General features: G+C 42.5%; 422 protein-coding genes and 6 tRNA genes (2 of these 428 cut by a window edge). 224 read left to right on the top strand and 204 right to left on the bottom strand.

Features of this window, described 5'->3' with window-relative positions:
- The 5 genes from ACNORC_RS03190 to ACNORC_RS03170 all read left to right on the top strand — a co-directional run.
- Positions 1-922 carry the 3' portion of a ribonucleotide-diphosphate reductase subunit beta gene (locus ACNORC_RS03190; protein ID WP_418334141.1) on the top strand. 56 nt of this gene lie to the left of the window's left edge, so the window shows 922 of its 978 coding nt (coding positions 57-978); the start codon falls outside the window, past its left edge; the stop codon is at positions 920-922.
- Positions 923-1,040: 118 nt separating this feature from the next.
- Positions 1,041-3,464 (top strand): ribonucleoside-diphosphate reductase subunit alpha, encoded by a 2,424-nt coding sequence (locus ACNORC_RS03185; RefSeq protein WP_418334140.1) that lies wholly within the window; start codon positions 1,041-1,043, stop codon positions 3,462-3,464.
- 30 nt (positions 3,465-3,494) lie between these two features.
- Positions 3,495-3,632, top strand: coding sequence for a hypothetical protein (locus tag ACNORC_RS03180; protein ID WP_418334139.1), 138 nt, complete (start codon positions 3,495-3,497; stop codon positions 3,630-3,632).
- 227 nt (positions 3,633-3,859) lie between these two features.
- Positions 3,860-5,200 carry a deoxyguanosinetriphosphate triphosphohydrolase gene (locus tag ACNORC_RS03175; protein WP_418334630.1) on the top strand — a complete coding sequence of 447 codons (1,341 nt, stop codon included), beginning with the start codon at positions 3,860-3,862 and terminating at the stop codon, positions 5,198-5,200.
- A gap of 57 nt (positions 5,201-5,257) precedes the next feature.
- Positions 5,258-8,059: a T9SS type A sorting domain-containing protein gene (locus ACNORC_RS03170; protein ID WP_418334138.1), complete on the top strand. Its 2,802-nt coding sequence runs from the start codon at positions 5,258-5,260 to the stop codon at positions 8,057-8,059.
- 62 nt (positions 8,060-8,121) lie between these two features.
- Here ACNORC_RS03170 and ACNORC_RS03165 read toward each other — a convergent pair whose 3' ends face one another.
- Entirely contained in the window at positions 8,122-9,087 is a 966-nt protein-coding gene (locus tag ACNORC_RS03165) for a DUF3078 domain-containing protein (RefSeq protein ID WP_418334137.1), read from the bottom strand.
- A 24-nt stretch (positions 9,088-9,111) separates the two neighbouring features.
- The gene (dxs, locus tag ACNORC_RS03160) at positions 9,112-10,890 is read right to left on the bottom strand and encodes a 1-deoxy-D-xylulose-5-phosphate synthase (RefSeq protein ID WP_418334136.1); all 1,779 of its coding nucleotides are present in this window, start codon (positions 10,888-10,890) and stop codon (positions 9,112-9,114) included.
- Between the two features lie 38 nt (positions 10,891-10,928).
- On the opposite strand from dxs, the gene ACNORC_RS03155 reads away from it, so the two are divergent.
- Complete coding sequence (locus ACNORC_RS03155; RefSeq protein WP_418334135.1) at positions 10,929-11,378, top strand: nucleoside deaminase; 450 nt, start codon at positions 10,929-10,931, stop codon at positions 11,376-11,378.
- A 601-nt stretch (positions 11,379-11,979) separates the two neighbouring features.
- On the opposite strand, the gene ACNORC_RS03150 is transcribed toward ACNORC_RS03155, so the two are convergent.
- The 22 genes from ACNORC_RS03150 to ACNORC_RS03045 all read right to left on the bottom strand — a co-directional run bounded on the left by ACNORC_RS03150 (position 11,980) and on the right by ACNORC_RS03045 (position 49,942).
- Positions 11,980-12,834 (bottom strand): glycoside hydrolase family 16 protein, encoded by an 855-nt coding sequence (locus ACNORC_RS03150; RefSeq protein ID WP_418334134.1) that lies wholly within the window; start codon positions 12,832-12,834, stop codon positions 11,980-11,982.
- A gap of 97 nt (positions 12,835-12,931) precedes the next feature.
- Entirely contained in the window at positions 12,932-14,344 is a 1,413-nt protein-coding gene (locus ACNORC_RS03145) for a sugar porter family MFS transporter (protein ID WP_418334133.1), read from the bottom strand.
- Between the two features lie 31 nt (positions 14,345-14,375).
- On the bottom strand, positions 14,376-15,149 hold the full coding sequence (locus ACNORC_RS03140; RefSeq protein WP_418334132.1) for a glycoside hydrolase family 16 protein: 774 nt from the start codon (positions 15,147-15,149) through the stop codon (positions 14,376-14,378).
- Positions 15,150-17,420 (bottom strand): beta-glucosidase BglX, encoded by a 2,271-nt coding sequence (gene bglX / locus ACNORC_RS03135; RefSeq protein ID WP_418334131.1) that lies wholly within the window; start codon positions 17,418-17,420, stop codon positions 15,150-15,152.
- A gap of 38 nt (positions 17,421-17,458) precedes the next feature.
- Positions 17,459-19,786, bottom strand: a complete 2,328-nt coding sequence (locus ACNORC_RS03130; protein ID WP_418334130.1) for a glycoside hydrolase family 3 N-terminal domain-containing protein — start codon at positions 19,784-19,786, stop codon at positions 17,459-17,461.
- A 4-nt stretch (positions 19,787-19,790) separates the two neighbouring features.
- The gene (locus ACNORC_RS03125) at positions 19,791-21,191 is read right to left on the bottom strand and encodes a glycoside hydrolase family 30 protein (RefSeq protein ID WP_418334129.1); all 1,401 of its coding nucleotides are present in this window, start codon (positions 21,189-21,191) and stop codon (positions 19,791-19,793) included.
- Between the two features lie 401 nt (positions 21,192-21,592).
- Entirely contained in the window at positions 21,593-22,534 is a 942-nt protein-coding gene (locus ACNORC_RS03120; RefSeq protein ID WP_418334128.1) for a glycosyl hydrolase family 17 protein, read from the bottom strand.
- Positions 22,535-22,573: 39 nt separating this feature from the next.
- On the bottom strand, positions 22,574-23,482 hold the full coding sequence (locus ACNORC_RS03115) for a glycoside hydrolase family 17 protein (protein ID WP_418334127.1): 909 nt from the start codon (positions 23,480-23,482) through the stop codon (positions 22,574-22,576).
- 24 nt (positions 23,483-23,506) lie between these two features.
- The gene (locus tag ACNORC_RS03110) at positions 23,507-25,069 is read right to left on the bottom strand and encodes an MFS transporter (protein WP_418334126.1); all 1,563 of its coding nucleotides are present in this window, start codon (positions 25,067-25,069) and stop codon (positions 23,507-23,509) included.
- A 37-nt stretch (positions 25,070-25,106) separates the two neighbouring features.
- Positions 25,107-26,603 carry a glycoside hydrolase family 30 protein gene (locus ACNORC_RS03105; protein WP_418334125.1) on the bottom strand — a complete coding sequence of 499 codons (1,497 nt, stop codon included), beginning with the start codon at positions 26,601-26,603 and terminating at the stop codon, positions 25,107-25,109.
- Between the two features lie 31 nt (positions 26,604-26,634).
- Complete coding sequence (locus tag ACNORC_RS03100; RefSeq protein ID WP_418334124.1) at positions 26,635-27,930, bottom strand: glycosyl hydrolase family 17 protein; 1,296 nt, start codon at positions 27,928-27,930, stop codon at positions 26,635-26,637.
- Position 27,931: 1 nt separating this feature from the next.
- On the bottom strand, positions 27,932-31,405 hold the full coding sequence (locus tag ACNORC_RS03095) for a 1,3-beta-D-glucan phosphorylase, GH149 family (RefSeq protein ID WP_418334123.1): 3,474 nt from the start codon (positions 31,403-31,405) through the stop codon (positions 27,932-27,934).
- Between the two features lie 80 nt (positions 31,406-31,485).
- Complete coding sequence (locus ACNORC_RS03090; protein ID WP_418334122.1) at positions 31,486-32,811, bottom strand: glycoside hydrolase family 2 TIM barrel-domain containing protein; 1,326 nt, start codon at positions 32,809-32,811, stop codon at positions 31,486-31,488.
- Positions 32,812-33,190: 379 nt separating this feature from the next.
- Positions 33,191-34,639 carry a glycoside hydrolase family 30 protein gene (locus ACNORC_RS03085; protein WP_418334121.1) on the bottom strand — a complete coding sequence of 483 codons (1,449 nt, stop codon included), beginning with the start codon at positions 34,637-34,639 and terminating at the stop codon, positions 33,191-33,193.
- Positions 34,640-34,662: 23 nt separating this feature from the next.
- Positions 34,663-36,402 (bottom strand): cellulase family glycosylhydrolase, encoded by a 1,740-nt coding sequence (locus tag ACNORC_RS03080; protein ID WP_418334120.1) that lies wholly within the window; start codon positions 36,400-36,402, stop codon positions 34,663-34,665.
- A 19-nt stretch (positions 36,403-36,421) separates the two neighbouring features.
- Positions 36,422-37,855, bottom strand: a complete 1,434-nt coding sequence (locus ACNORC_RS03075) for a glycoside hydrolase family 30 protein (RefSeq protein ID WP_418334119.1) — start codon at positions 37,853-37,855, stop codon at positions 36,422-36,424.
- Between the two features lie 37 nt (positions 37,856-37,892).
- Positions 37,893-38,930, bottom strand: coding sequence for a family 16 glycosylhydrolase (locus tag ACNORC_RS03070; protein WP_418334118.1), 1,038 nt, complete (start codon positions 38,928-38,930; stop codon positions 37,893-37,895).
- Positions 38,931-39,071: 141 nt separating this feature from the next.
- The gene (locus tag ACNORC_RS03065; RefSeq protein ID WP_418334117.1) at positions 39,072-40,028 is read right to left on the bottom strand and encodes a hypothetical protein; all 957 of its coding nucleotides are present in this window, start codon (positions 40,026-40,028) and stop codon (positions 39,072-39,074) included.
- Between the two features lie 12 nt (positions 40,029-40,040).
- A complete protein-coding gene (locus ACNORC_RS03060) occupies positions 40,041-42,119 on the bottom strand; it encodes a hypothetical protein (protein ID WP_418334116.1) in 2,079 nt (692 codons plus the stop codon).
- 16 nt (positions 42,120-42,135) lie between these two features.
- Complete coding sequence (locus ACNORC_RS03055; RefSeq protein ID WP_418334115.1) at positions 42,136-43,668, bottom strand: RagB/SusD family nutrient uptake outer membrane protein; 1,533 nt, start codon at positions 43,666-43,668, stop codon at positions 42,136-42,138.
- Between the two features lie 11 nt (positions 43,669-43,679).
- Positions 43,680-46,793, bottom strand: a complete 3,114-nt coding sequence (locus tag ACNORC_RS03050; RefSeq protein WP_418334114.1) for a SusC/RagA family TonB-linked outer membrane protein — start codon at positions 46,791-46,793, stop codon at positions 43,680-43,682.
- Between the two features lie 380 nt (positions 46,794-47,173).
- The gene (locus ACNORC_RS03045) at positions 47,174-49,942 is read right to left on the bottom strand and encodes a helix-turn-helix and ligand-binding sensor domain-containing protein (RefSeq protein ID WP_418334113.1); all 2,769 of its coding nucleotides are present in this window, start codon (positions 49,940-49,942) and stop codon (positions 47,174-47,176) included.
- A gap of 187 nt (positions 49,943-50,129) precedes the next feature.
- Between ACNORC_RS03045 and ACNORC_RS03040 the strand changes: the two genes are divergently transcribed.
- The gene (locus tag ACNORC_RS03040) at positions 50,130-53,705 is read left to right on the top strand and encodes a bifunctional metallophosphoesterase/BamA family protein (protein ID WP_418334112.1); all 3,576 of its coding nucleotides are present in this window, start codon (positions 50,130-50,132) and stop codon (positions 53,703-53,705) included.
- A gap of 253 nt (positions 53,706-53,958) precedes the next feature.
- On the opposite strand, the gene ACNORC_RS03035 is transcribed toward ACNORC_RS03040, so the two are convergent.
- The 5 genes from ACNORC_RS03035 to ACNORC_RS03015 all read right to left on the bottom strand — a co-directional run bounded on the left by ACNORC_RS03035 (position 53,959) and on the right by ACNORC_RS03015 (position 56,997).
- A complete protein-coding gene (locus ACNORC_RS03035; RefSeq protein ID WP_418334111.1) occupies positions 53,959-54,435 on the bottom strand; it encodes a DsrE/DsrF/DrsH-like family protein in 477 nt (158 codons plus the stop codon).
- A gap of 10 nt (positions 54,436-54,445) precedes the next feature.
- Positions 54,446-54,754, bottom strand: coding sequence for a TusE/DsrC/DsvC family sulfur relay protein (locus ACNORC_RS03030; RefSeq protein WP_418334110.1), 309 nt, complete (start codon positions 54,752-54,754; stop codon positions 54,446-54,448).
- The gene (sqr, locus tag ACNORC_RS03025) at positions 54,729-55,997 is read right to left on the bottom strand and encodes a type III sulfide quinone reductase, selenoprotein subtype (protein ID WP_418334109.1); all 1,269 of its coding nucleotides are present in this window, start codon (positions 55,995-55,997) and stop codon (positions 54,729-54,731) included. Before sqr ends, ACNORC_RS03030 begins: the two co-directional genes overlap by 26 nt.
- A 165-nt stretch (positions 55,998-56,162) precedes the next feature.
- A complete protein-coding gene (locus tag ACNORC_RS03020) occupies positions 56,163-56,753 on the bottom strand; it encodes a lipid-binding SYLF domain-containing protein (RefSeq protein ID WP_418334108.1) in 591 nt (196 codons plus the stop codon).
- A 172-nt stretch (positions 56,754-56,925) separates the two neighbouring features.
- A tRNA-Arg gene (locus ACNORC_RS03015) sits at positions 56,926-56,997 on the bottom strand.
- 163 nt (positions 56,998-57,160) lie between these two features.
- Between ACNORC_RS03015 and ACNORC_RS03010 the strand changes: the two genes are divergently transcribed.
- The 5 genes from ACNORC_RS03010 to ACNORC_RS02990 all read left to right on the top strand — a co-directional run bounded on the left by ACNORC_RS03010 (position 57,161) and on the right by ACNORC_RS02990 (position 62,238).
- On the top strand, positions 57,161-58,153 hold the full coding sequence (locus ACNORC_RS03010) for a DUF1028 domain-containing protein (RefSeq protein WP_418334107.1): 993 nt from the start codon (positions 57,161-57,163) through the stop codon (positions 58,151-58,153).
- Positions 58,154-58,159: 6 nt separating this feature from the next.
- Positions 58,160-58,513, top strand: a complete 354-nt coding sequence (locus tag ACNORC_RS03005) for a hypothetical protein (RefSeq protein ID WP_386779687.1) — start codon at positions 58,160-58,162, stop codon at positions 58,511-58,513.
- 93 nt (positions 58,514-58,606) lie between these two features.
- Positions 58,607-59,149, top strand: a complete 543-nt coding sequence (locus tag ACNORC_RS03000) for an HD domain-containing protein (protein ID WP_418334105.1) — start codon at positions 58,607-58,609, stop codon at positions 59,147-59,149.
- Positions 59,150-59,380: 231 nt separating this feature from the next.
- Positions 59,381-60,187: a pyrroline-5-carboxylate reductase gene (gene proC, locus ACNORC_RS02995; RefSeq protein ID WP_418334104.1), complete on the top strand. Its 807-nt coding sequence runs from the start codon at positions 59,381-59,383 to the stop codon at positions 60,185-60,187.
- Positions 60,188-60,423: 236 nt separating this feature from the next.
- Positions 60,424-62,238: an AMP-dependent synthetase/ligase gene (locus ACNORC_RS02990; RefSeq protein WP_418334102.1), complete on the top strand. Its 1,815-nt coding sequence runs from the start codon at positions 60,424-60,426 to the stop codon at positions 62,236-62,238.
- Between the two features lie 144 nt (positions 62,239-62,382).
- On the opposite strand, the gene ACNORC_RS02985 is transcribed toward ACNORC_RS02990, so the two are convergent.
- The 8 genes from ACNORC_RS02985 to rseP form a co-directional block, all read right to left on the bottom strand.
- Positions 62,383-63,615, bottom strand: a complete 1,233-nt coding sequence (locus tag ACNORC_RS02985; protein WP_418334101.1) for an alginate export family protein — start codon at positions 63,613-63,615, stop codon at positions 62,383-62,385.
- An 89-nt stretch (positions 63,616-63,704) separates the two neighbouring features.
- A complete protein-coding gene (locus ACNORC_RS02980; protein WP_418334100.1) occupies positions 63,705-66,851 on the bottom strand; it encodes a cytochrome c biogenesis protein in 3,147 nt (1,048 codons plus the stop codon).
- Positions 66,852-66,929: 78 nt separating this feature from the next.
- Positions 66,930-68,432, bottom strand: coding sequence for an ammonia-forming cytochrome c nitrite reductase (gene nrfA, locus ACNORC_RS02975; RefSeq protein ID WP_418334099.1), 1,503 nt, complete (start codon positions 68,430-68,432; stop codon positions 66,930-66,932).
- A complete protein-coding gene (gene nrfH / locus ACNORC_RS02970; RefSeq protein ID WP_418334098.1) occupies positions 68,422-69,036 on the bottom strand; it encodes a cytochrome c nitrite reductase small subunit in 615 nt (204 codons plus the stop codon). Before nrfH ends, nrfA begins: the two co-directional genes overlap by 11 nt.
- A 453-nt stretch (positions 69,037-69,489) precedes the next feature.
- Positions 69,490-69,563 (bottom strand) — tRNA-Asn (locus tag ACNORC_RS02965).
- A 144-nt stretch (positions 69,564-69,707) separates the two neighbouring features.
- Positions 69,708-69,781, bottom strand: a tRNA-Asn gene (locus tag ACNORC_RS02960).
- A gap of 115 nt (positions 69,782-69,896) precedes the next feature.
- Entirely contained in the window at positions 69,897-71,603 is a 1,707-nt protein-coding gene (locus ACNORC_RS02955; protein WP_418334097.1) for a 5'-nucleotidase C-terminal domain-containing protein, read from the bottom strand.
- A 63-nt stretch (positions 71,604-71,666) separates the two neighbouring features.
- The gene (gene rseP, locus ACNORC_RS02950; protein ID WP_418334096.1) at positions 71,667-73,034 is read right to left on the bottom strand and encodes an RIP metalloprotease RseP; all 1,368 of its coding nucleotides are present in this window, start codon (positions 73,032-73,034) and stop codon (positions 71,667-71,669) included.
- Positions 73,035-73,186: 152 nt separating this feature from the next.
- Here rseP and ACNORC_RS02945 point away from each other — a divergent pair, with 152 nt between their 5' ends.
- The 4 genes from ACNORC_RS02945 (at position 73,187) to ACNORC_RS02930 (ending at position 76,485) form a co-directional block, all read left to right on the top strand.
- Positions 73,187-73,852, top strand: a complete 666-nt coding sequence (locus ACNORC_RS02945; protein WP_418334095.1) for an SCO family protein — start codon at positions 73,187-73,189, stop codon at positions 73,850-73,852.
- A gap of 138 nt (positions 73,853-73,990) precedes the next feature.
- Positions 73,991-74,221, top strand: a complete 231-nt coding sequence (locus ACNORC_RS02940; RefSeq protein ID WP_418334094.1) for a FeoA family protein — start codon at positions 73,991-73,993, stop codon at positions 74,219-74,221.
- Positions 74,222-74,223: 2 nt separating this feature from the next.
- Positions 74,224-76,323 carry a ferrous iron transport protein B gene (gene feoB, locus ACNORC_RS02935; protein WP_418334093.1) on the top strand — a complete coding sequence of 700 codons (2,100 nt, stop codon included), beginning with the start codon at positions 74,224-74,226 and terminating at the stop codon, positions 76,321-76,323.
- A gap of 12 nt (positions 76,324-76,335) precedes the next feature.
- Entirely contained in the window at positions 76,336-76,485 is a 150-nt protein-coding gene (locus ACNORC_RS02930) for a FeoB-associated Cys-rich membrane protein (RefSeq protein ID WP_418334092.1), read from the top strand.
- 2 nt (positions 76,486-76,487) lie between these two features.
- On the opposite strand, the gene ACNORC_RS02925 is transcribed toward ACNORC_RS02930, so the two are convergent.
- Both ACNORC_RS02925 and ACNORC_RS02920 read right to left on the bottom strand, forming a co-directional pair.
- The gene (locus tag ACNORC_RS02925) at positions 76,488-77,309 is read right to left on the bottom strand and encodes a ZIP family metal transporter (protein WP_418334091.1); all 822 of its coding nucleotides are present in this window, start codon (positions 77,307-77,309) and stop codon (positions 76,488-76,490) included.
- A complete protein-coding gene (locus tag ACNORC_RS02920; RefSeq protein WP_418334090.1) occupies positions 77,306-77,968 on the bottom strand; it encodes a metal-dependent transcriptional regulator in 663 nt (220 codons plus the stop codon). The genes ACNORC_RS02925 and ACNORC_RS02920 overlap by 4 nt, the downstream gene beginning before the upstream one ends.
- Before the next feature lie 103 nt (positions 77,969-78,071).
- Between ACNORC_RS02920 and ACNORC_RS02915 the strand changes: the two genes are divergently transcribed.
- Positions 78,072-80,360: a TonB-dependent receptor gene (locus ACNORC_RS02915; protein WP_418334089.1), complete on the top strand. Its 2,289-nt coding sequence runs from the start codon at positions 78,072-78,074 to the stop codon at positions 80,358-80,360.
- A gap of 6 nt (positions 80,361-80,366) precedes the next feature.
- Here ACNORC_RS02915 and ACNORC_RS02910 read toward each other — a convergent pair whose 3' ends face one another.
- On the bottom strand, positions 80,367-81,095 hold the full coding sequence (locus ACNORC_RS02910; protein ID WP_418334088.1) for a tellurite resistance TerB family protein: 729 nt from the start codon (positions 81,093-81,095) through the stop codon (positions 80,367-80,369).
- A 168-nt stretch (positions 81,096-81,263) separates the two neighbouring features.
- Here ACNORC_RS02910 and ACNORC_RS02905 point away from each other — a divergent pair, with 168 nt between their 5' ends.
- The 3 genes from ACNORC_RS02905 to ACNORC_RS02895 all read left to right on the top strand — a co-directional run bounded on the left by ACNORC_RS02905 (position 81,264) and on the right by ACNORC_RS02895 (position 83,207).
- Complete coding sequence (locus ACNORC_RS02905) at positions 81,264-81,674, top strand: BrxA/BrxB family bacilliredoxin (protein WP_418334087.1); 411 nt, start codon at positions 81,264-81,266, stop codon at positions 81,672-81,674.
- A gap of 112 nt (positions 81,675-81,786) precedes the next feature.
- A complete protein-coding gene (locus ACNORC_RS02900; RefSeq protein ID WP_418334086.1) occupies positions 81,787-82,527 on the top strand; it encodes a lysophospholipid acyltransferase family protein in 741 nt (246 codons plus the stop codon).
- 11 nt (positions 82,528-82,538) lie between these two features.
- A complete protein-coding gene (locus ACNORC_RS02895) occupies positions 82,539-83,207 on the top strand; it encodes an HD domain-containing protein (protein WP_418334085.1) in 669 nt (222 codons plus the stop codon).
- Here ACNORC_RS02895 and ACNORC_RS02890 read toward each other — a convergent pair.
- The 6 genes from ACNORC_RS02890 to ACNORC_RS02865 all read right to left on the bottom strand — a co-directional run bounded on the left by ACNORC_RS02890 (position 83,204) and on the right by ACNORC_RS02865 (position 89,291).
- Positions 83,204-84,277, bottom strand: a complete 1,074-nt coding sequence (locus ACNORC_RS02890) for a PA0069 family radical SAM protein (protein WP_418334629.1) — start codon at positions 84,275-84,277, stop codon at positions 83,204-83,206. The genes ACNORC_RS02895 and ACNORC_RS02890 overlap by 4 nt on opposite strands.
- A gap of 50 nt (positions 84,278-84,327) precedes the next feature.
- Positions 84,328-85,110 carry an enoyl-CoA hydratase/isomerase family protein gene (locus ACNORC_RS02885; RefSeq protein ID WP_418334084.1) on the bottom strand — a complete coding sequence of 261 codons (783 nt, stop codon included), beginning with the start codon at positions 85,108-85,110 and terminating at the stop codon, positions 84,328-84,330.
- 6 nt (positions 85,111-85,116) lie between these two features.
- A complete protein-coding gene (locus ACNORC_RS02880; protein WP_418334083.1) occupies positions 85,117-86,571 on the bottom strand; it encodes a sensor histidine kinase in 1,455 nt (484 codons plus the stop codon).
- A 41-nt stretch (positions 86,572-86,612) separates the two neighbouring features.
- Entirely contained in the window at positions 86,613-87,161 is a 549-nt protein-coding gene (locus ACNORC_RS02875; protein ID WP_418334082.1) for a CopD family protein, read from the bottom strand.
- A gap of 111 nt (positions 87,162-87,272) precedes the next feature.
- A complete protein-coding gene (hemH, locus tag ACNORC_RS02870) occupies positions 87,273-88,304 on the bottom strand; it encodes a ferrochelatase (protein WP_418334081.1) in 1,032 nt (343 codons plus the stop codon).
- A 90-nt stretch (positions 88,305-88,394) separates the two neighbouring features.
- The gene (locus tag ACNORC_RS02865) at positions 88,395-89,291 is read right to left on the bottom strand and encodes an AraC family transcriptional regulator (protein WP_418334080.1); all 897 of its coding nucleotides are present in this window, start codon (positions 89,289-89,291) and stop codon (positions 88,395-88,397) included.
- A 210-nt stretch (positions 89,292-89,501) separates the two neighbouring features.
- Here ACNORC_RS02865 and hemA point away from each other — a divergent pair, with 210 nt between their 5' ends.
- From hemA to ACNORC_RS02770, 19 genes are all read left to right on the top strand, one after another.
- Positions 89,502-90,761 carry a glutamyl-tRNA reductase gene (hemA, locus tag ACNORC_RS02860; RefSeq protein WP_418334079.1) on the top strand — a complete coding sequence of 420 codons (1,260 nt, stop codon included), beginning with the start codon at positions 89,502-89,504 and terminating at the stop codon, positions 90,759-90,761.
- Positions 90,758-91,675, top strand: a complete 918-nt coding sequence (gene hemC, locus ACNORC_RS02855) for a hydroxymethylbilane synthase (protein ID WP_418334078.1) — start codon at positions 90,758-90,760, stop codon at positions 91,673-91,675. The genes hemA and hemC overlap by 4 nt, the downstream gene beginning before the upstream one ends.
- Positions 91,672-92,340: a uroporphyrinogen-III synthase gene (locus tag ACNORC_RS02850; RefSeq protein WP_418334077.1), complete on the top strand. Its 669-nt coding sequence runs from the start codon at positions 91,672-91,674 to the stop codon at positions 92,338-92,340. The genes hemC and ACNORC_RS02850 overlap by 4 nt, the downstream gene beginning before the upstream one ends.
- Before the next feature lie 51 nt (positions 92,341-92,391).
- Positions 92,392-93,420 (top strand): uroporphyrinogen decarboxylase, encoded by a 1,029-nt coding sequence (hemE, locus tag ACNORC_RS02845; RefSeq protein ID WP_418334076.1) that lies wholly within the window; start codon positions 92,392-92,394, stop codon positions 93,418-93,420.
- Positions 93,421-93,422: 2 nt separating this feature from the next.
- Positions 93,423-93,911: a DUF6973 domain-containing protein gene (locus ACNORC_RS02840; protein WP_418334075.1), complete on the top strand. Its 489-nt coding sequence runs from the start codon at positions 93,423-93,425 to the stop codon at positions 93,909-93,911.
- A gap of 8 nt (positions 93,912-93,919) precedes the next feature.
- Positions 93,920-94,822 carry an oxygen-dependent coproporphyrinogen oxidase gene (gene hemF / locus ACNORC_RS02835; RefSeq protein WP_418334627.1) on the top strand — a complete coding sequence of 301 codons (903 nt, stop codon included), beginning with the start codon at positions 93,920-93,922 and terminating at the stop codon, positions 94,820-94,822.
- A 31-nt stretch (positions 94,823-94,853) separates the two neighbouring features.
- Positions 94,854-95,819 (top strand): porphobilinogen synthase, encoded by a 966-nt coding sequence (hemB, locus tag ACNORC_RS02830; protein ID WP_418334074.1) that lies wholly within the window; start codon positions 94,854-94,856, stop codon positions 95,817-95,819.
- Between the two features lie 40 nt (positions 95,820-95,859).
- Complete coding sequence (locus ACNORC_RS02825) at positions 95,860-96,204, top strand: hypothetical protein (RefSeq protein WP_418334073.1); 345 nt, start codon at positions 95,860-95,862, stop codon at positions 96,202-96,204.
- Between the two features lie 72 nt (positions 96,205-96,276).
- On the top strand, positions 96,277-96,753 hold the full coding sequence (locus tag ACNORC_RS02820) for a hypothetical protein (RefSeq protein WP_418334072.1): 477 nt from the start codon (positions 96,277-96,279) through the stop codon (positions 96,751-96,753).
- 330 nt (positions 96,754-97,083) lie between these two features.
- Positions 97,084-97,788, top strand: coding sequence for an SDR family oxidoreductase (locus ACNORC_RS02815; RefSeq protein WP_418334071.1), 705 nt, complete (start codon positions 97,084-97,086; stop codon positions 97,786-97,788).
- Positions 97,789-97,810: 22 nt separating this feature from the next.
- Positions 97,811-98,929, top strand: coding sequence for an NAD-dependent epimerase/dehydratase family protein (locus ACNORC_RS02810; RefSeq protein ID WP_418334070.1), 1,119 nt, complete (start codon positions 97,811-97,813; stop codon positions 98,927-98,929).
- 11 nt (positions 98,930-98,940) lie between these two features.
- Positions 98,941-100,965 (top strand): GDP-mannose 4,6-dehydratase, encoded by a 2,025-nt coding sequence (locus ACNORC_RS02805; RefSeq protein WP_418334069.1) that lies wholly within the window; start codon positions 98,941-98,943, stop codon positions 100,963-100,965.
- Positions 100,962-101,975 carry an MDR/zinc-dependent alcohol dehydrogenase-like family protein gene (locus ACNORC_RS02800; RefSeq protein ID WP_418334068.1) on the top strand — a complete coding sequence of 338 codons (1,014 nt, stop codon included), beginning with the start codon at positions 100,962-100,964 and terminating at the stop codon, positions 101,973-101,975. The genes ACNORC_RS02805 and ACNORC_RS02800 overlap by 4 nt, the downstream gene beginning before the upstream one ends.
- Positions 101,976-101,982: 7 nt before the next feature.
- Positions 101,983-102,996: a Gfo/Idh/MocA family protein gene (locus tag ACNORC_RS02795; RefSeq protein ID WP_418334067.1), complete on the top strand. Its 1,014-nt coding sequence runs from the start codon at positions 101,983-101,985 to the stop codon at positions 102,994-102,996.
- Positions 102,986-104,092 carry a glycosyltransferase family 4 protein gene (locus ACNORC_RS02790; protein ID WP_418334066.1) on the top strand — a complete coding sequence of 369 codons (1,107 nt, stop codon included), beginning with the start codon at positions 102,986-102,988 and terminating at the stop codon, positions 104,090-104,092. The genes ACNORC_RS02795 and ACNORC_RS02790 overlap by 11 nt, the downstream gene beginning before the upstream one ends.
- Positions 104,089-105,225, top strand: a complete 1,137-nt coding sequence (locus ACNORC_RS02785) for a CgeB family protein (protein WP_418334065.1) — start codon at positions 104,089-104,091, stop codon at positions 105,223-105,225. The genes ACNORC_RS02790 and ACNORC_RS02785 overlap by 4 nt, the downstream gene beginning before the upstream one ends.
- Positions 105,222-106,334, top strand: coding sequence for a CgeB family protein (locus ACNORC_RS02780; RefSeq protein WP_418334064.1), 1,113 nt, complete (start codon positions 105,222-105,224; stop codon positions 106,332-106,334). Before ACNORC_RS02785 ends, ACNORC_RS02780 begins: the two co-directional genes overlap by 4 nt.
- A gap of 3 nt (positions 106,335-106,337) precedes the next feature.
- Positions 106,338-107,414 (top strand): CgeB family protein, encoded by a 1,077-nt coding sequence (locus ACNORC_RS02775; protein ID WP_418334063.1) that lies wholly within the window; start codon positions 106,338-106,340, stop codon positions 107,412-107,414.
- 10 nt (positions 107,415-107,424) lie between these two features.
- The gene (locus tag ACNORC_RS02770; protein WP_418334062.1) at positions 107,425-108,219 is read left to right on the top strand and encodes a TIGR04290 family methyltransferase; all 795 of its coding nucleotides are present in this window, start codon (positions 107,425-107,427) and stop codon (positions 108,217-108,219) included.
- A gap of 170 nt (positions 108,220-108,389) precedes the next feature.
- On the opposite strand, the gene ACNORC_RS02765 is transcribed toward ACNORC_RS02770, so the two are convergent.
- The gene (locus tag ACNORC_RS02765; protein WP_418334061.1) at positions 108,390-110,567 is read right to left on the bottom strand and encodes a S9 family peptidase; all 2,178 of its coding nucleotides are present in this window, start codon (positions 110,565-110,567) and stop codon (positions 108,390-108,392) included.
- 135 nt (positions 110,568-110,702) lie between these two features.
- Here ACNORC_RS02765 and ACNORC_RS02760 point away from each other — a divergent pair, with 135 nt between their 5' ends.
- From ACNORC_RS02760 to ACNORC_RS02740, 5 genes are all read left to right on the top strand, one after another.
- Positions 110,703-111,782: a CNNM domain-containing protein gene (locus ACNORC_RS02760; protein ID WP_418334060.1), complete on the top strand. Its 1,080-nt coding sequence runs from the start codon at positions 110,703-110,705 to the stop codon at positions 111,780-111,782.
- Positions 111,772-112,242 carry a methylated-DNA--[protein]-cysteine S-methyltransferase gene (locus tag ACNORC_RS02755; RefSeq protein ID WP_418334059.1) on the top strand — a complete coding sequence of 157 codons (471 nt, stop codon included), beginning with the start codon at positions 111,772-111,774 and terminating at the stop codon, positions 112,240-112,242. Before ACNORC_RS02760 ends, ACNORC_RS02755 begins: the two co-directional genes overlap by 11 nt.
- 1 nt (position 112,243) lies before the next feature.
- Positions 112,244-113,389 (top strand): serine hydrolase domain-containing protein, encoded by a 1,146-nt coding sequence (locus ACNORC_RS02750; protein ID WP_418334058.1) that lies wholly within the window; start codon positions 112,244-112,246, stop codon positions 113,387-113,389.
- The gene (locus tag ACNORC_RS02745) at positions 113,386-114,099 is read left to right on the top strand and encodes a 3'-5' exonuclease (protein ID WP_418334057.1); all 714 of its coding nucleotides are present in this window, start codon (positions 113,386-113,388) and stop codon (positions 114,097-114,099) included. The genes ACNORC_RS02750 and ACNORC_RS02745 overlap by 4 nt, the downstream gene beginning before the upstream one ends.
- Before the next feature lie 136 nt (positions 114,100-114,235).
- Positions 114,236-114,598, top strand: coding sequence for a DUF6616 family protein (locus tag ACNORC_RS02740; protein WP_418334056.1), 363 nt, complete (start codon positions 114,236-114,238; stop codon positions 114,596-114,598).
- A 63-nt stretch (positions 114,599-114,661) separates the two neighbouring features.
- Here ACNORC_RS02740 and ACNORC_RS02735 read toward each other — a convergent pair whose 3' ends face one another.
- The 7 genes from ACNORC_RS02735 to trhO all read right to left on the bottom strand — a co-directional run bounded on the left by ACNORC_RS02735 (position 114,662) and on the right by trhO (position 121,682).
- Positions 114,662-115,315 (bottom strand): CoA transferase subunit B, encoded by a 654-nt coding sequence (locus ACNORC_RS02735; RefSeq protein WP_418334055.1) that lies wholly within the window; start codon positions 115,313-115,315, stop codon positions 114,662-114,664.
- Positions 115,316-115,356: 41 nt separating this feature from the next.
- A complete protein-coding gene (locus tag ACNORC_RS02730; RefSeq protein ID WP_418334054.1) occupies positions 115,357-115,710 on the bottom strand; it encodes a four helix bundle protein in 354 nt (117 codons plus the stop codon).
- A 61-nt stretch (positions 115,711-115,771) separates the two neighbouring features.
- The gene (locus ACNORC_RS02725; RefSeq protein ID WP_418334053.1) at positions 115,772-116,470 is read right to left on the bottom strand and encodes a CoA transferase subunit A; all 699 of its coding nucleotides are present in this window, start codon (positions 116,468-116,470) and stop codon (positions 115,772-115,774) included.
- Positions 116,471-116,564: 94 nt separating this feature from the next.
- Positions 116,565-118,886 (bottom strand): penicillin-binding protein 1A, encoded by a 2,322-nt coding sequence (locus ACNORC_RS02720; protein ID WP_418334052.1) that lies wholly within the window; start codon positions 118,884-118,886, stop codon positions 116,565-116,567.
- A gap of 13 nt (positions 118,887-118,899) precedes the next feature.
- Positions 118,900-119,388 (bottom strand): gliding motility lipoprotein GldH, encoded by a 489-nt coding sequence (locus tag ACNORC_RS02715; protein ID WP_418334051.1) that lies wholly within the window; start codon positions 119,386-119,388, stop codon positions 118,900-118,902.
- Positions 119,381-120,535 (bottom strand): PSP1 domain-containing protein, encoded by a 1,155-nt coding sequence (locus tag ACNORC_RS02710; RefSeq protein ID WP_418334050.1) that lies wholly within the window; start codon positions 120,533-120,535, stop codon positions 119,381-119,383. Before ACNORC_RS02710 ends, ACNORC_RS02715 begins: the two co-directional genes overlap by 8 nt.
- A gap of 115 nt (positions 120,536-120,650) precedes the next feature.
- The gene (gene trhO, locus ACNORC_RS02705; protein WP_418334049.1) at positions 120,651-121,682 is read right to left on the bottom strand and encodes an oxygen-dependent tRNA uridine(34) hydroxylase TrhO; all 1,032 of its coding nucleotides are present in this window, start codon (positions 121,680-121,682) and stop codon (positions 120,651-120,653) included.
- A 370-nt stretch (positions 121,683-122,052) separates the two neighbouring features.
- Between trhO and recA the strand changes: the two genes are divergently transcribed.
- The 4 genes from recA (at position 122,053) to ACNORC_RS02685 (ending at position 125,432) form a co-directional block, all read left to right on the top strand.
- A complete protein-coding gene (gene recA, locus ACNORC_RS02700) occupies positions 122,053-123,066 on the top strand; it encodes a recombinase RecA (RefSeq protein ID WP_418334048.1) in 1,014 nt (337 codons plus the stop codon).
- Between the two features lie 111 nt (positions 123,067-123,177).
- A complete protein-coding gene (locus ACNORC_RS02695; RefSeq protein WP_418334047.1) occupies positions 123,178-123,591 on the top strand; it encodes a hypothetical protein in 414 nt (137 codons plus the stop codon).
- 11 nt (positions 123,592-123,602) lie between these two features.
- A complete protein-coding gene (locus tag ACNORC_RS02690; protein ID WP_418334046.1) occupies positions 123,603-124,145 on the top strand; it encodes an RNA polymerase sigma factor in 543 nt (180 codons plus the stop codon).
- Positions 124,146-125,432 carry an outer membrane beta-barrel protein gene (locus tag ACNORC_RS02685; RefSeq protein WP_418334045.1) on the top strand — a complete coding sequence of 429 codons (1,287 nt, stop codon included), beginning with the start codon at positions 124,146-124,148 and terminating at the stop codon, positions 125,430-125,432.
- Here the strand turns inward: ACNORC_RS02685 and ACNORC_RS02680 are convergent.
- Positions 125,429-126,166, bottom strand: coding sequence for a lysophospholipid acyltransferase family protein (locus ACNORC_RS02680; protein ID WP_418334044.1), 738 nt, complete (start codon positions 126,164-126,166; stop codon positions 125,429-125,431). The two genes, ACNORC_RS02685 and ACNORC_RS02680, sit on opposite strands and share 4 nt — an antisense overlap.
- Before the next feature lie 73 nt (positions 126,167-126,239).
- Here ACNORC_RS02680 and trpS point away from each other — a divergent pair, with 73 nt between their 5' ends.
- Complete coding sequence (gene trpS, locus ACNORC_RS02675) at positions 126,240-127,208, top strand: tryptophan--tRNA ligase (protein ID WP_418334043.1); 969 nt, start codon at positions 126,240-126,242, stop codon at positions 127,206-127,208.
- On the opposite strand, the gene dprA is transcribed toward trpS, so the two are convergent.
- On the bottom strand, positions 127,205-128,305 hold the full coding sequence (gene dprA / locus ACNORC_RS02670) for a DNA-processing protein DprA (RefSeq protein ID WP_418334042.1): 1,101 nt from the start codon (positions 128,303-128,305) through the stop codon (positions 127,205-127,207). The genes trpS and dprA overlap by 4 nt on opposite strands.
- 96 nt (positions 128,306-128,401) lie before the next feature.
- Here dprA and ACNORC_RS02665 point away from each other — a divergent pair, with 96 nt between their 5' ends.
- Both ACNORC_RS02665 and ACNORC_RS02660 read left to right on the top strand, forming a co-directional pair.
- Entirely contained in the window at positions 128,402-129,334 is a 933-nt protein-coding gene (locus tag ACNORC_RS02665) for an HU domain-containing protein (protein WP_418334041.1), read from the top strand.
- A 97-nt stretch (positions 129,335-129,431) separates the two neighbouring features.
- The gene (locus ACNORC_RS02660) at positions 129,432-129,947 is read left to right on the top strand and encodes an acyl-CoA thioesterase (RefSeq protein ID WP_418334040.1); all 516 of its coding nucleotides are present in this window, start codon (positions 129,432-129,434) and stop codon (positions 129,945-129,947) included.
- A gap of 9 nt (positions 129,948-129,956) precedes the next feature.
- Here ACNORC_RS02660 and ACNORC_RS02655 read toward each other — a convergent pair whose 3' ends face one another.
- The 20 genes from ACNORC_RS02655 to ACNORC_RS02560 all read right to left on the bottom strand — a co-directional run bounded on the left by ACNORC_RS02655 (position 129,957) and on the right by ACNORC_RS02560 (position 148,677).
- The gene (locus tag ACNORC_RS02655; protein WP_418334039.1) at positions 129,957-131,165 is read right to left on the bottom strand and encodes a murein hydrolase activator EnvC family protein; all 1,209 of its coding nucleotides are present in this window, start codon (positions 131,163-131,165) and stop codon (positions 129,957-129,959) included.
- A 5-nt stretch (positions 131,166-131,170) separates the two neighbouring features.
- Positions 131,171-131,950: a lipoprotein insertase outer membrane protein LolB1 gene (gene lolB1, locus ACNORC_RS02650; protein WP_418334038.1), complete on the bottom strand. Its 780-nt coding sequence runs from the start codon at positions 131,948-131,950 to the stop codon at positions 131,171-131,173.
- Between the two features lie 6 nt (positions 131,951-131,956).
- The gene (locus ACNORC_RS02645) at positions 131,957-133,324 is read right to left on the bottom strand and encodes a tetratricopeptide repeat protein (RefSeq protein WP_418334037.1); all 1,368 of its coding nucleotides are present in this window, start codon (positions 133,322-133,324) and stop codon (positions 131,957-131,959) included.
- A gap of 18 nt (positions 133,325-133,342) precedes the next feature.
- A complete protein-coding gene (locus ACNORC_RS02640; protein WP_418334036.1) occupies positions 133,343-134,353 on the bottom strand; it encodes a sugar phosphate nucleotidyltransferase in 1,011 nt (336 codons plus the stop codon).
- 99 nt (positions 134,354-134,452) lie between these two features.
- The gene (gene dut, locus ACNORC_RS02635) at positions 134,453-134,887 is read right to left on the bottom strand and encodes a dUTP diphosphatase (RefSeq protein ID WP_418334034.1); all 435 of its coding nucleotides are present in this window, start codon (positions 134,885-134,887) and stop codon (positions 134,453-134,455) included.
- 30 nt (positions 134,888-134,917) lie between these two features.
- Positions 134,918-136,372 carry an oligosaccharide flippase family protein gene (locus tag ACNORC_RS02630; protein WP_418334033.1) on the bottom strand — a complete coding sequence of 485 codons (1,455 nt, stop codon included), beginning with the start codon at positions 136,370-136,372 and terminating at the stop codon, positions 134,918-134,920.
- Positions 136,373-136,418: 46 nt separating this feature from the next.
- Positions 136,419-136,934 carry a hypothetical protein gene (locus ACNORC_RS02625; RefSeq protein ID WP_418334032.1) on the bottom strand — a complete coding sequence of 172 codons (516 nt, stop codon included), beginning with the start codon at positions 136,932-136,934 and terminating at the stop codon, positions 136,419-136,421.
- A gap of 128 nt (positions 136,935-137,062) precedes the next feature.
- Positions 137,063-137,923: an ATP synthase F1 subunit gamma gene (gene atpG / locus ACNORC_RS02620; RefSeq protein WP_418334031.1), complete on the bottom strand. Its 861-nt coding sequence runs from the start codon at positions 137,921-137,923 to the stop codon at positions 137,063-137,065.
- Between the two features lie 66 nt (positions 137,924-137,989).
- Entirely contained in the window at positions 137,990-139,570 is a 1,581-nt protein-coding gene (atpA, locus tag ACNORC_RS02615) for a F0F1 ATP synthase subunit alpha (protein ID WP_418334030.1), read from the bottom strand.
- 43 nt (positions 139,571-139,613) lie between these two features.
- Positions 139,614-140,168 carry an ATP synthase F1 subunit delta gene (gene atpH, locus ACNORC_RS02610; protein ID WP_418334029.1) on the bottom strand — a complete coding sequence of 185 codons (555 nt, stop codon included), beginning with the start codon at positions 140,166-140,168 and terminating at the stop codon, positions 139,614-139,616.
- 4 nt (positions 140,169-140,172) lie between these two features.
- Positions 140,173-140,673 (bottom strand): F0F1 ATP synthase subunit B, encoded by a 501-nt coding sequence (locus ACNORC_RS02605; RefSeq protein WP_418334028.1) that lies wholly within the window; start codon positions 140,671-140,673, stop codon positions 140,173-140,175.
- An 84-nt stretch (positions 140,674-140,757) separates the two neighbouring features.
- Positions 140,758-140,955, bottom strand: coding sequence for an ATP synthase F0 subunit C (gene atpE, locus ACNORC_RS02600; protein ID WP_418334027.1), 198 nt, complete (start codon positions 140,953-140,955; stop codon positions 140,758-140,760).
- 45 nt (positions 140,956-141,000) lie between these two features.
- Positions 141,001-142,182 (bottom strand): F0F1 ATP synthase subunit A, encoded by a 1,182-nt coding sequence (gene atpB / locus ACNORC_RS02595; RefSeq protein ID WP_418334026.1) that lies wholly within the window; start codon positions 142,180-142,182, stop codon positions 141,001-141,003.
- 106 nt (positions 142,183-142,288) lie between these two features.
- Positions 142,289-142,681 (bottom strand): DUF6168 family protein, encoded by a 393-nt coding sequence (locus tag ACNORC_RS02590; RefSeq protein ID WP_418334025.1) that lies wholly within the window; start codon positions 142,679-142,681, stop codon positions 142,289-142,291.
- A gap of 6 nt (positions 142,682-142,687) precedes the next feature.
- A complete protein-coding gene (locus ACNORC_RS02585) occupies positions 142,688-142,921 on the bottom strand; it encodes an AtpZ/AtpI family protein (RefSeq protein ID WP_418334024.1) in 234 nt (77 codons plus the stop codon).
- Complete coding sequence (locus ACNORC_RS02580) at positions 142,878-143,291, bottom strand: bactofilin family protein (RefSeq protein ID WP_386779904.1); 414 nt, start codon at positions 143,289-143,291, stop codon at positions 142,878-142,880. Before ACNORC_RS02580 ends, ACNORC_RS02585 begins: the two co-directional genes overlap by 44 nt.
- Positions 143,291-145,798, bottom strand: a complete 2,508-nt coding sequence (gene porW / locus ACNORC_RS02575) for a type IX secretion system periplasmic lipoprotein PorW/SprE (protein ID WP_418334023.1) — start codon at positions 145,796-145,798, stop codon at positions 143,291-143,293. The genes ACNORC_RS02580 and porW overlap by 1 nt, the downstream gene beginning before the upstream one ends.
- A 203-nt stretch (positions 145,799-146,001) precedes the next feature.
- Entirely contained in the window at positions 146,002-146,439 is a 438-nt protein-coding gene (locus tag ACNORC_RS02570; RefSeq protein ID WP_418334022.1) for an energy transducer TonB, read from the bottom strand.
- Between the two features lie 27 nt (positions 146,440-146,466).
- Complete coding sequence (locus ACNORC_RS02565; RefSeq protein WP_418334021.1) at positions 146,467-147,177, bottom strand: ABC transporter ATP-binding protein; 711 nt, start codon at positions 147,175-147,177, stop codon at positions 146,467-146,469.
- 15 nt (positions 147,178-147,192) lie between these two features.
- On the bottom strand, positions 147,193-148,677 hold the full coding sequence (locus tag ACNORC_RS02560) for a DUF5687 family protein (protein WP_418334020.1): 1,485 nt from the start codon (positions 148,675-148,677) through the stop codon (positions 147,193-147,195).
- A 92-nt stretch (positions 148,678-148,769) separates the two neighbouring features.
- Here ACNORC_RS02560 and ACNORC_RS02555 point away from each other — a divergent pair, with 92 nt between their 5' ends.
- Complete coding sequence (locus ACNORC_RS02555; protein ID WP_418334019.1) at positions 148,770-149,822, top strand: 2Fe-2S iron-sulfur cluster-binding protein; 1,053 nt, start codon at positions 148,770-148,772, stop codon at positions 149,820-149,822.
- 4 nt (positions 149,823-149,826) lie between these two features.
- Here the strand turns inward: ACNORC_RS02555 and ACNORC_RS02550 are convergent, their stop codons facing one another.
- The 3 genes from ACNORC_RS02550 to ACNORC_RS02540 form a co-directional block, all read right to left on the bottom strand.
- On the bottom strand, positions 149,827-150,870 hold the full coding sequence (locus ACNORC_RS02550) for a glycosyltransferase family 9 protein (RefSeq protein WP_418334018.1): 1,044 nt from the start codon (positions 150,868-150,870) through the stop codon (positions 149,827-149,829).
- A 12-nt stretch (positions 150,871-150,882) separates the two neighbouring features.
- Positions 150,883-151,494 (bottom strand): DUF4254 domain-containing protein, encoded by a 612-nt coding sequence (locus ACNORC_RS02545; protein ID WP_418334017.1) that lies wholly within the window; start codon positions 151,492-151,494, stop codon positions 150,883-150,885.
- 125 nt (positions 151,495-151,619) lie between these two features.
- The gene (locus tag ACNORC_RS02540; RefSeq protein ID WP_418334016.1) at positions 151,620-152,543 is read right to left on the bottom strand and encodes a DUF6427 family protein; all 924 of its coding nucleotides are present in this window, start codon (positions 152,541-152,543) and stop codon (positions 151,620-151,622) included.
- Between the two features lie 40 nt (positions 152,544-152,583).
- On the opposite strand from ACNORC_RS02540, the gene ACNORC_RS02535 reads away from it, so the two are divergent.
- Entirely contained in the window at positions 152,584-152,814 is a 231-nt protein-coding gene (locus tag ACNORC_RS02535; RefSeq protein ID WP_418334015.1) for a DUF6341 family protein, read from the top strand.
- On the opposite strand, the gene purD is transcribed toward ACNORC_RS02535, so the two are convergent.
- Positions 152,806-154,080, bottom strand: a complete 1,275-nt coding sequence (gene purD, locus ACNORC_RS02530) for a phosphoribosylamine--glycine ligase (RefSeq protein ID WP_418334014.1) — start codon at positions 154,078-154,080, stop codon at positions 152,806-152,808. The genes ACNORC_RS02535 and purD overlap by 9 nt on opposite strands.
- Before the next feature lie 94 nt (positions 154,081-154,174).
- On the opposite strand from purD, the gene ACNORC_RS02525 reads away from it, so the two are divergent.
- The gene (locus ACNORC_RS02525; RefSeq protein ID WP_418334013.1) at positions 154,175-155,482 is read left to right on the top strand and encodes a phenylacetate--CoA ligase family protein; all 1,308 of its coding nucleotides are present in this window, start codon (positions 154,175-154,177) and stop codon (positions 155,480-155,482) included.
- Here the strand turns inward: ACNORC_RS02525 and ACNORC_RS02520 are convergent.
- Positions 155,474-156,247: a glycosyltransferase family 2 protein gene (locus tag ACNORC_RS02520; RefSeq protein ID WP_418334012.1), complete on the bottom strand. Its 774-nt coding sequence runs from the start codon at positions 156,245-156,247 to the stop codon at positions 155,474-155,476. The genes ACNORC_RS02525 and ACNORC_RS02520 overlap by 9 nt on opposite strands.
- 40 nt (positions 156,248-156,287) lie before the next feature.
- Positions 156,288-157,277 carry a UDP-glucuronic acid decarboxylase family protein gene (locus ACNORC_RS02515; RefSeq protein ID WP_418334011.1) on the bottom strand — a complete coding sequence of 330 codons (990 nt, stop codon included), beginning with the start codon at positions 157,275-157,277 and terminating at the stop codon, positions 156,288-156,290.
- A gap of 176 nt (positions 157,278-157,453) precedes the next feature.
- Here ACNORC_RS02515 and ACNORC_RS02510 point away from each other — a divergent pair, with 176 nt between their 5' ends.
- On the top strand, positions 157,454-158,107 hold the full coding sequence (locus ACNORC_RS02510; protein WP_418334010.1) for an SRPBCC family protein: 654 nt from the start codon (positions 157,454-157,456) through the stop codon (positions 158,105-158,107).
- On the opposite strand, the gene rfbD is transcribed toward ACNORC_RS02510, so the two are convergent.
- From rfbD to ACNORC_RS02475, 7 genes are read right to left on the bottom strand one after another with little or no spacing between them, the layout of a single operon-like run.
- Positions 158,104-158,940, bottom strand: coding sequence for a dTDP-4-dehydrorhamnose reductase (gene rfbD / locus ACNORC_RS02505; RefSeq protein ID WP_418334009.1), 837 nt, complete (start codon positions 158,938-158,940; stop codon positions 158,104-158,106). The two genes, ACNORC_RS02510 and rfbD, sit on opposite strands and share 4 nt — an antisense overlap.
- On the bottom strand, positions 158,937-159,482 hold the full coding sequence (gene rfbC / locus ACNORC_RS02500) for a dTDP-4-dehydrorhamnose 3,5-epimerase (protein ID WP_418334626.1): 546 nt from the start codon (positions 159,480-159,482) through the stop codon (positions 158,937-158,939). Before rfbC ends, rfbD begins: the two co-directional genes overlap by 4 nt.
- Before the next feature lie 7 nt (positions 159,483-159,489).
- Positions 159,490-160,347 carry a glucose-1-phosphate thymidylyltransferase RfbA gene (rfbA, locus tag ACNORC_RS02495; RefSeq protein WP_418334008.1) on the bottom strand — a complete coding sequence of 286 codons (858 nt, stop codon included), beginning with the start codon at positions 160,345-160,347 and terminating at the stop codon, positions 159,490-159,492.
- Complete coding sequence (gene rfbB, locus ACNORC_RS02490; protein WP_418334007.1) at positions 160,344-161,369, bottom strand: dTDP-glucose 4,6-dehydratase; 1,026 nt, start codon at positions 161,367-161,369, stop codon at positions 160,344-160,346. The genes rfbA and rfbB overlap by 4 nt, the downstream gene beginning before the upstream one ends.
- A complete protein-coding gene (locus ACNORC_RS02485; protein WP_418334006.1) occupies positions 161,366-163,102 on the bottom strand; it encodes a DUF6909 family protein in 1,737 nt (578 codons plus the stop codon). Before ACNORC_RS02485 ends, rfbB begins: the two co-directional genes overlap by 4 nt.
- Positions 163,103-163,117: 15 nt before the next feature.
- Positions 163,118-164,608: a GH3 auxin-responsive promoter family protein gene (locus tag ACNORC_RS02480; protein WP_418334005.1), complete on the bottom strand. Its 1,491-nt coding sequence runs from the start codon at positions 164,606-164,608 to the stop codon at positions 163,118-163,120.
- A gap of 4 nt (positions 164,609-164,612) precedes the next feature.
- Entirely contained in the window at positions 164,613-165,482 is an 870-nt protein-coding gene (locus tag ACNORC_RS02475; protein WP_418334004.1) for a M23 family metallopeptidase, read from the bottom strand.
- 113 nt (positions 165,483-165,595) lie between these two features.
- On the opposite strand from ACNORC_RS02475, the gene ACNORC_RS02470 reads away from it, so the two are divergent.
- Positions 165,596-165,793 (top strand): Sec-independent protein translocase subunit TatA/TatB, encoded by a 198-nt coding sequence (locus ACNORC_RS02470; RefSeq protein ID WP_418334003.1) that lies wholly within the window; start codon positions 165,596-165,598, stop codon positions 165,791-165,793.
- Positions 165,794-165,849: 56 nt separating this feature from the next.
- On the opposite strand, the gene ACNORC_RS02465 is transcribed toward ACNORC_RS02470, so the two are convergent.
- From ACNORC_RS02465 to ACNORC_RS02455, 3 genes are read right to left on the bottom strand one after another with little or no spacing between them, the layout of a single operon-like run.
- Positions 165,850-166,824 (bottom strand): DUF4837 family protein, encoded by a 975-nt coding sequence (locus ACNORC_RS02465; RefSeq protein ID WP_418334002.1) that lies wholly within the window; start codon positions 166,822-166,824, stop codon positions 165,850-165,852.
- A gap of 20 nt (positions 166,825-166,844) precedes the next feature.
- Positions 166,845-168,428 (bottom strand): lytic transglycosylase domain-containing protein, encoded by a 1,584-nt coding sequence (locus ACNORC_RS02460; protein ID WP_418334001.1) that lies wholly within the window; start codon positions 168,426-168,428, stop codon positions 166,845-166,847.
- Between the two features lie 48 nt (positions 168,429-168,476).
- Positions 168,477-169,661 carry a phosphoglycerate kinase gene (locus tag ACNORC_RS02455; RefSeq protein ID WP_418334000.1) on the bottom strand — a complete coding sequence of 395 codons (1,185 nt, stop codon included), beginning with the start codon at positions 169,659-169,661 and terminating at the stop codon, positions 168,477-168,479.
- A gap of 69 nt (positions 169,662-169,730) precedes the next feature.
- Here ACNORC_RS02455 and ACNORC_RS02450 point away from each other — a divergent pair, with 69 nt between their 5' ends.
- Together ACNORC_RS02450 and ACNORC_RS02445 are read left to right on the top strand one after the other, a co-directional pair.
- On the top strand, positions 169,731-170,879 hold the full coding sequence (locus tag ACNORC_RS02450; RefSeq protein WP_418333999.1) for a DNA polymerase III subunit: 1,149 nt from the start codon (positions 169,731-169,733) through the stop codon (positions 170,877-170,879).
- A 6-nt stretch (positions 170,880-170,885) separates the two neighbouring features.
- Positions 170,886-171,284: a DoxX family protein gene (locus ACNORC_RS02445; protein ID WP_418333998.1), complete on the top strand. Its 399-nt coding sequence runs from the start codon at positions 170,886-170,888 to the stop codon at positions 171,282-171,284.
- A gap of 47 nt (positions 171,285-171,331) precedes the next feature.
- Here ACNORC_RS02445 and ACNORC_RS02440 read toward each other — a convergent pair whose 3' ends face one another.
- The 5 genes from ACNORC_RS02440 to ACNORC_RS02420 all read right to left on the bottom strand — a co-directional run bounded on the left by ACNORC_RS02440 (position 171,332) and on the right by ACNORC_RS02420 (position 178,535).
- A complete protein-coding gene (locus ACNORC_RS02440) occupies positions 171,332-171,856 on the bottom strand; it encodes an OmpH/Skp family outer membrane protein (protein ID WP_418333997.1) in 525 nt (174 codons plus the stop codon).
- A 229-nt stretch (positions 171,857-172,085) separates the two neighbouring features.
- Positions 172,086-172,940: a class I SAM-dependent methyltransferase gene (locus ACNORC_RS02435; RefSeq protein WP_418333996.1), complete on the bottom strand. Its 855-nt coding sequence runs from the start codon at positions 172,938-172,940 to the stop codon at positions 172,086-172,088.
- Between the two features lie 52 nt (positions 172,941-172,992).
- Complete coding sequence (mnmG, locus tag ACNORC_RS02430) at positions 172,993-174,864, bottom strand: tRNA uridine-5-carboxymethylaminomethyl(34) synthesis enzyme MnmG (protein ID WP_418333995.1); 1,872 nt, start codon at positions 174,862-174,864, stop codon at positions 172,993-172,995.
- A 10-nt stretch (positions 174,865-174,874) separates the two neighbouring features.
- Positions 174,875-175,294 (bottom strand): rRNA maturation RNase YbeY, encoded by a 420-nt coding sequence (ybeY, locus tag ACNORC_RS02425; RefSeq protein WP_418334625.1) that lies wholly within the window; start codon positions 175,292-175,294, stop codon positions 174,875-174,877.
- Entirely contained in the window at positions 175,287-178,535 is a 3,249-nt protein-coding gene (locus ACNORC_RS02420; protein ID WP_418333994.1) for a hypothetical protein, read from the bottom strand. Before ACNORC_RS02420 ends, ybeY begins: the two co-directional genes overlap by 8 nt.
- A gap of 119 nt (positions 178,536-178,654) precedes the next feature.
- On the opposite strand from ACNORC_RS02420, the gene gltX reads away from it, so the two are divergent.
- Entirely contained in the window at positions 178,655-180,178 is a 1,524-nt protein-coding gene (gene gltX / locus ACNORC_RS02415; protein ID WP_418333993.1) for a glutamate--tRNA ligase, read from the top strand.
- 73 nt (positions 180,179-180,251) lie between these two features.
- Here the strand turns inward: gltX and ACNORC_RS02410 are convergent, their stop codons facing one another.
- Complete coding sequence (locus ACNORC_RS02410) at positions 180,252-180,929, bottom strand: hypothetical protein (protein ID WP_418333992.1); 678 nt, start codon at positions 180,927-180,929, stop codon at positions 180,252-180,254.
- Positions 180,930-181,002: 73 nt separating this feature from the next.
- Between ACNORC_RS02410 and ACNORC_RS02405 the strand changes: the two genes are divergently transcribed.
- The gene (locus tag ACNORC_RS02405; protein ID WP_418333991.1) at positions 181,003-182,022 is read left to right on the top strand and encodes an SPFH domain-containing protein; all 1,020 of its coding nucleotides are present in this window, start codon (positions 181,003-181,005) and stop codon (positions 182,020-182,022) included.
- On the opposite strand, the gene ACNORC_RS02400 is transcribed toward ACNORC_RS02405, so the two are convergent.
- From ACNORC_RS02400 to ACNORC_RS02385, 4 genes are all read right to left on the bottom strand, one after another.
- Positions 182,023-182,247 (bottom strand): DUF6327 family protein, encoded by a 225-nt coding sequence (locus tag ACNORC_RS02400; RefSeq protein WP_418333990.1) that lies wholly within the window; start codon positions 182,245-182,247, stop codon positions 182,023-182,025.
- Entirely contained in the window at positions 182,234-182,674 is a 441-nt protein-coding gene (locus ACNORC_RS02395) for a phage holin family protein (RefSeq protein WP_418333989.1), read from the bottom strand. The genes ACNORC_RS02400 and ACNORC_RS02395 overlap by 14 nt, the downstream gene beginning before the upstream one ends.
- A 7-nt stretch (positions 182,675-182,681) precedes the next feature.
- Positions 182,682-183,056, bottom strand: a complete 375-nt coding sequence (locus ACNORC_RS02390) for a YtxH domain-containing protein (protein ID WP_418333988.1) — start codon at positions 183,054-183,056, stop codon at positions 182,682-182,684.
- Between the two features lie 138 nt (positions 183,057-183,194).
- Complete coding sequence (locus tag ACNORC_RS02385) at positions 183,195-184,871, bottom strand: glutamine--tRNA ligase/YqeY domain fusion protein (protein WP_418333987.1); 1,677 nt, start codon at positions 184,869-184,871, stop codon at positions 183,195-183,197.
- A 106-nt stretch (positions 184,872-184,977) separates the two neighbouring features.
- Between ACNORC_RS02385 and folB the strand changes: the two genes are divergently transcribed.
- Positions 184,978-185,334 carry a dihydroneopterin aldolase gene (folB, locus tag ACNORC_RS02380; protein WP_418333986.1) on the top strand — a complete coding sequence of 119 codons (357 nt, stop codon included), beginning with the start codon at positions 184,978-184,980 and terminating at the stop codon, positions 185,332-185,334.
- A gap of 64 nt (positions 185,335-185,398) precedes the next feature.
- Positions 185,399-185,469, top strand: a tRNA-Cys gene (locus ACNORC_RS02375).
- A gap of 677 nt (positions 185,470-186,146) precedes the next feature.
- Here ACNORC_RS02375 and ACNORC_RS02370 read toward each other — a convergent pair.
- Genes ACNORC_RS02370 through rnr form a run of 3 tightly spaced genes read right to left on the bottom strand, consistent with a single transcriptional unit; the run spans position 186,147 to position 189,766 of the window.
- A complete protein-coding gene (locus ACNORC_RS02370) occupies positions 186,147-186,863 on the bottom strand; it encodes a LysE family translocator (protein ID WP_418333985.1) in 717 nt (238 codons plus the stop codon).
- A gap of 40 nt (positions 186,864-186,903) precedes the next feature.
- Positions 186,904-187,581, bottom strand: coding sequence for a head GIN domain-containing protein (locus tag ACNORC_RS02365; RefSeq protein ID WP_418333984.1), 678 nt, complete (start codon positions 187,579-187,581; stop codon positions 186,904-186,906).
- Positions 187,565-189,766 (bottom strand): ribonuclease R, encoded by a 2,202-nt coding sequence (gene rnr, locus ACNORC_RS02360; RefSeq protein WP_418333983.1) that lies wholly within the window; start codon positions 189,764-189,766, stop codon positions 187,565-187,567. Before rnr ends, ACNORC_RS02365 begins: the two co-directional genes overlap by 17 nt.
- A 199-nt stretch (positions 189,767-189,965) precedes the next feature.
- On the opposite strand from rnr, the gene ACNORC_RS02355 reads away from it, so the two are divergent.
- From ACNORC_RS02355 to ACNORC_RS02340, 4 genes are all read left to right on the top strand, one after another.
- Positions 189,966-190,115, top strand: a complete 150-nt coding sequence (locus ACNORC_RS02355) for a hypothetical protein (RefSeq protein WP_418333982.1) — start codon at positions 189,966-189,968, stop codon at positions 190,113-190,115.
- Between the two features lie 35 nt (positions 190,116-190,150).
- Complete coding sequence (locus ACNORC_RS02350) at positions 190,151-190,393, top strand: putative signal transducing protein (protein WP_418333981.1); 243 nt, start codon at positions 190,151-190,153, stop codon at positions 190,391-190,393.
- Positions 190,394-190,914: 521 nt separating this feature from the next.
- A complete protein-coding gene (gene rpiB, locus ACNORC_RS02345) occupies positions 190,915-191,346 on the top strand; it encodes a ribose 5-phosphate isomerase B (RefSeq protein ID WP_418333980.1) in 432 nt (143 codons plus the stop codon).
- Between the two features lie 11 nt (positions 191,347-191,357).
- Positions 191,358-191,798, top strand: a complete 441-nt coding sequence (locus tag ACNORC_RS02340; protein WP_418333979.1) for a GNAT family N-acetyltransferase — start codon at positions 191,358-191,360, stop codon at positions 191,796-191,798.
- Here the strand turns inward: ACNORC_RS02340 and ACNORC_RS02335 are convergent, their stop codons facing one another.
- The 6 genes from ACNORC_RS02335 to ACNORC_RS02310 form a co-directional block, all read right to left on the bottom strand.
- Entirely contained in the window at positions 191,799-193,433 is a 1,635-nt protein-coding gene (locus ACNORC_RS02335; RefSeq protein WP_418333978.1) for a S41 family peptidase, read from the bottom strand.
- Positions 193,434-193,439: 6 nt separating this feature from the next.
- Positions 193,440-193,811 (bottom strand): ribonuclease P protein component, encoded by a 372-nt coding sequence (gene rnpA, locus ACNORC_RS02330; RefSeq protein WP_418333977.1) that lies wholly within the window; start codon positions 193,809-193,811, stop codon positions 193,440-193,442.
- Between the two features lie 110 nt (positions 193,812-193,921).
- Positions 193,922-195,754: a M1 family metallopeptidase gene (locus ACNORC_RS02325; protein WP_418333976.1), complete on the bottom strand. Its 1,833-nt coding sequence runs from the start codon at positions 195,752-195,754 to the stop codon at positions 193,922-193,924.
- 3 nt (positions 195,755-195,757) lie between these two features.
- Positions 195,758-197,440, bottom strand: a complete 1,683-nt coding sequence (locus ACNORC_RS02320; RefSeq protein ID WP_418333975.1) for a S8 family peptidase — start codon at positions 197,438-197,440, stop codon at positions 195,758-195,760.
- 8 nt (positions 197,441-197,448) lie between these two features.
- Entirely contained in the window at positions 197,449-198,309 is an 861-nt protein-coding gene (locus ACNORC_RS02315) for an MBL fold metallo-hydrolase (RefSeq protein ID WP_418333974.1), read from the bottom strand.
- Positions 198,310-198,331: 22 nt separating this feature from the next.
- Positions 198,332-200,116: a cation:proton antiporter gene (locus tag ACNORC_RS02310; RefSeq protein ID WP_418333973.1), complete on the bottom strand. Its 1,785-nt coding sequence runs from the start codon at positions 200,114-200,116 to the stop codon at positions 198,332-198,334.
- 148 nt (positions 200,117-200,264) lie between these two features.
- On the opposite strand from ACNORC_RS02310, the gene ACNORC_RS02305 reads away from it, so the two are divergent.
- Positions 200,265-202,292 (top strand): cation:proton antiporter, encoded by a 2,028-nt coding sequence (locus tag ACNORC_RS02305; RefSeq protein WP_418333972.1) that lies wholly within the window; start codon positions 200,265-200,267, stop codon positions 202,290-202,292.
- Between the two features lie 102 nt (positions 202,293-202,394).
- Positions 202,395-204,287: a cation:proton antiporter gene (locus tag ACNORC_RS02300; protein WP_418333971.1), complete on the top strand. Its 1,893-nt coding sequence runs from the start codon at positions 202,395-202,397 to the stop codon at positions 204,285-204,287.
- Here the strand turns inward: ACNORC_RS02300 and ACNORC_RS02295 are convergent.
- Both ACNORC_RS02295 and lepA read right to left on the bottom strand, forming a co-directional pair.
- Positions 204,284-205,045 carry a YebC/PmpR family DNA-binding transcriptional regulator gene (locus tag ACNORC_RS02295; protein ID WP_418333970.1) on the bottom strand — a complete coding sequence of 254 codons (762 nt, stop codon included), beginning with the start codon at positions 205,043-205,045 and terminating at the stop codon, positions 204,284-204,286. The two genes, ACNORC_RS02300 and ACNORC_RS02295, sit on opposite strands and share 4 nt — an antisense overlap.
- A gap of 607 nt (positions 205,046-205,652) precedes the next feature.
- On the bottom strand, positions 205,653-207,449 hold the full coding sequence (gene lepA, locus ACNORC_RS02290; RefSeq protein ID WP_418333969.1) for a translation elongation factor 4: 1,797 nt from the start codon (positions 207,447-207,449) through the stop codon (positions 205,653-205,655).
- A gap of 267 nt (positions 207,450-207,716) precedes the next feature.
- Here lepA and ACNORC_RS02285 point away from each other — a divergent pair, with 267 nt between their 5' ends.
- The 8 genes from ACNORC_RS02285 to dusB all read left to right on the top strand — a co-directional run bounded on the left by ACNORC_RS02285 (position 207,717) and on the right by dusB (position 220,615).
- Positions 207,717-208,988, top strand: a complete 1,272-nt coding sequence (locus tag ACNORC_RS02285) for a sugar MFS transporter (protein WP_418333968.1) — start codon at positions 207,717-207,719, stop codon at positions 208,986-208,988.
- Positions 208,989-209,014: 26 nt separating this feature from the next.
- Positions 209,015-209,839, top strand: a complete 825-nt coding sequence (gene murQ, locus ACNORC_RS02280) for an N-acetylmuramic acid 6-phosphate etherase (protein ID WP_418333967.1) — start codon at positions 209,015-209,017, stop codon at positions 209,837-209,839.
- Positions 209,840-209,905: 66 nt separating this feature from the next.
- The gene (locus tag ACNORC_RS02275) at positions 209,906-211,582 is read left to right on the top strand and encodes a glycoside hydrolase family 10-like protein (RefSeq protein WP_418333966.1); all 1,677 of its coding nucleotides are present in this window, start codon (positions 209,906-209,908) and stop codon (positions 211,580-211,582) included.
- A gap of 40 nt (positions 211,583-211,622) precedes the next feature.
- Positions 211,623-212,861, top strand: coding sequence for a C40 family peptidase (locus tag ACNORC_RS02270; protein ID WP_418333965.1), 1,239 nt, complete (start codon positions 211,623-211,625; stop codon positions 212,859-212,861).
- A 19-nt stretch (positions 212,862-212,880) separates the two neighbouring features.
- Positions 212,881-215,823 (top strand): serine hydrolase domain-containing protein, encoded by a 2,943-nt coding sequence (locus tag ACNORC_RS02265; RefSeq protein ID WP_418333964.1) that lies wholly within the window; start codon positions 212,881-212,883, stop codon positions 215,821-215,823.
- A gap of 141 nt (positions 215,824-215,964) precedes the next feature.
- Positions 215,965-218,373: an outer membrane beta-barrel protein gene (locus ACNORC_RS02260; RefSeq protein ID WP_418333963.1), complete on the top strand. Its 2,409-nt coding sequence runs from the start codon at positions 215,965-215,967 to the stop codon at positions 218,371-218,373.
- A 312-nt stretch (positions 218,374-218,685) separates the two neighbouring features.
- Positions 218,686-219,333 carry a hypothetical protein gene (locus ACNORC_RS02255; RefSeq protein ID WP_418333962.1) on the top strand — a complete coding sequence of 216 codons (648 nt, stop codon included), beginning with the start codon at positions 218,686-218,688 and terminating at the stop codon, positions 219,331-219,333.
- A 289-nt stretch (positions 219,334-219,622) separates the two neighbouring features.
- Complete coding sequence (gene dusB / locus ACNORC_RS02250; protein ID WP_418333961.1) at positions 219,623-220,615, top strand: tRNA dihydrouridine synthase DusB; 993 nt, start codon at positions 219,623-219,625, stop codon at positions 220,613-220,615.
- A gap of 190 nt (positions 220,616-220,805) precedes the next feature.
- Here the strand turns inward: dusB and ACNORC_RS02245 are convergent, their stop codons facing one another.
- Positions 220,806-222,005 (bottom strand): ABC transporter permease, encoded by a 1,200-nt coding sequence (locus ACNORC_RS02245; protein ID WP_418333960.1) that lies wholly within the window; start codon positions 222,003-222,005, stop codon positions 220,806-220,808.
- Between the two features lie 6 nt (positions 222,006-222,011).
- Complete coding sequence (gene rbfA / locus ACNORC_RS02240) at positions 222,012-222,407, bottom strand: 30S ribosome-binding factor RbfA (protein ID WP_418333959.1); 396 nt, start codon at positions 222,405-222,407, stop codon at positions 222,012-222,014.
- Positions 222,408-222,553: 146 nt separating this feature from the next.
- Between rbfA and mce (ACNORC_RS02235) the strand changes: the two genes are divergently transcribed.
- The 5 genes from mce (ACNORC_RS02235) (at position 222,554) to ACNORC_RS02215 (ending at position 225,081) form a co-directional block, all read left to right on the top strand.
- Positions 222,554-222,958, top strand: a complete 405-nt coding sequence (mce, locus tag ACNORC_RS02235) for a methylmalonyl-CoA epimerase (protein ID WP_418333958.1) — start codon at positions 222,554-222,556, stop codon at positions 222,956-222,958.
- A 133-nt stretch (positions 222,959-223,091) separates the two neighbouring features.
- Positions 223,092-223,165: transfer RNA gene (locus ACNORC_RS02230), tRNA-Ile, on the top strand.
- A 178-nt stretch (positions 223,166-223,343) separates the two neighbouring features.
- Complete coding sequence (locus tag ACNORC_RS02225) at positions 223,344-224,075, top strand: PepSY-like domain-containing protein (protein ID WP_418333957.1); 732 nt, start codon at positions 223,344-223,346, stop codon at positions 224,073-224,075.
- Between the two features lie 118 nt (positions 224,076-224,193).
- The gene (locus ACNORC_RS02220) at positions 224,194-224,583 is read left to right on the top strand and encodes a ribosomal maturation YjgA family protein (protein WP_418333956.1); all 390 of its coding nucleotides are present in this window, start codon (positions 224,194-224,196) and stop codon (positions 224,581-224,583) included.
- Positions 224,584-224,667: 84 nt separating this feature from the next.
- On the top strand, positions 224,668-225,081 hold the full coding sequence (locus ACNORC_RS02215) for a BLUF domain-containing protein (protein ID WP_418333955.1): 414 nt from the start codon (positions 224,668-224,670) through the stop codon (positions 225,079-225,081).
- A gap of 65 nt (positions 225,082-225,146) precedes the next feature.
- Here the strand turns inward: ACNORC_RS02215 and ACNORC_RS02210 are convergent, their stop codons facing one another.
- The 3 genes from ACNORC_RS02210 to ACNORC_RS02200 form a co-directional block, all read right to left on the bottom strand.
- Entirely contained in the window at positions 225,147-225,482 is a 336-nt protein-coding gene (locus tag ACNORC_RS02210; protein ID WP_418333954.1) for a hypothetical protein, read from the bottom strand.
- Positions 225,483-225,662: 180 nt separating this feature from the next.
- Entirely contained in the window at positions 225,663-226,415 is a 753-nt protein-coding gene (locus ACNORC_RS02205) for a hypothetical protein (RefSeq protein WP_418333953.1), read from the bottom strand.
- A 118-nt stretch (positions 226,416-226,533) separates the two neighbouring features.
- Positions 226,534-227,598, bottom strand: a complete 1,065-nt coding sequence (locus ACNORC_RS02200) for a transporter substrate-binding domain-containing protein (RefSeq protein ID WP_418333952.1) — start codon at positions 227,596-227,598, stop codon at positions 226,534-226,536.
- Between the two features lie 256 nt (positions 227,599-227,854).
- Between ACNORC_RS02200 and ACNORC_RS02195 the strand changes: the two genes are divergently transcribed.
- Positions 227,855-228,166 carry an Fjoh_0651 family PID-CTERM protein gene (locus tag ACNORC_RS02195; protein WP_418333951.1) on the top strand — a complete coding sequence of 104 codons (312 nt, stop codon included), beginning with the start codon at positions 227,855-227,857 and terminating at the stop codon, positions 228,164-228,166.
- 87 nt (positions 228,167-228,253) lie between these two features.
- Complete coding sequence (locus ACNORC_RS02190) at positions 228,254-228,532, top strand: hypothetical protein (protein ID WP_418333950.1); 279 nt, start codon at positions 228,254-228,256, stop codon at positions 228,530-228,532.
- Here ACNORC_RS02190 and ACNORC_RS02185 read toward each other — a convergent pair.
- Positions 228,529-229,122: a riboflavin synthase gene (locus tag ACNORC_RS02185; RefSeq protein WP_418333949.1), complete on the bottom strand. Its 594-nt coding sequence runs from the start codon at positions 229,120-229,122 to the stop codon at positions 228,529-228,531. The two genes, ACNORC_RS02190 and ACNORC_RS02185, sit on opposite strands and share 4 nt — an antisense overlap.
- A 60-nt stretch (positions 229,123-229,182) precedes the next feature.
- On the opposite strand from ACNORC_RS02185, the gene pdxA reads away from it, so the two are divergent.
- From pdxA to ACNORC_RS02135, 10 genes are all read left to right on the top strand, one after another.
- Positions 229,183-230,229: a 4-hydroxythreonine-4-phosphate dehydrogenase PdxA gene (gene pdxA, locus ACNORC_RS02180; RefSeq protein WP_418334624.1), complete on the top strand. Its 1,047-nt coding sequence runs from the start codon at positions 229,183-229,185 to the stop codon at positions 230,227-230,229.
- 96 nt (positions 230,230-230,325) lie between these two features.
- Positions 230,326-230,862 (top strand): YceD family protein, encoded by a 537-nt coding sequence (locus tag ACNORC_RS02175; protein ID WP_418333948.1) that lies wholly within the window; start codon positions 230,326-230,328, stop codon positions 230,860-230,862.
- 9 nt (positions 230,863-230,871) lie between these two features.
- Positions 230,872-231,069 (top strand): 50S ribosomal protein L32, encoded by a 198-nt coding sequence (gene rpmF / locus ACNORC_RS02170; protein WP_006988996.1) that lies wholly within the window; start codon positions 230,872-230,874, stop codon positions 231,067-231,069.
- A gap of 175 nt (positions 231,070-231,244) precedes the next feature.
- Positions 231,245-232,240, top strand: coding sequence for a beta-ketoacyl-ACP synthase III (locus ACNORC_RS02165; protein ID WP_418333947.1), 996 nt, complete (start codon positions 231,245-231,247; stop codon positions 232,238-232,240).
- Positions 232,241-232,262: 22 nt separating this feature from the next.
- On the top strand, positions 232,263-232,766 hold the full coding sequence (accB, locus tag ACNORC_RS02160; protein ID WP_418333946.1) for an acetyl-CoA carboxylase biotin carboxyl carrier protein: 504 nt from the start codon (positions 232,263-232,265) through the stop codon (positions 232,764-232,766).
- A 49-nt stretch (positions 232,767-232,815) separates the two neighbouring features.
- Positions 232,816-234,165, top strand: a complete 1,350-nt coding sequence (accC, locus tag ACNORC_RS02155; protein ID WP_418333945.1) for an acetyl-CoA carboxylase biotin carboxylase subunit — start codon at positions 232,816-232,818, stop codon at positions 234,163-234,165.
- Between the two features lie 111 nt (positions 234,166-234,276).
- A complete protein-coding gene (locus ACNORC_RS02150) occupies positions 234,277-235,392 on the top strand; it encodes an NAD(P)/FAD-dependent oxidoreductase (protein WP_418333944.1) in 1,116 nt (371 codons plus the stop codon).
- 3 nt (positions 235,393-235,395) lie between these two features.
- Complete coding sequence (gene mtgA / locus ACNORC_RS02145; protein WP_418333943.1) at positions 235,396-236,064, top strand: monofunctional biosynthetic peptidoglycan transglycosylase; 669 nt, start codon at positions 235,396-235,398, stop codon at positions 236,062-236,064.
- Complete coding sequence (locus ACNORC_RS02140) at positions 236,064-236,522, top strand: transcription elongation factor (protein ID WP_418333942.1); 459 nt, start codon at positions 236,064-236,066, stop codon at positions 236,520-236,522. The genes mtgA and ACNORC_RS02140 overlap by 1 nt, the downstream gene beginning before the upstream one ends.
- Before the next feature lie 19 nt (positions 236,523-236,541).
- Complete coding sequence (locus tag ACNORC_RS02135; protein WP_418333941.1) at positions 236,542-237,096, top strand: outer membrane beta-barrel protein; 555 nt, start codon at positions 236,542-236,544, stop codon at positions 237,094-237,096.
- A 4-nt stretch (positions 237,097-237,100) separates the two neighbouring features.
- On the opposite strand, the gene ACNORC_RS02130 is transcribed toward ACNORC_RS02135, so the two are convergent.
- From ACNORC_RS02130 to ACNORC_RS02100, 7 genes are all read right to left on the bottom strand, one after another.
- Complete coding sequence (locus tag ACNORC_RS02130; RefSeq protein ID WP_418333940.1) at positions 237,101-238,069, bottom strand: ABC transporter ATP-binding protein; 969 nt, start codon at positions 238,067-238,069, stop codon at positions 237,101-237,103.
- A gap of 95 nt (positions 238,070-238,164) precedes the next feature.
- Positions 238,165-240,303, bottom strand: coding sequence for a prolyl oligopeptidase family serine peptidase (locus ACNORC_RS02125; RefSeq protein WP_418333939.1), 2,139 nt, complete (start codon positions 240,301-240,303; stop codon positions 238,165-238,167).
- A 139-nt stretch (positions 240,304-240,442) separates the two neighbouring features.
- Positions 240,443-241,432: an aspartate-semialdehyde dehydrogenase gene (locus tag ACNORC_RS02120; protein WP_418333938.1), complete on the bottom strand. Its 990-nt coding sequence runs from the start codon at positions 241,430-241,432 to the stop codon at positions 240,443-240,445.
- A gap of 274 nt (positions 241,433-241,706) precedes the next feature.
- Positions 241,707-241,952, bottom strand: coding sequence for a hypothetical protein (locus ACNORC_RS02115; protein ID WP_418333937.1), 246 nt, complete (start codon positions 241,950-241,952; stop codon positions 241,707-241,709).
- Positions 241,952-242,389 carry a large-conductance mechanosensitive channel protein MscL gene (mscL, locus tag ACNORC_RS02110; protein ID WP_418333936.1) on the bottom strand — a complete coding sequence of 146 codons (438 nt, stop codon included), beginning with the start codon at positions 242,387-242,389 and terminating at the stop codon, positions 241,952-241,954. Before mscL ends, ACNORC_RS02115 begins: the two co-directional genes overlap by 1 nt.
- Positions 242,390-242,432: 43 nt before the next feature.
- Positions 242,433-243,539, bottom strand: coding sequence for an alanine racemase (alr, locus tag ACNORC_RS02105; RefSeq protein ID WP_418333935.1), 1,107 nt, complete (start codon positions 243,537-243,539; stop codon positions 242,433-242,435).
- Complete coding sequence (locus ACNORC_RS02100; protein ID WP_418333933.1) at positions 243,511-244,176, bottom strand: thymidine kinase; 666 nt, start codon at positions 244,174-244,176, stop codon at positions 243,511-243,513. The genes alr and ACNORC_RS02100 overlap by 29 nt, the downstream gene beginning before the upstream one ends.
- 90 nt (positions 244,177-244,266) lie before the next feature.
- Between ACNORC_RS02100 and ACNORC_RS02095 the strand changes: the two genes are divergently transcribed.
- The 3 genes from ACNORC_RS02095 to recJ all read left to right on the top strand — a co-directional run bounded on the left by ACNORC_RS02095 (position 244,267) and on the right by recJ (position 247,512).
- The gene (locus ACNORC_RS02095) at positions 244,267-245,025 is read left to right on the top strand and encodes a DUF8457 domain-containing protein (RefSeq protein ID WP_418333931.1); all 759 of its coding nucleotides are present in this window, start codon (positions 244,267-244,269) and stop codon (positions 245,023-245,025) included.
- 6 nt (positions 245,026-245,031) lie between these two features.
- Positions 245,032-245,706, top strand: coding sequence for a 16S rRNA (cytidine(1402)-2'-O)-methyltransferase (gene rsmI, locus ACNORC_RS02090; RefSeq protein WP_418333930.1), 675 nt, complete (start codon positions 245,032-245,034; stop codon positions 245,704-245,706).
- A gap of 108 nt (positions 245,707-245,814) precedes the next feature.
- A complete protein-coding gene (gene recJ, locus ACNORC_RS02085) occupies positions 245,815-247,512 on the top strand; it encodes a single-stranded-DNA-specific exonuclease RecJ (RefSeq protein ID WP_418333929.1) in 1,698 nt (565 codons plus the stop codon).
- Positions 247,513-247,774: 262 nt separating this feature from the next.
- On the opposite strand, the gene ACNORC_RS02080 is transcribed toward recJ, so the two are convergent.
- Positions 247,775-248,383, bottom strand: a complete 609-nt coding sequence (locus ACNORC_RS02080; protein WP_418333928.1) for a superoxide dismutase — start codon at positions 248,381-248,383, stop codon at positions 247,775-247,777.
- A gap of 245 nt (positions 248,384-248,628) precedes the next feature.
- On the opposite strand from ACNORC_RS02080, the gene ACNORC_RS02075 reads away from it, so the two are divergent.
- From ACNORC_RS02075 to ACNORC_RS02050, 6 genes are all read left to right on the top strand, one after another.
- Positions 248,629-251,772 carry a UvrD-helicase domain-containing protein gene (locus tag ACNORC_RS02075; RefSeq protein ID WP_418333927.1) on the top strand — a complete coding sequence of 1,048 codons (3,144 nt, stop codon included), beginning with the start codon at positions 248,629-248,631 and terminating at the stop codon, positions 251,770-251,772.
- A 31-nt stretch (positions 251,773-251,803) separates the two neighbouring features.
- A complete protein-coding gene (gene kbl, locus ACNORC_RS02070) occupies positions 251,804-252,997 on the top strand; it encodes a glycine C-acetyltransferase (RefSeq protein ID WP_418333926.1) in 1,194 nt (397 codons plus the stop codon).
- A 346-nt stretch (positions 252,998-253,343) separates the two neighbouring features.
- The gene (locus ACNORC_RS02065) at positions 253,344-254,750 is read left to right on the top strand and encodes an OmpA family protein (RefSeq protein ID WP_418333925.1); all 1,407 of its coding nucleotides are present in this window, start codon (positions 253,344-253,346) and stop codon (positions 254,748-254,750) included.
- Between the two features lie 64 nt (positions 254,751-254,814).
- Complete coding sequence (locus tag ACNORC_RS02060) at positions 254,815-257,571, top strand: PD-(D/E)XK nuclease family protein (protein ID WP_418333924.1); 2,757 nt, start codon at positions 254,815-254,817, stop codon at positions 257,569-257,571.
- Positions 257,568-258,419, top strand: a complete 852-nt coding sequence (locus ACNORC_RS02055; RefSeq protein ID WP_418333923.1) for an alpha/beta hydrolase family protein — start codon at positions 257,568-257,570, stop codon at positions 258,417-258,419. Before ACNORC_RS02060 ends, ACNORC_RS02055 begins: the two co-directional genes overlap by 4 nt.
- A complete protein-coding gene (locus tag ACNORC_RS02050; protein ID WP_418333922.1) occupies positions 258,416-258,787 on the top strand; it encodes a hypothetical protein in 372 nt (123 codons plus the stop codon). The genes ACNORC_RS02055 and ACNORC_RS02050 overlap by 4 nt, the downstream gene beginning before the upstream one ends.
- Before the next feature lie 738 nt (positions 258,788-259,525).
- On the opposite strand, the gene ACNORC_RS02045 is transcribed toward ACNORC_RS02050, so the two are convergent.
- Positions 259,526-259,602 (bottom strand) — tRNA-Ala (locus tag ACNORC_RS02045).
- 115 nt (positions 259,603-259,717) lie between these two features.
- On the opposite strand from ACNORC_RS02045, the gene ACNORC_RS02040 reads away from it, so the two are divergent.
- The 5 genes from ACNORC_RS02040 to ACNORC_RS02020 are packed head-to-tail and all read left to right on the top strand — an operon-like array spanning position 259,718 to position 262,774.
- Positions 259,718-260,221 (top strand): GNAT family N-acetyltransferase, encoded by a 504-nt coding sequence (locus ACNORC_RS02040; protein WP_418333921.1) that lies wholly within the window; start codon positions 259,718-259,720, stop codon positions 260,219-260,221.
- On the top strand, positions 260,218-261,546 hold the full coding sequence (locus ACNORC_RS02035; RefSeq protein ID WP_418333920.1) for an MATE family efflux transporter: 1,329 nt from the start codon (positions 260,218-260,220) through the stop codon (positions 261,544-261,546). Before ACNORC_RS02040 ends, ACNORC_RS02035 begins: the two co-directional genes overlap by 4 nt.
- A 59-nt stretch (positions 261,547-261,605) precedes the next feature.
- Positions 261,606-262,376, top strand: a complete 771-nt coding sequence (locus ACNORC_RS02030) for an enoyl-CoA hydratase/isomerase family protein (protein WP_418333919.1) — start codon at positions 261,606-261,608, stop codon at positions 262,374-262,376.
- Positions 262,377-262,379: 3 nt separating this feature from the next.
- On the top strand, positions 262,380-262,562 hold the full coding sequence (locus tag ACNORC_RS02025) for a hypothetical protein (protein WP_418333918.1): 183 nt from the start codon (positions 262,380-262,382) through the stop codon (positions 262,560-262,562).
- Between the two features lie 32 nt (positions 262,563-262,594).
- Positions 262,595-262,774, top strand: coding sequence for a hypothetical protein (locus tag ACNORC_RS02020; protein WP_386779821.1), 180 nt, complete (start codon positions 262,595-262,597; stop codon positions 262,772-262,774).
- Positions 262,775-262,792: 18 nt separating this feature from the next.
- On the opposite strand, the gene ACNORC_RS02015 is transcribed toward ACNORC_RS02020, so the two are convergent.
- The gene (locus ACNORC_RS02015) at positions 262,793-263,413 is read right to left on the bottom strand and encodes a 2OG-Fe(II) oxygenase (protein ID WP_418333917.1); all 621 of its coding nucleotides are present in this window, start codon (positions 263,411-263,413) and stop codon (positions 262,793-262,795) included.
- Between the two features lie 153 nt (positions 263,414-263,566).
- On the opposite strand from ACNORC_RS02015, the gene ACNORC_RS02010 reads away from it, so the two are divergent.
- Entirely contained in the window at positions 263,567-264,019 is a 453-nt protein-coding gene (locus ACNORC_RS02010) for a 6-pyruvoyl trahydropterin synthase family protein (RefSeq protein WP_418333916.1), read from the top strand.
- Here ACNORC_RS02010 and ACNORC_RS02005 read toward each other — a convergent pair.
- Together ACNORC_RS02005 and ACNORC_RS02000 are read right to left on the bottom strand one after the other, a co-directional pair.
- Positions 264,016-264,663, bottom strand: coding sequence for an alpha/beta hydrolase (locus ACNORC_RS02005; RefSeq protein WP_418333915.1), 648 nt, complete (start codon positions 264,661-264,663; stop codon positions 264,016-264,018). The two genes, ACNORC_RS02010 and ACNORC_RS02005, sit on opposite strands and share 4 nt — an antisense overlap.
- Positions 264,663-265,616, bottom strand: coding sequence for a ring-cleaving dioxygenase (locus ACNORC_RS02000; protein ID WP_418333914.1), 954 nt, complete (start codon positions 265,614-265,616; stop codon positions 264,663-264,665). Before ACNORC_RS02000 ends, ACNORC_RS02005 begins: the two co-directional genes overlap by 1 nt.
- Positions 265,617-265,751: 135 nt before the next feature.
- Between ACNORC_RS02000 and ACNORC_RS01995 the strand changes: the two genes are divergently transcribed.
- The 8 genes from ACNORC_RS01995 (at position 265,752) to ACNORC_RS01960 (ending at position 273,413) form a co-directional block, all read left to right on the top strand.
- On the top strand, positions 265,752-266,504 hold the full coding sequence (locus ACNORC_RS01995) for a UDP-2,3-diacylglucosamine diphosphatase (RefSeq protein ID WP_418333913.1): 753 nt from the start codon (positions 265,752-265,754) through the stop codon (positions 266,502-266,504).
- A gap of 291 nt (positions 266,505-266,795) precedes the next feature.
- Positions 266,796-267,575 carry a universal stress protein gene (locus tag ACNORC_RS01990; RefSeq protein WP_418333912.1) on the top strand — a complete coding sequence of 260 codons (780 nt, stop codon included), beginning with the start codon at positions 266,796-266,798 and terminating at the stop codon, positions 267,573-267,575.
- 85 nt (positions 267,576-267,660) lie between these two features.
- Positions 267,661-269,301 (top strand): phosphoenolpyruvate carboxykinase (ATP), encoded by a 1,641-nt coding sequence (gene pckA, locus ACNORC_RS01985; protein WP_418333911.1) that lies wholly within the window; start codon positions 267,661-267,663, stop codon positions 269,299-269,301.
- A 59-nt stretch (positions 269,302-269,360) separates the two neighbouring features.
- Complete coding sequence (gene mce / locus ACNORC_RS01980) at positions 269,361-269,774, top strand: methylmalonyl-CoA epimerase (protein WP_418333910.1); 414 nt, start codon at positions 269,361-269,363, stop codon at positions 269,772-269,774.
- A 4-nt stretch (positions 269,775-269,778) separates the two neighbouring features.
- Positions 269,779-271,338, top strand: coding sequence for an acyl-CoA carboxylase subunit beta (locus tag ACNORC_RS01975; RefSeq protein WP_418333909.1), 1,560 nt, complete (start codon positions 269,779-269,781; stop codon positions 271,336-271,338).
- A 1-nt stretch (position 271,339) separates the two neighbouring features.
- Entirely contained in the window at positions 271,340-271,711 is a 372-nt protein-coding gene (locus tag ACNORC_RS01970) for an OadG family transporter subunit (protein ID WP_418333908.1), read from the top strand.
- A gap of 1 nt (position 271,712) precedes the next feature.
- Positions 271,713-272,141 carry a biotin/lipoyl-containing protein gene (locus ACNORC_RS01965; RefSeq protein ID WP_386779777.1) on the top strand — a complete coding sequence of 143 codons (429 nt, stop codon included), beginning with the start codon at positions 271,713-271,715 and terminating at the stop codon, positions 272,139-272,141.
- 18 nt (positions 272,142-272,159) lie between these two features.
- A complete protein-coding gene (locus ACNORC_RS01960) occupies positions 272,160-273,413 on the top strand; it encodes a sodium ion-translocating decarboxylase subunit beta (RefSeq protein WP_418333907.1) in 1,254 nt (417 codons plus the stop codon).
- A gap of 503 nt (positions 273,414-273,916) precedes the next feature.
- On the opposite strand, the gene ACNORC_RS01955 is transcribed toward ACNORC_RS01960, so the two are convergent.
- The 4 genes from ACNORC_RS01955 to purN form a co-directional block, all read right to left on the bottom strand.
- Positions 273,917-275,815 (bottom strand): amidophosphoribosyltransferase, encoded by a 1,899-nt coding sequence (locus ACNORC_RS01955; protein ID WP_418333906.1) that lies wholly within the window; start codon positions 275,813-275,815, stop codon positions 273,917-273,919.
- Positions 275,816-275,895: 80 nt separating this feature from the next.
- Positions 275,896-276,819 (bottom strand): PfkB family carbohydrate kinase, encoded by a 924-nt coding sequence (locus ACNORC_RS01950; RefSeq protein WP_418333905.1) that lies wholly within the window; start codon positions 276,817-276,819, stop codon positions 275,896-275,898.
- A gap of 77 nt (positions 276,820-276,896) precedes the next feature.
- Positions 276,897-277,379, bottom strand: a complete 483-nt coding sequence (rnhA, locus tag ACNORC_RS01945; protein ID WP_418333904.1) for a ribonuclease HI — start codon at positions 277,377-277,379, stop codon at positions 276,897-276,899.
- The gene (gene purN, locus ACNORC_RS01940; RefSeq protein ID WP_418333903.1) at positions 277,372-277,974 is read right to left on the bottom strand and encodes a phosphoribosylglycinamide formyltransferase; all 603 of its coding nucleotides are present in this window, start codon (positions 277,972-277,974) and stop codon (positions 277,372-277,374) included. Before purN ends, rnhA begins: the two co-directional genes overlap by 8 nt.
- A gap of 148 nt (positions 277,975-278,122) precedes the next feature.
- Between purN and ACNORC_RS01935 the strand changes: the two genes are divergently transcribed.
- The 5 genes from ACNORC_RS01935 (at position 278,123) to pyk (ending at position 282,402) form a co-directional block, all read left to right on the top strand.
- Positions 278,123-278,359, top strand: coding sequence for an acyl carrier protein (locus ACNORC_RS01935; RefSeq protein WP_013069791.1), 237 nt, complete (start codon positions 278,123-278,125; stop codon positions 278,357-278,359).
- Positions 278,360-278,375: 16 nt separating this feature from the next.
- Entirely contained in the window at positions 278,376-279,629 is a 1,254-nt protein-coding gene (gene fabF / locus ACNORC_RS01930; protein ID WP_418333902.1) for a beta-ketoacyl-ACP synthase II, read from the top strand.
- A 6-nt stretch (positions 279,630-279,635) separates the two neighbouring features.
- Positions 279,636-280,373, top strand: coding sequence for a ribonuclease III (gene rnc / locus ACNORC_RS01925; RefSeq protein ID WP_418333901.1), 738 nt, complete (start codon positions 279,636-279,638; stop codon positions 280,371-280,373).
- A 109-nt stretch (positions 280,374-280,482) separates the two neighbouring features.
- Positions 280,483-280,971, top strand: coding sequence for an IPExxxVDY family protein (locus tag ACNORC_RS01920; RefSeq protein ID WP_418333900.1), 489 nt, complete (start codon positions 280,483-280,485; stop codon positions 280,969-280,971).
- Complete coding sequence (gene pyk / locus ACNORC_RS01915; RefSeq protein WP_418333899.1) at positions 280,972-282,402, top strand: pyruvate kinase; 1,431 nt, start codon at positions 280,972-280,974, stop codon at positions 282,400-282,402.
- 60 nt (positions 282,403-282,462) lie between these two features.
- On the opposite strand, the gene dinB is transcribed toward pyk, so the two are convergent.
- Positions 282,463-283,560 carry a DNA polymerase IV gene (gene dinB, locus ACNORC_RS01910; RefSeq protein ID WP_418333898.1) on the bottom strand — a complete coding sequence of 366 codons (1,098 nt, stop codon included), beginning with the start codon at positions 283,558-283,560 and terminating at the stop codon, positions 282,463-282,465.
- A gap of 105 nt (positions 283,561-283,665) precedes the next feature.
- On the opposite strand from dinB, the gene ACNORC_RS01905 reads away from it, so the two are divergent.
- From ACNORC_RS01905 to ACNORC_RS01890, 4 genes are read left to right on the top strand one after another with little or no spacing between them, the layout of a single operon-like run.
- Positions 283,666-284,328, top strand: a complete 663-nt coding sequence (locus ACNORC_RS01905) for an NAD-dependent epimerase/dehydratase family protein (RefSeq protein ID WP_418333897.1) — start codon at positions 283,666-283,668, stop codon at positions 284,326-284,328.
- Entirely contained in the window at positions 284,328-284,924 is a 597-nt protein-coding gene (locus ACNORC_RS01900; protein WP_418333896.1) for a short chain dehydrogenase, read from the top strand. Before ACNORC_RS01905 ends, ACNORC_RS01900 begins: the two co-directional genes overlap by 1 nt.
- A gap of 1 nt (position 284,925) precedes the next feature.
- The gene (locus ACNORC_RS01895) at positions 284,926-285,399 is read left to right on the top strand and encodes a CYTH domain-containing protein (RefSeq protein WP_418333895.1); all 474 of its coding nucleotides are present in this window, start codon (positions 284,926-284,928) and stop codon (positions 285,397-285,399) included.
- Positions 285,400-285,402: 3 nt separating this feature from the next.
- Positions 285,403-285,903 carry a YciI family protein gene (locus ACNORC_RS01890; protein WP_418333894.1) on the top strand — a complete coding sequence of 167 codons (501 nt, stop codon included), beginning with the start codon at positions 285,403-285,405 and terminating at the stop codon, positions 285,901-285,903.
- Positions 285,904-285,956: 53 nt separating this feature from the next.
- Here the strand turns inward: ACNORC_RS01890 and ACNORC_RS01885 are convergent, their stop codons facing one another.
- The 6 genes from ACNORC_RS01885 to ACNORC_RS01860 form a co-directional block, all read right to left on the bottom strand.
- Positions 285,957-287,360: an efflux transporter outer membrane subunit gene (locus tag ACNORC_RS01885; RefSeq protein WP_418333893.1), complete on the bottom strand. Its 1,404-nt coding sequence runs from the start codon at positions 287,358-287,360 to the stop codon at positions 285,957-285,959.
- A 10-nt stretch (positions 287,361-287,370) separates the two neighbouring features.
- The gene (locus ACNORC_RS01880) at positions 287,371-290,502 is read right to left on the bottom strand and encodes an efflux RND transporter permease subunit (protein WP_418333892.1); all 3,132 of its coding nucleotides are present in this window, start codon (positions 290,500-290,502) and stop codon (positions 287,371-287,373) included.
- A gap of 9 nt (positions 290,503-290,511) precedes the next feature.
- Positions 290,512-291,627 (bottom strand): efflux RND transporter periplasmic adaptor subunit, encoded by a 1,116-nt coding sequence (locus ACNORC_RS01875; RefSeq protein ID WP_418333891.1) that lies wholly within the window; start codon positions 291,625-291,627, stop codon positions 290,512-290,514.
- Between the two features lie 7 nt (positions 291,628-291,634).
- Positions 291,635-292,150, bottom strand: a complete 516-nt coding sequence (locus ACNORC_RS01870; RefSeq protein WP_418333890.1) for a GbsR/MarR family transcriptional regulator — start codon at positions 292,148-292,150, stop codon at positions 291,635-291,637.
- Positions 292,151-292,372: 222 nt separating this feature from the next.
- A complete protein-coding gene (locus ACNORC_RS01865; RefSeq protein WP_418333889.1) occupies positions 292,373-292,951 on the bottom strand; it encodes a transposase in 579 nt (192 codons plus the stop codon).
- Between the two features lie 45 nt (positions 292,952-292,996).
- Positions 292,997-294,067, bottom strand: a complete 1,071-nt coding sequence (locus ACNORC_RS01860) for an isoaspartyl peptidase/L-asparaginase family protein (protein WP_418333888.1) — start codon at positions 294,065-294,067, stop codon at positions 292,997-292,999.
- 131 nt (positions 294,068-294,198) lie between these two features.
- Between ACNORC_RS01860 and ACNORC_RS01855 the strand changes: the two genes are divergently transcribed.
- The 8 genes from ACNORC_RS01855 to ACNORC_RS01820 all read left to right on the top strand — a co-directional run bounded on the left by ACNORC_RS01855 (position 294,199) and on the right by ACNORC_RS01820 (position 303,503).
- Positions 294,199-294,723 (top strand): 3-hydroxyanthranilate 3,4-dioxygenase, encoded by a 525-nt coding sequence (locus ACNORC_RS01855; RefSeq protein ID WP_418333887.1) that lies wholly within the window; start codon positions 294,199-294,201, stop codon positions 294,721-294,723.
- Positions 294,724-294,807: 84 nt separating this feature from the next.
- Positions 294,808-296,361, top strand: a complete 1,554-nt coding sequence (amaB, locus tag ACNORC_RS01850; RefSeq protein ID WP_418333886.1) for an L-piperidine-6-carboxylate dehydrogenase — start codon at positions 294,808-294,810, stop codon at positions 296,359-296,361.
- 296 nt (positions 296,362-296,657) lie between these two features.
- Positions 296,658-299,000: a thrombospondin type 3 repeat-containing protein gene (locus ACNORC_RS01845; RefSeq protein WP_418333885.1), complete on the top strand. Its 2,343-nt coding sequence runs from the start codon at positions 296,658-296,660 to the stop codon at positions 298,998-299,000.
- 105 nt (positions 299,001-299,105) lie between these two features.
- Positions 299,106-299,642 (top strand): DUF1697 domain-containing protein, encoded by a 537-nt coding sequence (locus tag ACNORC_RS01840; protein WP_418333884.1) that lies wholly within the window; start codon positions 299,106-299,108, stop codon positions 299,640-299,642.
- A 171-nt stretch (positions 299,643-299,813) separates the two neighbouring features.
- Positions 299,814-300,395 carry a nuclear transport factor 2 family protein gene (locus ACNORC_RS01835; protein WP_418333883.1) on the top strand — a complete coding sequence of 194 codons (582 nt, stop codon included), beginning with the start codon at positions 299,814-299,816 and terminating at the stop codon, positions 300,393-300,395.
- Between the two features lie 127 nt (positions 300,396-300,522).
- Entirely contained in the window at positions 300,523-301,644 is a 1,122-nt protein-coding gene (locus ACNORC_RS01830; protein ID WP_418333882.1) for a CapA family protein, read from the top strand.
- A 19-nt stretch (positions 301,645-301,663) separates the two neighbouring features.
- Positions 301,664-302,578 (top strand): DUF5996 family protein, encoded by a 915-nt coding sequence (locus tag ACNORC_RS01825; RefSeq protein WP_418333881.1) that lies wholly within the window; start codon positions 301,664-301,666, stop codon positions 302,576-302,578.
- A gap of 433 nt (positions 302,579-303,011) precedes the next feature.
- On the top strand, positions 303,012-303,503 hold the full coding sequence (locus ACNORC_RS01820) for a hypothetical protein (protein WP_418333880.1): 492 nt from the start codon (positions 303,012-303,014) through the stop codon (positions 303,501-303,503).
- 31 nt (positions 303,504-303,534) lie between these two features.
- Here the strand turns inward: ACNORC_RS01820 and ACNORC_RS01815 are convergent, their stop codons facing one another.
- The 5 genes from ACNORC_RS01815 to ACNORC_RS01795 form a co-directional block, all read right to left on the bottom strand.
- The gene (locus ACNORC_RS01815; RefSeq protein ID WP_418333878.1) at positions 303,535-304,539 is read right to left on the bottom strand and encodes an acyl-ACP desaturase; all 1,005 of its coding nucleotides are present in this window, start codon (positions 304,537-304,539) and stop codon (positions 303,535-303,537) included.
- A gap of 111 nt (positions 304,540-304,650) precedes the next feature.
- Complete coding sequence (locus ACNORC_RS01810; protein ID WP_418333877.1) at positions 304,651-305,379, bottom strand: metallophosphoesterase family protein; 729 nt, start codon at positions 305,377-305,379, stop codon at positions 304,651-304,653.
- A gap of 1 nt (position 305,380) precedes the next feature.
- Positions 305,381-306,517, bottom strand: coding sequence for an ATP-binding protein (locus ACNORC_RS01805; RefSeq protein WP_418333876.1), 1,137 nt, complete (start codon positions 306,515-306,517; stop codon positions 305,381-305,383).
- 16 nt (positions 306,518-306,533) lie between these two features.
- A complete protein-coding gene (locus ACNORC_RS01800) occupies positions 306,534-307,286 on the bottom strand; it encodes an SDR family NAD(P)-dependent oxidoreductase (protein ID WP_418333875.1) in 753 nt (250 codons plus the stop codon).
- A gap of 22 nt (positions 307,287-307,308) precedes the next feature.
- Positions 307,309-308,076, bottom strand: a complete 768-nt coding sequence (locus tag ACNORC_RS01795) for an aldo/keto reductase (protein WP_418333874.1) — start codon at positions 308,074-308,076, stop codon at positions 307,309-307,311.
- Between the two features lie 151 nt (positions 308,077-308,227).
- On the opposite strand from ACNORC_RS01795, the gene ACNORC_RS01790 reads away from it, so the two are divergent.
- From ACNORC_RS01790 to ACNORC_RS01735, 12 genes are all read left to right on the top strand, one after another.
- On the top strand, positions 308,228-309,031 hold the full coding sequence (locus tag ACNORC_RS01790; RefSeq protein ID WP_418333873.1) for a DUF4382 domain-containing protein: 804 nt from the start codon (positions 308,228-308,230) through the stop codon (positions 309,029-309,031).
- Between the two features lie 154 nt (positions 309,032-309,185).
- A complete protein-coding gene (locus ACNORC_RS01785) occupies positions 309,186-310,190 on the top strand; it encodes an AAA family ATPase (RefSeq protein ID WP_418333872.1) in 1,005 nt (334 codons plus the stop codon).
- A gap of 93 nt (positions 310,191-310,283) precedes the next feature.
- Positions 310,284-311,150 carry a DUF58 domain-containing protein gene (locus tag ACNORC_RS01780; protein ID WP_418333871.1) on the top strand — a complete coding sequence of 289 codons (867 nt, stop codon included), beginning with the start codon at positions 310,284-310,286 and terminating at the stop codon, positions 311,148-311,150.
- A 15-nt stretch (positions 311,151-311,165) separates the two neighbouring features.
- Positions 311,166-312,797, top strand: coding sequence for a DUF4381 domain-containing protein (locus ACNORC_RS01775; RefSeq protein ID WP_418333870.1), 1,632 nt, complete (start codon positions 311,166-311,168; stop codon positions 312,795-312,797).
- Entirely contained in the window at positions 312,797-313,801 is a 1,005-nt protein-coding gene (locus ACNORC_RS01770; protein ID WP_418333869.1) for a vWA domain-containing protein, read from the top strand. Before ACNORC_RS01775 ends, ACNORC_RS01770 begins: the two co-directional genes overlap by 1 nt.
- A 15-nt stretch (positions 313,802-313,816) precedes the next feature.
- The gene (locus ACNORC_RS01765) at positions 313,817-314,854 is read left to right on the top strand and encodes a vWA domain-containing protein (protein WP_418333868.1); all 1,038 of its coding nucleotides are present in this window, start codon (positions 313,817-313,819) and stop codon (positions 314,852-314,854) included.
- Positions 314,855-314,872: 18 nt separating this feature from the next.
- Positions 314,873-315,769, top strand: a complete 897-nt coding sequence (locus ACNORC_RS01760) for a tetratricopeptide repeat protein (RefSeq protein ID WP_418333867.1) — start codon at positions 314,873-314,875, stop codon at positions 315,767-315,769.
- A 5-nt stretch (positions 315,770-315,774) separates the two neighbouring features.
- The gene (locus tag ACNORC_RS01755) at positions 315,775-317,538 is read left to right on the top strand and encodes a BatD family protein (protein WP_418333866.1); all 1,764 of its coding nucleotides are present in this window, start codon (positions 315,775-315,777) and stop codon (positions 317,536-317,538) included.
- Positions 317,535-318,284, top strand: a complete 750-nt coding sequence (locus ACNORC_RS01750) for a tetratricopeptide repeat protein (RefSeq protein WP_418333864.1) — start codon at positions 317,535-317,537, stop codon at positions 318,282-318,284. Before ACNORC_RS01755 ends, ACNORC_RS01750 begins: the two co-directional genes overlap by 4 nt.
- A 51-nt stretch (positions 318,285-318,335) precedes the next feature.
- A complete protein-coding gene (locus ACNORC_RS01745; RefSeq protein WP_418333863.1) occupies positions 318,336-318,626 on the top strand; it encodes a hypothetical protein in 291 nt (96 codons plus the stop codon).
- A gap of 162 nt (positions 318,627-318,788) precedes the next feature.
- Positions 318,789-320,366 (top strand): SulP family inorganic anion transporter, encoded by a 1,578-nt coding sequence (locus ACNORC_RS01740; protein ID WP_418333862.1) that lies wholly within the window; start codon positions 318,789-318,791, stop codon positions 320,364-320,366.
- Between the two features lie 49 nt (positions 320,367-320,415).
- A complete protein-coding gene (locus ACNORC_RS01735) occupies positions 320,416-321,039 on the top strand; it encodes a carbonic anhydrase family protein (RefSeq protein ID WP_418333861.1) in 624 nt (207 codons plus the stop codon).
- 60 nt (positions 321,040-321,099) lie between these two features.
- Here ACNORC_RS01735 and ACNORC_RS01730 read toward each other — a convergent pair whose 3' ends face one another.
- Entirely contained in the window at positions 321,100-321,627 is a 528-nt protein-coding gene (locus ACNORC_RS01730; RefSeq protein WP_418333860.1) for a CvpA family protein, read from the bottom strand.
- Between the two features lie 47 nt (positions 321,628-321,674).
- Here ACNORC_RS01730 and ACNORC_RS01725 point away from each other — a divergent pair, with 47 nt between their 5' ends.
- The 4 genes from ACNORC_RS01725 (at position 321,675) to ACNORC_RS01710 (ending at position 323,724) form a co-directional block, all read left to right on the top strand.
- Positions 321,675-322,031: a hypothetical protein gene (locus tag ACNORC_RS01725; RefSeq protein WP_418333859.1), complete on the top strand. Its 357-nt coding sequence runs from the start codon at positions 321,675-321,677 to the stop codon at positions 322,029-322,031.
- Positions 322,032-322,148: 117 nt separating this feature from the next.
- Entirely contained in the window at positions 322,149-323,168 is a 1,020-nt protein-coding gene (gene pheS / locus ACNORC_RS01720) for a phenylalanine--tRNA ligase subunit alpha (RefSeq protein WP_418333858.1), read from the top strand.
- Complete coding sequence (locus ACNORC_RS01715) at positions 323,165-323,332, top strand: hypothetical protein (RefSeq protein ID WP_418333857.1); 168 nt, start codon at positions 323,165-323,167, stop codon at positions 323,330-323,332. Before pheS ends, ACNORC_RS01715 begins: the two co-directional genes overlap by 4 nt.
- Complete coding sequence (locus tag ACNORC_RS01710; RefSeq protein WP_418333856.1) at positions 323,329-323,724, top strand: hypothetical protein; 396 nt, start codon at positions 323,329-323,331, stop codon at positions 323,722-323,724. The genes ACNORC_RS01715 and ACNORC_RS01710 overlap by 4 nt, the downstream gene beginning before the upstream one ends.
- On the opposite strand, the gene ACNORC_RS01705 is transcribed toward ACNORC_RS01710, so the two are convergent.
- The 7 genes from ACNORC_RS01705 to ACNORC_RS01675 form a co-directional block, all read right to left on the bottom strand.
- Positions 323,725-324,180 carry a DUF1801 domain-containing protein gene (locus ACNORC_RS01705; protein WP_418333855.1) on the bottom strand — a complete coding sequence of 152 codons (456 nt, stop codon included), beginning with the start codon at positions 324,178-324,180 and terminating at the stop codon, positions 323,725-323,727.
- A gap of 10 nt (positions 324,181-324,190) precedes the next feature.
- On the bottom strand, positions 324,191-325,186 hold the full coding sequence (locus ACNORC_RS01700; RefSeq protein WP_418333854.1) for an NAD(P)H-dependent glycerol-3-phosphate dehydrogenase: 996 nt from the start codon (positions 325,184-325,186) through the stop codon (positions 324,191-324,193).
- 252 nt (positions 325,187-325,438) lie between these two features.
- Positions 325,439-326,023, bottom strand: a complete 585-nt coding sequence (gene nadD / locus ACNORC_RS01695; protein WP_418333853.1) for a nicotinate (nicotinamide) nucleotide adenylyltransferase — start codon at positions 326,021-326,023, stop codon at positions 325,439-325,441.
- A 3-nt stretch (positions 326,024-326,026) separates the two neighbouring features.
- Positions 326,027-326,611 carry a guanylate kinase gene (gmk, locus tag ACNORC_RS01690; protein ID WP_418333852.1) on the bottom strand — a complete coding sequence of 195 codons (585 nt, stop codon included), beginning with the start codon at positions 326,609-326,611 and terminating at the stop codon, positions 326,027-326,029.
- The gene (locus tag ACNORC_RS01685) at positions 326,611-327,468 is read right to left on the bottom strand and encodes a YicC/YloC family endoribonuclease (protein ID WP_418333850.1); all 858 of its coding nucleotides are present in this window, start codon (positions 327,466-327,468) and stop codon (positions 326,611-326,613) included. The genes gmk and ACNORC_RS01685 overlap by 1 nt, the downstream gene beginning before the upstream one ends.
- Before the next feature lie 70 nt (positions 327,469-327,538).
- Complete coding sequence (locus tag ACNORC_RS01680; RefSeq protein ID WP_418333849.1) at positions 327,539-328,384, bottom strand: DUF1206 domain-containing protein; 846 nt, start codon at positions 328,382-328,384, stop codon at positions 327,539-327,541.
- A 65-nt stretch (positions 328,385-328,449) separates the two neighbouring features.
- On the bottom strand, positions 328,450-329,403 hold the full coding sequence (locus ACNORC_RS01675) for a YheT family hydrolase (protein WP_418333848.1): 954 nt from the start codon (positions 329,401-329,403) through the stop codon (positions 328,450-328,452).
- 94 nt (positions 329,404-329,497) lie between these two features.
- On the opposite strand from ACNORC_RS01675, the gene ACNORC_RS01670 reads away from it, so the two are divergent.
- The gene (locus ACNORC_RS01670; protein WP_418333847.1) at positions 329,498-329,971 is read left to right on the top strand and encodes an acyl-CoA thioesterase; all 474 of its coding nucleotides are present in this window, start codon (positions 329,498-329,500) and stop codon (positions 329,969-329,971) included.
- Here the strand turns inward: ACNORC_RS01670 and ACNORC_RS01665 are convergent.
- From ACNORC_RS01665 to ACNORC_RS01655, 3 genes are read right to left on the bottom strand one after another with little or no spacing between them, the layout of a single operon-like run.
- Entirely contained in the window at positions 329,968-330,861 is an 894-nt protein-coding gene (locus ACNORC_RS01665) for a DMT family transporter (RefSeq protein WP_418333846.1), read from the bottom strand. The genes ACNORC_RS01670 and ACNORC_RS01665 overlap by 4 nt on opposite strands.
- Positions 330,854-331,207 (bottom strand): arsenate reductase family protein, encoded by a 354-nt coding sequence (locus ACNORC_RS01660; RefSeq protein WP_418333845.1) that lies wholly within the window; start codon positions 331,205-331,207, stop codon positions 330,854-330,856. Before ACNORC_RS01660 ends, ACNORC_RS01665 begins: the two co-directional genes overlap by 8 nt.
- A gap of 21 nt (positions 331,208-331,228) precedes the next feature.
- On the bottom strand, positions 331,229-331,993 hold the full coding sequence (locus tag ACNORC_RS01655) for a DUF3298 and DUF4163 domain-containing protein (RefSeq protein WP_418333844.1): 765 nt from the start codon (positions 331,991-331,993) through the stop codon (positions 331,229-331,231).
- 97 nt (positions 331,994-332,090) lie between these two features.
- Between ACNORC_RS01655 and ACNORC_RS01650 the strand changes: the two genes are divergently transcribed.
- Entirely contained in the window at positions 332,091-333,233 is a 1,143-nt protein-coding gene (locus ACNORC_RS01650) for a cystathionine gamma-synthase (RefSeq protein ID WP_418333843.1), read from the top strand.
- A gap of 56 nt (positions 333,234-333,289) precedes the next feature.
- On the opposite strand, the gene ACNORC_RS01645 is transcribed toward ACNORC_RS01650, so the two are convergent.
- Positions 333,290-334,066: a THC0290_0291 family protein gene (locus ACNORC_RS01645; protein ID WP_418333842.1), complete on the bottom strand. Its 777-nt coding sequence runs from the start codon at positions 334,064-334,066 to the stop codon at positions 333,290-333,292.
- A 184-nt stretch (positions 334,067-334,250) separates the two neighbouring features.
- Here ACNORC_RS01645 and gdhA point away from each other — a divergent pair, with 184 nt between their 5' ends.
- The 7 genes from gdhA (at position 334,251) to ACNORC_RS01610 (ending at position 344,126) form a co-directional block, all read left to right on the top strand.
- A complete protein-coding gene (gene gdhA, locus ACNORC_RS01640) occupies positions 334,251-335,594 on the top strand; it encodes an NADP-specific glutamate dehydrogenase (protein ID WP_418333841.1) in 1,344 nt (447 codons plus the stop codon).
- A 120-nt stretch (positions 335,595-335,714) separates the two neighbouring features.
- The gene (gene recO / locus ACNORC_RS01635) at positions 335,715-336,434 is read left to right on the top strand and encodes a DNA repair protein RecO (protein WP_418333840.1); all 720 of its coding nucleotides are present in this window, start codon (positions 335,715-335,717) and stop codon (positions 336,432-336,434) included.
- Entirely contained in the window at positions 336,434-338,836 is a 2,403-nt protein-coding gene (locus tag ACNORC_RS01630; RefSeq protein ID WP_418333839.1) for a TonB-dependent receptor, read from the top strand. Before recO ends, ACNORC_RS01630 begins: the two co-directional genes overlap by 1 nt.
- A 130-nt stretch (positions 338,837-338,966) precedes the next feature.
- Positions 338,967-342,368: an isoleucine--tRNA ligase gene (gene ileS / locus ACNORC_RS01625; protein WP_418333838.1), complete on the top strand. Its 3,402-nt coding sequence runs from the start codon at positions 338,967-338,969 to the stop codon at positions 342,366-342,368.
- A 5-nt stretch (positions 342,369-342,373) separates the two neighbouring features.
- On the top strand, positions 342,374-342,757 hold the full coding sequence (locus tag ACNORC_RS01620) for a TraR/DksA family transcriptional regulator (RefSeq protein ID WP_418333837.1): 384 nt from the start codon (positions 342,374-342,376) through the stop codon (positions 342,755-342,757).
- Positions 342,758-342,827: 70 nt separating this feature from the next.
- Complete coding sequence (locus ACNORC_RS01615) at positions 342,828-343,448, top strand: DUF4097 family beta strand repeat-containing protein (RefSeq protein ID WP_418333836.1); 621 nt, start codon at positions 342,828-342,830, stop codon at positions 343,446-343,448.
- A gap of 33 nt (positions 343,449-343,481) precedes the next feature.
- Positions 343,482-344,126 carry a lipoprotein signal peptidase gene (locus ACNORC_RS01610; RefSeq protein WP_418333835.1) on the top strand — a complete coding sequence of 215 codons (645 nt, stop codon included), beginning with the start codon at positions 343,482-343,484 and terminating at the stop codon, positions 344,124-344,126.
- On the opposite strand, the gene ACNORC_RS01605 is transcribed toward ACNORC_RS01610, so the two are convergent.
- Genes ACNORC_RS01605 through ACNORC_RS01580 form a run of 6 tightly spaced genes read right to left on the bottom strand, consistent with a single transcriptional unit; the run spans position 344,123 to position 348,890 of the window.
- Positions 344,123-344,536 (bottom strand): response regulator, encoded by a 414-nt coding sequence (locus ACNORC_RS01605; protein ID WP_418333834.1) that lies wholly within the window; start codon positions 344,534-344,536, stop codon positions 344,123-344,125. The genes ACNORC_RS01610 and ACNORC_RS01605 overlap by 4 nt on opposite strands.
- Before the next feature lie 5 nt (positions 344,537-344,541).
- Complete coding sequence (locus ACNORC_RS01600; protein WP_418333833.1) at positions 344,542-345,993, bottom strand: sensor histidine kinase; 1,452 nt, start codon at positions 345,991-345,993, stop codon at positions 344,542-344,544.
- 47 nt (positions 345,994-346,040) lie between these two features.
- A complete protein-coding gene (locus tag ACNORC_RS01595; RefSeq protein WP_418333832.1) occupies positions 346,041-346,613 on the bottom strand; it encodes a 5-formyltetrahydrofolate cyclo-ligase in 573 nt (190 codons plus the stop codon).
- Positions 346,582-347,592 carry a succinylglutamate desuccinylase/aspartoacylase family protein gene (locus tag ACNORC_RS01590; RefSeq protein WP_418333831.1) on the bottom strand — a complete coding sequence of 337 codons (1,011 nt, stop codon included), beginning with the start codon at positions 347,590-347,592 and terminating at the stop codon, positions 346,582-346,584. Before ACNORC_RS01590 ends, ACNORC_RS01595 begins: the two co-directional genes overlap by 32 nt.
- Positions 347,593-347,595: 3 nt before the next feature.
- Positions 347,596-348,468: a 30S ribosomal protein S6--L-glutamate ligase gene (gene rimK / locus ACNORC_RS01585; protein ID WP_418333830.1), complete on the bottom strand. Its 873-nt coding sequence runs from the start codon at positions 348,466-348,468 to the stop codon at positions 347,596-347,598.
- Positions 348,465-348,890: an ATP-dependent zinc protease family protein gene (locus ACNORC_RS01580; RefSeq protein WP_418333829.1), complete on the bottom strand. Its 426-nt coding sequence runs from the start codon at positions 348,888-348,890 to the stop codon at positions 348,465-348,467. Before ACNORC_RS01580 ends, rimK begins: the two co-directional genes overlap by 4 nt.
- Before the next feature lie 252 nt (positions 348,891-349,142).
- On the opposite strand from ACNORC_RS01580, the gene uvrC reads away from it, so the two are divergent.
- The 12 genes from uvrC to ACNORC_RS01520 all read left to right on the top strand — a co-directional run bounded on the left by uvrC (position 349,143) and on the right by ACNORC_RS01520 (position 367,351).
- Positions 349,143-350,939, top strand: a complete 1,797-nt coding sequence (gene uvrC / locus ACNORC_RS01575) for an excinuclease ABC subunit UvrC (protein WP_418334623.1) — start codon at positions 349,143-349,145, stop codon at positions 350,937-350,939.
- A complete protein-coding gene (locus ACNORC_RS01570; protein ID WP_418333828.1) occupies positions 350,936-353,158 on the top strand; it encodes a patatin-like phospholipase family protein in 2,223 nt (740 codons plus the stop codon). The genes uvrC and ACNORC_RS01570 overlap by 4 nt, the downstream gene beginning before the upstream one ends.
- A 118-nt stretch (positions 353,159-353,276) precedes the next feature.
- Positions 353,277-354,437, top strand: a complete 1,161-nt coding sequence (locus tag ACNORC_RS01565) for a homogentisate 1,2-dioxygenase (RefSeq protein ID WP_418333827.1) — start codon at positions 353,277-353,279, stop codon at positions 354,435-354,437.
- 68 nt (positions 354,438-354,505) lie between these two features.
- Entirely contained in the window at positions 354,506-355,642 is a 1,137-nt protein-coding gene (hppD, locus tag ACNORC_RS01560) for a 4-hydroxyphenylpyruvate dioxygenase (RefSeq protein WP_418333826.1), read from the top strand.
- Between the two features lie 294 nt (positions 355,643-355,936).
- Positions 355,937-356,710: a DUF3108 domain-containing protein gene (locus ACNORC_RS01555; RefSeq protein ID WP_418333825.1), complete on the top strand. Its 774-nt coding sequence runs from the start codon at positions 355,937-355,939 to the stop codon at positions 356,708-356,710.
- Positions 356,711-356,713: 3 nt separating this feature from the next.
- Positions 356,714-357,676: a tryptophan 2,3-dioxygenase family protein gene (locus ACNORC_RS01550; RefSeq protein ID WP_418333824.1), complete on the top strand. Its 963-nt coding sequence runs from the start codon at positions 356,714-356,716 to the stop codon at positions 357,674-357,676.
- Positions 357,677-357,679: 3 nt separating this feature from the next.
- Positions 357,680-358,924 carry a M23 family metallopeptidase gene (locus tag ACNORC_RS01545; RefSeq protein ID WP_418333823.1) on the top strand — a complete coding sequence of 415 codons (1,245 nt, stop codon included), beginning with the start codon at positions 357,680-357,682 and terminating at the stop codon, positions 358,922-358,924.
- 4 nt (positions 358,925-358,928) lie between these two features.
- Entirely contained in the window at positions 358,929-360,560 is a 1,632-nt protein-coding gene (pgi, locus tag ACNORC_RS01540; RefSeq protein WP_418333822.1) for a glucose-6-phosphate isomerase, read from the top strand.
- A 189-nt stretch (positions 360,561-360,749) separates the two neighbouring features.
- Complete coding sequence (locus tag ACNORC_RS01535) at positions 360,750-363,323, top strand: TonB-dependent receptor (RefSeq protein WP_418333821.1); 2,574 nt, start codon at positions 360,750-360,752, stop codon at positions 363,321-363,323.
- Positions 363,324-363,334: 11 nt separating this feature from the next.
- On the top strand, positions 363,335-365,059 hold the full coding sequence (locus ACNORC_RS01530; protein WP_418333820.1) for a hypothetical protein: 1,725 nt from the start codon (positions 363,335-363,337) through the stop codon (positions 365,057-365,059).
- Positions 365,060-365,182: 123 nt separating this feature from the next.
- A complete protein-coding gene (locus ACNORC_RS01525; protein WP_418333819.1) occupies positions 365,183-366,814 on the top strand; it encodes an Ig-like domain-containing protein in 1,632 nt (543 codons plus the stop codon).
- 99 nt (positions 366,815-366,913) lie between these two features.
- Complete coding sequence (locus tag ACNORC_RS01520) at positions 366,914-367,351, top strand: hypothetical protein (protein ID WP_418333818.1); 438 nt, start codon at positions 366,914-366,916, stop codon at positions 367,349-367,351.
- Here the strand turns inward: ACNORC_RS01520 and ACNORC_RS01515 are convergent.
- Positions 367,348-368,418 carry an endonuclease/exonuclease/phosphatase family protein gene (locus tag ACNORC_RS01515; protein ID WP_418333817.1) on the bottom strand — a complete coding sequence of 357 codons (1,071 nt, stop codon included), beginning with the start codon at positions 368,416-368,418 and terminating at the stop codon, positions 367,348-367,350. The genes ACNORC_RS01520 and ACNORC_RS01515 overlap by 4 nt on opposite strands.
- Positions 368,419-368,513: 95 nt before the next feature.
- Between ACNORC_RS01515 and ACNORC_RS01510 the strand changes: the two genes are divergently transcribed.
- The 3 genes from ACNORC_RS01510 (at position 368,514) to ACNORC_RS01500 (ending at position 374,386) form a co-directional block, all read left to right on the top strand.
- Entirely contained in the window at positions 368,514-371,324 is a 2,811-nt protein-coding gene (locus tag ACNORC_RS01510) for a carboxypeptidase-like regulatory domain-containing protein (protein ID WP_418333816.1), read from the top strand.
- A 10-nt stretch (positions 371,325-371,334) separates the two neighbouring features.
- Positions 371,335-372,735, top strand: a complete 1,401-nt coding sequence (locus tag ACNORC_RS01505; protein ID WP_418333815.1) for a DUF5689 domain-containing protein — start codon at positions 371,335-371,337, stop codon at positions 372,733-372,735.
- Positions 372,736-372,832: 97 nt separating this feature from the next.
- Entirely contained in the window at positions 372,833-374,386 is a 1,554-nt protein-coding gene (locus ACNORC_RS01500; protein WP_418333814.1) for an NAD(P)/FAD-dependent oxidoreductase, read from the top strand.
- Here ACNORC_RS01500 and ACNORC_RS01495 read toward each other — a convergent pair.
- From ACNORC_RS01495 to ACNORC_RS01435, 13 genes are all read right to left on the bottom strand, one after another.
- Positions 374,383-375,006, bottom strand: a complete 624-nt coding sequence (locus ACNORC_RS01495) for a DUF6252 domain-containing protein (RefSeq protein WP_418333812.1) — start codon at positions 375,004-375,006, stop codon at positions 374,383-374,385. The genes ACNORC_RS01500 and ACNORC_RS01495 overlap by 4 nt on opposite strands.
- A 234-nt stretch (positions 375,007-375,240) precedes the next feature.
- Positions 375,241-375,969 (bottom strand): META domain-containing protein, encoded by a 729-nt coding sequence (locus tag ACNORC_RS01490; protein WP_418333811.1) that lies wholly within the window; start codon positions 375,967-375,969, stop codon positions 375,241-375,243.
- 121 nt (positions 375,970-376,090) lie between these two features.
- Positions 376,091-377,311 (bottom strand): GTPase HflX, encoded by a 1,221-nt coding sequence (gene hflX / locus ACNORC_RS01485; RefSeq protein WP_418333809.1) that lies wholly within the window; start codon positions 377,309-377,311, stop codon positions 376,091-376,093.
- Positions 377,312-377,397: 86 nt separating this feature from the next.
- Positions 377,398-378,294, bottom strand: coding sequence for a DUF3078 domain-containing protein (locus ACNORC_RS01480; protein ID WP_418333808.1), 897 nt, complete (start codon positions 378,292-378,294; stop codon positions 377,398-377,400).
- A 3-nt stretch (positions 378,295-378,297) separates the two neighbouring features.
- Positions 378,298-378,798 (bottom strand): DUF2480 family protein, encoded by a 501-nt coding sequence (locus ACNORC_RS01475; protein WP_418333807.1) that lies wholly within the window; start codon positions 378,796-378,798, stop codon positions 378,298-378,300.
- Positions 378,799-378,807: 9 nt separating this feature from the next.
- Positions 378,808-379,131, bottom strand: coding sequence for an SUF system Fe-S cluster assembly protein (locus ACNORC_RS01470; RefSeq protein ID WP_418333806.1), 324 nt, complete (start codon positions 379,129-379,131; stop codon positions 378,808-378,810).
- Position 379,132: 1 nt separating this feature from the next.
- Positions 379,133-379,558 (bottom strand): SufE family protein, encoded by a 426-nt coding sequence (locus ACNORC_RS01465; protein WP_503473623.1) that lies wholly within the window; start codon positions 379,556-379,558, stop codon positions 379,133-379,135.
- A 48-nt stretch (positions 379,559-379,606) separates the two neighbouring features.
- Positions 379,607-380,845 (bottom strand): aminotransferase class V-fold PLP-dependent enzyme, encoded by a 1,239-nt coding sequence (locus ACNORC_RS01460; RefSeq protein ID WP_418333805.1) that lies wholly within the window; start codon positions 380,843-380,845, stop codon positions 379,607-379,609.
- Positions 380,846-380,866: 21 nt separating this feature from the next.
- Positions 380,867-382,180, bottom strand: a complete 1,314-nt coding sequence (gene sufD, locus ACNORC_RS01455) for a Fe-S cluster assembly protein SufD (RefSeq protein ID WP_418333804.1) — start codon at positions 382,178-382,180, stop codon at positions 380,867-380,869.
- Positions 382,181-382,237: 57 nt separating this feature from the next.
- Positions 382,238-382,990, bottom strand: a complete 753-nt coding sequence (gene sufC / locus ACNORC_RS01450) for a Fe-S cluster assembly ATPase SufC (RefSeq protein ID WP_418333803.1) — start codon at positions 382,988-382,990, stop codon at positions 382,238-382,240.
- 24 nt (positions 382,991-383,014) lie between these two features.
- Complete coding sequence (locus ACNORC_RS01445; RefSeq protein WP_418333802.1) at positions 383,015-383,428, bottom strand: hypothetical protein; 414 nt, start codon at positions 383,426-383,428, stop codon at positions 383,015-383,017.
- Positions 383,429-383,435: 7 nt separating this feature from the next.
- Complete coding sequence (sufB, locus tag ACNORC_RS01440; RefSeq protein ID WP_418333801.1) at positions 383,436-384,881, bottom strand: Fe-S cluster assembly protein SufB; 1,446 nt, start codon at positions 384,879-384,881, stop codon at positions 383,436-383,438.
- 127 nt (positions 384,882-385,008) lie between these two features.
- Positions 385,009-385,338, bottom strand: coding sequence for a HesB/IscA family protein (locus ACNORC_RS01435; protein WP_418333800.1), 330 nt, complete (start codon positions 385,336-385,338; stop codon positions 385,009-385,011).
- A gap of 285 nt (positions 385,339-385,623) precedes the next feature.
- On the opposite strand from ACNORC_RS01435, the gene thiL reads away from it, so the two are divergent.
- Complete coding sequence (thiL, locus tag ACNORC_RS01430; RefSeq protein ID WP_418333798.1) at positions 385,624-386,676, top strand: thiamine-phosphate kinase; 1,053 nt, start codon at positions 385,624-385,626, stop codon at positions 386,674-386,676.
- Here thiL and ACNORC_RS01425 read toward each other — a convergent pair.
- From ACNORC_RS01425 to ACNORC_RS01415, 3 genes are all read right to left on the bottom strand, one after another.
- Positions 386,673-386,930: a DUF1660 family phage protein gene (locus ACNORC_RS01425; protein ID WP_418333797.1), complete on the bottom strand. Its 258-nt coding sequence runs from the start codon at positions 386,928-386,930 to the stop codon at positions 386,673-386,675. The genes thiL and ACNORC_RS01425 overlap by 4 nt on opposite strands.
- Before the next feature lie 68 nt (positions 386,931-386,998).
- Positions 386,999-387,772 (bottom strand): alpha/beta fold hydrolase, encoded by a 774-nt coding sequence (locus ACNORC_RS01420; protein WP_418333796.1) that lies wholly within the window; start codon positions 387,770-387,772, stop codon positions 386,999-387,001.
- An 89-nt stretch (positions 387,773-387,861) separates the two neighbouring features.
- A complete protein-coding gene (locus ACNORC_RS01415) occupies positions 387,862-389,154 on the bottom strand; it encodes an aminopeptidase P N-terminal domain-containing protein (protein WP_418333795.1) in 1,293 nt (430 codons plus the stop codon).
- 119 nt (positions 389,155-389,273) lie between these two features.
- On the opposite strand from ACNORC_RS01415, the gene ACNORC_RS01410 reads away from it, so the two are divergent.
- From ACNORC_RS01410 to ACNORC_RS01390, 5 genes are all read left to right on the top strand, one after another.
- Positions 389,274-392,120, top strand: coding sequence for a VPS10 domain-containing protein (locus ACNORC_RS01410; RefSeq protein WP_418333794.1), 2,847 nt, complete (start codon positions 389,274-389,276; stop codon positions 392,118-392,120).
- A 253-nt stretch (positions 392,121-392,373) separates the two neighbouring features.
- A complete protein-coding gene (locus ACNORC_RS01405; protein WP_418333793.1) occupies positions 392,374-393,036 on the top strand; it encodes a succinate dehydrogenase cytochrome b subunit in 663 nt (220 codons plus the stop codon).
- A 12-nt stretch (positions 393,037-393,048) separates the two neighbouring features.
- Positions 393,049-395,052 carry a fumarate reductase/succinate dehydrogenase flavoprotein subunit gene (locus tag ACNORC_RS01400; protein ID WP_418333791.1) on the top strand — a complete coding sequence of 668 codons (2,004 nt, stop codon included), beginning with the start codon at positions 393,049-393,051 and terminating at the stop codon, positions 395,050-395,052.
- Between the two features lie 71 nt (positions 395,053-395,123).
- On the top strand, positions 395,124-395,867 hold the full coding sequence (locus tag ACNORC_RS01395) for a succinate dehydrogenase/fumarate reductase iron-sulfur subunit (protein ID WP_418333790.1): 744 nt from the start codon (positions 395,124-395,126) through the stop codon (positions 395,865-395,867).
- A gap of 78 nt (positions 395,868-395,945) precedes the next feature.
- The gene (locus ACNORC_RS01390) at positions 395,946-397,100 is read left to right on the top strand and encodes a methionine aminotransferase (protein ID WP_418333789.1); all 1,155 of its coding nucleotides are present in this window, start codon (positions 395,946-395,948) and stop codon (positions 397,098-397,100) included.
- A gap of 2 nt (positions 397,101-397,102) precedes the next feature.
- Here the strand turns inward: ACNORC_RS01390 and ACNORC_RS01385 are convergent, their stop codons facing one another.
- Positions 397,103-397,618 (bottom strand): DUF1440 domain-containing protein, encoded by a 516-nt coding sequence (locus ACNORC_RS01385; RefSeq protein ID WP_418333788.1) that lies wholly within the window; start codon positions 397,616-397,618, stop codon positions 397,103-397,105.
- A gap of 101 nt (positions 397,619-397,719) precedes the next feature.
- Here ACNORC_RS01385 and ACNORC_RS01380 point away from each other — a divergent pair, with 101 nt between their 5' ends.
- On the top strand, positions 397,720-398,499 hold the full coding sequence (locus ACNORC_RS01380; RefSeq protein ID WP_418333787.1) for an amidohydrolase: 780 nt from the start codon (positions 397,720-397,722) through the stop codon (positions 398,497-398,499).
- Here ACNORC_RS01380 and ACNORC_RS01375 read toward each other — a convergent pair.
- The gene (locus ACNORC_RS01375) at positions 398,486-400,099 is read right to left on the bottom strand and encodes an Ig-like domain-containing protein (RefSeq protein ID WP_418333786.1); all 1,614 of its coding nucleotides are present in this window, start codon (positions 400,097-400,099) and stop codon (positions 398,486-398,488) included. The genes ACNORC_RS01380 and ACNORC_RS01375 overlap by 14 nt on opposite strands.
- Before the next feature lie 55 nt (positions 400,100-400,154).
- Positions 400,155-400,835: a ComF family protein gene (locus tag ACNORC_RS01370; protein ID WP_418333785.1), complete on the bottom strand. Its 681-nt coding sequence runs from the start codon at positions 400,833-400,835 to the stop codon at positions 400,155-400,157.
- Between the two features lie 71 nt (positions 400,836-400,906).
- Here ACNORC_RS01370 and ACNORC_RS01365 point away from each other — a divergent pair, with 71 nt between their 5' ends.
- The 5 genes from ACNORC_RS01365 (at position 400,907) to ACNORC_RS01345 (ending at position 408,308) form a co-directional block, all read left to right on the top strand.
- On the top strand, positions 400,907-401,788 hold the full coding sequence (locus ACNORC_RS01365) for a DUF8428 domain-containing protein (RefSeq protein WP_418333784.1): 882 nt from the start codon (positions 400,907-400,909) through the stop codon (positions 401,786-401,788).
- 63 nt (positions 401,789-401,851) lie between these two features.
- The gene (locus tag ACNORC_RS01360; protein WP_418333783.1) at positions 401,852-403,390 is read left to right on the top strand and encodes a glycine--tRNA ligase; all 1,539 of its coding nucleotides are present in this window, start codon (positions 401,852-401,854) and stop codon (positions 403,388-403,390) included.
- Between the two features lie 78 nt (positions 403,391-403,468).
- On the top strand, positions 403,469-406,465 hold the full coding sequence (locus ACNORC_RS01355) for a GEVED domain-containing protein (RefSeq protein WP_418333782.1): 2,997 nt from the start codon (positions 403,469-403,471) through the stop codon (positions 406,463-406,465).
- Between the two features lie 100 nt (positions 406,466-406,565).
- Entirely contained in the window at positions 406,566-407,327 is a 762-nt protein-coding gene (gene xth / locus ACNORC_RS01350) for an exodeoxyribonuclease III (protein ID WP_418333781.1), read from the top strand.
- Positions 407,328-407,342: 15 nt separating this feature from the next.
- Positions 407,343-408,308, top strand: a complete 966-nt coding sequence (locus ACNORC_RS01345) for an OmpA/MotB family protein (protein ID WP_418333780.1) — start codon at positions 407,343-407,345, stop codon at positions 408,306-408,308.
- Between the two features lie 49 nt (positions 408,309-408,357).
- Here ACNORC_RS01345 and ACNORC_RS01340 read toward each other — a convergent pair whose 3' ends face one another.
- Genes ACNORC_RS01340 through ACNORC_RS01330 form a run of 3 tightly spaced genes read right to left on the bottom strand, consistent with a single transcriptional unit; the run spans position 408,358 to position 410,678 of the window.
- A complete protein-coding gene (locus ACNORC_RS01340; RefSeq protein ID WP_418333779.1) occupies positions 408,358-408,885 on the bottom strand; it encodes a GNAT family N-acetyltransferase in 528 nt (175 codons plus the stop codon).
- 34 nt (positions 408,886-408,919) lie between these two features.
- Positions 408,920-409,690: a DUF6090 family protein gene (locus ACNORC_RS01335; protein ID WP_418333778.1), complete on the bottom strand. Its 771-nt coding sequence runs from the start codon at positions 409,688-409,690 to the stop codon at positions 408,920-408,922.
- 1 nt (position 409,691) lies between these two features.
- Positions 409,692-410,678 carry an NAD(P)-dependent alcohol dehydrogenase gene (locus tag ACNORC_RS01330; protein WP_418333777.1) on the bottom strand — a complete coding sequence of 329 codons (987 nt, stop codon included), beginning with the start codon at positions 410,676-410,678 and terminating at the stop codon, positions 409,692-409,694.
- 265 nt (positions 410,679-410,943) lie between these two features.
- Here ACNORC_RS01330 and ACNORC_RS01325 point away from each other — a divergent pair, with 265 nt between their 5' ends.
- On the top strand, positions 410,944-412,128 hold the full coding sequence (locus ACNORC_RS01325; protein ID WP_418333776.1) for a hypothetical protein: 1,185 nt from the start codon (positions 410,944-410,946) through the stop codon (positions 412,126-412,128).
- 75 nt (positions 412,129-412,203) lie between these two features.
- Here the strand turns inward: ACNORC_RS01325 and radA are convergent, their stop codons facing one another.
- The 5 genes from radA to panC are packed head-to-tail and all read right to left on the bottom strand — an operon-like array spanning position 412,204 to position 416,964.
- Positions 412,204-413,571, bottom strand: coding sequence for a DNA repair protein RadA (gene radA / locus ACNORC_RS01320; RefSeq protein ID WP_418333775.1), 1,368 nt, complete (start codon positions 413,569-413,571; stop codon positions 412,204-412,206).
- 29 nt (positions 413,572-413,600) lie between these two features.
- Positions 413,601-414,746: an alpha/beta hydrolase gene (locus tag ACNORC_RS01315; RefSeq protein WP_418333774.1), complete on the bottom strand. Its 1,146-nt coding sequence runs from the start codon at positions 414,744-414,746 to the stop codon at positions 413,601-413,603.
- 37 nt (positions 414,747-414,783) lie between these two features.
- Complete coding sequence (locus ACNORC_RS01310; protein ID WP_418333773.1) at positions 414,784-415,752, bottom strand: lysylphosphatidylglycerol synthase transmembrane domain-containing protein; 969 nt, start codon at positions 415,750-415,752, stop codon at positions 414,784-414,786.
- Positions 415,753-416,103, bottom strand: coding sequence for an aspartate 1-decarboxylase (gene panD, locus ACNORC_RS01305; RefSeq protein WP_418333772.1), 351 nt, complete (start codon positions 416,101-416,103; stop codon positions 415,753-415,755).
- 6 nt (positions 416,104-416,109) lie between these two features.
- Positions 416,110-416,964, bottom strand: a complete 855-nt coding sequence (gene panC / locus ACNORC_RS01300) for a pantoate--beta-alanine ligase (protein ID WP_418333771.1) — start codon at positions 416,962-416,964, stop codon at positions 416,110-416,112.
- A gap of 109 nt (positions 416,965-417,073) precedes the next feature.
- Between panC and ACNORC_RS01295 the strand changes: the two genes are divergently transcribed.
- The 5 genes from ACNORC_RS01295 (at position 417,074) to ACNORC_RS01275 (ending at position 423,453) form a co-directional block, all read left to right on the top strand.
- On the top strand, positions 417,074-417,883 hold the full coding sequence (locus tag ACNORC_RS01295) for a glycogen/starch synthase (RefSeq protein ID WP_418333770.1): 810 nt from the start codon (positions 417,074-417,076) through the stop codon (positions 417,881-417,883).
- 16 nt (positions 417,884-417,899) lie between these two features.
- On the top strand, positions 417,900-419,471 hold the full coding sequence (gene bamH, locus ACNORC_RS01290; RefSeq protein ID WP_418333769.1) for a BamH family beta-barrel-assembly machinery protein: 1,572 nt from the start codon (positions 417,900-417,902) through the stop codon (positions 419,469-419,471).
- 3 nt (positions 419,472-419,474) lie between these two features.
- The gene (gene glmS, locus ACNORC_RS01285) at positions 419,475-421,322 is read left to right on the top strand and encodes a glutamine--fructose-6-phosphate transaminase (isomerizing) (RefSeq protein WP_418333768.1); all 1,848 of its coding nucleotides are present in this window, start codon (positions 419,475-419,477) and stop codon (positions 421,320-421,322) included.
- Between the two features lie 253 nt (positions 421,323-421,575).
- The gene (gene atpD, locus ACNORC_RS01280; RefSeq protein ID WP_418333767.1) at positions 421,576-423,087 is read left to right on the top strand and encodes a F0F1 ATP synthase subunit beta; all 1,512 of its coding nucleotides are present in this window, start codon (positions 421,576-421,578) and stop codon (positions 423,085-423,087) included.
- Positions 423,088-423,162: 75 nt separating this feature from the next.
- The gene (locus ACNORC_RS01275) at positions 423,163-423,453 is read left to right on the top strand and encodes a FoF1 ATP synthase subunit delta/epsilon (RefSeq protein ID WP_418333766.1); all 291 of its coding nucleotides are present in this window, start codon (positions 423,163-423,165) and stop codon (positions 423,451-423,453) included.
- A 77-nt stretch (positions 423,454-423,530) separates the two neighbouring features.
- Here ACNORC_RS01275 and ACNORC_RS01270 read toward each other — a convergent pair whose 3' ends face one another.
- The 3 genes from ACNORC_RS01270 to ACNORC_RS01260 are packed head-to-tail and all read right to left on the bottom strand — an operon-like array spanning position 423,531 to position 426,074.
- Positions 423,531-425,303 (bottom strand): M61 family metallopeptidase, encoded by a 1,773-nt coding sequence (locus ACNORC_RS01270; protein WP_418333765.1) that lies wholly within the window; start codon positions 425,301-425,303, stop codon positions 423,531-423,533.
- 45 nt (positions 425,304-425,348) lie between these two features.
- Positions 425,349-425,558 carry a helix-turn-helix domain-containing protein gene (locus tag ACNORC_RS01265; RefSeq protein WP_418333764.1) on the bottom strand — a complete coding sequence of 70 codons (210 nt, stop codon included), beginning with the start codon at positions 425,556-425,558 and terminating at the stop codon, positions 425,349-425,351.
- Positions 425,559-425,561: 3 nt separating this feature from the next.
- Positions 425,562-426,074, bottom strand: a complete 513-nt coding sequence (locus ACNORC_RS01260; RefSeq protein WP_418333763.1) for a DUF2975 domain-containing protein — start codon at positions 426,072-426,074, stop codon at positions 425,562-425,564.
- A 260-nt stretch (positions 426,075-426,334) separates the two neighbouring features.
- Between ACNORC_RS01260 and ACNORC_RS01255 the strand changes: the two genes are divergently transcribed.
- The 7 genes from ACNORC_RS01255 to mnhG are packed head-to-tail and all read left to right on the top strand — an operon-like array spanning position 426,335 to position 432,077.
- Positions 426,335-428,650, top strand: a complete 2,316-nt coding sequence (locus ACNORC_RS01255; protein WP_418333762.1) for a putative monovalent cation/H+ antiporter subunit A — start codon at positions 426,335-426,337, stop codon at positions 428,648-428,650.
- Positions 428,651-428,660: 10 nt separating this feature from the next.
- Complete coding sequence (locus tag ACNORC_RS01250) at positions 428,661-429,074, top strand: Na+/H+ antiporter subunit B (RefSeq protein WP_418333761.1); 414 nt, start codon at positions 428,661-428,663, stop codon at positions 429,072-429,074.
- A 3-nt stretch (positions 429,075-429,077) separates the two neighbouring features.
- Positions 429,078-429,431, top strand: a complete 354-nt coding sequence (locus ACNORC_RS01245) for a Na+/H+ antiporter subunit C (RefSeq protein WP_418333760.1) — start codon at positions 429,078-429,080, stop codon at positions 429,429-429,431.
- Positions 429,428-430,936: a proton-conducting transporter transmembrane domain-containing protein gene (locus tag ACNORC_RS01240; protein WP_418333759.1), complete on the top strand. Its 1,509-nt coding sequence runs from the start codon at positions 429,428-429,430 to the stop codon at positions 430,934-430,936. Before ACNORC_RS01245 ends, ACNORC_RS01240 begins: the two co-directional genes overlap by 4 nt.
- A 9-nt stretch (positions 430,937-430,945) precedes the next feature.
- The gene (locus tag ACNORC_RS01235) at positions 430,946-431,422 is read left to right on the top strand and encodes a Na+/H+ antiporter subunit E (RefSeq protein ID WP_418333758.1); all 477 of its coding nucleotides are present in this window, start codon (positions 430,946-430,948) and stop codon (positions 431,420-431,422) included.
- Positions 431,419-431,691 carry a cation:proton antiporter gene (locus ACNORC_RS01230; RefSeq protein ID WP_418333757.1) on the top strand — a complete coding sequence of 91 codons (273 nt, stop codon included), beginning with the start codon at positions 431,419-431,421 and terminating at the stop codon, positions 431,689-431,691. Before ACNORC_RS01235 ends, ACNORC_RS01230 begins: the two co-directional genes overlap by 4 nt.
- Positions 431,688-432,077: a monovalent cation/H(+) antiporter subunit G gene (gene mnhG, locus ACNORC_RS01225; RefSeq protein WP_386779857.1), complete on the top strand. Its 390-nt coding sequence runs from the start codon at positions 431,688-431,690 to the stop codon at positions 432,075-432,077. Before ACNORC_RS01230 ends, mnhG begins: the two co-directional genes overlap by 4 nt.
- Here the strand turns inward: mnhG and ACNORC_RS01220 are convergent.
- Complete coding sequence (locus tag ACNORC_RS01220) at positions 432,074-432,523, bottom strand: MgtC/SapB family protein (protein ID WP_418333756.1); 450 nt, start codon at positions 432,521-432,523, stop codon at positions 432,074-432,076. The two genes, mnhG and ACNORC_RS01220, sit on opposite strands and share 4 nt — an antisense overlap.
- A gap of 32 nt (positions 432,524-432,555) precedes the next feature.
- Here ACNORC_RS01220 and ACNORC_RS01215 point away from each other — a divergent pair, with 32 nt between their 5' ends.
- The 7 genes from ACNORC_RS01215 (at position 432,556) to ACNORC_RS01185 (ending at position 439,596) form a co-directional block, all read left to right on the top strand.
- Complete coding sequence (locus tag ACNORC_RS01215) at positions 432,556-433,704, top strand: aminotransferase class I/II-fold pyridoxal phosphate-dependent enzyme (protein ID WP_418333755.1); 1,149 nt, start codon at positions 432,556-432,558, stop codon at positions 433,702-433,704.
- Between the two features lie 9 nt (positions 433,705-433,713).
- On the top strand, positions 433,714-434,337 hold the full coding sequence (gene bioD / locus ACNORC_RS01210) for a dethiobiotin synthase (protein ID WP_418333754.1): 624 nt from the start codon (positions 433,714-433,716) through the stop codon (positions 434,335-434,337).
- A gap of 23 nt (positions 434,338-434,360) precedes the next feature.
- Entirely contained in the window at positions 434,361-435,644 is a 1,284-nt protein-coding gene (bioA, locus tag ACNORC_RS01205) for an adenosylmethionine--8-amino-7-oxononanoate transaminase (RefSeq protein ID WP_418333753.1), read from the top strand.
- 59 nt (positions 435,645-435,703) lie between these two features.
- Positions 435,704-436,294, top strand: a complete 591-nt coding sequence (locus ACNORC_RS01200; RefSeq protein ID WP_418333752.1) for an SET domain-containing protein — start codon at positions 435,704-435,706, stop codon at positions 436,292-436,294.
- A 55-nt stretch (positions 436,295-436,349) separates the two neighbouring features.
- A complete protein-coding gene (locus ACNORC_RS01195; RefSeq protein ID WP_418333751.1) occupies positions 436,350-437,513 on the top strand; it encodes a beta-ketoacyl synthase N-terminal-like domain-containing protein in 1,164 nt (387 codons plus the stop codon).
- Positions 437,514-437,583: 70 nt separating this feature from the next.
- Positions 437,584-438,672 carry a biotin synthase BioB gene (gene bioB / locus ACNORC_RS01190; protein WP_418333750.1) on the top strand — a complete coding sequence of 363 codons (1,089 nt, stop codon included), beginning with the start codon at positions 437,584-437,586 and terminating at the stop codon, positions 438,670-438,672.
- Positions 438,673-438,717: 45 nt separating this feature from the next.
- The gene (locus ACNORC_RS01185) at positions 438,718-439,596 is read left to right on the top strand and encodes a cupin-like domain-containing protein (RefSeq protein WP_418333749.1); all 879 of its coding nucleotides are present in this window, start codon (positions 438,718-438,720) and stop codon (positions 439,594-439,596) included.
- On the opposite strand, the gene ACNORC_RS01180 is transcribed toward ACNORC_RS01185, so the two are convergent.
- The 4 genes from ACNORC_RS01180 to ACNORC_RS01165 all read right to left on the bottom strand — a co-directional run bounded on the left by ACNORC_RS01180 (position 439,586) and on the right by ACNORC_RS01165 (position 443,032).
- Entirely contained in the window at positions 439,586-440,065 is a 480-nt protein-coding gene (locus ACNORC_RS01180) for a regulatory protein RecX (RefSeq protein WP_418333748.1), read from the bottom strand. The two genes, ACNORC_RS01185 and ACNORC_RS01180, sit on opposite strands and share 11 nt — an antisense overlap.
- 169 nt (positions 440,066-440,234) lie before the next feature.
- Positions 440,235-440,717, bottom strand: coding sequence for a YciE/YciF ferroxidase family protein (locus ACNORC_RS01175; protein WP_418333747.1), 483 nt, complete (start codon positions 440,715-440,717; stop codon positions 440,235-440,237).
- A 164-nt stretch (positions 440,718-440,881) separates the two neighbouring features.
- Positions 440,882-442,423, bottom strand: coding sequence for an Rne/Rng family ribonuclease (locus ACNORC_RS01170; protein WP_418333746.1), 1,542 nt, complete (start codon positions 442,421-442,423; stop codon positions 440,882-440,884).
- A 303-nt stretch (positions 442,424-442,726) separates the two neighbouring features.
- Positions 442,727-443,032 (bottom strand): HU family DNA-binding protein, encoded by a 306-nt coding sequence (locus ACNORC_RS01165; RefSeq protein ID WP_256325185.1) that lies wholly within the window; start codon positions 443,030-443,032, stop codon positions 442,727-442,729.
- Between the two features lie 123 nt (positions 443,033-443,155).
- Here ACNORC_RS01165 and mutY point away from each other — a divergent pair, with 123 nt between their 5' ends.
- The 6 genes from mutY to ACNORC_RS01135 all read left to right on the top strand — a co-directional run bounded on the left by mutY (position 443,156) and on the right by ACNORC_RS01135 (position 447,851).
- A complete protein-coding gene (gene mutY, locus ACNORC_RS01160; RefSeq protein WP_418333745.1) occupies positions 443,156-444,196 on the top strand; it encodes an A/G-specific adenine glycosylase in 1,041 nt (346 codons plus the stop codon).
- A 107-nt stretch (positions 444,197-444,303) separates the two neighbouring features.
- Complete coding sequence (locus ACNORC_RS01155) at positions 444,304-444,780, top strand: single-stranded DNA-binding protein (RefSeq protein WP_418333744.1); 477 nt, start codon at positions 444,304-444,306, stop codon at positions 444,778-444,780.
- A gap of 21 nt (positions 444,781-444,801) precedes the next feature.
- The gene (locus ACNORC_RS01150; protein WP_418333743.1) at positions 444,802-446,124 is read left to right on the top strand and encodes a gliding motility-associated protein GldE; all 1,323 of its coding nucleotides are present in this window, start codon (positions 444,802-444,804) and stop codon (positions 446,122-446,124) included.
- Entirely contained in the window at positions 446,121-446,690 is a 570-nt protein-coding gene (gene gldD / locus ACNORC_RS01145) for a gliding motility lipoprotein GldD (protein WP_418333742.1), read from the top strand. The genes ACNORC_RS01150 and gldD overlap by 4 nt, the downstream gene beginning before the upstream one ends.
- Positions 446,691-446,749: 59 nt before the next feature.
- Positions 446,750-447,634 (top strand): DMT family transporter, encoded by an 885-nt coding sequence (locus ACNORC_RS01140; RefSeq protein WP_418333741.1) that lies wholly within the window; start codon positions 446,750-446,752, stop codon positions 447,632-447,634.
- A gap of 67 nt (positions 447,635-447,701) precedes the next feature.
- Complete coding sequence (locus ACNORC_RS01135) at positions 447,702-447,851, top strand: hypothetical protein (protein WP_418333740.1); 150 nt, start codon at positions 447,702-447,704, stop codon at positions 447,849-447,851.
- A gap of 115 nt (positions 447,852-447,966) precedes the next feature.
- Here the strand turns inward: ACNORC_RS01135 and ACNORC_RS01130 are convergent, their stop codons facing one another.
- Complete coding sequence (locus tag ACNORC_RS01130; RefSeq protein ID WP_418333739.1) at positions 447,967-450,030, bottom strand: M16 family metallopeptidase; 2,064 nt, start codon at positions 450,028-450,030, stop codon at positions 447,967-447,969.
- Between the two features lie 24 nt (positions 450,031-450,054).
- A complete protein-coding gene (locus ACNORC_RS01125; RefSeq protein WP_418333738.1) occupies positions 450,055-451,380 on the bottom strand; it encodes a M16 family metallopeptidase in 1,326 nt (441 codons plus the stop codon).
- Positions 451,381-451,560: 180 nt separating this feature from the next.
- Between ACNORC_RS01125 and ACNORC_RS01120 the strand changes: the two genes are divergently transcribed.
- From ACNORC_RS01120 to ACNORC_RS01105, 4 genes are all read left to right on the top strand, one after another.
- Positions 451,561-452,025 (top strand): DUF4199 domain-containing protein, encoded by a 465-nt coding sequence (locus ACNORC_RS01120; protein ID WP_418333737.1) that lies wholly within the window; start codon positions 451,561-451,563, stop codon positions 452,023-452,025.
- A 92-nt stretch (positions 452,026-452,117) separates the two neighbouring features.
- The gene (gene rplU / locus ACNORC_RS01115) at positions 452,118-452,591 is read left to right on the top strand and encodes a 50S ribosomal protein L21 (RefSeq protein WP_418333736.1); all 474 of its coding nucleotides are present in this window, start codon (positions 452,118-452,120) and stop codon (positions 452,589-452,591) included.
- Positions 452,592-452,615: 24 nt separating this feature from the next.
- Positions 452,616-452,876 (top strand): 50S ribosomal protein L27, encoded by a 261-nt coding sequence (gene rpmA, locus ACNORC_RS01110; RefSeq protein WP_418333735.1) that lies wholly within the window; start codon positions 452,616-452,618, stop codon positions 452,874-452,876.
- A gap of 94 nt (positions 452,877-452,970) precedes the next feature.
- Complete coding sequence (locus tag ACNORC_RS01105; protein WP_418333734.1) at positions 452,971-453,309, top strand: putative signal transducing protein; 339 nt, start codon at positions 452,971-452,973, stop codon at positions 453,307-453,309.
- A gap of 59 nt (positions 453,310-453,368) precedes the next feature.
- Here ACNORC_RS01105 and ahcY read toward each other — a convergent pair whose 3' ends face one another.
- Positions 453,369-454,685 (bottom strand): adenosylhomocysteinase, encoded by a 1,317-nt coding sequence (ahcY, locus tag ACNORC_RS01100; RefSeq protein WP_418333733.1) that lies wholly within the window; start codon positions 454,683-454,685, stop codon positions 453,369-453,371.
- A gap of 62 nt (positions 454,686-454,747) precedes the next feature.
- Between ahcY and ACNORC_RS01095 the strand changes: the two genes are divergently transcribed.
- The 9 genes from ACNORC_RS01095 to ACNORC_RS01055 form a co-directional block, all read left to right on the top strand.
- Positions 454,748-455,398, top strand: coding sequence for a 4'-phosphopantetheinyl transferase family protein (locus ACNORC_RS01095; protein WP_418333732.1), 651 nt, complete (start codon positions 454,748-454,750; stop codon positions 455,396-455,398).
- Positions 455,395-456,129, top strand: coding sequence for a phosphoglycerol geranylgeranyltransferase (locus tag ACNORC_RS01090; protein ID WP_418333731.1), 735 nt, complete (start codon positions 455,395-455,397; stop codon positions 456,127-456,129). The genes ACNORC_RS01095 and ACNORC_RS01090 overlap by 4 nt, the downstream gene beginning before the upstream one ends.
- A 66-nt stretch (positions 456,130-456,195) precedes the next feature.
- Positions 456,196-456,456, top strand: a complete 261-nt coding sequence (locus ACNORC_RS01085; RefSeq protein WP_418333730.1) for a YkoF family thiamine/hydroxymethylpyrimidine-binding protein — start codon at positions 456,196-456,198, stop codon at positions 456,454-456,456.
- Positions 456,440-457,072 (top strand): nicotinamide riboside transporter PnuC, encoded by a 633-nt coding sequence (gene pnuC / locus ACNORC_RS01080; protein ID WP_418333729.1) that lies wholly within the window; start codon positions 456,440-456,442, stop codon positions 457,070-457,072. Before ACNORC_RS01085 ends, pnuC begins: the two co-directional genes overlap by 17 nt.
- Positions 457,033-457,611 carry an AAA family ATPase gene (locus tag ACNORC_RS01075; protein WP_418333728.1) on the top strand — a complete coding sequence of 193 codons (579 nt, stop codon included), beginning with the start codon at positions 457,033-457,035 and terminating at the stop codon, positions 457,609-457,611. The genes pnuC and ACNORC_RS01075 overlap by 40 nt, the downstream gene beginning before the upstream one ends.
- Entirely contained in the window at positions 457,601-459,151 is a 1,551-nt protein-coding gene (locus ACNORC_RS01070) for a DUF4301 family protein (RefSeq protein WP_418333727.1), read from the top strand. The genes ACNORC_RS01075 and ACNORC_RS01070 overlap by 11 nt, the downstream gene beginning before the upstream one ends.
- Positions 459,152-459,154: 3 nt before the next feature.
- A complete protein-coding gene (gene arfB / locus ACNORC_RS01065; protein WP_418333726.1) occupies positions 459,155-459,556 on the top strand; it encodes an alternative ribosome rescue aminoacyl-tRNA hydrolase ArfB in 402 nt (133 codons plus the stop codon).
- Positions 459,557-459,754: 198 nt separating this feature from the next.
- Positions 459,755-460,087 (top strand): hypothetical protein, encoded by a 333-nt coding sequence (locus ACNORC_RS01060; RefSeq protein WP_418333725.1) that lies wholly within the window; start codon positions 459,755-459,757, stop codon positions 460,085-460,087.
- Positions 460,088-460,370: 283 nt separating this feature from the next.
- Positions 460,371-461,373 carry the 5' portion of a sigma-54-dependent transcriptional regulator gene (locus ACNORC_RS01055; protein WP_418333724.1) on the top strand. 353 nt of this gene lie beyond the right edge of the window, so 1,003 of the gene's 1,356 nt are visible here — the first part of the coding sequence; its start codon is at positions 460,371-460,373; its stop codon lies beyond the right edge, outside the window.

The raw sequence follows: 461,373 nt of genomic DNA, 5'->3' as shown, positions 1-461,373 counted from the left end.
TATTAAACACCACGACATTTGGGACTGGTACAAAAAAATGGAAGCTAGCTTCTGGACCGCGGAAGAAATTGACCTGCACCAGGATCTTACCGACTGGAACCAAAAACTTACTGCTGATGAGCGTTATTTCATCAAGCACATACTTGCCTTTTTTGCCGCCTCTGATGGGATCGTAAATGAAAACCTGGCCGAGAATTTCGTGAACGAAGTTCAGTATTCCGAAGCCAAGTTCTTCTATGGATTCCAGATCATGATGGAGAATATCCATTCAGAAACCTATTCCCTTCTTATCGATACCTACGTCAAGGATGAGAAGGAAAAAAATCAGCTTTTTAAAGCTATAGAAGTATTTCCCGCTATTCAGAAAAAAGCTCAGTGGGCTTTAAAATGGATAGAATCTGATTCTTTCGCCGAACGATTGATAGCTTTTGCTGCTGTTGAAGGTATCTTCTTCTCCGGAGCTTTCTGCTCTATTTTCTGGCTGAAGAAACGCGGATTGATGCCGGGGCTTACCTTTTCCAACGAACTCATCTCCCGTGATGAGGGAGTGCACTGCGACTTTGCAGTACACCTGCACAACAACCATCTTGTTAACAAAGTTTCCAAGGAAAGGATCCGTGAGATCATTGTCGATGCCTTGAATATAGAAAGAGAATTTATTACCGAATCACTTCCGGTAAGCCTCATAGGGATGAACTCTAACCTCATGACCCAGTACCTCGAATTTGTGGCTGACCGTCTATTAGTGGAGTTGGAATGTGAGAAAGAATACGGCACTGCAAATCCTTTTGATTTTATGGACATGATCAACCTGCAGGGAAAAACCAACTTCTTTGAAAAAAGAGTTGGGGAATACCAGAAAGCAGGAGTAATGAATAAAGACAAGGATTCTGACAAGATCAGCTTCGACGCAGATTTCTAGAATTTCCATTTAAATGATGCCGCGCGTCCCCCAGCGCGGTGTCGTTTTAACCATCATAAGCATTCGGAATTCCGAGGTTTTTAGAACCTCCGGAATTTCTTTACCAAAATTATAGACTATGTACGTAGAAAAGAGAGACGGCCGTAAGGAACCTATCATGTTTGACAAGATCACCGCCCGGGTGCGGAAATTGTGCTATGGATTGAACGAACTGGTAGATCCTGTAAAGGTTGCAATGCGCGTGATCGAAGGATTATACGACGGTGTGACCACCAGCGAACTTGACAATCTTGCTGCAGAGATCGCTGCAACCATGACCACAGCGCATCCCGATTATGCGAAGCTGGCCGCCCGTATCTCGGTTTCCAATCTACATAAGAACACCAAAAAAACATTTTCGGAGGTTATGACAGACTTGTATGAGTATGTCAACCCCCGCACCGGTCGAAAAGCCCCCCTTTTGGCCGATGATGTGTATAAAGTGATCCTGGAAAATAAGGAAAGGCTGGATTCCACTATTATCTACAACCGGGATTTCCAGTATGATTACTTCGGATTTAAAACCCTGGAGCGCTCTTACCTTCTTAAGCTTAACGGAAAGATCGCAGAAAGACCTCAACATATGCTCATGAGGGTTTCCGTAGGTATTCATCCCGATGATATCGAAGCAGCCATCGAGACCTATGAGCTGATGTCAAAAAAGTATTTTACGCACGCTACCCCTACACTTTTCAATTCGGGAACTCCAAAACCGCAAATGTCTTCCTGTTTCCTGCTCACCATGCAGGATGACAGCATTGATGGTATCTACGATACTTTGAAACAAACGGCAAAGATCTCCCAGTCTGCAGGTGGAATTGGTTTATCTATTCATAACGTGCGCGCCACGGGATCTTACATTTCAGGAACCAATGGTACCTCGAACGGAATTGTACCAATGCTTCGCGTTTTTAATGATACTGCACGTTATGTAGACCAGGGCGGTGGAAAACGGAAAGGCTCCTTTGCCATTTATGTGGAACCATGGCATGCGGATATTTTCGACTTTTTGGATCTTAAGAAGAACCACGGAAAAGAAGAAATGCGTGCCCGTGATCTGTTTTACGCCATGTGGGTGCCAGACCTTTTCATGAAACGTGTGGAAGAAGATGCTCATTGGACGCTTATGTGCCCTAATGAATGCCCGGACCTCTACAACAAACACGGGGAAGAATTTGAAGAACTCTACCTGAAATATGAGTCTGAAAAAAGAGGAAGAAAAACGATCAAAGCCCGTGAACTTTGGGAGAAGATCCTGGAATCACAGATCGAGACCGGTACCCCGTACATGCTGTACAAAGATTCTGCAAACCGGAAATCAAATCAGCAGAACCTGGGAACTATTCGCTCCTCAAACCTTTGCACAGAGATCCTCGAATACACCAGTGAAGACGAGGTAGCGGTTTGTAATCTTGCTTCCATTGCCCTCCCAATGTTCATCAAGGGCAATGAATTTGATCACAAGGAACTGTTCAAGATCACCAAACGTGTCACCCGAAACCTGAATAAAGTTATTGACCGTAATTTTTATCCCGTCAAGGAAGCAGAAAACTCCAACTTCAGGCACCGTCCTGTTGGACTTGGAGTACAGGGCTTAGCTGACACTTTTATTAAACTTCGCTTGCCATTCACCAGTGATGAGGCTAAAAAGCTGAACCAGGAGATCTTCGAAACATTATATTTTGCTGCAGTCACTGCTTCTATGGAAATGGCTCAGGAAGAAGGCCCTTACTCTACTTATGAAGGTTCGCCAATCAGCCAGGGTAAATTCCAGTTCAACCTTTGGGGTATTGATGACAAAGACCTCAGTGGTAGATGGGATTGGGCAAAATTGCGCAAGCAGGTGCTTAAACACGGAGTACGGAATTCCCTCTTAGTGGCCCCAATGCCAACCGCTTCCACTTCCCAGATCCTTGGAAACAACGAAGCTTTTGAGCCTTACACTTCAAATATTTACACACGCCGTGTGCTTTCAGGAGAATTCATTGTTGTGAACAAGCACCTGCTGGAAGACCTTGTAGAGCGCAATCTGTGGAATGATGAGGTGAAAAATGCCATTTTACGCTCCAATGGTTCTGTTCAGAGCATTGATGTGATTCCGCAGGACCTTAAGGAACTTTACAAAACGGTTTGGGAAATGAGCATGAAAGACATCATTGATATGTCGCGCCAGCGCGGTTATTTCATTGATCAGTCCCAATCTCTCAACCTGTTCATGGAAAACGCCAACTACAGCAAGCTCACCTCCATGCACTTTTATGCCTGGAAGAGCGGCCTTAAGACCGGAATGTACTATTTGCGAACCAAGAGTGCAGTAGACGCCATCAAATTTACCCTTGCAAAAGAGGAGAAAAAAGAGGAATTACCCGAGGTAGCGGCTAAAAAGGAGGAGACTGCGGTTGTTATGCCTGAAAGTACTTCCCTTTCTCCCGAAGAACTGAGAAACCTGATCGCGCGATCTAAAGAATCAGAAGGAGACGACTGCCTAATGTGCGGTTCATAAATTTAAAACCATCAAAACCCGTAAATACCAATGAAAATCCACTCTAACCACTCTGTTTGTGCCCCAACCGGCAAGGTGTACATCAACACCGAACCGGAAGACGAAGATCTCTATTACACCAGCCTTGCCGCCCTCGAATCATCGGTAGAATACATCGTGATCTCCTAAGGTCTTCGAAGGGGAAAAACAATAGGGAAGTTGTCGTGAGATACCTTCCCTTTTTTGTTATTTTTGAGACCTATTGTATTTTGGGCATGCCGACCGAATTTTTAGGTGAGGTGGGCGTTCCCCCGGCGCAGGCCGGGGTCAGGCTTTCGCTACTCGCTTCCAAAAATGCCATTTTTGGATAGCTCAAACAGGCCGCTCAATCCTTAACGCAATTTTTTCAGCACATGATGAACTGGGAACAACTCCTGTCCCTCCGCAAAGCCGGAGATATCAATAAACGTTTACGCAAAGAACAAAATGAGACCCGCCTTGGCTTCGAGGTAGATTACGACAGAATCATATTTTCTTCGGCTTTTAGAAGCCTGCAGGACAAGACGCAGGTGATCCCGCTTTCCAAAACCGACTTTGTGCACACGCGCCTCACGCACAGCCTTGAAGTTTCAGTAGTGGGTCGTTCGCTGGGAAGGTTGGCAGGACAAAAGATCCTCGAAAAGCATCCACACCTCGAGAAGGTACACGGGTATCAAATGAACGATTTTGGTGCGATAGTAGCCGCCGCCGCACTCGCGCATGACATTGGGAATCCACCCTTCGGACATTCCGGAGAAAAAGCCATTGGAGAATACTTCAGCAACGGCAGGGGAAAACGTTTTAAAGACCAACTTACTCCTGAAGAATATCAGGACCTGGTGAAGTTTGAAGGCAATGCAAACGGCTTTAAAATACTTACCGAAGACCGCCCGGGAATTCCCGGTGGCATCAGGCTTTCGTATGCTACTTTAGGAGCCTTTATTAAGTACCCCAAGGAATCCCTTCCGCATAAACCCACCAACAAAATAGGCGACAAAAAGTTCGGGATATTCCAGTCAGAAAAAGCCTTTTTTGAAGAGGTAGTAAATGAACTGGGACTTATCCCTACCCGCACAGGTAAAAATATCGGGTATAGCAGGCATCCGCTGGCCTTTCTTGTGGAAGCGGCAGATGATATCTGTTACACTATCATTGATTTTGAAGACGGGATCAATCTGGGTCTTATTCAGGAGGAATACGCTCTCGAATACCTCATCAACCTGGTCAAGAACTCCATCAACACTAAAAAATATCACAACCTTGAAACCAGGGCAGACCGGCTGAGTTATTTACGGGCTCTGGCAATAAATACTCTTATTACCGAAGCTGTGGAGATCTTCCTGAGGAACGAAGAAGCTATCCTAAAAGGGGAATTCCATGAGGCGTTGTTTGACAAGAGTAAGTACGAGGCCCAAATAACGGATATTATAAAAATAAGTATTGAAAAGATCTACCAGAGCGAGGAAGTAATTAGCAAGGAAATTGCCGGCTACCAAATGCTTTCTCACCTTTTGGACACCTACACCAGGGCACTTCTTCCCGAAGATGGAGAAGAGACCAATTACAACAGGCTGGTTAAAAAACTCATTCCTGAAGCCGAATATTTTGAAGACCTGTCGGTGTACGAAAAACTGATAAGGATCTGCAGCTACATATCGTCATTAACAGACAGTAATATTGTGGCGTCATTCAAAAAATTCAAAGGTCTGAAAATTTAATTTTTCGTATTTTGGTAAAGTAAAAACCTATTCCGGTTTTTCGCTAATTCCCTATGAATGAATAAAAGGTTTGTCTTTTTAATTCCCATCTTGCTATTTGCAGGACTTTTCCGTTTTTATATAAGTTCAGATGAACCTTCCGCTGCTGAGATCTCTCAGCTCAGGCAGATGCACCGGGAATTTCTGCAAACTCAGGTGCCCGAAAAGGGGGGGAAGCTCTCAAGGCTGGACAGGATCAGAAAAGGCTTGCCTCCAAACAGCTATTACGAAATGATGGAGTATCTCACGATGAATCCGGCGTTGGGATATCCTGAGCCGTATAAAGTGAGAGAGCTGTATCAAAAACTCAGCGATCGTCGTAATACTTATAAAGCTCCGGGTGGAGAAGATTCTCAACCATGGGTGTCCAGAGGTCCTTTCTTTGTGGGTGGAAGAACCCGGGTTCTGTTATTCGATCCTAACGATCCTACAGCGAAAAGAGTTTTTGCCGGTTCAGTAAGTGGCGGACTTTGGGTGAACAATGATATCACCAGGGCCTCATCTAAATGGCAACAGGTGAGCGGACTGTCATCAAATTTAAATATCACCTGTATCACTGTAGATCCAAGGGATCAAAACACCTGGTATGTAGGGACCGGAGAACAATATACCGGTGGGGATGTAATTGGAACAGGGGTTTTCAAAACCAGCGATGCCGGCCAGACTTGGTCACAGGTATTGGATGTCAAGAAATTTTCCACTCCAAGCCAGGGAACAAATTCACTCGTAGTGGGTGGAACTTATTTTATCAACGACATACAGGCCTGGGACAACGGCAATACAACGGAAGTTTTTATTGGAGTTTCTACTCACCTTTATGACAATGCCAGGAATCCAAATAACTTTCTTGGCTTCTTTGATCGCGGCCTTTACCGCAGCACCGATGGAGGCGGCTCCTGGGAACAACTTATCGAGGAAAAATCATTTAATGACTTTGAAGTAGATGCCGCCGGGAACATCTGGGTCTCCACCACCTATTCTCCTGGAGAAGGTGAGAGTTCCAGAGGGGGTGATATATATAAACGGGAAAAAGGAACAAACACCTCTTTTGATCTCATTACAACAATACCTGATGTCTATAGAACCGAAATAGAAGCTTCAGCAACAGATCCTGACAAATTTTACATTGCAGTTGACAATATTGAAGAGGAAGCCGACCTGTTCATTACAACCGATGCCTTTGCCAGCATTCAAAAAATAAATGAGCCAAACGATGCAGACCTTACTATACTCTCATCCGATTTTGCACGGGGACAGGCATTTTACGACCTCGTGATAGAATCTGATCCTAATGATGACCGAATAGTGTATGCAGGGGGAATCGACCTTTTTCGATCCACAGACAGCGGAAACTCCTGGCAGCAGATATCTAAATGGTCTGATTTTGATAACCTCGATAACCTCCCCGTATCCTATGTTCATGCAGATCAACATGTCATAGCCTTCCGGCCAGGTAATTCAAATCAAGCCGTCTTTGGACACGACGGGGGAGTATCTTTTGCAAGTGATCTTTCCAAAGCCTCCACTTCTGATGTCTTTATAAGTCCGCTGGAAAATTATGTCACTACCCAGTTCTATTCTATTGCAGTTGCCCCCAGTTCATTTGCAAACGGAGATTACTTCCTGGGAGGGACGCAGGATAATGGGACACACCTTATTCAGAATGGCAGCAGGGAATCCATTGGTATTCTTGGGGGTGATGGAGCCCATGCTTTTTACGACCAGGTAGATACAGATTACCTAATAGCCAATCTTATTTACAACAATCTGATCGTGGCTTATGATTACAGTCAGGAGGGATTAACCCTGATCGCCAACAACGAGGATAGAGACGGTTTTTTTATAAATCCACAGGCACTGGATTCCAACCTGGATAAGTTATACTCGAATGGGCCCAGAGGAATTCTTTACCGTTACGATAATCTGAAAGATCTGGAGCTTATAGGCAGCGACGGCATCACCAATGATGACGAAGTTGCTCCCCGGGTTTCCCTAACCAATGCCGAATTGTCTTCTTCCATCAGTGCTATTACGGTTTCTCCCTTTGATGTAAACACCAGTACCCTCTTAGTCGGACTCACAGATGGTTCCGTCATAAAAATTAAAAATGCTGATGGAAATCCTTCTCTGGCTACTTTCACCGAGATCACGGGGCCTCAGTTTGTAGGAAGTGTTTCGGACATTGAATTTGGACAGACTAGAGATCAGATCCTGGTGACGTTTTACAATTTTGGAGTTAAGAACATTTGGTATACAGAGAACGGAAGTAGTGACAACCCCACCTGGGTAAGCAAGGAAGGCAACCTTCCTGATCTGCCTGTACTGACCATCCTTCCAAACCCTTTGAATAAAGAAGAGGTTATCATAGGAACCGAACTTGGGGTTTGGGCCACCAAAAACTTCAGCAGTACGAGCCCAAACTGGACCCATTCCTACAACGGAATGAGTGACGTGAAAGTAACCGATCTGGACCTTAAGAAAGGAACAAACGAAGCCTATGCGGCCACGTATGGCCGTGGAATGTTCACGGGACAGTTTACCGCTTCCACAGATCCAGGCGGCGGGGAACCGGACCAGGCGCAATTAGTGGTTTATCCTGCTGTTTCTGATGGTAATTACCAGGTGCTTTCACGCGCCAGCCTCGGAACTGCAGAAATTCAAATTTTTGATCTTACAGGGCAACTGGTTTACAGCCTTAAGGAAGATCTGCAGGAAAATATTCCCGTGCCGGTGAACATCGAAAAAGAAGCGTCGGGAGTATATTTTATCAGGATCAAATCTTCTTCTAAAGAAGTAGTTCATAAGATCGTTAGGAAGTAAAAAAACAAAGACCTTCAAAAATGTCATTTTTGAAGGTCTTTGTTTTTATGTGCAACTTTCTTTTAGAACTGGTAGATCAATCCAACTCCCAACAGCTGCTTGAACTGTATACGTGCTCCCCGGGTCTCTAATTTTCCGTCTCCGTTGGTGTCCTGTTTGTACTTCACATCATCATCATACTTGAGATGGGAACCCACATTTGCTTTTACATACTCATTTACTTTAAGATCAACATTCAGTTCCCAATCCACGTCAATATTTCCAAACTTATTCAGATAATCAGAATACAACCTAAGCTGATTGTTGAGCCCAACATTTTCAAAGATCTCCTTGGAAAAGCCACTACTTATCAAAAACCCGAATTCGGTTCGTATTTTTTCGCCGGGTTGCAGAATATTTCCTTCTTCATCTTTAACTGCCGGGGTTACTCCGAACATGCCTTCATTTGCCAGGTCCTGGTCCAACACAAAAGTTGATTTTTCTGTTACAGGCGAAACATATATGGTAAGATCTTCACTAGGAGAAGAATATTCAGTTCCCACTCCCACAAAAGCGTAGCCGGGAGCCATGAACTTTGATATGGGATTGTCGGTATTCGGGTACCGGTAACCGTAGGTGAACTGGGTATTGAAATTGAATTTTGCCGAGTAATAAAAATTGGAGACCGAATCCCTTCTATAACCAAAGTTCGAGGATATTTCCAGGTTGTCTTCCGTCTTTCTCAGTTCCCGTCCTTCCTGCGCGTTCAGTCCGTATTTCACAGTAAGGGTATTGTTCCAGTTGAGCAACTCCTTCTTGTATTTACGGCCGAAAGCCGCGTGCATTAAGGCTGAAATGGAATTGTTCCCCCCGGAATTCCAATTAAAAAAAGCCACTTCACTCATGTTCAATCCCACTTTGTTCGTCTTTTTCCAGTAGGTAATATTTTCTTTAACAACAGTGGTAGTGTCCACTACGGTAGAATCGGACACCGCAGCCAAGGCAACAGAAGTAAATAAAAACAGAAGGGGGGCAAAAAATTTCAACATAGGGTAAAAATTGTACGTCTTATATTATTCCAGGATTTTGTTTAGGTGCTTCCGTATAGATTGAACGTCTATTCCGGCAATTTCTTGTAATTCAGTCACTTTTCCGTGTTCCATAAAGTGATCGGGGATTCCCAGCAGCTCAATTTTAGCGTCAAAAGAATTTTTTTGAGCAAATTCTAATACCGCTGAACCAAATCCGCCGGCTACACATCCATCCTCAATAGTCACAATTCGGGTGAATTTTTTAAAGATCTCGTGCAACAGGTCTTCGTCAAGTGGCTTTACGAATCGCATATCATAATGGGCAACTTTTTCAGCTTCGGCAAGATCTTCAAGTGCTCTTGTAACATTCTCTCCTATCGCCCCAATACTCAGTACAGCTACTTCTGAACCTTCTTTGAGACAGCGTCCTTTTCCGAAGATAATGGATTCAAATGGCAACTTCCACTCTTGCCGGAAACCTCTTCCGCGGGGATACCTAATAGCTAAAGGATGCTGCAGATCCCCTTTTTGAGAAGTATACAGGATATTGCGAAGCTCCACTTCATCAAGAGGAGCGAAAATAATAAGATTCGGGATGCATCTCAAATATGACAGGTCGAAAACACCGTGATGCGTGGCACCATCTTCTCCTACAAGACCGGCACGATCCAGGCAAAATATCACAGGAAGATCCTGCAGCGCCACATCGTGGATCACCTGGTCATAAGCGCGTTGCAAAAAGGTGCTGTAAATAGCACAATAGACGGTGAACCCCTGCGTAGCCATTCCCGCAGCCAAAGTCACTGCATGCTGTTCGGCGATCCCCACGTCAAAAGCCCTCTTTGGAAAGGCTTCCATCATGTACTTAAGAGAACTGCCTGTAGGCATGGCAGGTGTGATCCCAATGATCTTATCATTTTTTTCAGCCAGTTCAACCAGAGTCAGTCCAAAGACATCCTGAAATTTTAGTGAAAGGCCTTTGGTGTCATACGGAAGTAATTCCCCCGTAGCCGGTTCAAATTTTCCCGGAGCGTGATATTTTACCTGGTCTTCTTCGGCTTTTTTTAAACCCTTCCCCTTCCGGGTGATCACATGCAGGAATTTAGGGCCTTTTATCTCTTTCAGTTTTTCAAAAGTTTGCAGCAGACTCTCCAGATCATGTCCGTCTACCGGACCGAAGTATTGAAAATTAAGGGCCTCAATAATATTATCCTGCGCGGGTTTGTGTCCAACCTTTGCTTTGGTGAGGTAATTTTTTAAGGCACCAACACTGGGATCGATCCCAATGGCATTGTCGTTAAGAACGATCAATAGATTCGCATCAGTCACCCCGGCATGGTTCAGGCCTTCAAAGGCCATTCCGCTGGCAATAGAAGCATCACCCACCACAGCTATATGCTGCCTTTCAGTTTCTCCTTTTAGATTTGAGGCTAAAGCCATCCCCAGAGCGGCCGAAATGGCTGTAGATGAATGTCCGGTGCCAAAAGTGTCAAAAATGCTCTCAGATCTCTTCGGAAAGCCGCTCAGACCATTCAGCTGTCGGTTAGTATGGAAAATTCCCCTTCTGCCGGTGAGGATCTTGTGACCGTAAGCCTGGTGGCCTACATCCCATACCAAAAGATCTTCGGGAGTATTAAAAATGTAATGCAGGGCGATCGTTAATTCCACCACTCCAAGACTGGCTCCAAGATGGCCTTCTTTAGTAGCTATAATATCAATGATGAACCGACGCAGTTCTGCTGCCAGAGCGGGCAGTTCTTCTGCGCTAAGACGCCTCAGGTCGGCCGGGGAATCAATGTTGTTGAGAATACTTTGAGCCATAAAAGGCAAAGGTACATTTTGAAATCGTATTTTTGAATATGCAATTAGTATTTGACGACAGCTATTTCATGAAGAAAGCCCTCGCGGAAGCAGAGCTGGCTTTTGAGAAAGGGGAAATTCCCGTGGGCGTGGTGGTGGTAGCCAATCAGCAGATCATTGCCCGGGGGCATAATCTTACCGAAATGTTGAACGACGTGACAGCCCATGCCGAGATGCAGGCAATTACTGCTGCCGCAAATTCCCTTGGTGGAAAATACCTCATCGACTGTACCATGTACGTTACTCTGGAACCCTGCCAAATGTGCGCAGGGGCTCTTTATTGGAGTCAGCTCTCCAATCTGGTTTTCGCTGCTGAAGATCCTGAAAGAGGATACCGAAAAATGGGTGGAAAACTACATCCAAAAACAAAGGTCAAAATGGGTGTTTTAGGGGAGGAAGCAGGAGAACTCCTGAAGCGGTTCTTTATCCAAAAACGAAATCTGAATTGATAAAGATTCGACCCCTTCGGGGTCGTGGGATTTTGTCCTAATTATTCTAGGAATATTTGAACCCTTCGGGTTCAGAATAATTTCTGACCTAACCTGCAAGGTTTACAAAAACCTTGTAGGTGTAAAGAAGGAAGTGGTAGAATAAAAATAATAACAGACCTACAAGGTCAAAAAAGACCTTGCAGGTCTTAAAAAAGAAAGTCGGGAGTTCTGTTACCTTGTTTCATCCCGACGGGATGAAATCTTTTTAGAAAACCAATTCAGAAGATAATTCGACCCCGACGGGGTCGCACATGTTTTCAAATCACGGCTATTTATCCAATTATTCTAAGAATATTTCAACCCTTTGGATTCAGAAAGACTCAAGAGCTGCAAGGTTTACAGAACCTTGTAGGTCTAAAGAAGAAAATGTAGAATAAAAATAATAACACACCTACAAGGTCGAAAAAGACCTTGCAGGTCTTAAAAAGAAAGTCGGGAGTTCTGTTTCCTTGTTTCATCCCGACGGGATGAAATCTTTTTAGAAACATCAATTCAGAAGATAATTCGACCCCGACGGGGTCGCACATGTTTTCAAGGATTTCTAAATCTTCGTTTCTCTTTAATTGGTGATCAACACCCAATCGATCAAAACTTCTGCTTTACCATCTTTTATAAGCTGCACGGTAGATTCAGGAATTCCTAAATAAGGTTCTTTTACACCATTGGTCTTTAAAGGATACACTCCTCCCAACGCCAGGTTCAGGATGAGGAATTTAGGATTATCAAAGGCCCATTCCCCATAATGTTCTACCATAGGCCTGGTGACCCTGTAGATGAGCCTGTCGTCCACCCTGAAGTTCAATTCTTCCGGCGTCCATTCAACGGAATACACATGCCAGTCCGTTACATCTTCACCTTCGGGAAAGAAATACTTGTTCACCAGCGGAGTTTCCCCCGAGTATTTCGGTCCGTGAAGGGCAACTCCGATCCAGTCAGTTTCTCCCACGTATTCCATTATATCGATCTCCCCAATATCCGGCCATTTCCCGTCGCCAAGGGCCCAAAAGGCCGGCCAAAATCCGGAGCCGGCTGGTAATTTCATTCGAGCCGCGGCAGTGTTGTAGGTGAACATCACCTTCTTTTTAGTGTTGATCCTTCCGGAAATAAAATCAAATTTTTTGCCTTCAGGAGTGGTAAAGTCGGGGCTGTAGAGTCCCTTTAAAACCAAAGCTCCATTATTTGCTCCATTAGACTCTTCCCCCGAAATGGTGAAAATGGTGGCAGTTGAATCTACATACGCCTGTTGCTCCTTATTTACCGTATATCCTGTCACGACCACATTCCAGTTTTCCCGGTTAAGGTCAGCACTTGAAAAATCATCGAAAAACAGGGTGTCCCTGTGTTTTAATTCGGATAGATCCTGTGCCTGCATTGGCAGGGATAGTACAACGAGAAGGAAAAATAACTTTTTCATGAATTATGGGAAATTAAGGAAAACAAAAATAGGGGCCAAAAATATCATTTTTCGCCCCTAGTATTTCGTGTGCTTTAGAAAAGTCTACAAAAAGTTATCAGGTATTAGTCGCAATTTCTTTGGCCTCTTCCGGAATATCCCACATATCTTCCAATTCTTCCAGGGATTTTCCTTTAGTTTCAGGAATAAATTTAATGGTGAACAGGATTATGAGCAGGATAAAACCTGCAAAAATGAAATAGGGTAGAGACCCATTCCAGAATTCATTGTTGTTAATTTCACTTTCTGCGACCATTGGAAAAGTTTGGGTCACAAGGTAATTAGCGGCCCACTGCGCAGCCACCGCGATCGACATAGCTATACTTCGAATGGCATTCGGGAACATTTCAGAAAGTACTACCCACACCACAGGACCCATGGACATTGCAAAAGAAGCAATGAACATTAGTACTCCAATAAGAGAAAGTATTCCGACAGATTCGGTCATCAACGTAACACCAAGAAGAACAAAGCCCGTGATCATTCCCACAGAACCTATATAAATAAGCGGTTTTCTCCCGAATTTATCCACAGTAGCCATGGCGACAAAGGTGAAGATCAGGTTCACTGCAGCCAGCAATACCTGCTGTTGCAGAACATCTTCCTGCCCAAAGCCGAGAGCCTGCTCAAAAATGTCAGCCCCGTAATAAAGTACGGCATTGATTCCTGTGAACTGCTGAAGCATTGATAATACAGTTCCAATCACGATGATGGAGAAAACTCCTTTGGCGAAGACGCTGAGCTTCACTTTGGATTCTTCTTTTTTAATGGATTTTTCGATCTCTGCGATCTCAATCTGTGCTATCTCATCACCGTGAATGCGTTTAAGCACGGTGAGAGCCTGTGAATTTAACCCACGCAAGGCAAGCCAGCGCGGACTCTTAGGAACAAAGAACAACAAAATGAGGAATAAGGTACTCGGTATAAGCTCAGACCATAACATTAGTCTCCAGCCGTGTTCGATGTTTTCAGCCGGGGTAGCGGAATTTCCAATGAAATAAGTAGCAAGGAACACTACAAAGAAACCAATTACAATAGCTAGCTGGTAATAGGTTACGAGGGTCCCGCGGATTTTGGCCGGTGCAATTTCAGCAATATAGGTAGGAGCATTCATTGACGCTATCCCTATTCCCAGTCCTCCAATGATCCTGAAGATCACCAGTAAGAAAACCTCCTGAGGTAAAAACGAAGGAAGACCTGATCCCCAGGCTGAAACAGAAAAAAGAATAGCTGAAACGATCAATGAATTCTTTCTCCCAATGCCTTTACTCATGGGTCCGGCAATGATAGCTCCCAGGAAACATCCAATCAGGGCACTTCCAACTACCCAGCCTTTCATTCCGGCATCAAGGTCAAAATATTGACTAAAATAATACTGGGATCCGTTGATAACACCGGTATCGTATCCAAAAAGCAATCCGCCGAGGGCCGACACGGCAGTTATTAAATAGAGGTAAGATTTATTTTTCATGGAATTTCATTAGGGGCTTAAATAGCCAGGGTTATTTTAGTTCTGTTACTTTAATATAATCGACGTAGAATTTTTTAGGGAAAATGGATCCATCCACATCCGGGCCTCCAAAATTACCTCCTACAGCCATATTTACAAGGAAATAAAAAGGTTTTCTGAAAGGATAATGAGTATTATCATATTCTTCAGGCACAAACTTGTATACCGAGTTTCCATCGATAAAAAATTCAATATAATCTTTGGTCCATACTGTTTTGTAGATATGAAAACCTTCTTCTATATCTTTAATAAAAACCTTTTTGGTGTTAATGGTCTGACCGTGGCTGGCAGGAGTGTGAAGGGAAGTAAATACCCTCTGGGGTTCCTTTCCCACATACTCCAAAATGTCTATCTCTCCAGAAGCCGGCCATCCCACTTCATTTATGTCATGACCCAGCATCCAAACCGCCGGCCAAAGCCCTTTTCCTGTAGCCAGCTTCGCCCTTACCTCGATCTCACCGTACTTAACTTCAACTTTATCTTTGGAACTGATCTTTCCGGAGAAATATTTATCTGCTTTCCTGACTGCAGTGATCACCAGATTTCCATCTTTAACCTCAACATAGTCACGGTTGTAGATCTGCAGCTCGTTATTTCCCCAACCACAATTCCCGGGACAACCATCTCCTTCTTCATAATTCCAGTGATCCATATTTAACCGGTCCCCATTGAAATTATCTTCAAAGACTACCTGTGCGTTGACATTGAAACATAGCAACCCCAACAGTACAATTTTGAATATTCTCAACCTGCTTTGATCCAACATTTATTTATTTAAATTGAATTCAGCCTTTTTGAGATCTTTTGAGTTGCCTCCAACCATAATCCTGAACGTTCCCTCTTCAGAAGTCCATTGCTTATCTGCATTATAGAATTCGAGCATTTCATTTGTAATATTGAAAGATACTTTTTTCGTCTCTCCCGGTTGCACTTCAACCAGTTGAAAAGCTTTAAGTTCTTTAACCGGGCGGGTGGTACTGGCCACCGGATCTCTCAAATATAACTGAACGACTTCTTTTCCGGCAACTTTTCCTGTGTTAGTCAGGTTAATGCTTGCCACTATTTCCCCGTTTACATCCATTTCTTGAGAAGAGAGTTCCAGATCCCCGTATTCAAAGGTCGTATAGCTCAAACCGAATCCAAAAGGATACAATGCATCTTTCTTTACATCGTTATAACCAGAATAGGTAACCTCAACAGGATTTGTAGGCCTTCCAGTGTTTTTTTGATTGTAATAAAGCGGCTCCTGTCCCACTGCACGCGGAAAGGACACTGGTAATTTCCCGGAAGGATTATACTTTCCCAAAAGTACATCTGCAATTGCATTTCCACTTTCAGATCCCAATAACCAGGCTTCTACTACAGCGGGAACATTTTCTGAAGCCCAGGTGATTTCCAGCGGTCTCCCGTTGAACAGAACCAGAACAACGTTCTTATTTACTTTATAAATTGCTTCAAGCAAATCCTGCTGTACCCCCGGAAGGTCGATATTGGCCCGGCTTCTGCCTTCCCCGGTCTGGTAGGCGTCTTCTCCAAGCGCCATGATCACCAGGTCTGCATCTTTCGCCTTTTTAATTGCCTCGTCAAAACCGGATTTATCAGTATTATTTATTTTCAAGGGTTTCATAAAACTTCTTTCCCCTATTCCAAGTTCTGCACCTTTAGCATAAGTGACTTTAACATCTTTCCCCACCGCGTTCTTAACACCTTCCAAAAGTGATACTGCAGAATTGGATTCTCCCTGTGCTCGCCAGTTTCCGATCGGGCTGTCCTTATCATCACCCAATGGGCCGATCACAGCAATTTTCTTCACTGAAGGTTTAATAGGAAGTAATGCCTTTTCATTCTTCAAAAGAACAATAGATTTTTTAGCGATATCTCTTGCCTCTTTGAGGTGTTGCTCATAATCCAGTTGCTTCTTTGCAATGGGATCTGAGTATCTGTAAGGATCTTCAAAAAGGCCCATTTTGAACTTCACCCGCAGCACGCGTCGCACAGCATCATCTATAAGAGCCTCTTCAACTTTACCTTCCTTAACAAGTTCTTCAAGAGCTATCTCATAAGCCCTTCCCTCCATATCCATGTCACTTCCTGCTTTTATGGCAATTTCTGAGGCATGCTTTTTATCCCGGGCAAGTCCATGTGAAACTAACTCACTAATGGTTCCCCAATCTGTTATTACAAATCCCTGGAAGTCCCACTTCCCTTTTAGAATTTCCCTTTGAAGCATTTTACTTGCAGTCGCGGGAGTACCATCCAGGTCATTAAATGAATTCATGACGGTCGCCACTCCGGCAGCTGCTGCAGCTTTAAATGGTGGTAAAATGGTGTTGTGAAGTTCGTTTTCACCCACGTGGACGGTGTTGTATTCACGGCCGGCTTCCGCGAAACCATAACCTGCAAAATGCTTAGCTGTAGCTGCAATGGTTTTGGGGTCTGAAAGATCCTCACCCTGATATCCTTTTACTTTGGCTACAGCCACTTTCGAGGTAAGAAATGGATCTTCCCCAGAACCTTCCATGATCCTTCCCCAACGGGCATCCCGGGAAACATCAATCATAGGGGAAAAGGTCCAGTTTACACCTTCAGCTGCAGATTCCATCGCAGCAATTTCTGCAGATCTTTCCGCAGCTTCCATGTCCCAGCTTGCTGTTTCAGCCAGTGGCACCGGAAATATTGTTTTATATCCGTGAATCACGTCATATCCGAACATCAACGGGATCTTAAGCCGGGAATTTTCCATGACCAATTTTTGAGCTTCTGTGGTGGCTTCAACAGAAAGGACATTTAGCATGGAACCAACGAGGCCCTTTCTGAGCTTCTCTTCTTTTTCTTTATTTCCACCTTCTGAAGCCGGACCGGTAAGGTCCCAGCTCCCGTTATATTGCACCAGCTGTCCTACTTTCTCTTCAAGAGTCATTAAAGCAAGAACAGAATCTACTTTTGATTCCACATTCTCTACTGAACTTTTGATTTCTTGGGAAAAGCTCGTAAAAGCCGGAAAAAGGCATGCCAGAAGTAATAATCGTTTTTTCATATCTTATTGTTCCAATAATTGAATTTTTTAAATAACCTTTATTCGGTTATTGTGAACGTTTCTTTTAAGTTCTCTATCATCAGCGTGAATTCTCCCGGCTCTACCAGAGATTCTCCTTTTGGGGTAAAGTAGGCCAGATCCTTAGCGCCCAGTTGAAAAGTAACAGTTTTTGTCTCTCCGGGCTCGAGAGAGATCTTCTCAAATCTTCTCAATCTTTTTACATCAGGTGTCATCTGACTGGCGTAAAGATCTGAAGAATATAATTCCACAACTTCTTTTCCTGCTCTCTTCCCTGTATTGGTAACCTTGACCTTTACAGAAATATTACCATCTGTCCCGATCGTTTTCTTATCCAGTTCGAGATCTGAATACCCAAAAGTGGTATAACTTAACCCATCTCCAAATAGGAATTGTGGGTTATAATGGCTTTCATAATCATACACTCCTTCAGCCTTTTCCTGCTCTTCGGAAGGCTTATGAATGTATGGGACCAGATCATTGGGGTAACGAGGGTAGGTATAGGGAAGTTTTCCTGATGGATTCACATCTCCAAATATAATATCAGCCAAAGCATCTCCGCCGAAGTTTCCGGGAAGGTAAGCCTGTAGAATTCCTTTCATTTCATTTTCAAACTTACTGATAATTCGCGGGCGTCCTTCGTTCAGGACAAGGATTACCGGCGTTCCGGTTTTGGTAAGTTCTATAGCCAATTCTGTTTGATGGTCAGAAAGGTACAGGTCATTAAGATCTCCGGGCTTTTCGGTATATGAATTTTCTCCAAGAGCGAGAATCACGTAATCAACTTTTTTTGCTTCAGAAACAGCCTTCTCAAAATCTAATTTTTCCTCTTCGTAATATTTACCGCCATCCACATAGGCTACTCCGGGAACATAAGTTACATTTTCCTCCCCAATTTCGTTCTGTATTGCTTCCAGAATAGTGTTATATGACTCGGCAAACTCCGGGGTTTTCTCACCTTGCCATGAATAGGTCCAGGCTCCATTTAGAGTACGCATGGAATTAGCGTTAGGACCTGTCACCAGGACCTTTACATTTTTCTCCAGAGGAAGGATATTGTTCTCATTCTTCAAAAGCGTGATAGATTCCGCAGCCATATCATAGGAAGCCTGTTCAAATTCTTTACTTCCGAATTTTGGATAGTTGCTGTAATGGGTCACAGGCGTTTCAAATAAATTAAGGGCCAGTTTCACTTTCAGGATCCTTCTCACCGCATCATCTATCCTGGACTGCTTTACCTCACCGGCTTTTACAAGATCTACCAGGTTATCAAAGAATCTTTCATATTTGTAAGGAACCATGGACATATCGATTCCTGCATTAATAGCCATCTTTACAGCTTCCCTGTGACTTGAAGCCACACGGTCCCGGCGATGCAGGTTTTCAATATCGACCCAATCTGTGACTACCAGTCCTTCAAAACCCAACTCTTCTTTGAGCAAGGAGGTAAGCAGATCGTAATTGGCATGTACAGGAATGCCATTAATAATCCCCGAATTAATCATTATAGTGTGAGCCCCGGCATCTACTGCGGCTTTAAAAGGCGGTAGATGATACTCTCTAAGCGGAGCCTCAGGTATGTAGGACGGAGTTCTGTCTTTCCCCGAGGTTACCGCATGATATCCTAAAAAGTGCTTTAAAGTAGAAGCTATATGTTCAGGATCACCAATATCATTATTCTCTCCTTCATACCCGTTGATCATCTCAACTCCCAATACAGAAGTTAAGTAGGGGTCTTCCCCAAAAGATTCCCATTGCCGGGAAAAACGGGGATCCATACCAAGATCAAGAACAGGAGAGAAGTTCCAGGGAATTCCGCTGGCACGCGTCTCGTATGCGGTGATCTCTGCTGCCCGTCTTACCAACTCAGGATTTCTGCTTGCCGCCTGCCCTATTTGTTGAGGGAACATTGTAGCTCCTGCGGTATAGGTTGCGCCATGGATCATATCCAGACCGTAAATAATTGGAATACCCAGCCTGGTCTCCTCTTTGTTGATATCCTGGATCTCTTTGACCACCTCATACCACTTTTCTTTAGGAAGAGCACGATTATTAGCGGCGTTGAGAACGGACCCAATATGGTATTGAGAAACAGCCCGTTTTACCAGGTCCCTATCTAAAGACAAGGGTTCATAACTTGACATTCGATCTTTACCTTTTGCAATGACGTCCAAGGTGACCTGTGTCATTTGGCCTACTTTTTCCTCCAGGGTCATTTTTGCCAAAATCTCATCAACTCTGGTCGAAATCTCATCTTTTTTCATCGACACTATTTTTTCCTGCGCACTTATACCACAGCTTGTAGCTAATAAAACTCCCAGTCCCATTGCAATGCTGCTCTTTTTCATAGAATCAAAATATTAAGGTCCCAACTGCTCCTGCAGAGAGTTGAAAGACGATTTGTTGATCTTCAAATCTAACAGTAATATTTTGTTCCTCCCCTGCTTTGTTCTGCACAATTACAGCAGTTCTTCCATCGGGTGTTCTAAAGGCCACATTTGGAAGATCCTTCGGCACATTGGTTTTGACCCGGATCGATCCCGGCCTGACAAATTTCGAAGCCTGGGCAATAATATAGTATGCAGGTTCACGAGTGACCTCATCTCCTGTTATGGTGAGAGCGCCTAAGCACCTGTCACACCCTCCTCTATCTGTATGGGGTTCTTGATTTTCATCGGCTGCGAGATTCCATTCCAGTACAGTTCTGCTCCAGTTCCTGGTGGCTCCTATGATAAGATTTTCGGTGTGCCAACTCATTTCCTGCGCAAAATTTCCCGGGGCACCCACCCATTGTTCGGTAAAGTAAACGTGCTTATCGGGATGGGCTTCATGAACTTCAGAAAGGGCACCAATTTCTCCGCCATACAAGTGAAAGGCAGAGCCATCTATATACTGTGCTGCTTCAGGATCATCCAAAATGCTTATTGGGTAATCTGGCCGGTCAGCATTGTGATCATAAATGACAATTTTAGTGTCTATATTATTTTCCTTGAAAGCGGGACCAAGGTGATTCTTTATAAATTCGGCTTGATCTTTAGCAAGCATGAGTAGACTCGGGTTATTTCCTGGATGTAGAGGTTCATTCTGCACAGTGATCGCATCTATCTCTATCCCATGATCTGCCATGGCCTGAATATACTTTACCAGGTAACTGGCATAAACCGGATAATACTCCTCCATAAGACTCCCACCACGGGTATCCCGGTTATCTTTCATCCATGCCGGGGGAGACCAGGGAGAACCCATGAGCTTAATATTAGGCGCAATTGAAAGGATCTCTTTTAATACTGGTATTAGATGAAGGGTGTCATTTGCAAGGCTGAATTTCTCTAGCTCCATATCAGTTTCACCTTCAGGAAGATCATTATAGCTAAAGGGAGCCTCATCAAGATCTGAAGCCCCTACGCTGAGACGGAGGTAACTTACCCCCATATCTTTGTCTCCGGTACCAAATAATTCCTGTAAAAGGGAGGATCGGGCAGGATCACTCATTTTGTGAATATGTAAAGCACTACCCCCGGTAAGAGTATAGCCAAACCCGTCAATCTCCTGATAAGTTATGGAAGTGTCCACTTCTATAACGGCTCCTAAAGATCCTTCGGCATCTGTTATTTCCAAGGTGTCTTGCTTAAGAAGGGATTTTTGATCAAGGGTTGTTGTCCACAGGTAAGCCTGTGACCTGTTCTCATCATTTCCCGAACATCCTGCAAGAAGCAGAACCATGAAAAGAAGCATTACCTGAAAGAATTTCATAAGAATTTATTTTTGACGGTTAAATACTATTTTTTCCAGCTGAAAACTACCATGTTCTAAAAGGAATTTTATTGAGTTTTCGCCTTTTTGAAAAGATACATTTTTTATTGATATCTCTTCCCATTGACCAGAAGTAGATGGAATTTCAATGGCCGGATATTTATTAGCGTTGATCTCAATTATTGCTTCTCCAGATCGTACTTTAAAAGTCAGCTCGAAATTCCCCTTTTTGGCATTGCTTAAATTATACTGCGTCCTTTCTCCTTGCTCAGGATCTCCCGCGCCCTACCAATGCGGTTCATTCAAAATTATACAAGAATCCATAAACTTAGGAACATAAAAACCTCCTGATTTCTCAAAAGGTTTTAATTAATATCTAACACATAAGCTTAGTATTACAGCTATACAGCCTGATTTGTTTCAAGAATTTTTTGCATCACGAGTTTCGGCTTACGGTCCTCTTTAAATAACCCCCAATGTTTTTCAGGTTCCTTAGGATCTGGCGAACCTTTCCAGGGCTCGTCAAAAGCCTCAAATACGAAGGTGAGTATATTAGCCTCTTTACTCCAATTAACAAGTTCGTTGTAATAAATGTCCTGTAAGTCTTCATTCACATTTCCCGGATCAATCCCTCTGCCATTGGAATTGGTAGCCCAGCCCGCCTCAGTGATTATGACCGCTTTATCCGGATATTTATGTGCCACCGAATAATAGTTGCTCTTAGTATATTCCAGGGCATTTAGAATATTCTGGTATTCCCACACCGGATAGGTATGTATTGAAATAAAATCTATCTCGGCCACCAATGGTTCAAGCTTATGAAGCCAGGGCACATAGTTTTCACAAAAGGTAACAGGCTGCTTAGCCTCTGATTTTACTAACTTCACATATTCTATTACACTCTCTACAGGAACATAATGATCGGTCCAGTCTACACAAGCTTCATTGCCTACAGCTAGTGAAAAGATGATTTCCGGAAACTGCTTTGCAAATCCAATCAGTTTCTCGATCTTCTTCAGATTTTTGATCTTATTCTCTTGCAATACTTCTTCCGGATAGGTGCCACCCCAGGGACAACCAAAATTATTCATTTCAGCCTCGATGTAAGCTCCCAACATTACCCTAAGATCCAGTTTCTCCTTTTTTATAACCTTTAAAACGGTTTCTGAATGAGGTCCGCAATCATACAACCTGATATATTTCCAATGCCCTTTAAGAATAAGTAGATCTTCTCTAACCTGTTCATAGGAGGGATAGGCCACTCCCGGCCTCTGTCCTTTTCTGTAACCGGAATAGCAAATAGCAGATCCGGGCTCTATATTTAGTGCTTTTGTATAATCCATAAATTTTTCAAGTCTTTTTTGGCAGACCGGAGTTCTGTCTTAGAATTTCAGATTGCCATTCTTGTCCCATAATCCCCAGTAAGCTCCCACATCACCTTCTGTTCCGGTTTTCCAGCCTTCATCAAAGGATGAAAAATAGAAGATCTCAACATTTTGATCATCGGCCCATACCTGGGAGTTGATAAAATACTTCATGGCGTTTTCCGGAGAGGCGTGTGCCCCCCTAAGACTTCCACCCCCACTGGGCCATCCGGTTTCGGTAATTATAACTCTTTTGCCTTTTCCTGCATCCCTGGCATGATGATACATCTGCCTCATATGATTGAGAGAATTCTCTATATCACATCCTTCCCAATAAGGATAACAATTGGAAAGAATGACATCACAGGCATCAGCAATTTCTGGATGGTCTGTAAACTCATAATACGCATCAACATATCCCACTGGAATTCCCGGGATAGCTTCCTTTACACGATGTATGTATTCTAATAACTGCTCTTCAGTTAATTCTTTTCTATATAGCACCTCATTTCCTACTGCTGCAATATCTACCACTCCCTCTTTTGCCAGAGCAATAAGGTTCTCAATTTCCGTCTCATTTTTCTCCAGGTCATCCCCTAACCAGGCCCCAACAAGTGTTTTTAAGCCATTATTATGGGCGATCCTGGGGATATGCTCATTTCCTTCAATACATGAAAAAGAGCGTACCCATTTGATATAGGGCTTAATGATCTGGATCCTTTTTCGAACCTGCAGTTCTGAAATAGTTTCACCGGGCTTTTGATTGTCCTCATACATGCTGAAGCAGAGGCCATGAATGCCATTTTTAAGAGTATCTCTCCACAGGTCGCGCAGATCTTCAGTAGACATTTCAGTAAAATCTACACCAACATACTTTTTAAACTTTAAATCTTTTAGGGAAAAATGATGGCCCTTCCTATATGACATCTGTAAAAATTTTAAAGTTTAGTATTAAATTTCTCCTCTTCGTTCAACCAGTTCAACTTTGATCTGGCGGGCTCTTTTCTCGTTCAGACTGTATGTCCACATTATCCATACCGCCAGAGCAGCCGTGACAGCCGGGATAGCAATATCGGCTACCCTTAATTTGAACATTGTTTCGGCAGTCTGAGTAGGAGCGTCAGAAATAAAACCTACAGTTTTAAGTACAAGTCCTCCTAACACTAAGGCGATGGCCTGTCCTAATTTTACCATCCACCAGTAAATGGCTCCAAAAGTTCCTTCCTTTCGAGGCATTCCGTTCTCCAATTCATCCAGGTCACAAACATCTGCAGTCATACTCATCATAAGGGTAAATAAACCACCAAGTCCAAAAGCAATCAGAGGGATTGGAATGAACATTAACCAGGGAATACCCTGAGTGGAATCTATAGTGAACCAGGACATTCCCGCAGCCTCCAGGTATGGATTTAAGAAGTCGAAAATATAGGCGACCCCGCTGGTAAGAGTTTGTCCTAACTCTGTATTATTAAATCGTGCGTTTAAGGTTACATCAAAGCCCCACCATTTTAATATATATCCAATAATGGAAAGAAAGGTAGAGATTATAAACGCTTCCCGCTTACCCCATTTATTAGAAATGGCCGTTACAATTGGTATCACCACAAATGCCGTAATTACAGCTGTTATACTGGAGAACCAGGCGGGCCAGGTTCCTGCTGCCCCGTAGCTTCCATTAAACATATAAAATACTATTATGTAGACACTAAAAGCTGCAACGATTTGGAAACCGTTAAAAACAAGGAAGGTTGCACCACAAAGCTTCAAGAAGGGTTTGTTCTTTGAAACCTGTTTAATTCCTTTAAATAGATCTTTAAGGTTTGAAAACATGGTTTTAAAAGAAATTTTCTTTCTGTTCTCCATATGAGAAGAGTCAATTCCTTTACAAAATATGGCGGGTAAAATACCTAACACCATACAGATAACTCCTACTATTATAGATAATTGCCGCACCCCGACTGCCTGAGAAACAAAAACATTAGGGTCAGCTATGATCACCCAAAACCACGGCACAATCATCCATGCCACCTGCCCCATCGTTTGCCCAAATGCCATGATACGGGTACGCTCATTATAATCTGAGGACATTTCATATCCCAGACCCACCAAAGGAGTGGCAAACATGGTATTCCCAATCATGAATATCATTGAAAATATCAGGAAATACCAGAAGTTGAATAATTGACTATTCTCCGGATCTAATTGCCAAAGAACAATGAATAAAATTCCACTTAGTATAGCACCTACAAATATATAAGGTCTTCTACGTCCCCATCTGGACTTGGTGTTATCTGAAATAAATCCCATAATGGGATCAGTAAGCGCATCAAATATCCTGGGAAGGCCCCCTAGCAGTCCTGCCAGGAAAGGATCCATTCCAAAGGCAGTAAGCAAGAAGAACATGAAGAAGCCGAGGGCTCCGGGGAGGAGATTGAGAACTAAATGTCCCGCACCAAAGGCCATTTTTTGTCCGGTAGGTACAATATCCTTTGCGGGGGTTTTTATATGCGCCATTAGTTTTTAGATTTGGAGTTATTCAAAATTCTTTGTTTTAAGATTGGGTTGCCCCTATTAGGACCGTTTGTATAGCCTGTCCGTCAATTTTGATAGACACTTCCCGCCCTTCCAGAGCCAGGTTAATGAACTTTTCTTCGGGTCCTTCATTAAAAATTACAACAGCTATGGAACCATCAACATTCTTTGCAGCTGTTGCCATTAATTCTTTGTCGGACACTTCAATTCCAATTCGCTTGGCTTCAGGTCTAATATATTTACTAAAATGGGACAAGGTGTAATAAATAGGGGTAAAATAAACCTCATCCTTAGCCGGGTCAACAATTACAGGGGCTACGCACCAGTTTTCTGCCCAGTTAGGTCCTCCTTGGGTATCAAGCACCATATTCCAGTCTACCCATCCGTCTACCCAGTTGTTAAGACATCCAATAATATCACGAGCATATCTATTTACCGGAGCATATTTGGGATGTAAATGTTTCTGGTCGTCTGGTGCCCAGGTATATCCCCAATCGGTAGCTTCTTTGCTCCAGTACCATTTGTCATCATTCCATTTGGGCACCTCTGCATCTACACAAGCTTCAGATTGAATTATGTGTTTGTTGGGCGCCTTGTTATGAGCATATTGTAATGCCTCAGGGAAATAATCAAAAGTGCTGGCATACCAATGCACTGCCACACCTGAGAAATACTTAGAGGAAGCCTCATCACGATACATTACATCTACCCATTTATCTAATACCTCACGGTTCTGGTCATAACCCAGGATCTTTACATCATGGTTATCTGCCTCTAACTTGGGACCTAAGTGATTCTGAACAAAATTGGTCATCTCCTCAGGAGAAAAAAGCATGCTTTCCCAATTATTATCATTTCCTAAAGGTTCATTTTCCACCGTAAAACCCCAGATGTCGATTCCTTCTTCTTTATAAGCATCTATATATTTAGAAAAGAATAATGCCCAGGTATCATTATATTTCGACAGTAGCTTTCCGCCTTCCCATTCTTTGTTATCTTTCATCCAGATTGGAGCTGTCCAGGGTGAGGAGATTATTTTAAATCCGTCCTGAGATACCGCCATGGCATCTTTGATCATTGGAATAATATCATCTTTATCTTCTTGTATGGAGAAATGCTCCAGATCCATGTCATCTGCTACCGGAGCATATGAGTAATGGCCAAGCGAAAAATCGCAGGAGTTCATATGAGTACGTGTAAGCGAATATTTTGCACCGCTTTCTCCAAAATAAGCCTCAATGACCTTGTCTCTGTTTTCTTTACTTACCTGATTAAGCAGATATGCTGACGATTCCGTAAAAGAACCTCCAAAACCGGTAATTGTTTGAAATTCTTCTTCGGGTAAGATCTTGATGCTTGAGGCATTTTCTGCTTTTACAGCGGGTTCTATTTCTTTTAATTTATTCCCGTTTGCAGAAGTCTCAAAGATGGTTACTTCTAAGGCATTATTTTTATCATTACAGCTCATTATCGCCATTAAAAGTAGTACGTATAAAAGGGGGTTGTATGTTTTCATATTTGAAAGAGTTAGAACAAGTCATTCTTATTTAGTTGTTTTTACCAGATTTAGCTGGCGGCACCAGCACATTTTCCATTAGTAATTCTTTATTGCCATTGTATGTTTTTGAGATTGGGTCTCCATTTCTTGTGAGCCCATTAAATATGCCTTCATCAACAAGATCCCATAAAGCAAATTTTGCCTCACCGTCTATAGTGAACAGTCCGAAATGATTTTCTGATCCTTTTGGATTACTGGCATCTTTCCAGCGTTCATTAAAGGCCTCAAAATAAAAGCAAGAGATATTGTTTTCATTGGTCCAATCTCTTACCAACCAATAATATTTTGCCTGCTTATATTCATCCGCAGCTTTAGATCCCCGGGGTCCGTAGAAACTTGTAGAAGTAGTAGCCCATCCGGTTTCACCTATGTGAATGGGTTTATTTACTCCAATACTTTTCATGTAATTTGAAACGCTGTCGTACTGCTTTCTGGCAAAGTTTAAGGCTCGCTCCATAGCAGCATCTACCTTCTGCATATCATTCAAACTCGCATCCTCCTCCGGAACCTGCCAGAATTCTGGATTGTAATGGGAATTATGGAAAGGATAGGTGTGCATGGACACATAATCAACTGCATGATACAGTTTATTTAGATCTTCAGTATGATACATTGGGTCACCGCCTCCCCAGGAAGCAAAATCATCAGAACTTGTGATCCATAGCTTTTCAGGTAATTCGCCGGCAGCCTTTTTATCTTGTAAATATGTTACCCACTTCAAGATGACCTCCGGCTGCACATAATAGCTGGCTGCCCATTTCACCATAGCCTCATTTCCCACTGCTATAACTTTAACGATATCGGGATATTGCTTAGCTAATGCGATAGCTCTTTCAATTTCCCCCGCATTAGCCTCACTTTCCTTCTCATGATTTGGAGTTTTACCCGTCCAGGCATTCTCACAGTCTATCCAGGCCCCCAACATTACATACATCTCAAATGATGGATCCTCCTCCTTCAGTTGGCTGATTGCTTTCAATAAATTGGGTGCCTGTTGAAGCTGAACATTATAGGTGCGAAGTAGTTTAACCCCCAGAGCTTCAAGGATCTTCATATCGTTCTTCAGCTCTTTAATTGTGGGCTGAGAATCCCTGGTAATCTTGCGATATCCACCATATGAAATGGCTAAATACTCCGGATTTCCTAAAATGTCTTCTGCGTTCACTTCTTTCCTAACTTCTGTTTTCTTACTATTATCATTGCTTTCCTGGTTCTTACATCCGGCGATCAAAACAGAAACTAAAACCAGGGAAGCGAAAAGATTGAGGGGCTTACTAATTTTCATCTTATCTAAGTTTCTTTTCCATTAAAAAAACCGTGAGGTGGTCTACTTCACCGGTTCTTTTGAAGATCATGTTACTGGTATTAGAATCAAGTGTCAATGAATCCAATCGGTCAGATGAACCGTCAGTAAATTGAATCTCGATTCCCTCTTTATCGGATTTCTTGTATACTACCGGCACCTGGCAAATAGTGTAGCAAAGCGAACCTTTCTCCAGATTAATTTCTTTGCTCTCTGAAGTCACGGTTTCATAAACAAATGTTTCCGCTTCGGTTAAGAACTCATCTTTTTTCAATAAACCTGGGTGGAAGTACAATTGACCGTTCTTCACAAAAACTCCCAGTTCTCCAAATCTGCTCAGGATATCCTCCTTCACCTGTCCCGTCATTCCCGGTTGCTGCGCACCTTTTCCTGCAGGAGTGTGAGAGTAAGGATCTGTTGGAAATGCTCCGTAAAGCTTAGGATCTTTATGAACGCCAATACCTTCATTGATTTCATAGTAATGCTCTAACAGGCCACCTACGATCTCTGGGCTTGCGTCTTCATTTATAGCTCTAATACAGGTTTCCTGAACGGCCAGTAATAACTTTGAAACCATATGCCAGTAAATAGAACCTAAACCTTCATAACCATAGAAAGTTCCAGATCTACCAGTAAATGCTTTATGATTGAAGACCTGTTCAAAAGCTTTTAAAAGAAGAGACCTTTCTTTTTCTATCAGTTCGCTATACTGTTCTTCTGCCAGCTTATCTAATGCCTCCTCCAGGCTTCTTTTATTATTAAAACTACCATTGAAATGAGTTTCTCCATTCACATCTTTTTGGACGATCTGAGTATTGCCATCCTGAATTAATTTTTGCATTAATTCTGAATTTTCTACTGCAGATTCGGGAATGGTGTTTTTAACTGTAAAACGAGCTAATTGTTTGTTCGGATACAGAATATAACTGTACTGATCCTTACGGAAGAGTTTGCTGTTCTTTAAGCTATTTAAAACTTTCAGACCTTCTTCAGAATTTAAATAACCGGAACTTAGTACTGCAACCTGCCCTTCCAACATCTCGGCCAAGTAAGAAATGGAAATTTCTTCTTCGTTCTCAAGAGTCATCAAATTGTAAGCGTGGTAAAGCTCATCTTCTCTCTTGTTGGCTTTGATCGTGTGATCTACAAAAGCTAAAGTTGTAGTTACAAAGTCTTTTAGATCTGAAAGGGATACAGTTGATTTTTCACCTGAGAAAGATTCAGTATAAACTTTAGACCTATAGTCACTTGCAGCTTGTGCAAGCCCATCAAGTACTGTTTTTCTTTCCTTATCGGAAATATTTCCAGACAACAAGTTTTTATGGTCCTCTAAAGTTGATTTCACTTTATTAAAGAACACCAACAGGTCTTCTGAGATCATTGTATCCTCTACAGAAGATTTATTAAGAATCTCTTCCATGAAGCTTAGGAATCGTCTTATGTAGTAGAGAGTAACCATGGAGACCCCATTCCCAACAAGGGCATTGTTAGCATCATTCCATTCTGGTCTTTGAGTATTCAACCAAATTCCGGCTTCAGGAATAAAGTTAGAGATCTTAGCAAGAAGGGTAGCTAATATTTTTTCAATAAAGTTTACCCTGTAGATCTCATTGTTCCTGTCTGTCAATAAGGCTGCATCTGCTCCTAATTCCTTGCGCTTATCCCTAATTTTTAAGTCCAGATCTGTATCAAATTCGATAGTGTCCTTAGGATTTTTTAGAATTTCCTCATAGCTCTTGATCTTATATGGCACGTTGGCGTAGACAAAAATATTCTCATTGAAGGATTCCGATAATTTATTCGGAGTCACTTCTTCCATGAATTCCAGGAACTTTAAGAGATAGATGATTTGGTGATCTCCCCAGTATCCAATGTACGACCATGGGTTATCCGGTTCAATTGTTTCCCAGTCAAATCCGCCTTTTGTGACTCTGTAGGGATTGTAGCCATCAAAAGTGGTAGCATTCAGGAATTTATGGATCATGCTCTCAATGAATGCCGGATAAGAACGTGATAAGACCTCCCAGTTCTGGAAGATATCCCGCCAGTTTCCTTCATAATCCAGGATCTTGGAGCCATCATTTTCATTTCGGGTATTTATGGAAAATTTGTTCCAGGGCCTACTTGGATCTCCATGACGCCGACTAAACTTAAGCGGCATGTATTCAAAAGCCAGTCTTTTGAAATCTTTATCGTCAGACCTCTCTGCAAGCTCTTTTAATTCTGAATGAGTGAATTCTTCGGGAAGATCATTTAATTGATCCTGGATTGCATTAAAGACCTCGCGGTTTGCTTTTTTGAGGTAGTCTTTAAAATCCCATTTTTCGATCTGATAATTATTATCAAATATTCCACCCCGCATAATATTGAAGAGAGTATTTGCGAAATGCCTGGTATCCTTGAAGGTATCGGCTGTCGCCTGCACCCCATCCGATGCATTTACCAGTTCGATCAAATTTTGGGTACCGACTTCTATATCGGTATTTACAGATTCGTATAAACCGGAATCTTCTTTGATAGCTTTTTCAATGCTTGCGATAGCAGCGTGGTTCTTATTTACATCTGCAACAATTATCCACTCTTTTTCTGCATTTTCAGCTAAAGAAAGGGTGTCCTGAACGAAGTAAGCGCCTTTCTCTGCTCTTACATCTATTTCTTCCTGAATTTCTTTTCCTTCTCTAAAATTTTTAAGCTGAAGAGAGGACACTAAATGAACCGGGTTCTCCAAACCTAATGACCAGGCAATAGTAGCTTTGAGCGCTTCACTCGGTTCAGCTTTATCAACAATTATGGCGCTAAGGGCAAAAATACCCAGGCCGCTATCTGCTTCAAGCTCATTCTTTTTATAGGCATCAACCAGGTTACTAACACTGTTTTGAAGATCACTTCCTACCCCATAAGGCAAAATGTTCTGGATACCATCCACAAAAGATACTTCCACCTGCTTCGAAGAGGTATTGATAATCCTGGATCTCTTTACGAATCCGTATTTGTCACTGGAACTCCACTGGTATCTAAAAGTCAATCCCAGATCCTCATTTATCTCTTCAAAAATTACCTTATTCCCGTAGGCATTTTTATAAAGGTTTCTTTGGATGACGTAACTTGCTTTGAATCTGTCTGAAAAAGGTTCCCACAAGAAGGTTTTATCTTCCCTTTGTACCAAAAAAATACTTTTGCTTCCTGTAATTTCTGCTGATTCGGTGATCTTATCATCTGTATAATAGGGGAACAAGGCACTTTGGGCATTCTGCCGCCCTGCTGTTAATCCTCCGTTACTCGAAATAAACATCCAGTGATTGGAATCACTTACTATACTCATGAAGAATGGACGCATGGCGTCACTGTTCGAAATCTTATAGTATTTTTCGTTTTCAATTTGCACCAATTCTCCTGCTATATCTTTTTTACCAAAATTGGCCTTACAATCGCCAATAAAAATCTCTCTACTACTCATCAGTTCTTTAATTATATTCTCATTAATCGGGAGTAGTGTTGAGAACATGAAATTTCTCTAAACCTACTCTTCAACATCTATTAATTATTTTCTTTTTTAAGTCTCTCTAATTCCCGGGCATTGTTGTCTGATCTTGCTCTTAAAACCGCGCCCATTATATTTATGTCATCAAAATGATCTTCCAGATCCTTAAGAGTTGCAGAATCCTTAAATGGATCGTATTGGTGTACTTTTTCAAGTACGTAGTAAGCCGCCCTTGGATATAGCTGGTAATGCTCGTTTAGATGAGAGGATCCTTTTGCACAGATTCCAAACCATTCTTCATTCATGTTATTGAAGCCTTCCTTGTAATCTGACTCATAGCCTCCATTAGACCAGGAAGCGTGGTCATCCTGAACAGACAAATTGGTTGTTTGGCCATATTTCCACCATCCATCGCTAAATTGAAAAGTGAATCCTCCCAATGAATTTTCGGCTTTGCCCATTCCTGCTGCATTTTGATAGATCTCTTTCCAGTTTCCCAGGAGGTAGAAAGCCTGAGATTGCTGATCTACCTCTTTCTTCAAAGCATTGAATGCGTCTGCGCCAAATTCTGTTAGCAACATGGGCTTTTCGAGTTCTTCTGCAGCACGGCTAAAAGCATCATCAAAAGAAATCCCGCGATATACATTAGCTCCAAAAATGTCAATATCCGGGCACTCTTCTTTTATAAGATCCAGGAATTGGAGGTCTCCATTACAAATGGCAACAGGATGATGATCGTCAACCTTCTTCATAGCCAAAACACCCTGATTGAATAATTTATAAAGATCCCGGGCTGAATCTTCAATAGCAGGTGTATCAACAGGGATATCTTCGGTTTCAGCTCCTTCCCAGGAAAGGCCGTAGTTATTTTCGTTACCTAAGAGAAAAAGTAAAAGTCCGGGAGTGTCTTTATACGTATTCGCAAGATTAGAGACCTGAGAAAGCAATATTTCCTGGGTTTTAGGATCTCCATAATCGGTTTTGGCGATCCACTGGCCGTCGATCTCTAATCCGTAACGACCAAAAGAATGATTGAGCATGGTGAAGATCCCATAATTCTTATAGATGTACTCAATCCATTTTGGCTGGATACCGGTGTAAACCCGAATAGCATTGACCCCCATGTTTTGGAGCAATCCCATTTCATAATCAAGAACCGATTCAATAAATAGGTCAGATTGCTCCCAAAGGTTGTATGAGTAATTGGTGCCAATTGGAAAATAATCCCAATTCATCCCATTAACCATAATTGGGTCTCCGTCTACTACCATTTTCACCCCTGAATCGTCATATTCTATTTCCACCAAATTCGCTTGAGCCGTCATTGGGCTTATGACAAAAAGGAAAATGAAAAATATATAGAGGTTACGTATAGTAAGCATTTGTTATTCAGATTGAGGCATAAATTTATGTTCAGAAATCGTGAATTCAATAAAATACGCCCCAACAAAACCTATACACCGCAAATTAAATAGCTTCATTTTGCATCTAATTTCTTAAGCCTCTGGTTATGCGATTTTAGAAAACTTTAACAAATTTCGAATTACCCTTCAAACCTCATTTTAAAGGTTTCCTTTATAGCTCTGTAGAGGTAATGTTGTAGTGTAACCGGTATTTGTAAGGTTGCATATTTTTGATGCCATTAATAATAATTGAATTCACTATTAATAAGCTCTTAAAGCATCTTCTTACCTCTCTATTTTGAATCTAAAACAGATCATTTAATGTTCCAAAATAGAGCTCAATTTGAGGGTGGAAAACTTAATAGATTAAAGTTTGGATAGAACGCGCCGGAATCTCAATATGAGTTTCTGCATCCCTAACCTTAAACCTGTATTTGATATTTTCGTCTGTTTTATTCATTACTACAGTAGCCATTTTCCCATCTGTATTCCTGAAAGTTGTACTTAACAGAACACTGCGGCTTACTGCCGTACTCACCCGTTTCGCTTCGGGACGAATAAACTTGGAAAACTGTCCAATATAGTAGTAAGTTGGGGTGAAAATCAAGGTTCCCGTTGGGGTGTCAGCGTGAACAGGTGCAAAGCAAAAATTGCCTACATGATTCGGTCCTCCATTCTCATTCAATAAAATGTTCCAGTCTGTCCAGGCCACCGTTCCATTATTAAAATCATTAATCATCTGTTCTCCATAGCGTTCAGCATTTGGCCAATAGTAATATCTGGAAGCATCAAAATTTTCTACAGTACCTTCTGTGAACATCAGTTTCTTATCCGGGTATGCTTCGTTTACCCGTCTTACGTTTTCATAGAGCGGGTCAGCTCCTGTCCAGGTTTCATACCAGTGAAAACCGGTTCCCCAGGCATATTTAGAAGCTTCAGGATCATCAAAAATGACATTTGAACGGTTCACCATAAGATCGCGATTGTGATCCCAAACTACGATCTTCTTATCTCCCAGTCCTTCTCTTTCCAGTGTAGGCCCGAGGTAGTTCTTTAAAAAATCACGTTCCTCTTCAGCAGTATAAATACAGGATTCCCAGGTTTGGGTAGCCATAGGTTCGTTTTGTATGGTCAAACCCCAAATAGGCATGCCTTCCTTTTCGTAGGCTTTTATGAACTTCGCATAATAATTTGCCCAGGACTGGTAAAATTCAGGAAGCAATTTTCCGCCTTTCAACATAGAGTTATTGGACTTCATGAACGCCGGTGGACTCCAGGGAGAAACATATAATAATAATTCTCCTCCTGCAGCCCTGGTTGCTTTTTTGATCAATGGAATTCGAAACTGTTTATCGTGTGCTATTGAAAAAGTCTTAAGATCTTTGTCTCCCTCTTCAATATAAGTATAGCTTTCTACACTAAAATCTGTGCTGTGAATTGGCGTTCTGGCAAGGCTGTAACCAATTCCTTTTTCAGGGTCATAATAAGCTTCAAGTAATTTCTCCTGGTTTTCTTTGGGAAGACGGTCAAAAACCTCAGCACTGGCATCTGAAATTGCCCCTCCTATACCCATAAAGGTCTGGAAGGTCTTTTCCGGTTCTACAAAAATGGAAATTTCGGTTTCCAGAGGTTGTGTCGAAGGACTAAAGGTATCCATTGCTGATTTCGAGATACGAAGATCTGTATCTTTTGCAGTGGTGTAAACCTCAATAGACTTGCCCTTAAAAGTTTTTTCTGTGGATGTCTGTCCAAAAGAACAAACGGTCAACAAGAAAAGAAAAAAACTATATCTGAAGTGATTTTTCATGATTTCTTTATTTAGAATTAATTTTATTTTTCAGGCTCAACCCTGATAGTTCGGAAATTAAAGCCACCCTTTTTGACGATGAACTTCAATTGATTTTTTCCATTTTTAAAAGGAAGATTCTTGAGATCTACCCATCCCCATTCTCCGGAGGTATTGGGAATATCGAGTTCCTTTTGAGTATTAGCGTTTATATTAACCTGCGCTTTTCCTGGTACATTAGAGGCTACTTCAAATGAGAGGTCATAATTCCCTCCTCTTTCAAAATTCAAGGTATAAAGCAGCCATTCCCCCGCTTCTGTATCGCCCACAAAGACATTTTCATCCTCTTTATAAATGTCCACCCCATCATTCCGGTAGGTTCTGCCATTATTCCAGTTTTCTCTGCCTTCGCCGGTAGATACATGGTAATTTGCAGATACATTGTCATAATAGGCAATTCCAATTGGTCCCATATCGTAATTCACAGCCTTCAATTCTCCATTATCTTTGATAACCACATTTGAAAAAGGAATAGCGGTTTTAGAATGAGGCTGGCGCATCATTGCATCCACCACCCCTTTATGAAAGTAATTGTTCTCAAGTTTGGTATTTTCTGCCAGCTGCATAAAGGCGTGGTAAGCTTCTTCTTCTGAAGGTTTTTCAGCTTCGCCCCTCCAGTATTGTAATATCTTAGCATAGCCGGGATTGACCGGAACCTCTAGGGGATTATTAAACCCTAACTTCTTAAGGGGCCACCAGCACCAGCCAATATTGTTCTCTTCTGCTAAACGGATGGCATCAGTAAACCACACGTTGGAATTTTCACCTGTTTCTCCTAACCAAATTGGAGTATTATACTTTTCCCTAAAGTCGAGGAATTTTTGGATCAATTCCTCGTTATTATAGTTCCAGTATTTATGAAAACTAATGACCATATTGTCATCCCACGGAGGTAGAATCCCGTTATAATTATTTCCCCATCCATTTCCTTCAATGATCACAATATGGTTTTGATCAACTTCCCGAATGGCTTTGGTGATATTTACCATTAACTCCCTTAAAGGGATATTTTTACTGTCTTCGGTACCATTTTTGGCTTTCCCCTCTTCAAAGGTCCAGTTGGGTTCATTAATAATATCATAAGCTCCTATCCAGGGCTCATCACGATATCTTTCGCCCAGTTTCTTCCAAAGAGCAATTAATTTCAGTTTATTTTCTTCACTTTCCCAAAGAGAAGATTTAGATGGATCACGGTCTGAAATATTTACGTCGTGTCCCTGTCCTCCGGGAGCAGCGTGCATATCAAGAATGAGGTACATTTCATTTGCTTTGCACCAGCTCAATAAAGAATCGGTCATCTGGAAGCCTTTTTCCAGCCAGGTGTTTTCACCTTTTACCGGTTCATCTTCTACCGGCAGGGTGTAGAGATTATAGTGCATAGGAAGACGTACCGAATTGAATCCCCAGCTCTTCAAAGAATCAATATCTATTTTCCTGGTGTGGTTATTCAGCCAGGCCTCATAGAATTCAGCAGTTTTTTCATCTCCAATCAGTTCTTCTATATGTTCCTTTATCACATATTGCTGTCCTGAAAATGGCACCTGCAGCATATATCCTTCCTGAAGCATATGTCCTCCCAGGCCAATTCCCCTGAGGAGCACATTCTCACCATTCCTGTCAATGATCTTTTGATCTACTGTGTGCAGGAAGTTAGTTTTTCCGGTTTCCTGAGAGTATCCCTGGAAGAAATAAAGCAAAAAACTGAAAATTAGAAGATTTTTCATTGCTGTTGTTTTGTCCCGGTCATTTCCATACAAAAGTTCCTACTGCTCCCTGATTAAGTCCAGTCGTCACTTTCTTCCCGTCATATTCTATATTAAAACTTTCAAAGCTATTACCATCATTAAGTACTATCAGAACTTTCTCTCCGGAAGGTGTTCTGAATGCAACATTCTGTAGATTTCCAATTATATTACTGGAGATACGCACAGAACCTACAGGTACGAATTTTGAAACATGTGCGATTATGTAGTATCCCACATTCTGAAGGTAAGATGAGCTACTGGTAACTGTAATAGCTCCTTTACAGGTTGTACAACCTCCCTCTGTATGTGGTCCAAAACTGGTATTATTGGCCAGGTTCCACTCAAGAGCGGTTTTGCTCCAGTTTCGCATGGAACCAATAATGACATTTTTCAAATGCCACTTCAGGTCACCGCCAAAATCTCCGTTTGACGCAGTATATTGTTCTGTGAAGTAAATATCCTTATTGGGATAGGCATCATGAACAGTGGATAGTGCAGATATATCACCAGCATAAAGGTGGAAAGCCGAACCTGAAATATACTGTCTGGCTCCCGCGTCATTTAAGACGGCAATAGGATAACCCGGATTGTCGGCATTATGATCATAAATAATGATCTTAGTATCCAATTCAGCAGCCCGAAAAGCCGGACCAAGAGAATTTTTTATAAACTCTGCCTGTTCCGAAGCAGTCATGTGCATACTGGGATTATTCCCGGCATGTAATGGTTCATTTTGAGGAGTGAGGGCATCAATTTCGATTCCCAGTTTCTCCATTTCCTGAACATATTTAACGAGATAGTTGGCGTAAACATCGTAGTATTGAGGCAGCAGATTACCGCCAATAGTACTTTGGTTATCTTTCATCCAAACCGGGGGTGACCATGGAGTAGCCATGATCCCAATATTTGGATTGATCTCCAAAATTTCCCGTAAAAGGGAGATAACACCATCCATGTCTGGTTCGAGACTGAATTCTGAAAGGTCTTCGTCTGTTTCACCGGCAGGAAGATCATTGTATGAAAAAGTGGATGAATTAAGATCTGAAGCCCCTACGCTGATTCGCAAATAGCTTATGCCAATCGCGTTTTCACTGTTCCCAAAAAGTTGTTCAAGTAATTCTTGTTTTTTAGTGCTATTGAGGGTATTGATTACTTCAGCACTTCCACCGGTTAAGGTGAAACCGAAGCCCTCAACAGTCTGGAAAGTCTCAGACGTGGTTACCTTTATAGAAGGATATGAATTGGGAGTTTTTGTAAAGGCAAGAATTCCCGGTTGTTTCTGTAACTTGTGAGACTGATCTCCCCTAGTCAAGAAAAAATCTACCTCATTTTGGACTTGAGGCGGTTGAGGAGTTGGTGGCTCTGGTTCGCCATCACTACTACAACTGGCACACAGCAAGAGTGACAGCAAAAAAGAAATAAGCCCTTTCATAATAATTCATTTTACCTCTGTTCTACCAGAGGATCTATTATTTATAAACCCTTACATAATCTATTTCCATTGTTCCCGAATTGAAATTGGGATCAATATTTCCACCTAAGCTTCCACCCATCGCAATATTCAATATTATGAATTGATCAGAGTTAAAAGGCCAGGTACTGGCATTCTTAGTGGTTGGGTTATAGGTATAAAAAATATTTCCATCTACTGCAAACTGGATCTTTTCAGCAGTCCACTCTGCACTGTAAACATGGAATTGAGAAGAAACGTTCTGTATCGAAGTTTCACCATGGTTCACCGTACCTCCATAACTTGAAGGGGTGTGTATGGCACTGGAAACAATTCCGGGTCGGTTGCCCACGTGTTCCATAATGTCAATTTCACCACATGCGGGCCATCCTACACTACTAAAGTTGGAGCCGAGCATCCAAATAGCCGGCCAGGTGCCTCCTCCCACGGGGAGTTTAGCTCTCACTTCCACTTTACCATAAGTAAAACTAAATTTCCCTTTTGTCAATAAACGGGCTGAGGTATAGTCTGCACCTTCGTAGTTTTCTTTTCGTGCAGTTATCTTCAGCACTCCGTTTTCAACAACCACGTTTTCGGGTCGGCTGGTATAATATTGCACTTCATTGTTGCCCCATCCATCATTTCCCCTTCCAATATCATAGCCCCATCTACTACTGTTAGGTGCGCCATTAGAGTTAAACTCGTCAGCAAAAATTAGGGCCGAGGAAACAGAAATGTTTATGGACACATTCTTAGAGATGAACTGACTTCCTTTGTAAGCAGAAACAAAAATTTGATACGTATGGGTGCCTGCACCCACATACGTATAAGAGACATTATTGGAAGGGGTCTCTATCATATCCCCGTTGCCAAAATTTACCTTATAGGAAGTGGCATTCTTGGCTGAAAAGGAAACTTTCACTCTTCCACTACCATCCCCATAAGGGTTGGATGAAGAACTCCCTACAATTTCTACTTCCACGGTAAGATCTGAAAGCTTGTTGGTGTCATCTTCATTGGGATCGGAACTGCTACAGCTTATGGCAAGTAATCCCAAAATTAAAGCAAGAGGGAGCCTGAGCTGATAAATTAGCTTTAAAAAATACATAGTATGAAAGTAAAAAGGAGTGTTACTTTGAACCTGGGAAATTTCCGGAGGCTATCTTTCACCTCCGGAAATCTTCAGGTCATTAAAAATTTATTCTACAGGAATTAACCTAATATACCAGGCGTTTCCAGTTTCAGTACCCTGTACTCTCAGATACATGAATTCTGGTGTGATCTCCAGGATCTCGTATTCCTTTTGAACTGCCCCATACCCAATGAAGGTTTGATTTCCTACAAGATTGATACTTGTTTGAGTTGAAGGAGTAGATGCCGGTAGACCGGTAGTAGCAGGACCAAAGCTAAATTCTGAGGTTCCCCCTGTGTAACCGTCGTAACAGGCTTCAGCTCCTGAGGCCGGTATGCCCGGAAGTGTTGTAAGATCGCCGGTTTTTGTAAAGGCTCCATCTGGTGCATCTACCTCAAGAGTATATTGGTTATCACCAACCTGCTCAAAAGTAAAGGTCGCGGAATAAAAACAATCTGCAGATCCTACTTTTTCATTTACGCCGGCTGACCACCATTCTGGAGTAACCGAACCACCCCAAGGTCCAACTCCAAAGTGACCTACAGAAGACTTGTCGACCACCCAGGTTCTGGCACGGGGATCACTTGGATTCTCTGGTTCCTCACCCACAAGTGATGAAATGATTTCCGGAGCCGGTTCAAAAATACTTTCTATGGTCAGCTCACGAGTTACCATGGTTGGAGTTCCACCCGGACCATAAGCCACAATTGTGATAGTGTAGGTATTGACACCTGTTTTGGTGTATTTTACCATCTGTTGCCCAGGGAAAGAAACCAGGTTAAGATCTGCTGTTTTACCATAGTCTATCTTATAGGAAACCCCATTGTCTGCTGTCACAGTCAATTTCACGTCTCCTGAACCATCCCCATAAGGATGTGCCTCATCCTGGCCTACAATATCAGCATCAAGTACAATATTACTTGGCGCGGTCAAGTCTCCCATTTCATAATCGGGCTCAGAGCACCCTACTGCAATAAGTAGGAAGGCAAAGAATAGACCTTTAATTTTTATTATATTTTTCATTTTTGCTGCTTTTTAGTTTGTCAGATAAATATTGTCGAAGTAATAGGTTTCGCCTGTTCCTGAAGTATCCATATTAAAGAACAATACTACTTTATCGTAAACCTTGGAAGGGTCAACATTGCTCAGATCAAAGGTTAAAGTTTCCCATTGACCGCTAACCGTAGTATTTACCCTGGTTTCGACAAATATTGAATTATCAGCCGAATTTTCAATTTTTAATAGTACTTCCGCACCTGCAATTGGAGACCAGACATCTACCCTTACCTTTTGTTGTGAAGAGAAGTCTATAGCTTCGTCAAGCACCAGGAAGGTACCGGCCCATACCTGAGAACCACTAGGTTTAGTATATTCTGCCACCATATCACTGGTATTCACTCCACTTGGATCTGGGTTGGCAATAATTGGCACTCCATTCTCCACATCGGGTCCAAAATTAAAGAAAGAGTAATCCAGAACATCAGATTCGAAGGTAAGTGGTAGGGCTAAAAGATTAGGATCTACTGTTCTAATATTATCGAAATAATACGTTTCACCTGTTCCTGAAGTGTTCATATTAAAGAACATTACGATTTTGTTATAATCAACAGCAGTATCAACACCAGTTAGATCAAAGGTCAAGGTTTCCCATTCTCCACTTACTGTTGTATTTACTTCTTTCTCCGCAGAAAGGTTTCCGTTAACTTTATTTTCCACTTTCAAGAGCACAGGAGTTCCGGCCGTTGGTGACCAAACGTCTACCTGAATGTACTTTTTGGTAGAAAAATCAATTCGCTCATCCAGTTCAAGGAAGGTTCCCGCCCAGGTTTGAGATCCTGATGGTTTAGTATATTTCGCAACCTTATTACTCATGTTGATGTAATTAGGATCGGGGTTATCCACGATCGGCACACCGTTTGGCTGATCAGGTCCAAAATTGTAAAACGAATAGGTAAGAATATCTGATTCAAAAGTAATAGGCAAGGATAGCAGTTGTAGTTTAGCCAATCTTATGTCATCAAGGTAAACTGTAGTACCTTCCCCAGTGCTTCCGAAATCATAGAATACTATAAAATTGTCATAGTTCACTGAAGGGTCAAAACTTGAAGAACTCTTAAGATTAAAGGTCATTTCTTCCCATTGATTAGAAGTCGTTGTAAACTCGGTCACTTCCACAAATACTGAAGGATTACCAAACTGATCCGGTGCTGAATTTGAATCTTCGATCTTGACCATTATAGGTACTCCAGCTTCGGGTGACCACACATTCATCTTAATGGCTGTTCCTTGAGAGAAATCAAGTGGTTCATCTAATTCCAAAGTTGCTCCCGCCCAGGATTGTGCTCCGGCGTCTTTAGTAAGCTCAACCACTTTAGCACTGGTATTAAGACCACTCATGTCAGGATTATTAATAACCTGCGCATTTGAGCCTCCAAAACCAATCCAGGAATAATCCAATTTGCTGGATTCAAAATCAACCGGAAGGAATAATGGATCTGTTATAGTCACTACCTGAGTGGTTTCCAGGCTGGCTTCACCTCCACTTAGTGCAACAACTCTTAGGTCATAGGCACCAATAGTCTCATATGTGTGAGAAACGGTTCCTCCAATCATTAACGGGGTAGGTTCTTCTCCATCTTCTTCTCCGAAATACACTTCGAACATAGCAGCATAATCTGCTGATGCGCTCACGTTAATGGTGTAGTTATCCTGAGGATCTTTTTGAACATTAACAGTAAGGTTTTCAGGTTGTCTAAATGAAACTACAACCGGCTGAATACCCTGTGCGGTTTTCCCGGCAAGGTTAGTTCCTGTTACCACTATATCGTAATTTCCTTCTGCATAGGTGTGATTGACAGACTCTCCCACTCCTATCTCATCTGAAACAGGTTCACCGTCACCAAAATCTACCACAAAAGTCGTTGCTCCTTCTCCTGTTGGAGTAACTGTCACAACACCTGAATTGTCATTGGTGATCTTTAGTATTGCGCCAATATTATCAATATTGGCTGAATTAATAAAGGACGTATCTTGATCTATACCATCTTCCAGGCTACAACTTAATGTAACTGCCAGGAGAGAAAAGATACCCAGTATGATTTTAAATTTTCTCATGTGTTTCATTTTAATTTTAATAGCCGTCGTTTTGTTCTATTATGGTATTCTCTAGCTCTCTGTAAGGAATAGGAAGAACCGTATGAACTTGTGGGTTAAAACCTCCCTGTCCACCGTCAGCATATGACTCTTCTGGTCCCATTTCTTCACCAGCCCTGTTGGTTCTTACAAGATCAAAGAACCTGTGGCCTTCCCCTGCCAATTCAATTCTTCGCTCTCTGTAAATAGTGGCCAAAGAAACTGGAACGCTTCCAAGACCAACTCTGGCCCTAACAGCATCAAGAAGCGCCTGTGCACGTGCACCTGTTCCGCCAAGAGCTTCGGCTTCCATCAGGTAAGAATCAGCAAGTCTTATCACGTAGTGATTCTGACGGTAATTTAGGATAGGCTCCCCTGCTCCTGTAGTAACATCTGCACGGGTAGGAAGATATTTGTTCAGGAAGTAACCTGTATCTTCATAACCTGAAATATATGTTGCTGCACCCGCAGCTACCAGAGCATTCATATCCAAAATAGTAGCATCTAACCTTGGGTCATCTTTCATAAGTTCATAAAGCTCAGGCACCACTGTGTTAAAGCTCCATCCTGAAGGAAGATCAGGTGCTGCAGAAGTCAATTGAGCATATGATCTTGGACCAACCATAGTGTTGATAGTGTTTCCTTCATCGCTTCCGCTTCCCCAGATTTCCCAGTATGAGTTGGAAACATTTGTATGTGCTACTTCAATAAGAGACTCGGCATTGAATTTATTATCTGTTTCCCAAAGGGCATCAAAGCTATCTAACAATTTGTTCCCGTACTGGTTAACTTCTCCAGGAGTACCGTTAACTTCCCTTAGGATAGCAGCAGCTTCCGGGTTTTTTCCCTGGTACAGGTAAACCTTACCAAGAAGAGCCTGAGCTCCTCCTTTAGTCATTCTTCCTCCCTCAGATGCAGAAATAGTAGATGGTAGATTAGGAATGGCCTCCATAAGATCTGCCTCAATTTGCCCATAAACTTCTGAAGGATCTACCTGAGGAATACTATTGAATTCCGATTGAGTTAAAGGCTGAGTAATTAGCGGAATGTTTCCAAACATTCTTACCAGGTCAAAGTAATACAAAGCACGCAGTGTTTTAGTTTCTGCAGTAAACCTGGCTTTTACTCCTTCGTCCATTGGAACATCCGGAAGCTTAGTTAGAAGGAAATTGGCCCGGGAAATTCCCTGATAAAAATCACTCCAATAACTTTGCGGCATGGTAGTAGCCGAAATAGTAAAGTCATCGAAAGACTGTATACCAACACCGTCAGATGCGTTACCCCCACCTGCCAGGAAATCATCAGATCCGGCATTAAAGAAGGTAACCATATTTTCAAAACCACCGGAATATTTTCTCATGACATCATAGACTGCAACGAGACCGGCAAAGGCTTCTGTTTCATTTCTGTAGTAGTTTGATTCCAGATTGGAACCTTTTATCGGCACTTCAAGAAAATCCTCAGAGCAGGAATTCATTGTAAATATCACTGCCAAAGCAGCAAATACTAACTTTATAGTGTTTGTTTTCATTTTCATTTTTTTTAAAAAGTTATGTTCGCTCCAATTAAGAATGATCTGGCTTGTGGGTAATAACCACGGTCAATACCAAATACATCTCCTCCAATCTCAGGGTCAAAACCTGTATAGTCCGTCAACGTCAGGAGATTTTCTCCTGTCACATAAAATCTCATCTTCTGTACTCCAATTTCTCCTGTTATAGAATTAGGAACGGTATAGCCAAGTTGAGCCAACTTGATCCTTACATAATCTCCCTCCTCAAGGTAAAAATCAGACATTCTGCTGAAGTTCTCATTAGTATCATTGTCTGTTAAGCGAGGGTAGTCATTTGATGTGCCTTCACCTCTCCAACGACCAAGGGCTTTTGTGGAATAGTTAGCATTCTGGATATCCAGACGTCTAAGTCCCTGGAAGATCTCGTTACCTGTAGCTCCCTGAGCGAAAACCATGAAATCAAAATTCTTATAGTTCATGTTAAGGGTAAGACCAAAAGTGAACTCTGGTAAAGGACTTCCAAGGAATTGTTTGTCTTCATCAGTAATAGTACCATCATTGTTGGTATCTACCCATCTAAAGTCTCCTGGAACGGCATTGGGTTGAATAACATTACCGTTAGGTCCGGTATAAGAATTAACTTCTTCAAAGTTCTGGAAGATACCTGCCGTTTTGAATCCAAAGAAGGAGTTATATGGTTGCCCCACCTGGGTTCTGGTGATTGGCCCCATTGACTGGAACGATGCAAGTCCTGTAGTAATGAATTCTTTATTCTGCCCAAGATAGGTAACGTTGTTATCTATATAAGTAACGTTTCCATTAGCTGAGAAGTAAAAATCTCCGAAATTTTTATTGAAACCAAGTTCAAACTCAACCCCCTGGTTTTCCATGTCAGCAACGTTTCCTACAGGAAGGCCTGTTGAACCTACATATCCTGGAAGTTCAACATCCTGAAGGATACCAGTTGTTGTTTTCTTGTAGTATTCCAGGCTTGTAGTTAAATAACTGAAAAATCTTGCGTCAGCTCCAATGTTCAGCTGAGCAGTTTCTTCCCATTTTAGATCCGGGTTTGGTGGTGCATCAGGGCTATATCCAATAACAAGTGCACTTCCATCGCGTCCAAAGGTATAGTTACGTCCACCTCCAATAAGGGCAAGATAACCGAAAGGTTTAATCGCATCGTTACCGGTGATACCGTAACCTGCTCTAAGTTTTAGAGTATTTACAACATCGTTAGTACCCCAGAATTCTTCGTTAGAAACGTTCCAACCTGCAGAGAATGATGGGAAAACCCCAAATTTGTTGTTGGAACCGAAGTTGGTTGAACCATCTCTACGAATGATACCTGTAAAAAGGTATTTTTCATCATAGTTATAGTTTAGACGGGAGAATAAGGAAATAACCCTATGCTCAGTTCCGGTATAAGCGCTTGCAGTGATCCTCTCCTGTGGGATAGCGTAATTAAAAGAGGCATCCTTATAGCTTGTAACAGGAATATCCTGGTAAGAAGTATAGGTACCACTTACAATTCCATCAACATAAGTACCCTGACCTAACAGTAAGGTGAAATTATGTTTTCCAAAAGTGTCATCGTATGAAATAGTATTCTCAACATTCCAGGCAAAACCTTTATTTCGGTTTCGACTAAGATTGTTAAGAGAAGTATTTACTGTAGAACTAAGGAAGTACACCGGAGTAAAGGAATCCCCACCCCAATATGCTATTTTACCTCCAACAGATGATTTTAGAGTAAGTTGCTCAATAGGTTTAAACTCAAGATAAGCATTACCCACGAAGTCATCAGACCAGTTGTAATTCCCTAAACGGGTTTGAGTATAAGCAACCGGGTTGGTCATTTCCTGTCCAACAGGACCGGAAATACCGTAAGGATTACCATTTGCATCTCTTAACACCGGGTTGTTGACATATATAGGAGAATTTGCAACTGCCGGGTCAGTAACAACCACAGGAGTTATAGGATCCAGGTTAAGTGCAGAACTTAATGGCCCACCATACTCACTATTCGTGTTTCCTAATCCGGTAACCTTTTGATGCGCATAGCCAAAAGTTTGACCGAATGTGAACATCTCAGATAATTTGTGAGTAGAGTTCAAACGCAAACTTTTTTTCTGGTACTTTGAAATTTCTGAAGTTACGATCCCCTCCTGATCCAAAAGACCAAAAGAAGCATAGTAGGTAGAAACATCATTTCCACCACTAATACTAAATTCGTGAGATTCTCTTTCAGCGCTGTCATTAAAAATGGCTTCCTGCCAATCTGTACCTTTACCAAAAACAGTAAGATCGGGATAAATGATAGCTCCGCCTCCGGCCACTGATTTTTCATTCATCAAGGCAGCATATTGAGAAGCATTTAATAGGTCTACCGTTTTTTCAGGAGCTGAAACACCATAGTAGCCGGTGTAATTCACATTCAGTAATCCTTGCTTACCTTTCTTAGTAGTAACAAGAATTACCCCTGAAGCGGCACGCGCTCCATAGATGGCAAGAGAAGCGGCATCCTTAAGAACCTCAATAGACTCAATATCCTGTTGATTCAAATAGCCAATTCCACCTGAATCTACAATTACTCCGTCTACTACCCATAGCGGAGTGTTTCCTCCATAAGTATTAAAGGTGGTTATACCCCTAACGCGTACGGTAGCCGAAGATCCAGGTTGCCCGGAATTCTGAGCAATAGTAACCCCGGAAACCCTTCCCTGTAAAGCCTGCTCAATTCTTCCGTTAGGAACAGCCTCGAGTTCTTCAGCTTTTATAGAGGAAATTGCACCCGTAGTTACACTTTTCTTTTGAGTACCGTAACCTACAACCACAACTTCATCAAGAGATGCGGCATCAAGAGTTAAGGTGATCATAAGATCCTGTTTGTCTCCTACCAAAGTTTCGATCGTTTCGTAACCTACGTAAGAGAAGACGAGAATATCTTGGGGAGCTACTTCTATGGCGAACTTCCCGTCAAAATCTGTCTGAGTTCCTGTAGTTGTACCTTTTATTATGACGTTGGCGCCTGGCAAAGGCATTCCACTGTCATCTACTACGGTACCCGTTACCACTTTCGATTGAGCCATGGCAGAACTCACAACGAATAACAGTAACATCACTAAATAATTTTTAATTTTCATTGAATGTTAGATTTAGTTGTTGGTGCATTTAATTTTAAGATTACTTTTTTTACCAGAGATTCCATTCCTAATCGAAATCGATTTCGAATTACGACAAATGATTTTGGCGTAGACCTCGATTGCGGATATCGCAACCCCGGCGTTTTTATTTGTTAAAATTGTGTTACTAATATATTAACTAATAAAGCCGCCCTGCTAAAAACCACCTTTACAAAAAATCTACAAGGAGAAAGTCATATGTATAGATGTCATAAAACTCCCAAATCCAGTGCTGCAACCCCTAAAATACTGAAATATGGAGGTTTTTTAAAAAGAGATAAAATAGTATTTTTTACCTAAATGTAGAGGATATGTAAAGGTAAGGGAGGCTATTGTAAAGGCTAAAGTTCGATAATATAATCTGTTAAATTCACCTCGCGGGGTAAATTCATCTTCTTCCTTAATCGATATCGTTTGATTTCGACACTCTTTACGGAGATGTTAATTAAAGGTGCGATCTCTTTTGAAGAAAGGTTTAATCTTAAATACGCACAAAGACGAAGATCGTTTGAAGTTAGTTCGGGGTGACGCGCCTTAATTTTATCGAAGAATTCCTTGTCAGCATTTTTAAAAGCTTCTTTGAACATCTTCCAGTTGTCCTCTTCCCGTAGTTCGTTATCTATCGTTTTTATTACTCCTTTTACTTTGGGGCTTTCTGCTCCTTTCAATTCTTCTTTAAGATTTGACAGAAATTCATTTTTCTTGATCAGAGACATAGTTGAAGCCGCCAATTGGCCGTTCTTTTCTGCCATGTCTTTTTCAAGATTTTCCTTTTGAAGCCTTATGATCTGCTGTTCAGCTTCGAGATTTTTCATCCTTAAATTCTTCTCTCTTTCTAAAATGATCTTTCTGTGACGCCTCCTGTACGAATAGTGGATAACCACCAATCCCAAAATAAAAAGAAGAAAGTAACTTATGAGCGCCAAAGTACTGTAATACCATGGCTTAGCAATGGAGAACCTGTACCTTAAAACATTAGATTCCTTTCCGTTGATCCTTCCCTTTACTTCGAAGGTGTAACTTCCCGGCGGAAGGTTTTCGTATTTTGTGGTACCTGTTTGATCCCAATGGGACCAGGAAGAAGAATAATTAACGAGTCTGGTACTGTATTCTTTCCTGCTTAACCCCTGGTAATTGGGAATGCTGTAATTAAAGGTGATATTGTTGACCCCGCTGGCAAGGTTGAGGTCTGAAACTCCTAAGGAGCGATATTCAAGGTCTTCTCTCTTCGAAGACACCCCGATAGAATTAAGTAAAAGGTGGCCGGGTTCGACCTCTTTTTCCAAAGGAAGGGAAAACTCAATATAACCGTTATTGGTTCCTACTAGATAACGATTTTCCTCAATTAATGAAATATTTTCAAAACCCTTTCCAATATTTCTGTTCTCCAACGGCATTGGTATTTCACGGCGGATAAGTTTTTGCTCAAAAGGATCACGCGTCACATAGAAAAGATTGTCAAAGCCAAAAGTCCACCAACTCCCGTCATCAAGTACAGTTGAAGCGCTGCTCACCCTGTTGTTTTCGCGGGTCAACCTATTTAATTCATTATCCGGCAAAAATTCGTTTTTCCCCTTGTCATAACGGTAAACCGCCTCTTCTGTGGAATAATATATATCATCTTCAAAACGGAAGATCTGTGGAACCAGACCTGAATTCCCTTTCACCTCAAAATTCCTGATCTCCTCAATCTTAGAATAACTTGAATCTAATTCGATTTGGAAGACACCCCGGTGATAATGGCTAATCCAAACAATAGAATCATTTTCTACGACCATATGGTGAACAGAAAGGTCAAAATTTTCCAGGTAGTTCGAAGTAGTATTTGATGAATCTGTGTCCAGGTAGCTCATTCCGTTGTAGTGCCCCTGTAAAATTCCATCTCCAAACTCGCTAACCGTCCAGGTTCCCAGCGTGTCCCAAATAAGATCGGCGTCCTTTCCATTGATCAGGAAGGTTCCCCGGTCATGACCTGCATAGAGTTTTCCATCAATGTAATTCAGGCTCCACACCTGCCCCGTAGTACCCGGCACTAGTTGGTAGGGTTCTTCAGCATCATCATTTTTATGATAAAGTCCCTGGTTTGTTCCCAGGTACATTATGTCATCCACCACTATACTGCAATACACAGTTCCAATTTTTCCGAAGATGTCAACAAACACTCGAAATGGGCTTTCTTTATTAATAACGGAAATTCCGTTGTCCAGGGCTCCCCAAATATTTCCTTCTTCATCTTCCATGACAGAAAGAAGGGTGTTGTTCAATAGCGTGGGCTGCATTAAGTGGTACTTTAATTTGCCCTCCAGGGTCAATACATATAGGCCATTTCCAATACTCCCTAATGCAAGAGAGCCGTCTCTCAGGTACAGGGCGGAGAAAAAACTGACCTCCATCGGGTAATTACCAATTGGCAACGCTTCCCATTGATTGCCTGTGATAATAAAAAGACCATCATCTCTGGTCACAGCCAACATCTTATCTGAAGAGTAAGGAAAAAGACCAATTATATTCTTGTTATTAATCTTTTCATTAGAAACAAACGGCTTACCCACTCCATTTTCAATAACAAACAAGCCCTTTTCAGCCTCCTGATAATAGATCCTGTCACGTACACTAAAAAGATTGGAAATATTTCTCTCTGTCACGATACTCGTGACTTTACCCGACCTTTTGTTAAAACTATACAAGCGCTGGTGACTTTGGAAAATAACGTGATCATCTACTTCCTTAATATCCCAGAATTGCTCCCCATCCAGAAGCCCTGACGAAACTGAATCTTTTAAAGAAACATACTGAAGTCTCCCACTTCCCTGGGGCTTCCAGTAACCAAATTCCATATAGGCCCCTGTATAAATATTTTCACCTGAGGCTAGAACCGACCTAAGGGCAGTCTTCCCCGGGACCTCATATAACACCCAATGTTCGCCGTCAAACTGAAACAAACCGGCATTATTAGCCACATACATCTTTTTGTCGGGACCCTGGGAGATCATCCAATTCTGGTTTCCCCCTTCATATTCACCGGCGCCATAATTGACCACAGGCGGTAATTCCTGGGCATTACCGGGCAGAAACATCAACAGGAAGAATAGGAGGCAAAATCGTAGCATAATAAAATGTTCAAAAGCCTAAATAAGAGGCTTCCTGACAAATATAGTCCCAATTTTACTTTATGAAAACTTTTAATGTTCTCATTTATTACTGTTATTCTGAAGTTAAAGTTACTTACTGTTCCTACTTTTTTTGAAAACTTGAGAACTGCAGCTATTATTCATAGAATAAAAGAAAAAGATATTTATGTCCAGACTGAACAGTAAGGTCCTATTAATCATTTTTATATTATTTAACTTCCCCATTCTTTCCACCCTTGAGGCACAGGAAAACTTAGATACCAAAAAAGAAGTTTCCAGAACTATTTTTATTTCAGGCAACACAGGTTTAAGTCCCGATACGGCTGTTTTAGATGCAATCGTACGTGATTCCGGGGACGAAATGGAACCGGTCCTTCTCCTGCTTGGTAATATTATAAATGAGGAGGGATTCTTACCCGAAAACGAAGGAAGGGAAAGATCCAAAGAATTTCTACGGAAGGACCTGCTCTCCCCTCTTGAAGATTTCCACGGAAAGATCATTTTTACGCCGGGTAAAAACGAATGGACTGCTCAAGGCCCCCAGGCTCTGGATGATATGGAATCTTTTTTACAGGAAGAAAGTAACAGGGAATTCTGGCCAAATGATGGATGCCCGCTGGAGCGGGAATCACTTGGAGAGGATGTAACTATTATAAGTGTGGATTCTCAATGGTTCCTGGAGAACTGGGATAAATATCCTGAAATGAACAACAAATGTGATCTTGACAGCCGTGAAGAATTTTTCGCAGAATTTCAGGATGATCTAAAGGATAGCCAGGGAAAATTGATTATTGTCGCTCTTCACCACCCAGTAATGAGCAACACCCGTTTTTCACTTTTTGATAGAGTGATTGGGATAACCCCACAGTCCTTCGAGCATAACAAATACAAAGAACTTCGCGGCAGGCTGGAAACTCTCGCCAGTCAGTTTAATGACGTTATTTTCGTTTCTGGTCGGGATCAAAATCTGCAATACATCAAGAATGAGCGAAACCCACAGATCATCAGCGGATCTGCCTCTTCAACCCGGAAGGCGCGGCTGGGGAAGAATGGTAAATTTGCTGCCGCTGAAAAAGGATATGCAAAATTGCTCATTTTTGATGACAGGTCTTCAGAAGTGCAGTTTTATAAAGTGAAGAATGGTAACAGTATTTTGTTGCATTCAGAAAAAATTGAGCGCGAACATCCTATTTTTGAGGAAGAAGATTTCCGAAGTGTGGGAGAGGTGAAAGACAGCATAACCGCCTCTATCTATTCTTCGGAAGAAACCAAAAAAACAGATTTTTACGAGTGGTTATGGGGAAAAAGATACCGTAATCTCTACAGCCTTCCAATCAAAGCTCCCATACTGTACCTGGATTCCCTTTCCGGGAATATTCGGCCCATTTATGAAGGCGGCGGTCAACAATCACGTTCGCTGCGCCTCAAAAATGACAAAAAGAACGAGTACGTGCTTAGGGCGCTACGCAAAGATCCTTTGCAATACATACAGGCTGATCTCGTGAAGACCAGTTACATTCGGGATTTTGCAGATAATACGGTCGCCGAACGTTATGTGCTGGATTTCTTTACCACCGCACATCCCTATGCTCCCTTTGCAGTCAACGGCTTATCTGATGCAGCAGGTATCCTACACGCATCACCTGAAATTTATTACCTGCCTCCTCAAAAAGCCCTGGGGATCTTCAATGAAGAATATGCCGGTGCGCTCTACCTGTTGGAGGCTCATGTTGGAGACGAGAACAGGGATATGAAAATTTTCGGAGAACCGGACGACATTCTCAGTTCATCAGATCTTTTCAAGGAGCTAAAAGGATCAAAGGAAAATTTCGTTGACAGGGACTTATTCATTAGGGCACGGCTTTTTGACATGCTAATAGGGGATTGGGACCGGCACCAGGACCAATGGCGATGGGCGGAATTCCGTGAAAACGGCAAAAAAAGATACGAGCCTATCCCCAGAGATAGGGACCATGCTTTTTCAAGATATGACGGACCCATGCTGGATCTTTTGAAAGCAGCGGTTCCCAGTCTAAGGAAAATGCAAAGCTATGATAGTGAAATTGAAGACCTCAAATGGTTCAACTGGTCCGGTTATCCCTTAGATCTTCGGATTTTGACCGGTTCGGAATGGGAAAACTGGAAAGAACAGGCCAATTTCCTGCAGCAGGAAATTACAGATGCAAAAATTGAACAGGCATTTGAGAACCTTCCGAAGGAAGTCCGCGGGAAGGAAATAGAAAAGATCAAAAATGCTTTAAAAGGAAGACGGGAAAACCTGGAGAACATTGCACGCAGGTACTATGATTATCTTCAGGAATTCCAGGTGGTTACCGGAACTAATCAAAATGATGAATTCAAAATAGAACGAAAAGCTGAGGGTAAAACCGAGATCAGCATTTTGCAGGACGACCGGGAAACTTTCAGAAATACCTTTGATTCGGCAGAAACAGGTGAAGTATGGATATACGGTCTTGACGGCGAGGACACCTTCACAATTTCAGGTCAGGGCAATGATCTGCTTAAACTGAAGGTGCTGGGCGGAGAGGAAAAGGACACCTATAACTTTATTAATCCAAAAAGGGCAAAATTGTACGACTATAAGTCAGCCAAAAATGAGATTCTCAATCCAGAATCCCGTAAATGGCTGGTAGACTCGTACGATATTAATCACTATGATTATCTGAAGAGAAAATATTCGGTCAACACTATTTCTCCTTCTGCAGATTTTGTTCCGGACGCCGGCTTTACCATGGGAGTGAAAGACGTGTACACCACTTACGGACTGTCGAACAACCCCTTTTCATCCCAATACTCGTTGGCAGCAAATTACTTCTTTGCCAGCAATGGATTTGACCTGCATGCCTCTGCGGAATTCGCCAATGTCTTCTACAACTGGAATTTTCGTGTGCAGGGACTTTATACCAGTCCAAATTATTACATGAACTACTTTGGAACGGGAAACGAAACGAGCTATGAGAAGGCAGAGGTCACAAAAAAATTCAACCGGGTAAAGCTCCAAAAATGGCAAATTTCCCCTTCTTTAATTTGGCGCAATCAAGCCGGGGCGAGTTTTGAACTCAACGCCATTTTAGAATCACAGGAAGTTAGTTATGAGGAAGAGAGTTTTTTGGCAGAAAAATTCAGCCCCAAAAATGACATTTTTGACACCCAATTATACGCAGGGGGCGAAATGCATTTCAATTACCTCAACAAGAACAATCAGGCATTTCCCAGCCTGGGTTCAGGACTCGATCTGATTGCGGGCTACAAACAGAACATAGATTCTAACGGAAACCAGTTCGGCTATATTGAACCTTCCTTTTCTGTCAATTACCCACTAATTCCGAGCGGATTTGCAGCTATAGCCACTAAGGTTGGCGGAGAAGTGATCTTGGGTAACGATTACGAATTCTACCATGCCGCGACCATTGGAGGTAATAACAGCCTTCGCGGGTACAGGAATCACCGCTTCAACGGCCAGCGATCTTTTTACCATAGTACAGATCTGCGCACCGCCCTGGGGCTCATTCGCACCAAATTTATACCAATTGTAGTGGGAGTCTCTGCCGGATTTGACTACGGAAGGGTTTGGACAGACAATGAAACTTCTCACAAATGGCACAATGACTACGGAGGCTCTGTATGGATAAGTGCTGCACTCGCGATGACTGCAAATGTTGGTTTTTATCACGGCGAAGATGGCAACCGACTTGCCTTTACCCTGAATTTTAAATACTAGCTTTTCCCATTAAAAAAAGCCGGCAGAGAAACTCCGCCGGCTTTACCACCCTCTATCATGAAAAAACAGTAATCATTAAATAATTAAAATTTAAAAGGGTGGATAACCTGATCCAGATAGCCGAACCAATAAGATTCTGACGAGTAAATTCTGTACTCTTATATTCTTAACTCTTATAAAGCTGTTCACGAGACATAAAAGCCGGTTGATCGCTCATCCGGCCCTTATAACCAACTTACTAATTATGAAAACTCTAAATAAAAATCATTTGCACCCCATCCTGATCGGCCCTGTTATAAAAATCACCGATAGTAAGTATGCCGTTGAGATCATCAATAAAATCTTCTTCCTTAAGATGGAACATATCTATGGCGAGCTTACAGCCCCAAAGTTTCACACCAGATGCAGATAAAATCTCAAGAAATTCATCAACGGGCGGCATGTCCAGTTTATCCATCTCCTTTTTCATCATTTTGGTAGCAATGGCTTCCATACCTGGTAAACCTCCAACCATGGTTGGAATGTGCATCGCAGGATTTCCAACTGTTGCAACACGAAGCTTGTTCAGTTTTTTCTTCTGAATTGCTTCCAATCCAAAAAAGGTAAAAAACAGTTCTGCTTCAATGCCTTCCATGCGGGCTCCATTAGCCATGATGAATGCGGCATATACATTTTCGATGCTGGCCTTGGAAAGGATGAACAGCATCTTTTTGACTTTAGATTTGGTCATGATGTTAGGTTTAAATACAACTTTTTGGTTTTGGTACTCCGGCGATTTTCGTAGATACTTTTAATGGCCCGCCGGGGAATAGGGCATAGAATTCTTTAATATCAATAACCCCACTCTTTTTTATTCCGCGAATAGAAAGTTCCTTTCCTGCCTGTACCTGCTGTTGAAGCCATTCTATCACTTCCCAGTGCCGTGGTGTCATAACTATTCCTTCTGCTGCTGCAATTTGTTCCCCAACCTCTCGGTTCCATTGGGAAAAATCGGTTAAATAGCCTTCGTTGTTTACGTCTACTTTAAGACCTGCTAATTGAGTTTCCATAACTATAGTTTTTATTAATTTTTTTTCCTTTTAAACTCATATTTCTACCTACAAAAGGAATTGGAATTCCCTTAAGTAGCATATTCCAATAGATCCATCTGAAGGCTAATTTCCCCCAGTGGTTAAACGTACTTTCCTTTAGAAGTTTTAATGGCCCCACATTGGCAAAAGGGAAAGTTCCCTCCACTGGCTCCTGTTCATAATTGAAATCAATGAGTAGAGCCTTATTATGACCGGTCTCTATAAAACAATTGGCATGCCCGTCAAATTCCTCTTTCAGAGGTTCGCCGTCAATATATCTTAAAATGTTGTCTGTAAGAGTTTCAGCCTCAAAATGGGCTACAGAACCGGCTTTGGAAGCAGGAACGTTCGTGGCGTCTCCAATCACAAAAATATCGGGGTGAACTTTAGATTGCAGGGTGCGGGGATCTGTTGGAACAAAATTGAGATCATCACCAAATCCGGAGCGCTCAATACATTGATCTCCCATATTAGTAGGAACAGTTACCAGCAAATCAAAATCTATTTCCCTTTCAGCATAATCAATGATCTTTTTACACTCGTTATCTATTCGCTCAATAGCAAAATCTGTCTCCAGGTTCACATTCTTCTCCTCCAAAAGATAACCAAGCTTGCTGGAACATACTTCTTTGGTAAATGCGCCGGAAAGTGGTGTTACGTAAGTAATGTCCACTTTTTCCCGCATTCCTTTTTTCTGAAAATAAGAATCTGCCAAAAAGGTGAATTCTAAAGGGGCAACCGGACATTTAATAGGCATTTCGGTGATGTGCACCACCAGCTTTCCTCCTTCCCAATCCCGTAGCTTATCTCTTAGGGCAAGTGCTCCTTCAAAAGTGTAAAAATCAAAGACGCTTTTATACCAGTTATCATCAAGCATCCCCTCCACTTCTTCCGGCGAGATCCTTGAACCTGTGGCGATGATCAACAGATCATAAGTGATTTCATTTTTTTGCAGAACCACCTTCTTTTCTTCCGGAAGGATCTTATCAATGCTTTGTTGAACATATTTCACTCCTTTCGGAATAAAATCCCGGCCATCCTTTTTCACCTGTTCCTCGGTATAAAGATCGAACGGCAGAAATAAAAATCCGGGTTGATAATAATGCGTTTCCTCCTGGTCAACTATGGTGATTTCCCACTCAGTTTTTTTTAGTTTGGGCCTCAAATGATTGGCCATCATCGTACCAGCAGTACCGGCTCCAAGGATTACTAATCTTTTCATGATTTCTTCTTAAAAGTACACCGTAAATTTAAGACCTGAAACTCTTTTTTTGTGTAACTTTTGTTACACATTTACCATTTTTTCTGTTGAATCAGAAGAAAAATTCGGGATAAAAAAAGCCGGATCTTTGATCCGGCTGTTATAAAATCTGGGTTGATTTTTACATTACTGTGCATCACGATAATCGAATTCCTGACCTCCCACAGAGATTCCAATCATGGCTCCTGCTTTTGGCATCACAGCAACCCCAACTCCATCTTCAAATTTGACGCTTTTTGCTTTACCTTCTTCGATTATTACAGCTGAAGCTGTTCCCTCGAATCCGAATCTACCTTGCTTAAACTTGTTAAGAGCTTCTTTGGTTCTGAAAAATATTACCTCACGATAGGCTTGTCCTCCAAATTGGAAACCAATGTCTATTTGTCGCATTTCAGCATAACCCTGAAGTTTTCCATTTTCATAAAGGATTCCGTTACCTGCGGCACCACCCAGGATCCAGGCTCCTTTACCAACATTGGGGAAGATAACATATCCCTCAGTGTTATTGAATAGGTCCTTCATTTCGGGACTGTTGGCTAAAAAAGCGGCTTTAGCTTTTTTGACATCGTTTTCCAATTCCTGTTTATCATCTATTTCTACTTCCTGTTCATCATCATTTTGCATATCGTCATCATCCTGGGCTAACAGGGTACTGGTCGAAAACAGGAGCATCAGGCTAAAGATCCCTGTAATAACTCTGTTTTTTAGAATTTCCATTTTCATAACTTTTGAAATTTATGGTTATAATTTTAAATTAATCATTAATAATTCCAGCATATGTTAACTGGACGTTATTTCACTAAATATTAAGGTTTTACAATTGAAATAGGAATAAAAAAGACCTGCAAACAAGTGCCTACAGGTCTTAAATGGAAGGGTATTAAAAAAGTAGCCTCGCCAAGAATCGAACTTGGATCTAAAGTTTAGGAAACTTCTATTCTATCCATTGAACTACGAGGCCATTATATCCCAATTTGCAAAGGCGGGGCGCAAATTTATAAACTTCCTTGCTTTTTCACCATGATTAAACTTATTTTTTGATGATTTCTTCCCAAATTATGAAGTCCGTACATTCGGGTTCCCCATCTGCGAAATTTTCCTATTTTTATTAAAATATCGTAATGATGAAAAAATTATTTCTTCTTGCCGTATTCGTAATCTTTTTTGGAGTTGTACGTTCTCAAAACTATACCATCAAAAAAGATGATTTTGCACATACATTTTCTATTGTTGCAAGGGATACAGTTACAGGGGAAATGGCTGTTGGCGTACAAAGTCACTGGTTCTCGGTTGGAACTTCGGTTCCCTGGGGAAGATCGGGGGTTGGGGTGGTAGCCACCCAGAGTTTCGTTAATCCGGCCTACGGACCTGAGGGTCTGGACTTGATGGAAGGAGGTAAAAACGCTTCGGAAGCTCTCGGAATTTTAATTGCACAGGATCCCGGAAAAGAATTTCGTCAGGTGGCATTTTTGGATGCCAAAGGAAATTCAGCAGCTTTTACAGGAGCGAATTGCGTGGAGGCGGCAGGAGATATAAGCGGAAAGAATTTTTCAGTGCAGGCAAATATGATGCTCAACCAGGATGTAGTGCCTGCCATGGAACAGGCTTTTAGGAGCAATGCTCACCTGCCACTTGCTGAACGTGTGCTGGAGGTGCTGAAGGCTGCGCAGACGGCCGGAGGTGATATTAGAGGAAAACAGTCAGCAGCATTAATAGTAGTAGGTGCTATGAAAGTGGAAAATCCCTGGGAGGATAAAAAGATAGATCTTCGGGTTGATGATCATGAAGAACCCCTCGTTGAATTGGAGCGTCTTTTAAAAGTGGCAAGAGCTTATGAGTTCATGAACAAAGGTGACCTTGCCCTGGAAAGGGAAAATATAGAGGAAGCTCTCAAACAATATGGGAAGGCCATGGAAATGTACCCTGATAATCTTGAAATGAAATATTGGACGGCTGTAACTCTGGCCAACACCGGAAGGGTTGAGGAAGCTCTCCCTCTTTTTAAAGCGGTATTTTCAGAAGATCCTAATTGGAGGGAAATGACAAGAAGATTGCCTTCCAGCGGTCTTCTGAAAACTTCAGAAGAAGATCTCAAAACCATAATTAATTTAAAATAACAAGCTATGAAAATGAAACTATTTTTTTCCGTAATGCTTTTGGCAGCGTTTATTGGTTGTAAGGAAGAAGAACAAAAAACACCACCGGCCGAAGCTATTAACACTACCACTCAAAAAGTGGAAGCAAAAACTGACAGCTTAAAAGTAAATCCTGCACATGGTTTACCGGGTCATCGTTGTGATCTTCCCGTAGGAGCGCCTTTGAACTCGGCCACGGCGAATCAAACTCCTGTTTCCAAACTACCTTCTACTTCGGTCTCTCCTATTCGGCTTGATAAGACACCCGAACTGAATCCGCCGCATGGGGAACCTTATCACGATTGTTCAATTCCGGTAGGTGCTAAACTGAAAAAAGGGTAGATTAAAGTACGTTCCGCTCCCAAACCTACTGATTTGTTGCTGTTCAATTTTGAATCAGCTTTCAAAAATGTTATTTTATAGAAAAACCTTGTTATGGAAGAAGAGGCATTGGAATTTGCCCGTAATGCGCATGCTTCGCAGTTGCGGAAATATACGGGAGAAAGCTATATAGAACACCCTATCCGGGTGGCGACGATGGTGAAGACCGTTCCACATACTACTGAAATGGTCTGTGCTGCTTATCTTCATGATGTGGTAGAAGACACCCCCGTTTCTCTGGAAGACATTCAGCGGAAATTCGGGAGTACAGTGGCCACTCTTGTGGATGAGTTAACGGATGAGTTCATAAAGGAGAATTACCCTGACCTTAACCGCAAAAGTCGGAAGGAAAGGGAAGTTAAAAGGCAGGCCAATATGAGCCAGGCTGCTAAAACCATAAAGCTTGCCGATGTCGTAGACAACACCAGGGATATAATTGAGAATGATCCCGATTTTGCAAGGCGTTACATTCCGGAGATGGAAGCTCTTACTGAAGCGCTCCAGGGTGGAGAATTCAAACTTCTTATGAGAGCCTGTTACCAGGTTCAACGCGGAAAATTAAAGCTGGCCGAAATCCGGAAAAGACCTGTTCATTAATGAAAATCCTCAGCGACCTGACGTATTTGCAGACTTTTTGACGGAATGACGCCTTGTTACGGATGAGCCAAAAAGAATTAGTTCTTCTCTAAACCCTTTATTCATAGGGTTTCCGGTGAAAATATCACCTTTCTTCATTCAGAAACTTTAGTTTTAAGTGAAGGCTGTATAGTCTTTGCACAACACTCCATGAATCGTGAATTAAAAACCACAGATAAAACAAAGAAATAAATGAAAGTTTTAGTTATTGGAGCAGGAAACATGGGATTAACCTACGCAGAAGGAATGGCTTCTTCCACTTTTTTGAATAGGAGGAAACTCATGATATTTGATGTTTCTCCAGACAAAATAGTTTCACTGAAAGAAATGGGAATGTTTGATGTCTATGAAAAACTGGAGGACGCACTTCCAAAAGCCGATGTCGTATTTCTGGCAGTAAAACCCTATCACAGTGAAGAATTGTTCCAGCAAATGAAACCTATGATGAATCCGGAACAGATAGCGGTATCGCTTATGGCCGGGGTCACTATTGAAACAATCCAAAAAGGTTTGGGTATTAAAAAAGTGGTGCGAACCATGCCTAATTTACCTGCGCAAGTAGGAAAAGGGGTCACTTCTTATACCGAATCCGATTCAGTATCGAGGGTTGAACTGTTGATGATCAGAAATCTACTCGATACCACCGGTGAATCCATACATGTCAAAAATCAGAATTTTATTGATGCTTCCACAGGAATTTCAGGAAGTGGACCTGCATATGTTTTCTATTTTATGAACTCTATGCTGGAAGCCGCCTTAAAAATGGGCTTTTCTGAAAATGATTCCCGCGTGCTGGTGAGTCAAACCTTTGAAGGAGCAGTTGAGTTATTCAACCAGAACGACCTTTCTCCTACTCTCTGGATGGACAGGGTGGCCTCAAAAGGAGGTACTACCCGGGCAGCTCTGGATTCTATGGATGATAACAATGTAAAGGAATTGATCAAAGAAGCGGCTTATGCAGCCTTTAATCGCGCCGTTGAGCTTGGAGAAGATGATTAAGTCGACCTGAAGAAAGATTAAAAGGCCCAACAGGTTTAATTCTGTTGGGCCTTTTTTGTTTATGTCGTGTTCTGAATTATTCAAAAATACCATTATAACTCCCAAAAACTCCTTTGAAAAGAGATTTCTCGGAATTTTAATGACCTCTTAATTTAAATATATGATATTTTAGCGCCTTCATCCGTAGGTCTTATCACAGCGGAAATGATAAAAAGAATAAAGCTTGTTAGAATTCAATGATGAACAACAATACCACATCAAATAAACTTCCCAGTCGTCTCTTTGACTGCCTTACTTATCAGATAGAAAATTTCCCCCTTCCCGACATGCTTGCGGCCAAAGAAAACGGGGAATGGCGAAAGTACAGCAGTAAGGAAGTCAGTGAAATAGTTAACCAGGTTAGCGCTTCCCTTCTAAAAATGGGATTTTCGGGAGGTGATGGGAGCATTGAAGGAAAAGATAAGATCGGGATCATAAGTCAGAATTGCCCGGAATGGATGATGGCAGATATGGCCATACAACAAACCGGAGCAGTATCAGTACCTGTATATCCAAATATCACCAATAGCGAACTGCAATTCATTTTAAAGGACGCCGGGGTCAAAATGATCTTCGTGGGAGATGCTGCCCTCTACAAAAAACTCACTGAGATTAAGGATGATCTTCCCGCATTAGAAAAGATTTATTCTTTTAAAAAAGTAGATGGTATTCCTCAACTCAAAGACCTGATGGTCGATCTTTCAGAGGATTCAAAAATGCTGGTAAATCAGCACCGGGACGCTGTGAAGGAAACAGATCTTGCTACCATACTTTATACTTCGGGAACAACCGGCACTCCAAAAGGGGTCATGTTGTCACACCGCAATATTGTCAGCAACTCATTGGGTGCTGCAGATGTAATTCAGGAAGTAGGGGTAAAAGGTAAGAGAGTGATAAGTTTTCTTCCACTTAACCACGCCTTCGAACGCATGGCAACTTATTGCTTCTTTTACAGTGGCGCGGCCGTGTATTACGCTGAAAGCATGGACACCATAGCTGCGAACCTCAAGGAGGTCAAACCCACTCTTTTTACCACAGTTCCAAGGCTACTGGAGAAAATATACGACGGGATTTTGGCTAAAGGCAATGAATTAACCGGAATAAAAAGAAAACTGTTCTTTTGGTCCCTAGATTTAGCCGAACGATATGAGATCAATAAACCGAAGAGCATCAGTTACAAACTGCAACTGGCATTAGCGAATAAAATTGTCTTCAGCAAATGGAGGGAAGCTTTGGGAGGTGAGGTAAAGTCGATTATCACAGGGGCCGCCGCATGTCAGGTACGTTTGCTGAAAATTTTTACGGCAGCTGAAATTGTGATACAGGAAGGCTACGGTCTAACTGAAGCATCTCCTATCATTAGTGGAAACCGCTATAATGAAAAGAACAGGATGTTTGGAACCGTTGGGCCACTGCTTAGGGATGTAGAGGTAAAACTCGCCGAAGACGGAGAAATTCTTTGTAAAGGTCCAAATGTTATGTTAGGCTATTATAAACGCCCAGATCTTACCGAAGAGGTCATGCAAGGAGAATGGCTTCGCACAGGTGACATTGGGAAAATTATGGATGATAAATTCCTGAAAATAACGGATAGAAAGAAAGAATTGATCAAGACCAGTGGAGGGAAATACGTGGCACCTCAGCCAATTGAAAACAAAATGGTAGAAAGCCCATGGATTGAGCAGATCATGGTAGTGGGAGAGCTTCAAAAGTTTGTGGGCGCCCTGGTCGTACCGGCCTTTGAGGCGCTTAAAAAATGGTATCTGGAACAGGAGATCCCTTACCCGGGAAATGATAAAGTGCTACATGCCGCCGAAGTCCGCCAGTTAATAAGTGACTCGGTCAAAAAATACAATCTGCATTTCAATCCGGTAGAACAAATAAAAAAGTTCCATTTGATCCCCAACGAATGGACCATTGAAGGCGGGGAATTAACGCCAACCCTAAAATTAAAAAGACGAACTATCATGGAGAAATACCAGGAGTTTGTGCACAGTATTTATAATAATTAACTTTTTAAACCTCACAGGTTTTAAAAACCTGTGAGGTTATATAGAGCCAGATCTACAGTAACAAAAAGGCCACCTATTCGGTGGCTTTTTTTGTTGATTCTTACCTAAAGAAAGATTGAATCCCGCTGTTACCGAGCATCCAATCTACTCTCCCAGGTTTACAGTAAATAAATTAGGATTTACAATTACCTGAGCCCATGCCCAGTTATTGGTATTATCATTGGGTCTTCCTCCTTTTATTAAGCTCATACTGTCAGAAGCAAACATATGGGAATAACCAAGGCCCAGTTTTACGAACTTCATTAAGTTTTGAGTGTAAACCAGGTCGATCTCTGTACCCAAATATTTATCAGCATTATTGCTCAATTCGGCATTAGCTGTGAAATAATGTCCTTTTAGAAGAAAACTGGAGTTCTTTCCTGTACTAATTACAGCCTTAGCGTAAAAGTCATTTAATCCAACATTATTGGCATGATTACCCACGTAAAAATAATCCATAAACCCGTTAAACTTATGGTTGGTACCATACACAGGGAAGAATGAATTATTTTCAGAAGCACCATCCTGATCGGTTCCACTTAGTAATTCAAGACCTAAACCATATAGGGTGCTCCCCGGCTTATAGGTCGCTTCAAGCGAAGCCTGATACGCTGAAAGATCGGTATCACTATTGGCTTTTCCGAATTGATAATATACGCTACCCGAAAAGTTCAACTGCTGTACCGGAAACTGGAAATAACTTCCTGTTGTTTGCCGGTAATAAACACCTTCAGAGGCTTCTAAATCGAGTTCATTTAGATCTTGGAATCCTGTGTTAAGGAATAGAAAACTTGCAGAACTGCTTCCCCAGGTTTTTTTCAAATAAGCATATTGCATTGATTTATAGGTGAAAAATCCTGTGATTTTATAGACGTTCCCTTCATTTCCTGGATTTTCCTGGCTAAAAGCACCTCCAAGATCCAAAATAAAGTCTTCAGTTTCATATTTCAGAATTGCAGCATCGTGGAAACGCCCCTGCATGGCCCAGTCCAAACCTCCAAAAATTCGTTCGTTATCATAGGCGATCACCTGCCTACCCATTTTAGCAGACCAGTTCTCATTAAACTTCAGTTTCATGTAAGCCTGAAATAGAGAGAAGGAATCATTTCCGTCCACTGGAAGGATCTGCCTTGTATCTCCCCAGGTACTTACATCCTGAACAGCTATAAACAGCTTTAATCTTTCGGCTGTATAACCAAGGTTGAGACGAGTACGCTGCTGTACAAATGCTGCCGGATCGGCATTATCAGGAAAAAGATTATTAAAGCCATGCCTGTATTCGAAACGTGCTCTAACATCGGCATCCATTTCAAAAACCTGTGCATATGACTGGCTCATGAATAAAAAAACGAAGAAAAGAATCGGTAATTTGAATTGGTTTTGATTAAACATATCGGGGGGTATTAAGTTTTACGTAAAATTAGTTTCTAATTAGCGGTCTCATGGATTCGCCTTAAATTCCTGTCCCTAAAAAAAGCAATTATGGTAATGAGCGTAATAAGAAGGATTATAACATAGATAAAATTTGGAATAGGTACAGAATCTCCGCCTGCATAACTGTGCAGTCCTGATAAATAGTAATTCACACCAAACGAGGTCATGATAATAGACCCGAAGGCAAAAATGCTCACTGCATTTAATACAAACCTTCCTCGCAGAGCGGGGATGAACCGTAGATGCAGAACTACCGTATAGACTATTATGCTAATTAAAGCCCAGGTCTCTTTTGGATCCCATGCCCAGTAACGTCCCCATGACTCATTAGCCCAAATTCCTCCCAAAAAAGTTCCGGCAGCCAGGACATATAAACCTATAGTCATTGCGATCTCATTGATATAAGTAATTTCCCTGATCTTGACATTGATCTTTTTTCTGTTGCTTGATGTCCGGAAAATTATAAGCAACAGAGCCATAAGTCCTAATATCGCTGAAAGTGCAAGGGGCGCGTAGCTGCTTACAATAGTCGCTACATGAACCTTTAACCAGAAAGATGATTTAAGTACCGGCATTAGATTAGTGATCTCAGGGTTCAACCAGTCCAGGTAACTAACAAATAACAGAGCTCCTGAAAATAGTGTGGCCAAAGGCAGGGCAAAATCTGATTTCCTAAAGGTCAAAAGTCCACAAAGCATAAGGGTCCATGCCACAAAAACGATCATTTCATAACCATTACTCCAAGGGGCGTGTTGAGCCACGTACCAGCGTAAAATAATATTTCCTGTAAAGGCCAGAAAACTTATCAAGGTGATGAGGATCAAAGCATTCCATGCGATCTCAATACCCTTGTTTTTTGTAAAGATCCTTGATATTGCAAGGATTAGTAGGATTAATCCAACAGTGAAATACAACTGGAATAACCAAAAGTTAAGGTTAAGTTCATTGTACCAGATCTCCGCTTCTACCCTCTTTCGGTCCGGTATTATTTCCTCTCCCAGTATATCCTGGAACTTCTTGATATAAGTTAATTTTTCACTGGCGGCAACCCAATCTTTACTATTCACATCACTAAAATACCCGGGGATTATTCTCTTTGCAAAACGGGCATCCTCTTCTGGAAAATCATTAAAGTCATGAGTAGGACTGTACCATTTATTGGAACTATCATTACTGTTAGGGAATATTTGAAGGTAATGACCGGCAAAAACATTGTAGAGTATATTAAAGCGTTCATCAACTTTAATAACTTCCTTTTCCAATTCATTACGCTCTGCCGGTTTCTTTTGATTAGCATCTTCTATGGCTTTTACAAGCAAATAATTACCTTCATCATCCAGCAACTGGGAAAAGGAGATCATATCATCCTCATTATATGCTAAAGGCCCGAAAGCTTCACCCACCTTTTTTCGATCTACTTTGATTATCGGAACATATTGCCACACATTTGGAGAGGTGTGCATTGCAAGAAAAGCCTGGTTCGCATTAAAACTAAAGGTCTCGTCTCCTTTTTTAAATTTAAAGTATGGTTTTCTGGTAAGTTTCCGTAAAACTTCTGAAGCAAGGGTATTTATGGGTTTTATCCTCCCATCAAGATCCTGCACCATAAGCCTGCCAAACATCTCAGCATGCTGTTCATTTACGGCCTGTTGTTCGATAATATCGATTGTGATCTCAGGATCTGATTCCTGCGCCTGCATTGCGGCTGAAAAACTAAAAAGTAAAAGCATAATGCCAACAGCTTTCATTTTTTTCAGTTTCTTATTGATCTGTGTGAACCTGGAGGACTTTCCGAAGAGCGTAAAGAACATTCCTATCATCATGAGAAAATAACCTGAATAAGTAACATAAGTTCCGGGAGCATCATGGTTCACAGCCAGCACCGTTCCCTTTTCATCAGTATCATAGCTCGCCTGAAAGAAACGATAGCCTTCATAATCGAGTACATTGTTCATATAGATACGATGAGGCATGGTTTCCCCGTCGTCCATTACTTTAACCTCACTCGCGTAAGACGAAGGACTTGTAGAACCCGGGTAACGCTCCAGCTGGAAATCTTCCAGATGAATAGAGAAAGGTGTGGTCAATGCTTTGGAACCGTAAGAGAGTATAACCCTGGTACCGGCCAAATCCACCTCATGTTGTGACGGCAAAAAGCCCTGCCTGTATAATAAAGTCACTTTTTCCTCCTTATCGCCCACTTTGACATTCACAACCAGTGCATCATCTTTGATCTCGTCATTATCTTTAGGTTTTTCAGATTCGCTCACCAGTTTAATGGCCGCATTAGGATGGTAAGATAAAGGCACAAAGGAAGCGTCCCCATCCCGGTATAATGTGCGTAAGGCCATAGGATGTAAACTATCTTTAAGCAGTGTTCCGGCCTTTTCGGAAGCCATTACAAAAGATCCCAGGTTACGCGGGGATTTGATCTTAAAACTGCCGTTCTCTTCAATAATATTGATCACACCGTCTCCCTTAGCCTCAAAGCCTACCAAATGATTATGCTCTCCTATATTCTCGATCTCTCCTTTTTCGAGAAAAATCGTTTGACGACGGCTGCCTGCAGAAACTACCATTTGAAGCATGGGTTTTCCCCCTTCCACCTCATCAACAATTTCGGGCACGGCATCTGCTATGAATTCATTAAAACTCACGGTTACAGGCTGACCATTAAATTCGGTGTCTATCGAAAAATCATTATCCCCAATCGGAGAAAAATTCATTCTTTTTTCCAGAGTTTTTGAGCCATTTTTATCACTTAACGTGAATTTCAGGAAATTGGCATCTGAAATTATTGTGTTTGAAGCTGCCCCTTCCCGTATGCGCATAATTCCCCCATAAGAAGTGTACCTTGTGATTCCTGAACCAATTAAGATCACTATAAAAGCCAAATGGAACATAAGAATTGCCCATTTTTCTTTTCGCCATAGATTATACTTGATAATATTCGCGGCAAAGCTTATCCCTAATCCCAACATGATCAATTCAAACCAAAGGGAATCATAGATCACCTGCCAGGCTGTGGCAGTTCCAAAATCGTTTTCTACAAAAGTAGCTACCGCCATAGCTAAGGCGAATGCAAACAATAATATAATAGCCAATACAGGCGATGCGAAAAACTTATATAACTTCTTCATTTCAAATTCATTTTCACCATAAAAAATAGAGACACCTAAATATTAAAAAAGGTGCCTCTAAATAAATCCAATCCTATCTTATTTCTCTACGGAAGTCACCTTTCTTTTGGTGTCCATTTCTGCTTCTCGTTCCTTAGCTCGCTCCATCCATTTTGGAAGTAGATTTTCTTTAAAGCTTGCTTTTTCTGCTTCAAGTTTTTCCATGTCCAGACCAATATATTTTTGAGCTTTTTCCTTAGTATTTATATCGGGCATTTCTACAGGTTTATTATGACCAAGATCTGCTAACAAACGGCTTAACTTAAGTCTCGCATCCTGGGCTTTTACAAGGCCTCCCCCAATCACCCTGGCAATCTCTACCGGAGAGTGGAACGAAGCTCCATGAGCTGCAGCTGAAAAATCCCAACGCCATTGTGCGTGACGAATGTCTGTAAGTATATCTTTCATTTGCTCCTCGGTAGCTCCCAGATCCCAACACTTCTTGGCTTCTAAATGAGCCCTTACCAAAAGGTCCTCTAATTTCAACCTGTTTTCAGAGGCTTTTTTCTGTCTTTCATAAACATTAGAGATCAACTTGCTTGATTCCTCTCTATGACAAACCTGGCATGCATTTGAGGTATTATTCAGAGGAGACTGAATATGATGATCCGTGAACTTTTGTCCACCTTCACTCTTATATGGCATATGACAATCTGCACATGACACTCCCCTGTCAGCATGCACCCCGGTCACAAAAGTTTCATATCCCGGATGTTGCGCTTTCAACATTGGTGCTCTACTTAACTGATGAGTCCAGTCTGAAAATTGAATGTTATCATAATATCTCTCCATGTCTTCAACACTTGTTCCTTCTTCCCACGGAAATACCAGGTAAGGCACCCCTTCCTTCCCGGGAAGATTCTTGTTGAAGTAATATTCAACATGACATTGCGCACAAACCAGAGAGCGCATTTCATTATGAGTAGCATCATTAATGTCTTTACCCATGGCATCAAAAGCTTCCACTAGTGCCGGTCTGGTAATTCTAAGTTTCATACTTTTTGGGTCGTGACAATCTGCACAACCAATTGGGTTGACCACCTGGTCTCCTTTGTCTGCCCATTTCCCGCTGTAAAATTCAGCTACTCCAATTTCATTCATTAATCTTGGAACATCGGGACTCTTACACGTCCAACAGGTAGAGGGCATTGGCCCATCCCCTTCACCCGTTGGACCACCGGTCCTTAAGGTGTTATGAATATCTTCAATGGCATACGCGTGACCGCGTCCCTGATTATAATCTTTTGAGAAGCCGTAACCTGCAAACAGAATAACAAGGTTTGGATCTTCTTCAAGCACATCAATCATAGAAGAACCTCCCTGATAAGAAGAAAAAGAGGTATCCTTGGTCTGTAAAAAGGATTGATATTCTTTTGGATAATTCTCACCCCAAACTTCATTTCTAGGTTCATTTTCAGCGATCTCAACCTTAGGGGTGAACTGGTATTTCGCTTCCGATTTCCTGTTAATAATACTGGAAGCCAATAGTCCTAAAAGAAATACTACTACAATGGTTACTATAAATAATACTTTATTCTTCATTATTCTGGTTTTTATCTGTTTGTTCTGCCAACCACTCCGGAATAACCATCTCTTCCTTATCGGTTGGTATTGGCGCTAAATTATATTTGATTGTTGTCAAACCGTGTACATCCCCATGGGGTACCTGCTGGTGGCAACTCCAGCATTGTCTTGTAGTCCTTTTTTCTCTGTGATCTTCTATATAACCGTCATACTTTACCTGGGTCACCTGTTGCACGTGACAGCGTATACAATTCTGCTGCACAACTTCCTGCGAAGCCTCCTTCATCTTAATTACATCTGGTTCTGCTCTGGCGGTAAATACTGAAGCATGGTAAAGACCATCTTTAGCTTTGAAATAATATTTGTTCACCACATTATCGTGTGGCACATGGCAGTCATTACAATTTGCCCATTCCCTGTGCGAGCTGTTCATCCAGCTGTTATAAACAGGGGTCATCACATGACAATTCACGCAGGCCTGAGGATCATCGGAGAGATAGGAAGTCACCCTTGCCTCCTTCATCATGAATAAGCCTAACCCTATGATTACAGCGATAAAAAACAATGCAACCTGACGCCAATTAGAGCCTTTTTGGGGTAATAAATTAAACGGAAATTTCATACTGGAAGGGCTGCGGGTTAGTTGTCTCAAATATTCAAGTGTTGAAAATTGGACATTTTCTCTAAAGAAAACTGTTTTTTCTTAAATCGAAATTTGTTTGGTCGGTTCTTAAAATGGCTGAATTAATTCAATAACAAAAATATCCCGACAATTTTACCCGAATTATGACCACGCTCAGTAATTCGTAAAAAATTTAACAAATTTGAAAATCTCTACCCATTGGAAATTCAATAACTGAAGTGGAACCAATATAATATCGATCAAAGGTTTTTGAATAAGGAATGTAAACTTGATATCCCATAGAAAAACAAAAAGCCCCACATAAAAATGCGGGGCTTTAATTTGCTCCTCCTCTTGGGCTTCCCTCAGCTCCGTTTCACTTCACTCGGGACAGGCTTCTCGCCCAAAAATAATTCCAAAAAAAAATGCCATCATAAGATGGCATTTTAGAAGCTCCTCCTCTTGGGCTCGAACCAAGGACCCTCTGATTAACAGTCAGATGCTCTAACCAACTGAGCTAAGGAGGAAAATTCCAATATGTTTTTACCTTTTTTGAAGGGTGGTAATTCCCTTTTATTTGCTCCTCCTCTTGGGCTCCCCTCGATCCTGATAACCATCAGTACTCGGGACAGGCTTCTCGCCCAAAAGAAATCAACATTTTCAAAATTTTGCTCCTCCTCTTGGGCTCGAACCAAGGACCCTCTGATTAACAGTCAGATGCTCTAACCAACTGAGCTAAGGAGGAATGTCGCAATCAATTTTGCGGTTGCAAATATAACTTAATTTTTATTTTTCACTAAATATTCCGGCAAAAAAGAACAGAAATATTTGAAGAAAAATCCGGGCCAAAAAATGGCTTTTTAGATACCCCGGTTACAGCCGTCGTAGTCAATAACAGACTGGTATCCCTTCAGGTAATCAATAAGATATTCGGCAGTGGTTTTTTCATATGTTTTTTCAGGAGCTCCAAAAACACCCGGGTATACTGAAGAAATGTAGTCATTCAATCCAACCACAAGTATCCTGTCATCTGCAAGTTTATTTCCGGAGCCATCATAAAAATTAATACTTCCTCCAGACTGCTGGATCTGCACTCCGGCCCATGCCATCGAAGGCGCGTTGGGTGAGAGCAGAAAAGCACGTAACTCAGCCACGGTCATTGAAAAGGTATCCAGGCCATTTCCGAAGGGATCAATAGTATAAATATCAAAAGGAGTAATGGGCCCATAATCTAATCCGGCCCGTATTCCGCCATAATTCTGAAAAACAATATCTGCCCCAGTGATCGCCCTCAGGGCATCGGTATAAAAGCAACCGGTTTCTGAAGAACTGTGATTCTGGAGGGAAGTCCCTATTTCTTCGAAAAATTCGGGTTTGTTATTATATCCATTGATCTCCACCAGCAATTCTTCATCCTGTTGTGAGACTGCGTTAAGATCAATAAGCTCATGTTTATAATCCAGGATCTGTCCACCCATGACCTCAAGGCTGAGCTTGGTGAGGTAATTGAGATTGGAACCACTTTGGACCATATACCTCCCGGCCACCTTTTGGCTGTAAATAGCATGATTGTGACCTCCTATCACCAGGTCCACAAAATCCTCCTGCTCCAGGATCATTCTGTCTCCTGCCGAACCGTAATGAGTCAAAGCCACTACAAGATCTGCATTCTTTACAGCAGTGACATTCTCAAAATTTGAGACGGCCGAAACCCCTTCCGTGAAGTTGAGGCCTGCAATCTTCTTTGGGTGTGATAATGGTGTATTATCAGGGGAGCCTGTTTCCACCACTCCTATAAAAGCGATCTCAAAACCGTCTTTTTGGATGGTGACCATTCCCTCGGGAGTATTTAGATCTCCCGACCCTCTTGAAACATTGGCGCACAAAAATGGGAAGCTTGCTTGCTCCATACGCATGTTAAGGACCTCCTGACCGTAATCAAATTCATGGTTCCCCAGAGCACTAACATCCAGTCCTGATTTACCTAAAAGATCGATCATAGGAAATCCTTTTTCTGGATGGTAATCCACTATTGGATTTCCGGAGAAAATATCACCTCCACAGACGAAGAAAACCTGTGATTCAGTTTCCTTCTGCTTATCAATGATGGCCTTTATCTTCGCAAAATTATTGATCCTTCCATGAGGATCGTTAATAGTATAGATCACGATGGTTTCCAAAGCTCCCTGTTCGGTAGGATTTGTTGGGCCCGGATCTGTGGGACCGGTGATCTCTTCAAAACGAGCCACAACCTTGAGGTTCTTGCTCATTTTCACCTCAAGAGGATTTGTGTTTCCGGAGTAATCACCCAGCCATGCGGCAAAACGGTATCCTTCTGCAGGAACTGCGGTCAACTCCAGCGTTTCGGCTGCCTTAAATTCCCCTTGTCCGGGTGTAACGGTTCCTCCTTCTGCAGGAACAACAGATGTCTCAAGCACGAATTTTTGCTCCACAGGATCTTCCGAAGAACAGGCCTGAAAGAGAAACAAGAATGTGACAATGGGAATTAAAAATTTCAGAAAAAAACTGATAGGTCGGTTGACCGTAGAAATGGTAGAATTATTCATAAATCAAAAAAATAGAGCCGAAAATTGTCATTTTCGGCCCTGTAAATATATTAATTATGATGTTTATTCAAATAACCAGCGGTAGATATCATTTCCGTTAGCAAATAGCACCAGCGCAATTAGTATAACAAATCCCACAAGCTGAGCGTATTCCATTACTTTCTCGTTAGGCTTACGCCCGGAGACCATCTCATACAACAGGAAGACCACATGTCCACCATCCAGGGCAGGGATAGGAAGTATGTTCATAAAAGCCAGAATAATAGAAATGAAAGCAGTGGTCATCCAGAAAGCCTGCCAGTTCCAAACATCAGGAAAAAGTCCGCCAATCGCACCAAAACCGCCTACCTGGGTAGCGCCTTTTTTGGTAAACACATATTTAAACTGCGCCACATAATCGTGGAGCGTCCAATATGCGAGGTCAAATCCTTTGGTTACACTTTCAGCCAAAGAATATTTTTCATGACTTATCTTGATCTGGTTATCGGGAGCGATTCCGATAGTCCCTTCCTCATCCGGTGTCACATTAAGAGTGAGCTGTTTTTCGTTTATTTCATCAGCATTGTTATCATTCAGCTCTATTCCGCGGTATTCTCCTCCCCGTTTGATGATGAGGGTAAGAGGTTGTTCCGCATTTTTCTTGATCTCTCGGGTCAATTCATGCCAATAACCAATTTCAATATTGTTTATGGAGATGATCTTGTCACCAGGTTTCAATCCGGCCTGATCTGCAGGGCTTCCTGCCACTACAGTGTCCAGAACAGGATAAGCCAGCGGAATGAAAGGTTGAAGAACTCCTTCCTCAAACATCTTAGATCCAATTTCTTCGGGAACTGAGATAACTTCCTCTTCCCCTGAAGAATGTCTTACCTTAATGTTTTCAACATCCCTTAAAAAAAGGTACTTATTAATATCAATGCTGTTTTTAAGTTCCTCACCATTCACCTCCAGCACCTGATCTCCGTTTCTAAAACCAAATTCCTGGAAAGTGTCGTCTACTGCAAATCCGTTCGGCATATCGCCCGGTGCAATATAAGGACTGCCCCACACGAACATGACCATCATATAGATCACGAAACCAAGAATAATATTTACGGTTACTCCACCTACCATGATAATAAGACGCTGCCATGCCGGCTTGCTTCTGAATTCCCACGGCTGTGGCGGCTGTGCCATTTGTTCTTTATCCATGCTCTCGTCAATCATTCCGGCTATTTTCACATAACCTCCCAGAGGCAACCAGCCGAGACCATATACAGTTCCACCTATCTTCTTCTTAAAAAGGGCAAATTTCACATCGAAGAACAAAAAGAACTTTTCTACCCGGGTATTAAAGATCTTAGCCGGGATAAAATGACCCAGCTCATGAAGGATAATGAGGATAGATAAACTTAAAATTAATTGTAATGCTTTTATAAAAAAGGGATCCATAGATAAACTCGTAAATTAAAATCGCACAAAAGTAACCTTTTAAAGGTTCTCAAAAAAGCTTTAAAATGAGGTCCTAAAAAGTGTACCGAAATTTGGGAATTGAATATTACATATTGAGAATGAGAATTGTAATTTTGCGAAAAATAAATTGAATGCTTCGGTTCTTCGCCAAATACAAGTTCTTCGCAGTTTTCCTTTTTGTGCTTTCGGCTATAATCATTACCATTATTTATAATGTTCTGAAGCCTGAAGAGCGGCTTCCAGTATATCAGCCAAATATGGTAAGTACCGAATTGGTTGATTCCACCATGCAGGAAGTACGGAAGTATCACACGATTGCTGACTTTAAACTGGTCAACCAGAATGGCGATACTATCACCCAGGAATTTTACAGGGACAAGATCTATGTAGCCGATTTTTTCTTTACCACTTGCCAGACTATATGTCCTATTATGACAGATCATATGCTGAAGATCCAGGAAAAGTTAAAGGATGATCCCAATGTACTGTTGCTGTCCCATTCAGTGATCCCCGTAGCGGATAGTGTCCCGCAGCTAAAAAAGTACGCTCTTGAAAAAGGGGTGAATGATGAAAAATGGAATTTGGTGACGGGAGATAAAAAACAGATCTACGACCTGGCCCGAAAATCCTATCTTGCGGCCAAGAGCCAGGGAGATGCCGGTCCCTTTGACATGATCCACACTGAAAATTTCGTCCTGGTAGACAGGCAAAAACGCATTCGCGGTTTTTACGATGGAACTGATCCGGATGCCATAGAAGATCTTTTGCACGACATACAAATTCTGGAGAAAGAGTAAAATCAGAACAAGCTTTTTTTGCCCTTTTCTGATATTAATCACCTTTACCCTTTTTATCCTTTCTTTTATTCTCGCAAGTTTTTCTAATCCTGAATTTTACCTTATTTTTGCCTTGTTTAAAATCAATCTAAATAAACATTGAGGCATACCATTGCAGATCTTAAGCGCGGACAGCGCGGTATCATCAAGGAATTTTCAGCAGAACACATTCCGCTGAAGCTTCTGGAAATGGGATGTTTACCCGGTAATGAAGTGGAGTTGGTACAAACCGCACCCTTTAGGGATCCAATGTATTTGAACATCAACGGCAGCCACCTCGCGATTCGCAAGGAAACTGCTGAAAGCATAGAGATAGAAATCATTCCCTGATCATGGCCAAACAGATCAATGTTGCTTTAATTGGAAATCCTAACACAGGGAAAACCTCCGTTTTCAACCAACTTACCGGACTCAATCAACAGGTTGGGAATTACCCCGGTATCACGGTGGAAAAGAAGGAAGGTATTTGTAAACTTCCCCGCAATGTTAAAGCACATATTCTAGACCTTCCGGGAACCTATAGTCTTAACGCATCGTCCCTGGATGAGAACGTGGTCATTGAACTCTTGCTTAACAAGAATGACAAGGATTATCCGGATGTGGCTGTCGTGGTGAGCGATGTGGAGAATCTTAAAAGAAATTTGTTGCTCTTCACCCAGATCAAGGATCTTGAGATCCCTACCATCCTGGTCATTAATATGGCAGACAGGATGAGCAGGAAGGGAATCTCGCTTGACATACCTGAACTGGAAAAGGAACTAAAGACCCGCATAGCTCTTGTTAGTGCCCGGAAAAAGACCGGTATTGACGAGCTTAAGAATCTTATTCTTAACTATCGCCATATTTCAACAGAGCCCTGTCTCAATGCTTCCATCATGGATCCGACATATTTTGACAGACTTCGGAATGCTTTTCCTAATCAGTCGCTTTACAAGCTTTGGCTGGTAATCACCCAGGATGTGAATTTTGGGAACGTGAATCGCAAAAGCCTTGATAACACTAAGGACTTTCACACCAAAGATGAAAGTACGCTGAAGCGGATGCAGCAGAAGGAAACCATTCTGCGTTATCAATTCATTAACGGAGTGCTAAAAAAGGCAATGACAATTGATGTCAATGCTGCCAAAGGATTACGGGCTACTTTTGATAAGATCCTTACCCACAAGGTTTTTGGTTATATCATTTTCTTTTCAATTCTACTTTTGATCTTCCAGGCTATCTACGACTGGTCCAGTTATCCGATGGATTTTATCGATGACATGTTCGTAGTCTTCAGTGAGATCACCAAACAAACACTGCCTCCAGGAGCATTCACCGATTTAATTGCGGAAGGAATTATTCCGGGGTTGGGAGGCATCGTAATTTTTATTCCGCAGATCGCTTTTCTGTTCCTGTTCATTTCCATTCTGGAAGAAAGCGGGTATATGAGTAGGGTCGTTTTCCTTATGGATAGAAGTATGCGTCGCTTTGGCCTTAGCGGAAAAAGTGTTGTTCCATTGGTTTCGGGTACTGCCTGTGCAATACCGGCCGTAATGGCTTCACGAAATATCGAAGACTGGAAAGAACGTCTTATTACCATTTTAGTGGTTCCTTTCACCACCTGTTCAGCCAGGCTTCCTGTATACCTTATCATAATTGCACTGGTAATTCCTGAAAAATCTTATTTCGGATTCAACTTGCAGGGATTAACTCTTATGCTACTTTACCTGCTGGGATTTGGTATGGCGATATTCTCGGCCTGGGTGCTGCATAAGATTCTGAAGATCAAAAGCAAATCTTATTTCGTAATTGAAATGCCTAACTACAAGATGCCCATGATCAAGAATGTGGCAATTAATGTAGTGGAGAAGACTAAATCCTTTGTTGTGGGTGCCGGAAAGATAATCCTTGCTATTTCCATTATTCTTTGGGTGCTGGCAAGTTACGGCCCTGGCGAAAACTTTGATAATGCTGAGCAAATCGTAAAAAAAGAATATTCAGAAAATACAATTTCCCAATCTGAACTGGATAATAAAATCGCTTCCTATAAGCTTCAGCATTCGTATATTGGAAATATCGGGCAGGCAATAGAACCGGTGGTGGCTCCATTAGGTTATGACTGGAAAATTGGCATAGCCATTGTAAGTTCTTTTGCGGCACGTGAGGTCTTTGTAGGTACCCTGGCAACGATTTACAGCGTTGGTAGTGATGAAGAGGAGACGATAAAAGCAAGAATGTCCTCAGAAACTAATGTGATACTTGGTGGGCCACTATTTACTTTTGCCAGCGGAGTTAGTTTATTGTTGTTTTACGCCTTTGCCATGCAATGTATGAGTACCCTGGCAATCGTTAAACGTGAAACGAACACCTGGAAATGGCCACTGTACCAGCTATTTACAATGACTACAATTGCTTACATTGCGGCTCTTGTGGCATTTCAGGTACTAAAATAAAAGATGAGAACTATGGAACTAATTCAGGAAATACTGGTCTTTATCACCTTCTTTTTCGCAGTAGGGTACATGTTTACAAAATTCATCTATAAACCTGCTTTTTTGAAGCGACAAGGTTCAAAAGAAAATGGCTGTGATACCGGCTGCGGAAGTTGCCACTAATTTTATCCCAGACCAACATCCAGCGTCATCATTACAAGAAAACCCCCAATGAATCCCATCGTCGCGATGTCTGTATATCGATCTTGTTGAGATTCGGGAATCACCTCTTCCACCACCACGAAGATCATCGCTCCTGCCGCAAAACATAATGCATAAGGTAATATAGGTTCAAAGGTCATAACAGCCCAGGCTCCCAACACTGCTGCAATAGGCTCAACGATAGCCGACATCTGTCCGAAATTAAAACTTCTCCACCGGCTTAAACCCTGACCCCTCAAAGGCATGGCCACCGCAAAACCTTCAGGAAAGTTTTGAAGCCCGATCCCCATAGCCAGCGCAACCGCTCCCCCAATGCTGGCACCTTCCAGCCCCATTGCGGCACCTCCAAAAAGCACCCCTATCGCAAGACCTTCAGGAATATTATGCATGGTAATGGCCAACGTGAGTAATACAGATCTATGCCATGGTGTTTTCACCCCTTCTTTTTCACTCATTTTGAAGTTCACATGTAAGTGAGGTAATACCTTGTCCAAACCAAAAATAAAAAAGGCCCCCAGTGCAAAACCTACTACCGCAGGAATCACTTTTATGAAACCTTCCCCTTTGCTCATTTCAATACCGGGCGCCAGCAAGCTCCAAAAACTCGCGGCTACCATTACTCCACCGGTGAATCCAAGCATCCCATCAAAAAGCGCACGATTCATTTTCTTAAAGAAAAAAACCAGTGATGCCCCCAGGGCGGTCAGCCCCCAGGTAAAAAGTGTTGCCAGTAAGGCAGCCATTACAGGATCTAATTGCTCAAAATAGTCGATTATATTATTCATGCCTCTAGAGGTTTTACATACAAATTATGGGAAACACTTTTGGAAATTCTGAAATCTCTTTCATTTATCTCAATCAATAAGGATTGATCATATTCTTCGCGATTTATCACCCTAATAGATTTTCCAAGAGCAATGTCATTTTTATCAAGATAACGCAGGAATTCTGTGGAAGAATCTTTGACTCCTACACAAATACCCACATCACCTTCTTTAAGATCTGCCAATAATATTTTATTTGATATTCTAAAATTCCCCGCGGCATCGGGAATTGGATCTCCATGTGGATCTCTCTTAGGATGACCAAGGAAATTATCCAGTTCTTCGGTCAGTTTTTCAGACTTTATGTGCTCCAGTTGTTCCGCAATATCGTGCACCTCATCCCACGAGAAATTCAGTTTTTCCACTAAAAATACCTCCCAAAGACGATGCTTGCGGATAACCTCTATGGCGGTTTCTCTTCCCTGTTCACTTAAAGTCACTCCCTGGTATTTCCTGTACTTTACCAGTTTTTTATCGGAAAGTTTCTTGACCATATCGGTCACAGATGAGGCCTTGGTTTCCATTTCTTCCGCAAGGGCATTGGTACTCACCCCGCCAGAATATTTTTTTTCTAAATGAAAAATAGCTTTCAGGTAATTTTCTTCGGAAAGGCTAAACATATAAGTGTTTGTTTTTATATGCCAAAACTACATTTTTTATTTACCATAAACAATTTTTAGACAAGTCTAAAAATTGTTTATACCTTTGCTAAAAATATAAGCTTTGAAAACTTTTTGCACCATACTGTTTACCTTATCAAGTTTTATAATTCATTCCCAAACAGCACAAATAAGCGGAAAAGTGACTTCTAACGGAAATCCAGTTCCTTTCGTAAACATTTTTCTGGAAGGTACTCAAATTGGATCCACCACTAATGAATCCGGAGAGTATATATTCACCGCTCCTTTTGGTCACCATGAAATTGTCGTTCAAGCCATTGGCTTTAAAACAATAAAAAATCACCTGGACGTATTGAGCCCTGAGAAACAAACGGTGGACTTCTCCCTACAGGAGGACATCACAGGGCTCGACCAGGTGGTAATTTCTGCAAGCCGTACAGGTCAACTTAGACATACCGCACCTGTTATCGTCTCAGTGACTTCATCAAAAGACTTTAAAGCCACTCAGTCCATCAGCCTTAGTGAAGGCCTGAACTTTCAGCCGGGCTTGAGAATGGAAACTAATTGCCAGAACTGCGGATTTTCACAGGTGCGAATGAACGGCCTGGATGGAGCATATTCCCAGATCCTTATCGACAGCCGGCCAGTCTTTAGCGCATTAAATGGAGTTTATGGCCTTGACCAGGTCCCTGCAAATTCCATCGACAGGATCGAGGTGGTGCGAGGTGGAGGATCTGCGTTGTATGGATCCAATGCCATTGCCGGCACGATAAATATCATCACCAAAAAGCCAACTGAAGATTACTTTGAAATTGCCGGGAATGTTGCAGCCATTAATTCCGAAGCCAGTGATAAGGCTATTACCATGAACGGAACCATTCTTTCAAATGATTATAACGCAGGTTTAAATGTCTACGGAATGTTTCGTGACCGAAATCCTTATGACCATAATGAAGACGGTTTTACTGAAATAACCCAGGTAGAAAATAAAACCTTCGGTTTTAAATCATTTTATAAGCCTGACGAGCGCAGTGAGATCAGTCTGGATTTTCACACCATCCACGAGTTTCGACGAGGAGGAAATAAATTACATCTACAGCCTTTTGAAGCAGATATCACCGAACAAATTGATAGCGATGTAATAGGCGGCGGGCTTACTTACGAAGCATTTTCAAAGAACAAGAATATGCGGTATTCGGTCTACGGGACCGCTCAATTGTCCAGAAATGAAAATTTCTATGGAGGAAAAGGGGAAACCTTTGAGGAGAGCATAAAAGGATACGGAAATTCTCTGGATAACACCTATTTATTGGGAACACAGTTCTCTTTCGACCAGAAAAACTTTTTGGGTTCCACGGCTACTTTTACCGTCGGAAGTGAATTCAAGAACAATCTTATGAAAGACCGCAAACCGGGCTACAACGCCAGGATAGATCAAAACCTGAATATTCTGGGTCTCTATGCCCAGCAGGAATGGCAGGCTACTCCCAAATTAAAAGTTCTGGGAGGCTTGCGTGCAGACCTTCACAACGTAGCTGAAGAAGAGGTGGTCTTCAATCCTCGTTTGAATCTTTTATACGCTGCAAGTGAACAACTCCAGTTCAGAACCAGTTACGCGAAGGGGTTCAGGGCCCCACAGGTATTTACCGAAGACATTCATGCCAGGATCGCAGCCGGAGAAGTAAGTCTGGTACAATTTTCAGAGAACCTTGAGTCAGAGACTTCACACAGTTACCTGGCTTCCGCAGAATGGAGCAAAAGTACGTTAGATGAGAACTACCGGTTTACTTTGGAGACCTTTTACACCAGGCTGGAAAAACCTTTTGTACTGGAGAGGATTTCAGAAACAGTTTTTGAAAAACGAAACGGGGAAGGCGCCAATGTCTACGGAATGAACCTGGATGCTGTTTTCGCGCCCAACCAGGATTGGATCCTTCAACTCGGAGGAACTTTACAAAAAGCCAAATATGATTCCCCGGTACAGTTTAGTGATGATCCAACCGTATCATTGGATAATGCCAGGAACTTCTTTAAATCTCCGAATATCTACGGAAACTTCATCCTTACTTATGCGCCTGTAAAGGCCTGGCAGAACAATCTTTCTGGTGTTTATACGGGCAGCATGTATGTGCCTCACTTGGCGGGATATATTGAAACGGATCGTTTGGAAAAGACAGAAGATTTCATGGAAGTGAATTTTAAGACTGCTTATACCTTCGAACTGTCAAAAAGTTTCCAACTGGAACTAAACCTGGGTGTACAGAATATTTTTAATCAATACCAGCAAGATTTTGACATGGGAGTTGACAGGGACGCCAATTACGTCTATGGACCTTCCAGGCCAAGAACGTTCTTTGCAGGATTGAAATTTGGGAATAAACTATTGCAGTAAGCTGTTTTAAAACCCTCTTTCCTTCTGAATTTGCTCGTAGGCTTCCTGCACCCTTCTGAATTTTTCTTCAGCGCCTTTGATGTAAGCTTCATCCATATGCTGAATTCTGTCAGGATGATATTTCTTAGCCATGGTTCTGAAAGCTTTTTTCACTTCGGCATCAGTAGCTGACTTATCGATCTCCAGAATTTTATAAGCATTATCAGTAGTCTTGAAGAACATAGCTTTTATACTCCCGAAATCTTTCATACCCAATCGAAGGTATCGGGCGATCTCTTCAATTTTGCTGGCTTCAGCAGCACTAACGTGTCCATCGGCATTGGCAATTGAAAATAAGAAGTGAACGATCTGTAATCGGGCTGCGTATTGGGTTCTTTGAGCCAGGAATTGAGCGATTCGCGCCGCATTCATTTCGCGCTTGTTCACCACTTCATTGAAGGTCCTGAAAATGGCATTAGCGCGATCCTTTCCATAGGATTGCACAAAATAGGTTCTCACATAATCCATTTCACGTTGACTCACGTTACCATCGGCCCTTATTACTATGGCTGAAAGGGACAACAGGTGCAATTCAAAATCACCCGGAGTAACTCTTTCTTCTTCTTTAAAAAAACTGAAGTTATCTTTTGAGGAGGTAAAAAGGGAATCAAGAATACTTCCCAGAATAAAGCCGAGGATCGCGCCGCGAAAACCATAAAACATGAAGCCGAGGACAGCGGCTATCCATTTGATCATGAGAGAACTGTTTTGCCCGCAAAGATAACATTTTAAGTCAGCTTTTTCTGAAGGCGTTGTTTCAGAATAACTGGGTTGCGCACAAGGCTTTATAGGTCTATAATTTAGCCAGCTTAACTTTATTTGGTATCTTTGCGGACTATTAAGTCTTAAAAAAATATTTGATATATGTATCCACCGGAATTAGTTAAGCCAATGCGTGAAGATTTGACGAGCATTGGATTCAAAGAATTACATACAGAAGCTGAAGTTGACGAGGCAATTGCTCAAAAAGGAACCACTTTAGTGGTAGTGAACTCGGTATGTGGGTGTGCGGCAGCCAATGCCCGTCCTGCAGCACGTATTTCATTACAAAACAGTAAAACTCCAGATCATTTGGTGACCGTTTTTGCCGGAGTAGACAGAGAGGCAACAGAAAAGGCCCGCGATTATATGGTACCATTTCCTCCTTCTTCTCCTTCAATGGCTCTTTTCAGAGATGGAGAGTTGGTTCACATGCTGGAAAGACACCACATTGAAGGCCGTCCTGCTGAAATGATCGCAGAAAACCTGACAGAAGCATACAACGAATTCTGTTAATTTTCTACGGAAGAAATTTAAAGGCTGCAGGAAGATAATTTCTGCAGCTTTTTTTATGGTTGTCCGGCAGCAAATAAATTGAGAAATTGCAGCCTCTTTGCACCCGTTAAAAATGAAGACTCTAAAAAAATTACTTTCTTACCCGCTTTCTGTCCTCTTTTATATTTTCTTCGGAATTACGCTGCTGACTTTTCACCCTATACAATGGGTATGTCTGAAGCTGGGAGGCTATAGTGCCCATAAAAAGAGTGTTGACATTTTCAATTTCTTCTTACTGCGTTGCCTGAATATCCTGGGTACTCGATTTACGATCCAGAACGAATTTGACCTTCCCGTTGACAGGCCCTGTATCTTCGTGGCCAATCATCAGGGAATGTATGATATCCCTCCTATTATATGGCATTTCAGAAAACACCACCCAAAGTTTGTAAGCAAAATGGAACTCGGAAAAGGCATTCCAAGCATCTCCTATAATCTTAGGCATGGCGGAAATGTATTGATTGACCGCAAGAATGGCCGGGAAGCGCTGACTAAAATGTCAGCATTTGCAGATTACCTCAACACCAACAATCGTTCTGCAGTGATCTTTCCGGAAGGTACCCGTAGCCGCACGGGTGCTCCCAAAAAATTTGCCGTACAGGGATTGCAATTGCTTTTTAGAAAAATGCCGGAGGCGATGGTGGTTCCTATTACCATCAATAACAGCTGGAAGCTTTTCAGAAATGGCAGTTTCCCTATGGGTATAGGCGTGCACCTCAATATGAAGGTTCAAAAGCCAATTTCGGTAAAATCTGAAGACCCCGAAAGCCTTGTGGCAATTGTAGAGCGGTCCATTACTGCAGACATCAAATAATACCTATTCTAGTGAAGAAAGAAGAAGTAATTCAAAATACAACAGCCTTTGTTCAAAAGACCCTTCAAAATGCTGAAGGAGGACATGACTGGTTCCACATACAAAGGGTATTAAAGAACGCAAGAGAGATCGCTGCCGGTGAAAATGTGGACCTTTTCATAGTGGAACTGGGAGCTCTACTGCACGACATTGCTGATTCGAAATTTCATAAAGGAGACGAAAGCCTGGGACCCAAAAGAGCAAGAGCTTTTTTAGAAGGTCAGCAGGTAGACGAGGAAGTTATAATCCACGTAGAAAATATCATAAAATGGATCTCCTTTAAAGGAGGAAATGAAAACCAGCAATTCAGCTCTCCGGAACTCGATGTGGTACAGGATGCTGACAGGTTAGACGCATTGGGAGCCATTGGAATCGCCCGTACATTTAATTATGGAGGTCATAAAGGACGGGGCATTTTTGACCCCGAGATAAAACCTAACCTCAACATGAGCAAGGAGGAATATAAACGGTCTACTGCTCCCACGGTCAATCATTTCTATGAAAAGCTCTTCTTGCTTAAGGACCGGATGAACACAAAGACCGGTAGACGTATGGCGGAAGAAAGACATCAATTCATGGAGCTATACCTCAAAGAATTCTACAAAGAATGGGGTGCAGATCCTGAAAATCCGTTTAACTAGAATAATTTCATTTGCCCGTCTTTGTACTGCTCATGTAGATCGCAATCAAGTACCGGCCTCTCCCTCCCTGAAAGATATTTCTTTCGCGCGATAGCAAATTGCTGTGCTACCTGTTCTGCAAACTGGCCCTCCCCTTTCATTCTGGTTCCAAAGCGACTGTCATTGAGATTACCATTGTGGCATTCTGCTATTTGATGAAGTACCTTTTCAGCTCTATCTGGCATGGTTTTCCTGATCCAGTCTGAGAAAATGCCGCCTATGGCTCCATTCAGTCTCACCACTGTATAACCCACTCCACAAGCCCCACGTTCAGAGATCTCCTTTACCAATGGCAGAATTTCATGACTGTTAATAGAAGGAATGATCGGTGCCATCATCACATTGACCGGAATTCCCTTTTCACTTAACCGTTCAAGGGTTTGCAGACGCTTCTTAATACTGGCAGTACGCGGTTCCAGTAACTGCCGGATTCTTTCATCCAGAGAAGTAATAGAAAGATTAACCCTCACCAGATTATCCTTCGCCAGTTCCTCCAGAATATCAATATCCCTCTGAATAAGGGCATTTTTGGTAATGATCCCTACGGGATGCTTGTATTTCAGAAAAGTCTGCAGCAGTTGGCGGGTGATCTCCAGCTTGCGCTCCACAGGTTGATAGCAGTCCGTATTTCCCGAGAGGATAATAGGACTTGCCTTCCAGCTTTTGCTTCTCAGTTTGTTTTCAAGGAGTTCAACAGCATTGCGCTTCACCAGGATCTTCTGTTCAAAATCAAGTCCGGCGCCGTAACCCCAATATTCATGTGAATTGCGTGCATAGCAGTAGACACACCCATGCTCACAACCCTGGTAAGGATTCAGAGAAAATTCCAGCCCCACATCGGGACTGGAAACTTTATTTACAATGGTTTTAGGAAAAGTGTCAATAAACGAAGTTTTTGAATCTATTGCTTCGTCGCCCTCGGCGGCACAATAGTTCAGAAAATCATCCCGCATCTCATACGAATGCAGAGAGAATCTATTATTGACCTGTAGCTGTGCTCCCCTTCCTTTAATATGCCCGTTCCCCTTCATCAGGAACAAAAATAGGAATTTTTCCTATAAAATGGAAAATATCCAAATGGTTATTTTCCTGGAAATTCTGCTTTGCGTTTGCTCAGAAAGGCAGAAGTACCTTCTTTAAAATCTTCAGTACCAAATGACCTACCGAATTCTTCGATCTCAATTTCAAATCCATTTACACCATCCTCGTAGTTTGAATTCACTGCACGAATAGCAGCAGAAATGGCCACCGGCGAATTCTTCATTATCTTGCGGGCCATATCCTCGGCAAAGGAGATCAGTTTCTCCGGCTCTGTCACATGGTTTACCAGGTTATATTCCAAAGCCTGACGAGCATCGATCATTGAGGCCGTCATGATCATTTCCATAGCTCTTCCTTTGCCCACTAACTGTGGCAGGCGCTGTGTTCCTCCGTAACCGGGAATAACTCCCAAAGAAACCTCCGGAAGTCCCATTTTTGCATTGTCACTGGCGATCCTGAAATGTGCAGCCATGGCCAGCTCAAGTCCTCCTCCAAGGGCAAATCCGTTCACCGCAGCAATTACAGGTTTGGAAAGATTGGCTACGAAATCAAACAGTTTTTTCTGACCTTCAGCCGCCAATTGTTTTCCTTCATCTTTTGAGAAATCGGCAAACTCACTGATATCTGCCCCGGCAACGAAGGCTTTTTCTCCGCTTCCGGTTAGAATGATGACTTTAATATCTTCATCTTCCTGAGCTTCAGAAAATGCTTCATGCAGCTCCTGAATTGTAGCCCGGTTTAGGGCATTCAGTTTTTTGGGACGGTCAATCGTGATATACCCAATTCCGTCGTTCTCTTCAAATAATATATTCTCGAAATCCATAGTTGGTTATTTTGGAAAATGTACTTTAAATATAGTTCCTTTATTCAGTTTTGAGGTAAAGTCGATGTTCCCGTTACAACTCTCCACAATATTCTTAACCATCGCCAGTCCTAGCCCCATTCCGCTGCTTTTGGTGGTAAATTTAGGTTCGAAGACCTTCGGTTTGTTCTCTTCTGAAATTCCCGTTCCATTATCGGAAACGGTAAGGCAAGCCCGTCCTTCTTCTTCGGTCACGGCAACCAGTATTGCGGGATTCTCCACATCGTCAACCGCCTGAATGGCATTTTTGACAAGATTGGTTACCACCCTTATCAACTGGGTTCGATCAAATTTGGCAAGTATTTCCTCTTTTTCCGCGGAAAAAAGAATGTACTCCTCATTAAAAATATCAAGAGCCAGTTTTACAATTTTTGGAACATTCAGCGTCTCATTTTGCTGTGCCGGCATCTTGGCGAAATTCGAAAAAGCCGAAGCTATCGAGCTCATCGTGTCAATTTGATTGATAAGCGTATTGCTGAATTCATCCACCTTTTTCGGCATTTCAGGATCATCCGGATCGAATTTGCGTTGAAAATTCTGAACACTCAGCCTCATTGGCGTCAATGGATTCTTGATCTCATGTGCCACCTGCTTCGCCATTTCCCGCCAGGCCTGTTCCCGTTCACTGGTGGCCAGTTTCACGGCACTCTCTTCCAGCTCATCGATCATTGAATTATAAGCACTTACCAGTGTAAAGATCTCCTCACTAACATTGCCTATCTCGATCTTTTGATTTCGTTTATCCAACCTTGTCTGGTTGATCTTTTCAGAAATTGTCTTAAGGCTTCGGGTAATATATTTGGAAAGGAAATATGCCAGAACAATGGCCAAAAGCAACATAAAAAGATAGACCTCCGTCAATCTCACCAGGAAATTATGAAGGTCGCGGGTAATAAAATAATCATCTTCCAGGTACGGAATATTTAGAATTGCCAGCGGCTTGAATTTGTTGTCGGTTATATATGTATAAGAAGACTGGAACTTTTTATCCCCTTTTCGGGTGTGAAGCAAAACGCGTTTGGTCGAGGAAGAGGCAAGCTTCTCCATAATTCGCGGTGCCATTTGCAGGTCTGTAGTATCTCTGAAAAATGACTGATTCGACTTCAGAATAAGGTCTCCATCAAGGCTGTAAATATTGAGCGGCATGTTATGCACCTGGGAGATCTCGTTGATCTTGTTCCGCTCTTTCAGGATGAGGGTGATATTATCCTCGCTTACCTCATAGGTGGTACTTTCGATTACGAATTTGATATGTTCCCGAATAGCTTCCTCCTTGCGCTCCAGCCTTTCCCGATGGTACTCTTGCGCCTCTTCTTTGTATTGAAATACCGTGATCCCACCAATTAAGATGGATGCCAGCAGCACCAATAGGATCATGGAAAGAAAAATACGGGTACGTAAAGAGAATTGCAAAAGTCTCATTTATTTGATTTCGCTTAGATGCAACAATTATTAAACCATTTTTAGAGCTCCGGATTTTTGTTGCGCATCCGTTTATAAATTCTTATCCCAAGCATTAACAATCCGGCGAGTACAAATATTCCAATGACACCATAGATCCAGTTGAAGGCGTTCTTGAGGATGACCAGAAATACTACCGCAAATAGAATTAAAGTAGAAACTTCGTTCCACAAACGCATTTGGTTAGAAGTCCATTTAAAAATGTCATTTTGGAGCTCTTTAAAAATGAAGTGACACTTCATGTGATAGATGTACAGGAGTAGGACAAAGCCCAATTTTACCAGCATCCAGTCCTGTTGCAGCCAATACGGATTAATGAATAAAAGCCAGAAAGCGAATACACTAGCCAGAACAGCCGACGGCCAGGTAATAATGTACCAGAGCCTTTTGGTCATCAGCTTTAGTTGGGCCGACAGGATGGAACTTTCAGGTTCAGGTTTTTGCGCAGCCTCAATATGATAAATGAATAGCCTCGGAATGTAAAACAAGCCGGCGAACCAGGTAATGACAAAAATAAGATGTAAGGCTTTGATGTAATTATAATACTCCAACGGCAGTCAGGTTTTATGCTACCCACAGATCATTTTTGCGGGTTTCCACACAAATATAGCCAAAAAGCCTTTGCTAATCGCCCTTTTCAGTAAATAGGAAATTCCGGTGAGCTAGGCCTGTACAGGCAGCGTCGCCCATTCATCCACCCATCGTGCGAGTATTTTCACCCATTCATCCCGATCGTTCAGACAGGGAACAACAGTGAACTTCTCTCCTCCTACTTCTTCGAAGATCTCCTTGCCTTCCATCGCGATCTCCTCTAGGGTTTCAAGACAGTCGGACACAAAAGCAGGGGTAACAATTGCCATCTTTTTCGTGCCTTCAAGCCCCAGTCGCTCGATGGTCCTGTCTGTATACGGTTTAAGCCACGGATCAAATCCTAAACGGGATTGGAAGGACACAGAATAGGTTCCGTCTTCAAGCCCGAGATATTCAGCCACTAAACGGGTAGTCTCATAACACTGATGTCTGTAGCAGAACTGATGCGCTGCGGAAGGTGTCTGGCAGCAACTGCCATCGATCTTACAATGAGATTTTGTGATATCACTTTTTCGGATATGCCTTTCAGGCACTCCGTGGTAAGAAAATAAAAGATGCTCGTAATCCACATTTTCAAGACTTTCTGAAATGCTGTTGGCAAGCACCCTGATGTAGTCAGAATGATTGTAAAATGCGGGTACAGAGGTAAACTTCATGTTCGGAAAATGCTTTTTCCGAAGCTCTTCGGCTAGCACAAGAATAGTCTCTGTTGTTGCCATTGCAAACTGTGGATAAAGAGGAAACAGCAATACTTCATCTACACCTTTGTCATGCAATTCCTGCAACCCCTGAAGAATAGACGGCTTTCCATATCGCATCGCCAAAGCAACAGGCACAGAGGTAAGGTCGTCTACTTTATCCCGAAGCCTTTCGGAAAGCACAATGAGCGGACTCCCCTCTTCCCACCAGATCTTCTGATAGGCTTCAGCTGATTTCTTGGGGCGGGTATTTAGAATAATTCCCCGTACCAACAGGGTTCTGGCCCAGTACGGCACATCGATCACCCTTTCATCCATCAGGAATTCATCGAGGTATTTTTTTACGTCTTTAGGATCGGTACTTTCAGGAGAACCCAGGTTGACCAATAAAACTCCTTTGCTCATCTGCTTTTATTTGAGATCAAAAATACTATTAAAATTTCCCAGCCAAAAATGGCTTTTCTTCTAAATATAAAATACCCGAATTGTCAAAACCTATTGTCCCGGCTCTGTTGTGAGTGACATCAAGTACTTCTTTGGGGTGGTTCCAAACTTCTTTTTAAAGGCTGCAATAAAATGGCTGGAAGTACTGTATCCCACGCGCAGTCCCACTTCATTAACATTGTATTCGCCAGTGTCCAGCAATTTACGGGCGTATTCCATTTTGTAATCAAACAAAAAACTGAACACTGAATCTCCATAGATCTGCTTAAATCCTTCCTTCAGTTTTTTAAGGCTCAGGTTGATCTCCCGCGACAGCTCCTGTAATGACGGAGGTTCAGCCATATTTGCGATAATGATCTCTTTAGCTTTGCGGATCTTCAACACATTTTCCTCGTCATTGAGAAATGGACATTGTTCCACATCGGGTCCCGCGGCTTTGTTGAAATACAGGCTAAGTAGTTCGTAGGCTTTTGCCTTATAGTAAAGATTCCGGATGATGTTGGCCACGCTGTAATTTTCCAACTGGCTGAGTACGATCATCATTCCCGGCGAAAGCGGCGCGTCTTTATAATACTGTTTATCGCGGTTCTCAATACTCAAAAAACTGATATAACCGGCCTCTTCCGAAAAGAGGGCATGAAAGGTTTTTATGGAAACAACTACAGAGATCAACCAGCTGTTTGGTTGCAGTTCCAGATCAATGGGAAGATCTCTTTTCGGATTGTACAGCAAAAGAGAATTCTCTTCGGAAAGCGGAATTTTATAGCTGCCATTATTGAAAAAGAATTTACCCGAACCCTTTCCGAAAAAGTGGAACTGGATGAAATTTGAATTTATATTCCTAAGCAGCTTTACCGGCTGCTGCTGCTCATTCCGGAACTTCAACAGGTAAAATCCTTCTTCGAGCCTGATCTTTTCAAAAGTACCTTCAGCGATGTTTTTTTCCATGGCGGTCCTAACTTAAGTGTTGTGGCAAAAACAGGACAAATTTGGCCGAAAATCTCGGACTATCCCTGTTCACAGGCAAAATTACGGAAAAATATGATCTTCGTCAGTTTTTCCCTGAAAATCACGTGCAGCGTTAAAAATTGTACTTTGCGCGTTGTTTTTTAGCTAAGCCTTATATTAATTTTGCTAGTTGAATTCCGAATCAGGTACATGGAAGATTACAATATATCAAGAGGAAAGCATTTTTACACCATTGGTCTGAGCTATAAAAAGGCTGATGCAGAAATAAGAGGACACTTTAGTCTGGACGATCAAGCAAAGAAAAATCTGCTTGAGCAGGCCAGGGATGAAGGCATTGACGAATTGATCGTGACCTCTACCTGTAACAGAACCGAGATCTACGGTTTTGCACAACACCCTTTTCAGTTGATCAAACTTTTATGTGAACACACCCACGGTACGGTGGAAGAGTTTGAAAAAGTTGCTTACGTCTACAAGAACAAAGAGGCTATCTCTCATATGTTCAGAGTAGGTACAGGGCTTGACAGCCAGATCCTGGGAGATTTCGAGATCATTAGCCAGTTAAAAGCGGCTTTTTTGATGTCCCGCGAAGCAGGGGTTGCAAATCCCTTTTTTGAAAGGCTAATAAATTCTGTTATTCAGGCAAGCAAGCGCATCAAGAACGAAACAGATATTTCTTCGGGGGCAACTTCCGTAAGTTTTGCTTCTGTTCAATATATCCTTAACAATTTTGAAAATCCGGCAGAGAAGAACATTCTTCTCTTCGGAACAGGTAAAATAGGACGAAATACCTGTGAGAACCTGGTAAAACACACCGGAAATTCTCACATTACTCTTATCAACCGCACCAAAGGAAAAGCTGAAAAGATCGCCGGTAAATTCCAACTTACCGTTAAAGATTATGCCGATCTTCAGGCAGAGATAAGACAGGCTGATATTTTGATCGTGGCTACGGGTGCGCAGAATCCTACTATTACAAAAGACCTTATCTATAATAAAAAGGATCTTCTTATCCTCGACCTTTCCATTCCTAAGAACGTGGAATCTGAGGTAAACGAACTACCGGGAGTAGAAGTGATCCATTTGGATCACCTGTCACAGATGACCGATCAAACTCTGGAACGCAGAAAGGCTTCAGTACCACAGGCACAGGCAATCATTAAAGAAATGGAAGCCGATTTCAATTCCTGGCTGGAAACAAGAAAATTCGCCCCCACCATAAAAGCATTGAAGAAAAAACTTCGGGAAATGAAAGATGCCGAAGTAGATTTTCAACGCCGCAAGATCGACGGCTTTAATGACCGACAGGCAGAGATCCTGGGAGATCGCATCATTCAGAAGATAATGAACCAGTTTGCGAATCATCTTAAAGGAGATTCGAACAACACAGATGAGAGTCTGGAGTTGATCCAGAGAGTATTCCAACTGGAAGAACTGGCGAAAAAATGAGCAGAAAGATCCGAATAGGAACCCGCGACAGTGAATTGGCCCTATGGCAGGCGAATACCGTTAAAAATGCTCTTGAAGCTTTGGGTTATGAAACCCAATTGATACCCGTCAAATCTCAGGGGGATCTTGTGCTGGATAAACCACTATACGAATTTGGCATCACCGGGATCTTCACCAAAACTCTGGATGTCGCAATGTTGACCAACGAGATTGACATTGCTGTGCATTCCATGAAAGACGTTCCCACTGCCCTTCCCAAAGGAATTGTAGAGGCCGCAGTCATGAAACGCGCTCATACTCAAGATATACTGGTGCACAAAGGCACCGACTTTCTCAATGAAGAAGGAATTATTGCCACGGGAAGCCTGAGAAGAAAAGCCCAGTGGTTACATAAATATCCAAACCACGAAGTAGTTGACCTGCGCGGAAATGTGAATACCCGCCTTCAGAAATTGCAGGACAGCGACTGGAACGGAGCTATTTTTGCCGCAGCAGGGCTCGAAAGGATCAACCTGAAACCGGAGTCCTATGTGGACCTGAAATGGATGATCCCTGCTCCCGCTCAGGGTGCAATGCTAATAGTGGCAAAAGAGGAGGATGATTTTTGCAGAAAAGCTGCAGGAGCCTTAAATCATGAAAGATCCCAGATCTGTGTGCATATTGAAAGGGAATTTTTGCGCACTTTAGAAGGTGGTTGTACAGCCCCAATAGGAGCGTTGGCAGTAATTGAAGGTGATAAGATCAAGTTTCATGGAGCTCTTTTCAGCGTGGATGGCTCACAGAAGTTTGAAGTGAGAAAGTATGTCGAGTTGTCTCAAAAAGACGGTTTTGGAAAGGCCTGTGCCCGGGAGATCCTCGAGGCAGGTGGCGCAGAGTTGATGAAGGAGATAAAAGCTTCCATCAACAACTTATGAGTGCCACCGTTCTTTCTACCAAAAAACTAACTGCCGCCCAAAAGGAGCTTTTGATCAACGCCGGTATAGGCCTGGTTGAAAAGGATTTTATTTCCATTGCTCCCCTCGAATTCGAGGTTCACAAGCTCCCCAAAAATGTCATTTTCACCAGTAAAAATGCTGTAAAAGCGGTTCTAAAAAAGCCTTTTTTGAAAGAACTTCAGCAGAAGAATGTTTTCTGTGTGGGAGATAAAACGGCAGATTATCTGAGAGGGAAGAACTTTAAGGTGATTGAGAGTGCAAATTACGGATCGGAATTAGGTGCGTTAATTTCCGAGAATTACGAAGATGAGGATTTTCTGTTTTTCTGCGGAAAAAAGCGGAATCCAGAACTGGAAGAGATCTTAAAAGCCAATTCTGTTGATCTGGAAGTAATAGAAGTTTATGACACGCTTCCGGCGCCAAAAAAATATGATCGTATCTTTGACGGAGTGCTTTTTTTTAGTCCAAGTGCGGTAGAATATTTCACTGCAGAGAATGAGCTTTCAGAAAGCATCGCATTTTGTATTGGGAAAACAACTGCTTCCGAAGCATCCAAATATACGAGCCATGTAGTCATGGCCAACCGGCCGAGTATCGAGAACGTGATCGTGCAGGCTGTGAAAAAACTGAAAAATGAAAAGTAGCGCCTTAGTTCCAAAACAAAAGGCATTAAAAATCAGACTAAACATTCAAAAATGATAAAAAACGATCTATTTCTTAAAGCTTTAAAGGGCGAAACAGTAGAACGTCCTCCGGTATGGATGATGAGGCAGGCAGGACGTTATCTTCCTGATTTCATGAAGCTCAAAGAAAAATACGATTTTTTCACGCGTTGCCGCACTCCTGAGCTCGCTACCGAAATTACGGTTATGCCGATCAGGCAAGTGGGGACAGATGCCGCTATACTTTTCAGCGACATTTTAGTGGTACCGCAAGCGATGAATATTGAAGTGGAAATGAAACCCGGAGTGGGGCCGTGGTTGCCAAATCCTGTAAGAACTCTGGAGGATGTACACCAGGTGATCGTTCCTAATATTGAGGAGACATTGGGATATGTGCTTGATGCCGTAAAAATGACCAAACAGGAGCTCAATGATGAGGTGCCGCTTATAGGTTTTGCAGGCTCTCCATGGACCATACTTTGCTATGCAGTACAGGGCCAAGGCTCTAAGAATTTTGATATCGCCAAGAAATTTTGTTTTACCAATCCGCAGGCGGCGCATCTTTTGCTTCAGAAAATCACCGACACCACGATTTGTTATCTGAAAGAAAAAGTGAAAGCAGGGGTTGATGCCGTTCAGATCTTTGATTCGTGGGGAGGAATGTTGTCTCCGGAAGACTATCAGTTATTTTCGTGGAAATATATTCAGCAGATCATTGATGCTCTAAAGGGAGATACTCATGTTATAGCTTTTGGAAAGGGCTGTTGGTTCGCGCTTGATAAAATGGCTGACTCCGGAGCTTCTGCACTGGGTGTCGACTGGACCTGTTCTCCTGAAATGGCACGTCATTTAACCGGTGGGGAGATTACCTTGCAGGGGAATTTCGATCCAAGCAGATTGTATTCTCCTCCTGCAGAAATAAAGAATATGGTGCATGAAATGATCAATGCCTTCGGAAAAGACAGATATATTGTAAATCTTGGCCACGGAATTCTTCCGGACATTCCTGTGGAGAATGCAATCGCCTTTGTGGAAGCTGTAAAGGAATATAAAGTCTCTTAAAGGTGGTCATAGGTAAAAGAATTATCTCCCTTAAGCCAGGAGAACTCGTTGTTCTTTTTGGAATCTTTTTAAAGCATCCATTATACCTTCTCCCCACTTATAGAGCAACTAAAATAACGGTAAGCATAAGCAACAGGTTATTTGGAAAGTTACATCATGAAGACAACAGGACCAATGCATTTCGCCATGCCCTATGGAACTATCTGATCTGCAAATATTGTCTACCTATAGCGGGATCACGTGAAGAAGCGATGACCTGGAGCAAAAAAATTACCGATCTCCATGAGAGGTTATCTCCTAATGAAAGATTGGCAAAAGCTATGGATCTTCATAACAACAGGATAGGCAGAGAGCTATTTTTTAATAACTCTTACAAAAAGGAGGAAATCGAATCCCTTCTACAAAAAATGGCAAAGGAAGCAGTACAGGTCCGGAATTTAAAAGAAATTGAAGAATCAAGGGAGAAACTGGTTTTCATTGAAGAAATGTGATCAAAATGATGAAAGAGAAATTCTACTCGTACATACAAGACCTCCAAGATAGAATCACCTCAAATTTAGAGGATATTGACAGCGAGGCATTTTTCAAAGAAGATCTTTGGAATAGAGAAGAAGGCGGAGGTGGCCGCACCAGGGTCATAGAAAATGGAGCCGTTTTTGAAAAAGGAGGTGTCAATATCTCCAAGGTTCACGGTCCTTTAGCCCCGGCCATGCAGCAGTATTTCAATGTTGGTAATGTCAATTTTTTCGCCTGCGGACTCAGTCTCGTACTTCATCCAAAGAATCCCATGGTGCCCACGGTACACGCCAACTGGCGCTACTTTGAGATGTACGACAAAGCAGAAAATACAATAGACAGCTGGTTTGGCGGCGGACAAGACCTTACTCCATATTACCTCTTTGATGAGGATGCAATACATTTTCACAAGGTTTGCAAAGCAGCATGTGATCGTCATGATCCCGAATTCTATCCGGAATACAAGAAAAAATGTGATGAATATTTCTATAATTCCCACCGCGACGAAGCCAGGGGAATTGGCGGACTCTTCTTTGATTACTGTAAAACTTCCGAAGAAAAGACGATGGAAGACTGGTATGATTTTGTAACCGACGTTGGAAACAGCTTTTTAGAAGCCTATGTTCCTATCGTAGAAAAGCGGAAAGATCTGCCATTTTCAAGTGCGCAGCGGGACTGGCAGGAGATAAGACGCGGAAGATATGTGGAATTCAACCTGGTGCATGATAAAGGAACCTTGTTTGGCCTAAAGACCAACGGCCGGATAGAAAGTATATTGATGAGCCTGCCGCCACACGTGCAGTGGGTCTATGATCATCACCCTGAACCGGGAAGCGAAGAAGAGAAGTTGCTACAGGTACTGCAGCATCCGCAGGAATGGGTTTAAATGAAGATCAATTTTTTAAAAATCAACAGGTATGTTAATACGAAACCGAAGACTTAGAAGCAGCGAAGCCATTAGAAGCCTCGTGAGGGAAACTACTATTTCTCCAAACGATTTTATTGTTCCTCTATTTGTGGTGGAAGGTAAAAATGTGAAAGAGGAGATCAAATCTATGCCGAATTATTTCAGGTTCAGTCTTGATCTTCTGGAAAAAGAAGTGAAAGAGCTTTGGAATTCCGGACTTAAAGCAGTCCTTCTGTTCGTGAAAGTCCCTGATGATCTTAAAGACAATGCGGGAACGGAGGCTTTAAATGCTGACGGACTTATGCAGCGGGCAGTGAAAACGGTAAAGGACGCGGCACCTGAAATGCTGGTCATGACCGATGTGGCCTTAGATCCATACTCTTCTTACGGACACGATGGAATTGTTGAAAATGGGGAAATTCTAAATGATCCAACCAAAGAGGTCCTGGCAAAAATGGCACTTTCACATGCCCAGGCAGGAGCTGATTTTGTTGCGCCCAGTGACATGATGGACGGAAGGATCCGTGCTATTAGAGAACTTTTGGAGCAGGAAAAATTCTTCAACACAGGAATCATGAGCTACAGTGCTAAATATGCTTCGGCATTTTACGGGCCTTTTAGAGATGCTTTGGATTCCGCCCCTGGATTTGGTGATAAAAAAACGTACCAGATGGATCCTGCCAACCGAGAGGAAGCTGTAAAAGAGACCCTTCAGGATATTGAAGAAGGCGCTGATATTGTTATGATAAAACCGGGCCTTTGTTACCTCGATATTGTTAGAGATATCCGCAATGTGGTGAATGTCCCGGTAGCCGTTTACCAGGTGAGCGGCGAGTATGCAATGATCAAGGCTGCCGCCGAGAAAGGCTGGCTGGACCACGACGCGGTAATGCTCGAGCAACTTATGGCCATTAAAAGAGCGGGCGCGAAAATGATCGCAAGTTATTTTGCAAAAGACGCTGTTAAATTACTTTAGCAGCAGCAGAAGCAATGCTTTTTCTATGTAATTTTATCGGGTGAAACTGAATCATAATTCCATTAAATTTCTGCTCCTGCTGCTGGCCTTTTCCAGCCTGGGAGGAAATTTTTCTTTTGGTGCCACTGCCCAGATAAAGCAGGATCACCATCATTCTTCGGAAAGGATCCAGGGTATTTCCAACCTTTTTTTCGCGGTTCCTGAAAACCTGATCAGAAATTTTCCCGACCCTGCTGAAGACCTTTCCTTCGGAAGCCTTTTTTTGTGGCAGTCCTTTTCATTTTCAGCTGAAACAGTAAAAAAACAAGCTACCGCTTTTAGATACAGCAGAGATCTGAGGGCCGAAATTTCCACACAAACCTTTCCCACCCACTATTTTTTGTGACAGCCCGGCCCCTAGCGGCCTCTTAGCCTTCGCTTTGCGAATTAACTATTGTCACATTTAAATTTAAAACACATGGATATACCATCCACCATAATGGGATTGGGCTTACTCCTGGTATTCATAGGCCCCATTGGTTACCTTTTGGTAAACCAATCTGTCCAGGAAAAACACCGTAAAAAAGCAATTTTTGAAGTTGCTGCAAAAAAAGAACTTAACCTTAACAGGTTTGATTTTTTACCAGATCTTTCTCTTGGTCTTGACGAAGAGAAGGATCAATTCCTGGTCATTAGCTTCGGAAAGAAAAAAATAACCCGGGTCCTTGATCTAAAGGATATTTCCCGTTGTGAGATCGGCAAAAAATATGAAGGGAATAAAGTCTCTTCTGCAGTTGATGATATTCGGGAAGTAACCCTGGTATTAGATCAAAAAAATGCCCCTTCAGAAACTATTGTTTTTTATAAAGAAGAGTTGCACTCGGTCATTGAAAAAGAGATGCGACTGCAAATGGCCAATACCTGGCGCGGTATAATTTCTGACCGCTTACAATAATCTTAAAATATTAATTGCTTAAAGAGGAGTCTTCGGCTCCTCTTTTATTTTTCAGCAGCTTCATCAACCGCCGTCACTGTTGAAAATATACTGAATAATCTAACCTATTTACGGCATTTCTGAAAAAGTAAAATCCTCTGAAGGCACCTGTAAAATAAGGCTGATTAAGAATCATTTAGGTTAGCTTTAATACAATTTCACAACCTCCTCTTGTATCTTTGAAAGGCGCGGCTAAACAACTTTAAGGCCGTTTTTTTTCCTCTTGTTTTCGAGAGGGAACAAGAATTTACTAACCATCTCTGAAAAGAGAAAAATCAGCACAGGAATTCTATGATCAATAATGGTTCTTCCAGGTTAGCGATAGTTACGGGTGGAAGCAGCGGAATTGGCCGTGCAGTTGCTAATAAATTGCAGCAGAACGGGGTCACAGTTATCGTTGCTGACAAAACCGAACCCTCTGCCGAAGACAAATTGATCTTTAAAAAGTGTGATGTAAGTTCCGCTAAAGACATCGAAGCACTTTACTCCTGGGTTAGTAAAAATCATGGTATTCCCGATTACCTCATCCTGAATGCAGGCCAGGGAATACAGGAGAAATTATCTGAAGGAGATCCTGAAAAATGGCAACAGGTCATCCACACAAACCTGATGGGGCCACTGCGCTGCATCAGAGCTTTCACTCCTGGAATGTTGGAGCGAAAAAGCGGGAATGTGATCTTTATCTCCTCTGTCTCTGCCAACCAGCCTCACCCTTATGGAGGCATCTATTCAGCCTCGAAAACTGCGCTGGAAGTCATAGCCGAGACCCTTCGGCTTGAAACAATCCCCCACCTTAATGTCACGGTCGTAAGTCCGGGAATAGTTAAAACAGATTTTTTTGAGAATCAGATCTCAGGAAACAACAATGTAGAGGACATGGGTATGGGTGCTATATCTGCCGAAGAGATCGCAGAAGATGTACTCTATGCCCTGAAGAAGAAGCCGGGTACAAGTATTAATAAAATTGTGACGCGGCCAAATCTTCAAACTTTTTAACCAACCAAAAATTAGATTTTAGATGCAGAAGAAAGTGTTAATCACAGGAGGCGCAGGATTCATTGGCTCCCATCTCGCCGACGAACTAATCGAAAAAGGTCACCAGGTACGTGCCCTGGACAACCTGTCTGAACAGGTGCACGGGCCAAAGGTGAAGAGACCTGAGTACCTCAACAAGCAAGTAGAACTACAAATAGGTGACGTGAGAGATCGCAAGGCGGTTGATAAGGCATTGCAAGATATTGATGCGGTATTTCACCTGGCCGCCATGGTGGGAGTTGGCCAAAGTATGTACCAGATTAAAGATTACACCGAGGTCAATAACGTAGGTACTGCCGTTCTTATGGAGGCCCTTATGGAAAAACCGGTGGAAAAGCTGGTGGTGGCCTCAAGCATGAGCATTTATGGCGAAGGACTTTATCTCGACAGCCGGGGAAACCAACACGTGGAATGCGAACGAAAATTATCCGACCTTAAAAAGGGAAACTGGGAAATGTATGATGACAATGGAGAAATATTGGAACCCGCACCTACTTCAGAAACAAAAAAGCCGAATTTATCCTCCGTGTATGCTCTTTCAAAATACGACCAGGAAAGGTTGAGTTTGATCAGCGGGAAAGCATACAATATTCCAACCACCGCACTTAGGTTCTTCAATGTTTATGGAACCCGTCAGGCACTCTCCAATCCCTACACCGGGGTGCTTGCCATTTTTGCCAGCCGCCTGCTTAACAATAATCCGCCGCTAATTTTTGAAGACGGAAAACAAAAAAGGGATTTCATACACGTAAAAGATGTAGCCCGTGCCTGCCGGCTAGCTATGGAAACTCCTGATGCTGACGGCAAAGTATTCAACATTGGCAGTGGCAACAGGTATACTATTGAAGAGATCGCTCACAAACTTGCCGAGGTTATGGGCAAGGCGCATATCAAACCTGAGATCACAGGCAAATACCGCGTGGGAGACATTAGACATTGTTCCGCCGACAGGGCCAGAGCGAAAGAAATATTAGGATTCGAGCCGGAGGTAGACTTTAAAGAAGGATTACATGAACTGGCTGAATGGCTGAAAACGCAGATCGCTACAGATAGTGTAGACAAAGCAAGTGAGGAACTTTCGTCAAGAGGATTAACCGTCTAAACTAAAAAAGCATGGAATTATCAAAAAATATAACTTCAGCAACAATTGGAATACTGGAATGGTTCAGGCCCGGAGAATATGAAGAGGTGCGAAATACCATTGCCGACCTTAAAAAGATAGGTGTAAAGCACCTAAGGACTGGAATTTCGTGGGCTGATTGGTATGTTGACGGAACTGAAGAATGGTATGACTGGCTTTTTGAAGAACTAAGTCAACATGTGGAGATCCTGCCCTGCTTTTTATACACTCCGCCCTCCATAGGTGAAATGGAAAAAACCTCAGCTCCACCCAAAGACCTGAAGGCGTTTGCAGATTTCCTCGACATCATGATCAAAAAATACGGCCGGTACTTCGAATGGGTTGAGCTGTGGAACGAACCGAACAACAAGATCGAATACGATTATACCCTTGACTATTCCTGGAACAAATTCTCTACCATGATAGGAATGGCCGCACATTGGGCTAAACAGAACGGGAAAAAGACCCTTTTGGGAGGTATGAGCCCAATCGATCCAAATTGGTTACAAATGATGATCGAGCATGGTTTACTTGAAAAAATTGATGCTGTTGGTCTCCATGGTTTTCCCCATGTTTTCGATCAGCAATGGAAAGGATGGGATGTAAACATCAGTGCCGTAAGAGAAACTCTTGAAAAAGCAGGTTATGAAAAGGAGATCTGGATCTCTGAAGCCGGATTCTCTACCTGGCAGAATGACGAGGTAAAACAATATCAGGAGTTTGTGAATGTCTTAAAAGCCGATGCCGATCGTATCTACTGGTATTCCCTGAATGACCTCAATCCAAAGAATGCTACTGTAGGTGGTTTCCATCTTGATGAGCGGGAATATTTCTTCGGAATGAAGAAAGTAGATGGCACCAGAAAACTGCTATACAAATTACTTCAGAAGGAAGGAATTGAAAACATTGGAAGCCATTCTTATATTGAAAAACGCTACAGAATAGAAGAAAAAGAAAAATACATACTGATCACCGGCGGTGCCGGTTTTATTGGCACTAATCTGGCTTCCCGTTTCCTCAGCGAAGGGAAAAGAGTGATGATCTTCGACAGTCTTTTTCGTGATGGCGTGGAAGAGAACTTAAAATGGCTCCAAAGCGAATATGGGGAGAAATTGATCATCCAGATCTCCAATATCAATGAAACCCGAATCCTGCAACAATGCGTCAAACATGCTTCGGCAGTCTTCCACCTTTGCGCCCAGGTCGCCGTAACTTCTTCGGTTGAAAATCCGGTGCATGATTTCGATGTAAACCTGAGTGGCACTTTTCATCTTCTGGAGGCGATCCGGAAGTTAGATCACCAGCCGCCCCTGCTCTTTACCTCCACCAATAAGGTTTATGGAAACCTTCAGGAGGTAAAAATGCAGGAAAACGAAAACCGCTTTTATCCGGCAGACCGAAAAATGAAAAAATATGGCATCAATGAAAAAATACCGCTGGATTTCCACAGTCCCTATGGGTGTTCAAAAGGTGCTGCCGAACAATATATTCTCGATTATTCCAGAACGTATGGCCTCAAGACCTGTGTCTTTAGGATGAGTTGTATCTACGGCCCACACCAGTTTGGAAACGAAGATCAGGGTTGGGTAGCACATTTCCTCATTAGCGCCCTCCAAGATAAGCCCATCACGATCTACGGAAATGGAAAACAGGTACGCGACATACTCTACGTACAGGATCTAATAGACGCCTTTATGCTCGCCCATGAAAATATCGACAGGGTTGCTGGCGAGGTTTTCAACATAGGTGGTGGTCCGGACAACACGGTGAGTTTACTGGAGATCCTTAAGCTTATAAAAGAAAAAGCCGATAAAGAAGTTGAGGTAAGTTTTAAAGACTGGCGCACGGGAGATCAATTCTACTATGTTTCTAACACCTCAAAATTTAAAGAAGCAACAGGATGGGAACCGAAATTCTCAGTAGATGAAGGAGTAGAGAACCTTTTAAGATGGCTCTGCGAAAACCGCAACATTGAATTGCCGGCGAATATTAAATCTTCAAAAGCTATAGCAATATGAGTTCACCTAAGACCCTCGAGGAAGTACAATCGCCAAACAAAGCAGACGCGAATTATATGGCTGCTGTATTAGAAAGTCCCAAAAAGGTCATTTTAAAAGAACTTCAAATTCCGGAACCCGGTTTGGGTGAGGTCCGTATTAAGCTCGAAGGTTCGGGAGTGTGCGCTTCCAATATTCCTATGTGGGAAGGTAGAGACTGGTTCAACTATCCTGTCTCTCCGGGCGAACCCGGGCATGAAGGCTGGGGCGTGATAGACGCTGTCGGCGATGAAGTTGAGAATTTGAGAAAAGGCGACCGCGTTACGGCGCTTAGCTACCATGCGTATGCAAGTCATGATATTGCAAGTGCCGAAAGCGTAGTTAAGCTTCCGGAGTTCCTCAACAACAAACCTTTTCCCGGGGAGCCATTGGGATGCGCAATGAATATTTTCAAAAGGAGTGACATCCAAAAAGGGCAGAAAGTGGCTATCGTGGGCAGCGGATTTTTAGGAAGTCTGCTCGTGCAACTCGCAAAATCTGAAGGGGCCGAAGTTATCGCCGTCTCCCGAAGGGATTTTTCACTCGAAACCGCTAAAAAAGCTGGTGCAGATCACCTGGTAAAAATGGATGATCATTATAAGATCATTGAAAAGGTAAAGGAACTTACGAATGGCAACTTCTGTGAACGGGTGATAGAAGGTACCGGAAAGGAATGGCCACTGAACCTTTCAATTGAATTGACGGCTGAGCGGGGAAAATTGATCGTCGCCGGATTTCATCAGGATGGTATGCGCAGCCTGAATGTGCAGTTACTAAACTGGAGGGGAATTGATATGATAAGTGCACACGAAAGAGATCCTCAGAAATACATCGAAGGAATTGAGGCCGCCATTGAAGCAGTAAAAACGGGAAAAATGGATCCGTTCTGGTTATTCACTCATAGCTTCACTCTTGAAGAAATGGAACAAGCCTATGAACATTTGACCAATCGGCCGGACGGCTTTGTTAAAGCATTAATTACAATCAACTAACCAAAGAATGATCGAAACACCACCAACTAAAAAAGAATTGAACCTCGGTTTCCTGGGTGTAGGCTGGATTGGCCGTAACCGCATGGAAGCTATTTTAAACAATACTTCGGCAACCGCCGGTGCCATTGTAGAGCCCGACGCTGAAAATGCAGAAGAAGCTAAAAAAGCAGCCAAAAATGCCATTTTTAAAGACTCTTCAAAAGAGCTTATCTCTGATCCCAATCTTGACGGGATCGTTATTGCCACTCCCAGTGCCATGCATGCGCAGCAGAGTATCGAGGCCCTGAATTCCGGAAAAGCAGTTTTCTGCCAAAAACCTCTGGGCAGAAATTCTGAAGAGGTACGCAAGGTAGTGGCAGCTTCAAAAAAAGCTGATAAATTTCTGGCAGTCGATCTTTCCTACCGCTATACCAAAGCATTTAAAGCCATTTTTGATCTCATCAAAAACGGAGAGATAGGAGACATTTACGCTGTAGACCTGGTATTTCACAACGCCTACGGCCCAGATAAAGAATGGTTTTATGACATCAAAAGATCGGGTGGTGGTTGTGTGATGGACCTGGGAATTCACCTGGTAGATATGGCGCTTTGGACGCTAAACTTTCCGAAGATCAAAGAAGTGAGGAGCCACTTATTCCATAAAGGTCAGAAAATGGATTCTTTTGAGGAACACGTGGAAGATTTTGCGAGTGTGGCAATGACTTCAGAAAAAGACCAGGTAATCAACCTTGAATGCTCCTGGCATGTTTCCGCAGGAAAAGATGCGGTAATAGAGGCGAAATTCTACGGCACCAGGGGAGGCGCCTCTTTTAAAAATGTCAACGGCTCTTTCTATGATTTTACAGCCGAAAAATATCACGGCACACAGACTGAGACCCTGGTGACCCCGCCGGACGAATGGAGCGGCCGCGCAGGAGTGGTATGGGTAGAAAACCTTTTACAGAACAACAAATTTGATCCTGCAACCGCAGAAGAACTTATACAAACCGCTGAAGTAATTGACCGAATCTATGGAAGATAAAAAACTGAAAATATTAATGACTACCGATACGGTAGGAGGAGTGTGGGTTTATTCCCTGGAACTCTGCAGAGCTCTTGAAAAATACGGAGTTCAAATTCATTTGGCAGCAATGGGTGCCTGGCCTTCACCTGCACAGCAGGTTGAGGTGGAGAAAATGCCAAACGTGCTGCTCTACAAGAGTGATTACAAACTGGAATGGATGACAGATCCGTGGGAAGACGTGGAGCAATCCCGCAAATGGATCAATAGCATCTACCACACCATAGAACCTGATATTGTTCACTTCAACAATTACGCTCATGTGGAAGAGAGCTGGAAGGCTCCCGTGATCACCGTCTTCCATTCGTGCGTGCAAACCTGGTGGCAGGCTGTTAAAGGGAAAGAAGCCCCTCATGAGTGGGATCATTACACCAAAACCGTGCAGGAATCCTTGGAAGCTTCAGATGTCGTAGTGAGTCCAACCAAAGCTATTCTTGTAAAAGCCAGGGATACACATCATTTTTCTTCAGATTCAAAAGTGATCTATAATGGTCGTAATACTTTTTCTTCGGAAGAAGTACCAAAAGAAGATATTATCCTTTGCATGGGCAGAATGTGGGATGAGGCCAAGAATCTGAAGCTGCTTTCGGCTTTCGCCGAAAAATTGCCATGGCCGGTTTACGTCGCCGGAGATCCCATAAATCCTGACACCGGAAAAGAATGCAAGTTCGAGAACATCAAAATGCTGGGGAAATTATCCAATGAAAAAGCTCAGCGCTGGATGCAACGCGCCAGGATCTTTGTGAGCCCAACCCGTTATGAACCTTTTGGTTTGGCAATCCTGGAAGCAGCGGCCAATGGATGCGCACTGGTCTTGAGCGACATTGATACCTTAAAAGAACTATGGCATGATGCCGCTCTTTTCTTTGATCCTCAGGACAGGGCTGAAGCTGAAAAGACCATACTTCGTTTACTCGGCAATGAACAGTTCATCCGGGAACTTTCAGAAAAAGCAAGATCAAGAGCGCAGCAATTTTCCGCAGAAAAAATGGGGAAAGGCTATTATCAGCTGTATAGTCAAATAATCAAAAAGGAACCCAAAGCAGTGAGTGTATGAAGATCGTGATGTTTTATCATTCCCTCTATTCTGACTGGAACCATGGGAATGCACATTTTTTAAGGGGAATTATTAAGGAGCTTCAAAAACGTGGGCACAATGTGGACGTGTATGAACCCGAAGGCGGCTGGAGTTTGAAGAACCTGATAAAGGACTATGGTGCGGAGAAAATTGATGAATTTCGGCAGTATTATCCTACCCTGAATTCCCAGTTCTACAACCCCGAAAAAAAGCTGAATTACGAAAATATTTTGGGAAAGGCGGACCTGGTAATCGCGCATGAATGGAACGATTCTTTTTTGATCCAGCAACTGGGAGACCAAAAAGATAATTTTCATTACAAATTGCTCTTTCACGATACTCATCATCGTGCAGTTTCTGATGAACAGAGTATGGCTAAGTTCGATCTATCAAATTTTGATGGCGCCCTGGTCTTTGGAGATGTCATTAAGAAGATCTACCTCGAAAAAGGCTGGATAGAAAACGTGTGGACCTGGCATGAAGCAGCCGATGCCGACCTTTTCAAGCCACACCCCGATACTGAAAAAGAAGGTGATCTGGTTTGGATCGGTAACTGGGGAGATAATGAGCGAACCGAGGAATTAATGGAATTTCTCATTGAACCGGTGAAAGAACTGGGAATAAAAGCAAAGGTATACGGCGTGCGTTATCCTGACGAAGCCAAAAAAGCATTGGCCGAGGCCGGGATCGAATATGGCGGCTGGCTACCCAATTACAAAGTGCCCGAAGTTTTTGCAAAGTATAAAGTGACCATACACGTGCCGCGACGGCCGTATGTTCAAATGTTGCCGGGGATCCCTACTATCCGGCCTTTTGAAGCTATGTCCTGCGGAATTCCGTTGATCTGTTCCCCCTGGAATGATGCCGAACACCTGTTCTCTCCCGGTGAGGACTACCTGGTAGCTTCAAACGGAAATGACATGGGTTACAGAATAGCCGAAGTTCTTAAAAGTCCTCATCTGGCACAGAGTCTGTCCCAAAACGGAAGGAATACCATTCTAAAAAAACACACCTGTGCCCACCGGGTGAATGTCCTTGAGATGATCCTGCAGGAATTGGACATACCCGATGAAAAGATATTTCCTATTCAGAATAAAAGTCTGGAAGCATGAAAAATAAGCTCAAAATTGCCTTTTTTGGATCCAGTATCGTGTCAGCATATTGGAACGGTGCCGCCACTTATTACCGCGGAATTGTGAAGGCCCTGCATAAAATGGGACATGAAGTGACATTTTACGAACCTGATATTTATGAGCGGCAGAAGCACCGGGACATTGAAGATCCTGATTGGTGCAAGGTCATCGTGTATCCCGAAGATAAAGTGACGCTGGAGGCCCTTCTGCGGAAAGCTTCGGAAGCGGATGTCATCATTAAAGCAAGTGGGGTGGGTGCCTTTGATGAGTTTTTGGAGTATGAGGTGACCCAGCTGAAAAAGGATGATAACCTCATCATTTTTTGGGACGTGGATGCACCGGCAACCCTTGATCGCATTGAATCGGATCCTGCAGATCCTTTCAACGAGCTTATCCCAAAATACGATTTCGTGCTCACCTATGGGGGCGGGCAACCGGTAATAGATGCCTATGAAAGGAACGGCGCGAAAAGGTGCATTCCTATTTACAATGCCCTGGATACCGAAACTCATTATCCTGTAGAACCTGAGGAAAGGTTTGAAGCCTCCCTGGCATTTTTAGGGAACAGGTTGCCCGACAGGGAAACGAGAGTGGAAGAATTTTTCATTGAACCGGCTAAAAATCTTCCGAAGGAGAAATTCATCCTCGGCGGAAGCGGCTGGGGTGATAAAGACATTCCCAAAAACATCAGCTATGTTGGCCACGTCTATACTAAAGATCACAACGCCTTTAACTGCACCCCAAAAGCAGTACTGAACATAAGCCGCGACAGTATGGCGAAGTACGGATTTTCACCCGCAACCCGCGTTTTTGAAGCAGCCGGTGCAGGAGCCTGTATCATTACCGATTACTGGAAAGGCATAGAGAGCTTTTTCGAACCCGGAAAGGAGATCCTGGTGGCGAAATCCGGACAGGAAGTGACAGACATCTTAGCTGGGTTAACTTCTCAAAAAGCCAAAGCAATTGGCAAAGCAGCCTATAAAAAAGTGCTGGCTGAACATACCTACGAACATCGCGCTGAACTGCTGGAAAAGGTAATTTCCGCAAAACTGCAGGATGAAAATGCAACCGTCGAACAAAAACAATAGAATATGAAATTTGTAATCATCGGCCTCTCGATCACCTCTTCCTGGGGCAACGGCCACGCTACCACCTATCGAGCGCTTATCAAAGAATTAAAGGCATTAGGTCATGACATCCTTTTCCTGGAAAAAGATGTGCCGTGGTATTCGGGTCACCGGGATATGCCGGATCCCAATTGTTGCCGCCTCGGGTTGTACAAAACAAATGAAGAGCTAAAAACCGATTATAAAAAAGAGGTTTCAGAAGCTGATGTAGTGATCGTCGGTTCGTATGTACAGCAAGGCGTAGAAGTCGGGAACTGGGCGATCGAAACTGCCAATGGGGTAACGGCATTCTACGATATTGATACGCCGGTAACCCTCGCCAAACTTAAGCGGAAGGATTACGAATACCTCCACCCTGACCTGATCAAAAAATACGACCTGTATCTGTCATTTTCGGGAGGTCCAATTCTGAAATATCTCGAGGAGCATTACGGTTCTCCGCGAGCCAAAGCTCTCTATTGCTCTGTGGATCCCGATCTCTATTTTCCGGAAGATAAACCGGTGAAATGGCAAATGGGCTATTTGGGAACATACAGTACAGACCGCCAACCAACCGTGCAGGAGCTGCTGAACAAACCTGCAGCCGAGTTCCCGGAGGAAAAATTCGTGGTGGCCGGGCCGCAATATCCGGAAGATTTTCCCTGGGCGCCCAATGTTCAGAGGATTGAACACCTTCCTCCTGCTGAACATCGCAGCTTTTACAATTCCCAAAAATATACCCTCAACGTGACTCGGGAAGATATGATCAAGGCAGGATATTCTCCCAGCGTGCGGCTTTTTGAAGCTGCCGCTTGTGGTGTTCCTATCATTTCTGATTACTGGGAAGGGATCGACAGCATTTTTGAACTGCACACGGAGATCCTGATCGCCACTTCGTCCGGAGACGTACAGGATTATTTTATGAGCATTTCAGAAGAGCAGCGTAAAAGAATTGGGGAAAGGGCACGACAAAAAGTGTTGAAGTCCCATACTGCAAGGGCACGTGCAAAAGAACTTGAAAGCTATGTACAGGAAGCATTCCAGCTTTCTGAGAACGTTTAATATTTGATCTATGTCTACAGAAGCAGAAGTAAAAGAACTGGCTCCCTGGTTTCACAATATTCACCTGCCGGACGGTACTCATACTGCCCCGGACCACTTTTTAGGCGATTTCCCGGCATTTAAGTGGAAGAACATCAAAACCTCTATTCCAGAAGACTTAACCGGCTGGAAGGTGCTGGACATAGGTTGTAATGCCGGATTCTATTCCATTGAGCTGGCAAAAAGAGGTGCAGATGTGTTGGGAATAGACCTGGACGAGCATTACCTAAAACAGGCGCGATGGACGGCGGCCCAATTCGGGCTGGATGACAAGATACAGTTCAGGCAGATGCAGGTGTATGATCTAGCACATACCGAAGAACAATTTGATCTTGTCTGGTTCATGGGAGTGTTTTACCACCTGCGGTATCCCATGCTGGCAATGGACATACTCACTCAAAAAGTGAAAAAAATGATGGTCTTTCAAACGCTTTCTCTTCCGGGGAAGGAGGAGATGGAAATTCCGGAAGATGTGGAATTCCACCGCCGGGAGATCATGAAAAATGATAGCTGGCCAAAAATGGCATTTATCGAGAATAAACTTGCGGGCGATCCCACGAACTGGTGGGCTCCAAATCATCAAGGTATTATTTCCCTGCTTCGCAGCTGCGGATTTAAGGTTACCGCAATGCCCGAAGATGAAACCTATATTGCTGAAAAAGACAAAACTCTCTACTCCAGCCTTGACACCTGGAATTATTCAGAATATCTCTCGGCTGTTGGGAAAGATTGGAAAGAAGAGGCGAAAAAGAAGACGAAAAAATAAGAACCTGCAAGGTTTGTTTTAACCCTGTAGGTTTAAGTTATGTCCGACTTATTAAACCTGCGAGGTTTCTTTTTAACCTCGTAGGTATACTTTTCCCTCAGTTTTCGTTGTATTATCCTCCCTTAAAATAGAGACCTACGAGGTTTTGAAAACCTCGCAGGTCCAATTTTTTACCAGCCCGGTTCTATTTCAAAATTCTCCGGAGGAGTAGCTCCTTTTAAATGTTCCACGAAATAATCCCAGCGACGGCGCATCATATAATAGCTGTCTTTCCCATACCCATGTCGTGCATTTGGGAAAATGATCAGGTCAAAGTCTTTGTTGGCATCAATTAAAGCATCCACAACCAGGTAAGTGTTGTATGGAGGCACATTATCATCAAGTCCACCGTGGGCCAGGAGCAATTTTCCCTGCAGGTTTTCGGCATAGTTCTGATTAGCCTGTTGCACGTAATTATCACCGTCTGCTGTAGGTGTTAAAAGTCCGATGTACCGTTCTCCCCAATCATCTTCATAGTTCCGGTTGTCATGGTTTCCGGATTCTGCAATCCCAACTTTGTAGAATTCCGGATAACGGAACATGGCTGCGGCAGCCGCAAATCCACCTCCGGAATGACCCCAGATCCCAACTTTTTCGAGGTCCATATAAGGACGCTCTTTTGCCAGTTGTTTCATTCCAGCTATTTGATCTTCCAAAGTATTTCCGGAGATATTTCCGTAGCAGGCATCGTGAAAAGCTTTCGACCTTCCCGGATTACAGGTGCCGTCAATGACCACTACGATAAAACCAAGTTCAGCCAGAGCCTGGTGATCTGACCGGGCAGCGTAAAAAGAACGGGGACCCAATCCCCCGCCCTGCGGACCAGGATATACATAATTCACCACCGGATATTTTTTCGACTCATCAAGATCAGTAGGTGTGAACACCAGTCCGTAAAGATCCCAACGGCCATTAGCCGACTTTACAGTGACCGGCTCTGGAGCTTTCCAGCCCATTCCCTCAAGTTTAGAAATGTCCGCTTTTTCCAAAGTAGCAATTAATTTTCCTTTGTTGTTGCGCAGCACTGAAACCGGAGGTGTAGTGGGAGTTGAATAATTGTCAATAAAATAATCTCCCTTTGGCGGAAAATATACCTTGTGATTGGCATTTTCGGGAGTTAAAAGTTTAAGGTTTTTTCCGCTAAAATCAATTCTGTACAGGTTTGAGAAATAGGGATCCTGCCCTTCTTCCCGTCCCTGAGCCTCAAAGTAAAGAACCCGGTTGTTCTTTTCATCTACTCTTAGGAGTTGAGTAACTACAAAATCGCCTTTTGTGATCTGATTTTTTAGGTTTCCTGTCTTGAGGTCATACAAATAAAGATGCCCCCAATTATCCCTTTCTGAATACCAGATGATCTCATCGCTCTTGGGCAAATACTTCCAGTTAATGCTGCCCTGTCCTGATTCATATTGCGTTGGCACGATCTCTTCCAGAACTTCTCTCACCTCTCCGGTCTCTGCATCGGCAATTCTGAGCTTTGCCTCCTTGTGATCGCGGGACGTTGAAACAAAAGCCAATTTCGTAGCGTCTTCATTCCAGTAGTTATCATCAAAATCTCCCGAACACGAGATATCATCGCAAAGTGTGCCGCGACGGGGATCTGCCGGAACATCCAGTTTGACAATCTCTTGATCCTCCAGATCAATGATAACCCGCTCTATTTGTATCACTTTTTCATCTCCAGGAATGGGATACTTCCAGCTTTGCAAATTAGGTTCTCCCACCTTGGTCTCGACCAGGTACATATCGCTCACATGCCGCTGGTCCTGCTTAAAGGTGGCGATCTTTTTAGAATCTGGTGACCACAACAAAATTGGGCGGTCACTTTTACGCCAGCCGGCATTATCGGTAGCATAACCGTAGTTCTCTATCCCGTCTTTAGTAAGTTGCGTTTCCTCGCCTGTTTCCAGGTTTCGTATCCATAAATTCCAATTGCGAATGAATGCTACCTTCTTTTTGTCGGGAGAAAGCTTTTCATTTCTTGCGACTTCAGGAGTCTTATCAGCTGATATCTTTGCTTTTTTAAAGAGTTCTTCTTCGGAAGCAGCAATTACTTTTTTCCCGGTTTTTGGATCTACAACGACATATTCGGTTCCTTCGGGTGTTGAGATCCCATACCAGAAACGGCCGTCATTGAGCCAATTCGGTCTTACATTTTCCCGCTTCACGAGTGGATTTGCATTAAACCTGAGAAATTTCACGGCATGCTCATAATCTTCGGCCGTTATTTGTTCTTTAACCTCGTTTTGAGCGAGCATGGTTATTCCGCAGAGATTAATGAAAAGTAGGGTTAACAGGGTGTTATTCATTTTAGGAGTTTAGGTTTAAAGAATATATCAGGTCCAAGATAGCAAATCAACAGGGTTCTTTCCCAATTTTCGATCCCGCAGTATTTTTTCCGAAGTAGAATTAGTAAATTGAGTTTCTTAAAAGAACCTCACTGAATGGGATTACTGATCTTATATGCCTTCATTTCTATCTTTTTTTCATTTATGTGCTCCATCCTGGAAGCCGCATTTTTGAGCATTACCCCGTCCTACATTCGGATGAAATCCCGACAGGGAAAACATTATGCGCACACGCTGGCTCATTTCAAACAGGATGTCGACAGGCCTTTGATCGCCATTCTCACCATCAATACAGTTGCTCATACCGTAGGTGCAATTCTGGTGGGGGTGCAGGCAGAAAGGGTCTTTGGAGACGGAGGTAATATTGTGGGTATAGTTTCAACATTAATGACCCTGGCCATCCTTATCATTTCAGAAATAATCCCAAAGACCATTGGGGCCACCTATTGGAAATCCCTGGGAAGATTTACTGCCACTACTCTGAAGATCTTTGTGTTTCCGCTGAAGTATACCGGAATCTTATGGCTGATGATGCTCACCACCAAATTAATTGGCAAAAGTGCCCATGTTAGCACCATGAGCCGGGAAGAATTTATGGCGATCACGGATGTGGCTGAGGAAGAAGGAGTCTTTGAGGGAAAGGAGACAACAGTCATCAAAAATATGCTGGTGTTCAATAATGTGTTGGCCAAAGATGTGATGACCCCATTTTCGGTTGCCGTGACCGAAGATGAAAAGACCTCTATTGAAAGTTTCCACAAACAGCATAAGAACCTCAAGTTTTCACGAATTCCGGTTTACAATCAACGGCCCAGCAATATCACCGGGTTTATTCTGAAAGATGAGGTGCTGGAACAAATGATCGATGAGAAAGGAACTCAACCTCTGAGTGTTCTAAAAAGGGAAATTCCGCTAACCTCTGAAGACACTCCCATTCCCGAGCTTTTTGATAAGTTCATTCAGCAGCGCACCCACCTGGCAATGGTAGTCGACCAATACGGGAATACCGTTGGACTGGTGACCATGGAAGATATCATAGAAACTTTGTTGGGACTGGAGATCATGGACGAAAGTGACAGTATTGAAGACATGCAGGTGTTGGCCCGAAAAAATTGGGAAAGACGTGCCCAAAAATTGGGTATTTTTAAAGGCAGGAAAACAAAGAATGACGAGTAGAGCCGTAATAGATACTCCCCTGGGAACTGCTATTCTGGAAGGGGACGAAAAAGGCCTAATTAGCCTGTCCCTTTCCGAAGAAAATCCCGGAGAAATAAACCCGGAAATTCTTCGCCATGCTGTAGTCCAACTGCGCGAATATTTCGAGGGAACCCGAAAAGAATTTGATCTGCCACTGAACCCTCAGGGTACAGACTTTCAGAAGAGAGTATGGGAACTCCTACTGGAGATCCCCTTTGGCAGCACCTGCTCCTACATGGACCTGGCAAAACAATACGGCGACCCAAAGGCTATACGCGCCATAGCTTCGGCCAACGGGAAAAATCCTTTATGGATCCTGGTGCCCTGTCACCGGGTCATTGGCAGCGATGGTTCACTTACCGGATACGCCGGCGGACTGTGGCGAAAAAAATGGCTGCTGGACCACGAGAATCCTTCCACTCAACAAAGTTTGTTCTAAAATGAAAAGATTCAAAAACACCTTTTTTGGCATCCTCCTTTTTCTCGTCGCTGCAGTTTTACTGCTGTACGTATTCGATTATGAATACATTTTAAAAGGAATCAGCACCACGTATCTAAGTGGTCACACTACGGCCTACATTGAGGATTATACGGAATTCCCAAACCGGGAGATCGAAGCGGGCGAGCCACAGGAATGGCCGCTGCACCATGGTTACAATTCGGTCAGCGCCACTGAACGCTTGCAACAGACCAATAAAGAGCTGGGAACGGTGGCCTTTCTCATCATTAAGAATGACAGCATTTGGTATGAAAATTATGCAGAGGGTTATGATAAAGACTCCCGTACCAACTCCTTTTCAATGGCCAAAAGTATTGTGGCCGCCTTACTTGGCAAAGCCATCGCTGAAGGAAAGATATCAGGGCTGGACCAGCCGGTTTCAGATTTCTTTCCGCAGTTCGATTCCCGTCTAACGGTGGGCGACCTTGCTTCGATGTCTTCCGGCCTTAACTGGGAAGAGAATTACTACAACCCATTCTCCATGACTGCCAGAGCTTATTTTGGAGATAATATTGAGGAACAGATCCTCTCTTTAAAAGTGGTGGAAGAACCGGGACAGGAATTTAATTACCTGAGTGGAAATACCGAACTATTGGGAATGGTTATCGCAAAAGCCACCGGAAAGACCCTTTCTCAATACCTGAGCGAGAGCTTCTGGAAACCTCTCGGGATGCACAAAGACGCCTTGTGGCAAATAGACAATCCTGAAAATGGCATGGAGAAAGCGTATTGTTGCATCGCCTCCAATGCGCGGGATTTTGCGAAATTCGGGAAGCTCTATAAAGACTTCGGAAACTGGAAAGGACAGCAATTGCTTGATTCTTCGTTTGTAGCTACTTCCATTCATCCGCGCTTTGAAGATTATCCCGACTACGGCTACGGATTGTGGCTCGAGGATTATAAAGGCAAAGACATCTTCTACCTCCGCGGAATTCTGGGACAGTACGTGATCGTTATTCCCGAAGATGATCTTATCATTGTACGCCTTGGCAAAGACCGGGGAAAAAGGCCTGATGACCAACAGCATTCCAATGATTTCTACACTTATCTGGATGAAGTATACAACATGTTAGGAAACCCGTTATGATCAAAAAAATCGCTTTAAAGAACCTGCTTTTTCTCGACATTGAAACTGTTCCTGAAAATGCCACTTTTGAAGAACTTTCAGAAGAAAAGAAGAAACTCTGGGAGCTGAAGACGCAATACCAGCGAAAAGAAGAATTTTCTCCCGAAGAATTCTATGAAAGAGCCGGAATATGGGCAGAATTTGGGAAGATCATCTGTATCTCTGTCGGTTATTTTGCATTCCAGGGGGAAAAAAGAACCTTTAGAATTACCACTTTACATGGGGAAGAGAAAAAGTTATTGGGAGATTTCAAAAACCTGCTGGAGGATCATTTCAGCAGACCTCAACACCTGCTTTGCGCCCACAACGGGAAGGAATTTGATTTTCCGTACATCGCACGACGAATGCTGATCCACAACATGGAATTGCCCAACAAACTCGACCTCTTCGGAAAAAAACCCTGGGAAGTTCCTCACCTCGATACCCTGGAGTTGTGGAAATTTGGAGATTACAAGCATTACACCTCTTTAAAGTTGCTATGCAATGTGCTCAACATCCCATCGCCTAAAGATGATATTGACGGAAGTGAGGTGTGCAATGTCTTTTATAAGCACCAGGACCTTGACCGAATAGTGACCTACTGTGAAAAAGATGTTATTGCCATTGCCCAGGTAGTACTAAGACTACGCCAGGAGCCCCTGCTTTCAGAAGAAGAAATTCTTACGGTTTAACAGTTCTTAAGAATTCCTTATAATCAAATGTTATTGTAGGAAGCTGCCTCTCAACTATTTGGTATCTTTAATTAGATGAATCCGGCTCTGAAGATCCGGTTTTCATAACCAATTAATTAACCAAAACACCATAATTATGTACCTGTACGTGGAACAATGGAATGTTACCCAAAAATGGATGGACCTTTCCAAAGAGGATCGAAGAGCTTATATGAACAAAGTGGGAGAAGCGATCAATGACATGAAAAAAGATGGAATCGAAAACCTGGGATGGGCTATGAACGATGAACATACGCCTTACCGAAGTGATTACCGATATATGGCAGTATGGAAAGTGCCTTCTTTAGAGCATGCCAAACGCTTTGAACACGGTGTTGAGGAAGCTCACTGGCATAAGTATTTTAATCAGGTGAATTCGCGCGGTGAGATCATGCCTATCAATGAAGCACTTGATTTTCTGGTCAACCTGGAAAAACGCTCCACATCAATTACAGAATAGTTTACTGAAAGTTCTAATATAAAAAAGACCTGCAGGATTTGTTAAACCTTGCAGGTCTTCCTTTTATAATTGCATTTCGGGAATTTCTCCTTCTATAATCAGCCTTCCTTCCGTCGCCTTTTGGATCTCCTCTACACTTACACCGGGTGCCCTTTCCAGAAGTTTAAATCCATCTTTGGTCACCTCAAGCACCGCGAGGTTAGTCACGATCTTTGTAACACAACCTACTCCGGTAAGCGGCAGCGTACATCTTTTCAGAAGTTTTGACTCTCCGGCACGATTGGTATGCATCATTGCAACAATAATATTTTCTGCACTGGCCACAAGATCCATGGCGCCTCCCATTCCTTTTACCATTTTCCCCGGAATCTTCCAGTTGGCAATGTCACCATTCTCAGCCACTTCCATTGCTCCAAGAATAGTCAAATCAACATGCTGTCCCCGGATCATTCCGAAGCTCATTGCGGAGTCAAAGAAACTGGCGCCGGGTAAAGCAGTTATTGTTTGTTTTCCGGCGTTGATAAGGTCTGCGTCTTCCTCTCCCTCAAAAGGAAAAGGTCCCATGCCCAGAATCCCATTCTCGCTTTGGAATTCTACCTGTATATCGTCACGCACAAAATTGGCTACCAAAGTGGGAATTCCAATTCCGAGATTTACGTAATATCCGTCTTTAACCTCTTTTGCGATTCTTTTCGCTATTCCGTTCTTATCAAGCATTTTCTAAAATTTGAAGATTTGCAGATTTTAAAATTTGAAAATTACTTCTTCTTACTTGAAGAAATGATTTTGGTTATGATCCTTATGATTGAATTTATCTCTTTCGGAAGCTCCGGTCCTGGATCAGGATAATGAGGTGAAGCCTTACAAAGCCTGAGCCAGTAGTCCGTTTCATCTGATTCCTTTGCAGCTATTTTGAACTTATGAATGAAATCTGCATTACTTTCTGCATTTTGAGCTTCCCACACATTAGCACCAATTGAAGTTCCACTTCTAAAAAGCTGGGAGGCCATTTCGTACTTATGAAGAGATCTTAACTTTTCCGAATAATCGATGGCTTCTAACGCAAAATTGAAGGTTTTGCTAACAATCAGATTTTCTTTGTCATCTCTCATAAGTTGCAGTTTTAGGTTTCATTTTCAAATCATCTCATTCCCAAATTTTCAAATCAATAATTTATTTTTTTCTAACGGTTCGTTGTTCTATTCTCTTCTCGTAATTCTTCCCCTGGAAGATTCGCTGCACAAAAATCCCCGGAATATGGATCTGGTTGGGATCTAATTCCCCCGGTTTAACGAGCTCTTCCACTTCAGCTACTGTGATCTTGGCCGCACCACACATCAACGGATTAAAATTACGGGCTGTACCTTTAAAAATGAGGTTTCCGGCTTCGTCTCCTTTCCAGGCTTTTACAAAAGCGAAGTCTGCCTGGTAGGCTTCTTCGAGCACGTACATTTTACCGTTGAACTCTCGGGTCTCTTTTCCCTTGGCGACCTCGGTTCCAAATCCGGCAGGAGTATAAACAGCGGGAAAGCCCTGCTGGGCTGCCTGACATTTTGCAGCAAGTGTTCCCTGTGGAGTGAGTTCTACCTCGAGCTCTCCGCTGAGCATTTGCCGTTCGAATTCGGCATTTTCGCCCACATAGGAGGAGATCATTTTATCGATCTGTTTTTTCTTAAGAAGTAAGCCGAGTCCAAAATCATCGACACCGGCATTATTGGAGATACAGGTAAGGTTTTTTACATTGCGGCGAACCAGTTCAGAAATGGCATTTTCAGGGATGCCACACAATCCAAACCCGCCAAGCATGAAGGTCATTCCATCCTGAACACCTTCAAGTGCCTGGGTGACGCCTTCTACAGTTTTCTTGATCATTGTTGGTTATTTTAATCCGAAAATACAAAAATAAAGTGCCTGCTACAACGCTTGCGCGGTGCAAACCCTATTTTCAGATCAAAACTCCCGGAATTTAGAAATCCAACTCGTCCGGAAGAGCATCCTGTTCTCCAGATCCGTTCTTGCCATAGTTATCGCAATCGATCTGGATACTTAAATTTTCAGGTCTCGGAAATTCCTCTTTAGAAATATCAAGCTGCTTGTCTGCGTACACTTTCTTCATATAGATCCCCCAGATAGGTAGAGCCATGGTAGCCCCCTGTCCATAGGCGATACCCGGAAAGTGAACCGCACGATCCTCTGCTCCTACCCAAACTCCTGTTACCAGGTTGGGAACCATTCCCATGAACCACCCGTCACTCTGATTTTGAGTAGTTCCGGTCTTTCCTGCAATGGCATTTTCAAATTCATAAGGATATCCGGTTACTGCGCGCTCGTATAATTCAGATCCTTTAGCCCAGCTACCTCTTAAACGGGTTCCGGAACCAAAGCGTGTTACCCCTTCCATAAGGTTCACCGTCACGTATGCCGCTTCTTTGCTCAATACGTCCTTGGTTTCGGGTACGTGCTGATATAAGATTGTTCCGTTCTTATCCTCAATCCTAGTAACTATTACCGGTTTCACATAAACCCCTTCATTTACAAAGGCACTGTAGGCAGATACCATTTCAAATACACTAAGGTCTGCTGTTCCTAAAGCGATAGAAGGTACTTCCGGAATATTTTCACTGTCGATTTCGAGCTTTTCGATAAGATCAATGACCGGTTTAGGACCCACTCTATCTATTAACCGGGCTGTAACGGTGTTCACCGATTTAGCCAGTCCCTCCTGCAAGGTTACCATTCCTGCATATTCACCACCGCTGTTCTTCGGTGTCCAATCATTTTGATTACCATGCTTCCCTGCTTCAATTGTATACAGGCTCATAGGAACCGTATCACACGGAGATAAGTGTAATTGATCTATTGCCGTTGCGTAAACAAAAGGCTTGAAGGTAGATCCAACCTGCCTTTTACCCTGCTTCACGTGATCGTACTTGAAGTGTTTAAAATTGATCCCACCAACCCAGGCTTTGACTTCTCCTGTTTGTGGGGTCATTGACATCATCCCGGTTTGAAAGAAAGATTTATAGTATAGTATAGAATCTTTTGGTGTCATGATGGTATCCTTCACTCCATCCCAGGTGAATATCTTCATACTTGTCTTCTGGTCAAATGATTTGAGGATCTCCTCATTTGATTTCCCCATATCTTTCAATATGCGCCAGCGTTCACTTCTGTTCATAGCATCCCGAACAAGTTTGTTTCTTTCCTCCAGTGTAACATCTCTAAAAGGGGCGGTTTTGTTATTTTTATTCTGGCGATCAAATTCCTTCTGAAGGTTGGCAAGGTGCATTTTTACTGCCTCCTCTGCATACTCCTGCATTCTGGAATCTATACTGGTATATATTTTAAGGCCGTCGCGATATATATTGTATTTGCTGCCGTCGCGTTTCGGGTTCTTTTCGATCCAATCTTTCAGAAATCCCTGTAAATACGCACGAAAGTAGGTGGCAATTCCCTCATCATGGCCTTGGGGAGTAAAGTCTATCTTCATTGGAATCTGTTGTAGCGAATCCTTCTCTTCTTGAGTGATATATCCATTCTTCGCCATCTGGCCTAACACCACATTTCTTCTTTGTTCTACTAATTCTGGTCTTCTTACAGGGTTGTAATATGCGGAATTCACTAGCATTCCCACCAGAACGGCAGACTCTTCAGGACGTAATTCTTTTGGTTCCTTATCGAAATATATCTTTGCAGCTGACCGAATTCCAACCGCCTGATAAATAAAATCGTATTTATTGAGATACATGGTAATAATCTCTTCTTTAGTGTACTGACGTTCCAGACGGGTTGCAATGATCCATTCCTTGAATTTCTGTAGTACCCTTGCAGCCGGATTTTTGGAGGCATTTTCTGTGAACAGCAATTTAGCTAACTGCTGGGTAATAGTACTGGCCCCACCTTTTTTACCAAGGTAAACAGCAGCTCTTAAAGTACTTCGGGCATCAATCCCCGAATGTTCATAGTAGCGCTCATCTTCTGTAGCGACAAGAGCTTCAACCAGGTGCTGCGGAAGATCTTCATATTTAATCGGAGTTCTGTTCTCGTTATAATATTTCCCAAGAGTCTCTCCATCTGAAGAAATAATTTCTGTAGCCAGATTAGTCTCAGGATTCTCCAATTCCTCAAAGGTAGGCATGGAGCCAAAAACTCCCCATCCCGCCAGGAGGAATAAGAACAGAATTGCCATTATTCCAATTGCAAAAACGCTCCAGAACCATGCTTTATATCGGCTGTAGTCCCTTCTTTTCTCAGCCTTTTTCTTTGAATTTGTTGTTGTCTTGCCCATGGGCCAGTATAAATTATTGTTGTGTATCTTCTATTCTAAAGCCCACTTCGGTTATGCCTTTGAGGCCTTTAATGCCGCTGGTGCTGTCTCTTTTTCGCATAGCCTGCTGAATGGTGACTTCATATTCTCCTGCTTCCGGAAAACGAAAGTTTTCCTTATACCAAAGCTTGCTCTCCTTCACCTCACCAAAGCCTGTGCCAAGCCATTCTCCCGAAGGTTTCGCCATCTCATATTGCAGAGTATCACTTAAAACCTTTCCATTCGGAAAGTTAAGTTCGGTGATTACATAAAGGTTGCTGTACTTGTAATCTGAATTGTTCCGCAGGTTTATAAACAGATTATAATCACGAATAGTATCCGGAGCCTCCACTTTAAATCTTACCAGTGAGTCCCGGTGCCACTCATTAGGAAGTGTTTCATAACTGTCATACACCCTGTTCTTATCACAGGATACCAGGCTCAACAGACTTATAAAAATTAGCAGAAAGGCGGGTCTACCCATTCTTTTGAGGTTTTCTCTTTTTGCGTTTGTTCTTCCTCTTTTTCTTGCCAGAACCTTTGTTGTCAAAACGGGTAAGGCTGTCCTGCCCCACTACATTGTTGAAATCTGGTTTAGATTCCAGTTCCACCTGCACCGCGAATTCTTCGAGACTGTTCACAGGCTCCTTTTTCGAATTCGCCTTAATGATCTTATTGGCCTGTTCTACCGTAAGCGTGTGCCAGTTACTCCAGTCTCCTTCATAGGCATACCACAGAAGACCTTTGAAAATATCTATTTTTTGACAGACAGCCGTACCCTTTTTTGTGTACAGTTTTACTTCTGTCTTCGGAAAGTCTTTCAAAGCATCAAGGTACGTGTCCAATTCGTAATTGAGACAACATTTCAGCTTCCCGCACTGGCCTGCCAGTTTCTGAGGGTTTAGTGAAAGTTGTTGATATCTTGCTGCCGAAGTGTTTACCGACCTGAAATCTGTAAGCCAGGTAGAGCAGCATAATTCCCTTCCACAGGAACCAATTCCGCCTAAACGGGAAGCTTCCTGCCTGAAGCCTATCTGTCTCATTTCAATACGGGTATTGAATTCCCGCGCAAATTCTTTGATCAACTGCCTGAAATCTACTCTTTCTTCGGCAGTATAGTAAAAAGTGGCCTTGGAGGCATCACCCTGGAATTCAATGTCACTTATCTTCATTTGAAGATCAAGCCTTATGGCGATCTCCCTTGCACGCACCTTCATCTTATCTTCCCTGTCCCGCGCCTGTTGCCAAATGTCAATGTCGCGTTGGGAAGCTTTTCTATAGATCTTGAGCACTTCATTGCTGTCTGGGCGCACCTTTTTCTTCTTCATTTGTACGCGCACCAGTTCACCGGTTAAAGACACTACTCCCACGTCGTGACCGGGAGCAGCTTCAGTAGCCACTACATCTCCTATTGAAAGGCTAAGATTTTCGGTATTTTTAAAAAAGTGCTTCCGCCCATTTTTAAAACGGACCTCTACACAATTAAAAGGCTCCATTCCCTGAGGAAGGCTCATATTTGATAACCAGTCGAACACCGAAAGCTTGTTACAGCTGTCGGTTCCGCAGGTTCCGTTATTTTTACATCCTTTTGGCTGACCGTCCTTGCCGGTCGCACAACTACTACATCCCATAATCTATATGTTGGAATCCTGAAGCGCTTCAAGCACTTCGGATTTTATTTTAATACTAAAACTATTGAGGTAAATATACCATTATTTATGGAACGCATGGCCGGCAAACTAATTGTTAGCGTTTGTAGATAAGAACCTCAGAACGCCCTTTTTTGAAGATCTTGTTGCTGTTGCCTTTACCTTTTCTAAGCGCTTTTTGCTCCTCATAAGGTAATGCCGCTATTTCCTGACATTTATCTGAACAGCAGTTGCTCATTTTCTCTGCACATTCCTCGCACTGAATAAAAAGAAGGTGACAGGCCTCATTCGCACAGTTGACGTGGGTATCACAAGGTTTACCGCATTGGTGGCAGTTTGAGATCACCTCATCACTAATGCGTTCTCCCCGCCTGTGGTCAAACACGAAATTTTTTCCAAGGAATTTATTTTCCAGTTTGAGGTTTTCTACCTGCCGGGCGTATTCAATGATGCCGCCTTCCAGCTGGTAAACCCTTTTAAATCCTTTATGCTTGTAATAGGCACTGGCTTTTTCGCAACGAATTCCCCCGGTGCAATACATAACCAGATTCTTATCTTCTTTATGATCTTTCAGGTCCTCTTCTATTATAGAAAGACTGTCTCTAAAAGTATCTACATCGGGAGTTACCGCACCTTTAAAATGGCCAATTTCACTCTCGTAGTGGTTTCGCATATCCACCAGTACGGTGTTTGGATCTTCCAAAAGCTCATTGAAGGTCTTTGCGTCTACATGCACTCCTTTGTTGGTAACATCAAAAGTGGCATCATTGAGGCCATCGGCCAGGATCTTATCCCGCACTTTTACCTTCAGTTTCAGGAAAGATTTGATATCATGCTCGATGGCAATATTAAGGCGAACATTCTCGAGGAAGTAAATTCCGTCGAGGAATTCTTTAAATTTTCCGAAGTTTTTGGCGGGCACAGAAAGCTGGGCGTTGATCCCTTCGTGTGCCACGTAAATTCGTCCCAGGACTTCCATTTCGTCCCAGGCTATAAAAAGGTGATTCCGGAAAAGTTCAGGATTCCCGATCTTTGCGTATTGATAGAAAGAGAGCGTAAGCCGGTCTTCTCCGGCCTCTTCAAGCAGAGCTGCTCTTTCTTTAGCGCTTAATTTATTGTACAGTTGCATGCTATACTAACGTTTAAGGTTAAAGAAATTTTGCGCAAAGATAAGGCTTTAAATGAAAAAATGCCCGGATGTAATATCGGGGCATTTTTTTTCGAACGGCTAATTCGTTATTAATATATTTTAATCTTTTTCAAACTAAAAATAAAAATAACGTTAGCCACCGTCCACCCGGCAGCTGCAGCTGAGATTAACCACCGCAGGGCTACCGGAAATACTTAGAATAATATTCCTTTTTAAAAATTTCATGCAGTTATTGTGTTGCTTTACCTAATAGATGCGCAAAAGCAGAAAAGGTTGCGTATTAATTTTATGCACATATAAAAACTTATAGTATTTTAGCACCACTATCAAATTAACAGAAGCTGAAATAATGAGTAACGAGAAAGAAAAAGAAGCAAAATTAAAAGCCCTCAAACTCACCCTTGACAAAATGGATAAAACCTACGGAAAGGGAACCGTAATGAAAATGAGTGACCAGTCGGTTATGGATATTGAGGCAATTTCCAGCGGATCTTTAGGACTGGATCTGGCCCTGGGAGTGGGAGGATATCCTCGTGGAAGAGTGATCGAAATATATGGACCTGAATCTTCAGGGAAAACAACCCTTACGCTTCATGCAATTGCCGAAGCTCAAAAAGCCGGAGGTATTGCAGCTTTCATTGATGCAGAACATGCTTTTGACCGTTTTTACGCTGAGAAATTAGGAATTGATCTTGAAAACCTGATCATTTCACAACCCGACAACGGAGAGCAGGCGCTTGAAATTGCCGATAACCTGATAAGATCTGGAGCTATCGATATTATTGTTGTGGATTCTGTAGCAGCTTTGACTCCGAAGAGTGAGATCGAAGGAGAAATGGGAGACTCAAAAATGGGATTACACGCCCGTCTTATGTCTCAAGCACTTCGAAAGTTGACTGCTTCCATCAGCAAGACACACTGTACCGTGATCTTCATTAACCAGTTAAGGGAAAAGATCGGGGTTATGTTTGGGAATCCTGAGACTACCACCGGTGGTAATGCGTTGAAGTTCTATGCTTCCATTCGTCTTGACATTAGAAGATCTACCCAGATCAAAGACAGCAATAGCGAAGTACAGGGTAATAAGACCCGCGTTAAGGTCGTCAAGAACAAAGTGGCACCGCCGTTTAAAACTGCCGAATTCGACATCATGTACGGAGAGGGAGTTTCTAAGATCGGTGAGATCATTGATATAGGAGTTGACTACGAGATCATCAAGAAAAGTGGATCCTGGTTCAGCTATGAAGACACGAAACTTGGGCAGGGCCGTGATGCGGTGAAGATCCTGCTAAAAGATAATCCGGATCTTATGGAAGAACTGGAAACAAAAATCAAAGCTGCCATTAAAGTGGCAAAAGCTTAAAAAAGTAAGATCCCGGAAAGTTTTCCGGGATTTTTTGTTTTTAGGCGCAACCATTAAAACCTTTCTGCATCATATTAAGAGAGAAACTATTTAACTACCTCTCTTTTAACCATGAAGAAAGCCTTTTTTGCCCTCCCGCTACTCCTATTTTTACTCAGCTGCAGTACAGATGACTCTACAATCAACGGAGAATATGTCTTTGTTCCCATTGCCTCGGTAGAATTACCTGAAAGATTCATTAATGGGAATTCTTATGACATTGAATTCACCTACACCCGTCCCTCAAGCTGCCATACTTTTGCTGCCGTGCAGCAGGAGCTGGATGGAGAGATGGTAAAAATAGGGGTGGTGAATCTCTACCGGGAAGCTAAAAGTTGTGAAAATGAGGAGCTAAGTGTGGAAGGCAGCTTTAGATTCGTTGCCGGCAACCAGGAATTTTATATATTTAAATTCTGGCAAGGATTTGATGAAAATGGTGAGAGCACATATTTAACCATTGAAGTTCCCGTGACAAACAGTGCATAAAAAACCCCTATTTGAGCATAAAACAACTCATACAAAGATGTAAGAAGCAGGACATAAAGGCACAGGAGCACCTTTACAGGCTTTACGCCCATAAGTTGTTCCCCGTCTGTCTAAAGTACTCTGCAAGTTACCAGCAAGCAGAAGACAATCTGCAGGATGCATTTTTGATGATCTTTGAAAAAATTGCTCAATATAAGGACAAGGGCTCATTCGAAGGCTGGATGAAAAGGATCGTGATAAATACAGCCCTGCAGAAGTACAGAAAACAAACAGTATTTGAAATTATTAGAGAGGAACACCTAAAAGAACCAGAACTGGAAATAGACGAAGATGAAATCCCGGTAGATTTTCTGTTGAAAATCATTCAGCAGTTACCGGATCGTTACCGGCAGGTATTCAACCTTTATGCGCTTGATGGATTTTCGCATAAAGAGATCGCCGAGATCATGAATATCTCCACCGGTACCTCAAAATCGAATTTGGCCAGGGCAAGGGTGATCTTAAAGGAAAAAATAGAATCAAGCCTGATTAAACCAGCCGCACGGTCCATTTAAATGAAGGAAAGGAAGCATATAGACAGAATTTACCAGGAGAAATTCCGGGATTTTGAGGCTACTCCCAATGAGGCAGTTTGGCGTTCGATCTCGGCAAAGCTCCATGAAAAAGAGCGGAAACGACGTGTCCTTGCTCCTCTCTGGACTCGAATGGCAGGCGTGGCCGCAATTTTAGCTATTATTCTTCTAATCGGCGACTGGATCTTCCCGCTTTCTTCCAGTAACAGGATTGCCAACCAGGAGCTGGAGCAGGAATTACAGAATAACACCCGTCCATCAGATAATCAATTGGCATTAACGCCGGATGAAGCTATTGCAGAAAATTCTTCGGAAGATCTCTCACAACATAATTCAGCTGTACTTCAGAAAGAGAGAACCACGACGACCAAAAGGTCCCCATTGGATCAAATAAAAGGTGAAGAAAAAGGCATTTCTAACATTATCCCTGAAATAACTTCTGTAGAAAATGCAAAACCTGTTCAAACTGACAAGAAGAAGAAAAAATCTCTTTTTGAAGAGTTGAAAAAACCTGAAACTACAGTAGTTACAGCACCTCACGAACCACTTTTTGAAGTCTCTACACACGCCGCGCCCATCTATTACGGCAACTTCGGAAAAGGTAATTTCCTGGATCCACGCTTCAATGATAACAATAACCAGGGAGAGATCACTTACTCCTACGGAATCCATATCGCTTATGTAATATCAGACCGGTTCAAGATAAGATCGGGTATCAACAAGGTGAATATGAATTATAACACCAAAGGTATTGCTTACCAGGCAGTATCGGGACCAAATGCCATAGCCGGAGTAGAACTTAATAAAGGGGATCTTCCTAAAAAGGCCGGTGTGATGGGAGATATTCCCGGAGGTGGCGCACAACAAACAGCAGCCTTTGACAGTAACCGGGCCAGTATTGGAAGCCTTTCGCCGGGTTCTTTGAACCAGGAAATGGGATTCATAGAGGTTCCGGTAGAAATAGAATATAATTTACTGGAAGGTCGTTTTGAATTAAATCTGATTGGTGGTGCGAGTACTTTATTCCTTGATGAAAATAAGATTTCACTTAATACCGAAGATTTTACAGCCATAGGAAAGGCTACAAATCTTAACCATATAAGTTTCAGTACGAACCTTGGACTTGGATTGGACTACAACCTGACGAACAAATTCAAACTTAACCTGGAGCCAATGTTGAAATACCAGATCAATACTTTCAACGCTGCTTCGGGAGATTCACAACCCTATTACCTGGGAATTTATTCCGGATTTAAATATAAATTCTAGGAGGTGGCTTGCAGCTCCTGCAGCAGAAGCTCCCGGGTGTTCTCCCGCAAATTCTTCTTTTCCTCCTGCCCCAGCCCTTCGGTACAAAGAAACTTCTTGATCTTTACGCGCATTCTGCCGGGACTGCCTTTTGTGAGCACATAAGGAAAACGCTTTTTGTTGTCATAAAAAACAATAGGTACGATAGGGATCTGGTGTTCCAGAGCCAGTCGAAAAGCACCATCTTTAAAGGTATCCAGGGTGATCGAAAGATCATCGGGCACTCCTCCTTCCGGGAATATACAGATACTAGTCCCGTCATTCAGTCGTTTTTGAGCCCGGTCAAATACTTCTTTTCGACTTCTTTGATTTCCGCGGTCTACAAGAATACAGGTACGTTTATAGAAGTATCCAAAAAGGGGAATTTTTACCAGTTCTTTCTTACCAACAAAAACAAAAGGGTTTTTCATGGCAACCAGCATCAGCATAATGTCGGTCATGGAGGTGTGGTTGGCAACCAGCATGTAACTTTTGCCTTTTTCAAGTCGCTGTTCCCGCTCGATCTTCGGAAAAAATCCCATTCCGTAGAGAATAAAGAAAGCCCACCAGCGGGCAAGGATAAAGAACTGCGGATAGAACCTTGTGCGCGAAGTAAAAAGTAGCAATAAAGGCAAAAAAATAATGATTGGAATAGCCATTAGGATATAGAACCAAATTCGCCAGAGCACAATTAGGAATGACCGTAGGAGTTGCATAGGAATCAAAAATAAGCAATTGATTGAAGGAATTCTTCAAAATAGATACCTTTGTGCAAAATTAAAAAAGCCGATGTCCCGAATACTTACAGGAATACAAAGCACAGGAACACCTCACCTGGGAAATATATTAGGCGCCATTATTCCGGCCGTGGAAATGGCCAATGATCCAAAGAACGAATCCTTTTTATTCATTGCAAATCTCCATACCCTAACCCAAATCAAGGATGCTGCGGTAATGAAAGAAAATACGCTTTCTACTGCTGCCACCTGGCTTGCTTTTGGCCTTGACATCGAAAAATCGGTTTTTTACCGTCAAAGTGATATTCCGCAGGTTACAGAGCTTAGCTGGTATTTAAGTTGTTTTTTTCCTTTTCAGCGTTTGACCCTGGCGCATTCTTTTAAAGATAAAGCTGACAGGCTGGAAGACGTGAACGCAGGGCTTTTTGAATATCCTATGCTCATGGCAGCAGACATTCTTCTTTATGATGCTGACATTGTTCCTGTTGGAAAAGATCAGTTACAGCACCTCGAGATCACCCGCGATGTAGCTTCCCGTTTCCACAACAAAATGGGAGAAGTGTTTGTGATTCCGGAGGCGAAGGTTTCCGAAGAGACCATGTACGTTCCGGGAACTGATGGTGGTAAAATGAGTAAATCAAAAGGAAATATTATCAACCTGTTCCTGCCTGATAAAAAACTGCGCAAGCAGATAATGGCAATTGAAACGGATAGTACTCCGCTGGAAGATCCAAAAGATCCGGATACCTGTAACGTGTTCAACCTTTACAAGCTGGTTGCCACCAAAGAACAGACTGCCGAAATGCGCCGGAATTACGAAGCCGGAGGTTATGGTTATGGCCATGCCAAACAAGCTCTTTTTGAAACCCTGATCAACAGGTTTAAAAAGGAAAGGGAAACCTATAACCACTATATGGAAAACCCTGAAAAGATCGAGGATGCCTTAGCACTGGGAGCTCAAAAAGCACAAAAAACTGCGGATGCTGTCCTTGGAAAAGTGCGTGCAAAATTAGGTTACTAGACTGCTTCAAATAATTTTCCCGGGAGTGGTCTAACCACTCCTTTAAGTTCCATGTTCAGCAGCAAAGTAGCTGCTTTAAAGGTCGGGATACTGCAGTTGAGGGCGATAAGGTCGAGCTGCTCTTTTCCATTTTCCTTGAGATAGCCGTATAGCTTCTGCTCCTCTTCTTCTAACTCTACAAAAAGCTGTTTTTGTACAGGTTTTAACTTCTCATCCAACTGCCAGTTCAAAATGTAGACAAGATCTGCAGCGTCTGTAAGTACATGTGCCTGTTGAGATTTAATGAGCATATTACAACCTTTGCTCTGGGAATCGCCGGGCCTTCCGGGTACTGCAAAGACTTCGCGGTTGTAGGAGTTGGCAATATCTGCCGTGACCAGGGAACCTCCTTTTTCTGCACTTTCAATGACCACCGTAGCTTCGCTAATACCCGCAATGATCCTGTTTCTCTTCAGAAAATTGTTGCGATCAAAAACATCTGTACTCCAAAAATCGGTTAAAAAGCCTCCGTTCTCCTCTATTTCCCGCACGTAGCGATTGTGAACTTTCGGATAGATTTGGTTAAGGCCGTGCGCCAGACAGCCTATTGTTTGCAAGTCATTTTTGAGAGCCGCACGTTGTGCAGTGATATCAATACCGTAGGCAAAGCCTGAAACGATCACCGGGTCCAGAGGTGCAAGGCGCTCTACCAGTTCTTCGCAAAAAGAAATTCCGTGATTTGTTGCGTTTCTGGTGCCTACAATACTAATGATCTTTTTCTGCTTAAGGTCTACCCTGCCCTTTTGGAATAACAGAATGGGCCCGTCAAGGCAGTGCTTTAATTTTTCGGGATATTCTTCCTCTTTGAAATAAAAACATTCGACCCTATTCTTCTCAATGAACAGAAGTTCTTTTTCGGCTGCTTTAAGATGTTGAGGATCCTGAAGTTCCTGCAATTTTATTTTTCCAATGCCGTCTATTTTGAGCAACGAAGACAATTTCTCCTTAAAAACAGCTTCGGGAGAGCCTGCAAAACGGATGAGTTTTTTAGCTGAAGCATCTCCGAGGTTCGGTATGTGCTGAAGCGCTAAAACATATTGGAGATCAGAAGATTGCATGCCTTAAAATAAGGTAGGAAAAGTAGTTTAAAAATTTGTTAATAAAATACCGTCACCCTGTTTTTTCTGAATTTAAAAATTTCTACATTTGTTTAAATGGCAATAGGAAATTACATACACGATCTTCTTTACCGGTATGAATGCGTGATACTTCCCGGTTTCGGAGCTTTTATCACACAACAGCATTCTGCCCGTATACACCAGTCCACCAACGAGTTCTATCCTCCAAAAAAGACAGTTTCCTTTAACAGGCAACTGGTACAAAATGACGGATTACTTGCAAATCATATAGTGGCTGTGGAAGGAATTCCCTATGAAACTGCCCTGGAAAAACTGGAACTTTTTGTTCATGACCTTCAGACCATTCTGGAAAAGAATAAGGTTGTGAATTTCGATAATATCGGTTCATTTACTGTCACCGCAGAAGATAAACTTCAGTTTGAACCTGCTGTACAGATCAACTACTTAAAAGAGGCTTTTGGGCTTAGTCCTTTTGCTTCCAACCAGATCCTTCGGGAGAACTACAAGAAACAGGCTCTTGCTATTGAAGAAAAAGCTCCTGTTGCCTTTACTCCTGAACGAAGAAGATCTAACTGGCTTAAATATGCGGCCATCGGATTACTTGCAGTTGGCTTGAGTGGTGCCGCCGGATTGAATATCTACAGCAATCAGGTGAATGAGCACAATCTTGCAGAACAGCAGAAAGCTGCAACTCAACTTGAAAATCAGATCCAGCAGGCCACCTTTGTCATCGACAATCCGCTGCCAGCGATTACCCTGAAAGTTTCCAAGCAAGTCGGGAATTATCACGTGGTAGCCGGCGCTTTCAGAATGGAAGAGAACGCTGACAAAAAAGTGGAGCAGTTAAAAGCTGAAGGTTACAAAGCCCGAAAGATCGGCGCAAACCGCTTCGGACTTCATCAGGTGCTATACAGCAGTCATGAGACCCGAAGAGATGCCATCAACGCACTGAATCAGGTGAAAAGAAACTCCAATCCCGGAGCCTGGCTACTGGTTCAGGAGCTGTAAACTCTATCAACAGAACTTTTTCTGAAATAACTTTTTAATATACCATTAACGTAGGTGGTTTATTAAAGCACCTTACCTTTGCCCGAAAATTAGCTACATGCAAGCAAAAAGTCCGGAAGAATCACGTACTATAATGACTGACCTGGTATTGCCCAGCGAAACAAATCCTTTAAATAACCTTTTTGGAGGGGAATTACTGGCCCGTATGGACAGGGCTGCAAGTATTGCTGCCAGACGTCACAGCCGAAGAATTGTAGTGACCGCTTCGGTTAACCACGTTGCTTTTAACAAGGCCGTGCCTTTAGGAAGCGTGGTCACCGTGGAAGCAGCCGTTTCCAGAGCTTTTAAGACCTCTATGGAGATCTACATAGATGTATGGGTGGAAGACAGGGAAAGTGGCCACAGAAGCAAGGCAAACGAGGCTATTTACACTTTTGTAGCAGTAGATGAAACCGGTACGCCGGTACAAATTCCGCCTCTGGAACCAAAAACTGATCTTGAAAAAGCCCGTTTTGCAGCCGCATTACGTCGCAAGCAACTGAGTTTGGTATTAGCAGGAAAAATGAAGCCCGGTGATGCCACCGAGCTTAAAGCCTTGTTTACCGAAAAATAAAATTCCGATTTACATTTTATAAATCCATTCCTCCGGATTCAATTTCGTGGAGTTCTGATAGAGCAGAAAGTGCAATGTGGTCTTGCCTGTGGTGCTACTGGTAGCGACCTCTCCTAGTTCCTGCCCAATGGCCACCTCATCGCCTTTACGCACATAGATCTTTTCCAGGTTATTGTAGATGGTTATATAATCTCCGTGCCTTACCATTACAGCCTTGTTGGCTCCTTTTACAGCCTGTACCTCACTCACTGTTCCTCCAAATATGGCTTTGGCCTTACCTCCGTCTTCCGTATCTATTCGCACTCCATTACTATTGATGGTAATTGATTTTACCACCGGGTGAGGCTGTGTTCCAAAATGCATGGAAACCACTCCCGACTTTACAGGCCATGGTAATTTTCCTTTGTTAGCAGCAAAATTAGCCGCCAACACTTTAGCTTCAGGAGTCAGTTCAAAAACCTCGCGGGAAGTAGAACCCGTATTCTTATTGTTGGCCGCAATAGCATCAGCAATGATCTTTTCGATCGCCTTATCAATTGCGTTCACCTCCTGTTGCTTCTTTCTCAGTTCAGCAGCATATTGTCCTTCTTTCTTCCGAATGGTAGCGATCAATCCCTGCTGGGATTTTTTGTTCTGTTCAAGTTCAGCCCTTGTCTTACGGTTTTCGGCGATCAACTTGTCTTTGGTCTTTTTCTGTTCGGCAAGACCGGCATTTAACTGCTGAAGTTCCACCGTGCGCTCCTTGATCTCCTCTCCCTGATCATGCCGGTAATTAGCATACTGCTTCATGTACTGCAGCCTTTTGTATGCCTGCAGAAAACTTTCCGCAGACAAAAGGAACATGATACGACTTTGCTGGGATTTACTTTTATAGGATTTGCGAACCATACGGGCATAATCATCCTTTAGCTCTTCCAGTTCCTTTCGCATTTGTCCTATTTTATTCTGATTGGACCGAATTTCCCTGGTCAACAGATTGGCCTGCTGATTGGTCACTCGAATAAGGTTTTCAGTAGTCCTTATCTGTTGATCCAGGTCTTCTACCTGGGTAAGTATGGACTTCTCTTTTTTCAGGTTGGTGGTACGCAGGTTATTAATCCTTTTGATCTCCTGCTGAAGTTCGAGCCGGCGCTGTTCCAATTCCTCCCTGTCCTGGGCGAAGGAAGTAACACTAAGAAGAAGGAACAAACCAGCCAGGAGGGGCTTTAAAAATGACATTTTTCTCATTTTATAGAAATTTCTTCATATCCCGAAGGTATTGAAAAGGGAAAAGATACCGGAACATCGAATTCCAGGGACCGGAACTGCATATCGATCCTGGTGCTTTCAGCACCATCGTTCGCAAGGATCTTTATAGACTGTGGAATAACTCTTCCACTTACCTTTTGATATTCGGGATAGGTGACTGTTACGCTTCTGTTTTCTACTTTCTGGCCAATTTGTTGCGCCAGGGCTTTATAATTGGCAGCATCCAATAGAAAGAGCTTCTTAAGAAAACCGGGGTCTGCCGGCTCCAGCTGGTAACCTCTAACAGATTCGGTAAGCTTATATCGCTCCTTTCGAAGGTCATAGATAGTTTGACCCAGAAGTAAATTCTGTACTTTCTGAAAATCCAGCGGTGTTCCCAGCCAATGGCTCAACAACCGGAAATCACCGTCAAAATAGGTCTTGGTGATCTTCTCATAGTACTGGACCGAATTGGGAGTGATCATTACTTTGGCAAGTGGTATCCCTAAAAGTTGGCCGCTCATCCAGATGGTGTCATCCTTTTTCATGCGAAAAGTGACCGTCACACTCTGACTTCTGTCTTCGGTTTGATAATCTATCCCAAGCCGACCCTGAAGTGTATTAAAATCAATGGCTTTTGTGTAGTGCTTATCCACTACAGAAGTTACCGCTGCATCTTCGGCAGGAGTACCTCCCATTTTAGCCTTTCGGGATCCACAGGATGTAAGGATTAAAGAGAATAAAAGAAGTAAGAATATTGGGGAGCGTCTGTTCATCAAAATTTAAGTTTTTAAGTTGGCAGCTTTGGTTTGGTATTCCGCAGCTTTTTGAGGCTGGTTCAAAGCCTCATGTGCCCTGGCCATTTGAAGGTAAAATTCCTTTTCCAGGGCGGTATTATCAATTAAAAAATCAAGTCCGGCAGATAATATCTCCAGAGCGTCTTTAGGTTTGGACAATTCGTTCAACGCTTTTCCATTCACAAGATAAAGCCAGGGCTGTGACGGAAATATCTCGAGTGCATTAGAACTTATCTTTTCTACTTCCGAAAAATTACCAGCCTGCTCCTGCAAAAGAAGGATCTGTTTATACAGACCGAAATCTCCTTTCTCATTTTCAAGCGCGGTTAGGAAATAATCAAGAGCCGCTCCGGTTTTCCCTTTTTCGAGGAAAAAAGTTCCCAGCTGCTTATAGACTTTCGTATTGTTCTCCTCTTCAGAAAAAACGGAAACCAGTTCCACAAGTTCATCTTCAAGCTCAGAATTCTCGGCAACATACAGCAGAAAATCATTCAGCGCCTGGTATTTCGTAATCTCGTCGATCTGATCACTCCCCAGCAGGATCTTCATGGAAGCTACTGCTTTTTCCGAAGCATTTTCAGTAATATAGAATTTGTAAAGGGCCAGGTGCACCAGTTCCGAAGAAGGATTTACCTCCAGCAGTTTTTGCGCGGTTTCAAAAGCCTTCCCCGTTTCTCCGTTCTCGCTGTACACAAAAATCAGGTTCAGGTAATCCTGTTCATTCTCAGGATCTGCTGCTATGTGCTCCTGCAGATCATTTATTTGCGCCTCCACATTGTCGGTTCGTGAATAGATCTGCCTGCGCAGGGTTTCCCTGTAAGTACTTGAGCCCTTTTTCTTATCCAGAGAATCCAGCAGACTCAGAGCCTCATCGAATTTCTCGTTCAGAATAAGGAGGTTTGCAAGATCTTCGGAATAAGAGCCGTCCAGAACCACCAGTTCCCTTACTACCGGCAGTGCCTTTTCATAATCCCTACTCCGGAAATAAGTATTGTACAGTTCCTCAAGAATGGGTTGATTCTTTGGAGCTGCTTTTCTGCCTTTTTCGAGGTATGATGCAGCCTGCGGAAACTTTTCAAGCGCATTGAAGTTCTTTCCAAGCTCTAGGTAAACCACCTTTTGATCGGGAGCGATCTTTAAAGCCTTTTCCAGGGCATTAATAGCCTTTTCATAATTTTCAATGGCCTTTTGCTTCAGAGCTTCAAAAAACAATTCCTGAAACTCATCCTCTACATTTCCCAAATTATCTTCGGAAGCCTCAACAACGAGTTTTTCCCGTTCCTGCGGAAAAACAGCAGTACCACAAAGCAGCAAACCTGCCAGGCAAATGGAATATACCCTGTTTTTCCTCATTTTTAGAACACTTTATTTTTACTCTAATACAGAATAATCCCCAATGCTGATCTCAGTAAACTCACCATTGAATTTCGCAAAGTTACCGATCATCGCATTTTTCAATTTGGCATTGGTGACTTCAGCGAAAGTCTGGATCAGGCTATCCTCTATCGTGGAGTCGCTGATCTTACATCCATTCCCTACGGAAACATTCGGTCCAATTTTGGCATTTTTCAGCACCACATTTTCCCCTATGTAACATGGTTCAATGATCTCCGAATTTTCCATTTTCAGGTCATCAGCGATCAGTTTTTCACCGTCCTCCTGAAGGAAGTTCAGCATTCTAGTGTTTGTCTCCACGGTCACGTTCTTATTCCCGCAGTCCATCCACTCGTCCACCTTTCCAGGTACAAAGATCATTCCCTTTCGTTTCATGGCCTCTATCCCATCGTTGATCTGGTATTCTCCGCCACGAATAATGTTGTTATCCAGCACTCCCTGAAGTTCATTCTTCAAGACGGCAACATCTTTGAAATAGTAGATCCCGATCACGGCAAGATCAGAAACGAACTCCTCTGGCTTTTCCACCAGGTCAACTATCTGATTCTTTTCATTCAGCTGCACTACGCCGTAAGCTGAAGGGTTTTTCACCTGTTTTACCCATATCACCCCATCGGCTTCTTTATCTAACGTAAAATCGGCTTTAAAAAGTGTATCGGCATAAGCGATCACAGCGGGACCTTCCAGCGAATCTTTGGCGCACATTATTGCGTGACCGGTTCCGAGAGGTTTATCCTGGTAATAAATGGTTCCTTTTGCGCCTAATGCCTTAGCGATATTCTTCAGGTCGGTTTCCACCTTTTCTCCGAAGTCCTCTCCAATGATAAAAGCGATCTCATCGACCTTTTCATCCAACACTTTGGCGATATCTTCTACCAAGCGGTGTACAATAGGTTTCCCGGCTATGGGTATGAGGGGTTTAGGAACTGTAAGGGTATGTGGGCGAAGTCGTGAACCACGACCAGCCATAGGTACTATAATTTTCATCTTTTAGTTTTGAGTATTTAGTATTGAGAATTGAGAAAACTTCTAACTCAATTCTTTAATTTTTTAGAGTGTTAATTGATCATTGGATATTGATCGTTGTTACTTTGTGCCGGTACTTCCGAAGCCGCCTTCTCCACGGGAGGTTTCCTCCAGTACTTCCACTTCTTTCCAAAAGATGTGTTCATGACGGGAGATCACCAGCTGAGCCACGCGTTCGCCGTTCTCCACGGTGAATTCTTCGTTAGAAAGGTTCACCAGTATCACTCCTATTTCTCCGCGGTAGTCGGCATCAATAGTGCCCGGAGAATTCAGTACTGTAATACCTTTTTTGGCTGCCAGTCCACTTCGGGGACGCACCTGGGCTTCATAGCCAACCGGAAGCTCTATGAAAAGACCTGTTTTAATGATCGCTCTTTCCAGCGGCTTCAATTTTACAGGTTCCTGGATATTCGCCCGCAGATCCATTCCGGCAGAGGAACCGGTTTCGTACGCAGGCAATTCGTGTTGAGATTTGTTGATTATTTTTACGTTCATCTTTTTCGTTTTTTTCTTCTGAAAAGGAAATTATGCCCTCCTCAAAAGTTGTTTTAACTGGTCCTTTTCACCGTAATAAATAAGGGCAAAAAAGATAAGAATTAATATACTTCCGAGGTAATAATTATTTCTAAAAACATAGAAGTACACCACCGAGAAACCGATGGAAAGAAGGAGGTAGCTGCCAATTCTACTGAGGTCGTAGGGAATTGGGTGATATTTTCTTCCGAAGTAGAAAGATAAGAGCATCATACTGCCATAAGCCGCCATAGTTGCAATAGCCGATCCAACATAGCTGTAATACGGAATTAGCCAGAAGTTAAGGATCAATGTCACCACTGCTCCAAAAATGGAAATATAGGCAGCGAACCTGGTGCGGTCACTTACTTTATACCAAACCGAAAGGTTGTGGTAGATCCCTAAAAACAGATTTGCTATGAGGATCATAGGTACCACGGTCATCGCTTCGAAATATGAAGAATCCTGAATGAGCAACAGTTTAAGCAGATCTGAAAATACAGTTATGACAATCAGGATTGCCGATCCAAAAATGACAAAATACTTTGTGATCATCGCATAGGTCTGCACCGAATTCTTTTCCTTGGCATGGCTAAAGAAGAACGGCTCGATGCCCATTCTAAAGGCCGTTGCGAAAAGAGTCATGAACAGCGCCAGGCGATAGCAGGCCGAATAAGCTCCAACTTCAGATTTCGCAATATCTTCAGGCAGTAACCTGCCCAACAGGATCTTGTCAAACACTTCATTTATTACGAATCCAATCCCCGCAATAAGAATAGGTGCGCCATAGCTTATCATCTTCTTCCAAAGTTCCGGATTAAAACGGTATTTCAGCTTTAAATAGAACGGCAACATCACCAACAGAGTCAATGCGCTGGCGATAAGGTTGGAGATGAAAATATACGCGATTTCAAAGTCAGGTTTATAAATGGCTTCAAAAATGCCATTTTTGGTAGCCAGTTTTGGCAGGTATATTATGAAGAACAAGTTAAGACCAAGATTGACCGCTACATTCCCGATCTTGATAATAGCAAATATCCTGGGGCGTTCTGTGGCCCGTATCCAGGCAAAAGGAATGATCACGAGGGCATCTAATCCAAGGATCAACAATACATAGACTATGTAATGTGATGCAATGGCAGTTGCTTCGGAAATCACATCTTTCAGAATAAATCCGAGAGCCATGAAAAGTCCGGTAGAGATGATCAGTGAAATGGAGGAAGTGGCAACAACTTCTTTCCGGAAATTTTCCTGGTGAAAAAAGCGAAAAAAGCTCGTCTCCATTCCGTAGGCCAGCACCACGTTAAAAACGGCTATCCAGGCAAATACAATGGCTACTTCTCCAAATCCTTCGGTTGGTAAATAGTATGTATAAAGAGGAATAAGCAAGAAGGATAGCATCTTGGGCACCACTGTAGCAATACCGTAAATGAAAGTCTGTTTAAATAACTTTTGAAGGAGGGCCAATCGTATTTTGGTTGAGTTTTACCTCACAAATGTACTATAGGTGAACCTAATGCCGAATATTTTGCGGGTTTTTTATTGGAACCTCTGTAGAATCTTTCTTTTTGATGCCTTTGATCTTGAAGTATTTTGCCCGCCCATTGTCCGTATAACGCACTACAGCTTCATCAGGTTTTAATTCAAACGGAATATCGGGAAGGATTTCGGGAGTGGGATTGCCATATTCTTCTTTTGGATCTGCATGCATGATCACTTTGTCCCTGTAATTTTCCCGTGATGGGATCTTGAATTGTGCAATATATAAAGTGGAGTCTGTAGGTTCTTTTTGAAGCGCTGCTTTTCTTCCGCGGAAGTAGACACTGTCCAACACCACTTTCCCATCACCTTCCGTAGGGATAATAAAGGTTATTCCTGAAGCCGCTCCTTTAACGCCACCTGTCCAGGTAGAATAATAGGCTTGTTTGATATCAATTGGCGGCTCTTCCTGAAGCTTTCTGCCATTCGCGCAGTACGTAAAGCTTAACAGAAGCAGCAAAAAAGCGAAAATTTTCAACAGCTTTTTCATAAGAAGGAAATTTACAATTCTGATCAAACAAAATCAGTACCATTCCCAATTTTTCAGAAAAAGAAAACCCCGTACTGTAGAAGTACGGGGTCTCAAAAATATGATTTTCAGAAGGTTTTTCCGATTTATTATTTATTCAAAGCCTCGGCACCACCAACAATTTCAAGGATCTCATTGGTAATAGAAGCCTGTCGTGCTTTGTTGTATGACAACTTAAGTGAATCACGCAGTTCAGTAGCGTTATCGGTCGCTTTATGCATGGCAGTCATACGTGCACCGTGTTCTGAAGCAAAAGAGTCTCTAAGCGCCTTAAAAACCTGCATTTTTAAAGATTTAGGGATCAATTCCTCTACGATCTCCTCTTTAGAAGGCTCAAAAATGTAATCTAAAACCACATCTTCATCCTTTTCAACAGGAACTATAGGTAGAAACTGCTCTTTCATGACAATCTGTGTAGCAGCATTCTTGAACTGGTTGTACACCAGTACGATCTTGTCGTATTTACCACTGACGAACTGCGCCATAAGATCTTCTGCAATTGCAGCAGAATTATCGAAACTCAAATCGTCATAGATCCCATTGTTATTCCTATAAACGCTGAAAGTCTTTTTCAGGATATCATGAGCCTTTTTACCAAGGGTCATAACCTCCACATTCTTTCCGCTGAAATCCTCGGCAGCAAGTTGTTTTACACCTTTAATGATGTTTGTATTAAAAGCTCCTGCCAAACCACGGTTTGAAGAAATAGCCACAATCAGGACGTTTTTGACCTCACGCTGCTCAGCATACTTACTTCCCTGGTCGCTGCTCAAAGTGGCGCTCAGGTTTTGCAGCAATTCGGTCAGCTTTTCTGCATATGGTCTCATTGCAGTAATAGCATCCTGGGCTTTGCTCAACTTGGCAGCAGATACCATTTTCATGGCACTGGTGATCTGCATGGTTGAGGAAACCGATGTAATTCTGCTTCTAAGTTCTTTTAAATTGGCCATCTAATTGAATTGAGATTTGAGAATTGAGTAGTGAGATATTTCTCAACACTCAACTCAAACTTTAATTTAGGCTTTATATTTAGCTGAAAGTTCTTTTGAAACTTTGTTCAAAGTATCAGTTACTTCATCAGTAAGTTTACCTGCTTTCAACGTGTCCAGAATATCTCTGTGTTTTGCGTTAAGGTATTCAAGGTAATCCTTCTCGAATTCTCTTACTTTATCAACAGGCACATCTCTTAACAGGTTCTTAGAACCGGCGTAGATGATAGCGATCTGCTCTTCTACAGGGTAAGGATTGTTTTGAGCCTGCTTAAGGATCTCCACGTTACGCTTACCTTTTTCAATTACGCTAAGAGTAGCAGGATCAAGATCTGAACCAAACTTGGCGAATGCTTCCAGTTCACGGAACTGAGCCTGGTCAAGTTTCAAAGTACCAGCTACCTTCTTCATTGATTTGATCTGAGCGGCACCACCTACACGAGATACAGAAATACCCACGTTAATTGCAGGACGAACCCCTGAGTTGAACAAGTCTGAAGTAAGGAAGATCTGACCATCTGTAATCGAAATTACGTTAGTAGGGATATACGCAGAAACGTCACCTGCCTGAGTTTCGATAAGCGGAAGTGCTGTTAAAGAACCTCCACCTTTTACTTTATCTTTAAGTACATCCGGAAGGTCGTTCATGTTCTTCGCGATACTATCATCATCGATCACTTTTGCAGCACGCTCCAGTAATCTTGAGTGAAGGAAGAAAACGTCTCCTGGGTAAGCCTCACGTCCCGGTGGACGACGAAGAAGCAAAGAAACCTCACGGTAAGCAACCGCCTGTTTTGAAAGATCATCATAAACGATCAATGCAGGACGACCGGTATCCCTGAAGTACTCACCAATCGCAGCACCTGCGAAAGGAGCATACACCTGCATAGGAGCAGGATCTGATGCGTTTGCGGCAACAATAGTGGTATATGCTAAAGCTCCTTTATCTTCAAGAGTTTTTGCAATTCCGGCTACAGTAGAGGCCTTTTGCCCTATTGCCACATATATACAATACACAGGTTCCCCTGCATCGTAAAATTCCTTTTGGTTAAGGATGGTATCAATAACCACAGCTGTCTTACCAGTCTGACGGTCACCAATTACCAACTCCCTTTGTCCACGTCCAATCGGCACCATAGCATCGATAGCTTTAATACCTGTTTGAAGCGGCTCGGTTACCGGCTGACGGTAAATTACTCCTGGAGCTTTACGTTCCAATGGCATCTGGAAAGTCTCACCTTCAATTGGACCTTTTCCGTCGATTGGGGCACCAAGGGTGTCAACCACTCGACCAACAATTCCTTCACCTACATTGATAGAAGCAATACGCTGTGTTCTTTTCACAGTTGCTCCTTCTTTCACATCTTTGTATGGACCTAAAAGTACCACCCCAACATTGTCTTCTTCAAGGTTAAGTACAATTCCTTCCAATCCGCTTTCGAATTCAACCAACTCTCCGTACTGCGCGTTAGCCAGTCCGTAAACGTTAGCAATACCGTCACCTACGTTGAGAACGGTACCAACTTCGTCCAAAGAAGCCTTAGCTTCGAACCCGGAAAGTTGTTTTTTTAATATTGCTGATACTTCAGCCGGATTTATTTCTGCCATAATTATTTAGAATAAAATGCCACCCAAAAAGTGACTGTTTTAATTAAATTTTTGAAACGTATGTGTTGTTTTTAAATTCCCTTTTCAGGTTGTTGAGTTGGGCATTCACACTTCCGTTGTACTGAATGTCACCTACTCTTAAAATGAATCCACCAATGATACTTTCATCAATGATGTTCTGGATCTTAGCCTCGTTCCCGGTCAACTCCCTAACTTTAGTTTGAATCTTAGACTCAAGAGCCGGGGTAAGCGGGAATGCCGTGGTCACTTTTGCGACCTGTACATTATTCATTTCGTCATACAATTGCTTGTACTTCGAAGCGACCATCTCCAGTATATCGATCCTTTTATTCTCGATCAGCACACCGAACAGGTTGGAAGTAATCCCGTTCACATTCTTGAAGATCTCTTCAAGAGAATCTTTTTTGATGCTGTCTTTGATAACCGGACTTTTAAGAAACACTTCAAGCTCATGACTGCTGGCAATGGTGTTGCTTATAAGGGTCATATCTTCATTGACCTCTTTAGTCTGATTCTTATCCTTTGCAAGGCTAATAACTGCCTTTGCGTATCGTAAAGCTGCTTTGCTCCCGTACATATTCTTAGTTTAAGGTAACGTCATCAAGCATATCCTCTACCAGCTTTTCCTGCTTGGCATCAGAGGAAAGTTGCTCACGAACTACTTTCTCAGCGATCTGCATAGAAAGGGTTGCTACCTGATTTTTAATATCTGCAAGAGCTGCATTTTTCTCATTCTGAATAGTAGCCTTAGCCTGAAGGATCATTTTCTCTCCTTCTTTCTGAGCTTCTTCACGGGCTTCGCTGATCATTTTCTCTTTGATCTCACGAGCTTCTTTGATCATGTTGTCACGCTCCATACGAGCTTCCTTCATCAGGTTCTCATTGTCTGCCTGAAGGTTCTGCATTTCTTTGCGTGCCTTTTCAGCAGAATCAAGAGCGTCCTGGATCCCCTGCTCTCTGTCGTTCAACGCGTCCAAAATTGGTTTCCACGCAAACTTCTTAAGCAACAAGATAAGTACTACAAGGACTATTATCTGCCAGAAAAACAATCCAAAAGAAAAATCGTTAACTAACTTTTCCATATTCTTTTATTTCAACTATCGTTTAATTTGTAATAATAATCAAGCTTTGCAGCCAACCGCTGCAAAGCTTGAGTTCTTTTTTGATTACACTGCGAAAAGCGCAGCGAAAGCAACACCTTCTAAAAGTGCGGCAATAATAATCATTGCAGTTTGGATCTTTCCTGCTGCTTCTGGCTGACGTGCAATTCCTTCCATTGCAGCACCACCAATTTTACCAAGACCGATACCAGCTCCAATAATAATTAAACCAGCTCCAATCAAATCTAAATTTAAGGCTTCCATACTTATTTATTAAAAATTAAACTTACTCTTATTTATCTTCAAAAATTATATAATCGGAATGTCTTCATCTTCATGATGCTCCCCGTGATCTTCGATCGCCATACCTATGTAAAGCGCACTCAATAGTGTGAAGATATAGGCCTGAAGGAAAGCAACCAGCAACTCAATTACAGAGATGAAAATGGTAAACCCGAAGAATGCAGGTCCGGCGATCCAGTTCTGGAACACAACGATCAAACCTAGAAGGGTCATAACCACTACGTGACCGGCGGTCATGTTCGCAAAAAGTCGGATCATCAATGCGAACGGCTTTGTGAACATCCCAAGCACCTCGATTGGCGCAAGAACGATCTTCATAGGCCATGGCACACCCGGCATCCAAAAAATGTGTTTCCAATATCCTTTATTGGCGCTGAACTGCACAATAAAGAAAGTCACCATAGCAAGTGCAAAGGTTACCGCAATGTTTCCGGTAACGTTCACTCCCAGCGGAGTCATTCCCAGAAGGTTCAGGATCCAGATAAAGAAGAATACCGTTAGCAGGAAGCTGGAGTATTTTCTATAGTTAGGACCAATGTTTGGTTTAGCGATATCATCACGAACGTAAATGATGAGGGGCTCAAGAACACGTCCGAATTTCCTCGGAATGCTGTTCTTTCTATATGATTTTGCAAGTGAGCTGAAAAGGAAGAACATCAATACAGCTACAAGGATCATGGTGATCACGTTCTTAGTCAATGAAAGGTCCAGTGGACGCTCATTGGTGGGGAACTGATGCTCTGCATTCGCATGATGCTCATCGCCGTAGAAGATCTCTCCTTCAGCGTTAGTTTTGTATATCTTGGAATGGTAAAGTCGGTAATAATTTCCATCAACTTCAGCTACATCTTCTCCATGGTGGAATTTCCCAGCAGAAAATATCTTCAGGCCATTATCCCAAAGGATAACAGGAAGCGGAAAACCGGCGTGAGTGCCTTCTTCAGCATCAGAATAGAAAGTAACGTAATGTGAATCTTTAAGGTGGTGGTCAATATATTCCTGCACTTCTTCACGGGTGTTCACTTTGGCATCTCCACCAGATTCGGCGTGAGCTTCCTGAGTGTGTACTTCCTGTTCGTGAGCATCTTGTGCATGACCTTCTTCCTGATCAGAAAATGCCTGCGCATTTATTGACACAAACATAAAAAGACAGGCTAATAAAAATTTCGCAACGGTTTCCTTTTGCATTTCCAGGTAAATTACAGTCCTTTAATTTGGGTGCAAATGTACATAATTAAATAAAAAAACATACCCCTTATAATGGAATTGTTTTTTCCGCCCGTAACGCCCGTAATTAGCTGTCTTGTTTAAAGTTAGCCTTGTTCAGGATCTTGATCACCCATACAATTTCAAGCACCACACAAATCAAATATGGAATAAAAAAATGCAGAAAAACAGATTTATCAATGGTATATTCTGAAGTTTTGATAATGAAGAGAAAGATACCAAGTTTGACAAAAGCACCCCCCAGAAAAATAAACCCCAATTGTTCTTTAAGCCGTTCACTTACGGCTATTATAGTAGTGGTAAAAAGCAAGGTGATCCCAATGTTAAACCTATAGGCCAGATTAATGATCCCTACCGGCTGATCTTCAAAAAACCGGGTGAATACCCAATAATGAATGGCATAGCCGGCTCCGGCCACCATAATTAATAAGGCGGAAAACTTTAAAAGATTTTTTAACATCAAATGTTATTCGTTGTAGCGCTTCAACTGTTTAAGGACCACATAGACCGAGGCTACTATCCCAAACAGGACAAAACCAATGGTGAACCAGTTCTTGTTTGAGGGATAACGCTCATCCAGTTTTTTACCAATCCAGGCGCAAATAAATATAGTTGCACCCATTTGAAAGGCAATCCCGGTAAAAATCGCCCAATTTCTAAGCTGATTTCTCTTGTTTGGATCCTCGTTCTCCTTTTTCATTATTTATTGCTTTCATGGCGCCTCGCATAGTACAGGTCGCGTTGAATGTAGCACCCGGCTCAACAGCCAGTTTTACCACATTGGCCTCTCCTTCAATGAAGGCGGTACTACGCAGACTAAGAATTCCGGAAATTTTTAATGTCCCAAAGAACTTTCCTTCTATGTCGGCATTTTCACATTCCAGGTCTCCTTTAATGCAGCCGTCTTTGCCAATAACAACTTTTCCCGGAGTTTTCACAGAACCTTCTACAGTTCCATCTATTCTAAAACATCCCAGAGCTTCAATGTCACCTGTAATGGTGGTTCCCTGGGATATCTTATTCTGTTCTTTGCTCAATTCTGCAGTTGCCTTTTTCTCTTGTGTAAACATTACTGGGGGGGATTTAGGGTTTCTAAGTAGGTATCAATATTTTTATGGATCTGGGCGATCCTATAGTTCTCGGCCGAAATATAAAAAGATTTTCTGGTAACCTTGTTCTCCTTGCTCTTTTCCAGAAGCTCAGCATAACCCAAAGCATTCTCAGGAGACCTGAAATTGTGCACCACAACAAAAATTTGTTGAGGCCCGTAGACATCTACAGAAGCTTTTATTTCAGAATAATTCAGTTTTTCAAGGCTATTTGTTATAATCTTCTTTAATTCCTCAGCCTTGCTCTTCTCTGTTATTTCAAAAGGGAAAACTAATTTAAAAGAAGAGGCCAAAGAGTCATTTTTGAATACCGGGTTAGCTATAGTTGGCAGAGCAGTCTGTAAAATCTCCTGCGCCTTTATTCCTTCGAGGGACTGTGGGTAATTCAGTGCCACATAATTAAGTCCTTCCTTATAACTTTCAACACCGAGCAATCTTCCCTGGGCCATGGCTTTCAATAATTCCAACTTCGGAACGATCTCGTCTCCCGCGAATTCCGAAGCCAAGCCACCGGCTCTTTCGATCACCTCAGCATACTGTTGATCTTCATATAACTGATACACTTCCTCATAGAGGGCTGTCGGATTATTTTCGTCCTGTAAAAGACTTTTTGGATCCTGAAGTATGGCCGCATAACGGGAATCGGGAAACCGGAAAATTATGTCATTTTTAAGACTTTGAGCTTTTGCCAGTTCGCCCAGCTCGATATATGTCTTGTAAAGATTATACATAGAAGGAATGACCAGTCGTTCTTCGGGATCATTAGCTAAAACCGACTCCAGTTTTTCTGCAGCCAGGCCGTTTTCTTTAAACTTTTCCCTATAGATGAGCCCAAGTTGGTAATTAGCAAAATTTCGCTCCTGTACCAGGCTGTCCAACAATGCCGGATCCTTCGGAATACGTTTTAAGTAGGTCTCAGGATCTAAGCGTGGATCATTCTCTGCGAGTTCATTCCTGCCAATGGAGTCAAGACCTGCTGTAGCTGCCATTCTTGAACCCGTGCGCCAATTATCTGCCAGTTCACGGTTTCCCCACAGTCTGAAGAATTCCTGCTTCCCATAAGCAACTGTGGTGGGATTGTAGAAATAGAAGGTATTTCCCGGTGTAGGTACTCCGGGCAAGCCGGTTCGTTTGGTCTCGAAGTAGTTCTGTGCATTCTGTGCCTGCTCTTCTTTTCCTGCTTCAGACTCCATTCTTTCTCTTAATTCGGCCGTATAAGCGGTAAAGAATTCCCTTTGCTCTTCTTCCGGAAGCTTTGCTATTATCAGGACGCTGTCCAGCTCACGCGAGAGATTTTCGTAGTAGATCACGTCTCCCAGATTGTCTCTCTTTTTCTTTATCAGCCTGTATTCCCGCGTGTTTTGAGCAAGTTTCTGCAGGGTACTGTCATAGTAAGCGCCGGCAATCTCGTAATTGGCCGCATCAAAATTTATATTCCCCAGAGACTCGTAATCAAGGGACTGCAAATAGGCATTTTCTGAAGGTGAAGCCAGAGAGCGATTATAATAATCCATTGCCAGGTTGATAGAATCCTGCTGGTAATGAAATTCTGCCAGTTCAAAGTATATCTGGTCCAGGTAAGGCCTGTTTTCCCGATCTCCGGAAAGGTCGAGTAACTGCTCCAGCACCACCGCCTTTTTTTCGGGAGAAAGATCTGTATTTCGAATTTGCGCGATCTTAGCGTTGACCAGGTAGATCCGCGGAATTTTTCGGTTGAGATCTATAACCTGTGAGTATGCGTAATTGGAGCTGTCTCTCTGCTCTAACCGATCATAAAGCTGGCCTGTAATAAACCAGTATCGGCCTTCTTCGTCTTTGTTGTCGGTAAGTTTGGCGGCCTTTTTAAGAGGTGCGACCGCACTGTCCCGGGCGCCAATGTTCAGGTAGGCTTCTGCTAGCATGGCGTTGGCATTCGCACGATTTTCCTTCTCCAGCTTCTCATTTTTGAGCATCTTTTTCAGGTTCTTAATGGCAAGCTCGTTGAATTCTAACCTGATATTGCTTTTTTCACGCCAAATCTTGGCCTCGTTGATAGTATTGCTGAGTGGATATTTGTGTAGAATATAATTGAAAGCTTCTAGAGCAGGTACAAAGCGCTGATCGTAATAGCGGGCTTTTCCCAGCAGCAGATATGCCTCATCTATCTGCGGATTCTTTTCTGATCCATCGAGCAACATTGAATGCCGCTGAATGGCTTTTACAGCCTTTTCTTCGGCAACTTCAAAATTCGGATTTATACTGGTTCCCGGTGCGAGTACGGTTTCACTCACCTGCATTCGCTCAACCGGTAAAATATCCCAGTAATTATCGCGGTAAGTCTGGTTGAGCTCTTCTTTGCCTAATTCCAGCGCCATATTCCCGTTGAAGAGGGTGTTGTATTCCGCAGTAACGGCATGCCAGTTACGGCTGATAAAGGTGTTCTTTTTCCTTGAGCAGCCAATTACACATGCAGCCAGAAGCAGTAGCAAAAATCCTTTTTTAAGAGCTTTCAAATCAACAGGTACTTGGTGTTTAGGATTAACTTTAGTTAGCCGGATTTATTATTGTGAGAAGTAAAAATAGGGATTTTTTTCCACCTTTTGAGTGGAATCAGCAGCTATGAGGAAGTAGTGCTAAGAAGCACCTCAAAAAAGGGATTTCAGGAGATATTTTCGGGGAATGGAGTTTGACCTTACCTCGTCATGAAAGTTACCGGGACCCAATAGCTAACTTCCACCGGAATTCCATTCTCCCGGCCCGGTTTAAAGTCTCTTAGAGAAGCTAATACTTCCTCCAGATGTTCATTTATTTTCTTAGGTCCACCGCTTGCAGAAACATCTTTCACCCTTCCTTCTTTATCAATGACAAATCGGGCTTCTAATTTCACAAGTCCCTTTACAAGTTTAGAAGCCATATTCAGATCAAAATTCCTGTTGACATAGTTATTGATGTAACTGGAAGTGCAATCTCTTTGCTTTTGAGCAGATCCTTTTGGTTTACAACGTTTGGATAAGGGAGGCTGCTCAACCTGATCAAAAGAAATTATTTGTGGAGGATCTATCTCCTTTTCCTGAGCGAACCCATTAACGGAAATGACAAAAATGAAAAACAGGAAAAGAAATTTATTCATAAAAACAGGTTTTTAAAAGGTTAGTATTTACTGGCTCACATGCTCGCCTGCAAAATACTGCTCCAGTTCCTTAAGAGTGGCTTCAGAGGTCTTAATATCATTAACGACCTCACCTTTGTCCAGCACCATAATCCTTTCACAAACCTCGGTCACGTGAATAAGATCGTGACTGGAAATAAGAATGGTAACTTCTGAATTTTCAGAAAGATCTTTTATCAGCGTTTTTAATCTGATCTGCGTAGTGGGATCGAGGTTGGCGAAAGGTTCATCAAGAATGATCACTTCAGGTTTTCCAATAAGCGCCGCTACAATTCCCACCTTCTTCTGATTCCCTTTGGAGAGATCACGCAAATATTTTTTTCTTCCGAGTATCTCCCCGTTAAAGAAATCTTCAAAATACTGAAGAAAGGCAGCAATATCAGCTTTGTTTTGTCCGCGAAGATCACCTATGAAGTTGAAGTATTCTTCGGGAGTCAGGTACCCTATCAAAAAACTTTCATCAATAAATGACGAGGTGAATGGTTTCCATTCTTCACTCTGACTAACGGTGATATCGTTATTGAAAACATTTCCGGTAGTTGGCTGAATAAGGTCCAATAAAAGACTGAAAAATGTGGTTTTTCCCGCGCCATTATTACCCACCAGGCCAAAGCTTTGCCCTCGTGGAATTTCCAGGTGAGGAATATTGAGAACGCTTGTGCCGTTATAAACTTTTGAAAGATTGGTTACTGTTATCATTTTTAGTGTCTTTTATTAATCGCCGGTCTGTTTAAAACCCTGTATCATGGCATACTTACTATTTCTATAGGCCTCCCCTATCTGGTCCATCAACCAATTTCTCATCACAATGCCCACAAATCCAAGTCCCACCAGGACACCCACCCCGGTTTCAAAAGAAAAGAATTTGTTGCATAGCCAGAAGATCAAAATTGGAATGAGCATTAAAGGTAGACCAATGATCCACTGGGTTGCGCCGGTGCCCTGGTAGTTCATAAAAGGGCTTTTTTCGAGTTCGATCCTTTTCCGGTTGAAGGAACCCGCAAAAAGTAACACGGGAACATTCACGCCCACATTATATACAGCACAGGCCAGGTTGACGATGAGGATCTTCCACCCAAAATAAACGTATGGTGTAGTTAATATTGCCAAAACAATTATGCTGAAGGTCATTAATCCGGCTTTCGAAGCGAGGTATTTCTTCAGCGGAATGTTCTGAGACATGATCATTGAATAGTACGATGCATCCCAGGCGGGAATGAACTGCCCAAAATTGATCATGAAGATCCCTGTCATAAAGATCCCGATGAACACATAGATGGCCGGCATGCTTTGATACGTCTCCTGCGGATAGAATATGAGTCCGTAGCCCATTATTATGATCGAAAGAAAAATGGTTGTTTTGGGTCTTTTATTCCGCCAAATAAGTTTCAGGTCCAGTTGCAGAAAAGGGGCAATATCCCCGAATTTCCTCACCCACTGAAAGTCGCGGGTATTGGCTTCCTGGACTTTTCCTTTCAGGGAATCATCAAGATAGAACCTGTTAAGAAGAATATTCTGATTCCATAGATACAATCCTAAAGCAATAAGAACGGGTACGAGAGCCAGTAAAGGATTTTGAATTACAGCATCCATCAAACTTCCAAAAGCATCGGTCACGATAAAAATTTCGAGATACTGAAGCACCGCTAAAGCGACAGCAACAATTACGTAAGGAATGAGAGCTATCAGGTTGTCGGCAAACTTCTTTTTCAGGAGGAAATTTGCATAATTTATAGACAGGTCCAGGGCATAAACGGCAACCATCCATCCAAAAATGGGAAGAAATGAGACCCCTTCCTCATTCCAGTAAAACAGCCCAAAAGGAATTATTATAAGAAGCGGAAGAAAATTAAAGAATGAAAAAAGGGATTTTACGAGCACATAGTTTACCACTTTTTTCTTCGGAATGGGTGCTGTAAGCAACGGCTTTATGTTCAACACCGGCAGGGTTTGCAACATGAAACGTATGACAAGTTCCGCAGCAAACCAGAGGAGAATTCCGCTGTTCACCACCTGGATAGGATCAGCTTCCGGAAGCATTTTTTTCAGTATGGGGTAAAGAGCAAATCCAAGAGAGAGAAAAACAACTGAAAAGTAGAGTGCCACAAAGGCCATTAAGATTTTCAGCCCCAGGCTTTTCCCAAAACTAGAAGAACGGAGAAAGGCCTTCCACTGCAATGAAATAAAATGCTCAAACATGCTTTCTGTTTAGTGTACTAGTGTGGAAATTTACAATTTTGTTACAGAATTTACGTCTCATACTTTGTACTTTTGCCCACAAAGAATAAAAAATGAGTAAGTTTTTTCCTCTGAAGATCAATCAGGTTATTCGGGAGACAGAACAGGCGGTAAGCCTGGAGTTTGAAATTCCACAAGACATTAAGGCTGAATTTTCTTTTAAAGCCGGCCAATATATCACTATAAAAACTACTGTAGAAGGCAAGGAAATACGCCGTGCCTACAGCATTTGCACCCCTCCGGGAGCAGATACCTTCAGGGTAACTGTGAAGGAGGTAAAGGATGGACTTTTTTCGGTCATTGCGAATAATAAGCTCAAAGCCGGAGACGTACTTGAGGTACATCCTCCCGAAGGAAAATTCACTTTTGAACCTCTCAATGATTCTCATCCGCACACCTATGCAGCCTTTGCTGCGGGTAGCGGGATCACGCCGGTGCTTTCCATTTTAAAGACTTCGTTGTTCGAGGAAAAATACAGCCGGTTTGTACTGGTCTACGGAAATAAAACGCCCGATGATACCATTTTCTTTAAAGAGCTTTTAAAGCTGCAAATGGAACATCCGGACCGTCTTTTCATCGAGTTTGTTTACAGTCAGACGAAAGAGGAGGATTCTCACTACGGAAGGATCGACGCCAGCACGGTGAACTATGTGCTGAAGAACAGGTTCAAGGACACCACTTTTACCCGTTTCTACCTTTGTGGGCCTGAAGAAATGATCAACCATGTGACCGACATATTGCTTGAGAATGAGGTGAAAAAAGAAACCATTCTTTTTGAACTTTTCAGCACCGAAGTGGAAGGAGAAGTTAAATCTGATCTGGAAGGAGAAACCCAATTGACCATAGTTGTCGATGATGAAGAGACTTCCTTCAGCATGCCTAAAAATTCTACGGTTTTGCAAGCTGCCCTTGACCAGGGTATCGATGTGCCCTATTCCTGCCAGGGCGGGATCTGCAGTAGCTGTGTGGCGCGTATTATTGAAGGTAAAGCCGAAATGGAAAAGAATTCAATTCTCGTGGACAGCGAAATCGAAGAAGGACTTGTGCTTACGTGTCAGGCGCATCCGCTTACACCTTCCTTAAAAGTTGATTACGACGACGTTTAATAATTTACTTTAACAGCAGGAGCTCCTTAACTTTCCCCACCACTTTTTCACTGGGGATGGTTCTCATTACATCCTCATATCCCTTCGGGATCTCTTTGCCATATACCGAGGTGGGAATAGCTGGATATTTATCCAAATCTGGTAACAACGAGTTCTCCAGTGGTTGCCCAAAAGGAGCAAAACCGGTATAGGGATGTGTCAACCCCCAAAGGGAGATGACCGGGATTCCATAGTTGGCGGCGATATGTCCGTTCCCGCTGTCCATGGAGAGCATCGCATCGAGATTGGAGATAAGAGCCAATTCTTCCTCAAATTTCAGTTTGCCGGCAACACTTGTAGCGTTTGAACAATCTTTCTCCAGATCGCTTAGCAGCTGCTCCTCTTCCCTTCCGCCTCCGAACAGGAATATCTTTAGATTCTCCTCTTTTTCTAACCTCCCAAGCAACTCCTTCACCAAATCCAGCGGATAGGCTTTAGCCTTATGTTGTGCAAAAGGCGCAACCCCCAACCATTTTTTAGGCTCCTCTCCTACAAGGATACTGGCCCGGGGAGAAAGGTTTTCTTTAGATAAAGCACTACCCGAGGTTAGATCAATAGGAAAGCCCAGTTGGTCGAACACATCGGCATACCTTTCATGAGTGGTCTTTAGAGGAAGAAAGATCTTATTGCTCCTGCGGGTAAGCGCCTTTTTCTCCTGCCTTCCTTTATCGATCTGCTTTACCGGAATACCGGAAAGTTGAAAAAACACTTTAAGAATATTAGACCTCAACACATTGTGAAGATCGGCAACCGCATCTATTCCCAGGTCCTGCAATTCACGTGAAAGCCTTTTTAGTCCGGCCACACCCTTATGCCGACCATTTACGTCTGCTTCAAAAACGTCAACATTTCGCAGGTTTTTGAACAGTGGAGTGAGAAATCCCTTGGTGAGAAAGGTGATCTTTACATCGGGAAACCTTTCAGTAACCCTTTTTACGACAGGTACGGTCATGGCCACATCTCCCATTGCAGAAAGGCGAATTACCAGTATGTGTTTGGCAAGGGACATGTGCGAATAATTCTATTGTTTAGAGCCCCTTAGCACCGGGTTCAACTCATCATCGTTGTACATTTTCATTTGCTTATAGACCTTCATGTATTTGTCACCATTCTCAATATCGGTCAATAATTGGTTAATGGCAGTTGAAAGATCTACGCGTTGCTCCAGCAACACATCCAGCTTAGCCTTACATTTCATCATATGCTCCTGAGTGGCATCCTTTCGGTTTGCTTCCTCATTCATATGATATATTTTCAGAGCAAGTATTGACAAACGATCAATGGCCCAGGCCGGACTTTCAGAATTTATGGTAGCATTTTCCTTCGGCTTAACATTCTTGTATTTATCAAGGAAATAACTGTCAATGTATTCAACCATGTCTGTTCTGTCCTGGTTGGAAGCATCAATCTGACGCTTAAGTTTGAGCGCTGCTACAGGATCAATGTTAGGATCGCGAATAATATCCTCATAATGCCACTGCACCGTATCTATCCAGCATTTTCTGAATAACAGGTGCTCCAGCAACTGCTCTTTTTCGTCATAAGGATTTTCAAATTCCTGTCCCACCGTATTGATGACGTGGTATTTCTCAATTACTTCCTGAAAGATCTTATTCGCTTTGTCTGAAAACATGTTCCGATTTTTTGTGTGTAAAAGGCTGTAAAAAGGGCAATCTCCTCCTGAGCTCCAATGTTGCAAAGGTATCAGATTTTTACCTTTTTACATACTTCGCGAAGAATTGCTTCGGAAAAAGCGGTTTAAAAGAATATCTGCAGTATGACCGGAAGTAGAAGGATAAGGATGAGTAAGGTCTCTTTAAACCATTTATCCTTCATCATCTGAAAGTAATTAGTGACAATAATTGCCAACGGAAAGAACAAAAACAGTAGTTCGCTGCTGTCTTTAGTGGGCGCAAAAATGGCTACCACCAATGCCACAACGGTGTAGAGCAACACTATGAATAAGGAGGTCTTGGCTGTTGCACTTGCCTTTTGTATGATGACCAGGTAGAAAAAGGAGGCCCAGATCATCACTCCAAACATAAAGGCCGTTGGAATTAGGATTGGGAGTTCCCGGTACCGGCTGAAATCAAAATTACTGTAGCTTACCCAGTCAAAAAGGGTAAAAAAGGAATCTGTTATAAGAAGGTCTCCGCAGGTGACCAATGAAAGGGCGGCTAAAAAACCGATCAAAGGCACGAGCCAGTTTTTAAATCGATGTCCCACATGAACCAGGATTCCGAAGTACAACAGAAAAAGAAATAGAATGCTCCAAAAATGAAAGAGGGAGGCCACACAGATCCAAAGGGTGGCATCAAAGATCTTTTGTATCGTCTGCCGTTGGGTACGCAGGCTAATGATCCTTCGGAAGGCCAGCAGAATAAAGAAATTGGCGGCAATAACAGAAGCATTGGTAAACACATTCGGGAACATGCACAGGAAACCTGCAAAAAGAACAATTTTATAACTGTTGCGGCGGGTAAGTTCATTTCTACCGGAGATGAAATTCAGCAGTAAACCCGATAACAAGATCAAAATAAGAACCCCCAGGCTCTCAAAAATACCCGAGATGCCTGTAAATGAACCTTGCGAAATGAGGGTGAGAATAAAAAACCCGGTAATGTATAAAGCCACTAATATGAAGTTGATGGGCTTTGATTTACCAAAAAAGCTTGCTACCATTATGGTTTTTTATATTTTTGTGGTTCTAAATATACTTACAATGAAGGATTTTTTCGAAGGGATACAGTCGTTTTTTGAAGACTTTGCATTTGAACCGCTGAATTACCTGCGCACTTTAGAGTTGGACAGCTGGTGGGCTGCTAACATAGTGAACTGGCTTTTCATGATCGTTGGATTTGCAGCTTTTCTTTACTGGATGAAGCAGTTAAAGGACATTAATGACCGCAACGAAGAGAATCGCGATTCTACAGCACATTCCTTCCTAGGCTAGATCAAAGCCAAGGTCTTTTCTAAAATACATCTTATCGAAATGAAGATTTTCTGCATTTTGGTAAGATTTTTTTAGTGCCTGTTTGTAAGTATCTCCAAAAGAGGTTATCGCCAATACCCTTCCGCCGTTGGTAACTATCTTACCATCTTTTTCAGCCGTACCGGCATGAAAAACAAGGGAATCTGCCACCTTCTCAAGCCCTGAGATCTCTTTGCCTTTTTCATAGGCTTCGGGATAGCCTCCCGAAACCAACATCACTGTGGCTGCTGCTTTGTCTGAAATTTTCAGCTCCACCTCATCCAGCTTGCCGGCTGACAGCTTTTGGAAAACCTCTACAAGATCAGATTCTATTCTTGGAAGCACAACCTCCGTCTCGGGATCTCCCATTCGCACGTTGTATTCAATTACAAAAGGTTCATCACCAACTTTAATCAATCCAATAAATACGAATCCTTTGTAGTCAATGTTTTCCTTATTTAGGCCTTCTACTGTCGGTTTTATAATCCGTGATTCCACCTTGCTCATGAAGGTTTCATCAGCAAAAGGCACCGGGGAAATTGCTCCCATTCCGCCAGTATTTAGACCGGTGTCGCCCTCTCCAATTCGTTTGTAATCTTTTGCTGTTGGCAAGGTGATATAATTCTTTCCATCGGTGAGCACAAAGACACTCAGTTCTATTCCGTCTAAAAATTCTTCGATTACAACCGTTGCTCCTGCTTTTCCGAACTTATCATGAGTAAGCATATTTTCCAGCTCCTTCTTTGCTTCCTCCAGATCCTGAAGTATCAACACTCCTTTTCCGGCAGCAAGACCATCAGCCTTCAGGACATATGGAGCCCTCAAAGTCTCCAAAAATGCCTTTCCGGCATCTAAACTTTCCTTAGTGAAACTCTCGTAGGCAGCTGTAGGAATATTGTATAGAGCCATGAATTCTTTCGCCCGTTCTTTACTTCCTTCCAAAAGCGCCCCGCGCATGGATGGGCCAATTACAGCCACCTCTTTTAACCTCTCATCTTCAGCAAAAAAGTTTTGTATCCCTGCAACCAGTGGATCTTCTGGCCCTACGATCACCATTTCAATACTCTCCCTTAGAACAAGGTCCCTTACTGCACCAAAATCGTTCACATTAAGAGAAACATTTGTTGCTATTTTTGCGGTACCGGCATTTCCCGGCGCTACAAACAATTTACTGCAATGCTTGCTTTGTGAGAACTTATGGGCAAAAGTGTGTTCGCGGCCTCCGGAACCAAGGATGAGAATATTCATTTTGGAAGTATTTTAAAAATGTTGCCTCAAAAATAATTGTTTGTAAATTGAAGCACTAACTAATTGGCATAAAAAACAATTATCTTTTACTCTTTTGAACTGGTTTAGCCTCTCATTACAACTCAACAGGTTCCCCATCAAGAAGGCCAAGGCTGCCCTGGAAGGGATCAAGAATATTCCCCCGACGGAGTATGCTGGCTACGTGGAGAAAAAAAAGAAAGAGATCGTCAATTACCACCTTCGGAATACGCCTTTCTACCAAAATTTCTTCGGAAAAGATTCCTGGAAGCATTGGGAGGAGGTTCCGGTAATGAGAAAAAAAGATCTGCAACGCCCGCTTGAAGAGCGTTTCAGCCGAAACTTCAACTCTAAAAATGTTTATGTAGGGAAGACCTCCGGCTCCAGCGGACATCCCTTCATATTTGCCAAAGACCGTTTTTGCCACGCCCTTTCCTGGGCCGAGTTCAATGACCGGTATCAATGGTATGGTCTAAACCTGGACCGCTCGGTGCAAGCCCGTTTCTATGGAATTCCTTTGGACAAGTTGGGTTACTTTAAAGAACGCTTAAAAGATCGCTTCGGATTTCGTTATCGGTTTCCAATTTTTGACCTGAGCGATCGAAAAATGGAAGAATTCCTCGTCGATTTTCAGAAGAAGAATTTTGATTACATCAACGGCTACACCAGCTCAATTGTTCTTTTTGGAAAGTTCCTTCAGAAAAAAGGTCTTGTCCTGAAGGACATCTGTCCCGAGTTAAAACTCTGTATTGTGACCAGTGAAATGTTCTTTCAGGAAGATAAGGAACTGCTGGAAAAACAATTCGGAGTCCCTGTCATTAATGAATATGGCGCCAGCGAACTCGGTTTGCTCGCATTTCAGAATAAAGAAAACGAATGGGTACTGAATTCCGAAACCATGTTCGTGGAAGTACTTGATGAGGATGACCAGCCGCTTCCATTAGGCGAAGTGGGACGCATCGTCATCACCTCACTTTACAACCGGGCGCACCCTTTCATACGATATGATATTGGAGATACCGGCAGCCTGAGCCCCGAAAGCACCTTCAAAAAGCCCATTTTAAAGGAATTACTTGGTCGTACGAACGATGTTGCGGTTCTTCCCAGCGGAAAAGTGGTTCCGGGATTGACTTTTTATTATGTCACCAAGAGCATCATTGAGAATGACGGTCTTATCAAAGAATTTATCATCCAACAGACCGATCCCGGCTGTTTTTTGATCACTTACGTTTCTGAAAAGGAATTAGAAGCCGATAAAAAGGAGAAGATTTTACAAGCAATGGCCACCTATCTTGAACCTGGGCTGGAAGTGAATTTCCAACACACCCAGATGCTCAATCGCAGTAAACGGGGAAAGTTAAAGCAGTTTGAGAACCTATTTTGAAGCAACTGTTTGTTTGCTCTTCACAAAGAATTGTTCCCACAGAAAAAGGAGCATCAAAAATGCACTTTTTGGAGCCGAATAGTTTAGGATTTTGCGATAGACGCTATAGTTGTAGCCCAACATTTCCAGTTTATTCCCCGAAATTGAACCTTTTCTCACCCGGTATTTTGCCAGGGATTCCTCTATTCCTTTAGCGCCACCGGCTTTTTTCACTGCCAGCAGCCAAAGTCCCCAGTCCTGCCGTTTCCGAATGAGCGGACAATAGATCTTTCCGAGCGATCCTGAGTGATAAATTCCGGTAAGATTTCCAACGTAATTCGCCCGAAGGAGTTTTTTAAACCTTAGTTTTTCTAATGCCTCTACCTTTTTATGCAGCCGCTGTCCCTCTTCATCAACAAGTTCATAACTGGAATAACAAACCTCAGCATCATTCTTTTTCATGAATTCCAGCTGTACAGAAAGCTTTTTTGGCATCCAAAGATCATCAGCATCCAGGAAACTGATATAATCTCCTTTGGAAGCCTTTATTCCAATATTCCGGGCAAAACCCGCACCCTGATTATTGGGTAATTGGTGAAGTTTAATGCGGTTATCGTGTTCCTGAAGAGCTTTCACCACCCGGACCGTCTCATCATCGGAAGCATCATCAATCACCAGCAACTCCCAGTTCTCATGTGTTTGTTGCCTTACAGAATCTATACTTTCAGCAATAAAGGCCGCTGAATTATAGGCAGGCATGATGACCGAAACCAGGGATTCAGACATGGGTGATCAAATATTTTGAAGGTTTAGCTTTCAAAAATGGCTATTTCCGGATATGTTTTGAAAAATCCTTGTGTTCGCTGCGGTGTAATTCTTCTTGGGTCAGGCCTTTGAAATACTCATAAGTTTTTTTCATTCCGTCGCTTCGGGAGACTTTCGGCTCCCAATTCAGGATCTCTTTAGCCTTGGAAATGTCGGGTTGCCGCTGCATAGGATCGTCTTCCGGAAGCGGCTTGTAAACGATCTTTTGATCTGTCCCTGTCAGTTTAATGATCTCTTCAGCAAAATCTTTAATGGATATCTCATGCGGATTTCCAATATTGACGGGATACACATAATCGCTTAGCAACAAGCGGTAAATCCCCTCTATCTGGTCATCCACATAACAGAAGGAGCGGGTTTGTGAACCGTCCCCAAAAACTGTTAGATCTTCTCCCCTTAAGGCCTGGCCGATAAAGGCCGGGATCACCCTTCCGTCATTCAGCCTCATTCGGGGGCCATAGGTATTAAAAATGCGCACTATTCTTGTTTCGAGACCATGATATCTGTGGTACGCCATGGTAATTGATTCCTGAAAGCGCTTGGCTTCGTCATATACTCCCCGCGGTCCAATAGTGTTGACATTTCCGTAATATTCTTCAGTTTGGGGATGCACCAAAGGGTCTCCGTAGACTTCCGAAGTAGAGGCAATAAGGATACGGGCATTCTTCTCTTTTGCAAGTCCAAGTAAATTATGAGTCCCTAAAGAACCCACTTTCAAAGTTTGAATAGGGATCTTTAAATAGTCTATAGGACTGGCAGGAGAAGCAAAATGCAGGATATAATCTAATCGGCCGGCGACATGTACAAACGTGGAGACATCGTGATGGTAAAATTCGAACTGCTCGAGTTTAAAAAGGTGTTCAATGTTACGCCTGTCCCCCGTTATGAGGTTGTCCATCCCAATTACTTCGTAACCTTCTTCAATGAATTTATCACAGAGATGAGAGCCTAGAAAACCGGCAGCCCCGGTGATCAATATCCTTTTTTTCATAGGGTGATTTTATAGCCTGAAATTAAGGATTTTTTACTGCACTGCAACCGGAGGGGCTTGTGGAGTATGAATTCGCAGGCCAATTAAGAATATTTTAACCAAAACTGCAATGCCAAAGCCTTCTTTTTAAACTGATAATGAGTAAATTAAATGGTGAATTTCAAATTGCTGATATTATGAATAAAATTTTACCTCATCTCCATATCAATGTAAGCCCAGTTGAACGTGCGCTATCTTTATTGGGAGGGGCTTATTTTCTTTATGATGGCATCGGAAAAAAGAACAAAAGCCTGCTGGAAACTGCTTTTGCAGGATATTTACTTTATCGTGGCGCAACTGGAAATTGCCCGGGCTATACAGCTATAGGCAAGACCAAGCCAGATAACCGAAGCAGGAATGTCAACATTCAACTTAGGCTATATGTAAATAAACCGCGGAAAGATGTATATGAATTCTGGCGCGATGTCGAAAACCTGCCCCTCTTCATGGAGCACCTTTATAGCGTGGAAACCCTGAATGACGGCATTTCTGTTTGGGAAGCCCGAATTCCCGGCGGAATGGGAAAAGTGCGGTGGAAAAGTGAGATAGTAAAAGAACGTCCTTACGAGCTGCTTGGCTGGCAATCACTTCCCGGTTCTTCCATTTTTAACGCCGGAAAAGTGGAGTTTGAAGATGCCGGTGAAGGAACTGAGTTGCACGTAGTGATCTCTTATCATGCCCCCGGTGGAATCCCGGGAGAAAGCGCTGCACGACTAATTAACCCTATCTTTAAGGAAATGGTGGAAGAAGATATTGAGAACTTTAAATGGTATATCGAGAGAAACAGCTAAAAAAGAGTTTTTAGGCTCTCCTTCCATTCCGGAATCGGAACTTTGAAGGTGTCCATCGCCTTCTGTTTATCCAGCACACTGTATTCCGGCCTCGTGGCAAGGGTAGGAAAATCTTCGCTCTTTTCTAAGCTTCCTTTTTTCTCACAGTGCTTAAGAATTTCGGCAGCAAAGTCATACCAGCTGGCCTCTCCCAGGTTGCTGTAATTATAAGTGCCATAGTCTGTACTTCCCCTGCTGATGATTTCCAGTACAAATTCTGCAAGATCATAAGCATTTGTTGGAGTGCCCGTTTGGGAGGCAACTATTTTCAGGTCTTCCTCCTGCTCAGCTTTAGAGCGGATGGTGTTAAAGAAGTTTTTTCCAACATCAGAATACAGCCAGGAAACACGGAATATGAAATATTTCTCCAGATGCTCTACAATATACTGCTCCCCCAATAATTTCGAAGCGCCATAGACATTTAGCGGTTCCGTCTCATCTTCTTCGGAATAGGCGCTGTGCTTTTTCCCGTCATAGACATAGTCGGTTGAAAAGTGAACAAGGGTACAGTCATTCTCGTGGCAGGTTTGCGCAAGGTTCTTGACGGCTTCAGCATTGATCAAATAGGCCATTTCCTGCTCCTTCTCTGCCTGTTCAACTTTGGTATAAGCCGCGCAATTGATGCAATAATCAAATTCATTTCTTGCCATATACGCCCTCACCACTGCAAACTGGGAAAGATCAAGGTCTTCACTTGTGGCAAAAGTGAACTCAAACTCCTGATACCGGTGCGAAACATGTTTTAAGCACTGTCCTAATTGTCCAGAAGCCCCTGTTACCAATATCTTTTTCATAGTACCGTCTCGTCAAAAGTGGGAAGATTGGCGTCTTTTTCGGAAAGAATGAGCTCCCCCTCCGGGAAGTTCCAGTCAATAGCCAAAGTAGGATCGTTCCAGATTATTCCGGAATCTGCCGCCTTATTGTAGTATTGATCACATTTATAAGCGAAGACCGACTTTTCAGAAAGCGTTAGAAAGCCGTGGGCGAATCCGGAAGGAATGTACAGCTGTAGATGATTTTCGTCGCTTAAAATCGCTTTAAATGATTTTTTGAAGGTCGGGGAATTGGGCCGCAGGTCTACAACAACATCTAAAACCTCTCCCAACACACATCTAAGGAGTTTAGCCTGCCCAAATGGTCCTTTCTGAAAATGAAGACCTCTTAAAACGCCCTTTTTGGAAGTCGACTGGTTATCCTGTACAAAATTGGTTCGCAGACCTGTTACTTCCTCGAAACGTTCCTGATTAAAGCTTTCTATAAATGTTCCACGGTGATCATGAAACACAGAAGGCTTCAGTAAAAAACAATCTTTTAAAGGTGTATTCTCAATTTCCAACATCATTCTATTCCAGTGCTAATAAATATTCACCATACCCGCTCTTCAGCAATGGTTGAGCCAGGCGGTGAAGTTGTTCTTTATTGATATATCCCATTTTATAAGCCGTCTCCTCGATAGCGCCAATCTTGAGGCCCTGTCTTTCTTCGATCACCTGTACAAATTGGGAGGCTTTCATTAGTGAGTCAAATGTTCCGGTGTCCAGCCACGCCGTACCTTTATCAAGTATGCTCACCTGTAATTTCTTCTTCTTAAGATAAGAATTATTTATATCTGTTATCTCCAATTCCCCTCTTGCTGAAGGTTTGATGGATCTGGCAATTTCCACCACGTCATTGTCGTAGAAATAGATCCCTGGAACCGCAAAATTAGATTTTGGAGCAACGGGTTTCTCTTCAATTGAGCGCACCATCCCGGAAGGATCAAAGTCTACCACGCCATACCGCTGTGGATCCTGCACATGATATGCATAAATAAGTCCGCCATTGGGATCATTATTGCTTTGAAGCAGCACATCAAGACCGGAACCGTAGAAGATATTATCCCCCAGGATAAGTGCTACCTTGTCTTTCCCGATGAAATCTGCTCCTATAATAAAAGCTTCTGCCAGGCCTTTTGGCTCCTCCTGAACCTCAAAGGAAAAAGAACAACCGTATTTGCTGCCGTCTCCCAGCAACTGCTTAAAAAGTGGCAGGTCTCTGGGTGTTGAAATGATGAGGATCTCTCTTATCCCCGCCATCATTAGCGTGGATAAAGGATAATAGATCATGGGTTTGTCATACACGGGCATCAGCTGCTTGCTCACCGCAAGTGTTAACGGGTGTAACCGTGTTCCTGATCCTCCTGCAAGAATAATTCCTTTCATTTCTGGTATTTTTGAAGGTACCATTTGATGGTCTTCACAATGCCACTTTCAAAGTTTTCATCTGCTTTCCAGCCCAATTCATTTTCAATTTTTGAAGCGTCAATTGCATATCGCTGATCGTGACCGGGGCGATCTACCACAAAAGTGATGAGATCTGAATAAGATTTTCCATTATTTCTTGGACTCATTTTATCCAGTAATTCACAGATCTTTTGTGCAATGTAAATATTCTCCCGTTCATTTCGGCCACCAATATTATAGGTTTCCCCAAATCTTCCTTCGTTAAGGACAAGGTGAATTCCCTTACAATGGTCGGTCACGTATAACCAGTCCCGCACATTTTTTCCGTCGCCGTAGATCGGGATAGGATCTTCATTTAAAGCGGTGCGGATAATAGTTGGGATCAGTTTTTCATCGTGCTGATGGGGCCCGTAATTGTTAGAACAGTTGGTAGTAAGTACCGGTAATCCATACGTGTGAAAATAGCTGCGCACCAGGAAATCTGATGATGCTTTGGATGCAGAATACGGACTGTTAGGCGCGTACGGAGTTTCTTCAGTAAACAAACCTTCCTTTCCAAGTGTTCCATAAACCTCATCAGTCGAAACATGCAGGAAACGAACGTCATTAAACTCATTTTTGAGGTGGAATGGTTTTTCCATCCACAGGCTGTACGCGTTCTGAAGCAGGTTGAATGTACCAGCTATGTTGGTCTCAACAAAAGCAGCCGGATTGAGAATGGAATTGTCCACATGAGACTCTGCGGCAAAATTTACCACTCTTCTAAAACGGTATTTTTCGAAGAGTTCCTTCAACAGTTCCTTGTCACCGATATCTCCCTGAATGAAGGTATAATTCTCCCTTTCCGAAACCTCGATATTATCAAGATTTCCGGCATAGGTAAGTTTATCAAGGTTTACAATGTGGTCAGAATCCTTTCCGCAGAAATAATTAATATAATTCGAGCCTATAAATCCGGCTCCTCCGGTTACGAGGGTATAGTTAGTTTCTTCTTTACTCATTCATTTATTTTTACGGCTTCGCTCTTTTTAGCTGAAGCTTTTTCAACATTGAAGATCTGTTCAAGGATCTTTTCAGTAATAAGATAGGTTGGTTTTACTCCCGTGGTTCCCAATCCTCCAGAAGCCAGTGTACTACCCGTCTCCAGCGGATTATCAGAAGCATAATAGGCGTAGCGTACCTTCACCTGGTCACTAATATTCCCTCTGAGGCGGGATGCGGCCTGAATGGCCTTTTGATAATGGGCGCCTTCCATTTCAAGACCCACCACATTCCAGGTTGATTCATGGAAGAACTTCAAAATGTCCTTGTTCTGAAGTGAAGTTCCCAAAACAGTGATCATAGCACCGTCGCAAACCGGAATGCCATGGCCTTCCAGGTCTTCTTTGGTAAGTTCATTGGTGAACGGATAGTTATCTGCAGTTCCCTCAAATAAGTGGGCATCAGGGATCATAATATCGCCTTTTCCACCGGCGAGAATACCTGCTTTACCCATTATAGAGATAGATGCCACATTCAAATGAATATTACCTCGCTCACTTTGGAATGGCTTCAGCATTTCGTCCATAGTCTCATATGCCTGTTCCCCAAAAGCATAATCCATCACCATGATCACCGGCTTGTCTTGCAAAGCGATATCTCCGTTGAGATGGAACTTTGAATTAGTAGTTCCTACCTTTGCAGTATCAAAGATCTGCACATCAATATTAGCGCCACTGGTATCCTCAATAAATATCATTCCGGAATCTAAGGCAGTTTTCATCACCCTGGTTCTCAGCTTTCCGTTAGCGCTGTTACTAAGGTCTTCATAAATGGCAGAAATTGGTTTCTTTTTTAGTTCGGCCTTAAGGGCTTCAGGAGCATACAAAGTGTTCATCACACTGTGCATATTTGCACTGATAATATGTAGCGGGCGGTTCAAAAGGTTCTTTTCAAGCAACACCTCTTTGATCTTATTCGCCCAGATCTCCCCGTGAATATGATGTCCAAGTCGCTCCCTTAAAACCGGACTAAAAGTGACAATTCGCTTGTTGTTGTTCACCATTTCGTCAATTGCGAGTTTTCCCAGCCAGTAAACGATATGCAGAAAACGATCTTTGTTGCTACTTATACTGAACATAGGATAGATGGTTGACACTTCCCTGAAGGTCCTTCCAAGTATATTGGCGGTGTGGGTAAGCGCTACTTCACGTTCTGCCTGAGACAATGGCTCTTCTTTAAGAACCGCGGCCTGAAGTTTTTCCCAATCCCTCGAAACTTCGCCTTCTTCATCAATGATCACACGACGCATGATCTTATGAGATTCGATGAACAGAAACGTGAGGTGCGTAAGGATGTCATAGATCTCAGATCGTCCTCTGGTGATCTCGATGTTCATCTGCTCCTCATCAATGCGGTAACAATTTCTTCTCCTTTTTGGAGGTACAATGGGTTTGAAATGAGAATTTCCATAACCCTCATCACTGGTAAGATTTATGAATCGACATTCCTCGATCCCAATTGGGAGCCTGTCGATCACGTATAAAAGTCCGTTCAATTCTACTTTTTCTTCAGCAACGGTTCCGTAGATCTCGGGCCTCAGAATTAAAAGGGCTTCCCTAAGGGTTTCTCCCGAAACTCCCATCGGTTTGTAAAAGCCTCTATTGAACAGGTGACGCATTGTAATGTACATGCGTTCGATAGCATTGGAACTTTCTTGTGCTCTCGTGCGTCCCTGTAGTTTTAAATTACTCATAAATGTTTTTCTCTATTATAATTTTTCCAGGACTTCAGCGATCTTTCGGTCGTTGCTGAGCCTTGGCAATTTGTTTTGTCCCCCAAGCTTTCCGATGGATTTCATATACTGCTGAAATCCGTTGGCGGGAACTTTTCTAATTATTAATGGCTGCAGGATCTTTCCCTCAATAAGGTCAAAATAATACGAATTTTGCTCCTGAAGTGACCTGTCTATAGCAGCGGCAAAAGATCTCAGGTCTTCCGGCTCCTTTTCAAATTCAATGAACCACTCGTGGTAGGGCAATTGATCTCCTTCAGGAGTGATCTGTGGGGCCACCGTAAATTCCGAAACCTGCACATCTGTCCCTTTCACAGCCTCCTGCAGGGCCTGCTCCACTTCCTTGGCGATCACATGTTCCCCAAAAGCTGAAATAAAATGCTTGATCCTTCCAGAGACGATCACCCTGTAAGGCTTAAGCGAGGTGAACTGTACGGTGTCGCCAAGATTGTACGCCCACAATCCGGCGGTGTTTGAAATTATCATTACGTAATTGGTATTCAGCTCTACCTCTCCAATGGTAAGCCTTTTGGCATCTTCGGAATAATATTCATCCGTTTTGATGAATTCGTAAAAGATCCCGGAGTTGAGCTGCAACAGCATTCCTTTTTCATTCTGCTTATCCTGAAAGGCGAAAAAACCTTCCGAAGCCGGAAAAAGCTCTATACTGTCCACCTTACGACCAATAAGACTCTCGAATTTGGAGCGGTAGGGTTCAAAATTGACCCCGCCATATATGAACAGTTCAAAATTAGGAAAAATTTCTCCCACCTTTTTTCCCGTTCTGGCAATTAGCTTCTCAAAATACATCTGCACCCAGGAAGGAATCCCGCTGATAACGCTCATATCCTCCTTCAGCGTCTCCTCCACTACCGCATCGACTTTGGTCTCCCAGTCTTCAATACAGTTAGTCTCCCAGCTGGGCATGCGGTTCTTTTGAAGGTATCCCGGCACATAGTGAGCGACGATGCCAGACAGCCTTCCCAGTTTGATTCCGTTCTTTTCATCCAGCTCCGGACTTCCCTGTAAAAAGATCATTTTTCCATCTACAAAATCAGCCTTACCTGTATCAGCTATATAGCATAAAATGGCATTTCTGGCTGCCTCTATATGAGTGGGCATAGATTCTTTCGTCAGCGGAATGTACTTGGCGCCACTAGTGGTTCCGGAAGTTTTTGCAAAATAGATAGGCTTCCCCGGCCAAAGAATATTGGGTTCCCCGGCCACTACTTTGTCTACATAAGGTTTTAACTCTTCATAATCCCGTACCGGAACACTTTTTACAAAGTCCTCATGAGAATGTATTTCTGAAAAAGAGTGATCTCTTCCAAACCGGGTTTTCTCTCCCCTGCTAATAAGATGGGTAAAGACCTTTTTTTGAGTCTCTTCAGGTTTAGAGGCCCAGGAATTGATCTTCCTTTGCACATAAGCAGCGAAGATTTTCGCTGAAAAAGATTTTATAGACATAGGCTTATTGAAAATCGATGAAATCAACAGGATTTACGGCGCGTCCTTCACTCCACAATTCAAAATGCAGGTGAGGTCCTGTAGAAAACTCGCCTGTAGAACCTGCTGTGGCTATTACTTCGCCTTTTTGAACCCGCTCTCCCTGTTCCTTGGTTAAGGAGGCGTTGTGCTTGTATATGGACAAAAGTCCATAACTGTGCTCGATGATGATAACATTTCCTGTCTCTGAGGTCCATCCGGAAAAAAGAACAGTGCCGTCAGCCACAGATTTTATCGGGGCATTTTGTGAAGCAACTATATCTACCCCGTAATGCTTTTCCTTGATATTGTATCCTTCAGAAAGAGGTCCTTTTATTGGCGGAAAAAGTGCGTAATTGGCTTTAGAAATAGCAGTTTCGAGGAAATTGTATTTATCCTCCTGTACTACCATTTCCCGCAAAAGCGAATCTTCTCTGGATGGGAGCAGATCCACATCTTCCGGATTCAATCGCTGACTTTCCAGAAGAGAATCCCTGTTAAAGTCGGTTGATTTTATGTCACCTGAAAGCACTCTTTTAACTGAATTCAGGTACTGGTTATTAAGTTCTACGATGGTCTGCAATGAATCTGTCTTGTAAGCCAGGTCCACTGCCTTTTGTTTTAATTCGGTCGATGAATAGCCGGGGATATATTCCCGAAGCCCGGTAAAGGCAATAAGAACAGTGGTTCCCGCAATTAACAATATGGCAGAAAGGGTGACCACAACAAAAACGTTCAGACGGGTGAGGCGAAAAGAGACTTTTTCTTCAAAAGTGTCTTCATTCAAGATCACAAGCCTGTACTTATGCAGAAGCTTTTGCGCAAAATTTCTTTTATGTTCGGTATTGTCACTCATGTTTAAAGGCCTTGGGCAAAGATATAATAAACTTATTTTAAACTGCTTTTCTGCTAACAGAAACCATGGTTTTAAAGTTTTATTGTTAACTTTGCAGCATTAAATTTGTAATTATGAACGCAGTTATTTTACCCTGGGTTATCGGAACACCACAAATAATTTTCATTGTTGTGGTTGTGTTGTTGTTGTTTGGTGGAAGAAAAATTCCGGAATTAATGAGAGGTTTGGGAAGCGGAATTAAAGAATTTAAAGATGCTTCACGAGATGATGAGCCTGCGACAAAACCTGAAGAAGACAAGAAAAGCTCTTAACCAGGTAAACAAAACATATTAAAAAACCCAACTTTTACGAGTTGGGTTTTTATTTTTTACTTGATCTGTGCCGATTTCAGAATGGCTTCCAGTTCCATCATATTATCCCGCTTTCGTGCAGAAGGGGCAAAAGTGAAACCTTCCAGCACCAGGATACGATCATTCTCCTTATCCACTACAGCATAGTTTAAAAAAGGCCCTGCCATAAAAGCATTTTTGACTTCCCAGGTTCCTTTAGTTTCATAAGCGAATTTCCCGTCAATTTCAGAATTGAAAAGATAGGGTGCATAAGCTTCCTCTGTAATCATGTAACTTCCGTCAATCGGTCCCGGAATATTAGCTTTCCCAATAGAATCACGCATTGCGATAATATTTCCTATCACGTTGGTATCTTTTTGAATGGTGCTCAGCGGAACTTCATACACAAGGATCTCCATACTTCCGTTAGGAATATCTTTTCTTATCCAGAAAAAATCATCCTGTTCTTTTGCATAGCGGTATGCTGAAGGAAATTTCATGGATACCCCGAGATTCTTTTCAAGTTTGGAAGCATCCTTCAAAGATTTACTGATCCGGCGTTGCTTCTCCTTGATCTCAGTAGCCTTTAAGGTATCTATGATCTTTGAGGCATTCTTCTGAAGTTGTTCAATGATCTCTTCACTGTTCTGTCCGGTCACAAATATTCCCGTTTGTGGCCTCGCATAAGCATCCGATGCCAACTTAACTGATGCTTCCTTTCCTTCTTCTACTTTCAGAAAGATGCGGTTCTTACGCACGAAACTGGAAAAAGCTTCGGGCGGCATTTGATTTATGGAGAACAAAGGCTCCTCCTGTGGCAATCCGTCAACCGGTGCTGCCAATATTTTTCGTATCTCTTCCCCTACTTCACCGTTCCACATATCATTAGGAATAATCACCGAAAGGTTATTGATGTTTCCGGAGGAATCAGATAATATAACCTGACTGTCTTTCACATCTTCACAAGCTGTGACCATAAAAATTCCAATAAGTAACGCTGCTATTTTTTTCATAAAAGGTTAATTTCGAAGGTCTAGCCTTCAGAGAGTTTAAGTTTCATTCCTGGTTTAAGACTATTGCTATTCATGTTGTTCAGACTCTTGATCTGCTGTACTGTAACTCCGGGGAATTTTTTCGAGATACTCCATAAAGAATCACCTCTTTTAACGGTATAGAATTTCGGAGAAGATGAACTTTTTCCTGAAGAGGTCTGTGCTGTCGCAACAGGTTTTCGGGGATAAATCGTGAGCCGTTGGCCTACTCGGAGGTTATTGCTTCTTAAATTGTTCCAGCGTTTTATCTGACTTACGCCCACTCCATATCGCTCTGCAATTCTTCCTAGGTAATCACCACTTCTAACCCTGTAGCGAATTCTGCTTTCGGACTCCACAAGTTGCGGAAGTGGCTTTTCTCTTTCTTCTAACTGGGCTTCGGCATACTGATAGATAGCTTCCTCGTTGTTGACAAAGAATCCGGCCTGGGCTCTGGGTAGACGCACGCTGTACTTTTCCTCCTCTATGTAAGGGATGATATCCAGCTTATAACTCGGATTCAAAAACTGCAGCATCTCTTTCTGAACGCCTGTCACTTCTGAAATCTGGTCAAAAGAAAGCATTCTTCTGGTCTGGATCGTATCAGTCTCAAAAAAGGTGGTTTGCGGATGCGGAGGTTGGAAGCCGTGTTCTTCAGCATACTCAAAAATGTACATTGTTGCTAGAAAAGCCGGTACATAACCCGCTGTTTCTCTTGGTAGATATGGACGAAGGTTCCAGTAATTCTTAGAGCCTCCACTCCTTCTGATGGCTTTGGAAACATTTCCGGGGCCTGAATTGTAAGAAGCCAGAACGAGATCCCAATCCTCAAAAACACGGTAGAGAGTTGAGAGATATTCCGCAGCGGCTTCGGTAGACCGTACAGGATCCATACGTTCATCCACATAAGAACTCACGTTGAGCCCATGCATCTTTCCTGTCGCAAACATGAACTGCCAAAGCCCTGTAGCGCCCACTCTTGAGCGGGCCCGTGGATTTAGCGCCGATTCAACAATTGCCAAATACTTAACCTCCAGCGGGATATTATACTTATCTAGTTTCTGTTCAAAAATGGGAAAATAGTAAGTGCTTAATGCCATTAATCTCTCGAGAGATTTCTTGTTCCTTTTTAAGTAGGATTTTATGACATTTTCAAGAAGCGGGTTATACTCGACATTAAAAGGTGTCTTTGCATTCAACTTTTCGAGTCTCATCTTAAGAGTATCGGTAGGTAATTCGTTATAAACCACCTCGTTGTACTCTAAATTCAGAAGGGAATCCCGTAAGCTGCTATACAGGCTGGATTGAAAGAGTTCATTCTGCCACAGGGAATCTATAGCTGCTGCACCGGGATCATCAAAAAGAGCAAAAACTGCCGAATCCTTTACAATCTTATGAATGGGAACATTGTTGGCAAATTCAACGTCGTCATTATCCAGAAGCATAAAAAAGTCCTGTTCAGGAAGTTTTATGGTATCTCCTGTTTTCTTCTCCTGCGAATCCTTTTTTTTCGTTTCTGTCTTTTCCTGGGCATGAGTTGCCACTGAGATCAGCAGCATCAAAAAAGGCAACATTATTCTCCTCATAAATTCAATTTCTACATTTGGCAGTACTCCTTCAATTATCGTACCTCTTTAGTTTTTCATCCCTTCAATTCCCGGAAGACTCTTACCTTCAAGCATTTCCAGCATAGCTCCTCCTCCTGTGGAAACATAGCTCATCTTGTCTTCCATATTGAATTGCTTTACCGCAGCGACGGAGTCTCCTCCACCTACCAGGGAAAATGCACCATTACTGGTTGCCTTGGCGATATACTCTCCAATAGCTATGGTCCCTTTTGCAAAAGGCTCCATTTCAAAGACCCCCATTGGGCCGTTCCATAAGATGGTTGCTGAATTTTCCAAAACCTGTCCATAGTTCTTAACAGTATCCGGACCAATATCTAGACCCATCCATCCATCAGGAATCTGGTCTACAGCTACTATTTCAGTATTTGCCAGCTCAGAAAAACTATCTGCAATTACAGAATCAACAGGCAGGTGCACCTGCACTCCTTTTTCTTTAGCAATTTTCAGGATCTTCAAAGCAAGATCCTGTTTGTCGTCTTCAACGAGGGAACTTCCAATATTTCCGCCTTGAACTTTAATGAAAGTATAGGTCATTCCACCTCCGATGATCAGGTGATCGATCTTATCGAGAATATTTTCAATAACGGTGATCTTGGTTGAAACCTTAGCTCCACCGAGTACCGCAGTAACCGGCTTTTTGGAAGATTTGAGAACTTTCTCGAGACTCTCTATTTCCTTGGCCAGCAAAAATCCGAAGCATTTTTTATCGAAGTAGCGGGCTACAATAGTGGTGGAAGCATGGGCACGGTGTGCAGTTCCAAAGGCATCATTCACATAGATGTCGCCAAGGGAAGCTAGTTCTTTAGCAAAATCGGCATCTCCTTTTTCTTCTTCGGGATGGAATCGAAGGTTTTCAAGAAGTAACACCTCTCCTGGCTGTAGTTCATCTGCTGCTTCTTCGGCTACTTCTCCCACACAGGCGGGAACAAACTTCACCTTCACACCCAGAACATCAGAAACCGCTCCCACGATATTCTCAAGGGAATATTGCTGTTCCACACCTTTAGGTCTTCCGAGGTGCGACATCAGGATCGCGCTACCGCCATCATTCAGGATCTTTTCAATTGTTGGTTTGGCAGCTTCGATACGGCTCGTATCTCCTACTTCAAGATCATCATTTAGCGGAACGTTAAAATCCACCCTAATTAATGCTTTTTTATTTTGAAAATTGTAGTCATTTATGGTTTTCATAGTGCTTGTTTTAAACAAATAAAATATTCCCCTAAGATATAAAAGTGCAGAGAAATTTTATCTTTGCTTATGCTATTTTCTGAAGTTTTAGGCCTTCCCCACATAAAGACCCATTTGACCACAACGGCTCAAAAAGGCAGGATTCCACATGCTCAACTTTTTGTTGGTCCTTCGGGTAGCGGCACCCTTCCAATGGCAATCGCTTATGCTCAATACGTTCTATGCAAGAATATGGGCGGGGAAAACAATTCGGGCAATGAAAGTTGTAACGTGAAAATGAATCATTTGTCACACCCCGACCTTCACTTTGCATTTCCCGTTGCGAATAACGAAAAAATCAAAAAGAACCCGGTTTCTTCTAATTTTATGGAAGAATGGCGGCAGTTTGTGCAGGAAAATCCCTACGGAAGCCTCTATGACTGGTACCAAAAACTGGGAATTGAGAATAAACAGGGCCAGATGGGGGTACACGAGGCTCAGGAGATTGTCAAATCTTTGTCTCTAAAATCCTATGAAGGCGGTTACAAGGTAATGATCATTTGGATGGCAGAAAAAATGAATACTGCCTGTGCCAATAAGCTTCTGAAGCTTATTGAAGAACCCCCCAACAAAACCCTTTTCCTGTTGATAGCAGAGGAAGAAGAAAGTATCATCCAAACTATCCGTTCACGTTGCCAGACACTTCATTTTCCACCTCTTAATGAAGTTGTCATCGCAGAAGGCCTGGTGAATTTGAAACAATGTGAACAGGCTAAAGCCCTTACCATAGCTCACAGAGCTAATGGAAATTTTACAAATGCACTCCATATTCTTGAAGAAAATGCAGGAGACGAGCAGTTTGAAGAATGGTTCATAACCTGGGTAAGAAATGCCTTCAAGGCCAAGGGAAACAAATCTGCAATTGCTGATCTTATCTCCTGGAGCGAGAGCATTGCAGCTACCGGAAGGGAATCGCAGAAAAAATTCCTTCTTTTCTGTATGGACTTTTTTCGACAGGCTCTACTTGAGAATTATAAAGCTAAAGATCTTGTGTTCATGGAACCACAAACGAAAGGATTCAAGCTGAGCAATTTTGCGCCTTTTGTAAGCGGAAATAATATCATGGCAATTACAAAGGAGCTCGAAGATGCCATTTACCACATAGAACGCAACGGTAACGCTAAGATAATCCTTACCGACCTTTCAATCAAACTAACCCGATTATTACATAAAAATTAAATTTTGATGGACAATCTAATCATTAACATACCAGTTTTCCTGATCCTTCTTTTCACCATTGTTACTTTTCTGCAATCAGGCGTGGATAAACTTACTGACTGGAGTGGAAATGTGGGGTGGCTAAAAGAGCATTTCGGAAAGACATTTTTGGGAGGTATGGTGCCCTTACTTGTGGCAACTATACTTCTTCTGGAGGTTATAGTAGGAATACTCGGGATCATAGGTTTTTACACCTTGTTGGTCAACAACAGTCCAGATCTCGCGTTGTGGTCGTTAACCCTGGCGGGGATCACTCTTATTATGCTACTCTTTGGACAGCGGGTAGCGAAAGACTACGCCGGAGCCTTTACTCTGACTGGGTATTTCATAATAGTCATCTTCGGAATTTTTCTCCTCACCGCATAAAAAAAGGGTTCCAAATTGGAACCCTATTAGTTTTATTCTTTTTCAGCTTACTCTGCAGAAGTTTCTTCCTTCACACCTGCGTTCAATTCTTCCAAAACTTCCTCAGTAATATCTAAACCTTCCTTAGCATACATTATGTTGGCAGTCTCGTTGGAACCAAAAATGTATGTATAATCATTTTCCTCTCCGTAGGCCTTCACGAAATCCTTCACCTTAGTGATCAAAGAATCAATAACCTCATCACTTTCCTGTCTTAGTTGCCCGCTTCTCATTTGTTGTTGCTGCTGAAGCATTTGTTGTTTCTGCATCAATTCTGTCTGCGCCGCCTCTTTTTCTGCCTGAGACATGGTTGCCTCATTTTCCCGGAATTCTAAAACTTCCTGTTGAAAACCTCTGGCCACAGAATCCAATTCTTTTTTCAGCTGTTCAGATCTGGTCGTGAATTTTGCTTCCACATCTTTCATTTCTGAATATTCCTGGATCAAACGGGTGGTGTCTACATAAGCAGTTTTATCATTATTACAGGAAACGAAAATTGTTCCCAGTGCAAACAACATGATCATTTTTTTCATTGTTCGAATTTTTTTGATTTGGCACAAAAGTAAGAAAGGAATTCAATTAGTGGCCTAAAAGTGGAAATTTCCGAACTATTTGCTTTTTTAATCCGAAAAAACAACATCATTGTTTTTGCTTATCAAAAACAGCTTTAATAGAAGATCTAGGGGCTCGATTTGAAAACAAGAAAAGGAATTGCCTCGGGAAAGTCTGAAAAAGCCTTAAAATCGCTTTAAAATGCGTTTTTTAGGATTTTTTGAAGAAATAGGTGATCGAAGAATACTCACCTGTATAGGCGGCATGTAAGTTTGAACGCAGACCGTTAAAAAGTCCTTTTATAGGATTCCCGTTTTGAGTTTTTATTTTTTCCGAAAGCAGACTCACATAAAATGCATCAAAGGGCAATCCCTTTTCTTTAGTCTTTTTAAAAGAGTGATTCGAAAATATTTTTTCAATTGCCTTTCGGGAAAAATGAAAAAGATGTCGGGGCACATCATAAGCTGCCCAATTTTCTTTATACAGCTCCGCATCTTTACTTCGGAAATTCGGAACGGCAATAAGGAGAATTCCCCCCGGTTTTAAAAGTCGATCCAATTCTCTGATTTGGGTATCGAGATCCGGAACGTGTTCGAGTACATGCCACATGGTAATAAAATCAAACGAAGCAGAGGGAAACTCTTCTGAATTTTCATTCAAAGAAATACCTTTTTTCGATGCCAGTTCTCTGGCCGATAGATTCGGTTCTACCCCCGAAATTTTCCAACCTGCCTTTTCAGCTTCGGCTAAAAAATCCCCGGTGCCTGCTCCTATATCTAAAAGTTTTCCGGGAGTCGAAAATTCCTTTTCGATCCAGGAAAGTTTTTTCCGGAGCATATATTTTTTCACCTGTTGATATACTTTCTCAAAAAAAGTCTCCTGGGAATCGGTATGTGAAATATATTTTTCGCTCTTGTAGTACTCTGGTAATTTATCGAGAGCGGGGCGCGGAAAAGTGACCAACAGATCCAGATTTTCGTCTTTCCAGAGTTCAAATTTTTCTCCACTTACAGTGTGGTCCTTACAGGTGAGATGAGGATGATCAGAAAAATTAAACTCGGTCATTCGTTGAAAAAATGGATTTTAAAAAGTGATTGTTCCACGTGGAACTAATTCATTATCGCCCCATGTAAACCAGCAAAACAGAAATATCATTAGGACTAACGCCGCTGATCCTGGATGCCTGAGAAACGGAGGTTGGTTTTACTTTATTCAATTTTTCCCGCGCTTCAAAGGACATGGATTTAATGCTCGAATAATCAAAATTAGATGGAATTCTAATCCCTTCTAAACGGTTCAGTTTATCGGCATTATTCTTTTCCTTTTCTATATACCCGGAATATTTCACCTGAATTTCGGTTTGTTCCAACTCCTCTTCTCCCAGCTCATTCTCCTGAATAAATTCATTTACACCACTAAAGTTTCGAACATCATCCATAGAGATATTTGGTCGGGAAAAGATCTTAAAGATCTTGTCGCTTTGCTTCATTGGAGAAGAATTATTTTCTTCCAAAACCGGATTAGCTTCTTCAGGAACCACGCTCGTCTCTTTCAAAAAGTCAACAAAGCGATGCGCTTTTTCCTGTTTTTCTTCCATCTTTCGCAACCTTCTTTCAGAAGCCAAACCTATGTCATAAGACTTTCTGGTCAATCTGAAATCGGCATTATCCTGACGTAAAAGAGTTCGGTATTCCGCTCTCGAGGTAAACATCCTGTATGGTTCTTCTGTTCCTTTTGTTATAAGGTCATCGATTAGAACTCCGATATAAGCTTCACTTCTTTTCAGAATAAACTCATCTTTTTCCTGAACTTTTAGTGCAGCATTTATACCTGCCATCAATCCCTGAGATCCCGCTTCTTCATATCCGGTAGTCCCGTTTATTTGTCCGGCAAAATAAAGTCCTTCTACGAGTTTTGTTTCCAGGGTATGCTTCAACTGTGTGGGTGGGAAATAGTCATATTCTATAGCATAACCCGGTCTAAAAAATTTGACATTTTCAAAACCTGCAACCGAACGCAGTGCTCTAAATTGAACATCTTCGGGGAGCGATGTAGAAAATCCATTGATATACATTTCTACGGTATTCCAACCTTCGGGTTCAATAAATAACTGGTGGCGGTCTTTATCTGCAAAACGATTGATCTTATCTTCGATAGAAGGACAATATCTAGGACCAATACTTTTGATCCTTCCGTTGAACATTGGGGAACGATCAAAACCCTCCTTTAAAAGTTCGTGAACCTCAGGAGAGGTGTAGCTCATATAACAGGACCTCTGTTTTTTTAAAGGTTTGGTATCATCCAAATAAGAGAACTTTGAAGGAACTTCATCTCCCGGTTGTTCTATCATTTTTGAATAATCCAAAGACCTTCCATCCACACGCGGCGGTGTTCCTGTTTTCATTCTTCCGGACTCAAATCCAAGTTGAACCAGCTCTTCAGTTATTCCGGTTGCAGCTCTTTCTCCAGCTCTACCTCCACCAAATTGTTTATCGCCAATATGGATCAATCCATTCAAAAAAGTTCCATTGGTAAGAATTACAGACTTTGCCTTAACTTCAATTCCGAGAGAAGTTCGCACTCCAACTACTTTATCTTTTTCAATGATCAACCCGGAAACCATCTCCTGATAAAAATCAAGATTAGGGGTGTTCTCAAGTCTCAATCTCCAGTGCTCGGCGAACATCATTCTATCACTCTGCACCCTCGGACTCCACATAGCGGGTCCTTTGGATTTATTCAGCATTTTGAACTGTATAGCACTCGTATCGCTAACCAGTCCGCTATACCCGCCAAGTGCATCAATTTCCCGTACGATCTGGCCTTTGGCAATTCCGCCCATCGCAGGGTTACAACTCATTTGAGCAATATTTTGAAGATTCATTGTAATAAGCAGCGTTGAGCAACCCATATTAGCGGCTGCAGCAGCAGCCTCGCTACCAGCGTGACCCGCGCCTACTACAATAACATCATATCTCTTTTCAAACATAAATTTTCCTCTATTGTTCCACGTGGAACATTTTCATCTTCTCATCTTCTTTAGCTCGCATTTGCTCCTTCTGTTCACCGGTCTTATCCTTGTATCCGCAAAAGTGCAAAACACCGTGTGCCATCACCCGCCGCAATTCCTCTTCAAAAGGAACTTTATATTCGTCTGCGTTTTCTTTAACTCTTTGGGTGCTGATAAAAATATCCCCACCAAGAATATTGCCAAGGCTATTATCGAAGCTTATAATATCTGTATAAGTGTCGTGATCCAGATACTGCTGATTGATCTTGAGAAGGTATTCATCATCACAGAAGATATAATTTACCTCTCCCAATTTCCTTTCTTCTGAAGCAACAACCCTTTTAATCCAGGAGGAATAAGCTGTTTCTTCAGTTAATTGAAAATCATTTTCAGAATAAAAATTAATTATCTCCTCGTTCAAAATATTCTTTTACTTTAAGTCTGTAAATTTGGCGCAAAGGTAAGCTTTGTCTGTTTAAAATTTCAGTGGTATTAAAAAATTCTTTGGCCCTGATAATTTCCTTAGTAGCCTCATTCTGAAACACCTCCTTATTGGTTTTGGATTCTTTTTCAGGACGTTCCCCCTGCTCCTTAATTGCGTCCTCAAGATCGAGCAATTTGTGTTCCAGTTTTTTCATCCTCTCCAGGGTTGCCGGGTTAAATCCCTTTTCCAGGATCTCCTTCTCTATTTGTTCCATTTCTTTCTGCAGGTTTCCTCCGTCTCCTTCCTTTCCTTCTTCATTCAACTTTTCCTGAAGCGCCTTCCGAAGTAATTGTTGTTCCTGAAAAATCTTAAACAATTCCCCCATACCCTCTTCCGATTCTCCATCTTCACCTTCACTATTCTTTTCACCTTCCCCCTTGCCGTTCTTTTTCATTCCTTCCTCCATTTTTTCATTGAGCTCCCCCTGCTTCTGAATAATATCAGGAAGCTGCATCCCCTGACCACTACCTCCGGAAGCAGCCGCAGACATCATCTGCTCCATGCTGTTCAGGACACTGCTTAAAAAATACGCCAGGTCATTCGCGCCTGTGACCACATATTGTTGACTACCTATCCCCTGCCTGACCTGATTTTGTGATAACCGGTCCAGAGATTGATCAAGGTTATAATCAACGTCAGATATCTTCGTTATAATATTGTCGGTGATCATAGGATTTCTTAGAGCAAGAGAATAAAGACTATCGTCAATATGGCTGAAGTTTTCCCTTAGATCATTCTGCCGCCGAAGTTTTCCAGGGAAATTGGCATTCATTCCTAACTTTTTAAACCCCTCCATGGTCTCCTCTTGCTCAAAGGAGAAAGTGATAAGGTTGTCAAGGATCTGGCGCAGCATAGAAACATCTTCCTGCATTTGCTGCATCTCGCCTGCCTGCATTTGTTTTTTCATTTGTCCTCCAAGCTTTTTCATTTTTTGACCGGCCTTCTTTTGTTCCTGACCCGCCTTTTTCTGATCTCCCTTTTGAAGATTTTCTCCCGCCTTCTCCTGATCCTCTTTTATTTCTTCCTCAAGATTCTGGTCGTAATTGAGATCAACAGGATCTTTCAATCCCTTGTTTTCCTTCTCAAGCTCTTTTAGCTGTTCCAGGGTTTCGTTGGTTTTCTGATTTAGCGAGTCCTGTTCTGCTGCCTCATTTTCTCGCTCCTCCTCCGCCAATTTCTCCTGCTCTTCTCCTAATTGTTCAAGCTCATTCGCCAGCTTTTGAGCTTTTTCCTGTACATAATACCGTTTGGTCAATTCCAGCAATTGCTCAAGACTCCGTTCTCTGGAACGGGCATCTTTAGAAAGTTTTTCCAATTTCTCCTTAAGTCCCTCTTCCTCAATCTTTTCGGAATATTTTTGAAGTTCCTCCAGCAATTCTTCATTTTCCTGTAGTTCCTTTTCCTTTCTTTCAAGCCGTTCTTCAAGATCTTTTTTTAGTTCTTCTTTATACGTACTCTCCTCTTTTTCAAGGCTTTGCTTTAATTTTTCGGTATAAGACTTCATTATTTCATTCTGCTGCTTTTGTCGCTTCAGAAAATCTTCCAACCTTTTTCGATCATTGTAGTTCAATTGATCCTTTTCCCGGGGTAATCTTTCCAATTCTTCCAACTCCTTATTGGAATCCTCCAATTTTTCGAGGGAATTGTTGATCCCTTCAATAGCGTCTTTCTGTTGCTCCAATTGCTCCTGCTTATCTTCCTCTACGGTATTTCTGCGGAAGCTGAACACCTTGCTTCTTACGCTTTTGTAGCCATTGATCACGTCATTGTCAAAAACCTCAAAATAGAACTCAAATTCCTTCCCTCTATCCAGTTCAAGAGTGCCCGGGAAGGTTGTAATAAACTCTTCCACACTACCTTTTCCGGAACTGATATTTTGGATCAATTTATCTTCAGGGGAATTAACGGGATATACCACCATTCTGATAAGGGAAATTCCATAGTCATCTGTGACCTGCCCACGGAAATATTCAGCGTCCAAAAGGCTGTCTCTTCTTTGTTCGAGATTTAACTGGGGATATTCATCTCTCACAATTTTTACTGAATAAGAAAGTTTTTCGAATTCCGGAACTTCCCGATTCGAAGTATGTATTCGGTAATCTGCAGACCGCAAGAATTGTTTGCTGATTTTAAAGTCATCACCTTCTTCAGTAAAAACCATAGTAGTATCGGGCAGCAACATTTCCACTCTTTCAGTATTCCTGGTGTTTAAATTCCAGGTTATCAAAGTACCTTCAGGAACGGTCACATTTCCTGTCCCTTCTATTTCCTTTTCACCAAGTTTGGTATGCTTCGGAAATTGTAAATTCATTCCAAAATTCAGCAGGTGAGGCACCTTTTTAACGGCCACGTGATAAGGTTTGGAAACAACCTTATTGGCAGAAAGATAAAATTGAAATGGTTTGTTCAACTGTTCAAATGTGTATCTAAAAACCCCCGGACTTACTTCTGTCATAAAATAGCTCTGACCCTCATAATGAATGGAAGCATTTTCAGGAATTACATTTCCTTCAGTCAACACCTGAATGTTAAGGGATTCATTTTCCAGTACATTCAGATCTTCATTTTCAAGCTGAAACTGGAAAGGAGCCGGTGGCTCATAAGCAGTCTTATAATGTACCATCCTTTCATAGCTGCTTGAGAAAATGTCGGTTCTTCCGAAGAGAAAGATCAGTAATATGATCACAATCGGAATAGCTGCATATTTGAGATATGGTACATTCTTCCTGAAATCTACTGCCAGCGAAAAAGGCACCGGTCTTAATTCACGCGCCTTCTGGTCAATACCCGCCAGTAACAGTTCTGTTTGCTTCGAATTTTCATGCAATTGGATGACATTCAGAAGTTTATCATTCACCTCCGGAAAATGTTTCCCGATGATAAGAGAAGCACGGTGATGATCTATTCCCCTGGCGATGCGAAAGAGTTTAAGCAACGGAAATACAATAAACCTTCCGAAGAGAAATATTTCTACAGCCACAAAACTCCAGAAAAGAATTGCTCTCCCCGTGGGATTAAGCCATAACAGGTACTCAATAAAAAGCGTGAGTAGAAAATACAGCAGGCCTATAGCCACAAAAAAGATGAGGCCCTTGAGCAGTTCATTTATATAGAACCTTTTGATAAAGGCCTCCAGTTTTTCTCTTAGAATTTCAAAATTTTCCATACCCCGCCTTTTTCCCTTCATTTAAAATTACAATTTTATTTCATACCGGGAATTGCTGCTGAAGGCCACATTTCGAAAACCTAAAGAATCCCTTATCTTTGCGCTTCAAAAGAGCATTTATGTCTACAGAAAAAGTTAGAGTACGTTTTGCACCAAGTCCAACAGGACCTTTACATATTGGCGGGGTTCGCACCGCGCTTTTCAATTATTTGTATGCAAAAAAACACAATGGAGATTTTGTCCTGCGTATTGAGGATACAGATCAGGCAAGATATGTGGAAGGCGCTGAGGATTACATTATCAATTCTCTCAATTGGTGCAATATTCCTTATGACGAAGGCCCGGGTAAAGATGGCGGATTTGGTCCTTACAGGCAGAGCGAACGTCAACATCTTTACAGGGAATATGCTGATGAACTTATAGCTTCGGGAAATGCTTATTACGCTTTTGATACTTCGGAAGAACTGGAACATCACAGGCAGGATCATGAAGCAAAGGGAAAGACCTTTATATACAACTGGCACAATCGCTTAAAACTGAAAAATTCCCTTTCTCTTTCAAAAGAGGAAGTACAGCAAAAATTGGATTCAGGAGAAGCTTATGTCATCAGGTTCAAAGCTCCTGAAAATGAAAGTATCCATCTCGAGGACGAAATTCGTGGAAAGATGGTGATCGAAAGCCAGGTACTGGATGATAAAGTACTCTTCAAAAGTGATGGTATGCCCACTTATCACCTTGCAAATATTGTGGATGACCATTTAATGGAGATCACTCATGTTATTCGCGGAGAAGAATGGTTGCCTTCATTGGCGCTACACGTCCTACTCTACCGCGCTTTCAATTGGAAGGCCCCGAAATTTGCACATCTTCCATTGATCCTCAAGCCTCAGGGCAAAGGAAAACTGAGCAAACGGGACGGGGACAAAATGGGCTTTCCGGTATTTCCGCTGCAATGGAAAGATCCAAAAACAGGAGAAATATCTGCCGGTTACCGTGAAGACGGATATCTTCCGGAAGCAGTCGTGAATATGTTAGCACTTCTGGGTTGGAACGAAGGTGGTGGTAGCGAACAGGAAATATACAGTCTTGAGGAACTGGTAAATGCCTTTAGCCTGGAGCATGTATCTAAAGGAGGTTCAAAGTTCGATCCTGAGAAGACAAAATGGTTTCAGCACCATTACCTTCAGGAAAGATCAGACAAAGAAGTCGCTGAAGATTTTAAAAATTTCTTGCAGAAAAAAGACCTCCAATTTTCTGATGAGTATATTACAAAAGTAGTGGGCCTTTTAAAGGAACGTGCGACCTTCGTGAACGATCTTTGGGAATTAGGTAGTTACTTCTTTGTTTCTCCCGGGAATTATGACGAGAAAGCCTCTAAAAAGGTTTGGAAAGAAGATACTTCGCAAATTGTAGATCAAATTATTGAAATTCTTAAGGGTACAGAAGATTTTTCAGCAGCCAACCTACAGGACCGGGTCAAATCCTGGATCACTTCTGAAGGAATTGGATTTGGAAAAGTGATGCAGCCTTTCCGATTATCTCTTGTGGGCGCTATGCAGGGACCGGATGTTTTCGAGATCGCAGCGGCAATTGGAAAAGAGGAAACGATAGCCCGTCTTTTGAAAGCAAAAGAATCGCTTTAGATTATAAACACCTTTAAAAACAAGAGGCCTGAAAAATTGAATTTTCCAGGCCTCTTGTTTTTGGTGGAATAGCTTATAAAAAGATGGTAATCCCTCCTGCCAGCATACTGATATGTCCTTTGAAATCGGGAACTGAAGCATCTTTTTCCTTCAAACCTTCATCATTTACACCATTCAAAATGTTGTTGATCCCGTATTGATATTGCAGCCAGAATTTAAGGGTCTCCAAACCTCCTGATATTCCTGCTGCCAGGTTCACATTGAAAGGAGACACCTTTTCAATATCGATGGCCTGAATATCATATCCGGCCAGATAATAATATTCCTTATCCTGCCTTGCATTCAGCTTTCCGTTCACCTGAATAACCGGTCCGGCCTCAACACTAAGACTGTTTCCAAGCATTTTATAACTTCCGAAGAAATTTGCCTGCACCCCAATCATGTTATATTCGATAGTACTCTTTGGAGAAGTTTCTTCAAGTTTTGTGCGGCCATCCATATCTACCTTGAAATCATAGAAGTTGATCCCGTAAATGAATTGGAATTCGTTATAAAAGGAAGCTCGGGTGGTGAATCCGGCGGTCCAACTCGGTCTAGCCTGGATCTCAAGGTCGTCGGTAAGGATATTAAAATAGTTGACCCCGCCCTGTACTCCAAGGCGATTATAGCTACCTTCCCAGATTCGTTGCGCATTTGACGCAAAAGAAATAAACACTATTCCGGTAAATAACAGAATTTTTTTTAGATCCATATATCAGCCTTTAAGTATTAAGCGCTAAATGTAGTTTTTTATTTTCTATCTTTCAGGAAAAACCAATACACCAATGATAACTACAATCTTTACAGCCCTTTTTTTCGTTGTGGGGTTTATTATTCTCTTTTCGGGAATCTTCACTGTAAAACAACAAACAGCGGCCATTATTGAGCGCTTCGGAAAGTTTCAACGTATCAGTACCAGCGGACTTCACTTTAAAATTCCTGTTTTTGACCAGATCTCCGGAAGGATCAATCTAAAAGTTCAGCAACTGGATGTAATGGTGGAAACCAAGACCAAGGATGATGTATTTGTAAAACTGAAAATATCGGTTCAATTCCAGGTAATCGCCACCCGTATTTACGATGCTTTCTATAAACTGGAGAATTCACATGACCAGATCACCTCGTATGTGTTTGATGTGGTGCGCGCAGAGGTGCCAAAAATGAAACTTGACGACGTATTTGAACGCAAAGATGATATCGCAATTGCGGTGAAAAGGGAATTGAATGAAGCCATGGAAGAATACGGTTATGATATTATTAAAACCCTTGTAACTGACATTGACCCTGATGTGCAGGTGAAGGCAGCAATGAACCGAATTAATGCTTCGGAAAGGGAAAAAGTAGCAGCTGAATATGAGGCTGAAGCTGAAAGGATCAAAATTGTAGCCAAAGCCCGTGCAGAAGCTGAGAGCAAGCGTTTACAGGGACAGGGTATCGCCGACCAGCGCCGGGAAATTGCCCGCGGACTCGAAGAAAGTGTGGATGTATTAAACAATGTTGGTATAAACTCACAGGAAGCTTCTGCCCTGATCGTAGTAACTCAGCATTATGATACACTCCAGTCACTGGGTGAAGAAACTCAAAGTAACCTTATTCTGCTGCCAAATTCTCCTCAAACAGGTAGTGACATGCTGAATAATATGATAGCTTCATTTACTGCTTCAAATCAAATAGGAGAAGTAATGAAGAAAGAGAATGCTTTAAAAGAAAAGAAAAAAAGGCAACAAGAGGAAAATCAGAGAAGATTAGAAGAAGAAAATAATAAACGGTCTCAGGAAGATTTCGGAGACGATCTTACTGATTAGTTACCTGAACTTATCGCCAATAAATCCAAGGACTTTTGTAGTTCCTTTTAGGATAAGGGCATTCTTGAAAATAGAACCCGCTGCGCTCTTTAAAATGCGCTTTGGAGAAAGGCTTTCTTTGGTACGGTTGTAACTAAGAAGTGCCATTTCCTTATCAATTTCCTGTTGTAGTTTCAGGAGTTTGAGGTCACGGTCTATTTCTTTGAAGTTCTTATATTTCCTCATCCTTCTTAATAACTATTTCTTCTTTAGCTACCGGATCAACGATAACTGCTTCAGTCTTTTTTCTTTCAGGTTTCTTAGTTTCATTAAAGAACTTTTCCGAAGCCTTTTCGAGCATGGGTTTAGTGATGACAGAGTTTCCGAAGAAAACTATGAACAATCCAAGAAGTAAATAGATACCTCCTACGATGAAGAATCCGCTGCTGGGTACATCTATCCAAACGCTTAGCAGAACAGAAACTGCAATGGACAGGAACAGGAGTGCAAAAAGAAAGAAAAAGGCTATTACTGCGCCTTTAACCGCAGAAGTAGCCCCTTTCATAGTCTTATTGAACAAATCCAGTTTGTAGTACTCAGCGCTGCTTTCAGCGAAGGACCGGATATTCTCGTTTAAGCTTTCTAAGTTGTCGGAAATTCTTTCGAATGCCATATGTCGTTTACACTACAATATTTTCGGAAGAGGTAGTACCTGCTTCGTCTTTTTTGTCTTTCTGGAACTTGGCATTCTGCTTTCTAAGTTCTTCCAGTTTTGCTTCCAGGCTGCTGAGGATCTCATCGGCCTTGTAACTGGCTGAAGAAAGAGTTTCTTCCAAACGATCTTCGAAGTCTAATTTAGCTTTTTTAGCTTTTTGAGTAAGGTTAGAAGAGGTTTCACGATAACGCCTGTTCAAGTCGTCCTGAGTTCTTCGGGCGTTCTCTCCCAGTTTTCTTCGGGTTTCCTCGCCGCTGTCAGGTGCATATAACATTCCAAGGCCTGCTCCTATGGCTGCCCCGGTTAATAATGCTAAAAATGTACTTCCTGAATTTGCCATGATATTATTGGTTGTTTAGATTAATATAAGGTTCTACTCAAATATAGAATAATGTAGACTCCTCGCCTGTTAACAACCGGTTAATATCCCTACCCCAATGCTAAAATATTCTTAAACCGGGAAGAATGGCCCGGGGAGCTAATTTTTGCCACCCCAGGAGTCTCTTAAGGTAACTGTACGGTTGAACACCAGGTGCTCTTTCGTACTGTCCTTGTCAACGTTAAAATATCCTAATCTTTGGAACTGGAATTGATCCAAAGGTTGTACGTCTTTTAAACTTGGCTCCACAAATGCTGTAATCACTTGTAAAGAGTCCGGATTTAAAAATTCGAGGAAGTCTTTTTCTTTGTCAGTATCTGGTGATTCTACAGTAAATAGCCGGTCGTACAAGCGCACTTCAGCTTTTTCAGCGTGTTTGGCCGAAACCCAATGCAGCGTTCCTTTTACCTTTCGCATAGATTCCTCGGTTCCACTACCGCTGCGGCTCTTGGGATCATAGGTACAATGGATCTCGCTTATTTTACCATTCTCATCCTTTACAACACTTTCTCCCTTGATGATATAGGCGTTCTTCAACCTCACCTCTTTTCCCAGGGTAAGTCTGAAGAATTTTCTGTTTGCCTCTTCTTTAAAATCTTCTTTTTCTATATAAAGTTCTCTTGAAAAAGGCACTTTTCGGATCCCTGCAGCATCATCTTCCGGATTGTTCTCTGCCTCCAGCCACTCTTCTTCTCCTTCAGGATAATTGGTGATCACCAGCTTGACAGGATCCAGCACCGCCATCACCCGGGGAGCTTTCTTATTGAGATCTTCCCGTATCATATGCTCCAAAAGTGAAACATCTATGAGATTTTCCCTTTTTGCGATCCCGATGGTATCTGCAAATTTTCGGATAGATTCCGGGGTATATCCCCTTCTTCTCAAACCAGAAATAGTAGGCATTCTTGGATCATCCCAAGAGGATACGATCCCTTTTTCCACCAACTGTGCCAGTTTACGCTTACTAACAACAGTATGGCTCAAATTACGACGGGCAAATTCGCGCTGTTTTGGCCTTACTTTTTCTATCTCTCCCACCTTTGTAAGGAACCAGTTATATAGTTCACGGTGGGGCAAAAATTCAAGGGTACAGAAAGAGTGTGAGATTCCTTCGATAAAATCACTTTCCCCATGGGCCCAGTCGTACATTGGATAGATCTTCCAGTTGTCTTTGGTGCGGTGGTGATTCTTATGCAGGCAACGGTACATAACCGGGTCACGCATAAGCATGTTAGGCGAAGCCATATTGATCTTAGCCCTTAGTACATGACCTTTTTCCGGGGTTTCCCCGTTCTTCATCTGTTCAAAAAGCCTCAGGTTTTCCTCCACCGGACGATCCCTGTACGGACTACTTTTTCCGGGTTGGGTAGGTGTTCCTTTCTGTTCCGCGATCTCTTCGGAAGTCTGGCTATCAACATAGGCATCTCCATTCTTGATCATTTCTACCGCCCAGTCATACAACTGCTGAAAGTAATCTGAAGCGTAGCATTCTTTTGCCCATTTGAAGCCGAGCCACTCCACATCATAGCGAATGGCATCCACAAATTCCTGCTCTTCTTTGATAGGATTGGTATCATCAAACCGAAGGTTTACCGGTGCATTGTACCGTAAACCTAACCCAAAATTCAGGCAGATAGAGGAAGCATGGCCAATGTGCAGGTATCCGTTAGGTTCAGGTGGAAACCTGAAATGCAGCTCTTCCCGCGGAAAGCCGTTCCTCAAATCTTCTTCTATTATATGCTCAATGAAATTGAGAGATCGCTTTTCTTCAGACATAATTTTTCATTCTTCTTTAGACCGCCAAAATTAAAGAAAATAAACATCATTATATGCACCGGCCGTTGTCTTGTGAATAGTTTCTATCTTCGCAAAAAGATTTTTTGTGGGAAGTATCAAACTAAAAAACATCAAAGTCTTCGCCTACCACGGGTGTCTCGATGAGGAGGGCCGGATTGGAAGTGACTACAGGATCGATCTCAAAGTGAAGGGTGATCTTTCTCTTTCTGCCAAAACTGATGCTCTTAAAGACACTATTGACTATGTGCACCTCAATAAAATTGTGAAGGAGGAGATGGGTGTACGCTCAAAATTACTGGAAACAGTTGCTGAAAGGATCCTTAACCGGATTTTAGCAGAGTTGCTTATGGTTCAAGAAGTGAGTGTTTCGGTATCGAAGATCAATCCTCCTATTGGCGGAAACGTTGAAATGGTAACAGTTACCCGAAGTAAGAGCCGGTAAAAACTACATTTCTGAAAAGGGTAGTCTGAAAAAAGAAATTTTATTACATTTGCCCTTCCTGAATGGCATCGTGGCCGAGTGGCTAGGCAGAGCTCTGCAAAAGCTTGTACAGCGGTTCGAATCCGCTCGATGCCTCTTCAAAAAAGCTCCTTTTTTAAGGGGCTTTTTTTATTGTAATATTCCAAAGTTCATATTCCAATATTTCTGTCATTCCAACGAAGGAGGAATCTCTTCTGAATATGGACTGAGAATGATACAAAAATCTCAAAAATGACATTTTTGAAAGGTCTCTGATCTCTCCTCTCTTTTCTATTTTCTGAAGAAGAGATTCTTCACTTCGCTGTGCTACGTTCAGAATGACATAGAGTTTCCAAAAAAGCTGTCATTCCGACGAAGGAGGAATCTCCTATGGATTCTAAATTAATTGAGCATCAAAAATGACATTTGTTGAAGGTCTCTGTTCTCTCCTCTCCTTTCTATTTTCTTAAGAAGAGATTCTTCACTCCGCTGCGCTCCGTTCAGAATGACATTGTGTTTGAACAGCGGTTCCCCCGAAGCGTCGGGGCGCTCGATGCCTCTTCAAAAAAGCTCCTTTTTTAAGGGGCTTTTTTTATTTTAAAATTCAAAGATCAAATTCCAAAAATTCTGTCATTCCGACAAAGGAGGAATCTATTATGGATTCAAAATTAATTATGCGTCAAAAATGACATTTTTGAAAGGTCTCTGATCTCTCCTCTCTACTCTATTTTCTGAAGAAGAGATTCTTCACTTCGCTACGCAACGTTCAGAATGACATGGGGTTTGTACAGATCCTACTTCTGAAAGAAAGCAGAAGTAGCTTCTGAAGAGCTTTCGGGCGTGATCTCGTCGATCTTTTCCTGGATCTGGTTGATCTCCTGCGGAATGAGGCCCTGGGTGATTAGAAAAGCTCCAAAGATCATCAGAATAACACTTATTCCTTTTTTGACCCGATAGATCCGGTTTGGAGTTAGCTTTCGGTTAAGCTTTTTGGCCGCCAGGATCTTGAAAATATCTATGACAAGGTAAGTTCCCAGAACACTTCCGAAGAAAACAGAGATACGCTCTGTATCCATTTCGAGCTGCGGACCAAAAACAATCAACAGTCCGAGCCAGAAACCTAATACCCCGATATTGATAAAATTGAGAAGAAAACCTTTAGCAGCCAGACCTAAATAATCCCTTTTGTTAAGCTTCTGAATTTCAGGAACCTCCTCGTGCTGTAGTACACGTTTGGTCTGTATGAATTGAATAATGCCGTAGGTTACCAAAAGTCCGCCGCCAAACACAAAAAGCGCAGGATCATCTTTGATCCTGTTCAGCAACTTGGTAGTACTTAAATAGGCGATCAACAGAAAAACAATATCTGCGAAAATGACTCCAATATCAAAAGAAATTGCTGCTCTAAAACCTTTTATTGCAGCAGTTTCCAGCAGCACAAAAAAAACTGGTCCCAATAAGAAGGCCAGAAAAAAACCGAGAGGTACGGCAGCCAGTATATCTTGCAACATTAGGAGCTTTGGTTTTCACAAAGGTAATATTTTACTTCAGTTATAAAATTTTACCTCCTAAACTGGTTTTTTGGTCTACTTCTTTTGGTCTTCCATAGAGTTCTACCACTCCACCAAGTTTGGCAGTGGCTTTACAATAATCTGTCGCGTAGACCTCTGCCCGGCCCGCAGTACTTACACTTATGATACTTTCTTTTGTCTTAAGGTCACGGGCGTGATATTTCCCGCCGGTATTAGCTTCAGAATCCTGTTTATCGGCCTTTCCTGAAAGAGTTATACTTCCTCCAGAAACTGCTTTAGCCTGTACCTTATCGGCATCTACTTCGGCTTCAATAGTAGCTCCCTCCTGGGCTCGAAAAATGAGGTTTTTTCCTGTTATTTTTCCGTCTACTTCTACCAGCGATCCTTCATTGGCATCAATTATCTCAAAAGAATTTCCGTAGACTTTGATCAATGTATTGTCTTTAGACCAGATATTATCTATTGGTAACCTGATCTCCAGCCGGTTCTCCACCACTTCAAACTTGACCTTTTCCTTGCTGTGACCGGTTATCTCGATCCTGTTTTTCTCGGAAGTATAAACCTGAACTTCGATTCCGCTGAAAGTCTTGATCTCCCGGAATGCATCCAGGTCTGCAGTAATCTCCTGGGCCGTCAGAGGTACGACAGCTAACATGAGCAATAATAAAACTAACTGATTTTTAATTTTCCACTTCATTTCTTGTACCTATTAAATTGAAATCTAAATGCCTTTTTACAAGATCGGCGTTCTTGACGCTCACATAGACTTCGTCACCTAACTGATACACTTTTTTGGTCTTTCGCCCAATGATGGCGTATTGCTCTTCGTCGAAGTCAAAATGATCTTCCCGAATGTCTCTCAATCGAATCATTCCCTCACATTTGTTGGCAATGATTTCAACATAGATACCCCATTCGGTAACACCTGAAATAACGCCCAAAAATTCCTCTTCATTGTGTTCCTGCATGTATTTAACCTGCATATATTTTATGGAATCACGTTCGGCACTGGTAGCCAGGCTTTCCATCTGACTGCTGTGCTGACATTTTTCTTCGTATTCTTCTTCTTTTGCCGAATTTCCTTTGTCGAGATAGTGCTGCAGAAGTCGGTGCACCATCACATCGGGATACCTCCTGATAGGTGAAGTGAAATGAGTATAATGACCAAATGCAAGACCGTAATGCCCGATATTTTCGGTACTGTAATACGCCTTGCTCATAGTCCTAATAGTCAGGGTATCCACCAGGTTCTGTTCCTTGGTTCCCTGCACATCTTCGAGAAGTTTGTTCAGAGATTTACTGATCGATTTCTGATCTTTCAGGTTTAACGAATGACCAAATTTTGAAACCAGGGATTTAAGGGCCATAAGTTTATCGTCATCCGGGTCATCGTGGCAACGATATACAAAAGTTTTCTTCGGCTTTTGCTTTCCTATGAATTCGGCTACTTTTTTATTGGCAAGCAGCATGAATTCCTCGATCAGCTTATTAGCATCCTGAGAAGTTTTAAAGAATACGCCCACAGGTTCATTTTGTTCATCAAGTTCAAATTTCACCTCTACTTTATCAAAAGATATGGCACCTTCTTTCATCCTTCTTTTCCGCATGGTCTTAGCCAGTTTATCAATTTCAAGGACAGCTGTGACTATATTCCCATCGGTATGATATGTTTCATTTGTAAGAGAAATATCGGCCGGAATTTCACCTCCGGTGGTATCAATAATGTACTGTGCCTCTTCATATGCGAATCGTGCATCAGAATAGATCACAGTTCTTCCGAACCACTCATTTTTGACCTGGGCATTTTTGTCCATTTCAAAAACTGCAGAAAAAGTATATTTTTCTTCGTTAGGTCTCAGGGAACAGGCATTATTCGACAATACCTCCGGAAGCATGGGAACTACGCGGTCCACCAGGTAAACTGAGGTTGCGCGGTTGAAAGCCTCCTCATCGAGTATGGTTTCCGGTTTTACATAATGAGAAACATCAGCAATATGGATCCCAATCTCAAAATTGCCATTTTCAAGCTCTCTGAAACTTAAAGCATCATCAAAATCTTTGGCATCTTTTGGATCAATGGTAAAGGTGAGAACATCGCGCATATCACGGCGCTTTTTGATCTCCTCCTGCTGAATGCTGGTATCTAAATTATCTGCGAAAGATTCCACTTCCTGCGGAAATTCATGTGGTAATCCATATTGAGCGAGGATGGCGTGAATTTCGGTATGGTGTTCTCCCGGTCTACCCAGTACTTCTACAACTCTTCCAAATGGCGAATCAGCTTTTTCAGGCCAGTCTTCCATTTCAACAACTACCTTATCGCCATCTTTAGCTTCACCGATCTTGTTCTTTTGAACGAAAATATCGGTATACATTTTGGCATCCTGAACAGATACAAATCCGAAATTTTCTTTTAACTGAAGTACTCCAACAAACCTTGTTTTCTTCCGGTTAATTACTTTCGTAATTTCTCCTTCAGATTTTTTGTTGCGTCTTCGCTTGTAAACGTAAATTTCTACTTCATCTCCATCAAAAGCTTTATTGATATTTCCCGAAGGAATAAAAACATCTTCTTCCAGATCTTCAACCACCACATAGCCACTGCCTTTGGCAGTCATATCCAGGGTTCCCTGGTAATAATCAACTCCTGCCTTCAGCAGAAATTTACCTTTTTCTACTTCTTCAATTTTCTTCTTTCCGGCTAATTGAGCCAGTACGCGAATTATTTTATTGCGGTTGCCCGGATCATCGACACCCATTTTGGCAGCGATCTGTTTGTAATTCATGGCCTGTCCTCCGTTCTTCCGAAGTATGGCGAGTATTTGTTTGGTTACATTCTCCAGGTTTTCCGTCTTTTTACCTTTTTGTTTCTTTCTTGTCATTTTTTGATTTAAGCTATAAAATTAAGTCTTAATTCTTACTTGGCATCTTATCTCATCTTTAATTTGAAAAGCAACCTCTTATAAGACTAATATTTAATAATAAATTAATACAGAATTAACAGTAAAAGTGTGAGTTCTTAAAATTTTATTAAATTTGGTTTCAGATTATTAATCTACAGGAGTTCACATCTTTGAAACTATGAGTAAACCGAATAAAATAACGCTCATTTTTATCCTCATTTTTGTAGTAGGAGTGCTCAGCTTCGTGGCCTACATCAATTATTCTCTAAATAATCCGACCTTTTCTTCTGAAGAAGACCGCGAATTTTCTTTACTCGAAACCGAATAATTTTTATTTGGTATCTTTAGTAGGAGATCCCTGCTATGAAAAATTATTCCACTCTTGCTGTTTTTACGTATCCTCATGAATATGCTGTTCTAAAACTTCTATTTGAGCAGGAGGGAATTGATTATTTTTTCCAGAACGAAACTATGATAGGAGTTTTTCCCTTCTACTCCAATGCCCTGGGAGGAATTCATCTTAAGGTACATAAAATAGATATTGAAAGAGCAAAAAAGATCCTCGATTCATTCAACGGTTCATCCTCTCCTTTAAAGATCGTTTAGTTGTTAACACATATATTAATATTATCTTTTTCTTTCTTTTTTAAAAAAATTAAATGTTGTCTATTATAGTCTGTTGATATGTGGAATAACTTTTTTGAATTTTTGTTGTTCTTTCAGATAAGATTTCTCCAGCCACAACTTATGAACAAGTGTTAAAATATTTAACTACTTGATTTATAAATAGTATTAAGACTTTCTTAACAACTGTTCATAATGAAATGTAAATTAAAGATGATGAAAACTTTAATTTTTGCTGCTGTTCAAAAGTGAAATTTTAGTGCTTATAACTTGTCCAAAAATTCAGGAGTTAAAATTTTATTAGCTGGAAAATCTGTGCATATGGGCTATTGCGAGGAATTATCCAAATTTGGTTTTTATTTTTTGATCTCTTTTTATTAACATTTCTGTTGAAATTCTAACTACTTCATTTTAAAGCTTCTGTAACATTTAATTAACATTGGCATTAATTGAAGTTGATAAGCCTATTTTCTACCTTTGCCGGCACACAACACACACTATAAATGAAAATAGCAATAGGAAATGATCACGCAGGAACCGAATATAAATTCGAAATCCTGAAATACCTGGAAGAACAAAACCACAGCGTTTCAAACCACGGAACTGACAGTGAAGAAAGCGTTGATTATCCCGATTTTGTTCATCCTGTAGCCTCTGAAGTAGAAAGTAAGGAAGCAGATTTTGGTATTATTATCTGCGGAAGCGGAAATGGTGCTAACATGACTGCTAACAAACACCAGGGAGTTCGCTCAGCGCTATGCTGGACCAAAGAGATAACCGTTTTGGCTCGCGAACATAATGATGCTAACATTTTAAGTATTCCTGCACGTTTTACTTCTAAACCACAAGCTGTAGAAATGGTAAAAGCTTTTCTTGAAACCAAATTTGAAGGTGGAAGACACAGCAGAAGGGTAGAAAAAATAGCCTGTAAATAACATTTTTTACCATGCAAATTGAGACAAAAGCTTTTGAAGATCTCAGTCTTCAGGAGCTTTATGATGTATTGCAGCTGCGCTCTGAAATCTTTGTGGTAGAACAAAATTGTGTCTATCAGGATATTGATGGAAAAGACGACAAGGCCTTACATGTGCTGGGAACTGAAAACAATCAATTGGTTGCCTACACCCGTATTTTTCCTCCCGGAATATATTTTCAGGAAGCTGCTATTGGCCGTGTAATTGTAAAAGATACCGTGAGAAATAAAGCTTTTGGTCACCAGATACTAAAAGCTTCTATAGAAGCTATCAAAGAACATTTCCACACTACCCGGATCAAACTTTCTGCTCAAACCTATCTCATAAAATTCTATGAATCCCACGGCTTTGTAAAGATCGGGGATGAATATTTAGAAGATGGCATTCCTCACATTGGTATGATAAGGGAATAATTACTTCAGGATCTGCTGGTATTTTGAAGAATCGTCCAACAATTTATTAGCAGCCAGGATCTCTTCATTGGCAGTTGTATAGTAATTATAAAGTCCTTCTTTGTAGTAATACCTTTTTATGATCTCATCTGTTAACAGCGAAAGAATTTCCTCTTTTTGAGCATCCAAAGCCGCAGCTTTTGAACTTGCAATGATCTTTTTCATCGCCTGAAATTCTGCTTTTAATTCCTCATCAAAATCTTCTATCTCAGCTGAATTTTTCAGCTTTTCCAGTTGTTTTTCTGTATAGGTCTGGTATTCAAAATCTGTAGAAGAAAGAAAGTTTTTGAAATCTTTGAAATCACTTTCGGTAAGTTTTACATCAGCGGGAGAAGCCGGGTTGTGTGAATAATAATACCGGGTAGCATAGTCAAAAATAGCATTTTGCTGAAGGATTTCATTCGTCAGGCTGCTGTATTCAGAATTTTCCAAATTGATGTCCGGTTCTATTCCTCCCCCGTCGTAAACTTTTCTTCCATTACGGGTAAGGAATTCGTTATAATCTTTTGAATCTATACGTACCGCTTTACCTTCCTCATCGCGGTTCCAGTAATCGAGGGACTGGATACACCTTCCGCTGGGAGTATAATAACGGGAAATTGTCACTTTTAACTGGGTACCATAGGTGAGATCTTTTGGTCTTTGAACCAGCCCTTTTCCGAAGCTTCTCGCTCCCATAACAACTCCACGGTCAAGATCCTGAAGGGAACCCGCAACGATCTCACTGGCAGAGGCACTACGGCCGTTAATAAGAACCACCACCGGAATTTCACTATCTATGGCTTTTCTGGTGGTCATAAAGGTCTGGTTGTACTTTTCAACAGCTGACTTTGTGCTGGTGATAAGTTCCCCTTCCGGAATAAAAATATTGGCGACATTAACTGCTTCAGAAAGTAGACCGCCGGGATTGCCACGCAAGTCAAGAATGACATTTTTAGCACCTTTTTCCTTCAGCTCCTTTAAAGCTTTCACAGTTTCTGAAGAAGCATTTCTGTTGAATTGTGATAATACAATGTATCCGGTATTATCATCCACCATATTGTAGTATGGCACCGCTTTGATCTCAATAGCACCGCGGGTGAGCGTAGTAGTATAGGTTTTCCCCTGACGTTTATAAGTCAGATCCACTTTACTGTTAGGAGCTCCTTTTAGCAGTTCTCCTGCATCTTCATCAAAATCGGCTACCGTAATATTCCCGATCTTTATGATCTCGTCACCGGCTTTTAATCCGGCTTTATCTGCAGGATAATCCTGGTATGGTTCCACGATAGTGATGGCATTGTTCTTAATGCCCACTGTGGCGCCAATTCCGGTGTACTCGCCGGCATTATTGATGCGCGCCGCCTGCACTTCCTGTTCGTTCCAGTAATGGGTATATGGATCAAGATCTTCCAGCATGGCATTAATGGCAGTATCCATCAATTCTGCCGGATTGGTCTCATCAACATAGTTCATGTTGAGTTCCTTGAAAAGAGTAGTGAAGATCTCTATCTGTTTGGCGATCTCAAAAAAATCTGATTTAAAACTAACCGTACTGACGAAGAGAACAGTTACCAAAGCCAAAATTCCTGAAGTCTTTAAAAAGGTCTTTTTCATGCTGCTTCATTTTTCTTTCTGCACCAGGTTTTTCAACAATTCTTCGGTAGCGAAAAAGACCTTTTCGTAAGAGACTTTCTCTCTACCTGTATAGACGAACATGAATGCGAAGGTTGAACTTAAATTACTGGTAACAAGATACTTATTTTTTCTATAAGCTTCACGCATCAGTCGCTTCAAGTGGTTACGATCTGTAGCGTGCCTAAAGTTCCTTTTTGGGACAGAAACGCAGGTCTTATTGACTTCGCCGCTTTCTTCGGAAAGTTTTATATACACCAGGCGAAGCGGGTATTTTTTCAGGGAGCTGCCCTCAGCAAAAAGTTGGTCGATGACCGTTTTGCTCTTAAGTTTCTCTTTTTTTCCGAAGCTTTGATCCATGTGGTAAAATTATATAAAAAGATTTCCCTTCTCTGAAGATGCCGAATTTATTCTGAAGCAAAAAAAAGCCCCTTCCGAAGAAGAGGCTTTAAAAATGCCTTTTTTGAAGCCTATTTAACTTCATAAACATTGTTATCCCTTTTCACATCAGCCATTCTTTCACTGGCGTCGATCTCCACCTTAGAGATCTCAGACATTTCAGCGTCAATGGTAAATGAATAAGTTGGATAGGCCCAGGCCCAGTCTTCCACCACTCTTCGATTAAGGGAATCAGAGGCTGCAGGTTTTTCCCAGCGCATCATTTGAAGCGGAATGTAAACCAGTTCGGTAGAGCCATCTTTAAACGTAACAGTCACTTCCACCGGCATTGGCATCAAACCATTTCTTTGAAGGATCACCCTGGTTTTACCATCTTCTTTTTCGACATCCTGAACTCCGTAATCAATGGTGTTGGTTGTCTGTGTCCAGTCTGTTAGATACCAGTCAAGTTCTGCTCCCGAAACCTTTTCAGCAACCCTGATAAAATCATTGGGTGTTGGATGTTTAAATTTCCATTCATCATAATACCTGCGCAGGGTCTTTGCCAGATTTTCTTCCCCAATTATGTATCCCAGTTGAGCTAGAAAAACCTCTCCTTTGGAGTATGCGGCGGCACCATACGCAGCATTGTATGCATACCTGTCTGCATGTGTACTAAGCGGTTGTTCAACACCTGAATTTGCAAGTCGATAATAGCTTCTATAGCCTCCCATGAAAGGATTTTCACTTGTTGTACCTCTAACTTTCTCCATAGCGAGGCTGGAGATGTAGCTGGTAAAACCTTCGTCCATCCATTCGTGTTTACTTTCATTGGTTGCCAATAAGTGCTGGAACCATGCATGTGCCAATTCATGAGCGGTAACTCCTATAAGACTACCCAATGCTCTTTCCCCTGTCACAAGAGTAAGCATGGCGTATTCCATTCCACCATCACCACCCTGAATAACAGAATACTGAGGCCACGGATAAGGTCCAATATTCTCATTGAAGTACAGGAGAAGTTCTTCAGTCTTTGGTTGAAGACTCTTCCAGTTTTCTTTAATTTCAGGTTTATTCTTATAAAGGAAGTGAAGTACGGTACCATCAGCGGCAACTCGTTTGTCATGAATGTATTCAGGGTCAGCAGCCCAGGCGAAATCATGCACCATTTCGGCTTTGAAATGCCAGGTGAGTTTTTTGCCTTTTCGGTTTACCTTCACTCCTGCGTCTTCATAGTTGTACCCAATCTCATTTGGATTTTGGAGAACACCTGTAGCACCTAAAATGTAGTTTTTATCTATACTTATTTTTACATCAAAATCTCCCCAAACACCGTGAAATTCCCTGGCGATGTATGGATCAGCATGCCATCCCTGAAAGTCATATTCGGCCATCTTCGGAAACCACTGGGTCATGGAAAGAGCTACATTTTCGCTGCTGTTCCTTCCGGCACGTCGGATCTGCTCCGGCACCTGCCCTGCGAACTTCATATTGAAGATCACTTTTTCTCCGGGGAGAATCGGCTCTTCCAGCTGTACCTCGAGAACAGTACCTACTTCGTTGTATTTTATAGGTTTTCCGTTCCGGGTGAGTGCATTTACATGCAGGTAACCCTGCTGGGAAGGAGACAACTTCGAGATCCTTGCTCCTACTCTTTGGTCCGGATCTGAAATTGTTCTGGAACGAATGTCCATTTCACTTCCGGGCTGAAAAGCATTGAAATAGAGGTGGTAAAAAACTTTGGTTAAGGTATCTGGTGAATTATTGGTGTATACCAGTTCCTGGTCTCCGGTGTACTGGTAATTCTCTACGTTCATATCAATATTCATCTTGTAATCAACATGTTGCTGCCAATAAGAAGTATTGTTCTGAGCGTTAGAGGTTATAGAGGTTATTAAAAAAAGTGCTACAAGTATTCTCTTCATTTTTTATTTTTTAGAAATTCTGTCTGCTAAGATCAGTGCGTTGTACAAATTGGCCATTTTTCCGGAGGTTGAAAGCTGGTTGAATTTTCCCGTATTTTCAGGATCTCCACCAATCACTACGGTGGCGCTTGAAGTTAAACCGCTATCCATGATCACCTGCTTCACCTGTTCTGCAGTCAATTTTGGATAATAAGACCGAATCATAGCTGCAACACCACTTACGGCCGGTGCTGCCATAGAAGTTCCCTGCAGGTACTCATACTCATTGTTTGGAGTAGTAGACCAGATCTTGGTTCCCGGTGCAAATACGTCAACATTCGTTTTTCCGTAGTTAGAGAACCCTGCAACCAGTCCGCTTCCATATTTGTAGTTCAAAGCACCTACCGTAAGGAAGTTATCGGCTATTTCCTGCGGATTCTTCACATCCTGATCATTCGGATAAACAGTGTTCTCGTCCAGGTTTAATCCTTCATTTCCGGCGGCATTTACGATCAACACATCGTGCTTAGCGGCATATTTGATCGCGTCAAGTACCCATTCCGGATGAGTAGAAAAATATTTTCCGAAGCTGGTATTGATGATACTCGCACCGTTGTCTACTGCATAACGAATAGCAAGCGCGATATCCTTATCATATTCGTCGCCATCTGGCACTGCACGAATTGGCATGATCACCACGTTGTTTGCCACACCATTGATCCCGATATTGTTATTTCTTTCGGCAGCAATGATCCCGGCTACGTGAGTACCATGTTTTATGTCTTCTTTGTCCGGAGTTGGACCAGTAACGTCATTGTTTCCGTAGTTGCGGTCATTGAGATCATCAGGGTTGTCACCTACGATCGCTCTTCCGTCAAGGTTCAGGTTGAAGTGAGAATCCAGTCTTCCGGAGAAATAGTCGATAGCTTCCTGCAGTTGGCCAATTGCTGAAGGAATATCACCTTCGACATTGGTCATTACCTGTGAAAGAAATGATTGATACTGCTTCATCTCCTCAGTGGTAGCTTCCATTTTCTGAAGTTCAGCAAGGGTGTAATCTTCTTTTCCCAGTTTTGCCGAAACAGCCTCGTGAGCCATTTTTAGCTGCTGAGAGATTCCTTCATACTGGTTCTTCATACCTAGAGCCTCGTTGTATTCCTTATCGTATTCGGCTTTGGCTCTTTGATAAAGGGCGAATTCTTCTTTGTCTTCAGGTTTTACAGATGAAGCAGGAATACCATCATATTTAGGCTTCAGTTTCTTAAGGATCCTGACATATTCAAGGTTTTCTTTTACAGCATCTCCTAAAAAGTTCCAACCGTGAATATCATCTACGTATCCATTTTTATCATCGTCTTTGTTGTTGTTTGGGATTTCGTCTTCATTGGTCCAGATAACGTCATCAAGATCTTCGTGGTCAATATCAACCCCGCTGTCTACAACGGCGACGATCACTGTTTTCCCTTTGTTATTTTTGATGATCTCATTATATGCTTTTTGAACGCTCATTCCGGGAATGGTGTCAGATACAAGATCGGCTCCACCCCAACCTTTCAGTTCGGTTTCAGTAAGGTCTGTGACCTTAAGAGGCATGGAATCAATGTTCTCAATAGGGGTTGAAACAATAGCCGGGGCAGAACTTCCGCAACCTGCTACAAAAGCGGCAAGACCGGCAATAAAAATGGGTTTAAAAAATGGGATTTTCATATTTGATTTTAGTTAAATAATTCGTTGAATGTATGTACTTCTTTTAAGCGAACTCCTTTTTCGGTATCCTGAACGCTCACAATTTCGTTGTGCGCATCATGCTCCAGGAAGAGGTAATAATCTTCTGCGGCAGCTTTTTTCAGGAACTTTTCTTTTTCGGAAAGGGTGATCAAAGGCCGGGTATCGTAACCCATAACAAAGGGCAGCGGCAGGTGTCCAGCCGTGGGTAAAAGATCGGCCATAAAAACCAGCTTTTTCCCTTTGTAATTGATGTGCGGGATCATTTGTTTATCGGTATGCCCATCAACATATAAAATTCCGAAGCCCAGTTCTGAGGTGTCCTGAAAATGTTCTCCTGTTCTTTCCACAAACCGCAGTTGACCGCTTTCCTGCATGGGAAGGATATTCTCCTTTAAAAAAGAGGCTTTTTCCCGGGCATTGGGTTTGGTGGCCCACTCCCAGTGTTCTTTATTACTCCAAAAAGTGGCATTTTTAAAGGCCGGTTCATATCCGGTACGGTCTTTATTCCACTGAATACTTCCGCCGCAATGGTCAAAGTGCAGGTGTGTCATGAACACATCGGTAATATCATCGCGGTGAAATCCATGTTTTTTAAGGGATTTATCGATATTGTCATCTCCCCACATGTAGTAATATCCAAAGAACTTCTCACTTTGTTTGTCTCCCATTCCGGTATCGATGAGTATGAGCCTGTCGCCATCTTCAACAAGAAGGCAGGTGGCGGCAATATCGATCATATTATTGGCATCAGCGGGATTCGTTCTGTTCCAGATAGTCTTTGGGACAACTCCAAACATAGCGCCCCCATCCAGCTTGAAGTTTCCGGCTTCAATAGGGTATAAAGTCATAATTTTTGTTCTTAATTTCTTTTCACCGTAAATATAGAACTTTTTCACCGGCTTCAATTTCGTCATGGAAGTGGAAAGGCCGCTTTTTACCTTCTTGATCTATTATTAAAAGAGGAAGGAATTTACTGTCTTCGGAGCGGTTTTGTTTGAGCCAGGTACGGGTGGAAATTTTTTCTTCGACTTCTTCTGTTACCTCCTCAACTTCTCCCGAATCGATCTTAAGGATCCAGGGAGCCAGTTCTGTTTGAGTAGCGAACATGGAAGAGGCTCCTATGCGGTCAAGCAATTCCACTCCCGCACCACCCTGATGTGGGGCAACTAAAACTATATTACGGGGTACAAAGAAAGCGTCATGTGCTAATTGCGCAGCGAGCAGATTGATCTCATTGTTGCTGGTAAGAGCAATAAAAGTGCCTGTGTCAAAAGCCTCTGCACTTTCCATTGTCTCTTCTTTTAAAATATTACCGGTAACCGTAGAAAAGCCCTGAGCCCTGGAATTTTCAGCTAAGTCCCGGTTGGAATCCACTATGACCACTTCCTCATTTTCCTTGAGGTGCCTGGCAAGATAAAGTCCTAAAGGGTTTGCTCCCAAAATGAGAGTTCCTTTCCTGGTTTCCTGGTTGATAAGTTCTCCTCTTTTCCGCAGCCAATTAGTAGTCCAGGTGAGCAAAACGGGAACGCTCAAAGTGGTTAAAATTGCCATAAAGACCAGAATCGAGAAGATGTCATCAGAAATGATCCCCATCTCCAGACCTATTCCCGCTATAATAATCTCTACCGCTCCTCTTCCATTCATTCCTGTTCCCACAGCTATTCCTTCCCGCCACCCATAACCGCTGGGGAGATAGAAAACCGCCGTACCAACAATTTTACCTACCATAGCCACGAGAATGACCACGGTAAGTAATAGGAGATCTGTCTGGAATACCTCAAGAGTGACATGGAATCCCGCCGAAACAAAAAAGATTGGTGCCAAAAAACCTATAGAAACGTCGTGGAAAATATCGTGGATCTCTTTGGATATCTGCCTGTTGAAAACTCCATCCCTAATGAACAATCCGGCCATAAAAGCACCAAGTATACTGTGCAGACCGGCTAATTCGGCCAGTTCACAGAATATGAACACTATCAGAAGAATCAGAGTAAAGTGAAAGGTGCGGCTTTTTACTTTTTTGTCGCTTAGGATCTTTCCGAGTAATGGCAAAAGGAAATATCCAGCCAGTGCTGTAAGTAGAAAGAAAAGAATTGCTTTCCCTGCCACCCAAATAAGTCCCCAGGTATCAATACTACCGGCATCTACAAAACTCAACATTCCGGCAAAGATGATCAGTGCCAATGTATCTGAAATAAGGGCTCCCGCCATTAGTACATAGGCGATGCGGGTATTGAGGAGCTTGAGATCAACAAGTATCCTGCTTTTAGTGGCAAGAGAGGTAACCCCTACAGCAATAGCCACAAAAAGGGCGGCGATATTGGTTCCTCCAAAATAAATTATGGTAAAATATCCCAATCCAAAGGGAACAATAAAACCTCCTATGGCGGCCAAAAGGCCGGGCCACGAGGCTTTTCCCAGGTCTCTGAAATTGATCTCAATTCCAATGTATACCATGAGGAGAATGATCCCCACTTCTGCGAGCACGGCGATCATTTCTGAACTCTCCAAAAGGCCTAAAACAGCGGGGCCTAAAATTATTCCAATGATCAATTCTCCGAGGATAGGTGGATACCCTAGTTTTTTAGCTGCCGTTCCACCAACCCAGGCACCGGCCAGGATGATCAAAAGAGCAAGGATGTTGAATTCTTCCATGTGTCTTGATTATAAGGGTAACTTCAGGATTTCTTGGGGGCAGGTAGAAATCCTGTCCTCTCTTAAAATACCAGAATTTTTAATGTATGGTAATATAAGAGGTATTTTATTTTAATTTTGTGAATTATTATATAAAAATATTAAATAAATGAAGGATTTTCTGGATATACTCCATCACGAGTTCGAATTGCCATTATCCAATCCAGTCATGGTCTTTGCCCTGATCCTTCTTATCATCCTCATTTCTCCTATAGCTCTAAAAAGGCTAAATATTCCCGGAATTATTGTTCTCATAATTTCGGGAATAATCATAGGTCCATTTGGATTTGGCATTTTGGAAAAGAGCTCTGCTATTGATCTGTTCTCCACAATAGGATTGCTATATATCATGTTTATTGCCGGTCTTGAACTCGATATGAACCAGTTCAAGGCGAACCGGAACAAGAGCTTCCTGTTTGGTTTTTTCACTTTCATTCTGCCATTGACAATAGGATTTCCGGTGTGTTTTTACCTACTCGGGTATGATTTTAATGCGAGTTTTTTGACGGCCAGTATGTTTGCAACACATACCCTACTTACCTATCCTATTGTAAGCAGACTCAAGGTCTCAAAGAACGAGGCGGTGGCGATCACTGTGGGGGGAACCATTCTTACAGACACAGCTGTTTTAATCATCCTGGCGGTGATCATGGGAAATCATGAAGGCACCCTAAATGTGGCCTTTTGGCAAAGATTGATCATCTCCCTGGCTATTTTTTCGTCAATAATCTTCCTGGTAGTGCCCCGAATTGCCAAGTGGTTCTTTACTAAAATGGAAACTGAGAAACACTCCCATTATATTTTCGTGCTCTTTGTTGTGTTTATAGCGGCATTCATGGCTGAACTTGCCGGAGTGGAGCCTATTATTGGAGCCTTCCTGGCGGGACTGGCCCTTAATCGCCTCATTCCCCATTCTTCAGCTCTTATGAACAGGATTGAATTTATTGGGAACTCACTTTTTATTCCCTTTTTCCTCATTAGTGTTGGAATGTTGGTCGATATCAGCGTCATCTTTAGCGGGCCTACCGCCCTAATTGTGGCGGCGACCCTGAGTGTGGTAGCTATCTTCGGAAAGTGGCTGGCGGCATTTTTTACTCAGCTAGTTTTCCGGTATTCGGCCCTGCAGCGAAAAGTGATCTTTGGATTGAGCAGTGGTCACGCTGCCGCTACCCTGGCAGTAATTATTGTGGGATATAATGCGGGAATTATTGAGGAGAACATCCTTAACGGCACTGTTATCTTAATACTCGTAACCTCAATAGTAGCTACCCTGGCAACCGAAAGAGCAGCGAGAAAACTGGCAGTAGAGAGCAAGGAAATATCAGCGACCGAGCTGAAGAACTCACGTGCGTACAGGAGTGAAACTATCCTACTTCCCATAGCCAACATCCTTAATTTCGACAAGCTTCTGGAGTTTGCCATCCTTATCAAAGACAAGACCTCCCCCAACCCTGTTTCGATTCTTTCTGTGGTGCCTAACAACGAGGAAGCCGAACTGAACATTGCCCGGGCAACAGAAAAGCTCGACGATTTCATCAAACAGGCTTCAGCAGCCGAAACTAAAGTGAATATACTTGCCGCTATCGATCACAATGTAGCTTCAGGCATTGCCCAAAAATCCAAAGAGATAATCGCCGACCTCATCATCCTTGGTTGGCCAACTCAAAAGGGACTGATGGATAAACTGATCGGCAAAAAAATGGAGCGCATCATTTCTGCCAACAGCAAAACTTCATTTGTAACCTACTTCAGCAGACCACTTGCGACCCATAAAAGGATCTTTACGATTGTGCCGCCATTGGCCGAAAAAGAAAAAGGATTTTCTTTCTGGATAAAGAAATTAGACCTCCTGGCTAAGGAATTAAGTGTGCCGGTGGTAATATCTTCTAATTCCGAAACCTATGCTGAAATCAAGAAAATCCTAAAGGAGCTTAAGACAGATTCCCCCTTTAAGCATAAAAAGTTCGCAGAATGGGAGGATTTTTTGATCCTGGGGAAAGATATGCTTGAAGATGATATAATAGTGCTGGTATCGGCAAGAAAAGGAGGCGTTTCCTATCAACCCCTCCTACCCACCATTCCTGCCAAGCTGGAGAAATACTTCTTCAATAAGAGCAGGATCATTATTTACCCTTAAAACACGGGTAGTCGCTTTTCCCTGCTGTACTTACTTTTCTTATCTTGCTCTTTTTCGGTTTAAAAAAGTAATTTTAACACGCATCAATTAGATTAAAAGTACATGTTAGAACTTGCAGGATTAATAATTCTTGGAATATTGGCTCAATGGGTTGCCTGGAAAACGAAGACCCCGGCGATTTTGCCACTCATTTTGATCGGTCTGCTGGTAGGACCTATTTCTACCCTTATTTCTGATGATGGTACCAAGTGGCTGGAGCCAATCTGGAATGGCACTGAAGGTCTCTTTCCCGGAGAAAGCCTGTTTTACTTTGTTTCTCTTGCAATCGCCGTGATCCTTTTTGAAGGTGGTCTTACCTTGCGGAAGAGCGAAATTGGGAACATTGGACCTGTGATCGTAAAGCTCATAAGTGTAGGTACCGCTGTCACTTTTTTTGGTGCCGGACTTGCAGCTCATTTTATATATGAATTTTCCTGGCAGATCTCATTCCTGTTTTCTTCTCTAATTATTGTGACAGGACCTACGGTGATCTCCCCAATTCTGCGGAATATTCCTTTAAAAAAACACGTCTCCTCTATTTTAAAATGGGAAGGGATACTTATTGACCCCATCGGGGCCCTTATTGCGGTATTAATGTATGAATTCATTCGTGTAGAGGGTGGACAGGATTTTACTCAAACGGCCCTTGCTGAATTTGGGAAAATATTACTTTTTGGTTTTACCTTCGGATTTACTTTTGCCAATCTGCTGGCTTTATTGATAAAGAAGAATGTTATTCCGCATTACCTGCTGAATGTTTTCACCCTTGCGACAGTTTTAGGAGTGTTTGTCCTGGCAGACCTTTTCGCTCATGAAAGCGGACTTCTTGCCGTGGTGGTCATGGGAATGGTGATGGGTAATAAAAACCTTCCGAATATTAAAGAGTTGCTGTACTTCAAGGAGTCGCTAAGTGTACTTCTTATCTCCATTTTATTTATCCTTCTGGCAGCGAATATAGAAGTGGAAGATCTTCTCTTAATTTATAATTGGGAATCACTAATTCTCTTCGGAACCGTTGTGCTTCTGATAAGACCTATTGGAGTATTGATTAGTTCTTTCGGTTCTGGCCTCAAGTTCAATGAAATTGCCTTTATAAGCTGGGTAGGACCGCGAGGAATTGTAGCTGCGGGTATCGCCTCTCTCTTCGGATTAAAACTTGTGCGTGAAGGAGTGGAAGGAGCTGAATATATTACTCCGCTTGTATTTATGATCGTTTTGCTATCGGTCTTGCTGAATGCTACTACCGCCAGGTTCTTTGCGCAGGTCGTGGGTGTTTTTATAAAAAATGCGGAAGGAATCCTCATTATTGGAGCCTCTTCCATTTCGCGACTTATTGCGAAATACCTTCAGGATAATAAAAGGCACGTGGTGCTTGTTGATAATAATGCAGACAATATTCGGAAAGCAAAAGAACTGGGCCTCGAAGCGATTGAAGGAAGTGTATTTGCCGATGATCTTATTAACAATATCGAGTTGAACGACGTGGGTTATTTGATGGCCATGACAGGAAACAGTGATATTAACCGAACCGCCATTACTAAATTCCGGAAACAATTCGGGGAAAAGGGATCTTTCAGATTGATCTCTTCCGACGAAATGAATGACCCGGAAACCAATCCTACCGAAGGTTTATTTTCTCATACAGATGATTACATAAAACTGGCCGAAGTATCCAGAAAGTATCCAAAGATCCATGAGGTCCTCCTTAATAGTCGTGAACATTACGAAGGCCTGTTAGAGATATCCAAAACAGATCCTGCCATAATTCCACTTTTTGTAAAAACAGCCGACGGGGAATTGGAGATCATTCCTTCCCACAGTTCAGAAGTTAAAATTGAAGAAGGTTATTTCCTGATCTATCTCGGTAAAAAGATCAAAAAAGAGGAAAATGGAGACGAGTTCAAGGAAAAGGATTATGAGGAAACGGTAGAAGATCCCGATGTGGAAGGGCGTTAATCATCACTTTCCATTTCAGTCACCAATTCATCAGTGAGCTCCATGTTGTGATAGACATTTTGCACATCATCGTCATCTTCAAATTTTTCAATGAGCTGCATGATCTCTTTCGCCTGACCCAACGGTAGTTCTACTGTATTCAACGGAATACGTTGTACTTCTGCATTCTTAGGCTCTATTCCCAATTCTTCCAGTTTGGAATTCATCAACCCGAAGTCGGTGAAATCGGTATAGACGTACAATGCGTTTTCCTCTTTTTCAATAGAAGTTGCGCCGCCTTCGATCAATTCCAGCTCGAATTCTTCCATATTTTGAGCAATACTTTCCCTGGAAATGGTAAAAACTCCCTTACGGTCAAAAAGGAATTCCAATGAACCATTGGTACCAAGGCTGCCGCCATTCTTTGAAAAGATTGATCGCACGGAAGCTACCGTACGGTTTTGATTATCTGTAGTACATTCAATAAAGAAAGCGATGCCATGGGGACCATAACCTTCAAAGGTCACAGCTTCATAATTGTCCGCTTCTGCCCCACTGGCCTTCTTGATGGCCCTTTCAATGGTGTCTTTGGGCATATTTACTCCCTTGGCATTGGAAATGGCATTTCGCAGCGCCGGATTAGCTTCAGGATCGGGTCCACCGCCTTCCTTCACCGCCACACTTATCTCCTTGATCGCACGTGTGAACTGTTTCGCTCTTTTCTTATCCTGCGCTCCTTTTCGGTGTTTGATATTCGCCCATTTGCTATGTCCGGCCATTGGTTAGTCTTTAGTTTTGAGACGTTAGACTTTCGATTTATCTGTTGTCTCACAAAGTTAAAAAATTGAATGAAGACTCCAGGAATGAAGAAAAGAGAGGAGAGAATAGAGAAAAAAGACCTCTTCAAAAATGACATTTTTAGAGCTTTAAGTATTTGAAAATATTTGGAATGTCTAAAAAGTTCACGCAAAGGGCGCAGAGTCTCCGCAGAGGTCGCAGAGGGAGTAATACAATTTTATTAGTGCATCCGTGGCTCCTTTTAGAACAGAGAAAAATGACCTTCTAAAAGGTCCGCGCAAAGGACGCAGAGTCCCGCAGAGGTCGCAGAAAGGAATAATAAAAGTTTATTAGTGCATTCGTGGCCATTTAAAAAAGAGAAATATAACCTCTCAAAAATGCCCTTTTTGAGACCTGTCAAAATTAATTTGGGAAGCAAAGTTTCCATTCCACAATCAGAAAGACCCCTCGACTCCGCTCGGGGTGACAATCAGATTTTAGTTATTCGTGCATTCGTGGCTTATTAAAAAAGAAAAGGCGCACGATTGAATCGCACGCCTAAATTATTTCATAACAATCTTGAATTTTGAATCTTAAATCCTGAATCGATTAATCGTTTAATTTCAAAACAGCCATAAACGCTTCTTGTGGGATCTCTACGTTTCCAACCTGACGCATACGCTTTTTACCTTTTTTCTGCTTTTCAAGCAGTTTTCTTTTACGGGAGATATCTCCTCCGTAACACTTGGCAGTAACGTCTTTTCTCAAGGCTTTTACAGTCTCACGGGCGATGATCTTCGCTCCGATAGCCGCTTGGATCGGAATGTCGAATTGCTGTCTCGGGATAAGTTCCTTGAGCTTTTCGCACATTTTCTTTCCAATGTCATAGGCATTGTCCACGTGAAGCAGTGCAGAAAGTGCATCTACCACGTTTCCGTTAAGAAGCACATCAACTTTCACAAGTTTTGAAGGGCGCATTCCAATTGGCGAGTAGTCAAAAGAAGCATATCCTTTGGATACGGTTTTCAGTCGATCGTAGAAATCGAAAACGATCTCTGCCAGCGGCATATCGAATGACAGCTCCACCCGCTCCGGAGTGAGGTAAGTTTGATTGGTGATCTGCCCGCGCTTTTCAATACAAAGCGACATTACAGGACCCACAAAATCAGCTTTAGTGATGATGGTGGCTTTAATATATGGTTCCTCCACCCTATCCAGGCTCGATGGTTCCGGAAGGTCAGAAGGATTATTCACCAGGATTACCTGGTCTCTGTTTTTATGAGTATAGGCGTGATAAGACACGTTTGGAACGGTAGTAATTACCGTCATGTCGAATTCCCTTTCCAGTCGCTCCTGAATGATCTCGAGGTGCAACATTCCGAGGAATCCACAACGGAATCCAAATCCGAGGGCTGCGGAGCTTTCAGGAACGAATACCAGGGAAGCGTCGTTCAGCTGTAGTTTTTCCATAGAAGCGCGCAGATCTTCGTAATCTTCGGTGTCTACCGGGTAGATTCCGGCGAAAACCATTGGTTTTACGTCCTCAAATCCGGGAACTGCTTCTGTAGTCGGGTTTTTAGCATCGGTGATGGTATCCCCAACTTTTACTTCTTTAGCTTCCTTGATTCCGGTGATGAGGTAACCCACATCTCCGGTCTTTATCTCATTCTTTGGAAGTTGTTTCAGTTTCAACGTCCCTACTTCATCTGCAAAGTAATTCTTGTTGGTAGCAACGAACTTAATATTTTGCCCTTTTTTGATACTTCCGTTGATCACCCTGAAGTAAGTCTCTACTCCGCGGAAAGGATTGTAAACCGAATCAAAGATCAACGCCCGCAAAGGAGCATCTACTTTCCCTGATGGCGGCGGAATACGCTCAATAATAGCAGCCAGGATCTCATCGATCCCAATACCTGTCTTGGCGCTCGCCGGAATAACATCAGAAGAGTCACAACCTAAAAGGTCCACGATATCATCGGTTACCTCTTCAGGATTTGCACTCGGCAGATCAACCTTGTTCAGTACAGGAATGATCTCCAGGTCATTCTCCAAAGCCAGGTAAAGGTTTGAAATGGTTTGTGCCTGGATGCTTTGTGCGGCATCCACTACCAGAAGTGCACCTTCACAGGCCGCGATAGAACGGGAAACCTCGTAAGAGAAATCCACGTGTCCCGGAGTGTCGATCAGGTTCAGAATATATTGCTCTCCCTTGTAAGTATAATCCATCTGGATCGCATGACTCTTGATGGTAATACCTCTCTCCCGCTCAAGATCCATATTGTCCAGCAACTGCTCCTGCTTCTCCCTGTCTGTCACCGATCCGGTGGAGTCAAGGAGCCTGTCGGCCAGCGTACTTTTTCCGTGGTCAATATGTGCGATTATGCAAAAATTCCGAATATTCTTCATGTTCAATTTCCGAGATAAAATTCCCCTTTTTGGGAATCAGATTTTAAAAGGTACAAATATAGTTTTTTTTAAAGGCCTCTAAAGAAATATTCTTTGGGATCAATTCGCCGTTTTTTCCTGTTTTTCAGGCTTTGAACGGGACCATTTCAAAATGTACGCAAAGGCCAAAAAATTCTTCCTTCATTTAAGCTTTATTTAAGAAATGTATATCTTGGGTGCTGTTTATAAACCTGCTTTTTAAGCAATTAATCCTTCCCCCCGGGACCTATGGAAAATACCCTTACTACAACAAAATCGGGCACGCAGCGGTCGATCGTTATTATTGGAGCCCTCTTCTTTATCTTCGGATTTGTCACCTGGCTCAACTCGGTTTTGATACCTTATCTGAAACTCGCCTGTGAGCTGAACAATTTTCAATCTTACCTGGTGGTGACGGCTTTCTACATTTCCTATTTGGTGATGGCACTACCGTCGGCCTGGGTGTTGCAAAGAACAGGTTACAAAAAAGGAATGTCGCTGGGCCTTTTGGTCATGGCAGTTGGTTGCCTGGTCTTTATTCCTGCGGCCTATAGCCGGGAATACTGGATGTTCCTGTTAGGACTATTTGTTCAGGGAACAGGACTGGCCATTTTACAAACAGCCGCGAATCCTTACGTGACGGTCTTAGGGCCTATTGAAAGTGCGGCGAAAAGGATAAGTATTATGGGGATCTGTAATAAAGTAGCCGGAGTGTTAGCCCCAATTATTCTGGGAGCAGTGCTCTTCAGCTCTTCGGAAGATCCCGGGGAAGCCATTGCAGCTCTTGCCGGCGAGGAAAAAATTGCAGCTCTAAACGAACTTGCTGAGCGGGTTATCGATCCTTACCTGGTGATGATGGGGGTACTCATATTACTCGCATTGATGATCTATTTTTCTGCCCTTCCTGAAGTGGATGCCGATGCCGAGGACGAAGCAGTGGCAAAGTCAAATCTTAATAAGACCAGCATTTTTCAATTTCCGCATGTCTTTTTAGGAACGCTTGCGTTGTTCCTTTACGTGGGTGTGGAAGTGATCGCGGGAGATACTATTATCAGTTATGCCAATCAGGCGCACGGCATCCCGCTCAACGATGCAAAGTTCTTTGCCAGTATCACGCTGGCCGCAATGATCGTGGGCTATGTGATCGGAATTTTCACTATTCCGAAATTCGTTAAACAGGAAACCGCTTTAAAGATCTCTGCGATTCTGGGGATAGTATTCGGATTACTTGCCATTTTCACGAATGGATTCGTTTCAGTTTTCTGTATTTCTTTACTGGGGTTAGCCAATGCGATGGTATGGCCGGCGATCTGGCCAATGGCACTTGCAGGATTGGGAAGGTTTACCAAAATAGGATCTTCTTTTCTTATTATGGCCATTGCCGGGGGAGCTGTAATTCCTCCATTGTATGGCTACCTGGTTGATATAGTGAATCCGCAGCAGGCATATTGGATCCTTATTCCCTGTTACCTGTACATATTTTACTTCGCAACTAAGGGATATAAAGTGAGATCTTTGTAAATTCTCGTTTCAAGAAAAAAATTGCCATGAATAAAAAGACCACAGAACAGGCTTCCCTATATGATCATCTGGAATTGATGAACACCGCTGAGATCCTGAAAAATATAAATAACGAAGACAAAAAAGTACCCGAAGCCGTCGAAAAGGTGATCCCTCAGATCGAAAAAGTGGTAGATCGGGTAGTAGAACAAATAGGGGTACATGACGGCCGACTCTTTTATATTGGCGCCGGAACCAGTGGTCGGTTAGGAGTGCTGGATGCTTCGGAATGTCCTCCAACCTTTGGAGTTTCCGAGAACCTGGTGATAGGACTAATTGCCGGGGGAGATGTCGCCCTTCGGAAAGCTGTTGAAAATGCTGAAGATGATGATCAGCAGGCCTGGAAAGACCTGCAGGAAAAGAACATTTCTGAGAAGGATGTGTTGATAGGTATCGCCGCTTCAGGAACCACCCCTTACGTGATTGGCGGAATAAAAAAGGCACGCGAAAACGGCCTTTTCACGGCCTGTATAACCAACAATGCCGGTTCTCCGCTCAGTGAAGCCGCCGAAGTACCTATTGAAGTCGTGGTAGGCCCTGAATTTGTTACCGGTAGTACCCGCATGAAATCGGGGACATCACAAAAACTGGTGCTCAACATGATCTCTACTTCTGTAATGATCCGTCTGGGCCGAATAAAAGGCAACAAAATGGTGGACATGCAGCTTTCCAACAAAAAACTGGTGGGCAGGGGAGAACTGATGCTCATGGAGGAACTTCATATTTCTGAACACCTGGCGCGTACCCTGCTGCAGGAATACAAGAGTGTACGGAAAGTTTTGGAGGTATTTAAAAATCAGCCGGAAAAATAACCTGTGCTTTACACTTTTTTGAGAATCAAACGTTAACTAACAAAACTTCTATTTTTTAATACCTGAATGACAAAGAAAAGCCTCTACATTGTTCTTTTGCTGGCCCTGTTTAGCGCTGCCTGCTCTACAACCAAGCCGGTAGTAGTAAAGAAACGACCTGCAACTCCTGTTGCTGAGAAACCGGTACAAGAGAAGGAAGTGGTAACTCCTCCAAAACCTGTTCCCGCTTCTCCAAAACCCGAGGCTGTGGTAGATCCGGTAAAGGAGATCACCGCTTCGCCCTACGTGATGAGGGAATTCCGGGCGGCATGGATCGCCACAGTGGCCAATATCAATTGGCCAAGTAAAGCCGGGCTCTCTTCTGAAGCACAACAAAAGGAAGCTTTGCAATTGCTGGATTTTCTACAGCAGCACAATTACAATGCAGTCATTTTTCAGGTGCGGCCACAAGCTGATGCCCTTTATAAAAGTAACCTGGAGCCCTGGTCGTATTTCCTTACAGGAGAACCGGGCAAGGCGCCTGAACCCTATTATGACCCGCTGGAATTCTGGATCAAGGCAGCACATGATCGCGGACTGGAACTACACGTGTGGCTGAATCCGTATAGGGCCCATCATACTACCGGAGGCGAAGTAAAACCGGCTTCTGTAGTGAAACAACATCCGGAGCTGGTGGTACAGCTCAGGAACGGAATGTGGTGGATGGATCCTTCCAAAGAAGCGGTACAGGATCATACTGCGGCAGTGGTAATGGACCTGGTAAAGCGGTACAACCTGGACGGCGTACATTTTGATGACTATTTCTATCCGTATGCCTCCTATAACAAGGGTGCAGATTTTCCAGATGCGGCTTCTTATGCAGCTTACACGGCAAAGGGAGGAAAACTTTCAAAAGAAGACTGGCGCAGGGAAAGTGTGAACCGGTTTGTAGAACGCATCTATAAAGAAATAAAAGCTGAAAAGCCCGAAGTAAAGTTCGGGATCAGCCCATTCGGAATTTACCGGCCGGGTCACCCGCAATCCATCTCCGGAATGGATCAATACAGTGAATTATATGCGGATGCTAAATTATGGCTGAACAAAGGCTGGATCGATTATTATTCACCACAGTTGTACTGGAAGATCAGCCAAACGGCACAGAGTTTTCCGGTGCTTTTGGGTTGGTGGGAAAAAGAGAATTTGGAAAACCGGCATTTATGGCCGGGGATAAATATTGATTTTGGAGGCGATGATCCCAACCTCATTGAGACGGTAAGTCAGATCATGATCACCCGGGGAATGTTGCCGGAAAGTAAAGGTAGCATCCATTGGAGTATTGGGCCATTGTTGAAATATCCAAAACTTTCGGCCGGGATCCTGGATAACGCCTACCGCAAACAGGCCCTGGTTCCCGAGAGTCCGTGGTTGAATGATGTGGCACCGGCAGCACCGCAGGTAAGCACCTTCAAAAATGGGGAGAAAGTGCTGGTGAGCTGGAAACATGAAGATCCAAAAAAGGTTTTTCAGTGGGTTGTTTATTACAAGTACAACAACAAATGGAATTACAAGATCCTGGATCACCGCCAGAGATCCTTTACCTTGCCGAAGTACCTGGCCGATAAAAAGGAAAACGGAACATTGACCAATCTCGGAGTCACCGCGGTAAGCAGAACGGGTGTACAGAGTAATTTTCTGGAGAAGCAGATCCCTGCTGATCTCGCTTTACTGGAATCGGCTTCGGAAGATCAGGAAACAACGAATTAATAAAAGAGAGTGAAAAAACCTCCTTTTTAAAAAACACTGAATGAGAAGTTTTAAAAGACCAATTTTAATTACCGCACTCGCATTATTGGGACTACAATCCTGTAAAAATGAAGCTTCGGAAGAAGTTTCTGAAGACAGGGCTGCTGAAGTTATTGCAGAAGTACGGCAGGAATATGTTCCTGATAAAAGGGTCGCTCTGTTTGATATCGAGAGCGAACCACAAGGGAAATCTTATGTGCTGAAAGGGGATTCCAATCTTCCGGAAGCTGTAGCTGCCCTGAGGGAAAAACTTCAGGCTGCAGATGTGGATTATATCGACAGTATTCAACTCCTGCCTTCCGATGAACTGAAGGGGAAGACCCGCGCTTTGGTCCGCACATCGGTGGCGAATATTAGAAGCAACCAGGGGCATTCCTCAGAACTTGCAACACAGGCTACTTTGGGAACGCCGTTGAAGGTATTGAAACACGATGGCGACTGGTATCTTGTACAAACCCCCGATAATTATATTGCCTGGGTGGATCACGGCGGAATTACCCCTCTTACCGAACAGGAATTCGCCAGTTGGAAAGCTGCGGAAAAGGTCATTTTTCTGAGACCTTACGGGCAGGCTTATGAAAAGGCTGCTACCAATTCCGGAATTGTTTCTGACGTGGTGGCGGGGGACATCTTTGTTCTAAAAGGTTCCAAAAATGGCTTTTTTGAGGTGGAATATCCTGATGGCAAAATTGGCTATCTTGAAAAGGACAAGGCCCAACCTTATAAGGAATGGATAGCTTCCCGAAGCCTTTCTGAGGAAGAACTCGTTTCTACCTCTAAAGAATTGATGGGTCTGCCATATCTCTGGGGAGGCACCTCTCCAAAAGGGGTGGATTGCAGCGGCTTTACCAAGACCATTTATTTTATGAACGGGATGGTAATTCCTCGCGACGCCTCTCAACAGGTACATACGGGAAAAGTTGTTGACTCCACTAAGAACTTTGAAAACCTGCAGCCGGGCGACCTGCTGTTCTTCGGAACTCCCGCAACAGATTCTTCTAAAGAACGTGTGGTACACGTGGGCATGTGGATTGGAGATAATAAGATGATCCATTCATCAGGGAATGTGCACATCAGCAGTATGGACCCGAATTCCGAAGATTTTGATGAGTTCAATTATAACCGTTATTTGAGAACCAAACGCCTGGTAGGTGAGGAAGATCCAAACCTGTTGCTGCTCTCGCGAAACGATCTCTTTATGGCACAAAAACCTGCTTCCGATAGCCTGTCAAAAAAGTAATTTTAAAGCCCCCTTTTTCATGAAGTTCTTTTCCTGTTTTTTCCTCTTACCAATTCTTTTCCTTTCAGTTTCCGTGAATGCCCAAAGATCAGCTCAACCTGACTTCTTACAGTACCGGGAAAGCGCATGGGTAGATTCGGTTATGAACAGCTTAAGTCAGGAGGAGAAGATTGGGCAGCTTATCATGGTGGCAGCTTATTCCAATCGTGGTGCAAAGCATAAGCAAGAGATCCTGGAGCTTGTAAAAGAGCAAAAAATAGGCGGACTTATCTTTTTTCAGGGCGACCCGGAGTCACAGGTGGAATTGATGAATGATTACCAGGAGGCTTCAAAAGTGCCACTTTTGGGTGCTATTGATGCCGAATGGGGACTGGGAATGCGGCTGGACAATACGATCAGTTATCCGTTCCAGATGGCACTGGGAGCCATTCAAGATGAGGATCTTCTACTGGAATTGGGAGCTGAGGTCGCACGGCAGGTAAAGCGAACCGGGCTGCATGTGAATTTTGCACCGGTTGTAGATGTGAATAATAATCCGGAGAATCCCGTGATCAATTTCCGAAGTTTTGGTGAGGATAAAGAGAATGTGGCCAGCAAGGCGGTTGCCTACATGCAGGGAATGCAGAATGCCGGAGTTTTTACCACGGCGAAACATTTTCCGGGTCATGGCGATACGGGTACCGATTCCCATTACGCGCTCCCGCAGATCAACCATTCCATAGCAAGACTTGATTCCTTGGAACTCTATCCTTTCAGAAGGATCATAGAAGCCGGAGTGGGAGGTGTGATGGTAGCACATCTCAATATTCCCGCCCTGGATTCTACCGGTGTGCCTTCCACGCTTTCCAGAGCTATTATCACCGATCTTTTAAAGGAAAAGCTGCAATTCAAAGGCCTGATTGTGACCGATGCCATGAACATGAAAGGCGTAACTATGGGCAATCTTCCGGGAGTAGTGGATAAAGATGCTCTTTTGGCTGGTAATGACCTGCTGGAATTTACCGAAGACGTTCCCAGGACCATAGAAGAGGTTAAGAAAGCCATTCAGCAAGGCCTGATCACCCAGGAAGATATTGACCAGAAGGTCAGAAAAATACTGGCTGTGAAGCAGTGGGTAGGGCTTGACCGGTATAAACCTGTTCCAAAAAAGCGAATAGAAAAGGATCTTAATTCGGCCGCGGCTAAACTGCTCAATCACCGGCTGGTAGAGGCTTCGCTCACGGTACTCAAAAATGACAAAAATCTACTGCCTTTACAGCAGTTAGAGACCCTGAAGATCGCTTCTGTTTCTATAGGTGCTGAAAAGAAGACCAAATTCCAAAAAAGCCTGAGCCTCTATTCAAAGGTGGAACATTTTCAGTTGGAGACCGAAGCAGATTCCGCAGCGGTGGCAGAATTGATGGAGGAATTGCAGGAGTATAACCTGGTAATTCTTGGGGTACACGACCAAAGCAAATTCCCGCGGAACAAGCTGAACTTTTCTTCGGAAGTGGTGCAGTTCATTTCAGAATTCTCCGGAAAAGAGAACACGGTAATCAGCTTTTTTAAGAATCCGTATGTACTGAATAAGATAGAAAATATTGAAAATGCACCTGCCTTAATTGTGACCTATCAGGATTCTGAACTGACCGAAAGCCTGGCTGCCCAGCTCATTTTTGGAGGGGTAGGTGCCAACGGAAAACTGCCGGTAAGCGTCGGAAAGAAATTCAGGGCAGGTGAGGGGCTGGAAGTTTCCGGCGGCATTAGACTCAGCTACAGCCTGCCTGAAGCTGTTGGGATGAACTCTGAGATCCTGGAGCACGGGATCGATTCGCTTATGCAGCAGGCTATCGAGATGAAGGCCATTCCCGGCGGACAGGTGCTGGTGGCAAAGGATCAAAAAGTGGTGTTTTACAAGGCTTATGGGGAGCATGTTTATCACGACACCATTCCGGTAGAAAAGACCGATCTGTACGACCTGGCTTCGGTCACCAAAATTGCTTCGGTTATGCCGGTGTTGATGGAGTTATATGACGTGGACAAATTTCAGTTAGACGAGACTTTAGCAGATCACCTAAAGAAATTCCGAAGGTCAAACAAGAAAGATATTCCATATCGCGATATCCTGGCGCACCAGGGAAGGCTGCAGCCATGGATACCTTTTTGGAAGAATACACTGCGCAAGAACGGCAGCTATCGCTGGTGGACCATCAAAAAAGATTCCTCGGCACGCTATCCAATCAAGATCACTGATAATATGTACCTGCACAGGAACTACCCAAAGAAGATCAGGAAAGCCATTCGAAAATCGCCACTTTTGGAGGAGAAGAAATACGCCTATTCCGATTTCTTCTTTATCCTGGCGCCTGAAGTGATCAAAAATATTACCGGGGAAGAATTTGCCGGTTATCTGCAGGAACATTTTTATGAACCCCTGGGCGCTACCAGCCTAACTTTTAATCCTTCTGAAAAATTTCCCGCAAGTGATATCGTTCCTACAGAGAACGATTTTTTGTTTAGGCACGAAGCTATTCACGGAACAGTGCATGATGAAGGCGCAATTATGTTGGGAGGGATTTCGGGCCATGCGGGCCTTTTTTCCAACGCCAATGACCTTGCGAAGCTGCTGCAGATGTATCTGAATGGCGGCGAGTATGGCAGAAGGAGATACCTTCAGGAAGAAACATTAAAGGAATTCACCCGCGTTCAGTTTCCGGAGAATGACAATCGGCGGGCTTTGGGCTTTGACAAACCAGCCTTGAAATATACAGGACCCGACAGTAATACGGCGAAAGATGCTTCCGCAGCAAGTTTCGGCCACACAGGCTTCACCGGCACCATGGTGTGGATGGATCCGGAGTATGATCTTCTCTATATTTTTCTCGCTAACAGGGTTAGTCCTACACGGGAAAACAAACGACTTTACCAGCTTAATACCCGTACCCAGATTCAGCAGGTATTATATGATGCAGTTAAGCATTGAGGTTTTCCACATTTTTGGAAGGAATATCTTAAAATTTTACCGCTTTAGCTGTAGAAGAAGCTGTTTGATTTTGATTTGATTTCAGAAGTACTATATTTGTTTGATTGTGTTAATTTTATAGACACTAACCAACCAGATCTAATGCAGAAAACCTACCTCCCCCCAGCCTTTTTGCTGTTCTTTCTATTGCCATTTTCCGGTATTGCCCAGCACAATTTAGACGGTAGAATTATTGACAGTAACAACGATCCTATCGCCTTTGCGAACGTAATTTTATTGAGTGCGAAAGATTCTACTACTGTTTACAAAGGGGCTGTTTCTACTGAAAATGGGGAGTTCCGTTTTACCAATATTGAGGAAAAACCTTACGTGATAAAAGTGAGTTTTGTGGGGTATAAAGATTATCTGGCACTCATAGAAGATCCCACGAAAGAAAAATTATCTCCGGTGGTGCTCAAGGAGTCTTCAGAAGATCTTGGAGAGGTTTCTATCAATTATAAAAAGCCAACTGTGCGAAAGCAAGTGGACAGGCTTGTTTTCACAGTCGAAAACTCCAGCCTTTCCAGTGGTAGTACCTGGGAGATCCTCAAAAAGACACCGGGAGTCATTGTTGCCAATAACAGCCTGCAGGTTAGGAACCAGGGCGTACAGGTTTATATCAACGACCGTAAGGTGCAACTCTCTTCTTCTGAATTGCAGACCCTGCTTGAGAATTATTCCGGAGAGAACATTAGATCTGTTGAGGTGATCACTAATCCGCCGGCGCGTTATGATGCTGAAGGCGGGGCTATCCTGAATATTGTCACTTCGAAAACTATCATTCCGGGTTATAAAGGCAATGTGAATGGCGCCTATACCCAGGCTATTTACCCCAAGTACACCTTGGGAACCAGCCATTATTTGAAAAATGAGAAGCTTAACCTGTTCGCCAATTACAGTTTTTCTCCACGGAAGGAATTCAAGGATGATGACAGTTATATTAACTTCCGAAATGCCGGAAATGTGATCTCCAGATGGGAGACCGATTTCGACCGAACTACAGAATCGAACGCCCATAATGCCAATTTGATCCTCGATTACGACCTCGATAACAAAAACAGGCTTAGTTTTTCAACCTACACGACCTTTTCTCCCGATAGAACGTTCAATAATGTGGTGTTGACAAATATTGAGGACCAGTTACCATCCACCCCTGATTACTTTATTACCAACAGCGGACTTGAAGAAGACGTGAAAAACATCGCGATGGATCTCGAATTCAGGCATCAGTTGAATGACGTAGGAGCACAGATCTCTGCAAAAGGACATTACACCCGGTTTGATAAGGACCGGATGCAGGACGTGAAGACAACGAATTTTGATGGTGGTAATACTTCCTCAGTAAACGAATTCTACACAACCGCAGCTCAAAATATAAACATCTATGTCGGCCAGTTGGATTACGTCACTCCGTTGGCGGGGACTAATTTCGAAACCGGGATAAAAGCTTCGGTGATCGATTCTGAAAGCGGGATCGATTTCTTTGATGTGGAAAACGGATCGAGTCAACCCAATACTGCTTTATCTGATAATTTTCTGTACGACGAGAATATTTTTGCCGGGTATTTAAGCTTAACCAAAGACTGGGAAAAGTGGAGTATAAAAGTGGGATTGCGCGGAGAGTATACTGACCGGACCGGTGAATCTGAATCGATGGAACAGATCGACGACCGGGAATATTTTGAATTGTTCCCAACTTTCTTCCTTCAACATATGTTATCAGGTGGTAACAGTTTAACCCTTGATTACAGTCGAAGAATAGCACGGCCCAGGTATGAAAGCCTGAATCCTTTTCGGTATTTCCTGAACGAATATGACTATAACTCCGGAAACCCAAACCTTAGAGCTGCTATCAGCCATAATTTCAACCTGAACTTCACCCTCAAAAATGAGTATTTCTTTGATCTTTATTACCGTGATAACGGCGGAAGACCACAGACGCTTAGTTTTCAGGATAATCGGGCCCTTACTATTCGCAGGGTGAGTGTTAATTTACTCGACAGTAAATCGTACGGACTGGACATTAGCCATGGCCGTTCACTGGCCAACTGGTGGTACGCATACGCATACGTGAGCTTCTTCCATGAAGAAGAGACCTTCCTGGCCCTGGAAAGCAATAATGCAGAAGTTACCAATGATATTGATGCCTTCTACGGAACCATTTACAACAGCTTTGTGCTTTCTAAAGACGGGACCCTATCGGGAGACCTGAGCCTTACATACGTATCTGACTGGATCACGGGTTCTTATAACTTTGAGCCTATGACCACGCTGTCGTTTGGTTTCCGAAAGTCTTTGTGGAACAACAGGGCAGAGGTGACCCTGCATTTTGAAGATGTGCTGGATGAGACCAATACCTGGCTGCGCTCCAATTACCTGAATCAGGACAACGGCTTCTACGCCAAACCCGAAAACCGGTTTGTGCGCGTGGGCTTTAAATACAACTTCGGAAACTTCAGACTGCAGGATAATGAACGTTCTATTGAAGCAGCGGAAAGGGAACGGCTTTAATGGTTAAAAAAAATGTCACACCGAGCGGAGTCGAGGGGTCACTATATTCCGGTTTCAAAATTCAAGACTCAAAATTATAAGGTGTCAAAAATGACATTTTAGAAGGTCTTTTTTCTCTGCTCTCTTCTCTTTATTCTGTAGAAGGAGATTCTTCACTCCGCTGCGCTGCGTTCAGAATGACAGTTCAAAGCGGTGTTAAAAATGGCATTTTTGGCGATCTTTTTTGAAGCTAAGCTGGAAAAATTAAAAGTATTAAACTATAAGGTGGAAAGCAGTAATATTTTTATTATTGGAATTTTAAATTGAAAATAAATGTTTGAATTGAACAAAGGTGGGCGTTTTGTTTTGTTTTTACTTTTGACTATAGGCTTGAATTCCTGCAGTAGCGGAAATTTAGTTAAGGATACTTATCGAGCTTCCGAAGATCTTTCTCAGGTTTCAAAAATAGCATATTATGCGCCGGTATTTCATTTTGAAAACGAAGAGGATATTTCTTTACAACACATCATGTATACCAACAAAATGGTTGATTCTGTTTTGCATTCGCATGAAAAATACAGGATAGAAACCAAATTCGAGCCGTCAACGGATGGTGATGCTCAAGTGAAGGAGCTCGCAGAATTTTTTGAATTTTATAAGAATGGGGAAACCGATATTCCGATACCATCAGTGATACAGGAAGAATGGAAAAAACAACCTGCGCGTTATATAATGGCGCTTTATTTTGAGCCGGAATATGCACATTGGAAGAAAGGCCCCCGGTATCTACTTAAAAGGCCAGAAGGAGGGCGTGTTCGTAATGGCAGCCTTTTACATATGCTGTTGTTTGACAAGAAAGCTTCAGAAGTGCTTTTCTACGGAAATGTCAAGGGTGATGGTAAAGAACATTATATATGGGAGTTTCGCGACAGCCTTGAAAGCCTTTATTTTCAGATTTTTCCTGACTTTCAAAAAAGCTGATAATTTTTCCGCTGAGCTGCGTTCAGAATGACAGTTCCAAAGAGGTGTCAAAAATGTCGTTTTCGGTGGTTTTTTTCTCTTCTCTCTTTTCTTTTTCTGAAGAAAGAGATTCTTCACTTCGCTTCGCTGCGTTTCAGAATGACTAATAAAGAGGTGTCAAAAATGACCTTTTTGAGGATCTTTTTTCTCTATTCTCTTTTCTGTCTTCTCAATTGAACATTACAGGTTGATAATTAAGCTTTTACACTAAAAAGAATTTCTTATTTTTGCAGCCCTAAAACCTCTTGATTTGGCTAAAATTGGAAATATTGATGTAGGAGATTTTCCGTTGTTGCTTGCACCAATGGAAGATGTGAGTGATCCGCCATTTCGCGCGCTGTGCAAGGAGCAGGGTGCCGATGTTGTTTACACTGAATTCATTTCTTCGGAAGGGCTTATTCGCGACGCCGCTAAGAGCGTCATGAAGCTCGATATCTACGAAAAGGAAAGACCGGTGGGCATTCAGATCTTTGGTGCGAACCTGGAATCCATGCTGCAGTCGGTGGAGATCGTAGAGAAATCCAATCCAGATATTATCGATATCAATTTTGGCTGTCCGGTGAAAAAAGTGGTTTCCAAAGGCGCCGGAGCCGGAATTCTGAAAGATATTCCATTGATGGTTTCACTTACCGAAGCCATGGTAAAACATACCAATCTGCCAATCACCGTCAAGACGCGTTTAGGCTGGGACAATGATTCCATTAAGATCGTGGAGGTTGCCGAAAGGTTACAGGATGTAGGTGCAGCCGCTATTTCCATTCACGGTCGTACCCGCGTTCAAATGTACAAGGGCGAAGCCAACTGGGCACCCATAGCCGAGGTTAAGAACAATCCTCGCATGCACATCCCAGTCTTTGGAAACGGAGATGTGGACTCGCCGGAAAGAGCCATGGAAATGCGTGATAAATTCGGATTGGACGGCGCCATGATAGGTCGTGCCAGTATCGGATATCCGTGGTTCTTCAGAGAGGTCAAACACTACTTTAAAACAGGAGAACATCTTGCACCGCCAACTATGGAAGAAAGGCTGGATGCTGCCCGTAGGCACCTGCAAATGGCCATAGACTGGAAAGGTGAAAAATTAGGCGTTTTTGAGACCCGTAGGCATTACACCAATTACTTTAAGGGAATTCCGCACTTTAAGGAATACCGTCAAAAAATGGTCACCAGTGATGATGCTGCTGATGTATTTGCGGCATTTGATGAGGTGGAAAAAGAATTTGCCGGTTACGAGTTTGCTTAGAAAAGTCCAGGTTACAAGCCCCAAATTTTAAAAGAAATTTTTTCAATTCTGGGGTGGAATTTCTATGGAGTTTAGGTTTTCCGTTTTACCCCTTTCCCTAAAGGGAGCTGGAAAAACCTTTCAAAAAAAATATCCTTTCGACTACCCACCACCCACTACCTACTACCGTCTGCCGACTAACGACTACCGACTAACCCACAAGGGCTTTTTTACTTCGGCTTGCCGCAATATAAGAGGCAATCATCCCTAAAGCAGTAATAGTCACCATAACCACGAGAATATTTTCCCAGGTAATTGTTACCGGATAGGGCAGAGTAGGAGTGATCATTACCAGGCTGTACTCCTGCTGGAGAAAAACTACTGCCAGGGAAACAAGAAGGCCTAGAGTACCCCCCATGAGTGTGAGGAATACTCCCTGCGCAAAAAAGATATTTTTGATCTGCTTTGGTGTGGCTCCCAGGCTGTGGAGTGTCTTGATATTTTCCCGTTTATCGAGAATCGCCATAATTATTGATCCCACCACATTGAAAAGGGCAATGATCAGCACGAGTGTAAAGATGAGGTATACCGCGAGGTTTTCGGTATTAAGCATTTTATAAAGGGATTCATTTAGTTGCGCCCGGTTCTTTACCTGCACATCTGCCTTTAGAGCGCTATGTATATTTTCGATAACAGCTTCAGGATCGGCGCCGGGAGAAAGTTTGATCTCGAGAGCGCTTACTCCCCCTTCCTTCATTTCCAGCAGGTAACGCACGTAATTTATGGGAGCGTATACATATTTATCGTCCAGTTCTTCGCTAATGCTGTAGATTCCGGAAACTATGGCTTCTTCGGAATTAAACGCGTTGGTAGGATCAGTGATCTGGCCTGTTCCCGGCCGCGGTACCATGATCTTCAACAGATCTGAATAATCAAAGATCCCCAGGGAAAGTTCGCGAGAGATATTGTTTCCAACAACCACCTGTGCTTCTCCCGGTGCAAACCAGGTTCCGAAGACCACCGCACTGTCCATCTTATTTACCCGCAAATAATTTGGATCAACCCCTTTGATGAAAGCCGTCTTATTTTTCGAGCGGAAGTCAAGGAAAACTCTTTCTTCTATCACTTCGGAATAAACTCCGATCCCTTCCAGTTGCTGTAGATCTGCAGCCTCTTCAGGAGAAATCACAAAGGTTTTGCCCTTTTCGGGGAACACCTTAAGGTCAGGGTCGTATTCGTTAGAAAAAGAAAGGCTGAAATCTTTGAGTCCGGTGAAACCCGATAGCACGATGAATAAAGAAAAAGCGCCCGCAAATACCCCTAGTGCCGCAATGATCGTAATGATGTTGATGGCATTACTGCTGCTTTTTGAAAACAAGTAACGCCGGGCTATGTAAAAGGGGAAATTCAAAGGAGCTTATGATTTTTTCCGTCGGGAAAGCAGGTCCGGTTGCTCGATAGGATTGTCTTCCCCTTTCATGGACTTTTCGATATTCTCAATGTAGTCCAGGGAATCATCTATAAAGAATTCCAGGTTCGGCATCCTGCGCAGCTGATGCTTGGTGCGCTGGGCCACTTCGTGCTTTATCTTCGGCTTTAATATATTAAGCTCTTCCAGGATCTCCTTGGCGTTCTTCGCCGGAAAGATGCTGAGGTAAGCCTTGGCCTGCGAAAGATCTGTGGTGACCTTTACTTTAGAAACTGATATCAATATCCCCATCTTCCCCGCGTCCCTTAAGTGAGACTGGAGTATGTCAGCCAAATCGCGCTGGATCACTCCTCCTATTTTTTTCTGTCTGTTCGTTTCTTCCATACTGCAAAAATAGCATTTTTAAAAATGATTATTCTTAAATTCGTTTTATATAGCTATTAGCTGTTGGCTCTTAGCCTTTAGCTTTCCAATTATCTAATCACCAATCACCAATTAACCAATTAACCATTCACCAATAATAAATAACCATGAACAAGATAGAACATATAGGAATAGCTGTCAAAGACCTGGAACAGGCGGGGAAGACATATGAGACCCTATTGAACACCGAATGCTATAAGACCGAAAAGGTGGAAAGCGAAGGAGTGGAAACCGCATTTTACAGGGTGGGAGAGAGCAAGATAGAACTTTTAGGCGCCACCCGTGATGACAGTCCTATAGCGAAATTCCTGGAGAAGAAAGGAGAGGGCATACACCACATCGCTTTCGGAGTGGAAGATATCAAGGCTGAAATGGAGCGGCTGAAGAACGAAGGTTTTGTGCTGCTGAACGAAGAGCCCAAAAAAGGAGCTGATAATAAGCTGGTTGCTTTCTTACATCCGAAGTCTTCGAATGGGGTGCTGGTGGAATTATGCCAGGAGATCAAAGAATAGCAGTGCGGCTGGTGTAAGAATGTAAATTTATTCCTTGCTGAGTAAAGGATTATTGTATAAATTTGCGCCCTCTCAAGTTAATTGAGCCGGTCCTATAGCTCTCCCGAAACGTCGGGGGGTTAGAGCACCAAACGGTCCTATAGCTCAGTTGGTTAGAGCACCTGACTCATAATCAGGTGGTCCCTGGTTCGAGCCCAGGTGGGACCACAGACAACCTCGTCGAAAGACGGGGTTTTTTTATTGCTTTTTTGGAGGTTACGGCAAATCAATCCATAGCTTTTAATTCGCTTCAGATCAAAACCTTAAGAATTCTTTATCACCGGCCACACAATGTGTTTCGGGAAGAGGCGTTATTTTAGGGAAACAAAACAAAAAGCAGCTGGTTATGAATAAATTCAAATTTTCAATGGGACTACTGGGTGTCTTTATGATCTTTCAGGCATGTTCTGAAAGTGATGATACCACTGAACCCAACCTGAATGCTGTAGCATTTTCAGCAGATACGCATGTAAGAACAGCGACCTTACCTCAAAGCATTCTGGATTATGTAACTGAGAATTATCCCGGTCTTACCATTATTGAAGCTGAAATTGAAGATAATCAGAACTACGAAGTTTATCTAAGCGATCATACCGAACTGGTATTTAACTCGCAGGGAGAATTTTTAGGGGTCGATGACGATGACAATGAATTTGGGGATGAAGACATAGATCCGTCTGCCCTCCCTCAGAATATTCTGGATTTCATAAACAAGTATTACCCCGGTGCCACTATTGAAGAAGCGGAGTTGGAAAATAACGGCCATTACGAAATTGAATTGAGTAACGATGTGGAACTCATCTTCGACGGAAATGGTAATTTCCTGGGTCAGGCGCAGGATGAAAATGACGACGACCAGGGGGAGAACGAAGAAGACATCGATCCCTCACAATTACCTCAAGCAATATTGGATTACATCGCCCTGAACTATGCAGGTACAGTGATCATCGAAGCCGAGATGGATGATGACGGTTATGAAGTAACTCTGAATAACGGAGTTGAACTTGAATTCGATCAGCAAGGGAATTTCCTTAGTGCAGAAGATGGAAACGGAGAGGACGAAGGCGAAGATGATTAATGATCTATAAAAACTAATAAATAGAAAGCCTTTCAATTTTGAAAGGCTTTTTTGTTTCATAATTAAAAATTCAGGCTGTTGGCAGTTTTTGGTATCTTTCAGCTTTAGTTCCCTTTTCATGCTCACCTTCCAAAAAAGCTATTTTTTCGCTGCTCTTCTGCTCTTCCTGCTGCTCGTATTCATTGCAGTGTATGTTAGTGATACCATAATAAGGCCTTACGGAGGCGATGTGCTCGTGGTCATCTTTTTGTATTGCCTGCTGAAAAGCTTCCTCAAAATGCCTGTCAAAAATGCCATTTTTGGAGTGCTTCTTTTTGCGTTCCTTCTGGAAGGGCTGCAGGCATTCGATCTCGTTGGGAAGCTGGGGTTGCAGGGAAATCCTGTTGCTGTGACTATACTTGGAAATCACTTCGACTTTGGGGATCTTCTGCTGTACCTGCTGGGCGGCGCGATTGCCTTTTTAACTGAAATATTCCTTAAGAAATCATTTAGGAAAAAGGCTTTTTGACGGGTCGGTCTAACAATTAAGACAACCTTAATAGATCTTGCTTCCGTCTTTTTTAACTTGGGGAATATTTGAAAAAAGGTTGTTATGCAACACGTGATCTGTTATGTGAGTACTGCCAGTAGTGAACTAAATACTTCCAAGATTGAGGAGCTTTTGGAAAAGTGGCAGGAATGGAATAGTGAAAAAGATATCAAGGGGGTTCTTCTTTACTCTGACGGGCATTTTTTCCAGGTGCTTGAAGGTGAAAAAGCCAGGGTACTGGAACTTTTCGTCAAGATCAAAAACGATCCGCGGCATAATGATATCATACAGGTGGTAGGCAAAGATGTGGAGAAAGGTTCTCTGAACGGTTATATGGTGGACAACCTGCACAATCAGCGTTTCTCAAAACCCGAACTGATCCAAACCTATTTGGAGGCGGTAAAGGGTATGGAGTCTCAGGTGCAACAACAGATCAAAGTTATCATGGGTTCCTTTATAGATACCCAGTTGCTTTAAAGATTTTTGGGGTAAAACCTTTCGGAATCCTTTCAGTCCAAAGGCAAAAAAATCTTGCCTTAAAATTAATTTCTTCCCGGGCGAAGCAGATATCCTACGGCGGCCAGTAATGCTCCGCCCGCAATTCCCGCTACCCACTTGTTGCGGTTGGACGGTTTTTGATCTGCCAGTTCTTTTCTCCGTAAGTATTCCTTAACCCCCAGTTTGGAAGCACGTTCAAAATTTGGTCCGGGCACTAATAGCTCGTCCCGGTCCTGAATAATATTCAGCGACAGCAGCAGCTCATAGGCGGGTTGAAATTCAGAAAGATCTTCCAGACTGTGTTCCATCTGGCCTTCATTCTGGATAATTAGCATTACCACTTCAGCAGCTTGAATCACTTTATAAGTATTATCTTCCATAGGTTTCTTTGTATTCCTCTTCTGCGGCTTTTTCCTCGGAAAAGAACCTGCAGTTTGAGATGTCAAAAATCTGAAATTGTTTGCTTAGTCCTGAAGGGTTTAACAAAAAAAATCTGTTGAGGTCCAACAGATCTTTTCCCGGGTAAAAAAGCCGATTTATTTGACACTTTATAGAAACGGTTAGCTTTCGATCAGGACGAATGGCAAAAATGCCTTTTTCTTGTCGTATTCAGATCTCAACAGGTTTTTAAGTGATTCATTGTTCCGCATGATCATGTAAAGAGCCCCCTGTGCCCGTAACAATTTTTCTTCATTGCTGGTGCCAAGCTCCACCTTATACAGTTCCTTAACCCCTGCAACCAGCTCCTGGTACATATTATTTTCGTCGGAATCAAGGTGCTCCAGGATGGTGGAAAAGGCGAAAGCCTCCAGGTGGGGTTTGCGCTCGGCCAGAGTTTGTTCTATTCCGTTGAGACCGCCACAAACCTTGGCTTTATAATTACCTTCGGGAGTTATACCTTTTATGTTGAAGTACTTTACCGCCACATTTAGCAGTTGGTCCATAGACACACTGTCTTTTTTCTCGACCGAAAGTTTTTTGAGTACCTCATTAAAGCTGGTATTGTTTTTCAGAAGGTCATAAAATTCACTCCTTATTACAGCTGCCTCATCTAAATTCTTTAACTCATTAATTTCCTCACGATCAGTAAAATTCGTAAGCAGGTAATAAAAAAACTGCCTGTTTCCATTAACCACGTCTGAAAAGCATTTACTCTGCGGAACCTCCTTAACCGAGGGTACCATCATGGTACGGTCACCATATTGTTCTTTCTTGAGATCAAAGACCTCCTCATAATTGGAAGTAAGGTCACATTGAGAGTGCACCACACCGGCAAAAAGTATGAATAAAAGGCTGGTAATAATTCTGTCCATAATGAATGTTTTAAAAAATGGATTTCAAATATACCTAAATTTTTAGTTTAAACTAATTTTTTAGTTGTGTTCTTGAGCTAGAATGGACAGCCTGGGATGAACAACCTTTCGGGAAATTTTATTTATAATCTTTAATAAGCGTATTCCATTTAATGGTTTTGAGCGTACCCACCAGAATGGGATCTATTTCCTTTACCACAGGTGATCCTTTTGGAAAACTATAGCTGTAATAATCTTTTTTGATGGTCTTTTGCAGAACCTCTAATTCATCCCCCAGATTATTTTGCTCTATATAATAGCTAAGTATGGGTTGGTCATAAATAAAAAGTTGCGTTTCTCCTTTGCTTATTTTCTCGAACCCTTCCTGCGCATTTAAAACTTTTTCTGAATCGATCCCATACTGCTCCAGCAACTCTTCGGCACTGGAACTCTCAACGGTGGTCGTCTCAAATTTTCTGAGATCTTCAATAGAAGTGATCTCATCCTGCATATTCTGAACGGTCAGTGAAGAAGCGATTCCGGCCGTAAGGCTGGAGATCATTATTATTGCAAGGAACATCCAGATAAACCCGATGAACCTTCCTCCAAAAGTACGCGGAGATTTATCTCCATATCCCACTGTGGTCATGGTTACCGCGCTCCACCAGAAGCCCTGCAGAATTCCCCTTCCTCCTTTGGAAAATTCCTCATTATTGCCCCGTCTTTCAAAGATCCAGACCAGAAAGCCAAATGCGAAGATTACGCTCACTAGGATAAGAATGGCCGAAAGAAAATTCCAGCTAATAATATTCATTAGATATTTCCAGAAGGAAGACTCCTTGCGCTTGGCGATGCCGGTGTGGGAAATAAAATAGGGTTGGGAAAATTCCATTTTTTGCATTCGCTGGTCGGTGACCGTAATTGGATTAATGCTGAGGTCGACCTCTCCTTTTTCTACAGCGGAAAGTAATTCTCCTAAAGAACTATATTCTTTGAAGACGAAGTCGGCTCCAAATTTCTCGTTCACCATATCCCAGGATTTGATACTGAGGCCGGTGAATTCTCCCTTTTCCTTCACCACAAAAGGTGGAGCTTCGGTGATTCCTATTGTAAGTTTTTTCTTTTCCGAAAGGCTATCCTGTGCGAAAATGGATCCTGAGAACAGGAGAGAGAGAATACAGTACAGAAAAATTTTCCTGGTCATATTTTTTGCATTTGCTGAAAAAATAACAAAAAATGTCATTTTAAAGGGTATTGTTCTTAATGCATTTTAAGAAATAGGGATACTTCAAATCATAAGAGAGCGTTAAATTATGTAGGAAATTTCTAGGATTTAAAGTGCTTTATATGAAAGCACTATTAAATTTCCTATTTTTGGTACTGTGGCAGAGTGTTTTAACGACCTCTTTTTTAATTGAGCAGATAGAGAAATGCTTCGAAATTAGGATTACTTTCGGCATATGGGGAAAAAAGTAAAATATATCTTTTTGGCGCTGGCATTGATCTGCATGAGCTTTGGTGTTTACAGTCAGGGCGGACATAATCCACCTCCTCCCCAGGCTGACGGAAACGGAAGAAGACCCCCGCCTTGTGACCCCGGAACCCTTCCCGGCAATGGCAACGGTAGTCCGCCACCGCCACCACCCGGACTTTGCCTTCCAATTAATGACTATCTCATACCCCTGTTTTTTACCGGGATACTTCTGGGTGCCTATAAGATTTATGCCATGGAAAAACGGAGTAAATCCAAAAGTTTAGAGACAGCTAAATAAGATCACCCCATCGACGAAATGCTAAAATAATCGATAAAGTGTCGTTTCTCCATATCTTTTTTTAATATTGCCTTTTGAAAGGCGATGTTGAAAAGAGGAAAAATCATATCATTAATAACAGGTGTTTTTTTGGTGTGCGGGGTGGCTTCTAATGCCGCCACAGATCCTCCACCGCCCAGTTCAGATTCGACTACTCAAAATCCTCCCTGCTCTTCTTCAGATGAAGAGACAGGAACGGGAGTACCCCCACCACCGGGTTTGTGTTTACCTATTAACGATTATCTCGCGCCTCTTTTTCTTGCGGGAATGGTGCTGGGGTCTGTAAAATTAGTCGCGGTTAAAAAGCGAAGGGAGGAAACTCATTAAACGAGCTTAAATTCTGTAAGCCGTTTTACGTATTTACCAATTACATCAAATTCCAGGTTCACTTTTGTGCCTTCCCTGTAATATTTGAAGGTGGTATGTTCATAAGTAAAGGGGATGATGGCAACGCTAAATTCATTCCGTTTGGAATTTACCACGGTAAGGCTTACTCCGTCAACGGTAATAGATCCTTTTTCAATGGTAATATTTTGTGCTCCGGGGTCGTATTCAAAGGTGAAGATCCAACTTCCGTCATTGCGGGTAACTTTAGTACAGGTAGCTGTTTGATCAACATGTCCCTGAACAATATGTCCGTCTAAACGTGCCCCCAGTTGCATCCCACGCTCAAGATTTACGGCATCTCCTTTCTTAAGTTCTCCCAGATTTGTTTTCTGAAGGGTCTCTTCAATTGCAGTTACCGTATAAGTATCACTATCCTTAGAAACTACCGTCAGGCACACCCCATTGTGGGCAACGCTCTGGTCGATCTTTAATTCGGGTGCCATTTCGGCTTTTACACTTATATGGAGATTGCCATCACTGGATCTCAGGTCTTTAATCTGGCCCAGTTCTTCTATGATGCCTGTAAACATTTCAATATATTATTAGTTACCTTTGTGAGCATAAAATTAACCTATTTACGCAGAACCTATATGAAGTCAGCCGAAAAAATAAAAGTGGGGATCAGCATTGGTGATCTCAATGGTATTGGGAGTGAAGTAGTGCTGAAGACCTTTGAAGATGCCCGCATGCTGGAACTGTGTACCCCTGTGATCTTCGCTTCGGCAAAGACCATAACTTTCATTAAGAAAAAGCTGAAGCTGGACATTAACTTCCAGGGAGTGGAAGAGGCATCACAAGCCATCGATGGCAAGATCAATGTTGTCAATGTTTGGAAGGAGAATGTAAATATCAATTTTGGGGAGGAAGACAAAACAGCCGGTCATTATGCTTTTCTATCTTTAGAAGCGGCTACCAAGGCTCTTAAAGAAGGAAGCATTGATATCCTTGTCACTGCTCCTATTAATAAACACACGATCCAAAGTGAGGAATTCAAATTCCCGGGGCATACAGATTATTTAGCAAAAGAACTTCAGGGCGATAGCCTTATGTTCATGGTCACCGACAATCTTAAAGTGGGGTTGCTTACAGATCATGTCGCGGTGAAAGATGTAGCTTCAGTTATTACTCCGCAATTGATCGAAAAGAAGATCAACATCATTTATACTACCCTTCAGCAGGACTTCCAGGTTTCCCAACCTAAGATCGCCGTACTGGGAATTAATCCGCATAGTGGGGATAACGGCGTAATAGGCAGGGAAGATGAGGAGATACTGAAACCTACTTTGGAAAAGATCCGGAACAGCGGGAAACTGGTTTTTGGACCCTACTCTGCCGATAGCTTTTTTGGATCGAGTAACTTTAAGAACTTTGACGCCGTAGTAGCGGCATACCACGACCAGGGATTGATACCGTTTAAGACTCTTTCTTTTGGAAACGGAGTGAATTTTACCGCCGGGCTAAGCAAGGTGCGTACTTCTCCAGATCATGGTACCGCTTACGAGATCGCAGGTAAGGGTGAGGCAGATTTTCAGTCATTTAAGGAAGCTGTTTTCAAGGGAATGGATATTTTCAGAAACCGACAGGAATACGAGGAGCTGACACAAAATGTTCTGAAAAAACAGAGCAAAAAGATATAAACAAAAATTTGTTCATAAACATATCGCAATTCATTAATTTTTATATCTTTGCACCCGCCTTATCCTGAGGGTCAGGCACTCGAAACTGATGATGAAATGAGGAAATTAAAAGAGTTTACGATCCCTTTTGTGGGATTAAAACTAGGAAAGCACCAGTTCGAGTACGAAATTGACAATGAGTTCTTTGAGCATTTTGAGTATGATGAATTTAACAGTGCAAACCTGAAGGTTGATCTTATTTTAGATAAGAAAACGACCATGATGGAACTCACTTTTAAAACATCGGGAACGGTAAACATCTTTTGTGACCTTACCAACGAACCTTATGATCAACCTATAGAAAGCACTCTGTTTTTGGTGGTTAAGTTCGGGGAGGAATACAACGATGATAACGAGGACCTTCTTATTCTTCCGCATGGAGAATTTGAAGTGAATGTTCAGCAGTACATTTATGAACTGGTGGTTTTAGCTGTTCCTTCCAAAAGAGTTCATCCGGGAGTGATCGATGGATCACTTCAGTCTGAAGTACTTGAAAAACTGGAGGAGTTAACTCCGAAAGAAAAAGAAATGAAAGCAGAGGAGGAAATTGATCCCCGCTGGAACAAATTAAAAAATTTATTAAACGATAAATAATACGCAGCCATGGCACATCCTAAGAGAAAGACCTCAAAAACGAGGAGAGATAAAAGAAGAACGCATTACAAAGCGTCTGTTCCACAAATAGCTACAGATCCTACTACAGGAGAAGCGCATTTGTATCACAGAGCTCACTGGCATGAAGGTAAACTTTATTACCGTGGTCAGGTTTTGATCGATAATACAGAAGAAGTAGAGGCTTAATTTAGAAAAGAGCTTCGAAAATATATAGAACTCTCACATTGTGAGAGTTTTTTGTTTTAAGTTGAATATGTGCTAAAAACACCTTAATTTGCACCGCTGTATTCAGAAGTTTTAGTAATTTCTCTCTTTGAGTTATAAAGCAACCGTCTGAATATCAGGGCATAAAATTGAGTTTATGAAGAAAAGAACAGCAGCGATTACAGCTGTAGGCGCGTACGTACCTGACTTTGTGTTGACCAATAAGATCCTTGAGACCATGGTTGATACCAATGATGAATGGATCACTTCAAGGACCGGAATTAAAGAGCGCCGTATTCTAAAAGATTCTGATAAAGGAACCTCTTTCCTCGCTATAAACGCAGCAAAAGATCTTATTAAAAAATCCAATCTCGATCCTAAAGAGATCGATTTGGTGATCATGGCTACCGCCACGCCAGATCTGCCGGTTGCGGCAACCGGAGTTTATGTGGCCACCGAGATTGGCGCAACAAACGCCTTTTCTTATGACCTGCAGGCGGCCTGCTCCAGTTTTCTATACGGTATGTCGACTGCGGCAGCCTACATAGAATCTGGCAGATACAAAAAAGTACTTTTGATTGGGGCAGATAAAATGTCCTCTATAATTGACTATACTGACAGGACTACCTGTATCATCTTTGGAGATGGTGCCGGTGCAGTTTTGTTTGAAGCAAACGAAGAAGGATTGGGAGTACAGGATGAGATCCTCAAAAGTGACGGTCTTGGAAGAGAATTTCTTAAAATAGATGCGGGAGGTTCTTTAATTCCGGCTACTGCGCAAACGGTTGCGGATAAGAAACACTTTGTACACCAGGACGGAAAGACCGTCTTTAAATTTGCTGTATCCAATATGGCCGATGTTAGCGCACAGATCATGGAACGCAACCAATTGACTAATGAAGATGTAGATTGGCTGGTGCCCCACCAGGCTAATCGCCGTATTATAGACGCCACTTCCAATCGTATGGGATTGGATGACTCAAAAGTGCTTATGAACATTGAGCGCTATGGAAATACTACCTCTGCAACGCTTCCCCTGTTGCTGAGTGATTTCGAAAAACAATTGAAAAAAGGAGACAATCTTATATTCGCTTCATTTGGAGGAGGGTTCACCTGGGGCTCTGTCTATCTAAAATGGGCATACAATTCTTAAAAAACACCCAACACTCAATATTATGGATTTAAAGGAAATTCAGAATCTAATCAAATTCGTGGCCAAGTCCGGTGCCAGTGAGGTTAAACTGGAAATGGACGATGTTAAGATCACTATTAAAACAGGATCTGACGAAAAAGAGACCACTATTGTTCAGCAGGTTCCTATGGGAGGCATGCAGCAGGCTCAGCCGCAAATGCAGCAACAAGCACCACAGGCACCGGCCGCACAACCACAAACTCCAACTGCAGGCGGTGAAAAAGTGTCTTCAGATGAAGATTCTAAATACATCACCATAAAGTCACCAATCATTGGGACCTTCTATAGAAAACCTTCTCCAGACAAAGGACCGTTCGTGGAAGTTGGAGATAGCATAAAAGAAGGGGATGTTCTATGTGTGATCGAGGCTATGAAACTTTTCAACGAAATAGAAAGCGAAGTTAGTGGTAAGATCGTAAAAGTATTGGTGGATGATTCTTCTCCGGTAGAATTTGACCAGCCGTTGTTCTTAGTTGATCCGTCTTAATAATCAGCTAAAAAATAACTTTCTTTCTAAAGCTTAAACTACAACTGGTATGTTTAAAAAAATATTAATTGCCAACAGGGGAGAGATCGCGCTTCGCGTGATTCGTACCTGTAAGGAAATGGGCATCAAAACGGTTGCGGTATATTCTACAGCCGACGCAGAGAGTTTACACGTGCGTTTTGCTGATGAGGCTGTTTGTATTGGGCCTCCTCCAAGTAACCTTTCTTACCTGAAGATCTCAAATATTATTGCGGCCGCAGAGATCACCAATGCAGATGCAATTCACCCCGGTTACGGATTTCTTGCTGAAAATGCCAAATTTTCCAAGATCTGTGCCGAACACGATATAAAATTCATTGGAGCCAGCCCTGAGATGATTGACAAAATGGGAGACAAGGCTACTGCCAAAGCTACCATGAGAGAAGCCGGGGTACCTTGTGTTCCGGGATCTGAAGGTATTCTTGAATCTTATGAGCAGGCAGAAAAAGTAGCTGCTGAGATCGGTTACCCCGTGATGATGAAAGCTACTGCCGGTGGTGGTGGTAAGGGAATGCGTGCCATCTGGAAGAAGGAAGACCTACGTAAAGCATGGGATTCTGCCCGTCAGGAAGCAGCTGCTGCCTTCGGGAACGACGGAATGTACATGGAAAAGCTTATTGAAGAGCCACGTCACATCGAGATTCAGGTGGTGGGAGACAGCTCTGGAAAAGCCTGTCACCTTTCAGAAAGGGATTGTTCCGTACAGCGTCGTCACCAGAAATTGACCGAAGAAACTCCTTCTCCTTTTATGACCGATAAACTTCGGAAGCAAATGGGAGACGCTGCCGTTAAAGCAGCTGAATTTATCAAATATGAAGGTGCCGGAACGGTAGAATTCCTTGTGGATAAACACAGGAACTTCTACTTCATGGAAATGAACACCCGTATCCAGGTTGAGCACCCAATTACCGAGCAGGTGATCGACTATGATCTTATTCGTGAGCAGATCCTGGTAGCTGCCGGAATTCCTATTTCAGGAAAGAATTATTTTCCGCAGTTGCATTCAATTGAGTGCCGTATCAATGCTGAAGATCCATACAACGACTTTAGACCTTCTCCGGGAAGGATCACCAATCTTCATGCACCGGGAGGTCATGGAGTGCGAATAGATACACACGTTTACAGCGGATATGTGATTCCGCCGAACTACGATTCCATGATCGCTAAATTGATCACTACTGCCCAGACCAGGGAAGAGGCGATCAATAAAATGAAACGTGCACTGGACGAGTTCGTAATTGAAGGAGTGAAAACAACCATTCCATTTCACAGGCAGTTGATGGAGGAGCCGGATTATGTTGCCGGTAACTACACCACGAAGTTTATGGAAACCTTCAAGATGAAGCCTAAAGATGAATAAGAGTCAGAAATGACATTTTTGAAGCCCCTTTTTTAAGGGGCTTTTTTGATTCTTAGGCCTATCAGGTTTCCTAACGCAATAATTTTTACCTTCGTTGGAAATTGCAATTCGATGAACTTCTCTTTTTGGGAAAAGGAATCCTGGTTTTCCAATATTGATTATACCATAGTAGGCAGCGGCATTACCGGTCTTAGTTGTGCCCTTGCGCTAAAAGAGCGTTCTCCTTCAGCTAGAGTCCTTGTGTTTGAAAGAGGAATGTTGCCCTACGGAGCCAGCACGAGAAATGCCGGATTTGCCTGTTTCGGAAGTCTGAGCGAGATACTGGATGACCTGGAAAGCCATTCAGAAGAAGAGGTGCTTCGGCTAGTGGAAAAGCGGGTGAAGGGACTGGAGCTACTTCGGAAGAATATCGGGGATCAACAGCTGGATTTTCAATTGAACGGGGGATATGAATTATTTCCTTCCGAAGAAAATACCCTTTTTGAATCCTGTGTTTCAAAAATGGAAAAAGTGAACCGGCTTCTAAAACCCATTTTTAAGGATGAGGTTTTCAGCCTTCGAAAGAACAATTTCGGTTTTCAAGGAGTGCAGGATCAACTCATCTACAACCGCTATGAAGGCCAGCTGGATACCGGAAAAATGATGACCGCACTGCTTCAGAAGGCTTTAGAGAAAGGAGTGAAGATCCTCAACCAAACCACGGTCAAGAGATTTTCTGATCTGGGCACTTCCGTTGAAATAGAAACTGAAAATATCAGCTTTAAGAGTCGGCAACTGCTGATAGCAACTAATGGATTTTCCGCAGAACTTGGTATTTCCGAAGTAAAGCCTGCCCGGGCGCAGGTGTTGATCACCAAACCCATACCCGGACTTCCAATCAAAGGGACCTTTCACCTTGACAAAGGCTTTTATTATTTCAGGAATATCAATGATAGGATCTTACTGGGAGGCGGGCGTAATCTTGATTTTTCAGCAGAAGAAACTACAGAAATGCTAGTCACTGAAAAGATTCAGGCCAAACTGGAAGACCTTCTAAAAAACACAATTCTGCCAGGTCAGAACTTTGAGATCGATCACCGTTGGAGCGGAATTATGGGCGTGGGGGATAAGAAGGAGCCAATTGTAAAAAAGATCTCAAAAAATGTATCTTGTGGCGTGCGTCTGGGAGGAATGGGCGTGGCAATAGGAAGTCTGATTGGGAGAGAGCTGGCAGCGTTAACAGAATAAACTATGAGGAAATTTTTCCGATTCTTATTAAAACTGGTCCTGTGGCTTTTTGCCTTCAGCGTCCTGATGGTTGTACTTTATAAATGGGTGCCGGTGCCTTTTACTCCCCTAATGGCAATCCGGTATTTTGAACATCCTGATGAAAAAATACGGCACGACTGGGTACCGATGGAGGAAATATCGCCCAATTTGCCTTTAGCGGTGGTCGCCAGTGAAGATCAAAATTTCGCTTCTCACAATGGGTTTGATTATGACGCAATTAAAAAAGCTATAGAAGAGAGTAAACGCCGAAAGAAATCGAGAGGGGCGAGCACCATCTCCCAACAAACGGCAAAGAATGTTTTTTTGTGGCCTCACCGCAGCTGGTTCAGAAAGGGATTGGAAGTATATTTCACGTTTCTCATCGAGTTGATTTGGAGCAAGGAGCGCATTATGGAGGTTTACCTCAACAGCATAGAAATGGGAAAAGGGATCTATGGAGCCGAAGCTGCTTCTCAAGCCTGGTTCGGGAAACCTGCGGCGAGACTCACTCAATACGAGGCGGCCGCACTGGCTGCTGTTTTGCCTAACCCCAGGGTTTATCGGGCAAATCCTGCCAGCAGCTATATTCAGCAGCGCAAGGGCTGGATCGTGCGGCAAATGAATAACCTGGGAAGGTTAAAACTGGACTGATGGATAAAACGGAACTTAAGGAAGGCTTGATCGAGGCCGGAAAGGCTCATGTGGAGGGAAAAATATTTTCTGTTCAAAAGGCCATTGATGATCTGGAAGATGCTCTCAAGCTTGAAACCAAATGTTCCATGGGTGATAAATATGAGACCGGGCGCGCCATGCTCCATCTCGAATTTGAAAAACTGGCGGTCCAAATGGAAGAGTTGAAAAAGCTTAAAAAGACGCTTTCCCTGGTGCCCTCAAAAAAGTTACTGGAAACTGTCACTTTTGGAAGCGTGGTAATAACTTCTCAAGCCAATTATTTTGTGGCCATTCCCGCCGGAAAATTCGTAGTAAATTCTGAAGAATTTTTCGCTGTGGGTGCCAATGCTCCTGTTGCAAAAGCTTTGCTCTCCCACCAAAAAGGTGATGAGGTGATCTTTAACGGAAACTCCATCACCATCAAAGACGTATTCTAATCAATTCTAAACCACTTTCATGACACGTAATCTACTATTGCTATTCTTTATGGCCACTACCGGTGTGGCATTTTCCCAAACTGCCTTCGGAATAAAAGCCGGACTTAACGTCTCCAATATTCATTATAATATAGAGGGTGCGTCCCCCGAAGGAGCCACCGGACTTTACGCGGGTACCTTTGTGGATTTCACACTTTCTCCGAAGTTTCATCTGCAACCGGAGGTGATGTATTCCGTTGAGGGTATCAAAGATGGGAGCGTGACTTTTGTGAATGTCCCCGTGGTGTTGAAATGGTTCTTTGCTGAAAACATCCAGCTGCATGCCGGTCCACAACTTGGCGTAGTAATCGATGCCGAAGGAGGTACAAATGGATTGGAAAGCACCATTTTATCAGGGGTATTCGGGCTTGGCTACGAGATGCCTTCAGGGTTCCAGATCTCCACCCGTTTTGCAATGGGAGCAACCAGTATAATCGACAAAAATTTTAAAGTCGACTCCGGAATGGGGTATGACCTGGTAGGAATTAAGGGATGGACCCGCACTTTCCAGTTGGGGCTGGGCTACAAATTCTAAGATCTTAACGGATGCGGCTTTTAAGGAGATCTTTCGGGAGTTCTAAAAAAGCCGTTTCCCCTTTCTCCAATTTTTCGGGATGCTCAAACAAGATACTGTGCCCCTCAAACTCTGCTTCGGTTAAAAAATGACTGCCTTTAAAAAAGGCATTTTTGACCACTACTTTTTTTCCGTTCTTATCTCCGGCCTTGATCTCGTGTGGATACAGAATGACCTTGTGACGCGCATTTTCTTCCGGAAAGAAAAGATCGGCCGGTAATTCATTCATCTCCCCAAAGAGAGAGGCGACATATGCATTTTTTGGCTCCCGGTACAGATCTTCGGGTTTCCCGCGGACAATGATCCTTCCCTTTTTCATTACCAGCGTATGATCTGCAAAAGACAGGGCATCTGTACTGTCGTGGGTGGCGACCAACACAGTAATACCCTTTTCTTTAAGGTGCGAAAAAAGGTTTCTGCGGAGTTTATTCTTTCTGAAATGATCAATATGACTGAAAGGTTCATCAAGTAACAGAACTTCGGGTGGTTTCGCCAGCACTCTTGCCAGGGCAACTCTTTGTTGCTGTCCGCCGCTTAACAGTCGGGCTTTGACCCGGGCGAATTCCCTCATCTCTACCAGATCCAGCAGTTCATTCACCCGTTGTTGCTTCTTCCGCGGGTACATATTGCTTAAATACTTCCCCACATTATCTGCAACGCTCAAAGAAGGCATCAGGTCGAAATCCTGGGTAAGGTATTTCATGAAATCTTCGCCGGGAACCAGGTTGAAATTTGGGCCCAGCAATTGATTGTCATTCCAGAATATTTTTCCGTCTACATGATGCAGCCCGTAAATAGACTGGAGGAGAGTACTTTTTCCGCAACCGCTGGCTCCGATAAGGGAGACATTTTTTCCTTTTTCAATAGTAAAGCTGAGATTTCTAAGGAAGGGTTTTCCGGTGTACCCGAAGGAGAGATTCCTGACGCGTAACATAAGGAGGGTTTTTCTACGGTAAAATTAGGACTTTAAAAGGAAAAAGCCTTCCGAAGAAGGCTTTTTTAAAGGGTAAACTGATAAAAATCATTCGGTTATTCTGCACCCGGTAATTCAGTGAATCCCATATTGTACAAAGTGAAGCCAAAAATGTCTGCATATTGCTCAATAGTCTTGCTTACAGGTGTACCTGCACCATGACCTGCATTGGTTTCGATCCTGATCAAAACAGGATTGTCACCAGTCTGTTTATCCTGAAGTTCGGCTGCAAATTTGAAAGAATGCGCCGGAACAACCCGGTCATCATGATCACCGGTTGTGATCAAGGTTGCCGGATATTCTACTCCTGCCTTTACATTGTGTACCGGAGAGTATCCTTTAAGGTATTGGAACATATCGTCACTTTGTTCAGAAGTTCCATAGTCATAGGCCCAGCCGGCACCTGCGGTAAAGGTGTGGTAGCGCAACATGTCAAGCACACCTACTGCCGGTAAGGCAACAGCCATAAGGTCCGGACGCTGGGTCATGGTCGCGCCTACCAAAAGTCCGCCATTGGATCCTCCTCTAATGGCCAGGTAATCCCTGGAAGTGTAGTTGTTATCGATAAGGTATTCGGCAGCGGCAATAAAGTCGTCAAAAACGTTCTGTTTCTGCATTTTTGTTCCGGCGTCATGCCATTCCCTTCCGTATTCCCCGCCACCACGAAGGTTAGGTACTGCGTAAATTCCTCCCTGTTCCATCCAAACTGCATTTGCAATACTGAACGAAGGGGTAAGGCTGATATTGAATCCGCCGTAACCGTACAGGATCGTTGGATTCTTTCCATTCATTTCAGTCCCTTTTTTATAGGTGATGATCATTGGAACCTTTGTTCCATCTTTTGAAGTATAGAATACCTGCTCACTGGTGTAATCTTCAGGATTAAAGTCGATGGCCGGTTTATTATAAAGTTCCGAAACACCTTCCTCTATCTGGTATTTGTAGATACTGGCAGGAGTTACATAATTGGTGAAAGTGTAATAAAGCACTTCTTCCTCCTCTTTAGCGTTGAATCCTCCGGCACTACCCACACCCGGTAATTCTACTTCACGAACCATCTTACCTTCGTAGTCATACTGTTGTACATTGGAAACAGCATCTTTCATGTAATTTGTGAAAATATAGCCACCAGCCGTAGAGGGGCTCAGCACATTCTCAGTTTCAGGAATTAGGTCTACCCAATTCTCCGGTTGTGGATTGGCAGCGTCTACGGTTACGATCTTTCGGTTTGGAGCCTCGCGGTTAGTGACAATAAAAAGCTTGCTACCCACATTGTCAAGTACGTAGCTCTCATAATCTTCATTGCCAATAATGGTGTCGAGCTGTGGATTATCTTCGGAAAGATCCATCAGGAATAGTTTTCCACCCGCAGTAGAATTGTTCGCTGAAATAAATAAATATCGGTTATCCTCGGAAACACTTCCGCCTACATAACGGTGTTTCTGCTCAGAAGTTCCACCAAAGACCAGTTTATCGTCTTTCTGACTTGTTCCAAGTTTATGGTAATACAATTTATGCTGATCTGTCTTAGCTGAAAGTTCACTTCCTTCAGGTTTGTCATAACTGGAGTAATAGAAACCTTCATTTCCCTTCCAGGAAATTCCGCTGAATTTCACATCGATCAAAGTGTCTTCTTTGATCTCGCGGCTTTCAGCATCCATAACAATGATCTTTCTCCAGTCGCTACCACCTTCAGAAATACTGTAGGCAAGCATTTTTCCATCTTCCGAGAAACTCATATTTCCCAAAGAAGTAGTGCCATCCTCACTGAATTTGTTAGGATCAAGGAAAACTTCCGGCGTATCATTTTCAGACTTTTTGCGGTAGATCACATACTGGTTCTGAAGTCCGTCATTCTTGGCGAAATAGATGTAATCGCCTTCTTTGCTGGGAGCTCCCAGTTTCTCATAATTCCAAAGTGCAGAAAGCCTGTTTTTAAGTTCCTCCCTAAAAGGGATCTTTTCAAGGTAGCCAAAGGTCACTTCATTTTGAGATTTAACCCAGGCTTCGGTTTCGGGGCTGCGATCATTTTCCAGCCAACGATAAGGGTCCTTTACTTCGGTTCCGAAATAGGTGTCAACAGTATCAACTTTTTTAGTTTCAGGATAGTCCAAAGCAACAACGTTTTTCAGGGTTTTATCTGCGCAGGAACAAATGGCACCCGCTGCCAGAACGGTAATTATGGTTTTTTTCATTTTGGTTAATTTTTCTGAAGACCTAAAAGTAAATAAATTCCTTCAAATCGCAGATTATCAACACAAAATAAAAGCCGACAGCAGGTACTGTCGGCTTCAGAATTATAGGATAGCCAAAAATGGCATTTTTGAGAAGTATTTATACCAGTTCTTTCGCAACCAGGTACTCCGCGATCTGCACAGCGTTGGTAGCAGCACCTTTGCGAAGGTTATCTGCCACGATCCACATGTTCAGCGAATTTGGCTGAGAGTGATCCCTACGGATCCTTCCTACAAAAACATCATCTTTCCCTTCGGCATAGATCGGCATGGGATAGGTATTAACAGCCAGGTTGTCCTGTACGGTGATCCCCGGAAAATCGTTCAGCACCTGCCGCACCTCATTAATATCGAAATCATCTCCAAAAGTGACGTTCACCGACTCACTATGACCTCCAACTACCGGAATTCGGATCGCTGTTGCAGTAACGGCAACAGTATCGTCCCGGAGGATCTTTTTGGTCTCATTGGTGAGTTTCATTTCTTCTTTGGTGTAGCCATTTTCCTCGAATACATCGCAGTGCGGAATTGCATTTTTGTGGATCGGGTAAGGGTAAGCCATTTCCCCTTTTTCGCCGCGATATTCATTTTCCAGTTGTTGCACTGCTTTTACACCTGTACCGGTGATTGACTGGTAAGTAGAAACCACCACTCTTTGCACCGTGTATTTCTCGTGTAACGGGGCAAGCGCCATTACCATTTGTATGGTTGAACAGTTGGGGTTAGCTATAATTTTATCTGCGGAAGTTAACTCGGAAGCATTGATCTCAGGAACCACCAATTTTTTTGTGGGATCCATTCTCCAGGCTGAAGAATTGTCGATAACCGTAGTACCCACGGCTGCAAACTTCGGGGCCCACTCCAAAGAAGTGGCACCTCCTGCCGAAAAAAGGGCAATATCAGGGCGTTTTTCCACCGCATCTTCCAGGCTCACAACCTCATATTCTTTATCCTGAAAATTTATTTTTTTGCCTACAGATCTTTCCGAAGCGACCGGGATGAGTTCGGTAACCGGAAAGTTCCTTTCCTTAAGCACCTGTAACATCACCTGTCCTACCATTCCTGTGGCTCCAACTACTGCTATTTTCATCTTTTTGTTATTTTTATGCCACTTCAAAAATGGCATTTTTGAGCAGCTTTTATACTTGATTTTTTGTCCTTGCAAATGTATTGTACTCCTGATAATTAACGTGATGGGAAACAGGAAAATTATGCTGCTTTTAAATCTTTATAACCACTTTGCACAAATTGTTAAATATCGTATATCTTAAAAAAGAACCCTGAAACATGTTCAGGGTTTTGTCCTAAAATAAATCAGGATCTGGTTAAAAATATGCAGTGTAGCGGTTACTACGGGCGTTCAACTATTTGTTAGTGTACAGTTCTTTAAAATATTTCCCACGCATTCCGGGAATCACCAATTTCCAGATATCTTTCTTTTCAATGACCCCTTTTGTGCTAAGCCTCCATCCGTCAATAAATGAACGATAGACGAAAACGTAGAGGATCAAACCGGCTAACGCCAGGTTTGGAGGAACTTCCTTCCAAAATAATGCCAGAGCCACTCCGGGAAATATGAATGCGAGATAATAGAAATAGATATTTTTCATTAAGCTTTTCCGCTGTTCTGTCTTTTTAGCTCATCCCTGATCTCGGTAAGCAGCTGTTCCTGAGAAGGCCCTTTTGGTTCGGTGACTTTTGGCGCTTCTTTCTTAGTTTTAGTTCTTTCGTAAGCGCGAAGCACCAGGAAGATAAAAAAGGCCACGATTATAAAATAAATGATCGCCTGAATAACATTTCCATAGGTAATGACCGCAGCTTCGGCCTCTTTTGCAGCATCCAGGGTTTCGTATTCATTGCCGTCCAGGGAAATGAACTTTTGGGAGAAATCTACTCCGCCGGTGATCACCCCAATAAGGGGCATAATGATATCTGCTACAACAGAAGAAACGATCTTGTTAAAAGCAGCTCCCACAACTACCGCAGTAGCAAGGGCAATAATGTCACCTTTCATCAGAAAGGCTTTAAAGTCCTTAAAAAATGCCATTTTTCGATGTTATTGGTTAGTTAGTGGCTTAAATATAGATATTTTATTCAATAAGCCTTCTTTTTACCCGCTGAGAAATACCGGTAATCAATTCGTAAGAAATAGTATTTCCTTTCTCAGCAAATTTTGTGGCGTGCTGAGGTCCTCCAAAAATAATTACCTCATCTCCTTCTTCACAATCAATTCCGGTAATATCCACCATAAGCATGTCCATACAAACGTTTCCGATAATGGGAGCATACTGCCCGTTGATCAATACTCCGGCGCGGCGATTTCCATACTGGCGGTTTATTCCGTCGGCGTGCCCGATAGGAAGAGTGGCTGTTTTTGTAGGTTTTTCAGCTTTAAATGCGCGGTTGTAGCCCACTGAATCTCCTTTATTGATCTGGTGGATCTGAGAAATTATGGTCTTTAAGGTGCCAATGGGTTTTAGTTTATTGTCTTCAGCCTCTTCATTTCCGAAGCCATATAGTCCAATCCCCGTACGCACCATATCGAAAGCAGCTTCCGGGTAATTGATGATCCCCGAGGTGTTGCAAATATGGAGCATAGGTCGATAACCCAACTCCTCATAGAGCTTTATGGCGATTCGCTTGAAAGTATGGATCTGGTTGAGGGTGAATTCCCGTTCTCTCCAGTCTTCACTGGCAGCCAAATGCGAAAAGAATGATTTCGCCTTAACGGCGGTAGTACCCGTCAACAGGTTTTTTACAACATCGGTTTCAGCTTCTGAAAAGCCCAGACGGTTAAGGCCGGTGTTGAATTTTATGTGCGCCGGATAATGCTTCTGCTTTAGCTTTTCTGCCGTCTCGATGAACTCTTTTAAGACAAATTCACTGTAGAGGCTGGGTTCGAGGCAATTTTCAATAAGCTCCTCAAAGTTGAAAGACTGTGGGTGAAGCACCATGATAGGCAATTCAATGCCGGCTTTGCGAAGGGCTGCCCCTTCAGCAGTATAAGCCACGGCCAGATAGTCGGCGCCTAATTCTGTAAGTTTTTTGGCAATACCCACCACATCGCTTCCGTAGCCAAAAGCCTTAACAACGGCCATCAGCTTTACATCTTTTGCGACCTTAGAGCGTAAGTATTTGTAATTATGGGCAAGGGCATTCAGATCTATTTCAAGTACGGTCTCCCTGGCTTTCGGCATGTTCGCTTCTTTTATCTTTAATTTCTTCGGGGTCCTGCACCTCCATATTTTTCAGTTTTTCCTTCAGGCGCGCCTTGTAGAAAGCGGCCCGGCTAAGTGGCTCATATTCTTCGGTTTCTCCCAGTAACACCAGATCTTCGTTAGCGGTTTTACGGTAGCTGTACTGGGCGAGATTTCCGGTGCGGGTACAAACCGCGTGTACTTTGGTCACATACTCGGCCGTTGCCATCAGGTTTGGCATCGGTCCGAAAGGGTTTCCCTTAAAGTCCATATCTAGTCCTGCGACGATCACCCGAACACCTCTGTTGGCGAGGTCATTACAAACGGAGACTATTTCTTCATCAAAGAATTGCGCCTCATCAATTCCTACCACATCGCAATCATCGGCAAGAATACGGATGTTTGCAGCCGCCGGAACAGGGGTGCTTCTTATCTCATTGGAGTCGTGAGACACCACCATATCTTCATCGTACCGCACATCAATAGCGGGTTTGAAGATTTCTACTTTTTGTTTGGCAAATTTTGCGCGCTTGAGCCTGCGTATAAGTTCTTCGGTCTTTCCTGAGAACATCGATCCGCATATTACTTCAATCCACCCAAATTGCTCCTTGTGATTTACTGTATTTTCGAGAAACATTTTGTATTTTTCAAGACCAAAAACGAACTTCGGTTTGTGATAAAGGTGATACAAATTTATTAAAAATACAACCGCATTTAATTGGGAAGCATGAAAGTTATGAAAAAGCAACTGAAAGAGGAATTGGTAGCTTTAGCCGAAAAGTTGATGCTTGTGAAGAGCCAAAAAGAGGTTTCTGCAAGCGAATTAAAAGAGCTTACCAAAAAGATCTACGATAAACTCACCATACTGGAATTTGTTGAGGAGAATTTGTTCGCTTCCGAAAAGAAGGAAGAGAAGAAGGTGGTGAAGACTGCAGTAAAAGTGGAAGCTTCTTCGGAAAAAGCTTCAGAAGAAAGTTCAGAGGAATCTGATGAATATGCTCCTACCGGAATGGAATACAATGATTCTGAATCCATAACCGAGCCTAATACCGAAAAGATTAAGGATATTGTGGCGCAAATGCCGCCGGAAAGCCAGACGATAGATGATCTTTTTGCCCATGTACAACCGAAGAAATATCAGAAGGATGATATGGAGAATCTGGGAGGTGTGCATTATGACAACCTGCCTACTTTTGAACCGGTTAGTCAAAACGGAGCGCAACATGATAAACCGAAGTCATTGAACGACCGTCTTAAGAAAGGAATCAATATTGGAGTGAATGATAAGCTGGCGTTCATCAAACATCTTTTTGATGGCAGCTCGACAGATTATAACAGAGTGCTCTCGCAGTTGAATACCATAAAATCTAAAGAAGAAGCCTTCAATTTTGTGGCCAACATGGTAAAACCTGACTACAATAATTGGGAAGGCAAAGAAGATTACGAAGCTCGTTTTCTGGCCATAATTGAAAAGAAGTTCGAGTAAGCTCTCATGTCTAAACTATACATTGTACCTACTCCAATCGGGAATCTTGATGATATGACCTTTCGGGCCGTCAGGGTTCTAAAAGAGGTTGATCTTATTCTAGCCGAAGATACCCGCAATAGCGGAAAATTGCTCAAACATTTCGAAATTGGCAGTCCCATGCAAAGTCACCACATGCACAATGAGCACAAAACGGTGGAAGGTGTAGTGCGCCAAATTCAAAACGGAAAGACTGTTGCATTGATAAGCGATGCCGGCACACCCGCCATAAGTGACCCCGGATTTCTCCTAACCCGCGCCTGTGTGGAAGCGGGAATTGAAGTGGATTGCCTTCCCGGCGCCACCGCCTTTGTGCCTGCATTAGTAAACAGCGGACTTCCCAATGATAAATTCGTCTTTGAAGGATTTTTGCCCGTAAAAAAAGGAAGGCAGACACGGCTGGAGATGTTGGCTGAAGAAACGAGGACGATCATATTATATGAATCTCCACATAAACTTCTGAAAACGCTTTCACAAATAATTCAATTCTTTGGGGAAGACAGGCAGGTTTCGGTTTCCCGCGAGATCAGCAAGTTGCACGAGGAAACGGTTAGAGGAACAGCAGCAGAAGTGCTATCCCATTTTGAGGCCAAAGCACCTAAAGGAGAGATAGTACTTATAGTAGGAGGTAAAAAACCTTAAGCTTCCTGAATAACCATAGAAGAAGAAAATTCCTCAATTCTTACTTTTTGAAACTTCTGTAGGAAGCAGGTAAAACAAAACAATCTGTATTTTTGGCAAAAAAAGAATATGCGCTGGACCCTAAAACCCAAACCTGACCCTGAAAAAGTACACTATCTGGAAAAAGTTTTAGGAGTTGAAAAGCCTATCGCTTCGCTTCTGGTTCAGCGGGATATCACCACTTTCGAGGAAGCAAAAAAGTTTTTTCGGCCATCTTTAAAAGACCTGCACGATCCTTTTTTAATGAAGGATATGCAACCTGCGGTAGAACGTATTGAGCAGGCGATCGAAAAAGGGGAAAATATCATGGTCTTTGGAGATTATGATGTAGATGGTACTACCAGCGTGGCTCTCGTTTCTTCTTACCTTAAAACTTTCTATCCTGCCGTTGCTACCTACATTCCCGACAGGTATGACGAAGGTTACGGAGTCTCTTACAAAGGGATCGATTTTGCGGCAGACAATGATATCAGCCTTATCATCGCCCTGGACTGTGGAATCAAGGCAATAGAAAAAGTGGCCTATGCCTCAGAAAGAAATATTGATTTTATTATTTGCGATCACCACCGGCCGGGAAAGGAAATTCCGAAAGCGGTTGCTGTACTCGATCCAAAAAGAGAAGATTGTGAATATCCTTATAAAGAACTCTGCGGTTGTGGAGTAGGTTTCAAATTGGTGCAGGCGCTCCATTCGAGGCGCGGGGAAACTTTTGAAACCCTGTTACCTTACCTGGACCTTGTAGCGACAGCCATAGGTGCCGATATTGTTCCTGTAACCGGGGAGAACCGGGTACTGGCTTATCATGGTCTTCAGGTTATCAATGCTGCTCCACGGGCAGGTTTTAAAGCGATCCTGGAGCAGGTAAAGAAAGATCAGCTGACTATCACTGACGTCGTTTTCATAATTGCTCCACGGATCAATGCCGCGGGGAGGATGAAGCACGGATTACACGCCGTTAATCTGCTTACTGAAGAAAATGAAGAGGTCGCCCGAAGATTTGCAGCTGAAATTGAAACTTTCAATACTGAAAGACGTGCAGCAGATCAGTCCATCACGGTCGAAGCATTGGAGCAGATCGAAGAGCTGAAGGAGCAGGAGCGGTTAACAACCGTGGTCTACAATGAAAACTGGCACAAAGGGGTTATTGGCATAGTAGCTTCGAGGTTGACCGAAACCTATTATCGTCCAACGCTCGTCTTTACGCGCAGCGGAGAAAAACTGGCAGCCTCAGCCCGCTCAGTAAAAGGCTTTGATGTGTATGACGCTTTGGAAGGCTGCAGCGAATATATCGAGCAGTTTGGGGGACATAAATATGCCGCCGGACTGACACTTTTGGAGGCCCAGTATGAGAATTTTAAAAGAAAATTTGAGGAGGTGGTTTCCTCGAGTATTGATAAAAATCTCCTGATCCCTGAGATCACCATAGATGCTGAACTTCAGCTGAGTGAGATCACTCCGAAGTTTTACAGGGTTCTTAAGCAATTTGCCCCTTTTGGCCCCGGGAATATGACTCCGGTATTCATGTCCACAGGTGTAAAGGATTCCGGTTATGCAAAGTGCGTGGGAGAAACCAAAAAACATCTGAAATGCAAACTGAAACAAAGATCATCAGAGGCAGGATTTGATGCCATTGGTTTTGATCTTGGCGAAAAATGCCGGCATTTTGAGGATGGCGCTAAGGTGAGGGCCGCCTATTGTGTTGAAGAGAACCACTTCAACGGAAATGTCACCCTGCAACTCCGCTTAAAAGATATAGTTCCGGAGTAATTTACCTATTCCTGTTTCTTATTTCTTACAGCTTAAAATATGAAGGGTTCTTCAACTATTTTAAAGGTATTTCATCTAAAAATATTTCTGATAATCAAGTGTTTATATATATTAGCAGAGCCATAACATAAGTAGGTTAAGTTCATGGTAGATTTGGGGCAAAAAAAGGTGGAGCTTTCCACCTTTTTTTATGTCCGAAAGTTTCAGAAAAAAAATGGCCGGAAGAGATCTTCCGGCCATTTTCTAAAATCTTAAGAGGTTCTTATTTAGCCTCGTTATATCTTTTAGATACTTCATCCCAATTGATCACATTGAAGAAAGCTTCAATGTAAGCAGGGCGCTGGTTTTGATATTTCAGGTAATAAGCGTGTTCCCAAACATCCATTCCAAGTATTGGAGTACCACCGCACCCAACATTCGGCATCAACGGGTTATCCTGGTTAGGAGTGGAACAAACATCCAGCTCTCCACCTTTCTTTACACATAGCCATGCCCATCCTGAACCAAATTGTCCGGCTCCGGCTTTAGAGAATTCGTCTTTAAAGGAATCGAAAGATCCAAAAGCTTTGTCAATTGCAGAAGCAAGCTCACCGGATGGTTTTCCTCCTCCTTCCGGAGACATGATCTCCCAATAAAGGTTGTGGTTGTAATAACCTCCACCATTATTGCGAACTGCTTTATTCTCCATATCCAGGTTCTTCAGGATATCTTCTATACTTTTTCCTTCCTTATCAGATCCTTTAATGGCGTCGTTCAATTTGCTGGTGTAACCCGCATGGTGTTTGTCGTGGTGGATCTCCATTGTTCTTGCGTCAATGTGAGGTTCCAGTGCATCAAATGCATATTTTAATTTTGGTAACTCAAAAGCCATAGTTTATACTGTTTTATATTATTAATAATCTGTAAATCTTGTCAACTTCAAAATTAGACATTCGCAAATTTAATAGAAATTATAAAATGTTATAAAATCCTTAAACCTTTGGCTTTTTTTAGGTTTTTACTAATCATAAAAAAGGAAATTTCGCAACTAATTGAAAATTACACAATTTAATGCTGCTTCCTGACAGATTAAAAAGGTTATTCAACTTGCATTTCCTATTTTAGTGAAAATTTTTTTTGAAAGCCACTAATACCTTCACCATTTATGATGCTTCTGCAGGCTCGGGTAAAACCTTTACCCTTGTCAAAGAGTATCTAAAACTGTTGCTTACCTCCGGTAGCGATGACAGCTATAAAAATATTCTTGCCATCACCTTCACCAATAAGGCGGTGGGGGAAATGAAAAGCAGGATCATTGACAGTTTGAAAGCCCTGTCAGCTACTCCTTCCGGAGATAAAGCTGCAGCTCTTATTAAAATTCTTTCCGCGGAAACCAATTTACCTGAAGAAGAGATCACCAGGAAAAGCCGGAATATTCTAAAAAGTATCATTCACAATTATGCTGCTTTTGAGATCTCGACCATTGACGGATTTACTCATAGAGTGTTGCGGTCTTTTGCCAAAGACCTGGAGTTGCCATTGAATTTCGAAGTAGAACTTGATACAGAAGAAGTACTTTCCGAAGCAGTGGACCGGGTGATCAATAAAGCAGGTGAAGACAAAGCGCTGACCAGGGTGCTGGTGAGTTTCGTACTTACAAAGACCGATGACGACAAGAGCTGGGATATCTCCCGGGATCTTTTGGAGATCGCGAAATTGCTAACCGAAGAGACCAGTCAGCCGTTCGTAAATAAAATTAAGAACAAAAATTTATCAGATTTCCAAGACCTTCGGAAGAAAGTGCTGCAGGAAACGGCAAAACGGGAAGATCAAATAATTCAAACTGCCAATCGATTTTTTGAACTTATAAAAGACAACGGCATTGAACCTGGCGATTTCAAGGGCAGTTATTGCCCAAACTTTTTTAAGAAGCTTCAAAAAGGGGATTTTCCCGATAAATTTGATGCCGTCTGGCAAATCAATTTGGCAGATGATCCTCTTTATGCCAAGAAACTGGCTGAGGATAAAAAGAGCATTCTCGATCAACTGCAACCAGGAATAGTTGAATTATTTGAGGGAGCCAAAAAAGGCATTTTAGAGATACAATTTTTAAAGGCTATTGAAAAGAACCTTGTGCCGCTTTCTCTGCTAAGTGCCATTCAAAACCAGATACAGGAGATCAAACAGGAGAATTCTATTCTCCTGATCTCTGAATTTAATGCAATCATCGGGAAAGCAGTAAAAGATCAGCCGGCGCCCTTCATCTATGAAAGGCTGGGCGAGAGATACCGGCACTTTTTCATCGATGAGTTTCAGGACACGAGCCAGTTACAGTGGGAAAATTTAATTCCCCTGGCAGATCATACCCTTTCTGTACAGCATACAGGAGCCGGCTTTGGCAGCCTTACCCTTGTTGGTGACGCCAAACAATCCATCTATCGCTGGCGTGGCGGTAAGGCAGAACAGTTCATGGAATTGTGCCGTGATAAGAATCCGTTCAACCTCGAGGAGAAGAAAGTGGTGGTGTTGCCTAACAACTACAGAAGTGCAAAAAGTATTGTCAATTTCAACAACGATTTTTTCCGGTTTTCCGCTGCCTGTTTTCAACTGGAAGAACATCGGGAGCTTTTCCTCAACAGCTCTCAGGAATCTACTACTCCACAGGAAGGTTACGTTAACCTGTCCTTTGTAGAGGCGGAAAATGCGGATGAGGAGATGGAAGCTTATCCCCAAAAAGTGCTGGAGATCTTGAACGACCTACAGGAACAGCAGATAAGGAAAAGCGATGTTTGTATCCTAACCAGAAAAAAGAAGGAGAGTATTGCAGTGGCTAATTTCCTGAATGAGCATGGGATTTCAGTTATCTCTGCGGAAAGTTTGCTGGTATCCAGAGCTGCGGAAGTTCAGTTCATAAATGCCGTTTTGAAGTTCTGTGTAGAACCCGCGGAAAAGAACACCAAATTCGAGATTTTAGATTTTCTTCTGAAGCATTCTATTGAAGTGGAGGATGAATTCCATTTTGTTAAAAGGGTTCTGGAGCTTGAGGGCCAGAAATTCTTTGATACTTTAAAACCGCACGGAATTGAGATCCAGCTTGCTGAACTAGTTTCAGTTTCCATTTATGAGGCTGTAGAATATATCATCAGGGCTTGCGAACTTGTAAAAGATTCCAATGCTTATTTGCAGTTCTTCCTTGACTTTGTTTACGAAGTATCGCAATCTGAAAGTGCAGGAATAATGGAATATCTGGAATTATGGGAGCGTAAAAAAGACGATCTAAGTATTGTGGTTCCTGAAGGAGAGAATGCAGTGCAGATCATGACCATTCACAGGGCGAAAGGCCTGGAATTCCCGGTGGTGATCTATCCCTTTGCCAATAGCCAGATTAGTGACACCGCGAGAGAATCATTGTGGACAGATCTTCCTGATGGATTAAATGAAGAAATACCGGTAGCTTATTTAAAAGCTTCAGATAAAATGAAACAGTGGCCGGGGCAATGCCCGGAGCTGTATGAAGAACTCTGCGCTCAAAGTGAATTGGACGCCCTGAATGTTCTGTACGTTGCTCTCACCCGGCCCGTACAGCAGTTGTATATTATTTCGAAGTATGACCTGGATAAGAATGGAAATGAGCGATCGGGAAAATTTTCAGGTCTTTTCATTTCTTATCTGAAATCCATTGGCAAGTGGGACGAAAGTAAAGAATACCACTTCGGAAACCGTAGTGAATTGCTTCAGGAGCAAGGTAAGGTTTTAGAAAACGTTCAGCAGCAACATTTTTATTCATCCCCAACCCAGAGCAATGATATTTCGATCATTACCCGGGCCGGAGCTCTATGGGATTCACGCCAAAAGGAAGCCATTGAAAAAGGGCAATTGGTCCATGATCTTTTTGCTGAGATCTTTTCGGTAGATGATGTTGACCAGGTTCTTTTAACTGCAAAAGAAAAAGGCCTTTTTAAAGAAAGTGATCATGAAGAGATACTTTCAATGATCAGGCAGGTGGTGGACCATGAAGAACTCAGCCATCTATATGCAAGTACGAATAGTTGTTTCAATGAGAAAGATATGGTGTCTTCACAAGGAGAAATCCTTCGTCCGGACAGGATCAACTTCAATGGCAACAAGGTGACGATTGTAGATTATAAAACAGGTGTAGAAAAGCAGTTTCATCAGGAGCAGATAACTGAATACGGTCAGGTGCTTTCAGAAATGGCTTATGAGATCGAAAAGAAGATCCTGGTGTACATTAATGAAAATATCAGCCTTAAATATGTATAAAAGAAGTGTAATTTTGTAAAAAACATAAAAGATGTACGGAGCTATAAAAGAATATCTGTCAAAAGAAATAGAACAAATAAAGGAAGAAGGCCTTTACAAAAAAGAGCGGGTGATCACTTCTCCCCAGGGTGCTGAGATCACCATTGAAGGAGGCAAAAAAGTGATCAATTTTTGCGCAAATAATTACCTGGGACTTTCTTCGCACCCTGAAGTGATCCAGGCAGCAAAGGATACACTGGATGAGCGGGGTTTTGGAATGTCGAGTGTTCGCTTTATCTGCGGAACCCAGGATATTCACAAAGAACTGGAAAAAAAGATCTCTGATTTCTACGGAATGGAAGACACCATTCTTTATGCCGCGGCTTTCGATGCTAACGGTGGAGTGTTTGAACCGCTACTTTCCGCAGAAGATGCCATTATCTCTGACTCCCTTAACCACGCATCGATCATTGACGGAGTGCGTTTATGTAAGGCAGCCCGTTACCGTTACGAAAATGGGAATATGGAAGATCTTGAAAAACAATTGATCGCTGCCAATGAAAAAGGTGCCCGTTTTAAGATCATTGTAACTGATGGAGTATTTTCTATGGACGGCCTGGTAGCGCCTCTTGACAAGATCTGTGACCTGGCTGAGAAATATGACGCCATGGTGATGATCGATGAATGCCACGCTACCGGATTCATTGGTGAGAATGGGATAGGTACTTTGGAGGAGAAGAATGTTTTGGGAAGAATTGACATCATTACAGGAACGCTTGGAAAAGCTTTGGGTGGTGCAATGGGAGGTTATACCACTGCTAAAAAAGAGATCATTGAGATCCTGAGGCAAAGATCGAGACCATATTTATTCTCCAATTCACTGGCACCGGCTATTGTTGGAGCTTCTATTAAGGTATTCGAAATGTTGGAAAAAGATGACAGTTTAAGAACTAAAGTAAAAGAGAACACCAGATACTTCAAAAAGGGAATAAAGGACGCAGGATTTGACATTATTGATGGGGAAGCTGCAATTGTTCCGGTAATGTTATACGATGCAAAACTGTCTCAGGATATGGCGAATCGACTTTTAGAAGAAGGAATTTATGTGATCGGATTTTTCTATCCGGTAGTTCCAAAAGGGAAAGCCAGGATCAGGGTTCAGCTTTCGGCAGCACACACAAAAGAGCACCTCGACAAAGCAATAGCAGCCTTTACCAAGGTAGGTAAGGAATTGAATATTATCTAAAAGAGTAATTCCTACAAATTTAAATAAGCATCAGCCCTCCTATACAGGAGGGCTTTTTCATTTGATAAGCTGACTTTTTTAATGGTTTCGAGAGCTGCCGAAAATCTTAAAGTCTTCAAAAAAGAATTGGGAGATTAAAGTCCTAATTGACTGTTTTACAAGTGCTTTTTTAAAGTGTAATTTTTGTAAAATTTTATAAAAATTCTATAATTATTTGCATTGCAAGCCATTGATATCAGGACTTTTCAGCGTTTTATTAAGAAAACTTTATTATATTGGGCTTTGTTAATAATGTTTATCAGCCTACTTTTGTTTAACTAACTAATGAAAAATTAAACTCTTCAATATGAAACATCTAAACAAATTTTTATTGGCTACATTATGTATCCTGAGCTTCAGCACCGCGCAGGCGCAGGATGATAATAATCCCTGGGCCTTAGGTTTGGGAATTAATGTGGTAGATTTTTTTCCTACCGGTGAAGACGCTCCTCTGGGTGGATATTTTGATGAATTTGTGAACTCAGGAGATCACTGGAACATACTTCCCGGAATTTCCAGACTTACCATTGCCCGTAATATTGGAGCTGGCTTTTACTTTGAAGCTGCCGGTTCTGTAAACAAGATTGACAAGTACGGTGATGAAGGTTGGGATGGTCTTACTTATTATGGCCTTGACGGAACCTTCAACTATAGTTTCCGCAACGATGCTAACGCAGGCTGGTTTGATCCGGTTCTTGGTGTTGGTGGTGGATATACCTGGATAGATGAAGAAGGTGTTGCTACTTTAGATGGTACAGTAGGATTTAACTTCTGGTTGTCTGATCACTTTGCTTTCAATATTCAAACTATTTACAAGCATGACTTTGAAGACAATCCAGTAAGATCTCACTGGCAGCATGTAGCTGGAATCAAATTCGCTCTTGGTGGAAAAGATTCTGACGGTGACGGTATCTACGACAAAGATGACGAATGTCCTGAAGTACCAGGTCTTGAGCAGTTCAACGGATGTCCTGATTCTGACGGTGATGGTATCGAAGACAGAAATGACGAATGTCCTAACGAAGCAGGTCTTCCTCAGTTCAACGGATGTCCTGATACAGACGGTGATGGTGTGCCAGATCCAAAAGATGAATGTCCTACAGTTGCTGGTTTAGAATCTATGAATGGATGTCCAGATGCTGATGGTGACGGAGTAAAAGACAGCGATGACGAATGTCCAAACGAAGCTGGTCCAAAAGAAAACAATGGTTGCCCATGGCAAGATAGAGATAACGACGGTGTGCTTGATAAAGACGACGAGTGTCCAGATGTAGCAGGAACTGCTGCAAACAATGGTTGTCCAGAGCCTACAGTTGAGGTTATCGAAGAATTGAATGAGTACTCAAGAACTATTCTTTTCGATCTTGATAAAGCAACAATTCGTGAGGAATCGAAAGAAACCTTACAGGCAATTGCAGATATCATGAAAGAATATCCACAGACTATCTTCCACATTGGTGGTCATACAGATAGTACTGGTAGCGATTCTTACAACCTGAAACTTTCTAAAGAAAGAGCTGCTTCTGTAAGAGAGTTCCTTATCACTGCAGGAATACCAGCTAACAGAATGACTTCTGAAGGTTATGGTGAGTCTCAACCAATCGCAACTAACAAGACTGCGAAAGGAAGACAGGAAAACAGAAGGGTTGAAATCTCTCTTGATAAAGACAAAGAGATGAAGAAATCTGCAACTGAGGATACTACTGATATGTAGTAACTAAAAAATAAAGTTTTAGAAAACGCTCCGATATCATCGGGGCGTTTTTTATTTTTAAGGCATGACAACATTCATAACCCAGGTCCTTCAAGAACTTGTTTCCAGAGAAAAACCCCTTTCTGAATATACTTTTGTCCTCCCTAGTAAAAGGGCGGGCTCCTTTCTTTTAAAGCAGCTCGCTGCCATGGGCGGGTCTTCTTTTTTTGCTCCACGAGTTTTGAGTATAGAAGATTTTTCAGAAGAAGTGGCCGGAGTAGATTCAGCAGATAATATCACTGCCCTGTTTGAATTTTACCGGGTATATCTCGAGTGTACTCCCATAGAAAAAAGGGAAAATTTCGATACATTTTCTTCCTGGGCTCAAACTTTACTCTACGATTTTAATGAAATTGATAGGTACCTCATCGATTACAAATCCTTCTTTGGGTATCTTGAAAATATTCAGCAGATGAACCATTGGTACCTGCAGGAGGAGCGAACGCCTCTAATGATGAATTATTTGTCCTTCTGGAACAGACTTCCACTGTACTATGAAAAGCTGAGAAAAGGTCTCGAGGAGAACGGACTGGCGTATCAGGGGATGGTCTATAGAAAGGCGGCAGAAAGCATTGAGGGTTATCTGGCTAAGGAAACAGGGCCTTTTATTTTTGTTGGTTTCAATGCCCTAAATACTGCGGAACAGGAGATCATTCAGAAGATGCTGGAACATAAAAAAGCGGAAGTGTTTTGGGATATCGACCGTAGCTTCCTGGATGATGAACAGCATAATGTCTCTATGTTCTTGAGACAGTATCTGAAAAAATGGCCTTTCTATGAGGAAAATGAGATCAAAATGATCTCTGATGATTTCAGTAAACCGAAGAAGATAGATGTAATTGGTATCCCAAAGAATATTGGCCAGGCTAAGTACGTAGGCGAACTGTTGGCAAAAATGTCCCCTGAAGAGATTGCTAAGACCGCAGTAGTTCTGGGAGATGAAAATCTGTTACTGCCGGTGCTTAATTCTTTACCACCGGGAATTGGCGATGTCAATATCACCATGGGGTTTGCCCTTAAAAACGCACCCATTTCTTTCCTTTTTGAGCACCTCTTAAAAATGCATTCTACAGCAAAAGGTGATGAACTTTACTACAAGGATATTACAGCGATCAGTAATCATCCTTTGATCCAGAAGATCACCGGAAACAGTTCAGTAAAAGTGGCAGAGAAGATCAAAAAAGAGAACCTGGTCTACCTGACAGTTCCTGAGTTAATGGCCCAGGTGCCGCAAGAGGCGCATTATGTCTATGAACTGTGTTTCAAGTCCTGGAAACAAGATCCTTCCAAGGCAATTGAAAACCTGCAAGAACTGGTGCTTACAGCAAAGAAAAATCTCGACAGGGATCAGGACAGCCTGATGCTGGAATTTTTGTACCAGTTCCATTTGTTGTTCAATCAGTTGCAAAGCCTTTTAGAAAAATATCAATATGTAAAGGATATCAGATCCTTGTTTACCTTATATAAAGATCTGTTGAGCAGTAAGACGGTAGATTTCCGCGGAAAACCTTTTACAGGTTTACAGTTGATGGGAATGCTGGAGAGCAGGGTGCTTGACTTTGAAACAGTCATTCTTACTTCGGTCAACGAAGGTGTCTTACCGGCAGGTAAAAGCAGCAACTCATTTATTCCGTTTGATCTGAAATGTGCCTATAACCTTCCGACTTACCGAGAGAAGGACGCCGTTTATACCTACCATTTTTATCACCTCCTGCAAAGAGCTGAACGAGCCTATCTCCTGTACAACACAGAGAGTGGCGGACTTAATGCGGGTGAAAAAAGCCGCTTCCTCCTCCAGTTAGAAATGGAAAAGCAGCCACAACACGAATTAAATGAGTATACGGTAGCACCAAAAGTGCCGGCGATTCAAACAGAATTGAAGGTGATAAAAAAGACTCCCGATATTCTGAACCGTCTTCAGGAACTGGCTGCAGCCGGGATCTCTCCTTCGGCATTGACCACTTATATTAGAAATCCTCTTGATTTTTATAAACAGTATGTGTTGAACATCAAACAACCCGAAGAAGTAGAAGAAACGGTTGCCTATAATACGCTGGGAAGTGTGGTACATGATACGCTCGAGAAATTCTATGAGGCCTGGATAGGGAAGGAATTGCAGGAGGACGACCTTGAAAAAGCGATAGAAAGAACACCTGAAGAAATTGGGGTGCAGTTCAAAAAACACTATTCTGAAGCCCCTTTGAAAAAGGGAAAAAATCTCCTCATTTTTGAGGTGGCTAAGAGATATGTCACTAATTTTCTAAAGGCAGAGAAAAAGAGCGTACTTAAAGGGAACCACATCAAAATTATCCAAATAGAGGATAAAATGAGAATCGCCTTGCCGGTGCCTGGACTTTCGTTTCCGGTGTACATCAAAGGAACGGTTGACAGGGTCGATCTTTTTAATGGAAAGAAGAGGATCATTGACTACAAAACCGGTAAGGTAGAGCAGTCAAAGGTGGAAGTGGTAGACTGGAACGAGATCGCTTCAGACTATGACAGTTATAGCAAGCCTTTCCAGATCTTGATGTATGCTCTCATGATGCAGGGGGAAAGAGGATTTGAGAAGCCGGTTGAAGCCGGGATAATCTCCTTTAAAAATCTGCAGGCCGGATTTTTGAAGTTTGCCAAAAAGGACAAAAAAGGTAACGGAGCTAAAAAGGACACAGATATTTCCGAAGAGACAATGGAAGCATTCAAAATGCAGCTTCAGAATCTTATTCTGGAGATCTTTGATCCGGAAGTAGCCTTCGAGGAAAAAGAAATAAAAGTGAGATTATGAGTTTAAGAATACACAGAAATATTCCATTGAAAGGAAAGCACGGCAGACCTGTGATCACAGATGTTTTTTACGAGGAAGATCTAAAGAATGCGCCGGTACTGGTATTCTGTCACGGTTATAAAGGTTTTAAAGATTGGGGAGCGTGGAATTTGATGGCAGAAGAATTCGCTGCACAGGGTATCGTGTTCGTGAAGTTCAATTTTGCCTTTAACGGAGGTACTTTGGAGCAGCCTATAGATTTTCCCGATCTGGATGCTTTTGGGGAGAATACATATACTAAAGAACTCGATGACCTGGAGGTGCTTTTCGACTGGATCTGTGGGAATGATTTTCCGAGTCCGGAGGCTATTGACCTTTCTAACATTACCCTTATGGGACATTCCCGAGGTGGTGGCGTGGTAGTGGTCAAGGCTGCAGAAGACCGTCGTGTCAAAAAACTGGTTACCCTGGCAGCGGTAAGTGATTTTGGAGATCGTTTTCCACAGGGAGAAGAACTAAAAGCCTGGGAACAAAAAGGGATCGCTTATATAGAAAATACCCGAACCAAACAGCAAATGCCGCATTTGTTTGACTTCTATGAAGATTTTAAAGAAAGCGAGGAGCGGCTTACAATCTCAAGAGCAGCAAAGCAACTGGAAATCCCTTTTTTGATCATTCATGGAACCAATGATGAAACCGTGGAGGTGGAAAATGCATACGATCTTCAAAAATGGTCAAAAAACTCCCGATTGTTCCTGCTGAAGGGAAGCGATCACGTTTTTGAAGCCTCACATCCATGGGAAAAAGAAGAGTTGCCGTTGGCAATGCAGCAGATTGTAAAAAAAGTTGTAAATTTTGTAGAGTTATGAAAAAGATAGCAATTCTATTTCTGTTTGGGCTCAGCCTGAGTTGTGCAGCACCCGATCTTGTTGGCAAATACACATGGCAGGAAACCTCGGGAGGTATTACCGGCCGTGTGGATAATGCAGGGACGCCTTCAGAGATTCCGGCATTGGTGATCACCAGGGACAGTATTAAGGAATATGAAAAAGGTATTCTTATGGGGGCCAGGGCTTACCATTTTGAAACCCGCAAATCTATACGGACCGGAAAAAGGGAGAAAATGATCGTTTATGACGACGGTAGTACTCCGCACTCTTTTGAGGTAAAAGGAAATGAGCTGGTGCTTTACGAGGAGTGCTTTGATTGTTATCAATATAGGTATGTGAAAGAATAAACCTTGATCCTCCTTAGAACCAATGCTCTTTTGGCATTTTTAGGGATTACTTTCCTCTCGGAAATATTCAGAAACAAAAAAACCACTGTGAAAAACAGTGGTTTTTTCTTGTGGAGAATATCGCCCCGAATCGTCGGGGGAACCGATGCCCTTTTTGCCCTAATTATAGTATGGTAATGGATTTAATTTATCTGATTCTTGATCGACGAGGCTCAGTAAATGGTTTCAAGAAATAAAAAAACCACTGTAAAAACAGTGGTTTTTCTTGTGGAGAATATCGCCCCGAATCGTCGGGGGAATCGATGCCATTTTGTCCTTAATTACAGTATGGTAATGGATTTAATTTATCCGATTCTTGATCGACGAGGCTCAGTAAATATTTCAGGAAATAAAAAAACCACTGTGAAAAACAGTGGTTTTTCTTGTGGAAAATATCGCCCCGAATTGTCGTGGGAACCGACCTCCTTTCGGCCTTATTTATATTAATGTAGTGGATTTAATTTATCTGATTCTTGATCAACGAGGCTCAGTAAATGGTTTCAAGAAATAAAAAAACCACTGTAAAAACAGTGGTTTTTTCTGGTGGAGAATATCGCCCCGAATCGTCGGGGGAACCGACGCCCTTTTTGCCCTAATTATAGTATGGTAATGGATTTAATTTATCTGATTCTTGATCGACGAGGCTCAGTAAATGGTTTCAAGAAATAAAAAAACCACTGTAAAAACAGTGGTTTTTTCTGGTGGAGAATATCGGAGTCGAACCGATGACCTTTTGGCTGCCAGCCAAACGCTCTAGCCAGCTGAGCTAATCCCCCGTCTGGACGTTGAACAGTTAAATTCAACGGGGCAAATGTATTAAATTAATTTATACCAGTAAAGAGTTTGTTTTCTTTCTATTAAAATTAATTTTGTTCTTCTTTTACCTCCTGAATGATACGAAAAGCAAAGAAATCTGATCTTATTCCGGCTAAAGAACTCACCGAGGCCTGTGCCAGAGCCATGCAGAAAAAAGGCATTTTTCAGTGGAATGAATTCTATCCGTCTAAAGAAAAACTGGAGAAGGATATTGAGAGGCAGGAACTCTACGTGCTTGAGGAAAATCACGAACTGTTGGGGATAATTGTTATTACACCCGTTATAGATGCCGAATACGAACCCATAGAGTGGCTGACTCCCAATGTGAACAACCTGTACATCCATCGCCTGGCTACCCGGCCGGTGAGCTGGGGCAGCGGGAATGGACAAAGACTGATGGATTTTGCAGAGCAGCTGGCCAGGGAGGAAGGTTATATTTCCGTTCGCCTGGACACCTTTAGTCAAAATGAGCGAAATCAGCGGTTCTATGAGACCCGGGGCTATAAAAAATTGGGAAAGATCTATTTTCCGAAGCAGAGTGACCAGCCTTTCTATTGTTATGAAAAAGTGCTGGAATGAAGGGAAAAGTTTCTTTCGGAGAGATCAACAAAATTGCCATTCCCGCCATTATTGCCGGTATAGCTGAGCCCCTTATCTCTCTTACCGATATTGCCATTATTGGAAACGTGGAAAGAGATCCTGTAGAATCACTGGCAGCGGCGGGTATCGTGGGATCTTTTCTCTCTGCCATTATCTGGATCGTGGCCCAGACCAAGACCGCCATTTCTGCCCTGGTTTCCCAAAACCTTGGAGCCAGCCGATTACATGCCGTGAAAACTTTGGTGCCACAGGCTATTTACTTCAACCTGCTATTGAGCCTCCTGATCTACATTTTGTCCGCTTATTTTGCCAGGATGATCTTCTCTGCCTATAATGCCGAAGGGCTGGTGTTGAACTATGCTGCTGAATACTATAAGATAAGAGCACTGGGCTATCCCCTCACCCTGGTCACTTTTGCCATTTTTGGGGTCTTCAGAGGTTTACAAAATACCTTATGGGCTATGAAATGCAGTCTAACCGGAGCATTTTTGAATGTGGGACTGGATTATTTGCTGGTTTATGGAATAGATGGGATTGTACCGGCTATGCACTTGCGGGGAGCGGCCTATGCCAGTGTTATCTCTCAGGCTGTGATGCTGATCATGGCCCTACATTTTTTCTTCCGGAAAACTCCTTTCGGGCTGCGTTTAAGCTTCAATATAAATCCACAAATGAAAGGTCTGCTGTTGATGAGCGCCAACCTGTTCGTACGAACGGCCGCTTTAAACTTCGCTATCTATCTCGCCAATGCATATGCCACAGACTATGGCAAGAACTATATCGCAGCTCAGAGTATCCTGATGAATATCTGGTTGTTCTTTTCCTTTTTTATTGATGGTTATGCCAATGCCGGAAATGCCATTTCCGGCCGACTATTGGGTGCGAAGGATTATAAACGCCTGTGGCATCTCAGCATCGACATCAGCAAATATGCTATAACTATCGCTATCGTTCTTATCGGGATCTGCAGCCTGTTCTATGAAGAGATAGGCTTGATCTTTAGCAAAGAAAGTACCGTGCTGGTGCTGTTCTCTTCGGTTTTCTGGATGGTGCTGTTCATGCAGCCAATCAATGCTATTGCCTTTATGTTCGACGGAATCTTTAAAGGTCTGGGAGAGGCAAAATATCTTCGAAATGTTCTGTTAGCCGCAACCTTCCTCGGATTTACGCCGGTTTTGCTGATTGGAGATTACTTCGGCTTGAACCTTTATGCTATCTGGATAGCCTTTTTTGTCTGGATGCTGATAAGAAGCAGCGCGCTGGTTATAAAATTCCGAAGGAAGTATTTACATAAGACTGCCTGAAGGTCTCGAAGTATTGTATTTCGTACTTAAAATGTAACTTTACTAAAAATTCATCTAAAATGACCACCAACAGGGAAAACGGAAGTCTCTATACAGAAATAACAAACGGAGTAGCCAGCCTTGAATTCGGGCATCCTGCGAGCAACTCCTTCCCCGGAGTTCTACTGGACCGGCTCGAGAAGGAATTGGACAAGCTTTCAGAAGATAATGCCGTGAAAGTGATCATCCTGAAATCTGAAGGGGAAAAGGCCTTTTGTGCGGGCGCTTCGTTCGATGAGCTACTGGCGGTGGAAAATATTGAACAAGGAAGGCACTTTTTTTCGGGTTTTGCCAAGGTCATCAATGCTATGCGCAGTTGTAAAAAGCTGATCATTGGCCGTATTCATGGAAAGACTGTGGGAGGCGGTGTTGGTTTAGCCGCGGCGTGCGATTATTGTTTCGCTACTGAAAAGGCAGCTATAAAATTATCAGAACTGAGCATTGGGATCGGTCCCTTTGTCATTGCCCCTGCAATAGAACGCAAAATGGGCGTCGCTGCCCTCGCGGAACTAACCCTTGCGGCACAGGTTTGGAAGAATGCTTATTGGGCGCAGGAAAAAGGTTTATACGCTCGTGTTTTTGAATCGATTCCTGAAATGGATAAGGAGCTGGAATATTTTACAGCACAACTCTCCGGATATAATCCGGAAGCCCTTGCTGAAATGAAAAAAGTGCTGTGGTCGGGAACTGAAAATTGGGAACACCTGCTTTACGAAAGGGCAGCAGTTTCCGGAGAACTGGTGCTTTCTGAATTCACCAAAAATGCTTTAAGTAAGTTTAAAAAAGAGTAGAATATGTTAGCACTATTTTTTCAGGCCGCAGAAAATACTTCCGAAAGTGCATCTTACAAGATTGGATATGCTATTGGTCATTTTGTAGGGAGTCATTTTTATGAATCGGCTGCCATTGCTGTCATCGTTGTAGCATTGTTTATTTACTTCATGTTCTTCAGAAAGAAAAGAAATGACTGGACCTAAAGCCAGCTGCCTGAATTTTTGTATTTTCAGGTATGACTTTTCAGCAAGAACATTTACCCAAAGACAAACCGGCTACGTCCGATGAACAATATGGTTTTGCCATAGAAACCTTTTTAGAAGATCAATGGCCTTACCTGGTGGGAATCCTCCTGGTGATCTTCATTTTCTTCTATGCCAGGTATCGCTGGGATAAGCGGCACGGGAAAAGATGAGGTTTCAAAAAAGGGTTTTTATCGGGTCTTTAACCAGCCTGTGATACTAAGCCTTTCGGTTTTTACCGGTTTTACCTCGTGCTCCAGCACCTGACTTTCAAAGATCACCACACGGCCGGGGAAAGGATAAATAACCTTTTCTACTTCTTTGCCATCTTCGTTAGTGTAAATGACCAACTCCCCGCCGTACTCCGGCTGCCAATCCTGCTCATTTAAGTAACATACAAGGGAAAGTTTTCTTCGGTCGTCGTTTTGAAAAGTATCGAGGTGTCTTTTGTAAAAGGTTCCTTCAGGATAAAGCGCGTAATGGAATTCCTTATGCAAAATGCCTAAAAAACAGGTTTTGTTGAGGTAATCAACAAAGTCATTGATCTTCGTAAAAAAGGCCTTTTCCGTTTCTTCTGCCTGTGCTTCATTGAGCCACAAAATAAAATCTCCACGTATGGATTTCGCGATGATCTCATTGGTGCGATTTCCAATAGCCGCCTTTTTAAAATTGTCTTCTTCGTATTTTCCAAGCAGGGAATTCCGAAGCTGTAGCACTTCAGCAAGATCAAAAAAGTCTTCTACAACAGAATACTTCTTTTCCAATAGATCTGAAATGATCTTTTCATAAAGGACATTTTCAAGTATTTCCACAGCTCAAATTTTAAGGCCGGCAAATGTATTTTAAAAAAGAATACAATTTTCATAAAATCTACTGGCACTTTAAAAATTTATGGCAACTAACCCTTTGAAATACTGCGGAATAAAAAGCCGCAAAATTGACTTATCTTTGCAAAAAAGTAGTTTATGGGTTTGATCAGGATCACCAAGCAATTCTCCTTTGAAACGGGGCACGCCTTGTATGGCTATGACGGAAAATGCAAGAATGTCCACGGGCATAGTTATAAACTTGCCGTTACTGTGATAGGAAAACCAATTTCAGATGAAGATCATGTGAAACTTGGAATGGTGATCGATTTTGGAGATCTGAAAAAGATCGTAAAACAGGAAATTGTAGACCTTTTTGACCATGCTACTGTCTTTAATAAGAACACTCCTCATGTGGAATTAGCAGAAGAACTGGAAAAAAGGGGGCATACTGTGATCCTTGTTGATTATCAGCCCACCAGTGAAAATATGATCCAGGATTTTGCTGAAAAGATCAAAAAGAGACTGCCCACCCACATAAAGTTATTTTCCCTCAGGTTACAGGAAACCGAAACTTCCTATGCCGAGTGGTACGCTTCTGACAATACCTAAACTTTTTCTTTACCTGGATATCCAAAAATGAGATTATTGGCCACTCCTAATTCTTCGGGGAGAATTACGTGTCCGGCGTTCTTATAGATGCGCAATTCTACTTTGGCATTCTTGTTCTTTAAGATCTCGGCCGTTTGCTGTACCCTTTCCACAGGTACATGAGAATCGGGGTCGCTTGTTCCCAGGTAGATAGGGGTGCCTTCAAAGTTGGTGAGATAATTCCCTGTATTGATGTGCTTCCCAATGAGTCCGCCAATAATAGCAATGACACCTCCATATTTTTTTGCATTTCTGGTCACGTACTCCAGGGTAAGACAGGCGCCCTGAGAAAATCCTAAGAAGTAGATCTTTTCTGAAGGAATACCTTTTTCGTTGAGTTCCCGCTCTAATTCTGCCAGGAGTTCCAGTGCCGAATTCAGCCAGGGCTGATTTTGTTCTTCCGGAGCCATAAAAGAAAGTGGATACCAGCTGTTGTTATAGGCTTCAGGAGCAACCAGTGCAAACTCGTCCAAATCAATTTTTAGATGGTCTGCCAGCCCGAGAATGTCTTCAGCAAAGCCTCCCCTTCCGTGGAGCATGATCAGTACTTTTTTTGCTTCCTCAACAGGCTTTCCGTCGTATCTGTAGTCTTTTTGGTGTAGCATTATTTAAACTTTGTAGGGTTAAGGGTAACCGGTTTTACTGCTTTTTCGATCAACTCTCTTCTGGATTCATATTGCGGCGGAAGTTTTAGTTCTTCGCCCAGCTTGGCGGGTTCTTCATCAACGGCAAATCCCGGTTCGGCAGTAGCGACCTCAAATAGTACCCCACCAGGTTCCCGAAAATAGATGGATTCAAAATACTGCCTGTCCAGAACAGGAGTGGGATTGAACCCACTTTTTAAGACCTTCTCCCGCACCTTGGCTTGTGTTTCTTTGTTGGCTGTATTAAAGGCCAGGTGGTGCACGGTGCCGCCACCCCCCAAACCTTTAAGGCTGTCCGGAGAGCAGAGAATATCAATATAACTGCCGGGAGCATCGGTCGCTGCAAACCTGAAACGGCTTCCTTTTTCGGCGATGAGATGGTGATCAAGGACTTCAGTAAGCAATCCGGCGGTGCGCTCATAGCCTTCCTGCCAGATCTCGACACTGTAAAAGCCTTTTATTGAATGTTCTTTGGGAATGCTGCCATAAGAAAAACCGGGGCGTTCATCACTGTCGTTGAAGATCAATTCCAATCCCAGTCCATCAGGATCCTGAAAATACATGGCCGCTTCTCCATCAAACCTGTCTTGAGCCGGAGTGTAATTTATTCCGAATTGTTTAAAGCGTTTCTCCCAAAATTCCATGGAAGAAATGGGAACTGAGAAGGTAGTGACATTTAGCATTCCTTTGCCCTGCCGGCCCGGTCGGATACCTTCATAAGGGAAAAAAGTAAGGATAGTTCCCGGTTGTCCGGTCTCATTGCCATAGTAGAAGTGGTAAACATCGGGCGCATCAAAATTGACGGTCTTTTTCACCATTCGAAGCCCGAGAATGCCGGTATAAAAATCCAGATTTCGCTGTGGTTCTCCGGCCAGCGCAGTAACATGATGAATTCCCGTAACTAATTTTTCCATACCCGTCTTTTCCTTAAAGTTAGTGTTCTTTAAGCTAATTACAAAAGACTGAACCTGCGCTACGGGCGGTGAAATTGCGTTTATCTTTTAACTTAGAAATTTTTAACTATATCTTTACACCTTTAAACCATGTCAATGGAAATTCCTGCGGGGAAAAAAATTTATTTCTCAAGTGATAATCACCTGGGCGCACCTACTGCTGAAGAGAGCCGTCCACGGGAGCAAAAATTTGTTGCCTGGCTTGATAAGGTAAGCGAGGATGCCGCTGCCATTTTTCTTTTAGGAGACCTGTTTGATTTCTGGTTTGAATACAAACATGTAGTTCCAAAAGGATTTGTGAGGGTGCTGGGGAAATTGGCGCAGATAAGAGATCGCGGTATTCCCGTGTATTTCTTCGTGGGAAATCATGATCTATGGATGGATGACTATTTCCAGACTGAGTTGGATATTCCCGTTTATCACCGTCCGAAGGAGTTTGAGTTCAACCGAAAAAAGTTCCTCATTGGTCATGGTGATGGTCTTGGACCCGGGGATAAAGGCTTCAAGCGCATGAAAAAGGTGTTCACCAATCCTTTTGCCAAATGGCTCTACCGTTGGCTGCACCCGGATCTCGGCGTACCTTTAGCCCAGTATTTTTCCGTAAAGAACAAAGCGATTTCCGGAGAAGAAGATGTAGAGTTCCTAGGGGAAGAAAAGGAATGGCTCATCCAGTACTGCCGCAAAAAGCTGGAGACGCAGCATTACGATTATTTCATTTTTGGACACCGGCACTTACCAATAAATTTTAAACTTCAGGAAAACTCCACTTATCTCAATCTTGGAGATTGGATCAATTTCTACACATACGGCGAATTTGATGGGGAGGAATTGAAGCTGAAAGAGTGGTGAAAAAAGGCATTTTTGACTACCGTGAAACCTTCTTTTTTCAGACGATCATCACCCAACTTTAAGTCACTGCAGCTGCAGCTGCCAGGTATATTTAGAACTATTTTTTAATAGCTTTTTTTGCGCATTTTTCCGCAGTAGATGAGGGGCTAAAAACTTCAATCGTTTTCGTGCCTTAAATGTTAATTACTTTCCGGCTGCAATTGACAAATGTCATGATTACCGGCTTTTCGCGGGGTTATCTTTATAGGACAAAAAAGGAAATTTCAGTTTACATCCTTATAAGTTCTTATCATGAAAAACATCCTTGTTCCTTTCGATTTTTCCGAAGTGTCCCAAAACGCTTTAAACTATGCAGTAAAATTTGCAGATCAAGACCCATCTATTCATTTACATCTTCTTCACATTAGAACAGAAAATGAATCTGAAGCAGAAATACGCCAAAAATTCGAGTTAGTTCTTCAAAAATATGATCACCCTTTAAATCCGAAGTTGCAAACTTTGGTGATGACCGGGGAGCTGATCTCTACTATAATTGAGTTGCAGGAGAAGCTGGAGGTAGACCTGGTAATAATGGGAACCCGTGGTGCCGAAATTGATGAAGAAGATTTCGTTACCCAAACTTCGAGGTTGGTACACCAGGCTGATCTCCCTGTGCTGGTCATTCCTGAAAAATTCCAAAAATTCAGATTGAACACTATCATACTTTCGGTTGGGCAGGAGCATATTGCCGATAGATCTCCCCTGTACGTTCTGCTGGAAGTGTCCAGGAAATTCAAAGCCCAGGTGCATGTATTGACCGTACAAAAGACTCCGGTGGCGGTGGCTTATTCTGAAGTTGACGAGAGCAATGAGAATACCCTGCAGTACTACCTTGAAATGTTCTATTCTCACCATTCATTTTCGGAAAATGAAGACATTGAAAAAGGGATCCTGGAATACATTGAAAAACATGATATTGACATGGTGGCGATCATGCCGAATACCCATCTCAAGATCGGCGAGCCTTCTGAAGGTCGTCTTACCCGATTTTTAACCCTTCACTCCAACGTGCCTTTGCTTGTGCTGGACTAGGTATCCAAAAATGAGATAATTAACCTTCTTTGCCTGGCGATTTGCCCGTGGCACTCATCTGTTCAACCAATAAATAACCATAATCATGACTAAAATTGCAGCACCTCCATCAACCGGAACGCTTCTAAAATACGGTCTTCGCGACTGTTTAGTTCAGTGGAACCTTTCAGGGGGAGAATTACAAAAGATCACTTTGGAAAAGGGAATGGGTAGTGAGACTGCCAATGGTACTTTGGCGGTCAATACCGGAAAATTTACAGGCCGCTCCCCGCAGGACCGGTTCATAGTAAAGGATGACTATACCCGCGAAAAAGTGTGGTGGGGCAAGATCAATAAACCCATTTCTGAAGAGAATTTTGAGGCCCTGTATAAGCGGGTGGCGGCTTACCTGAGCGGAAAAGAGGTATATGTGCATGATGGTTATGTGTGCGCCCATCCCGATTATCAAATGAATGTGCGCAGTATTACTGAATATCCGTGGTCTAATTTCTTTGTAAAGAACATGTTCCTCCGACTTGAGGAGGAGGAGCTGAAAGATTTTCAAGAGGAATGGCTGGTACTCTGCGCCCCGGGCTATATAGAACAGGAGCCGGAGAAATTAGGATTGCGTCAGGGCAATTTCAGCATCCTCAATTTTTCAGAAAAGATCGCTCTTGTAGGAGGATCTGCCTATACCGGCGAGATGAAAAAAGGGATTTTTTCAGCCTTGAATCTCAGCCTGCTTGTTGAACGTAATGTATTACCTATGCACTGTTCGGCTAATGTTGGTGAAGACGGGGATACTGCTATTTTCTTCGGACTTTCGGGAACAGGAAAAACGACCCTTTCCGCAGATCCTGAAAGACGTCTCATAGGAGATGATGAACACGGCTGGACAGAAAACGATGTGGTCTTCAATTTTGAAGGCGGATGTTACGCCAAGGTGATCGGCCTCACCGAGGAACAGGAGCCCGATATCTACCGGGCGATCAAACCCGGAGCTATGCTCGAAAATGTCTTTTTAAAGGACGATGGGCAGGTGGATTTTTTTGATTCCGGGATCACGCAAAACACCCGTGTAAGCTATCCTATTGATCATATTGAAAATATTCAGGAAGGCTCTTACGCCCAGAATCCGAAGAATATTTTCTTTTTGACCTGTGATGCTTTTGGAGTTTTGCCTCCGGTCTCCAAACTCACTCCGGGACAGGCTGCTTATCATTTTATTTCGGGATATACCGCTAAAGTAGCGGGGACAGAAGCCGGTATCAATGAACCGGTTCCTTCATTTTCTGCGTGTTTTGGAGAACCATTCATGCCATTGCATCCTACTGTTTATGCTGAAATGCTGAGTCAGAAAATGGAAAAATCGGGTGTGAATGTGTGGCTCATCAATACCGGCTGGAGTGGAGGTCCTTATGGCGTTGGCTCCCGTATAAAATTGAAATATACCCGCGCCATGATCTCTGAGATCCTGAAAGGGGAACTTCAAAAAGTGGATTATGAGATGCATCCCATCTTTGGACTCGATATGCCGAAATATTGCCACGGAGTGCCTTCTGAGATGCTGAATCCAATGAATACCTGGCTTCAGAAAACGGCGTATGTGCAGAAATCCATACAGCTGGCTCATTCCTTCCACCTGAATTTTGAAAAATACGCACAGGAAGCATCCGACTTTATTATTGAAGGGGGACCATTAATAGATGAACATCACAAAATGCCGGTGGGTCTATCCGGAAATTAAATTTTAACTACAGCAGGTAAAGCCGGTATCGCCGGTTTTGCCTGCTTTGAATACTTGTTATGAAAGCTACACATATAGAACACATTGGTATCGCCGTATCAAATCTTGACGCGGCTATTGATTTTTATGAAGACAAGCTGGGGCTGAAATGTTACCGCGTAGAAGAAGTTCAGGATCAAAAGGTGAAAACGGCGTTTTTCATGGTTGGACAAACCAAACTTGAATTACTGGAATCTACCTCGCCCGAAGGTCCTATCGGAAAGTTTATAGAAAAGAGAGGGGAAGGTTTACACCATTTGGCATTTGCCGTGGAAGACCTGCAGGAAAACCTTGATGAACTTTCAGAAAAAGGAGTGAGACTAATTGACGAAACTCCCAGGTTGGGCGCCGAAGGATTACAGATAGCTTTTGTGCATCCAAAATCCACATTTGGAGTATTGACCGAACTATGTGAAAAACAAGATGAAAAATAGAATTATGTCAGGACAGGATAAAGTCAACGAGCTGATAAAAATGCGGGAAACCGCTAGGTTGGGCGGAGGTCTTCAAAGAATCGAAGGTCAGCATCAAAAAGGGAAATTAACGGCACGGGAACGAATAGATATTCTACTGGATGAGGGCAGTTTTGAGGAGTTTGACATGTTCGTCACACACCGCTGTACCAACTTTGGAATGGAACAGAAAAAAGTGCTTGGCGACGGAGTGGTAACAGGGCACGGCACCATAGATGGCCGGGTTGTATACGTCTTCTCCCAGGATTTTACCGTATTTGGCGGTTCCCTTTCTGAAACCTTTGCTCAAAAGATCTGTAAGATAATGGATATGGCGATGAGAGCGGGAGCTCCCGTAATTGGGATAAATGACAGCGGGGGCGCTCGTATTCAGGAAGGAGTGACCTCTCTTGCAGGTTATGCTGAGATCTTTGAGCGCAACATTTTGGCATCAGGGGTAATACCCCAGATTTCTGCCATTTTTGGACCCTGTGCCGGAGGTGCGGTGTATTCGCCAGCACTGACCGATTTTGTGATGATGACCGAAGAGAATAGTTATATGTTCGTCACCGGACCAAAAGTGGTAAAAACCGTTACCGGTGAAGATATCACTGTTGAAAACCTGGGTGGAGCGAAGATACACGCAACAAAATCCGGAGTATCACATTTCATGGTGCCAAACGAAGAAAATGGACTGCTGCTTATCAGGAAGCTGCTTTCTTATCTCCCACAGAACAACCTGGAAGAGGCGCCGCTGGTAAGCACTAATGATCCCATTGACAGGATGGATGATTTTCTAAATATGATCATTCCCGATAATCCCAATCAGCCGTATGATATGCAGGAGGTGCTTTTTAGCATTTTAGATGACAGTGAATTCCTGGAAGTACACAGGAATTATGCAAAAAACATCATAGTCGGTTTCGGGAGAATGAATGGCGAGAGTGTGGGGATCGTGGCGAATCAACCTAACTTTTTAGCGGGCGTACTGGACTGTGATGCTTCCAGAAAAGCTGCCCGATTTGTGAGGCTGTGCGATTCCTTCAATATCCCGATACTCACTTTTGTGGATGTGCCGGGCTTTCTTCCGGGTAGTGGACAGGAGTATGCGGGAATTATTGTGCATGGCGCCAAACTCATGTTCGCTTATGGAGAAGCTACGGTTCCAAAGATCACCATCACCCTTAGGAAATCATATGGCGGGGCGCATGATGTAATGAGCTGTAAGCAACTTCGGGGCGACCTCAATTATGCCTGGCCTTCAGCAGAGATCGCAGTAATGGGTGCTTCCGGAGCTATTGAAGTGCTGGAAGGAAGGGCATTAAATGCCATGGAAGATCTTCAAAAAAGAGAAAATTATAAAGCTGAAAAGGAACAGGAGTATAAGGAGAAGTTTGCCAACCCTTATGAAGCTGCATCCTATGGGTATATAGATGATGTCATCGAACCCAGAAATACCCGCTTCAGGATCATAAGAGGCTTGCAGACCCTTCAGACAAAAAAACTTACGAACCCTCCTAAAAAACATTCTAACATACCTCTTTAATATGAATTACTCAATGATGATAGTGGACTGGTCTGAGATCTGGATCATAACGGTGGTGGGCTACAGCGTGGTATTCGTTGCACTGGTTCTGCTGGTGTTCTGTTTCCAGAGCCTGCCAAAGATCCTGGGACTGGGGATGAACGGTGCACAAAAAATAAGGGATTCAAGAGCGGCAAGAGCAGGTGCAGCTAACGAAGAAAAATATCTTTCGGGAGAGGTAAGCGCTGCCATTGGAATGGCCCTTACACTTTATTTTAAGGAACAGCACGACGAGGAGAGCGGCGTACTAACCATAAAAAGGGTCTCCAGGACCTATTCCCCATGGAGTTCCAAGATATACGGCGTGAATAATTTCCCCGGAAAAAATTACTGATATGAAAAAATTCGATTTTAAAATAAATGGCAACTCCTATTCGGTCCATATTAAAGAGATGGAAGATGAGATTGCCACCCTGGAAGTGAATGGGACCGAATACGTGGTGGAAGTGCATCATGAAATGAAAAGACCACTCAAAACTCCGAAGTTGGTTCGAGAAAAAGTGGTGAGTCCGCCGGGAGAAGGACAGATCAAAAAAACGGCTTCTCTGGGAGGCTTTCCGGTGTTTGCGCCCTTACCGGGTAATATTCTGCAGCTAAAGGTCAGGGAAGGAGATACGGTGAAAAAAGGTGATGAACTACTGGTTCTGGAAGCGATGAAGATGGAAAATCATGTGTTGGCAGATGAAGCAGGAACAGTGAAGGATATTCGGGTAAAGGCGGGAGATTCGGTTTTGCAGAACGATATTTTAATGTCAATTGGATAAAAATTTGCCCCAAATCGTATGAAAAAGTTTTTAACCGTTTCAGTAATTCTGGCAATACTTTACCTGGTCCCGTTCCTGTTAGAGGGAACGGTCATGGCGCAGGATCTTTTTCCGGCAGATTCAGGAAGCAGCAGTGGCCTGGTAAGAGGTCTTGAACGTTTTTGGGATTACACCGGATTTGCGAATGCCAACGCTGCCAACCTCGTAATGATCGGCATTGGGCTGTTCTTTATTTTCCTGGCCATCAGATATCACTATGAACCGCTGCTGCTCATCCCTATTGGAATGGGAATAATGTTGGGAAATATCCCTTTTCAGGAAGGAATAGGTGTAGGGATCTATGAAGAAGGCTCCGTGCTAAACTATCTCTATTTCGGAGTTACCAAAGGTATTTATCCGCCTCTTATCTTTCTTGGAATTGGAGCCATGACCGATTTCTCCTCTCTTATTTCCAATCCGCGGTTAATGCTTCTTGGTGCGGCTGCACAGGTGGGGATCTTCGGAACATTCATTGGTGCCATTGCCCTGGGATTTGAAGTACACGAGGCCGGAGCTATTTCCATAATCGGTGGGGCTGACGGGCCAACCGCGATTTTTGCTTCTGCCAAGTTAGCGCCCACCTTAATAGGAAGTATTGCAATAGCCGCGTATTCATACATGGCGCTGGTTCCGGTAATTCAGCCGCCCATTATGAGATTGCTTATCACTAAAAAGGAAAGGTTGATAAAAATGAAGCCGCCCCGGGCAGTTTCCAAACTCGAAAAGATACTTTTTCCTATTATTGGGTTTTTACTGACCACCTTTATTTCCCCTACAGCCATGCCGCTTCTGGGAATGCTCTTCTTCGGAAATCTTTTAAAGGAAAGCGGGGTTACCGAAAGGCTTGCCGAAACTGCACGGACAAAAATGATTGACATTGTTACTATCCTGCTAGGAATAACAGTGGGTGCTTCTACGCAGGCCGATGTCTTTCTAACAGCAGGATCTATCAAAATATTTCTTTTGGGTGCAGCCTCCTTCATTATTGCTACCGCTGGCGGACTAATCTTTGCAAAAGTGATGAACCTGTTCCTCAGTAAAAACAATAAAATAAATCCACTTATAGGGGCAGCAGGAGTTTCAGCGGTTCCAGACAGTGCCCGGGTTGTGCAGATGGAAGGGATCAAGAGCGATCCTTCCAATCATTTATTGATGCACGCGATGGCTCCCAACGTAAGCGGGGTGATAGGATCTGCAGTCGCAGCCGGGATCATGATGAGTTTTCTTATGTGATCCAGGATCTTGGGTTGAAAATTAGAAACATTTTTTCTGTGGCCACGGATGCACGGATGATCTTTGGAGTACTGCCTCAAAAATGGCTGGTGGGCTAACAAAGTATTTGTGTATTCGTGGCAAAATACCCAAAGGTTAAAATTAGAATAGCCGATGATTTATCCGTGAATCAGTGGCTAAAAGGCAGGAATCCAAAAAGAATCCATTCGTGAATTTGTGGCTAAAAAAGAGCTTCAAAAATGTCATTTTTGAGTCATCTTTCGGAAAAGGATTGAATGAATAAAGCTTTAGTCTTGGGAAAAATGGCTCCGGAAAGTATATAAAATAAAAAAGGTGGATAGCTCCACCTTTTTTGCCCCAAATCTACCATGAACTTAACCTACTTATGTTATGGCTATGCTAAGGTAAGTAATATTATGAGTCCTGCGAACGTTTTTAGATGAAGTGCAGAGAAATTAGATAAACTACATAATTTCATCGACGAAAGTCAGAAATACCCACCGTTAATAGGCCCTGTCCGTGTTTCCTTCATAGAAATTGATGAAGGCTCTGTTCACTACCCGGTTTCCACCATAGGTGGGATAGTCCCCTGTGAAATACCAGTCACCCAGGTTGTGAGGACAGGCCTTGTGAAGGTTCTCGACAGTCTGGTAAATGATCTTTACTTCAGCTTTAATATCTGAGTCACTCAACAACTCGGCGATCTTATCAGAAAGTTGTTCATTGGTGAAAGGATCATAGATCTCTTTTACAAAATTCTTCACCTCTTTATCGTCCAGTTCAACCTGTTTCAGACATTTCTGGTATACCTCCTCAACAATATGGTATATATTGTTCTCTTTCAGCAGTTCAAGGGCTGCCTGAAAAGCGACCAAATTCTCCAACCTGGCCATGTCAATTCCGTAACAATCGGGGTATCTTATCTGCGGAGCAGAAGAAACCACCACAATTTTCTTTGGATTGGTACGGTCCAGCATTTTAATGATACTCTTTTTAAGAGTGGTACCTCTTACGATACTGTCGTCAATGATCACAAGGCTGTCTTCCGGTTTTACAACTCCATAAGTAACATCATATACGTGGGCTACCAGATCATCACGGCTACTGTCTTCGGTAATAAAGGTTCGCAGCTTAGCGTCTTTAATGGCAATTTTTTCAGTCCTTAACCTGTGAGCAAGGATCTCCTGCAGCCTTTTATCGGTCAGGTTCTCCCTTTCAGCAAGAATAGTGTCATTCTTCTGTTTGTTCAATTCATCCTGTGCTGCTTCTACCATTCCGTAGAAAGAGGTTTCAGCGGTATTCGGGATATATGAGAAAACAGTATTTATGGTATCGTGATCAATAGCTTTGAGAACTTCCGGCATCAGGAGTTTTCCAAGGTTTTTACGTTCCTGGTAGATCTCTGCATCACTTCCGCGGGAAAAATAGATCCGCTCAAAAGAACAGGCTTTGCGCTCAAGAGGCTTCAGGATCTGTTTAATGCGTACCTCACCACTCTTTTTTGTAATAATGGCGTGCCCGGGAGGAAGTTCATTGACCTTATCAAATTCTACATTGAACACAGTCTGAATCACCGGCCTTTCTGAAGCCACAACCACCACTTCGTCATCCTGGTAATAATAAGCGGGGCGAATTCCTGCGGGATCGCGCAGTACAAATGCATCTCCGTGACCTAATAGACCTGCCATGGCGTAACCACCATCCCAGTCTTTAGCAGATTTTTTCAGGATTTTACCAACATTGAGCTGCTCGGCAATAAGTGGCGATGCTTCTACTTTGGTATATCCCTCCTTCTTTAATTTCTTATAGAGTTTGCGCACTTCATCATCAAGGAAATGACCAATCTTTTCCATCACGGTGACGGTATCAGCTTTCTCCTTTGGATGCTGTCCCAACTCCACGAGGTTATTGAACAGCTGGTGAACATTGGTCATATTGAAGTTTCCGGCAACAATCAGGTTACGGTGCATCCAGTTGTTCTGCCGCAAAAACGGGTGAACTGCTTCAACGCTATTCTTCCCAAAGGTTCCGTAGCGCACATGGCCAAGGAACAATTCTCCTATATATGGAATATGTTTTTTCTGAAGTGACACATCATCAGAATATTCAGGATGGTCTTTCATCTCCTGATTGATACGCTGGTTGATCTGAGCGAATATATCCTGAATTGGTTGAGCTGCATTGGAACGCACCCGGCTTATATATCGGTCACCCGGTTGGGTATTTAGTTTGATGCTGGCAAAACCTGCACCATCCTGCCCCCTGTTGTGCTGCTTTTCCATCATGAGGTACATTTTGTTCACCCCATAAAAAGCAGTGCCATACTTCTCCTTATAGTATTCCAGAGGTTTTAGCAACCTGATTTGTGCAATTCCACATTCGTGTTTAAGAGCGTCACTCATAGTAAAAGTGTAATTATTATGTGTTGTTTATTCGCGCGCTTAGTCATAAAAAAAGCCCTGAAATTACAGGGCATGGTATTTTATGTCAGTTTTATTTGAAACTGCGTTAAAGCTTTAAAATCTTCCAGCCGTTGATGGACCTCTTCTTTTGTCAATGTCTGCATTCTCTCAGTTCCAAATTTTTCTACACAAAAGGAAGCAAGATTCGAGCCATAGATCACGGCATTTTTCATATTGCTGAAAGAGATGTCTTCTGTGTGGGCCAGGTATCCTGTGAATCCACCTGCAAAAGTATCTCCGGCTCCGGTTGGATCAAAGACTTCTTCCAGCGGAAGGGCAGGAGCGAAAAAGATCCTGTCATTGTTAAATAACAATGCGCCGTGTTCCCCTTTTTTGATCACTACATATTTAGGACCCATATCGGCGATCTTGCGGGCAGCTTTAACCAGAGAGTATTCCCCGGTCAATTGTCTCGCTTCTTCGTCATTAATGGTAAGGGCATCTACTTTGGAAATTACCTTCATTAGATCTTCCCAGGTATTGTCCATCCAGAAATTCATGGTGTCCAATACTACGAGTTTTGGTCGTTCCAGTTGCTCCAGCACGCTTAACTGCACTAATGGATGCAGGTTCCCTAACATTACAATATCCGGAGACTTGAAGTTTTCAGGCACTACCGGCTGGAAATCTGCCAACACGTTCAGTTGTGTGTCAAGCGTATCTCTTGAATTCAGGTCGTTGTGGTATTTACCACTCCAAAAAAAGGTTTTACCGCCTTTTACTACCTCAATTCCTGAAATATCAATATTTCTCTCACTCATCAGGTCCAGGTACTCCTGTGGAAAATCTTCTCCCACTGCAGAGACCACAGCACTTTCAATATCAAATTGTGAAGCTGAAAGTCCTATATATGTTCCGGCACCACCTAAAATTTTATCTGTTTTACCAAAAGGGGTTTCAATGGCATCAAAAGCTACTGTTCCCACTATTAATAACTTACTCATAGTATTTTTTAAGAATGAGGTGCAAATATACGGTTTTGTTTTTCAAGCGATAAAGTGTGCAGGCGAAAAACAGTGTGCTAAAAAAGGCTATTTCCGTCGCCTTCAAATCCGGTGTCGATGAGCAGCTTTTTTCCTTTTGAAGCTTCCACGGCAAGTTGGTCACAACGCTCGTTCTGCGGGTGTTCGTTGTGCCCCTTGATCCATTTGAACCTCACATTGTGCTGCCTGTATTCCTTCAGGAATTCGATCCACAGATCCACATTTTTTCGTTCTTTGAATCCTTTTTTTTCCCAGTTGAAGACCCAGCCTTTTTCTACCGCATCGGCTACATACTTTGAATCGGTAAAGACTACTACTTTGGTCTCCGGATTTTTGAGTTTTTTTAGAGCATCGATCACTGCCAGTAATTCCATCCGGTTGTTGGTAGTGTGTTTAAAGCCCTTAGAAAATTCCTTTCTATAAGGTTTTCCTACCCATTCCATGACAATTCCGTAGCCTCCGGGGCCCGGATTTCCTCTTGCGGCTCCGTCTGTATAGACATGTACCTGTGCATTATTCATTTTCTGAAGGGAATAGGAGTTTGTCAATTACCTTCGGAAAGTACTCATATTCCAGCTCATGTATCTTTGCGGCAATATCTTCTGCAGTATCATCTGGCTCTACAGGGGTTGTGGTTTGAAAAATTAGCTCTCCCTCGTCGTACTGATCGTTGACGAAGTGAATGCTGATGCCGGTTTCCATCTCTTTTTGATCAACCACAGCACGATGTACATTCATTCCGTACATGCCTTTTCCTCCATATTTAGGTAGTAAGGCAGGGTGAATATTGATCACCTTGTTTGGAAAAGCTTTGAGAATATTCTTTGGAAAGATCCAGAGAAATCCTGCCAGCACAATCAGGTCGGGTTTTATGTCCTTCAGGAGGTTTAGAACTTCCTTACTGTCATAGAGGGCTTCCCGGTCAAAATGCAGGGCTTTTACCCCCAGATCATGAGCGCGACGCAAGACTTTTGCGGAACGGTTATTCGAGAAGACCGCGACTACATTGGCTTTACCCGACTTCTGAAAATACTTTATAATATTTTCAGCATTGGTGCCGGAGCCGGATGCAAAGATTACGATCTGTTTAGTTTCTGATTTTCTGGGAGTGAGCAATGTGGAGTTGTTAACAATTATTGGGAGGTAAAATTAATTGCTTTCACTGAAAATTCCGTAATTTCCCTTCACATTTTTGAAGGAAAAACAGGTTTTAAAATAAAGTTTTTTATTTTTGCCACTTAATTAAAAATTAAAAACACAAGTTATGTCAGACATTGCATCAAGAGTAAAAGCGATTATCGTTGACAAGTTAGGCGTTGACGAGAACGAAGTAGTTAACGAAGCAAGCTTCACCAACGACTTGGGCGCTGATTCATTAGACACTGTAGAGTTGATCATGGAATTCGAAAAAGAATTCGATATCCAGATCCCAGATGACCAGGCAGAAAACATTGCTACGGTAGGTCAGGCTATCTCTTATATTGAAGACGCAAAAAAATAAAAAGTAAAAAATCCTTATGGAGTTAAAGCGAGTTGTAGTAACTGGGTTAGGTGCACTTACACCAATCGGTAATAATATTGAAGAATACTGGGAAGGACTGGTGAACGGCAAAAGCGGTTCCGCGCCTATTACCTATTTCGATACCGAAAAATTCAAAACTAAATTCGCTTGTGAGATCAAAAACTTCAATGCTGAAGATTATTTTGATCGAAAGGAGGCCAGAAAGCTGGACAAGTTCGCACAGTATGCTTTGGTTGCTTCAGATGAAGCAATAAAGGACTCTAAACTGGACCTGGAAACCATTGATAAACTCCGTGTTGGAGTTATCTGGGGAGCAGGGATAGGTGGTTTGGAGACTTTCCAGAACGAGGTGCTGGATTTTGGTAAGGGCGATGGCACTCCGCGTTTCAATCCTTTTTTTATTCCTAAAATGATAGCAGATATTGCCCCCGGTAATATCTCTATCCGTTACGGGTTCATGGGGCCAAATTATACCACGGTCTCAGCTTGTGCTTCTGCAGCCAATGCTCTTATTGATGCCCTTAACTACATTCGTTTAGGCCATAGTGACATTATTGTCACCGGTGGTTCTGAAGCGGCGGTAGCACCGGCAGGTATGGGTGGATTCAATGCCATGCATGCACTTTCGACCCGTAATGAAAGTCCTGAAACTGCTTCGAGACCTTTTGACGCTACCCGTGACGGTTTTGTTCTCGGGGAAGGGGCAGGAGCTCTTATACTGGAAGAATATGAGCACGCCAAAGCGCGAGGAGCGAAGATCTACGCTGAAGTAGTTGGAGGAGGTCTTTCTTCAGATGCCTATCACATGACTGCACCACATCCCGAAGGAATTGGGGTGGTGGCTGTAATGGAGAACTGCCTGAAGAACGCCGGACTCAAACCGGAAGATGTTGACGCGATCAACACGCACGGTACTTCTACTCCGCTTGGAGACGTGGCAGAACTGAAGGCGATAAAAAAGGTTTTTGGAGAGCACGCAAAGAACATCAATATCAATTCAACAAAGTCCATGACCGGGCACCTTTTAGGGGCGGCCGGTGCAGTGGAAGCAATCGCGTCTATTCTGGCAATGGAACACGGTGTAGTACCACCAACCATTAACCACGAAACACCAGACGAGAATATTGATCCTGAATTGAACCTGACTTTGAATAAAGCTCAGAAGAGAGATGTAAAAGTGGCCATGAGCAATACCTTTGGGTTTGGAGGTCATAACGCCTGCGTACTTTTTAAAAAGCTGGATGAGTAAAATTCCATGAGTGTTATAAGAAACATATTAAGTTCCCGCTCTTCCAGAGGCGGGAATTTTTTTATGGCGTTAACAAATATCATGGGGTTTAAGCCCCGTAATATTAATCATTATAAAAAGGCATTTACCCACCGTTCTCTGAACAAAAAAGATGAGGCAGGCAACGCCATCAATTTTGAGCGGATGGAGTTTTTGGGTGATGCAATGTTAGGCGCCGTGATCGCTTCCCATCTTTTTAAGGAAGTGCCTGGCGGTAACGAAGGTTATCTCACTAAAATGAGATCCAAGATCGTGAGCCGAAAGCACCTTAACGAGCTTGGAAAAGATCTGGACCTTATAAAACATATCCAGACGAACATTTCTACTGACCAATTTGGGACCAACATTCACGGGAACCTTTTTGAAGCCCTAATTGGAGCGATCTACCTTGATCGCGGTTACCGGTACGTCAAAAAGTTCATTTATGACAGGGTTATAGAACCCTATGTAGATATTGAACAGCTGGAGGGCACGGTAATAAGTTATAAAGGTTTACTAATTGAATGGTGCCAAAAAGAGAAGAAAGAATTCAGCTTTGAGGTGTATGAAGACACCGGTAAAGATGAGCTGAAACATTTCGCTGTTAAACTTCGCATCGAAGGCCGGGTGGTGGCTAAGGCAAGGGCCACCTCTAAAAAGAAGGCTGAAGAAAAGGCATCAAAAAGAGCCTTTTATGCACTACAAAACAAAATTGAACCTTCTTAAAGGAATGTCAGAAACTACAACGTTTTCGTAATATATTCTGAAAATTCCACCCTTCAAACTGATTTTCTGCTAAACAATTTTTATCTTTAACCTTCGATGAAGAATAAGTATGCCGGCGCATAAACTGGTACTGGATGAGGTTTTTGAGCAGCCATTTAAGCTGATTGCTATCCATTCTTCTGTTGAAGAATTCAGGTTGGCGTTCCAGTTGAACAAGTACCTCGACCTAAGGCTTTCCCGCTCCCGTCAGGACATAGATTTTCAAATGGAGGACCTTAAGGTGCTTTTTGCACTGTATGAATTCGAAGATCTTCAGAAGTATTGCAGGTATTTTTTGGTAAGCAACGTCTCAAAAGGAGAACTTGCTTCAAACGCAAGCCAGAATTCCTTTTTTGGTTATGAAGAGCCTGCCTTTAAAAAGTTGTACCTGATGCCCGAATTCAAACAAGTGGATTTCTTTCTGAAGATAGAAGAAGAATCAGAAATGCTTTCAGAAAAGGTTCTGCTTAAAAAGATCAAAGAAATTCCGCAGGTATCTACGGCATATTCCATAGACTTTCATCAAATAAAATCTAAAGAAAATTTAATTTTTGACTAAATGCCGAATACAAAGAAAACAAAGATAGTGGCCACCCTGGGGCCGGCCACGAGTTCGAAGGATGTGTTGAGAGATATGATGCGGGCAGGAGTGAACGTTTTCAGGATCAACTTTTCACACGCTAATTACGATGATGTAAAAGCCCGGATTAAAATGATCAGGGAATTGAACGAGGAGAATGGTTTCACGACCGCTATTCTGGGTGACCTGCAGGGACCAAAACTGCGGGTTGGAAAAATGAAGGAAGAAGTGGTGGTTTCAAAAGGAGACGAGATCATTTTCGCCACTGGAAAAGAATTTGAAGGTACTGCAGAGAGAGTGTACATGAACTACGATCAGTTCCCAAAGGATGTGAAAGCCGGGGAACGGATCCTGCTCGATGACGGAAAACTCATTTTTGAAGTGGTAAGTACCAACAGGAAAAATGAGGTGAAAGCAAAAGTTGTACAGGGTGGCCCATTAAGGTCCAAGAAAGGTGTAAACCTTCCAAATACAAATATTTCTCTGCCGGCTCTTACCGAAAAAGATATCAAAGATGCCATTTTTGCCGTTGAGCAGGAGGTGGATTGGATCGCTCTTTCGTTCGTGAGAAACAGTGAAGACCTTATCGGACTTCAGAACCTTATCAAAGAACACACAGATCAAAAGATCCCGATCATTGCCAAGATCGAAAAACCTGAAGGAGTAGAGAACATCGATAAGATTGTTGCTTATTGCGATGGACTTATGGTTGCGCGGGGAGATTTGGGTGTTGAAATCCCGGCTCAGGAAGTGCCGCTTATTCAAAAGCAACTTGTACTAAAAGCTAAAAAAGCGAGGATTCCGGTAATTATTGCTACCCAAATGATGGAAACCATGATCACCAGCCTTACCCCAACCAGGGCAGAGGTGAACGATGTGGCAAACTCGGTTATGGACGGTGCAGATGCCGTTATGCTGAGTGGTGAGACTTCAGTGGGTAACTATCCCGTGCAGGTGATCGAAAAGATGTGCCAGATCATTATGAGCGTAGAGAATTCTCCGCTTATTAAAGTTCCGCATGAACCTCCGCACGTTCGTACCAAACGATACATTACAAAATCTATTTGTTACCACGCGGCCCATATGGCCAATGAGATCAAGGCACAGGCTATTTGTACCCTGACCAACAGTGGATATACCGCATTCCAGATCTCAGCCTGGAGACCAGAATCAAATATCCTGGTGTTTACATCCAATAAGAGGATTGTGAACCAGTTAAGCTTATTGTGGGGCGTGTGCGCTTTCTACTACGATAAGATGGTGAGTACAGATGAGACCATAGAAGACATTAACCGAATGGCGCTCGAGACTAATTTCGTCGAAAAAGGTGATTTCGCGATCAATCTTGCAGCCATGCCAATAACTGAGAAAGGGATGGTGAATACCCTCCGTATTTCAGAAGTTCATTAATGTAGTTTTATTAAAATTTGCAAAACCACATTTGCTTCGGCAAGTGTGGTTTTTTGTTTTTTAGAATTCGAACCTCAGTTGTACCGCAATGATTTTTTTCTCCTCCTCTTTATCCTCTTTTTCGGTATTGAGATTGGAAAGAGAGATTCCCAGCAGCCGTACAGATTCCTTCATTTTTTCCTGGTAGAGCAGTTCTTTGGCCGTTTCCAGGATCAGGTCTTTAGAAGAAATGAAATAGGCCAGGGTCTTGCTGCGGGTCTGCAATGTGAAATCACTATACTTGATCTTCAGGGTGATGGTCTTGCCGGCCACCTTACTTTTTGCAAGCCTTCGCTCGATCTCTTCGGAAATATTCTCGAGCCGTTCCAGCATAAATACTTCGGAAGAGATATTCTCCTCAAAAGTTCGTTCGGCGCCCAAAGATTTTCGGATGCGGGAAGGTTTTACTTCACTCAGATGTATTCCCCGAACCACCTGGTAATAATACTCACCGCTTTTTCCGAAATGTTCATTCAGGAATTCAAGGGACTTCTCTTTGAGGTCTTTCCCTGTGAAAATACCCAGCCGGTACATTTTTTCGGCAGTGACCTTGCCCACTCCGTAAAATTTCCTGATCTCAAGATCTTCAAGAAATTGTTCTACCTCTTCGGGACCTACAGTTTTTTGTCCGTTGGGTTTATTATAATCGCTGGCAACCTTCGCAATGAATTTATTGATCGAGATCCCGGCTGAAGCTGTAAGCCCCGTCTTTTCCAGGATTTTTGCTCGGATTTCTTTAGCGATCAGGGAAGCGCTGGGATTGCCTTTTTTGTTTTCAGTGACGTCCAGGTAAGCCTCGTCAAGAGATAGCGGCTCCACCAGGTCTGTGTATTCAAGGAAAATACTTCTAATTCGGTTAGAGATCTCGCGGTAGCGGTCGAATCGCGGCTTTACAAAAATAAGATCGGGACATTGCCTTTTCGCGATCACACTGCTCATAGCACTCTTGACCCCGAATTTCCGCGCTTCATAACTGGCCGCCGAAACTACCCCGCGTTGGGAACTTCCACCTACAGCAATCGGCTTTCCGATAAGCTCGGGATTATCATGCTGCTCTACAGAAGCATAAAATGCATCCATATCAACGTGTATGATCTTTCTTTGTTTCCCGGTTTCCACTCCGCAAAATTAGTGAAAGTTAAGGGCCGAAATATTTTATTCAAAAAATGTCTCACTTTGATTTGAACCCGAAAACAAGTACCTTCAAAAAAGCATTTTTAAGACATGAAGACTGCAATCATTTTAGGGGCTACAGGATTGACCGGAGGTTACCTCTTAGACCTGTTATTAAAGGATGAAAATTATTCAACCGTAAAGCTTTTTTCAAGGAGTTCGGTAGAAAAGGGCCATCCAAAAATTGAAGAACACCTTATCGATCTTTTTGAACTTGAGAAGTACCAATCAGAATTTGAGGCAGATGAGGTCTTCTGTTGTATTGGAACTACGCAAGCTAAAACTCCCGATAATGAAACCTATCGAAAAATAGATTACGGGATTCCCGTTACGGCTGCAAATTTGAGCAGGCAAAATAATATTCAGAAGTTCCTGGTGATATCTGCTTTGGGGGCTGATGCCGATAGCCGCGTGTTTTATAACCGTACTAAGGGAGAAATGGAGCGGGATGTGTTGAAGGAAAACCTTCCGGAAACCTACATTTTTCAGCCTTCTTTAATTGGCGGAGACCGCAAGGAAAAAAGAACCTTTGAATCTATTTTTAAGAAGATCATGAAAGTGGGTGATCACCTGTTGATCGGTCCTTTGAAGAAATATCGAAGCATCCATCCGCAAACTATTGCCGAAGCCATGGTTATAGTTGCCCAAAAAGGTTACGACAGTAGCAGGATACCTTCAGATGAAATAAAGAAAATAGCAAAAGATAATAATTGATGAAGATAGTTATTGTTGGTGCGACCGGCACCCTGGGAAGTAAGATCACCGCTGACCTGGAAAAGGATCATGAGGTGATAAAAGTTGGGACAAAGACCGGTGATCTGCAAGCCGATATTACAGATCCGGAGTCTATTAAAATAATGTTTGAAAAGGTCGGCTCTTTTGATGCGCTGGTTTGTGCAGCAGGAGGAGGTCATTTTGGACCATTGAACAGCATGACCACTGAAGAATTCCTGAAGGGTGTGAACAGTAAAATGATGGGGCAGATCAACCTCGTCCTACTCGGGCAGCATTACATAAATCCAAAAGGTTCTTTTACTCTTATAACCGGGGTGCTTTCAGATGACCCTGTGCGGAATTCTGTAAATCTGGCTACTGTAAATTCTGCAGTGAATGGATTTGTAAAGGCCGCCGCTCTGGAGCTAGAGAATGGGGTAAGGATCAATGCGGTTAGCCCGGGTGTGGTGGAAGATTCTCCTGAACTCTTTGAAGCTTTTCCGGGACATAAACCGGTGAGCATGGAGCGGGTGGTGTTTGCATACCGAAAAAGTGTTTTAGGTCATGTTACCGGTCAAATTATTAAGGAGGTATAGCATGACGGAGATCGAGCGCAAATTTTTAATTACTTCGGAAGAGTTTAAAAAAGCTGCTTTTCGCAAGACCAGGATCAAACAGGGCTATCTGAATTCAGATCCTGATAGAACAGTAAGAGTCAGGCTACGTGACGGACAAGGGTTTTTGACCGTGAAAGGAAGATCCAGCGAGAACGGGTTGAGCCGGTTTGAGTGGGAGCGGGAGATAAATTCCGAAGAAGCCGAAGATCTTCTAAAACTCTGTGAAGCCGGGGTCATTGATAAGATACGCTATGAAATAACTTCCGGAAAACACATTTTTGAGGTGGATGAATTCTTTGGAGAGAATGAAGGTCTTTTGCTGGCCGAAGTAGAGTTGTCTCACGAGAATGAAGAAATTGAAAAACCCGATTGGTTGGGCAAAGAAGTCACGGGAGATAAGAGATACTACAATGCTTTTTTGAGTAAAAACCCATTTAAGACCTGGAATAAATAGATCATGAAAAAAGTGTTTTTAATGCTCCTTTTAGGAGCCTGTATAAGTTGCAAGGATTATAATTCGGATATCCGCGGAATCCCCGGTCCTGCTGAAGTGGAAGCCTCACTTCCGGATACTTTGACGATGGAGGACCAGATGCAAAAACTGAAGGATGAAGGTTATGAGACCTTCGCCTATCAGGAAGGAGATACTACTTACCTGATGCAGCAATATTATATTGTATTTCTCAAAGCCGGAAAAAACAGAAGTCAGGATTCTACTGAAGCTGCTGAACTTCAAAAACAGCATTTAGCACACCTTTCCCGAATGGCAGAGGAAGGATACCTGAGCCTTGCCGGTCCTTTTGGTGATGATGGCAATATTCGGGGGATTGCCGTCTACAATACTCCCACCCTAAAAATGGCTGACAGCCTTGCAAATGCGGATCCTATGGTCAAAGCCGGAAGGCTGGAAGTAGAGATCCATCCCTGGTGGGCTGCCAAAGGCGGTAAGCTACAATAATGAACGGCCGGAAGATTTTCTCCGGCCGTTTTTCGATCATTTTTTATGGAAGCTTATTGCCAGCCTCCGCCAAGTGCCTCGTAAAGGTTGACCATAGCATTGAGTTCATTGTACCGGATCCATACCAGTTCCAGTTGGGCATTCAAAGCATTTTCCCGTGCAGTCAAAACTTCAAGGTAATTGGCAAATCCATTGTTTAATAGTTCTTCCGAATAGGAGGTCGCGAGGTCGTAAGCTTCAAATTCATTTGTCTTTACCTGCATTTTTTCCACTGCCGCTTCATAATTATACAAGGCGTCAGAAACTTCTCGTGATGCTGTCAAAATCGCTTTTCGGAACTGTAGAAATGCGATCTCCTGCTCTGCCTGGGAAACTTCATATTCTGTCTTGATCTGTCTGCGGTTCAGGATAGGCTGAGAAAGAGAACCAATGATACTGGCCAGAAAAGCATCCGGATCTAACAGGTTCTTTAATTCGAGACTTTGAAATCCGGCGGAAGCATTAACCCTAAGCGAAGGATAGAACTTACTTCTTGCGACATTGGTGAGTTGAAATGCATTGATCAAATTGTATTCCGCTGCCAAAACATCTGGTCGGTTTCGCAGTAACTGTAGAGGCACTCCTGTTTTTAAAGGGGCGTTGATATTTTGTGCTTTTAATTCTGTCCGGTTGATGGCATGTGGGGCTTCTCCCAGCAGGATTGAAAAGGCATTTTCCAGAAGACGGATCTCATTTTTCAAGTCGATCATAACGGCCTGTGCCCTGTATAACTGAGCTTCGGTTTGTTTCACTCCTACTTCGGTTACATTTCCGGCCTGTTTTAAAGCTTTGATGGTCTCTAGGCTACTCTGGCGGTTGATAATGGTCCGTAAGGTGATCTGCCGCTGTTCGTCCAGGGCGAGAAGCTGATAATATAAGGACGCCACATTCGCGATCAATTCAGTTTTCACTGCTTTATGAGCGGCAACAGATTGCAGGTATCTTGCCTGTTGGGCCTTTTCACTACTTCGTATCTTTCCCCAAATGTCCGCTTCCCATGCCAGATCAGCTGAAATTTCAAACTGCTGCACTGAACTCACCGGAAAATTTGTTCCGCTATTGGCAGGAAGTTCAAAATGCGCAGCACTTACATTTCCGGTTAACGAAGGCAAATAAGCCGCCTTGGCCTGACGCAGGTAAGCTTGTGAAGCTTCTATTTGCTGTAGGGCCACCCGAATGTCGATATTGTTATCAAGAGCCGTCTCAATGTGTTCGGTCAAAAACCTGTCGGTGAACATCTCTCTCCAGGAGATCTCAGCCATTGAAAGACTGTCTTGCGGAAGCTTGTCTGTACGGAAATATTCCTCCTGTACGACCTCTGCTGTGGGCTGGCTATAATCTTTAGCCACAAAACAGGACTGCATCGATAGCAAAACCGTCGGAACCAAAAAGGCTTTATATATAAGTGATTTTTTCATTTCAGAATATTTATTCTTGAATTGCTTCATGTTTGCGTCCTACTTTTTCCTGTAACCACTGGAAAAGAATAAACAGAATTGGAATAATAAATACTCCTATCACCGTTCCAACCAGCAATCCTCCTACAGCTCCCGTACCAATTGAACGGTTTCCGGCAGCACCCGTTCCGCTGGCGAACACCAGGGGTAAAAGTCCTACGATGAAGGCAAAAGAGGTCATCAAAATTGGACGCAGACGTGCTTTTGCAGCTCCCAGCGCTGAATCCACTATGGAATTACCCGCTTTACGACGCTGAATTCCAAATTCCACGATCAAAATGGCATTTTTGGCAAGTAATCCTAACAACATGATAAGGGCGATCTGGAAGTAAATATTGTTCTCTAATCCACTTAGATGAGTTGTCACGTAAGCTCCCATTACTCCCACCGGAAGTGAGAAAAGCACTGCCAGGGGCAGCAGGTAACTTTCATACTGGGCTGCCAGAATGAAGAATACAAACAATACGCTCAATAAAAAGATGTAGGTAGTTTGATTCCCGGCGGAAATCTCTTCACGAGTAAGTCCCGAAAATCCAATATCAAATCCTTCGGGTAATGATCCTGTTCCTACTTCTCTTACTGCGGAAATGGCATCTCCGGAAGAATATCCTGGTGCTGCCGCTCCATTCACTCCTGCCGAATTGAAGAGGTTGAACCTGGTCACAGACTGTGGCCCATAAACCCTTTTCAGGGAAACAAATTCTGTGATCGGTGCCATCTCCCCCTGATTATTCCGAACGAATAGGGAATTGAGGTCATCTACTGTTGAACGATCTTCAGGAAGCGCCTGCACATAAACCCGATACTGTTTTCCGAAGCGGGAAAAATCAGCGGCATAAACGCTACCAATATAGGATTGCAAAGTACTGAAGATACTGCCGATATCTACTCCGGCTTCCTTCGCTTTCGGGATATTGAGATCTATCTCGTACTGCGGATAATTGGTATTGAACGAAGTACGGGCATAGAGGATCTCCGGCCTTGCAGAAAGATCTGCGAGATAACTTTGTGTTGCGGCCTCCAGATCCTGGAAACTACCGCCGGTGCGGTCAAGTACCTTCATCTCGAATCCGGACGAGGCACCAAAACCGGGAACACTTGGTGGTTGAAAAAAGAGAATATTGGCATCGCTTATTCCTGCTGCCGCAGCAAACATTTTTCCGATAATAGCGTCCGCCGACATTCCTTCTTCCTTCCGTTCACTCCATGGATCGAGTCTGATAAACCCAAGACCGTAATTTCCTCCGGAACCACCTAAAAAGCTTCGGCCATTGACCAGGGAAATAATATCCACTCCCGGGATCTTTTCAATCCGTTTCTCCAGCTCTTCAGTAACTTTTACAGTTCTGTCAAGTGATGCCCCGGCAGGAAGTTCAATGTTCGTGAAAATCATTCCGCGGTCCTCATCGGGAACAAATCCGGTAGGAGTGTTTGAAGATGCCCAGAAAATGGCAGCAACCGCTGCAACAATAATTGCCCCGGTGATCCATTTATGCCGGTATAGAAAAGAAACCGATCGAACATATTTTTTGGTGGTGGCATCAAAAGCGACATTAAAGGCTGTAAAAAAGCGTTTTATAAAGCCTTTTTTCTTGGCAACCTTTTCTTCGTGTGGTTTCAGGAACAACGCGCAAAGAGCCGGGCTCAATGTAAGGGCGTTAACAGCAGAAATGGCAATGGCCACAATCAACGTAACCCCGAATTGCTCATAAAATACTCCGGTAGGACCCGTAATAAAAGTTACCGGAATAAAAACCGCACCCATGACAATAGTAATGGAAATAATTGCTCCTGCAATTTCTTCCATGGCAGAATGTGTTGCGATTCTGGCATTTTTGGCACCTGCTTCGAGCTTGGCATGCACCGCCTCGACCACCACAATGGCGTCATCAACCACGATCCCAATAGCAAGGACGAGCGCGAATAAGGTGAGGAGGTTAATAGAATAACCAAAAAGATTCAGGAAAAAGAAAGTTCCTATAATAGATACAGGTACTGCAATGGCAGGTATTAGGGTCGACCTGAAATCCTGAAGAAAAACAAACACCACCAGGAATACCAGCAGGAAGGCTTCAAAAATGGTCAAGACCACTTTTTCAATGGAAGCATTCAGGAATTCATTGGTGTCAAAGTTCACCATGATCTTCAGACCCTTCGGAAATTTACTTTCCATTTCATCCAGCTTGTCGTGTACCTCTTCAATGATCTCCTGTGCATTAGAGCCCGGAGTCTGGAAAACACCCATACTTATACCGGGATTACCATTTGTAAAGGAAAGCACGTTGTAACCTTCAGCATCCAGTTCCACTTCAGCCACATCACCCAATCTGAGGAATCGGCCGTTGTCAAGGGCTTTGATAACAATATCCCTGTACTGGGCTTCGGTACTATAGCGACCACTGTAACGGATCACATATTCAAAAGCTTCAGCGTTGTTTTGTCCAAGCGCACCGGCGGCGGCTTCCTGGGATTGTTCATTGATAGCCGCGATGATATCGTTGGGCATGAGGTTGTATGCCGCAAGTCTTTCAGGCTGTAACCAGATGCGCATAGCATAGGTCTTTGCTCCAAAAACGCTCACATCACCAACTCCGTTGATCCTTTTTAGTTCAGGAATCACGTTGATGTTGAGGTAATTCTGAATAAAAGTGGCGTCGTAATTCTCATTTTCAGACATCACAGTGAAATACATCAAAGCACTGGTCTGCTGTTTTTGAGTAGTAACTCCGGATTGAGTCACTTCGCGGGGCAGAAGAGATGTAGCCCTGGCAACCCGGTTTTGGACGTTTACTGCAGCAATATCAGGATCTATCCCCTGATCGAAAAAGATCTGGATACTGGCGCTCCCGCTGTTGCTGGCCGTTGAGGTGATGTAATCCATTCCTTCTACCCCGTTGATCTGTTCTTCAATGGGAATGATCACACTCTCAAGAACAGTGGCTGCATTGGCGCCGGGATAAAAAGCTGAAACCTGCACCGTGGGAGGAGCAATGTCGGGATACTGAGTCACCGGTAAAGTGGTGATTGCCAAAATCCCCAGAATTACTATAACAATGGAAACTACTGTAGAAAGTACAGGTCTCTCAATAAAAGTCTTTAACATCTCAATACGTTATTTAAAAACCGGTTGAATGGAATTGGCAATACTGTCAAAAGGAATGGGCTGTGGTTTAATAGGAGTGTTATTCCGAAGTTTTCCTACTCCCTGAGCTACTATCCTGTCTCCTTCTTTTAATCCCGATTCTACTACTATAAGATTATTTACCCTGTCTTTCACTTCAATAGGCACAGAAACTGCCAGGGTATCTCCCTGTACCCCGTACACATACACCCTTGCTTGTTGTTCAAAAGAAGCAGATTCCGGAACAACGGGAACATTTTCATAGGTACGTGGTATCCTGATCTTTCCGCTGTTACCGCTAGCCAGGATGTGGTTAGGGTTTGGAAAAACGGCTCTAAAATTTACGGTTCCGGTAGATGGATCCACCTGTCCGGTAACGGTTTCTATTTTCCCTTCTGAATCATAGATCTCTCCGTTGACAAGTTGCAACTGTACAGGAGGGAAATTATTTATTTTTTCTGAACGATCCTTTCCGGGAGCATTTTGCAGGAAATCAAGATAATCTTCTTCATTCATGGAGAAAAAGCCATAAACTTCATCAATGTCTGAAACTGTGGTCAAAGGCTTTGGATCATTAGGACTAATTAAAGCTCCCTCTCTGAAAGGAATGGCACCTACAAAACCGTCTACCGGACTTTTGATATTCGCATAATCAATACTGGCAGCAATACTGCTGTAATTTGCTTTTGCCTGTTCCAATCGGGCCTTTGCTGTCTCAAGCTGTACATTGCTAATGATCCCTTTTTCCACAAGAGGTTTTAATTTATCTACTTCAACCTGAGCAGCATTGACATTAGCTTTTGCTGCACCCGCTTCCTGGGAAAGAGATTGGGTTTCGAGTTTAAAAAGGATCTGTCCCTTGCGCACTTTTTCTCCCTCATCAACGAGAACCGAAGTAATGTATCCGGGAACTTTTGCCCGCACCGCACTATTCACGGTTCCTTCAATACTAACCGGGAAGGAGGTGTATCCGGTAACAGTTCTCAATGGAACCTCAATTACCGGAAATGGTGCCGGACCCTGTGCCGGGGGAGTGGCTTCATTATCGCCGCAGGAAATGAATAGGAAGGTGCTCATTGCCAATCCCAGAAGACTTATTTTTCTCATATTGATCTTATGTTAGCTCGTTTTTATCTGATTTTTTAATGATCTGTGCTTTCAATTTGGTAATTGCAGCGGTTGATTCCTCCAGGAATATCAACAGGTTCTCGTGAAATTCAAGGTTGAAAAGAGGCTCTTGGTTTTCTTTTCTGATCTTATTCCGTTGTTGTTTGTACTGAAGGATCTCTTCTTGTAGCTCTTGTTCATTCCTCCAGGCTGCAACTGTCTCATCGATCATTTCTAAAGTGAGATCAGGATTGATCACAAAATATCTTTTGCGATCACCCGGCTTGGTGAAGTACCTAATCTTTTTAGTCGTTTGAAGGTTTTCCAGGTGAGTGGAGATGGTGCTTTTACTGGCACACAGGTCGTTTACCAACTCATCAAAAGTAACTCCCATTTGGCCATTCATGACCAGTGTCGATACTATACGGGCAGCAAGAGGTGCCAGCTGATGTTTTTTTTCCAGCAGTACACCCAACCTTTCAATGAGGTTCTTTTTCTGATGCTCCAGTTTATCTTCTTCCATTCGGAGAATTAAAGCCGCAAAGATAGGTTTGGTTCTGAATCTTCCGAACTAAAGGAACTTAAAACTATGTTAAAGTTGTAGGTACAAGAATACCTTCCGTTTTACTAATGACAGATTTGCCAAAGTTTATCGGATTTAAAATCAGCTTTTCCTGAAATAAAACAAAATCCAAGAATTCCTGCTCCGGTAATGAGAACTTTGGCAAATCTGAAATCTTTATAATCAAATTAAATCATCATAAGATATGATCTTGGAATGTACATATTCAAAATTTTCAATACCATCATACAAGCCCAGAATTTCCTTTTTTTGGAGAAAGGTAGGTCCTGTAGAAGTAAGCTTTTGATAGGAAGAGAATTCCCAATCCTCCGGTTTTTCGACCAGGTTCGCTCTTACTGGATTTAAATGTATATAATGGATGAGCTGAAAAAGATACTTTTCAGAATCAACTATTTTCCTTTTAAAGTTCTTTTGAAAAAGACTTCCGGTTCTGTTGTGCTGTTTATTATAAGCCTGAGCATAGGAACTAAAGAAATTTGAAAATTTTTTGCTGCAGTACAGGCCCATTTTTGAGGGGTCCTCATGTCCCGTTTGTTCTATTTCCTCTGAAGGTCGAATTTTTATAAGAAAGTGAAAGTGATTTGGCATGAGACAATAGCAAAGCGTATTGGCAATGGGCTGAATATGCTGTTGATATTTATGCAAAAAGAATGAATAGTTGCCCTTATTCAAAAAGATCTTCTCGTTGCCATTTGCACGATTATAGATATGATAATATTTATCAGGTTCTAGTACTTCCATTGTATCAACTTTGGCAAAGTTCGAAACTTTGCCAAAGTTCCTTTGTTACTCCCCGTAAATCCCGATCTCGAGCTCCCCATCACGATTCATCTTCGCCCGATACATCCCCGCGGTATTGAATTCCATTGCGACATTTCCATTGTGATCTATGGCTACAATTCCCCCGTCTCCGCCCAGGGCCGGAATTTTTTCCTGAATAACGAGGCGCGCAGCTTCCTGTAGGCTCAGGCCTTTATACTCCATAAGTGCTGAAATATCATGAGCCACCATTCCGCGGATAAAGAATTCTCCCCACCCGGTACTCGAAACCGCACAGGTGGCATTATTTGCATAGGTGCCGGCACCAATGATAGGAGCATCACCAATACGATTGTATTTCTTGTTGGTCATCCCACCGGTAGAAGTTCCCGCCGCCAGGTTTCCATTCTTGTCTAAAGCTGCACAACCTACTGTTCCAAACTTGGAATCTTTTATAAAAGGATCGTAAAATGCGGTTTTATTCCCGGCTTTTTTCGCTTCTTCAGCCTCCCGAACGCGAAGCAAACTTTCGTACCGGTTTTGAGTGTAGAAATACTGCGGATCAACAATTTCCAATCCTTGTTCTTTGGCAAACTGTTCGGCTCCCTTTCCGGAGAGCAAAACGTGCTCCGAATTCACCATTACTTCATAGGCCAGGTTTATAGGATTCTTTACGATCGTTACTCCGGCCACCGCTCCGGCGTTCAGAGTTTCCCCGTCCATGATTGACGAATCCAATTCATTGGTGCCCTGATTAGTAAAAACCGCTCCTTTCCCGGCATTGAATAAAGGGGAATCTTCCATTACATTAATAGTCCTTTGAACGGCCTCCAGTGCTGTCCCTCCATTGGCAAGGATCTCGTGTCCCGTCCTGATCGCTTCTTCCAATTTTGCTTTGTATGCCATCTCCAGCGAATCGGTCATATTTTCTTTTAGGATAGTTCCGGCACCCCCGTGTATCACGATCCCGAAATTAGGAAGGGTGTCTTTTTCTGCGGAAGTGGTAGGGGTTGGATTGGCTTCGGAAGGATTTTCAGAAGTTTTGTCATTACAACCTATGAAGCAAAGAATAGATAGAAGGAAGAATATTTTTTTCATGATCTGTGTTGATTTTGACTTGAAAGTTAGGAAAAATTTAATTCCGCTGCTCTTTCCGAAGAAAAGCATCTGCAGCTTCCCGCTGCGGTTAATCAAAGAATCCGTAAATTTAAGTTTTTAAAAAACCATGTATGTCTGCACTGAAGCCTTTCAATCTCAACAAGTGGATCGAACAGAACCGGGATCTTTTGAAGCCCCCGGTAGCCAATAAAAGCCTTTATCCTGAAGCCGAAGATTATATTGTAATGGTGGTGGGCGGACCAAACTCCCGTAAGGATTATCACTACAATGAAACCGAAGAATTGTTTTACCAGCTGGAAGGGACAATAAGGGTGCATATTCAGGAAGATGGCAAAAAGAAGACTTTTGAACTGGGACCCGGCGACATGTACCTGCATCCTGCAAAAGTACCGCATTCCCCTGAACGTACTGAGGGATCTGTAGGTCTGGTCGTGGAACGAAAAAGGGTAGACATGGATGCTAAGGATGGCCTTTTATGGTATTGTGAGAACTGCAACAATAAATTGTACGAGGTGTATTTTCCCCTGAACGATATAGAAACTGATTTTCTGAGACATTTCGAACATTTCTATAACAGCAAAGAACTTCGCACCTGCAATAAATGTGGGACCGTTATGGAAAAGCCTTCTAAATAGAAGGAGTCCCAAAAATGGGCTTTCCGTCTTTAAATTTTTATATTCGCAACAATCCAAACAAATACAATAAAAACAACGTAATTAATGAGTGCAATAGCAGAAAAATTCGGCATTGACGAGGCTCTGAAAGAACTCGGCCTTCAGGATATTAATAATGGTACTTCTACCGGAAAAAACTGGTTCTCTTCGGGAGAGGAAATAGCTTCTTATTCTCCTGTAGATGGTGCTTTGATAGGAAAAGTAAAAACTACCACCAAAGAAGATTACGAAAAGGTCATTTCTACAGCTTCCGAAGCTTTTAAGACCTGGCGCAAAATGCCTTCTCCACAACGCGGAGAGATCGTTCGAAAATTCAATGATGAACTGAGAAGACTTAAAGAGCCACTTGGAAAACTTGTTTCTTATGAAATGGGAAAATCTTACCAGGAAGGTTTGGGAGAGGTGCAGGAGATGATAGATATCTGCGACTTTGCCGTAGGACTTTCGAGACAATTGCACGGACTTACCATGCATTCTGAAAGACCGGGCCACAGAATGTACGAACAATACCATCCACTGGGAATTGTGGGAGTGATCTCAGCCTTTAACTTCCCGGTTGCCGTTTGGTCCTGGAACACTGCATTGGCATGGGTTTGTGGTGACGTGTGCGTGTGGAAGGGTTCAGAAAAGACTCCTATGACCTCTGTTGCATGTCAAAACATTGCAGCCAAAGTCTTTTCAGAAAACGGACTTCCGGAAGGAATTTCCTGTTTGATCACAGGAGATTACAAGGTAGGTGAAATGATGACGAAAGATGAGCGTGTACCTTTGATCTCTGCAACGGGATCAATAAGAATGGGTAAGATCGTTGCACAGGCTGTGGCAGCCCGATTGGGAAAATCATTGCTTGAATTAGGAGGTAACAACGCCATTATTGTAACTCCCGATGCCAATATAAAAAACACTGTGATTGGAGCTGTTTTTGGAGCGGTAGGTACCTGTGGGCAACGTTGTACTTCTACCAGAAGACTGATCGTTCACGAAGATGTATATGATAAGGTCAAAGAGGCCATTGTTGACGCTTACAAACAGTTGAGAATAGGAAATCCACTTGACGAGAACAACCACGTGGGGCCGCTTATCGACAAGGATGCCGTGAAGAACTATCAGGCTGCTTTAGACAAAGTAGTAGAAGAAGGCGGTAAAATACTGGTTGAAGGAGGAGTTTTGGAAGGTGAAGGATTCGAAAGCGGATGTTATGTGAAACCTGCGATCGCTGAAGCTCAAAATCACTTCGAGATCGTTCAACACGAGACTTTCGCTCCTGTACTTTACCTGATGAAATACAGCGGAGACCTCGAAAATGCGCTGGAACTTCAAAATGGAGTAAAACAGGGACTTTCTTCAGCAATTATGACCAACAACCTTCGTGAGGCTGAAAGATTCCTTTCTGTGGAAGGATCTGACTGCGGGATCGCCAATGTCAACATTGGTACTTCGGGAGCTGAGATCGGGGGAGCCTTTGGAGGTGAAAAAGAGACCGGTGGAGGTAGAGAATCAGGATCTGATGCCTGGAAGATCTATATGCGTCGCCAGACCAATACTATAAACTATACTACCGAATTGCCTTTGGCACAGGGGATCAAGTTTGATCTTTAATACAAGGTTTAGTTGAATTTATAGAAAACCCGCTTCGAAAGAAGTGGGTTTTTTCTTTATTATGCACCCCATGAACTGGTGTTTTGTGGTAAATAATGGGGGAAAACCCTTAATATTTCTCCTGAAAATTCTCTTTATCTTGGCAAAGATTAGCAGCAGGACCTTCTTCCCTTTTCTGTTGTTCTTCCTCCCCTTTTTTTGTAGCCCTCTTTAGTGGATCCTATACTGCTGTTATTTTTTACAGTAGAGGAAGATATGTATTTGTTTAATCGCCTCCATTTACTAAAGTCATTATTATGAAAAAAATTATTTTGTTCTTGATGTTAATAGTCGGAATTACTTCTAATTCTCAGACTTGTGCTCCCACTGAAACTCCAATTATTGCCTATGCTGAGGATACCAATAATTGTCCACAATTCTACTTATTTGTAGGCATAACTGATTTCCAGGGAGCAACTTCTGCATTTGTGCATGTGATTGATCCTTCTACTGGATCTGGATATGGAGCCCCAATTGAATCCATGAATATCTTTGTTCCATTTGGCCCTTTCGAGCCTTCCACAACAGTTTTAGATATTCAAGTGGAGAGAATAGTGGAATCCACTTTTGTTTGCACCAGTGAAGTGATACCTGTGAAAGTTAGTGGATGTCCCGCTTGCCTTGATTCTGACAGTGACAGAATCTGTGATGCAGACGACAACTGTCCTTCCACTTCTAATGCAGATCAACTTGATGGTGATAGCGATGGTGTAGGAGATGCTTGTGACAATTGTCCTTCCACTTCTAATGCAGATCAGGCTGACGATGATGGTGACGGAGTGGGAGACGTCTGTGACAACTGTCCTTCCACTTCTAATGCAGATCAGGCCGATAATGATGGCGATGGTGTGGGAAATGCTTGTGATAATTGTTCTGCTATTGCAAATGCCAATCAAACTGATACTGATGGTGACGGACTAGGAGACGCCTGTGATAATTGTGTAACTAATGCAAATGCAAATCAAGCCGACGGTGACGCTGACGGAGAAGGAGATGTTTGTGATAATTGTATCGCTAATGCTAATTCAGATCAACTTGACGGTGATAGCGATGGTGTAGGAGATGCTTGTGACAATTGTCCTTTAGTTGCCAATTCTGACCAGACTGATACTAATGGCAACGGAATTGGTGATGCCTGTGAAGCATGCTCTGATGGAGACGGCGACGGAGTTTGCGATGCCGTCGATAACTGTCCTTCCACTGCTAATGCAGATCAGGCTGATACTGATGGCGACGGTGTGGGAGATGTTTGTGACAACTGTCCAAATGACCGCTTAAAAACTTCTCCAGGTGTGTGCGGTTGTGGATTCTCAGATGTTGACACTGATAACGATGGAATACCCGATTGTAATGATGAATGTCCAAATGACCCGTCAAAAACTTCTCCGGGTGTGTGCGGTTGTGGATTCTCAGATCTTGACACTGATAATGATGGAATACCCGATTGTAATGATGAGGAGATAAATTCCCCTTGTCCAACAATTGTAGATAATAGAGGTATATCATTAGACAGTGATAATGATGGAGTTTTAGATTGTAATGATGAATGTCCAAATGACCCATTAAAAACTTCTCCAGGTGTGTGCGGTTGTGGATTCTCAGATGTTGACACTGATAACGATGGAATACCCGATTGTAATGATGAATGTCCAAATGACCCGTTAAAAACTTCTCCAGGTGTGTGCGGTTGTGGATTCTCAGATGTTGACACTGATAATGATGGAATACCCGATTGTAATGATGAGCAGATAAATTCACCATGCCCATTACTTGTAGACAATAGAGGAATTTCATTAGACAGCGATAATGATGGAGTTTTAGATTGTAATGATGCAGAGTTATATTCACCTTGTCCTTCAACAGTGGACAACAAAGGGGTTTCCTTAGACAGTGATAATGACGGTGTTCCAAACTGTCAGGATGAATGTCCTAATGATAGAAACAGTATAACAGCACCCTGTCAATGCACAGGTACAAAAGACTCTGATGGAGACGGTGTTCCAGATTGTCGTGATCAGGAATTGAGATCCCCATGTACAGGAGATGGTCAAGTGGATCCAGCCACTGGAATTTCATTAGATTCCGATCACGATGGAGTTCCTAATTGTCTCGATATTTGCCCTGATGGAGATGACAAAATAGACACTGACAAGGATAAAATACCTGATGCGTGTGATGACTATATATTCAATAGAGGAGAACCAGTATGTCATATAGGAAACAATGGAGTTCCCAAAACACTTTATGTTTCTGAACAGCAAAAACAACGTCACCTGGATCATGGTGATGAACCCGGGCCATGTACTTCCACAGCCGCACAGGTATTGTCTGCAGACGCCAACACGCTATCTGCAGAACAGGTGGTGCTGTATCCTAACCCGGCTTCACAGGAGTTGAACGTACAGGTGAATTCCAGCCTATCTGCAGGTGCTGTATTAAGCGTCCACGACTTTAATGGTCAGGACTTTATGCAGATCCCTATTTCAGGAGGTGGACTATATACCCTGGAACTGGATAGCAGGTTTGTATCCGGTATGTATTTTGTCAAAATAACTGATGGTGGTAAAGAAGTTACCAAGCAGTTTGTTGTAAAACAGTAATTAGGATAATTAATTGATAATAAAACCCGCTTCGAAAGAAGTGGGTTTTCTTTTGTATAAAATTTCCATCAGAAAGAGTAACTTCAGGGCTTGAAGTCTTCAAAAATGACAAAATATTTAGCAATTCTTAGAGGCATTAATGTAGGCGGAAAGCGGAAGATTATTATGAGGGATCTGAAGGAGCTTTTTGAAGAACTGGGATTTGGGGAGGTCAAAACCTATATCCAGAGTGGAAATGTCATTTTTGATGCTGAAAAGGAAGCCGAAGAAAAAATTTCAGAAGTTATTGAAAAAGCCATTTTTGAGAGGTACGGATTCCAAGTACCGGTGATCTGTCGACGGGTGGCGGAAATAAAAACGATCATTGCTGAAAATCCCTTTTTTCAGCAGGACGAAACTGATGTATCAAGGCTTCATCTCACCTTTCTTAAAGAAGTTCCGGACACAGAAAAACTGAAGGAGATCAATTCTCTCGATGTTTCACCCGATGAATTCAGGATCATCAAAAACAATGTCTATTTATACTGCTCCGGAAGATATAGTGACACCAAACTCTCTAATACTTTTCTAGAAAAAAAACTTGATGTGCAAGCAACCACCAGAAACTGGAAAACGGTTTTAAAACTTGTAGAATTATCTTGAAACTTTCAAGAGCAATAATTTCCGATAAAAATTCGATTGCAGTTTTTTGTTGTGCTAATAGGATTACAACCTGTTCATTTATAGGTATTTAACTATTTCTTCAAAAGTTTAAATAGTATCTTTATAGTTACTTTCAGCTTTGCTGAGATTGTTCAATTAATCTCTAACCTCATGAAAAAGTTAATTACAGCAATTTTTTGCCTGATACTGGTTAGTTCCTGTAATAATAAGGAAAATGAGCCTCGGGAGGAATCCACCCCGGTAAACCAGTCCAACTATGAAGTGGCCTCCGATAGATATTCAGAACTCAACCAGGAAGCACTGGATAGAATGGCAGCTCTTGATTTTGATGCATGGGGCGAAATGCTCGCTGATGATGTGCAGTATTTTTTTCCCGATGGTGATGCCGAGACCAGAACCATTTTAAATGGAAAAGAAGAAGTTCTGAACTGGTGGAAAGATTGGAAAAATAATTCCGGAATTGAGAAAATGACTTTTACCAATCCGGTTTTTATACCCGTAAAAGCAAATCAAAAACTCAATTATTCAGGATTAACCGGGGTTATCGTATTGTCCTATTTTTCCAATGAAATGGTCTTTAACGGACAGCCTATAGGCGTGCGAATGAATTTTGCAACACATTTTAACAAGGACAGTCTTATTGATCGTTACTATACTTATTACGACCGTACCCCTATTATTAATACGATGAACAGGAATATCCTGGAGATCGTCGTTCCGAAAAAACAGTAAAAGAGCACAGCCGGTGACCCAGAAAAGTTTCCGAGGAATGATGTATGGTTGGTCTACAAAATGTATCCTCGTTATTCTGCTGTTTTCGAAAAACCTTACCGTTAATAGCCAGAACAGTCCTTTTCCTATGGAAGCAGAACTTGAGGAGGAACAGAAGATCAAACTTTTCCTATGCGGGGATGTTATGCTAGGCAGGGGAATTGATCAGGCCATGCAGCATTCTGTAGATCCTGTTATTTATGAGTCCTATGTCAAAGATGCCCGGGACTATATTAAACTTGCCGAAAAAGTGAATGGTACGATAGGTATTCCTGTTGCCCATAAATACATATGGGGCGAGGCTTTAAAAAAGTGGAAAGAGGAAGCTCCTGACTTTAGATTGATCAATCTGGAAACCAGCATAACTACTAATGAGGAGCCATGGCCACGAAAGGGGATTCATTACAGGATGCATCCAAAAAATATTGAAGCTTTAAAGGTTGCAGAAATTGACCACTGTAGCCTGGCCAACAATCATGTGTTGGATTGGGGAAGAGAGGGTTTACTGGAGACTTTGAAAACTTTAAAGGAAGCAGATTTTTCCTTTTCAGGGGCCGGGGAAAATTACCAGGCCGCTCTAAAACCTTCGGTGTTAAAAATGGGAAAAAAGGAGTTGCTTGTTTTTTCATTCGGTTCCCGCAGCAGTGGAATTCCGCCTGACTGGGCAGCCAAAAAGGAGATTTCCGGAGTAAATTATATTGAAAACCTTTCTGCTGAAGAACAGAAAAAGGTAGTGGAAGAGGTTAAAAAATTCAGCAGTGCTGAAGATCTGGTTGTTTTTTCCATTCATTGGGGAAGGAACTGGGGTTATGAGATCCCTTCTGCTCAAAAGGAATTTGCTCACAGGCTTATTGACGGGGCGGGAGTGGATATTGTTTTTGGACATTCCTCTCATCATCCGCTTGGAATAGAAGTTTATAAAAACAAACTCATTATCTACGGCGCCGGTGATTTCTTTAATGACTATGAGGGCATTAGTGGAATGGAGCAGTTTCGGGGGGAACTTACCCTCATGTATTTTCCGGAAATGGAAGTGAGCACAGGGAATTTAATTGCTTTAAAAATGATTCCCCTGGAGATCAAAAATTTTCAGCTTAAAAAAGCTTCCAAAAAGGATATTGAATGGATATACAAAACCCTTCAGAGGGAATCGACCAAACTGGGTGCTACTTTGGAGCTGAAGAACAAAGAGCTGTGGCTACAGTGGTAAATAACTAAAATCGGGATCAATGGAAAAAGCAACCTGGCCTGCATTATCTTTTGAAAAAGGAAAAGGCACCTACGAAACACTCCACTTATGGACTCAAATAGTTGGAAAAATAAAACTCAGAACGCTGCCATGGATCAACCATTCCTGGCATGTGACCCTGAAAGTTGTTACGAATGGTTTGACTACCGGAATTCTTCCGTACAAAAAAAGGCATTTTCAGATCAGCTTTGATCTCATCAATCATCGGCTTATTGTGGAAGCTGATGAAGGACAACAAAAACAGTTCGAGCTACAGGGCCTTTCTGTAGCTGATTTTTATAAGAAGCTATTCGAGAAACTGGAGGAATTAGACATCCATATTACAATAAACAAGATCCCTAATGAATTGATCGATCCTTTACCTTTTGATAAGGATGAGGAACATGCGACCTACGTTCCTGAAGTAGCCGAAGACCTGTTGAAAGCACTGCTCCTCATTAATGATGTTTTTACGGAATTTCGTGCCCGCTTTACCGGAAAATGCAGTCCTGTACACTTTTTCTGGGGAAGTTTTGATCTTGCAGTCACAAGATTCTCCGGTCGAAAAGCTCCGCCTCATCCCGGAGGAATTCCCAACTTACCGGACCGGGTGGCGCGGGAGGCTTATTCACAGGAGGTAAGCAGTTGTGGGTTCTGGCCGGGAAATGAAGCTGTTCCTTTTGCAGCTTTCTACAGTTATGCTTATCCCGAACCTGAAGGATTTTCTTCTGCCTCTATTTTACCAAAGACAGCATATTACAAGAAAGAAATGGGAGAATTCCTTTTGCCATATTCTGAAGTTCAAAAAGCAGAGGATCCTTCTGAGGTATTATTGCAATTTCTGGAATCTACCTTCCAGGCGGCGGCTGAAAAAGCCAGCTGGGACGACCTTAAGTTTACAAAGCCCTGGTATTAAAATACCCGCTAATTTAGAGGGAATGACCTGAAACAAGACTTGCTAAGGCTGAAACTTGTGCCGATGGAGAAAAAGAAATTCAGTCTCACTTATGCTGAAGAGCAAAATATGGAATGGCTGCAAACCGTGCAAAGCAGGAAGGGCAGGAATTCAACACTTGATTGAACCTGCTGAATAAAAACACCTATGCTGAAATGGTAGCCTAAAAGAGTGTGAAATCAAAGTGTGGCCTTCCAAGATCCTTGAAAATGCTTTTTCAGTTAAAAAACTTTTCTCCCGAACAAAAACCATAAAACCAACACAAATTTTTTCAAATCGTAATTGTAAATCGCTTAAATTTAATTGGTTAAAAACTCAAAGAACAAATTAAACAATGGCTAAGAAGAAGTTCAGTCGGCGGAGGAAAAGAGGGTTCTGGGAAAACCGGAAACTTTTGAGCATAACTGCAGTTTTGATTAGTGTTGGCACCTTACTGGTTTTTCTGTATCAAACAAACCTGGTAAGGAAACAGCAGTACATGTCTGTTCTTCCTTATCTGGAATTTGAGAATCATTCAGTATTCTCAGAAAATTATAAACTGGTGTTGAAGAACAAGGGAATTGGACCGGCGTTGATCACCTCCAGGAATGTTGTCATCAATGGCAGATCTTACGATCTTGATTTGGGGACCTATCTTGAAGAACAAATGGTTCCAGGCGACGCTGCTTATTTTGTGATCACGAACATCACAGAAGGCAACCTGATCTCCGAAAAGGAGGGAATCGAGCTGGTTGTACTACAGCCACAAACCAGCAGGTCTGGATTGGAAAAAATACATGGGCTTATATACAATGATAGCCTTGAGTTTGTTGTACAATACGAATCGGTTTACGGAGAACGCTGGCAGGTAAGCTCTAAAAATTCAACTCCTAAGAGGTTGAACTAAAAAATCCCGCCTGTTTGCGGGATTTGTCGTTTTACAGCGTTCCATTGGCACCTACCCAGGCAAACTGGTGCGGGTCCTGTGGTACTTTAATTCTTTCGGCGATCCTTGTCATCCTGTCCGGAAGTTTCATTAGATAATCCCGCGCTTTTTCTGCCTTATCTGTAAGGGCGGTCATCTTATCTATTTCCCAGAAGTCATTTAGCTTCTGAAGGATCTCAATATAATCCTGGGTAGTATAAACCCCTAAACGTTGGGCTGCATTTGAAAAATTTTCAAAGGCTTCCCCAATTCCCTGACCAGATTCGCGAATGAATTGCGCAGGCATTACGATCTTCTTCTTCATCATGTCTTCAAACGCAAGCATCATCTCACTTGGATCGTATTCAAAAATGGTCTTCACAAATTCACGGTACGCGAGGTGGTGGCGCATTTCATCTCCGGCGATGATATTACACATCTTGGCCAGCATTTTATTTCCTTTTTTACGGGCAAGCTGTCCCACTCGTTTATGCGAAATATTGGTAGCCAGTTCCTGGAAACTGGTATAGACAAAATTGCGGTATGGATCCCTTCCGGTACCAATATCAAATCCGTCGTTTATTAGATATTGAGTGGTTTTCTCAATTTCCTTCATATCCACCCTTCCGGAGAGATAGAGATATTTATTCAAAGTATCACCGTGACGATTCTCTTCTCCGGTCCAGTGTCTTATCCATTTTGCCCATCCGTTCTGCTTGCCCTTCATTTCACCGTGTTGTTCAACACCTTCCATATCCATTAACCAGGATTCATAGGTGGGCAAGGCTTCTTCAGTTACCATATCGGCAACAAGAACAACCCAAAAATCATAACCCAGTTCTTTTGCTTCCTCCCGAATTTGAGTTACTTCTTCAAAAAAGCCTTCATCTTGAGAGTTTGGCAGAAGATCTGTAGGTTGCCATATTTCTTCGACAGGAATAAGATATTTATCGACAAATTCATCAATGGATTTCTCCACCGTCTTCATCACTTCCAGTCTCACATTTTTTAAAGCCATTCTATAATATTCTTAAAATTAGATTCAATAGTTCAAGAACCACACCATCTTTTGAAAGAAGGTTAATGAACAAAGGTAATAAGATATGTATGCCAAAAATTAAAATTTGTCTTAATTTCTCCCTTCCTCTTCGGGATAGAGGGTCCAAACCTCATCACTTTGAAAAACTTCTTTGGTGTTAATGTCCATAAGAGAAAGTTTTCCTTTAAAGGCTGCACCGGTATCCATATTGATCACGTTGGCTGCTTGAAATGGTTTGCTCCTGCCGATTCGGGTGACAGGCGTGTGGCCAATATAGATCTCCTTGAACAGAGTGAGGCGTTTGGGATAGTGCTCTTCCTGTTGATCTATCTGAGGATCTAGACATAATGCCATTTCCCAAAGTGTTCGATCCCAATAAAAGGGGATGGGAGTGTATTCTGCTTCAGGTCCCTTTTGATTTGTAAAACCGGCATGCACAAATAGACGGTCCTCCTTATCAACGTAATAATTAACCGTTTGTTCAAAGAACTCAATATGTTCCTGCTTTTCTTTATTACTGAATTGCCGGTAGGCATCTATACTGGTTTGCCCACCGTGTTGCAGCCATTGATCATTTAATTCCCCGGTCTTTAACCAGCGATGCGTGAGGTCGTCATGGTTGCCCCGCAAAAAGATGCAGGTATTTTGTTTGGCCAGCTCAATAAGATAAGAAACCACGTTTGCCGAATCACTCCATCCATCTACGTAATCCCCCAGGAAAATAAGCTTGTCGGCTGGTTGGATCTCTGCCCTTTTTACAAGCTGTATCAGGGCTTTCAAACCGCCGTGAATGTCTCCTATTACAAGTATTCTCCCCATTTTAATTGTATTTTACTTTTCGCAGGATCCTTATGCTGTCCTTATACTGCTGAAAAAGTTTTTTACTGTAACTCTTCAACTCCTCTCTCGAATCTTCCAGTTTTTCGATCGCGTCTTTAAAGCCGTTAAAATAGCACAATAAAAAAGTGGTAGGCAAATCGAAAAGATCCTTTTCTTCGTGAGGAGTTAATGGAATTCCGCTTTTTAATTTATTAATAAGAGAAAGATTCGTGTTGTAAATATGATATAGAGTTTTCTTCTCAAATTGAGGAGGATTGAACACCACCTGCGTATTCATTTCATACGTGGCATTATCCCTGAAAATGATCTCAACCTCTTCCAGAGGATAATAACTGAACTGCTGATTCAATCCCAGTCTTACATACTCCAAAATTGAAAAATTATCCTCTGTTATCTTGATACTAACCTCATCGAGTTCGGAGTAAAAAAGTTTCACCTGTTCATTAATGAGAGCTATATCTACGCGGGAGTAATAGGTTTCTTCCCTGACCTCCTTTTTCTTGCCAGACCAGCACACCACGAAATATTCCTTAAACACTTTATAGGTTGGGTTGAGATCCTCATGTTTTTTATAAAAATCAAAAACCCCGTCCAGGGTCATTTCAACATTGTTCTGGGAATGAGCTTCAATAGCCGAAACTACCTCTTTATTTTCGCTCTGTCCACCATTCCCATGTACCGGGGATATACTAATACTGCCCTCACGATAAAAAACCGTTCCTGAAGAATACTTCCAGATGTTCTTTTTGAGAGAAGATAATTTTCCTTTGTTCGGCCTGATGGTGACCAGACCTACAACCAGATCATCGGGTAAATGTGGGAACGGAATGTTCTCATAGGAAACCAGCGGAGCATGCCGCAGATAGGCATTAACCAGGTTTTGGATCTTGCTGTCATCAAAAAAGTCCACCCCCTTGATACTGTTATCTTCGTCTTCAACACCAATGACCATATAAGAATTGTTCTCGGGATTGGAGTTTGCCAGGGCACAAATATGTTTTAAGAATTTCGCCTTCCCTTCTTTATTGCTGAGGTTGATCTGCCTCTTCTTATCATAAAAGCTGTTTTCGCTGTTATGCGCAAGCAGGTTCTTTATGAGGAGGCGTTTGTTGATCATGGGGGAGGGAAACTTTCTATTCTTTATGTAAAATGGTAGAACTGGCCTGGGCGGTTGGCAGCACTAAAAGATCAGCAATATTCACATGCACCGGCCTTGTCACCATGAATCGGATTATATCTGCAATGTCTTCTGGTTTTAAAGGTTCATATCCCTGGTAGACTGTTTTGGCGCGTTCAGAATCTCCTTTAAATCTTACTTCACTAAAGCCCGTTTCTACCAGACCCGGATTAATGGCGCCCACGCGGATGCCTTTTCCATTGAGATCAATCCGCATTCCTTTATTTATGGCATCTACTGCATGTTTACTGGCGCTGTAAACATTCCCGTTAGGATAGACTTCCTTGCCTGCAATAGAACCAATATTTATGATATGCCCCTGTTTTCTTTCGGCCATCTGCGGAATGATCGCCTTACTAACATACAGTAAACCTTTTACATTAATGTCGATCATGGCATCCCAGTCGTCAATACTTCCTTCCTGAATAGGATCCAATCCGTGGGCATTACCGGCGTTGTTCACCAGGATATCTATTTTTTTAAATTCTTCCGGAAGGGAATTGATCGCCTGGTTCACGTCTTCCCGGTTTCTTACATCGAACTGTAAACTGTGGACCTTCACCTTCGAAAGCAGTTCTTTTTCGAGATTTTCAAGGGCTTCTTTCCGCCTTCCGCAAATAATGAGATTCATACCTTCTTCTGCTAGAACTTTCGCGGTAGCTTTACCAATACCGCTGGTGGCTCCCGTTATAAGTGCTGTTTTATTCATGTGCTTGTGTTTTGTGCTTAAGTTAAATTTTTTCGGCGAACTTTTTCCAGTCCTCCCCGATCATTTTTACGCGGTGAGCTTTAAAGGCATTGTCTATGGCATCAACAGACCTGGCATGAATTAATGGATGATAATGATTTGGATGGTTCAGCAGCCAGCATAGTACTACTTCCTTTTCAGAAAGGTCATATTTAGTACCCATTTCCATCAAAAGTTGAACACCCAGAATATCTTCGGAAAATTCCATTTTTAAGATCTCTGTGATCTTACCGGAAACCGGATCTTTTGCTGAAAGATTTTTAATGGCACCTGAAGACACTTTCCAGTCTCCCAAAAGAGCAGAAATATCTTCCGGAAAATTCTCATTTTCCGGGAGGTTGATATTCGCTTTATATCTTCCGCGTTCTTCAACCTGTCCCCGGGAACGGAGCTTTTCTATTTCAGAGTCAAACCGCTTTTCTTCTTCCTGATCGTCAAGAATAAGGAGATCAATATAATCTGTCCGAAGGTTTAACAGGCAGTTTTCAACGAGAGTTTCCAGCTCGGTTCTTTCGAGATCCTCGTCAGAAATACGGCAAATGACCTGGATCTCATCCCGGCTCAGGCCACTTTCGCTAAGCGCTGTACCCAAAGAGGTTTCCAGTCTTTCCTTATATAAGTTTTCAGTATAGAAACTGGTGATATCCCTTTCTACACAATGTTGTAATAAATGTATCTGGGTTCCTTTTGGAAATTTTTCCCAATCCTGTAAATTTTGGATTAATCGGGAATATGATTTTTTTTGCCTCATTGTTTAAAATTAAGGAAGAAAAGCTTTTAAGCTAAGGCAGGTGTTGTTAAAGGAGGTAAGGGGAGAGTTAAAAAAAGTTAAACTATTTTCTTTAGTATACTTCAGCAGAAATGCTGCCGTTATAGAAGCCCAAATTTAAATTAACCTATTTATGAAAAAGTATCAATTGTTCGTAATGTGTCTGGCTCTTACTGCCGGACTTTTTAGTTGTAGCAAAGATGACTCAGCAAATTCTGAGGGAACTGCCAAAGTTGCAGTAAAATTGACCGATGCTCCCGGTGAATATGCCGAAGTATGGGTAGATGTACAGGATGTACTTATCAAGACCACCGTTGAAGGAAGTGAAGAAGAAGGCTGGGAGAGTATTGGCAATGTTAAGCCAGACGTAATTAACCTTCTTGAGTTAACCGGTGGAGTCACTGAATTACTTGCTGAATCTGAAGTTCCTGCAGGATTTATTCACCAAATGAGGCTTGTTCTTGGTACAAATAATTCAATAGTTTTAGAAAAAGATGGTCCACATATGGTATTAAATACACCAAGTGGACAGCAGTCAGGTCTTAAATTAAATATTGATCAGGAATTGCAGGCAGATGCTGAATATATTTTCACCCTGGATTTTGATGTGGACAAATCTGTGGTTCAAACAACAGAAGGTGCCTATAACCTGAAACCGGTTATTCGCGTTTCCAGGGAAGAGAACTCCGGAACAATTTCCGGAACAGTGGTAGCTGATTCCGATGTACTGGTTACTGCTACGAGTGCAACAACAGAGGTATCTGCTTACACGAATGCCGAAGGCAAGTTTGAACTGCACGGATTACCTGCAGGAACCTATTTAGTAACAGCCACACCTGAAGAAGGTCTTGGTCTAGTGGAGGCTCAGATAAGTCCTGTAGTTGTTCAGGCCGGAGCTACTGTAAAACTCGATCCTATCTATTTACAGGGAGAATAATAAAAACTAATATAAAGCATTTCAAGAGCAGCGGTTAACCCCGCTGCTTTTTTGTTTTAACAAAATTTTAAGAAATTTTGGTTGAATATTTGCTGGATTTGCGGCGTTCACTTGATGTGAGTATCTTCACCCTAATAAAAAAAACATATTATAAATGCAGGAACATAACACGTCCGTTGATATTGCCAGTATCAATGAAAAGATCGAAAGAGAAAGTGCTTTTGTCGATATACTGAGCTCAGAAATGAAGAAGGTCATAGTAGGCCAGAAACATATGGTGGAACGTTTGTTAATTGGCCTGTTGGGCCAGGGACATATTCTTCTGGAAGGTGTGCCCGGGCTGGCTAAGACCCTTGCGATAAATACCCTTTCAAAAGCCGTACACGGTACCTTTAGCCGAATTCAGTTTACGCCGGACCTTTTGCCGGCAGACGTAGTTGGAACCCTTATCTACAACATGAAACTGAATGATTTCAGCATTAAAAAAGGACCTATTTTCGCCAATTTCGTGCTTGCCGATGAGATCAATAGGGCACCTGCCAAAGTGCAATCGGCCTTACTTGAGGCGATGCAGGAAAAGCAGGTGACAATTGGGGAAGAGACCTTTATTCTGGATCGTCCGTTTCTTGTGATGGCGACTCAAAACCCGGTGGAGCAGGAAGGAACTTATCCTTTGCCTGAGGCACAGGTAGACCGTTTTATGCTGAAGACGGTGATCAAATATCCGGAAATGAATGAGGAACAATTGATCATTCGTTCCAACCTTAAAGGATCATTTGAAGAGGTGAATCCGGTGGTAAGCCTGGAGCAAATTGCACGTGCTCAAAAGGCAGTAAGGGAAGTCTACATGGATGAGAAGATTGAAAAATACATTCTGGACATCGTTTTTGCGACTCGTTTTCCTGAAAAATACAATTTAGAAAGCCTGAAGCCGCTAATTAGTTTTGGTGCTTCTCCAAGGGGAAGTATCAACCTGGCCATCGCCGCCAAGTGTTACGCTTTCATTAAGCGTCGCGGTTATGTGGTGCCAGAAGATGTTAGGGCTGTAGTGCACGATGTGCTTCGCCACCGTATTGGAATCACTTACGAAGCCGAGGCAGAGAATGTGACTTCAGAAGATATAATCAATAAGATCGTCAACGAAATTGAAGTCCCTTAAACAATGAACAATTATCAATTAACAATTGTCAGTTTTTGCTGATGGTTGGAAAATTAAATGATTACTGTTAATTGTTCATTGCCAATTGAATAAATGGATACTAAGGAGCTATTAAAGAAAGTTCGGAAAATTGAGATCAAGACCCGCCGGTTGAGCGATCACATCTTTGGCGGCGAGTATCACTCTACTTTTAAGGGCCGCGGAATGACCTTCAGCGAGGTGCGTCAGTATCAGTTTGGAGATGACGTGCGGAATATTGACTGGAATGTGACTGCCCGGTACTCTGAACCTTTTGTAAAGGTCTTCGAGGAGGAGCGGGAGTTGACCATGATGTTGGTCGTGGATGTTTCCGGCTCCGGACTCTTCGGAACCCGGAATAGCTTCAAAAAAGATATTATTACTGAAATAGCTGCCACCCTGGCTTTTTCGGCTACCCAGAACAACGACAAGATCGGGCTGATCCTTTTTTCCGATGCCATTGAGTTATACATTCCGCCGAAAAAAGGAAGATCTCACGTGCTCCGGATCATCAGGGAATTACTTGAATTTGAACCGCAAAGCCACAAAACAGATATTGCCAATGCTCTAAGTTACCTTTCAAGGGTGATGAAGAAAAAAGCGATCGTGTTCGTGCTTTCAGATTTTATTTCCGAAGATTATCAGCGAACGCTGAAAATTACGAGCGGGCGCCACGATGTGACAGGTATTCGGGTGTATGACGCAAAAGAAGAAGAAATACCAAATCTGGGAGTGGTGCGTATGCAGGACGAGGAGACCGGAAAAAGTATCCTTGTAGATACTACTTCCCGCAGCGTGAGAAATAACTACGCCAAATATTACAGGGACCGCGTTGAATATTTCCAGGAGAGCTTTAGAAAGAGTGGTGCAGGAAATCTTAGTTCGAGGGTGGATGAAAGCTATGTGAAAAAATTACTCGGCTATTTTAAAATGCGTGCTTAAAACAGACAAGGATCAATGAACCAATTTTCCGGAAGTAAATACAAAGCAGAAATCAGCCCAAAAATAGTTGTGGTTTTTTTGTGCGCTTTCTTTTTCCTGGCCTTTTGTACTGGCGTCCGCGCACAGGAAGTAAAGGCCGGAATAGATTCTACTTCGATCAAGATTGGAGAGCAGATCACGTATTCCATTTCTGTAGAAACATCTCCCGATGAACTGGTAGTTTTTCCTGAAGGGCAGACCTTTTCTCCGCTTGAGATGATCGAATCATATCCTGTTGATACCAGCAGAGCGCAGGACAGGCTTAGACTGTTCAAGGAATATGCGCTCACGCAATTTGATTCCGGCAGGTATACCATTCCGCGACAACGGGTGATCATTGGTCAAAAAAGCTTTTTTACAGATTCCATTCCGGTGGAGGTGAATAACGTGGTGGTAGATACTACCAAACAAAAGATGTTTCCTATAAAACCTTCGGTTGAAGTTCCGGAACCTTTCCGTATTCCCGAATGGGTTTGGTGGCTTCTTGGAATTGCACTGATACTAGTGGTTGCAGGCTATTTGCTTTTCCGAAGAAAAAAGAGAAAAGAGGCTGCTGCACAGAAACTACCACCCTATGAACAGGCCCTTCTCGAACTGCGTCAATTGGATGATTCGCATTTGCTGGAACAAAGAGAGATCAAAGAATATTATTCACAGCTTTCAGCAGCGGTGAGAAGGTATCTGGATGGCGAGATTTACGATCATGCGCTTGAAAGTACTACCAATGAACTGATCGTTTACCTGGAGCATGAACGTGACAAGGGGAAACTGAAGCTGGAGCATAGCACTATTGAGCACCTCAAAGAAATTTTGGAGCGTGCCGATCTTGCGAAGTTCGCTAATTCAAAACCGGATGTGCTGACAGCTAAAGAAGACCGCAGCCGTGTTGAAAATGTCATTAATGATACCAAGGCTTCCATTCCCGAACCTTCGGAAGAGGAGTTGCTGCGCGACCAGGAATACCGGGAAAAAGAGGCGCGGAAAAAGAAGGTCAAAAAGATCATTTTTGGAGTGCTTGCTGTTGTCCTCCTTCTAAGTGCGGGCATCGCTTATGTGATTAGCACTGAAGGCTACAGTTCTTTTGTGGACAACTACATTGGGAACCGCAGCAAAGACCTGCTCGAGGGAGAATGGATTCGAAGTGAATACGGCTCGCCTCCGGTTGCCATTACCACACCTGAGGTATTGACCCGAAGTTTGGCTGATACGACAGCTCTGACTTCCGGAAAAGAAGATTTTGAATATGGCAGTTTTGAAAAGAATCTTTATATAGATCTCAGCACCCGCCCGGCGGGAAAAGATTTCAATGCTGAAGCTGCAGTCGAGGAAGTGTATACCTTCCTGGAAAGCAGGGGAGCTAAAAATATTATCACCAAACAGGAAGAGATAACCACTTTGAATGGTGCCAAAGGGGTGCGAATCTTCGGAACCATGAACTTTGAAGAGAAAGCTGGGAAAACCATTGAAAAGGCTTACAGTATCCTGAATTTTGGTGTGAACGATGGTTTCCAGCAGATCGTAGTGGTTTATAATATAGGCGACAAGTACGCCGAAGAGATCTCTCAAAGAATAACCGATTCTGTTGAACTTATAAATCCGGAAAGTTAATGTTCGAAAAGTTTGTTTTTGAAGATCCGCAATTTTTCTGGCTGTTGCTCCTGCTGCCGCTGGCCCTGGCCTGGTATGTCTGGAAACGAAAAAGAATGACGGCAGAGTTGCGCATTTCCAGTATCAAAGGTTTTGAAGCTGGCTCCGGATTGATGGGAAAATTTCGCCCGGTACTATTCATTCTTCGTTTACTGGTGCTTACGCTGGTCATCACCGCGCTGGCCCGGCCACGCACCGTGGATGTTTCAACCAGAACCAGTTCTACCCTGGGGATAGATATAGTGATGGCCATAGATGTTTCGGCTAGTATGTTGGCAAGAGACCTCGAACCAAACCGGTTGGAAGCCACTAAAAAAGTAGCTTCAGAATTTATTAAGAACAGGCCCGGAGACAGGATTGGATTAGTGGTCTATGCCGGTGAGAGTTTTACAAAAACACCTATTACAAGTGATAAAAGCATTGTACTAAATTCTCTGGAAGATGTAGAGTACAACAATGTCCTTGAAAACGGAACTGCGATCGGGATGGGACTTGCGACTTCTGTGAACAGGCTCAAAGACAGCAAGGCTGAAAGCAAGGTTATTATTCTGCTTACCGATGGAATGAACAATGCCGGATTTATTGACCCAAAGATCGCAAGTGAACTGGCGGTGGAATTCGGAATAAAGACCTATACCATTGGAGTTGGAAGTAACGGAACGGCTCTATCGCCTGTGGCCATTCTTCCAAACGGAAATTTCCAGTACGGTCGGGTGCCGGTGGAAATCGATGAAGACCTGTTAAGGGAAATAGCGAAGGCTACCGGCGGAAAATATTTCAGAGCCACCAATAATGAAAAGCTGGAGGAGATCTATGAAGAGATCGATCAGCTCGAAAAAACTGAAATTGAAGAATTCAAGTTCTATAACTATGAAGAGAAATTCAGGCCTTTCCTCCTTCTGGCGGGAATCCTGTTGCTCTTCGAAATATTGTTGAGATTTACCCTTTTTAGAAGTTTTGTTTAGTAAAAGAAAGAACTCATGTACCTCTTAGAAGAAAAATCATATTTCTGGTTACTGCTCACCATTCCGGTGATCATCTTTCTTTTTGCCTTGCTGATCTTCTGGAAAAAGAGGACCCAGAAAAAATTTGCTGACAAGGAACTACTGGAAAAGTTAAGTCCGGAAAGGTCAATATCAAAATCGGTCTTTAAGGTCATTCTGCTATGTCTGGCTATTGCCAGTTTTACCATGGCTTTGGTGAATCCGAAGTTTGGCACAAAAATGGAAACCATCAAACGGGAAGGCGTAGATGTTGTCTTTGCAGTTGATGTCTCAAAAAGTATGTTGGCTGAAGATATTGCTCCTAACCGTCTGGAGAAGGCTAAGCAGCTGGTCACCCAGATCATCAACAGTTTGGCCAGTGACCGCGTGGGGATCATCGCTTATGCCGGAAGTGCTTTTCCGCAGTTGCCTATAACGACAGATTATGGGGCGGCCAAGATGTTCCTGCAAAGTATGAATACCGATATGGTCTCTTCCCAGGGAACAGCTATAAAAGAAGCAATAGAACTGGCGACGACCTATTTCAATGATGAAGACCAGACCAACCGTGTGCTGTTCCTTATCAGCGACGGGGAAGATCACCAGGGGAACATTGAAGAGATCGCACGACAGGCTGCCAGGGAAGGTATACGGATAGTGACCATAGGAGTTGGAACACCAAAAGGAGGTCCAATTCCGGTAAAAAGGAATGGGATCATTCAGAGTTATAAAAAGGATAATAACGGCGAGACAGTGATCACCCGATTGGATGAAAAAACACTTCAGGAAATAGCGAGCGAGGCTAACGGGCAGTATATTAGCGGTGCAGTGACAGGTGAGGTTATCGATGAGGTAACACAGATCCTTCAGAATATGGATAAAAAGGAATTTGAATCACAACAGATAGCCGACTATAAAAGTCAATTTCAGTGGTTCGTTGCTTTAGGATTATTATTTCTTCTGTTGGATATCATGTTGTTAGAGCGGCAAACATCGTGGTTAAAAAGATTAAATTTGTTTAACGAGCATAAGTAGTTGATTTTGAATAAGACAATGAGAGCGTTTGAAAACAAATACCTTCTGAAAATGGCATTTTTGGGAGTGCTTTTCTTTTCGGGAATTTCGGCTTTTGCTCAGGAAGATGCTGAGAAGGCTGCCCGGGAAGCAAGAAAGTACATGCAGGAAGCAGAAGCAGCCTTGTCTGAAGATGATATTGCTTCCGCAGAAGCCTATTACCGTAAAGCCATTGCAAAGGATCCTTCCAATGCAGAAGCAAAATATAACCTGGGAAACCTGTATTATAACAAAGAGATCACCAATGAAGCGGTTCAAAGACACGGACAGGCAGCGAAAGTGACCGAGAAAAAAACGCTGAAACACGATTCTTTCCATAACCGCGGAAATGCTTTTATGAAGCAGAAGAAGTACAAAGAAGCGATAGAAGCATATAAGAATTCCCTTCGTAACAATCCGGCTGATGATGAAACGCGTTACAATTTGGCCTTAGCAAAAAAGATGCTGGAAGAAGAGCAGAAAAAAGGTGGTGGCGATAAGAACCAGGATCAGAAGAAGGATAAGCAGGATCAAAACAAAGATCAGCAGCAAGATAAAAAAGATCAGCAGGGAGACGAGGGAGAAAAAGAGAAGAATGAAGATGGAAAGCCGCAGGATGAGAAAGACAAAGGCGGTGAGAAAGATCAGCAGGATAAGAAAGAGGGCGAAGATAAAAAAGATGATGAGGGAAAACCTCAGAATCAGGATAAGCAGGAACAGAACAAAGGGGATAAGGAGGAGCAGCAAAAGCAGCCTCAGCCAAGACCCGGTCAGCTTTCTCCGCAACAGGTGAAAAACCTTTTGGAGGCAATGGGTAACGAAGAGAAAAAAGTACAGGATAAGATCAACGCCGAAAAAGTAAAAGGCGCTAAAACGAAAACAGAAAAAGACTGGTAGAAAAGATGAAGAACAAGATCCTGATTTTCATATTTTTCATGGTTTCGGCAATTGCCGGGGCGCAGGTGCAGTTCGAAGCCAAGGCCAGCAAGAAAAAGCTGGGGGTGAACGAACGCCTGCGCGTAGATTTCACGATGAACCAGGACGGGGATAATTTTAATCCGCCGTCATTTTCTGATTTTACAGTAGTAGGCGGTCCTAACCAGGCTGTGAGCAATAGCTGGATAAATGGAAAAAGGAGCTATTCCAAAACCTACAGTTATTTTCTGGCTCCTAAAAAGAGAGGGAAATTAGCCATTGGCCAGGCAGAGATCACTATTGAAGGCGACGTTTATAAGACCACGCCTCTTGAAATTGAGGTGACTGCTGCCGTAGATGAGCCTACAGACGGTAATAACTCTGAATATGTAGCTTCCGAAAATCTTCACCTGGTGGCCGAGATCTCGAATTCTAATCCATATCTCAACGAAGCCATCACCGTGGTCTACAAGCTGTATGTGAGTCCGCGGATCAATGTCAGCGACTGGAGACAGCTGGACAATCCCAAGTTCAGTGACTTCTGGAGTCAGAATATCGATATGCAGCGCCTGCAGGTAGAGAATGGGGAATACGAGGGAGAACCGTATCGCTATGTTGTTTTGCGTAAAACAGTGCTCTATCCTCAAAAAACCGGAAAACTGAATATTGAACCGCTCACGCTTTCCGTTTCTGTCGAAGTGCCGGGAGATCGCAGGGATATCTTTGGAAACCGTTTCTACGAAACAGTGGATAAAGTAGTGGCGGCCGGTAACCGCACTATCAATGTGAAGCCACTGCCACAGGAAGGAAAACCGGAAGGGTTTACCGGAGCTGTGGGGAAAAACCTGAGGTTCAGTGTAACTGCTGACAAGACAAACCTCAATGCTACCGAGTCTTTACAGGCAAAAGTGGAAGTGAGAGGGGAAGGCAACCTGAAACTGTTCGATCTTCCTCCGCTAACGGTTCCGGCCTCCATGGAAAAATATGAACCGGAATATGCCGAAGATGTGAATACAAACCTGGGTGGCATGCGCGGCAACATTTCCAATACCTATACCCTGGTGCCGCAGCAAAAAGGGAAATATCCAATTCCGGCTTTATCCTTCAGTTATTTCGATCTTAATGCTGAATCTTACAAAACACTTACCTCGAATGAAATCCTTATTGATGTAAATGCAGCTCCTGCCGGGCAGGCAACCACGACTTCGGGAAGTACCGGTGGTACCGTACGACAGGCTCCTGCTGTGACGAATCAATTCCGCTACATTAAACTGAATGCGGCCCTGAGACCTATCGATGAAAAGCCATTTTTGGGATCTCCTCTTTTTTGGAGCCTTTTTGTGCTGCCTTTGTTGTTCATTCCGCTGGCAATCTTCTTCGGAAAGAGAAGAGAAGCGATGGCTGGTGATGTCCGAGGAAACAGGATTCGAAAGGCAGATAAACTTGCCAGAAAATATCTTTCCGAAGCAAAACGAAACCTTGGCGATAAAACCAAGTTCTACGATTCGCTGGAAAGAGCGCTGCACAATTATTTGAAGGCGAAGCTGCATATACAAACGAGCGAGATGAGCAAGGAGCATATTCGGGAGTTGCTGCTGGGTCGCGGAGTGACTGAAGCTACGGTAGATCAATTCCTGGAGTTGCTTAAAAGCTGTGAGTTCGCCCGCTATACACCGGCTTCAAATGTTGCGATGCAACAGGATTATGATAAAGCGGTACATGTAATCTCTGAAATTGACAAACAGGTATGAAAAAGCTGATTTTTATATTGGTCCTGCTGGTTGGTTTCACCGGCTTTTCACAGAACGAAGAATTGTTTGATAAGGCCAATGCTGCCTATGCAGCTGAAAATTATGAACGGGCTATTGATCTCTACGACCAGATCCTGGAAAATGGAGAAACTTCGGTCGCTCTGCATTATAATCTCGGAAACGCTCATTACAAGCTCAACCATATAGCGCCAAGTATCTATCATTTTGAAAAGGCTCTACAGATGGAGCCGGGGGATGAAGATGTAAAGAACAATCTTGAATTTGCCAGAAATATGGCCATAGATGCTCTGGATGACCCTTCAGAAGTAGGTTTTGGCGGCATTTTCAATCAAAGTACTTCTGCGTTAAGCCCTTCAGAATGGGGTTGGGCAGCCATTTTTTGTATGATGCTGTTTGTGGTATTCTTCCTTGTCTACTACTTCAGTAGGAGAACTATTATTAAACGGATTCTATTTATCTCCGGAATGTTCTTTTTGGTGCTGGCGATCACCTCCGGTGTAATAGGAGCACTGAAGCTTAATTTACAGGATGAAAGTTCTTTTGCTATTATCTTTTCTGAAGAAGTGATGGTTAAGAGTGAACCTAATGTGAGAAGCGCAGAAGTTCTAACCCTTCATGAGGGCGCGAAGGTCAAAGTAACTGAAGATTTTCAGGGCTGGTATGAAATAGAACTTCCTAATGGTACGCAGGGATGGGTGAACTCAAAAGAGTTAAAACTGTTGTAGCGACAAGTATTTCTTTGGTCAAAATCTAGAGATATCCTATTTTTGCCGCTTATGAAAAATATCGCCGTTTTATTATCAATTGTTTTTATGAGCTTCGTGGCCGGTCCTACGGTTGTGGCGCTTATTGATGACACGGTAGATATGTCATTTGCTTTTACTGCCAACGAAGAGGAAAATTCATCAAAAAATCTCCTGTCATTTGAATCTCTCATGGAGGAATCCTATTCCAACCATGCAAGTATTCGTTATTTGAGAACACATTCTCAGCAGGAATTCTCTTATCTGGAAGGCAGCCATCAGGTCTACCTCGAAGTGATCTCTCCCCCTCCACAGAGCGTATAAAATTTTCGTTTTTTTTAGATCCACGCTTGTCGGGGCTATTCTTCAATAGCTCACGGTACCATGCCTTTTTGCAATGGCTAATGGTTTCGGGATCTCATTATACAGTATTTATTATTTAATTATTGACAGGTTGTTTTTACCTGTCCTAAACGTTTATTTTTTATGTTCAAGCAACTCAAAAAAGATTTGCCGGCCAGTATTGTTGTATTTTTTGTTGCTCTTCCTTTATGCCTTGGTATTGCCTTGGCCAGTGGAGCACCATTATTTTCAGGTTTAATTGCAGGTATTGTAGGAGGAATTGTTGTGGGGGCACTAAGTAAATCCAGTCTTGGTGTTAGTGGTCCAGCTGCAGGATTGGCTGCAATAGTACTTGCAGCGATTGCCAGTTTAGGTAGTTATCAGGATTTTCTTTTAGCCGTAGTCCTGGCAGGAGCCATTCAAATTTTATTCGGAGTTCTCAAAGCGGGAATTATCGGTTATTACTTTCCATCGTCCGTTATTAAAGGAATGTTGACTGGAATTGGAATAATTATTATTCTAAAACAGATCCCACATTTTTTCGGATATACCCAAAGCCCAATGGGTGACTGGTATTTCTTCCAATTGGATGGGGAGAATACTTTTTCGGCACTCGGAAAAATTTTCGAATCGATTAGTCCCGGGTCCACCGTAATAGCCCTTGTCGCTATGGGGATTCTCATCCTATGGGAGACCGTTTTGACTAAAAAAAGCAAAGTTTTTAGATTGATCCAGGGACCCCTCGTAGCTGTAGGGCTGGGAATAGTCTTTAACGTGATTACTCAAAATATTGATTCTCTTTCTATCGCTCCAGGACTTCTCGTTAATGTACCAGTCCCTGATAGTTTTGACTCTTTTATAGGGCAGTTTACTTTTCCCTCCTTTAGTATGATAGGAAATATGGAGATATGGGTCACTGCCTTTACATTGGCCCTGGTGGCCAGTTTGGAAACCCTCTTATGTGTTGAAGCTACAGATAAATTAGATCCACATAAAAGAACGACTCCAACTAATAGAGAATTATTTGCTCAGGGAACCGGGAACATAGTATCTGGCCTAATTGGAGGTCTGCCTATCACCCAGGTAATTGTTAGAAGTTCTGCGAACATCCAGTCTGGAGGACAAACGAAACTTTCTGCAATACTCCATGGAGGCTTACTGTTGATCTCTGTGATCATTATTCCGAGAGTTTTAAATCTAATACCACTATCGGTTCTTGCCGCTGTTTTATTTTTAGTGGGTTATAAACTGGCAAAACCACAGCTTTTTGTGCAAATGTACAAGGCAGGATGGAAACAATCTGTACCCTTCCTGGTGACCGTGACAGGAATCATTTTTGGTGATCTCCTTGTTGGTATAACCTTGGGACTTCTTGTGGGAATAATTGTTATATTAATCAAGAGCTACCAGAATTCATATTTCCTACATAAAGAAAATGTGGAAGATGGAAGTAAGACAGTTAAGATGACACTGGCCGAAGAAGTGACATTTATAAATAAAGGAGCTATAATAAAAGAGCTCAATAAGCTGGAAGAGAATTCATTTCTTATTATGGACGTGACTAAAACTCACTACCTTGATAACGATATCATCGAAATACTTGATGATTTTAAAGTGAAAGCTGAAGAAAGAAATATCAATATCAAGATTATTTCTGAAAGAGGGGTAGTTGTAAACCCTGAAAGTTATCAGCAATTTTTTAATAGACCGAAAACTGCTTAATACCTATTTTATAGCACTGAAAATTTTTTTAAACTTAAATTGATAAACTATGATCAAAGATATAATTAACAAGGAAAAACAAGATACATTAACTCCTAATACAGTTCTTAATGAACTTATGGCGGGGAATGAAAGATTTACCGGAAACAACATGTATTCAAGAGACTACTCCAGCCAAATAGCCCAGACCAGTGGCGGACAATGGCCCCAGGCAGTAGTATTAAGCTGTATTGATTCCAGGGTGCCTGTAGAGACAATTTTCGACCAGGGAATTGGGGATATCTTTGTCGCAAGGGTAGCCGGTAATTTTGAGAATACAGATATTCTGGGAAGTATGGAATATTCCTGTAAAGTAGCGGGTAGTAAACTGGTTTTTGTACTAGGTCATGAAGCATGTGGCGCGGTTAAAGCGGCTTGTGATCACGTAGAACTCGGAAACATCACTCACCTGTTGAGTAACATCGCTCCTGCGGTTGATCAAACAAAAACAGATGGAGAAAGAAGCTCGAAAAATGATTCTTTCGTAGCTGATGTTATCGAGAATAATGTGAAGATGACCATGGAGAGAATCAGGGAAAAAAGCCCTATTCTACAGGAAATGGAGGCCAATGGAGAAATCAAGATCGTTGGTGGGGTTTATTCTATATCTACCGGAAAAGTCACCCTTTTATAGTATTTTTTAACTGAAGGTTCTTGGAAACCCGGTTTTGAACTAAGGTTCTGCCGGGTTTTTTTATTTCATTTCTTCAGCTTCAGAAGGAGTAATAAAAGTATCCCCTTCCTTTACTTCTTCAATTATCCGCGGAAGAATTATGGGCGCCATGGCCCGTACGGGAAGATATAACACCGAATTTTCTTTAGTTTCCTCGTCCGGCTGAAAATATCCGAAGTAGTCGAACAGCATAAAGAAGAGGCTGGCCAAAAATGCCATTTTTACCATCCCAAAAATGCCTCCCAATAATCGGTTTACCAGTCCCAGGGCAACTATGTGAGCCATTTTAGTGAGAAATTTTCCTGCGAGAGAAATTAGAAAGGCCACAATAAAAAAGGTGAAGGCGAAAGCAAGGATCGCCAGGTATTTTTCCTCCCAATCAAGGAAAATATCAAAAAGACCGTAGGCAGCATCAGAAAAATGTATGGCAGCATAAATACCGCCTACCAAAGCCACTAATCCGGCGAGTTCCACTAAAAATCCTTTAAAAAGACCCCGTACGAGGCCGAGCAGTAGAAAGATGCTGAGGAGCAGGTCTATGATATTCATGTTTCCAAAGATAGTAATTTCCCGTTCTTAGTAGTTATCTTTGCGGCATGGCAAGAGACGAACAATTAAAGGAGCGATGGGAGCAGGTGGAGCAAAAGCTTTCACACCAATTTGCTGATGGGGAAAAGCTGGAGCTGGACGCCATTATTTACCTTATTGGAGTACAGGAACTGGGGCAGTTACATCGCAAGTTCAAAAAAGACCACAAACTGGATCTTATGCACATTGCTATCTGCAGGCTGCTGGAGCCATACGGATACTATGAGTTCGAGTTTTTTGATGACGAGGGCTGGCCGCATTATAAGGTGGTGGAACAGCTTCCGCAGTTAAAGGCGGGAGAGCAGGCTGTACTTATGAAAGAAGCCATAGTGCAGTACTTCCTGGAAAAAGAATACATTAAATAGCATTTTTGAGAATTGTAGAGAGATGTTCTTTCTTCGGCCGGGGGAAAAGGCCGGAGGAAATGCGTACCTTTTACATCATAATTTTCTTAAATTTGCGCTTCCTAAAGAAAAGGGACCATGATAGATAAAATTGAGGATTATATTTCTGAAATTGAAGCTTTTCAGGCTAAGACCAAAGAAGAGGTAGAAAATTTCCGGATCAAATATTTAGGCAAAAAAGGAATTTTGAACGAGTATTTTGCTGAGTTCAAAAATGTGCCGAATGAGCAGAAAAAAGCTTTTGGTCAGGCAGTGAACAACCTTAAGAATGCTGCTACCGAAAAGGTGAACCAGCTGAAGGAAGAACTGGAAAGCAAGGAGGAGGAAAAAAGCATTTACGGAGACCTTTCCCGCCCCGGTGAGCCTATTGAAATAGGCGCACGTCACCCCATTTCTATTGTAAAGAACCAGATCATCGAGATCTTTTCTAATATTGGTTTTAATGTTTCTGAAGGACCGGAAATTGAAGATGACTGGCATAACTTTACAGCTTTGAACCTTCCGGAATACCATCCGGCAAGGGATATGCAGGATACCTTCTTTATTCAGACCAATCCCGATGTTTTGTTGCGAACTCACACCTCATCTGTGCAGGTGCGTTATATGGAAGAGAACAAACCGCCTATCCGAACTATTTCTCCGGGGAGGGTTTTCAGAAATGAAGCTATTTCTGCGCGTTCTCACTGTATTTTCCACCAGGTGGAAGGTTTGTACGTAGACAAGAATGTTTCTTTTGCCGATCTCAAGCAGACGCTGCTTTACTTTACCAAACAACTCTTCGGAAAGTCTAAGATCCGCCTGAGACCTTCCTATTTCCCATTTACCGAACCAAGTGCCGAAGTTGATATTTACTGGGGACTTGAAACCGAAACCGATTACCGCATCACCAAAGGTACCGGCTGGCTGGAGATCATGGGCTGCGGAATGGTAGATCCAAATGTGCTAAGAAATTGTAATATCGATCCTGCGGAATATTCCGGATTTGCTTTTGGAATGGGAATAGAAAGGATCGCCATGTTGCTTTACCAAATAGGTGATATTCGCATGTTCTACGAGAACGATATGCGCTTCCTTGAACAATTTAAATCTTCCATATGAAAAAGACTGGTCTCATTATCTTAGGAGTTATTGCAATCGCGGTCATTATTCTGTTGATCGCCATTAAAGTCATTGAGTTTACCATAGGAGCTATACTGCTAGGCTTAGCTGCACTAATTCTCTGGGGATTATGGAAGTGGGCCAAAAATAAAATGGAGGAGTGAAAAAAGATATCGAGATCCCGCAGGTTGAAGATTTGTATGTAGCGGCAGTCCGTGAAAAGCATGAAGAATATGGAACGCAGGATTGGAATGCTTATCTCATTAATGCCGGAGAAAAACCTCTTGAAACGGTATTAATTGTTAGCCGGGGCTATGATGGTAATAAAGAAACCTCTACCATGCGTCACACCATAAAAGTGTTGCCGGCAAAATCTTTTGCTAAAGTTGAATTTTTGGAAGAAAAGGTGCTGGCACTCAATAATGAGTTCTCAATCTCTTTCTTTTCGGAAGGAAAAATGTTCCATAAAAACTACATTTTCAGAAAGAATACCATCAACGAAAAAGCTCTTCAGGAACTTCCGGTAATGACTAAAAAAGGAGTCCTTCTAAAATAGTTATTTTTTAATGTTCCTCTCGTAAACGGAGATCCATTCCTGCGGACTCATTTTTGAGACCAGTTCACCAATAAGATCATAAGGAATATCTTCCAGCTTCTTAAACCGGATGCAACTTTTACCCATATCAAGTTTCCGGTTGCAGTGCTTAGGGTATTCTTCTACAAACCAGTCCAGCAGTTCTTTCTTAGCGTAAAGCCCCATGTGATAAAGGGCAATAAAGTTCTTTTGGGAGGCCAGGTTGATAAAAGGAAGCGGGTCTTTTGGCTTACAATGGTACCCGTCAGGGTAGAGCGAATGAGGTACGTAATATCCGATCATTCCATAGCTCATTCCTTCTTCAAAACCTTCAGGAAGGTTTTCTTTGATGACTTTCCTCAAATTGTTGATCACCTCCTGCCTTTCCGCAGAAAGTGAAGCGATATAATCTGCAACAGAGGTGGCTGAGGATTGCATTTTCTTAGTTTTAATCCAGTTTTTCTACCAGCTTTTTAAACACCTTTTTAGGTTCCTTGCCCTGATAAAGAATGGCATAAACGGCATTGATGATGGGAGTTTTCGCCTTCGTTTCCTGCACGATCTTGTAGGCACTTTCGGTGGCATAATAACCTTCAGCCACCATGCTCATTTCCATTTGTGCGCTTTTGACGGTATAACCTTTCCCAATCATATTCCCGAACATCCTGTTTCGGCTGAAAACCGAATAACCGGTTACCAGTAGATCTCCAAGGTATGCGGAATCATTGATGTTCCGCTTCATTTTATGCACTTTCTTGATGAATTTCTTCATTTCGCGAATGGCATTGCTCATTAGCACACTTTGGAAGTTATCTCCATAACCCAATCCGTGAGCGATTCCGGCAGCTATAGCGTAAATGTTTTTGAGCATAGCCGCGTATTCGGTTCCTACAATGTCATCGCTGGTTTTGCAGTTGATATAGTCACTGCTGAGGTTTTTCGCCACCATTTTTGCCTTTTCCTCATCGGCACAGGCAATGGTAAGAAAAGAAAGCCGCTCAAGGGCTACTTCCTCCGCGTGGCAGGGTCCGGTGATCACTCCAATATTATCGTAAGGAATGTGATAAGTAGTGTGAAAATGTTCACCGACAATTAGACTGGTCTCAGGTACAATTCCTTTAATAGCTGAAAAAATGATCTTGCCTTCAAGAGATTCGGTAAGCTGATCCAGTTCCCTTTTCAGAAATGCTGAAGGAATCGCAAAGATAAGAACGTCTGCTTCTTTGACGGTTTCGTTCATGTCACTGCTTAATTTTAGCTGGGACACGTCAAATTCTACAGAGCTTAGGTAATTAGGATTATGGTCCTGTTTCTTGATGTGTTCAATAGCATATACGCTACGCATATACCATCCAACTTCATCAAGGTTCTCACAAAGCATTTTTACTATTGCAGTAGCCCAGCTACCTCCGCCTACCACGGCGAACTTCAGCGAATTCTCCATAAAGATCAATTTCTGAAATCAAAAATAAGGAAAATTAAAAGGTTGCGGGGAACAGTGGCTGCAAAGAAAATTAAAAACGGCAGATTTGGAGGCTAAAACTTTAACATTCAAAATACTGCATCTAACGTACGAAGCAAAATAAATCTGCGTTATACAATTAGAAAGGATTATAATTTAGAAGAGTTTAATCTTTTTTGGTTGGTTAGTTAGTGAAGAATTGCCTTTGAAACGCTGTTTTGGGGGCAATTTTTTTTAGCGGTAAAAATTCATCTCATCAATATACCGCCACACTTTTTCGGGTAAAAGCGGCCTAACATCCTTTCCTTCTTTAATGGCGTTCCTTATAAAAGTTGAAGAGATCTCAATTCGCGGCGCATCTACCAGCCTTATGTGCGGATGATCCTTTAAAACGCCATCTGTTTCCCCTTCCGAAAACCGTGGATAAACTATGATCTCGTGCCGCTCCAGAATCACCTCGAAATTCTTCCATTTTGGAAAGCTCTTGAGGTTATCCTCTCCCATTATTAGAGAGAATTTATAATCGGGATATTTTTCCTCCAGTTGTACCAGGGTATGGGAGGTATAGTTTGGTTGTGGCAGGTTAAATTCTATATCGCTCGGCCTAAGGTTCGGATAATCCTCACATAGCTGCCACACCATATCATACCTGTGATGATTGTTCAACAGGCTGCTTTTCTTCTTGAACGGATTGTGCGGAGTAACTACCAGCCATACTTCATCAAGTTCTCCATACTGCTGCAGGTGGTTCGCAAGGATAAGATGGCCAATGTGTACCGGGTTAAAAGTGCCAAAAAACAATCCGATCTTTTTCTTCACTTCTTACTTCTTTTTTTCAGCTCCTACAAAATCTGAGACAAGGGAATAAGCCTCTTCCAAGGCTACATTAAGGTCGTTATTTATGATGATATGATCGAACTGCGGTGCAGTTGCCATTTCAATAGAAGCCTTGGCTACCCGCATATTGATCTTATCTGGCGATTCTGTTTGTCTTTTTTTCAAACGGATCTTCAGTTCCTCGATACTCGGAGGTTTTACAAACACCGCTAAAGTTCTTTCGGGATAAATGTGTTTTATGTCAAGACCACCAACTACATCTATGTCAAAAATGACATTTTTGCCTTCCGCCCAAATTCGTTCTACCTCGCTTTTCAGGGTTCCGTAGAAATTATCGCGATACACTTCTTCCCATTCCAGGAATTCGTCGTTCTTGATCTTGTGTTTAAATTCTTCCAGGCTGAGAAAATAATAGTCTCTTCCGTTCATCTCGTTTCCCCGTGGTTCCCGAGAGGTAGCTGAAATAGAAAAATCCAGCTTTAGTTCTTCCTGGGCCAACAGGTATCTAACTATGGTTGTTTTTCCCGATCCTGATGGTGCTGAGAATACGATCAGTTTACCGTCTGCCATTATAAAACGTTTAGTAGTTGTTCCTTGATCTTCTCCAGTTCATCCTTCATCTGCACGACCAGTTGCTGCATTGGCGCATAATTTGATTTGCTCCCAATAGTATTGATTTCCCGGCCCATTTCCTGGGAAATGAAAGCGAGTTTTTTTCCGTTGGAATCTGCAGAGTTTAGCGTTTTGAGGAAGTAATCCATATGGTTGTCCAGTCTTACTTTCTCTTCGGTTATATCAAACTTTTCAATGTAGTATACCAGTTCCTGCTCAAAACGATTCTCGTCGATATTTTCTTTAAGTTCGGAAACCCCTTTTTGAAGCCTTTCTCTTACTGCAGTGATCCTTTCGGGATCCATGGCTATGACCTTCTGAAGCAAACTCTGAATATTCTCAGCTCTCTGCACCAGTTCGTCTTCCAGGGCTTTCCCTTCGGCAGATCTAAAATCGTTGATCTCCTCCAAAGCTTCTTCCACAGCTTTTTCTATAGTCCTGAATTCCTCTTCATCGATCTCATCGCGCTCAGTCTTCAAAGCGTCGGGCATTCTTACTGCCATTTTTAGCAATTCGGTTTCGTCCCCCTGAACAATTTCTTTTAATTGTTCCATGTACTTTTTGACCACTGCAGGATTTACCGAAGCTGTTGTTTCTTCTCCGGTGATTTCCACATAGACCGAAAAATCAACTTTTCCCCGGGTAAGGGATTTCGATATCTTGTTGCGTAACAGTAATTCCTTTTCGCGATATTGAGAAGGAACGCGGGCGTTCAGGTCAAGGTTTTTGCTGTTGAGGGATTTGATCTCTACGGTAATTTTTTTTGAGGGAAGTTGTACAACGCTCTTCCCAAAACCGGTCATGGATTGGATCATGCTTGAGTTTTAATAATTGCCCAAAGATAAGGATTTCTGAAGCAGTGCAAAGAGGCCGCCTGCTTTTTGGTCACTGAATTCTGGTGAGTTGTGCGTGACGGGCCACCATCATATTGAAAATGCCGTAACCTATTAGCCCGGTTGCTGTAGCACCCAATAACCAGGAGCCGTAGGAGAAGCTGAGCAAATACTGCAAAGCTCCCTCTGTTCCTTTATATACCTGCGCGTTGTGCTGAAGGATGACTTTGACCAGAAAAAAAGAGATAATTCCGAATACGACTCCGCGGGCAGCATATCCAAATCTACCCGACTTCCGGATGAATTCGTATTCATGTTTTAGATCTGGAAACTTGTCGATCTTTTTCATGAACCGTGCAGTGTAAGCAAGCCGAAACTGCCAAATGGCCTGTGCAGCCACAATTATAGCCAGCGCCCATATGAGGATCACTCCCCAGTCATGACTAAGAATTTCCCCAAGTGCAGCCTCCTGTTTCTCATTCCCTTCTGAAGGCGCTCCTGCGTGTTCATGACCCATTAGATCTTTGATAAGGGGTTTGGCAAATGAATAAGCTATAAGGGCATAGAAAATTGCAGAATATAAATATCTGAACCTCGTAAAAAGTCCTTTCCAACCTTCGGGTTTTTTGCTGCCTTTTTTCTTGGGTCGTAACCACATTTGTGCCAGTCGCCACAGAGTGTATGCAAACAGTCCTAATGCAACAATGCCCACCAGGATCTTACCCAACGGTAAGGATAGTAAAAACCTGATCACTCCATCTGTACTGGTAACATCCCCACCCAAACCAAAAGCGGCCATAAAGGTGAGTACACCCACTAGAATGTACACCAGACCTTTCATAAAAAATCCGGCTGAGCGTACCTTGGCTATATGTTCTTTGTCGGGAGTGGCCGTCATGCTTGAACTAATTTAAAGCATATTTGCTGTCCCTGCTGCTATTTTAACCGTGGTTTAGCATTTTTTTAGGTTTGGGAGGAAAGGAATTCCAGGGTCCGCTCTTCGTTGTAGGTATATGGACCGTTTTGAATGAAACCTACATGACCTCCATATTTTGGCATCTCCAGAAAGAAATCCGAATTTTTCTCTGCAACCTCTACAGGATAGGACTTTTCAGAAAGGAATCCGTCGTTGCGGGCATTGATCAAAAGAGTGGGAATTGAAATATTTGGGAGGAACTGCAAAGAACTGTTCTTTTTGTAATAGTCCAATGCATTCTCAAAACCGTGCGCCTTACTGGTGTAGAGTTCATCAACTGCCAAAAGATTGTCACAGGAGGCGATCTCTTCTTTGGTGATCTTATTCGGGAATTTCTCATGTCGCGCCAACAGGTGCGCCTTTAAACTCCGCAGAAATCTTTTTTCATAGAGCATATTCCGCAATTGCTGGATCTCCATGAGTGAACCGTGAAGATCACAAGGGACGGATATTGCTACGGCAGCTTTGATCTCTTCGGGAAGATTTTTTTCTTCTCCCAAATATTTCAGCAGAAGGTTTCCGCCCAGGCTAAAGCCATTTAGGGCAATGGTGGGATAGCGAGGCTTTACATGTTCAATTACCTGCCTCAGGTCGTCTGTGGCACCCGCATGGTAAGAGCGGAAAAGTCGGTTGAGTTCCCCGCCGCAGCCTCTAAAATTCACTGCCAGTACGTCCCAACCATTCTGCGTGAAGAGTTTGGCTGTTCCTGTCATATAAGGTCTTTGCGCGCTCCCTTCCAATCCGTGGAGCAGGATCAAAAGCTTTTCGCTTTTTTCTTCGGAAAAACTCCAGTCCAGATCGATAAAATCTCCTTCCTTAAGTTCCAACCGTTCTCTTTTTTGGGGATGGTCCATCTTTCGAAAAACGGCAGCATAAACTGTGGAGAAATGGTAATTTCTAAAGATAAGGGAGGGTTCGTAATGGCTTTCAACTAACGGCATGTGCTTTTCATCATTAAATTTCCGGAGCGGCAACTTAGGAAATTATACTATGCATGCATAATAATTATTTGTAATTTTACGCCAAAATTTGAATATGTACAAGAAAGAGTTCGATATACGATGGAGTGATATTGATGCCAACCGTCACCTGGCAAATACGGCTTATATTAATTTTATGAGCCACACCCGAATGTCATTCCTCATGGAAAACGGTTTTGGGTATCAGGAAATGGCGAAGCACAACCTGGGGCCTGTCGTATTTTTTGAACACATTTATTATTTCAAGGAAGTTTTTGCCGGAAAACCGGTGACTGTTACCCTTCAGCTAAAGGGGCTTTCAGAGGACGGAATGTATTTTGAGTTCGTGCATGACTTTTACGACCATAAAGGCCGCAATTTTGCCAGTTGTGAAATGATGGGAGGTTGGATAGATCTAAAAGAAAGAAAACTTACCGGTCTTCCAAAAGACCTTTTTGAGAACCTCAACAGGCTTCAACATGTTCAGGATTTCAGGATCATAACAAAAGAAGATACCCGAAAGTTCGGGAAAAAGCCAAAAGATCTTTAAACTACAGGTTTAGGTTTTCGGGTGACCATATACACACCTGCAAAAACAAGTATGGCAGCGGCTATTTTGGTGAGATTAAGAGTGTCTGCTCCTGTGGCCACAGCATAAATTATTGCTATCAGGGGTTGCAGGTATATAAAAGCGCTAATGGTAGCCGCGCTTAACTGTCGCAGGGCAAAAACATTGAGTAGGTAGGTCAAAAATGTGGTTCCCACCACTACAAAAGCCATTCGTCCCATAACTTCAGGAGAAAGGGATGTCCACTCCACCTCAAGGAATTCATTCAGGGTAAGAGGTAAATTGATAATCACTGCCAACAAAAATAGCCACTTCATTATGGTGAAGGGATGGTATTTTGAGGTTAGCGGTTTCACCAGGATGAGGTAAAGTCCGTAGGAGAAGGCGTTCACGATAACTAATAGATTCCCCAATGGAATATTGGGTGCGTTAAAGGTTTGTTCCTTGCCGAATAGTATAAGTGAAACAGCTCCTGCCAACCCGATAATTATTCCCGCTGTCTTTAATACAGTAATTCTCTCCCTGATCAAAACAGCTGCCAGTATAAGGACCAGTATTGGGGTAATAGTTATTATCACGGAACTATTAATTGGGGTGGTCATACTCAAGCCTTTAAAGAAAAGGAGCATGTTGATCACCATCCCAAATATCGTACAGCCCAGGATGCGCGGCCAGTCACTGGTCGCGATCTTTTCCTTTGGTCCCCAGAAACTAATGAGCCAAAAAAGAATGGCGGCACCCACCACCCTTAGCAGAATGAAGCCAAAAGGCTGAATATACTCCGGCATTAGATTCTTGGCTACCGTATGGTTGATCCCATAGATAGTGCTGGCAGCTGTAGCCGCCAGGATCGCCAGTAATCTTTTATTCATGCATCGACTTTTTGGCTGCTTCTACCGTCTTTTTTGAGTTTCCAATAAAGATCTCCTGCCCGTTGATGATCACAGGCCTTTTTAAAAAAGTATAATGTTCGAGAAGAAGGGTTTTATAGTCCTGTTCTGAAAGGTCTTTATTTTTTAGCTCCCTTTCCTTGTAAAGCCGGGCCCTTTTACTAAAAAGGTGCTCGTAGCTTCCGGAAATCTTTTTCATCTCTTCCAGCTCCGGTTCGGTCAACGGATCTTTTTTGATATCCTGAAGGCTAAAAGAAGCGGGTGGTTGCAGCTCTTTCAATATCCTTTTACAGGTGTCACAGGTGGAGAGGTAGTAGATCTTTTTCATTCCGAAAATTTTTCTGCAAAACTATTCAATCTTAAGGAAGGGTCTTGCTTCTTCAAGAGGAATTTCCATATAAATATCTCCCGCTGAATAAGGAGCAATTTCATAGGAGTTGTAGACAAGAATGACATTTTCTTCGGTAAAACCAATATTCGAAGGGAGTCTAAAAATGTCATTTTTGAACCAGAATCCGGTGCTGTTAATATTTTCTTCCTGTGGGATATTCTGTTCCTGTCTGAATTTTTCCTCTACGAACGTCTTAAATTCCGGAGTAAAAAGATCTTTGGAGGAATACAGTTCTCCGGTATTTGGATCGAAATTTAAAAAGGTTAGGGTCTTATATCCGTGGGCTCCCCCGCTGAAGATCTCGGTAGTGATTCCAATGGAGACCAGGTTTTCAGTTTTTGAGTAGATATTTTCGTTGACATACGCTTCCCAGGGTGGTTCTTCCGAAAAGTTTTCGGCTGCTGAACGGTAGTCCAGGATAAAATTATTGCTGAGTTCTTCAAGATCTGACACTTGTGGATCTTCTTCGGAGCTTACCAATTCAATCACATGCTCTTCCAGTTTCCTGTTGATCTCCTTGGAGATCTCGGGCGCGCCTTTTGCCTTTACCACCTCCAGGGAAATTACCGTACAATCATATTCTGCAGTGTCACAATTCTCACCGGTTCTTTTGATGATCTGTTCCTTTTCAAAAAGAAGGGAGGTCTTTACCGGCTTTTTTTCTTCCCGGCATGACAAAAAAGTAATGAGAGCCAAAAGGATCAGGGAGAATCTGCGAAACATAAGGGAGGTTAGAGTGTTAAACTGTTACGAAAGGTACATGCTATTTTGGGATTGCCCAAAGCGAACTCTACATTTGTGTCTTAAAAATTTCGGAAAAATGAAATTCAATACTAAGACTATCCACGGCGGGCAGGAGAATACAGATCCGGCTTATGGAGCAGTAATGCCGCCAATATATCAAACCAGTACTTACAAGCAATCTACCCCGGGAGGACATAAGGGTTTTGAATATTCCCGCAGCGGAAATCCCACCCGTTCTGCGCTGCAAAATGCTTTGGCCAGTATTGAAAATGGCAATTTCGGCCTCGCTTTTAGTTCCGGCCTCGCTGCGATTGATGCGGTGATGAAATTGTTCAAACCGAGTGACGAGATCATTTCCACCAATGATCTTTACGGAGGATCTTATCGTTTATTTACAAAGATCTTTGAAAACCTGGGGATCAAATTTCATTTTGTGGGAATGCGGGATGCAGGCAGAATTGAAGATTCCATTAATGAGAATACAAAATTGATCTGGATAGAGACGCCTACCAACCCAATGATGAATATTATAGACATTGAAGCGGTTTCAAAAATTGCAAAAAAACACAATCTTCTATTGGCAGTAGATAACACTTTTGCCACGGCTTATCTACAGCAGCCATTAGAGCTGGGGGCAGATATTGTTATGCACAGCGCCACTAAATATCTCGGCGGGCACAGTGATGTGGTGATGGGAAGCCTCGTGGTGAAGGATCAGGAGCTGGCTGAAAAACTTCATTTTATTCAGAATGCCAGTGGCGCAATTTGTGGACCTATGGATAGTTTCCTTGTGCTTCGCGGAATTAAGACCCTGCATATTAGAATGCAAAGACATTGCGAGAATGGTGCGGCCGTAGCTGAATTTCTGAAAAACCATCCAAAAGTAGATAAAGTTTACTGGCCGGGCTTTGAAGATCATCCTAACCACGAGGTGGCCAAAAAACAAATGAAAGGTTTCGGCGGAATGATCTCTTTCACTACTGCTGAAGGAACTTTGGAAAGCGCTGTACAGGTGGTAGAAAAGCTTCAGATTTTCACTCTTGCTGAATCTTTAGGCGGAGTAGAGTCCCTGGCAGGACATCCGGCCAGTATGACTCACGCTTCCATTCCGAAGGAAGAGAGAGCAAAGACAGGAATTGTTGATTCCCTGATCCGACTGAGTGTGGGAATTGAAGATGAGGAAGATCTTATCAATGATCTAAAACAAGCTTTGGGATAGCGTGGAACAGGATACTAAAAAAGGGCTTTTTCGAAGCCTTTTTTTATGCACAAAATTTAGAAATTCAGATAGTAGATGTAACCCACATTAAGCCAGAACATCATATCATTGTATTTGTTCTGTGGATTGTCATGGTTGAGGCCGTCCATCCAGTCGGTGTCGTAATAACGCCACTGCAGGTTCATCACCAGGTCGCTCACCCGGTCTAAACGGTACCGGACCCCGGCTCCCAGGACAATTGACCAGGTAGAACCGGCTTCTTGCTGCACGCCTCCCTTAAAGGTGTGAAAAAGATTGTCTTCCAGAGGACCAAGTGTGGAATAGGTGTACGGGTCGTAACCTACAAAATTAGCTCCCAGGCTCACAAAGGGAGAAACAGGATAAGCAAAAGCCGTATAGTCCCTGATGCTTAATGGGTAGTATTCCAGATGGGCGCCGATTTCAAAAGTCTTTATATTTCCTACCATGGCCCGCAACTGCTTTCCGCCTTCATTGTTCTTTCGGGAGGTTTCGCCAAAATGATTAAGGTCTCCAAAATGGTAATCTATCTCTGCCCTTATCTTGAAATGGTCATTGAAATAAGTGTCCAGAGTATAGCAGCTACAATCTGCCCGATAGGCAAAGTTCAGATAATACACCAATCCGATTCCCACCCCGGAATTGGAGGTGTTAGTCTCTAAATTATATCGGAGTCCGTAATCGGTGTAGTAAGCTACCGGTCCGCCTACAATTCCAATCTCCTGTGCTACCAATCCAACTTGTGCAAAGGTCACGGCCCTTCCGAAGAGAAAAAGGAAAAAACCCAGCATTAAAGATTTGGAAATGTTGCTCATAAGCGTTGGTGGCATCTTAGCAAATATATAAATTATAGCTAAAGAAAGCCTGAATTATTGGCCTGTCAGAAATTATGGAAATAAAAAAGGAATATTAAAATTATAACCCCCGTTTTTTAGGGAATCTGTATATTTGCACCGAATCGTATAAAACGTTTTCGTTAAAATAAATTTAGCCGAAACTATGGAAAAAAATGTACAAGAATTTCTAGATACCGTTTCTAAAAGAAATAGTCATGAACCTGAATTTTTACAGGCTGTTCATGAAGTTGCAGAGACAGTAATTCCTTTCATTGAAAAAAATAAAAAATACCAGAACAAGAAGTTGTTAGAGCGTATGGTGGAGCCGGAAAGAGTGATCATGTTCCGTGTGCCATGGGTAGATGACAATGGAGAAGTACAGGTGAACCGTGGATTCAGAATTCAAATGAACTCTGCTATTGGGCCTTACAAAGGCGGTTTGCGTTTTCACCCCTCTGTGAACCTGAGCATTCTTAAATTCCTCGCTTTTGAGCAGGTATTTAAGAACAGCCTTACTACACTGCCTATGGGTGGTGGAAAAGGAGGGTCAGATTTTGACCCAAAAGGTAAATCTGACAACGAAGTGATGAATTTCTGTCAGAGCTTCATGACCGAGCTACAGCGTCACATTGGTGCCGATACTGATGTCCCTGCGGGAGATATTGGAGTTGGTGGCCGTGAAATTGGATACCTGTATGGACAATATAAGAGACTTCGCAACGAATTCACAGGAGTATTGACCGGAAAAGGAATGTCTTACGGAGGATCCTTGATCCGTCCTGAGGCAACCGGCTACGGAAACGTATACTTCGCTGAAAACATGATGAAGACCAAGGGTGATTCCATCAAAGGAAAAACGGTGGTTATCTCCGGTTCCGGAAACGTAGCTCAGTTTGCTGCTGAAAAAGTTGCACAAATGGGTGGTAAGGTTGTGACCCTTTCAGACTCTTCAGGATACATCCTTGATGAAGAAGGAATCTATGCTGAAAAACTAGGTTTTGTAATGGAGTTGAAGAACGAAAGAAGGGGAAGGATCAAAGAATATTTGGATAAATATCCAAATGCGAAATATTTCGAAGGAGAAACTCCATGGAATGTGAAGTGTGATGTAGCTCTTCCTTGTGCAACTCAAAATGAGTTGAATGAAGACGATGCTAAGGCACTTGTGAAAAATGGTTGTATCTGTGTGGGTGAAGGTGCTAATATGCCTTGTACTCCTGACGCTATTGCTGTTTTCCAGGATGCGAAGATCCTTTTCTCTCCGGGTAAAGCTTCAAACGCGGGAGGTGTTGCTACTTCAGGTCTTGAAATGTCTCAAAACTCATTGAGATTGAACTGGACTTCAGAAGAAGTTGATGCCAAGCTGCACCAGATCATGAATGACATCCACGAACAGTGCGTTAAATACGGAACTGAAGAAGGTGGATATGTTGACTACGTAAAAGGAGCAAACATTGCAGGTTTCGTAAAAGTTGCCGATGCCATGTTAGCACAGGGAGTGGTATAATTCACTACTTATAAATCAAGGAAAAGCCGCATTTTGCGGCTTTTTCTATTTCTGAAAGTAAATATTGTAATTTGGCTTTATTAAAAGAGCAGACTGCCTGCTCAAAAAGGGCATTTTTAGATGTTGATCAAAACAAAAGCAATAGTTTTTAGTGCACTCAAATACGGGGATGCAGATCTAATTGTGAAGTGTTTTACAGAGCAAAGTGGACTAAAAACCTATTTGCTTCGCGGCGTTCTGAAGTCTAAAAAAGGCAAAATAAAGGCCTCTCTTTTTCAGCCTCTTACTCAGGTGGAGCTGGAGGCAAACCATAAAGACAAAGGAACCCTCGAATACATGAGGGAGGCAAAGCTCCTGGTACCTTATCAAAGTTTGCATACCGATGTTCTGAAGTCCACTGTAGTCATGTTTTTAGCTGAGGTCCTGAGGAACTCAGTTAAGGAGGAAGAGGCAAATAAGCAGTTGTTCAAGTTCCTGGAGAACTCCTTGCGATGGTTCGATACCCATGAAAAAGCAGCCAATTTTCACTTGTTGTTCCTGGTGGAGCTCACCAGGTTCCTCGGATTTTATCCCGATGAACCGCAGGGAGATGAATCGGTTTTCAATTTAATAGATGGAACCTTCCAGGATAGAAAGACCAATGCCGACTGCATTTCTGATGAGAATGTTGCCCTGCTCAAGCTATTCTTGGGCACAAATTTTGAGGGGCTATCGGCCATTAAACTAACGCAAACCTACCGTTCCGGGTTTTTGCAGATGATGTTAAATTATTACGAAATTCACCTGCAGGGCTTTCATAAGCCTAAGTCCCTGTCGGTTTTAAATGAACTCTACAGTTGATGAGACTCTACTTTTTTCTGGCCCTCTTTTCAGTTTCATTATTGACAAAAGCACAGCAGATCTCCGTTAAAGATCGGGAAACCGGCCAACCTATTTTTAATGTGGCGGTATTCAATAAAGACAAGAGTAAAAGTACCCTTACCGATTTTGACGGGAAAGCCGATATCACCCAATTTTCCCCTTCAGAAATTATATTTTTTAGACATGTTTCTCATCTGGAAGAGCATTTTACAAAGAAACAGATAACCCGGCAGGAGGGAATTGTCTGGATGGAACAGAGTGAGAATCAGCTGCAGGAAGTGGTAGTTTCAGTATCGGGTTTTGATCAGAGAAAAGCTGAACTACCGCACGAGATCATTAGTATCAATAGAAAAGATATCATTACCGCGAGCCCCCAAACTTCTGCAGACCTTTTGGAAAGTACAGGAAGAGTATTTGTACAAAAGAGTCAGTTGGGAGGTGGAAGTCCCATGATCCGTGGGTTTGCAACTAACCGGCTCCTTCTCACGGTTGACGGTGTACGCATGAACACGGCGATCTTTAGAGGAGGGAATCTTCAAAATGTGATCTCAATTGATCCTCTGGCAGTAGAAAAAGTGGAGGTGGTGTTGGGTCCGGGCGCCGTGATCTATGGTAGCGATGCTATTGGAGGGGTCATGAACTTCTATACCCTTTCTCCTGAATTTTCTTCCAGGAAAGGCGGTGATTTTTCCGGAAAAGCCTATACCCGTTATGCGACGGCAAATGAGGAAAAGACCGGGCATCTCGATGTTTCCTATGGGAGCGAAAAATGGGCTTTTTTGAGCAGCGCTTCTTTTTCAGATTTTGGTGATATGAGAATGGGTTCATACGGTCCCGAGGAATACCTTCGGCCCGAGTATGTAGTCCAGAGAGATGGGCTGGATGTGACCGTGCAAAATGATGATCCAAAAGTTCAGGTTCCCACGGGCTACGATCAAATAAACCTTCTCGAAAAAGTAAGATACCGCCCCACCCAGGATTGGGAGTTTGGGTTGGGAGTAAATTACTCTACCACCTCAGATTATCCGCGCTATGACAGGCTTTATAGAAAAAAGAACGGACAGCTGCGGGCTGCGGAATGGTATTATGGGCCGCAGGAATGGCTGCAGGCGAATTTTCAGATTGATAAAGCCGGGAAAGGCATGTTATACGATGACGCCAAATTTACTGCAGCTTATCAATTCTTTGAAGAAAGCAGGCACGATCGCGATTATAACAAGGTGATTCTTTACGAAACTGAAGAAAATGTGGATGCGTGGTCGGGAAATCTGGATTTTGAAAAGGATTTCTTCGGAAGCAAGTTATTCTACGGGCTCGAATACGTTTACAACAAAGTACATTCAGGAGGTACAGAGACAGATATTTCAACGGGAGAAAAAGTGGTCGGCACCTCCCGGTATCCTGATGGTGCAACCTGGCAATCTATGGCAGCTTATTCCAGCCTGCAATGGAAGCCGGCACGCGATCTCACCGTGCAAGCCGGAATGCGATATAACCGAATCCTGCTGCAGGCAACTTTCAGTGAAGATATTTATGATTTCCCATTTTCAGATGCCGATCTTAATACCGGCGCACTTACGGGAAATGTTGGGATGAACTGGAAGCAAAATGACATTTTTGGATGGCAGCTCAACCTATCTTCGGCCTTTAGGGCTCCCAATGTTGATGATGTAGGTAAGATTTTCGATTCCACCCCGGGAATGGTGGTGGTTCCAAACCCCGATCTTCAGCCGGAAACGGCTTATAATGCCGAAGTAGGTAGCTTTATTACAATTGAGAATCTTTTGAAACTGGACATAGCAGTTTATTATACCTACCTGGATAATGCCCTGGTTAGAGGGGATTTTTCGCTGAATGGGCAGACTGAAATAGAATATCAGGGGGAACCCAGCCGGGTCGAGGCCATACAAAATGCAGCAAGTGCAAAAGTGTACGGAATAGAAGCCGGGGCTGATCTTCGGCTTTCAAAAGATCTAAAATTTACTTCTCAATTTAGTTATACTAATGGAGAAGAAGAACAGGATGACGGTTCTACGGCTCCGTTGAGACATGCGGCTCCACTCTTTGGAAATGCCCATTTGGTCTTTGAAAATAATGCCTGGAGACTGGACTTTTTTGCAGAATACAATGGAGAGATATCTTATGAAGAACTGGCGCCTTCAGAAAAAAGCAAAGATTATCTCTACGCTATAGATGCCAATGGCAATCCCTATTCTCCGGAATGGTATACGCTTAATCTTACTTCTCAATACGAGATCGGGAAAGGCTGGCTGGCAAAAGCGTCTTTGGAAAATATTACAGATCAACGCTATCGCACCTATTCTTCAGGGATCGCAGCCGCCGGAAGAAATCTTATTTTATCGCTTCAATACAGCTTCTAAGTTTTTCCGAGTATTATTTCAATATTATCAAAAGTTGAAATCTTTTGATGTTCAACAGGTTTTCCCATTTTTGAACCTTGATTTTATTAAAAATCGTTATTTTCGCGAATCTATTTGAAAGAATGAACAAATGAGTGTAAAGTTCCCTGAATATAAAGGACTTGACCTGCCAAAAGTCGCAGAAGAAATTCTTGATTTTTGGAAGGAGAACGATGTTTTTGAAAAAAGTATTACTTCCCGTGAAGGCAATGAGCCTTTTGTGTTTTTCGAAGGTCCGCCATCTGCGAACGGACTTCCGGGAATCCACCACGTGATGGCGCGTGCCATTAAAGATATATTTTGCCGATTCAAGACCCAGAAGGGTTACCAGGTGAAGCGTAAAGCCGGATGGGATACCCACGGCTTGCCAATTGAGCTTGGAGTGGAGAAGGAGCTTGGCATTACCAAAGAGGATATCGGCACTAAGATAAGTGTTGAGGAATATAACGATGCCTGTAGGAATGCAGTGATGCGTTATACAGATGTTTGGAACGATCTCACCGAGAAAATGGGTTATTGGGTAGATATGGAAGATCCATATATTACCTATAAATCCAAATACATGGAGACGGTATGGTGGTTACTTTCAGAGATCTACAAAAAGGGTCTTATTTATAAAGGCTACACCATTCAGCCATATTCCCCTAAAGCGGGAACCGGGTTGAGTTCTCACGAGCTTAACCAGCCGGGTACTTACCAGGATGTGACCGATACTACGGTGACAGCGATGTTCAAAGCCAAAAAAGACTCACTTCCTGAATTTCTTTCAGAAAAAGAAGGAGATATTTTCTTTATTGCATGGACAACCACTCCATGGACCTTGCCTTCGAATACTGCCTTAACGGTGGGGCCTAAGATCGAGTATGTCACTGTAAAGACTTACAACCAGTACACTTTTGAGCCTATTACTATTATTGTGGCCAAAAACCTGGCGGATAATCAATTTGACAAAAAGTTCAAAAAGACCGAAAATGAAGAGGTGCTTAATTCATACAAGCAGGGAGATAAGATCCCTTACCTGGTGGAAGAATCTTTCTTCGGAAAGGATCTCGTTGGAATAAAGTACGATCAATTGCTACCGTATGCACAGCCTTATGAGCATCCTGAAAATGCTTTCCGTATCATTTCAGGAGACTTTGTGACTACTGAAGATGGTACCGGTATTGTACATACAGCGCCTACCTTTGGGGCCGATGATGCTATGGTTGCAAAACAGGCCACCCCGGAAGTGCCACCATTACTGGTAAAAGATGAGAATGGAAATCTGGTGCCGCTGGTAGATCTGCAGGGGAAATTCCGCGAGGAAATGGGAGAGTTTGCCGGTAAGTACGTGAAGAGCGAATACTATGACGAAGGCAAAGCTCCTGAAAAATCGGTAGATGTTGAGCTTGCTATAAAGCTCAAAGAAGAGAACCGCGCCTTTAAAGTTGAAAAATACGTTCACAGCTATCCAAACTGCTGGAGAACAGACAAACCTATACTGTACTATCCTTTAGATTCATGGTTCATTAAAGTGACCGATGTAAAGGAAAGAATGCATGAGCTGAACCAGAAGATCAACTGGAAGCCTAAATCTACCGGAGAAGGTCGATTTGGTAACTGGCTTGCCAATGCAAATGACTGGAACCTTTCCAGGTCAAGGTATTGGGGAATTCCGCTGCCTATCTGGAGAACAGAAGACGGTAAGGAGGAAACCATTATCGGTTCTATTGAAGAGCTGAAAGCTGAAATGAAAAAATCAGTTGAAGCCGGATTCATGAAGGCAGATATGTTTGCTGATTTTGAACCCGGAAACTTCAGTGATGAGAATTACGAGAAGGTAGACCTGCACAAGAATGTAGTTGATGAGATCATTTTGGTCTCAGATTCAGGAAAACCGATGAAACGGGAGGCCGATCTTATTGATGTTTGGTTCGATTCCGGTTCCATGCCTTATGCGCAGTGGCATTATCCTATGGAAAATGCGGAAAAGGTTGAAAATACCTGGAGAAAAGCCGATTTCATTGCTGAAGGAGTTGACCAGACACGTGGATGGTTCTACACTCTGCACGCCATTGCAACTATGGTCTTTGATGATGTTGCTTATAAGAATGTTGTTTCCAACGGCCTTGTCCTTGATAAGAACGGACAAAAAATGTCCAAACGTCTTGGAAACGCCGTAGATCCATTTGAAACCTTGGCGGCCTTTGGACCTGATGCTACCCGTTGGTATATGATCTCCAATGCCAATCCTTGGGACAACTTAAAATTTGATATTGAGGGAATTTCAGAAGTGCGCCGTAAATTTTTCGGTACTCTTTACAACACCTATTCCTTCTTCTCGTTATATGCCAACATAGATAATTTCACCTATTCAGAAGCTGATATCCCTAATGAGGAGCGGCCTGAAATTGACAGGTGGATACTTTCAGAACTGCATACGCTCATTGAAAATGTTGACAAGTTCTATGCTGATTATGAGCCTACAAAGGCTACCCGTGCAATTTCTGAATTTGTACAGGAGAATCTCAGCAACTGGTATGTAAGGCTTTGCCGCCGTAGATTCTGGAAAGGAGAATATGGTCAGGACAAGATCTCAGCCTATCAAACGCTGTACACCTGCTTGATTACCGTGGCTAAATTGGGAGCTCCGGTAGCACCATTTTTTATGGACAGGTTGTACAAAGATCTCAACGCTGCCACTCAAAAAGAGGAATTTGAATCGGTGCATTTATCAGTTTTTCCGAAAGTTCATGCAGAGTTTATCGACAAAGCCCTCGAACGCCAAATGGAAAAGGCCCAGACAGTTTCGTCGCTGGTGTTATCCCTGAGAAAAAAGGAAATGATAAAAGTGCGGCAGCCATTGCAACGGGTAATGATACCTGTTTTGGATGAACAACAACGGCGGGAGATAGAAGCTGTTTCAGATCTTATCAAGTCTGAAGTGAATGTGAAGGAGCTGGAATTGATCGATGATGCATCGGGAATTCTGGTAAAACAGATCAAACCGAACTTCAAGGTTCTAGGACCTCGTTTCGGAAAAGACATGAAATTGATCACCCAAAAGATCAGTCAATTTACTTCCGACGAGATTCAAAAAATTGAGCGTGAAGGGAAAATTGAGGTAGAAGTTAATGGGAAAATGCTTACATTGGAAAACGAAGATGTCGAGATCACTTCGCAGGATATAGAGGGTTGGCTGGTTGCCAATTCAGGAAATATCACAGTTGCTTTGGATATTACAATTTCCGAAGACCTGAAAAAAGAAGGAATTGCCAGGGAACTGGTGAACAGGATACAAAATATCCGAAAAGATTCCGGATTTGAAGTGACGGACAAGATTGATGTGACCCTACAGAAGGACGGTACTGTCGAGGACGCCGTTCAACAAAATATAGAATATATAAAAAACGAGACCCTCACTGCAAACCTCGACCTTGCAGAAGAAGTGAACAACGGTTTGGAAGTTTCTTTTGATGAAGTGACCACTAAGTTGTTAATTAAAAAACATTAAGAACTATGTCAACAGAAGTTAAAGAACGCTACAGTGATGCGGAATTAGCGGAGTTTAAAGCCCTGATCCTCGCTAAGATTGAGAAAGCCAAGGAGCAATTGGAACTTTACAAGAGCGCGTACATGAATGACGGGAACAATGGTACAGATGACACCTCTCCTACGTTCAAAGCTTTTGAGGAAGGAAGTGAGACCATGAGCAAAGAAGCTAACTCACAACTGGCTATTCGCCAGGAGAAATTTATTCGTGACCTAAAGAACGCTTTGGTGCGAATAGAAAGCAAAACCTACGGAATATGTCGCGTGACAGGAAAATTGATCGCTAAAGAGCGACTTAAACTTGTACCACACGCAACATTGAGTATTGAAGCTAAGAATATGCAGCGATAATTACGTTGTTTTTCTATAAAACACGCTCCTGCCTGGTGGTTTGGAGCGTTTTTTGTTTTATCTGCGTCCTATGAGATACATGTTGTGCAGTTTGATGCTGCTTTTCTTTCTGAAATCTTATTCCCAAAAAGAAACAGTGGAAGTGCTGGAAGCCGGAAGACTGGAACGGCTTGTGCTGGACAGTGATGAGGTCTTTAAGATCAGCATAAATACTGTCCCCGGGCATATAATTAAGATCACCTCCCGGTCTGATGGCGAATATTATAACGATATTAGGCTGGAAACCGAAGAGGTCGAAAAAACCCTTTTTTTGAGGTCTCAGTACAGGGAAATTTTGCAGAGTGGATTTGACAAACTGAGTGCTCACAAGGTTTTTGCTATGGAGCTCGAACTGGAGATCCCTGAAGATTTTGTGGTAGAGGTCAAGTCGAATGTGGCTACAGTCTTTTTAAATGGTAAATACGAACAGGTGCTGGTGCAGTTAAAATCGGGTTCCTGTTTCCTGAATAATTTTAAAGGGGATGCTGTTGTCAACACTTTTGAAGGAAATATCACTGTAGAAACAGAAAACGCCTTAATAGATGCCGATTCCCGTCATGGAAAAGTAAATTTGCCACATGGCTCCCGTGGTACTAAGAGGATTTCCCTACATAGTATTAACGGAAATATAGAAGTCACCGAAACTAAATAATATTAGTATTTTTGAAGCCATAAAAATATCCTGATGTCCTTAAAGAAAGCCTCTGCCTTAATAGTTCTGATCTTGCTTATAGATCAGATATCCAAGTTTTATATTAAAACTCATTTTGCCTTAGGCGAGGAAATAAGGGTTTTTGACTGGTTCCGCATTTTGTTTGTGGAGAACGAGGGCATGGCCTGGGGGGCGAAGATCCCCGGGGAATATGGAAAGTTATTCCTTACAAGTTTCCGTTTGGTGGCCATTGTGGGTATTGCCTACTGGCTCTATGATTCAGTCAAAAAGAATGGAGCTCCCGTTCTTATCGTTGCTATCTCACTGATCTTTGCTGGTGCCTTCGGAAATATTATAGACTCGGTTTTTTATGGCGAAATCTTTAACCACAGCTACAATCAGGTAGCTACTTTCCTTCCTGAAGAAGGCGGCTACGGAACTTTGATGCATGGAAAAGTAGTAGATATGCTCTATTTTCCATTATGGTCAGGATACCTTCCGGAGTGGATCCCATTTTGGGGAGGTAAATATTTCACCTTTTTCGAACCTGTATTTAACGTAGCTGATTCTGCAATAACCGTTGGGGTAGCACTGTTACTGGTCTTCAATAAAAAGGCCTTTGCTCACGAGACGAGAGAGGAAAAAAAGGAAGAAAGAGAAGAGAAACTGGTAGACTAAGCGACGTCCCGCTCGAAGATCTTTTCGAATTTTTTAAGCTCTATAGGTTTGATCAGGTAATCTGTCACCATATTGAAAGACTTGGCTCTTTCCAGGTCCCGGGGGTCAATAGAGGAACTCACCACGTAAAGAATGATCTTTTTATTGAAGTTGTTCTTGATCTTGATGAATTCACTCAAGAATTCCCAACCATCCATTACAGGCATGTTGAGATCCAGGAAAATAATGTCCGGTAACCTGTCTTCGGTCATGTTCTCCAGAATGGCTCTGAAATAATCCAGTGCTTCTTTGCCATTTTTGAATATTATAAGATTCTGAGACAGTTTCTTGATCTCGATGATCTTCTTGACCAGGTTGACATAGATCTTGTCATCATCAATGATACAGGCCAGTTCAATAGGATGCTCCATAGGATCTAGAATTTGATTTTAAAAGTTGTACCAACATTTACCGTGCTGGTCACCGAAATACTGCCACCCATTGTTTCCACCTGATTCTTGGTTATAAAAAGACCAATACCGTTGGCTTCGGGGTGACGGTGGAATGTTTTGTACATTCCAAACATCTTATCGCCATACTCGTCAAGGTCGATTCCCATTCCGTTGTCACTTACCTCCAAATAACTATATCCGTTCTCGGAATAGGTCTGGATATAAATGACCGGTCTTCTTCCTTTATGCTTGTATTTTATGGCGTTCGTGATCAAATTTAATAAAATACTCTCCAGATACTCAGAAATGTAATTTATTTCGGTCAACTTATCGAATTCGGCGATGATCTCCGCATTTTCTCTTTTTATTAGGGACGAAGTGGAAGCAATCACCACATCTAAAGCGTCTTTGAACTTTACCAGTTGTTTTTCCTTTTTCAGGACATTCGGCCTGGTCACGATCTCGTTCAATTGGTTTATGGCTACTTCCAGATTTTCTGAAATGTTCTCCACATTCAGAATTAGATCCAGTTTATCTTCATTGGAACGGGCCTCCTTCAGCAACTGTGATACAAGACTGAGATTGCTGCTGTGAGATCGAAGCTGATGAGAAACTATATGAGCAAAATTGAATAACTGTGAATTTTGAGAAGCAATAATATCCAGTGAATTCTGAAGGTTCAGTTCGTGCGTCTTTTGATCGTCAATATCCTGATAGACCCCACGGATCCCAATGATCTCCTGGTCGTTATTATAAACCGGTTTTCCTGTGGCCCGAACCCAAAATTCCCTGTTATGCAGAGTACACATCCTGATCTCTACTTTAAAAGGAATGCCGTATCTGCTGCATTTTTTGAACATGTTTTCCACCTTCTCATGATTCTCGGGAGCATAGAAGCGCATTTTATCTTCGGGTCTCGGCTCATAATCCATAGGGCAGTCCAGGATCTTTTTGGTCACATTGTCCCAATAGACTGCATTGGTGTTCACGTCAAGGTACCATCCTCCGGTTGAGGTCATTTCGGCAGTTTCGCGGTAATAGAAAAAGTTTTCTTCTATGGTGTACTGATCCCGCTTGGCCTGGTGGATATTTACAAAGAGCAGGACAGCAGCGTCTGCAAGCCCTTTTTCACGGCTCTTAAGATTGCGGCACTCAAACCAGCGGTATTTCCCGTTCTCCAGCTTTAAGCGAAGCTCTGCCGAAAAAGGTTTTTGTTTGTGAACGAGATCTTCAAAGTACTCCCGAAAATCATAACGATAATCTTTATGAAGTACATGATCCAGGAAATAATCGAGTTTGTTCTGACCCACCTCGGGGCGGCCAATAAGAAAGTTGAAGTGTTCTGACCATGAGATCTCTTTGGTCAGGAGGTTGATCTTCCAGTAAGCTACATCAAAATCTTCGAGTATACTGTTTAACTGGAGGTCGTTAAGCATTAATGTTCTTAATTGGTTGGATTAAAAGTAATTGAAAACCTAAAGGTTTACAAATTTTTGAAATTATAAATTTTTTCAGGGGTTACACAGAAATCCAGCGGTACATCTTCGGGAGTGATTTCCGGAAGATCTTTTTCAGCTTCATAAAAGGATAGTCCCACCTTTATCACATTTCCGGAGCACTGAGAAAGAAATCGGTCGTAAAACCCTTTTCCGTAGCCAATTCTGTTTCCTTTTTTATCAAAAGCCAGCAAAGGAATGAAGACGACTTCGATCTTTTCCGCAGGAATTTCAATGCCTTCTACCGGCTCAGGGATTCCCCAGTCATTTTTGCGAATGATCGTAGAGTCGGTAAGCAGATAATTCGTGAGATGTCCGGAGGTAAAATCGGCTTTGGAGAGCACCACATTTTTATCTTTCCCCTGTAAAATATGGAGCAGGCCCTGGGTATCTACTTCTCTTTTTTCGGAAATACTGAGAAAAAGATGGTAATAGGAATGATCCCAGATAGGAAGTTTCAGCAGATTATTGGCGACTTCAAGGCTTTTATCCTCGATCTCTTCCGGAGAGAATTCCTCCCGCATTTTTTTATACTTCAGTCGGAGCTGATTCTTGTTCATGGCTGATTTCCCGGTTTATAGAAATATGAAAAATGGCATCTCCCTGATAAACAATGGGAGACTCATTCACGTTGATGATGTAACCTTCGTTAGGAGCTTTGACCTTATGCCGCAGTTTTCCGTAGGGATCTGTAATCGTTGCTACATATTCCCCTTTTTCAACATGTTTGCCACAGGGAACCTTCACATGGAGCAATCCGCTGTACTTGGCTCTCATCCAGGTGCTGCCTTCAATAAGAATGGTATCTCCAACAGGATCTGGCACCTCGAATTTAGGTTTGAGCATTTCAAAATGGGCCAATATGCGCATCGCGCCTTCTACCCCGTGCTTTGCTACAGTTTTGTTACTGTCTTTTGATTTTCCGCCTTCGAATAGCAACACCGGTTTCCCCTGTTTTGCACAGGTCTCCCGGTAAGATTTTGTAATGGTTTTCGAAACAATAGTGAACGGAGCATTAAAGATCTGTGCATAATGCATGGCTAATTGTTCCCCTTTTTTGATCCTTATCTGAGGGGCATTGAACCTGCTGGCTCCTCCGGTATGGAAATCCAGGCAGAAATCGGCCACGGGAAGAATTTTATTCACGAACTGGTAAGCGAAACGACTGGCTAAAGAACCATTTTTGGCACCCGGGAATACGCGGTTAAGATCTCTGCCATCGGGAAATTCCCGACTCATATTAAGAAATCCGAAGACATTTATAATTGGAATACAAATGACCGTGCCTCTCGCTGGTTTGTTGATCTCTTTCACGATGATCTGCCGCACCACTTCCACGCCGTTGATCTCGTCTCCGTGAATACCGGCGGTGATCAAAATGACGGGACCCGGCTTTTTAGATCTTTCTATGATTATGGGAACGTCTACTGCCGTGGCAGTGTAGAGTTTCGCCATGTTGAAGTTTATGGTTGCACTCTTACCGGGATGTATTTTTTTTCCCAGTATATCCAGGACATTATTCTCATCAATAAAAGCCATAAGCTACATGTTTCTCTCAATGTAACGAATAATGGTCTTGGCAATGTCTTTACCGGTAGCGTGCTCAATTCCTTCAAGCCCCGGAGAAGAGTTCACTTCAAGGATCAATGGTCCACGGGAACTTTGAAGCATGTCTACTCCAGCAACGCCCAATCCCATAGCTTTTGCCGCTTTGATAGCTGCGGTTTCTTCTTCATCTGATAATTGTATCACAGAGGCTGTACCTCCCCGGTGAAGATTGGAGCGGAATTCTCCTTCTTTTCCCTGTCTTTTCATGGCACCTACCACGTGGCCATCCACGACCAGTGCACGAATGTCTGCACCACCGGCTTCCTTGATGAATTCCTGAACAATTACCCGGGCCTGCAGTCCGTTAAAAGCTTCTATTACAGATTCGGCCGCATTTTTGGTTTCTGCCAACACTACTCCGAGCCCCTGCGTACCTTCCAAAAGCTTAATAATTAGAGGTGCTCCTCCAACGTGATCGATCACCTCTCCCACATCCTTCGAATAATTGGTAAAAACCGTTTTTGGAAGTCCCAGCCTGGCTCTGGATAGCACCTGCAGACTTCTTAATTTATCCCGACTTCTAACCAGAGCCTGAGATTCGGTGGTTGAGAATACTCCCATCATTTCAAATTGCCGCACCACCGCAGTACCGTAAAAGGTAACAGAAGCACCAACGCGCGGAATAACAGCATCTGCATCATCAATGTGTCTTCCTTTGTAATAAATACTGGGATTTTTCTTTTCAATAATAAGATCACACTTTAAGGGATCGATCACTTCAACCTCGTGATTTCTTTTTTTTGCTGCCTCAACGAGACGTTGTGTGGAGTAAAGGCTGCTGTTACGGGATAGGATTTTTATGTTCATTCTTGTTTTTTCTTGAAAGACAGGTCGTAATACTCAGTATCGACTATATATTTTTTAGTTATGAATTTTCGCCCCAAAAGTACTGGAAATCTCATTTCCTGACGGGTGGTAAGAGAAAGAGAAATTTTATGGGTTTTTCCAAAAAGGGTGATATGCGTCTGGATCTGGAATCTTTTCTGAACGATGCCGTTACTGCTCTTTACAAAGACCACATCATAGTCTTTGAAATGAAACTCCCTCCCATTGTACAGTGGGTGTTCCTCATCTAAAAAAGTACATCTCAGTTCCCCTTTTTTCTCCACTATATTATCACAGTGAATAGAAGAGGTGTATGCGCCGGTATCGATCTTAATTGAAATATCATCAAGGTGCAGATCGGGGAAATCTGCCTTGTCAAACCGGCCGATCAGTTTTTTTTCCATAACTGCAAGGTAGCAAAAGGAGATTTTCTAAGTCTTAACAATTTCTGAAAATACCTTTTTTGAAACCCTTGTTCCACAGAAGCTTAAAAGATTTCAGCATAACTAATAGCTTTTTGGAAATTGTTTTCTCCTTTAAGGAGCAGCATCAGCAGGGGAAAATGGAGAGGGAATATGGAATACTTCGGAAAAATTTAACATTTTATGAAGTGTCAGATTTTACTCGCGGGAATTTTATCTTTTACCTTTGAAACGATGGACCAGAGTAATGTAGAACTACAACTGAAGACCCTTCCGGAGAGTCCGGGGGTGTATCAGTATTTTGATAAGAACGGAAAGATCCTTTATGTAGGTAAGGCCAAGAACCTGAAGAAAAGGGTAACCTCCTATTTCACTAAGAATAATGACAGCCACCGTATACGGGTGATGGTGAAAAAGATCCACGAGATTCGGCATATCGTGGTCTCTTCGGAAACTGATGCCCTGCTTCTGGAGAATAATCTCATCAAGAAGCATCAGCCGCGATTCAATGTGATGCTGAAGGATGATAAGACCTACCCCTGGATCTGCATCAAAAATGAACGTTTTCCGAGAGTTTTTCCTACTCGCAAACTGGTAAAGGACGGCAGTGAATACTACGGGCCGTATACCAGTTTTAAAACTGTTAATACCCTTCTCGACCTGATAAAAGGTTTGTACCAGCTCAGGACTTGCAACTACGATCTTTCCGAAGAGAAAATAAAGAACGGAAAATACAAGGTGTGCCTGGAATATCACCTTGGAAACTGCCTGGGACCTTGTGAGGCCTATGAATCAGAAAAGGAGTATCTGAAAAAGATCGAAGCCATCCGGCAGATCGTAAAAGGTAATTTTAAAGACTCCCTTCAGCAGTTCAGAAAACAGATGAAGGAGCATGCTGAAAAAATGGAATTTGAGGAGGCGCAAAAGATCAAACTGAAGATCGATGTGCTGGAAAATTATCAGGCGAAATCTACAGTGGTCAATCCAAAGATCAATAACGTAGATGTGTTTTCGATTGTAAGCGATGAAGGTTACGGGTATGTCAATTTTCTGCAAATGTCCCACGGCGCGATCATTCGTTCTCATACCATTGAGATGAAAAAGAAGCTGGGAGAAAGCGACAAAGAGCTTCTGGAACTGGGAATCACCGAGATCAGGCAGCGTTTCAACTCTCACACAAGGGAGATCTATGTGCCCTTCAAAGTGGAGATGGGAGAAGATATTAAAGTGACGGTTCCCAAGCTTGGGGATAAGAAACAGATTGTGGACCTCTCTACCCGCAACGCAAAATATTTCAGGCAGGAACGCTTTAAGCAAATGAAGATCGTTGATCCTGACAGGCATGTGAACCGGATCATGGCACAAATGAAACAGGATCTTCGGTTACAGGAAGAGCCTAGGCATATTGAGTGTTTTGATAACTCTAACATACAGGGTACAAATCCCGTTGCGGCTTGCGTGGTATTCAGAGATGGAAAACCCAGTAAAAGAGATTACCGCAAGTTCAATATCAAAACGGTTGAAGGTCCCAATGACTTCGCTTCTATGGAAGAGGTGGTGTTCAGAAGGTATAGAAGATTGCTGCAGGAGGGAGAATCCCTGCCGCAATTGATCATTGTTGACGGCGGGAAAGGTCAGTTATCTTCAGCAGTGAAAGCCTTGGAGACACTTGATCTCCGCGGAAAAATCGCCATCATAGGGATAGCCAAACGCCTGGAAGAAATTTTTTATCCGGGAGACTCAATTCCTTTGTATCTTGATAAAAAATCAGAGACCCTGAAGATCATTCAGCAGCTTAGGAACGAGGCCCACCGGTTTGGGATCACTTTTCACCGGAACAAACGCAGCAGTGTTGCTTTAAATACTGAACTGGAAAATATTCCGGGAATTGGAGAGAAGACGGTGGTGGAGCTGCTTCAGAATTTCAGGTCTTTAAAACGTGTAAAAGAAGCTTCCGAAGAAAGTCTTGCCACAGTTATAGGTAAAGCCCGGGCAGCCATTATTTACAGCCATTATCATCCAAAAACATGAAAAAAAGCTACCTTTTCCTATTATTGTTGTGTTTCTTCTTTCGACTTTCTGCTCAGGAAGATCCCAAGGTAGGATTGGTACTCAGTGGAGGGGGAGCAAAAGGACTGGCTCATATAGGGGTACTGCAGACCCTGGAGGATGCGGGGGTTAAGATAGATTATATTGGAGGCACAAGTATGGGGGCTATAATTGGTGCCTTGTATTCTGCGGGCTATACTGCCCATCAACTGGATTCGATCTTTCACAAGACCAATTTCAATATTCTTATTCAGGACGAACTACCGCGCAGCGCAAAGACCTTTTATGAAAAGCGGGATGCTGAAAAATATGCTCTCACCCTTCCTTTTGATAATTTCAGTGTGTCTTTTCCTTCGGCTCTTTCGCGGGGGCAGAACGTCTACAATTTGATGTCAAAACTCACGCTTCACCTGCAGGATAAAAGTGATTTTACCAAGCTGCCTATTCCCTTTTTCGCGGTAGCTACAGATGTAGAAACGGGAAATGAAGTGATCCTGGACCGCGGGTACCTGCCACAGGCAATTTCTGCCAGTGCAGCCATTCCGTCGCTGTTTAGTCCGGTGCTGGTAGACGGGCGGATGCTGACTGACGGGGGAGTGGCCAATAATTATCCCGTTGAAGAAATGCGCAAAAGAGGGGCCGACATTATCATTGGAGTTGATGTGCAGGACACATTGGCCGGGAGAGAAGACCTTCGTTCTGTTTTCGAGATCCTCACCCAGATCAGTAATTTCAATACCATAAAACAGATGAAGGCGAAGATCGTAAAGACTGATATTTATATTGACCCCGATATTACCCCGTTTAATGTCATGTCTTTTGAGTTGGGGAAAGATATCATAGAAGCGGGAAGAGAAGCTGCAGAAAAATATAAAGATGAATTTAAAGCTATTGCAGCTTTACAAAAAAGACCGGTGTTGGAAAGGACTCCAATTCCGGTAGTGGATTCCCTCTATATTTCAGATGTCCGGATTGAAGGTAACACCTCCTATCCTCGTTCATACATCCTTGGAAAGCTCAAAGTGCGGTATCCTGCGCAAATTACTTACGATGATCTAAATCTGGGAATTAATAACCTCTCTGCTACCCGAAATTTTAACAGGATCAATTATCAGCTCGTTCCGCTGAATAAAGGATTTGTACTGGTACTTCAGCTTGAGGAGAATCCCAGTAAAACTCTTTTAAGGATAGGTTTGCACTACGACAATCTTTATAAAAGCGGCGCTCTCCTCAACCTCACCCGTAAAAGTTTACTTTTAACCAATGATGTTGCCTCTATAGATGTGGTGTTGGGTGATAATTTCAGGTATAATCTCAACTATTACATTGATAAAGGCTTTTACTGGAGTATTGGTGCCCGCACGCGGTACAATACCTTTAGCAAAGGAGTTTCTTTTGATTTTGCCAAAGAGAACGCAGATATTGAAGGAGATGGCATCAATGAACTTGAGCTGGATTACCAGGACTTTACCAGCCAGTTTTATGCAGAAACGCTATTCCAACAGATCTTTTCACTGGGGATGGGGGCAGAACACAAATATCTTGACATCACTTCCCAAACCCTTGGCACAGCTCCCCAACCGGATGGTGCCCTTGGGGTGTTTGACAGAAGTAATTATTATAGCCTTTTTGGATACCTGAAACTGGACAGTTTTGACAATAAATATTTCCCTACCCGCGGCCTCTACTTTGACGGAGACTTTCACTGGTATGTATGGTCTTCAGATTACCTGGAGAATTTTTCGCCTTTTTCGATCGCTAAAGGAACCATAGGTTACGTTTTTACTCCTTTTGACAAACTGGCGACCAGGATATATTCCGAAGCAGGCTTCAGGATAGGAAGTAAGGAAAATAATATTTTTGACTTCTTTTTGGGTGGCTACGGGAATGACCTCATAAATAACTTCGTTCCGTTCTACGGCTATGATTTTATTAGTCTTTCAGGAGATAGTTATATTAAAGGAGGGGTTGATATCGATTATGAGTTCTACGCAAAGAACCATGTGATATTCAGTGCCAATTTTGCCAATGTTCAAAATGAGTTGTACCCTTCAGGGCAGTGGTTCTCTTCCCCGGACTACAGTGGATACGCTTTAGGATACGGAATAGATTCCTTTATGGGACCTCTCGAGGTAAAGTACTCCATATCTCCAGAACTCAGCCAGAGTCAATGGTATTTCAGTATCGGCTTTTGGTTTTAGGCCTCCTTTAACTGAATTTCCCGTTATATTTTCGGATATTTGTAGTTAATGAAAATATGTGAGGTTTTGTTTATTTTTTATAATATCGCAAACGTTTTTACATTAAAAACTTCTCAGAATGCCGTTTTATCATAAACTTGGAAAAATACCTCATAAGAGACATACAGTCTTTAAAAAGCCTGATGGCAGTCTGTATTATGAGCAGCTTTTTGGAACCATAGGTTTTGATGGTATGTACACCAATATGTACCATGAGCAAAGGCCTACGCAGGTAAAGGAAATCAAAGGTAGTTATGACGCCTCGCCCAAGATCGCTGCGGAAAAGAATATTCAATCGTACAGGTTCAAGGGATTTCAGGTAAAACCTGAAAAAGATTATCTCAAAAGCCGAAAAGTAGTGCTCACCAATTCTGATGTTGACATCGCACTGGCAGCACCAAAGGAATCTACAAAAGACTACTTCTACAAAAATGCGGATTCTGACGAACTCTTATTTATTCACAAAGGAAGTGGAAAGCTAAGAACCCACCTTGGAAACCTCGATTTTAAATACGGAGATTATCTTTTGATCCCAAGGGGAACCATTTATAAGCTGGATTTTGATTCCGAAGAAAACCGTTTATTTATAGTTGAATCCCGTCGACCAATTTATACGCCAAAGCGTTACCGAAATTATTTTGGACAGCTTCTGGAGCACAGCCCATTTTGTGAAAGGGATATTCGCAGGCCGCATGAACTGGAAACGAATGATGAGAGCGGGGAATTCCTAATAAAGATCAAGAAGCAGGGAAGGATATTTGACATGGTGTACGCCTCCCATCCATTTGATGTGGTGGGTTATGACGGGTATAACTATCCGTATGCCTTTTCTATTCACGACTTTGAACCTATAACAGGTAGAATTCACCAGCCGCCACCGGTACACCAGACCTTTGAAACTGATGCCTTTGTGGTTTGCTCGTTTGTTCCAAGATTGTATGATTACCATCCGGAAAGCATCCCGGCGCCTTATAACCATAGCAACATTGACAGTGATGAGGTGTTGTACTATGTTGATGGCGACTTTATGAGTAGGAATGATATTGAAGCGGGACATATTTCCCTGCACCCGGCCGGTATCCCACATGGGCCACACCCCGGAGCAGTTGAGCGAAGTATAGGAAAGACCGAAACCGAAGAACTGGCAGTAATGGTAGATACTTTCAAACCTCTTATGGTGACAGAAGACGCTATGGATATTACTGATGGTAAATACTATAAATCCTGGTTAGATCATTAAAACCGGGAATCTGATCGAAAGAAATATAATTGAAGAATCGAAGTTGAAAACTTCAAAAAGAAAAAATAATGGCTACAGAAAATACAGCAGAAATTAAAAAGACAGTACCACAGGCAGAGGACTTTTTGCCACTTTTGGGTACGGACTATGTAGAACTTTATGTTGGTAACGCCAAGCAGGCTGCATTTTATTACCAACAGGCCTGGGGCTTTCAGCCGGTGGCATATTCAGGATTGGAAAGTGGAAGTAAAGATCGCGTTTCTTATGTGCTGCAGCAGGGAAAGATCAGGTTAGTACTTACTTCTCCACTGGAACCGGGCGGCGAGATCAATGAACATATCAATAAACATGGAGATGGTGTAAAAGTAGTCGCCTTGTGGGTTGATGATGCACGCAAGAGTTATGAAGAAACTACCAAACGAGGTGCGAAGTCTTACATGGAGCCAAAGGAATTAAAAGATGAGAATGGGCATGTAGTTCTTTCCGGGATCCATACCTATGGAGAAACAGTGCATGTTTTCGTTGAAAGAAAAAATTACTCCGGTCCTTTCTTGCCAGGCTACAAAGAGTACAAGCCGAATTTCAAAACTGAAGATGTCGGATTGAAATATATCGACCACATGGTAGGAAATGTAGGTTGGAATGAAATGAATAAGTGGTGTGAATTCTACGCCAAAGTAATGGGATTTGCCCAACTGGTATCCTTCGATGATAAGGATATTTCGACTGATTATACCGCTCTTATGAGTAAGGTGATGAGTAACGGGAATGGAAGAATTAAATTCCCTATCAATGAACCGGCTGAAGGTAAGAAGAAGTCTCAGATCGAAGAGTATATCGACTTTTATAATGGTGCAGGAGTACAGCACATTGCTGTAGCAACCGATAATATTATTGATACAGTGACCAAGCTTCGCGATAGAGGAGTAGAGTTCCTATACGTACCTGAAACCTATTACGATGACGTGTTGGACAGAGTAGGAGAAATTGATGAAGAACTTGAGCCGTTAAAAGAGCTTGGGGTTCTTATTGATCGTGACGATGAAGGTTATTTGCTTCAGATATTTACCAAGCCTGTTTTGGACAGACCAACCATGTTCTTTGAGATCATTCAGCGAAAAGGCGCGCAATCTTTCGGAAAAGGTAACTTTAAAGCCCTTTTTGAGGCTATAGAAAGAGAACAATCTTTGCGTGGAACGCTATAAAACAGGCAAATAGACCTAATTAAATTTTGAGTTATTGAAAAAAAATTAATTTTTCTGCACTAAAAGCGTTAAAGTAAAAAATGTTGTTGTCAGAAATGAATTAATGGCGGAATTTTGCACCGCAATTTTGGAGTGGTTACCAGGATTGGAAAATTAAATTTTTTTCATAATTTAAGTTTTAGTTGGTTAATAAGATTAAAACCCCGTCAATTTTTGGCGGGGTTTTTTGATTTAATACCTTTGGAACAGAAATTGTAATTGTGGTTATAAATTTAAGTTAACGAAAAACTATACATGAAGAACATAATCGCAATTGTGATTTTCCTGTTTACTCTCTCTGCGGGTGCTCAGGGTCATCAGGCTTATGATGACGGGGAATGGTTCCGGTTCAGGATCCATTATGGTATGTTCAATGCCAGTTTCGCCACTTTGAAAGTAGAAGAGACTAACCTCAATAATCAACCGGTATTTCACGTGGTAGGTAAAGGACGATCTACCGGCCTCCTACATCTATTCTTTAAGGTAGATGACAACTATGAGACCTACATCCATAAAACTACCGGATCTCCCCTTCGTTTCATAAGGAAAATAGATGAAGGCGGCTACACCAAAGACATTCAAATAGATTTCGATCACAGCACTAATACTGCAGTCGTGTTCAATAAGGAGAGGAATGAAAAAAAGGTATTTACCGTGCAGGATAATGTGCATGATATGCTTTCTTCCTTTTACTTTTTGAGGAACAATCTTGATGTGGAAAATTTGGAAAAAGGAGAGATGATGTCTCTCAATATGTTCTTTGATAATGAGAACCACGAATTTAAGTTAAAGTTCCTCGGAAGAGAGGTGGTAAAAACAAAATTGGGTAATATTGCGGCTCTCAAATTTAAACCCTATGTGCTTGCAGGTCGGGTATTTAAGGAGAAAGAAAGCCTTACCATGTGGGTGAGTGATGATAAGAACCGCATGCCGCTTAAAATAAAAGCTGACCTCGCGGTTGGTGCTTTAGAAGCAGATATTGATGCCTTCAAAGGATTAAAACATCCTCTGAACATAATAATGAAGTAAAAAATGGAAGGAATACAACCTGAGATCGCCGAAAAGGTCTGGCAGCTGGAAGAGAAATTCAAAAATTCCGGGCAGGATCTCGGCTCTTATCTGGACGGCCTTCTTTACGATCGATACCTTACCTACTGGGATTATATTCATCTGGAAACACTTCTCAGCCTTCAGAATCCCAAAACTCATTTTCCTGATGAGGAGATCTTCATAGGCTACCATCAAATAACTGAACTTTACTTTAAGCTCATCATTCATGAGCAAAAACAAATCGTCGAAGCTGAAGAGCTATCGGCTTTGTTTTTTACTCAAAAACTGGAGCGAATAATTCGTTATTTCAGGATCCTTACAGATTCTTTTGATGTAATGATCAGAGGGATGGAAAGGGAACAGTTTCTGAAATTTAGGATGGCGTTATTGCCGGCCAGTGGTTTCCAGTCTGCCCAGTTCAGAATGATCGAGATCTTCTCAACTCCTTTAGAAAATCTTGCTGAAAAAAGCCTTCGGAAGAAAGACAGTGGCAAGTCTGTAGAAGAGCTTTTTGAGGATATCTATTGGAAGCGAGGAGGAATTAGTAGCGATACAGGTGAAAAAACCTTAACTTTAAGACAGTTCGAGAAAAAATATACAGGTCGTTTTCTGCGGCTGGCAAACAGGGTCAATGGTTCAACTTTATATGAACGTTATCAAAATTTGCCGCCAGAAGAAAAGAGCAATAAAAATTTAATAGAAGCGTTGCGTAGTTTAGATGTTGCAGTCAATGTAAATTGGTTGCTGGTGCACATTGGAGCTGCTCAACGATATCTGATGACAAAAAAGAAGTCGGTTGAGGCAACCGGCGGCACAAACTGGAAAGAATTTCTTCCGCCCAGTTTTCAGCAGATATTTTTCTTTCCGGAATTGTGGAATGAGGATGAGAAAAAGGAATGGGGAAAACAATGGGTTCAGGATACGTTTAATATCAAAAATAATTAAAGAGTGAAAAAATTTAGTTACCTGCTAATGTTGATGATGGCTTTAACAGCCTGCAATGACGATTCGAAAAATGCTGATCTAGCTGATAACCTGGAAAAAGTTGAAAAAGCACCTGCTCTTATTAAGGAGTATGGTTTTACCCTTAACGGGTATGATGTGGTAAGAGATACCATTAGATCTGGAGATAGCTTCGGAATTATCCTTGGAAGCCACGGCGTTGATCCCGCCAAGATCTTTCAGATAGTTGAAAAAGTTAAGGATACCTTTAACCCCAGAAAGATCGTTATTGGGAAGCCCTATGTAATCCTGAAAGAAAAGGATTCCCTTAATTCCCCAAAAGTTTTTATTTACGAAAATGACAGGATCAATTATACCGTGGTTGACCTGAGGGACAGCATTTCGGTTTACACTGCAAAAAAACCGGTAACTATCGTGAAACGTGAAGTTGCAGGAGTTATTAATTCCAGCCTGTCCGAAACAATTGAAGAGGAAGGGCTCAATTACCTGCTGGCTCATCAAATGAATAATATCTACCAGTGGAGTATTGATTTCTTCAGACTTCAAAAGGGAGATCGATTCAAATTGGTATACAAAGAGCGGTATATTGATGATACAATTTATGCCGGAATAGAAAATATAGAGGCTGCAGTATTCTATCACCAGGATAAGCCGTACTATGCTTTTAACTTTTTGGCTGATTCTACTGCCGGTAAATACGATTACTACGATGAAAAAGCAAGACCGCTTCAAAGCTTCTTTTTGAAAGCACCGGTTGATTATTTTAGAATTTCCTCCAGGTTCAGCCCAAGAAGATTCCACCCTGTGCAAAAGCGATGGAAAGCTCATAAAGGAACAGATTATGCAGCAGGTTACGGCACCCCTATTAAGACTACCGCTAATGGTGTTGTTATTGCCTCTTCCTATACTGCCGGGAATGGTAATTATGTGAAGGTAAAGCACAATGGAACCTATACCACCCAATACTTACATATGTCTAAAAGGGCAGTAAAGACCGGTCAACGTGTGAAGCAGGGTGAGGTCATAGGTTATGTTGGAAGTACGGGTCTGGCTACCGGACCACATGTATGCTACCGTTTCTGGGTAAATGGAGTGCAGGTGGATCCTTTCCGTCAGAACCTCCCTTCAGCAGAACCTCTTGAAGAAAAATACGTGCCTTCTTATTTTGCAGCTATCGAGCCACTGAAAGAAGAGCTTGAAAAAATACCGTTTGAAGAGATAGAGATATAAAAGAATGAAGAATACTAACCCAACCACCACCGAGGCCTGGAAGAAATTACAGGCCCATTTTGAAAACGCCAAAGATCTGGACCTGAAAAAAGAATTTGAAAAAGATCCGGGGCGAGCTGACGATTTTACCCTGCAGTGGCAGGATTTCTATGTTGATCTCAGCAAGAACCTTATCACTAAAGAAACACAGACTCTTTTGACCGAGTTGGCTACAGAAACCGGTCTTCCGGAGGCTATCGAAAGCTACTTTGGAGGAGAAGAAATCAATGAGACTGAAAAACGTTCGGTTCTTCACACCGCTTTGCGTGAGAAGAAAACAGCAAATGTTGAAGTAGATGGCGAAAATGTCATTTCTGAAGTATATGAGGTAAAGGAAAAGATCCGCGCTTTCAGCCAAGCTGTTATTGAAGGTTCTAAAAAAGGATATACAGGCAAGCCTTTTACAGATATTGTTAACATTGGAATTGGCGGTTCAGATCTTGGCCCTGTTATGGTGACCGAAGGATTGGCACATTATAAGAACCATCTGAAAGTTCATTTTGTTTCTAACGTTGATGGCGACCACGTTCATGAAATTTTAGAGGAACTCAATCGCGAGACTACGCTTTTTGTGATCGTTTCCAAGTCATTCTCGACACAGGAAACCCTGGCGAACTCAAATACAATTAGGAAGTGGTTTAAAAAAGCTGCTCCGGCCGAAGCTGTAGCCCGGCATTTTGTGGCTGTTTCGAGTAATGTACCGGCAGTGGAGGAGTTTGGAATAGAGACTGAAAATATTTTCCCGATGTGGGACTGGGTTGGCGGCAGGTTCTCCCTTTGGAGTGCAGTCGGCCTTTCTATAAGCCTTTCTTTGGGCTACAATAACTTTGAGTCTTTGCTCAAAGGAGCACATGAAATGGATGAACATTTCAGAAGTAATTCGTTTGAGAAAAATATTCCGGTACAACTGGCTCTGCTAAGTATTTGGTATAACAATTTTTATAAAGCCGAAACGCAGGCAATTATTCCTTACACGCAATACCTCCATAGGTTTCCTGCTTATCTCCAACAGGCAATAATGGAAAGCAATGGAAAAAGTGTAGATCGTAATGGTAACGCCATTAATTACCAATCCGGAAATGTTGTTTGGGGTGAACCTGGAACCAACTCTCAACACGCTTTCTTCCAGTTGATCCATCAGGGAACCAAATTGATCCCTGCGGATTTTATTGGCTTCAAAAATTCCCTTTTTGATGATAAGGAGCACCATGATAAGTTGATGGCAAACTTTTTTGCACAAACTGAAGCATTACTGGCAGGGAAAGCAGCTTCCGAAGTTAGGGTAGAACTGGCCGCTAAAAAGCTTTCAGAAGCAGAAATTGAAAAAGCACTGCCGTTCAGGGTGTTTAGTGGTAATAAACCTACCACCACTATCCTTATTGATAAGCTCACGCCGGAATCTCTCGGTAAATTGATAGCGATGTATGAGCACGAAATCTTTGTGCAGGGAATCATTTGGAATATATACAGTTATGACCAATGGGGAGTGGAACTTGGAAAGCAACTTGCGAATAAAATCCTAGCCGAAATAGATAAAAATGACGTTCAGGAGCATGATTCTTCTACCAAAAAAATGTTAAAATTTTACCTGTCCTGATTTTGATCAGTGTAATTTTTCCAACGACTTGTGCAAGAGCCCTTTATTTAAGGGCTCTTGTTAGTTTAGGACTTTTTCGAGCCGGTATTAAGCCCTGAAGGTGAAATTCTTAACGTTGAGTTAAAGTTATTTCTAAGAAAATCCGTTCTTTTGCATCGTATTTTTAAACACAAACTAACAAATTACACAATGAGGAAATTTTTAGCATTAGCGTTTTTCTTAACGTCGGCTACAATTTTTGCTCAAACTACTTTAAAAGGTAAAGTAGTGGAGGCAGAAACAAACACTCCAATACCAGGTGTAAACATTGGTATTAAAGAAACTGCCGTTGGTACTGTGACTGATTTTGACGGAAACTTTTCTGTTCAAACAGCCAGAACTAAGGGGGTTTTAGTATTTTCTTATGTAGGTTTTACCACCGTTGAAGTACCTTACAACGGAACTACTGATCTTGGAACTGTTACCATGGAACCAAGTGCTTTTGGTCTTGATGAAGTTCAGATCATCGCTTCTGTAGCGGTTGATAGAAAGACGCCAGTAGCGGTTTCTACCATTAAAGCAGAAACTATTCAGGAGAAACTGGGAAGTCAGGAATTTCCTGAGATCCTCAAGTCTACTCCGGGTGTCTATGCTACTAAAGCCGGTGGAGGTTTTGGAGATGCAGAACTGCGTTTGAGAGGATTTAACTCAGAGAACATCGCGGTAATGATCAACGGAGTGCCTGTAAACGACATGGAAAACGGTCGTGTTTACTGGAGTAACTGGGCAGGTCTTTCTGATGTGACCAGCTCTATGCAGGTTCAAAGAGGACTTGGTGCTTCTAAAGTTGCTGTGCCTTCTATTGGGGGTACTGTGAACATCCTAACTAAAACAACCGACGTTGTTGAAGGTGGAAATGTTTCTATGGCAACCGGAAACGATGGATATCAAAAATATGGTTTTGCACTTTCAACCGGTCTTATGGACAATGGTTTTGCAGCCAGTGTTTCTGCTTCACAAACAACCGGTAACGGATTTGTTGATGGAACAGAATTCAAAGGTTATTCTTACTTCATCAACTTGTCTAAACAATTTAATGAAGATCACAAATTGTCTTTGACTGCTTTTGGTGCACCACAGTGGCACGGTCAGCGTCAAAGCCGTGAAAAAGTTGAAGTTTTCAGAAGAAGCGAAAGAGGTATTAAATTCAACCGTGACTGGGGTTACATGAATGGGGAAGTGAAGCACATCCAGGATAACTTCTACCACAAACCACAGATCTCATTGAACCACTTCTGGGATATTTCTGATGTTACCAAGCTTTCTACTGCTGCTTATGCTTCCTTCGGTACAGGAGGTGGTGGCGGAAACGGTGGTGTTAACAAGTTCGGAATTGGAACCCCTAACAACCACTCTCCATACAGAAATGGATATTTACAACCTGTAAATGTTGATAAGATCGTTGCTGAAAACGTTGCTCTTGGAGCTCTTGGTTCTGAGACTTATCTTTATGCTTCAAGAAACGACCATAGCTGGTATGGTGCCCTTTCTACTTTGAGTACTGAGCTTACTCCTGAAATTGATTTCATGGGAGGAGTTGATTTTAGATATTACGAAGGAAGACACTTCCAGGAAGTGACCGATCTTTTAGGAGGTCGTTATGTTCTTGAAACCCGTGATGACAACAGACCGAATGGTTTTGCCGCTAAAGTGGGTGACAAGATCAACTACCACAATGATGGTTTAGTTCTTTGGGAAGGAGCATTTGCCCAGGGAGAATACTCTAACGGAATCCTTTCAGCTTTCGTTTCAGCTGCAGCATCTAACACTTCTTATAAGAGAATTGACTACTTCAACTACCTTGATTCAGATCCTTTACAGGAAACTGACTGGGTACACTTCTTTGGATACAGTGTAAAAGGAGGGGCCAACTACAACCTTAATGAAGAACACAATGTTTTTGCTAACATTGGGTATTTTGAAAAAGCTCCATTCTTCCGTGATGTATTCCTTAACTTCCAGAATGACATTAACGAAGACGCTGAGAACCAAAAAGTGTTTAGTGCTGAGCTTGGATACGGGTACAGAACTCAAAATCTGCGTGCTAACGTGAACCTTTACAGAACTCTTTGGAAAGACCGTAGTTTTACTCAATCATTCCAGGGAACAGATGACGAATTATACTTTGCTAACATTCTTGGGGTTGACGCTCTTCACCAGGGAATCGAAGTAGACCTTTCATACCGCCCAATAGAGAAACTTACCATTACCGGTATGGCTTCTATTGCTGACTGGACCTGGCAGAGTAATGTAACCGGGGTGATCATTTATGATGATGAGCAAAACCCGATCAACGAAGAAAACCCTATCAGCGTTTTTGTTGAAGGTGTACCTGTAGGGGATGCAGCCCAGACTACTTTTGGTCTTGGATTTGAATATGAATTCCTGCCTCAGGCTAACATCAGGGCAGATTATAACTATTATGACAGATTATTTGCTGACTTTGATCCAAACGACAGGGATTCTGCAGATGTACCAAACCCTTGGGAAGTACCTGCATACAGTCTGGTAGATTTTGGAGTGACATACGGCTTTGATCTTGGTGCAATGGACGCTACTTTAATAGCGAACGTAAATAACCTTTTTGACACTGAATATATTTCAGATGCACAGGATGTGGTTGAAACAGACGCTCAGGATAACCTGTACTCAGATCATACAACTGCCCAGGTATGGTATGGTTTTGGGAGAACTTTCACAGTAGGTGCAAAAATTAAATTTTAAAAAAAATTAAAATGAAAAAGTCTTTTTACTTTTTAATGATGTTCATTGGTTTGGCCTTAACCAGCTGTGAGCCAATGGAAGATATTCATGACGAAATAGACACGGCGATTGATAATTCGCCTGTTCAGGGAGTTGTGGACTATACGCTAACCGAGGATGACTATAAGGATAAGAAAAAGGGTCTTGGATTAAACTTTACCAGCTTTAACTCTGTTGATGACGCCAAGGCAATGATTCCTGTTCTTCTTGATATGAAATACCCGGTATGGGGAGAAGGTTCTTTGGTAAACGTTACCTTCAATCTTTATGACCCAATCAGAATTCAGGAAGTTACTTTGACAGAGGCAGATTACCAGGATCTTGGTCTTTCTGCTAATTATATCACAGACTTCTATCAGCTTCGAAACTTTTTGAAGAGTGAATTTCCGCAGGCTAAAGAAGGAGCATATGCAGAAGTAACTTATAAAAAGTTGTCTGAAGAGATATCTTATACTTTTACTTCTTCTGACTATGATGATGCTGGAGCTGCCCTGGCAGGAAAGTATCCTGATCCTGCAGCTAATGCGGCTCAGTATAGCAGCTTCGATGTTAGAGATTGGTCTGACAACTATTGGAACGATGATATGATCCTTGAGGCGATCAATGTTGTTCTTTCTGCTGAATTTGATGATGTGCCTGGACAGACTTATAATGTTTCTTACGATGTTTACTATCCTGCGACCTTGAGCATGAGTGTTGTTTTTGACGGGGTTACCGAATCTTACATAAGAATTGGAGGTATGGGGTATGAAGTATCTTCAGGTGATTTTGATCTTATAGAAGCTGAATTTGCTTCTGTATACCCAGATCCTGCTGAAAGTGCAGGTAAATACAGCAACTTTGAAAGAAGAAGCTCTAATGATGCATACTGGAGTGACTCTATGATTCTTGAAGCTTTAGATTTCCTTCTGAAAGAAAAATTCCCGAATGCAGCCGAAGGTGCCGAGTATGACGTTACTTATAAAATCTATAACGGTTCTTCTGGATCTGAGATACTTTCTTTAGTTTTCGAAAATGGAGACTGGGTGGAGAACACCAACGCTACTATTTATACTGTTGAAGAATCAACTGTATTAGCATTTACCAATAATAGCTGGGGTATGCCACTTTCTTTAGAGTCTGAAGACTATACTGCAATGGGTCAAAGATATCCTAACTTCTCTGATGAGGATGAGGCTATCTACAAGATCGGAATATTCCTTGGTCTTGAATACCCATACGCCGAAGAAGGTGATTTTGCAGCTTTGACTTATGATCTTTATACCAGTGGAAGTGGAGTATCTGCCGAATATTTAAACTATTTCTTTAACGGAGATGAATGGGAGTATATCCCTAGCGTAGTGGAGCAGTCACTTCAATTTGGATATGAAGCTGGTGCATGGGCACCTGATAATACTGTGAAGCGTACGCTTATTGCTTCTGATTATTCGTATATCGCGGCCCAACTTGCTGATGTTTATGAACTTCAGGCAGGAAACCTTGCAAATTACGGAAACTTTAATACTGCAGGTGGACCAACCAGCTGGGATGATGCCCAACTGCTTCACGCGATGCAAATTTTGCTTGACCATATAGCACCAAATGCTGAGATAGGTCAAAAATATGTTCTTTACTTTGATGCCTACGTGGGAGGTGGATATGAAATAAAAGAGCGTAAAATGATTAAAACTGATGATGGATGGGAATTAAACAATTAATCCTCTCCTAATACAAATACAAAAGACCTCTCATCCGTTTAAGGGTGGGAGGTTTTTTATCTTTATTATATTGTGAGTGGTCTTATCATGAGATAAGACTTCCTTTCAGAAAATGGAAAAAGTATGAATAAGAAGATTTTATTTTGGACCTTGAGTATTGGAATAATGTTAGGCTGTAGTACGGGGGACGATGGAGTAGATCCAAATCCAAATCCACCCGCAGGGAAACAAATGCCGGTGGCCGTAGACGATCAGTTTACCGGAGCTGAAAATGAAGATTTGGTCCTTTCGGGAATGCTTAACAATGATGAGCTGGTGGACAACGCCAGAATAACCTCAGTAGATACCGAATCTGAAAAAGGAGGTAACATAGTAGATAACCGCAATGGAACTTACACGTATTCCCCGCCAGCTGACTTTATAGGAGAAGATAGTCTTAGCTATACCATTTGTGTGCCCGGTGATACTGAAAGATGTGATACCGCTTTGATCCTTATAACTGTTACCGATGCCGGAGAACCTGTTGCGGTAGATGACAGTTATGAAACCGATGAGGATAAAGTATTGACCATACATAACTTTACTGCCAATGACCAGATGGTTGACAACGCCACTGTTGTATCTGTTGATGATGCCGGCGTACATGGTAGTGCAGTACTAAATACCAATGGTTCTATAGTATACACCCCTGCAGAAGGTTTTGCTGGAGTTGACATCTTTACCTACACCATTTGTGACGATGATGAAACTCCTACCTGTGACACTGCAACGATCACTGTAACAGTAAAAGATGAAGGTACCCCAATTGCGAATCCCGATGTGGTCTCCATGTCAGCAGGTGAAACCACGTTAGTCATTTCTACAGTACTTGACAATGATGTTTTAACTGATGATGCAGAACTGGTGTCAGTTGATGGTCCAAATGTGGTTCTAAATACCGATGGCACAATAACCTACACTGCCCAAACAGGATACGTGGGAGAAGACACCTTCACATACACCATATGTGATGATGATGCCGAGCCTACCTGTGTTACAGCAGAGGTGACTGTTAAAATTGTTGAAACTATAAGTTTCAACATTTCTTCTGATCTTACTTATTATTATTCAGATGCCATCTTTACAGATGATCCGGATCTGCTTTATGAAGAGCTTTCGGCCCATACCAGCACCCATCATGTAAACCACCTTGAATATACTGACAGGCATGACTACTTATACGATGCTGATGCAGATCTTACAGATCCTTTTTATGTGGTACTTGTATATTCGGGTGATCTCAGACCCTGGACAGAATACCAGCAGGGAGAATTGGATGGTGATGAATCTTTTAACACTGAACATATCTATCCGCAGTCATTGTTAGGTGATAATACAGATGCCAAAAACGATATGCACCACATGAGAGTTGCTGATGCAGCGGTAAATTCAGAGCGTCTCAATTATCCATTTACTGAAGGCAGTGGAACATATAAGCTTGTGAATGGTAATTCCTGGTATCCGGGAGATGAATGGAAAGGAGACGTGGCGCGTATGGTAATGTATATCAATTTGAAGTACGGAGAACCATTCGGAGATGTTGGAAACCTGCAGATGTTCCTGAAATGGAATGTTGAAGACCCGGTTTCTGCCTTCGAACTTCAGCGGAATAATATTATTGAAGGAGCTCAGGGTAACCGTAATCCTTTTATTGATAATCCATACCTGGCTACCCTGATCTGGGGTGGAACACCAGCAGAAAATACCTGGGAGTAAAAAATAATACTCTTCCAAAAAGGTCAAAAAACCGTCTCTTTTCAGGGGCGGTTTTTTTATCGTAAAAAAACTATCTTTAACCCTCAAAAATCAACTTCTATGTATTCTACCGTACAATTCATTCATTCCTGGTGGGCGTATCTTGTCCTCCTGGTACTTATAATCGCGAGTATTAACGCTTTGATAGGTTTCTTTTCGAAAAAGGAATATGGAGCAACAGATTTTCGTATCTCATTATTCACACTCATAGTTTCGCACATTCAACTGCTGATTGGAATAGTTCTTTACTTTGTCTCTCCTTATTTTAATGCCTTTTCTGAAGGTGGAATGGGAGATGTAATGAAAGATTCAACTCTCAGGCTTTATCTCGTGGAGCATCCTCTAATGATGATCCTGGCGGTAGTATTCATCACGGTTGGTTATTCCAAACATAAAAAGAAGCTGACGTCTCGTCCAAAATTCAAATTACTGGCGATCTTTTATACACTTGCACTGGTCTTCGTTCTTTCCAGGATACCCTGGAGTGTCTGGTTCTAGTCTGCTTTTTTGATAAGCAGGATATAGACAGGGAAATGATCGCTGTACCCATTTGTAAAGCCACCACTTCCAAAACTTCGGAAAGGATATCCTTTGTACTGTCCTGAAGGAGTAATTAAGAACTGTTCGTTAAAAACACCTGCTTTAAAAAAGCGATATTCTGAATCGCTTTCAGTCAAAAAGGCTTTGGAAAGTATGATCTGGTCAAATAAATTCCAGGAATCGCGGTAGGCCAGGCTTCCTATTCCTGCTTCCGCAAGGGAGGCCATTGGGTTATACAGATCTTTTAACTCAAGGGACTTTCGGGAAGACCTGGCTCCCAGTACTTTTTTGATGCTTTTATTTTTGGGGTCGTCATTAAAATCGCCCATAGAAATGATCTTGGAGTAAGGGTCGGCGCGATGTAGGGAATCAATGATCTTCCGGTTTAGCGCCGCTGCTTTTTCCCTTTTCGGGCTGCTGATCTTTTCGCCTCCGCTCCTTGAGGGCCAGTGATTAATGATCAAATTTATCTTTTCCCCTTCCAGCAAGCCGCTAACCACCAGCTGATCTCTGGTGTAAATTCTCTTACTTAGATCTTTAGAATCATATAGCTCCAGTTCATGAGCAACTGAATTTTGAGGAATAAAATGATTCTTCTGGTAAAGTAATGCCACATCCACCCCTCTTAAATCCGGGGACTCTTCGTGAATGATTCCATACCCGCAGGAAGCCAGAACGGGATCTGAAATTAGGTCTTCAAGAACCTGACGGTTTTCTACTTCACAAACACCCAAAAGAATGGGGGCGTTTCCTGTTTCCTTAAGGCCAATGCGGCTTATCGCATAGGCCATGTTTTTTATCTTTTTACGGTAGATTTCCTCTGTCCATCTGTCTTTCCCGAGGGGCGTGCGGTCATCGTCAAAAGTTAGAGGGTCATCGTAAATGTCATACAGGTTTTCGAGGTTATAAAAACCTATACTCACCACTTTATAATCTCTTTTCTCCTGACTAAAAAGGCTATTTGTAAGGAAGAGAACAATAAGTGGAAGGGAGAAATAGAAAAAGCTCCTTAAGGCTGTAAACACCTGATAATTATTTTGTTAAAAAATTAGGGAGCTGATCAAAGATAAAAGAAATAATGTAATATTGTTTAAAAATTCGCCTCCCCCTCTAGTTCGATATGAAGAAAAACTACTGCCTCGGGAGGAGGCTATTCTTGTGTTTCTGTTTAAGCTCTGTTGCTATTCAAGGTCAGACCCTCAAAGGGACACTGGTTGAGGAAATTAGCTCCCAACCGGTACCTGATGTTCTTGTTTCCATCACCGGCACGACTTTTCAGGAACTGACAGATGAAAAGGGCTTTTTTGAGTTCACTGCAGATATACCCCACGGTGAATATAATCTTGTCTTCGCTAAGAATAACTATTCCGAATTGCGTTTTCCGGTCACTATTTCGGGAGAGGACAAAGACCTTGGCATCATTTTCTTAAGTCGGGATCTTCCCCATTATCAGCAAAGTACTTCCATCATTAGTCTCTCAGATCAGGAGCTCGATGAAGAAGATGGCACCTACTCCAATATTTCCGGATTACTTCAGGCCTCCCGTGATGTTTTTTTAAACGCAGCTGCTTTTGATTTCAGCCCTACTTTTTTTAGACCTCGGGGCTATGATAGTGAATACAGTGTGTTAATGATCAACGGGATCAAAATGAATAAATTTTTCAACGGGAGACCGTTATGGAGTGATTGGGGCGGATTAAATGATGTTCAAAGGGATCAGGTATTCAGCATGGGAATAACACCTTCAGAAGCCACTTTTGGAGATCTGGCAGGTTCTACTAATATCGTTATGAGAGCTTCCCGCTACAAGGAAGGTGGAAAGATTTCTTATGCCGTTGCGAACAGGGCCTACACGGGTAGAATAATGGGCAGTTACCATTCGGGGATTTCTGAAGATGGCTGGGCTTATTCTGTCTCTCTTGCCCGGCGCTTCGCCACAGAAAGTTATATCGAAGGGACTGTGTATGATGCCAATTCTATCTTTGCCTCTGTCGAAAAAAAGATTAATGAAGAGCATAGTATAAATTTTACTGCCTTTTATACTCCCAACAGACGGGGAAAGAACAGCCCTTTGACCGAAGAAGTGTATAATCTAAAAGGGGACCGATATAATTCTTATTGGGGTCTGCAGAATAATGAGATAAGAAATTCCAGGATCAAAACGGTAAAAGAACCGGTGATCGTGCTCAATCATTTTTGGAAGCTTTCTTCGGCAACAGATATAAATACAAATCTGGCTTACCAGTTCGGGTATGTGGGAGATTCCAGGATCGATTATGGAGGCAGCAGGTTAATAGAGGGTGAAAATGGAGAAGAAATATTCGTGGGTGGCGGCAGCAGTCCCGATCCCGCCTACTACCAGCGTTTGCCTTCTTATTTCCTGAGAAATGAGAATAAACCTGATTATCAATCGGCATACATTGCTCAGAAAGATTTTCAGGAAAATGGGCAGCTAGACTGGGCGGCCTTATACCTAGCGAATAAAACTTCAACTGAATCCGGGGGAAACGCCTTATATGCTCTGTATGAAGACCGGAACAAAGACCGGCAGCTTTTTGCCAACACCATTTTAAGAAGCAGGTTAACAGATCATCTTGAAATGAACGCTTCCCTGGGCTTCAGGAGTCTCAAAAGTGACAATTTTGCACGAGTTCTTGACTTGCTTGGAGGTGAATCTTTTTTAGATGTTGATGGTTTTTCCGAAGGAACAGAAGCACAAAATGATCTGTTGCATCCCAACCGGCTGGTTTCTGAAAATGACATTTTTAAATATCACTATGAACTATCTGCTTATTCGGTTGAAGGTTATGCTCAGCTTCAGGGCTTCTTTCGGAAGTTCGATTTTTATGCTGCTGCCGAATTTTCAGGAGCAGAATATCAGCGGGAAGGATTTTATCAGAATGGTAATTTTCCCAATAATTCCCTCGGAAAGAGTGAAAGTCAGGAATTTTTCAATTTTGGAGGTAAAGGCGGAATTACATATAAAATAACAGGAAAACATTTGGTGAGGCTTAATGCAGCTTATTTTACCAAACCACCTTCTCTCAGGAACACCTTTTCCAATGCCCGTCAGAACAATGAGCTGGTGCAGAGTCTAAAGAGTGAAAAAATTATAAACCTTGACCTTGGTTACACTTTCAGGTCACGATTTGTGAAATCCAGAGTGACCGCCTTTTATGGAGAATTAAATGACCTGACTGAAATTTCCTTTTACTATGCTGACGGGCTTTCAGGTCTTGGAAGGAATGCTACCACAGCATTTGTCCAGGAGGTAATGACGGGCATTAACAAGCGTCACATGGGTATTGAAGCCGGAATGGAAGTGAGATTGTTGACTACACTAAAATTAAAAGCTGCCGGTTCCATTGGGGAATATGTTTACTCCAATAATCCCCGGCTGTACCTGACTTCAGATGATTTTACAGAAGCGAGAAAGTTTGGCCCGGCCTATTTACAGAACTATCACCTTCCGGGTGGTCCACAGCAAGCACTGCAATTAGGTCTGGAGTACCAGGATCCTGGGTACTGGTGGGTATCGGGAAGTGTAAATTATTTTTCTAACGCCTTTATAGACATAGCACCTCTGTCGCGTACACGTAATTTCTATTTGGATTCAGATGGTCTTCCAATTGTTAATTATGATCCTGAAGTGGCCTGGGAATTATTACGGCAGGAAGATCTGGGTTCCTATTATCTGGTAAATCTCGTGGGTGGGAAATCCTGGCGCATCAAGGATAATTACCTTGGATTTTTTGCCAGTATCAATAATATTCTTGGTGCCGCCTATCGTACCGGAGGATATGAACAGGCGAGGAATTCAAACTACAAACTTTTAAAAGCAGATAAGGAACGGGAATTACCACTTTTTGCACCAAAATACTGGTATGGTCCCGATACTACATATTATGCCCACGTATACTATCGTTTTTAATTCAGATTCAATGGAAAATAAAAAACTGTTCTGGATTGCATTTCTTTTTCTCCTTTGGTCCTGCGTACCAGATGATGATTTCAATATTCCGCAGGTGATAACGGAGGATCTTTCTATTCAGCCCAATTCAGATCTTGATGCTATCCTTGGAGTCTTTTTTCAGAATGAAGGGGAAATGCTCACTTTTGACCAGGAATATATTGTGGAGGCTTACGTGGTCTCCAGTGATGAAGCCGGAAATTTTTATAAAGATGTTATTGTTCAGGATCATCCCACGGCGCCTTTAGCCGGATTAAAGATCAAGATCAATCTCAATTCTTATTATCAGTTCTTCAACTTCGGAAGAAAAGTTTTTATCAACCTGAAAGGACTGAGTATTGCTGAAGAAAACGGGGTGGCTACCTTAGGTATAGCAAACGGGAGGAATGTGGACAATATTCCGCAATCGCGGGTAAGTGAGCATATAATCCGTTCTTCGGAAGTCGCAGACATTCAACCTCTGGTTATCAAACCAATTCAGTTCAATGATCACCTGGAGAATTTGTATGTTGAGATAAGGAATGTCCAGTTTCCTGATTATTTCGTAGATCCGCAGAACCCATTCACCTTTGCAGCCGAAGACAATGACGAATTCGATGGAGAGCGGTTGGTGGAAAATTGCGAAGGAGGTTTCCCCTTTATTCTGAGCACCAGCACCTTTGCCGATTTCAGTGGCTTTCAACTTCCGGCAGGATCAGGAAGTATTACGGGAATACTCACCCGCGACTTCTATGATGATTTTTATACAATCTACCTGAATTCTCCCAATGACATAAATTTTTCTTCCGCAGAGAGATGCGATCGCAATACTGTAGATTGCGGATTGACGGCTACTACAGGCAAAAAAGTACTTTTCGAGGATAATTTTACAGGACAGACCAATAATAAACCTGTAAAGGATAAGGGGTGGACTAATTTTATTCAGGAAGGATCAAAGGCCTGGGAGGCATTTACTGCCACGGGCGGAAATGCTTCTTTAGGGAAATCGGCACGGGTAAAACCTTCCGGATCTGGTGATGCACTTAGCATTGCCTGGTTGGTCACACCCAAAATAGATTTCGAAAACAACTCCAGGGAGGTGCTTAACTTCAAAACTTCTACCAGTTTTGCCAATGGAAGTATGATGAGTGTGCTAATTGCTACTGACTGGGATGGTACAGAAAGTACTATTCTCAATGCGAATTGGCAGGAACTGGAGGCTGCTTATATCGCTCAGAATTCTGATTTCTTTGGCGACTGGATCTCTTCGGGGAATGTTGACCTTTCCTGTATTGAAGGAAAGGCTCATATCGCATTTAAGTACACCGGAAGTGACCATCCTTACTACAACGGGATATATGAACTGGATGACATCCTGATCACAGCTGACTAATTCGAGAAATCCTAAAATTGATTTCAGGCTATAAATTCTGGATGTGTACTTTTGAGGAACCTCTATTCCATATCTTTGCACCATTAAAACCTTATAAGTGCAACGCGAATACACCTTTCAAACCTCTCCTGAAACAGCTGCAAATCCTGAAGCTCTGAAGCATTTTGTAGCACGTGCATTTGGATTTTCCTTTTCGGAGATCAACCATGTGCAGGTTCTAAAAAGAAGTATTGACGCAAGGCAGAGAAAGGTCAAGATCAACCTGAAGGTGAGAATATTTGTGCAGGAAGATTTTGTTGAGGAAAAGATCCCTCTGCCCGAATACAAGAACGTTTCTACTGCTGAAGAGGTTATAATCATTGGGGCGGGGCCGGCAGGTCTGTTTGCCGCTTTGCGATGTATCGAACTCGGCAAGAGACCGGTTGTGGTCGAGAGGGGAAAAGATGTGCGTGCCCGGCGAAGGGATCTCAAAAAGCTGAATATTGAGCATATTGTAAATGAAGATTCCAATTATTGCTTTGGGGAAGGCGGGGCAGGGACTTATTCAGACGGAAAACTCTACACCCGGAGTAAGAAAAGGGGAGATGTAAACCGAATTCTACAACTGCTCGTTGGTTTTGGGGCTACTTCCCAGATCCTTGTTGAAGCGCATCCGCATATAGGAACCAATAAATTACCTGCAATTATTCAGGAGGTCACCAAAACTATCAGGGAACATGGTGGAGAAGTGATGTTCGAGTCGCGGGTTACAGATATTTTGTTGATAGATCAGGAGATCGCCGGGGTTGTATTGCAGGATGGGCAGAAACTTACAGCCAAAAAGGTCATTTTAGCCACCGGTCATTCCGCTCGGGATATATTCGAATTGCTTTACAAAAAAGATATCCTTATTGAAGCCAAACCTTTTGCCCTGGGAGTAAGGGTGGAGCATTCTCAGCAGTTGATCGATCGGATACAGTATCATACCAGTGACCGTGGTGAATTCCTGCCTCCTTCTTCATATAGTATTGTAAAGCAGGTCCACGGTAAGGGAGTTTATTCTTTTTGTATGTGTCCGGGAGGGATTATCGCGCCCTGCGCCACTTCTCCGGGAGAAATTGTCACCAACGGCTGGTCGCCAAGCAAGAGAGATCAGGCCACTTCTAACTCAGGGATAGTCGTAGAAGTAAGACCGGAAGATTACCGGAAGTTTGGAGATTCTCCTTTGGCAGCAATGTATTTTCAACAGGAAGTGGAGAAGAAGGCCTGGCTTTTTGGAGGTAAAACGCAGACCGCACCGGCACAGCGCTTAGTGGATTTCAGCAATGGAAAATTATCTAGAGATCTTCCTGAAAGCTCCTATAAACCCGGAATTACTTCCGTAGAGCTGGGGAATGTCTTACCTGATTTTATATACAAAAGTCTGCAGCAAGGATTCAGGGAGTTCGGGAAAAGTATGAAAGGTTATTTCACGAACGAAGCTGTGGTACATGCAACCGAATCCCGTACGTCTTCTCCTGTACGCATACCACGCGATCCCGGGTCGCTTGAACATGTACAGATCAAAGGACTTTATCCTTGCGGGGAAGGAGCAGGTTATGCCGGCGGAATAGTTTCAGCAGCTATTGACGGGGAGAAATGTGCTGAGAAAGCGGTTTTGGCGATGAGTTAATCATTCTCTATTAATAATTTGAATTCACCCTGCATTTCCTTGGTAGGATCAGGGAGGCTATGGTTGTAAGCAGTTATTTGAAAATTTCCCTCGAAGGTATCGTTTTCAATTCTGGTGATCTCTATTACGCCTGGATTTCCCATTCCTCGGTCACTTAACCACATGCAATATCTTGTATAGTCATAGAAATAGGCATAGCTTCCATCGGTATCATTTCCGGTTGAAAAAACACCCACTCCGTCATATAGAAAGTGCATAAAGATTTCTCCTGTTTCGTTTGCTCCATAAAGAACAAGTTCATTTTGGTTCCTGATTTCTGCCTCCATATCGTCACCATTCGTAACAATAAAATCTTCACCATTTACAGTAGCTGTAAATATTTCCCCGGAATTAGAATTCGTCTCATCTGTAGAACCACTTCCGTCTGGATTTTCCCCTCCGGAACTATTTCCATCTGTTGAATCTCCGCCTGAAGTATCCTCGCCTCCATTATCTGATTCATCTGTTACGGAATCGACATTTTCAGTATCGTCTTTCGTGTTCTCTTCAGGAGAAATTTCATCTTTTCCACAGGATATACAAAAGATCAGAAAGCACAGGATTACAAATTGCTGTCTCATAATTAAACATTTTAATGTGGGAAGCACCGTAAAGAATAAAATGGGGAGGGTTTCAACTAAAAGTTGAGTAGTGTAGGGAATATAATTACCTAAATATAAGCAATTTATGCTTAATGAAAGTAGCTACCAGTATTTAAAATTAAAATTAAAGCCAATTCCATTATGGCATCAAAATATTTCAATAAAACTTAAAGAAATTACCAATTTCCCGGAGATGGACTTCTTAAAAAGAATTCAATCCTTGTATGCTTCTTTGTATGGTGACCAGATCTCGTACATAGGATCTCCCTTTGAACTTTTACCGCTGTGATGCCATTCTCCGTCCTTAACTTCATAATCAAAGGCTAATTTGGCGCCTACTCTACTGTCGTCACGAGAAAAGAACTCTATATTTTCCTGATATTTTCCATTTTCCGCAGAATACCTTCCTCCTCCGGTTCCAAAGAATTCTCCGGTATCAGAATTGAAAGCTACCCATTGGAACCGGTCACCGCCAAGGATCTTGATGGTGCGCCTTGCGCCCGGGGTACTGCGACGGAGTTCTCCATCCTTTTTTCGTCCGGTGATCACCCAGTTTCCACTTAGATCATTGGTATGAGGGGAGATCCTTTGCCAGGTCATCGTATCCTCGCCGGGAACTCTATGCATTACCAATTTATCTCCTGAAAGTTCAATCGCATACTCCCTGCTTTTACCAACCATGCCGGCGTCCTGGGTATAGAAGTCATATACTTCGGAATAATTTCCATTTAATGAATATTCCCCACCTTCTGCACTAATAAATTTATTGGTTTCATTTTCTTTCATTCCGCTAGCAAAATATCCATCTTCATAGATCCGGATCGTTTCCCGATTGATCACAGGTTCTCCGTTGATCGATACAAGTTTCCAGGATCCGTCAAGGTCTTGTGCAACAGTAATTCCGCAAAAAAGTAGGACCAGTAAAAAGGTTAATTTTTTCATATCCAAAAGTTTAGTGGGAATTAAAGTTAATCATTTTCAGAAATAAAACTTCGGGATATAAGAAGACCTACCAGGTTTTCAAAACCTGGTAGGTCTGTTCTAAAAATAATTTCAGGTTTTCTTACTCTTCCTCGCCGTAAGTATCGTATTCCGGATAAAGGAAGTTGTTATACGGAAAACGGGTGATATGTATCTTTCTTACTGCTTCGTAGACTTTCTTTCTGAACTCCTCAAGGTTTTCCTTGTTCAAAGCTGAAATGAAAAGCACATCTTCACCCAAACGATTCATCCAGGTCCTTTTCCATTCTGCAAGAGTATAGTGAGAAGTCGTTTTTTCGGTCACGAGGTCGTCTTCATCTATTTCTTCGGGAGTATAGGCATCAATTTTATTGAACACCATGATGGTTGGCTTGTCTGCACTTTTTATCTCGTCGAGGATCTGGTTTACCGAAGCAATGTGTTCTTCAAAATTCGGATGTGAAATATCCACTACATGCAGTAACAAGTCGGCTTCCCTAACTTCATCAAGGGTAGACTTAAAGGACTCCACTAGCTGCGTGGGTAACTTTCTTATGAATCCAACCGTATCAGTTAGTAAAAAAGGAAGGTTCCTAATTACCACTTTTCGCACGGTAGTATCAAGGGTGGCAAAAAGCTTATTTTCCGCGAACACCTTACTTTTACTTATCACGTTCATGAGGGTTGATTTCCCAACATTCGTGTAACCCACAAGAGCGACCCGGACCAGCTGCCCGCGATTTCCGCGTTGCACTTCCATTTGCCTGTCTATCGTCTCCAGTTTCTTCTTGAGAAGGGAGATCTTGTCCCGCACGATTCGGCGGTCAGTTTCAATTTCTGTTTCCCCCGGTCCGCGCATCCCGATACCTCCTCGCTGTCTTTCAAGGTGAGTCCACATCCCGGCCAGCCTTGGAAGTAAATACTGGTATTGTGCCAGTTCTACCTGGGTACGAGCGTAACTGGTAGTAGCCCGTTGGGCAAAAATGTCAAGTATGAGATTGGTTCTGTCAAGTACCTTGCAATCAAGGATCCTTTCAATATTCTTTTGTTGGGCAGGAGAAAGTTCATCATCAAAAATGACAGTTCCGATTTCATTTTCCTGCACAAAGTTGCGGACTTCTTCCATTTTTCCGGAGCCAATGAAAGTCTTTGGATCTGGTCTGTCCATTTTCTGAGAATAGCGTCTTACAACTTCTCCTCCGGCTGTATAGGTGAGAAATTCCAGTTCGTCAAGATACTCCTTCAGCTTTTCTTCATCCTGTTCCCGGGTGACGATCCCGACCAAAACAACTTTTTCGTATTCTAAATCGTTCTTTTCTAACATAAATTGGTTTGAGAATCCATGCAAAGTTACGCAAATGATATCCAAAAGATACCAGGTGCGAAAATCAGCTTTTTAACTTAAAGGGATCAGAAGGTGTAGTTAAATCCTGCGCCAAAAACCTCCCTTATCTGGAATGCTCCAATGGTATTATCATCATAAATGGCCTGGAAGATCAGGTTGGCAGTGAGAAATTTGTTGATGCTCATTTCCAGGTTCATCAGGTAGTCGATATCTACATTTTCCGGATTTTCCAGGTAATTCGAGTACAGGTTCAGGGTATTTTCCATTTTCACATTTTCCACAATTTCCCATAGAGCGTACCCAGAGATGGAAGCTCCTAATTCAAATCTGGAAGATTTCCCCTGATCTACTCCGTAGTAACTGCCGTCCTTATATCCGGGAGTTGTGGTAAAGGCATCATCAACAAGAATGAAACGTGCTGTTGCAGGTGCAATATTAATAATAAGATTTTCATTCTTTTTCCACATCATTCCGGGACCAAACTGCAAAAAGGCAGGAGAAAGAAAATGAGTGGTTTCGGTTCGTAAAGTTTCTCCCGTTTCTTTGTTTTCCGAATACACGTAACCCTTCGTGAGCTGTGTTCTGAAATTGGTGAAGAACGAATAATACCAGTTCGAATCATTTAGTTCTTTCCCGGCAATGGAATTAAGTTCAAGGCGGTCACTGGTCTTTCTCGTGAACTCATCGCCGTTCTGTTTGGTAAGTCCATAGTTCGCCAGCAATTTATTATCCCATGAAAAACTACCTTTTCTGTAGTTTAGCTGGTAATCTAAAGAAAGATTTCCTGCAATGCTGGAAGTACCTCCGCCTCTCCACTCTTCATTGAATGCAGATTGATTAAAAAGAAGCTGGAATTTTCCTTGGGAGTTCCACCCTTCCGGATCTTTTTCTTCTTCTTCCTGTGCGGAAAGATTTGCAACAAAAAAAACTACTGAAAACAGGGATAGTAAATATTTCTTCATACTCTATTTTTTAAATAAAGGTACAGAAGAGCAAGCTTCACCATACATGATACTCTTCGCTACCGGCTGAAGTTTGGTAATGAGTTGAATATACGCATTTTCGGGAACAGGTTTTCTTGAACAGCCTTTGATAATAACCGGCATGTCTCTATACCCGCTGAGATCCATCTTTTCAATGATTTCGGAAAAAATCACTGTTTCCAAAAGTTGAAGATCTCCCACCACTATTTTTTGGGCATAGGGAGAAAGATAAGTGCTCAAAAGCATGTAAGCCCAACCCGGAATAATTGCATCTGTAGAACAGGTGAGAGCCACAAAAGTGTCCTGGTACTGTGACCAGTCATGTTCTTTGGCTTTTGCCCTGAAATCTCTTTCGCGCAGCACGAAACCTTCCAATAACCAGTCTTTAATATCAAAAAGAACTCTTTGTCCGGCAGGATAGAAATCCTCCAGATCTATAGTTACCAGTTTGCTGTTTGCTACTCTGTTTACGATCTCAGACATACCAATTCTTTATAGCATTCCAAGTTCGAGTTTGGCTTCCTCACTCATAAGGTCCTGACTCCAAGGCGGGTCAAATGTGATCTCCACTTCACAGTCTGTTACCTCGTCCATAGATTTTATCTTTTCCTCCACTTCCATAGGCAGGGATTCTGCCACGGGACAGTTAGGAGTGGTGAGGGTCATTAGCACCTTGATCTCATTGTCTGTGCTTACCATGACATCGTAGATAAGTCCCAATTCGTATATATCAACAGGGATCTCAGGATCATAAATAGTCTTGAGGACCGTTACGATCTTTTCACCTAAAACCTCTGAATTTTTTGCGTGTTCCATTTTAATTTAACTGTGTTTGATATGCTACTGCATACATTTTCAACTGCTTGATCATACTTACCAAACCATTTGCACGGGTAGGAGAAAGGTGCTCCTTAAGTCCTATTTCATCAATGAATTGGGTGTCAGCATCAATAATATCCTTTGGATGCTGATTTGAAAAAGCCCTGATAAGGATAGCAATAATCCCTTTTGTGATGATCGCATCGCTATCGGCTGTAAAAATGAGTTTTTCGTCTTCCATTTCCGCATGAACCCACACCTTGCTTTGACATCCTTTGATCAGGTTATCTTCAGTCTTATATTTTTCCTCTATCAGTGGAAGAGATTTACCGAGCTCGATCATATGTTCGTAACGCTGCATCCAGTCGTCGAACATTTCGAATTCGTCTACGATCTCGTTCTGTATTTCTTTTATTGTACTCACAGTTTTTGATTTTAATCATCGGAAACAAGAGTCTCCAAAAATGCGTTTTTAAGACAACATGTTTTTTGCCCTTTTCACGGCTTCAACAAAAATATCTATTTCCTCTTTAGTATTGTAAAAGGCAAAAGATGCGCGAACCGTACCGGGGATCTTATAAAAGTCCATTACCGGCTGTGCACAATGGTGCCCGGTGCGTACCGCGATCCCCAATTTATCGATTATCGTTCCAATATCATAGGGATGAATTTCTCCTATGTTAAAAGATATAACCGCTGTTTTTTCTTTTGAAAGTCCGTAGATCTTTAGGTCTTCTATCTCCAGGAGTTTCTCAGTGGCGTACTCCAACAGCTCCTGCTCATAGGCAGCTATATTGTCAAAGCCTATGGAATTCATATAATCCAACGCAGCGCCAAAAGCTATTCCGCCACAAATGTTTGGTGTTCCTGCCTCAAATTTATGGGGCAGATCGGCATAGGTGGTCTTTTCAAAAGTTACGGTGGCGATCATTTCCCCTCCTCCCTGGTATGGAGGAAGCTCTTTTAGCCATTTTTCTTTTCCGTAGAGCATTCCAACTCCGGTAGGTCCACACATTTTATGAGCTGAAACTACATAGAAGTCGGCATCCAGCTCCTGCACATCTGCTTTGATATGTGGAGCGGCCTGTGCTCCGTCTATCAAAACGGCCGCATCAACGGAATGGGCTTTTTCAATGATCTCCTTTATAGGATTTACAGTACCCAATGCATTGGAGACGTGGTTCACAAAGACCAGTTTGGTCTTTTTAGAAAGAAAGGCTTCATAATCTGCCATTTTTAGAGAACCATCCTCATTCATGGGAATCACCTTCAACACAGCTCCCGTGCGCTCGCAGAGCATTTGCCACGGCACAATGTTGGAGTGGTGCTCAAGTGCAGAAACAATGATCTCATCACCTTTTTTCAGAAGGGAAGCAAAACCATTGGCAACCAGGTTGATTGCGTGCGTGGTTCCTGCGGTAAAAATTATTTCGTGAGCCTTAGCTGCATTAAAATGCTTCTGGATCTTAATCCGCGCCTGCTCATATGCATCTGTGGCTTCTTGAGATAGGGTGTGAACTCCGCGATGAATATTCGCATTGTACCGTGTGTAGTAATCGGTTATAGCATCGATCACCTGCTGCGGAGTCTGAGAAGTTGCGGCATTGTCGAAGTAGACCAATGGTTTTCCATTGACTGTTCTCGAGAGAATAGGAAAATCCTTTCGAATGGATTCAACATCAAAATTCACTTTTTCAGCAGCAACTTTCATCTAAAACTTTTTGGTTGAGGATTACAGGTTGTAACCTACATTTACTCCCAGCTTCTCAGCTATTATTTTATTGATCCTTTTCTTTAGCTCCGGAATTTTCACACTCTCAAGCACGTTGTTGGCGAAGGCATACATCAGCAAAGCCCTGGCCTCTTTCATCGGAATTCCGCGCGAACGCAGGTAGAACAAAGCTTCATCATCCAACTGCCCAATAGTACATCCATGGCTACATTTCACGTCATCTGCAAAGATCTCCAGCTGAGGTTTTGAGTTGATCGTGGCTTTGTCGTCCAGTAGAATGTTATTGTTCGCCTGAAAAGCATTCGTTTTTTGCGCTTTTTGATCCACGATGATCTTTCCGTTGAAAACGCCGGTAGCGCTTTCACAGAAAACTCCTTTATAATCCTGGTGGCTCTCGCAATTTGGTTCTTTATGGTGCACCAGAGTATTGTGGTCAACATGCTGTTTCCCTTCGATCACTGTTACTCCCTTCAAGGTAGAGTCAATTCTTTCTCCTTTTTGGTAGAAGTTCAGGTTATTCCTGGTGATATTTCCGCCGAAAGAAAACGTATGCACAGAGCAAAAACTTTCCTGATGCTGTTCAATAAAGGTATTATCGATCAGGGAAGCAGTTCGGTTATCGTTCTGGATCTTATAGTAATCAACAATAGCACGTTTATCGGCATAGATCTCGGTTACCGAATTGGTCAATACCGGGTGATCTGTCAGGCTTTGATGTCTTTCAATGATCTGAACGTGTGAGTTTTCTTCCACCACGATCAGGTTGCGGGGCTGCACCATCAGTGCCGATTCATTTCCGGTAGAAAAATTCAGGATCTGAATAGGCTTGTCTGCCATAGTATTCTTCGGAATGTGAATGTACGCACCCTCTCTTGAAAAAGCGGTATTCAGGGAAGTAAGACTTTCCTGTGGCGCTATTTTGTTAAAGTAGTTATCCAGTACCGGCTTGTACTTTGAACTGTTCATTGCCGAAGACATCAGGCAGGCATCGATCTTGTCATGCGTAGTGGCTGAAAGATGCGAAGAATAGATCCCGTCGATGAAAACGATCTTGTAAGTGTCGATCTCGTCGATGAAATATTTTTCTACGTCCCTGTAGTCTATAGTGTCCTCTTTCTTCGGAAATACGGTATAATCGTACTTCAGGATCTTATTGAGCGAAGTGTATTTCCAGGCTTCCTGCTTACGGGTTGGAAAACCATTCGCTTCAAAATCCTTTATCGCACGGCTTCGGATCTCGTGAATGTCTGAATGCATATTCACGTTCTCTTCAAAAGCCAGAAAAGAGGATAGTAATTTATCTTTTAATTCCATGTTATTCAATATTGTCCTCCCAAAAAGGGAAAATTACGGGCATATTTTCCGAAGAAATTATGCGCCTACTTCTTCCTTGATCCAGTCGTAACCTTTTTCTTCAAGCTCGTAAGCAAGTTCTTTGGTTCCGGACTTCACGATCTTTCCGTCCAGCATTACGTGAACATAGTCAGGGATAATATAATCCAGTAGTCTTTGGTAGTGGGTAATGACCAAAGTAGCATTGTCGGGTCGCTTCAGTTTGTTCACCCCGTTGGCAACAATTCGAAGGGCATCGATATCCAGACCTGAATCGGTCTCATCCAAAATAGCCAGTTTCGGTTCCAGCATTGCCATTTGAAAGATCTCATTTCTCTTTTTCTCTCCTCCGGAAAAGCCTTCGTTCAAAGACCTCGAAAGGAATTTACGATCTATTTCCAAAAGTTCAGATTTCTCCCTGATCTTCTTCAGCATTTCATTGGCCGGCATATCTTCCAGGCCTTTTGCTTTTCTATTGGCATTGATAACCGTTCTCATGAAGTTGGTAACGGTCACTCCCGGAATTTCCACAGGATACTGAAAAGAAAGGAAAACTCCTTTGTGAGCTCTTTCTTCAGGATCAAACTGGGTAAGATCTTCGCCTTCCATGATGATCTCCCCACGGGTGACTTCATATTCTTCTTTTCCCGCAATTACTGAGGAAAGAGTACTTTTTCCGGATCCGTTAGGGCCCATAATAGCATGAACTTCTCCTGCGTTGATCTCCAGGTCTATCCCTTTCAATATTTTCAGGCCTTCTACTTTGGCGTGTAAATTCTTTATTTTAAGCATAACGTGTTGTATATGTGCAGATTATTAATCTAGCTCTTCATTATTATTTTGGGCAGGTACTTTAGCGCTGTCCACATTTTTCTTCGGTATTCTGATGATCTCTCTAATTTGAGCCAGTTCATCCCAACCTTCCGGTCCGGGATTCTGAATTATTTTCGCTCTAACTACTACCGGGATCATATCAAATTCATCTCTTTTTAAAGGTTCTACTTTTTCTACCAGTTCCATGGATACTGAATCCAATTCAACTCCGTAGATGAAATCTTTTCCTTTCAAAACAGCCGCATCGGCCAGGTAAATAAATTCGCCTTCAATTGTCTTCAGGCTGTCCTGAGCTACTTCATTGACTGCCGGCGTGACTTCTTCTTCCTTGCTGTCATCCCCGCAGGCGGCAAATGTGAAAACGATAAGTAATACTGCTAATAGTTTTTTTCCCATCTCGTGTTTATCCTACAGATCCCTCAAGGGAGATTTCTAATAGTTTTTGTGCCTCCACCGCGAATTCCATCGGCAGTTTATTCAGCACTTCTTTACTAAATCCATTAACGATCAAAGCGATGGCCTTTTCAGTATCGATCCCGCGCTGATTGCAGTAAAAGATCTGGTCTTCCCCGATCTTACTGGTAGTCGCCTCGTGCTCTACCTTTGCAGTTTTGTTCTTTGCTTCAATGTACGGGAAGGTATGTGCTCCACATTTATTTCCCATCAACAGGGAATCACATTGAGAAAAGTTCCTGGCATTGTCAGCCCGGCTGTTGATCTGTACAAGTCCGCGGTAGCTGTTTTGAGAATGCCCCGCAGAAATACCCTTTGAAATGATCGTACTCTTGGTGTTCTTTCCAATGTGGATCATTTTGGTTCCTGTATCTGCCTGCTGATAATTGTTGGTCAAGGCAATGGAATAAAATTCCCCTACAGAGTTGTCCCCTTTCAATATGCAAGACGGATATTTCCAGGTCACTGCAGATCCGGTTTCTACCTGGGTCCAGCTGATCTTGGAATTCTTTTCACAAATTCCGCGTTTTGTTACGAAGTTGTAAACTCCTCCTTTACCTTCCTTGTCCCCGGGGAACCAGTTCTGTACAGTGGAGTATTTAATTTCAGCATTATCAAGTGCGATGAGTTCCACCACTGCTGCGTGCAACTGGTTCTCATCACGTGATGGAGCGGTACAACCTTCGAGATAACTTACATAACTGCCTTCATCGGCAATTACAAGAGTTCTCTCAAACTGTCCAGTTCCCGCCTGATTAATTCGGAAATAAGTAGAAAGTTCCATGGGACATCTTACCCCTTTCGGAATATAGCAGAACGAACCGTCGCTAAATACTGCGGAATTTAATGCCGCGTAAAAATTATCTTTTTGAGGTACAACCGTACCAATATATTTTTTCACCAGTTCCGGGTGTTCCTGAATAGCTTCAGAAATAGAACAGAAAATAATACCTTTTTCAGCAAGTGTCTTTTTGAACGTGGTGGTTACAGATACTGAATCCATTACCACGTCAACTGCAACTCCTGCCAGTTTCTTTTGCTCGTCCAGTGAAATACCAAGTCTCTTAAAAGTATCCAGCAATTCAGGATCTACTTCATCCAGACTATCATACTTCGGCTTTTTGTTGGGAGCCGAGTAATAAGAAATGTTCTGAAAATTGGGTTTTTCGTAATGCACATTGGCCCACTCCGGCTCAATCATTTCCTTCCAGGCTTTAAAAGCCTCCAGGCGCCAGTTAGTCATCCATTCCGGCTCATTCTTCTTCAGAGAAATAGCCCGAACTATATCTTCATTAAGCCCAACAGGAAAGGTGTCAGATTCTATATCGGTATAAAATCCATACTTATACTCCTTATTGTCGAGTTCCTTTTTTAAATCGTCTTCAGTATATGCCATGTTTTGTCAATTCAAAATTTAAGGTTCAAGCTTCAGGCCTCTACCGTCTGCTCTTTAATCAAAGTTTTGGAGAACCTAAAACTCCATTTTTAGATGGAAACATTTAAAAAATGCTCCTTCCGAAGTGTTACAGGGAAAAACTTTCTCCACAACCACAGGTGCGCTGAGCGTTGGGGTTGTTGAACACAAAACCTTTTCCGTTCAATCCACCCGAGTATTCTAAAATAGTGCCGGCCAGATACAGGACGCTCTTTTTGTCAACAATGATCCTGATGCCATTGTCTTCAATCAATTTATCGCCTTCGCTCTGGGAATTATCGAACTTCAGTTCATAGGAAAGTCCGGAGCATCCTCCGCTTTTTACACCTACTCTCACAAAGTCGCGCAAAGCGTCGTAACCATCGTCTTTCATGAGGTCTGAGATACGTTTTTTGGCACTCTCGCTTACCTTTATCATATTCTTATAAAGATTAATTCTAAATTACGTGCAAATATAATACAAACAATATGTTTAACCATGCTAAAACGCATTAGAAAATGGTATGCAAGTATCAGCAGTTGCTATTAATTAAGGCCATTTCTAAAAAGGTCGTTTGCAGGCTAAAAAATTGATTGTCAAATACATTTGTTTTTCTTCGCATAAGTTTGAGCAAAAGGCAGACCAAACTTCCTGATTTTTGGAAGAACTCTCTTGATTTGATTTTATAAGCTTTAATTTTGCACTCATTAAACACAGCAGAATATGTTTCAGAATAGTGAAGAAAGCAGAACCAGTTTATCTGAATATGGAGAGTTTGGACTCATAGACCACCTTACATCGGGTTTCCCGATAAACAGGGAATCTACAGTGAAAGGAATAGGCGATGATGCTGCAGTAATAGATCATAAAGACCTACAAACTGTTGTAACTACAGACCTACTCGTGGAAGGTGTACATTTTGACCTTTCTTATATGCCGCTGAAACATTTGGGTTACAAGGCAGTAATGGTCAATTTGTCAGATGTGTATGCGATGAATGCCACTCCGGAGCAAATAACGGTATCGTTCGCAGTTTCTAACCGTTTTCCGGTAGAAGCGCTTGAAGAATTGTATTCAGGAATTGCTCTTGCGGCAAAGATCTACAATGTTGACGTAGTTGGAGGTGATACCTCCTCTTCTACTTCCGGATTGATCATCAGCATCACTGCTTTGGGAAGTGCCAAAAAAGAGGATATTGTATACAGAAGTGGCGCGAAGGTCAATGATCTGCTGGTGGTGACCGGCGACCTTGGAGCAGCTTACATGGGGCTGCAGGTTTTGGAACGTGAAAAACAGGTCTTTAAAGTAAATCCTCAGTCCCAGCCAGACCTGGAACCTTATACCTACCTGGTAGAACGGCAACTTAAACCCGAAGCCCGAAGAGATATCCCCGGACTTTTTAAAGCTCTGGACCTTAAGCCAACATCCATGATCGATATAAGTGACGGCCTTTCTTCGGAAACAATCCACTTGTGCAAAAATTCAAAAACAGGGGTAAATCTCTACGAGGAAAAAATTCCGTTAGATCCTGCCGTTATATCGGTATGTGAAGAGTTTCAACTTGACAGTACCACAATTGCACTGAATGGTGGAGAAGATTACGAACTGCTGTTTACAGTAGCTCAGTCAGATTTTGATAAAATAAAAGGCAACCCTAATTTCACTATTATTGGGCATATGACTGAAGAAAACGAAAGGATGCATTTGATCACCAGGGCCAATCAGAAGATCGAATTGATAGCCCGCGGCTGGAATGCGATGGGGAAAGAAGATTAAGAAGCCTTAGAAAGCACTTTTCTGGAACATTTTCTTCGGTAGATCTTAGCGACCAGTTCATTGGTCTCTTTGAACCTGGGAGTGAGCCTCGCAAGCGTTCCTTGCGTTGTGTCGGTCATTTCCAGAGCGCAGCGCGTGCAGCGATATTCAAAAATGTGGTCTGTAATTTTGTGCGTCACCTGCAGGTGATGACCAAAAAAGTAGCAGATCAATCTACCAACAGAGAACAGAAAGCTGGAGGGTTTCTTTTCCATATCTCATTGATTTTGTAGGGTTAGGTGTTTAAAAGTATAAAATTTTGTTATATTATCGACAAAAAACACTATTTAATCGATGAAATACATAACTTAAAAAATTCATTTTTATTTTCTATGTAGGATAAATGCCCCCCTGAAAAGCTGAAAAAGTCGCAGCCACACTGCGCTGCGAGGGCTTTAATTTTTTCCCAATCCATGATGGGATCCCTTTTTCCGGCAACTATAACTTTATGCCGTTTGAAGTTCTTCAGGACATTTGTCCGGTCCTTTCGTTCTTTCATTCCCTTTAATGCTGCCGTAATTCCCTTTGTGGCAGATCTATAGGCCCGGTCTTTTAATTCCTGCACCTCTTCTGAAAATTTTTTATCGTTCTCGGGTGGCAAAAGATTTGAAATAGCCATGCTGATATAAGCTTTCTTATTTTTCTGAACAACTTCTACAGAGCGGTCACGATTGATTTTTTTTTCTTCGGAATCTGCTGCGGGAGTAGAATTCAGAAGCATTAGATCCTGGACCATTTCCGGATATTTTTCGGCGAAGGCCAGAGTAACATAACCTCCCATGGAATGTCCGATAAAATTGCTTTTTTGGATCTGCAATTCCTCAAGTACGTCATGAACAGCTTCTGCCATAAGTTCCATGGAATGTACCTCGCCTATACATCCCGAATTGCCATGCCCCGGCAGGTCAATGGTGATTACTTGCCCATATTTAGAGAAATCAGGAATAAAATCTTTCCAGATTAAGTGAGATTCCAGGAAACCGTGCAACAGCACCAGGGGTTGTCCACTTCCATGGCTGGTGTAATAAATTTTAGTGTCCTTAAAAGTTATTTCCATAGGTTAGATTAATACAAAGAAGCCGCTAATTCAGGATCATAAGAGATCATGAACTGCGGCTTCAAAAAGGGTAAAAAAGGAACTCCTTTTTACGAGTTCATGATGTCTTCAATTTCATCTGCTTCAATAGGGATGTTGCGCATCAGGTTGAAAGGCTCTCCCTTTTCCTGAATTACCACATCATCTTCGAGGCGAATTCCGAAACCTTCATCAGGAATGTAAATACCCGGCTCTACGGTAAAGACCATATTCGCTTTCATAGGCTCATAAAGAAGTCCGTAGTCATGCGTATCGAGACCAATATTGTGAGAAGTACCATGCATGAAATATTTCTTGTAAGCCGGCCAGTCCGGATTCTCGTTCTGTACATCTGCTTTATCAAGAAGACCGAGTCCCAATAATTCGGAGGTCATTAATTTACCTACCTCCTTGTGGTATTCTTTCCACATGGTTCCAGGAACAAGCATTTTTGTCGCGTCGTTCTTCACCCGGTTCACTGCGTTGTAAACTTCCTTTTGACGTTTGGTATATTTTCCTGAAACAGGGATGGTTCTCGAAAGGTCACTGGCGTAATTTGCATATTCAGCCCCGGTATCCAAAAGCACCAGTTCACCTTCCTTACACTGCTGATTGTTTTCAATGTAATGCAATACATTGGCATTGTTTCCACTGGCAATGATCGGTGTATAGGCAAAACCTTTGGAACGGTTTCTGATCATTTCGTGCCAGTATTCAGCTTCTATCTCGTATTCCCAAACTCCCGGTTTTACGAATTTTAAAACTCTGCGGAAGGCTTTTTCAGTAATATCACAGGCTGTTTGCATAAGATCCAGTTCAATAGGATCTTTGACTGAACGCAACCTCTGAAGAATTGGGTTGCTTTTGGCCACCTGGTGCGCCGGGAAGTTCTTTTTACACCACTTGATGAAGCGGGCTTCTCGGGTTTCGGTCTCTACATTGGCGCGGTAATGTTCGTTTGTGTTCAAATAAACGGTATCGCACTGGGTCATTACCTCAAAAAAGACCTTTTCAAAATCTTTAAGCCAAAACACATTTTTGATACCTGAGACTTCGAAGGCTTTCTCTTTGGTTAATTTCTCACCTTCCCATACGGCTATATGCTCATTGGTCTCTGTTAGAAACAGCATTTCCCGGTGCTCTTCCGAAGGGGCATCAGGAAACAAAACAAGTATGCTCTTGTCCTGGTCCACTCCACTCAGGTAGAATAGATCTCTTGCCTGTTGAAAAGGCATGGTGCTGTCTGCACCAATAGGATAAATGTCATTGGAATTAAAGACTGCCAGGCTATTCGGCTTCATGTGAGCCGTAAAATTCCGGCGGTTTTTTATAAATAAATTGCGGTCGATCGGATTGTATTTCATCGGTCTGATTTTTCGATTTCCCCAAAATTAAAAGATTTAAAAGCAATAGGCTGTATTGCGGGAAAAAACTTTGTCAAACTGATGCTTTTTCCTAATTTCAGGCACATATATCCAACAAAATGAAAAAAACACTACTCTCATTTCTATTTCTGCTACTGGGAATTCAGATCTCCTTCCCGCAGCAACCTGCAACTTCTGGCGAAGCCGTAAAAAAAGCAGTCGAACAGAAAGATCAACTTAAGAAAACTTCCGACGTAAAAAATCTTCCTCTCCAGAACATTGGACCCACCATTATGAGTGGACGTGTGGTTGATTTTGCGGTAAATCCGGAGAATTCTACAGAATTTTATGTGGCTTACGCTACCGGCGGACTCTGGTACACCAATAATAACGGAACCACCTTTACTCCGGTAATGGACAATGCACCGACTCTTAATCTTGGTGATATTGCGGTAGACTGGAAGAACGGAACAATTTGGGCCGGAACCGGGGAAGTGAATGCTTCCAGGTCCAGCTATGCGGGGATAGGCCTTTTAAGATCTGATGATAAAGGAGAGTCATGGCAGTTCATGGGATTGCCAGATTCACATCACATCAGCAGGATACTTATAAACCCAAATAATCCTGATGAAGTCGTGGTAGGTGTTTTGGGTCATCTTTATTCCGAAAATGAAGAACGTGGGGTCTTCAGAACAACAGACGGCGGAAAGACCTGGGAGAAAACCTTGTTCATTGATCCACAAACAGGAATCATAGATATTTCAGTGGCGCCTAATGATTTTAATACCATGTATGCTGCTGCCTGGGAGCGGGAGCGAAAAGCATGGGATTTTAAAGGTTCCGGAGAAAGTAGCGGGATCTATAAAAGTACAGACGCCGGTAAAAGCTGGGAAAAGGTTTCTACTCCGGCTTCCGGATTTCCAACCGGCGAGGGAGTAGGACGGATAGGCCTTTCTGCTTTTAATGCTGAAACTATTTACGCTGTTCTTGATAATCAGGCGCATCGGGAAAAAGAAAAAGAGGAGAAAAAGGAAGGGCTCCAAAAAGAGGATTTTCAGGACATGTCAAAAGCTGCATTTTTGAAACTTTCCGAAGAAGAGCTTGGGAAATTTCTGAAAGACAATGATTTTCCGGAAAAATATTCAGCAAAGAAGGTCAGGGAAATGGTGAAGGACGACGAAATAAAACCGGCAGACCTGGCCCTTTATCTTGGGAACGCCAATGAAGACCTTTTCGATACTCCGGTGATAGGAGCTCAGGTTTATAAAAGTACCGATGGCGGAAAGACCTGGAAGAAAACTCACGACGATTACCTGGATGATGTGTATTACAGCTATGGATATTACTTCGGAATGATCCACGTGGACCCGAACGACGATAAGGCCATTTATATTTATGGGGTGCCTATTTTGAAATCTAAAGATGGCGGAAAGACTTTTGTTTCCATAGATGCTGAAAATGTACATGCAGATCATCATGCTTTATGGATCGATCCTAATATGCCTGGTCACCTCATTGATGGAAATGACGGCGGAGTGAATATCTCTTATGATGACGGGGAGAACTGGATCCTTAACAACAATCCGGCTGTGGGACAATTCTACTCAGTCAATGTTGACAATGAAAAACCATACAATGTGTATGGTGGGTTACAGGATAACGGAGTGTGGGTAGGGCCACATCTCAATGAAGAAAACGCTTCCTGGCAGGCCAATGGAGATTATCCTTTTAAACGATTAATGGGTGGCGACGGAATGCAGGTAGAGATCGACAACAGAAATTCAGACATAGTTTACACAGGCTTCCAGTTTGGAACTTATTTCAGGATCAACAGGGAGACGGGCGAGCGTACTTATATTCAGCCGAAGCACGAATTGGGCGAAAGACCTTATCGTTTCAACTGGCAAACACCTATTTTACTTTCTCCGCACAACCAGGATATTCTGTACCTGGGAGGCAATAAACTCATGCGGAGTATGGACCAGGGGAATACCTGGACTGCCATTTCTGATGATCTTACTGAAGGCGGAAAACCGGGTAATGTTCCCTACGGAACGCTCACTAGCATTAGTGAATCTCCGTTCCAGTTTGGATTGATATACGCCGGGAGCGACGATGGTTTGGTTCATGTTACTACTGATGGCGGGGGCAGCTGGACGAAGATCAGCGACTCCCTTCCTAAGGACCTTTGGGTTTCCAGGGTGATTGCCTCTGAATTTGAAAAAGACAGGGTGTATTTGACCCTTAATGGTTACCGATGGGATGATTTCAAACCTTATGTGTATGTTTCTGAAGATAAAGGAAAGACCTGGAAAGATATCTCAGGGAATCTTCCATTATCTCCTGTGAACGTGATAAGAGAAGATCCTAATAATGAGCAAGTATTGTACCTGGGAACCGATAATGGTTTGTACGTCTCTATGGACCGTGGAAATTCCTGGGCAGCCTTCAGTACCGGATTACCTGAGGTTCCGGTTCATGATCTGAGGATCCAAAAAAGGGAAAAACAGCTGGTGGTCGGGACGCATGGTCGTTCTATTTATCGTGCTGATATTAGCCCGATCTCAGACATGAAACCTGAAGACCTGGATAAGAAAATATGGGTAGCTCCAATTGCTGAAGTACGGTTCTCACCACGTTGGGGCAACAGCTACAGCAAATGGATGGATCCATACATGCCAAAAACAGAATTCGTGTTTTACAGTGCCGCTGCAGGAAAAGCTAAAGTGACTGTAAAAACTAAAGAAGGGCTGGTGCTTCGGGAATTTGAAGCAGAAGTTGAAAAAGGATTCAATACTGTAGAGTATGACCTGACTATTTCTGAAGCTGCAGCTAAAAAGCTTCCGGAAGAGAAACAGGCAAAAGAGAAACCTGCTTCCGGAAAAGTTTATATCCCTAAAGGGGAGTACAAAGTGGAAATCAAATTAAATTCTGCTACAGGTTCTCAAGACCTGATTATAAAATAATCTGAAAAATGCCATTTTTGGAAGGCGTGTGTAAGCTTAAAGAGTGATAGTAAAACTCCGGCTGGCACTACTCCCAAAAATGGCATTTTATGTTCACATTTTTAAATATAAATCCTTTGGAGGCAGAGGTTTCCATCGTTTTCGCTAATTCTTTATATCCATTCTAAATAAGCGTATAATAAACTATTATTGTTTGTCAGTGAATTGAAAGGGCGTATTTTTGTGACAATTCTTCATTAAAATATTTTAACCAATGGGTGGATTCCTCAAATCTTCCATAGCAAGAAAGCTTGTTATGGCCTTATCAGGACTGTTTTTGGTCTTTTTTCTACTACAACATTTCTTAATCAACTTCACTTCAGTTTTTGGTGCCGAAACGTTCAACGGAATTTCCCACTTTATGGGAACAAACTTCTTTGTTCAGTTTCTGTTGCAGCCGGTATTGATACTGGGAGTGATAGTACATTTTGTAATGGGCATCGTGCTTGAAATGAATAACCGCAGCGCCAGACCGGTAGGTTATGTCAAATTTCACGGAAGTGCCAACTCTTCCTGGATGTCCAGGAATATGATCTGGACAGGACTTGTTGTCCTGGCCTTTTTAGGGCTTCATTTTTATGATTTTTGGTTTCCGGAGATCTATCACAAGTACATTGTAATTGATCCGGAAGATCCAATGAGATACTATCCTGAACTGGTGGCGAAATTCGCTGACCCTGTTAGAACAGGACTTTACGTGATTTCCTTTATCTTCCTTAGCCTACATTTATTGCACGGCTTTTCTTCTTCCTTCCAAACGGTGGGATGGCATGAAAAGTTCTACAAAGGAATGAGAGGTGCGACCGTTGCCTTTTCGATCATTATCCCGATAGGCTTCATCTTTATAGCCCTTTTTCATTATTTTAATCAACTTTAATAGGTAAGGATTATGTCAGTTTTAGATTCAAAAATACCCAAAGGGCCGCTTGAAGAAAAGTGGACCAATCATAAGAACCATATTAACCTGGTCAACCCTGCCAACAAACGTAATATTGATATTATAGTAGTTGGGACAGGTCTTGCCGGAGGTAGTGCTGCGGCCACACTTGCTGAGCTTGGCTATAACGTGAAGACCTTCTGTTACCAGGATTCTCCTCGTCGTGCACACTCTATTGCTGCACAGGGAGGTATAAACGCATCAAAGAATTACCAGGGAGACGGGGATTCAGATTACCGACTTTTCTACGATACCGTAAAAGGTGGTGACTACCGTGCACGTGAAGCGAATGTATATCGTCTTGCTGAGGTTTCAGGAAATATTATTGACCAGTGTGTTGCACAGGGAGTTCCTTTTGCACGTGATTATGGAGGTCAGCTTGATAACCGTTCCTTTGGAGGGGTGCTGGTATCCAGAACATTTTATGCTAAAGGGCAAACAGGGCAGCAGCTGCTGTTAGGAGCTTATTCTGCAATGAACCGCCAGATCAACCGAGGAAAGATCAAATCTTACACCCGTCATGAAATGCTTGACGTGGTGATCGTGGACGGAAAAGCCCGTGGGATCATTGCCAGGGACCTTGTGACCGGCGAAATTGAAAGACATAGTGGCCACGCAGTTGTTATCGCTTCAGGGGGATACGGAAACGTGTTCTATCTTTCTACCAATGCGATGGGAAGTAATGCTACTGCAGCCTGGAAAGTGCATAAAAAAGGTGCATTTTTCGCTAACCCTTGTTTCACGCAGATCCACCCAACCTGTATTCCGGTTTCAGGAGATCATCAGTCTAAACTGACGCTGATGTCTGAATCTCTTCGGAATGATGGTCGAATCTGGGTTCCGAAAAAACTGGAAGATGCCAAGGCAATTCGTGAGGGAAGATTAAAACCTACCCAACTTGCTGAAGAAGACAGGGATTACTACCTGGAAAGAAGGTATCCTGCTTTTGGTAACCTGGTGCCTCGTGATGTGGCTTCCAGGGCTGCTAAAGAAAGATGTGACGCAGGTTACGGAGTGAACAAGACGGGTGAGGCTGTATTCCTTGACTTCGGAAGTGCTTTTATGCGCTACGGAAGGGAAGCGGTTTCCACTCAAAAAATAGAAAATGCTACCGATGAGCAGATCAAGAAACTTGGTCAAAAGGTAGTGGAGGCCAAATACGGAAACCTTTTCCAGATGTATGAAAAGATCGTGGATGAGAACCCGTATGAGACTCCAATGAAGATCTATCCTGCGGTACACTATACCATGGGTGGTCTGTGGGTTGATTATAACCTGCAAACTACTATCCCCGGATTGTATGCGGCTGGAGAAGCCAACTTCTCAGACCACGGAGCGAACAGACTTGGAGCTTCTGCTTTGATGCAGGGTCTTGCAGATGGTTACTTCGTATTGCCTTATACCATGGGTGATTATCTGGCTGCCGATATTCGTACTGGAGCCATTCCAACTGATAGTCCTGAATTTGATGAGGCTGAGAAATTAGTCCGTGGACAACTTGAAAAGCTGAAGAATACCAATGGTACAAAATCAGTTGACCACTTCCATAAACGTCTTGGAAAGATCATGTGGGACAAAGTAGGTATGTCAAGAAATGCTACAGGGCTTAAAGAAGCGATCGAAGAGATTAGACAACTAAGAGATGAATTCTGGAATGACGTTCGTATACCAGGGGACATGAATGGTATGAACACTGAGCTTGAAAAAGCAGGTAGGGTAGCCGATTTCCTTGAGCTGGGAGAGCTTTTTGCCAAAGATGCACTGCATAGAGAGGAATCTTGTGGAGGTCACTTTAGAGAAGAGTATCAAACCGAAGAAGGGGAAGCCCTTAGGGATGATGAGAACTTCATGTACGTAGCCGCCTGGGAATACACAGGTGACCCTGGAAAAGAAGTTCTGCATAAGGAAAACCTGGATTACGAATATATAGAAGTTAAAACGAGAAGCTATAAATAGAATTGAGAAGTTAGTATTTAGAAGTTAGATTTTTCTCAATACTCCATACTCAATACTCAATACTATAAAATATGAATCTTACACTTAAAATATGGCGTCAAAAAGATGCCGTCACTAAAGGAAAAATCGAAACCTACCAGCTGGGAGGAGTCGAGCCTGATATGTCTTTTCTTGAAATGCTTGACGTTCTTAACCAGGACCTGATAGACAAAGGAGAAGAGCCAGTTGTTTTTGATCATGACTGCCGCGAAGGAATCTGCGGAACATGTAGCCTTCAGATCAATGGAGAGCCACATGGCCCAGACCGCGGAATTACGACCTGTCAATTGCACATGAGAATGTTCAATGACGGTGATACTATTACCATTGAACCATTTAGAGCTAAAGCTTTCCCAGTGATCAAAGATTTGATCGTTGATCGTTCTGCCTTTGAAAGAATTCAGCAGGCGGGTGGATACGTTTCTGTAAACACTTCAGGAAATACACAGGATGCAAATGCTATCCTGGTTCCAAAGGACAATGCAGATACGGCTTTTGATGCGGCTACCTGTATTGGTTGCGGAGCCTGTGTGGCAGCATGTAAGAATGCGAGTGCCATGTTGTTCACTTCGGCAAAAGTAAGCCAGTTGAGCCTTCTTCCGCAGGGAGAAGTAGAAGCCAACAGGCGTGTGCTTGCCATGGTGGAGCAAATGGATAAAGAAGGTTTTGGAAACTGTACCAACACCGGTGCCTGTGAAGTGGAATGTCCAAAAGGTATTTCTCTGGAAAACATTGCCCGCATGAACCGCGAGTACATGAGAGCCAGCACAGAATAGACATTTTTAATAGATAGAATTGATAAGACCCGGACTTTGCAGTCCGGGTTTTTTTTCGCAACTTTTCAAAAAACAGAAATGTCCGTGAAACCTGATTTTTCATCTAAACTTCCGAAGCATAACACCAGTATTTTTACCGTGATGTCTACCATGGCCTATAAATATAAGGCCCTGAATATGTCCCAGGGCTATCCTAATTTCGAGACCGATCAACAGCTCAAGGACCTTGTGACAAAGGCTATGAATGAAGGCTACAACCAATATGCACCTCTGCCGGGAATCAGCCCTTTACGGGAACAGATCGTTGAGAAAATTGAACAGTTGCACGGGAAATCTTACGACAAGAATACTGAAGTCACGGTGACCGATGGTGCCACTCAGGCTTTATATCTCGCTATTACCGCTTTTGTAAAACCCGGAGATGAGGTGATCGTTCTAAAACCGGCTTATGACAGCTATGAACCGGCAATTGAACTGTGTGGAGGCAAGCCTGTTCTTATCCAGATGCAAGGAAAGGAATATAAGGTAGACTGGCAGGAAGTGGCGGCAAAGATCAATTCAAAGACCAGGATGTTGATCATCAATACCCCGCATAACCCAAGCGGGAATGTCTTCGGTAAAGAAGATATGCAAAAACTGGAGCAGGTTTTAAACGGTACTGATGTGATCCTGCTGAGTGATGAGGTTTACGAACATATTGTTTTTGATGACGCTAAACATTACAGCGCATCTGCCTTTTCAGGGCTGGCTGAAAGAGCCGTTGTTTGTGCTTCTTTTGGGAAGACCTTTCACAATACAGGCTGGAAAATGGGATATTGTGTGGCCCCTTCAGAATTGATGGCCGAAATACAAAAGGTGATGGAAGTGAACGTATTTTGTGTTCATCATCCCACTCAAAGAGCCTTTGCAGAATACCTGAAGCAACCCGCCCACTATCTCAACCTCGGAAAGTTTTACCAGCAAAAAAGGGATAAATTTTTGTCACTTTTGGAAGGTTGCAGATTCAACTTTAGTCCTTCCCAAGGAACATATTTTCAGTTGTTGGATTTTTCGGAGATCTCTTCGGAATCTGATGTGGAATTTGCGGAGAGGTTAATAAAGGAACACGGGTTAGCCAGCATTCCGGTTTCAGCTTTCAATAAAGAGAATTTGGATCACCGGCAGCTAAGATTTTGCTTTGCGAAAACCGATGAGACCCTGGAAAAGGCTGCCGAAATTCTTCAGAAAATTTAGTATTAATCTTCGTGTGAGGGGTGTAGGCTATCATTGACAAGTCCGCGTACTATTTCTGTGGTCACACCAAAGATCACATGCGCCAGTAGTTCACTTGCCTGGGTTTTGATAGGGACCTTTTCAGGACTTTTTTCGACTCCTAAAAGTGGAAGTGTGGTTTCATGTGTAGAAGCCCATGTGGTTCCTCCCAGAATGATCCCGTCAATGATATTTATCTCGTGGCTGTCCTTTTTTCCGTAGCCATAAGCAGCACCCACAGTAGCTCCCAATGGAATATTTACGAGTTGTTCTGCAAGACCTTCATTGGCGACTTTGATAGGGGTTCCGGTTACCTTTTTTGCAAGTTGATTTACCATTTTGACCTGGGCAGATTTCTGATCTATCTTTCGAACTTCCAAAAAGCGTTCGACGGTTGATTTCACTGCGCTTCCTACTAATCCACCCACAAAACCCGCGATTAATCCACGAGAGGCATTAGAGGGAAATGAATCTTTTTCAAAAAAGGAACTTAAGCTCATATCTTTAAATTTTTCTTTTTAAAGCTATTTAAACTCCGCTAGTAAACCAACCATTTAACACGTATTTAGCAGGAGATAAAAGATTTTTAATAGATTTACGTATGGCAGAAAAATTAAAAGTAGCGCTGCTTCAGGCCAACCTGGAGTGGGAAAAAATAGAAGCGAATAAAGCCCTTTTTGAGAAGAAAATAAAGGCTCTTTCAGCTGATGTTGACCTTATCGTACTTCCGGAAATGTTCACTACCGGATTTTCCATGAATGCTTCGGAATTAGCTGAACTTCCAAACGGACCCAGTTTCCGGTGGATGCAAAAAATGGCTTCCGAAAAGCAAGCTGCCGTTACCGGGAGCCTTATCATTCTTGATAAAGGAAAATACTACAATCGACTTTACTTTGTCTTTCCTGACGGAGCTTTTCAGAAATATGACAAACGACACACTTTTACGCTGGCAAAAGAGAATGAAACCTATGCTTCCGGAGAGGAAAGACTCGTCGTGGGCTATAAAGGCTGGAAGATCTGTCCGCTCGTTTGTTATGACCTGCGATTCCCGGTGTGGTCACGGAATACCGAAGATTATGACCTGCTAATTTATGTGGCCAACTGGCCGGCTGCCAGAATTCTTGCCTGGGACACCCTTTTAAGGGCACGGGCTATTGAGAACATGAGTTATTGCATTGGACTCAACAGGGTGGGGACTGATGGGAAAAACCTTGATTACGTTGGGCATTCAGCGGTATATGACAGCCTCGGAAAAAAAGTATCCACACATTCCACCGAAGATGAATTTTCAGAAGAGATCGTGCTGGAGAAAGCTCACCTTTCTGAAACCCGTTCGCAGCTCCGATTTTTACAGGATCGTGATCGGTTTACTCTAGATTAAAAGGATACACATCATCCCAGTTGGCCCGTACCGTCATAAGATCGGGATAATACACCACCTGTTCCGGTTGCCTGCCTTTTAAATACTTTCCGGAATCCCACTGGCCATTTTCATTGCGGTCATAAATAACTCGCAGAAAATAATTCCCGGGTTTTACACTTCGGAAGTTGATGACCGAACTTTCGGTGCTGTATTTTTCGGCCTGTACAACCCCTTTTTCGGTAGTGAGCTGAACAATGATTGGGTATGACCGAACATTCTGAAGATTGATGGTGAGGTTACCAAGGTCAGAATATGACTGGGTTCTGAATGTTGTTTTTATGGTGTCGTTTTGCTTTCCGTAGAATCCGATGAAGGCACCGGGCAAAGCAGTGAAATTGTAAGCCTGTCTTTCCTCTTTTTGAAAGGTCAGCGCATATTCATTTTTCCATCGGTCATAATTTCCGGTAAAGGAAACATCCACGGTGTCTCTGTTCGTGATCCGGATGAGCGATTCGTTAACCGAATCCAGTGGAACGGTTGGGATCACTTTTAAGGCCTGGTCAAAACCAATACTGGAGGTAGGATTAAAGGTAAAAGTCAGGGAATCTTTTTTCATCTCCTTTATCCTGGTGAGAAGGGTATCAGAAAACCTTGGAGTTTGTACCACAAATTGCAAGGTATCTGACGGTATGGCCGGTTTGTACCAATAGTGTAAAGTGTCTTTTTCAACGTCTTTGGTGATCCTATAAGAAAAATCATCGGGGACAGTGGTCAGCATATTTATCTGGATACTATCCCGGTGAACTTTTCCTTCGTATCCAAACATGATATGTTGATCTGCCTTTTGCTGTGGCCTTACAAATTTATCATCCAGAATTTCGCGGAAAAGAATGAGATCAAAGACCGACTCTGTTGGGATGGTAATATACTCATCTGCAAACGCGATCTTATCTGTACCCGGATCGAATTTGTAATTGTTATTGGCATCTTTTAATCCCACCAGCTGATACGTACCCTCTTTCAGATTTTTTAACTGAAAGGTGGTAGCGCTGTCAAGTGTATTGGTGATATAACGCGGCAGTTCGTTGTAAACAACCGAATCATTGTAGGTGGAATCCACCTCGTAGAGCATGACTGAAACAAAGGTATCCGGCACTTTCAGAAGTGCATCAGACACATTTCCGGCTACGGTCAAGGAATCAATATAAGGCCCGGTTGAAAATGCGTAGGTGAAAAAATCGAGCGGATTTTCCTCATTATTGTCGACTATACTTCTTCCGAAGTTAATGGTGTAAGTGGTATTCGGATTCAGGGTGTCATTAATGCGGATCCGGATTGATTTACTCGCAGTTCCCAGAGGTGTTATCTCCGGCCGTGGATCCATTGGTGGGGAAATGATCACCTGCCGCTGCGGATCTTTAACCTTGACATATTCATCAAAATAGATCCTGATCTCCTTGGCATCAAAACTGGTGGTGAAGTTTTCCGGTCGCGCCTTGACATATTTTGGCGGTTCTGTGTCAATTGCGCCTCCATCGGGTGTTCCTCGCTTGGCACAACCGGTGATGAATACTACTGAAAAAAGTAAAAGTAAAATGCAGGCACGCAAACTTTTCATCAACTGTATATTTAGTACAAAGAAACGATTTTATTCTGTTTTTTAAGGAAGTGTATTAGTGAGTGTAGGCCATTGTGGCAATGCTGATCTTCATGCCTTTCAATTGTAATAATTGATGGGCACAGGCTTCCAGAGTGGCACCGGTGGTAACGAGGTCATCTACCAGAAGAACATGTGAATTTTCCAGTTTTTCGGGCTGCTCCAATACAAATGTTTCATCTAAAGTTCCCCAGCGGGCAAGTCTCTTTTTTAAGGTTTGAGTTCCGGAACCACTGCGTTTCACGAGAACGTCATCGATATATGGCACATTCAGTTTTTCGGCGAGCGCTCTTCCAAACTTCTCTACCTGGTTATAGCCTCGCTTCCTTAGTTTAGTCTTGTGCAATGGAACCGGCACTACTGCAGAGATCTCCCTGAAGGTTGGGAGATTCTCTAATTCTGCACCAAGCCAGTCGCCTAAAAATTCTCCAACTTCCTCATGCCCCCTGTACTTAAGATTATGAATGAGTTTTTGGACCATTCCTTTTTTCTCAAAAAGCAGCAGGGAAGTGGCATTTTCAACAGGTATTCTTCCATAGAAAATTTGCTCAATAACATTGTCTTTTTCTAGATGTGCAAAAGCTATGGGAAGAGCATGTAAACAACGGGTGCAAAGTACTTTTTCATTTTTCAAAAGAGGTGTTTCACAGGAATTACAGATACGCGGATATAATAAATCCAATAAATCGTGAAACATTTGTTAAGGAATTAGTAATTACTTCGTTAAAACCGCTAAATTTACAGTATAACCCAAAAAATTAAAGGATCATGACTGAGCAAAAAAGTAACAATGCTTTAAAAATACTCACCGGAGTATTGGCAGTGGCTTTAGTTGCATTAGGAATATACACAATTAAATTCTACAACGAAGAAAAAGAGAATAAGCAGATACTTGAGCAGGAGAAGGCTGTTATTGAAGGAGAGCTGAATGATCTGATTGTAAAATATGATGAGGCGATCGCCGAAAATGAAGGAATGGATACTGAACTTGCAGCTGCCCGTAACAGGATCGTTATGTTAAGGGATTCTGTACAGGATATGGAAGCCAATCTTGCTCTTTTAGCGCGCTACAGAAGAGAGGTCAACAATTTGAAAGCCGAAAAAGAGCAACTCTTTAAGGTGGTGGACAGTCTTAGCAGCCAAAACCAGCGATTGATCACCGAGATTGATAGCACGAACAATATGCTGCTGGAGCGCACCAGAATCTCCGATTCCCTGAAAGTGCAAACTCAAACAATGGCATCTAAGATCGATCGCGCCGCACAACTTAAGGTAAGTAACCTTAGAGGAGAAGGGGTTATCGAACGTAATAGCGGCCGTCTCATAGAAAATGACCGTACCAGAAGGGTTGATAAGATTAGAACTTGCTTTACCCTAACTCCAAACTCTCTTGCAGAAGCAGGGGAAAAAGAGCTTTATGTGCAGGTGTACAACCCCAATAACGAATTGGTGGGCGACCAGATCGCAGTGCAGCATGAAGGTGGTGTAATGGTCTACAGCGCGACCTCAAAAGTGTATTATGAAAATGAGGAGCTGGACGTGTGCATCCTGGCCAATACCAATGAAGAAAGACTGGTTGAAGGTACTTATAAAGTGCTTGTCTATAATGGCATTAACCTGATTGGAGCAACCTCTTTCTCCCTGAGATAAAACTATTAGTAATTAATACAACCGTCTTGATTAGATTCAGGGCGGTTTTTTTATTTTTGCCCTATGGCAAAACAAGAAGATCAATTCAAAAATGTTATATCCCATGCCAAGGAGTATGGGTACATCTTCGCCTCCAGCGAGATCTATGATGGCCTTAGTGCTGTATATGATTATGGACAGAATGGAGCGGAACTAAAAAAGAATATTAGGGATTACTGGTGGAAAAGCATGGTGCAGTTGCATCAGGAGATCGTTGGGATAGATGCTTCTATCCTGATGCACCCGGCCACCTGGAAAGCTTCAGGCCACGTAGATGCCTTTAATGATCCATTGATCGACAATAAGGATTCAAAAAAGCGATACAGGGCAGATGTTCTTGTGGAAGATTATGCTGAAAAGATCCTGCAAAAAGCTCAGAAAGAGATCGACAAGGCGAAAAAACGCTTTGGCGATTCCTTTGATGAGGAGCAGTTCGTTGCAACCAATGAGCGCGTAATTCGATATAATACCGAAAGAAAAGAGATACTGGAGAGACTGGCACAGTCTCTTACCAATGAAGATCTTAAAGATGTAAAAGCACTTATTGAGGAGTTGGGAATTGCCGATCCTGAGACCGGTTCCAGGAACTGGACCGAAGTGCGACAGTTCAACCTAATGTTTGGAACCAAACTGGGAGCCTCTTCCGAAACTGCCTCTCATCTTTATCTGCGTCCGGAAACGGCACAAGGGATCTTCGTGAACTTCGCGAATGTTCAGAAAACGGGAAGAATGAAGATACCTTTTGGGATCGCCCAGACAGGAAAAGCATTCCGAAATGAAATAGTAGCCCGCCAGTTCATTTTTAGAATGAGGGAATTTGAGCAAATGGAGATGCAGTACTTTGTGCGTCCCGGTGAGGAATTGAAGTGGTATGAGCACTGGAAGGAGATCCGTCTAAAATGGCATTTATCGCTAGGATTGGGAGAAGAGAATTACAGGTTCCATGACCATGAAAAACTCGCTCACTACGCTAATGCAGCAGCGGATATCGAATTCAACTTTCCTTTTGGGTTCAAAGAACTGGAGGGGATCCATTCCCGTACTGATTTTGACCTTAAGGCACATGAAGAACACAGTGGTAAAAAATTGCGTTTTTACGATCCTGAACTAAAGGAGAATTATATTCCTTATGTGATCGAAACCTCGATTGGACTGGACCGGATGTTCCTGGCTGTACTTTCCTCCAGTCTGAAAGAAGAGGAATTGGAAGACGGTAGCACAAGAACGGTTCTAAAATTACCGGCTATCCTGGCTCCTTATAAAGCAGCGGTTCTTCCACTTGTGAAGAAGGACGGACTTCCGGAGCTTGCTCAGGAGATCATTGAAGACCTCAAATGGGATTTCAATATACAGTATGACGAAAAAGATGCTATAGGTAGAAGGTACCGCAGACAGGATGCTGCAGGGACCCCTTTCTGTATCACAGTAGATCACGACTCTCTGGAAGATCGTACAGTTACCTTACGAAACAGGGATACGATGGAGCAAAAGAGAGTTCACATATCAGAATTAGCTTCTGTAATCGATGGTGAAGTAAATTTGAAACATTGGCTGAATAAGTAAGGCAATTCTGTTTAAAAAAGGTTAAAAAAAGAGATTTCCCCGGGATATCTCTTTTTTTTTGGTTTCAGGCCGGGCTAAATGAGTAAATTTATTTTCCATTTCATAAAGGTGCCCTACATGTATCAGAAGAATACGCTGCTTCTCCTTCTTGTTTTATTATCTTTTTTTTCCGGTATATCACAGGAATTAGAAAGAGCGAAGCCTATTTTAATTGGTTCTTCGAGATCTATACATACAGAAGCTGTTTCAGGAAAAGTGCTGCGGCCACCCGGAGGGGAATTTAAAATCTACAATCCCAAACGGCGAAGTGCCAACAGAGTTGTTCCGGGTAAAGGGTTTCCCAAGGCGATGGATGCTGCCTGGCAGAAAAAAAAGGGAGAGACTCCTTCAAAAGCCCCTCTATTTTCTTTTGATGCTGCCACCTCCGGCTCCACACCAACAGATCCTACCGGTGCAGTTGGACCCAATCATTATGTAAATGCCTGGAACTTCGGATTTGCTATTTATGATAAAACAGGAGAACGGCTTCTGCCACCTGCCGATCTACGAACAATAGGGGGAACATTTGAAGATCAGGACCTGGGAGACCCAATTGTTCTTTATGACTCTTTTGCTGACAGATTCCTGATAACCCAGTTCAGCGATAGTCCCAACGGGCTTTTAGTTGCAATTTCTAAAGGACCGGACCCGGTAAATGACGGCTGGTACACATACCGTTTTGACACCGGATCTTTCCCCGATTACCCAAAATTCTTTGTGTGGAGTGATGGCTATTATGTGACCACCAATCAGGATCAGGATGACCCGGAAATTACTGAAGTTGTCTATGTACTTGAGAGGGATAAGATGCTGCTAGGAGAGGAAGCAAGACATATTGGGCTGCCATTGCCCGGAGTCAATATTAATTCATTTTACAGTCCGGCGGGTTTTAATGCCATTGGAGATGAACCACCTCCAAAAGGGAATGCTCCGATTATTTATTTTCAGGATGACGCATGGATGGGGGTCAATCAAGATCATCTCAAGATGTGGACTGTCAATGTCGACTGGGATAACCCTGCAAATTCCACTATTGAGGAATCGCAGGAACTGGGACCTTCAGAAGGGGTAACACCATTCCACAGTACTTTTGACGGGGGTTCTTTCCGAAACCTTTCCCAGCCGGGAGATGCTCCAGATGTTGATGCCTTGCAGGGTGCAGTTATGTATCCTACCTGTTACCGCCGTTTTCCGGATCACAACTCGGTAGTTTTCAATTTTGTGGTAGATGTGGATCCTTCCGTCCTGGAACATGCGGGAATACGCTGGTATGAACTTCGACAGGATACTGATGGTGGACCGTGGTCAGTGTATCAGGAAGGTACTTATGCTCCAGATGGTAGTGACCGCTGGTGTGGTAGTATTGGAATGGATAAGAATGGTAATATTTCCCTGGCGTATACAGTTTTAAATGACAATGAAGAAGATCCGGTTTATCCTTCGCTTCGATACACCGGGAGGTATGCCAATGATCCATTAAATATGATGACACTCAATGAGGAATCTATTGTTGAGAGTGATTTTCCTGATCCTAGCAACCGCTATGGCGATTACTCCCATATGTCTGTGGATCCCGTTGACGAAGAAACCTTCTGGTTCATTGGGGAATACTTCGGAAGCGCAGCACGTTTGAATAAAGTAGGAGTTTTCAAAATTGCTCCGGAATTCAACAATGATGTTGGGGTGGTGGATATTGTAAGTCCTATTTCCAGCACACTGGGTAACCAGGAGGAGATCACGGTGAAGATCCGTAACTTCGGAAAGCTGCCGCAGTCTAACATTCCAGTGGAATTCAGTATCGATGGAGGTGCACCTGTAAGAGAAATTTTTGAAGGTACTATTCCCTCCACAGGAATGGCCGAATATACCTTTAGTGCCACTGCAAATCTCGGTGAATTAGGGCGTACTTATACCATCACTGCCCAAACCAATTTGCCCGGCGATGAAAATCCGGAGAATGATAGTTTTTCCGAAGAGATCACGAATCTGAGAGCAAAAGATATTGGGATCACAGTGATCCAGTCTCCTGATACCGGTGAAAATTTAGGTGTAGAAGAAGTTACGGTGACCATAGAAAATTTTGGAGGAGAACCCCAAAGCAATTTTCCGGTGAGTTACCAGTTGGATAACGGGCCTCCGGTGACCGAAACGGTTACGGGAACTGTGAGTTTAAATGAGGAATTTGCCTATACGTTTTCACAACCGGTAGATCTATCTGAGCCACGAAAGTATAACCTGAAGGTGGAAACCCTATTAGCCGGAGATGTGGATCGAAGTAACGACGCCAAAGAAAAGATAGTTGCGAATCTCAATTGTATTCCCACCGGTTCTGACTGCTCCTTCGGGGATGGGATAACCGATTTTTATCTGCAGGATATCGTCAATGAGAATATTTACTGTACTGACGGGTACTATGATTTCATTGGTCTTTCTACAAAACTGGATCGTTCGAAAAGAACCTTCGTGGTTGGAGTCGCTACCCATTTTGCCTCTTCCAACAACAGTAGATTCTCTTTGTGGATAGACTTTAACGATAACGCCTATTTTGAGCCCGATGAGTTGTTGATCAATTCTCAGGTTATTCCGACTTCAAGAAGAGTTTACGCTTATGAATTCACTATTCCGGCCGATGCGCCATTGGGAGAACACCTTATGAGGGTGCGGGGAGGTGATACCAATCCGGAATATGATGGAGAGCTTAATGATCCCTGCAGTGTGATGGAGTTTGGAACTACACAGGACTATACTGTTCAGATCGTCAACTCAATTGGAGATTCGGCCTTGAAAGACGGAGATCTCAATGTAAGCACTACAGACGGAAAGAATTTCGATGTGAATTTCACTACCAGCTATCAGTCATCGGTCTGGATCACGGTCCACGATATGCTAGGTCAAAAACTGGTGGAGAACAAACTTGAGAAAGGCTTTAAAGGCTATGAATACTCCCTAAATATGTCTTATGTGGCAAGGGGCGTTTACCTGGTGCGCGTAGGAACTATGGACGAAGGTCGGGTAAAACGCATCATTGTTCGGTAAGCCTTTTTCTTCGGAAGTTTCCCCGTAAATAAAATTCCCCGTGATGTCTAAGATATTCTGAAAATGCTATTTTTGAGCAACCTCAAAAAAAGTATTCAGAATGAAAATAATCTCTTACAACGTCAACGGAATAAGAGCAGCAATAAGAAAAGGATTTGTGGAATGGTTGGAAAAGACCGATGCAGATGTGGTTTGTCTTCAGGAAATTAAAGCCACTCCCGAACAGTTCGATCAGGAGCCGTTTGAAAACCTGGGTTACAGATTCAATTCCTGGTTTCCGGCGGTAAAGAAGGGTTATAGCGGCGTTGCTATTCTCAGTAAAACCGAACCCAAAAATGTCACTTTTGGAACCGGAATAGATTACATGGATTTTGAAGGAAGGAATATTCGGGCAGATTTTGAAGATTTTTCTGTGATGAGCCTTTATCTACCTTCGGGAACCAATATTGACAGGCTGGACCATAAACTGCAGTACATGGCCGATTTCCAGAAGTATATTGATGAGCTGAAGCAGGATATTCCGCACCTGGTTATCTGCGGTGATTACAATATCTGTCATGAGGAGATCGATATCCATGATCCGGTGCGCCTCAAGAACACTTCGGGATTCCTTCCGGTAGAAAGAGAGTGGATAGGCAAATTCATAGACAGCGGTTTTATTGACTCCTTCCGTCATCTGAATTCAGAGCCACACCACTACTCCTGGTGGAGTTATCGCGCCGGAGCAAGAGAGCGCAATAAAGGCTGGAGGATCGATTATCATATGGTGAGTGAACCCCTACAAGAAAGGATCAAACGCGCCGTTATATTACCAGAAGCTAAACACAGTGACCATTGTCCTGTGCTACTTGAAATCACTTAAACCCAATAATAAACTATGAAAAAAACCATTTTTCTGACCTTTTTCAGTACTTCTGTTTTACTGACCTCTTGTGTTTCCTCAAAGGTGTATAAAGATCTGGAGGGCAGACATGCCAGGCTTCAGGAGGAAAACAGCCAGTTAGCGGCTGATCATTCCCTGTTGCAGGAAAAGAACCGAATCAATGAGGAGGAACTGAGTACATTAAGGGCCCGCTATGAGCAGGAGACCGCCGAAAAGGAGCGCCTGCAACGGGAGCTTGCCACCACTAAGGAAGCATTGGAAAAACTTAAAAAGTCATACGATGCACTTGAAGCGAACAGCTCTTCGGCTTTAGCTGAAAACTCAAAAAGGAACAGGGAATTACTTGCTGAACTCGATAAAAAGGAAAAAAGCCTTTCCGAAGAAAGAGCACGACTTGAAAAACTTCAGAAAGATCTTGCTGCCCGCTCTAAAAGGGTAGACGAGCTTGAGAGTGTGATCGCAGCGAAAGACGCAAAAATGAATGCCCTCAAAAATGCCATTTCTAAGGCCCTTGTAAATTTTGAAGGGAAAGGTCTTACTGTTGAACAACGCGAAGGGAAAGTTTATGTTTCCATGGAAAATAAGCTCCTTTTCAGTTCCGGAAGTTGGGCTGTGGGACCTGAAGGAAAAAAGGCAGTGCAGCAACTGGCTTCTGTTCTTGCAGAGAATCCCGATATAGCAGTGCTGATAGAAGGGCATACAGATAATGTTCCTTACAACGGAAGTGGACAACTCACCGATAACTGGGATCTTTCCACTAAAAGGGCAACTGCCATTGTACACCTGTTAAAGGAGAATCCACGCATAGATCCGCAAAACCTTACAGCGGCCGGAAGAGGAGAGTATGCGCCGGTTGCGAGCAATGAAACAGCAGAAGGAAAAGCTAAGAACAGAAGGATCGAAGTTATTCTCACTCCAAAACTGGATGAAATAGAGAAGTTGCTTCAGGAAATGGAATAATAAAATCCTGAGAATATATTGGAAAGCACCGGAAGATCCCGGTGCTTTTTTATTTCAGTTCCAGCTTCATCAGGATATCTGTTTGCAGATCTTTCCCAACCCAAAAAGGATGGGAGCCAATTATCTTGAATTTATTCCGCTCATAGAACCTGATCGCCCGGGAATTTTTCTCCCAGACTCCCAGCCACAGGTATCGCATTTGGCGCTGAATAGCCATTTCAATAACAGCATCTAAAATTTTTTGGCCAAAACCCCGGTTCTGAAATTCTTCAATAACATAAATACGTTCGAGCTCCATCGCATCAGGTTCCCGGAGATCGGTTTGTGCATCTTCAAAATTGATCTTGAAATAACCAATGGTCTCTCCTGATAGCTTTGCAAACCAGAATTCGGAATGAAGTTCCAAAAGTTCCATTTTTAGAGCTTCATTGTTGAAGGCTTTATCAAGGTACGCCTGCAGATCTTCAGGGTTATTCTGCGCTCCAAATGCCTTAACAAAGGTGCTCCGGCTAAGCTGCCTGAGTTGTTCCAGGTCGGCCAGGCTTACTTTGGTAAATTCTAAGTGTTCCCGAGACATAAATGGTATTTACGTTCAAAGATAAGTTAACGTCTCAGGAATCCCTCAGTTCCCGGTCAATGAGATCAAGAATGCTGTTGATCTCGTGCAACAGCGGTTGGTAATGAGATGTTTCAGTATTTATTCCGGTAAGGATAAATAAAAGGAGATTGTTTTCAAATTCCGGAGATCGAACTATTGCGAGATTTCCCGGGGTATCCGGGTTTGCCGGCAAGCCAATTTCTTCAAGAACCCCGGCATCATCTAGAATGCTGCTGATGCTGCCATTACCATTCCTGAACAGACGTACGACACTCTCCCGCTGCTCCCGAAGAGCGGCCTCCTGACGGTGAATGCTCTGGATAAAAGATTCCCAAGACGTAAGGTGGCTCCGCAATTCTTCATTTGAAAGATCTTCCAGTCTTCCGGAATTAATAAGTTCGTTGAGCAAAGAGTTATTCGGATTATAATCGATTTCATAGGAAAAGGAATTATAAAGGGCCTTTGACAATTCCTCTTCCGGCGGAAGCTTTTCAGAAGTGGTGAGATATTTGGCGATCTTTTTGGATTCCTCGTAATTCAGGCGGTTCACCTCCATGAGGTTCTGCAATTTTATCTTGCTGCTTTCAAATTCAGATCTAAGACCTTCCAGGTAAAATTTTTCCCTTTCCCGAGCCTGCCTGTTTTGGTTCCAGTTATTGATGCCAAGGGCGATAAGAATTCCTATTACAATGAGAAAAATTTCTCCCGTGGCATAAAGAAGATATCTGCCAATCTTTTTTTTCTTTATTAATAATCTTCGGGTACTTCTGAAGAGACTGATCATTTCAACTATTTTTTGAAGTATTGTTTGGCTGGATTTTCAGGATCACATTCCCAATCTTTTGCCCACTCATGACGTACTCATAGGCTTCTTTGGCTTGTTCCATGGCATAACTGCGGTCTATAAGCGGTTTAAAATCTCCTTTTCCGAGGAGGCCTGAAATAAATTTCAGGCTGGCTTTGATGTTAGACGGAAACGGAAATTTTACCTTTTTCTCTCCTGAAAAAGCGGTGGTAATGGAAAGAAGAGGATTTTCCCAATTCGGCCCCAGCTCAGAAGAAATGTAGATTCCATTTGGTTTCAGGATTGGTTTGCACTTTTCAAAAGTGCTTTTTCCGACGGAATCAAAGACGTAATCAAATTTTTCATGATCTCTGGTAAAATCCTCTTTATGGTAATCTATAATTCTGTCTGCCCCGAGACTATGTAGCGTAGAGAGATGATTTGTGGGTCCTGTTGCCACAACCTGCACCCGGTTATATTTTAATAACTGGATAAGAGCAGAACCTATCGCCCCGGTGCCGCCATTCACGAGCGCTGTTTGTCCCTCCTGCAAGTTGACCTTGTTCAAGAAGTTGATAGCATAATGAACTCCTTCTGCTGATGCAACGGCTTCAGAATAAGAAATTCCCTCAGGAAAAAGTTGTATTGCTTTATTTTCGGGAATACTTAAATATTCCGCCATGGAAGACAAACCATGGTCATCAAAACCGAACACCTGGTCTCCCGGTTGGAAACCCTGAACCTCTTTTCCCACTTCAATCACTTCCCCGGCAAAATCGGTTCCCGGGATTGTTCTCATAGGACCGGTCAAGCCCGTGAAAATTCTAACGATATATGGTTTTCCGGTAAGGTTCACACAGTCGGTTCTATTTACGGTAGTGGCGTAAACCTTTACAAGAATGTCGTTTTCTTTTATTTTCGGCAATTCTGTAGAAGAAATACTAAGAACTTCTGGTGGGCCATATTGAGAACGGGTGACTGCTTTCATATCATGAAAATTAGAACCTGTTAAAGCTTTCTTTTCTCCACCCAATCTGGTAAGGTTCTTAAAATCAGTATTAAATTAAAAATTTTCTTTTTAAAACCATTGAAAAAATAAGAATTAGGATACTCTAAAAGCTTAACATCTTTCCTCCGGAAAAAATATAATAGAGACAGATTAATGAGAGAAAAAGTAAATCGAATGGCCTTTTTTCTATTTTTGGTATGTTAAATGTTAATAGTAGATCTATTAACCCTCTAACATACAAACCATGAAACAAAAACTACTTCTTCTAGCCGGGATACTTGTTCTTGCTTCTTGCAGCAGTGTTAAGCGAAGCCAACGGGCACTCAATCAAGGGGACTATAATGAGGCTATCGCTATTGCGGTTGGAAAACTTCAGAAAGACAAGACCAAAAAAGGTAATCAGGAGCATATACTTATTCTGGAAACTGCTTATAAAAAGATGACCGAGGCAGAGAAAAAGCGAATTGCTTTTCTGAAAAAGGATGGGAATCCGGCGAACAACAGGGAGATCTATCGTATCTATTCCAGGCTGGACAGGATCCAGAACAGCATTCTTCCATTATTGCCGCTTTATATCGGAGAAAACGGAAGAGAGGCCAGGTTTAGGATCACAGATTATTCTGCAGAGTTATTAGATTCCAAAAATGCGTTTGCAGAGACTCTTTACCAGGAGGGACAGTTTTTAATGCAACAGAACGATAAATTGTCTTTTAGAAGGGCGCATTCGGTTTTATCAGAGTTACAAAATCTCTCTCCCAATTATAAGGATACAAGGGATCTGCTTGAGGAATCACATTTCATGGGAACCGATTTTGTGCTTGTGGAACTGCATAATCAAACTCCTTTTGTGATCCCGAGAAGACTGGAAACCGAGCTTCTTGATTTTGACACCTACGGGCTGGATGATTTTTGGACTGAATATCATGCGTTCAGAAACCGGGAATACAAATATGATTTCGCGGTTAATCTCAATTTCCGGGAGATCTTTATTTCTCCGGAAAGAGTACTGGAAAGGGAAATTCCTTTGGAGGCAGAGGTGCTTGACGGGTACACTTATAAAAAGGATCGCAAAGGGGAATTTGTCTTGGATAGTCTGGGCAACAAGATCAAAATTGAAAATTATGTAAAGGTTAGGGGAACGCTCTACAAGACCATTCAAACCAAATCTTTGGCTTTAGAAGGTAAAGTGGATTACCTGGATCTTGAAAGAAATCGCTTGATGAACAGCTATCCGCTGGAAACTGAATTTGTTTTCGAGAATGTATTTGCCAGATTTAAAGGGGATGAGCGTCTATTAACTAATGAAGATAAAGTTTTGCTGAGGAATCATTTTGTGCCGTTTCCCAGCAACGAACAAATGCTTGTGGACGCATCTGAAGATATTAAAGGGCGACTGTATCCCATCTTAAAAAGGAATAAGCTGAGGTAATTTTCTCAGTTCTCACCATCGAAAAAGGCCTTCATTTGAAGGCCTTTTTCTTTTTCTATGTTTAACATGATTTGCTTACCCAAACAAGTAACTCACCACATCCTCGATCTTTGAAACCTTTTGGATGGTAATATTGTAATTGTCTTTCGGGATTTTACTCTGCTTGGATACCATGATGCTCGTAAAACCGAGTTTTTCGGCTTCCAGAATTCGTTGTTCGACCCGGGTCACCGGTCGTACTTCACCTGCCAGTCCTACTTCTGCCGCGAAACAAATATCCTTGGGAACTGCTATATCTTCGTTGGAAGAGAGAATGGCTGCAACAACAGCGAGATCCAAAGCAGGATCGTCAACAGAGATTCCGCCGGTGATATTCAGAAATACGTCTTTTGCACCTAATCTAAAACCTGCCCTTTTCTCAAGTACAGCCAGCAGCATGTTAAGGCGTTTTGAGTTATATCCGGTAGCCGAGCGCTGCGGAGTTCCATAAACGGCAGTACTTACCAGGGCCTGTATTTCGATCATTAAAGGACGCATCCCTTCAAGAGTAGCCGCGATAGCAGTTCCGCTGAGGTCTTCTTCGTTCTTCGAAATTAGTATTTCACTGGGATTACTTACCTCCCGAAGTCCGTTCCCCTGCATTTCATAAATACCGAGTTCATTGGTAGATCCAAACCTGTTTTTATGGGCCCGAAGAATGCGGTAAACATGATTACGGTCGCCTTCAAACTGAAGTACTGTATCCACCATGTGTTCCAGTACCTTGGGTCCGGCGATACTTCCTTCTTTGGTTATATGACCAATAAGAATGACCGGAGTAGCCGTTTCCTTGGCAAACTTTATTAACTCTGCAGTACATTCCCTGATCTGCGAAATGCTGCCGGGGCTGCTTTCAATATAATCACTGTGCAGCGTTTGAATGGAGTCTATAATAACGATCTCGGGCTCCAGTTTTTCTATCTGCTGAAAGATATTCTGGGTCTTTGTTTCTGTAAGTATATAGCAGTTTCCCGGGGAAGGATTGATGCGCTCTGCACGCATTTTTATTTGTTGTTGGCTTTCCTCTCCGGAAACGTAGAGTGTCCGGTAGTTTAAGTATAAAGAAATTTGAAGCAGCAGGGTGCTTTTCCCAATTCCGGGTTCGCCACCAAGAAGGGTGAGTGAACCGGGAACAATACCCCCACCCAAAACACGATCAAGCTCCTGGTTATTGGTAGTGAGCCGCTCTTCTTTGGAAGTTTCTATTTCTGAAACCCTTAAAGGACGGGCTGCTTTTTTGGCATTTTTGACTCCTGCTGAAGATTTCCAGCTCTGTTTCTCTTCCTTTTGCAGCACTTCTTCCACCAGAGTATTCCACTCCCTGCAGGAGGTACATTGGCCCTGCCATTTGGTATGTTGTGTTCCGCAATTCTGACAAAAGAAGGAGGTCTTCGTCTTGGCCATTGGTGTTATATCTTGAGGATTTTGAAATGCTAATAACCGAAATCTTCTTTAATTAGCTCGGCTTTTTTAAGCATAAAATCCACCGTAATGAACCCGACTTCTTCCTGCCCGTAAGCACTCTGGTAGGTCTTCATTGCTTTCTTGGGGCGACCGTTCTCCTCGAAAGCCCGCGCCTGATAATAGGTTCCTAACATCAACTTGGGATATTGATCTTTTGCTATGTCTCCAAGCTTCTCCAGTTCATCCCATTTATTGTGGTCTTCCAGTACTTTGCCAATAGCCATAAAATCATTAATCCGGATCTTCTTTTTGATCCTGTATTGGTCCTGAATTTTACTGTACTTCTTGTTTAGGTACTCCAGAGCAGAATCTTCTGATGCCACCAATTCATCATATTCTTTAAGACTAATAGGCGGATAGCCTTCAAAAATAAATTCTAAAGCTACCGGAAGTGCCCGGCCAATCAGAGAATAGTGGGTGGCTTCCTGTACCTCTACAAAAGCATATTTTAGGTTCTCGTTTTGTACAGCGGAAAGTTTAGAATTTAGACCCTGAATCTCATTTTTAAGACTTTTAATATCATCAGAAGCCGTTGCGAGGAAAAACCAGGTTGGTCGTTCTGCGGAACTCAATGCGGTAGTGAGCCTATCGGCCATTTCAGGAGAAAGGTCCGGGCTAAAGTTAATATAGGCCTGAAAAATGGGTACAGGCTTTAGCAGGTAATAATTCAGGAAATTGGCAGTAATATCATGTCCTGCTACAGCAGTGAATTTAGAAGTTCGGTAACTGGTATCCAGGAATGGGAGTAATTCCATGCCCAGAAATTCAAAGAATTTTGCGCCTTTATCTTCAGGAAGGTACCGCTGGTTATCATAAGCAGTATCCTCTCTTCGGCTATTAGCCTGATTTATTCCAACAACGATGGCTTCGGGCATCTCGTCCCAATAGGAGTAGTAGTCAACACTTCCGGCCATGGGTTCAAAAAGATAATCTCCATCCAGAACGAGAATGAGGGGATAGGTTTTATCTTTGTTTTCCTCATAATTCCGTGGTAACTGAATTTTTAATTCGCGGCTGCTACCTAATTTGGAAGAGTTGAAGGTCTTGTAAATAGTTTGCGAGCTTACTAGCTGGGTAACAAAGAAAACTGCAGAAAAAAGCAAAAATTTATACATAGGCTTCAGGTGTTTTTCCTAAAGCAATATAAAATATTTATTTCTTCTGGTTCAGGAGAGGCAATAATAATAGCGAGAGTCCGCCCAGGACTATAACCAGTAAGGTTTGGGAGCCCCAAAGGATCCACCCGAAGGCTTCGCCGGCTTGCTGATTTATTCCGAAGAGTAAAAGTACAGCGCCCATGGCAATAGGATAAACGCCAATCCCGCCATTAGTGGTTGAAATTGCAAAGGTGCCAACTATGAAAGCGGCCATGATCGCTGCAACCGATAGGTCCGTAGTTTCGGGAATGGAGAATTTGATCACGTAGAACATGAGCAGGTACATCAACCAAATGAAGACAGTATGAAACAGAAAGGCTATCTTTTGTTTCATTTTTAGGATACTCCTCATACCTTCCAGTAAGCCGCGGGCAAATTTCCTAACCTTGAGAATCAGATGGTGCTGGGAATTTTTGATGATGCGAAGAACTATGATACCTGCCAAGACTGCGATCAACAAAACACCAATTGATAAAAATGGATTAATGTCGTGGCTTTGGAAATAATGTAATAAGCCTTCAGTTTGAATCAGGAAACTGAAGATTACGATCAACAGTAACATTAGTAGATCGGCAATCCTTTCGGAAACTATGGTGCCAAAGGCTTTTTCAAAAGGTATCTTTTCGTAAGTGGAAATGGTGGCGCCGCGAAGTACTTCACCCGATCTTGGCACTCCCAGATTGGCTAAATATCCGCCCATGACGGCCATAAAGCTATTTGCAAATTTGGGGTCATACCCCATTGGCTGTAAAAGGAATTTCCATCGATAGGCTCTGGAAAGGTGTGAAAGCAAACCCAAGAATAATGAAAGGACCACCCATTTTCCATCGGCGAGCTTTATGTTGTTCCACAATTCTGCCCTTTCGGCAGGAGTAGCTGTAGAGAGGGAATACCAAATGAGAAAAACTCCCAGTAAAAGAGGGAGTACGGTTTTGGCAATTTTAACGAGCCGCTTTCTGGACAATTATTTCAGTAGATTGGTTTCTTCGTCTGGAAAGACCAAAGCAGGTTTAAAGTCTTTAGCTGCCTCAAATTCCATGATGGCGTAGGTGATTAGAATAAGAACGTCACCTTTTGCCACTTTTCGGGCTGCCGCTCCGTTCAGGGTGATTTCGCCGCTACCTCTCGTGCCGGGAATGGCATAAGTTTCAAGTCGCTCTCCATTGTTGTTGTTAACGATCTGGACCTTCTCTCCTTCAACTATGTTTGCAGCATCCATAAGATCCTCATCAATGGTAATACTTCCAATATAATTAAGATCTGCGCCGGTTACTTTTACCCTGTGAATTTTTGATTTAACAACGTGAATTTGCATGCCTGCCTAATTTAAAGCTATATTATCAATTAATCTTACATCTCCAAAATATGCAGCAATGAAAGCGCGGTACTTTTGACCATTTTCTCTTTGCTGAATACTCTCCAGGGTATCTGCATTAGCTATCTCAAAGTATTCAAGTTCAATAGCCGGGTGATTTTTAAATTCTTCTTCTACCCAGGACGCTATCTCATTTGCACTTTTTGTGCCAAAATCTTCTTTCGTCTTTTGCAGGACCCTAAAGATAAACGATGCGGTTTGTCGGTCTTCTGCGCTCAACCTTTCATTTCTTGAACTTCTCGCAAGACCAGAGGTTTCACGATGAATAGGACAACCGACGATCTCTATTGGAAGATCTAATTTTTCAACAAGTTTTTTGATGATCTGAAGCTGTTGGTAATCTTTCTCCCCAAAAAAGGCTTTATCGGGTTCTACCATCTCAAAAAGCTTTTTTACAATAGTCCCGACTCCATTGAAATGGCCATCCCTGAATTTGCCTTCCATCTGGTATTCGAGTCCGTCGAATGAAAATTTTTCTGAGACCACTTCATTCCCGTAGATCTCTGAGGCGGGAGGGGAGAAAATAATAATATCACGATCGTTTTCCAACTGGGAAATGCGCATCACGTCATCTTCAAAAGTGCGCGGGTATTTCTCCAGGTCGTTTGGATTATCAAACTGCGTGGGATTCACAAAGATGCTTACCACCACTGTATCACAGGAAGATAGCGCTTCCTCGATCAACGAAAGATGGCCTTCGTGAAGGGCCCCCATAGTAGGTACAAATCCTATACTTAACCCTTCCTTTTTGAAAGCAGTAATCTGGTTTTTCAGAGCCTGCTTCTCCTTAAAAATCTGCATCTTATTGTAAAATTAACAGCGTGCAAACTTAAGATAATACTCGCAATCTGCATAAAATTTTGTAATTTTGCGTGTTTTTTATTCACAACAGCATTAAAGCAGTGACCTTATGAAAGATAAGAGGATATTGTACGTATCATCTGAAGTAATACCCTATTTACCCGAAACCGAAATTTCATCTATGTCTTTTGAAGCCCCCAGAATGGTTAATAACCAGGGTGGACAAATACGTATTTTTATGCCGCGTTTTGGGAATATTAACGAACGCAGACATCAATTACATGAAGTGATCAGGCTTTCGGGGATGAATCTGGTGATCAACGACCTTGATATGCCTCTTATTATTAAAGTAGCTTCCATTCCAAAAGAGCGAATGCAGGTATATTTTATCGATAATGAAGATTACTTTAAAAGAAAAGCAACATTGACCGATGAGGAAGGAAATCTTTTTCCTGACAATGATGAAAGAGCGATATTTTTTGCAAAAGGTGTAATTGAAACTGTTAAAAAACTAAATTGGTCTCCAGATATAATTCATGTGAACGGATGGTTGTCATCCCTGTTACCATTGTATCTGCGGAACTATTACGGGAATGAACCTTTGTTCAGCTCGGCCAAAATTGTTACCTCTGTATACAATCAGGACTTTGATGGCACGTTAGATGCTAGTATGTACAAGAAAGTGTTATTTGACGGATTGGAAAATGAGCAGGTGAAGCATTTGAAGAAACCTTCTTATGTGAATTTAATGAAAACTGCCGTAGATAATTCAGATGCTGCTATTATTGCCGGCGATGACATTCCTGAAGAACTTAAAAAATATCTTGGAAAGATGAGTGTTCCGGTGCTTGAATACAAGAATCGTGAGGAATTCGCTCAGGCTTATCAGGAGTTCTACCAAAACAAAGTTTTATCCTAATTAGAAGTTAATTCGAATGACTATAAAGAATACGATGTTGAAAATAACAACAGTTGTCGCTGTTGTTTTTTCTTTTGTGGCCTGTGAAGACGATTTTGAGACCATTGGAAGTGGTGTGATCGGGGAACCCGGATTTAATACGGGCTTATATGAGGATGCTGAGATTTCAGCGATCAACAATGATCTCGCCCCTGTGCAAACAAACAATCTGCCACTAAATCTCTTAGGGGTTTATACAGATCCGGTTTTTGGATCGCAAAAAGCCAGTATTGTGACGCAGCTGTCAATGGCTCAGACAAATCCTTCCTTCGGAAATCAACCTGAATTGGATAGTGTTGTCTTGACCATTCCCTATTTTTCACACGTTCTTGAGACTTTACAAACAGGAGAAACTGTCTACAAATTGGATTCGGTATACGGTAATTCGGCTATAAAACTGAGCATATTGGAGTCTAATTATTTTCTGAATAATTACGATCCAAGTACCGATTTTGAGCAGGCTCAAAAGTATTATTCAAACCTTACGCCGCAAATAGAAAGCAACCTTACCGGGAACGTTCTTTATCAAAACGATAATTTTCGCCCATCTCCGGCAGAGTTGATCGAGATCAATCCTGGGGCAACAGCTAACAGAGATACTTTGAGATTGGCGCCGCGCATGAGGCTGAAGTTGTCTGTAGACTTCTTTAAATCCAAAATAATTGACATGGAAGGTGCGCCGGAACTGGCAAGCCAGGCAAATTTCAGAAATTATTTCCGAAGCCTTTATTTTAAAGCAGAACAAATCGGCAATAAAGGAAGTATGATGTTATTGAACCTTGCTGAGGTAGATGCAGGAATAATATTGTACTACCGTTCAAAGATAGTTGATGCCACAGATTCTGATGGTGACGGGGATACTACAGATCTTGTTGATGTTAACAAATCTTTCAAGCTTAATTTCGGGCCAACAAAGGTCACCACTTTTGACCAGGAGTCTCCACAATTCACAGAAGGAAACCTTTATCTAAAAGGGGGTGAAGGTTCAATGGCAATAATTGACTTGTTCAGTGGAGCAGATACAGATGGTGATGGAGTTTCAGATGAACTGGAATTTCTTAGGGACAGTGAATGGTTGATCAACGAGGCGAATCTTACTTTTTACGTCAACCGTAACTTTATGACGGGTCTTGATGAACCGGAAAGGATTTATCTATACGATCTGGATAATAGTGCCATCCTTGCTGATTATGTACTTGATGATCCGGGTCAACTCAACTCCCTGACTTCCACCTCAAACGAAAATCATTTAGTACCTTTGAAGCGGGACGAAAGTGGTAAAGGAATTAGTTATAAAGTGAACATTACAGATCATATTAATAACGTGCTCAATAATGAGGAAACTAATGTAAGACTTGGATTAGTCGTTACTCAAAATGTCAACATTGTGGGCAACTCTGCTGTTCTTCAAACAGAAGGGGCTAATGTGCAGAAAATACCGGCAGGATCAGTGATCACACCGCAGGCGACGGTTCTCTATGGGCCAAACGCAGAAGACGCTGATAAGCGTTTGAAACTAAAAATTTATTATACAGAACCAAAGAATTAGATTATGTGTGGAATCGTTGGATATATTGGCCATCGTGAAGCCTATCCCATCGTGTTGAAGGGGCTGCAGAGACTGGAGTATAGAGGCTATGATAGTGCGGGAATCGCATTATTTGATGAGAATGAATTAAAGGTTAGCAAGACCAAAGGAAAGGTAGCTGATCTTAAGAATAAATTAGAGAGTGAGATCAGTACGAAAGGAACACTTGGATTGGGGCATACTCGTTGGGCAACCCACGGGGTGCCTAATGATGTGAATTCACATCCGCATGTTTCCAACTCCGGAAATCTTGTGATCATTCACAACGGGATCATTGAAAACTATGAGTCTCTTAAAAAGGAGCTTACTGCCCGTGGATACGTTTTCCATTCAGATACAGATACCGAGGTTTTGGTTAACCTTATTGAGGATGTAATTAAAAAGGAAGACGTAAAACTTGGAAAGGCGGTTCAGATCGCTCTTAACCAAACTGTGGGAGCCTATGCAATTGCAGTTTTTGACAAGAGAAAATCTAACGAAATAGTGGTGGCCCGTTTGGGTAGTCCGTTAGCTATTGGTGTTGGTGAAGATGAATTCTTCATAGCATCAGATGCGTCTCCATTTATCGAATATACCAACAATGCTATTTACCTGGAAGATGGAGAAATGGCCGTAGTTCGTAGAGGTAAAGGTGTGAAGGTCAGAAAGATCCAGGATGACACCCTGGTAGATCCTTACATACAGGAATTACAGCTCAACCTTGAGCAGATCGAAAAAAATGGTTTTGACCATTTTATGTTGAAAGAGATCTACGAGCAGCCAAGTGCCATAACCGATACTTATCGTGGCCGACTCAATGTTGAGGAAGGGATTATCCGTATGGCCGGGGTTGATGATAATCTTGAGCGTTTTCTGAATGCAAAACGTATCGTGATCGTCGCCTGTGGTACTTCATGGCATGCCGGTCTTGTTGCGGAATACATTTTTGAGGACCTTGCCAGAATACCAGTTGAAGTGGAATATGCTTCAGAATTCAGGTATCGCAATCCTATTATAAATACTGATGACATTGTAATTGCGATTTCCCAAAGTGGGGAGACTGCAGATACCATGGCAGCTATAAAACTTGCAAAGGAAAAAGGCGCTTTCGTCTTTGGAGTTTGTAACGTTGTAGGTTCTTCAATTTCCAGGGAAACTAACGCGGGAGCATATACTCACGCCGGACCTGAAATTGGGGTGGCTTCTACTAAAGCCTTTACAACTCAGATCACGGTTCTAACTTTGATGGCTTTGAAGCTGGCTAAGGCAAAAGGAAGCATTTCAAATTCCGATTTCCATATGCATCTACGTGAGTTGGAGACCATTCCGCACAAGATCGAAGCAGCTTTGGAATCGAATGAGCATATCCAAAAAGTAGCTTTTAAATACAAAGATGCCCGCAACTGCCTGTACCTGGGAAGAGGATTCAATTTCCCTGTTGCACTTGAGGGAGCTTTGAAACTTAAAGAGATCTCCTATATACATGCAGAAGGATATCCGGCTGCAGAGATGAAGCACGGCCCTATCGCCCTTATTGACGAAGAAATGCCGGTTGTGGTAATTGCCACCCGAAAGGGGCATTATGAAAAAGTTGTAAGTAATATTCAGGAGATCAAATCGAGACAAGGTAAGATCATCGGAATTGTTACCGAAGGAGATACCAGTGTAAGGGACCTTGCAGATTATGTGATCGAAGTGCCTGATACTATCGAAGCTCTTACTCCGCTTTTGACAACTATTCCTTTGCAATTGTTGTCTTACCATATCGCGGTAATGCTTGGTAAAAATGTAGATCAGCCAAGAAACCTGGCGAAGTCGGTTACAGTAGAATAATTGTTTTGACAATATAGTTTTTAGACCTGCAGTGCAAACTGCAGGTTTTTTGTTTAGAGTAAATTTTCCGAAGAAGCCTTTAAAAATGGCATTTTTGAGAAGTCTAAAAAAGTTGTGGATTAACTTATAGACTTTTATGCAAAAAAACTATCTTTGCAGCCTGAAAAAGAGAAAGGCCCTTTACAAAAGTTTAGAAGTGGTTAGATGTTCTTTTTTAGGTATTTATAAAAATAAAAATATAAAGGATTAGATAATGTCTAAAGTTACAGGTAAAGTTGCACAAGTTATCGGCCCTGTGGTTGACGTAGCGTTTAACACAGAGAATGCTGAATTACCGAGAATCTACGATTCTTTGGAAATTACCAGAAAAGATGGATCTATATTGGTTCTTGAGGTTCAATCACACATTGGAGAAGATACAGTGAGAACAGTGTCTATGGATTCTACCGATGGATTGAGCCGTGGGGTTGAGGTAGTTGCTACCGGAGCTCCTATTCAAATGCCGATTGGAAAAGATGTGTACGGTCGTTTGTTCAACGTGATCGGGGATGCAATTGACGGTCTTGGAAATTTACCAAAAGCAAATGAAGCTGGTCTTCCTATTCACAGGGAAGCTCCAAAATTTGAAGACTTATCGGTATCTACAGAAGTTCTTTTCACAGGGATCAAGGTAATTGACCTTATTGAGCCTTACGCAAAAGGAGGTAAGATTGGTCTTTTTGGTGGAGCCGGAGTTGGTAAAACCGTATTGATCCAGGAACTTATTAATAACATTGCAAAAGGTCACGGAGGTTTATCTGTATTCGCCGGAGTTGGTGAAAGAACACGTGAAGGAAATGACCTTTTAAGAGAGATGCTTGAATCAGGAATTATCAAGTATGGTGAAGATTTCATGCACTCTATGGAAAATGGTGGATGGGACCTTCAGAAAGTTGATAAAACTGCCTTGAGAGACTCTAAAGCTACTTTCGTATTTGGTCAGATGAACGAACCTCCTGGAGCACGTGCACGTGTAGCCCTTTCAGGTCTTACCATTGCTGAATACTTCCGTGATGGTGCAGGTGAAGGACAGGGGAAAGATGTACTTTTCTTCGTAGATAACATCTTCCGTTTTACACAGGCAGGTTCTGAGGTGTCTGCACTTCTTGGACGTATGCCTTCTGCGGTAGGTTACCAGCCTACACTTGCAACTGAGATGGGTGCGATGCAGGAGCGTATTACTTCTACTAAGAATGGATCTATTACTTCTGTACAGGCGGTTTACGTACCTGCGGATGACCTTACTGACCCGGCGCCGGCAACAACTTTTGCCCACCTGGATGCAACAACAGTACTTTCACGTAAGATTGCCGAGCTAGGTATCTATCCTGCGGTAGATCCTCTTGATTCAACTTCAAGAATTCTTACTGCCGATATTTTAGGAGATGATCACTACAACTGTGCTCAAAGAGTAAAAGAGTTACTACAGAGATATAAAGAGCTTCAGGATATTATCGCCATCCTTGGTATGGAAGAACTTTCTGAAGAAGATAAACTTGCTGTATCACGTGCAAGACGTGTACAACGTTTCCTTTCTCAGCCATTCCACGTAGCTGAACAGTTTACCGGACTTAAAGGAGTATTGGTAGACATTAAAGATACTATCAAAGGTTTCAACATGATCATGGACGGGGAGTTAGATCACCTTCCGGAAGCTGCTTTCAACCTTAAAGGTACTATCGAAGAGGCTATCGAGGCTGGTGAGAAAATGCTTGCTGAAGCTTAATAGAATTGAGTAGTGAGTAGTTAGTATGGTGAGACCGCTAACTACTCAGTACTCAGTACTCAATACTTGAAAAATATGTATTTAGAAATAGTTACTCCGGAAGCGGTCCTGTTAAGCTCAGAAGTTGATTCTGTAAGCGTGCCGGGAATTAACGGGCAATTTCAAATGTTGAACAATCACGCCCCTATTGTTTCTGTTCTTGGGAAAGGTGAGATCAAAGTATTTACTCATTCCAAGGCTGTGAATAGCGAGGAAATTTCCAAACTATTCACCAGGGATCAGAAAGATAATAAGATCCTTGTACTTTCTGTTGAAGGCGGAGTGGTTGAAATGAAAGACAATAAAGTCATAGTTCTGGCGGACTAATTCCTTCCAGAATATTTTAGAAATAAAAAAACCTGTTGTGAAAACAACAGGTTTTTTGTTTAATAAAGTTCCAAAAATTACTTTCCGGAAAGCCATTTTTGACGGGCCATAATTTCTTTTTTTCCTGCTTCGGGATCAATACTGATGGTGTAAGTAGGATCTTCAGTTAAAGTAACTACTTTTCTGAAAGTTTGCCCATGCCGCTCAATCAATAACCTAAGCTTTTCTCCAGGTTTATACTTTTCCAGTACAGTGTCAAAACTGTTCTGTTCCCAAACATCTTCACCGTTGACCTCTATAATTCGATCTCCTTTATCCAGGCCAGCTTCGTAAGCCGGGGTGTTCCTTTGGATATTGCCGTAGATGACTGCACCATTTGAATCGGTTTTTACAGAGGTGCCAAAAAAGGCATTTTTGGATGCCCTTTCCAGCTGAAGCCCAACCGTTGCAAATAGATTTTCATAATCCGGCATTTTGCTGTTGTAGATGTAGTTGTTAAAGAAATCTGTAGCAAAATCTTTTCCGGCGTAAGTCACCAAAGTAGCTTCAAGGTCAGAAATGGTATATTGAACTTCTGGTTTACCGAATTTCTGCCAGGTCAGCTTCATAAAATCATCGAGGTTAAGCCCCTTTTTCCGAAGTTTTAGGTCGAGGGCCAACCCGAGAACGCTTCCGTAGGAATAATAGGAAATAAAAGTGTTTTCCCGGTTAACAGGATCTACAGATGTGGCTGCGTCCACAAAAGGCGCCTGATAGCTCATCTCAATGGGATTAAAGAATTCTGTGGCGGGAGAGTTCCAAACATAGTTGAACGTGCCGTTAAGGCTCTCCACATAAGCTTCAGGAGTAAGAAGTCCGGCGCGGGTGAGGATGAGATTGGTGTAATAACTGGTGAAACCTTCGGCAAACCACAAAGCTCCACTCATATTAGCTTCCGTAAAATCAAAAGGTTCCAAAGAATCCGGCCTGATTCTCTCCACATTCCAGGAATGGAAAAATTCGTGGGAGACAGTGGGCAGGTTTTCGGTCATTCCTCCTTCAGAAAGGCTGGTGACATCAGTAAGCACTGTGCTATTGCGGTGTTCCATTCCGTCGCCGGAAACATTCGGCATGTAACAGGCGAGGAAGGTATATTCTCCAAAATCATAATTTGGAAGTTCTTCAAAAACCTCTTTTTCCTGAAGTACGATCTTTTTTACCTTTTCGAAGTACTCTTGGAACTCCTGCTCTGTCCCGGGATGATGGAGAACAAAGCGAATATTCTTTCCGTTCACAGAGAACTCCCGCATATCATAATCACTAATCTCGGTTGGACTGTCCATGAAGTAGTAAAGATCAGGTGCGAAAAAGGTGTTATTTTCAAGATGTTTCAGCTGAGTTGCAATTTTCCATTCAGGGTGTTGGCTGGTGTCAAAACTGACTTCAACAGGTCTGGCTTTTAGCTCTTCCGAATACATGAAAGTAGCCGGAATATTGAGATGTGCATGGGTCTCATCAATTTGTGTATAGGTCCCATCGGCACGGTTTCCGAATAAGATATACTTAATTTTGACGGTACCGTCATGTCCTGTGATCTTCCAGGAATATGGGTCTTCTCTGAATATCTCAAGCTCCTTTCCTTTGCTGTTGTAGGCCTTCACCCCATAGACATTCTTGGAAAATTCGTGAAGAGCATATCTCCCGGGAGACGTCCTGCTCATTCGCACTTCAAAAGTGTCGGATTTAATTTCCGGAAAGGTGGCTTTTATCACTGCCTCATGGTGAGTGGAGTTTTCAAAGGAAATGTTGTAAGTGTTGGTTTGGGAAAAACCGGTTGCTGCAAAAATCAGAAAAATGAACATAGCTCGCATAAAACCTCTTTTTGGCGGTAAATTAAAAAACCTTCTGAGAAGGAACTAATCCTGCTCCTTATATTCAAGAATGTCGCCCGGTTGGCAATTAAGTTCGCGGCAGATAGCTTCAAGGGTTGAAAAGCGCACAGCCCTGGCCTTACCGGTTTTCAAAATAGAAAGGTTTGCTGTGGTAATGCCAATTCTTTCTGCCAGCTCATTGCTTTTCATCCCTCGCTTTTCCAGGATAAGATCTAAATTGATAATTATAGACATAACTTAGACTGTAAGTTCGTTTTCTTCTTTTATTCTGCGGGCATTGTCAAAGATCTTACTCAGGTAAATAAAGAAAAGCCCTATTGCTAAAATGAACCAGAGAGAACCAAAGGAAAGATCCATTTGTATTCCCATCCGCACTTTTTCAGAAAGAAATATTCCTCCTAAGAAATCCAGCACGCCCTGTAAAAGGATTACCAGAATGATCAATTGACCTATCAATTTAAGAGAAGCAATCTGGTAAAGTGTAAAGAGCTTTCCTTTGAAAAAGTTCCTTACCAGCTTCCTCAACAGGTATACCGTGTAAACCAAAAGGCCGCTGACAATGAATTGAGCGATGACAAGACTGATCACTTCCGGGGTAATCATTGATATCTCCCGATGGTTAAGCTCCATAGGGGCAAAATTGTTTCCGAATAAGCCAATGAGAAAGACCAGAAAGGATCCAAAAAAGCTAAAAAAGAGGAGGATTAAACAAACGTCTAAAATGGTCTTCAGAAGAATTGGTTGTTTCATGGGTAATTATTGTTTTTCGATAACAAAATTAGAATTTATTATTGAGAAACGATAATTTTATTTATGATAACTAATTTATAAGGATACTAGGAGACGTGATTCAGAAGGAATCTGTGAATTTGTTAATTTACTGATCTTCTTTCGCAGTCTAACTCAAGACGATGAACTACCGGTGGTGAGTTTACTAAAAATGAAACGCAAGTTTAAAACCTCAGTTTTTACTGTTATATTTGCGTTTCACAGTTTTTTTAACGTTCCCTATGCTAACAGCTATACTTTCGGGTTTTATCTTTTCGATATTTCTGATTTTTGCCGGAAAGTTCTTAAAAGGAAAACTTGCGGTCCTTTCTGCTCTTGTTCCTTTCGGCCTGTTTGTATACTTTTTATCCTTTATTCAGCGAGTTTCTGAAGGGGAGGTGATCAGACAAAATATTGAGTGGGTGCCTTCAATGGGGCTGAATCTTAATTTTACCCTTGACGGACTTTCCCTTCTATTCAGCCTTCTTATTACCGGAATCGGATTTTTAGTTTTTGCTTATACTGCAGCTTACCTAAAGGGAAATGATTATTTAGATCGCTTTTACGGTTATCTGGGAATGTTCATGGGGGCCATGCTAGGGCTCGTACTGAGTGACAACCTCCTGTGTATGTTCATTTTTTGGGAACTTACCAGTATCAGTTCTTTCTTCCTAATTGGCTTTAACAACACCAGTGAGGCCAGCCGTAAATCGGCAATACTTGCGCTGGCCGTGACAGGTTCGGGAGGTTTTCTGCTCCTGGCAGGTGCGCTTTTATTAGGAAGCGTGGCAGGAACTTACAGCCTTAGTGAGATGATGAGCCTCAGCGGGTTCATTAGCGAAAGCCCATATTATCTCGTGATCGTAATTCTTGTTTTTGGAGCTGCTTTCACCAAGTCGGCCCAGTTTCCATTCCATTTTTGGCTCCCGGGAGCCATGAAAGCTCCGACCCCGGTTTCCACTTATCTGCATTCCGCAACTATGGTAAAAGCAGGAGTCTATTTGTTATTAAGATTTACGCCAATTCTTGGAAATCAGGAGGTATGGAATGTAACTCTGATCACGGTTGGTGGAATAACCATGTTCTACGCAGCTTTCCATACTCTTTTCAGAACAGATCTTAAAGGTATCCTTGCCTATTCAACGATCTCTGTACTGGGAGTGCTGGTCTTTTTGATCGGCCTGGGAAACGAGTATGCCCTTACTGCAGCAGCAGTTTATATTATCGTTCATGCTCTTTACAAAGCAACCTTATTCCTTATCACCGGGATCATTGATCATGAAACGGGAACGCGGAATGTAACTGTTCTAGCAGGACTTCGGAAAGTAATGTGGCCGGTGGCTTTGGCAGGTTTTCTGGCAGCCGTATCGAGTGGAGGGATTCCGCCTACAGTAGGTTTCCTCGGAAAAGATCTCATCTATGAAGCTACTTTAGACATGGACAACTGGGGAATGTGGCTGACCATTCTGGCCATTGCCACCAATGTGCTGGTGCTGTATGCCGGTTTCGTTGCCGGAATAAAACCATTTATGGGAGAACTTCCCGAAAAATTCTCTAAGGTTCATATGCCCAGTGTGCTCATGTGGGTGCCTCCAATGATCCTGGCGTTCCTGGGAATCCTGGTGGGAATATTTCCTGTCCTGATCGATACTACAATAGTTAGACCTGTAGTAGATGCTGTTGGAGGCGAAGCAAACCTTCATCTGAAGATCTGGCATGGCTTTACAGAAATACTCGGCCTTAGTGCTATCACCCTTGTTGTTGGGATCGGACTTTATTTCATTCTGAAGCCTTCTGAGAAATGGGAGTCTAGAATTGCAAAACTGGACTTCATAGCACCCAAAAATATTACTCTCTTTTTGAGTTCTCTGTTCCGTGATTTTTCGAACTGGTGGACAAGGATCTTCCAAAATGGCTTTTTACGAAACTATGTATCTACCATTATACTTTTCCTTGTAGTAATAGTGGGGTATTCTTTGCTTACCCAGCAAAATGGCTTCAGGATCGATTTTTCCTCCTTCGATAAAATGACTTACTACGAAATGATCATTATGGGGATCATGTTCCTTTCCATCATTTTTGTTGTAGTGGCAAAAAGCCGTTTAACGGCAGTAGTTGCGATGGGAGTAGTTGGATATGCTATTTGTCTCATGTTCGTGATCTATAGTGCTCCGGACCTTGCGATGACTCAGTTTTCTATAGACACCCTTACAGTAATTCTGTTCGTACTGGTGCTTTCAAGCCTTCCGAAGTACTTGTCCATATCAGATTACAAGATGAGGATCATTGACGGAATTCTTTCACTTTCTTTTGGGCTGCTTATTACCTTAATTGCACTTGAAGTGTTAGGAGAACCGGTAAACAAAGAGATCAGTAATTACTATGCTGACAATGCCTATGTACTGGCCAAAGGAAAGAATGTGGTGAATGTTATCCTGGTTGACTTCAGGGGGGCTGATACGCTTATAGAGATATCAGTGCTGACAGTAGCAGCTTTGGGAGTTTTCAGTTTACTGAAACTTAGGTTGAGAAGAGAAGACAGGGAATTAAAGGACTAAAAAAATAGAGATGAAAACAATCATTTTAAGAACCGCTTCAAATTATATGTTGCCCTTGTTGCTGGTGTTCTCCGTATTCATCTTATTGCGGGGACATTATTTACCTGGTGGCGGCTTTGTTGGTGGATTGATCGCATCTATAGCTTTCGTACTGCATGCATTTGCAAATGGGCTTGAGGATACTAAAAATCTGATAAAATTTCATCCGGGGTTCCTTATGCCTGCAGGATTGGGTATTTCCTTTTTCAGTGGATTGGTGCCGGTACTTTTTACTGATAAATCATTTCTTACAGGGACCTGGTATCCTCACCACCTTCCGGTTATAGGCAGTCTGGGAACGGCCCTGTTTTTTGATATTGGGGTATATCTTGTGGTGGTGGGCGTGACTCTCACTATCATTTTTACAATTTCTGAATCAACATAAGCTATGGAAATTCTTTTAGCTCTTATGATTGGAACTCTTTATGCCGCAGGTATCTATATGATCCTGCGCCGAAGCCTTGTGAAATTGATAATCGGGATCATTTTGTTAGGAAACGGAGCCAACCTGCTTATATTTTTACTTGGCCGCATCGCCAAAGGTCATCCCCCTATAATACCTGAAGGGGCCGAAACTTTTCTGGAAGCTTACTCAGATCCTTTACCTCAGGCACTGATCCTGACCGCCATCGTAATAAGTTTTGGATTACAATCTTTCGCGATTATTCTTGTGAAAAGAGCACATAAAGTGGTCAAGACAGATGACCTTGACGAAATGAATGCAACAGACGAATACTCATGATCGAACAGTTAACTATATTCCCCCTACTACTTCAGATGGCTCTGGCAATTTTGCTGATGTTCTCATGGAGTAGGATAAGCTGGCAAAAAAACATAAGTATCTTTGGAAACATTCTTAATATGGGTGTTTCTGTCTGGCTATTTATCACAGTATGGCAGAACGGAACCCAGACAGTACAGGCAGGAAGCTGGGATGCTCCCTTCGGGATCACCTTTGCGGCAGATACTTTCTCGGCCACCCTCGTTTTGCTGACTTCCTTTGCGGGTTTGGCTGTGTCCAGTTTCTCATCGGGATCTGTTATTCCGGCCCGTCTTAAATTCGGATTTTTCCCAATCTTCCACTTTCTATTACTCGGATTAAATGGAGCCTTTTTGACAGGTGACCTCTTTAACCTGTATGTGTGGTTTGAGATAATTATTATAACCTCCTTTGTGCTATTAACCATTGGGGGAGAAAAAGCCCAATTGGAAGGTGCGGTAAAATATTTTACCCTCAATATTCTCGCTTCAATTGTATTTTTAACGGCTATTGCTGTTCTCTATGGACTTACTGGCAGCCTGAACATGGCCGATCTTGCCTCAAAAGTAGCGGCAGTGGAGAACAGAACTTTGGTTCAGGTGAATGCCTTGCTTTTTCTGGTAGGTTTTGGGATCAAATCGGCAGTTTTTCCTTTGTATTTTTGGCTTCCGGCTTCTTATCATACTCCTCCTTCGGCAGTATCTGCCATTTTCGGTGGACTGTTAACTAAAGTCGGAGTTTATGCACTAATGCGTGTGTTTACGCTCATTTTTGAAGTAGATGCGTTCCTGGAGAATGTTCTTCTTGCGATCGCTGTCCTAACATTATTCAGTGGTGCCATAGGAGCTATTGTTCAGAATAATATCAGGAAAGTTTTTTCATATCTGGTAATATGCCACATAGGGTACATGATCGCCGGTCTCGGGATGATGACACAAGTGGCCCTGGCAGGAGCCATATTTTATCTCATTCATGATATAGTTGTTAAGACTAATCTTTTCATGGTGAGCGGGGTGATTTATAAGATAACGGCAACCCATAGCATGAGAAAATTGGGTGGATTTTATGCTGACTATCCAAAAATGTCACTTTTGTTTGCCATTCCTTTATTTTCACTTGTCGGTATTCCGCCACTTTCAGGTTTTTGGCCAAAATTATCCCTGGTGCTGGCAGGTTGGTCTACAGAAAATTACCTGTTAATAGGAGCTATTTTATTCTCCAGTTTTATAACTCTGTTTGTAATTGTAAAGTTGTGGGGAGAAGTATTCTGGAAAACTGCCGGACAATTGCCAAAACTTCGAAATTTTCCTTATTTTCAGAAACTGACTTGGCCAAGAAAAGCTGAAATGATCATTCCTATCATATTTTTATCGATCATTAGCTTGTATATTGGATTTGGTGCAGAAAATATCCAGTCCCTGGCTTCAAGAATAGCCTTTGAACTGTCCGATAATCAGGAATACATTAATGCGGTACTCAATAAATAGTACGGAGAGATGAAAAACAGGTTTTTAGCAAATATACTTCTCACCTTTATCTGGGTAGCTCTTACCGGAAGTTTTGCCTTTGCAAACGTCGTGTTCGGATTTTTTTTGAGTTACTTTCTGCTTCTGGTTATAACCCGAGGGTCTGGTCGTGCGAGGTATTTTAGAATGGTTCCTAAAGCCATTTCTTTCTTCTTTTTCTTTCTTTACGAGTTAGTGAAAGCAAACCTGCAGGTAGCCTGGGAAATGGGAACTCCAAAGTTTTATATGACCCCCGGAATTGTGGGCGTGCCGCTGGATATACATTCTGATAACGAAATTACGATGTTGGCCAACCTGATCACTCTGACTCCGGGAACATTGAGCCTTGACGTTTCGGAGGATAAAAAGGTATTGTACGTCTATTCAATGTACATTACCAATCGGGAGGATTTTGTGAGAGGTATCAAACAAGGATTTGAAAAACGAATTAAGGAGCTATATTCATGACCCTGAACGAATTTTTATATTTTATCATATTGCCGGTTTTGTCTTTGTCAATTCTGATGGTATTTTTTCGGTTTGTGAAAGGCCCGACCATATCCGACAGGGTGGTGGCTGTTGACCTTTTGGTCACCATAGGGATAGGGGTAATTGCTGTTTATAGTATTTTAACCCATCAGCACACCTTTTTGGATATCGCACTGATTCTGGCGCTTATTGGGTTTTTGGGCACTGTAGCGTACTCCTTTTACATTCAAAAAAGAAAGAATAAATGATCTCAATAACTGTAGCCGTACTGGCCTCTCTGGGTAGCCTTTTTATTTTACTGGCAGCCGTTGGTATTCTTAGGATGCCCGATACCTATTTGAGAATGGCCGTTACTACGAAGGCAGCTACACTTGGAATCGGACTTATTTTGATAGCAGCTGCGGTCTATTTTCATGATCTCTCGACTACAACACGAGTGGTGGCAATCATAGTTTTCATCTTGCTAACCGCTCCTGTAGGAGCCCATTTAATTGGTAAAGCTTCCTATATAGCCGGGAATAAGCTGTGGGAACGTTCCGTGATGGATGATCTTAAAGGAAAGTACAGAAAGACCGGAAGGAAAGTTGGTGCGCCAAGGAATATGAAGGAAAGCAGCGATGAGGATGCTGGTTAGTCCTCCACTTTGTTCTTAGGATCACGATCTAATTTTTTATTGATATAGTTATCCAGAGCACCAAAGATCACATTTACAAAGATGATCATTACCGTTAGAATTGCCAGTTCTTCATAAAATCCAAATGCTGCAAGACAACCAGCACCTGCGCTGCACCAGACTGTAGCAGCAGTAGTGAGTCCGCGAACAGTAGTGCCTTTATGAAGGATTACCCCGGCACCAATAAAACCAATTCCGGTCACTACCTGTCCAAGAACCCGGGTCATATCTACCCCGGGAACATCTCCGAACTTTACAGAAATTACTACAAAAACGGCTGCACCCAAGGAAACCAGAGCATTGGTTTTAAGGCCGGCATTTTTGTTCCGTATTTCCCTTTCTACGCCTATAAGGACGCCGGAGAGTAAAGCTGCCCCTACTCTAAGGGTGAAATCCAATAGATCCATATTATTGTTCCAAAGTTTTACCTTTACGCTCTATGAAGAAGCTTCCATTAAAAGTAGAAAAAAGACTCCAGTTAAGAAAGCAGGAAAATTCCCTTCGCTCATTAGGAATTTGCAGCGACATGGTCGATCTTTCTTCAAATGACTATTTAGGCTTTTCATCAAGTTTAGCAATTTTTCGGCAGGCCGAAAGGATCCTTCAAGACAAAGATGTGTTAAAAAACGGTGCTACAGGATCCCGCCTTCTTACCGGGAATCATAAATTATATGGCTTTGCCGAAGAATATCTATCGGACTTTCACAATGCTGACGCTGCCCTGATCTTCAATTCAGGCTATGATGCCAATCTGGGCTTTTTCGGGAGTGTTCCACAAAAAGGGGACGTGATCTTATATGATGAATTGTCTCATGCTTCGATCAGAGACGGTATTTCATTGAGCAAAGCTCAGGCCTACAAATTCCGTCACAACGATCTTCAGGACCTTGAAGAAAAGATCCTGCGGCTACGGAAAAATGAGGAAACCGAAGTTTATGTAGTGACCGAAGCTGTTTTTTCTATGGATGGAGATATTCCGGACCTGCGAGCTCTTATGGAATTGAGTAAGCGCCTAAATTTCTTATTAGTTATTGATGAAGCTCATTCTACCGGTGTTATTGGAACACGGGGAAAAGGTCCTTTACAGGAGCTTGGGCTCGAAAAAGAGGTTTTTGCCCGTATTCTAACCTTCGGAAAAGCTCTCGGTGCACATGGAGCTGCTATCCTGGGAAGTAAGGAACTGGAGCAGTACCTCATAAACTTTTCCAGAAGTTTTATCTATACTACTGCTTTGCCTCCACATTCTGTTGCTACTATTATCGCGGCTTATCAGCACCTGAATTCTGAAGGCGCCGAAAAAGTAGAGGCTTTATCAAAAAACATTGGGTTATTTAATTCCCAAGTGGTTAAGCTTGGGCTGGAAAATAAATTCATCAAGAGTACCTCGGCAGTACATTCCTGTATAATTCCGGGGAATGAAGCCGTTAAGAAAGTCGCGGCAAAGCTGCAAAAGCAGGGTTTTGATGTGAAACCCATTCTTTCGCCTACTGTTCCTGAAGGGAAAGAGCGGTTGCGATTTTGTCTTCATAGCTACAACACGCCACAAGAAGTGCAGAGTGCCTTATCTTTGCTGGCAGATCTAATTTAGTCTTCAAAAATGGCAAATAACAGATACTTTATAACAGGCATAGGAACTGAGGTGGGGAAAACAATTGCTTCGGCGATCGTGACCGAAGCGCTGCAGGCAGATTACTGGAAACCCATACAGGCCGGAGATTTGGATAATTCTGATACCCATAAACTGAAGGATCTGGTAAGTAACTCAAAGACAGTTTTTCACCCGAACGCGTTTGCCTTAAAAACACCCATGAGTCCTCATGCTGCTGCGGAAATTGACGGTGTCAACCTCACTTCAGAAGAGATCCGGGAACCTCAAACCGGGAATGATCTGGTTATTGAAGGTGCTGGTGGTTTGTTAGTGCCAATCAGCAATACCCAAACCATTGCAGATCTAATTTCACCTGATCATAAGGTGATCCTTGTTTCCCGCCATTATCTTGGAAGTATCAATCATACCCTGTTGACTGTTGAAGCCTTGAAGCACCGCAATCTTAATTGCATTGGGATCATTTTCAATGGTGACGAGAACAAATCAACCGAAGAGATCATTGAACGCATGACCGGATTACCTGTTTTGCTGCGAATAGAGCAGGAAAAATCCTTTTCAGCAGAACTTGTGAGTAAGTATGCTGAAAAGCTCAGAAAACGGCTTAAAGACTAAGATTTAAAGGTTCAGAAAATACTATGAAAAAAGATCTTTCGCTGTCTCTGTCTGAAAGAGATAAAAAACACCTTTGGCATCCTTTAACTCAGCATAAGCTTTCTCCTGAAATGCTGGCAATTGTAAAAGCTAAGGGCGCTGTTCTTTACGATGAGGCGGGTAAGGAATATATTGACGGAATCTCCAGCTGGTACACGGCCATGTACGGGCATTGTAATGAAACGATCACCAGTAAAGTTGCTGCACAAATGACGCAACTGGACCAGGTAGTTTTCAGCGGATTTACACACCGCCCTGCCATTGAACTTTCAGAAGCTCTCATAAATATTCTTCCTTCCAACCAGGAAAAACTTTTTTTCAGTGATAATGGGTCCACTGCTACAGAGATAGGGATCAAAATGGCCCTGCAGTACCACCATAATCTTCGAAACGATCGTAAAGTCATGATGGCTTTTGAAGAAGGTTTTCACGGCGACACCTTTGGCGCCATGTCAGTCTCCGGTTTATCGGTTTATAATGGCGCTTTTGAAGAGCACTTTATAGAGGTGGTTCGATTACCCGTACCAACAGGGGACAATAACGAAGCTGTGTTGAAAAGGCTGGAAGCATTGATTGAAAGTCATCGGATCGCAGGGTTTATATATGAACCCCTGGTGCAGGGTGCCGCAGCTATGAAAATGCATGATCCTGCGGGCCTGGATGCTATTTTAAAGCGTTGTGCTGAAAATGATATTATTACTGTTGCCGATGAGGTAATGACCGGCTTCGGAAAGACCGGGAAAAATTTTGCTTCTGAATACCTGGAAAATCAGCCTGACATTATCTGTCTTTCCAAGGCACTGACTGCCGGATTGTTGCCAATGGCCGTTACCTCCTGTTCGCAGAAGATATATGACGCTTTTTATTCTGAAGATATCGCAAAAGGGCTTTTTCACGGCCATACTTACACAGCCAATCCGTTGGCATGTACTGCCGCCCTGGCCGGAATAGAATTACTGAATTCTGATGAGATGCAACAGCATATAAGAAGGATCGAAAAAGGGCATGAGCAATTCAGAGCAAAACTGGAGTCCCATCCAAAAGTGAAGAATATCAGGCAGCTTGGGGTCATTTTTGCCTTTGAACTGGATGTGGAAATGGAGCGTTATGGGAACCTTCGGAATCAGTTGTTTCAGCATTTTATGGAGCAAGGGGTGTTCCTAAGACCACTCGGAAATACTATTTACATACTTGCGCCTTATATTACTTCCGAAGAACAGATGCAAAAGATCTACACCAGTGTTGAGCTGGCGCTTGAGAAGTTCTAAAATTATTTTTTGCTGAGGGAATGTTGGATTTTGTATTTTAGACTGAAAATCAGTAAAATATGATGCATCCGGATACAGAGCTCCGCTTTATTAATGAGGAAATGGGTTATGGCGTTGTTGCTACCAAATTCATTCCTAAAGGAACTATTACCTGGGTGCAGGATCATCTCGATCAGGTGCTTCCCCCTGAAAAAGTGGAAAATATGCCTGCAACTATTCAACAGGCGGTAGACAAGTATTCGTTTAGGAACAGCAATGGAGACCTAGTGCTCTGTTGGGATCTCGCTAAATATGTCAATCACAGCTTTAATTCTAACTGTATCTCTACGGCCTACGATTTTGAACTGGCAGTGAGGGATATTCATCCGGGCGAGCAGCTAACTGATGATTATGGTTATCTGAATATCAGTGAGCCCTTTAAAGCACAGGATGAAGGTACCGAGCGGGACACCGTATATCCTGATGATCTTTTGAATTATCACCAGGAGTGGGATTCCAAACTTTCTGAGGCGTTTGAATTTTTTGAAGAGGTTAAGCAACCTTTGGCCTTATTGATCCCTTCCGCCACAATGGAGAAGATCAGGAAAAAACTTCAGGAGAACCTTCCTCTAGATTCCATTCTCAGTCTTTACTACCGCGAAAATAATTAGGATCGGGCGGGGCTTTTAAGTTATAGCCCTTATTTTTGCAGAAAAATTGCACTTTTTGAAAACTCCTGTATCTATTATGTCATTTGCTTCCGTTTCCTCTTTAGGTGCCACGCCTGAAGAGATTTGGAAAGCGTATAAAAATTCAGCTCACACCTTCAAAAAACACGATTTTGAAGGCCTTTTTGCCTATGCTGCTTTTCTTCCGAAGGAATTAAAGGAAGAGATAAAGCTTTTAAGACAGGAAAAGCCTTCTTTTAAGGATGTGGATGATTCTGTGCTTTACGCCATCAAAGCATCCAGAATGGCAATAGAAAAAGCGAACTGGAAAAATGGGGACGCTATCGGGATCAATATTGGAAGTTCCCGGGGCGCAACGGCTTCTTTTGAAAAGTACTACGGAAAATTTTTAGCTGACGGGCAGGCAGAAACACTCGCTTCCCCCTCTACTACACTGGGAAATATCTCATCGTGGGTGGCGCAGGATCTTAAAAGTTCAGGACCGGAGATCTCTCACTCTGTTACCTGTTCCACCGCTTTACATGCAATTCTCAACGGAGTAGCGTGGCTTAATTCCGGAATGGCACAAAGATTCCTGGCCGGTGGGAGTGAAGCTTCTTTAACCCCTTTTACAGTAGCCCAGGTGCAGGCAATGAAGATCAGTGCCCGCGATGAGCAGGATTATCCCTGCCAGGCACTGAACCTTGAAAAAAAGCAAAATTCAATGATCCTTGGGGAGGGAGCTTCGGTCATAACCATGGAGGCAGGAATTAATGAAAATGCTGTAGCCTTTATAACCGGAGTGGGTTATGCGACCGAAGAGTTGACACACCCAGTCTCTATTTCAGCTAATGGGGATGCTTTTCAGAGATCTATGAAAATGGCAATTGGAGAATATTCTCTTGATGAGATCGATGCCATTGTAATGCATGCACCCGGTACCATCAAAGGAGATCTTTCTGAAGTTAATGCCATAAAGGCAATTTTTGGAGAGGATCTTCCGGCACTTACCACAAACAAATGGAAAATTGGCCATACGTATGGAGCATCGGGAACTCTAAGCCTGGAACTTGCATTACTGATGCTACAGCACCAGGATTTTATACCTGTTCCTTTTTCTAAGCTTAGTAAAGCGCCGCAAAAACTGAGAAGTATTTTGGTCAATGCCGTGGGCTTTGGAGGCAATGCAGTTTCTATTTTAGTGAGTCTTTCGGGGAAGTAACGGAAAAACTTGTAGTGCAAGACCTCTAACAGAGGCTTTTTCTTTATTTTTGAAATTCAAATTTTGATATATGGCAACCAGACACGATTGGACAAAAGAAGAGATACTTGAAATTTACAACAAGCCTTTTATGGAATTGCTCTATGAAGCGGCAACCATTCACAGGCAACATCACGATCCAAACACAGTCCAGGTTTCAACTCTTCTCTCCATTAAAACAGGAGGTTGTCCCGAAGATTGTGGCTACTGCCCACAGGCCGCCAGATATCACACGAATCTTGAGGGAAATGACCTCATGAACGTGAACCAGGTAAAGGCGCAGGCCTTACGTGCAAAGGCATCAGGCAGCTCCAGAGTTTGTATGGGTGCAGCATGGAGAAATGTTAAAGACGGAGAGGAATTTGACAGTGTGCTGGAAATGGTGCGTTCGATCAATAAACTTGACATGGAGGTTTGCTGTACCCTTGGGATGCTGACCGAGAATCAGGCGCAACGGCTTGCCGAAGCTGGATTATATGCCTACAATCACAACCTTGACTCTTCGGAAGAATACTATAAAGAAGTTATTTCTACCCGCGGATTTGAAGATCGTTTAAAAACGATTGACAATGTTCGAAAAACAAATGTTACCGTGTGTAGCGGCGGAATTATTGGAATGGGAGAAACGGTAGAAGATCGCGCCGGAATGTTGGTAGCTCTTTCTACATTAAATCCGCAACCGGAATCTGTGCCTATTAACGCACTGGTACCGGTGGAAGGAACTCCGTTAGCTGATCAGGAGCAGGTGCCTATCTGGGATATGATCAGGATGGTAGCCACTACCCGAATCGTGATGCCCGAAACTCAGGTGCGCCTTTCGGCAGGAAGAACACAGATGAGCCGTGAAGGCCAGGCAATGTGCTTCTTTGCTGGAGCAAATTCCATCTTTGCCGGAGACAAATTACTTACTACCCCGAACCCCGATGTGAATGAAGATATGGAGATGTTCAGGGCTTTAGGCCTTAATCCGCAAAAACCTTTTGTGAAAAAGGAGCAACCTAAAACAGTTGAAGCCGAAGAATCCCGGTTCCAGAACCTGGGTGAAAAGCCAAAATGGTCCCGCCCGGGGCACAGCATTGAACGAAACCTGGCTGCACAGCAGAAGGTTAAGAAAGCTTAGCAGGTTTTCTTTTTAGGGATAGGAAAAGTTTAAAGCAGATGAAAGATGGCAGAAGGAATGGTGCTGGCACCAATACCACGAGAGAAAAGAATATCCAAAAAAGATTTTAGGGAGAAGTACGTAAAGCCACAAAAGCCGGTAGTTATAGAGCAGTTGATCGAAGACTGGCCTGCATATGAAAAGTGGTCCCTGGAGTACATACAGGAGAAAGCGGGCGACAAAATGGTGCCTCTCTTTGATGACCGACCGATTTCTTCAAAATTCAAATTCAATGAACCTCACACAGAGATGAAGATGAGGGAATATATTGAACTTCTCAAAAAAGGCCCTACCAGCTATCGTATATTCTTATATCACCTGTTGAAAGAGGTTCCTGCATTACAAAAGGATTTTAAATTCCCGAAAGTCGGCTTGCGTATTCTCAAGCAGATTCCAATGCTGTTCTTTGGAGGCGAGGGTTCTAAGGTGTTCATGCATTATGACATTGATTACGCGAACATTCTTCATGTTCATTTCCACGGAAAGAAACGCTGCATCCTGTTTCCACCTTCAGAAACCAGATATTTGTATAAAGTTCCGCATGCCCTTATTGCGAGGGAGGATATTGATTTTACAGATCCTGACTACAATAAATTTCCAGCTCTAAAGAACGCGAAAGGATATATCACTGAACTTAACCATGGGGAGACTTTGTATATGCCCGAAGGTTACTGGCATCAAATGACCTATCTCACTGCCGGATTTTCAATGAGCTTACGGGCTGCACCCCGTAATCTCCGAAACCTTTCCAAAGCTCTTTACAATCTTTTTATTATGCGTCATTTTGATAACTATATGCGCAAATTGAAAGGGCAGAGATGGATAGATTATAAAAATGAAGAAGCTATAAAGCGCACAAATAAAAGGAACAAGATCACTCAATAAGCGTATTCACGGCCTCAAAAACGAGTTCTGACTCGTAACCTTTCTGCAAAAGATGATCTGCCAGTTTCTTTTTACGCTTGAATTTGTTTGTCTCTTTCAATAAATTATTCTTCTTCTCAGCCAAATAGTATAAAGCTTTGAGATACTCTTTCTGATCGATCTCGGAAAGAGCCAGTTTAATTATCGGGGAGGATATTTCTCTAAGCTTCAGCTCCTGCAAGATCTTTTTACGTCCCCATTTTTTAATCCGGAATTTTCCGCGGACAAAACTGCGGGCAAAGCGTTCTTCATTTAGAAATCCGTCCTGCATAAGGCTAATAATGATCTGTTCCCTTGCTTCAGGGATCATTCGCATCTCCATGAGCTTGTCTTCCACCTCTTTCTGAGATCGTTCGCGATAGGCACAGAACTGCATAAGCTTAACGGTGGCTTCTTTGACAGTATAGGATTTTCCGGACTCCTTATTCAAACTTAGAATTCATTATTCAGGATTCAAAAATAGGATTTTAAGAATAAAGAAGATTTGTTTCTATTAGCAAATGGCTTGAGAAGTCTTCGAGTATTTCTTTTACACTTTAATATCGGGTGGAAATAAAAAACGCCTCGAAAGAGGCGCTTAAATGGAATTATATACCGGATTAAACGGCTTTTTTGTTCAACCGGCCTTCAGCCAGCTTATCCAATTTGTTATCGGCATCATACTCTTCATCCAATGTTTTCTGCAATTTTTCTGCTATTTTACTATGACCCAATTCCTTTGCATAGCGCACTACAGTGCCATAACCAGCAATTTCATAATGTTCCACCCGCTGTGCATCGGCTATTAACCCGGCATCTCTCACTTCCTCAGGTGCATCTTCCTTTAAGAAATCTTCGGCCTCTTCAATAAGACCTTTCATTGCCTTGCAGGTCTCTCCTTTTGGGCTAAAATCCAGCTCCTTGCAAATCTCTTCTAACCGATTTTTTTGTTCTTTGGTCTCCTCGAGATGATTTTCAAATGCTTTTTTAAGTTTTCCGTCATGTGCATTTTTAGCCATTTTTGGAAGGGCTTTTATCAGTTGACTTTCGGCGCTATAAAGGTCCTTTAACTGGTGCTTGAATAAGTCATTCAGGTCTTTCATGATTTCATATTTATTTGGTTAATAAGGTGGGAAATTAGACCTGAAGTGGATGAAGATCAGTTAATTATGTAATAAATGTTTGTTGTAGGTTTATTAATTGTGAAATAGTATTAAAAAATGGCAAAAAAAAACGCCTTCCAAAAGAATGAAAGGCGTTTTGATTTCTATTGAATCATTTCCCCGTCTTTGTCGTGAAAATGATATTCAAGATACGTGTAAGCATCTCTTGGTACTATTTTTACCCAGCGCTTATGGTCAAAAAACCATTTTGAACGGGGCGATGGAAAACCTTTTGTTAAAAAGGCTGCTATAAAAGGATGTGCACTAAGCGTGATCTTTTTATAGTCTTTTTTGATCAGTTTTTCAAGGTCGGTCGTGATCTTGTTCACCAAAACAATGGGAGCTTCAATTTCGTCTCCCTGTTTATTGGGATTCTCCTCTCGTGTTTTGATATTCATTTCGGGCCGTACCCTTTGTCTTGTAATTTGTATTAGTCCAAACTTACTCGGAGGCAAAATTTTGTGTTTTGCCCTGTCATCACTCATCTCATTTCTTAGATGATCAAACAATGCTTTTCGGTTTTCGGCCTTGTTCATATCAATGAAATCGACAACTATGATCCCTCCCATATCCCGGAGGCGTAGTTGACGGGCGATCTCAGTGGCACTGATGAGGTTTACCTCGAGTGCAGTGTCTTCCTGATTCTTGGATTTGTTGGAGCGGTTACCGCTGTTCACGTCGATGACGTGCATAGCTTCGGTGTGCTCTATGACCAGGTAGGCGCCTTTGTTCATTGAAACGGTGCGGCCGAAAGTAGTTTTGATCTGTCTTTCAATTCCGAATTTTTCAAAAATCGGAATGTTGGAATCGTACAACTTTACAATGGATTCTTTTTTTGGAGCAATTTCACTCACATAGTCTTTGATTTGTGTGTATAAAGTTTCATCATCAACACAAATAGAGGAGAAAGTATCATTAAAGACATCTCTTAAAATAGAGGATGCCCTGTTTAACTCTCCCAATACCTTTGAAGGTTGTGGTGCTTTATACAGTTTTTTGCACATTCCTGTCCAACGGCCCATTAAATTCTGCAGGTCGTTGTCCAGTTCTGCTACTTTTCTGCCTTCTGCTACGGTACGAACAATAATTCCAAAGCCTTTTGGTTTAATACTTTTTACCAGTCGTTTGAGGCGATCTTTTTCTTCTTTGCTTTCTATTTTTTGAGAAACAGAAACGCGGTTGGAAAAAGGCACCAAAACGATATATCGGCCCGGGAGGGAAAGTTCTGAACTTATTCGGGGGCCTTTGGTGGAAATGGGCTCTTTTACTACCTGTACCAGTAGCGATTGATTTGATTTTAAGACATCGGCAATGCTTCCGTCTTTATCAATATCTTTTTCAAAAGGAAAATCCTTTAGGGAATAATCCTTCAATTTACCTGTGCTTACACGTTTTATGAACTTCAATAAGGAAAGTACCTGTGGACCAAGGTCATGATAGTGCAAAAAAGCATCTTTCGTGTAGCCCACATTTACAAAGCCGGCATTTAATCCGGGGACAGCTTTTCGCACTTTGGCAATAAAAATATCACCAACGGCAAAATTACTGTCGTCTTCTTCCTTGTTGAGTTCAACTAGTTTTCCATCTTTTAATAAGGCAAAATCTACAGCAGAGGAACCGGTTCTAATAATTAACTCTTTGTTCACTCTAATTGATTTTTATCTACACTCACCGGGGTGAATACAGATGGATTAAACAATAAAATTTCACAGGGTTTTAAAATCCTGAAGAAATTCCAATACCGTTGTTCAGGCATTTGGAATTTCGATTTCAAAGAACGATTTAAACAAAAAAAGTAGTGTGAAAACTACTTTTTCTTGTGGCGGTTAGCTCTTCTTCTCTTCTTACGCTTGTGCGTCGCTACCTTATGTCTTTTTCTCTTTTTACCACTTGGCATAGTGTGACTTTTAAATTAATGATTTATTTTTTACTGCCCGCAGGCAAAAACTTTATTTTACCTCAACATTGGTCTTTACACCTTCAACAAAAACTTTGGCAGGTTTGAATGCCGGAATGTTGTGCGCTGGGATCTTTATAGTGGTATTCTTGGAAATATTTCTTCCGGTTTTTTCAGCTCTGGTTTTGATGATAAAGCTTCCAAATCCTCTCAAGTAAACATTATCTCCTGCTTCTAAAGAAGTTTTAACCTCTTCCATGAAGGTCTCAACTGTAGCTTGTACATCTCCTTTTTCCATTCCTAGTTTCTCGGAGATCTTTGCCACGATATCTGCTTTCGTCATTGTAGTATGATTTATTAAATTAGGGGTTTGTAAATTTTCGAGGGGCAAATATAAGAATTAAATCTGCAACTTTTCAAGTCTAATCCATTAAATAGTAACAGAATAAAGAATTATACTTGCACCTGAGAATTTCTTGCGATGCTTTTTAGTAAAAATCTGATACGCTGGTATATAGAAAATAAACGTGACCTGCCCTGGAGACGTACAAATGATCCTTATAAAGTCTGGCTCAGTGAAATAATGCTACAGCAGACCCGTGTAGCACAGGGCATGCCCTACTATTTGAAGTTCATTAATGCATTTCCCACCGTTTTTGACCTTGCCCGCGCCTCTGAAGAAGAGGTTTTGAAATTGTGGCAGGGCCTTGGATATTACTCCCGGGCCCGAAACCTGCAAAAAGCGGCGAAGTACGTGGCTGAAGAACTCGATGGCAATTTCCCCAATACTTATAAAGGACTACTTTCATTAAAGGGAGTAGGTGATTATACTGCCAGTGCTGTGGCCTCTATTTGTTTTAAAGAGCCGGTGGCAGTAGTTGATGGAAATGTATTCCGGGTACTTTCCCGTGTTTTTGGGATCGCTACTCCTATTAATTCTACTGAAGGTAAGAAGCAATTTGGGGAGCTGGCCCAGAAATTAATCGATAAGAAGAATCCTTCAGATCATAACCAGGCATTGATGGAATTTGGCGCCTTGCAGTGCACTCCTCAAAAACCGGATTGCCTTAGCTGCCCCTTTTCTTCGGGATGTATTGCCTTTAATCAGAACAGGATCGCTGAGCTGCCGGTAAAGCTGAAGAAACAAAAGATCAAAAAAAGGCATTTTAACTACCTTGTTTTTTTGTCTGATGATGGAGAGACCCTTGTACAGCAGCGGCGGGGGAAAGGTATATGGGAGGGCCTGTATGAATTCCCCCTGGTAGAGACAACGGCCGAGATAGGCCAGGCAGATCTTGTGGAGGAAGAGGCATATAGGGAATATGCGCAACAATCTTCGGAAGAAGTGGTGCTTTTTAATGAAACTCCCGTAGTGCATAAACTGTCTCATCAACATATCCACACTAAATTTTGGATTGTAAACTGCGAAAACCTCCCTTCGGAAGGGGTTTCGGTGAAGGAATTAAATAAATACCCGGTGCCGGTTTTAATCGAAAATTTTATTGATACCTTTGATTTTTAAAGATTTCTGAATAGGATCCTTCCGAAGCAGAAAAATGAAAGTAGGAAAAACCCAATAAGAACAATTTTTCCTTATTTTAGAATCTGAATAAAAAACTTATAATTAAAATGACCGGAACCTTAAATAAAGTAATGCTGATTGGCCACACCGGAGATGATGTAAAAATGCACTATTTCGAAGGAGGTGGATCTGTAGGTCGTTTTCCATTGGCCACAAATGAAGTCTACACCAATAAGACCAGCGGAGAGCGCGTTTCCAACACCGAATGGCATAACATTGTGGTGCGGAACAAAGCTGCTGAGATCTGCGAAAAATACCTTAAAAAAGGTGATAAGGTCTATATTGAAGGACGTATCAAGACCCGTAAATGGCAGGACGAAAAAGGGAATGAACGCTATTCAACTGAAATTCAGTGTACAGATTTCACCTTTTTGACACCTAAAGACCAGAGCGGTCCCGGAGAATCTGCCGGCTCAAATTCATACCAGTCACAGGGTCAGTCTCAGAATCAGCCCCGGCAAAATACGGCAGCCAGTCCATCTCAGGATTTTAACCAGGAAGAAGAGGACGATCTGCCGTTCTAAGTCTAATTAAAACCGTAACATTTGGATCCTGATCCTGTCAGTTTAATTTCTCTCTTTAACGCTATTGACTTTTCGCAACTGCTGGGTACAGTTGCGGCGCTACTTTTACTGATCTCTTCGGCCCTCGTTTCTGGTGCCGAGGTGGCTTTCTTTTCTCTTACCCCTTCAGATTTTGAAGTAGAAGAATCTAAAAGATCTGTCAAGGAAAAGATAGTGATCGCCCTACTGGATAAGCCCAAAAAGTTGTTGGCGACCATTCTGGTGGCTAACAATATGATCAATATTGCGATCATTCTCCTTTTCGACAACCTGACTGATGATGCTTTCAAGAACATTGACACCGTTGTCATGGGGATTGACCTGCAGTTTATCCTTGAGGTAGTGGTAGTGACTTTTCTAATCCTGCTTTTTGGGGAAATCCTGCCTAAGGTATATGCCAGCAGAAATAAGATCGCATTTTCGCATTTTATGGCCTATCCGCTGAACGTACTTGACACAGTGTTTTCACCGCTAAGTACGCCAATGCGTTCCGTGACCTTATTTATTCATCGCAGGTTAGGAAACCAAAAAAGCGGAATCAGTGTAGATCAACTTTCACAAGCCCTGGAACTTACCAGTCAGCATGATACGACTAAGGAGGAGCAGAAAATATTAAAAGGAATTGTTTCCTTCGGAAACACCGACACCAAGCAGGTGATGCGGCCGCGAATGGATATTTTCGCTTTGAATGAAAACCAGCCGTACAAGGAGATAATTCCGGAGATCATTGAAAATGGATATTCCAGGATCCCGGTATACAAGGATAGTATAGACAGTGTAACCGGAATTCTTTACGTAAAAGACCTGTTGCCATACCTTGACCAAAGCGATTACGAATGGACCTCTCTTTTAAGGGAACCTTATTTCGTGCCGGAAAACAAAAAACTGGACGATCTTCTGAACGATTTTAAGAACAAGAAGAACCACCTGGCTATAGTGGTAGACGAATATGGCGGTACCAGCGGTTTGATCTCTTTGGAAGATATTATCGAGGAAATAGTTGGGGATATTAGTGATGAATTTGATGATGAAGACCTGGTGTTCTCAAAACTTGATGAGAATAATTACATTTTTGAGGGGAAAACTCCATTGAAAGATTTCTACCGGGTGATCAAGCTTGATGATCCGTCGCTTTTCGAAGAAAACAAAGGGGAGGCGGAGACTCTTGCGGGTTTCCTTCTTGAAATATCGGGAAGTTTTCCGAAGAAGCACGATGTAATCTTTTTTGACCGTTATAACTTCACTATCGAGGTCATAGACCACAAGCGAATCAAACAGATCAAAGTTAGTATCACGGGAATATGAAAAAGTTGATTGGAGGGATGCTCCTCATTTTACTTTTTACGGCCTGTGGAGAAGATCCGCAGCCAAAACCAAAGGGCTATCTCGCGCTGGATTTTCCTATGGCCGAATATGAAACTTTGGATCGTGGTTGCCCCTATATCTTTGAAAAGAACAACTGGGCGCGGGCTGAAAAGCCCCGGGTCAATAAAGAGTGCTGGGTAGATCTCCACTATGAAATGCTGGATTGCACCATATTTATTACATACCAGCCGGTAGAAGGAAATCTTGATTCCCTGCTCACTGACGCCCAAAAATTGCCTTTGCAGCACACTATAAAGGCGGATGCTATTGAGGGAGATATCTACACCAATCCTTACAATAACACCTACGGAATGTTCTATGAGGTGACAGGTGATGCCGCTTCCCAGGCACAGTTCTACCTTACAGATAGTGTGAAGCATTTTTTGACCGGTTCCGTATACTTCAACGCCAAACCAAATTTTGATTCAATCCTGCCGGCCGCAGCTTATTTAAAAAAGGATATTCGGCACCTGATGGAAACTGTGCAGTGGAAGGAAATCGAATAATTCCATTAAAACTCTTTCAGTTTTTGAATTATTAGCGACTTTTACCGCAAAATTTCTGGATGTCCCCAAAAAATCTGAAATGGATCTTTCTTTGCCTTCTCGCTCTTGTTTGGGGAAGTTCCTTCATTCTTATTAAAAAAGGACTGGTGGGGCTTACAGCTTTGCAGGTCGGCTCTTTGCGATCAGTGTTCGCAGCTCTTTTCCTTTTATTAATTGGAGTTAGAAGCCTTAAGAAAATCAAGGGGAAGCAATGGAAATGGATCGCCTTTTCTGGCTTTTTTGGAACCTTTTTTCCTGCTTACCTGTTCTCATTTGCAGAGACAGAGATCGATAGTGCGATCGTGTCCATACTAAATTCTACTACCCCTTTGCTATCAATGCTGGTAGGAATATTTATGTTCGAAGCGGCTTTTATAAGAACCAAATTCATTGGTGTACTTGTTGGGCTTGCAGGCACAGTTGCCCTTATTTTGAGTGGGGCAGCTGTCAATCCAAATCAAAACTACTGGTATTCACTGCTTGTGATCCTGGCTTCTTTGTTCTACGGATTCAATGCCAATGTGATCAAAAAGCATCTTCAAAGTATCCCTGCCCTAGCAATAACCACAGGTAATTTTATGGTAATAGCCATTCCGGCTTTGATCGTGCTTGCTACCACTGGATTCTTTTCAACAGAAGTACTTAAAGCACCAGATGTACAACTTTCCCTGTTGTTCGTGGCTGTCCTCGGAATCGTTGGAACAGGTGCAGCCTTAGTGGTCTTTAATAAATTAATTCAGATCTCCGATCCGGTTTTTTCCACTTCGGTGACCTATCTCGTCCCTATTGTCGCCTTGGGGTGGGGAGTTTTAGATGGAGAAAATTTCACACTTTTACAACTTTTCTCCGGACTCCTGATTTTGCTGGGAGTGCTGATTGTCAATAAGAAAGCAAAAAAGTTATGATTTCTTTTGGTTGCTTTTAACTTTTAATTAACTTTACGGGACCATTCTAATTTTAAAGTCCGCGTATATGAAGAAGAGAATGTTTTATGGGTTTACGCTATTTGTCTCCTTGTTTATGTTGGTAGCCTGGCAATTTGCCGCTGCAGAATTGGCCCAACTCCAGTCCAAATCAAAAATTCCTTCTCAAAAGGATAAAACTGAGCTCGCTCAACAGTAAAAGATCTTTCAATCTTTAAGTATTTCAATTCCTGATTTACAGGAATCTTGTGTGATATTTTTAATAAAAAAGCCGACCCTTTGGGCCGGCTTTACTTGTAGGGAACTAATTCAACTTATTCAAAGTCGGCATCAGAGACACCTTCATTTATTTTTATGTCGGTTACCTTAAGCTCAATACTTACCTGAGGTAATTCCTGTAGATATGTAAATGGGAATTTAATTCCGTTTACTTCCTGATAGTTAGAAAATATCATAGGAACACTCATTGTTTGAGGTGCTTCTCCAACGATTTTCACCTGTTTAACTTTAAGACCCGTTTTTGTACTGTAGTAATTGAAGGTGTTATCGTTCATTTTGACCGCGTAAACTTCTTCCTCGTCTACTGTTTCCAGGCCTTCCAATGTTGCATTGCTGGCTTTTAGTTCAGGAAAAGGGTGAGCTTCCATTTTAGCTGCTGCTATTTGGTCCTCGGTAAAAGGAACCTTTTGTCCGCGGGCCATATTGTATCCAACAGTTCCGTTGAAAACATTTTTCTGCATCACGTTTCCGCCCACAGATATTACAGTTGAAGACTTTCCTTCACTGGTTTGCTTTGCTTCCATATCCATGGTCATTCCCTGAATAGTTCCGGAGGCCGTAACAAAGACAGATTTGACATCATTAACCGCATCTTTTCCGCCAATAGCTTCAATATACTTATCGAACACTTTTTCGACAGTCATGTCTGCTGCTACTTTCTTCTTGAAAGATGGTTTTTCAATTGGATTGCTGTTTTTGTCAAAGTACTTAACAGGAATTTCTTTTCCATTGTAAGTAAGATTCTCGAGATCTTCAGCAACTTCACTTCCCTTACCAACCACAATGATACGGGCATTATCAGCCAGGTAGTATTTTTTAGCCACTCTCTGAATATCTTCGGGAGTAACAGCATTGATCTTTTTCAGGTACGTCTGATAAAAATCTGCAGGTAACTTGTCAGTTTCGATATTTAACGCGTACTGAGCAATTGTAGATGGTCTCTCCAATGCAAGTACAAAGTCTCCTGTGTATTTTGCTTTCGCGTTCTCCAGTTCTTCCTGGCTTACCTTAGTATCTCTGATGCGATAAAGCTCATCAAGGAAGGCAACTACAGCAGAATCGGTCACAGCGTTACGCACACTTGCGCTTGCTAAGAAACGGGCAACATATTTGTCGTCTCCGGTACTTGAGTAGGCGCCGTAAGTATAACCTTTGTCTTCACGCAGGTTAAGGAATAAACGTGCTTCTCCACCACCACCTAGGATCTTGTTGGCAAGTAATACAGGAAAGTAATCGGCATCTCCTTTTTTAAGCTGGATCGTATTAGTTACCTGAACCTCTGACTGGACTGCGTTTGGAAAGTCAACAAAGTCAATTTCTGTCTGGGCTACGTTGTCCACCTTAGGCATAGGTGATTTTGGAAGTTCTTTTTGTTTCCAGTTCTTAAAGTACTTTTCAACCAGGTCTTTAACTTCTTTTGTCTTTACATCTCCCACAACAACCAGGTAGGCGTTCTGAGGAACAAAATAGGTTTGGTAATACTTCTTTACGTCTTCCAGGCTAAGGTTCTTAATAGTCTCCTCAGTTTCGAATTCCCCGTAAGGGTGATCTTTTCCATAGCTAAGTGCACGGCTGATCTTTCTTGCATTGGAAGCCACATCTTTTTCAGAAGCTTTCAATCCTTCAAGAGCTCTTTCTTTTTCCTTTTCAAACTCTTCCTGAGTGAAATTCGGATTAAGAACTCCCTTAGACATCAGTTCGGTGATGCGCGGAAAGTACTTTGACAAGGTGTTGGCAGATGCCCCGGAGGAGAAGAAGTTAACATTCGCTCCCAGGTAATCTATTTCTTCATTGAACTTGTCTTTAGGAATGTCCTTGGTTCCTTCACCCAACATGGCACCCATTATTCCTGCAACTCCGGCTTTTGCGCCTTCAGTGTGGGGTGGGTTGTCCATTGTGAGGGTCATGGAGACACGTGGTAATTTGTGGTTTTCAACAACCAGCACCTTTAATCCGTTTTTAAGGGTAAAGGAATCTGGTTTTCCCAGGTTTATTTCTGGAGCCGGTCCCGGTTCGGGCATTTGGCTTCGGTCAATTTGTGCCTGAATTCCGGTTGTGGCCAGAAGTAAGGCTGCTATTGCTATAATTTTATTCTTCATTTTCTAAGTGTGATTAGTGTTGTGTTATTCGGCAGCTTCTTCTTGCTTCGGAAGATACTTCAGTTCTAAACGCTGGTTCTCGTTAAGGTATTCGTTTGCTACCCTTTTGATGTCCTCACGTGTAATAGAACGGTAAATGTCAATTTCTTCATTGATAAGTTCTGTGTTGCCATATAGCGTGTGGTAAGTGGCCAAAGAACTGGCAATACCGGCAATACTACTGTTGGAGTTCACATATCTGTTCTCAAATTTATTCTGAAGTTTTTCGTATTCTCTCTGACTGATCAATTCAGTCTGCAGTTTTCTGATCTCTTCATCTACTTCCGCAGTAAGAGTATCAAGCGGAGTATCTCCAAGCGGAAGTCCGAAAACCACATATTGTCCATAATCTTCCTGGGCAATATTGAAAGCTCCTATTTGAAGGGCTTGTTTTTGATCGTCAACCAGCTTTTTGTAAAGACGGGAAGATTTTCCATCAGAAAGTACAGAGGAGACCATATCCAATACGTAAGCGTCGCGTTCCTTCATTGAGGGAGTACGGTAGGCTAAAACTATCGCCGGGATCTGAATGTTTGGGTCGTAATACGTTCCTGAGATCTCTTCAGTAATAGGTTCCTCTTTAATATCGATCTGTTGAACCTCAGCTCCTTTTTCGATAGGTGCGAAGTAGTCTTCGATCATCTTCTTGGTCTTTTCGATGTCTATATCTCCGGCCACTACCAGTGTAGCGTTGTTAGGAACGTAAAATTTTTCATTGAACGCCTGGAATTCTTCTAAGGTCGCTGCATCAAGATGTTCCATGGAACCAATGGTAGACCAACGGTAAGGATGTTTTTCAAAAAGGCGCTTTTTAACTTCAGCTAAAATATTCCCGTATGGAGCGTTATCTACCCTAAGCCTTTTTTCCTCTTTTACAACCTCATTCTGAGTATCTACTCCTTTTTGGTCAATAATTGGGTGCATCATTCTTTCTGATTCCATCCATAGTCCCAGTTCTAGCTGGTTTGAAGGAAAGATCTCATAGTAGTAGGTTCTGTCATCGGTGGTGTTTGCGTTATTGCTTCCGCCGTTAGAGGAAACGATCTTGAACCATTCCCCTTTCCCAATATTTTCAGTTCCTTCAAAAAGTAAGTGTTCAAAAAAGTGGGCAAATCCGGTTCTTTCCGGATTCTCATTTTTTGCTCCCACGTGGTACATTACTGATGTGGTCACAACCGGGGCTGTATTATCCTGGTGGAGAATAACATCCAGCCCGTTATCCAGCTCGTATTGAGTGAATTCCACCTCTTGTGCTATCCCTATAGCACACAGGAAGAAAGCGCAGGCCGCTAATTTAATTCTGTTGGTCATTTTTACTCGGTTTTTAATTATATACTATTATAAGTATTAAAAAGAAGATAATTGTTACATAAAAGCTAAATGTAATTGGAGTAGGTTTGGGGTATGAGGCTAAATTAACAAGCTGTTAAGGGAGAGTTCCTTTAATTTTTTGGAAATTTATACAAACGAGTAATCCAAAAACAACACCTCATGAAACGATCTTCTATACCATTGATGTATGGAATCTACATAGCAATTGGACTAATTGCTTATTTTTTGATCCTTGCAATCTTTGGCCTCCATAAATATCCGGTCTACAGTGTTTTTAATGTTGTGATCACAGCGGGTGGCATGTATTTATCCATCAAAAAATATAGAAGTCAAAAAGGTGCTAAATTCAAGTACCAAAAAGGCTTTACGGCCGGTCTTTCTACAGGATTCATTGCGACCATTATCTTCACTGCATTTTTTGCTATCTATGCAAGTGAATTGAACCCCACTTTTTCCAAGGAACTTGTTACCATGTGGGAAGCAGACTGGTTTGTAAATATTGGCATGCTGGTCTTCACGGTCGCCCTTATGGGCTTTGCCACTTCCTTTGTGCTGGCTCTCAGCTTTATGCAGTTGCTTAAAGACAGCTGGAACACTGCTGAAGGAAGAAAACACACATATTAAAACAATACTTTGCAAATTAAGGATTTAGGGTTATATTTGCACCCGCTTGAAAAATATCAGGCAGTGAAAAATAAACCCTTAATTAATTCGCTATGTACGCAATTGTAGAGATAGCAGGGCAGCAATTTAAAGTTGCAAAAGACCAGAAAGTGTTTGTACACCGTTTGGCAGGAGAAGAAGGAGACAAGGTTTCCTTTGACAAAGTTCTTCTGACAGGTGACGGAGATAACATCACTTTAGGCGCCCCAGCTATAGACGGAGCTTTGGTTGAAGCTAAGATCACCAGGCACCTAAAAGGAGACAAAGTAATTGTTTTCAAAAAGAAAAGAAGAAAAGGTTACCGTGTTAAGAATGGTCACCGTCAGGCACTAACCGAGATTTCTATTGAAGGAATTTCTGTATCAGGTTCTAAAAAATCTACTTCGGCTAAAAAAGAGGAAACTACTTCTTCTGAAAAAGACTTAAGTTCACACACAGTTGCCGAACTAAGAGAAATGGCTAAAGAAAAAGGAGTTGAAGGTTACTCTTCCATGAAAAAAGCCGAATTAATTGCTGCTTTAAGCTAAGTATAACCGTAAAAACGAAAGAAAATGGCTCACAAAAAAGGAGTTGGTAGTTCCAAGAACGGTAGAGAATCAGAATCGAAACGCCTTGGTGTTAAGATCTTTGGTGGACAGGCAGCCGTAGCCGGAAATATCATCGTTAGACAAAGAGGTACTGCTCACAATCCAGGAGAGAATGTGTATGCAGGAAAAGACCATACATTACATGCCAAAGTTGATGGTATCGTAAAATTCACTAAAAAGAAAGACAATAAGTCTTACGTTTCTATTGAACCGTTCCAGGCTTAATTAGCTTACTTTTAAAAGTTTAAAAACCCCTTCTGTTAATTCAGAAGGGGTTTTTTTGTATCTTTAAGTAGGTCGTTACTAATCCATGGTCGCCATGAGATATATAACTGTATATACTACCACAGATAAAAGTGAGGTCTCGGTCTTAAAAAGCCTTTTTGAAAAGAGTAAAATAGACTTCCAGCTGCAGGAAGAAAAACCACCTCCTGCAGGAGAAAGACCAATTCCCGAAAAGCGTTTCCAGGTCAATGAAAAAGACAGGGAGAAGGCGCGGGAAATACTGCACGAGACCGGATACCTGCGGGTACAAACACATCAAAATCAATCAACTTCCCGAAAGCCTATGAAAAGATGGATCTTCCTTTTTTTAGCCGCTCTAATTCTGGTGCTGGTCATTTTGCTCATCACCTGGTTCATGAATCCGGACATATAAAAAAATCCCCTCCAAAAATGACATTTTAGAGGGGATTGTATTTTGACTTTTTTTAAGTCTTAGTATCTGTAGTATTCCGGTTTGAATGGTCCGGTTACTTCTACGCCAATATATTTTGCCTGCTCCTCAGAAAGTTCCGTCAGCTCAACGCCGATCTTTTCAAGGTGTAAAGCCGCAACTTTTTCATCTAAATGCTTTGGAAGCATATAAACTTTGTTTTCGTATTCTCCATTGTTTTTCCAAAGCTCGATCTGTGCCAGCGTTTGGTTGGTAAAAGAGTTACTCATTACAAAACTTGGATGTCCTGTTGCACACCCCAGGTTTACCAATCGGCCTTCAGCAAGAAGGATGATATCTTTTCCATCGATAGTGTACTTATCTACCTGTGGTTTGATCTCTACTTTCGTATTTCCGTAGTTTTCGTTCAACCAGGCTACCTGGATCTCATTGTCAAAATGCCCAATGTTGGCTACAATGGTCTTGTCTTTCATCGCTTTGAAGTGTTCGGCTCTTACGATGTCTTTATTTCCGGTGGTAGTGATCACGATATCAGCTTTAGGAAGTACTGTTTCCAGTTTCTTCACTTCAAAACCGTCCATAGCTGCCTGTAGGGCACAAATAGGATCAATTTCGGTAACAGTGACGATAGAGCCAGCACCTCTAAATGAAGCTGCGGTTCCTTTACCAACGTCTCCGTATCCACAAACCACTACTCGTTTTCCGGCAAGCATCACATCGGTTGCACGACGAATAGCATCTACAGCACTCTCTCTACATCCGTATTTATTGTCGAATTTCGATTTTGTAACCGAATCGTTCACGTTGATGGCCGGCATTACAAGAGTTCCGTTCTTCATGCGCTCATACAATCTATGAACACCTGTAGTGGTCTCTTCTGAAAGTCCTTTGATCCCTTCGGCAAGTTCAGGGTATTTGTCAAAAACCATATTGGTTAGATCACCTCCGTCATCAAGGATCATATTCAGTGGTTTTCTCTCTTCTCCAAAGAAAAGAGTTTGCTCTATACACCAGTCAAATTCTTCCGCAGTCATTCCCTTCCATGCATAAACAGGAATGCCGGCAGCAGCGATCGCAGCCGCAGCCTGATCCTGGGTAGAGAAGATGTTACAGGAGCTCCAGGTCACTTCTGCACCAAGAGCTACAAGGGTCTCGATCAATACCGCTGTTTGAATGGTCATGTGAAGACAACCTGCAATTCGGGCACCTTTTAATGGCTGCTCGTCCTTATATTCTTCCCTAAGGGACATAAGGCCCGGCATTTCGGCTTCGGCAAGTTCTATTTCTTTTCTTCCCCATTCGGCCAGGGAAATATCTTTTACTTTATACGCAGTATAGGGTACTGTTTTCGTTGACATATTATTATATTTGATTTAGCATTTTCAGAAGTGCAAAAGTACTGAATATCTAACAGTTTTTTATGCCCCTTTACAAAACAATAACAATAAATCCCGGAACTAAAGTCCTCATTTGGAAGATCGAAGAATCTTATGAGTACCTAAGCCGGGGGATAGATCTTACGGCTCATTGCCGGGAGCGGGTAGATGGCATGAAAAGCGATATTCACCGCCGCGGCTTTATGAGTGTGCGCCACCTTTTGGCCGAAGAGGGATATACCGACCACGATCTTTACTACGATGAAGAGGGGAAGCCGCATTTAAGGGACGGGAAGTATATTTCGATCACCCACTCTTTTACGTTTTCAGCCATTATTGTAGGAGACCGTAAAGTAGGTATCGATATTGAAAAACAGCGGGAAAAGATCCTCCTCATCGCTCCTAAATTCACACCTCTTGAAGAGTATCGCACTTTGGCCAATGTAGATGCCCTAATAAGGAAATTGACGATTGTCTGGGGCGCCAAGGAGGCGGTCTACAAATTATATGCGAAGCCAAAAGTGAGCTTTTTGCAGCATATTAATATTACCGATTTTGATTTTGATGATCAAAAGACCACCGGAAAGATCTTTTTTCAGGGCGTGACCAGCTGGTATGATTTTGAGTTTCTGGAATTCGAAGGCTTTACCTGTGTCTACGCTTTTTCCATAGATGAAAATCCGGAAAAAGAATGAGGTTTTTAAAGGCAATCAAGCAGGCGGTAGCGTCCCGGGAAAAAATGCTGGCCGTGCTGATCGACCCTGATAAGTTTGACCCGAACCTTTCCGCAGATTTTCTTCGGAAGCTCCCGAAGAACACCACTCATATTCTTATTGGCGGAAGTACCGATGCCAATGGCCGTACCGAAACTTGTGTAAAGACGGTTAAAGCTGAAACTTCGCTGCCGGTCATCTTGTTTCCCGGAGACCATACCCACATAACGGCTGCTGCCGATGCTATCCTTTTTCTAAGTCTGCTTTCCGGAAGAAATCCCGAATACCTGATAGGTCAACAGATCAAATCTGTGGGAAAACTTCGGAATTCAAATCTTGAGATCATTCCCACAGGATATATCCTGATAGATGGTGGAAAGGAGAGTGCCGTACAACGGGTGAGTGGTACCAGCCCAATTTCCCAACAAGATCCCAACCTGATCATCGATACTGCCCTGACCGGAAAGTTTTCGGGAAAAAAGCTGATCTACCTGGAAGCCGGAAGTGGAGCACTGCAACCGGTGCATCCGGAAATAATCAGTGCTGTGAAAACGGCAGTTCAGATTCCGGTGATCGTGGGCGGCGGAATCCGAACGCTTCGTCAACTGGAAAAGGCTTATGCTGCCGGCGCAGATATGGTAGTGGTAGGCACCGCTTTTGAAAAAGGGGAATTTTTCAGTTTAAAAAATAAGGCCACCATTCAGGATTTTTAGAAAAAGTCCTGTAAAACCCGCTATTCTTGCTACTTTTGGATCAGTAGTAATCTAAATTATTTAAAGATGCAGATTTCTGTGGAGCTTGCGCTCACGCCACTTCAGGATGATTTTGAAGCCCCTGTGAAGAATTTTATAAAAAAGCTGAGAACTTCAGGTTATACGGTGATGGAAAACCCGTTGAGCACCCAGATCTATGGAGATTACGACGGGATCATGAAATTTTTGACAGAAGAGGTGAAGGAAGCCTTTGAAGCTGTAGATCATATAATAGTCACCATTAAGATTGTGAAAAGCAACAGGAGCAACTATGCAGCCGATTTTTGATTTCCTGTTCCAACAATACCAGGATTATCCTACTCTTTATATAGTTCTTGAAATAATTGCCGTTATTTTCGGGTTCTTTTCTGTCTGGTATTCCAAACAGGAAAATATTCTTGTCTATCCCACAGGGATCATAAGTACGGTCATTTTTGTCTACCTTCTGTGGCAATGGGAATTGCTGGGTGATATGATGATCAATTTCTATTACTCCACCATGAGCATCTACGGGTGGTATGTGTGGACGCGAAAAGTGGATGCCGTTCATTTTATACCCATCACAAAGGCCACTCAAAAAGAGCATTTTTGGAGCGCTTTAATTTTTGTTGGTACATGGCTGTTCACCTTTGGCATTTATGACTACTTCGATAAGTGGAATAGCTGGACCGCGTATGTAGACACCATAACCACCGCTATTTTCTTTGTAGGAATGTGGCTCATGGCCCGTAAGAAACTCGAAAATTGGATCTACTGGATAATCGGGGACATTATCTCGGTTCCGTTGTATTTCTACAAAGGCCTTACCTTTACAAGCCTGCAATATTTTGCATTTACAATAATTGCCGTTTACGGATACAAGACATGGAGAAAAAGCTTGAGCAGCGGCCACGTGACATCCTGAGAATAGTTCTGTACGGACCTGAATCTACCGGGAAAACAACTCTTGCCCAAAGGTTAGCCGAACATTTCAATACAGAATGGGTTCCGGAATTCTCCCGGGATTATCTTCAGAAAAAGTGGGATGAGGAAAAACTGATCTGCCAACCTGAGGACATTTTGCCAATTGCCCAGGGACAGATAGAACTGGAGAATGAGCTGGCAGAGAAGGCTGAAAAAGTTCTTTTTTGCGATACCAATCTGCTGGAAACGGTAGTGTATTCACAGGCTTATTATGAAGGATATTGTGAGCCTGCTGTTCTTAAACATGCGTTAAAGGCTCATTACGATCTCTATTTTTTGATGTATATTGACGTTCCGTGGGTTGAAGACGATTTGCGGGACCGCCCCTTTGACCGGGAATTGATGTTCTCTAAATTCAAACAACCCCTAGAAGATTACAACAAGCCATATAGAATCCTGAAAGGAGATTTTCAGGAACGATTTGACATGGCGGTAAAAATTATTGAAGAACTTTTAAAAGATAAACAAGTTGGGCTTTAGTGAAAAAGATCTTTCTCAGATCGAAAAAAAAGGAATTACTTCTGAAAAAGTTGAAAAACAGATACAAATCTTCAAAAGGGGAAATATCACGGTTAATATCAGGGAAGCAGCGACTCCCAGAAACGGAATCCTTCAGATACACGAACCCGAAAGAACCGATCTCATTAGGCTCTATGATACCCGTTGCGACAAGTTAAACATTCTGAAATTTGTTCCGGCTTCCGGGGCAGCTACCAGGATGTTCAAGGCTCTTTACAATTTTGTAAAGGAATTTGAGCCGCAACAAGAAACGCTGGAGCAATATCTCAATCGCAAGAACAACCAGAAGCTGGAGACATTCTTCAGCAGAATGAAAGAACTGCCTTTCTATGACGAGGTTGTAAAGCAGGTGCACCAAAACCATCCAAAATTTGAAGAACTCACTGAGGAAAAACAACAACTCATCCTTGTACGCAGCATGCTCGAAAAAGAAGGACTTAACCTTGGTGATCAGCCAAAAGGGCTGGTGCCATTTCACAAGTACGACGGCTCAACCGCAACTGCTTTTGAAGAGCACCTGAGAGAGACGGCAGATTATGCCACTTCCCACCAAAAGGTTAGGATCCATTTTACCGTTGCCGAAGAGCATCGGGAGAAATTCGAAGAAGAAGCAAGACAAATAATTCCGAGACTTGAAAAGGAGACCGGAGTGAAATTCGATATTTCCTACTCCTATCAGGATCCGCGTACCGATACCATTGCAGTTACTCATGAGAATGAACCTTTTCGGGATGAGAAAGGGGAACTGTTCTTTCGCCCGGGAGGCCATGGCGCCCTGATCGAAAACCTCAATCAGCAGGATGCAGATCTTATTTTCATAAAGAATATTGATAATGTGGTGGTGCCAAGATTCCGAAAGGAACTGGCAGAGAATAAAAGGATGCTTGCAGGAAAGCTTCTAAAACTTCAGGAAAAGACTTTTGGATATCTGAAAGCTCTGGAAGGAAGTCCGTCTGAAAATGAGCTGGAGGAAATGATCCGGTTTTTAAAGAAGGAGTTGAATTCCGGATTAAGTGTCAACTTCTCAGAACTTTCCGAAGAAGAAAAAATAGATATCCTTAAGAGAAAGCTTAACCGGCCTATCAGGGTCTGCGGAATGGTAAAGAATGAAGGAGAGCCGGGTGGCGGACCGTTTTGGGTTACTCACAAATCAGGAGAGATATCCCTGCAGATCGTGGAAAGTTCCCAGATCGACCACGACAATTTTCAGCAAAGTAAGATCGCCCAGGAAGCAACCCATTTCAATCCTGTTGATGTAGTTTGCTCTTTTAAAGATTATAGAGGAAATAAATTCGACCTGCACGATTTTGTGGATGAAGACACCAGTTTCATTGCCAATAAGACCAAAGACGGAAAGGAGCTGAAAGCTCTCGAACTTCCCGGATTATGGAACGGCGGAATGGCCGGCTGGATCACCATTTTTGTGGAGGTGCCAGTTGAGACCTTTAACCCTGTAAAGACAGTGGCCGATCTTCTTAAGCCAACCCATCAGGTACGGTAAGTTTTGGACGAGAAGAAACTAATTCAGGAGCTTGATTACAAAGCTGTAAGGAGTTCTGGTGCCGGAGGTCAAAACGTCAACAAAGTCTCCAGTAAAGTAGAACTTCATTTTAATTTACCGGCTTCCCAAGCATTTTCAGAAACAGAAAAACAGCGGGTGTTAAAAAAGCTGCAGAACAGGCTCACCAACAGTGAAGAGTTGATCCTGCAATGCGACGAATCCCGAAGCCAGCACAAGAACAAGGAACTGGTTACCCAGCGATTCCTGGAACTCATGCGGCAGGCCATCATAAAACCTAAGCCCAGAAAGAAGACTAAACCTCCCAAAGCGGCGAAACTTAAACGCCTGCGCGAGAAAAAGATCAATGCCGAGAAAAAGGCGGCTAGAAAAGATCCTCTTAAATAGCAAATTTCTTCCTTTTCCTTTCCAAAAATGAGGAAGAATTCCCCACGATTCTGTGGAATTTTCCCAAATTCCCACAGAGTTCCAAAAAAGCAAAATTATGTAAAGACCCTGAAATCAGGACTTTTGAGTAGTTCATCCGAGTATGGAATGCTTATAGCTTATCCATATTCAAATATTAACAACAAAATTTATTGAACTATGAAAAAGATATGTTTAACAGTAGTAGCTGCTTCAGCAATGTTATTTTCTGCCCAAAACCTTTCAGCGCAGGTAGCAGTTGAGGAGCAGGTAGCCGTGGAGGCAACCGTTTCTCAGGATTCTGAATACACCCAAATCGAGATCACTGATCTTCCTGCGGAAGTACAACAGGCTTTGGAACGCGATTATGAAGGTGCCGTCATCACTGAAGCCTACGTAAAAGAGGTTGAAGGGGCGAAGGAATTTAAACTGGTTGTGAAAACTGCAAAAGGTGAAGAGAAAGAGCTTCATGCAGATGCAGAAGGTAATTGGATCGATCAGGACCAGGAATAAACCTAACACCTGTCAAAAGAGAAGCCGACTCTGGGTGGCAAATGCCCGGCCGGAACATGCAGATCAATTTTTGGACTTTATAGGAAGGCCTTTTTAACTGACCAATTAAAAGCCTTCTATAGAATTCAATAGATACCGGGACATTTGATAAATGGAAGTTAAAATCTTACCTGCTTAGGTAGAGATTTTGAGGAAGGAGCTGTTTAACAGCTCCTTTTTTTATGTTTATTTTTGGGTTTAGGCTATTTTAAAGTTCTAATTTTGTGAATATTCAAGATCTGCTATGGCCAAAATCCTGTTAGTTGAAGACGATGTGGCGTTTTGCACAATGCTCAAGACTTTCTTAATCAAGAACAAATGCGAAGTAGACGCTGCTTTTTCTGCAAAAGAGGCTTTAAATCTCATCGATGATAATAGGTATGATCTTGTAATTTCAGATGTTCGTTTGCCCGACAGGGAAGGTCTGGAGGTGCTGCGGGCTGTCAAAGAAACCAATCCCGAAACCGGCGTTATAATGATGACCAGTTATGCTGAGATCAGCATGGCTGTAAATGCGATGAAAGAAGGGGCAATTGACTATTTAGCTAAACCCTTTCATCCTGAAGTGATCCTGGAGGCCATCAATTCTGCCATGGATTCCGGAAAAAAGGAAAAGGAGGCCACCCGAAAATCTCCCCGCAGAAAAACTGCAAATGAAGCCTCAAAAAATACATTTATTGCCGGGGTTAGTGAAGCTTCAGAAAAACTGAATAATTACATTGATCTGGTTGCTCCCACTAATATGTCTGTGCTGATCATGGGCGAAAGCGGGACCGGCAAAGAACAGATCGCGAAAAGCATCCACCATAAAAGCAAGAGAAAAGAAGCACCGTTCATTGCAGTAGATTGTGGTGCGATTCCGCGGGAATTGGCATCGAGTGAGTTCTTTGGTCATGTCAAAGGTTCTTTTACAGGTGCAGTGACCAACAAAACAGGTCATTTTGAGGCTGCTAATGGTGGTACACTTTTCCTGGATGAGATTGGAAATTTAAACTATGAACTGCAGGTGCAGCTGCTAAGAGCTTTGCAAGAACGTAAAGTGAAACCTGTAGGTAGCAACGAAGAAATCAAGGTAGACATAAGAGTGATCACTGCAACCAATGAAGATCTTTTCACACTGGTCCAAAAAGGGGATTTTAGAGAAGATCTTTATCACCGTCTCAATGAATTTTCCATTCAGGTGCCGGCTTTAAAGAGCAGGCAGGAAGACCTGATGATCTTTGCCAATTTCTTCCTTGACAGTGCCA

The organism is Salinimicrobium soli (assembly GCF_048323655.1).
In the GTDB taxonomy this organism is placed as follows: Bacteria; Bacteroidota; Bacteroidia; order Flavobacteriales; family Flavobacteriaceae; genus Salinimicrobium; species Salinimicrobium soli.
The sequence above is the reverse complement of the archived record's forward strand: the minus strand, read 5'-3'. Positions and strand labels throughout refer to the sequence as shown.

Coding starts and splice junctions, on each gene's coding strand:
- ACNORC_RS03185 (WP_418334140.1), top strand. CDS start 1,041: ATGTACGTAGAAAAGAGAGACGGCCGTAAGGAACCTATCATGTTTGAC.
- ACNORC_RS03180 (WP_418334139.1), top strand. CDS start 3,495: ATGAAAATCCACTCTAACCACTCTGTTTGTGCCCCAACCGGCAAGGTG.
- ACNORC_RS03175 (WP_418334630.1), top strand. CDS start 3,860: ATGAACTGGGAACAACTCCTGTCCCTCCGCAAAGCCGGAGATATCAAT.
- ACNORC_RS03170 (WP_418334138.1), top strand. CDS start 5,258: ATGAATAAAAGGTTTGTCTTTTTAATTCCCATCTTGCTATTTGCAGGA.
- ACNORC_RS03165 (WP_418334137.1), bottom strand. CDS start 9,087: ATGTTGAAATTTTTTGCCCCCCTTCTGTTTTTATTTACTTCTGTTGCC.
- dxs (WP_418334136.1), bottom strand. CDS start 10,890: ATGGCTCAAAGTATTCTCAACAACATTGATTCCCCGGCCGACCTGAGG.
- ACNORC_RS03155 (WP_418334135.1), top strand. CDS start 10,929: ATGCAATTAGTATTTGACGACAGCTATTTCATGAAGAAAGCCCTCGCG.
- ACNORC_RS03150 (WP_418334134.1), bottom strand. CDS start 12,834: ATGAAAAAGTTATTTTTCCTTCTCGTTGTACTATCCCTGCCAATGCAG.
- ACNORC_RS03145 (WP_418334133.1), bottom strand. CDS start 14,344: ATGAAAAATAAATCTTACCTCTATTTAATAACTGCCGTGTCGGCCCTC.
- ACNORC_RS03140 (WP_418334132.1), bottom strand. CDS start 15,149: ATGTTGGATCAAAGCAGGTTGAGAATATTCAAAATTGTACTGTTGGGG.
- bglX (WP_418334131.1), bottom strand. CDS start 17,420: ATGAAAAAACGATTATTACTTCTGGCATGCCTTTTTCCGGCTTTTACG.
- ACNORC_RS03130 (WP_418334130.1), bottom strand. CDS start 19,786: ATGAAAAAGAGCAGCATTGCAATGGGACTGGGAGTTTTATTAGCTACA.
- ACNORC_RS03125 (WP_418334129.1), bottom strand. CDS start 21,191: ATGAAATTCTTTCAGGTAATGCTTCTTTTCATGGTTCTGCTTCTTGCA.
- ACNORC_RS03120 (WP_418334128.1), bottom strand. CDS start 22,534: ATGGATTATACAAAAGCACTAAATATAGAGCCCGGATCTGCTATTTGC.
- ACNORC_RS03115 (WP_418334127.1), bottom strand. CDS start 23,482: ATGTCATATAGGAAGGGCCATCATTTTTCCCTAAAAGATTTAAAGTTT.
- ACNORC_RS03110 (WP_418334126.1), bottom strand. CDS start 25,069: ATGGCGCATATAAAAACCCCCGCAAAGGATATTGTACCTACCGGACAA.
- ACNORC_RS03105 (WP_418334125.1), bottom strand. CDS start 26,603: ATGAAAACATACAACCCCCTTTTATACGTACTACTTTTAATGGCGATA.
- ACNORC_RS03100 (WP_418334124.1), bottom strand. CDS start 27,930: ATGAAAATTAGTAAGCCCCTCAATCTTTTCGCTTCCCTGGTTTTAGTT.
- ACNORC_RS03095 (WP_418334123.1), bottom strand. CDS start 31,405: ATGAGTAGTAGAGAGATTTTTATTGGCGATTGTAAGGCCAATTTTGGT.
- ACNORC_RS03090 (WP_418334122.1), bottom strand. CDS start 32,811: ATGCTTACTATACGTAACCTCTATATATTTTTCATTTTCCTTTTTGTC.
- ACNORC_RS03085 (WP_418334121.1), bottom strand. CDS start 34,639: ATGAAAAATCACTTCAGATATAGTTTTTTTCTTTTCTTGTTGACCGTT.
- ACNORC_RS03080 (WP_418334120.1), bottom strand. CDS start 36,402: ATGAAAAATCTTCTAATTTTCAGTTTTTTGCTTTATTTCTTCCAGGGA.
- ACNORC_RS03075 (WP_418334119.1), bottom strand. CDS start 37,855: ATGAAAGGGCTTATTTCTTTTTTGCTGTCACTCTTGCTGTGTGCCAGT.
- ACNORC_RS03065 (WP_418334117.1), bottom strand. CDS start 40,028: ATGAAAAATATAATAAAAATTAAAGGTCTATTCTTTGCCTTCCTACTT.
- ACNORC_RS03060 (WP_418334116.1), bottom strand. CDS start 42,119: ATGAGAAAATTTAAAATCATACTGGGTATCTTTTCTCTCCTGGCAGTT.
- ACNORC_RS03055 (WP_418334115.1), bottom strand. CDS start 43,668: ATGAAAACAAACACTATAAAGTTAGTATTTGCTGCTTTGGCAGTGATA.
- ACNORC_RS03050 (WP_418334114.1), bottom strand. CDS start 46,793: ATGAAAATTAAAAATTATTTAGTGATGTTACTGTTATTCGTTGTGAGT.
- ACNORC_RS03045 (WP_418334113.1), bottom strand. CDS start 49,942: ATGCTACGATTTTGCCTCCTATTCTTCCTGTTGATGTTTCTGCCCGGT.
- ACNORC_RS03040 (WP_418334112.1), top strand. CDS start 50,130: ATGTCCAGACTGAACAGTAAGGTCCTATTAATCATTTTTATATTATTT.
- ACNORC_RS03035 (WP_418334111.1), bottom strand. CDS start 54,435: ATGACCAAATCTAAAGTCAAAAAGATGCTGTTCATCCTTTCCAAGGCC.
- ACNORC_RS03030 (WP_418334110.1), bottom strand. CDS start 54,754: ATGGAAACTCAATTAGCAGGTCTTAAAGTAGACGTAAACAACGAAGGC.
- sqr (WP_418334109.1), bottom strand. CDS start 55,997: ATGAAAAGATTAGTAATCCTTGGAGCCGGTACTGCTGGTACGATGATG.
- ACNORC_RS03020 (WP_418334108.1), bottom strand. CDS start 56,753: ATGGAAATTCTAAAAAACAGAGTTATTACAGGGATCTTTAGCCTGATG.
- ACNORC_RS03010 (WP_418334107.1), top strand. CDS start 57,161: ATGAAAAAATTATTTCTTCTTGCCGTATTCGTAATCTTTTTTGGAGTT.
- ACNORC_RS03005 (WP_386779687.1), top strand. CDS start 58,160: ATGAAAATGAAACTATTTTTTTCCGTAATGCTTTTGGCAGCGTTTATT.
- ACNORC_RS03000 (WP_418334105.1), top strand. CDS start 58,607: ATGGAAGAAGAGGCATTGGAATTTGCCCGTAATGCGCATGCTTCGCAG.
- proC (WP_418334104.1), top strand. CDS start 59,381: ATGAAAGTTTTAGTTATTGGAGCAGGAAACATGGGATTAACCTACGCA.
- ACNORC_RS02990 (WP_418334102.1), top strand. CDS start 60,424: ATGATGAACAACAATACCACATCAAATAAACTTCCCAGTCGTCTCTTT.
- ACNORC_RS02985 (WP_418334101.1), bottom strand. CDS start 63,615: ATGAGCCAGTCATATGCACAGGTTTTTGAAATGGATGCCGATGTTAGA.
- ACNORC_RS02980 (WP_418334100.1), bottom strand. CDS start 66,851: ATGAAGAAGTTATATAAGTTTTTCGCATCGCCTGTATTGGCTATTATA.
- nrfA (WP_418334099.1), bottom strand. CDS start 68,432: ATGAAGAATAAAGTATTATTTATAGTAACCATTGTAGTAGTATTTCTT.
- nrfH (WP_418334098.1), bottom strand. CDS start 69,036: ATGAAATTTCCGTTTAATTTATTACCCCAAAAAGGCTCTAATTGGCGT.
- ACNORC_RS02955 (WP_418334097.1), bottom strand. CDS start 71,603: ATGAATAATTCTACCATTTCTACGGTCAACCGACCTATCAGTTTTTTT.
- rseP (WP_418334096.1), bottom strand. CDS start 73,034: ATGGATCCCTTTTTTATAAAAGCATTACAATTAATTTTAAGTTTATCT.
- ACNORC_RS02945 (WP_418334095.1), top strand. CDS start 73,187: ATGCTTCGGTTCTTCGCCAAATACAAGTTCTTCGCAGTTTTCCTTTTT.
- feoB (WP_418334093.1), top strand. CDS start 74,224: ATGGCCAAACAGATCAATGTTGCTTTAATTGGAAATCCTAACACAGGG.
- ACNORC_RS02930 (WP_418334092.1), top strand. CDS start 76,336: ATGGAACTAATTCAGGAAATACTGGTCTTTATCACCTTCTTTTTCGCA.
- ACNORC_RS02925 (WP_418334091.1), bottom strand. CDS start 77,309: ATGAATAATATAATCGACTATTTTGAGCAATTAGATCCTGTAATGGCT.
- ACNORC_RS02920 (WP_418334090.1), bottom strand. CDS start 77,968: ATGTTTAGCCTTTCCGAAGAAAATTACCTGAAAGCTATTTTTCATTTA.
- ACNORC_RS02910 (WP_418334088.1), bottom strand. CDS start 81,095: ATGATCAAATGGATAGCCGCTGTCCTCGGCTTCATGTTTTATGGTTTT.
- ACNORC_RS02905 (WP_418334087.1), top strand. CDS start 81,264: ATGTATCCACCGGAATTAGTTAAGCCAATGCGTGAAGATTTGACGAGC.
- ACNORC_RS02900 (WP_418334086.1), top strand. CDS start 81,787: ATGAAGACTCTAAAAAAATTACTTTCTTACCCGCTTTCTGTCCTCTTT.
- ACNORC_RS02890 (WP_418334629.1), bottom strand. CDS start 84,277: ATGAAGGGGAACGGGCATATTAAAGGAAGGGGAGCACAGCTACAGGTC.
- ACNORC_RS02885 (WP_418334084.1), bottom strand. CDS start 85,110: ATGGATTTCGAGAATATATTATTTGAAGAGAACGACGGAATTGGGTAT.
- ACNORC_RS02880 (WP_418334083.1), bottom strand. CDS start 86,571: ATGAGACTTTTGCAATTCTCTTTACGTACCCGTATTTTTCTTTCCATG.
- hemH (WP_418334081.1), bottom strand. CDS start 88,304: ATGAGCAAAGGAGTTTTATTGGTCAACCTGGGTTCTCCTGAAAGTACC.
- ACNORC_RS02865 (WP_418334080.1), bottom strand. CDS start 89,291: ATGGAAAAAAACATCGCTGAAGGTACTTTTGAAAAGATCAGGCTCGAA.
- hemA (WP_418334079.1), top strand. CDS start 89,502: ATGGAAGATTACAATATATCAAGAGGAAAGCATTTTTACACCATTGGT.
- hemC (WP_418334078.1), top strand. CDS start 90,758: ATGAGCAGAAAGATCCGAATAGGAACCCGCGACAGTGAATTGGCCCTA.
- ACNORC_RS02850 (WP_418334077.1), top strand. CDS start 91,672: ATGAGTGCCACCGTTCTTTCTACCAAAAAACTAACTGCCGCCCAAAAG.
- hemE (WP_418334076.1), top strand. CDS start 92,392: ATGATAAAAAACGATCTATTTCTTAAAGCTTTAAAGGGCGAAACAGTA.
- hemF (WP_418334627.1), top strand. CDS start 93,920: ATGAAAGAGAAATTCTACTCGTACATACAAGACCTCCAAGATAGAATC.
- hemB (WP_418334074.1), top strand. CDS start 94,854: ATGTTAATACGAAACCGAAGACTTAGAAGCAGCGAAGCCATTAGAAGC.
- ACNORC_RS02820 (WP_418334072.1), top strand. CDS start 96,277: ATGGATATACCATCCACCATAATGGGATTGGGCTTACTCCTGGTATTC.
- ACNORC_RS02815 (WP_418334071.1), top strand. CDS start 97,084: ATGATCAATAATGGTTCTTCCAGGTTAGCGATAGTTACGGGTGGAAGC.
- ACNORC_RS02810 (WP_418334070.1), top strand. CDS start 97,811: ATGCAGAAGAAAGTGTTAATCACAGGAGGCGCAGGATTCATTGGCTCC.
- ACNORC_RS02805 (WP_418334069.1), top strand. CDS start 98,941: ATGGAATTATCAAAAAATATAACTTCAGCAACAATTGGAATACTGGAA.
- ACNORC_RS02800 (WP_418334068.1), top strand. CDS start 100,962: ATGAGTTCACCTAAGACCCTCGAGGAAGTACAATCGCCAAACAAAGCA.
- ACNORC_RS02795 (WP_418334067.1), top strand. CDS start 101,983: ATGATCGAAACACCACCAACTAAAAAAGAATTGAACCTCGGTTTCCTG.
- ACNORC_RS02790 (WP_418334066.1), top strand. CDS start 102,986: ATGGAAGATAAAAAACTGAAAATATTAATGACTACCGATACGGTAGGA.
- ACNORC_RS02785 (WP_418334065.1), top strand. CDS start 104,089: ATGAAGATCGTGATGTTTTATCATTCCCTCTATTCTGACTGGAACCAT.
- ACNORC_RS02780 (WP_418334064.1), top strand. CDS start 105,222: ATGAAAAATAAGCTCAAAATTGCCTTTTTTGGATCCAGTATCGTGTCA.
- ACNORC_RS02775 (WP_418334063.1), top strand. CDS start 106,338: ATGAAATTTGTAATCATCGGCCTCTCGATCACCTCTTCCTGGGGCAAC.
- ACNORC_RS02770 (WP_418334062.1), top strand. CDS start 107,425: ATGTCTACAGAAGCAGAAGTAAAAGAACTGGCTCCCTGGTTTCACAAT.
- ACNORC_RS02765 (WP_418334061.1), bottom strand. CDS start 110,567: ATGAATAACACCCTGTTAACCCTACTTTTCATTAATCTCTGCGGAATA.
- ACNORC_RS02760 (WP_418334060.1), top strand. CDS start 110,703: ATGGGATTACTGATCTTATATGCCTTCATTTCTATCTTTTTTTCATTT.
- ACNORC_RS02755 (WP_418334059.1), top strand. CDS start 111,772: ATGACGAGTAGAGCCGTAATAGATACTCCCCTGGGAACTGCTATTCTG.
- ACNORC_RS02750 (WP_418334058.1), top strand. CDS start 112,244: ATGAAAAGATTCAAAAACACCTTTTTTGGCATCCTCCTTTTTCTCGTC.
- ACNORC_RS02745 (WP_418334057.1), top strand. CDS start 113,386: ATGATCAAAAAAATCGCTTTAAAGAACCTGCTTTTTCTCGACATTGAA.
- ACNORC_RS02740 (WP_418334056.1), top strand. CDS start 114,236: ATGTACCTGTACGTGGAACAATGGAATGTTACCCAAAAATGGATGGAC.
- ACNORC_RS02735 (WP_418334055.1), bottom strand. CDS start 115,315: ATGCTTGATAAGAACGGAATAGCGAAAAGAATCGCAAAAGAGGTTAAA.
- ACNORC_RS02730 (WP_418334054.1), bottom strand. CDS start 115,710: ATGAGAGATGACAAAGAAAATCTGATTGTTAGCAAAACCTTCAATTTT.
- ACNORC_RS02725 (WP_418334053.1), bottom strand. CDS start 116,470: ATGATCAAGAAAACTGTAGAAGGCGTCACCCAGGCACTTGAAGGTGTT.
- ACNORC_RS02720 (WP_418334052.1), bottom strand. CDS start 118,886: ATGGGCAAGACAACAACAAATTCAAAGAAAAAGGCTGAGAAAAGAAGG.
- ACNORC_RS02715 (WP_418334051.1), bottom strand. CDS start 119,388: ATGGGTAGACCCGCCTTTCTGCTAATTTTTATAAGTCTGTTGAGCCTG.
- ACNORC_RS02710 (WP_418334050.1), bottom strand. CDS start 120,535: ATGGGATGTAGTAGTTGTGCGACCGGCAAGGACGGTCAGCCAAAAGGA.
- trhO (WP_418334049.1), bottom strand. CDS start 121,682: ATGCAACTGTACAATAAATTAAGCGCTAAAGAAAGAGCAGCTCTGCTT.
- recA (WP_418334048.1), top strand. CDS start 122,053: ATGAGTAACGAGAAAGAAAAAGAAGCAAAATTAAAAGCCCTCAAACTC.
- ACNORC_RS02695 (WP_418334047.1), top strand. CDS start 123,178: ATGAAGAAAGCCTTTTTTGCCCTCCCGCTACTCCTATTTTTACTCAGC.
- ACNORC_RS02685 (WP_418334045.1), top strand. CDS start 124,146: ATGAAGGAAAGGAAGCATATAGACAGAATTTACCAGGAGAAATTCCGG.
- ACNORC_RS02680 (WP_418334044.1), bottom strand. CDS start 126,166: ATGCAACTCCTACGGTCATTCCTAATTGTGCTCTGGCGAATTTGGTTC.
- trpS (WP_418334043.1), top strand. CDS start 126,240: ATGTCCCGAATACTTACAGGAATACAAAGCACAGGAACACCTCACCTG.
- dprA (WP_418334042.1), bottom strand. CDS start 128,305: ATGCAATCTTCTGATCTCCAATATGTTTTAGCGCTTCAGCACATACCG.
- ACNORC_RS02665 (WP_418334041.1), top strand. CDS start 128,402: ATGGCAATAGGAAATTACATACACGATCTTCTTTACCGGTATGAATGC.
- ACNORC_RS02660 (WP_418334040.1), top strand. CDS start 129,432: ATGCAAGCAAAAAGTCCGGAAGAATCACGTACTATAATGACTGACCTG.
- ACNORC_RS02655 (WP_418334039.1), bottom strand. CDS start 131,165: ATGTCATTTTTAAAGCCCCTCCTGGCTGGTTTGTTCCTTCTTCTTAGT.
- lolB1 (WP_418334038.1), bottom strand. CDS start 131,950: ATGAACAGACGCTCCCCAATATTCTTACTTCTTTTATTCTCTTTAATC.
- ACNORC_RS02645 (WP_418334037.1), bottom strand. CDS start 133,324: ATGAGGAAAAACAGGGTATATTCCATTTGCCTGGCAGGTTTGCTGCTT.
- ACNORC_RS02640 (WP_418334036.1), bottom strand. CDS start 134,353: ATGAAAATTATAGTACCTATGGCTGGTCGTGGTTCACGACTTCGCCCA.
- dut (WP_418334034.1), bottom strand. CDS start 134,887: ATGAACGTAAAAATAATCAACAAATCTCAACACGAATTGCCTGCGTAC.
- ACNORC_RS02625 (WP_418334032.1), bottom strand. CDS start 136,934: ATGAAAAAGCTGTTGAAAATTTTCGCTTTTTTGCTGCTTCTGTTAAGC.
- atpG (WP_418334031.1), bottom strand. CDS start 137,923: ATGGCCAATTTAAAAGAACTTAGAAGCAGAATTACATCGGTTTCCTCA.
- atpA (WP_418334030.1), bottom strand. CDS start 139,570: ATGGCAGAAATAAATCCGGCTGAAGTATCAGCAATATTAAAAAAACAA.
- atpH (WP_418334029.1), bottom strand. CDS start 140,168: ATGTACGGGAGCAAAGCAGCTTTACGATACGCAAAGGCAGTTATTAGC.
- ACNORC_RS02605 (WP_418334028.1), bottom strand. CDS start 140,673: ATGGAAAAGTTAGTTAACGATTTTTCTTTTGGATTGTTTTTCTGGCAG.
- atpE (WP_418334027.1), bottom strand. CDS start 140,955: ATGGAAGCCTTAAATTTAGATTTGATTGGAGCTGGTTTAATTATTATT.
- atpB (WP_418334026.1), bottom strand. CDS start 142,182: ATGCAAAAGGAAACCGTTGCGAAATTTTTATTAGCCTGTCTTTTTATG.
- ACNORC_RS02590 (WP_418334025.1), bottom strand. CDS start 142,681: ATGTTAAAAAATCTTTTAAAGTTTTCCGCCTTATTAATTATGGTGGCC.
- ACNORC_RS02585 (WP_418334024.1), bottom strand. CDS start 142,921: ATGAAAAAGGAGAACGAGGATCCAAACAAGAGAAATCAGCTTAGAAAT.
- ACNORC_RS02580 (WP_386779904.1), bottom strand. CDS start 143,291: ATGTTTACACAAGAGAAAAAGGCAACTGCAGAATTGAGCAAAGAACAG.
- ACNORC_RS02570 (WP_418334022.1), bottom strand. CDS start 146,439: ATGAATAAATTTCTTTTCCTGTTTTTCATTTTTGTCATTTCCGTTAAT.
- ACNORC_RS02565 (WP_418334021.1), bottom strand. CDS start 147,177: ATGATAACAGTAACCAATCTTTCAAAAGTTTATAACGGCACAAGCGTT.
- ACNORC_RS02560 (WP_418334020.1), bottom strand. CDS start 148,677: ATGTTTGAGCATTTTATTTCATTGCAGTGGAAGGCCTTTCTCCGTTCT.
- ACNORC_RS02555 (WP_418334019.1), top strand. CDS start 148,770: ATGAGTAAGTTTTTTCCTCTGAAGATCAATCAGGTTATTCGGGAGACA.
- ACNORC_RS02550 (WP_418334018.1), bottom strand. CDS start 150,870: ATGTCCCTTGCCAAACACATACTGGTAATTCGCCTTTCTGCAATGGGA.
- ACNORC_RS02545 (WP_418334017.1), bottom strand. CDS start 151,494: ATGTTTTCAGACAAAGCGAATAAGATCTTTCAGGAAGTAATTGAGAAA.
- ACNORC_RS02540 (WP_418334016.1), bottom strand. CDS start 152,543: ATGGTAGCAAGCTTTTTTGGTAAATCAAAGCCCATCAACTTCATATTA.
- ACNORC_RS02535 (WP_418334015.1), top strand. CDS start 152,584: ATGAAGGATTTTTTCGAAGGGATACAGTCGTTTTTTGAAGACTTTGCA.
- purD (WP_418334014.1), bottom strand. CDS start 154,080: ATGAATATTCTCATCCTTGGTTCCGGAGGCCGCGAACACACTTTTGCC.
- ACNORC_RS02520 (WP_418334012.1), bottom strand. CDS start 156,247: ATGTCTGAATCCCTGGTTTCGGTCATCATGCCTGCCTATAATTCAGCG.
- ACNORC_RS02515 (WP_418334011.1), bottom strand. CDS start 157,277: ATGAAAAAAAGGATATTGATCACCGGGGCTGCCGGTTTTCTAGGCTCT.
- ACNORC_RS02510 (WP_418334010.1), top strand. CDS start 157,454: ATGAATAAAATTTTACCTCATCTCCATATCAATGTAAGCCCAGTTGAA.
- rfbD (WP_418334009.1), bottom strand. CDS start 158,940: ATGAAAAAGATATTGGTAACAGGGGCTTCTGGACAATTAGGACAGTGC.
- rfbA (WP_418334008.1), bottom strand. CDS start 160,347: ATGAAAGGAATTATTCTTGCAGGAGGATCAGGAACACGGTTACACCCG.
- rfbB (WP_418334007.1), bottom strand. CDS start 161,369: ATGAGTAAAGAAGAAACTAACTATACCCTCGTAACCGGAGGAGCCGGA.
- ACNORC_RS02485 (WP_418334006.1), bottom strand. CDS start 163,102: ATGAGTAATTTAAAACTACAGGGACGCACGAGAGCACAAGAAAGTTCC.
- ACNORC_RS02480 (WP_418334005.1), bottom strand. CDS start 164,608: ATGTCTATAAAATCTTTTTCAGCGAAAATCTTCGCTGCTTATGTGCAA.
- ACNORC_RS02475 (WP_418334004.1), bottom strand. CDS start 165,482: ATGAGTGACAATACCGAACATAAAAGAAATTTTGCGCAAAAGCTTCTG.
- ACNORC_RS02470 (WP_418334003.1), top strand. CDS start 165,596: ATGAACGCAGTTATTTTACCCTGGGTTATCGGAACACCACAAATAATT.
- ACNORC_RS02465 (WP_418334002.1), bottom strand. CDS start 166,824: ATGAAAAAAATAGCAGCGTTACTTATTGGAATTTTTATGGTCACAGCT.
- ACNORC_RS02460 (WP_418334001.1), bottom strand. CDS start 168,428: ATGAGGAGAATAATGTTGCCTTTTTTGATGCTGCTGATCTCAGTGGCA.
- ACNORC_RS02455 (WP_418334000.1), bottom strand. CDS start 169,661: ATGAAAACCATAAATGACTACAATTTTCAAAATAAAAAAGCATTAATT.
- ACNORC_RS02450 (WP_418333999.1), top strand. CDS start 169,731: ATGCTATTTTCTGAAGTTTTAGGCCTTCCCCACATAAAGACCCATTTG.
- ACNORC_RS02445 (WP_418333998.1), top strand. CDS start 170,886: ATGGACAATCTAATCATTAACATACCAGTTTTCCTGATCCTTCTTTTC.
- ACNORC_RS02440 (WP_418333997.1), bottom strand. CDS start 171,856: ATGAAAAAAATGATCATGTTGTTTGCACTGGGAACAATTTTCGTTTCC.
- ACNORC_RS02435 (WP_418333996.1), bottom strand. CDS start 172,940: ATGACCGAGTTTAATTTTTCTGATCATCCTCATCTCACCTGTAAGGAC.
- mnmG (WP_418333995.1), bottom strand. CDS start 174,864: ATGTTTGAAAAGAGATATGATGTTATTGTAGTAGGCGCGGGTCACGCT.
- ACNORC_RS02420 (WP_418333994.1), bottom strand. CDS start 178,535: ATGGAAAATTTTGAAATTCTAAGAGAAAAACTGGAGGCCTTTATCAAA.
- gltX (WP_418333993.1), top strand. CDS start 178,655: ATGTCTACAGAAAAAGTTAGAGTACGTTTTGCACCAAGTCCAACAGGA.
- ACNORC_RS02410 (WP_418333992.1), bottom strand. CDS start 180,929: ATGGATCTAAAAAAAATTCTGTTATTTACCGGAATAGTGTTTATTTCT.
- ACNORC_RS02405 (WP_418333991.1), top strand. CDS start 181,003: ATGATAACTACAATCTTTACAGCCCTTTTTTTCGTTGTGGGGTTTATT.
- ACNORC_RS02400 (WP_418333990.1), bottom strand. CDS start 182,247: ATGAGGAAATATAAGAACTTCAAAGAAATAGACCGTGACCTCAAACTC.
- ACNORC_RS02395 (WP_418333989.1), bottom strand. CDS start 182,674: ATGGCATTCGAAAGAATTTCCGACAACTTAGAAAGCTTAAACGAGAAT.
- ACNORC_RS02390 (WP_418333988.1), bottom strand. CDS start 183,056: ATGGCAAATTCAGGAAGTACATTTTTAGCATTATTAACCGGGGCAGCC.
- ACNORC_RS02385 (WP_418333987.1), bottom strand. CDS start 184,871: ATGTCTGAAGAAAAGCGATCTCTCAATTTCATTGAGCATATAATAGAA.
- ACNORC_RS02370 (WP_418333985.1), bottom strand. CDS start 186,863: ATGTTGCAAGATATACTGGCTGCCGTACCTCTCGGTTTTTTTCTGGCC.
- ACNORC_RS02365 (WP_418333984.1), bottom strand. CDS start 187,581: ATGAAGTGGAAAATTAAAAATCAGTTAGTTTTATTATTGCTCATGTTA.
- rnr (WP_418333983.1), bottom strand. CDS start 189,766: ATGACAAGAAAGAAACAAAAAGGTAAAAAGACGGAAAACCTGGAGAAT.
- ACNORC_RS02355 (WP_418333982.1), top strand. CDS start 189,966: ATGAGTAAACCGAATAAAATAACGCTCATTTTTATCCTCATTTTTGTA.
- ACNORC_RS02350 (WP_418333981.1), top strand. CDS start 190,151: ATGAAAAATTATTCCACTCTTGCTGTTTTTACGTATCCTCATGAATAT.
- rpiB (WP_418333980.1), top strand. CDS start 190,915: ATGAAAATAGCAATAGGAAATGATCACGCAGGAACCGAATATAAATTC.
- ACNORC_RS02340 (WP_418333979.1), top strand. CDS start 191,358: ATGCAAATTGAGACAAAAGCTTTTGAAGATCTCAGTCTTCAGGAGCTT.
- ACNORC_RS02335 (WP_418333978.1), bottom strand. CDS start 193,433: ATGAAAAAGACCTTTTTAAAGACTTCAGGAATTTTGGCTTTGGTAACT.
- rnpA (WP_418333977.1), bottom strand. CDS start 193,811: ATGGATCAAAGCTTCGGAAAAAAAGAGAAACTTAAGAGCAAAACGGTC.
- ACNORC_RS02325 (WP_418333976.1), bottom strand. CDS start 195,754: ATGAAGAGAATACTTGTAGCACTTTTTTTAATAACCTCTATAACCTCT.
- ACNORC_RS02320 (WP_418333975.1), bottom strand. CDS start 197,440: ATGAAAATCCCATTTTTTAAACCCATTTTTATTGCCGGTCTTGCCGCT.
- ACNORC_RS02315 (WP_418333974.1), bottom strand. CDS start 198,309: ATGACTTTATACCCTATTGAAGCCGGAAACTTCAAGCTGGATGGGGGC.
- ACNORC_RS02310 (WP_418333973.1), bottom strand. CDS start 200,116: ATGGAAGAATTCAACATCCTTGCTCTTTTGATCATCCTGGCCGGTGCC.
- ACNORC_RS02305 (WP_418333972.1), top strand. CDS start 200,265: ATGAAGGATTTTCTGGATATACTCCATCACGAGTTCGAATTGCCATTA.
- ACNORC_RS02300 (WP_418333971.1), top strand. CDS start 202,395: ATGTTAGAACTTGCAGGATTAATAATTCTTGGAATATTGGCTCAATGG.
- ACNORC_RS02295 (WP_418333970.1), bottom strand. CDS start 205,045: ATGGCCGGACATAGCAAATGGGCGAATATCAAACACCGAAAAGGAGCG.
- lepA (WP_418333969.1), bottom strand. CDS start 207,449: ATGAAGAATATTCGGAATTTTTGCATAATCGCACATATTGACCACGGA.
- ACNORC_RS02285 (WP_418333968.1), top strand. CDS start 207,717: ATGGAAAATACCCTTACTACAACAAAATCGGGCACGCAGCGGTCGATC.
- murQ (WP_418333967.1), top strand. CDS start 209,015: ATGAATAAAAAGACCACAGAACAGGCTTCCCTATATGATCATCTGGAA.
- ACNORC_RS02275 (WP_418333966.1), top strand. CDS start 209,906: ATGACAAAGAAAAGCCTCTACATTGTTCTTTTGCTGGCCCTGTTTAGC.
- ACNORC_RS02270 (WP_418333965.1), top strand. CDS start 211,623: ATGAGAAGTTTTAAAAGACCAATTTTAATTACCGCACTCGCATTATTG.
- ACNORC_RS02265 (WP_418333964.1), top strand. CDS start 212,881: ATGAAGTTCTTTTCCTGTTTTTTCCTCTTACCAATTCTTTTCCTTTCA.
- ACNORC_RS02260 (WP_418333963.1), top strand. CDS start 215,965: ATGCAGAAAACCTACCTCCCCCCAGCCTTTTTGCTGTTCTTTCTATTG.
- ACNORC_RS02255 (WP_418333962.1), top strand. CDS start 218,686: ATGTTTGAATTGAACAAAGGTGGGCGTTTTGTTTTGTTTTTACTTTTG.
- rbfA (WP_418333959.1), bottom strand. CDS start 222,407: ATGGAAGAAACGAACAGACAGAAAAAAATAGGAGGAGTGATCCAGCGC.
- mce (WP_418333958.1), top strand. CDS start 222,554: ATGAACAAGATAGAACATATAGGAATAGCTGTCAAAGACCTGGAACAG.
- ACNORC_RS02225 (WP_418333957.1), top strand. CDS start 223,344: ATGAATAAATTCAAATTTTCAATGGGACTACTGGGTGTCTTTATGATC.
- ACNORC_RS02220 (WP_418333956.1), top strand. CDS start 224,194: ATGCTCACCTTCCAAAAAAGCTATTTTTTCGCTGCTCTTCTGCTCTTC.
- ACNORC_RS02215 (WP_418333955.1), top strand. CDS start 224,668: ATGCAACACGTGATCTGTTATGTGAGTACTGCCAGTAGTGAACTAAAT.
- ACNORC_RS02210 (WP_418333954.1), bottom strand. CDS start 225,482: ATGGAAGATAATACTTATAAAGTGATTCAAGCTGCTGAAGTGGTAATG.
- ACNORC_RS02205 (WP_418333953.1), bottom strand. CDS start 226,415: ATGGACAGAATTATTACCAGCCTTTTATTCATACTTTTTGCCGGTGTG.
- ACNORC_RS02200 (WP_418333952.1), bottom strand. CDS start 227,598: ATGACCAGGAAAATTTTTCTGTACTGTATTCTCTCTCTCCTGTTCTCA.
- ACNORC_RS02195 (WP_418333951.1), top strand. CDS start 227,855: ATGGGGAAAAAAGTAAAATATATCTTTTTGGCGCTGGCATTGATCTGC.
- ACNORC_RS02185 (WP_418333949.1), bottom strand. CDS start 229,122: ATGTTTACAGGCATCATAGAAGAACTGGGCCAGATTAAAGACCTGAGA.
- pdxA (WP_418334624.1), top strand. CDS start 229,183: ATGAAGTCAGCCGAAAAAATAAAAGTGGGGATCAGCATTGGTGATCTC.
- ACNORC_RS02175 (WP_418333948.1), top strand. CDS start 230,326: ATGAGGAAATTAAAAGAGTTTACGATCCCTTTTGTGGGATTAAAACTA.
- rpmF (WP_006988996.1), top strand. CDS start 230,872: ATGGCACATCCTAAGAGAAAGACCTCAAAAACGAGGAGAGATAAAAGA.
- ACNORC_RS02165 (WP_418333947.1), top strand. CDS start 231,245: ATGAAGAAAAGAACAGCAGCGATTACAGCTGTAGGCGCGTACGTACCT.
- accB (WP_418333946.1), top strand. CDS start 232,263: ATGGATTTAAAGGAAATTCAGAATCTAATCAAATTCGTGGCCAAGTCC.
- accC (WP_418333945.1), top strand. CDS start 232,816: ATGTTTAAAAAAATATTAATTGCCAACAGGGGAGAGATCGCGCTTCGC.
- ACNORC_RS02150 (WP_418333944.1), top strand. CDS start 234,277: ATGAACTTCTCTTTTTGGGAAAAGGAATCCTGGTTTTCCAATATTGAT.
- mtgA (WP_418333943.1), top strand. CDS start 235,396: ATGAGGAAATTTTTCCGATTCTTATTAAAACTGGTCCTGTGGCTTTTT.
- ACNORC_RS02140 (WP_418333942.1), top strand. CDS start 236,064: ATGGATAAAACGGAACTTAAGGAAGGCTTGATCGAGGCCGGAAAGGCT.
- ACNORC_RS02135 (WP_418333941.1), top strand. CDS start 236,542: ATGACACGTAATCTACTATTGCTATTCTTTATGGCCACTACCGGTGTG.
- ACNORC_RS02130 (WP_418333940.1), bottom strand. CDS start 238,069: ATGTTACGCGTCAGGAATCTCTCCTTCGGGTACACCGGAAAACCCTTC.
- ACNORC_RS02125 (WP_418333939.1), bottom strand. CDS start 240,303: ATGAAAAAAACCATAATTACCGTTCTGGCAGCGGGTGCCATTTGTTCC.
- ACNORC_RS02120 (WP_418333938.1), bottom strand. CDS start 241,432: ATGAAAATAGCAGTAGTTGGAGCCACAGGAATGGTAGGACAGGTGATG.
- ACNORC_RS02115 (WP_418333937.1), bottom strand. CDS start 241,952: ATGAAAAATATCTATTTCTATTATCTCGCATTCATATTTCCCGGAGTG.
- mscL (WP_418333936.1), bottom strand. CDS start 242,389: ATGGCATTTTTTAAGGACTTTAAAGCCTTTCTGATGAAAGGTGACATT.
- alr (WP_418333935.1), bottom strand. CDS start 243,539: ATGCCGAAAGCCAGGGAGACCGTACTTGAAATAGATCTGAATGCCCTT.
- ACNORC_RS02100 (WP_418333933.1), bottom strand. CDS start 244,176: ATGTTTCTCGAAAATACAGTAAATCACAAGGAGCAATTTGGGTGGATT.
- ACNORC_RS02095 (WP_418333931.1), top strand. CDS start 244,267: ATGAAAGTTATGAAAAAGCAACTGAAAGAGGAATTGGTAGCTTTAGCC.
- rsmI (WP_418333930.1), top strand. CDS start 245,032: ATGTCTAAACTATACATTGTACCTACTCCAATCGGGAATCTTGATGAT.
- recJ (WP_418333929.1), top strand. CDS start 245,815: ATGCGCTGGACCCTAAAACCCAAACCTGACCCTGAAAAAGTACACTAT.
- ACNORC_RS02080 (WP_418333928.1), bottom strand. CDS start 248,383: ATGGCTTTTGAGTTACCAAAATTAAAATATGCATTTGATGCACTGGAA.
- kbl (WP_418333926.1), top strand. CDS start 251,804: ATGTACGGAGCTATAAAAGAATATCTGTCAAAAGAAATAGAACAAATA.
- ACNORC_RS02065 (WP_418333925.1), top strand. CDS start 253,344: ATGAAACATCTAAACAAATTTTTATTGGCTACATTATGTATCCTGAGC.
- ACNORC_RS02060 (WP_418333924.1), top strand. CDS start 254,815: ATGACAACATTCATAACCCAGGTCCTTCAAGAACTTGTTTCCAGAGAA.
- ACNORC_RS02055 (WP_418333923.1), top strand. CDS start 257,568: ATGAGTTTAAGAATACACAGAAATATTCCATTGAAAGGAAAGCACGGC.
- ACNORC_RS02050 (WP_418333922.1), top strand. CDS start 258,416: ATGAAAAAGATAGCAATTCTATTTCTGTTTGGGCTCAGCCTGAGTTGT.
- ACNORC_RS02040 (WP_418333921.1), top strand. CDS start 259,718: ATGATACGAAAAGCAAAGAAATCTGATCTTATTCCGGCTAAAGAACTC.
- ACNORC_RS02035 (WP_418333920.1), top strand. CDS start 260,218: ATGAAGGGAAAAGTTTCTTTCGGAGAGATCAACAAAATTGCCATTCCC.
- ACNORC_RS02030 (WP_418333919.1), top strand. CDS start 261,606: ATGACCACCAACAGGGAAAACGGAAGTCTCTATACAGAAATAACAAAC.
- ACNORC_RS02025 (WP_418333918.1), top strand. CDS start 262,380: ATGTTAGCACTATTTTTTCAGGCCGCAGAAAATACTTCCGAAAGTGCA.
- ACNORC_RS02020 (WP_386779821.1), top strand. CDS start 262,595: ATGACTTTTCAGCAAGAACATTTACCCAAAGACAAACCGGCTACGTCC.
- ACNORC_RS02010 (WP_418333916.1), top strand. CDS start 263,567: ATGGGTTTGATCAGGATCACCAAGCAATTCTCCTTTGAAACGGGGCAC.
- ACNORC_RS02005 (WP_418333915.1), bottom strand. CDS start 264,663: ATGCTACACCAAAAAGACTACAGATACGACGGAAAGCCTGTTGAGGAA.
- ACNORC_RS02000 (WP_418333914.1), bottom strand. CDS start 265,616: ATGGAAAAATTAGTTACGGGAATTCATCATGTTACTGCGCTGGCCGGA.
- ACNORC_RS01995 (WP_418333913.1), top strand. CDS start 265,752: ATGGAAATTCCTGCGGGGAAAAAAATTTATTTCTCAAGTGATAATCAC.
- ACNORC_RS01990 (WP_418333912.1), top strand. CDS start 266,796: ATGAAAAACATCCTTGTTCCTTTCGATTTTTCCGAAGTGTCCCAAAAC.
- pckA (WP_418333911.1), top strand. CDS start 267,661: ATGACTAAAATTGCAGCACCTCCATCAACCGGAACGCTTCTAAAATAC.
- mce (WP_418333910.1), top strand. CDS start 269,361: ATGAAAGCTACACATATAGAACACATTGGTATCGCCGTATCAAATCTT.
- ACNORC_RS01975 (WP_418333909.1), top strand. CDS start 269,779: ATGTCAGGACAGGATAAAGTCAACGAGCTGATAAAAATGCGGGAAACC.
- ACNORC_RS01970 (WP_418333908.1), top strand. CDS start 271,340: ATGAATTACTCAATGATGATAGTGGACTGGTCTGAGATCTGGATCATA.
- ACNORC_RS01965 (WP_386779777.1), top strand. CDS start 271,713: ATGAAAAAATTCGATTTTAAAATAAATGGCAACTCCTATTCGGTCCAT.
- ACNORC_RS01960 (WP_418333907.1), top strand. CDS start 272,160: ATGAAAAAGTTTTTAACCGTTTCAGTAATTCTGGCAATACTTTACCTG.
- ACNORC_RS01955 (WP_418333906.1), bottom strand. CDS start 275,815: ATGAGTGACGCTCTTAAACACGAATGTGGAATTGCACAAATCAGGTTG.
- ACNORC_RS01950 (WP_418333905.1), bottom strand. CDS start 276,819: ATGAGTAAGTTATTAATAGTGGGAACAGTAGCTTTTGATGCCATTGAA.
- rnhA (WP_418333904.1), bottom strand. CDS start 277,379: ATGAATAATGCACAGGTACATGTCTATACAGACGGAGCCGCAAGAGGA.
- ACNORC_RS01935 (WP_013069791.1), top strand. CDS start 278,123: ATGTCAGACATTGCATCAAGAGTAAAAGCGATTATCGTTGACAAGTTA.
- fabF (WP_418333902.1), top strand. CDS start 278,376: ATGGAGTTAAAGCGAGTTGTAGTAACTGGGTTAGGTGCACTTACACCA.
- rnc (WP_418333901.1), top strand. CDS start 279,636: ATGAGTGTTATAAGAAACATATTAAGTTCCCGCTCTTCCAGAGGCGGG.
- ACNORC_RS01920 (WP_418333900.1), top strand. CDS start 280,483: ATGCCGGCGCATAAACTGGTACTGGATGAGGTTTTTGAGCAGCCATTT.
- pyk (WP_418333899.1), top strand. CDS start 280,972: ATGCCGAATACAAAGAAAACAAAGATAGTGGCCACCCTGGGGCCGGCC.
- ACNORC_RS01905 (WP_418333897.1), top strand. CDS start 283,666: ATGAAGACTGCAATCATTTTAGGGGCTACAGGATTGACCGGAGGTTAC.
- ACNORC_RS01900 (WP_418333896.1), top strand. CDS start 284,328: ATGAAGATAGTTATTGTTGGTGCGACCGGCACCCTGGGAAGTAAGATC.
- ACNORC_RS01895 (WP_418333895.1), top strand. CDS start 284,926: ATGACGGAGATCGAGCGCAAATTTTTAATTACTTCGGAAGAGTTTAAA.
- ACNORC_RS01890 (WP_418333894.1), top strand. CDS start 285,403: ATGAAAAAAGTGTTTTTAATGCTCCTTTTAGGAGCCTGTATAAGTTGC.
- ACNORC_RS01885 (WP_418333893.1), bottom strand. CDS start 287,360: ATGAAAAAATCACTTATATATAAAGCCTTTTTGGTTCCGACGGTTTTG.
- ACNORC_RS01880 (WP_418333892.1), bottom strand. CDS start 290,502: ATGTTAAAGACTTTTATTGAGAGACCTGTACTTTCTACAGTAGTTTCC.
- ACNORC_RS01875 (WP_418333891.1), bottom strand. CDS start 291,627: ATGAGAAAAATAAGTCTTCTGGGATTGGCAATGAGCACCTTCCTATTC.
- ACNORC_RS01870 (WP_418333890.1), bottom strand. CDS start 292,150: ATGGAAGAAGATAAACTGGAGCATCAGAAAAAGAACCTCATTGAAAGG.
- ACNORC_RS01865 (WP_418333889.1), bottom strand. CDS start 292,951: ATGGAAGTACTAGAACCTGATAAATATTATCATATCTATAATCGTGCA.
- ACNORC_RS01860 (WP_418333888.1), bottom strand. CDS start 294,067: ATGAAAAAAATATTCTTCCTTCTATCTATTCTTTGCTTCATAGGTTGT.
- ACNORC_RS01855 (WP_418333887.1), top strand. CDS start 294,199: ATGTCTGCACTGAAGCCTTTCAATCTCAACAAGTGGATCGAACAGAAC.
- amaB (WP_418333886.1), top strand. CDS start 294,808: ATGAGTGCAATAGCAGAAAAATTCGGCATTGACGAGGCTCTGAAAGAA.
- ACNORC_RS01845 (WP_418333885.1), top strand. CDS start 296,658: ATGAAAAAAATTATTTTGTTCTTGATGTTAATAGTCGGAATTACTTCT.
- ACNORC_RS01840 (WP_418333884.1), top strand. CDS start 299,106: ATGACAAAATATTTAGCAATTCTTAGAGGCATTAATGTAGGCGGAAAG.
- ACNORC_RS01835 (WP_418333883.1), top strand. CDS start 299,814: ATGAAAAAGTTAATTACAGCAATTTTTTGCCTGATACTGGTTAGTTCC.
- ACNORC_RS01830 (WP_418333882.1), top strand. CDS start 300,523: ATGGAAGCAGAACTTGAGGAGGAACAGAAGATCAAACTTTTCCTATGC.
- ACNORC_RS01825 (WP_418333881.1), top strand. CDS start 301,664: ATGGAAAAAGCAACCTGGCCTGCATTATCTTTTGAAAAAGGAAAAGGC.
- ACNORC_RS01815 (WP_418333878.1), bottom strand. CDS start 304,539: ATGGCTTTAAAAAATGTGAGACTGGAAGTGATGAAGACGGTGGAGAAA.
- ACNORC_RS01810 (WP_418333877.1), bottom strand. CDS start 305,379: ATGGGGAGAATACTTGTAATAGGAGACATTCACGGCGGTTTGAAAGCC.
- ACNORC_RS01805 (WP_418333876.1), bottom strand. CDS start 306,517: ATGATCAACAAACGCCTCCTCATAAAGAACCTGCTTGCGCATAACAGC.
- ACNORC_RS01800 (WP_418333875.1), bottom strand. CDS start 307,286: ATGAATAAAACAGCACTTATAACGGGAGCCACCAGCGGTATTGGTAAA.
- ACNORC_RS01795 (WP_418333874.1), bottom strand. CDS start 308,076: ATGAGGCAAAAAAAATCATATTCCCGATTAATCCAAAATTTACAGGAT.
- ACNORC_RS01790 (WP_418333873.1), top strand. CDS start 308,228: ATGAAAAAGTATCAATTGTTCGTAATGTGTCTGGCTCTTACTGCCGGA.
- ACNORC_RS01785 (WP_418333872.1), top strand. CDS start 309,186: ATGCAGGAACATAACACGTCCGTTGATATTGCCAGTATCAATGAAAAG.
- ACNORC_RS01780 (WP_418333871.1), top strand. CDS start 310,284: ATGGATACTAAGGAGCTATTAAAGAAAGTTCGGAAAATTGAGATCAAG.
- ACNORC_RS01775 (WP_418333870.1), top strand. CDS start 311,166: ATGAACCAATTTTCCGGAAGTAAATACAAAGCAGAAATCAGCCCAAAA.
- ACNORC_RS01770 (WP_418333869.1), top strand. CDS start 312,797: ATGTTCGAAAAGTTTGTTTTTGAAGATCCGCAATTTTTCTGGCTGTTG.
- ACNORC_RS01765 (WP_418333868.1), top strand. CDS start 313,817: ATGTACCTCTTAGAAGAAAAATCATATTTCTGGTTACTGCTCACCATT.
- ACNORC_RS01760 (WP_418333867.1), top strand. CDS start 314,873: ATGAGAGCGTTTGAAAACAAATACCTTCTGAAAATGGCATTTTTGGGA.
- ACNORC_RS01755 (WP_418333866.1), top strand. CDS start 315,775: ATGAAGAACAAGATCCTGATTTTCATATTTTTCATGGTTTCGGCAATT.
- ACNORC_RS01750 (WP_418333864.1), top strand. CDS start 317,535: ATGAAAAAGCTGATTTTTATATTGGTCCTGCTGGTTGGTTTCACCGGC.
- ACNORC_RS01745 (WP_418333863.1), top strand. CDS start 318,336: ATGAAAAATATCGCCGTTTTATTATCAATTGTTTTTATGAGCTTCGTG.
- ACNORC_RS01740 (WP_418333862.1), top strand. CDS start 318,789: ATGTTCAAGCAACTCAAAAAAGATTTGCCGGCCAGTATTGTTGTATTT.
- ACNORC_RS01735 (WP_418333861.1), top strand. CDS start 320,416: ATGATCAAAGATATAATTAACAAGGAAAAACAAGATACATTAACTCCT.
- ACNORC_RS01730 (WP_418333860.1), bottom strand. CDS start 321,627: ATGAATATCATAGACCTGCTCCTCAGCATCTTTCTACTGCTCGGCCTC.
- ACNORC_RS01725 (WP_418333859.1), top strand. CDS start 321,675: ATGGCAAGAGACGAACAATTAAAGGAGCGATGGGAGCAGGTGGAGCAA.
- pheS (WP_418333858.1), top strand. CDS start 322,149: ATGATAGATAAAATTGAGGATTATATTTCTGAAATTGAAGCTTTTCAG.
- ACNORC_RS01715 (WP_418333857.1), top strand. CDS start 323,165: ATGAAAAAGACTGGTCTCATTATCTTAGGAGTTATTGCAATCGCGGTC.
- ACNORC_RS01705 (WP_418333855.1), bottom strand. CDS start 324,180: ATGCAATCCTCAGCCACCTCTGTTGCAGATTATATCGCTTCACTTTCT.
- ACNORC_RS01700 (WP_418333854.1), bottom strand. CDS start 325,186: ATGGAGAATTCGCTGAAGTTCGCCGTGGTAGGCGGAGGTAGCTGGGCT.
- gmk (WP_418333852.1), bottom strand. CDS start 326,611: ATGGCAGACGGTAAACTGATCGTATTCTCAGCACCATCAGGATCGGGA.
- ACNORC_RS01685 (WP_418333850.1), bottom strand. CDS start 327,468: ATGATCCAATCCATGACCGGTTTTGGGAAGAGCGTTGTACAACTTCCC.
- ACNORC_RS01680 (WP_418333849.1), bottom strand. CDS start 328,384: ATGACGGCCACTCCCGACAAAGAACATATAGCCAAGGTACGCTCAGCC.
- ACNORC_RS01675 (WP_418333848.1), bottom strand. CDS start 329,403: ATGCCGTTAGTTGAAAGCCATTACGAACCCTCCCTTATCTTTAGAAAT.
- ACNORC_RS01670 (WP_418333847.1), top strand. CDS start 329,498: ATGTACAAGAAAGAGTTCGATATACGATGGAGTGATATTGATGCCAAC.
- ACNORC_RS01665 (WP_418333846.1), bottom strand. CDS start 330,861: ATGAATAAAAGATTACTGGCGATCCTGGCGGCTACAGCTGCCAGCACT.
- ACNORC_RS01660 (WP_418333845.1), bottom strand. CDS start 331,207: ATGAAAAAGATCTACTACCTCTCCACCTGTGACACCTGTAAAAGGATA.
- ACNORC_RS01655 (WP_418333844.1), bottom strand. CDS start 331,993: ATGTTTCGCAGATTCTCCCTGATCCTTTTGGCTCTCATTACTTTTTTG.
- ACNORC_RS01650 (WP_418333843.1), top strand. CDS start 332,091: ATGAAATTCAATACTAAGACTATCCACGGCGGGCAGGAGAATACAGAT.
- ACNORC_RS01645 (WP_418333842.1), bottom strand. CDS start 334,066: ATGAGCAACATTTCCAAATCTTTAATGCTGGGTTTTTTCCTTTTTCTC.
- gdhA (WP_418333841.1), top strand. CDS start 334,251: ATGGAAAAAAATGTACAAGAATTTCTAGATACCGTTTCTAAAAGAAAT.
- recO (WP_418333840.1), top strand. CDS start 335,715: ATGTTGATCAAAACAAAAGCAATAGTTTTTAGTGCACTCAAATACGGG.
- ACNORC_RS01630 (WP_418333839.1), top strand. CDS start 336,434: ATGAGACTCTACTTTTTTCTGGCCCTCTTTTCAGTTTCATTATTGACA.
- ileS (WP_418333838.1), top strand. CDS start 338,967: ATGAGTGTAAAGTTCCCTGAATATAAAGGACTTGACCTGCCAAAAGTC.
- ACNORC_RS01620 (WP_418333837.1), top strand. CDS start 342,374: ATGTCAACAGAAGTTAAAGAACGCTACAGTGATGCGGAATTAGCGGAG.
- ACNORC_RS01615 (WP_418333836.1), top strand. CDS start 342,828: ATGAGATACATGTTGTGCAGTTTGATGCTGCTTTTCTTTCTGAAATCT.
- ACNORC_RS01610 (WP_418333835.1), top strand. CDS start 343,482: ATGTCCTTAAAGAAAGCCTCTGCCTTAATAGTTCTGATCTTGCTTATA.
- ACNORC_RS01605 (WP_418333834.1), bottom strand. CDS start 344,536: ATGGAGCATCCTATTGAACTGGCCTGTATCATTGATGATGACAAGATC.
- ACNORC_RS01600 (WP_418333833.1), bottom strand. CDS start 345,993: ATGCTTAACGACCTCCAGTTAAACAGTATACTCGAAGATTTTGATGTA.
- ACNORC_RS01595 (WP_418333832.1), bottom strand. CDS start 346,613: ATGAACAAGAATCAGCTCCGACTGAAGTATAAAAAAATGCGGGAGGAA.
- ACNORC_RS01590 (WP_418333831.1), bottom strand. CDS start 347,592: ATGGCTTTTATTGATGAGAATAATGTCCTGGATATACTGGGAAAAAAA.
- rimK (WP_418333830.1), bottom strand. CDS start 348,468: ATGAACATAAAAATCCTATCCCGTAACAGCAGCCTTTACTCCACACAA.
- ACNORC_RS01580 (WP_418333829.1), bottom strand. CDS start 348,890: ATGGAAAAAAAACTGATCGGCCGGTTTGACAAGGCAGATTTCCCCGAT.
- uvrC (WP_418334623.1), top strand. CDS start 349,143: ATGGACCAGAGTAATGTAGAACTACAACTGAAGACCCTTCCGGAGAGT.
- ACNORC_RS01570 (WP_418333828.1), top strand. CDS start 350,936: ATGAAAAAAAGCTACCTTTTCCTATTATTGTTGTGTTTCTTCTTTCGA.
- ACNORC_RS01565 (WP_418333827.1), top strand. CDS start 353,277: ATGCCGTTTTATCATAAACTTGGAAAAATACCTCATAAGAGACATACA.
- hppD (WP_418333826.1), top strand. CDS start 354,506: ATGGCTACAGAAAATACAGCAGAAATTAAAAAGACAGTACCACAGGCA.
- ACNORC_RS01555 (WP_418333825.1), top strand. CDS start 355,937: ATGAAGAACATAATCGCAATTGTGATTTTCCTGTTTACTCTCTCTGCG.
- ACNORC_RS01550 (WP_418333824.1), top strand. CDS start 356,714: ATGGAAGGAATACAACCTGAGATCGCCGAAAAGGTCTGGCAGCTGGAA.
- pgi (WP_418333822.1), top strand. CDS start 358,929: ATGAAGAATACTAACCCAACCACCACCGAGGCCTGGAAGAAATTACAG.
- ACNORC_RS01535 (WP_418333821.1), top strand. CDS start 360,750: ATGAGGAAATTTTTAGCATTAGCGTTTTTCTTAACGTCGGCTACAATT.
- ACNORC_RS01530 (WP_418333820.1), top strand. CDS start 363,335: ATGAAAAAGTCTTTTTACTTTTTAATGATGTTCATTGGTTTGGCCTTA.
- ACNORC_RS01525 (WP_418333819.1), top strand. CDS start 365,183: ATGAATAAGAAGATTTTATTTTGGACCTTGAGTATTGGAATAATGTTA.
- ACNORC_RS01520 (WP_418333818.1), top strand. CDS start 366,914: ATGTATTCTACCGTACAATTCATTCATTCCTGGTGGGCGTATCTTGTC.
- ACNORC_RS01510 (WP_418333816.1), top strand. CDS start 368,514: ATGAAGAAAAACTACTGCCTCGGGAGGAGGCTATTCTTGTGTTTCTGT.
- ACNORC_RS01505 (WP_418333815.1), top strand. CDS start 371,335: ATGGAAAATAAAAAACTGTTCTGGATTGCATTTCTTTTTCTCCTTTGG.
- ACNORC_RS01495 (WP_418333812.1), bottom strand. CDS start 375,006: ATGAGACAGCAATTTGTAATCCTGTGCTTTCTGATCTTTTGTATATCC.
- ACNORC_RS01490 (WP_418333811.1), bottom strand. CDS start 375,969: ATGAAAAAATTAACCTTTTTACTGGTCCTACTTTTTTGCGGAATTACT.
- hflX (WP_418333809.1), bottom strand. CDS start 377,311: ATGTTAGAAAAGAACGATTTAGAATACGAAAAAGTTGTTTTGGTCGGG.
- ACNORC_RS01480 (WP_418333808.1), bottom strand. CDS start 378,294: ATGAAGAAATATTTACTATCCCTGTTTTCAGTAGTTTTTTTTGTTGCA.
- ACNORC_RS01475 (WP_418333807.1), bottom strand. CDS start 378,798: ATGTCTGAGATCGTAAACAGAGTAGCAAACAGCAAACTGGTAACTATA.
- ACNORC_RS01470 (WP_418333806.1), bottom strand. CDS start 379,131: ATGGAACACGCAAAAAATTCAGAGGTTTTAGGTGAAAAGATCGTAACG.
- ACNORC_RS01460 (WP_418333805.1), bottom strand. CDS start 380,845: ATGAAAGTTGCTGCTGAAAAAGTGAATTTTGATGTTGAATCCATTCGA.
- sufD (WP_418333804.1), bottom strand. CDS start 382,180: ATGGAATTAAAAGATAAATTACTATCCTCTTTTCTGGCTTTTGAAGAG.
- sufC (WP_418333803.1), bottom strand. CDS start 382,990: ATGCTTAAAATAAAGAATTTACACGCCAAAGTAGAAGGCCTGAAAATA.
- ACNORC_RS01445 (WP_418333802.1), bottom strand. CDS start 383,428: ATGGGAAAAAAACTATTAGCAGTATTACTTATCGTTTTCACATTTGCC.
- sufB (WP_418333801.1), bottom strand. CDS start 384,881: ATGGCATATACTGAAGACGATTTAAAAAAGGAACTCGACAATAAGGAG.
- ACNORC_RS01435 (WP_418333800.1), bottom strand. CDS start 385,338: ATGATAAAGGTAAGCGAGAGTGCCAAAAAACGTATCTCAGACCTCATG.
- thiL (WP_418333798.1), top strand. CDS start 385,624: ATGTTTCAGAATAGTGAAGAAAGCAGAACCAGTTTATCTGAATATGGA.
- ACNORC_RS01425 (WP_418333797.1), bottom strand. CDS start 386,930: ATGGAAAAGAAACCCTCCAGCTTTCTGTTCTCTGTTGGTAGATTGATC.
- ACNORC_RS01420 (WP_418333796.1), bottom strand. CDS start 387,772: ATGGAAATAACTTTTAAGGACACTAAAATTTATTACACCAGCCATGGA.
- ACNORC_RS01415 (WP_418333795.1), bottom strand. CDS start 389,154: ATGAAATACAATCCGATCGACCGCAATTTATTTATAAAAAACCGCCGG.
- ACNORC_RS01410 (WP_418333794.1), top strand. CDS start 389,274: ATGAAAAAAACACTACTCTCATTTCTATTTCTGCTACTGGGAATTCAG.
- ACNORC_RS01405 (WP_418333793.1), top strand. CDS start 392,374: ATGGGTGGATTCCTCAAATCTTCCATAGCAAGAAAGCTTGTTATGGCC.
- ACNORC_RS01400 (WP_418333791.1), top strand. CDS start 393,049: ATGTCAGTTTTAGATTCAAAAATACCCAAAGGGCCGCTTGAAGAAAAG.
- ACNORC_RS01395 (WP_418333790.1), top strand. CDS start 395,124: ATGAATCTTACACTTAAAATATGGCGTCAAAAAGATGCCGTCACTAAA.
- ACNORC_RS01390 (WP_418333789.1), top strand. CDS start 395,946: ATGTCCGTGAAACCTGATTTTTCATCTAAACTTCCGAAGCATAACACC.
- ACNORC_RS01385 (WP_418333788.1), bottom strand. CDS start 397,618: ATGAGCTTAAGTTCCTTTTTTGAAAAAGATTCATTTCCCTCTAATGCC.
- ACNORC_RS01380 (WP_418333787.1), top strand. CDS start 397,720: ATGGCAGAAAAATTAAAAGTAGCGCTGCTTCAGGCCAACCTGGAGTGG.
- ACNORC_RS01375 (WP_418333786.1), bottom strand. CDS start 400,099: ATGAAAAGTTTGCGTGCCTGCATTTTACTTTTACTTTTTTCAGTAGTA.
- ACNORC_RS01370 (WP_418333785.1), bottom strand. CDS start 400,835: ATGTTTCACGATTTATTGGATTTATTATATCCGCGTATCTGTAATTCC.
- ACNORC_RS01365 (WP_418333784.1), top strand. CDS start 400,907: ATGACTGAGCAAAAAAGTAACAATGCTTTAAAAATACTCACCGGAGTA.
- ACNORC_RS01360 (WP_418333783.1), top strand. CDS start 401,852: ATGGCAAAACAAGAAGATCAATTCAAAAATGTTATATCCCATGCCAAG.
- ACNORC_RS01355 (WP_418333782.1), top strand. CDS start 403,469: ATGAGTAAATTTATTTTCCATTTCATAAAGGTGCCCTACATGTATCAG.
- xth (WP_418333781.1), top strand. CDS start 406,566: ATGAAAATAATCTCTTACAACGTCAACGGAATAAGAGCAGCAATAAGA.
- ACNORC_RS01345 (WP_418333780.1), top strand. CDS start 407,343: ATGAAAAAAACCATTTTTCTGACCTTTTTCAGTACTTCTGTTTTACTG.
- ACNORC_RS01340 (WP_418333779.1), bottom strand. CDS start 408,885: ATGTCTCGGGAACACTTAGAATTTACCAAAGTAAGCCTGGCCGACCTG.
- ACNORC_RS01335 (WP_418333778.1), bottom strand. CDS start 409,690: ATGATCAGTCTCTTCAGAAGTACCCGAAGATTATTAATAAAGAAAAAA.
- ACNORC_RS01330 (WP_418333777.1), bottom strand. CDS start 410,678: ATGAAAGCAGTCACCCGTTCTCAATATGGCCCACCAGAAGTTCTTAGT.
- ACNORC_RS01325 (WP_418333776.1), top strand. CDS start 410,944: ATGAAACAAAAACTACTTCTTCTAGCCGGGATACTTGTTCTTGCTTCT.
- radA (WP_418333775.1), bottom strand. CDS start 413,571: ATGGCCAAGACGAAGACCTCCTTCTTTTGTCAGAATTGCGGAACACAA.
- ACNORC_RS01315 (WP_418333774.1), bottom strand. CDS start 414,746: ATGTATAAATTTTTGCTTTTTTCTGCAGTTTTCTTTGTTACCCAGCTA.
- panD (WP_418333772.1), bottom strand. CDS start 416,103: ATGCAAATTCACGTTGTTAAATCAAAAATTCACAGGGTAAAAGTAACC.
- panC (WP_418333771.1), bottom strand. CDS start 416,964: ATGCAGATTTTTAAGGAGAAGCAGGCTCTGAAAAACCAGATTACTGCT.
- ACNORC_RS01295 (WP_418333770.1), top strand. CDS start 417,074: ATGAAAGATAAGAGGATATTGTACGTATCATCTGAAGTAATACCCTAT.
- bamH (WP_418333769.1), top strand. CDS start 417,900: ATGACTATAAAGAATACGATGTTGAAAATAACAACAGTTGTCGCTGTT.
- glmS (WP_418333768.1), top strand. CDS start 419,475: ATGTGTGGAATCGTTGGATATATTGGCCATCGTGAAGCCTATCCCATC.
- atpD (WP_418333767.1), top strand. CDS start 421,576: ATGTCTAAAGTTACAGGTAAAGTTGCACAAGTTATCGGCCCTGTGGTT.
- ACNORC_RS01275 (WP_418333766.1), top strand. CDS start 423,163: ATGTATTTAGAAATAGTTACTCCGGAAGCGGTCCTGTTAAGCTCAGAA.
- ACNORC_RS01270 (WP_418333765.1), bottom strand. CDS start 425,303: ATGCGAGCTATGTTCATTTTTCTGATTTTTGCAGCAACCGGTTTTTCC.
- ACNORC_RS01265 (WP_418333764.1), bottom strand. CDS start 425,558: ATGTCTATAATTATCAATTTAGATCTTATCCTGGAAAAGCGAGGGATG.
- ACNORC_RS01260 (WP_418333763.1), bottom strand. CDS start 426,074: ATGAAACAACCAATTCTTCTGAAGACCATTTTAGACGTTTGTTTAATC.
- ACNORC_RS01255 (WP_418333762.1), top strand. CDS start 426,335: ATGCTAACAGCTATACTTTCGGGTTTTATCTTTTCGATATTTCTGATT.
- ACNORC_RS01250 (WP_418333761.1), top strand. CDS start 428,661: ATGAAAACAATCATTTTAAGAACCGCTTCAAATTATATGTTGCCCTTG.
- ACNORC_RS01245 (WP_418333760.1), top strand. CDS start 429,078: ATGGAAATTCTTTTAGCTCTTATGATTGGAACTCTTTATGCCGCAGGT.
- ACNORC_RS01240 (WP_418333759.1), top strand. CDS start 429,428: ATGATCGAACAGTTAACTATATTCCCCCTACTACTTCAGATGGCTCTG.
- ACNORC_RS01235 (WP_418333758.1), top strand. CDS start 430,946: ATGAAAAACAGGTTTTTAGCAAATATACTTCTCACCTTTATCTGGGTA.
- ACNORC_RS01230 (WP_418333757.1), top strand. CDS start 431,419: ATGACCCTGAACGAATTTTTATATTTTATCATATTGCCGGTTTTGTCT.
- mnhG (WP_386779857.1), top strand. CDS start 431,688: ATGATCTCAATAACTGTAGCCGTACTGGCCTCTCTGGGTAGCCTTTTT.
- ACNORC_RS01220 (WP_418333756.1), bottom strand. CDS start 432,523: ATGGATCTATTGGATTTCACCCTTAGAGTAGGGGCAGCTTTACTCTCC.
- ACNORC_RS01215 (WP_418333755.1), top strand. CDS start 432,556: ATGAAGAAGCTTCCATTAAAAGTAGAAAAAAGACTCCAGTTAAGAAAG.
- bioD (WP_418333754.1), top strand. CDS start 433,714: ATGGCAAATAACAGATACTTTATAACAGGCATAGGAACTGAGGTGGGG.
- bioA (WP_418333753.1), top strand. CDS start 434,361: ATGAAAAAAGATCTTTCGCTGTCTCTGTCTGAAAGAGATAAAAAACAC.
- ACNORC_RS01200 (WP_418333752.1), top strand. CDS start 435,704: ATGATGCATCCGGATACAGAGCTCCGCTTTATTAATGAGGAAATGGGT.
- bioB (WP_418333750.1), top strand. CDS start 437,584: ATGGCAACCAGACACGATTGGACAAAAGAAGAGATACTTGAAATTTAC.
- ACNORC_RS01185 (WP_418333749.1), top strand. CDS start 438,718: ATGGCAGAAGGAATGGTGCTGGCACCAATACCACGAGAGAAAAGAATA.
- ACNORC_RS01175 (WP_418333747.1), bottom strand. CDS start 440,717: ATGAAAGACCTGAATGACTTATTCAAGCACCAGTTAAAGGACCTTTAT.
- mutY (WP_418333745.1), top strand. CDS start 443,156: ATGCTTTTTAGTAAAAATCTGATACGCTGGTATATAGAAAATAAACGT.
- ACNORC_RS01155 (WP_418333744.1), top strand. CDS start 444,304: ATGACCGGAACCTTAAATAAAGTAATGCTGATTGGCCACACCGGAGAT.
- gldD (WP_418333742.1), top strand. CDS start 446,121: ATGAAAAAGTTGATTGGAGGGATGCTCCTCATTTTACTTTTTACGGCC.
- ACNORC_RS01140 (WP_418333741.1), top strand. CDS start 446,750: ATGTCCCCAAAAAATCTGAAATGGATCTTTCTTTGCCTTCTCGCTCTT.
- ACNORC_RS01135 (WP_418333740.1), top strand. CDS start 447,702: ATGAAGAAGAGAATGTTTTATGGGTTTACGCTATTTGTCTCCTTGTTT.
- ACNORC_RS01130 (WP_418333739.1), bottom strand. CDS start 450,030: ATGAAGAATAAAATTATAGCAATAGCAGCCTTACTTCTGGCCACAACC.
- ACNORC_RS01125 (WP_418333738.1), bottom strand. CDS start 451,380: ATGACCAACAGAATTAAATTAGCGGCCTGCGCTTTCTTCCTGTGTGCT.
- ACNORC_RS01120 (WP_418333737.1), top strand. CDS start 451,561: ATGAAACGATCTTCTATACCATTGATGTATGGAATCTACATAGCAATT.
- rplU (WP_418333736.1), top strand. CDS start 452,118: ATGTACGCAATTGTAGAGATAGCAGGGCAGCAATTTAAAGTTGCAAAA.
- rpmA (WP_418333735.1), top strand. CDS start 452,616: ATGGCTCACAAAAAAGGAGTTGGTAGTTCCAAGAACGGTAGAGAATCA.
- ACNORC_RS01105 (WP_418333734.1), top strand. CDS start 452,971: ATGAGATATATAACTGTATATACTACCACAGATAAAAGTGAGGTCTCG.
- ahcY (WP_418333733.1), bottom strand. CDS start 454,685: ATGTCAACGAAAACAGTACCCTATACTGCGTATAAAGTAAAAGATATT.
- ACNORC_RS01095 (WP_418333732.1), top strand. CDS start 454,748: ATGCCCCTTTACAAAACAATAACAATAAATCCCGGAACTAAAGTCCTC.
- ACNORC_RS01090 (WP_418333731.1), top strand. CDS start 455,395: ATGAGGTTTTTAAAGGCAATCAAGCAGGCGGTAGCGTCCCGGGAAAAA.
- ACNORC_RS01085 (WP_418333730.1), top strand. CDS start 456,196: ATGCAGATTTCTGTGGAGCTTGCGCTCACGCCACTTCAGGATGATTTT.
- pnuC (WP_418333729.1), top strand. CDS start 456,440: ATGCAGCCGATTTTTGATTTCCTGTTCCAACAATACCAGGATTATCCT.
- ACNORC_RS01075 (WP_418333728.1), top strand. CDS start 457,033: ATGGAGAAAAAGCTTGAGCAGCGGCCACGTGACATCCTGAGAATAGTT.
- ACNORC_RS01060 (WP_418333725.1), top strand. CDS start 459,755: ATGAAAAAGATATGTTTAACAGTAGTAGCTGCTTCAGCAATGTTATTT.